At 72.5% G+C, this 461373-nt stretch carries 398 protein-coding genes, 1 tRNA gene, 3 rRNA genes, 7 pseudogenes and 2 riboswitches (2 of these 411 cut by a window edge); of the genes and pseudogenes, 197 read left to right on the plus strand and 212 right to left on the minus strand.

The annotated features are described in order from the left end of the window. From OG403_RS03090 to OG403_RS03110, 5 genes are all read right to left on the minus strand, one after another. A protein-coding gene (locus tag OG403_RS03090; protein ID WP_329561194.1) for a hypothetical protein crosses the window boundary here: on the minus strand, positions 1-351 show its 5' portion. It extends 213 nt beyond the left edge of the window; the window shows 351 of its 564 coding nt (coding positions 1-351); the start codon lies at positions 349-351; its stop codon lies off the left edge, out of view. A gap of 185 nt (positions 352-536) precedes the next feature. Further along, positions 537-3719, minus strand: coding sequence for a non-ribosomal peptide synthetase (locus tag OG403_RS03095; RefSeq protein ID WP_329561197.1), 3183 nt, complete (start codon positions 3717-3719; stop codon positions 537-539). A gap of 212 nt (positions 3720-3931) precedes the next feature. Beyond that, positions 3932-4195: a hypothetical protein gene (locus OG403_RS03100; protein ID WP_329561199.1), complete on the minus strand. Its 264-nt coding sequence runs from the start codon at positions 4193-4195 to the stop codon at positions 3932-3934. Then, positions 4192-5346: an inorganic phosphate transporter gene (locus OG403_RS03105; protein ID WP_329561201.1), complete on the minus strand. Its 1155-nt coding sequence runs from the start codon at positions 5344-5346 to the stop codon at positions 4192-4194. Before OG403_RS03105 ends, OG403_RS03100 begins: the two co-directional genes overlap by 4 nt. Positions 5347-5423: 77 nt before the next feature. Then, complete coding sequence (locus OG403_RS03110; protein ID WP_329572073.1) at positions 5424-6401, minus strand: alpha/beta hydrolase; 978 nt, start codon at positions 6399-6401, stop codon at positions 5424-5426. A 478-nt stretch (positions 6402-6879) separates the two neighbouring features. Between OG403_RS03110 and OG403_RS03115 the strand changes: the two genes are divergently transcribed. Beyond that, complete coding sequence (locus tag OG403_RS03115; RefSeq protein WP_329572075.1) at positions 6880-9144, plus strand: putative Ig domain-containing protein; 2265 nt, start codon at positions 6880-6882, stop codon at positions 9142-9144. 42 nt (positions 9145-9186) lie between these two features. Here OG403_RS03115 and OG403_RS03120 read toward each other — a convergent pair whose 3' ends face one another. Further along, positions 9187-10431 carry an MFS transporter gene (locus OG403_RS03120; RefSeq protein ID WP_329561202.1) on the minus strand — a complete coding sequence of 415 codons (1245 nt, stop codon included), beginning with the start codon at positions 10429-10431 and terminating at the stop codon, positions 9187-9189. Between the two features lie 169 nt (positions 10432-10600). On the opposite strand from OG403_RS03120, the gene OG403_RS03125 reads away from it, so the two are divergent. Further along, positions 10601-11398: a methyltransferase domain-containing protein gene (locus OG403_RS03125; RefSeq protein WP_329561203.1), complete on the plus strand. Its 798-nt coding sequence runs from the start codon at positions 10601-10603 to the stop codon at positions 11396-11398. Positions 11399-11547: 149 nt separating this feature from the next. On the opposite strand, the gene OG403_RS03130 is transcribed toward OG403_RS03125, so the two are convergent. From OG403_RS03130 to OG403_RS03145, 4 genes are all read right to left on the minus strand, one after another. Continuing rightward, positions 11548-12534, minus strand: a complete 987-nt coding sequence (locus OG403_RS03130; RefSeq protein ID WP_329561205.1) for an ABC transporter permease — start codon at positions 12532-12534, stop codon at positions 11548-11550. After that, positions 12531-13427: an ABC transporter ATP-binding protein gene (locus OG403_RS03135; RefSeq protein ID WP_329561207.1), complete on the minus strand. Its 897-nt coding sequence runs from the start codon at positions 13425-13427 to the stop codon at positions 12531-12533. The genes OG403_RS03130 and OG403_RS03135 overlap by 4 nt, the downstream gene beginning before the upstream one ends. Further along, a complete protein-coding gene (locus OG403_RS03140) occupies positions 13424-13813 on the minus strand; it encodes a GntR family transcriptional regulator (RefSeq protein WP_329561209.1) in 390 nt (129 codons plus the stop codon). The genes OG403_RS03135 and OG403_RS03140 overlap by 4 nt, the downstream gene beginning before the upstream one ends. 293 nt (positions 13814-14106) lie before the next feature. Continuing rightward, positions 14107-14307: a hypothetical protein gene (locus OG403_RS03145; RefSeq protein ID WP_329561213.1), complete on the minus strand. Its 201-nt coding sequence runs from the start codon at positions 14305-14307 to the stop codon at positions 14107-14109. Positions 14308-14758: 451 nt separating this feature from the next. On the opposite strand from OG403_RS03145, the gene OG403_RS03150 reads away from it, so the two are divergent. After that, the gene (locus OG403_RS03150) at positions 14759-15352 is read left to right on the plus strand and encodes a hypothetical protein (RefSeq protein ID WP_329561215.1); all 594 of its coding nucleotides are present in this window, start codon (positions 14759-14761) and stop codon (positions 15350-15352) included. A 147-nt stretch (positions 15353-15499) separates the two neighbouring features. Here OG403_RS03150 and zwf read toward each other — a convergent pair whose 3' ends face one another. Next, the gene (gene zwf, locus OG403_RS03155) at positions 15500-16966 is read right to left on the minus strand and encodes a glucose-6-phosphate dehydrogenase (protein ID WP_442910855.1); all 1467 of its coding nucleotides are present in this window, start codon (positions 16964-16966) and stop codon (positions 15500-15502) included. 209 nt (positions 16967-17175) lie between these two features. Further along, positions 17176-19413, minus strand: a complete 2238-nt coding sequence (locus tag OG403_RS03160) for an FUSC family protein (RefSeq protein WP_329561217.1) — start codon at positions 19411-19413, stop codon at positions 17176-17178. Positions 19414-19697: 284 nt separating this feature from the next. Here OG403_RS03160 and OG403_RS03165 point away from each other — a divergent pair, with 284 nt between their 5' ends. Then, positions 19698-19850, plus strand: coding sequence for a hypothetical protein (locus OG403_RS03165; protein WP_329561219.1), 153 nt, complete (start codon positions 19698-19700; stop codon positions 19848-19850). 119 nt (positions 19851-19969) lie between these two features. On the opposite strand, the gene OG403_RS03170 is transcribed toward OG403_RS03165, so the two are convergent. Further along, positions 19970-20353, minus strand: coding sequence for a hypothetical protein (locus OG403_RS03170; RefSeq protein WP_329561221.1), 384 nt, complete (start codon positions 20351-20353; stop codon positions 19970-19972). Continuing rightward, the gene (locus OG403_RS03175; RefSeq protein WP_329561223.1) at positions 20326-20523 is read right to left on the minus strand and encodes a hypothetical protein; all 198 of its coding nucleotides are present in this window, start codon (positions 20521-20523) and stop codon (positions 20326-20328) included. Before OG403_RS03175 ends, OG403_RS03170 begins: the two co-directional genes overlap by 28 nt. A gap of 175 nt (positions 20524-20698) precedes the next feature. Between OG403_RS03175 and OG403_RS03180 the strand changes: the two genes are divergently transcribed. Further along, complete coding sequence (locus OG403_RS03180) at positions 20699-22135, plus strand: FAD-dependent oxidoreductase (RefSeq protein WP_329561224.1); 1437 nt, start codon at positions 20699-20701, stop codon at positions 22133-22135. 46 nt (positions 22136-22181) lie between these two features. Here the strand turns inward: OG403_RS03180 and OG403_RS03185 are convergent, their stop codons facing one another. Then, positions 22182-23159 (minus strand): SDR family NAD(P)-dependent oxidoreductase, encoded by a 978-nt coding sequence (locus OG403_RS03185; RefSeq protein ID WP_329561225.1) that lies wholly within the window; start codon positions 23157-23159, stop codon positions 22182-22184. Continuing rightward, positions 23149-24066: an alpha/beta hydrolase gene (locus tag OG403_RS03190; RefSeq protein ID WP_329561227.1), complete on the minus strand. Its 918-nt coding sequence runs from the start codon at positions 24064-24066 to the stop codon at positions 23149-23151. Before OG403_RS03190 ends, OG403_RS03185 begins: the two co-directional genes overlap by 11 nt. Positions 24067-24184: 118 nt before the next feature. Between OG403_RS03190 and OG403_RS03195 the strand changes: the two genes are divergently transcribed. Next, positions 24185-24682: a MarR family winged helix-turn-helix transcriptional regulator gene (locus OG403_RS03195; RefSeq protein WP_329561228.1), complete on the plus strand. Its 498-nt coding sequence runs from the start codon at positions 24185-24187 to the stop codon at positions 24680-24682. A 63-nt stretch (positions 24683-24745) separates the two neighbouring features. Here OG403_RS03195 and OG403_RS03200 read toward each other — a convergent pair whose 3' ends face one another. Continuing rightward, on the minus strand, positions 24746-26377 hold the full coding sequence (locus OG403_RS03200; RefSeq protein ID WP_329561229.1) for a phosphodiester glycosidase family protein: 1632 nt from the start codon (positions 26375-26377) through the stop codon (positions 24746-24748). Between the two features lie 508 nt (positions 26378-26885). Here OG403_RS03200 and OG403_RS03205 point away from each other — a divergent pair. Continuing rightward, positions 26886-28424: an AMP-binding protein gene (locus tag OG403_RS03205; RefSeq protein WP_329561230.1), complete on the plus strand. Its 1539-nt coding sequence runs from the start codon at positions 26886-26888 to the stop codon at positions 28422-28424. 87 nt (positions 28425-28511) lie between these two features. On the opposite strand, the gene OG403_RS03210 is transcribed toward OG403_RS03205, so the two are convergent. Next, the gene (locus OG403_RS03210) at positions 28512-29408 is read right to left on the minus strand and encodes a LysR family transcriptional regulator (RefSeq protein WP_329561231.1); all 897 of its coding nucleotides are present in this window, start codon (positions 29406-29408) and stop codon (positions 28512-28514) included. 74 nt (positions 29409-29482) lie between these two features. On the opposite strand from OG403_RS03210, the gene OG403_RS03215 reads away from it, so the two are divergent. The 3 genes from OG403_RS03215 to OG403_RS03225 all read left to right on the plus strand — a co-directional run bounded on the left by OG403_RS03215 (position 29483) and on the right by OG403_RS03225 (position 32329). Continuing rightward, positions 29483-31018: an MFS transporter gene (locus OG403_RS03215; RefSeq protein WP_329561232.1), complete on the plus strand. Its 1536-nt coding sequence runs from the start codon at positions 29483-29485 to the stop codon at positions 31016-31018. A 101-nt stretch (positions 31019-31119) separates the two neighbouring features. Next, positions 31120-32016 carry an SDR family oxidoreductase gene (locus tag OG403_RS03220; protein WP_329561233.1) on the plus strand — a complete coding sequence of 299 codons (897 nt, stop codon included), beginning with the start codon at positions 31120-31122 and terminating at the stop codon, positions 32014-32016. Between the two features lie 118 nt (positions 32017-32134). Beyond that, positions 32135-32329 (plus strand): antitoxin, encoded by a 195-nt coding sequence (locus OG403_RS03225; RefSeq protein WP_329561234.1) that lies wholly within the window; start codon positions 32135-32137, stop codon positions 32327-32329. Between the two features lie 329 nt (positions 32330-32658). Here the strand turns inward: OG403_RS03225 and OG403_RS03230 are convergent, their stop codons facing one another. After that, positions 32659-33084, minus strand: a complete 426-nt coding sequence (locus OG403_RS03230) for a VOC family protein (RefSeq protein ID WP_329561236.1) — start codon at positions 33082-33084, stop codon at positions 32659-32661. 263 nt (positions 33085-33347) lie between these two features. Here OG403_RS03230 and OG403_RS03235 point away from each other — a divergent pair, with 263 nt between their 5' ends. Beyond that, on the plus strand, positions 33348-33857 hold the full coding sequence (locus tag OG403_RS03235; RefSeq protein WP_329561238.1) for a GNAT family N-acetyltransferase: 510 nt from the start codon (positions 33348-33350) through the stop codon (positions 33855-33857). A 143-nt stretch (positions 33858-34000) separates the two neighbouring features. After that, positions 34001-34321: a divalent-cation tolerance protein CutA gene (gene cutA / locus OG403_RS03240; RefSeq protein WP_329561240.1), complete on the plus strand. Its 321-nt coding sequence runs from the start codon at positions 34001-34003 to the stop codon at positions 34319-34321. 63 nt (positions 34322-34384) lie between these two features. On the opposite strand, the gene OG403_RS03245 is transcribed toward cutA, so the two are convergent. Together OG403_RS03245 and OG403_RS03250 are read right to left on the minus strand one after the other, a co-directional pair. Further along, positions 34385-35164, minus strand: a complete 780-nt coding sequence (locus OG403_RS03245) for an aminoglycoside phosphotransferase family protein (RefSeq protein WP_329561242.1) — start codon at positions 35162-35164, stop codon at positions 34385-34387. A gap of 149 nt (positions 35165-35313) precedes the next feature. Next, positions 35314-36243 (minus strand): AraC family transcriptional regulator, encoded by a 930-nt coding sequence (locus tag OG403_RS03250; RefSeq protein WP_329561245.1) that lies wholly within the window; start codon positions 36241-36243, stop codon positions 35314-35316. A 134-nt stretch (positions 36244-36377) separates the two neighbouring features. Between OG403_RS03250 and OG403_RS03255 the strand changes: the two genes are divergently transcribed. Continuing rightward, a complete protein-coding gene (locus OG403_RS03255; RefSeq protein ID WP_329561246.1) occupies positions 36378-36758 on the plus strand; it encodes a YybH family protein in 381 nt (126 codons plus the stop codon). A gap of 20 nt (positions 36759-36778) precedes the next feature. Here OG403_RS03255 and OG403_RS03260 read toward each other — a convergent pair whose 3' ends face one another. Further along, a complete protein-coding gene (locus OG403_RS03260) occupies positions 36779-37945 on the minus strand; it encodes a copper resistance D family protein (protein WP_329561247.1) in 1167 nt (388 codons plus the stop codon). 271 nt (positions 37946-38216) lie between these two features. On the opposite strand from OG403_RS03260, the gene OG403_RS03265 reads away from it, so the two are divergent. The 3 genes from OG403_RS03265 (at position 38217) to OG403_RS03275 (ending at position 40569) form a co-directional block, all read left to right on the plus strand. Then, entirely contained in the window at positions 38217-38924 is a 708-nt protein-coding gene (locus OG403_RS03265) for an SDR family oxidoreductase (protein ID WP_329561248.1), read from the plus strand. 221 nt (positions 38925-39145) lie between these two features. Then, positions 39146-39568 carry an alpha/beta fold hydrolase gene (locus tag OG403_RS03270; RefSeq protein ID WP_442910856.1) on the plus strand — a complete coding sequence of 141 codons (423 nt, stop codon included), beginning with the start codon at positions 39146-39148 and terminating at the stop codon, positions 39566-39568. 152 nt (positions 39569-39720) lie between these two features. After that, entirely contained in the window at positions 39721-40569 is an 849-nt protein-coding gene (locus tag OG403_RS03275) for an alpha/beta fold hydrolase (RefSeq protein ID WP_329561249.1), read from the plus strand. Positions 40570-40620: 51 nt separating this feature from the next. Here the strand turns inward: OG403_RS03275 and OG403_RS03280 are convergent, their stop codons facing one another. The 3 genes from OG403_RS03280 to OG403_RS03290 form a co-directional block, all read right to left on the minus strand. Then, positions 40621-41355, minus strand: coding sequence for a YoaK family protein (locus OG403_RS03280; RefSeq protein WP_329561251.1), 735 nt, complete (start codon positions 41353-41355; stop codon positions 40621-40623). A gap of 139 nt (positions 41356-41494) precedes the next feature. Next, positions 41495-42427 (minus strand): LysR family transcriptional regulator, encoded by a 933-nt coding sequence (locus OG403_RS03285; protein ID WP_329561252.1) that lies wholly within the window; start codon positions 42425-42427, stop codon positions 41495-41497. An 83-nt stretch (positions 42428-42510) separates the two neighbouring features. Beyond that, the gene (locus OG403_RS03290) at positions 42511-45774 is read right to left on the minus strand and encodes a bifunctional cytochrome P450/NADPH--P450 reductase (protein ID WP_329561254.1); all 3264 of its coding nucleotides are present in this window, start codon (positions 45772-45774) and stop codon (positions 42511-42513) included. A 224-nt stretch (positions 45775-45998) separates the two neighbouring features. Here OG403_RS03290 and OG403_RS03295 point away from each other — a divergent pair, with 224 nt between their 5' ends. From OG403_RS03295 to OG403_RS03310, 4 genes are all read left to right on the plus strand, one after another. After that, positions 45999-46757: a helix-turn-helix transcriptional regulator gene (locus OG403_RS03295; RefSeq protein WP_329561256.1), complete on the plus strand. Its 759-nt coding sequence runs from the start codon at positions 45999-46001 to the stop codon at positions 46755-46757. A gap of 170 nt (positions 46758-46927) precedes the next feature. Then, positions 46928-47770 carry an MIP/aquaporin family protein gene (locus OG403_RS03300; RefSeq protein ID WP_329561258.1) on the plus strand — a complete coding sequence of 281 codons (843 nt, stop codon included), beginning with the start codon at positions 46928-46930 and terminating at the stop codon, positions 47768-47770. 48 nt (positions 47771-47818) lie between these two features. Continuing rightward, the gene (gene glpK / locus OG403_RS03305; protein WP_329561259.1) at positions 47819-49336 is read left to right on the plus strand and encodes a glycerol kinase GlpK; all 1518 of its coding nucleotides are present in this window, start codon (positions 47819-47821) and stop codon (positions 49334-49336) included. A 29-nt stretch (positions 49337-49365) separates the two neighbouring features. Continuing rightward, entirely contained in the window at positions 49366-51078 is a 1713-nt protein-coding gene (locus tag OG403_RS03310; RefSeq protein WP_329561260.1) for a glycerol-3-phosphate dehydrogenase/oxidase, read from the plus strand. A 78-nt stretch (positions 51079-51156) separates the two neighbouring features. On the opposite strand, the gene OG403_RS03315 is transcribed toward OG403_RS03310, so the two are convergent. The 3 genes from OG403_RS03315 to OG403_RS03325 form a co-directional block, all read right to left on the minus strand. Then, a complete protein-coding gene (locus tag OG403_RS03315) occupies positions 51157-51780 on the minus strand; it encodes an RraA family protein (RefSeq protein WP_329572079.1) in 624 nt (207 codons plus the stop codon). A 74-nt stretch (positions 51781-51854) separates the two neighbouring features. Further along, positions 51855-53030, minus strand: coding sequence for a GDSL-type esterase/lipase family protein (locus OG403_RS03320; RefSeq protein ID WP_329561261.1), 1176 nt, complete (start codon positions 53028-53030; stop codon positions 51855-51857). 91 nt (positions 53031-53121) lie between these two features. Next, positions 53122-53691 carry a TetR/AcrR family transcriptional regulator gene (locus OG403_RS03325; RefSeq protein ID WP_329561262.1) on the minus strand — a complete coding sequence of 190 codons (570 nt, stop codon included), beginning with the start codon at positions 53689-53691 and terminating at the stop codon, positions 53122-53124. 183 nt (positions 53692-53874) lie between these two features. On the opposite strand from OG403_RS03325, the gene OG403_RS03330 reads away from it, so the two are divergent. From OG403_RS03330 to OG403_RS03345, 4 genes are all read left to right on the plus strand, one after another. Continuing rightward, positions 53875-54471: a hypothetical protein gene (locus OG403_RS03330; protein WP_329561264.1), complete on the plus strand. Its 597-nt coding sequence runs from the start codon at positions 53875-53877 to the stop codon at positions 54469-54471. Between the two features lie 435 nt (positions 54472-54906). After that, positions 54907-55728 carry an LppU/SCO3897 family protein gene (locus tag OG403_RS03335; RefSeq protein WP_329561266.1) on the plus strand — a complete coding sequence of 274 codons (822 nt, stop codon included), beginning with the start codon at positions 54907-54909 and terminating at the stop codon, positions 55726-55728. A gap of 45 nt (positions 55729-55773) precedes the next feature. Next, positions 55774-56262, plus strand: a complete 489-nt coding sequence (locus OG403_RS03340) for a C39 family peptidase (RefSeq protein ID WP_329572081.1) — start codon at positions 55774-55776, stop codon at positions 56260-56262. Between the two features lie 52 nt (positions 56263-56314). Continuing rightward, a complete protein-coding gene (locus OG403_RS03345) occupies positions 56315-56638 on the plus strand; it encodes a UBP-type zinc finger domain-containing protein (RefSeq protein ID WP_329561267.1) in 324 nt (107 codons plus the stop codon). A 15-nt stretch (positions 56639-56653) separates the two neighbouring features. On the opposite strand, the gene OG403_RS03350 is transcribed toward OG403_RS03345, so the two are convergent. The 4 genes from OG403_RS03350 to OG403_RS03365 form a co-directional block, all read right to left on the minus strand. Continuing rightward, positions 56654-56980 (minus strand): hypothetical protein, encoded by a 327-nt coding sequence (locus OG403_RS03350; protein ID WP_329561268.1) that lies wholly within the window; start codon positions 56978-56980, stop codon positions 56654-56656. Between the two features lie 79 nt (positions 56981-57059). Next, the gene (locus OG403_RS03355) at positions 57060-58436 is read right to left on the minus strand and encodes a DUF4331 domain-containing protein (RefSeq protein ID WP_329561270.1); all 1377 of its coding nucleotides are present in this window, start codon (positions 58434-58436) and stop codon (positions 57060-57062) included. A gap of 113 nt (positions 58437-58549) precedes the next feature. Further along, complete coding sequence (locus OG403_RS03360; protein ID WP_329561272.1) at positions 58550-58873, minus strand: hypothetical protein; 324 nt, start codon at positions 58871-58873, stop codon at positions 58550-58552. A 600-nt stretch (positions 58874-59473) separates the two neighbouring features. Continuing rightward, on the minus strand, positions 59474-59962 hold the full coding sequence (locus OG403_RS03365) for a protein-tyrosine phosphatase family protein (RefSeq protein ID WP_329561273.1): 489 nt from the start codon (positions 59960-59962) through the stop codon (positions 59474-59476). A 300-nt stretch (positions 59963-60262) separates the two neighbouring features. Between OG403_RS03365 and OG403_RS03370 the strand changes: the two genes are divergently transcribed. The 3 genes from OG403_RS03370 to secE all read left to right on the plus strand — a co-directional run bounded on the left by OG403_RS03370 (position 60263) and on the right by secE (position 62105). Further along, positions 60263-60907 carry a hypothetical protein gene (locus OG403_RS03370; RefSeq protein WP_329561275.1) on the plus strand — a complete coding sequence of 215 codons (645 nt, stop codon included), beginning with the start codon at positions 60263-60265 and terminating at the stop codon, positions 60905-60907. 210 nt (positions 60908-61117) lie between these two features. Beyond that, positions 61118-61702, plus strand: coding sequence for an aminoacyl-tRNA hydrolase (pth, locus tag OG403_RS03375; protein ID WP_329561277.1), 585 nt, complete (start codon positions 61118-61120; stop codon positions 61700-61702). A gap of 151 nt (positions 61703-61853) precedes the next feature. Further along, positions 61854-62105 carry a preprotein translocase subunit SecE gene (gene secE / locus OG403_RS03380; RefSeq protein WP_329561279.1) on the plus strand — a complete coding sequence of 84 codons (252 nt, stop codon included), beginning with the start codon at positions 61854-61856 and terminating at the stop codon, positions 62103-62105. An 80-nt stretch (positions 62106-62185) separates the two neighbouring features. Here the strand turns inward: secE and OG403_RS03385 are convergent, their stop codons facing one another. The 4 genes from OG403_RS03385 to OG403_RS03400 all read right to left on the minus strand — a co-directional run bounded on the left by OG403_RS03385 (position 62186) and on the right by OG403_RS03400 (position 66985). Further along, entirely contained in the window at positions 62186-63529 is a 1344-nt protein-coding gene (locus OG403_RS03385) for a cytochrome P450 (RefSeq protein ID WP_329561280.1), read from the minus strand. Positions 63530-63698: 169 nt separating this feature from the next. Next, positions 63699-65234 (minus strand): CHAD domain-containing protein, encoded by a 1536-nt coding sequence (locus OG403_RS03390; protein ID WP_329561281.1) that lies wholly within the window; start codon positions 65232-65234, stop codon positions 63699-63701. Positions 65235-65400: 166 nt separating this feature from the next. Then, the gene (locus OG403_RS03395; RefSeq protein ID WP_329561282.1) at positions 65401-66249 is read right to left on the minus strand and encodes a lysozyme; all 849 of its coding nucleotides are present in this window, start codon (positions 66247-66249) and stop codon (positions 65401-65403) included. A gap of 280 nt (positions 66250-66529) precedes the next feature. After that, a complete protein-coding gene (locus OG403_RS03400; RefSeq protein WP_329561283.1) occupies positions 66530-66985 on the minus strand; it encodes a MarR family winged helix-turn-helix transcriptional regulator in 456 nt (151 codons plus the stop codon). 101 nt (positions 66986-67086) lie between these two features. Between OG403_RS03400 and OG403_RS03405 the strand changes: the two genes are divergently transcribed. Next, complete coding sequence (locus OG403_RS03405; protein ID WP_329561284.1) at positions 67087-67752, plus strand: GTP cyclohydrolase II; 666 nt, start codon at positions 67087-67089, stop codon at positions 67750-67752. Positions 67753-67841: 89 nt separating this feature from the next. Further along, the gene (locus OG403_RS03410) at positions 67842-68342 is read left to right on the plus strand and encodes a VOC family protein (protein WP_329561286.1); all 501 of its coding nucleotides are present in this window, start codon (positions 67842-67844) and stop codon (positions 68340-68342) included. Positions 68343-68364: 22 nt separating this feature from the next. On the opposite strand, the gene OG403_RS03415 is transcribed toward OG403_RS03410, so the two are convergent. From OG403_RS03415 to OG403_RS03480, 14 genes are all read right to left on the minus strand, one after another. Then, positions 68365-69180: a DNA-formamidopyrimidine glycosylase family protein gene (locus tag OG403_RS03415; RefSeq protein ID WP_329561288.1), complete on the minus strand. Its 816-nt coding sequence runs from the start codon at positions 69178-69180 to the stop codon at positions 68365-68367. A gap of 192 nt (positions 69181-69372) precedes the next feature. Beyond that, positions 69373-69498 carry a hypothetical protein gene (locus tag OG403_RS03420; protein ID WP_329561290.1) on the minus strand — a complete coding sequence of 42 codons (126 nt, stop codon included), beginning with the start codon at positions 69496-69498 and terminating at the stop codon, positions 69373-69375. Positions 69499-69630: 132 nt separating this feature from the next. Next, the gene (locus OG403_RS03425) at positions 69631-70443 is read right to left on the minus strand and encodes a VOC family protein (RefSeq protein WP_329561292.1); all 813 of its coding nucleotides are present in this window, start codon (positions 70441-70443) and stop codon (positions 69631-69633) included. 140 nt (positions 70444-70583) lie between these two features. Next, positions 70584-71984 (minus strand): class II fumarate hydratase, encoded by a 1401-nt coding sequence (locus OG403_RS03430; RefSeq protein WP_329561294.1) that lies wholly within the window; start codon positions 71982-71984, stop codon positions 70584-70586. A 143-nt stretch (positions 71985-72127) separates the two neighbouring features. Further along, positions 72128-73189, minus strand: coding sequence for a universal stress protein (locus tag OG403_RS03435; RefSeq protein WP_329561296.1), 1062 nt, complete (start codon positions 73187-73189; stop codon positions 72128-72130). A gap of 101 nt (positions 73190-73290) precedes the next feature. After that, on the minus strand, positions 73291-74208 hold the full coding sequence (locus tag OG403_RS03440; RefSeq protein WP_329561298.1) for a helix-turn-helix domain-containing protein: 918 nt from the start codon (positions 74206-74208) through the stop codon (positions 73291-73293). 129 nt (positions 74209-74337) lie between these two features. Beyond that, positions 74338-76287, minus strand: coding sequence for an ATP-dependent zinc metalloprotease FtsH (ftsH, locus tag OG403_RS03445; protein ID WP_329561300.1), 1950 nt, complete (start codon positions 76285-76287; stop codon positions 74338-74340). A gap of 39 nt (positions 76288-76326) precedes the next feature. Beyond that, positions 76327-77145: an ABC transporter permease gene (locus tag OG403_RS03450; protein ID WP_329561302.1), complete on the minus strand. Its 819-nt coding sequence runs from the start codon at positions 77143-77145 to the stop codon at positions 76327-76329. Further along, positions 77142-78179, minus strand: coding sequence for an ATP-binding cassette domain-containing protein (locus OG403_RS03455; protein ID WP_329561304.1), 1038 nt, complete (start codon positions 78177-78179; stop codon positions 77142-77144). Before OG403_RS03455 ends, OG403_RS03450 begins: the two co-directional genes overlap by 4 nt. Positions 78180-78340: 161 nt before the next feature. After that, positions 78341-79150: a hypothetical protein gene (locus OG403_RS03460; RefSeq protein ID WP_329561305.1), complete on the minus strand. Its 810-nt coding sequence runs from the start codon at positions 79148-79150 to the stop codon at positions 78341-78343. Positions 79151-79209: 59 nt separating this feature from the next. After that, on the minus strand, positions 79210-81123 hold the full coding sequence (locus tag OG403_RS03465) for a cholesterol oxidase substrate-binding domain-containing protein (RefSeq protein ID WP_329561307.1): 1914 nt from the start codon (positions 81121-81123) through the stop codon (positions 79210-79212). 93 nt (positions 81124-81216) lie between these two features. Next, a complete protein-coding gene (locus tag OG403_RS03470) occupies positions 81217-82131 on the minus strand; it encodes an alpha/beta fold hydrolase (protein WP_329561308.1) in 915 nt (304 codons plus the stop codon). A 140-nt stretch (positions 82132-82271) separates the two neighbouring features. Then, complete coding sequence (locus OG403_RS03475) at positions 82272-83456, minus strand: sensor histidine kinase (protein WP_329561310.1); 1185 nt, start codon at positions 83454-83456, stop codon at positions 82272-82274. Beyond that, the gene (locus OG403_RS03480; protein WP_329561311.1) at positions 83453-84199 is read right to left on the minus strand and encodes a response regulator transcription factor; all 747 of its coding nucleotides are present in this window, start codon (positions 84197-84199) and stop codon (positions 83453-83455) included. The genes OG403_RS03475 and OG403_RS03480 overlap by 4 nt, the downstream gene beginning before the upstream one ends. 214 nt (positions 84200-84413) lie before the next feature. Here OG403_RS03480 and OG403_RS03485 point away from each other — a divergent pair, with 214 nt between their 5' ends. Then, entirely contained in the window at positions 84414-84632 is a 219-nt protein-coding gene (locus tag OG403_RS03485) for a dodecin (protein ID WP_329561312.1), read from the plus strand. 85 nt (positions 84633-84717) lie between these two features. Here OG403_RS03485 and OG403_RS03490 read toward each other — a convergent pair whose 3' ends face one another. Together OG403_RS03490 and OG403_RS03495 are read right to left on the minus strand one after the other, a co-directional pair. Beyond that, complete coding sequence (locus OG403_RS03490) at positions 84718-85260, minus strand: DUF4383 domain-containing protein (RefSeq protein WP_329561313.1); 543 nt, start codon at positions 85258-85260, stop codon at positions 84718-84720. A gap of 257 nt (positions 85261-85517) precedes the next feature. After that, positions 85518-85712, minus strand: coding sequence for a hypothetical protein (locus tag OG403_RS03495; protein WP_329561314.1), 195 nt, complete (start codon positions 85710-85712; stop codon positions 85518-85520). Between the two features lie 389 nt (positions 85713-86101). On the opposite strand from OG403_RS03495, the gene OG403_RS03500 reads away from it, so the two are divergent. The 3 genes from OG403_RS03500 to OG403_RS03510 all read left to right on the plus strand — a co-directional run bounded on the left by OG403_RS03500 (position 86102) and on the right by OG403_RS03510 (position 91186). Continuing rightward, complete coding sequence (locus OG403_RS03500) at positions 86102-89608, plus strand: AfsR/SARP family transcriptional regulator (protein ID WP_329561315.1); 3507 nt, start codon at positions 86102-86104, stop codon at positions 89606-89608. 53 nt (positions 89609-89661) lie between these two features. Next, positions 89662-90090 carry an RDD family protein gene (locus tag OG403_RS03505; RefSeq protein ID WP_329561316.1) on the plus strand — a complete coding sequence of 143 codons (429 nt, stop codon included), beginning with the start codon at positions 89662-89664 and terminating at the stop codon, positions 90088-90090. Positions 90091-90301: 211 nt separating this feature from the next. Further along, positions 90302-91186, plus strand: coding sequence for an alkaline phosphatase family protein (locus OG403_RS03510; RefSeq protein ID WP_329561317.1), 885 nt, complete (start codon positions 90302-90304; stop codon positions 91184-91186). Positions 91187-91201: 15 nt separating this feature from the next. Here the strand turns inward: OG403_RS03510 and OG403_RS03515 are convergent, their stop codons facing one another. Beyond that, positions 91202-91744 carry a GNAT family N-acetyltransferase gene (locus OG403_RS03515; protein ID WP_329561319.1) on the minus strand — a complete coding sequence of 181 codons (543 nt, stop codon included), beginning with the start codon at positions 91742-91744 and terminating at the stop codon, positions 91202-91204. 145 nt (positions 91745-91889) lie between these two features. Here OG403_RS03515 and OG403_RS03520 point away from each other — a divergent pair, with 145 nt between their 5' ends. The 10 genes from OG403_RS03520 (at position 91890) to OG403_RS03565 (ending at position 103617) form a co-directional block, all read left to right on the plus strand. Beyond that, positions 91890-92978: a hypothetical protein gene (locus OG403_RS03520; protein WP_329561321.1), complete on the plus strand. Its 1089-nt coding sequence runs from the start codon at positions 91890-91892 to the stop codon at positions 92976-92978. 21 nt (positions 92979-92999) lie between these two features. After that, the gene (locus tag OG403_RS03525) at positions 93000-94430 is read left to right on the plus strand and encodes a pyridoxal phosphate-dependent decarboxylase family protein (RefSeq protein ID WP_329561323.1); all 1431 of its coding nucleotides are present in this window, start codon (positions 93000-93002) and stop codon (positions 94428-94430) included. Between the two features lie 92 nt (positions 94431-94522). Next, positions 94523-95956 (plus strand): GNAT family N-acetyltransferase, encoded by a 1434-nt coding sequence (locus tag OG403_RS03530; RefSeq protein ID WP_329561325.1) that lies wholly within the window; start codon positions 94523-94525, stop codon positions 95954-95956. Between the two features lie 276 nt (positions 95957-96232). Beyond that, a complete protein-coding gene (locus OG403_RS03535; RefSeq protein ID WP_329561326.1) occupies positions 96233-97504 on the plus strand; it encodes a MurT ligase domain-containing protein in 1272 nt (423 codons plus the stop codon). A 356-nt stretch (positions 97505-97860) separates the two neighbouring features. Next, the gene (locus OG403_RS03540; protein ID WP_329572083.1) at positions 97861-98592 is read left to right on the plus strand and encodes a type 1 glutamine amidotransferase; all 732 of its coding nucleotides are present in this window, start codon (positions 97861-97863) and stop codon (positions 98590-98592) included. 443 nt (positions 98593-99035) lie between these two features. Then, a complete protein-coding gene (locus OG403_RS03545; protein WP_329561327.1) occupies positions 99036-100061 on the plus strand; it encodes a 6-phosphofructokinase in 1026 nt (341 codons plus the stop codon). Positions 100062-100256: 195 nt separating this feature from the next. Next, positions 100257-101213 carry a cytochrome c oxidase assembly protein gene (locus OG403_RS03550; RefSeq protein ID WP_442911043.1) on the plus strand — a complete coding sequence of 319 codons (957 nt, stop codon included), beginning with the start codon at positions 100257-100259 and terminating at the stop codon, positions 101211-101213. Between the two features lie 196 nt (positions 101214-101409). Next, positions 101410-102438: an IPT/TIG domain-containing protein gene (locus OG403_RS03555; protein ID WP_329561330.1), complete on the plus strand. Its 1029-nt coding sequence runs from the start codon at positions 101410-101412 to the stop codon at positions 102436-102438. 114 nt (positions 102439-102552) lie between these two features. Continuing rightward, positions 102553-103245 carry a phosphoribosyltransferase gene (locus OG403_RS03560; protein WP_329572085.1) on the plus strand — a complete coding sequence of 231 codons (693 nt, stop codon included), beginning with the start codon at positions 102553-102555 and terminating at the stop codon, positions 103243-103245. A 99-nt stretch (positions 103246-103344) separates the two neighbouring features. Then, positions 103345-103617 (plus strand): hypothetical protein, encoded by a 273-nt coding sequence (locus OG403_RS03565; protein WP_329561332.1) that lies wholly within the window; start codon positions 103345-103347, stop codon positions 103615-103617. Positions 103618-103692: 75 nt separating this feature from the next. Here OG403_RS03565 and OG403_RS03570 read toward each other — a convergent pair whose 3' ends face one another. Then, the gene (locus OG403_RS03570) at positions 103693-104271 is read right to left on the minus strand and encodes a DUF5994 family protein (protein WP_329561334.1); all 579 of its coding nucleotides are present in this window, start codon (positions 104269-104271) and stop codon (positions 103693-103695) included. A 186-nt stretch (positions 104272-104457) separates the two neighbouring features. Beyond that, on the minus strand, positions 104458-105732 hold the full coding sequence (locus tag OG403_RS03575; protein ID WP_329561336.1) for an ROK family transcriptional regulator: 1275 nt from the start codon (positions 105730-105732) through the stop codon (positions 104458-104460). A gap of 146 nt (positions 105733-105878) precedes the next feature. Here OG403_RS03575 and OG403_RS03580 point away from each other — a divergent pair, with 146 nt between their 5' ends. From OG403_RS03580 to OG403_RS03600, 5 genes are all read left to right on the plus strand, one after another. Further along, positions 105879-107198, plus strand: a complete 1320-nt coding sequence (locus OG403_RS03580) for an extracellular solute-binding protein (RefSeq protein ID WP_329561337.1) — start codon at positions 105879-105881, stop codon at positions 107196-107198. A 100-nt stretch (positions 107199-107298) separates the two neighbouring features. Further along, positions 107299-108246, plus strand: a complete 948-nt coding sequence (locus OG403_RS03585) for a carbohydrate ABC transporter permease (protein WP_329561339.1) — start codon at positions 107299-107301, stop codon at positions 108244-108246. After that, positions 108243-109115: a carbohydrate ABC transporter permease gene (locus tag OG403_RS03590; protein WP_329561341.1), complete on the plus strand. Its 873-nt coding sequence runs from the start codon at positions 108243-108245 to the stop codon at positions 109113-109115. The genes OG403_RS03585 and OG403_RS03590 overlap by 4 nt, the downstream gene beginning before the upstream one ends. Positions 109116-109126: 11 nt before the next feature. Continuing rightward, positions 109127-111106 (plus strand): hypothetical protein, encoded by a 1980-nt coding sequence (locus tag OG403_RS03595; RefSeq protein WP_329561343.1) that lies wholly within the window; start codon positions 109127-109129, stop codon positions 111104-111106. 49 nt (positions 111107-111155) lie between these two features. After that, positions 111156-113384: an RICIN domain-containing protein gene (locus OG403_RS03600; protein ID WP_329561345.1), complete on the plus strand. Its 2229-nt coding sequence runs from the start codon at positions 111156-111158 to the stop codon at positions 113382-113384. 70 nt (positions 113385-113454) lie between these two features. Here OG403_RS03600 and OG403_RS03605 read toward each other — a convergent pair whose 3' ends face one another. The 9 genes from OG403_RS03605 to OG403_RS03645 all read right to left on the minus strand — a co-directional run bounded on the left by OG403_RS03605 (position 113455) and on the right by OG403_RS03645 (position 122776). Further along, entirely contained in the window at positions 113455-114510 is a 1056-nt protein-coding gene (locus tag OG403_RS03605; RefSeq protein WP_329561347.1) for a hypothetical protein, read from the minus strand. Further along, positions 114507-114854, minus strand: coding sequence for a PadR family transcriptional regulator (locus tag OG403_RS03610; RefSeq protein ID WP_329561349.1), 348 nt, complete (start codon positions 114852-114854; stop codon positions 114507-114509). Before OG403_RS03610 ends, OG403_RS03605 begins: the two co-directional genes overlap by 4 nt. A gap of 65 nt (positions 114855-114919) precedes the next feature. After that, positions 114920-115363, minus strand: coding sequence for a universal stress protein (locus OG403_RS03615; protein WP_329561350.1), 444 nt, complete (start codon positions 115361-115363; stop codon positions 114920-114922). A 75-nt stretch (positions 115364-115438) separates the two neighbouring features. Next, a complete protein-coding gene (locus OG403_RS03620; RefSeq protein ID WP_329561351.1) occupies positions 115439-116965 on the minus strand; it encodes a sensor histidine kinase in 1527 nt (508 codons plus the stop codon). Then, positions 116962-117687 (minus strand): response regulator transcription factor, encoded by a 726-nt coding sequence (locus OG403_RS03625; RefSeq protein ID WP_329561352.1) that lies wholly within the window; start codon positions 117685-117687, stop codon positions 116962-116964. The genes OG403_RS03620 and OG403_RS03625 overlap by 4 nt, the downstream gene beginning before the upstream one ends. Positions 117688-117733: 46 nt before the next feature. Next, positions 117734-118666, minus strand: coding sequence for a hypothetical protein (locus OG403_RS03630; protein WP_329561353.1), 933 nt, complete (start codon positions 118664-118666; stop codon positions 117734-117736). 146 nt (positions 118667-118812) lie between these two features. Continuing rightward, complete coding sequence (locus OG403_RS03635) at positions 118813-119241, minus strand: hypothetical protein (protein WP_329561355.1); 429 nt, start codon at positions 119239-119241, stop codon at positions 118813-118815. A gap of 87 nt (positions 119242-119328) precedes the next feature. Continuing rightward, entirely contained in the window at positions 119329-121515 is a 2187-nt protein-coding gene (locus tag OG403_RS03640; protein WP_329561357.1) for a putative Ig domain-containing protein, read from the minus strand. 787 nt (positions 121516-122302) lie between these two features. Beyond that, on the minus strand, positions 122303-122776 hold the full coding sequence (locus OG403_RS03645) for a hypothetical protein (protein ID WP_329561359.1): 474 nt from the start codon (positions 122774-122776) through the stop codon (positions 122303-122305). Positions 122777-123143: 367 nt separating this feature from the next. On the opposite strand from OG403_RS03645, the gene OG403_RS03650 reads away from it, so the two are divergent. The 13 genes from OG403_RS03650 to OG403_RS03710 all read left to right on the plus strand — a co-directional run bounded on the left by OG403_RS03650 (position 123144) and on the right by OG403_RS03710 (position 138009). After that, positions 123144-124541 (plus strand): ferredoxin reductase family protein, encoded by a 1398-nt coding sequence (locus OG403_RS03650; protein ID WP_329561361.1) that lies wholly within the window; start codon positions 123144-123146, stop codon positions 124539-124541. A gap of 15 nt (positions 124542-124556) precedes the next feature. Then, the gene (locus tag OG403_RS03655; RefSeq protein WP_329561363.1) at positions 124557-125054 is read left to right on the plus strand and encodes an FMN-binding protein; all 498 of its coding nucleotides are present in this window, start codon (positions 124557-124559) and stop codon (positions 125052-125054) included. A gap of 4 nt (positions 125055-125058) precedes the next feature. Further along, positions 125059-125982, plus strand: a complete 924-nt coding sequence (locus OG403_RS03660; RefSeq protein ID WP_329561365.1) for an FAD:protein FMN transferase — start codon at positions 125059-125061, stop codon at positions 125980-125982. 5 nt (positions 125983-125987) lie between these two features. After that, on the plus strand, positions 125988-126647 hold the full coding sequence (locus OG403_RS03665; RefSeq protein ID WP_329561367.1) for a response regulator transcription factor: 660 nt from the start codon (positions 125988-125990) through the stop codon (positions 126645-126647). Then, the gene (locus OG403_RS03670) at positions 126644-127834 is read left to right on the plus strand and encodes a sensor histidine kinase (protein WP_329561369.1); all 1191 of its coding nucleotides are present in this window, start codon (positions 126644-126646) and stop codon (positions 127832-127834) included. The genes OG403_RS03665 and OG403_RS03670 overlap by 4 nt, the downstream gene beginning before the upstream one ends. Before the next feature lie 124 nt (positions 127835-127958). Beyond that, entirely contained in the window at positions 127959-128348 is a 390-nt protein-coding gene (locus OG403_RS03675) for a hypothetical protein (protein ID WP_329561371.1), read from the plus strand. Continuing rightward, on the plus strand, positions 128341-129906 hold the full coding sequence (locus OG403_RS03680; RefSeq protein WP_329561373.1) for a caspase, EACC1-associated type: 1566 nt from the start codon (positions 128341-128343) through the stop codon (positions 129904-129906). Before OG403_RS03675 ends, OG403_RS03680 begins: the two co-directional genes overlap by 8 nt. Positions 129907-130466: 560 nt before the next feature. After that, on the plus strand, positions 130467-131627 hold the full coding sequence (locus OG403_RS03685; protein ID WP_329561375.1) for a cytochrome P450: 1161 nt from the start codon (positions 130467-130469) through the stop codon (positions 131625-131627). Between the two features lie 171 nt (positions 131628-131798). Beyond that, entirely contained in the window at positions 131799-132944 is a 1146-nt protein-coding gene (locus OG403_RS03690; RefSeq protein ID WP_329561376.1) for a glycine amidinotransferase, read from the plus strand. A 52-nt stretch (positions 132945-132996) separates the two neighbouring features. Then, positions 132997-134322: a hypothetical protein gene (locus OG403_RS03695; protein ID WP_329561377.1), complete on the plus strand. Its 1326-nt coding sequence runs from the start codon at positions 132997-132999 to the stop codon at positions 134320-134322. After that, on the plus strand, positions 134319-135575 hold the full coding sequence (locus OG403_RS03700; RefSeq protein ID WP_329561378.1) for an MFS transporter: 1257 nt from the start codon (positions 134319-134321) through the stop codon (positions 135573-135575). Before OG403_RS03695 ends, OG403_RS03700 begins: the two co-directional genes overlap by 4 nt. A 100-nt stretch (positions 135576-135675) precedes the next feature. Further along, positions 135676-136908 (plus strand): hypothetical protein, encoded by a 1233-nt coding sequence (locus OG403_RS03705; RefSeq protein WP_329561380.1) that lies wholly within the window; start codon positions 135676-135678, stop codon positions 136906-136908. A gap of 96 nt (positions 136909-137004) precedes the next feature. Continuing rightward, a complete protein-coding gene (locus tag OG403_RS03710; protein WP_329561381.1) occupies positions 137005-138009 on the plus strand; it encodes a phosphotransferase family protein in 1005 nt (334 codons plus the stop codon). Between the two features lie 75 nt (positions 138010-138084). On the opposite strand, the gene OG403_RS03715 is transcribed toward OG403_RS03710, so the two are convergent. The 10 genes from OG403_RS03715 to OG403_RS03760 all read right to left on the minus strand — a co-directional run bounded on the left by OG403_RS03715 (position 138085) and on the right by OG403_RS03760 (position 156560). Then, a complete protein-coding gene (locus OG403_RS03715) occupies positions 138085-138924 on the minus strand; it encodes a M55 family metallopeptidase (protein ID WP_329561382.1) in 840 nt (279 codons plus the stop codon). A 47-nt stretch (positions 138925-138971) separates the two neighbouring features. Further along, positions 138972-139811: an SAM-dependent methyltransferase gene (locus OG403_RS03720; protein ID WP_329561383.1), complete on the minus strand. Its 840-nt coding sequence runs from the start codon at positions 139809-139811 to the stop codon at positions 138972-138974. A gap of 183 nt (positions 139812-139994) precedes the next feature. Beyond that, a complete protein-coding gene (locus OG403_RS03725) occupies positions 139995-141338 on the minus strand; it encodes a hypothetical protein (protein WP_329561384.1) in 1344 nt (447 codons plus the stop codon). Between the two features lie 51 nt (positions 141339-141389). Next, positions 141390-142538, minus strand: a complete 1149-nt coding sequence (locus OG403_RS03730; RefSeq protein ID WP_329561386.1) for a hypothetical protein — start codon at positions 142536-142538, stop codon at positions 141390-141392. Positions 142539-142615: 77 nt separating this feature from the next. After that, on the minus strand, positions 142616-143743 hold the full coding sequence (locus OG403_RS03735) for a hypothetical protein (RefSeq protein ID WP_329561387.1): 1128 nt from the start codon (positions 143741-143743) through the stop codon (positions 142616-142618). 105 nt (positions 143744-143848) lie between these two features. Further along, on the minus strand, positions 143849-144946 hold the full coding sequence (locus OG403_RS03740; protein WP_329561388.1) for a hypothetical protein: 1098 nt from the start codon (positions 144944-144946) through the stop codon (positions 143849-143851). 283 nt (positions 144947-145229) lie between these two features. Beyond that, positions 145230-146318 (minus strand): hypothetical protein, encoded by a 1089-nt coding sequence (locus tag OG403_RS03745; protein ID WP_329561389.1) that lies wholly within the window; start codon positions 146316-146318, stop codon positions 145230-145232. A gap of 22 nt (positions 146319-146340) precedes the next feature. Continuing rightward, positions 146341-150339 carry a discoidin domain-containing protein gene (locus tag OG403_RS03750; protein ID WP_329561391.1) on the minus strand — a complete coding sequence of 1333 codons (3999 nt, stop codon included), beginning with the start codon at positions 150337-150339 and terminating at the stop codon, positions 146341-146343. Between the two features lie 12 nt (positions 150340-150351). Then, positions 150352-152547 (minus strand): hypothetical protein, encoded by a 2196-nt coding sequence (locus OG403_RS03755; protein WP_329561393.1) that lies wholly within the window; start codon positions 152545-152547, stop codon positions 150352-150354. Between the two features lie 38 nt (positions 152548-152585). Further along, positions 152586-156560: a DUF6603 domain-containing protein gene (locus OG403_RS03760; RefSeq protein ID WP_329561394.1), complete on the minus strand. Its 3975-nt coding sequence runs from the start codon at positions 156558-156560 to the stop codon at positions 152586-152588. A 664-nt stretch (positions 156561-157224) separates the two neighbouring features. On the opposite strand from OG403_RS03760, the gene OG403_RS03765 reads away from it, so the two are divergent. Both OG403_RS03765 and OG403_RS03770 read left to right on the plus strand, forming a co-directional pair. Beyond that, positions 157225-158634 carry a family 2B encapsulin nanocompartment shell protein gene (locus OG403_RS03765; protein WP_329561396.1) on the plus strand — a complete coding sequence of 470 codons (1410 nt, stop codon included), beginning with the start codon at positions 157225-157227 and terminating at the stop codon, positions 158632-158634. After that, positions 158621-160123, plus strand: coding sequence for a SufS family cysteine desulfurase (locus OG403_RS03770; RefSeq protein ID WP_329561397.1), 1503 nt, complete (start codon positions 158621-158623; stop codon positions 160121-160123). The genes OG403_RS03765 and OG403_RS03770 overlap by 14 nt, the downstream gene beginning before the upstream one ends. A 122-nt stretch (positions 160124-160245) precedes the next feature. Here the strand turns inward: OG403_RS03770 and OG403_RS03775 are convergent, their stop codons facing one another. After that, a complete protein-coding gene (locus tag OG403_RS03775; protein WP_329561399.1) occupies positions 160246-160944 on the minus strand; it encodes a GNAT family N-acetyltransferase in 699 nt (232 codons plus the stop codon). 300 nt (positions 160945-161244) lie between these two features. Here OG403_RS03775 and OG403_RS03780 point away from each other — a divergent pair, with 300 nt between their 5' ends. After that, positions 161245-161559, plus strand: a complete 315-nt coding sequence (locus tag OG403_RS03780; RefSeq protein WP_329561400.1) for a hypothetical protein — start codon at positions 161245-161247, stop codon at positions 161557-161559. 378 nt (positions 161560-161937) lie between these two features. Continuing rightward, the gene (locus OG403_RS03785) at positions 161938-162711 is read left to right on the plus strand and encodes a DUF1266 domain-containing protein (protein ID WP_329561402.1); all 774 of its coding nucleotides are present in this window, start codon (positions 161938-161940) and stop codon (positions 162709-162711) included. A 30-nt stretch (positions 162712-162741) separates the two neighbouring features. On the opposite strand, the gene OG403_RS03790 is transcribed toward OG403_RS03785, so the two are convergent. Further along, positions 162742-165609 (minus strand): helix-turn-helix transcriptional regulator, encoded by a 2868-nt coding sequence (locus tag OG403_RS03790; RefSeq protein ID WP_329561404.1) that lies wholly within the window; start codon positions 165607-165609, stop codon positions 162742-162744. A 158-nt stretch (positions 165610-165767) separates the two neighbouring features. On the opposite strand from OG403_RS03790, the gene OG403_RS03795 reads away from it, so the two are divergent. Further along, positions 165768-166289, plus strand: coding sequence for a hypothetical protein (locus OG403_RS03795; protein ID WP_329561405.1), 522 nt, complete (start codon positions 165768-165770; stop codon positions 166287-166289). Between the two features lie 121 nt (positions 166290-166410). Here the strand turns inward: OG403_RS03795 and OG403_RS03800 are convergent, their stop codons facing one another. Then, on the minus strand, positions 166411-168048 hold the full coding sequence (locus OG403_RS03800) for an amidohydrolase (protein ID WP_329561407.1): 1638 nt from the start codon (positions 168046-168048) through the stop codon (positions 166411-166413). An 88-nt stretch (positions 168049-168136) separates the two neighbouring features. Next, positions 168137-169855 carry an APC family permease gene (locus OG403_RS03805; protein WP_442910857.1) on the minus strand — a complete coding sequence of 573 codons (1719 nt, stop codon included), beginning with the start codon at positions 169853-169855 and terminating at the stop codon, positions 168137-168139. 50 nt (positions 169856-169905) lie between these two features. On the opposite strand from OG403_RS03805, the gene OG403_RS03810 reads away from it, so the two are divergent. Beyond that, on the plus strand, positions 169906-170622 hold the full coding sequence (locus OG403_RS03810; RefSeq protein ID WP_329561411.1) for a TetR/AcrR family transcriptional regulator: 717 nt from the start codon (positions 169906-169908) through the stop codon (positions 170620-170622). A 93-nt stretch (positions 170623-170715) separates the two neighbouring features. Continuing rightward, positions 170716-172113: an NAD(P)/FAD-dependent oxidoreductase gene (locus OG403_RS03815; protein ID WP_329561412.1), complete on the plus strand. Its 1398-nt coding sequence runs from the start codon at positions 170716-170718 to the stop codon at positions 172111-172113. A 68-nt stretch (positions 172114-172181) separates the two neighbouring features. On the opposite strand, the gene OG403_RS03820 is transcribed toward OG403_RS03815, so the two are convergent. Beyond that, entirely contained in the window at positions 172182-172655 is a 474-nt protein-coding gene (locus OG403_RS03820; protein ID WP_329561413.1) for an SRPBCC family protein, read from the minus strand. Between the two features lie 36 nt (positions 172656-172691). Next, entirely contained in the window at positions 172692-173273 is a 582-nt protein-coding gene (locus OG403_RS03825) for a gamma carbonic anhydrase family protein (RefSeq protein ID WP_329561415.1), read from the minus strand. A gap of 256 nt (positions 173274-173529) precedes the next feature. Between OG403_RS03825 and OG403_RS03830 the strand changes: the two genes are divergently transcribed. Next, positions 173530-173694 (plus strand): hypothetical protein, encoded by a 165-nt coding sequence (locus OG403_RS03830; protein ID WP_329561416.1) that lies wholly within the window; start codon positions 173530-173532, stop codon positions 173692-173694. A gap of 55 nt (positions 173695-173749) precedes the next feature. Here OG403_RS03830 and OG403_RS03835 read toward each other — a convergent pair whose 3' ends face one another. After that, positions 173750-174817 (minus strand): AI-2E family transporter, encoded by a 1068-nt coding sequence (locus OG403_RS03835; RefSeq protein ID WP_329561417.1) that lies wholly within the window; start codon positions 174815-174817, stop codon positions 173750-173752. Between the two features lie 429 nt (positions 174818-175246). Between OG403_RS03835 and OG403_RS03840 the strand changes: the two genes are divergently transcribed. Continuing rightward, the gene (locus tag OG403_RS03840) at positions 175247-175882 is read left to right on the plus strand and encodes a transglycosylase family protein (protein WP_329561418.1); all 636 of its coding nucleotides are present in this window, start codon (positions 175247-175249) and stop codon (positions 175880-175882) included. An 18-nt stretch (positions 175883-175900) separates the two neighbouring features. Here the strand turns inward: OG403_RS03840 and OG403_RS03845 are convergent, their stop codons facing one another. Continuing rightward, the gene (locus OG403_RS03845; protein WP_329561419.1) at positions 175901-176788 is read right to left on the minus strand and encodes a phosphatase PAP2 family protein; all 888 of its coding nucleotides are present in this window, start codon (positions 176786-176788) and stop codon (positions 175901-175903) included. A 113-nt stretch (positions 176789-176901) separates the two neighbouring features. Next, positions 176902-178302, minus strand: a complete 1401-nt coding sequence (locus tag OG403_RS03850) for a SulP family inorganic anion transporter (protein WP_329561420.1) — start codon at positions 178300-178302, stop codon at positions 176902-176904. A 335-nt stretch (positions 178303-178637) separates the two neighbouring features. Between OG403_RS03850 and OG403_RS03855 the strand changes: the two genes are divergently transcribed. After that, positions 178638-181970, plus strand: coding sequence for an AfsR/SARP family transcriptional regulator (locus OG403_RS03855; RefSeq protein ID WP_329561421.1), 3333 nt, complete (start codon positions 178638-178640; stop codon positions 181968-181970). A 207-nt stretch (positions 181971-182177) separates the two neighbouring features. On the opposite strand, the gene rpmF is transcribed toward OG403_RS03855, so the two are convergent. The 4 genes from rpmF to rpmB all read right to left on the minus strand — a co-directional run bounded on the left by rpmF (position 182178) and on the right by rpmB (position 184172). After that, complete coding sequence (rpmF, locus tag OG403_RS03860) at positions 182178-182339, minus strand: 50S ribosomal protein L32 (RefSeq protein WP_329561422.1); 162 nt, start codon at positions 182337-182339, stop codon at positions 182178-182180. 89 nt (positions 182340-182428) lie between these two features. Then, positions 182429-183616 carry a CobW family GTP-binding protein gene (locus OG403_RS03865; protein WP_329561424.1) on the minus strand — a complete coding sequence of 396 codons (1188 nt, stop codon included), beginning with the start codon at positions 183614-183616 and terminating at the stop codon, positions 182429-182431. Positions 183617-183630: 14 nt separating this feature from the next. Next, positions 183631-183936, minus strand: a complete 306-nt coding sequence (rpsN, locus tag OG403_RS03870; RefSeq protein ID WP_329561425.1) for a 30S ribosomal protein S14 — start codon at positions 183934-183936, stop codon at positions 183631-183633. Then, on the minus strand, positions 183936-184172 hold the full coding sequence (gene rpmB / locus OG403_RS03875; RefSeq protein ID WP_329561426.1) for a 50S ribosomal protein L28: 237 nt from the start codon (positions 184170-184172) through the stop codon (positions 183936-183938). Before rpmB ends, rpsN begins: the two co-directional genes overlap by 1 nt. A gap of 146 nt (positions 184173-184318) precedes the next feature. Between rpmB and rpmG the strand changes: the two genes are divergently transcribed. Beyond that, positions 184319-184483, plus strand: coding sequence for a 50S ribosomal protein L33 (gene rpmG, locus OG403_RS03880; RefSeq protein WP_280689342.1), 165 nt, complete (start codon positions 184319-184321; stop codon positions 184481-184483). A gap of 30 nt (positions 184484-184513) precedes the next feature. Beyond that, the gene (locus OG403_RS03885; RefSeq protein WP_329561428.1) at positions 184514-184756 is read left to right on the plus strand and encodes a type B 50S ribosomal protein L31; all 243 of its coding nucleotides are present in this window, start codon (positions 184514-184516) and stop codon (positions 184754-184756) included. A 34-nt stretch (positions 184757-184790) separates the two neighbouring features. Here OG403_RS03885 and OG403_RS03890 read toward each other — a convergent pair whose 3' ends face one another. The 6 genes from OG403_RS03890 to OG403_RS03915 all read right to left on the minus strand — a co-directional run bounded on the left by OG403_RS03890 (position 184791) and on the right by OG403_RS03915 (position 190778). Continuing rightward, the gene (locus tag OG403_RS03890; RefSeq protein WP_329561429.1) at positions 184791-185093 is read right to left on the minus strand and encodes an ArsR/SmtB family transcription factor; all 303 of its coding nucleotides are present in this window, start codon (positions 185091-185093) and stop codon (positions 184791-184793) included. A 183-nt stretch (positions 185094-185276) separates the two neighbouring features. Next, the gene (locus OG403_RS03895) at positions 185277-185579 is read right to left on the minus strand and encodes a hypothetical protein (protein WP_329561431.1); all 303 of its coding nucleotides are present in this window, start codon (positions 185577-185579) and stop codon (positions 185277-185279) included. A gap of 272 nt (positions 185580-185851) precedes the next feature. After that, entirely contained in the window at positions 185852-186640 is a 789-nt protein-coding gene (locus OG403_RS03900; protein WP_329561433.1) for a class I SAM-dependent methyltransferase, read from the minus strand. Positions 186641-186801: 161 nt separating this feature from the next. After that, positions 186802-187986, minus strand: coding sequence for an aminotransferase class V-fold PLP-dependent enzyme (locus OG403_RS03905; protein WP_329561434.1), 1185 nt, complete (start codon positions 187984-187986; stop codon positions 186802-186804). A 12-nt stretch (positions 187987-187998) separates the two neighbouring features. After that, positions 187999-189318: a pyridoxal-phosphate dependent enzyme gene (locus tag OG403_RS03910; protein WP_329561436.1), complete on the minus strand. Its 1320-nt coding sequence runs from the start codon at positions 189316-189318 to the stop codon at positions 187999-188001. Further along, positions 189315-190778, minus strand: a complete 1464-nt coding sequence (locus OG403_RS03915) for a Y4yA family PLP-dependent enzyme (protein ID WP_329561438.1) — start codon at positions 190776-190778, stop codon at positions 189315-189317. The genes OG403_RS03910 and OG403_RS03915 overlap by 4 nt, the downstream gene beginning before the upstream one ends. Before the next feature lie 445 nt (positions 190779-191223). On the opposite strand from OG403_RS03915, the gene kdpF (OG403_RS03920) reads away from it, so the two are divergent. The 11 genes and pseudogenes from kdpF (OG403_RS03920) (at position 191224) to kdpA (OG403_RS03965) (ending at position 203205) form a co-directional block, all read left to right on the plus strand. Next, the gene (kdpF, locus tag OG403_RS03920) at positions 191224-191313 is read left to right on the plus strand and encodes a K(+)-transporting ATPase subunit F (protein ID WP_329561440.1); all 90 of its coding nucleotides are present in this window, start codon (positions 191224-191226) and stop codon (positions 191311-191313) included. Between the two features lie 9 nt (positions 191314-191322). Further along, positions 191323-192984 carry a potassium-transporting ATPase subunit KdpA gene (gene kdpA / locus OG403_RS03925; RefSeq protein WP_329561441.1) on the plus strand — a complete coding sequence of 554 codons (1662 nt, stop codon included), beginning with the start codon at positions 191323-191325 and terminating at the stop codon, positions 192982-192984. Next, positions 192984-195092, plus strand: a complete 2109-nt coding sequence (gene kdpB / locus OG403_RS03930) for a potassium-transporting ATPase subunit KdpB (protein ID WP_329561442.1) — start codon at positions 192984-192986, stop codon at positions 195090-195092. Before kdpA (OG403_RS03925) ends, kdpB (OG403_RS03930) begins: the two co-directional genes overlap by 1 nt. A 15-nt stretch (positions 195093-195107) precedes the next feature. Further along, complete coding sequence (gene kdpC / locus OG403_RS03935) at positions 195108-195737, plus strand: potassium-transporting ATPase subunit KdpC (RefSeq protein WP_329561443.1); 630 nt, start codon at positions 195108-195110, stop codon at positions 195735-195737. Positions 195738-195767: 30 nt separating this feature from the next. Further along, positions 195768-196898, plus strand: a pseudogene (locus OG403_RS03940) (universal stress protein); the annotation flags it as partial. Positions 196899-197854: 956 nt separating this feature from the next. Next, entirely contained in the window at positions 197855-198253 is a 399-nt protein-coding gene (locus OG403_RS03945) for an SAV_915 family protein (RefSeq protein WP_329561445.1), read from the plus strand. 121 nt (positions 198254-198374) lie between these two features. Beyond that, positions 198375-198464 carry a K(+)-transporting ATPase subunit F gene (gene kdpF / locus OG403_RS03950; protein ID WP_329561446.1) on the plus strand — a complete coding sequence of 30 codons (90 nt, stop codon included), beginning with the start codon at positions 198375-198377 and terminating at the stop codon, positions 198462-198464. Next, positions 198464-200614 (plus strand): potassium-transporting ATPase subunit KdpB, encoded by a 2151-nt coding sequence (kdpB, locus tag OG403_RS03955; RefSeq protein ID WP_329561447.1) that lies wholly within the window; start codon positions 198464-198466, stop codon positions 200612-200614. The genes kdpF (OG403_RS03950) and kdpB (OG403_RS03955) overlap by 1 nt, the downstream gene beginning before the upstream one ends. Positions 200615-200622: 8 nt before the next feature. Next, positions 200623-200961, plus strand: a pseudogene (locus tag OG403_RS36640) (potassium-transporting ATPase subunit C); the annotation flags it as partial. A 333-nt stretch (positions 200962-201294) separates the two neighbouring features. Further along, a pseudogene (locus OG403_RS36645) lies at positions 201295-201549 on the plus strand (potassium-transporting ATPase subunit C); the annotation flags it as partial. A gap of 15 nt (positions 201550-201564) precedes the next feature. Next, positions 201565-203205, plus strand: coding sequence for a potassium-transporting ATPase subunit KdpA (gene kdpA / locus OG403_RS03965; protein ID WP_329561450.1), 1641 nt, complete (start codon positions 201565-201567; stop codon positions 203203-203205). A 60-nt stretch (positions 203206-203265) separates the two neighbouring features. Here the strand turns inward: kdpA (OG403_RS03965) and OG403_RS03970 are convergent, their stop codons facing one another. Beyond that, positions 203266-204141, minus strand: coding sequence for a YhjD/YihY/BrkB family envelope integrity protein (locus OG403_RS03970; protein WP_329561451.1), 876 nt, complete (start codon positions 204139-204141; stop codon positions 203266-203268). 269 nt (positions 204142-204410) lie between these two features. Between OG403_RS03970 and htpG the strand changes: the two genes are divergently transcribed. Together htpG and OG403_RS03980 are read left to right on the plus strand one after the other, a co-directional pair. After that, entirely contained in the window at positions 204411-206357 is a 1947-nt protein-coding gene (gene htpG, locus OG403_RS03975; protein WP_329561453.1) for a molecular chaperone HtpG, read from the plus strand. Between the two features lie 177 nt (positions 206358-206534). Continuing rightward, the gene (locus tag OG403_RS03980) at positions 206535-207407 is read left to right on the plus strand and encodes a polysaccharide lyase (RefSeq protein WP_329561454.1); all 873 of its coding nucleotides are present in this window, start codon (positions 206535-206537) and stop codon (positions 207405-207407) included. A 37-nt stretch (positions 207408-207444) separates the two neighbouring features. On the opposite strand, the gene OG403_RS03985 is transcribed toward OG403_RS03980, so the two are convergent. Next, complete coding sequence (locus OG403_RS03985) at positions 207445-211287, minus strand: wHTH domain-containing protein (RefSeq protein ID WP_329561456.1); 3843 nt, start codon at positions 211285-211287, stop codon at positions 207445-207447. Positions 211288-211755: 468 nt separating this feature from the next. Here OG403_RS03985 and OG403_RS03990 point away from each other — a divergent pair, with 468 nt between their 5' ends. Further along, positions 211756-213270 (plus strand): hypothetical protein, encoded by a 1515-nt coding sequence (locus OG403_RS03990; protein ID WP_329561458.1) that lies wholly within the window; start codon positions 211756-211758, stop codon positions 213268-213270. A gap of 45 nt (positions 213271-213315) precedes the next feature. Further along, a complete protein-coding gene (locus tag OG403_RS03995) occupies positions 213316-213651 on the plus strand; it encodes a hypothetical protein (protein WP_329561459.1) in 336 nt (111 codons plus the stop codon). 75 nt (positions 213652-213726) lie between these two features. Here the strand turns inward: OG403_RS03995 and OG403_RS04000 are convergent, their stop codons facing one another. The 8 genes from OG403_RS04000 to OG403_RS04035 form a co-directional block, all read right to left on the minus strand. Next, on the minus strand, positions 213727-215034 hold the full coding sequence (locus OG403_RS04000; RefSeq protein ID WP_329561460.1) for a protein kinase domain-containing protein: 1308 nt from the start codon (positions 215032-215034) through the stop codon (positions 213727-213729). Positions 215035-215063: 29 nt separating this feature from the next. Further along, on the minus strand, positions 215064-216044 hold the full coding sequence (locus tag OG403_RS04005; RefSeq protein ID WP_329561462.1) for a protein phosphatase 2C domain-containing protein: 981 nt from the start codon (positions 216042-216044) through the stop codon (positions 215064-215066). Further along, positions 216038-216709 (minus strand): vWA domain-containing protein, encoded by a 672-nt coding sequence (locus tag OG403_RS04010; RefSeq protein WP_329572087.1) that lies wholly within the window; start codon positions 216707-216709, stop codon positions 216038-216040. Before OG403_RS04010 ends, OG403_RS04005 begins: the two co-directional genes overlap by 7 nt. Before the next feature lie 82 nt (positions 216710-216791). Continuing rightward, positions 216792-216920, minus strand: coding sequence for a hypothetical protein (locus OG403_RS04015; RefSeq protein WP_329561463.1), 129 nt, complete (start codon positions 216918-216920; stop codon positions 216792-216794). Between the two features lie 134 nt (positions 216921-217054). Beyond that, positions 217055-218710: a TRAFAC clade GTPase domain-containing protein gene (locus OG403_RS04020; protein WP_329561466.1), complete on the minus strand. Its 1656-nt coding sequence runs from the start codon at positions 218708-218710 to the stop codon at positions 217055-217057. Beyond that, entirely contained in the window at positions 218707-221286 is a 2580-nt protein-coding gene (locus OG403_RS04025) for a GTPase-associated protein 1-related protein (RefSeq protein ID WP_329561468.1), read from the minus strand. The genes OG403_RS04020 and OG403_RS04025 overlap by 4 nt, the downstream gene beginning before the upstream one ends. A 73-nt stretch (positions 221287-221359) precedes the next feature. Further along, positions 221360-222580 (minus strand): TRAFAC clade GTPase domain-containing protein, encoded by a 1221-nt coding sequence (locus OG403_RS04030; protein ID WP_329561470.1) that lies wholly within the window; start codon positions 222578-222580, stop codon positions 221360-221362. Between the two features lies 1 nt (position 222581). After that, positions 222582-224813: a hypothetical protein gene (locus OG403_RS04035; protein WP_329561471.1), complete on the minus strand. Its 2232-nt coding sequence runs from the start codon at positions 224811-224813 to the stop codon at positions 222582-222584. Positions 224814-225414: 601 nt separating this feature from the next. Between OG403_RS04035 and OG403_RS04040 the strand changes: the two genes are divergently transcribed. Then, on the plus strand, positions 225415-225846 hold the full coding sequence (locus tag OG403_RS04040) for an NUDIX hydrolase (protein ID WP_329561472.1): 432 nt from the start codon (positions 225415-225417) through the stop codon (positions 225844-225846). A 54-nt stretch (positions 225847-225900) separates the two neighbouring features. Here OG403_RS04040 and OG403_RS04045 read toward each other — a convergent pair whose 3' ends face one another. Beyond that, positions 225901-226344, minus strand: coding sequence for a MarR family winged helix-turn-helix transcriptional regulator (locus OG403_RS04045; protein WP_329561474.1), 444 nt, complete (start codon positions 226342-226344; stop codon positions 225901-225903). Positions 226345-226501: 157 nt separating this feature from the next. Between OG403_RS04045 and OG403_RS04055 the strand changes: the two genes are divergently transcribed. The 3 genes from OG403_RS04055 to OG403_RS04065 all read left to right on the plus strand — a co-directional run bounded on the left by OG403_RS04055 (position 226502) and on the right by OG403_RS04065 (position 230917). Beyond that, complete coding sequence (locus tag OG403_RS04055) at positions 226502-228499, plus strand: aldehyde dehydrogenase family protein (RefSeq protein WP_442910858.1); 1998 nt, start codon at positions 226502-226504, stop codon at positions 228497-228499. An 89-nt stretch (positions 228500-228588) separates the two neighbouring features. Next, the gene (locus OG403_RS04060) at positions 228589-229929 is read left to right on the plus strand and encodes a lanthionine synthetase LanC family protein (protein WP_329561475.1); all 1341 of its coding nucleotides are present in this window, start codon (positions 228589-228591) and stop codon (positions 229927-229929) included. A gap of 10 nt (positions 229930-229939) precedes the next feature. Next, positions 229940-230917 carry a GlxA family transcriptional regulator gene (locus OG403_RS04065; protein ID WP_329561476.1) on the plus strand — a complete coding sequence of 326 codons (978 nt, stop codon included), beginning with the start codon at positions 229940-229942 and terminating at the stop codon, positions 230915-230917. Positions 230918-231096: 179 nt separating this feature from the next. Here OG403_RS04065 and OG403_RS04070 read toward each other — a convergent pair whose 3' ends face one another. From OG403_RS04070 to OG403_RS04085, 4 genes are all read right to left on the minus strand, one after another. Further along, positions 231097-231810, minus strand: a complete 714-nt coding sequence (locus OG403_RS04070; protein WP_329561478.1) for a hypothetical protein — start codon at positions 231808-231810, stop codon at positions 231097-231099. A 75-nt stretch (positions 231811-231885) separates the two neighbouring features. Beyond that, positions 231886-232734: a hypothetical protein gene (locus OG403_RS04075; RefSeq protein ID WP_329561479.1), complete on the minus strand. Its 849-nt coding sequence runs from the start codon at positions 232732-232734 to the stop codon at positions 231886-231888. Positions 232735-233084: 350 nt separating this feature from the next. After that, a complete protein-coding gene (locus tag OG403_RS04080; protein ID WP_329561480.1) occupies positions 233085-233351 on the minus strand; it encodes a hypothetical protein in 267 nt (88 codons plus the stop codon). 191 nt (positions 233352-233542) lie between these two features. Beyond that, positions 233543-234079, minus strand: coding sequence for a helix-turn-helix domain-containing protein (locus OG403_RS04085; RefSeq protein ID WP_329561482.1), 537 nt, complete (start codon positions 234077-234079; stop codon positions 233543-233545). A 152-nt stretch (positions 234080-234231) separates the two neighbouring features. On the opposite strand from OG403_RS04085, the gene OG403_RS04090 reads away from it, so the two are divergent. From OG403_RS04090 to OG403_RS04105, 4 genes and pseudogenes are all read left to right on the plus strand, one after another. Further along, positions 234232-234924 carry an AzlC family ABC transporter permease gene (locus tag OG403_RS04090; protein WP_329561483.1) on the plus strand — a complete coding sequence of 231 codons (693 nt, stop codon included), beginning with the start codon at positions 234232-234234 and terminating at the stop codon, positions 234922-234924. After that, positions 234921-235265: an AzlD domain-containing protein gene (locus OG403_RS04095; RefSeq protein WP_329561484.1), complete on the plus strand. Its 345-nt coding sequence runs from the start codon at positions 234921-234923 to the stop codon at positions 235263-235265. The genes OG403_RS04090 and OG403_RS04095 overlap by 4 nt, the downstream gene beginning before the upstream one ends. Positions 235266-235651: 386 nt before the next feature. Next, the gene (locus OG403_RS04100; RefSeq protein WP_329561485.1) at positions 235652-236035 is read left to right on the plus strand and encodes a transglycosylase family protein; all 384 of its coding nucleotides are present in this window, start codon (positions 235652-235654) and stop codon (positions 236033-236035) included. 85 nt (positions 236036-236120) lie between these two features. Continuing rightward, a pseudogene (locus OG403_RS04105) lies at positions 236121-237239 on the plus strand (IS701 family transposase); the annotation flags it as partial. A 198-nt stretch (positions 237240-237437) separates the two neighbouring features. Here OG403_RS04105 and OG403_RS04110 read toward each other — a convergent pair. Then, positions 237438-238031 carry a dihydrofolate reductase family protein gene (locus OG403_RS04110; protein WP_329561486.1) on the minus strand — a complete coding sequence of 198 codons (594 nt, stop codon included), beginning with the start codon at positions 238029-238031 and terminating at the stop codon, positions 237438-237440. Positions 238032-238226: 195 nt separating this feature from the next. Continuing rightward, positions 238227-239183 (minus strand): alpha/beta fold hydrolase, encoded by a 957-nt coding sequence (locus tag OG403_RS04115; RefSeq protein ID WP_329561488.1) that lies wholly within the window; start codon positions 239181-239183, stop codon positions 238227-238229. Between the two features lie 425 nt (positions 239184-239608). Between OG403_RS04115 and OG403_RS04120 the strand changes: the two genes are divergently transcribed. Next, positions 239609-241819 carry an alpha-galactosidase gene (locus OG403_RS04120; protein ID WP_329561489.1) on the plus strand — a complete coding sequence of 737 codons (2211 nt, stop codon included), beginning with the start codon at positions 239609-239611 and terminating at the stop codon, positions 241817-241819. Between the two features lie 104 nt (positions 241820-241923). On the opposite strand, the gene OG403_RS04125 is transcribed toward OG403_RS04120, so the two are convergent. Then, positions 241924-244716, minus strand: a complete 2793-nt coding sequence (locus tag OG403_RS04125; protein ID WP_329561490.1) for a SpoIIE family protein phosphatase — start codon at positions 244714-244716, stop codon at positions 241924-241926. Positions 244717-244832: 116 nt separating this feature from the next. Between OG403_RS04125 and ligA the strand changes: the two genes are divergently transcribed. Both ligA and OG403_RS04135 read left to right on the plus strand, forming a co-directional pair. Continuing rightward, positions 244833-246905 carry an NAD-dependent DNA ligase LigA gene (gene ligA, locus OG403_RS04130; protein ID WP_329561491.1) on the plus strand — a complete coding sequence of 691 codons (2073 nt, stop codon included), beginning with the start codon at positions 244833-244835 and terminating at the stop codon, positions 246903-246905. Positions 246906-246985: 80 nt separating this feature from the next. Further along, complete coding sequence (locus OG403_RS04135) at positions 246986-248476, plus strand: glutamate synthase subunit beta (protein WP_329561492.1); 1491 nt, start codon at positions 246986-246988, stop codon at positions 248474-248476. A 10-nt stretch (positions 248477-248486) separates the two neighbouring features. Here OG403_RS04135 and OG403_RS04140 read toward each other — a convergent pair whose 3' ends face one another. After that, positions 248487-249389 carry a hypothetical protein gene (locus OG403_RS04140; RefSeq protein ID WP_329561493.1) on the minus strand — a complete coding sequence of 301 codons (903 nt, stop codon included), beginning with the start codon at positions 249387-249389 and terminating at the stop codon, positions 248487-248489. Positions 249390-249658: 269 nt separating this feature from the next. Between OG403_RS04140 and OG403_RS04145 the strand changes: the two genes are divergently transcribed. Both OG403_RS04145 and OG403_RS04150 read left to right on the plus strand, forming a co-directional pair. Beyond that, complete coding sequence (locus tag OG403_RS04145) at positions 249659-250747, plus strand: right-handed parallel beta-helix repeat-containing protein (RefSeq protein WP_329561495.1); 1089 nt, start codon at positions 249659-249661, stop codon at positions 250745-250747. A gap of 88 nt (positions 250748-250835) precedes the next feature. Further along, positions 250836-251867 carry a methyltransferase gene (locus tag OG403_RS04150; protein ID WP_329561497.1) on the plus strand — a complete coding sequence of 344 codons (1032 nt, stop codon included), beginning with the start codon at positions 250836-250838 and terminating at the stop codon, positions 251865-251867. 68 nt (positions 251868-251935) lie between these two features. Here the strand turns inward: OG403_RS04150 and OG403_RS04155 are convergent, their stop codons facing one another. The 10 genes from OG403_RS04155 to OG403_RS04200 form a co-directional block, all read right to left on the minus strand. Beyond that, positions 251936-253342, minus strand: a complete 1407-nt coding sequence (locus OG403_RS04155) for an acetyl-CoA carboxylase biotin carboxylase subunit (RefSeq protein WP_329561498.1) — start codon at positions 253340-253342, stop codon at positions 251936-251938. Between the two features lie 63 nt (positions 253343-253405). Next, the gene (locus OG403_RS04160) at positions 253406-253990 is read right to left on the minus strand and encodes an acetyl-CoA carboxylase biotin carboxyl carrier protein (protein ID WP_329561500.1); all 585 of its coding nucleotides are present in this window, start codon (positions 253988-253990) and stop codon (positions 253406-253408) included. Next, positions 253987-255702, minus strand: coding sequence for an acetyl-CoA carboxylase, carboxyltransferase subunit beta (gene accD, locus OG403_RS04165; RefSeq protein WP_329561502.1), 1716 nt, complete (start codon positions 255700-255702; stop codon positions 253987-253989). The genes OG403_RS04160 and accD overlap by 4 nt, the downstream gene beginning before the upstream one ends. 37 nt (positions 255703-255739) lie before the next feature. After that, on the minus strand, positions 255740-256072 hold the full coding sequence (locus tag OG403_RS04170; RefSeq protein WP_329561504.1) for a TcmI family type II polyketide cyclase: 333 nt from the start codon (positions 256070-256072) through the stop codon (positions 255740-255742). Between the two features lie 19 nt (positions 256073-256091). After that, entirely contained in the window at positions 256092-256577 is a 486-nt protein-coding gene (locus OG403_RS04175; protein WP_329561505.1) for an SRPBCC family protein, read from the minus strand. 1 nt (position 256578) lies between these two features. Then, on the minus strand, positions 256579-256839 hold the full coding sequence (locus tag OG403_RS04180) for an acyl carrier protein (protein WP_329561506.1): 261 nt from the start codon (positions 256837-256839) through the stop codon (positions 256579-256581). A 48-nt stretch (positions 256840-256887) separates the two neighbouring features. Next, on the minus strand, positions 256888-258144 hold the full coding sequence (locus tag OG403_RS04185) for a beta-ketoacyl synthase N-terminal-like domain-containing protein (RefSeq protein ID WP_329561507.1): 1257 nt from the start codon (positions 258142-258144) through the stop codon (positions 256888-256890). Beyond that, positions 258141-259409, minus strand: coding sequence for a beta-ketoacyl-[acyl-carrier-protein] synthase family protein (locus OG403_RS04190; protein ID WP_329561509.1), 1269 nt, complete (start codon positions 259407-259409; stop codon positions 258141-258143). The genes OG403_RS04185 and OG403_RS04190 overlap by 4 nt, the downstream gene beginning before the upstream one ends. Next, positions 259406-259834 (minus strand): cupin domain-containing protein, encoded by a 429-nt coding sequence (locus OG403_RS04195; RefSeq protein ID WP_329561510.1) that lies wholly within the window; start codon positions 259832-259834, stop codon positions 259406-259408. The genes OG403_RS04190 and OG403_RS04195 overlap by 4 nt, the downstream gene beginning before the upstream one ends. Before the next feature lie 3 nt (positions 259835-259837). After that, positions 259838-261085: a SchA/CurD-like domain-containing protein gene (locus OG403_RS04200; RefSeq protein ID WP_329561511.1), complete on the minus strand. Its 1248-nt coding sequence runs from the start codon at positions 261083-261085 to the stop codon at positions 259838-259840. 225 nt (positions 261086-261310) lie between these two features. On the opposite strand from OG403_RS04200, the gene OG403_RS04205 reads away from it, so the two are divergent. After that, positions 261311-262939: an FAD-dependent monooxygenase gene (locus OG403_RS04205; protein WP_329561512.1), complete on the plus strand. Its 1629-nt coding sequence runs from the start codon at positions 261311-261313 to the stop codon at positions 262937-262939. 21 nt (positions 262940-262960) lie between these two features. Here OG403_RS04205 and OG403_RS04210 read toward each other — a convergent pair whose 3' ends face one another. Beyond that, positions 262961-264094, minus strand: a complete 1134-nt coding sequence (locus tag OG403_RS04210; protein WP_329561513.1) for a multicopper oxidase domain-containing protein — start codon at positions 264092-264094, stop codon at positions 262961-262963. A gap of 253 nt (positions 264095-264347) precedes the next feature. On the opposite strand from OG403_RS04210, the gene OG403_RS04215 reads away from it, so the two are divergent. Continuing rightward, positions 264348-264746, plus strand: a complete 399-nt coding sequence (locus OG403_RS04215; protein WP_329561515.1) for an SHOCT domain-containing protein — start codon at positions 264348-264350, stop codon at positions 264744-264746. Between the two features lie 35 nt (positions 264747-264781). Here OG403_RS04215 and OG403_RS04220 read toward each other — a convergent pair whose 3' ends face one another. After that, entirely contained in the window at positions 264782-265105 is a 324-nt protein-coding gene (locus OG403_RS04220) for a hypothetical protein (RefSeq protein WP_329561516.1), read from the minus strand. Positions 265106-265121: 16 nt separating this feature from the next. Continuing rightward, a complete protein-coding gene (locus OG403_RS04225) occupies positions 265122-266750 on the minus strand; it encodes a nickel/cobalt transporter (RefSeq protein ID WP_329561517.1) in 1629 nt (542 codons plus the stop codon). Between the two features lie 341 nt (positions 266751-267091). Between OG403_RS04225 and OG403_RS04230 the strand changes: the two genes are divergently transcribed. The 5 genes and pseudogenes from OG403_RS04230 (at position 267092) to OG403_RS04250 (ending at position 273363) form a co-directional block, all read left to right on the plus strand. Continuing rightward, the gene (locus tag OG403_RS04230) at positions 267092-268744 is read left to right on the plus strand and encodes a DUF4331 domain-containing protein (protein ID WP_329561518.1); all 1653 of its coding nucleotides are present in this window, start codon (positions 267092-267094) and stop codon (positions 268742-268744) included. Next, the gene (locus tag OG403_RS04235; RefSeq protein ID WP_329561519.1) at positions 268741-269466 is read left to right on the plus strand and encodes a class F sortase; all 726 of its coding nucleotides are present in this window, start codon (positions 268741-268743) and stop codon (positions 269464-269466) included. The genes OG403_RS04230 and OG403_RS04235 overlap by 4 nt, the downstream gene beginning before the upstream one ends. Positions 269467-269496: 30 nt before the next feature. Next, positions 269497-270837 (plus strand): tetratricopeptide repeat protein, encoded by a 1341-nt coding sequence (locus OG403_RS04240; RefSeq protein ID WP_329561521.1) that lies wholly within the window; start codon positions 269497-269499, stop codon positions 270835-270837. A gap of 304 nt (positions 270838-271141) precedes the next feature. Continuing rightward, positions 271142-271297 (plus strand): annotated as a pseudogene (locus OG403_RS04245) (SAM-dependent methyltransferase); the annotation flags it as partial. A gap of 35 nt (positions 271298-271332) precedes the next feature. Continuing rightward, a complete protein-coding gene (locus OG403_RS04250; protein ID WP_329561523.1) occupies positions 271333-273363 on the plus strand; it encodes a glycoside hydrolase in 2031 nt (676 codons plus the stop codon). Between the two features lie 34 nt (positions 273364-273397). Here OG403_RS04250 and OG403_RS04255 read toward each other — a convergent pair whose 3' ends face one another. Then, positions 273398-274087, minus strand: coding sequence for a response regulator transcription factor (locus OG403_RS04255; RefSeq protein WP_329561525.1), 690 nt, complete (start codon positions 274085-274087; stop codon positions 273398-273400). Positions 274088-274210: 123 nt separating this feature from the next. Here OG403_RS04255 and OG403_RS04260 point away from each other — a divergent pair. After that, positions 274211-274284 (plus strand) — tRNA-Met (locus tag OG403_RS04260). A gap of 98 nt (positions 274285-274382) precedes the next feature. Here the strand turns inward: OG403_RS04260 and OG403_RS04265 are convergent. Then, complete coding sequence (locus OG403_RS04265; protein WP_329561527.1) at positions 274383-275846, minus strand: FAD-dependent monooxygenase; 1464 nt, start codon at positions 275844-275846, stop codon at positions 274383-274385. A gap of 282 nt (positions 275847-276128) precedes the next feature. On the opposite strand from OG403_RS04265, the gene OG403_RS04270 reads away from it, so the two are divergent. The 3 genes and pseudogenes from OG403_RS04270 (at position 276129) to OG403_RS04280 (ending at position 281265) form a co-directional block, all read left to right on the plus strand. Beyond that, positions 276129-277742 (plus strand): peptide chain release factor 3, encoded by a 1614-nt coding sequence (locus OG403_RS04270; RefSeq protein WP_329561529.1) that lies wholly within the window; start codon positions 276129-276131, stop codon positions 277740-277742. A gap of 334 nt (positions 277743-278076) precedes the next feature. Next, a pseudogene (locus tag OG403_RS04275) lies at positions 278077-280005 on the plus strand (APC family permease); the annotation flags it as partial. Between the two features lie 513 nt (positions 280006-280518). Next, positions 280519-281265, plus strand: coding sequence for a serine hydrolase (locus tag OG403_RS04280; RefSeq protein ID WP_329561531.1), 747 nt, complete (start codon positions 280519-280521; stop codon positions 281263-281265). 218 nt (positions 281266-281483) lie between these two features. Here OG403_RS04280 and OG403_RS04285 read toward each other — a convergent pair whose 3' ends face one another. Continuing rightward, positions 281484-281777: a hypothetical protein gene (locus tag OG403_RS04285; protein ID WP_329561532.1), complete on the minus strand. Its 294-nt coding sequence runs from the start codon at positions 281775-281777 to the stop codon at positions 281484-281486. A 300-nt stretch (positions 281778-282077) separates the two neighbouring features. Here OG403_RS04285 and OG403_RS04290 point away from each other — a divergent pair, with 300 nt between their 5' ends. Then, positions 282078-283826: a TIGR03767 family metallophosphoesterase gene (locus OG403_RS04290; protein ID WP_329561534.1), complete on the plus strand. Its 1749-nt coding sequence runs from the start codon at positions 282078-282080 to the stop codon at positions 283824-283826. Between the two features lie 100 nt (positions 283827-283926). On the opposite strand, the gene OG403_RS04295 is transcribed toward OG403_RS04290, so the two are convergent. Further along, a complete protein-coding gene (locus OG403_RS04295) occupies positions 283927-285279 on the minus strand; it encodes a serpin family protein (RefSeq protein WP_329561536.1) in 1353 nt (450 codons plus the stop codon). Between the two features lie 245 nt (positions 285280-285524). Here OG403_RS04295 and OG403_RS04300 point away from each other — a divergent pair, with 245 nt between their 5' ends. After that, entirely contained in the window at positions 285525-286490 is a 966-nt protein-coding gene (locus tag OG403_RS04300) for a DUF3048 domain-containing protein (RefSeq protein ID WP_329561538.1), read from the plus strand. 79 nt (positions 286491-286569) lie between these two features. Here the strand turns inward: OG403_RS04300 and OG403_RS04305 are convergent, their stop codons facing one another. Further along, the gene (locus OG403_RS04305; RefSeq protein WP_329561540.1) at positions 286570-287037 is read right to left on the minus strand and encodes a DUF5709 domain-containing protein; all 468 of its coding nucleotides are present in this window, start codon (positions 287035-287037) and stop codon (positions 286570-286572) included. A 411-nt stretch (positions 287038-287448) separates the two neighbouring features. Between OG403_RS04305 and OG403_RS04310 the strand changes: the two genes are divergently transcribed. From OG403_RS04310 to OG403_RS04340, 7 genes are all read left to right on the plus strand, one after another. Further along, on the plus strand, positions 287449-287802 hold the full coding sequence (locus tag OG403_RS04310) for a helix-turn-helix domain-containing protein (protein WP_329561542.1): 354 nt from the start codon (positions 287449-287451) through the stop codon (positions 287800-287802). 360 nt (positions 287803-288162) lie between these two features. Then, positions 288163-289293 carry a hypothetical protein gene (locus tag OG403_RS04315; RefSeq protein WP_329561543.1) on the plus strand — a complete coding sequence of 377 codons (1131 nt, stop codon included), beginning with the start codon at positions 288163-288165 and terminating at the stop codon, positions 289291-289293. Positions 289294-289296: 3 nt separating this feature from the next. Further along, positions 289297-290133: an ACP S-malonyltransferase gene (locus OG403_RS04320; RefSeq protein WP_329561545.1), complete on the plus strand. Its 837-nt coding sequence runs from the start codon at positions 289297-289299 to the stop codon at positions 290131-290133. 5 nt (positions 290134-290138) lie between these two features. Beyond that, positions 290139-293819 carry an SDR family NAD(P)-dependent oxidoreductase gene (locus tag OG403_RS04325; protein ID WP_329561546.1) on the plus strand — a complete coding sequence of 1227 codons (3681 nt, stop codon included), beginning with the start codon at positions 290139-290141 and terminating at the stop codon, positions 293817-293819. Positions 293820-293832: 13 nt separating this feature from the next. Then, entirely contained in the window at positions 293833-295191 is a 1359-nt protein-coding gene (locus OG403_RS04330; protein WP_329561547.1) for an MATE family efflux transporter, read from the plus strand. Further along, positions 295179-296624: a condensation domain-containing protein gene (locus tag OG403_RS04335; RefSeq protein WP_329561548.1), complete on the plus strand. Its 1446-nt coding sequence runs from the start codon at positions 295179-295181 to the stop codon at positions 296622-296624. The genes OG403_RS04330 and OG403_RS04335 overlap by 13 nt, the downstream gene beginning before the upstream one ends. A gap of 170 nt (positions 296625-296794) precedes the next feature. Beyond that, on the plus strand, positions 296795-297670 hold the full coding sequence (locus OG403_RS04340) for a ribonuclease BN (RefSeq protein WP_329561549.1): 876 nt from the start codon (positions 296795-296797) through the stop codon (positions 297668-297670). A 6-nt stretch (positions 297671-297676) separates the two neighbouring features. Here the strand turns inward: OG403_RS04340 and OG403_RS04345 are convergent, their stop codons facing one another. Beyond that, positions 297677-298243: a TetR/AcrR family transcriptional regulator gene (locus OG403_RS04345; protein ID WP_329561550.1), complete on the minus strand. Its 567-nt coding sequence runs from the start codon at positions 298241-298243 to the stop codon at positions 297677-297679. Between the two features lie 278 nt (positions 298244-298521). Here OG403_RS04345 and OG403_RS04350 point away from each other — a divergent pair, with 278 nt between their 5' ends. Continuing rightward, positions 298522-299415 (plus strand): DMT family transporter, encoded by an 894-nt coding sequence (locus tag OG403_RS04350; protein WP_329561552.1) that lies wholly within the window; start codon positions 298522-298524, stop codon positions 299413-299415. 35 nt (positions 299416-299450) lie between these two features. Here OG403_RS04350 and OG403_RS04355 read toward each other — a convergent pair whose 3' ends face one another. Next, positions 299451-300782, minus strand: coding sequence for a cytochrome P450 (locus OG403_RS04355; protein ID WP_329561554.1), 1332 nt, complete (start codon positions 300780-300782; stop codon positions 299451-299453). Positions 300783-300931: 149 nt separating this feature from the next. Here OG403_RS04355 and OG403_RS04360 point away from each other — a divergent pair, with 149 nt between their 5' ends. Next, a complete protein-coding gene (locus OG403_RS04360; protein WP_329561556.1) occupies positions 300932-301807 on the plus strand; it encodes an AAA family ATPase in 876 nt (291 codons plus the stop codon). After that, the gene (locus OG403_RS04365; protein ID WP_329561558.1) at positions 301804-303189 is read left to right on the plus strand and encodes a vWA domain-containing protein; all 1386 of its coding nucleotides are present in this window, start codon (positions 301804-301806) and stop codon (positions 303187-303189) included. The genes OG403_RS04360 and OG403_RS04365 overlap by 4 nt, the downstream gene beginning before the upstream one ends. Here the strand turns inward: OG403_RS04365 and OG403_RS04370 are convergent. Beyond that, positions 303167-304075: a LysR family transcriptional regulator gene (locus OG403_RS04370; protein ID WP_329561559.1), complete on the minus strand. Its 909-nt coding sequence runs from the start codon at positions 304073-304075 to the stop codon at positions 303167-303169. The genes OG403_RS04365 and OG403_RS04370 overlap by 23 nt on opposite strands. A 125-nt stretch (positions 304076-304200) precedes the next feature. Here OG403_RS04370 and OG403_RS04375 point away from each other — a divergent pair, with 125 nt between their 5' ends. Together OG403_RS04375 and OG403_RS04380 are read left to right on the plus strand one after the other, a co-directional pair. Continuing rightward, positions 304201-304587, plus strand: a complete 387-nt coding sequence (locus tag OG403_RS04375) for a nuclear transport factor 2 family protein (protein ID WP_329561560.1) — start codon at positions 304201-304203, stop codon at positions 304585-304587. Positions 304588-304683: 96 nt separating this feature from the next. Beyond that, positions 304684-307029 carry a Dyp-type peroxidase gene (locus OG403_RS04380; RefSeq protein ID WP_329561562.1) on the plus strand — a complete coding sequence of 782 codons (2346 nt, stop codon included), beginning with the start codon at positions 304684-304686 and terminating at the stop codon, positions 307027-307029. A gap of 22 nt (positions 307030-307051) precedes the next feature. Here the strand turns inward: OG403_RS04380 and OG403_RS04385 are convergent, their stop codons facing one another. Then, positions 307052-307453: a VOC family protein gene (locus OG403_RS04385; protein ID WP_329561563.1), complete on the minus strand. Its 402-nt coding sequence runs from the start codon at positions 307451-307453 to the stop codon at positions 307052-307054. Positions 307454-307596: 143 nt separating this feature from the next. On the opposite strand from OG403_RS04385, the gene OG403_RS04390 reads away from it, so the two are divergent. Continuing rightward, positions 307597-309030, plus strand: coding sequence for an MFS transporter (locus OG403_RS04390; RefSeq protein WP_329561565.1), 1434 nt, complete (start codon positions 307597-307599; stop codon positions 309028-309030). 6 nt (positions 309031-309036) lie between these two features. Here OG403_RS04390 and OG403_RS04395 read toward each other — a convergent pair whose 3' ends face one another. The 5 genes from OG403_RS04395 to OG403_RS04415 form a co-directional block, all read right to left on the minus strand. After that, positions 309037-310305 carry a sugar ABC transporter permease gene (locus OG403_RS04395; RefSeq protein ID WP_329572090.1) on the minus strand — a complete coding sequence of 423 codons (1269 nt, stop codon included), beginning with the start codon at positions 310303-310305 and terminating at the stop codon, positions 309037-309039. 53 nt (positions 310306-310358) lie between these two features. Then, complete coding sequence (locus OG403_RS04400; RefSeq protein WP_329561567.1) at positions 310359-311138, minus strand: ATP-binding cassette domain-containing protein; 780 nt, start codon at positions 311136-311138, stop codon at positions 310359-310361. 51 nt (positions 311139-311189) lie between these two features. Further along, positions 311190-312290, minus strand: a complete 1101-nt coding sequence (locus OG403_RS04405) for a sugar ABC transporter substrate-binding protein (RefSeq protein ID WP_329561568.1) — start codon at positions 312288-312290, stop codon at positions 311190-311192. A 183-nt stretch (positions 312291-312473) separates the two neighbouring features. Next, positions 312474-313151, minus strand: a complete 678-nt coding sequence (locus OG403_RS04410) for a transglycosylase SLT domain-containing protein (RefSeq protein ID WP_329561569.1) — start codon at positions 313149-313151, stop codon at positions 312474-312476. 55 nt (positions 313152-313206) lie between these two features. Beyond that, on the minus strand, positions 313207-313773 hold the full coding sequence (locus tag OG403_RS04415) for a GNAT family N-acetyltransferase (RefSeq protein ID WP_329561570.1): 567 nt from the start codon (positions 313771-313773) through the stop codon (positions 313207-313209). A 119-nt stretch (positions 313774-313892) separates the two neighbouring features. Here OG403_RS04415 and OG403_RS04420 point away from each other — a divergent pair, with 119 nt between their 5' ends. The 3 genes from OG403_RS04420 to OG403_RS04430 all read left to right on the plus strand — a co-directional run bounded on the left by OG403_RS04420 (position 313893) and on the right by OG403_RS04430 (position 315424). Beyond that, the gene (locus tag OG403_RS04420; RefSeq protein ID WP_329561571.1) at positions 313893-314078 is read left to right on the plus strand and encodes a hypothetical protein; all 186 of its coding nucleotides are present in this window, start codon (positions 313893-313895) and stop codon (positions 314076-314078) included. Positions 314079-314207: 129 nt separating this feature from the next. Further along, positions 314208-314762 (plus strand): YceI family protein, encoded by a 555-nt coding sequence (locus OG403_RS04425; protein WP_329561573.1) that lies wholly within the window; start codon positions 314208-314210, stop codon positions 314760-314762. Positions 314763-314866: 104 nt separating this feature from the next. Further along, entirely contained in the window at positions 314867-315424 is a 558-nt protein-coding gene (locus OG403_RS04430; RefSeq protein WP_329561575.1) for a DUF3515 domain-containing protein, read from the plus strand. A 41-nt stretch (positions 315425-315465) separates the two neighbouring features. On the opposite strand, the gene OG403_RS04435 is transcribed toward OG403_RS04430, so the two are convergent. The 4 genes from OG403_RS04435 to OG403_RS04450 all read right to left on the minus strand — a co-directional run bounded on the left by OG403_RS04435 (position 315466) and on the right by OG403_RS04450 (position 319795). Next, positions 315466-316503: a LacI family DNA-binding transcriptional regulator gene (locus OG403_RS04435; protein WP_329561577.1), complete on the minus strand. Its 1038-nt coding sequence runs from the start codon at positions 316501-316503 to the stop codon at positions 315466-315468. Positions 316504-316652: 149 nt separating this feature from the next. Further along, positions 316653-317192, minus strand: coding sequence for a PadR family transcriptional regulator (locus tag OG403_RS04440; RefSeq protein ID WP_329561579.1), 540 nt, complete (start codon positions 317190-317192; stop codon positions 316653-316655). An 83-nt stretch (positions 317193-317275) separates the two neighbouring features. After that, positions 317276-319297, minus strand: a complete 2022-nt coding sequence (locus OG403_RS04445) for an NADPH-dependent 2,4-dienoyl-CoA reductase (protein ID WP_329561581.1) — start codon at positions 319295-319297, stop codon at positions 317276-317278. 90 nt (positions 319298-319387) lie between these two features. After that, on the minus strand, positions 319388-319795 hold the full coding sequence (locus OG403_RS04450; protein ID WP_329561583.1) for a winged helix-turn-helix transcriptional regulator: 408 nt from the start codon (positions 319793-319795) through the stop codon (positions 319388-319390). A gap of 119 nt (positions 319796-319914) precedes the next feature. On the opposite strand from OG403_RS04450, the gene OG403_RS04455 reads away from it, so the two are divergent. Next, positions 319915-320505, plus strand: coding sequence for a flavodoxin family protein (locus tag OG403_RS04455; protein ID WP_329561584.1), 591 nt, complete (start codon positions 319915-319917; stop codon positions 320503-320505). Positions 320506-320717: 212 nt separating this feature from the next. After that, positions 320718-322007 (plus strand): hypothetical protein, encoded by a 1290-nt coding sequence (locus OG403_RS04460; protein ID WP_329561585.1) that lies wholly within the window; start codon positions 320718-320720, stop codon positions 322005-322007. Positions 322008-322039: 32 nt separating this feature from the next. On the opposite strand, the gene OG403_RS04465 is transcribed toward OG403_RS04460, so the two are convergent. From OG403_RS04465 to OG403_RS04500, 8 genes are all read right to left on the minus strand, one after another. Then, a complete protein-coding gene (locus tag OG403_RS04465) occupies positions 322040-324040 on the minus strand; it encodes a serine/threonine-protein kinase (RefSeq protein ID WP_329561587.1) in 2001 nt (666 codons plus the stop codon). A 161-nt stretch (positions 324041-324201) separates the two neighbouring features. Next, positions 324202-325281, minus strand: coding sequence for a Zn-dependent alcohol dehydrogenase (locus OG403_RS04470; protein WP_329561588.1), 1080 nt, complete (start codon positions 325279-325281; stop codon positions 324202-324204). A 29-nt stretch (positions 325282-325310) separates the two neighbouring features. Continuing rightward, a complete protein-coding gene (locus tag OG403_RS04475; protein ID WP_329561590.1) occupies positions 325311-326729 on the minus strand; it encodes an aldehyde dehydrogenase family protein in 1419 nt (472 codons plus the stop codon). Positions 326730-326886: 157 nt separating this feature from the next. Then, positions 326887-327654 carry a 3-oxoacyl-ACP reductase gene (locus OG403_RS04480; protein WP_329561591.1) on the minus strand — a complete coding sequence of 256 codons (768 nt, stop codon included), beginning with the start codon at positions 327652-327654 and terminating at the stop codon, positions 326887-326889. 4 nt (positions 327655-327658) lie between these two features. Next, a complete protein-coding gene (locus OG403_RS04485) occupies positions 327659-329035 on the minus strand; it encodes an aldehyde dehydrogenase family protein (protein WP_329561593.1) in 1377 nt (458 codons plus the stop codon). Further along, positions 329032-329748, minus strand: coding sequence for a gamma-glutamyl-gamma-aminobutyrate hydrolase family protein (locus OG403_RS04490; protein WP_329561594.1), 717 nt, complete (start codon positions 329746-329748; stop codon positions 329032-329034). Before OG403_RS04490 ends, OG403_RS04485 begins: the two co-directional genes overlap by 4 nt. After that, positions 329745-331103, minus strand: a complete 1359-nt coding sequence (locus OG403_RS04495; protein WP_329561596.1) for a glutamine synthetase family protein — start codon at positions 331101-331103, stop codon at positions 329745-329747. The genes OG403_RS04490 and OG403_RS04495 overlap by 4 nt, the downstream gene beginning before the upstream one ends. Further along, a complete protein-coding gene (locus OG403_RS04500; RefSeq protein ID WP_329561598.1) occupies positions 331100-332683 on the minus strand; it encodes an amino acid permease in 1584 nt (527 codons plus the stop codon). The genes OG403_RS04495 and OG403_RS04500 overlap by 4 nt, the downstream gene beginning before the upstream one ends. A gap of 212 nt (positions 332684-332895) precedes the next feature. On the opposite strand from OG403_RS04500, the gene OG403_RS04505 reads away from it, so the two are divergent. Beyond that, positions 332896-333612, plus strand: coding sequence for a FadR/GntR family transcriptional regulator (locus OG403_RS04505; RefSeq protein WP_442911044.1), 717 nt, complete (start codon positions 332896-332898; stop codon positions 333610-333612). A 71-nt stretch (positions 333613-333683) separates the two neighbouring features. On the opposite strand, the gene OG403_RS04510 is transcribed toward OG403_RS04505, so the two are convergent. Continuing rightward, a complete protein-coding gene (locus OG403_RS04510; RefSeq protein WP_329561600.1) occupies positions 333684-334496 on the minus strand; it encodes a DUF4389 domain-containing protein in 813 nt (270 codons plus the stop codon). A 153-nt stretch (positions 334497-334649) separates the two neighbouring features. Here OG403_RS04510 and OG403_RS04515 point away from each other — a divergent pair, with 153 nt between their 5' ends. Beyond that, positions 334650-335090 carry an RrF2 family transcriptional regulator gene (locus tag OG403_RS04515; protein ID WP_329561601.1) on the plus strand — a complete coding sequence of 147 codons (441 nt, stop codon included), beginning with the start codon at positions 334650-334652 and terminating at the stop codon, positions 335088-335090. Between the two features lie 134 nt (positions 335091-335224). Beyond that, positions 335225-336439, plus strand: a complete 1215-nt coding sequence (locus OG403_RS04520; protein WP_329561602.1) for a globin domain-containing protein — start codon at positions 335225-335227, stop codon at positions 336437-336439. Positions 336440-336497: 58 nt separating this feature from the next. Here OG403_RS04520 and OG403_RS04525 read toward each other — a convergent pair whose 3' ends face one another. Further along, on the minus strand, positions 336498-336848 hold the full coding sequence (locus OG403_RS04525) for a (2Fe-2S) ferredoxin domain-containing protein (RefSeq protein ID WP_329572092.1): 351 nt from the start codon (positions 336846-336848) through the stop codon (positions 336498-336500). A gap of 200 nt (positions 336849-337048) precedes the next feature. Here OG403_RS04525 and OG403_RS04530 point away from each other — a divergent pair, with 200 nt between their 5' ends. Then, positions 337049-337423 carry an ArsR/SmtB family transcription factor gene (locus OG403_RS04530; protein WP_329561604.1) on the plus strand — a complete coding sequence of 125 codons (375 nt, stop codon included), beginning with the start codon at positions 337049-337051 and terminating at the stop codon, positions 337421-337423. 38 nt (positions 337424-337461) lie between these two features. Here the strand turns inward: OG403_RS04530 and OG403_RS04535 are convergent, their stop codons facing one another. Next, positions 337462-337719, minus strand: a complete 258-nt coding sequence (locus tag OG403_RS04535) for an SGM_3592 family protein (RefSeq protein ID WP_329561606.1) — start codon at positions 337717-337719, stop codon at positions 337462-337464. Positions 337720-337982: 263 nt separating this feature from the next. Here OG403_RS04535 and OG403_RS04540 point away from each other — a divergent pair, with 263 nt between their 5' ends. Together OG403_RS04540 and OG403_RS04545 are read left to right on the plus strand one after the other, a co-directional pair. Next, positions 337983-338885 carry an HAD family hydrolase gene (locus OG403_RS04540; RefSeq protein WP_329561608.1) on the plus strand — a complete coding sequence of 301 codons (903 nt, stop codon included), beginning with the start codon at positions 337983-337985 and terminating at the stop codon, positions 338883-338885. Between the two features lie 6 nt (positions 338886-338891). Then, positions 338892-339554, plus strand: coding sequence for a 2'-5' RNA ligase family protein (locus tag OG403_RS04545; RefSeq protein ID WP_329561610.1), 663 nt, complete (start codon positions 338892-338894; stop codon positions 339552-339554). 43 nt (positions 339555-339597) lie between these two features. Here OG403_RS04545 and OG403_RS04550 read toward each other — a convergent pair whose 3' ends face one another. The 4 genes from OG403_RS04550 to OG403_RS04565 all read right to left on the minus strand — a co-directional run bounded on the left by OG403_RS04550 (position 339598) and on the right by OG403_RS04565 (position 343588). Further along, the gene (locus OG403_RS04550) at positions 339598-340326 is read right to left on the minus strand and encodes an HAD family hydrolase (protein ID WP_329561612.1); all 729 of its coding nucleotides are present in this window, start codon (positions 340324-340326) and stop codon (positions 339598-339600) included. Between the two features lie 278 nt (positions 340327-340604). Next, a complete protein-coding gene (locus tag OG403_RS04555) occupies positions 340605-341033 on the minus strand; it encodes a DUF4259 domain-containing protein (protein ID WP_329561614.1) in 429 nt (142 codons plus the stop codon). Positions 341034-341160: 127 nt separating this feature from the next. Then, on the minus strand, positions 341161-342453 hold the full coding sequence (locus OG403_RS04560; RefSeq protein WP_329561616.1) for a saccharopine dehydrogenase family protein: 1293 nt from the start codon (positions 342451-342453) through the stop codon (positions 341161-341163). Between the two features lie 94 nt (positions 342454-342547). After that, positions 342548-343588 (minus strand): PHP domain-containing protein, encoded by a 1041-nt coding sequence (locus OG403_RS04565; protein WP_329561618.1) that lies wholly within the window; start codon positions 343586-343588, stop codon positions 342548-342550. Positions 343589-343683: 95 nt separating this feature from the next. Between OG403_RS04565 and ligD (OG403_RS04570) the strand changes: the two genes are divergently transcribed. Beyond that, on the plus strand, positions 343684-344580 hold the full coding sequence (gene ligD / locus OG403_RS04570; RefSeq protein WP_329561619.1) for a non-homologous end-joining DNA ligase: 897 nt from the start codon (positions 343684-343686) through the stop codon (positions 344578-344580). A 71-nt stretch (positions 344581-344651) separates the two neighbouring features. Here the strand turns inward: ligD (OG403_RS04570) and ku are convergent, their stop codons facing one another. Beyond that, positions 344652-345734: a non-homologous end joining protein Ku gene (gene ku, locus OG403_RS04575; RefSeq protein ID WP_329561620.1), complete on the minus strand. Its 1083-nt coding sequence runs from the start codon at positions 345732-345734 to the stop codon at positions 344652-344654. A gap of 189 nt (positions 345735-345923) precedes the next feature. Here ku and OG403_RS04580 point away from each other — a divergent pair, with 189 nt between their 5' ends. Beyond that, complete coding sequence (locus OG403_RS04580; RefSeq protein ID WP_329561621.1) at positions 345924-346676, plus strand: (2Fe-2S)-binding protein; 753 nt, start codon at positions 345924-345926, stop codon at positions 346674-346676. Continuing rightward, positions 346673-347455: a helical backbone metal receptor gene (locus tag OG403_RS04585; protein ID WP_329561623.1), complete on the plus strand. Its 783-nt coding sequence runs from the start codon at positions 346673-346675 to the stop codon at positions 347453-347455. Before OG403_RS04580 ends, OG403_RS04585 begins: the two co-directional genes overlap by 4 nt. Positions 347456-347538: 83 nt before the next feature. Here the strand turns inward: OG403_RS04585 and OG403_RS04590 are convergent, their stop codons facing one another. Continuing rightward, positions 347539-348309: a (2Fe-2S)-binding protein gene (locus OG403_RS04590; protein WP_329561625.1), complete on the minus strand. Its 771-nt coding sequence runs from the start codon at positions 348307-348309 to the stop codon at positions 347539-347541. Positions 348310-348488: 179 nt separating this feature from the next. On the opposite strand from OG403_RS04590, the gene OG403_RS04595 reads away from it, so the two are divergent. From OG403_RS04595 to OG403_RS04645, 11 genes are all read left to right on the plus strand, one after another. After that, positions 348489-349478: a FecCD family ABC transporter permease gene (locus OG403_RS04595; RefSeq protein ID WP_329561626.1), complete on the plus strand. Its 990-nt coding sequence runs from the start codon at positions 348489-348491 to the stop codon at positions 349476-349478. Next, positions 349475-350512: a FecCD family ABC transporter permease gene (locus OG403_RS04600; RefSeq protein ID WP_329561627.1), complete on the plus strand. Its 1038-nt coding sequence runs from the start codon at positions 349475-349477 to the stop codon at positions 350510-350512. Before OG403_RS04595 ends, OG403_RS04600 begins: the two co-directional genes overlap by 4 nt. Beyond that, positions 350509-351339, plus strand: coding sequence for an ABC transporter ATP-binding protein (locus tag OG403_RS04605; RefSeq protein WP_329561628.1), 831 nt, complete (start codon positions 350509-350511; stop codon positions 351337-351339). The genes OG403_RS04600 and OG403_RS04605 overlap by 4 nt, the downstream gene beginning before the upstream one ends. Positions 351340-351377: 38 nt before the next feature. Continuing rightward, the gene (locus OG403_RS04610; protein ID WP_329561630.1) at positions 351378-352376 is read left to right on the plus strand and encodes an ABC transporter substrate-binding protein; all 999 of its coding nucleotides are present in this window, start codon (positions 351378-351380) and stop codon (positions 352374-352376) included. Between the two features lie 64 nt (positions 352377-352440). Continuing rightward, positions 352441-353649, plus strand: coding sequence for an ATP-grasp domain-containing protein (locus OG403_RS04615; protein WP_329561632.1), 1209 nt, complete (start codon positions 352441-352443; stop codon positions 353647-353649). Continuing rightward, on the plus strand, positions 353631-355349 hold the full coding sequence (locus OG403_RS04620; RefSeq protein WP_442911045.1) for an IucA/IucC family protein: 1719 nt from the start codon (positions 353631-353633) through the stop codon (positions 355347-355349). Before OG403_RS04615 ends, OG403_RS04620 begins: the two co-directional genes overlap by 19 nt. Beyond that, positions 355346-356539: an MFS transporter gene (locus OG403_RS04625; RefSeq protein ID WP_329561636.1), complete on the plus strand. Its 1194-nt coding sequence runs from the start codon at positions 355346-355348 to the stop codon at positions 356537-356539. Before OG403_RS04620 ends, OG403_RS04625 begins: the two co-directional genes overlap by 4 nt. Continuing rightward, positions 356539-358299: an IucA/IucC family protein gene (locus OG403_RS04630; RefSeq protein WP_329561638.1), complete on the plus strand. Its 1761-nt coding sequence runs from the start codon at positions 356539-356541 to the stop codon at positions 358297-358299. The genes OG403_RS04625 and OG403_RS04630 overlap by 1 nt, the downstream gene beginning before the upstream one ends. A 5-nt stretch (positions 358300-358304) precedes the next feature. Continuing rightward, the gene (locus tag OG403_RS04635; protein ID WP_329572094.1) at positions 358305-359507 is read left to right on the plus strand and encodes a type III PLP-dependent enzyme; all 1203 of its coding nucleotides are present in this window, start codon (positions 358305-358307) and stop codon (positions 359505-359507) included. A 69-nt stretch (positions 359508-359576) separates the two neighbouring features. Next, a complete protein-coding gene (locus OG403_RS04640; protein ID WP_329561640.1) occupies positions 359577-361097 on the plus strand; it encodes a sensor histidine kinase in 1521 nt (506 codons plus the stop codon). A 95-nt stretch (positions 361098-361192) separates the two neighbouring features. After that, positions 361193-361705, plus strand: a complete 513-nt coding sequence (locus tag OG403_RS04645; protein ID WP_329561642.1) for a hypothetical protein — start codon at positions 361193-361195, stop codon at positions 361703-361705. 45 nt (positions 361706-361750) lie between these two features. Here the strand turns inward: OG403_RS04645 and OG403_RS04650 are convergent, their stop codons facing one another. Continuing rightward, positions 361751-362542: an MFS transporter gene (locus OG403_RS04650; RefSeq protein WP_329561644.1), complete on the minus strand. Its 792-nt coding sequence runs from the start codon at positions 362540-362542 to the stop codon at positions 361751-361753. 2 nt (positions 362543-362544) lie between these two features. On the opposite strand from OG403_RS04650, the gene OG403_RS04655 reads away from it, so the two are divergent. Continuing rightward, a complete protein-coding gene (locus OG403_RS04655) occupies positions 362545-363096 on the plus strand; it encodes a CGNR zinc finger domain-containing protein (RefSeq protein WP_329561646.1) in 552 nt (183 codons plus the stop codon). Positions 363097-363187: 91 nt separating this feature from the next. Here OG403_RS04655 and OG403_RS04660 read toward each other — a convergent pair whose 3' ends face one another. Beyond that, positions 363188-363532 (minus strand): SHOCT domain-containing protein, encoded by a 345-nt coding sequence (locus tag OG403_RS04660; protein ID WP_329561648.1) that lies wholly within the window; start codon positions 363530-363532, stop codon positions 363188-363190. Positions 363533-363724: 192 nt separating this feature from the next. Then, complete coding sequence (locus tag OG403_RS04665) at positions 363725-363886, minus strand: HAD family acid phosphatase (protein WP_329572096.1); 162 nt, start codon at positions 363884-363886, stop codon at positions 363725-363727. 167 nt (positions 363887-364053) lie between these two features. On the opposite strand from OG403_RS04665, the gene OG403_RS04670 reads away from it, so the two are divergent. After that, the gene (locus OG403_RS04670) at positions 364054-365850 is read left to right on the plus strand and encodes a SpoIIE family protein phosphatase (protein WP_329561650.1); all 1797 of its coding nucleotides are present in this window, start codon (positions 364054-364056) and stop codon (positions 365848-365850) included. A 39-nt stretch (positions 365851-365889) separates the two neighbouring features. On the opposite strand, the gene OG403_RS04675 is transcribed toward OG403_RS04670, so the two are convergent. From OG403_RS04675 to OG403_RS04690, 4 genes are all read right to left on the minus strand, one after another. Further along, on the minus strand, positions 365890-366120 hold the full coding sequence (locus tag OG403_RS04675; RefSeq protein ID WP_329561651.1) for a hypothetical protein: 231 nt from the start codon (positions 366118-366120) through the stop codon (positions 365890-365892). Positions 366121-366214: 94 nt separating this feature from the next. Next, a complete protein-coding gene (locus OG403_RS04680) occupies positions 366215-367186 on the minus strand; it encodes an ABC transporter substrate-binding protein (RefSeq protein ID WP_329561653.1) in 972 nt (323 codons plus the stop codon). Between the two features lie 58 nt (positions 367187-367244). After that, positions 367245-368336, minus strand: coding sequence for an ABC transporter permease (locus tag OG403_RS04685; RefSeq protein ID WP_329561655.1), 1092 nt, complete (start codon positions 368334-368336; stop codon positions 367245-367247). Beyond that, positions 368333-369103 carry an ATP-binding cassette domain-containing protein gene (locus OG403_RS04690; protein ID WP_329561656.1) on the minus strand — a complete coding sequence of 257 codons (771 nt, stop codon included), beginning with the start codon at positions 369101-369103 and terminating at the stop codon, positions 368333-368335. The genes OG403_RS04685 and OG403_RS04690 overlap by 4 nt, the downstream gene beginning before the upstream one ends. Positions 369104-369642: 539 nt before the next feature. Here OG403_RS04690 and OG403_RS04695 point away from each other — a divergent pair. From OG403_RS04695 to OG403_RS04705, 3 genes are all read left to right on the plus strand, one after another. Next, positions 369643-370572: a pseudouridine-5'-phosphate glycosidase gene (locus OG403_RS04695; RefSeq protein ID WP_329561657.1), complete on the plus strand. Its 930-nt coding sequence runs from the start codon at positions 369643-369645 to the stop codon at positions 370570-370572. Next, entirely contained in the window at positions 370569-371462 is an 894-nt protein-coding gene (locus OG403_RS04700) for a carbohydrate kinase family protein (RefSeq protein WP_329561659.1), read from the plus strand. The genes OG403_RS04695 and OG403_RS04700 overlap by 4 nt, the downstream gene beginning before the upstream one ends. A 179-nt stretch (positions 371463-371641) precedes the next feature. Then, positions 371642-372421 carry a class I SAM-dependent methyltransferase gene (locus tag OG403_RS04705; RefSeq protein ID WP_329561661.1) on the plus strand — a complete coding sequence of 260 codons (780 nt, stop codon included), beginning with the start codon at positions 371642-371644 and terminating at the stop codon, positions 372419-372421. Between the two features lie 48 nt (positions 372422-372469). On the opposite strand, the gene OG403_RS04710 is transcribed toward OG403_RS04705, so the two are convergent. Continuing rightward, a complete protein-coding gene (locus OG403_RS04710) occupies positions 372470-373027 on the minus strand; it encodes a histidine kinase (RefSeq protein ID WP_329561663.1) in 558 nt (185 codons plus the stop codon). Between the two features lie 169 nt (positions 373028-373196). Here OG403_RS04710 and lnt point away from each other — a divergent pair, with 169 nt between their 5' ends. Next, positions 373197-374750 (plus strand): apolipoprotein N-acyltransferase, encoded by a 1554-nt coding sequence (gene lnt / locus OG403_RS04715; RefSeq protein WP_329561664.1) that lies wholly within the window; start codon positions 373197-373199, stop codon positions 374748-374750. An 8-nt stretch (positions 374751-374758) separates the two neighbouring features. Here the strand turns inward: lnt and ligD (OG403_RS04720) are convergent, their stop codons facing one another. Next, positions 374759-375769 (minus strand): non-homologous end-joining DNA ligase, encoded by a 1011-nt coding sequence (gene ligD, locus OG403_RS04720; RefSeq protein ID WP_329561666.1) that lies wholly within the window; start codon positions 375767-375769, stop codon positions 374759-374761. Positions 375770-375828: 59 nt separating this feature from the next. Here ligD (OG403_RS04720) and OG403_RS04725 point away from each other — a divergent pair, with 59 nt between their 5' ends. The 6 genes from OG403_RS04725 to OG403_RS04750 all read left to right on the plus strand — a co-directional run bounded on the left by OG403_RS04725 (position 375829) and on the right by OG403_RS04750 (position 380011). Next, positions 375829-376917, plus strand: coding sequence for an ATP-dependent DNA ligase (locus OG403_RS04725; protein ID WP_329561667.1), 1089 nt, complete (start codon positions 375829-375831; stop codon positions 376915-376917). A 54-nt stretch (positions 376918-376971) separates the two neighbouring features. Next, positions 376972-377205 (plus strand): DUF3040 domain-containing protein, encoded by a 234-nt coding sequence (locus OG403_RS04730; RefSeq protein ID WP_329572098.1) that lies wholly within the window; start codon positions 376972-376974, stop codon positions 377203-377205. A gap of 123 nt (positions 377206-377328) precedes the next feature. Continuing rightward, the gene (locus tag OG403_RS04735) at positions 377329-377823 is read left to right on the plus strand and encodes a hemerythrin domain-containing protein (protein ID WP_329561669.1); all 495 of its coding nucleotides are present in this window, start codon (positions 377329-377331) and stop codon (positions 377821-377823) included. Positions 377824-377873: 50 nt separating this feature from the next. Next, positions 377874-378155, plus strand: coding sequence for a DUF6158 family protein (locus OG403_RS04740; RefSeq protein WP_329561671.1), 282 nt, complete (start codon positions 377874-377876; stop codon positions 378153-378155). 34 nt (positions 378156-378189) lie between these two features. Next, positions 378190-378819, plus strand: a complete 630-nt coding sequence (locus OG403_RS04745; RefSeq protein WP_329561672.1) for a TIGR03086 family metal-binding protein — start codon at positions 378190-378192, stop codon at positions 378817-378819. Positions 378820-379051: 232 nt separating this feature from the next. Continuing rightward, entirely contained in the window at positions 379052-380011 is a 960-nt protein-coding gene (locus OG403_RS04750) for a hypothetical protein (RefSeq protein ID WP_329561674.1), read from the plus strand. A 63-nt stretch (positions 380012-380074) separates the two neighbouring features. On the opposite strand, the gene OG403_RS04755 is transcribed toward OG403_RS04750, so the two are convergent. The 3 genes from OG403_RS04755 to argJ are packed head-to-tail and all read right to left on the minus strand — an operon-like array spanning position 380075 to position 381681. Beyond that, positions 380075-380305, minus strand: coding sequence for a DUF2277 domain-containing protein (locus OG403_RS04755; protein ID WP_329561676.1), 231 nt, complete (start codon positions 380303-380305; stop codon positions 380075-380077). Between the two features lie 47 nt (positions 380306-380352). Further along, positions 380353-380490, minus strand: coding sequence for a hypothetical protein (locus OG403_RS04760; protein ID WP_329561677.1), 138 nt, complete (start codon positions 380488-380490; stop codon positions 380353-380355). Between the two features lie 51 nt (positions 380491-380541). After that, positions 380542-381681 carry a bifunctional glutamate N-acetyltransferase/amino-acid acetyltransferase ArgJ gene (gene argJ / locus OG403_RS04765; RefSeq protein WP_329561679.1) on the minus strand — a complete coding sequence of 380 codons (1140 nt, stop codon included), beginning with the start codon at positions 381679-381681 and terminating at the stop codon, positions 380542-380544. 120 nt (positions 381682-381801) lie between these two features. On the opposite strand from argJ, the gene OG403_RS04770 reads away from it, so the two are divergent. The 3 genes from OG403_RS04770 to OG403_RS04780 all read left to right on the plus strand — a co-directional run bounded on the left by OG403_RS04770 (position 381802) and on the right by OG403_RS04780 (position 384687). Beyond that, entirely contained in the window at positions 381802-383346 is a 1545-nt protein-coding gene (locus OG403_RS04770; RefSeq protein WP_329561681.1) for an ATP-dependent DNA ligase, read from the plus strand. Between the two features lie 89 nt (positions 383347-383435). Next, positions 383436-384086, plus strand: coding sequence for an NAD(P)-dependent oxidoreductase (locus OG403_RS04775; RefSeq protein WP_329561683.1), 651 nt, complete (start codon positions 383436-383438; stop codon positions 384084-384086). A 106-nt stretch (positions 384087-384192) separates the two neighbouring features. After that, on the plus strand, positions 384193-384687 hold the full coding sequence (locus tag OG403_RS04780; protein WP_329561684.1) for a MarR family winged helix-turn-helix transcriptional regulator: 495 nt from the start codon (positions 384193-384195) through the stop codon (positions 384685-384687). Between the two features lie 25 nt (positions 384688-384712). On the opposite strand, the gene OG403_RS04785 is transcribed toward OG403_RS04780, so the two are convergent. After that, positions 384713-385390, minus strand: a complete 678-nt coding sequence (locus OG403_RS04785; protein ID WP_329561686.1) for an Rv1733c family protein — start codon at positions 385388-385390, stop codon at positions 384713-384715. Between the two features lie 86 nt (positions 385391-385476). Then, entirely contained in the window at positions 385477-386241 is a 765-nt protein-coding gene (locus OG403_RS04790; RefSeq protein ID WP_329561688.1) for a VOC family protein, read from the minus strand. Between the two features lie 226 nt (positions 386242-386467). Between OG403_RS04790 and OG403_RS04795 the strand changes: the two genes are divergently transcribed. Then, positions 386468-386674: a hypothetical protein gene (locus OG403_RS04795; protein ID WP_329561689.1), complete on the plus strand. Its 207-nt coding sequence runs from the start codon at positions 386468-386470 to the stop codon at positions 386672-386674. A 108-nt stretch (positions 386675-386782) separates the two neighbouring features. On the opposite strand, the gene OG403_RS04800 is transcribed toward OG403_RS04795, so the two are convergent. From OG403_RS04800 to OG403_RS04815, 4 genes are all read right to left on the minus strand, one after another. Next, a complete protein-coding gene (locus OG403_RS04800; RefSeq protein WP_329561690.1) occupies positions 386783-387262 on the minus strand; it encodes a universal stress protein in 480 nt (159 codons plus the stop codon). A gap of 182 nt (positions 387263-387444) precedes the next feature. Beyond that, entirely contained in the window at positions 387445-389088 is a 1644-nt protein-coding gene (locus tag OG403_RS04805; protein ID WP_329561692.1) for a SpoIIE family protein phosphatase, read from the minus strand. Beyond that, positions 389085-389588 (minus strand): universal stress protein, encoded by a 504-nt coding sequence (locus OG403_RS04810; RefSeq protein ID WP_329561693.1) that lies wholly within the window; start codon positions 389586-389588, stop codon positions 389085-389087. Before OG403_RS04810 ends, OG403_RS04805 begins: the two co-directional genes overlap by 4 nt. Then, on the minus strand, positions 389588-392110 hold the full coding sequence (locus tag OG403_RS04815) for an ATP-dependent Clp protease ATP-binding subunit (protein ID WP_329561694.1): 2523 nt from the start codon (positions 392108-392110) through the stop codon (positions 389588-389590). Before OG403_RS04815 ends, OG403_RS04810 begins: the two co-directional genes overlap by 1 nt. A gap of 138 nt (positions 392111-392248) precedes the next feature. Here OG403_RS04815 and OG403_RS04820 point away from each other — a divergent pair, with 138 nt between their 5' ends. Then, on the plus strand, positions 392249-393727 hold the full coding sequence (locus OG403_RS04820; RefSeq protein ID WP_329561696.1) for an MFS transporter: 1479 nt from the start codon (positions 392249-392251) through the stop codon (positions 393725-393727). An 11-nt stretch (positions 393728-393738) separates the two neighbouring features. Here the strand turns inward: OG403_RS04820 and purB are convergent, their stop codons facing one another. The 5 genes from purB to OG403_RS04845 form a co-directional block, all read right to left on the minus strand. Then, positions 393739-395178: an adenylosuccinate lyase gene (purB, locus tag OG403_RS04825; protein WP_329561697.1), complete on the minus strand. Its 1440-nt coding sequence runs from the start codon at positions 395176-395178 to the stop codon at positions 393739-393741. An 81-nt stretch (positions 395179-395259) separates the two neighbouring features. Continuing rightward, positions 395260-395991 carry a sulfite exporter TauE/SafE family protein gene (locus OG403_RS04830; protein WP_329561700.1) on the minus strand — a complete coding sequence of 244 codons (732 nt, stop codon included), beginning with the start codon at positions 395989-395991 and terminating at the stop codon, positions 395260-395262. 111 nt (positions 395992-396102) lie between these two features. Continuing rightward, the gene (locus OG403_RS04835; RefSeq protein WP_329561702.1) at positions 396103-396534 is read right to left on the minus strand and encodes a MarR family winged helix-turn-helix transcriptional regulator; all 432 of its coding nucleotides are present in this window, start codon (positions 396532-396534) and stop codon (positions 396103-396105) included. Positions 396535-396619: 85 nt separating this feature from the next. Further along, positions 396620-397003, minus strand: a complete 384-nt coding sequence (locus tag OG403_RS04840; RefSeq protein WP_329561704.1) for a DUF3037 domain-containing protein — start codon at positions 397001-397003, stop codon at positions 396620-396622. After that, positions 397000-397779: a HipA family kinase gene (locus OG403_RS04845; protein ID WP_329561705.1), complete on the minus strand. Its 780-nt coding sequence runs from the start codon at positions 397777-397779 to the stop codon at positions 397000-397002. The genes OG403_RS04840 and OG403_RS04845 overlap by 4 nt, the downstream gene beginning before the upstream one ends. 117 nt (positions 397780-397896) lie before the next feature. Between OG403_RS04845 and OG403_RS04850 the strand changes: the two genes are divergently transcribed. After that, positions 397897-399255 carry an NAD(P)/FAD-dependent oxidoreductase gene (locus OG403_RS04850; RefSeq protein WP_329561706.1) on the plus strand — a complete coding sequence of 453 codons (1359 nt, stop codon included), beginning with the start codon at positions 397897-397899 and terminating at the stop codon, positions 399253-399255. Between the two features lie 78 nt (positions 399256-399333). On the opposite strand, the gene OG403_RS04855 is transcribed toward OG403_RS04850, so the two are convergent. Together OG403_RS04855 and OG403_RS04860 are read right to left on the minus strand one after the other, a co-directional pair. Further along, a complete protein-coding gene (locus OG403_RS04855) occupies positions 399334-400512 on the minus strand; it encodes a GDSL-type esterase/lipase family protein (protein WP_329561708.1) in 1179 nt (392 codons plus the stop codon). A 188-nt stretch (positions 400513-400700) separates the two neighbouring features. Further along, the gene (locus OG403_RS04860) at positions 400701-402053 is read right to left on the minus strand and encodes an aminotransferase class I/II-fold pyridoxal phosphate-dependent enzyme (RefSeq protein WP_329561709.1); all 1353 of its coding nucleotides are present in this window, start codon (positions 402051-402053) and stop codon (positions 400701-400703) included. A 35-nt stretch (positions 402054-402088) separates the two neighbouring features. Here OG403_RS04860 and OG403_RS04865 point away from each other — a divergent pair, with 35 nt between their 5' ends. The 4 genes from OG403_RS04865 to OG403_RS04880 all read left to right on the plus strand — a co-directional run bounded on the left by OG403_RS04865 (position 402089) and on the right by OG403_RS04880 (position 405831). Continuing rightward, the gene (locus tag OG403_RS04865) at positions 402089-402775 is read left to right on the plus strand and encodes a pyridoxamine 5'-phosphate oxidase family protein (RefSeq protein ID WP_329561711.1); all 687 of its coding nucleotides are present in this window, start codon (positions 402089-402091) and stop codon (positions 402773-402775) included. Next, on the plus strand, positions 402769-403419 hold the full coding sequence (locus OG403_RS04870) for an FMN-binding negative transcriptional regulator (protein ID WP_329561713.1): 651 nt from the start codon (positions 402769-402771) through the stop codon (positions 403417-403419). Before OG403_RS04865 ends, OG403_RS04870 begins: the two co-directional genes overlap by 7 nt. A gap of 158 nt (positions 403420-403577) precedes the next feature. After that, entirely contained in the window at positions 403578-404993 is a 1416-nt protein-coding gene (locus OG403_RS04875; protein ID WP_442911046.1) for a sugar porter family MFS transporter, read from the plus strand. A gap of 136 nt (positions 404994-405129) precedes the next feature. Further along, entirely contained in the window at positions 405130-405831 is a 702-nt protein-coding gene (locus tag OG403_RS04880) for a dienelactone hydrolase family protein (RefSeq protein ID WP_329561715.1), read from the plus strand. Here the strand turns inward: OG403_RS04880 and OG403_RS04885 are convergent. Further along, a complete protein-coding gene (locus OG403_RS04885) occupies positions 405803-406903 on the minus strand; it encodes a hypothetical protein (protein WP_329561717.1) in 1101 nt (366 codons plus the stop codon). The two genes, OG403_RS04880 and OG403_RS04885, sit on opposite strands and share 29 nt — an antisense overlap. Positions 406904-407057: 154 nt before the next feature. Here OG403_RS04885 and OG403_RS04890 point away from each other — a divergent pair, with 154 nt between their 5' ends. Beyond that, a complete protein-coding gene (locus tag OG403_RS04890) occupies positions 407058-408500 on the plus strand; it encodes an MFS transporter (RefSeq protein ID WP_329561718.1) in 1443 nt (480 codons plus the stop codon). A 23-nt stretch (positions 408501-408523) separates the two neighbouring features. Here the strand turns inward: OG403_RS04890 and OG403_RS04895 are convergent. Next, positions 408524-409723: pseudogene (locus tag OG403_RS04895) on the minus strand (MFS transporter); the annotation flags it as partial. A 44-nt stretch (positions 409724-409767) separates the two neighbouring features. Here OG403_RS04895 and OG403_RS04900 point away from each other — a divergent pair. The 5 genes from OG403_RS04900 to OG403_RS04920 all read left to right on the plus strand — a co-directional run bounded on the left by OG403_RS04900 (position 409768) and on the right by OG403_RS04920 (position 413751). Further along, positions 409768-410406 carry a TetR/AcrR family transcriptional regulator gene (locus OG403_RS04900; protein ID WP_329561719.1) on the plus strand — a complete coding sequence of 213 codons (639 nt, stop codon included), beginning with the start codon at positions 409768-409770 and terminating at the stop codon, positions 410404-410406. A 104-nt stretch (positions 410407-410510) separates the two neighbouring features. Further along, positions 410511-410723, plus strand: coding sequence for a hypothetical protein (locus OG403_RS04905; RefSeq protein WP_329561720.1), 213 nt, complete (start codon positions 410511-410513; stop codon positions 410721-410723). Positions 410724-410853: 130 nt separating this feature from the next. Continuing rightward, positions 410854-411171 (plus strand): hypothetical protein, encoded by a 318-nt coding sequence (locus OG403_RS04910; RefSeq protein WP_329561721.1) that lies wholly within the window; start codon positions 410854-410856, stop codon positions 411169-411171. A 68-nt stretch (positions 411172-411239) separates the two neighbouring features. After that, positions 411240-412559: an IS630 family transposase gene (locus tag OG403_RS04915; protein ID WP_329561723.1), complete on the plus strand. Its 1320-nt coding sequence runs from the start codon at positions 411240-411242 to the stop codon at positions 412557-412559. A gap of 364 nt (positions 412560-412923) precedes the next feature. Further along, complete coding sequence (locus OG403_RS04920; protein WP_329561724.1) at positions 412924-413751, plus strand: S1 family peptidase; 828 nt, start codon at positions 412924-412926, stop codon at positions 413749-413751. 50 nt (positions 413752-413801) lie between these two features. Here the strand turns inward: OG403_RS04920 and OG403_RS04925 are convergent, their stop codons facing one another. The 4 genes from OG403_RS04925 to OG403_RS04940 all read right to left on the minus strand — a co-directional run bounded on the left by OG403_RS04925 (position 413802) and on the right by OG403_RS04940 (position 415738). After that, positions 413802-414008, minus strand: coding sequence for a hypothetical protein (locus tag OG403_RS04925; protein ID WP_329561726.1), 207 nt, complete (start codon positions 414006-414008; stop codon positions 413802-413804). Continuing rightward, complete coding sequence (locus tag OG403_RS04930; RefSeq protein WP_329561728.1) at positions 414008-414406, minus strand: carboxymuconolactone decarboxylase family protein; 399 nt, start codon at positions 414404-414406, stop codon at positions 414008-414010. Before OG403_RS04930 ends, OG403_RS04925 begins: the two co-directional genes overlap by 1 nt. 221 nt (positions 414407-414627) lie before the next feature. Beyond that, entirely contained in the window at positions 414628-415170 is a 543-nt protein-coding gene (locus OG403_RS04935; protein WP_329561730.1) for a sugar O-acetyltransferase, read from the minus strand. 394 nt (positions 415171-415564) lie between these two features. Next, positions 415565-415738 carry a hypothetical protein gene (locus tag OG403_RS04940; protein WP_329561732.1) on the minus strand — a complete coding sequence of 58 codons (174 nt, stop codon included), beginning with the start codon at positions 415736-415738 and terminating at the stop codon, positions 415565-415567. A gap of 582 nt (positions 415739-416320) precedes the next feature. On the opposite strand from OG403_RS04940, the gene OG403_RS04945 reads away from it, so the two are divergent. From OG403_RS04945 to OG403_RS04955, 3 genes are all read left to right on the plus strand, one after another. Beyond that, positions 416321-417244 carry a hypothetical protein gene (locus OG403_RS04945; protein WP_329561733.1) on the plus strand — a complete coding sequence of 308 codons (924 nt, stop codon included), beginning with the start codon at positions 416321-416323 and terminating at the stop codon, positions 417242-417244. A 351-nt stretch (positions 417245-417595) separates the two neighbouring features. Next, complete coding sequence (locus OG403_RS04950) at positions 417596-417787, plus strand: YegP family protein (RefSeq protein WP_329561734.1); 192 nt, start codon at positions 417596-417598, stop codon at positions 417785-417787. Between the two features lie 128 nt (positions 417788-417915). Beyond that, positions 417916-418761, plus strand: a complete 846-nt coding sequence (locus OG403_RS04955) for a PhzF family phenazine biosynthesis protein (protein ID WP_329561735.1) — start codon at positions 417916-417918, stop codon at positions 418759-418761. Here OG403_RS04955 and OG403_RS04960 read toward each other — a convergent pair. Both OG403_RS04960 and OG403_RS04965 read right to left on the minus strand, forming a co-directional pair. Continuing rightward, positions 418739-419542, minus strand: a complete 804-nt coding sequence (locus tag OG403_RS04960; RefSeq protein ID WP_329561737.1) for a CPBP family intramembrane glutamic endopeptidase — start codon at positions 419540-419542, stop codon at positions 418739-418741. The two genes, OG403_RS04955 and OG403_RS04960, sit on opposite strands and share 23 nt — an antisense overlap. Positions 419543-419591: 49 nt before the next feature. After that, complete coding sequence (locus OG403_RS04965) at positions 419592-421094, minus strand: glutamate-cysteine ligase family protein (RefSeq protein ID WP_329561739.1); 1503 nt, start codon at positions 421092-421094, stop codon at positions 419592-419594. A gap of 360 nt (positions 421095-421454) precedes the next feature. Here OG403_RS04965 and OG403_RS04970 point away from each other — a divergent pair, with 360 nt between their 5' ends. Both OG403_RS04970 and OG403_RS04975 read left to right on the plus strand, forming a co-directional pair. Next, the gene (locus OG403_RS04970) at positions 421455-422072 is read left to right on the plus strand and encodes a hypothetical protein (protein WP_329561741.1); all 618 of its coding nucleotides are present in this window, start codon (positions 421455-421457) and stop codon (positions 422070-422072) included. A gap of 360 nt (positions 422073-422432) precedes the next feature. Next, positions 422433-422624 carry a DUF5999 family protein gene (locus tag OG403_RS04975; RefSeq protein WP_280723693.1) on the plus strand — a complete coding sequence of 64 codons (192 nt, stop codon included), beginning with the start codon at positions 422433-422435 and terminating at the stop codon, positions 422622-422624. An 85-nt stretch (positions 422625-422709) separates the two neighbouring features. Here the strand turns inward: OG403_RS04975 and gcvP are convergent, their stop codons facing one another. After that, complete coding sequence (gcvP, locus tag OG403_RS04980) at positions 422710-425610, minus strand: aminomethyl-transferring glycine dehydrogenase (RefSeq protein WP_329561744.1); 2901 nt, start codon at positions 425608-425610, stop codon at positions 422710-422712. Positions 425611-425712: 102 nt separating this feature from the next. Next, positions 425713-425840, minus strand: a riboswitch (glycine riboswitch). A 1-nt stretch (position 425841) separates the two neighbouring features. Beyond that, a riboswitch (glycine riboswitch) is annotated at positions 425842-425947 on the minus strand. A gap of 168 nt (positions 425948-426115) precedes the next feature. Between gcvP and OG403_RS04985 the strand changes: the two genes are divergently transcribed. Beyond that, a complete protein-coding gene (locus tag OG403_RS04985) occupies positions 426116-427222 on the plus strand; it encodes a PRC and DUF2382 domain-containing protein (RefSeq protein ID WP_329561746.1) in 1107 nt (368 codons plus the stop codon). Between the two features lie 182 nt (positions 427223-427404). Then, complete coding sequence (locus tag OG403_RS04990) at positions 427405-428904, plus strand: MFS transporter (RefSeq protein WP_329561748.1); 1500 nt, start codon at positions 427405-427407, stop codon at positions 428902-428904. A 128-nt stretch (positions 428905-429032) separates the two neighbouring features. Here OG403_RS04990 and OG403_RS04995 read toward each other — a convergent pair whose 3' ends face one another. From OG403_RS04995 to OG403_RS05060, 14 genes are all read right to left on the minus strand, one after another. Continuing rightward, the gene (locus tag OG403_RS04995) at positions 429033-430436 is read right to left on the minus strand and encodes a DNA polymerase IV (RefSeq protein WP_329561750.1); all 1404 of its coding nucleotides are present in this window, start codon (positions 430434-430436) and stop codon (positions 429033-429035) included. A 99-nt stretch (positions 430437-430535) separates the two neighbouring features. Continuing rightward, a complete protein-coding gene (locus OG403_RS05000) occupies positions 430536-431246 on the minus strand; it encodes a SanA/YdcF family protein (protein ID WP_329561751.1) in 711 nt (236 codons plus the stop codon). Between the two features lie 97 nt (positions 431247-431343). Next, a complete protein-coding gene (locus OG403_RS05005; protein ID WP_329561753.1) occupies positions 431344-432027 on the minus strand; it encodes a MerR family transcriptional regulator in 684 nt (227 codons plus the stop codon). Between the two features lie 226 nt (positions 432028-432253). Further along, the gene (locus OG403_RS05010; RefSeq protein ID WP_329561755.1) at positions 432254-432727 is read right to left on the minus strand and encodes a bifunctional nuclease family protein; all 474 of its coding nucleotides are present in this window, start codon (positions 432725-432727) and stop codon (positions 432254-432256) included. 69 nt (positions 432728-432796) lie between these two features. Beyond that, positions 432797-433489: a transcriptional regulator FtsR gene (ftsR, locus tag OG403_RS05015; RefSeq protein ID WP_329572102.1), complete on the minus strand. Its 693-nt coding sequence runs from the start codon at positions 433487-433489 to the stop codon at positions 432797-432799. A 202-nt stretch (positions 433490-433691) separates the two neighbouring features. Beyond that, positions 433692-434558: an FHA domain-containing protein gene (locus tag OG403_RS05020; RefSeq protein WP_329561757.1), complete on the minus strand. Its 867-nt coding sequence runs from the start codon at positions 434556-434558 to the stop codon at positions 433692-433694. A gap of 190 nt (positions 434559-434748) precedes the next feature. Next, positions 434749-435666: a DUF881 domain-containing protein gene (locus tag OG403_RS05025; protein ID WP_329561758.1), complete on the minus strand. Its 918-nt coding sequence runs from the start codon at positions 435664-435666 to the stop codon at positions 434749-434751. Between the two features lie 14 nt (positions 435667-435680). Then, a complete protein-coding gene (locus tag OG403_RS05030) occupies positions 435681-436013 on the minus strand; it encodes a small basic family protein (RefSeq protein ID WP_329561759.1) in 333 nt (110 codons plus the stop codon). Then, a complete protein-coding gene (locus tag OG403_RS05035) occupies positions 436010-436975 on the minus strand; it encodes a DUF881 domain-containing protein (RefSeq protein ID WP_442910859.1) in 966 nt (321 codons plus the stop codon). Before OG403_RS05035 ends, OG403_RS05030 begins: the two co-directional genes overlap by 4 nt. Positions 436976-437089: 114 nt before the next feature. After that, the gene (locus OG403_RS05040) at positions 437090-439585 is read right to left on the minus strand and encodes a mannose-1-phosphate guanyltransferase (RefSeq protein WP_329561763.1); all 2496 of its coding nucleotides are present in this window, start codon (positions 439583-439585) and stop codon (positions 437090-437092) included. Between the two features lie 125 nt (positions 439586-439710). Continuing rightward, on the minus strand, positions 439711-440322 hold the full coding sequence (gene pgsA, locus OG403_RS05045) for a CDP-diacylglycerol--glycerol-3-phosphate 3-phosphatidyltransferase (RefSeq protein ID WP_329561764.1): 612 nt from the start codon (positions 440320-440322) through the stop codon (positions 439711-439713). Positions 440323-440433: 111 nt separating this feature from the next. Next, positions 440434-440550: ribosomal RNA gene (gene rrf / locus OG403_RS05050) — 5S ribosomal RNA — on the minus strand. An 83-nt stretch (positions 440551-440633) separates the two neighbouring features. Beyond that, positions 440634-443753: ribosomal RNA gene (locus OG403_RS05055) — 23S ribosomal RNA — on the minus strand. Positions 443754-444026: 273 nt separating this feature from the next. Further along, a 16S ribosomal RNA gene (locus OG403_RS05060) occupies positions 444027-445548 on the minus strand. The 16S, 23S and 5S rRNA genes sit together here, the layout of an rRNA operon. 695 nt (positions 445549-446243) lie before the next feature. Between OG403_RS05060 and OG403_RS05065 the strand changes: the two genes are divergently transcribed. Beyond that, positions 446244-446693, plus strand: coding sequence for a PTS sugar transporter subunit IIA (locus OG403_RS05065; protein WP_329561765.1), 450 nt, complete (start codon positions 446244-446246; stop codon positions 446691-446693). A gap of 121 nt (positions 446694-446814) precedes the next feature. Next, complete coding sequence (gene ptsP / locus OG403_RS05070; protein ID WP_329561767.1) at positions 446815-448485, plus strand: phosphoenolpyruvate--protein phosphotransferase; 1671 nt, start codon at positions 446815-446817, stop codon at positions 448483-448485. Between the two features lie 52 nt (positions 448486-448537). Here ptsP and OG403_RS05075 read toward each other — a convergent pair whose 3' ends face one another. Beyond that, positions 448538-450577: an acetoacetate--CoA ligase gene (locus OG403_RS05075; RefSeq protein ID WP_329561769.1), complete on the minus strand. Its 2040-nt coding sequence runs from the start codon at positions 450575-450577 to the stop codon at positions 448538-448540. Positions 450578-450722: 145 nt separating this feature from the next. Between OG403_RS05075 and OG403_RS05080 the strand changes: the two genes are divergently transcribed. Next, a complete protein-coding gene (locus tag OG403_RS05080) occupies positions 450723-451742 on the plus strand; it encodes an Lrp/AsnC family transcriptional regulator (RefSeq protein ID WP_329561770.1) in 1020 nt (339 codons plus the stop codon). On the opposite strand, the gene OG403_RS05085 is transcribed toward OG403_RS05080, so the two are convergent. Beyond that, positions 451729-452928 carry a M20 metallopeptidase family protein gene (locus tag OG403_RS05085; protein WP_329561772.1) on the minus strand — a complete coding sequence of 400 codons (1200 nt, stop codon included), beginning with the start codon at positions 452926-452928 and terminating at the stop codon, positions 451729-451731. The genes OG403_RS05080 and OG403_RS05085 overlap by 14 nt on opposite strands. A 149-nt stretch (positions 452929-453077) precedes the next feature. Between OG403_RS05085 and OG403_RS05090 the strand changes: the two genes are divergently transcribed. After that, complete coding sequence (locus tag OG403_RS05090) at positions 453078-453719, plus strand: TIGR03085 family metal-binding protein (RefSeq protein ID WP_329561773.1); 642 nt, start codon at positions 453078-453080, stop codon at positions 453717-453719. Here OG403_RS05090 and OG403_RS05095 read toward each other — a convergent pair. Next, positions 453652-454335 carry a flavin reductase family protein gene (locus OG403_RS05095; protein ID WP_329561775.1) on the minus strand — a complete coding sequence of 228 codons (684 nt, stop codon included), beginning with the start codon at positions 454333-454335 and terminating at the stop codon, positions 453652-453654. The two genes, OG403_RS05090 and OG403_RS05095, sit on opposite strands and share 68 nt — an antisense overlap. 63 nt (positions 454336-454398) lie before the next feature. Between OG403_RS05095 and OG403_RS05100 the strand changes: the two genes are divergently transcribed. After that, the gene (locus OG403_RS05100) at positions 454399-455115 is read left to right on the plus strand and encodes an ArsR/SmtB family transcription factor (RefSeq protein ID WP_329561777.1); all 717 of its coding nucleotides are present in this window, start codon (positions 454399-454401) and stop codon (positions 455113-455115) included. A 24-nt stretch (positions 455116-455139) separates the two neighbouring features. Here the strand turns inward: OG403_RS05100 and OG403_RS05105 are convergent, their stop codons facing one another. After that, positions 455140-455694: an NUDIX domain-containing protein gene (locus tag OG403_RS05105; protein WP_329561779.1), complete on the minus strand. Its 555-nt coding sequence runs from the start codon at positions 455692-455694 to the stop codon at positions 455140-455142. Positions 455695-455810: 116 nt separating this feature from the next. On the opposite strand from OG403_RS05105, the gene mmuM reads away from it, so the two are divergent. The 5 genes from mmuM to OG403_RS05130 form a co-directional block, all read left to right on the plus strand. Next, on the plus strand, positions 455811-456752 hold the full coding sequence (gene mmuM / locus OG403_RS05110) for a homocysteine S-methyltransferase (RefSeq protein ID WP_329572104.1): 942 nt from the start codon (positions 455811-455813) through the stop codon (positions 456750-456752). 232 nt (positions 456753-456984) lie between these two features. Further along, positions 456985-457749, plus strand: coding sequence for an IclR family transcriptional regulator (locus OG403_RS05115; protein WP_329561780.1), 765 nt, complete (start codon positions 456985-456987; stop codon positions 457747-457749). A 448-nt stretch (positions 457750-458197) separates the two neighbouring features. Next, a complete protein-coding gene (locus OG403_RS05120) occupies positions 458198-458917 on the plus strand; it encodes an MIP/aquaporin family protein (RefSeq protein ID WP_329561782.1) in 720 nt (239 codons plus the stop codon). A 62-nt stretch (positions 458918-458979) separates the two neighbouring features. Beyond that, positions 458980-460497, plus strand: coding sequence for a glycerol kinase GlpK (gene glpK, locus OG403_RS05125; RefSeq protein WP_329561784.1), 1518 nt, complete (start codon positions 458980-458982; stop codon positions 460495-460497). A gap of 131 nt (positions 460498-460628) precedes the next feature. Continuing rightward, positions 460629-461373 carry the beginning of a glycerol-3-phosphate dehydrogenase/oxidase gene (locus OG403_RS05130; RefSeq protein WP_329561786.1) on the plus strand. It continues 851 nt past the right edge of the window, so 745 of the gene's 1596 nt are visible here — the first part of the coding sequence; its start codon is at positions 460629-460631; its stop codon lies beyond the right edge, outside the window.

Raw genomic sequence — 461373 nt, forward strand, 5'->3', positions numbered from 1 at the left:
GAGATCGGCCATCCGCATCGGGACCGTGTAACTCTTCACCAGCGCGACGGTGTTGGGGCCGGGGGAACCGAGCCGCAACGCCATGGAGGCGAAGCCGGAGCAGTCCTGGCGGTAGCCGTCGCTCCAGCGGCGGGTCTGGCTGTAGGGAACGGGCTTGCCGCGGTCGGCGGTCAGCCAGCTGCGGGCCCGCTGGATCTCGGCGGACCGGGTGACCGTACCGGCGGCCCGGGTGGCGGCAGGGGCGCTCCGGGCCTGCGCCTGGGCGGCGGGCGCGGCCAGGCCGACCGAGCCGGCGAGCAGGACCGCGGCGAGCAGGCGAGGTGCCCAACTGCGGCTGGGGGTGAGGTTCATGGCGACTCTCTTCAGGTGCGGGCGGCACGCTGTGCCGACAACCCGCCCGACACCGTAGGCCGATCGCGGCCCGCGCCGGGCACCAACACGCCAGGCCGCGGCGGTTGTCACCCGGTCAGCGTGCGGACCCGTACCGGTGCCCGCCCCCGGGACCGGTGGGCGGGCACCGCATCCGTGGCGGACGGTCAACTGGTCAGCTCGGACTCCTGTTCGTGCACCTCGCGCACCAGTGTGGAGAGCTGCTCGATCGTCGGCTCCCAGAGCACCCCGGGCCGGCTGGCGCGCAGCGCGTCCTCGCGCTCGCCGCCGAAGCCGAGCACCGCGCGGACCAGCACGGCGATCCGCTCGATGGTGGGCTCGCGCATGATGCTCGGCAGGTTGGCCATGAAGGCGTCCTCCCGTGCGGCGCCGACGAGTTCGCGGCAGACGGTGGCGAGCATCGCGTAGAGGGAGAGCGAGTCGCCGCCGAGCCGGTGGAAGTCCAGCTGCGGCGTCAGGTGGACGTGCTCCAGCTGGAGGATCCGCACCCAGACGTCGGCGACCGCCGACTCGAAGGTGTCCAGCTCGCTCGCGTCCTTGCCGTCGACCTCCGGGTCCTCGGCGAACGGGTCGGGCAGCGCGCGCACATCGACCTTGCCGCTGACGGTGAGCGGCAGTTCGGCGACCACCACGGTCGCGGCGGGCACCATGTAGGGCGGCAGGCGGTCGGCGAGGAAGCGCTCCAGCTCCTCGGCGGTGACCTCGCTGGTGACCCCGGCTGCGACCCCGCCGGCGACCCCGGCAGTGACCGCGTAGCCGAAGAGCGACTTGCCCTGCTGCCCGCGGCGGGCTTTGGCGACCACAACCGCGCCGGCGACCGCCGGGTGCTCCTCCAGCACCCGGGCCACCTCGGCGGGTTCGACGCGGTGGCCGAGCACCTTGACCTGGTCGTCGGTGCGGCCGATGAACTCCAGCTCGCCACGCTCGGAGATCCGGGCCAGGTCACCGGTGCGGTAGACCCGGGTGCCGTCGGCGAGCCGCACGAAGCGCTCGCGGTCGAGGTCGGGCCGGCCCCGGTAGCCGCGGGCCAGCTGGACACCGCCCAGGTACATCTCCCCGACCTCGCCAACGGGCGTGAAACGGCGCTCCTGGTCGAGCAGGAAGACCGTGGTGTTGTCCATCGGCAGGCCGATCGGCACCGCCGCGCCGGCCGCGTCCAGCTCGGGGTCGTAGGTGTGGATGGTGCAGCCGATGGTCGCCTCGGTGGGGCCGTAGAGGTTGATGATCCGGCAGTCGGGGCCGAACATCGCCTGCGCGCGCGCCGCCACCGGCACCCGCAGCTGCTCACCGACCACGATGACCGCGCTGAAGCCGGTCGGCCGCACGTCCAGCCGCCCGATCAGGTCGAGGTGCGCCGGGGTGAGCGAGAGCATCGTCGCGCCGGACTCCTCCAGCAGGTGGCGCAGCGAGAGGTGGTTGGTCTCGTCCTTCATCAGCACCACCTCGCCGCCGGCGAGCAGCGGCAGGAAGACCGAGGTGCCCGAGACGTCGAAGGAGGGCGAAGTGATCAGCGGCAGCCGGGTCTCGGCGTCGACCCCGAACTCCCGGGTGGCCCAGTCGACGTAGTTGAGCAGGCTGCCGTGTTCGATCTGGACGCCCTTGGGCTTGCCGGTGGAGCCCGAGGTGTAGATCACGTAGGCCAGGTCGGACGGGCCGACGGCGGCGTCCAGGTGCGGCTCGGCGCGGGCCGGGGCCGGGGCGTGCACGGCGACCAGCTCGTCCAGCACGAGGGCCTCGCAGCCGGTCGGGCACCACGGCCGGTCCCGGTAGGGACGCTCGACCAGGCAGAGCCGGGCGCCGGCGTCGGTGAGCAGGTCGCTCAGGCGCGGGTCGGGGTGCTGGGAGTCCAGCGGCAGGTAGCCGGCGCCGGCCCGCAGGATGCCCCAGAGTCCGGCGACGGCGGCCGGCGAGCGGTCGGCGAGCAGCCCCACGACCTCGCCGCGGCGCACCCCGCGGGCGCGCAGCGCGTCGGCCACCGCGTCGGCGCGGCGGCTCAGTTCGGCGTAGCTGACGGTGCCTTCGGGGCCGCTGAGGGCGACCCGGGAGGGGGTCAGTTCGACCTGGCGGCGGAACAGTTCCAGCACGGACGGCGCGGTGGAACCGGCCCGCTCGGTGCGGTTGCCCGCCCAGTCGCGACGGCCGGCCGGCGACAGGGCCTCCTCGATCAGGTCGAGCAGCGCTTCGGCGCGCTCGGCGACGCCGGGGCCGCTGCGCCAGGCGACGGTGATCTCGGTGCGTCCGGCGCTCTCCACCAGGTCGACCTCGGGCGGGGAGAGGGCGGCGGGGGTGCCGAGGCTGTAGAGCGCGGTGGCCTCGAAACCGTCGGTGCAGAACTCCGCCAGGTCGACGGTGCCCAGGTGGGAGAGGAAGGCGGTGGCGGCGTAGCGGTCCTGCTTGGCGGCCTTGGTGTCGGCGGACCGGGCCATCAGGCGCAGCGCGGGCAGCGGGAGCTTCAGCAGCGCGGGGTCGGTGCGCGCGGCGAGCTCCTGGCGCTCGCTGAGCGCGGTGAGCAGGCGGTGGTGCACCTCCTCCCAGCCGTCGCCCTGCTGGACGTCGAGCAGCACGCTGGTGGCGAGGTTGGCGGTCGAACTGATCTCCGGGGCGTGCCGGCGCAGGTCCACGGGGACGGCGAAGCGGCCGGTGCCCGCACCGTAGGCCTCGGCGAGCAGGGTGGCGACCTTGGCGACGGCGGCCGGGTGGGTGCCGTCGACGGTGCGGCGGCGCCAGACCACGCCGCGCGGCCTGGCGGCGGCCGGGCCCAGCGGCGAGGGCCACCGGGCCTCGGGCTCGGCGGCGATGTCGGGCAGGCCGTCCGGGAGTTCCCGTGCCAGGCCGTCCATCAGCTGGAGGTCGTTGAGTTCGCAGCGGGCGCCGAGCAGGGTGTCCCCGCGCAGCGCGCGGAAGACCTCCGCTGCCCACAGCAGGGTGCCGCGCCCGTCCATGACGCCGTGGAAGGCGCGGAAGACCACGGTGGACGGTGCGCCGTCCACCAGCAGGACCTCGCAGCTCGCGCCGCGCTCGCCGGTCAGCGGGGTGCGCAGCAGCGGGGAGTCCAGGGTGTCGCGGTCGAAGTCGGCGCCGGGTATCAGCCGGACGGCCGGTACCTGTCCGCTGTCGGTCCACCGGCGGCCGCGGCGCACCAGCCGGGCGCCGGGGCAGCTCTCGGAGGCGACCGCCACGGCAGCCGTCAGCAGGTCCTCGTTGATCCGGCCCGCGCCCTCGACGGCGAGCTGGATCACCGGCACCGCACCCTTGGGAGAGGCCAGCAGCCACCAGTCCACGGGGGCGATCGGTCTGCCGTACAAGTCCTGACCGGGTGCTGACTGCATGGATCTCTCCCTCGTAGACGGTCGACCGCCGGTGACTGCCCGACTGCCGGTCGGAAGGAATCTAGGCAGCGGCCAAACGTGGGGATAACCCCGACTCGCACCCCTGCCCACCCCAGAAGGCACCATGGGGTGGCGTGCGGGGTTGCGGCCCCGGGCCCGCGGGCCGGCCGCGATCCGGGCCCGGCACCGGGCCGGGCGGGGCACCCGGGAGGTCAGCTGTGGTTGACGATGACCGAGATGCCCCAGCCGATCGCGGCGAGCACCACGGCGAAGCAGAGCCCGGCCAGCGCGTAGCCGACCGGTCCGGCGGTGGACCGCCCGGCAGCGCCCTGGCCGTCCCGGCCGGCCTGGTCGGCCGCGACGGGCGGGCTGAGCAGCCGCAGCCCGATCGCGAAGAGCGCGGGCAGGCCGGCGCCGGCGAGCAGGCCTACCACGACGATCTTCCACAGCGCGTTCAGGTTGATCCACGAGTTCACGAGCTCACCTGCTCGGCGTCCGGTGTCGGGGCGACCGATCCGGTCCAGGCGGCGTTGACGTTCTCCGGTGTCACCGCCGGGTGGCGGGAGGCGACGAAGAAGGCGATCGAGGCCAGCACCAGCACGATGAAGATCACCACCACCCCGGTGGTCCCGCCGATCCCGTGGGCGGCCCAGTAGGCCAGCGCGCCGACCAGGGCGGCGGCCGGCAGGGTGAGCAGCCAGGCCGCCACCATCCGGCGGGCGATGTGCCAGCGCACCACGCCGCCCTTCTTGCCCACCCCCGCGCCCAGGATCGACCCGGTGGCCACGTGGGTGGTGGAGAGCGAGTAGCCGAAGTCGGTGGAGGAGAGGATCACCGCGGCCGAGGCCGACTCGCTGGCCATCCCCTGCGGCGACTCGATCTCCACCAGCCCCTTGCCCAGCGCCCGGATGACCCGCCAGCCGCCGATGTAGGTACCCAGGGCGATCGCCACCGCGCAGGAGGCGATCACCCAGGTCGGCGACTTCGCCCCGGTGTGCAGGGTCCCGTTGGCGATCAGGGCCAGCGTGATGACGCCCATGGTCTTCTGCGCGTCGTTGGTGCCGTGGGCCAGCGAGACCATGGAGGCCGAGCCGACCTGGCCGAGCCGGAAGCCGTGCCCGCGCGGGCGTTCGGGTACGTCGCGGGTGAGGCGGTAGACCAGGTAGGTGCTCAGCGCGGCGACCGCGCCGGCGATGAACGGCGACAGCGCGGCGGGCACGATCACCTTGGAGACCAGGCCCTGCCACTTGACGGCGGAGGACCCGGCCGCCGCCATCGTCGCGCCCACCACACCGCCGATCAGCGCGTGCGAGGAACTCGAGGGGATCCCGAGGAACCAGGTCGCCAGGTTCCACAGGATGCTGCCGGTCAGTCCGGCGAAGACCACGGTCAGGGTCACGTCGTGACTGTTGACCAGGCCGCTGGCGATGGTCGCCGCGACGGCGGTCGACAGGAACGCCCCGGCCAGGTTGAGCACCGCCGAGACGCCGACCGCGACGCGCGGGGGCAGTGCGCCGGTGACGATCGAGGTCGCCATGGCATTGCCGGTGTCATGGAATCCGTTGGTGAAATCGAAGCCCAGCGCGGTGACTACCACCAGCGCCAGGACCGCATCGTTGCCGGTCACACGGTTGAACCTAGCCGGTCGGGCCGGTGCCGCGCGGCTGCCGCGCCCCGGCGCGTCGGGGCGCGGCAGCCGAGGGTTCACCGTCCGATGATCCGCCGCAGCCAGCGGGTACGGGCGTCGCGGGCGTCCTGGCTGAGCACCGCCCGCGGGGCGAGTGTGTCGAAGCCGTGGAACGCGCCGGGCCAGACGTGCAGTTCGGCCTCGCCACCGGCCTGCCAGATCGCGTTGGCGTAGGCCACGGCCTCGTCCCTGAGGGTCTCGGCCGACCCGACCTCGAGGTAGGCCGGCGGCAGCCCGGAGAGATCCGTGGCGCGAGCGGGGGCCGCGTAGGGCGGCAGGTCGGCGGCGCCGTACCGGTCGCCCAGCGCTGCCTGCCACGCGGTCGTGTTGGAGGTCCGGTCCCAGGTGTCACGACCGGCCAACTGGTGGCTGGAGAAGGTGTCGTTGCGGTCGTCGAGCATCGGGCTCAGCAGCAGTTGACCGATCGGGACCGGCCCGCCGCGGTCGCGGGTGAGCAGCGCGAGTGCCGCGGCGAGTCCACCGCCGGCGCTCTTCCCCGCGAGGATGACGCGGTCCGCGTCCAGGCCCAGGGCGGCCGCGTGGTCGGCCGCCCAGACGAGTCCGGCGTAGCAGTCCTCCACGGGTCCGGGATACCGCGCCTGCGGCGCCAGTCGGTACTCGACCGAGATGACGGCCAAGCGCAGCGGGAGAGCCCATTCGCGCAGCACCCGCGGCAGTACCGACCACGCATTGCCCATGATCATTCCGCCGCCGTGCAGGTAGTAGAGCAGCGGCAGTGGTCCGTTGACCCCGGCGGGCCGTGCGCTGACGAGCGTGACCTCGCTCCCGTCCTCAACTCCCGGCGCGCACAGCTCCGTCACCTCGAACCGGCCGTCGGCCCGCAGCTCCTGAACCGTCGGCCTGGGCCGGGCCGCGGCATCCCGCTGCTGCCTGGCCGCCAGACCCTCCGGGGTGACCGGCTCCCTCGCCCCCTCTCCCACGGCTGCCAGCGCGGCCCGCAGCTCCTGGTCGAACTCCGGCGCGCGCCACGCCATCGAGGCATGGCCGTGCTCCAACGGCAGTCCACCGACGCCCACGAGGACCTCCCCCTCGGTCGAGGGATGCCCGGCGGCACCCCGACCAGGACAGCCTGCCAGCCCGACCGCGCCGCCGGGTAAGGCCTGCGAGTTGTTCCGGCCGAGCGACCTGCCCGGACGCCCGAAGGCCGGGCCCGAACCGATCACGCGCGCCCACGCGCTTCCAGCGAACGTTCAGGTGATTGCCACACTGTTTTGAGCTCCGCTCTCCTGTCGGCGTGTCCGTGTCAGCCCCTACTCTCGCGTAATCACCACAGAGAAGTGGTGTCACCAAGCGGGTGCCCGAACCGAGGCATGCCCGCCAACGGTCAGTGCGCACACCGCAGTTCCTGTTCCGGAATGGCACCCGTATCTGACGATCCGTCATCTCCGGGTGCTCCCCCCTTCGTTCCCTCAGGGAGAGTGTGGCTTGAGTACCTCGATATCGGCGCGCCGGATGCGTGCGCTCAGCAGGACGGTGGCGGCGACCGCTGCCGCTGCCACCGTCGCCGTCTTCGGCCTCGCGGCCGTCGGACCGGCGCAGGCCGCCACCACGAGCAGTGCGGTCTCGGTCCACCAGCAGTGCCCACAGGCACCGGTGGGCTACGCAAGCTGCATGGCACTCAAGCGAACTGACGTCAAGCCGGAGCTGGCGCACGCGAACGACGCTCCGCTGGCGACTGTGTCGGGCTACGGCCCGAGCCAGCTGCAGTCCGCCTACAACCTGGCCTCCGCGGCGGCCTCCAACGGTGGCGGCGAGACCGTCGCGCTCATCGACGCGTACGACTACCCCAGCGCGCAGAGCGACCTGAGCACCTACCGCAGCCAGTTCGGCCTGTCGGCCTGTGCCAGCGGCTGCTTCACCAAGCTGAACGAGAGCGGGCAGACCAGCCCGCTGCCGTCTCCCGCGCCCTCCAGCGACGACTGGACCGGTGAGGAGGCGCTCGACATCGACATGGTCTCCGCGATCTGCCCCAACTGCCACATCATGCTGGTCGAGGCGAACTCGGACAGCAACGACGACCTGGGCCAGGCCGTCAACGCGGCCGTCAACGCCGGGGCGAAGTTCGTCTCGAACAGCTACGGCGGCAGCGAGGCCTCGACCGACACCACGTACGACAGCGAGTACTACAACCACCCCGGTGTCGCGGTCACCGTCTCCTCGGGTGACGAGGGCTACGAGACCGAGTACCCCGCCTCCTCGCAGTACGTGACCGCCGTCGGCGGCACCTCGCTCTCCACCGCGTCCAACACCCGCGGCTGGACCGAGTCGGTGTGGTCGACCTCCTCCACCGAGGGCGCTGGCTCGGGCTGCTCCGCCTACGACGCCAAGCCCAGCTGGCAGACCGACACCGGCTGCTCCAAGCGCACCGTCTCCGACGTCTCCGCGGTCGCCGACCCGGCCACCGGCGTGGCCGTGTACGACACCTACAACAGCAACGGCGGCTGGAACGTGTACGGCGGCACCTCCGTCGCCTCGCCGCTGATCGCCGCGGTCTACGCGCTGGCGGGCAACCCGGGCAGCGGCGACTACCCGGCCAAGTACCCCTACCAGCACACCTCGGCCCTCAACGACGTCACCAGCGGCTCGACCGCGACCTGCACGCCGTCCTACCTGTGCACGGCCGGGACCGGCTACGACGGCCCGACCGGCTGGGGCACCCCGAACGGCCTCACCGCCTTCCAGAGCGGCACCACCACCGGCAACACGGTCACGGTGACCAACCCGGGCAACCAGAGCGGCACGGCGGGCACCGCCGTCTCGCTGCAGCTGAGCGGCACCGACTCGGGCGGCGCCGCCCTGACCTACAGCGCCACCGGTCTGCCGGCCGGCCTGTCGATCTCCTCCTCCGGCCTGATCTCCGGCACCCCGACCACCGCCGGCACCTCCAGCGTGACGGTGAAGGCCACTGACTCCACCGGCGCCTCCGGCTCGGCCTCGTTCAGCTGGACGGTCAGCTCGCAGGGCACCGAGACCGTCTCGGTGACCAACCCGGGCAGCCAGACCGCCACCGTGGGCACCGCCGTCTCGCTGCAGCTGAGCGCCACCGACTCGGCGGGCAAGTCGCTGACCTACAGCGCCACGGGTCTGCCGGCCGGCCTGTCGATCTCCTCCTCCGGCCTGATCTCCGGCACCCCGACCACCGCCGGCAGCTCCAGCGCGACGGTCACCGCCGGCTCCGGCACCGCCTCCGGCAGCGCCTCCTTCAGCTGGACCGTCAACCCGGCCAGCACCGGCTGCCCGACCCCCGGCCAGCTGCTCGGCAACCCGGGCTTCGAGAACGGGACTTCGGCGGCCCCCTGGACCGCGACGGCCGGCGTGATCAACAACGACACCACGGACGAGCCCGCCCACTCCGGTAGCTGGGACGCCTGGCTCGACGGCTACGGCACCACCCACACCGACACGCTCGCCCAGAGTGTCGCGGTCCCGGCCGGGTGCAGCGCCAACTTCTCCTTCTGGCTGCACATCGACACCGCCGAGACCACCAAGACCACGGCGTACGACACGCTCAAGGTCCAGGTCCTGAGCAGCACCGGCAGCGTGCTGGGCACGCTGGCGACCTACTCCAACCTGAACGCCGCCAGCGGCTACCAGCAGCACTCGTTCAACCTGTCCAGCTACGCCGGGCAGACGGTGACCCTGAAGTTCACCGGCAGCGAGGACTCCTCCCTGCAGACGAGCTTCGTGGTCGACGACACCGCGCTGAACGCCTCCTGACCCACCCACACCGGGCGGCCCGTTCTGGCGGGCTCGGCAGGCTCAGGTGAGGCTCACCGCCTGCTCCGCGGCGCTCCGGGGCGCCTTCTCGCGGCGCGGCAGCAGCAGCGGGGTGGCCAGCAGGAGGACGCCGGCGGCCGCGATCGCGGTGCGCGGACCGGTGACGGCGGCGAGCAGACCCCACCCGGCGGTCAGGGTCGCGATGGCGGCGCTGCTGCTGATCGACCACGCGGACAGGGTGCGGGCGACCCGGTCGGGGGCGGTGTGCTCCAGCCGGCAGGTGGCGAGCACCGGGTTGAAGACGCCGCAGCAGGTCACCAGTCCGAGCTGGACGGCGATGATCAGGACGATCCCGGGAACACCGGGTTGGACGAACGCCAGTCCGAGCGGCCAGACCGCGCGCAGCGCCCCGGCGGTGAGCAGCACCTTGTGCTGCCCGAACCGCGCGGCGAGCGGGCGCGCCAGGCGTGAGCCGACCAGGCCACCGACGCACGGGAGCGCGAACGCGAGCCCGTACTGCCAGGGCGCGAACCCGAGGCGGCCCAGCAGCAGTACCGCGAGCAGTGGCTCCGAGGCCATGATCAGGCCGTTGACCACGATCGAGTTGAAGAACAGCGGGCGCAGCACGGGGTCGCTGAGGATGTGGCGCCATCCTTCGAGCAGGTCACCCGCACGCAGCCGCGGTGCACCGCTCCGCGCGGGGCGCGGCTCCGTCCCGCCGATGGCGCGGATGCCCAGCGCCGAGAGCAGGTAGCTGACCGCATCGGCCAGCACGGTCACCACCGGCCCGAACACGCCGATCGCGGCCCCGCCGAGCGGCGGTCCGACCACGATCGCGGTCCAAGTCGTGGACTCGAAGCGGCCGTTCGCGACGAGCAGGTCCTCCGGCGGCACGAGCGCCTTCAGATAGGCACCGCTGGCCGCCTTGAACGCGATGTCGGCCGCGGCGGTGACGATGGCGACCAGGAGAAGCTGCGCGAAGCTGAGCCGGCCGAGCGCGAAGGCGGCCGGGACGCTCAGCAGCGCCGCGAACCGGATCAGGTCCATCGCCATCATGACCGGCCGCTTGCGGCGGAACTCCACCCACGGACCGAGCGGCACCGCGACCACGGCTCCCACCGCCCGCCCCGCGGCGGCCAGCGCCGCCACCTGGGTCGGTCCGCAGTGCAGCACGAGAACCGCGATCAGCGGAAACGCGCCGAACCCGAACCCCGAGCCGTACGCGCTGACCGCATAGGCCGCCCACAACCACCCGACCCGCCGCCCCAGCGCCCGCCTGCCCGTCATACCCACCGCACCTCTCGCCGACCTGAACAACCACCCGATGACCATCGGCATCAAAGCGAGTAGCAGCCGGCGAGATCAAACAACCGGTCCACCAGGACACCACAACCATCGGTTGTGCGGGCACCTGGCCGACGTGACTCCCGACCGACCCGGACGATATCGTCGCCCAGTGGCTGAAACACCGGAGAAGTTCGACACCGCGATGACCGCCTGGCAGCAGTGGCAGGAGGCCCCCTGGGGCAGGCTGCGCTACTCCGTTGCCGAGGCCAACCTCGAACGCCACCTCAACGGCCTCGGCAGTGCGCCGCTCCGGGTGCTCGACCTGGCCGGCGGCGACGGCGGCGACGCGGTCCGGCTCGCCGCCCGCGGACACCACGTCACCATCGTGGACTACGCGCCCGCCATGCTGCTCGCGGCCACCGAGCGGGCCACCGGCGCCGGCCTGGCGGAGCGGATCACCTGCGTCGAGGCCGACGTGACGGATCTTCCCCGCGAGCTCGCCGCCGGGGCCTTCGACGTGGTGCTCTGCCACAACCTGCTGCAGTACGTGGCCGACCTCCCCAGCACCCTCGCCGCCGCCCTCGCGCCGCTGCGGCCCGGTGGCCTGGTCTCGGTGATGGCGGTCAACCGGCACTCCGCGCCGCTGAACATCGCCGTCCGGGAGATGGACCCCGCAGCGGCATACGCCGCCCTCGAGTCCGATCAGCTGCGTACCCAGATCTTCGACTCCACGTTGACCCTCCACACGGCGGAGGAGATCATCCCGGTCCTGCGGGACCTCGGCTGCCAGGACGTCAGCCACTACGGCATTCGCAGCTTCTGCGACTACATCACCGACGACGCGCGCAAGTACGACCCGGCGTTCTACGCGGACCTCGAACGCCTGGAGCTGGCCGTCACCGACCGCCCGCCCTACATGCACACGGCCCGGCTCTTCCAGCTCACCGCCCGCAAGCGGGACAGCTGACACCTGCCCGGCCGTCCCGACTGTCCCTGCTGTCCCGACTCCCGCACTGTCACGGCAGCTGTCGTGGGGACGTAGAGTCGCGGGAGCGGCCGAAGCCAGTTGCGATGGCTTCGGCCGCCCTCGACCTGAATCGTCGCCTCGTGCCCTGGTCAGGCGAGGCGGCGACGCAGCCACCACATGCTGAAGCCGGCCAGTCCCGCTGTGAGGGCGAGGAAGATCGCCGTCTCGTACCACTGGAACGTCCAGTAGCGGTCAGCGGGTTGGTAGGACACCGCCACGTGGAAGTCGGCCTTGGCGAGGCAGCTCTGGAAGGCGTCGGCGCCGCCGGCGTGCTCGCACGGCTCGGTGGCCATGGTGACGGCCCGGCCGGACGAGTTCTGGACCTGCTCGGCACCGGAGAGGACCCAGGCCCCCGGCACACCGAGGTCGGCGACGAACGGGGCGTTCGGACCGGTGCCGTTGGTGAAGCCGATCAGCGAAGCGGACCGCATCGTCTCGGCCGTCAGGGCGACGTCCGATCGGGCGGGCGATTCCAGATGCGGTCGCACGACCAGCGGCATCAGGAACTGGACCGCGACGAAGACCACCAGTGTCACCGCCATCGCCGGCACGGTGCGTCGGACCAGGAGCCCGACGCAGGCTCCGAGGGCGACCGCGAAGGCGGCGTACCCGAGCGGAACGATGCCCCGCGCGCCGAAGAGCAGGGGGATGAACCGGTTGTCGTTGATCCGGTCCACCGGGGCGGCGAACCAGGACACCAGCAGGCTCAGCAGCCCGGCCGTGGCCACGGCCACCGCGCCGACGAACAGGAGCTTGACGGTGAGCCAGCGCGTGCGGGTGATGCTCTGGTTCCAGACCAGCCGGTGCGTGCCCGTCTCCAGTTCCCTGGCGATCAGCGGGGCACCCCAGAAGGCACCGATCAGGCCCGGCACCACCAGCACCAGTGCGCTGCCGAAGTAGTAGGGAAGGTCGTACTGGGAGGTGAACTGGGACAGGTTCGAGCCGGTGGCCACGTCGTTGTGGTACGCGTCCCGCAGTTGGAAACCGGACACCAGGAGGTAGACCGCGACAGCGGCCAGGGCCGTTGCGGCCACCAGCAGCTGCATCCGGAACTGACGCCAGGTCATCCAGGTCATCGCTGCGCCTCCAGGACAGGGCGGTGCTCGGTGCCGGTGGCGCCGGCCTGGGTCATGTAGGCCAGGACGAGATCCTCCAGGCCGATCGGCTCGATGGCCCAGGAGGGGTCTTCGACCGCTTCGTCGGCGCGCACCACGAAGGTGCTCTGGCGGTCGGTGTGGTCGGCCTGGACGACGTGCATGCCCGAGGGCAGCGTGTGGGCCTCGCGGCGGGCGGTGGTGAGCCGGAAGTGGGTGGCGAGCAGGTCGTCGACCTCACCGTCGGCCTGGACCCGGGAGGCGGCCAGGACTATCAGGTGGTCGCAGACCCGCTCCAGGTCGGAGACCAGGTGGGAGGAGAGCACGGCTGTCGCCTCGGCTTCGGCCACGAACTCCATCAGGCTCTGCAGGAACCCGCGCCGCGCCAGCGGGTCCAGGGCGGCGACGGGCTCGTCGAGCAGGAGCAGGTCCGGGCGCTTGGCCACGGCCAGGGTCAGTGCGAGTTGGGCGCGTTGTCCGCCGGAGAGCCGTCCGGCGCGCTGGGTGGGGTCCAGGCCGAGCTGCCGGATGCGGCGTTCGGCGAGCTTGTTGTCCCAGCGGGGGTTGAGTTCGGCGCCCATGCGCAGGTGGTCGGCGATGGACAGTGCGGCGTAGGTGGGGGTGTCCTGGGCGACGAAGCCGACCCGGGCCATATGCGCGGTGCTGGACGCGGGCGGTTCGCCGAGCACGGTGATCGTGCCCGAAGTGGGGGTGAGCATGCCGCAGGCCAACTGCAGCAGCGTGGACTTGCCGGCCCCGTTGGGTCCGACCAGCCCGACGACGCGCCCGGTCGGCACGTTCAGCGTGCAGTCGGTCAGTGCCTGGCGTCGGCCGTAGCGTTTGCCCAGCCCTCGGGCTTCGAGTATCAGGGTCATTTCTCCTCTTCGGTGGAGCTGCGAAAGGTGTTCATGAGCAGGGCTTCGATGCTGTCCTCATCCAGTCCGGCGCCGCGGGCCTTGGCGAGCCAGCGCAGCAGTTCTCTGCGGAGCGGCTCGTGTTCGGAGGGCGTCGTGTCACCGAGCGTTCCGGTGACGAACGTGCCCACGCCGGGCTTGGCGGAGACCAGGCCCTCGTTCTCCAGCTGCCGGTAGGCCTTGAGCACGGTGTTGGGGTTGATCGCGACCTTGGCCGCGACGTCCTTGACCTTCGGCAGCCGGTCCCCCTGGGACAGCAGGCCCAGTCGCAGGGCCTGGCGCACCTGGTGGACCAACTGCATGTAGGGCGCGACGCCCGTCCGGGCCTCGACGTGGAACTCGATCACCGCAACCTCATTTATCTAGCTTCCTAGCACTATAGGACTATGCCGCTGAGGCGCTGTCAAGCAGGAGTTGTCGAAGGCCACTTGCAGCCCGCCACCGGGCACTCACCGCAGGGGCATCGCGGATACCGCTCCGGCCCATGGCAGCGCAGGGGGTGTGACGCGAAGGCGTCGGGGCGTCCATGGGTGTCACCGCCGCCGAGGCGAGGCCACTCCGGCCACGTGATCGCGAACTACAGCTGCCGTGACTGGGCATGCCCCAGGACAGCCGGGCCCACCCCGAGGGCCGGCACCCCTCAGTGAGCCGCCGTGGTCAGCACGCCGACCAGTCGGAGAATCGCCTGGCCCCACGGCGTCGCGGCGATCAGCACGCCGAAGACCACGCAACTGATCGCGGTCACCCTCTCGTCATTGCGGGTGCGGGCCTCCGTGCGCCGCGACAGCCGGACGAGGATGATGACCGCGAGAAACACGGTCGCACTGACGGAAAGCCGCACGTCTCCACCCCAGGTGCAGAGTTGTCCAAGCGACACCGCCCGGGCCCGGCCCGGGAGGTGCGTCTCCCACCGAGAATGCCAGAAACCCGGCCGGCGGGAACCCGGTTCCGCCCATTTCACTCGAAGACCGTCCGCACCCGTCCCACCGAACCCGAATTCTTCGGCGGCAGGCCGTTGTTTCGCCGGCCGCCCAAGGAATCGTCCGCCAACTCCCGCGCCGGACAACCGCCAGATCGTCAGGGCCGTCGCCGACCCGTTGGTCCCGAGCGCACCCATCCGATAGATCATCGCATTTTGCGACCGGATGACATCTCACGGAATCGGCGAACTCCGTTGTCGCTTCGGCGTCGCAAACCGTCGACACCGACATTCCTGACACGGCATCACTCGACCGGGTGAAATGCCCGGCCGAACGCCCCGGATGCGAGGTGCATCCGTACACAATCCTTCCATGACTGCACCTCTGAGCCGACGCCAGATGCTCGGCACCGCCGCCGCAGCCGGTGCCGCGGCCCTCTTCTCCACGGGAACGGCCAAGGCCGCCACCGCGGCAACGACCAAGGCAGCCGGGACGGATCCGGCCGGGGCCGCCCGGTCCTCGGACCGCGCCCGCCGCGCACCCGTCCCGCCGGGCGTCTACGCGATCACCAAGCCGCACGACCGACTCCTCACCCTGGACGACCGTGAAGGCCCCGTCATCGTCCTGCCTCCTGACGGGGAACCGGGCTTCCAGGAGTGGCAGTTGGAGAGCCTGTCCAACGGAAACGTCACCCTGCGCAACCTGCGGCACGGCACGTACGCGAGCTACGAGGGCGACCCTTCCGTCAACAAGCTCGTCGTCGGCCGGCCCACGCCCACCGAGTGGGCGCTGTACCAGAGCGCCGAGCCCCGCAGGTTCCACGTGGTGGTCCCCGGCGGCCCCATCGACGGCACCGAACTGGCCCTCGACCTCAGTCTGCTGCTGATCTACCCGCCCCGCACCGCCCTGCGCCCCCTGCGACTCGACGACCGGGACCAGGCCTGGGGATTCCAGTTCCACGAGTAGCGCCCCCGCGACCGACCTCGCACCGAAGGGGCTGAACCCCGACCGTTGCCGGGCAGGCCCTGAAAGGAAGTTCACCCAGGACGGGCCAACTCCGGCCCGTCCTGGGTGAAACGGCTTGGCGTCGCGCGATGTCCGCGCTCCAGCTGGCTAGTTGCCGTCGGGCAGGTACCAGTGATGGGGCGCGATCAGCGTGTCGATCGCCGCCGGCCCCCAGGAGCCGGGGGCGTAGGGCTGCACCGGGCGCGGGTGCGCGAGGAGTTCGGCGGAGACCTCCCACAGTCGCTCGATGGAGTCCGAGCGGGTGAAGAGCGACTGGTCGCCGAGCATGGCGTCCAGGAGCAGCCGCTCGTAGCCCTCCAGTCCGTGCCGGCGGCGGAAGGAGTCCGCGTAGCGGAAGGTCATCTCCGCCGTGCCGAGCCGCATCGCGGGGCCGGGCTCCTTGGCGAGGAAGCGGGCGCTGATCCAGCCGGGGTCGTCGAAGTCGACCACCAGCGCGTTGCCGCGCTCCGAGGCGGGGTCGTCCTGCGCGTCGTCGGGGAACATCCGCAGCGGGGGCTTCTTGAAGTGCAGGGTGACGGTCTGACGGCGCTTCGCCATCGACTTGCCGGAGCGCAGGTAGAACGGAACGCCGGCCCAGCGCCAGTTGTCCACCTCGGCGCGCAGCGCGACGAACGTCTCGGTCTGCGAGTGCGGGTCCACGCCGGGCTCGGCCAGGTAGCCGTCGTACTGCCCGCGCACGACGGCCGCGGGGTCCAGCGACTCAAGCGAGTTGAAGACCTTGGCCTTCTCGTCGCGCAGTGCCTGCGCGCTCAGCGAGGTCGGCGGTTCCATGGCCACGATGCCGAGCACCTGGAACAGATGGGTGACGATCATGTCCCGGTAGGTGCCGGTCTTCTCGAAGAAGTCGGCGCGGCCCTCGATCCCGATGGTCTCGGGCACGTCGATCTCGACATGGCTGATGTGATCGCGGTTCCAGACGGGTTCGAAGAGTCCGTTGGCGAAGCGCAGGGCCAGGATGTTGTCGACGGACTCCTTGCCCAGGAAGTGGTCGATCCGGAACACCTGCGCCTCGTCGAAGACCGCGTGGACGGTCTCGTTGAGCGCGCGGGCCGAGGCGAGGTCGGTGCCGAACGGCTTCTCGATGATCACCCGGGTGTCGCGCGCGAGGCCGGTGGCGCCGAGCATGCCGATCACGGACGTGAAGGCGCCCGGCGGGACGGCCAGGTGGCAGAGCCGGCGCGGTTTTCCGCCGATGGCCTGCTCGGCGTCCCGGACCGCGTCGAGCAGCGGCTGCGGGTCCTGCGGATCGGCGGCTCCGAAGCTCAGCGCCTCCTCGAAGGCCTGCCAGCTCGCGCCGGTCGGCTCGGTGAGGCCGAACTGCCGTACCGCTTCCTTCGCGTGGCGACGGAACTCCTGGTCACTCGGCGCGCCGTCGGCCGGCGCGGACCCGATGATCCGGTAGGCCGCCGGGAGCAGCCCGGCGTTGGCGAGGTGGAAGAGGCCCGGGAGCAGCTTGCGGCGGGCGAGGTCGCCGGTCGCCCCGAACAGCACGATGACGTGGTTCTCGGGGCGGGTGGCCGGCATGGGGGCGGCTGCCGCCGTCGCGGCGTTCACGGGTGCCGCCGCACTGCGGGGCCGGCCATGCCGGGCCGCACGGGCCTGTCAGATGCGTCAGATGCCATGGCGGTCAGTCCTCGTCCTTCGGTGCGTCCGAGTGGCGGACCGGGCAGGTGCCGGCGCTCCGTCCACCGCACATCGTGCGGTCGGCGTACGACCCCCCGATGGGCGGGACACGGCGCGGCGGCGTTCTTCCACCGGACGGGCTATCGGGCAGCTGGACCGAACCGGCCGTCACCGTCCGGCTGCCCGGGGTGCCGTGCCGTGATGCGGGCCAGGTCGGCGCTCAGGCCCTGCAGCCACGCACCCGCGTCGAAGAGCAGCAGCATCGCCGACGCCGCGGTGGCGTCCTGCCCTTCGGGCGCGGGAGGCGTCCACGTCGGGGCTCCCAGGGGGGCGCGAGGCGCAGTGCCGGCGTCGAGTTGTTCGGCCAGCAGACGGTACTGTCCGGCGAGGACGTCGGCGTAGCCGTTGATCCCGGCGGCCGGCCCCGCCTGCCGGTCCTGCGGCGACTGCGGCGACTGCGGGGCCTGCGGCGCGGGGCTCGGCCGCTCGTCGAACAGGCGGCGGGAGCCGCGCAGCGCGTGGTGGCCGGCGATCAGCGCGGCCTGCCAGTCCGGTGCGTCCCTGGCGGGGCCCCGCGGTTCGCACTGGAACTGGGCGTAGGAGGACTCCGCCAGGCTCAGGGCGTGCGGGATCGTCGAGCGGGCGGGGGCCGGCCCGGTGCCGCCGGCCAGCTGGCGGACGGTGGCGGTGACCGTGGTGGCGATGGCGCGCAGCAGGTCGGCGATGTCCCTGCGCAGCTCGTCGTGGGCGCCCTTGGGCCAGGCCAGCAGGCCGATGACCAGGCCGATCAGGCTGCCGGTGACCACGTCCAGCAGGCGGGCTTCGGCCAGGTGCCAGCCGGCCGGGGCGAGTTGGGCGAAGACGGTGGCGACCGTGAGGGTGAACAGGCCCTGGGCCCAGCCGACGCCCCGCACCGGGCCGAAGCGGAAGGTGGCGAACATGACCACGGGCAGCGCGACGGCGTAGACGTTGGTGTGGTGTCCGGCCGCGACGAGCAGGCCGGCAGCGGCCAGGGCGCCCAGCATGGTGCCGGTGAGCGCCTGACGGATCGTGGTGCCGGTCTGTCCGGTGGTGGTGCGGGTCAGGGTCAGGGCGGCCAGCATGGCCCAGAAGCCGTGGGGCAGCGAGAGCACGCCCGCCACCGCGCGGGCCGCGGCCAGGCCCAGGCTCAGGCGGATGGCGTTCTGGAAGTAGACCGAGCGGATGCTCAGGTGGCCGGTGAGCCGGTGCCGCCACAGCTGGACGCCGCTCAGCTCGGCGTACCAGAGGGCGCTGCGCAGCGACGGCGGCACCGGCTGCCGCGCGCCGGCGGCCAGGTCGGCCGTCACCAGCAGGGTCAGTGCCGCCTCGCCCGTTTCGACGAGTGCCGCCTGGCAGCGCATGGTCGCGCCCGTGACGTGGCCGCGGGCGATCGCGGTGGCGCGTCCGTCGTGGAAGGCCGTCAGGACCTGCCGCAGGGGGCGCGGATCGGCCGGCGGCGCGCCGCCCAGGGTGGCCGCCGCCTGCTCGGCGGCTCGGGTGATCTCCCGCAGCAGGTCGAGCACGGCCTGGCCGGGCCCGGATTCCCGGTCGCGGTCGGCCGCCGGTGCGAGGTCGCGCAGGCGGGCCAGCAGGACGCGGGCCGTCGCGCCGGCCTGGGCCAGCGCCCGCGCCCGCCGTCCCGCTCCCCCGGGCCGGTCCGCCTCGGGGACCTGGGACAGGCGCAGCGCCTGGCTCGCGACGTGGGTCTGCTGCCGGGATTCGCCGGTCAGGTCCCAGGGCGGGCCGGTCAGTTGCCGAGCGCAGCGCGCGGCCGTCCGGGCCGCCTCGGCGGTCAGCTCGCGGTAGCTGCGGGTGGGCGGGTCCGGCAGCAGGGCGGCTTCGGCGGCGATGAGCAGGGCGATGCCGAAGGTCATGCCGCCGAGTCGTTCGCCGAGGGTGCCGGGGGCGTAGGGGGGAAAGCAGGGCAGGATGTAGAGCAGTTGCAGGCCCGGGGTGGCACCGGCGATCCGCGGGCCCGCCACCGCGCCGAAGGCCAGCGCGAACCCGATGACGAGCATGCCCGCCACCGCGGCCCAGGTCCGCACCGCCAGCAGGGTTCCGACGGTCAGCAGGACCCAGCCCACCGGCAGGACCCTCAGCAGGACGGCGGCCCGCTGCCGCCCCGTCCCGGGGATGCGGGAGAGCCCCGCCATCGACACCGCCCCGAACAGCGCGTAGGTCGCGGTCACCGGCTGGTGCAGCCCGTACAGGCAGAGGTAGAAGGCGAGGGCGGCGGCCAGCGTCACCCGTACGGACCGGCGCAGCGCGGTCGCCGCGGGCCCCGGATCGTCGCGCAGGCCGGCCCTGACCCGCGTCAGCGCCCCGCGGAATCCGCTGCGACCGGAGTCGGTGTTCATGGCCTGGCACCCGTCCGTGCGATCGGACCCGGACTCCTCCCGGGGACCAGGATGGCACCGGTCGCCCCCGGCCGCAGTCCGCGCGGGGTCCGCCGGGACGCCGGGACGCCCGGATCTCCGGCACAACTGGCCTCGAGCCTTCGATCAGCAGGCAACTTCCTGAACAGAAGGGAAATTGAAAGGCCACAGGCTCAATCTGGTGTAGAATCTGAAGCATGAGGGCGGCCTCCGGAGCCGGCATCACGGGGATGCCGACGGATCGCCCACCAGCAGGGGGAAACACCATGACCTACCACCTCGAAGCAGCGCGGGCGACGATCGACGAGCGCCTGCGGGAGGCCGCGGAGCACCGCATCGTCCGCGCCGCCCGGCTCCGGAACCGCGCCGAGCGCACCACCCGGCGCGCCCGTCAGGCCCTGACCAGCCTGACCGCGTGAGCACCCCGATCACAACGGGCCGTCACCGAAGCACCGGTGACGGCCCGTCCCGTTTCCCGCACTGAAGCCCCCCGCGCACCGGTGGCGACCACCCGGCGCGCGGTGCCGAGCATCTGACGTCACGTCAGGAGCCGGGCGACGTCGGATCGGACGACCCGGCGGCGCCGGCTGTAGGCATACGCCAGGGCCAGCACGATCGGGCCCCAGAGCATCACCGGGCCGGTGCACACATACGCCAGCGCCCGCCACCAGTCGTTGCGGTAGCCCACCTCGTGGAAGCCCAGCACGCCGAACCAGGCGAGCGGCATGGGGTCCCAGAGCGCGACCAGGCCCAGGCCGCCCAGGGTGGCCGGCACGATCGCGGCGGCCGGCGCGACGCGCCTGCCCCCGATCAGCGGCGGCCAGGCCGGGGCGACCTCGCCCCACCCGCTGACCAGGCCGGCGCAGAGCAGGGCCAGCGCCTCGGTGAGCAGGCTCAGCCCGAAGACGTAGTACTGCCCCACCACGGGAACGCCGGCGCCGACGGATCGACCGTTCCCATCGTGAAGTCGAAGGCGAACGGCAGCCGCCACAGGCAGTGCGGCAGGACCACGACGGGCAGCGCCCTCGCGAGCCGCAGTACCCAACGCGGCACCGGGCGTTCGGAGTCGCCCACGGAAAGCTTGATCGGCATGACTCCACTGTCGTTCAACCGCCATGACGGCACGTCAGCCAAGCGGACGATCCATCTCCCCCACCGGAGCTGCCTCCTGGGGCAGGCGGCCCGCACTCCGGGGGCCGCGCGTCGACCGCGGCGGCCCAGCAGTGGACACTGGTGCGGTGGTCAACCAACCGACAGAGGAGGACCCGTGGGGAAGCGAACGCCGATGACAGGCGACCGCTGGGGGAAGGCCGTGGTCATCGGCGGCGGGTACGCCGGTCTGGTGACGGCCCGGGTGCTGAGCGACTACTTCGGCGAAGTCGTCATCCTGGAGCGGGATCCGGTGGACGACGAGACCGGCGTCCACCCGCACACGCCGCAGGCCCACCACGCGCACGCCATGCTGGCCAAGGGCGCGGAGATCCTGGAGACGCTCTTCCCCGGGCTGCGCGCCGAGTTGCGCGACCTCGGTGCGCCGGTCTTCGACTACGGGGAGCGCATCAGCTTCCTCCAGCCCGCCGGCTTCGCCCCGCGGTGCCGGACCGGAGTGCTGGTCCAGACGTTCACCCGGCACGAGCTGGAACGCCGGCTGCGGCAGCGGGTGTTGGCGCTGTCCGGCGTGACGCTGCTGGCCTCGGCGCGGTGCGAGGGGCTGCTGATGGAGCAACCCGGGGCGGTCAGCGGGGTGGTGTACCGCGTGGACGGTTCCGCGGAGCCCACCCGGCTGGCGGCGGACCTGGTGGTGGACGCCTCGGGGCGGGCCGGCGGCCTGGACCGCTGGCTCGGCGACCTGGGTCTGCCCGTACCAGGCAAGCGCGTCGTGAAGACGAAGATCACGTACACCTCGATGAACTTCGCCCGGCCCGAGCAGGACCGTACGGACTTCGACGTCGCCTACCAGATGACGTTCGCGCCCGGCATCGCCCGGGGCGGCGTCATCCTGGCCGTCGAGCACGACCGCTGGACGTGCTCGCTGTTCGGCTTCGAGGACCAGGCGCCGCCGACCGACGACCAGGGCTATCTGGACTTCGCCCGGAGCCTGACGAACCCTCGGCTGGCCGAGCTGATCGAGCGGCGCAGCAACCCGGAACCCACCCGCCAGTACGTCAACGTCAACAACCGGTGGAGCGAGTACCACAAGGCCAAAGCCTGGCCGGAGCGCCTGCTCGCGGTCGGCGACTCGGTCTGCGTGTTCAACCCGGTGTACGGGCAGGGGCTGACCGTGGCGGCGCTGGAAGCCGATCTCCTGCGCGGCATGCTGACCGCGGCCCGCTCGGACGGGACGGAACTCGACGGGCTGAGCCGCACGTTCCAGCGTCGCCTCGCACGCCTCCTGCTGGTCCCGTGGACCCTGTCGAGCAACTCCGACCTCATGTGGAGCCCGCAGGGCCGGCCGCTCTCGGCCCGGGTCGCCCACTGGTACAACCAGCAGGTGTTCGCGGTCTCCGTGCACGACCCGGAGGTCTGGTCCCGCTTCGCCAGGGTCGCCAACATGGTGGCCCCGCCCGGCGTGCTCTTCCACCCCTCGGTACTGGTGAAGGTCATCGGCGCGGCGCTGTTCCGGCGCCGCGCCGCCTCGCCGACGGCCGACCCGGGCGGCTCCGTGCCGGAGGTGCTCCAGCAGCCAGGAGGTTCCGGTGGGTGACGCTCCCCCGCACCTCTGGGCAGACGCACGCAGCCGCCCGTCGAGCTCACCGTCCCGGCAGCAGCGCGGGAGCGGAGACCTCGATGGTCGTGCCGGCCACCGCCGTGACGAGGTCGACGCCGAGCAGCTCGCACGGCGTCCACGCGCCCGGCCGCTCGCCGGCGAGCAGCCGCAGGGCCGTCTCGGTCGCGATCGACGCGCTGAACACGAACCCCTGCACCGTGCTCAGCTCGGCGGTGTGGGCGCGCCCCGCCTCGTCGACGAACTCGGCGTAGCTGTGGGAGCGCTGCTCCGGTGAGCCGCCGCCACCCATCGCGAGGTAGGCCGTCACGTCGGCCGCCCCGCTGATCCGTCGCGCTGCCTCCAGGTCGCCCACCGGCGCCGGTACCACCTGGCGCGCGGCCCCGCCGAAGGACAGGTCGGTGGCACCCGAGCCGAACGGAGCGCGGACGAGCTCACCACCCCGGTACGTGGTGGCGCCGTCCGCGACGGCTTCGGCCACCGTGTTCCGCACGCCCTCGCTCTCGCGCAGGCTCCCGGACGCGGCGGCGACCACCACCCGGGAGGGGCGAACACCCTGGGCGAGCAGGGTCAGCACCAGCGCCTCGGTGGCGGCCAGCCCGAAGCCGGCACCGGTGACCAGGCACACGCCCCGCTCCCGGGCCTCGCCGTCGAGGTCGAGCAGGGCGCGCACCGCGGCCCGTTCGTTGGCGATGTCGACGTAGGCGGTTCCGGCGGCGAGGCAGGCGGTCACCACCGCGGGTGCCAGCCGGGCGAACGGGCCGACGGCATTGACCAGGACCCGGGCCGCGCGGGCCATGGCGGACACGGCGGCGTGATCGTCGAGGTCGACCGTCATGGTGGTCACCGACGGGTTGCCGGGGGCGAGCCGTTCGGCGGCCTCGGCCAGCCGTCCCGGATCCCGGCCGGCGAGCACCACGCTCGCCCCGCGCCGGATGAGCCGGTCGGCGACCAGGCCGCCGGTGCTGCCGGTCGCGCCGAACACAACGAAGTCACTGGACATGATCACAATCCTTCTGCCGAGGTGGCGTGGCCAGGTGGGTCCGCAGGAACTCGATCTGGCCGTTGATGGCGGGTTCGAACTGGTCCCGGTAGACGCTGTGGTGGCCGCCGGGAATCAGCTGCAGGCTCTTGGGTTCCCGGGCGGCGGCGAACGCGGCGAGCGCGAGATCCGTGGGGCACAGGGTGTCGGCGTCGGCCACGGTCATCAACAGCGGGCGCGGGCCGATCCGTTCGACGAACGCCTCCGGGGCGAACTCCAGCAGCGCGTCGATGCCGGCCAGGGTGACCTCGTTGCGAAACGTCGCGGAGTCGGCCGCACGCTCGACGAGGTGGTCGCGGACGCCCTGGTCGGGCAGCGCCGCCCCCGGCCCGTCGCCGGCGATCGGGATCACCGCGGCGGGCCGTCCGGCGCAGCGCCCGCTCCGGTCGGCGGACAGCGCGGCCAGCAGGGAGTCCAGCTCGGCCTGCGGGATCATCCGCCGCAGCGTCGTCCACGGTTGGAGCATCGGGATCTGGGCGATGACCGCGCGCACCCGCGGGTCGACCGCGCCCACGACCAGGACGACGGCCCCGGCCAGGCTGGTGCCCCACACGGCGACCCGGGAGGCGTCGAGGTCGGGGCGGCTCTGCACGTAGGAGATGGCGTCGCGGTACCCGTGCACCTGCGCGGTCGGGTCGATGTGCTGGCGGGGCAGACCGTCGCTGGTGCCGAAGTGCGGGTGGTCGTAGGCGAGGACGGCGAACCCCGCGGCGGCCATCCGCGCGGACGCCTCGGCGAGCCACTCCTTGACGCCGCCGAAGCCGTGGGTCATCACCACGACAGGCACCGGACCGGTGCGGTCGGCGGGCTGTTCGAGCCAGCCACGCAGGACGTGTCCGCCACTGCGGAACTCCACTTCAGTGCGCACGGCGCTCCCTGAAAGCTGACGATATGACATTGATGTCACAACATCGATGTCGTGTCATTGATGATGTGTCATTGATATCCTGGAGTCAGCCACGCGTCAACGAACCGAAGGACCGTCCGTGACGTCCCGCGACACCCGACCCGACCGGGTCGCCCAGCACGAACTGCGGTACCTGATCCTCGCGGCCCAGCGGGAAGGCAGCCGCCGGCTCGGCGAGGCCCTGCGCCATCTGGGGCTGACCCCCGCGCAGGCCGAAGTCCTCGACGTGCTGGCCGCCCACGGGCCGATCACGCTGGCCGCGCTCGGCCGGATGCTGGTCTGCGAGCAGGGCAGCCCGAGCCGACTGGTCGACTCGCTGGTCCAGCGGGACCTGGTCAGCCGCACCCCGCACCACCAGGACAAGCGCGCCGTGCTGATCGAACTCACCCGCTCGGGCGGCAGCCTGGCCACCCGGCTCGACGAGGCGACCGACCGGCTCACCGACGACATCGCCGGCAGGCTGCCCGCCGAGGACGTCGACCGGCTGATCGGCCTGCTGCACGCCCTGCTCGACGGCACCCACGGCGATCACGTCATCCGCAGGCGCTTCCCGGCCGCACCGCGACCCGAGAAGTGAACGGGCGGCGGCCGTGGACCGGTTGGTCCACGGCCGCCGCCCCTGGGCCGGGTCCGCGACGCGTCAGCCGCGCCCGGCCGGGGCGGCGGGGACGACCACGACGGCGTCGCCCACCGGGCGCTCACCCGTGGCGTCGGAGGGCTTGCTGACCAGGCCGCCCGCGACGTACATGGCCGAGGAGCCGCCGCCGTCGAGGTTCATGGCCGCGACCACACCGAGCGACTTGAGGGCCTTGGCCTCCTCGTCCAGGGTCAGGCCCTGGCTGTAGCCGGGCTCGCGGCCGTCGGCCTCCAGCAGCACGACGCGGCCCTGCCGGTCCCTGCCGATCACGGTGCGCGGGTTGCGGCGGATGCCCCAGCCGTAGAAGTAGGACGGGTCGCCCGGGTGCGCCACGCCGTCGGCCACCGGATTGATGGACTCACGGCCGCTGTCCAGCAGCTGCGGGCCGCCGTTGACCACCGAGTCGTGCGGGCCGAAGGTGACCGGGCGGTCGTGCTCGTCGGTCACCCGGGTGTGCAGGGTGACCTGCTGACCGACCTTCAGGGCGCCGGTGAGCCAGCTCGCCTGGGTGCCGATGGCCTGCAGCACCGAATCGCCGGCCGGCACCGCGGCGCCGTCGCGGGCGCCGATCGAGACCACCCGGCCGTTCGCGCCGATGACCGCCTGCTCGCCCGGCCCGGCCGGCGGGGCGGCGCCGAACTCCGGGGTGAGCATGACGGACTCGTTCGGATTGGTGCAGGTGACGTCCATCAGCGGGAGGCTGGTGGGCTGGTCCCCCGGGTGGCCGCAGTCCCGGATCAGTCCGGCGGGGCGGTTCAGGCCCTGGATGGCGTGCTGGGTGCCGCCGACCGAGACCGTCAGGTGCGTGGTCAACTCGGCGAACTGCACGTTCCTGCCGCCGTCGCGCAGGATCGCCGCGACCCGGCCGTCGGTGCCCTCGCGCAGCACCTTGCCGTTCTCCACCACCATGCCCGCCGACTCGCCGGGCGTACCGTCGGCCGGGCTGATCACGAAGAAGCCGCCGTTGACGGCCGCCAGCGCGCCCGCCGCGGTGGCCAGTTGGGTGGTGGTGCGGCGACCGGTCATGGTGCCGCCGTGGGACTCCTCGACGGAGCCCTTGAACGTGTGCGGGTCGATCACCAGCTCGTGCAGCACCCAGGGACCCTCGGTCTGGGTGTTGTCCATGCCGGTGTAGACCGTGGAGGTGGCGTAGCCGAGCGTCGCCAGGGCGCCCGCCAGCGCGGTGGCCGAGGGCTGGTCAGCGAAAGCGCCGACGCGCACCACGTAGCCCTGGGGGCCGCCGGCGAAGCCCTGGAAGGCCGGGCTGTCCTGCTCACTGACCGTCGGGGCGTAACCGGCGGCGGTCAGCTTCGCGGCGATCGCGTCGGCGTTGGCCCGGCTGCCCAGCACCGATGCGGGGGTGTCGGGGTCCAGGGTGGGCGGCACCACGCCGGTGGGAACCGCCACGTCCACGGTCCAGTGGTCGGCCGGGGAGACCTTGCCCCGCACGATCGTGGTGAGGCTCACCCCCGGGGCGATCTGCTGCACGGTGCGGGTCTCCGGCAGGCCGCCGGAGCCCAGCGGCAGCCCCAGGTGGCCGGTGGCGCCGTACGGTGCCGCACCGAGACCGAAGGGGGCGAGCACCGCCAGCAGCCCGACGAGTGCGCCCTGGCGCCGCGACATACCTCTGGACATCGTTCTCCTCTGTTGCCCGCTCCGAGCGGTCGGACCGGCCCGAGGTGGATCCGCCTGCGCGGTGGACCCACCGGGTCCGGCGTGGTGACGGTCCCGAGTGTCGTCCAGTACGGCGAACACCCGCTGTCCCTTGGGCGTTGGCAACTTGTCGAGGATGTGATCGGCTGAGGTCGGGTCAGGCCGCGGCGTCCCGTGCGCGTCCACCACTGGTGCCTCCCGCCCACGCACGTGTGACGTCGGCATCATTCGCGGCCCTCCGTCCGCATTTCTGCACGATGAGTCACCATTCCCCGACACATGGCTACACTGAGCAACCATCCCATCACCAGGCGTCTTGATCTTGCGTGAGGGAGTGATTACCATACGTATGGTTGCTTCGGGCAACCACGTTGACGGGTCAGGATCAAGGAGATGCCCAGCCGTCATGACGGCCTGTCAGGTCCGGCCCACCACCGACCTACGAGCCGTCGGCGCATGGGCGTGCGTCGGCGCTCAGGAGGGGAATGACATGACCACCACCACGCAGGAATTCCAGAACTACGTCGAGCGGAACCTCGACGCGCTGGCGGAGCGGCCCGAGCAGGAGGCCCTCGTCCACGGGGAGCGGCGCTTGACCGCGGGAGAACTCCGCGACCTCGTCTACCGGATGGCCCGCGCCCTGCAAGCACGGGGAATCGGCCGCGGCCGGACCGTCACCCTGCTGAGCGGGAACGTGCCGGAGGTGATCGCCGCACGCTATGCGGCCAATCTGCTCGGCTGCCAGGTCAACCACCTGTACAACAAGCTCTCGGCGGACGCGCAGGCCGCGATCGTGCTGGACGTCGAGACCCACGCGCTGATCGTCGACCCCCGGTACGCCGAGCGGGCCGCCGAACTGACCGCCCAGGCCAAGGTGGAGCACGTCCTGGTGCTCGGGCCCACCGCCGAGGGCGAGGACCTGCTGGCCCTGGCCGCGCAGCAGAGCGCACAACCGTTCCCGAGTCCGGCTCGGCCCGAGGACGTCTGCTCGATCCGCCACACCGGCGGCACCACCGGACACCCCAAGGGGATCTGCGCCACCTTCGAGCAGTTGGTCGGCTTCCGGCGCCAGCTCACCGAGATCCAGCGGGAGACGCACCGTCAACTGGTGTGCACCACGCTCGCCCACGCGGCCGGCCACCTCGCCGACTTCACCCTCTCCCAGGGCGGCACCGTGGTGCTGCTGGACGACTTCGAGCCCGGCGAGGTGCTGGCCGCCATCGAGCGGGAGCGGATCACCGGACTCTTCCTGCTCCCGCCCCTGCTCTACCAGTTGCTGGACCACCCCGACCTGGCCGCTCGCGACACCTCCAGCCTGCAGAACCTGGTCTACGGCGGCTGCCAGGCCTCCCCGGCCCGGCTGGCCGACGCGGTCCGGCGGCTCGGCCCGGTGCTGTTCCAGTTCTACGGCCAGAACGAGGCGGGCGGCATCAGCGCCCTGGCCGCCGAGGACCACGACCCCGACCGTCCGGACCGCCTGCGCTCCGCCGGACAGGTGCTGCCCGGCGTCGAGTTGGCGATCCGTGACGAGTCGGGCCGCGACCTGCCGGTCGGCGAACTCGGCGAGATCTGCGTGCGGTCCGGCAGCGTCATGCTGGGCTACTGGAAGCAGCCGGAGCTGACCGCCGAGGTGCTGCGGGACGGCTGGCTGCGCACCGGTGACCTCGGCCGGCTGGACGAGGACGGCTACCTCACGGTCGTCGACCGGCTGAAGGACATGATCATCGTGGTGGGTGGCCACGTCTACACCACCGAGCTGGAGGACGTGCTCAACTCCCACCCGCAGGTCCAGCAGAGCGCCGTCTTCGGGGTGCCCGACGCCGACCGCATGGAGCAGGTGCACGCCGTCGTCGTTCCGGTGCCCGGCGGCCACGTCGACGAGCAGCAGCTGCGCGAACTGGTGCGCGGCGAACGGGGCGCGATGTACGAGCCGGCCCGGATCACCTTCGTCGGCGAGCTGCCGCTGACCGACGTCGGCAAGCCGGACAAGAAGCTGCTGCGCCGCAACGCCGAGGCCGCGCAGGCCTGATCGCGTCCACCGGCGGTACCGATCGGGTAACCGCCCACAGCGGTGCCCTCTCAGCGCTCTGCTGACCGATCGTCACCTGACGATCAGTCAGCAGAGCGCGCCACGCATCGTGTCGCGCAGCCAGCGCTGCGCCGGGTCGACATCGAGCCGGGCATGCCAGAGCAGGCGCACCTCGAGTTCCGGCAGGTCGGCGGGGATCGGGAACCAGCGGATGCCGAGGCGCCGGCCGTGCTGCTCGGCGAGGCGCTGCGGGACCAGCCCGACGTAGTGGCTGGCGGCGACCAGCAGCACGGCGACGGCGAACGTGGGCACCACGGCGGCGACATGGCGCTGGAGGTCGGCGGCGTCCAGCGCGTCGTCGAGCGGTCCGCGCAGGCGTCCGCGGCGCGAGGCCGAGACGTGCGGATGCTGGCAGAGTTGGGCCAGGGTCGGCCGGCGGTGACGGCCCAGCGGGCTGTCCGCGCGGACGATGCCGACCAGTCGTTCGCGGTACAGCGCAGCCGTCCGGATGTCGGGAGCCGCCACGTCGCCGACGCCGATGTCCAGATCGATCGAGCCGTCGCGCAGCGCCTCGATGCTCTCGCTGCCCTCCGCGACGAAGCGCAGGGTCACACCCGGGGCGAGGGCGGCCGTGGCCTCGACCGCCGCCGTCGCCAGGGTCGCGGCGACGCCGTCGTTGATCCGGATCGTGAACGTGCGCTTGAGTTCGGCGGCCGTGACCTCGCGGTCCGCACTGATCAGTGCCGACGCCTCGTCGAGCAGCGACCGCACCCGCGGCGCGGTGCGGAGCGCGAACGGTGTGGGAGCCATCCCCCGGCCGGCCCGCACCAGGATCGGATCGCCCATCGCGCGCCGCAGCCGGCCCAACGCCCGGCTGGTCGCCGGAATGGACAGGTGCAGGCGCTCGGACGCCGCCGTGACGCTGCCGTCCTGGAGGAGCGCGTCGAACACGCGCAGCAGGTTCAGGTCGAGTTGCTCGGACATACTTGCATGGTACGCAAGGAACTCTTGCAAAAGTTGCGTGGCACGAGAACCAGGATCTCCCTAGCGTTGCGGTCATGCCCCTCAACGTCCTGCTCCACGAACACACTTCGACGCCGCGCGAGCGGCCGTCCCGCCCGTTCTCCCCACGCAGCCTGCTGGCGGTCATGTGCGCCTGCACCGTGCTCGTCGTCGGCATGGTCGCCGCGATCAACCTCGCCGTCCCGATGCTCGCCGCCAGCGCGCTGCACCCGTCCGCGTCGGCCCTGATCTGGATCGTCGACACCTATGTGATCGTCTTCGCCTGCCTGGTGATCCCCGGCGGAGCCGCGGGCGACCGCTTCGGCCGCAAGGGCGTCCTGCTCGCCGGCCTGCTGCTGTTCGCGGTGGGCGCGCTGATCTCGGCGACCGCTCCGGACCTGGCCCTGCTGCTCGCCGGCCGGGCGATCACGGGCGTCGGCGCCGCGGCCGTGCTGCCCAACACGCTGGCCGTCCTGCTGCACGCCGTACCCGCCGAACGCAAGGGCGCGACGATCGCGACCTGGGCATCGATGACGGGCATCGGCGGAGTCGTCGGCAACGTCGGCGGCGGGGCGGTCCTGTCGAGCGGATCATGGCGCTGGCTGTTCGCCGCCGCCGTCCCGGTCGCACTGCTGCTCGCCGCGCTGGCCGGACGGGTCGCGCCGGTGTCGCCGCGGCACGACCGCCGCCTCGACCCGCTGGGCACGGTGCTGCTCGTCGGCGCCTCGGTCGCACTGCTGCTGGGCATCGTCCAGGGCCCGGAGGCGGGCTGGGGCAGCGCGGTCGTCGTGGCCGGATTCGCCTGCTCCGCCGTGCTGTTCGCGACCTGGACGCTCGTCGAGCTGAAGGTCGAGCACCCGCTGCTCGATCCCCGGCTGTTCCGCCTGCCGGGCCTGCGCAGCGCCTGCCTCGGCATGACAGCGGTCTTCTTCGGCATGTTCGCGCTGTTCTACGTCAACGCGTCGTTCCTGCAGTACGGCAAGGGCTTCAGCGTGCTGCGGACCGGGCTCGGGATCATCCCGCTGACCGTCCCGATCATCCTCGGCGCACGGCGGGTCGGCCGCCTGTCCCAGCGCATCGGCCTCGATGCCACCCTCGCGCTCGCCTTCGGGTTCGTCGGCTGCGGACTGCTGGGACTCTCCACCAGCGGCATCCGGACGCCCTACCTCGACTACGCCGCCTGGCTCGTGGTGACCGGAGTCGGCGTGACGCTGGCGCTGCCCACGCTCTCCGGCGCCATCGCGGGCTCACTGCCGCCGGCCCAGGCCGGGGTGGGAGCCGGACTGCAGTCCACCACCAGGGAGTTCGGCAGCGCCCTCGGCGTCGCCGTCATCGGCACGGTGCTCACCGCACGGTTCGCCGCCGCGCTGCCCCCGGACATCCGGGCCGACCACGATCCGCACACCGTGGCCCAGGCACTCGCCACCACCACCCCCGGTCGCGCCCACGAGGTCGTCACGGCGTTCGTCTCGGGCACGGACCTCGGGCTGCGGGTGATCGGCGTGTCCGTGCTCGTCCTCGGCGGGTTCGTGGTGCTGCAGTCACTGCTCTCCCGAAAGATCACCGCGGGTGACCGCGCAGGTCGCCGGTAACCGCCCCCGCAGAGACCACCGGTGGCCCATCCGGGTCACCGCCCCGACCGTCCGCGGCAGGCAGGCAGTCAGTCGCGGACTTGCCCAGAGGACACATCACCATGCAGGTATTCGTCACCGGAGCGACCGGCTGGATCGGCTCGGCCATCGTCGACCGACTGCTCGAGGCCGGGCACAAGGTCACCGGCCTCGCCCGCTCGGACGCCTCCGCCGCCCTGCTCGAGGCCAAGGGCGCCCAGGTCCGGCGCGGCGACCTCGACGATCTCGACAGCCTCCGGGCGGGCGCCACCGACGCCGATGCGGTGGTCCACCTGGCCAACAAGCACGACTTCGCCAACCCGGCCGTGAGCAACCGGGCCGAGCGGGGCGCCGTGCAGGCCATCGGCGACGCCCTCGCGGGCTCCCACCGGCCGTTCGTGCTCGCCTCCGCCCTGGCCTTCCTGGCACCCGGCCGGCTGGCCACCGAGCAGGACCGATCCCCGTTCCACGGCATCGACTCCCTGCGCGGCGGCAGCGAGAACCTCGCGCTCGAGCTCGTGGCACAGGGTGTCAACACGGTCGTCGCGCGTTTCGCCCCCACCGTGCACGGCGAGGGCGACCACGGCTTCGTGGCCGCCCTGGTGGCGACGGCCCGCGCCAAGGGCGCCTCGGCCTACCTCGGCGACGGAACCACCCGCTGGGCGGCCGTCCACCGCGGCGACGCCGGACGCCTGGTGCGCCTCGCCCTCGACCAGCGGGTCCCGGCCGGCACCGTCCTGCACGCCACCGCCGAGACCGGGATCCCGACCCGCGACCTCGCCGAGGCCATCGGCCGCGGACTGGGCCTGCCCGTCGTCTCCGTCCCGGCCGACCAGGCCGGCGAGCACTTCGGCTGGCTGAGCAAGTTCTGCGGAGCGGACATGGCCGCCACCAGTGACGCCACCCGCGCGCTGCTCGACTGGGCGCCGAGCGGCCCCACCCTGTTCGAGGACCTCGACAGCGGCTGCTACTACCGCTGACCGGCCCCGTCGCGGCGCGGCGCGGCACCTGGCCTCCGCCGCCCGATCCGCCCGGAGATGAGACCCCGGGCGGATTCGGGGACCATGGAGGCAGCAGCATCCGAAAGGAGCCCCCGTCATGACGATGCTCGACAAGCTCAAGGGCCTGCTCAAGGGCCACGAGGACCAGGCGCAGCGAGGCGTCGAGAAGGCCGGCGACGCGTTCGACGCCAAGACCGGGAACAAGTACCAGGGCCAGGTCGACACGGCCCAGCAGAAGATCAACGAGCAACTGGGCAGCGACAACCCGCAGGACCACCCGCCGCAGTCCTGAGGCACCGGCCAGCACCACCGGATGCGCGAGGGGGCGCGGCACACGTCCGGCCGCACCCCGGCCGGCCACCGCGCCCCTTCAGCAGCCCGCCAAGCCGTGGGACCGGTGGGACCCCAGTGCTCTGACCGGGATGGTTCACCGGGTTGGGGTTCGCGCTGACGGGCTGTGGGCCGGTCGGATGTGAGGAAACATCCGATCCGGCGCGCGATGATGCTGCTGGCCTCGGCCGGTGGCAACCGTGTTCCGGTCATCGCCCAGCTGGTTCAGGCCGACCCTGCGTTGGGGCGGGCGCCCCCTCCTCGCGGCCTGAGCGACCCGGCCGCTCCGTTTCAGCACGACCCGCCGCCGGCCGCCCCGGGGGTGTCGGTCCGGTCCAGTTGGATCAAGTCCCAGCGGTTTCCGTACAGGTCTCGGAAGACGGCGACCGTGCCATAGGGCTCACGCCGGGGCGCCTCTTCGAAGGCGACGCCGGCCGCCCGCATGCGCTCGTAGTCGCGGTCGAACGCATCGGTGTTCAAGAACCAGCCGACGCGGCCACCGGTCTGGTCCCCGACTCTGGCCTCCTGCTCGGAGACCGTGGCTCTGGCGAGGAGCACAGCCGCTTCCCGAGCTCCTCGCGGGGCGACGACCACCCAGCGCTTCCCATCGCCGACATGTGTGTCTTCCAGGAGCTCGAAGCCGACGGCGTCCACGTAGAAGGCGATGGCCTCGTCGTAGTCACGCACGACAACGGTCACCAGTCCGAGATGAGGCATCCGGCAATCCTGCCCGTCAGCCGACCAGACGCACCACCCCAACCCGGTGAACCATCCCGGTCAGAGCACCAGGTTCGGCCCGCAGCCACTCGGTCGCCCGCTCGTGCCGGCCCAGGACCGGCCGCCGGGGAGGCCTTTTTTCATGCCCTGGGCCGACTTTCGCGCGGAGATGCGCACACTTCATACGGGCGCTGGTCCTGCCTCTGACCGCTGACCCGGGCCTGCGGCGCCCACCAGTTGATCCCTCCCCGCGAAGGAGTTTCATGCCAGACGTATCCGTGCGCCTCGCGAACATGGCCGACCACCCGGTAGCGGAGCGGCTGTGGCTGATGTTCCGCCACGACATGTCGGAGTTCAGTGATCTGCTGCCCAATCCGGACGGAACCTTCCGTAGCGATCGGCTCCGAACCGCCTTCACTGACACCGACTGGGCGCCGTACCTCCTGACCAGCGGCCGGCACCCCGTCGGGCTCGCCTTCGTCCGTGGCTTGACCGGCCCAACGCGCGTGCTGAACAGCTTCTTCGTGGTGCGCGGAGCACGGAGGGCGGGGATCGGACTGCGTGCCGTTCAAGAGGTCGTGGCCAAGCACCCGGGACCGTGGGAGGTGGCCTTTCAGGACGGGAACGCGGCCGCAGTTCACTTCTGGCGTCGCGTCGCCACGGCGATCGCCGGCGACGCATGGGCCGAGGAACGCAGGCCGGTGCCCGGTCGGCCCGACCTGCCACCTGACGTCTGGATCTCGTTCGGCGTCCCCTCGAAGGCCTACGACTGAACACCGACAGTCGGGAAGCCGCCGAGCAGGACTCGGCGGCACAGGCAACGTCGGCCGACCTCGGCGGCGGGTTGGACTACTGCCGGACCGCTGCTCGCAGCCCTCTGGGTACTCTCTCAAGCGGACGTCACCCGAGGAGAACCATGGCGAGCTACATCACCGTCCTGACCACCACCGACAGCGCGGCGCACGCCGAAGAACTCGCCCGCGCCGGCGTGACCGCACGAGTCGCGGCCTGCGCCCAGATCGACGGTCCGGTCAAGTCCGTGTACTGGTGGGAGGGTTCCGTCCAGGCTGACGAGGAGTGGCGCGTGCTCTACAAGCTGGCCACCGATCGCTTCGCCGAGCTGGAGCAGATCATCAAGTCGGTTCACACCTACGACACTCCGGAGATCATCGCTGCCGACATCACGCACGGCAGCGCTGAGTACCTTCAGTGGATCTCCGCGGAGACCGGCGTCTGACCGCAACTGAGCGATCGCGGCCCATGGCCTCCGATGCAGCATCAGGATCCCTTTCGTCGGCGCTCAGCCCTCCGGACCGCCGAGGAGAGCCGTGCGTTCCGATCGGAGCCACGATCGCTCGGCCAGCATCTCGGCCGCATCACCGCGGGCGAGAAACATCGCCCACGGCTCGTGGCCCTGTCGGCCGAGCCGCTCGATTCGGTCGGCCTCGCGGGACTGGAGGGAGTCAAGCGCATCGAGAACCGCTGCCGGGCCTGCCCCGTAGGCGGTGCAGAGGGCCTCGAGGCGGCTCCGCAGGGTGCGTGCACCGGCGATCGACGCGCGTCGCTGCTGCTCGATGGGACGCAGCGGTACGGCGTACCAGGCGAGTTGCGCGAGATCGTCGAGGGCATGGCCGGGCGCTGCGAAGTCCCAGTCGATGAAGCCGGCCAGCCGGTCGCCGCGCCAGATCGAGTTCCACGGGCCGAGGTCGCCGTGCCGAATGACCATGCCGGGCCTCCACTCGTCCTCCTGGCCCTGCCATCGCGCGCCGGTGGGCGGCTGGAAGTCCCGGACAGCCTGGTGGTAGTCCCGTAGCCAGCGCCCCAGTTCGCTGATTCCGGCGGTCGACCGCAGCGCCGACGGCCAGGGTGCGAAGGCGGGTTCGCCGTGCAGCAGCGAGAGCACCTCATCGGTGCCGTCGGTACCGACGACTCGCGGAGCGCGAGTGAAACCCACCGCTTCCAGGTGGGTCAACAAGGCGTGCACCGCAGGCGTCCACTCGCCGACCGGTCGGCGGATCGTCTCGCCGATCCGCCGCACCGTGGTCACGCTGCCCCGGTCGGTGGCGCCGTCCTCGATCATGGGGTCAGCGTAGCCTTGCCACCGACGTCGGTGTCCCGAATATCCGCGCGCCGGTCGGGAAGTGATCGCCGTGGACCCCCGCGGTGGGCGCCATCAACGTTCCACGGGCCGGGCTGGTCTGTCGCGACGCCAACCCGGCCTAGCCCCGCTCACCGCTGAGCGCGGCGGAAGTCGCCCGGAGTGCGGCCGGTCTCGCGGGCGAAGAACTTGCCGAAGTTGGTGGCCTCGGTGAAGCCGAGCGCGCGGCCGATCGCGACCACGGGCAGGTCGGTGTGGGCGAGCAGCCGCTGCGCTTGCAAGGCGACGCGGGCGTCGGCGAGTTGCTTGGCGCTGCGGCCGGTGACGGTCAGGCACGCGCGGGTCAGGGTTCGCGCGGAGTAGCCGAGGTGCGCGGCGTAGTCCGCCACGGAGCGGGTGGTGGCGAAGGAGTGTTCCAGCTCGCGCCGGAAGGCGAGGTACACCTCGACACCGGGCGCGGCGGGGCCGGGGAGTCCGGCCGGGTCCGGCAGGCGCGCCATGCGGATGAGCAGCGCACCGAGGAGTTGGCGCAGCAGTGCTCCGGTCAGCTCGACGTCGACGTCGGTGTCGGCGGGCGCTGGTGGGTCAGGCGTCCGGTCACCCCGCAGCGTCCCGTACTCCGCGGCCAGCTCCGTCACGGCGCGATCGAGGACGTCGAACCGCTCGGGTGGCAGCCGCCAGGCGACCGGGCCGAATCCGTCGAGCACCTCGCGCGTCGCGGGCAGCGGCGGCGGGAAGTCGGCGGTGAACAGCAGCAGGACGGCGTCCAGCTCTGCGGGGCGGCCGTTCGCGCCGGAGGGCAGCCGCTGCACCTGCCCCGGCCGCAGGTGCAGCAGCGTGCCGCGGGCGCACGGGTACGTGACGAAATCGACCATCGCGGTGCCCTCGCCGCCGCGCACCAGCATGATCTGGTGGAAGTCGAGGCGGCTCGGCCGACGGGCGACTGAGCTCTTCAAACGCCGCTTCAGCACGTCGAAGGTCAGCACTTCGACGCCGGTGTGCAACCGGTCGGGATTGTCGTAGGCGATGTCGATGACATCGCGCTGTCCATTTTCGACCATCTCGAGTCCCGACCCTACCTCGTCCGGCGCGCGGCTGCGGGGGCATCGTGGAGTCACGGCCGAACGGCGGGCGCCACCCGGGCAGCACGCTGACAGACCGTCACCACACCCCTCTTGAGGTAAGGACCTTCACCATGCTCCCTGTCGTCACCGACCCCGCGAAGCTGCCGCTCGTCTTCCAGGACGCCCTGAACGCCGGCGACATCGCCGGTGTGCTGGCCCTGTTCGCCGCGGGCGCGGGCATGCGCACGGTGACCGGCGAGCACCTCGCCGGCACCGAGGCGCTGCGTGCGGAGATCAGCGGGACCGTCGCCGCGCACGGCAGGCTGACGAACGTCCCGCGGCACACGCTCGTCGGCGCGGAGACCGCCCTCCTGGTCACCGACTGGACCATGGAGATCGACGGCCCCGACGGCGAGCGGATCGCTCCGACCGGCACCACCGCCAACATCGCCCGCCGGGACGCCGACGGCGGCTGGCGCTTCACCCTGCTCAACCCGCTCGGCACCGCCTGAGCCCGCGCCGCACCCACCGATCAGGAGGTGGCCGGGACCTGGCGCCGGGCAAGGGCCTCGGAGGTCCTGGCCGTGACGTAGAGCGAGGCGGCGAGAGTCAGCGCGAGCGCCGCACCGACGGCGAAGACGCTGCCGGTCGCGACGGGCGCCGGGCCGCCGGCCTGGGAGCGGGCGGAACCGCTGAGGAAGGGGACGACGCCCAGGACGCCGGCCCCGAGCGCGACCTCGCCCCAGACGACCTTCGGGAAGTGTCGCAGCGTCAGGTGCAGCAGGGAGGCCGTCGCGTCGGCCTGGCGGGCCCGGGCGATGCGCGGCATCAGCCAGAACTGGTTGGCACCGCCGGCCGCGACCATGCCGAGCACCATCGTGATCTTGATGAGCAGGAGGAACCCGTAGGTCGTCGTCCACAGCTGCCCGATGCTGCCCACGTGCTTCCAGGCCAGCCACAGGCCGGAGATCAGCACCGCCCCGACGCAGACCAGCGCGACGAAGCTGAACCGTCGCCAGATGTCCGCCCAGAGCAGGCCGGCGTTCCCGCCGAGGTGGCGGCGGGCCGCCGCGAGGGCGGCCAGCAGGGCCAGTCCCCCGAGCCACACCGTGCCGCCGACGATGTGGACCTGGTCGAGGACCAGCTCGAGCGCGTGGCTCGGGTCCGCGGGGACGGTGGTCGGTATCTCCGCGATCAGCGTCACCGCGACCGACAGTGGCAGGGCGGTCAGCGCGAGGGCGTCCAGGTGGCGGCGCGCGCCGGGGCCGAACAGCGAGACCAGCGCGGCACACGCCAGCACCAGCACGATGCTCTGGACCAGGTAGACCGTGCCCTGCGACACCCAGGCACCCCGCGCCGCGGGTGCGCGCAGGAAGTCCCAGATCCGCCCCGGCGCGAGCGCCTGCCCGAACGGCAGGTGCCTGCGGGCGCCGGCCACCCGGGCGGCGAGTTCGAGGTATCCGGCCACCAGCAGCACCACCCCGGCCCACGCCAGGTAGGCCGCCGACCGCCGCCGCAGGGCCGCGACGTCACCGCGCTCGCTCGTAGGCGCGCGCAGCACCGGGCGGACCACTGCCGCATAGGTGACCGTGGCGCCGATGGCGCCGCACAGGCCGACGAAATAGCCGGACTTGGTCAGAATCCGCCAGGGCGGAGGGGTGGTATAGGCCGTAACCGCGGCCAGCTGCACGCAACTCATGAAGGTAAGGCTAACCTAAGTATCCGGAGGTCTGTCCACGGCCTCGACCAAGGTCATCCACTTGTTACCGGCGCCGGCCCTGGTGAACCGTCAACTTCCGTCGGCGGCAACGAGCATGACGGGACACCGGCCAGGCTCTCGCCGGGCTGTGCGACCTCCGTGGTCGCCGTGGCACCGCTGTGCACCGCCCCGCTCGGATCTTCCTGGTACCGGCAGTCCCAGGAAGACCGGACGCCTGGCTGACCGCGCGACTGCGCCGCATCGTGGAGGCATGACAACGACACTGATCACCGGCGCGAACAAGGGTCTGGGCTTCGAGACCGCCCGCCGGCTCATCGCAGCGGGCCACACCGTCTACCTCGGCAGCCGGGACGCCGGACGCGGGCGCCGGGCCGCCGAGCACCTGGGGGCGCGGCTGGTCCGGCTCGACGTCACCGACGACGCCTCGGTGGCGGCCGCGGTGCGAACCGTCGAGGCCGACGGAGGGCTGGACGTCCTGGTCAACAACGCCGGCATCGAGGAGCGGGGCGACCAGAACGCCGTGATCGGCGCCGCGCAGGTGACCGCCGACTTGATGCGGACGACGTTCGAGACGAACGTCTTCGGCACGGTGCGCGTCACCCACGCGTTCCTCCCGCTGCTGCTGCGGTCCACCGCGCCGGTGATCGTCAACGTGAGCAGCGGCCTGGCCTCGCTGACCGAGGTCACCACCCCGGGCACCCCGAGGTACGCCTACCCGGGCGTGGCGTATCCGGCGTCGAAGGCGGCGGTCAACATGGTCACCGTGCAGTTCGCGAAGGCGTTCCCGGGCATGCGGATCAACGCGGTGGAGCCCGGCTACACCGCGACGGATCTCAACGGACGCACGGGGACCCAGACCGTCGAGCAGGGCGCCGAGATCATCGTCCGGATGGCGCAGCTGGGCCCTGACGGCCCGACCGGAGGCTACTTCGACGCTGACGGCCCGATCCCCTGGTGAGGGGTCGGCGAAGGGCTCGGAGCAAGGAGACCGAAGGCTCAGGCCTCGTCCGCGAGCCGGTCGCGCTGGATCCGGCAGGCGAGCACGCGGCGCACGGCGGCCGGGGCAGCCGGGGCGGCGGCGACCACCGGCGCGGTGGCGGCGGCCGGCTTCGCGGGAGCGTCGAGCCCCCGGCTGGTCTCGTCGTACGCGCGCCGGTAGCCGCCGGGCAGCTCCGCCTGATGCAGCCTCAGGTCCTCTTCGACCAGCTGCCGCAGCTCGTCGACGCTCTGCGGCGTGAGGCGATCATCGCGGGCACCGGCGGCGACGGGGAGGCCATCGCGCCCTTCTCCTACGGCCGGTGGGACGCCGCGGCGCAGCAGCACCACGCCGCCGGCCGACCGGGCAACCCGGCCGCCGTCGCCCGGTTCGGAGCCGAGGGCGCCTTCACCCTGCGGACCACGCGGGCGGCGCTCGCCGCCTGCCGGGCGCCGGTCCTGCTGCTGGTCGGAGAGTTCGACCTGAACAGTCCGCCGCCGTCGGTGGCCGAGTTCGCGGCGCTCTTCCCCGACGCCACCCTCGCGGTGCAGCCGGCCGCGGGCCACCACCCCTGGGTCGACGACGCCGACCGCTTCGTGGCGACCACCGCGGCCTTTCTGGGGTGAGGAGTTGCACCCGCCCTGCTCGCCCGTCCGCCCCGGACAGCGCGAGAGTCCGGGCAACTGGCGTGGGAAGGGTCGATCATGATGAGCTGATCATCGTCTCACCGCTTGATCAACGCACCTTCCCTGACCGGAGTTGACGCATGCCCATATCGGTGACCACCACTCAGTTGACCGTCGGCCCGTACACCTTCGACGCGCTGACCGCCGGGCCGGACAGCGGTGAACTCGTGCTCCTGCTGCACGGGTTCCCCGAGTTCGCGGACTGCTGGACGGCCGAGCTGCAGGCGCTGGCCGAGGCCGGCTACCGCGCCGTCGCGGTGGACCAGCGCGGCTACTCCCCCGCCGCACGGCCCGACGCGGTGACCGACTACGCGGTCGAGGAACTGGTCGCGGACGCGCTCGGCTTCGCCGACGCGCTCGGCGCGCCGACTTTCCACCTGGTCGCGCACGACTGGGGCGGCCTGGTCGCCTGGGCGCTGGCCGCCACCCACCCGCAGCGGCTGCGGACCCTCAGCGTGCTCTCCACGCCGCATCCCAGCGCCCTGTACAGCGCGCTGAACGGGGAGGGCGACCAGCAGGAGCGCTCCCAGTACATCCGGCACTTCCGGCTGCCCGGCCAGGTGGCCGAGCAGGGGCTGCTGGCCGACGACGCGGCCGGGCTCCGCGCGGTCTACCGAGGCGCGCTGCCCCAGCACCTGATCGAGTCCAACGTCGCCCGGCTGTCCGAGCCCGGCGTGCTGACCGGCGGGCTCAACTGGTACCGGGCGATCAGCGAGGACCTGCTGATACCGGCCGGCGAGATCACCGTGCCCACCCTCTTCGTCTGGGGCACCGAGGACCGCGCCCTCGGCCGGGAGGCCGCCGAGCTGACGGCGCAGCACGTCTCGGCGCCCTACCGGTTCGTGGCGCTGGAGGGGGCCGGCCACTGGCTGCCCGAGGCCGACGCCGAGCGCGTCGTCCCGCTGCTCCTGGCGCACCTCGCGGGCCGGTCCACCGACTGACCGACGCCCGGCGGCCACCGCCCCGGCCCGCGAGGCCGGGACGGTGGCCACTCACATCGGGACGCTCCAGGCCGCGCTGGTGCCGGTGAACCGCAGAGCGGCGAGGCCCGCCGCCGCGAGCAGGGCGGCGGCCAGCAGCAGGACCAGGGCCGGGTGGCCGTGCAGCACGGCGCAGGCGCCGGCGAGGGCACCGACCAGCATCGCCGCGGCCGAGAGCAGCCGGCGGCCGGCGCGGGCGTCCGGCCCGCCGGCCAGGCGGCTGTCGGCGGCGATGCCGGTGATGGTCAGGGTCAGCACGGTGGTGGTGAGGTCCGGCACCGCCAGCGCCCGGGCGGCCGCGTTCTGCACACCCATGGCGAGCCCGAGCAGGGCGATCAGCGGGTAGCGGCCCTGGCCTCCGTAGGGGTGGCCGACCACCTGGGTGGCCAGGAACGCGCCGGCCACCAGGGCGGCCTCGACGGTCAGGGCCCGGTGCAGGACCCGGGCCCGGTGCTGCCGGGCGGATCGGCCGAGGCGGCCGCCGAGCAGCGCGCCCGCCGCGAAGGCCGCGAGCGAGGCGAGCGAGGCGGCGAGCGAGAAGCCGGCGGCCCCGACGATCGCGAAGCCGGAGAAGACCACGTTGCCGGTCATGTTGGCGACGAAGACGTGACCGAGGGTCAGGTAGCTGAACGCGTCGATGAGACCGGTGACCACCGTGAGGACGATCATCAGCGGTGGCAGCGGACCGTGCCGGTCCGTCAGGTCCGGGACCACGGTGGTCCACGCTTCGCGCAGTACGGCAGGCACGGGAGCTCCGATCCGAGGGACCCGCCACGGTGGCGGGCCGGGGTGTCGTGCTCCAGACTGCGACGCGCCCGGCGTTCTGTCCAAGAGATGGATTCGGATGCAGCGATCGCTTTGAGCGATCGATGGCGGAGGCTCGTTCTCAGTCTTCGCCGCGGCTGTGCCGCTCGAGGGTGGCCAGGAAGGCGTTGGCGGCCGCCGACAGCCGGGTGCCGTCGTAGACGACGGCGACCCGGTGCAGCGCGGCCTGGTCCGCCAGGGGCAGCACCCGGGCACCGTCGGGCGGCCCGGCCGCGGCGGCGAGGCCCTCGGCCGCCCGGCGCGCACCGACGGCGGCCGACCGCGGCACCACCGTGACACCCAGCCCGCGCGCGGCCAGTCTGACCATGTCACCGACCAGGCCCACCTCGAAGCGCTGGTCGGGCCGGACTCCGGCGCGCTCGAACGCCTCCTCGACCTGGCGGCGCAGCCCGGTCCCCCGACTGAACTGGATGAGCCGGTCGTCGGCGAGTTCACCCAGGCCGATCACCGCACGGTCGGCGAGCGGGTGGCCCTGCGGGACGACGGCGACCAGCGGATCGCTGTCCAGCACGCGGCAGTCCACCCCGTGCGGCAGCCGTCCGGGGCCCAGGCCGATCACCGCCAGGTCGAGCGCCCCGGCGGCCACGGCCGCCGCCATCTCCGCACTGGGGGCGTTGCTGATGTGCAGGTCGATGCCGGGATGGCGGTGCTGGTAGTCCGCCAGCACCTCGGCCAGGTCCAGGGCGCTGGCCAGGGTCTGGATCAGTCCCAGGTCCAGCCGTCCGCGCTCCAGCCCGGCCAGGGCGTCGAGTTCGGCCCGCGCACCGTCCACGTCCGCCAGGATCCGCCGGGCCCAGGGCAGCAGCGTCCCGCCCGCGGCCGTCAGCCGCACCGAACGGCTGGTGCGGCTGAACAGCGCGGCCCCGACGTCCTTCTCCAGCCGGGCGATCTGCTGGCTCAGGGCGGACTGCGCGACGTAGCAAGCGGCGGCGGCCTGGGTGAAACTACGGGTCTCGGCGACGGCGACGAAGTACCTGAGGTGCCGTAGTTCCATCTGCCACACCGATCGGTTCGTACGAGGTCACGCCCTGGACCGGTCCATCGTCCCAGGCCCCGCCGCGGGCACCGTCGACCGGCTCAGCCGCCGTAGACGTCCTCGACGTAGCGGCCCTGGTCGACCAGGGCCCGCAGCCAGTCCACCGCCATGCCGCGGTCGGCCTGCGGACTGTGCTTGAGGTACACGTCATGGAACGCCTCCCGCACGCCGGGGGCCATCCGGGCACCGTCGCCGCAGACGTAGACCCGGGCGCCGGCCCGCAGCAGTTCCCACACCTGGTCGGCCTCGGCCGCGATGCGGTGCTGGACGTAGCGGTGGCCCTCCTCGGGCGCCGCGCTGAAGACGGGGCGCAGCGAGACGGCTCCCGCGTGTTCGGCCGCCCGCAGTTCGTCGGCGTGCAGGAAGTCGGCGTCGGGTGCGTCGCAGCCGAAGTAGCAGAGTGCGGCGGCGAGTCCGACCCCGTCCGCGAGCAGGGCGCGGCGCTCGGCGACGGCGGCGCGGAAGGGGGCCAGGCCGGTGCCCGCCGCGATCATGATGACCGGGGTGCCGGCCCGGTGGTCGATCCGGAAGTCCGCGCGGCACGGCTGGAGGCGGGCGAGCACGGTGTCGCCGGGCGAGCGGCTGCCGAGGTAGCCCGAGCCGGTGCCGTGGAAGGTGCCGCGACCCGAGCGGGCCGGCGCCCGCAGCACGGAGACCATCAGGTCGACCTGGCCCGGCTGGACGGCCGGGGTGGAGGAGATGGAGTAGTGGCGGGGCCGGATCGGCGCCAGCAGCTCCAGCAGGGTGGGCCAGTCGAGCGCCTCGCGCAGCGCGGGGTGGTCCTCGATCAGGTCCAGCACGGTGCGCCGGTCCTCGGCGCGCGCCACACCGTCCTCGGCCAGGGCCCGCAGGGCGGCCCGCTCCGGCGGGCAGGGGTTGCCGGCGGCCAGCAGGGCCAGTTGCTCGGCGGTCGGCCGGTCCTGCAGTTCGACGTAGTGGGTGAGCAGTTCACGCACCGTCAGCGGCCGGTCCACGCCGAGCCCGTCGCGGCGGGCGCGGTTGGCGGTGATCCGCAGGACGGTGTCGGGGTCGACCCGCAGCAGCCGGATCGCGCGCTCGACCAGCGCGGGGCTGTTGGCCGGCAGCACGGTGAGGTGGTCGGCGGCGCGGTAGGCCATCCCCGCCGGCAGCGCGAGGCGGACCAGCCGCTTGACCCGGGGGTAGCCCGGGCGGCTCAGCTCGGCGGCCTCCAGCACGGTCAGCTCGGTCAGGCCGTGGCGGGCGGCCAGCGCGGCGCGCGCACCGCCGGTGACCTCGGTGACCGTGTAGGCCGGGGCCTGCTCGCGCTCGGCCGGGCGGCCGGCGGTGGCGCTGTCGCCGTACCGGGCGAGCAGGGCGGCGGCCAGCGCGGCGCTGAACGCCTCGACGGCGGAGCTCAGTTCGCCGGACGCATCGGCCTCGCCCCGGGGCAGCAGCCGGGTGGCGCCCAGGGCCGTGAGGCGGTCGTCGATCAGGGTGGGCACGCGCTGGTAGGTGGCCGCCCAGTTGCGGTCCCCGACGCCCAGCAGGGCGTAGCCGACCCCGGCGGCGGCGCCCGGTTCGGCCTCCTCCAGCCAGCGGACGAAGTCGGCCGCGTCGTCGGTGGGCCGGCCGTTGTAGGAGGCCGCGACGATGACCACGGGCCGGTCGGTGGGCAGCGCGGCGCGGTGGTCGTCGAGCGGGGCGAGGGTGGTCTCGCAGCCGAGTTCGGCGGCGGTGTCGGCGAGTTGGGCCGCGAAGTCGCGGCAGGTGCCGTAGTTGGAGCCGTGCAGCAGCAGCACGCCGGTGCCCTGGCGGACCCGGGTGGGCAGGTCGGCCGCCGGATCCTGCGGCGCGGCGGCGCTGGACGGCGCGGCGCTGGACGGCGCGGTGGCGCTCCGGCCGCCGAGGGCGGCGCGGTCGGCGGCCCGGTCGGCGGGGGTGCGCGGGTGGAGGGTGAGGGCGAAGCCGTCCGGCTTGATGGTCAGCGACTGCTTGAGCGCCAGCTGGTAGCGGTCCTGGTCGATCAGCCGGTAGCGGTGCACCAGCATGGCCAGCAGCATGGTCGCCTCGTGCAGCGCGAACTGCCGCCCGATACAGGCCCGTTCACCGGTGCCGAACGGCTTGAAGGCATGCGGGGAGCGGGCCGCCACCGCCTCGGGCGCGAAGCGCTCGGGGTCGAACAGCTCCGGGTTGTCGCCCCAGACGCTCTGCCGGTGCAGCATCGTGGTCAGCACGATGACGCCCTGCCCGGCACGCAGCGGGATCCGGCCGCCGAGGACGGTGTCCTGGCGGGCCTGGCGCCCGAAGGCGGGGGCGGTGGGCCACAGGCGCAGCGTCTCGTTCAGCACCTGGCGGGTGTAGGGCAGTCGGCCGACCTCGTCGAAGGTCGGCTCCGGGTCCGGGGTGTCGCCCCACAGCTCGTCGACCTCGCGCCGCACCTGGCGCAGCACGGCCGGGTGCTTGGCGAGGTGGTACAGCGCGAAGGCGAGGGTGCCCGAAGTGGTCTCGTGGCCGGCGATCAGGAAGGTGATGACCTGGTTGCGGACGTTCTCCAGGTCCAGGCCGGTGCCGTCCGCCGGGTGCTTGGCGTCCAGCATCAGGTCGAGCAGGTCCCGGGGCGCCCGGTCCCCGTCCGCCGGGCGGCCGGCGGCCCGCTCGGCGGTGCGGGCCGCGATGACCTCGTCGACCACCGAGGCGAGGTAGTCGGCGTCCGTGCGCATCGCCCGGTCGCTCGCGCTGTGGTCCAGGTCGGGGTCACGGGTGGTCTTGGTCATCGCCCACTCCAGGCAGCGCACCATCGACTCGACGAACGGGTGCGGCTGATCGCCCCCGAAGGAGTGGAAGTCGAACCCGAAGCCGGCCAGCCCGATGGTGTCCAGCGTCATCCTGGTCATGTCGGCGGCCACGTCGACGCGTTCGCCGGTGGCGGCCCGGCCGTCCCAGGAGTCGATCAGCCGCCGGGCCACCTGGACCATCACCGGGTGGTAGGTGCGCATCGACCCCAGCGCGAAGGCGGGCATCAGGATGTCGTGCGCCTTGGCCCAGTTGGGCTCCTCGTTGTACGCGGTGAACAGGCCGTCGCCGGTGAACTCCCGCACGTTCTCCAGCGAGGGACCGACGGTCTTGGCGAACCGCTGCTCGTCGGCCAGTTCGGTGACCAGCTCCACGTCACTGACCATGAGCAGGTCGCCGCCGTGCAAGCGCCGCACGAAGGCGGGTCCGTGGCGACGGGCCAGCTCCATCAGCCGCAGGGTCGGCGTGTCGGTCGGCTCGTCCGCGGAGACGTCGACCAGGGGCAGTTCCCCGCTGCCGTCGGGCCATGGTGCGCGCTGGGTCTCGGTCATGGCTGAACTGCCCTCCGAAGTCAGAATTTTCGGCCGCCGCCGGCGGGCAACGACCCCCTCGGCTCAACTCTCGCGCTCCGGCGGCGTCGTTGGCCCCGCGCTCACTACACGATTGTGTAGTAGCCACTCGAGTTACGATCTTGCGCGAACCAACTCCCGGTGCTAGCACCCGGCCGGACGGCGGGTCAGCGCAGGTGGGGCCGACAGGACGGGCGGGGAGCGCGATGGAGTCGCAGGGACAGCTCAGCTGCGGCGAGCCGGGCGACGGCTCGGCCCCGCCGAAGTGCGAACGGGCGATCTTCTGGCGCAACCGGACCATCCTGCTCTTCGACCACATCCCGCTGCCGACCGCCTTCTGCGACCCGGACGGCGTCATCCTGATCGCCAATCCCGCGATGGCCGCCGAGTGGGGGCTGCTGCCCGGCCGGCTGACCGGGCGCAACATCCTCGACCTCTTCCACCCGCGGACCACTCCCCGCCTGCGCTCGCTCGCCGAGGCGGTCCGGCTGCAGCGCCGCTCGCGCTACCCGATCGAGGTCTCCTGGTCCCCCGGGAACGGCAACGGCGACGGGAACGCGGGACCGAACACCGGCGGCGGCAGCGGTGCCGCCGACCTCGAACGGCACGGCGAGATGACCGTCGACCTGGTCAGCGACGGACCCGACGCCCAGCCCAACCTACTGCTGCACCTGCGCGTGCCGGCCACCCCGCCGCCACCCCCGCCCGCCGAACCGCGGGTCAGCGCGGTCGAGGCGCGCATCCTCGCGCTGGCCGCCGCCGGCTCCACCACCGCCCGGATCGCCGCCGCGACCAACCTGAGCGTCGACGGCGTCAACTACCACCTCGGCCGGCTCTCCCGGCGCTGGGGCACCACCAACCGCGCCGCGCTGGTCGCGCGCGCCTACGTGACCGGTGTCCTCGCCCCGCACGCCTGGCCGCCGGCCCCGGCCAGCACCGCCCCCGGCCGGGACCAGGAGGCGTAAGCACCCGCCCGCCCCTAGCACCCCGCCACCGCCACCACCCGCCCGACACCCCCGAACGCGGCCCGCGCAACTCGAACAGCCGTGTCGACGAGGCCCCGGCGGCCTTCCTGACTCAGGCTTGGCCGTGTACGGCCTTTACAGGCATCACTTCGGCGGCAGGACCGGACTCCATGACGGGCAGTCACAGCACAGCACAGATCGAACGCAGTCCCGGCAGGCTTCTCCTCGGCGAACTCAGCTCCGAGTTCGCCGGAACGATGATCCTGCTCCTCTTCGGCGCCGGCGTGGTCGCGCAGGTGGTGGCCGCCGGCATCGGCGACCACGACAGCATCGCCTGGGCCTGGGGCCTGGGCGTCACGCTGGGCGTCTACACCGCCGGGCGGATCAGCGGCGGGCACCTCAATCCGGCGGTCACCCTCTCGCTGGCCATCTTCAAGGGCTTCCCCTGGCGCAAGGTCCTGCCGTACGTGCTGGCCCAGACGTTGGGGGCGTTCGTCGCCGCCCTGCTGGTGCGTTGGAACTACACCAACATCCTGGACAAGGTCGATCCCGACCACACCCTCAAGACGCAGGTGGTGTTCTCCACCCTCCCCGGCAACGGCGTGCTGCCGATCAGTGACCTCGGCGCGCTGCGCGACCAGATCATCGGCACCGCGATCCTGGTCTTCCTCGTCTTCGCGGTGACCGACGTGCTCAACTCGCCCCCCGGCGCCAACCTGGGCCCGTTCATCGTCGGCCTGATCGTGGTGGCCATCGGCATGGCCTGGGGCGCCTGCGCGGGGTACGCCATCAACCCGGCCCGCGACTTCGGCCCGCGCCTGGCGAGCTACCTCACCGGCTACCACCACGCCTGGCGGGACCAGTACGGACATCTGTACTTCTGGGTGCCTATCGTCGGACCGCTGATCGGCTGCGTCGTCGGCGGCCTCGTCTACCGGCTCCTGATCACTCCGCACCTGGGGATCGGCGAGCCCGAGGAGCCCGGTCGCGCTCCGCTCGAGCCCACGAAGTGATCCCGTCCCGCCCCCCAAGCAAGCCCCCACACAGCAGAGGCGGCAGTCATGCCAGAGTTCGTCGGAGCGGTGGACCAGGGGACCACGAGCTCACGATTCATGATCTTCGACCACGACGGCAACGAGGTGGCGAAGCACCAACTGGAGCACACCCAGATCCTGCCCCGGCCCGGCTGGGTCGAGCACGATCCGGTGGAGATCTGGGAGCGCACCAACTCGGTGATCCAGACCGCGGTCCGGCAGGGCGGCCTCTCGCCGGCCGACCTGGTGGCGATCGGCATCACCAACCAGCGTGAGACCACCGTGGTGTGGGACCCGCGCAACGGTCGGCCGTACTACAACGCGATCGTCTGGCAGGACACCCGGACCGACTCGATCGCGGCCGCCCTGGAACGCGAGGGCCACGGCGAGGTGATCCGCCGCAAGGCCGGCCTGCCGCCCGCCACCTACTTCTCCGGCGGGAAGATCAAGTGGATCCTGGACAACGTGGAAGGCGTCCGGGCCGCCGCGGAGCAGGGCCACGCGGTCTTCGGCAACACCGACAGCTGGGTGCTGTGGAACCTCACCGGCGGCCCCGACGGCGGGATCCACGCCACCGACGTGACCAACGCCAGCCGCACCATGCTGATGAACCTGGAGACCCTGGACTGGGACGACGAACTGCTGGCGCTGTTCGGCATCCCGCGCCGGATGCTGCCGAAGATCAATCCGTCCTCGCACGCCGAGGCCTTCGGCACCGCCCGGACCTCCCGGCCGCTGCGCACCGCCATCCCGATCACCGGGGTGCTCGGCGACCAGCACGCGGCCACCGTGGGGCAGGTCTGCTTCGCCCCCGGCGAGGCCAAGAACACCTACGGCACCGGCAACTTCCTGGTGCTCAACACCGGCACCGAGCTGGTCCGCTCCCAGCACGGCCTGCTGACCACCGTCGCCTACCAGTTCGGCGACAGCCCAGCGGTGTACGCCCTGGAGGGCTCCATCGCGGTCACCGGCTCGGCTGTCCAGTGGCTGCGGGACCAGCTGAAGATCATCACCACCGCCGCAGAGGTCGAGCGGCTGGCCGGCACGGTCGAGGACAACGGCGGGATGTACTTCGTGCCGGCCTTCTCCGGCCTGTTCGCCCCGTACTGGCGCTCCGACGCCCGCGGCGCGATCGTCGGCCTGGCCCGGTACAACACCAACGGGCACCTGGCGCGCGCCACCCTGGAAGCCATCTGCTACCAGAGCCGGGACGTGGTGCAGGCGATGGAGCAGGACTCCGGTGTCCGCCTGGACGTGCTGAAGGTGGACGGCGGCGTGACCGCCGACGACCTGTGCATGCAGATCCAGGCCGACGTCCTGGGCGTCCCGGTCAGCCGTCCGGTGGTCGCCGAGACCACCGCGCTCGGCGCCGCCTACGCCGCCGGCCTGGCCACCGGGTTCTGGCGGGACACCGACGAACTGCGCTCCCACTGGCAGGAGTCGAAGCGCTGGGAGCCGTCCTGGTCCGAGGAGCAGCGCACCGTGGGGTACGCGGGCTGGCAGAAGGCGGTGGCGCGAACCCTCGACTGGGTGGACGTCAAGTAGGACTCTCACGGACGCAGAAGGGCTGACTCATGGTGAAGCCAGTAGCGCTCTCCCCGCAGGCGCGGGCCGAGGCGCTCACCCGGCTGGGGGAACGGGAACTCGACATCCTCGTGGTCGGAGGTGGCGTGGTCGGGGCGGGCGCCGCGCTCGACGCGGTCACCCGGGGCCTGAGCGTGGGCCTGGTGGAGGCCCGTGACTGGGCGTCAGGGACCTCCAGCCGGTCCAGCAAGCTGATCCATGGCGGCCTGCGCTACCTGGAGATGCTCGACTTCCGGCTGGTGGCCGAGGCGCTCAAGGAGCGGGGCCTGCTGCTCCAGCGGCTCGCCCCGCACCTGGTCCGCCCGGTGCCGTTCCTCTACCCCCTGACCCACCGGGTCTGGGAGCGGCCCTACGTCGGCGCCGGCGTGCTGCTCTACGACACGATGGGCATCACCTCCGGCACCGCCCGCGGCCTGCCGCACCACCGGCACCTGCTGAAGCGCCAGGCGCTGCGCGAGGCACCGGCGCTGCGCTCGGACGCCCTGATCGGCGCCGTCCAGTACTGGGACGCCCAGGTGGACGACGCGCGGCACACCATGAACATCGTGCGCACCGCGGCCTGCTACGGCGCGCACGTGGCCAACCGCAGCCGGGTCACCCGGTTCCTGCGCCAGGGCGAACGCGTGGTCGGCGCGGTGGTGCGGGACCTGGAGAGCGGGCGGGAGGTGGAGGTCCGCGCCAAGCAGGTGATCAACTCCACCGGCGTGTGGACCGACGACACCCAGAGCATGGCGGGCACCCGCGGCCAGTTCCACGTCCGGGCGTCCAAGGGCGTCCACCTGCTGGTGCCGCGCGACCGGATCAACTCCCGCACCGGGCTGATCCTGCGCACCGAGAAGAGCGTGCTCTTCGTCATCCCGTGGGGCCGGCACTGGATCGTCGGCACCACCGACACCGCCTGGGACCTCGACAAGGCGCACCCGGCGGTCAGCTCCAAGGACATCGGCTACCTGCTGGAGCACGTCAACAAGGTGCTGGTGACCCCGCTGACGCCGGAGGACGTGGAGGGCGTCTACGCGGGCCTGCGGCCGCTGCTGGCCGGCGAGGCCGCCGACACCAGCAAGCTCTCGCGCGAACACCTGGTGGCCCACCCGGTCCCCGGTCTGGTGGTGGTCGCGGGCGGCAAGTACACCACGTACCGGGTGATGGCCAAGGACGCGGTGGACGAGGCGGTGCGCAACCTGGACGAGAAGGTCCCGGAGAGCACCACCCACGACGTGCCGCTGATCGGCGCCGAGGGCTACCCCGCGCTGTGGAACGCCCGCTACGCGCTGGCCGAGCAGTCCGGTCTGCACGTGGCCAGGATCGAGCACCTGCTGCGCCGGTACGGCTCGCTGGTCAGCGAGTTGCTCGCGCTGGTGGCCGAGGACCCCTCGCTCGGCGAGCCGCTGCCGAGTTCCGACGACTACCTGCGGGTCGAGGCCGTCTACGCGGCCACCCACGAGGGAGCCAGGCACCTGGACGACGTGCTGGCCCGGCGTACCCGGATCTCCATCGAGTCCTGGGACCGCGGGGTGGACGCGGCCCGCACGGTGGCCGACCTGATCGCGGGCCCGCTCGGCTGGCGCCAGGAGCAGGTCGACCGCGAAGTCGACCACTACGCCAAGCGGGTGGAGGCCGAGCGCGAGGCGCAGCACCAGCCGGACGACCAGACGGCCGACGCGGTGCGGCTCGGCGCGCCGGAGATCGTGCCGCTGACCTGACGGCGGCTCACCCGCGCGCACGACACGCCGCCGCACCGCCCCCGGGGACCGTCCCGGGCGCGGTGCGGCGGCGTGCTGTCAGCCTTCGAAGCCCCGTTCGGCCAGGATCCGCTCGATCCGGGCGTGGTGCTCCCGCTCCCAGTCATCGAGGGATTCACCGGCCTCCTTGGCCAGCTTCGCCCGGGCGGCCCGCAGGATCTCCTCCTGGCGGGCCGCGGGGGTCACCACGATGCCCTCCTCGTCGGCCACCACGAGGTCGCCGGGATGCACCGGCGCACCGCCGCAGCGCACCTGGCCGCCCAGCGCCCCGATGGCCTCCTTGGTCCCCGGAACGGGGATGACGCCCCGGGCGAAGACCGGGAAGCCCGCCGCGCGCACCTCGCCCAGATCCCGGATCAGACCGTCCACCACGAACGCCGCGATCCCCCGGCGCTGAGCGACGGCGCACACGTTCCCGCCGGCGAGTGCGTAGTCCAGGTCGCCCGACTCGACGACGATGACCGAGCCCGGCCGCGCGCGGTAGATGGCCGCGTGCAGCATGAGGTTGTCGCCCGGAGGGCACCGCACGGTGAACGCCGGACCGGCGACGCGCGGGGTCGGGGACCAGAGCGGGCGGATGCCGATGTCCATGACCTGCGCGCGCCCGAGCAGGTCGGCCAGGGTGGTCGAGGGGATGTTCGTGAATTCGGTGCTGCGGTCCATGTCTTCCATGTCTTCCATACCTTCCTCCATGCCTTCCTTCGTGTTCCGCAGCCTCGTCAGCGGTCAGCGGCTCGCTACTCGGCGAACGGGCCCTTGCCGGCGAAGGCCAGCTGGGCGAAGCGTTCGCCGATCCGGCGGTGGGTGGCGGCGTCCGGGTGGAGCCGGTCGGGCAGCGGCAGTTCGGCGGCGTCGGCCTGGCCGTAGAGGTCGCGGCCGTCGAGATAGTGCAGGTTCGGGTCCTCGACCGCCCGCTGCGCCACGATCCGGGCCAGCTCGTCCCGGATGACGCCCAGCGTCAGCTTCCCGCTCGCGCGCTCCGCCGGGTCGCCGGTGGCCCGGAAGCGCAGCTGCCCGGCGCTGAGCGCGGCGAGGTCCGGGGCGCTGGGGCCGGGGGTGTCCTCGTGGATGGGGCACAGGATGGGCGAGACGACCAGCAGCGGTGTGCCGGGGTGGCCCTCGCGGACGGTGTCGAGGAAGCCGTGCACGGCCGGGGTGAAGGCGCGCAGGCGCATCAGGTCGGTGTTGACCAGGTTGATGCCGATCTTGAGGCTGATCAGGTCGGCGGGGGTGTCCCGCAGCGCGCGGGCGGTGAACGGGTCGAGCAGGGCGCTGCCGCCCAGGCCCAGGTTGATCAGCTCCACGCCGCCGAGGGCGCCGGCGAGGGCGGGCCAGGTGGTACTGGGGCTCGCGGCGTCGGAGCCGTGGCTGATCGAACTGCCGTGGTGCAGCCACACCTTGCGGCCCAGGTCCGGGGCCGGCTCGACGGGGGCGTCGGTGCGCAGCGCGACGAGTTCGGTGGTCTCGTTGTGCGGCAGCCAGATCTCGACGTGCTTGACGCCCTCGGGCAGGTCGGTGAAACGCAAAGTGCCGGGCGGGCCGGGCCGGGAGGTGGCGGTGCCGGTGGCCAGGTCGATGGTCAGGGTGTTGCCGCCGGTCACGCCGGCCTGACCGGCCAGGCGGCCGTCCACCAGCAGGTCGTAGACGCCGTCCGGCCGGGGCGGGGCACCCGGGTAGACCCGCTTGGTGGGCAGCGCGTCCAGTTCGACGGCGGTGGCCCGGGTGCGGAAGACCAGCCGCACGCCGGAGGGCTGGGACTCCGCCATGGCCAACTGCGGGTCGGCGTTCTGGGCGCGGGCCCGGGCGGGCAGCCGGTGCGGCAGCACGCCGTGCGCGGTCTGCTCCAGGTCGAGGGCACCGCGCAGGAGGTCCGCGGTGATGGGTGTGGTGATCCAGTGCTGCTGGGTGTGCATCGTGTCAGCCTGCCGGTCGAGGTGTTCGGGTCTGCTCTGGTTTCGCTGCTCGGCACCTTTCCCCGGGCGCCCGGCGGTGGTTGATCCACCGTCAGGGCGCGGGCCAGTTCCGCAGCAGCGCGTCGAGGGCGTCCATGGTGCGCGACCAGGTCTCCTGGGTGTCGGGGGCACTGTGGCTGAACCCGCCCCCCAGCTCCAGGGTCACGTAGCCGTGGAAGACGCTGCCCAACAGCCGGACCGCGTGGGTCTGGTCCGGCTCGGTCAGGTCGTACCCGCGCAGGATCGCCCGGGTCATCTGGGCGTGCCGGACACCGGCGCTGGCGGCCGCCGTCTGCGGGTCGAGCCTGAGCTGGGTCGCGGCGTAACGGCCGGGATGCTCGCGGGCGTAGTCGCGGTAGACGTTCGCCAGCGCCGTCAGGGCGTCCTTGCCGGCCCGGCCGGCCAGGGCGTCGGCGGCCCGGTCGGCGAGTTCCTCCAGGGCGAGCAGGGCGATCCTGGTCTTGAGGTCCTGGGAGTTCTTCAGGTGCGAGTAGAGGCTCGCGACCTTGACGTCGAACCGCCTGGCCAGCGCCGAGACGGTGACCTGGTCGAAGCCGACCTCGTCGGCCAGCTCCGCCCCCGCCAGGGTGAGACGTTCCGTGGTCAGTCCCGCGCGTGCCATGTCCTGCCTCCCGTTCGTAGAACTGATTATGCATTTACCTAAAGGCTTTAGGCAAACAAGCCTCTCTATTAGCCTGACGTGGGTCCCCGCCGTCCCGGTTGAGCCGACCGGCCCCTTCGAGCCGTTCACCGTGGCGGGTGCGCTCCCGGCAGTGGTGCGCACGACGACGTCAGGAGGACAGCGGTGCTCAGGTTCAACGGCTCGTGGCGGATCACCATCGTCAGCAAGGCCGCCGACTTCGATCAGCGCGTGGTCGTCCGCGGCCCGCACGGCACCTGGACGGTCCCCGGGCAGCCGGGCGCCTGGCTGCAGGTGGACGCGGACAGCTGGTCGCTCTCGACGGAGCACAACTACCCCGGCCGCGGTTGGCAGCCGAACGTGCGGACCACCTCCAGGTCGGACGCCGAGTCGAACGGAGCCCGCAGTCAGATCCTGACCAGCACCGACATCAGCTATGCGGGCAAGGACGCGAACTACCCCAACCTCGTCGTCCGGTTGGACCGGTCGTCGGCGGGCCAACTCACCGAGGCGTTCAAGCGCACGAGGACCCCCCTCGAGCAGTCGGCGCACCAGGGCCGGCTCGGTTCCATCGGACAGCCGATCCAGGCCCCGCTGTCCGCCCCTTCCCAGACCATCCGGACCTCCAGCGACCCGGCCACCAGCCCGGCGACGACACCCGCCAGGCGCGGCACCACGCCCGCACAGACCGCACAGCCCGCACAGACCGCGCAGCGCGCACAGCCTGCGGGGCAGCCCCGCTCCGCGACGAGGCAGGGATAGCAGCCCGGCCCGCCTCAGCCGGCGGCCGGCACCTCGGCGAGGCCGGCGTAGACGTCCTTACCCTGGGCGCGGGCCTGATCGGCCATCATGTCCGCGCCCCGACAGGGGCCACGGGTAGCGCGTGGACCCACCACCTTCCTCATCGAGATGCCAAGCCCCGGCAATGACCCGGGAAAGCCCCCCGAACCCCGACCGCGCGGCAATGGTTCGATCACGATTCGGCCACTGTTCCACGCCGTCAGCCGCTGCGGCCGAATCTGCTTTGGCGTCAGCCCGCACTGCCGATAGTGTCTCGGCTTCGGCCGCTCAGCTCGGTCGCAGTTGACGATGACTCATCACGGGGGATCAACCTTGTCCACTCCGCTGCCGCCTGCCCAGGGTCCGCTGTCACCGCAGGCTCCGGCCGGGCCGCCCCCTGGCGCATTCGGGCCGCCCATGGGCGAGTTCGGCGCTCCGCCGGCCGGGGCGGCAACGGCCGCACCGCCCGCCCAGGCCTACACCCCGCCGCCGGGTGCGCAGGCGCCTTACGGCTACGGCGCGCTGCCGCCCCAGGCGCAGCCCCAGCCAGGGCCGCAGCCGGGGCCGCAGGGCTGGCCGGTCGGTGCGCCGCAGTTCCAGGGTGGGCTCAGCTGCCGCTTCTGCGGTTCGGTGCCGGCCGTGGAGGCGACCATTCGCGGCCACCAGGGCTTCCTGGTGATCATGCGCTTCCTCAAGCTCCGGGGTCCGTTCTGCCGCGACTGCGGAATCGCCACGCACCGCTCGATGACCGCCAAGAGCCTGTGGCAGGGGTGGTGGGGGATCGCCTCGGCGCTCATCAACCCGATCACCATGCTCGTCAACCTGCCCCAGCGCGCCAGGATCAACAAGCTGGCGCCCCCGGTGCCGGGTGCTCCCCGGCAGCCGATGAGTCCGGGGCGGCCGCTCTTCACCCGGCCTGCCTCGCTCGGCCTGCTGATCCCGGTGCTGGCCGTCGGACTGGTGGTCTGGTCGAGCCAGCAGAGCCCGGACTACGCGAGCGTGGGCGACTGCGTGCACAACCGGGCCGACGTGACGACCGCCGGCGCCACCGACGACCACCCGGACGTCGAGGTGCTCCCCTGCTCGGATCCGTCGGCCGACGCCAAGGTGGTCGGCAAGGAGAGCGGCACCGGCAACCCCGACGACCTCTGCCGCAAGTACCCGGATTCGGACGGCTATTACCAGAAGCAGGGCTCGTCCTCGGACTCGTACACGCTCTGCCTGCAGTTCCTGCACTGAGCGGCTGCCGGTGATCCCGGTGATCACCGGCGCCCGCGCCGGGGCATCACGGCTCCCCCGCCGGCCCGGCCGAACCCTCCTCGCCGCCCTCGCCGGCTCCCTGGTCCCCGCTCCGGCGACCCGTACCGGGCCTTCGTCGGCGACCCGGACGGCTCCGAGAGCGCCGGCACCGGCTACGGCGTCTACTTCCCGCCGGTGGCCGACGCCGCCCGCGCCTACGGAGTGCGGGTCGCCGCCGCCGGTGAGGGCCTGACCCCGGCCCGGCTGCGCGCCCAGCTGCGAGCGGGCCGCCCCGCGATCGTCTGGGTCGACTACCTGTGGCGCGACCGGCCCGATCACCCCTACACCGCCTACGACGGCCGCAGCGTCCGCTACCCGGGCACCGCCGAACACGCGGTCGTCGTCACCGGGTACACCGACACCGCCGTCACCATCAACGACCCGGCCCGCGGGCACCTGACCGTCAAGCCGAGCGACTTCGAGGCGGGCTATGCCAGTTACGGGGACATGGCCGTCGTCCTCGCCGACGCGTGACGGCGTGCGGCGGACAGCGGCCGGCCGGGCGAGGCTGCGTATCGTGGGAAGCATGAGCGAGCGGCACGCGTGGCAGGTGGCCGAGGATCTCGGCGCCTCGGGCGAGCGGTCCTGCGGGCACCTGGGCGAGGTACGGGAGGTCGTCCCGAGCAGCACCCGCGGCTGCGAGGACTGCCTGCGGATCGGCAGCCGCTGGGTGCACCTGCGGGAGTGCCTGGCCTGCGGGCACGTGGGCTGCTGCGACAGCTCACCGAAGCAGCACGCCCACGCGCATGCCCACGCCGCACCCGGCCACGACCTCGCCCGGTCCATCGAGCCCGGCGAGGACTGGGCCTGGTGCTACACCGACGAGCTCTTCCTGCGGCCCGCCGACTGACCCGCCGCGCAGGCCCTACGCCCAGTGGTACTCGGTCACCTCGCCGCCACGCACGGTGACGCTGCCCGCCGGTGTGTCCGCGGTCCGCCAGAGCGTGTACTCACCCTCCGGGAGCGGCGAGATCACCGCGCAGTGGATGCTGCGCCCGACGAGATGGCGGGGCCGGACGGCCGCGTGGGTGCGGGTGGTGTCCTGGCCGGTCAAACTGACCTCGATCTCCAAGCCGTCCTCGGCGGCACCGGTGTGGATGATCAGGGCGCCGAGGGTGCCGCCGATCTCCAGGACCACGCTGCCTTCCCGGGAGGGGGCGGGCAGCGGCGCGTGCGTGTGGGTGTGCGTCATGCGTGGTGACTCCTGATCGGGGAACGGGCCGGTGCGGGCCGCCACGACGGCTACCCGCACCGGGTGCGCTGCTGACGGGTCAGCTGGACGGGGTGTGGTACCCGTCGAAGGGGACGCCCAGGTACGGGAAGCTGTTCAGGTACGGCGTGCCGAGGTCGGCCGGGGTGAGACCGTCGGTGATCACACTGGCGGCACCGTCCGGCGTGAAGCTCGGGTCGACCAGCGGCAGGGTCAGACCGGCGATGGCCCGCAGCTCGACGGTGACGACGTCGTCGAAGACGCGCCGACCGTTCGGGAAGCCGGCCGGGTCACCGGCGACCAGGCCCAGGATGTTGGGGTTGGTGGCCGGCGGAACGGCGACGTTCAGCCGCAGCATGTCGGCCTGGGTGTCGCCGGTGTAGTTCTGGAAGCCCGGCACGACACCGCTGGGGATGCCGGTCAGCAGGATGGCGAGCAGGTCGGCCCGCGACTTGGTGTAGGCCGCGAGGTTGGGGAAGACGCCCGGGTAGAGCACCGGCAGCAGCTTGGCCACCTCGGGAAAGGCCACGTACTGCGCGAAGTTCTTGTCGTCGGCCGGGGGCTGGGAGTTCCACAGGTCCTTCTTCCCCATCGGGACGATGACCTCGTTGAAGAGCGGGTTGCCCAGCCGGGAGACCTGCACGAAGGGGCCGGACTCGGTGGTGTGTCCGGTGTGGTCGATGACCCGGGCCTGGCGGCGGGAGGCGGTGGTCCACACGCCGATGGTGGCGTGCGGGTCCGTCACGCTGCCGGGCTTGCGGTGGTCCTTGGTCAGGTCGGTGATCGGGACCTGGAGCGCGATGCTGTGCACGTTCAGCTGCTTGGTGGCGTTGACACCGGGGGCGGGCTGGGTGAAGGCCGGCATGAGGTGCAGCTGCTGGAACGGCCGCAGGGTGAGGAGGTCGAAGATCGAGCCGAGGTCGACGTAGAAGCCCTCGGCGCGCTGCCCGGCGAAGACCTTGCGCCCGCCCTCGATCCGGTGGACCGCCATGGCGGCCAGCGAGGTGTAGTCGGGGGTGGAGAGCGGGCCGATGTTGCACGGCGGGCAGGCCAGGTTCTCGGCGATGACGCGGCGGCGGTCACCGGCCTCGACCCGGGTGATGCTGTACGTCTGGCGCCGGTTCCAGGTGGGCGAGTCCAGCGCGGTGATCGGCCCGGTGTTGTAAAGGAAGGAGTTGGGGTCGACCACCTCCACCCGGAAGCGGAACTCGTAACTCACGTCCGGACGGCCGTCGTTGTCGTTGTCGATGTGGATCGTGTAGAGGACGTCCTCGCCGAACTCGTAGAAGTTCGGGCCGCCGGCCGGGCTCTGCAGCGGGATGTAGTTGGCGATCAGCGTGACGGTGTCGCAGGCGTCGGGGCTGACGAAGGCGTAGACGTCGGTGCTGTCGGCGACCGGGTCCTTGGAGATCTCGGGGGCTTCGCGGTGGGACGACACGGGAACCTCACAGGGGTTGGATTGTGGTGTACGGCGGGGGCAGGAGCGGGAACGTGGGCCGGTCGGCCCCGGAAGGAGCCCGACGCCGGGGCCGACCGGTACGCGCGGGACGGTCAGCCCAGCGCGCGGACCAGCGCGGCGGCCAGCGCCGGGTCCTGGACGGCGTGGTGCTTCTCGCCGCTGAACAGGTCGAGCCGGCCGGTCCGCGCGTCGCGGACGTGCACGATCATCGGCTCGTCGTGCTCGGGGGCCTGGGCCGGCGCGGGCTCGCCCGCCGGCGACCTGTCGGTGGTGGCGGCCTCAGCCGCGCCGCCACCGGCGCCGGCGACCAGGCTCACGGCGAGCCCGGCGGCGCCGACGGCCGCCGCCTGGCGCATCAGGTGCCGGCGGGTCGGGCCGTTGGACGGGGCGTCAGTCGCGGGATTTTCCAAGGACATGGGAATTCCTCCGGAGATGGAATGGACGGGCGTGCCGCCGACCCGCCCCGATCCGCCGCACGAGAAGGTGGCCGATCGCAGTCGGGCGCACGCCAGGGTGCGAGTGACGTTGGATCACGAAGGAGAAATGGCGACCAGGCTTCGGGTACTGGGACTTCGGGTACTGGTGGGCGGTCACCGGAAGTGAAATGGTCCCGGAATACCCCGGTCAAGGCGACACGCGTCCACCCGCTGCGACATTCCGCCCTACCGGCTCAACTGCGTTGCAGATCAACGAATGGTCGATGACCAGAGGCCGATGACGAGCCGTCACCGACTTCCGGCTGCCGCCGGACCGCTACCGAGTGGCGCCGCGCGGTGAATTCGGCGTGCGCGGAAGGCCGAGATGGAATACTGCGGCTCAACGACTCGGCAGACGCACCGCTTCGGAAAGGGTCCACCCGGAAAACACCCACTCGGAAAGCGCCTGCCCAGCGGGCCGCCCCTGGGGCCTGTCAATGGCCGGCCGGCACCCAACTCCGCTGGTCGCCGCGCCATTCGCGAGCGCCGAGTACCGCCTTCCGGCACGCGCCGGGGGCCGCCGCCCGGACGGCGTCGGCCTCACACGTGCGCGGGCAGGCCCGTCGTCCACTCCCGCTGCTCGGCGGTGTCCGGGACGGCCAGCCCGCGCGCTCGTCCGATCAGCTCCCAGGCGGTGTCAGGATCAAGGCCGTTGAGGATCAGCAGCGCGGCGGCGAGCAGCGAGGACCGGCCGATGCCGGCCCGGCAGTGCGTGACGACGTGCGCGCCGTCGCGCAGTTGTGCCGCGAGTTGCCGCAGGACGGGCAGGATCGTGGGGAGATCGGGGACGGTGAAGTCCGGGATGGGCACCTCGACGAACCGCAGCCCGGCCGCCTCCGCTGCCCCGGGTTCGCCGGTCAGGCCGAGTTCGTCGCGCTCGGCCCCGGGGAGGGCGCAGACCAGGACGTCGACACCGGCGTCCTTGAGCGCGGCCATCTCGCCTTCGAGCCGGTCGTTGCCACGGGGTCTGGCCATGGTGCTCAGCCGGCCCGGCCCCGGGAGGTCGACGGTGAAGAAGGGGGGTCGCATGTCCGCAGCGCTTTCGGAAGGGTTGGATGACGGTCGGATGATCAGCTGGGTCAGTGACCGGAGTTGGCCCCGCCTCGGCGGGTCGGACGTTCCCTGCTGATCGAAGACCGTTGCCCGGCAGCACGGTCCGCGACCGACATCGTAGTCCCGCGTGCCGGCGAGCCCTCGTCCGTTGCGCCTGCGATACCGGTGTGCCGGGCACCGGGATGGACCAGCCCGGCTCGCGGCGGCTGTCCGGCCAGGTGACGGTGAGGGCAGGCGGCACGGGAGCGGTCCCGGCCAGCAACCATGGGCGGACCCGTGAGCAGAGAGTATTCCGGAACGGTCGGAGCGGGCGGAACCTGGCGCCTGCCGCTGGCGGCGCTGGTCGTGACGACCGGTTGCGTCGCCGGCCTGTCGGCGTGCAGCAGTTCGACCACGCACACGTCGACGTCGACACCGGCCTCGGCGGCGTCCTCCGCGGCGTCCCCCTTCTCGCCGGCGACGGCGTCCTTCTCGGGTGCCACTCCCTCCGGGCTGTCGTCACTCGCCGCCTCGGCCCAGGCCTCGCTGTCGGCGGCCTCCGCTTCCGCCTCCGCCGCGGCCGCCTCCTTCGAGGCGTCGGTCTCCGCGGCGGGTGCCGCGTCCGAGGCCTCGGCCTCGGCCGCGCTGGCGAACGTCTCCGGGAGCGGCAACGCCACCGGGGACGTCACCCTCACGGGAGTGCCCAGGACCACGAGCGGCGATGTGACGGCGGTGCTGGTGAACATCACCAACACCACCTCCAGCACCGCTTCCTACGCGGTGCGGGTCGACTTCACGGACTCCTCCGGCACCCTCGTGGACAGCGATGTGGTGGGCGCCCAGAACCTCGCGCCGGGCCAGCACGCGGCGCCCGTCGCGGTCAGCACCAAGTCCTCGGGTGTCGCCCTGAACCCGAAGGTCGCGACGGCCGAGCGCTACTGACCGCTCGGTCCGCCCGTTGGCGGTCCTGGCGCGGTCCGGGGCCGTCCGTCCGCCGTCCGCCCGCAGCCCGCAGCCCGCCCGTGTGTGACAACCGACTGCCCGAGCCGTACCCCTGCCGATCCGGGGCCGGCCGGGCACTTGGCATGATGTGGCACGCACCGGGGGCGATCCGCGCTCCCGCGCTGCCGCTGGGCGGGAGGCTGGGCACGGATGACGTCCGAGGAGCGCTGGGTGGTGGCCGGCCTGGGCAACCCCGGCCCCTGGTTCGCGGGAACACGGCACAACGCCGGGTTCCTGGTGGTCGACCGGCTCGCCGAGCGCCACGGCGCCAGGTTCCGCCGGCGCGGGATCCGCTGCCGGGTCGCCGAGATCGAGGTCGCGGGCCGCCGGGTGGTCCTCGCCAAACCGGGCTGGACCATCAACCTGTCGGGCGGCCCGCTCGCCGGGGTCCTGCGCGCCTACCGCGGCACGCCCGAGCGCCTGCTGGTCGTCCAGGACGACCTGGACTTCCCGTTCGGCGCCGCCCGCCTGAAGCGCGGTGGCGGTCCGGCCGGGCACAACGGGGTGCGGTCGGTGGGCGAAGCGCTGGGCACGCGCGACTTCCTCCGGCTGCGTTTCGGGATCGGGCGTCCGCCCAAGGGACAGCCGGTCGGCAGCTTCGTCCTCCAGAAGTTCACCCAGACCGAGCAATCGGCCCTGCCGGACCTGGTGGACCGCTGCGCGGACGCCGCCGAGGAGCTGATGCTGAGCGGTCTGGGCAAGGCGCAGAACGCGCTGCACGCCGCGCAGGCCTGACCGGCCGGCCCGCCACCGACCGCAGAACAGCGGCGAGCGGGGCTCAGCTGTCCGTTTCAAGTAGAAGCATCCCTTTTCGTCCGTACGCTGGAAGCCAGGACTCAGACGCCTGCCATCAGATCCGGCGGCGTCCAGGGAAAGGCGTCGGCGCATGGCTGGACCTACCACCCGCGAGCGGGGCAAGGCACCCTCGTCGAAGCAGCACGGCCTGCGCGGCCTCCTGGCGCGGATCTCGCTGTTCTACCGGCAGATCGTCGCCGAGCTGCGCAAGGTCGTCTGGCCGACGCGCTCCGAGCTGACGTCCTACACCGGCGTGGTGCTGACCTTCGTGGTCGTGATGGTGATGCTGGTCTACGGCCTCGACGTCGCGTTCGCGCACATCACCTTCTCGATCTTCGGCTAGCCACCCGGCTCTTCCACCCGCCGCTCCACTCGCCGACGACCGACGACGACCGCCGAGGCCCGCCCCCGGGCCCTCGGCGGTCAGCCGGTGGCGGGCGGGGTGAAGGTGAAGGGCAGCGAGCGGACCCGGTGGTCGAAGGTGGACGGGGCGATCTCGGGGGCGGCGGTCGAGCGGATGTCGGGCAGGCGGCTGAAGAGTTCGCGGTAGAGGGCCTTCATCTCCTGACGGGCCAGGTGGGCACCGAGGCAGAAGTGCGGGCCACCGCCGCCGAAGGCGAGCTGCGGGTTGGGGTCACGGGTGATGTCGAAGGCGTCGGGCTCGGGGAAGACCGACTCGTCCCGGTTGGCGGCGGCATAGCAGAGCAGGACCCGGTCGCCGCGGGACAGTTGGGCGCCGCCCAGCTGGTGGTCGGCGGCCAGGGTGCGGCGGAACTGGATGATCGGGGTGGCGTGGCGGAGGATCTCGTCCACCGCGCCGTCCAGCCTGCGCTCGGGGTCGGCCAGCAGCAGGGCGCGCTGCTCGGGGTGGGCGCTCAGCAGGTGCAGGCCGTGGGCGAGCGCGTTGCGGGTGGTCTCGACGCCGGCCACCAGGAGCAGCGAGAAGAAGGCGCCGAGTTCGCGCCCGGTCAGGCCGCGCCCGTCGAGGTCGGCGCCGACCAGGGCCGAGATCAGATCCTCGGTGGGATGCCGGCGGCGCTCGCGGCCCAGCAGGGCGACCAGCCGCTGCATGCGGGCCAGCGCCCGCAGCCCCTGCGCCGGGAACCGGATCCGCTCGCGCAGCGGGCGGTGGACGCCGGTGTGCTCGGAGGCCTGGTCGATCTGGCGCAGGATCAGCGCTCGCTGCTCCTCGGGGATGCCCATCATGGCGCAGATGACCTGGAACGGGAGCTGGGCGGCGACGGCGGGGACGAAGTCCGCCGGGCGCTCGGCGATCACCCGGTCGACGATCCGGGCGGCGGTGGCCCGAATGTCCTCCTCCACCCGGGCGATCAGCCGCGGGGTGAAGGAGCGGCCGACGATCCGGCGCAGCTGGGCATGGCGCGGATCGTCCAGGTTGACCATGGAGTCGCCGAACAGCAGCCGGACCCAGCGGGCCGGTTCGGGCGTGGTGACGCCGGGCGCGCTGCGGAACACCTGGGCGTTGCGACTGGCGGCGAGCACGTCGGCGTGGCGGACCAGGGCGTGGAAGCCGCGCTCGCGGCGCAGCGGGCCGGCCGGGCGCTCGACGAAGTAGACGGGCGCGGGCAGGGCGCGCAGATGGCCGAAGGCGGCACTGCGTTGCTCGGCCGGGAGCCGCCAGAAGGCGGGGGCGGCCAGATCGATCCACGGCGGCAGCGCGGTCGGCGGGACGAGCTCCGGCGCTCCAGGAGAGGGCGACGCGGGCGAGGGCAATGCGGGTGTCTCGATGCGCAGTTGGTCGGACATCCGGACCGCCCCCTCCCCTGGCCCCGATCTGTTACGGAGCGTCAATGTGCGGATGCCACAGGTTAGCAAAGGGCGCGATTGGTCGTATACCACCGTCCGAGTGGTCCCGCACCTGCGGAAGCTGACGCGCCCCGACCCGGCTCGCCCTGCCACCGCCTTCGGGAACGCCTCAGCGCGGCCTGGTCAGGCGGCGCTCGCGGGCGCGCCGCCAGGCGGGGCGGGCAGCCGCCAAGGCAGCTGCGGCGGCCGGGCGTTGGGCCGCGTGCAGGACGCCGTAGCCGAAGGTGTTCTCCCCCTCGGCGTAGGCCTCGGCGGCGAGTTCGGGCAGCAGCCGCTCGGCCACCACGGCGTCCTGGTAGCCGCCGAGGGCCTCCTGCAGGGCGCGCATCCGGCGGGCCAGCCGGGCGCGTCCCGGGCCCGCCAACTCGGCGGTGTAGCGGGCGCGTTTGGCCGCCTTGCGGGCGACGTGCAGCGCTTCGTCGCGACCGGGGCCCGCGGGGTGGCCGATGGCGGCACGCATCCGGCGGTCGACGCGGCGCTGTTCGTGGCGCAGCAGGCGTTCGAGTTCACCGCGGCCGCGGCGGGCCCGGCGGCGCAGCGGTGGGCGGTCGGCGATCCGGCGGATGTCCACCAGGAGCCTGAAGTAGCGCTCGCTGTCGAGGACTTCGCGGACCTGCTGGTAGGCGGTGGCATAGCGCCGCTGGAACCGGGCGGTGAGCTGGTCCGCCAGCTGCCGCGGTGCGGCGGCCGACGGCAGCTGGGCGCAGGCGGCGGCGAGGCGCTCGCCGGTGGCCTCGGCGTCCCGGGCCAGGCCCAGGACCTGGCCGAGCCAGCGGAGTTCGTCGGCGACCCGGCCCACCTGCGGCCCACGCAGCAGCTGCTGACCCGCCGTCAGAGCGCTGCGCAGGCGGCGGCAGCAGACCCGCATCCGGTGCACGGAGTCGGCTTCGTCGCGACGCACCGCCGCGTCCAGGGCGAAGAGTTCGGCGCACTGGGTCCGCAGGTAGCCGGCGATGGCCGCACCGGCGCTGCCGGCGGCCGGCCGGCGGGCGGAGCCGGTGGCGGGCTGGACGGCGGGCCGGCGCAAGCGGGTGGCGGCGAGCAGGGCCGCCGGTCGGGCGTCGGGTGCGGCGCCGAGCCCCTGGGCGCGCAGTCGGGCATCGAGGGCGGCCAGCAGGCGGGCGCGGCCGTGCACCAGGCGCACCTCGGTGCCGGTCCAGCCGGCCAGCCGTCCCGGCCCCGGAGTGGCGGACAGGGGTTGGGCGAGCGTCTCGGTGCGGTCGAGCCGGGCCAGCGTGCGGCGGTCGCTGTCGAGCAGCAGCGCGCGGGTTCGCCGGGTGCGCAGTCGCAGCACGGGGCGCGGCGTACGACCGCCGGTGTAGGCGAGCAGTTGGTCGACCAGCTCGACGGGGACGGCCGCCGCCGGTGGGGCATGCCGCTCGCTGCCGTCGGGCAGGGTCAGGCACCAGTCGGGCTCCGGTCCGCTGAGGGTGCGGCCGTGGGCGAGCAGGCGCAGGTCGGGTGTGTCGTGACAGACCAGCACCGTCTCCTCCCACCCGCCGTCGACGAGCTCCGCCACCCGCGGCAGCGGCCCCAGGCGCAGCGGCTCGGGCGGCACGCCCTGGTACCTGCGGACCGGCTCGGGGTCCGCGCCGCCGCCGTGGCGCGACCCGTGCGAACCGTGGGTACCGTGCGGAGTGGCCATGGGATCAAGCGTCGCGCTTCCGCGCCTGACCTGCACCCTTCCCCGCCCCGTTCGGCGGGCCGGGCCGGCATGATCGCCGGCGCGGACCGGCTCAGCAGCGGGCCTGGCAGGAAGGCGCCCGGCTGCCGGGCCCGGGATACCGGTCCGGGCCCGGCAGCGCGGCCGCTCAGTCGGCCAGCGCCTGCAAGCGGCTGTAGGCGCCGTTGAAGTAGTCCTGGTCGCCGGGGAAGGTCCCGGAGTCCGCGTACTGCCAGAAGGTCTGGTAGGACCAGCCGTTCGGGAGCGTGCCCGGCGAGCTGGAGTAGCGGGCGATCCAGAGCGGGTTGGTGGCGCCGAAGCCGCCGTAGTTGCCGGTGCAGGTGGTCCACCAGTCGGTGGTGGTGTAGATCGTCGGGTAGCGGCCGGTGAGGCTCTCGACGGTGTTGCTGAAGTCCCGGATCCAGCTCACCATCGCGCTCTGGCTGAGGTCGTAGCAGCTATCGCCGTAGGGGTTGTACTCGATGTCCAGGGCGGGCGGCAGGGTCATGCCGTCGGCCGACCAGCCGCCGCCGTTGCTGACGAAGTAGTCGGCCTGGGTGGCGCCGCTGGAGGCGTTGGGCAGGGCGAAGTGGTAGGCGCCCCGGATCAGGCCGGCGTCGTAGCTGCCGTCGTACTGCTGGGCGAAGGACGGGTTGGTGTAGTCGGTGCCCTCGGTGGCCTTGACGTAGGCGAAACCGGCGCCGTCCGCGGCGGCCGTGGACCAGTCGACGCTGCCCTGGTAGCTGGAGACGTCCAGGCCGGGGGTCTGGGCGACCATCGGCTGCAGCGGTCCGGCGGGGCCTCTGCCCTCGTGCGCGACGATGGTGGACCCGGCGTGGTCGAGCTCGGGGTGACTGGGCTGGAAGCCGCGCCCGGCGGTGTCGGCGTGGGCGGGGACGGCGACGGCCGTGGCGAGCAGCGCCGCGGCGAGGGTGGCGGCGGCGCGGGCGAGGCGGGCGGTGTGAGCCGTGCGGGGGAAGCGGGCAGTGCGGGACATGTTCGCTCCTTGTGGCCTGGCAGGGATGAGTACCACATGTGCGAGAACGCGAACGTCAATGCCGGTACGCAGAAAGGCAAGCATGCATACCAATGATTGGCATGACCGCGCCCGGCGAGCGTAGCGGCCGATTCGGCTCCCCCGCTAGAGAACTGACGCCGCATCAGCAGAAGGAAGCCCACCAGGACCCGCGTAGACCCGGCCCCGCCACCCGGCGTTCACCCGGCCGGAGAATCCGGCCAGAGAATCCGGCCGACCCACCGCCCTGCCGCGACACCCGTCAGTCGCGCAGCCGGCGGGCCACCTCGCCCAGCGCCTCGGCGAGCACCGCGAGCTGCTCACGGTCCAGCACGTCGATCAGCGCCTCCCGCACCGCCGCGACATGCCCTGGCGCCGCACCCCGCAACATCTCGCGTCCACGCTCGGTGAGGCATGCGAAGACCCCGCGCACATCGCTGGGACAGGACCGCCGCCCGACCAGCCCGGCCTTCTCCAGCTGCGCCACCTGGTAGCTGAGCCCGCTCTTGGAGGTGACCACCCGGTCGGCCAGCTCGGCCATCCGCAACTCGCCCTCGGGGACGGCGGAGAGGTGCACCAGGATCTCGTACTGGGTGTGCGAGAGCCCGCAGTCGTCCTTCAGCTGCTGCTCCAGGTGGCGCGCCACCAGGCTGCTCGCCACGACGAAGCCGCGCCAGGCCGCCATCTCCTGCTCATCCAGCCACCGGGTCTCTGCCATGCCTCCCAGCGTATCCGTATTGTTCAAATTTGAAGATCGCCGATCGGGTGAGGTACCGTCGAGTCGGGCTTCAAATTTGAACTACTTCTGCGGAGACCCTCATGACCAGTGCTGCTCCGTCCGTCCCGGCACAGCTGCCGCCCGCCCGGGTGCGAACCAGGGTGCGGGTGCCGCTGCGGTTCGGCGACGGCTTCCGCGTCGAGGCCGACGTGGTGACCTTCCACGACCTCGCCGACGGCGCCGAGCACCTCGCGCTCGGCCTCGGCGACCCGCGGGCCACCGCCACCGCGCTGGTCCGCGTCCACTCCGAATGCCTGACCGGGGACGTCTTCGGCTCGGCGCGCTGCGACTGCGGCCCGCAGCTGCGCGAGTCGGTGGAGCAGATCGCGGCGCACGGCGGCTACCTGCTCTACCTGCGCCAGGAGGGCCGCGGCATCGGGCTCTACAACAAGCTCGATGCCTATGCCCTCCAGGACGGCGGCCTCGACACCTACGCCGCGAACGCCGCCCTCGGCCTGCCCGAGGACGCTCGCGACTACACCGCCGCCGCCCAGATGCTGCACGCCCTGGGGTCGCCCACCATCAACCTGCTGAGCAACAACCCCACCAAGGCCGCCCAGCTCAGCGCCCTCGGCATCACGGTCGCCCGCCGGGTGCCGACCGGCGTGCACGCCTCCCCCAGCAACCTGCGCTACCTGCGCGCCAAAGCCCTCGGCACGGCGCAGACCCTGGGCCATGGCCTGGTCCTGCAGCCTGAACACGCCTGAGCAGGCCTGACGCCGGCTGCCTGGTTCGACCCTCCGACCCCTCGCAAGGCTTCACCCCCGACCGCTCGTCCCGAAAGGCAGGGATCACCATGCCCGTCCGCCGTCTCAACCACGCGGTGCTCTACGTCCGCGACGTGTCCCGCGCCGTCGCCTTCTACACCGAGGTGCTCGGCTTCCGGACCTCCGTCGAGATCCCGGAGCGGGCCGCCTTCCTCAGCGCGCCCGACAGCCTCAACGACCACGACCTCGGCCTCTTCGCGGTCGGCGCCCAGGCGCCGGGCCCGCAGCAGGGCCGGGTCGGGCTCTACCACCTGGCCTGGGAGGTCGGCACGCTCGGTGAGCTGGCCGAGATCGGGCAGAAGCTGACCGAGCAGGGCGCGCTGGTCGGCGCCACCGACCACGTGGTCTCCAAGTCCTTCTACGCCAAGGACCCCGACGGCAACGAGTTCGAGGTGATGTGGCGGGTCCCGCGCGAGGACTGGCCGACCGACGACCAGCAGCACGGCCTGCTCCGCCTGGACCTGGCGGGCGCGATCGAGCGCTGGGGCACCGACCTGGCCACCGGCGCGGCAGCCGGCTCCGCGACCTGAGCCGGAGGTCCCCCTCCCCCGCTCAGCCGCCGTCGGCCGGGCTCGGGCCGCGCTGGCAGCGCGGACACCAGAACGCCACCCGCTGCTGCGGCGCGGCCCCCTGCGGCGCGGTACGGACCTGGGCACCGCAGCGGCGGCAGGGCCGGCCCGCCCGACCGTAGACCCAGTGGCTGCGGTCCGGGCGCGGCTCACCGGTGGTGACGTGCCCAGGGCGCAACCGGTTGGCGTACAGCAGCCGGTGCGCCAGCGCCACCACCCGCTCGGGGGCGGGCAGCTCACCGAACGGCGTCCACGGGGTCACCCCCGCCATGAAGGACAGCTCGTTGGCGTACACGTTGCCGATCCCGGCCAGGTTGCGCTGGTCGAGCAGCGCCTCGCCGGTGGGCCGCTCGGGCCGGGCGGACAGCCGCCGCACCGCCTCCAGCACATCGCCCGCCGCCCAGTGCGGTCCGAGCAGGTCGGGGCCGAGGTGACCGACCGCCTCGGCCTCGTCGGCGGTGCGCAGCAGTTCCACCACCGGCAGGCGGTAGCCGACCGCGGTGCGGGTGGGGGTGCCGAGGACGGCGCGGATCTGGTGCGCGGGCCCGCCGCTCCAACGCTCGCCCGCGCGGTAGAGCTGCCAGCGGCCGTCCATCCGCAGGTGGGTGTGCAGGGTCAGGCCGCCCTCCAGGCGGGTCAGCAGGTGTTTGCCACGCGGCACCACCTCCCGCACCCGGCGGCCCGTCAGGTCGGCGGTGGCATGGGCCGGAACCCGCAGCTCGGCGATGGTCAGCCGCTGCTCGGCCAGGGCCTGGTGCAGTTGCGCGGCGGTCCGGAAGACGGTGTCACCCTCGGGCATGTCCCCAGCATGCACCGCGCCCGGGCGCCGCACGAACAGCCAACGGCCTCGTCACCGAGGAGGCCTTCGGCCCGGTCGCCGCGCTCTACCGGGCCGACAGCCTGAAGCACACCGTGCGGCTGGACCACCGACGCGGTCCCGGTACGGGTGGTGCAGGAGCGAGGGGAGGTCAGGCGGCTGCCCGACCCTCCGTCAGTCCTCTCCCAGAATCGCGTACAGCTCGGTGTCGTCGTCGGGTTCCATCTCCTCGACCGCGAGGTGCTTCAGCGCCTCGTTCCAGTTGCCAGCCTCACCCGCGGTGGTGCCATCGTGTTCCATGCTGCCTCCTCGGCTCACTGATCTTGACGGATCATGAGCCCAGCGTTACCCAAGGCGGTCGCGGACAAACGGGAGCCGACTCGAGTTCGCCCGAACAGCGTTACCAGCGGCGCCCGGTGGCGTCAGGTCAGCTCACACCCGGGGACTGATCAGCGAGAACCGCCCGCCCTGCGGATCACGCAGCCGCGCCACCCGCCCATAGGGGGTGTCCAGCACCTCGCCCAGCACATCGGCGCCGAGCCGGTCGGCCAGGTCCACCTTCTGATCGGTGTCGGCGACCGAGAAGTAGACGTTCCAGGTCGGCCGGGCCTCGGGGTCGGTGGCCACCGCGAGCGCCGCCACACTGCGCCCCTCGGTGCGCAGCACCACCCGGTCGTGCTCCCAGCGGACCTCCAGGTCCTTCGGTTCGCGGTTGTCCCAGGCGAAGACCTCGCCGTAGAAGAGGGCGGCGGCGAACGCGTCCTTGGTGCGCAGCTCGATCCAGACCGGGGCGCCGGGGATCGCGCTGAGCACCGGACCCGAGTCCATCGGACCCTCCCAGATGCCGAACGGCGCACCCGCCGGGTCGGAGGCGATCGCCAGCCGGCCGGCGTCGAAGCCCAGCGGGCCCACCGCCACCGTGCCGCCGCGCGCCCGGACCCGCTCGGCGATCGCGTCGGCGTCCTCGGTACCGAAGTAGCTGGTCCAGGCGACCGGCAGCTGGAGATCGACCGAGGAGCCGAGCCCGGCCACCGCCACGCCGTCGACCATCGCGCGCTTGTACGGGCCCCAGCGGTGCGGGCCGGTGCTGAAGGACCAGCCGAGCAGGGCGCCGTAGAACTCGGTCGCGGCGTCCAGGTCGGCGGCCATCAGGCTGACCCAGCTCGGCACCGCCGGCACGCAGCGCACCGCCGCGCCGCCCGCCACGCCGCTCGCGTGCACCCCGTCGGCCGCTGCCTCGGTCATCGCTGCGCCTCCTCGTTGCCCGGCCGTACTGGGCCCCGGCCGGTCTGGATTCGACCGTACCCGCACCACGGTCCCCTCGCACGGACCCCGCCCGTGCGGGCGCAGTCAGGCGGCAGCTGAACGCAACGGACCGGTGGATGCTACGGGCGGGTCATCCGCAGCACGTCGAGTGCCTCGTCGAGCTGGGCCTCGGTCAGCAGGTCGCGCTCCAGGTAGCCGCGTTCGAGCACCACCTGACGGATCGTCTTGGCCTCCGCCAGCGCCTGCTTGGCGACCTTGGCGGCCTCCTCGTAACCGAGGTAGCGGTTGAGCGGGGTGACCACGGAGGGCGAGGACTCGGCGTACTCGCGGGCCCGCTCGACGTTGGCGGTGATGCCGGCCACCGTCCGGTCGGCCAGCAGCCGGGCGGCGTTCGCCAGCAGCCGGACGGACTCCAGCAGGTTGCGGGCGATCACCGGGAGCATCACGTTCAGCTCGAAGTTGCCGCTGGCGCCGGCCATCGCCACGGTGGCGTCGTTGCCCACCACCTGGGCGGCGACCATCGCCACCACCTCGGGGATCACCGGGTTGACCTTGCCCGGCATGATCGAGGAGCCCGGTTGCAGGTCGGGCAGGTTGATCTCGCCGAGCCCGGTGCGCGGCCCCGAGGACATCCAGCGCAGGTCGTTGACGATCTTGGTGAAGCCGACCGCGACGGTGCGCAGCTGGCCGCTCAGCTCGACCAGCGCGTCCCGGGCGCCCTGCGCCTCGAAGTGGTTGCGGGCCTCGGTCAGCGGCAGGCCGGTGGCCCGGGCCAGCTCGGCGATCACGGCGGCGGAGAAGCCGGGCGGGGTGTTGATGCCGGTACCCACCGCGGTGCCGCCCAGCGGCAGCTCGGCGACCCGGGGCAGGGTGGCGCGCAACCGCTCCTGGCCGTAGCGGACCTGGGCCGCGTAGCCGCCGAACTCCTGGCCGAGGGTGACGGGGGTGGCGTCCATCAGGTGGGTGCGGCCGGCCTTGACCACGGTGGCGAAGGCGGCTGCCTTGGCCTCCAGCGCGGCTGCCAGCTGATCGAGGGCGGGCAGCAGGTCCTCGGTCACGGCGGCGGTCGCGGCGATGTGGATCGAGGAGGGGAAGACGTCGTTGGAGGACTGGCTCGCGTTCACCTGGTCGTTGGGGTGGACCGGACGGCCCAGCCGCTCACCGGCCAAGGTGGCGAGCACCTCGTTGGTGTTCATGTTGGAAGAGGTGCCCGAACCGGTCTGGAAGACGTCCACCGGGAACTCCCCGTCCCAGCGGCCCTCGGCCACCTCGGCGGCGGCCTGCCGGATCGCCTCGGCCACCGCGGGCTCGAGGATGCCCAGCTCCGCGTTGACCTTGGCGGCGGCGGCCTTGATCCGGGCCAGCGCGGCGATGTGGGCGCGGCCCAGCCCCTGGCCGGAGACCGGGAAGTTCTCCACCGCGCGCTGGGTCTGCGCCTGCCACTTGGCGGCGGCGGGGACCTTCACCTCGCCCATCGAGTCGTGCTCGATCCGGTACTCGCCGCTCTGCTGTGCGCTCATCGCGCTGCCACCTCCATCGGGCACCACCGTCAGGTTCCACGGTGCACAGCTCTCCCGGGCGCCCCGCTATTTCCGCTCGGCCACGCGATTCACTCCTCCGGCGGGATTCACGCCTGCGCGCCGGGCCTCAGCCGGCGGCTTCCTCACGCCTGCGGGGGACGCGGCTCGCCACGGTAGGTGCCGAAGTACCAGTGGTTGCCCTCGGGGTCCCGGGCCGAGAAGTCGCGCGAGCCGTAGTCGGTGGTGTGCGGCGGGCTGACGATCTCGGCGCCCGCGGCCTTGGCCCGGTCGTGCAGCGCGTCGGGCCGGTCGGTCACCACGTAGCAGGCGAACGAGCCGGGCTGCGGCTGCCACGCGCCGCCGGGGTTGCGGCGGGCCGACCCCAGCATCAGGCCGCCGCCGAGCGGCCAGGCGAGCTGGGCGTGCTCGACGAACTCGCCCTCCTCCCCGTAGACCACGACCTCCTCGAACCCGAAGGCCGCCACCAGGAAGCGGATCAGTGCGCGGGCATCGTCGGCCCGCAGCGAGGGCCAGACCTGCGGCGCCGGGGCGCCGGGGGTGGGCGGTGCGACCCCCTCGTGCTGCTCGGCAGCGGTGGCGGCGGTGTTGGCGGTGTTGGCGGTGTTGGCGGGAGTGTTCACGGCGGCGTCCTCGGTGGCGTTCTCGGGAGTGTTCTCGGTACTGGTCCCGGTGCCGGCCCGGGTGCTGGCCCGGCTGCCGTGCCCGGCGGTGGCACCCATCGGGTCGGCGGCGGTGCGGCGATCGCCCCGGACGACGACCACCGGACACGCGGCGTGTTGGACGCAGTGCTGCCCCACCGAGCCGAGCAGCACTCCGGTGAAGCCGCCGACCCCCCGGTGCCCGACCACCAGCAGCGACACCTCCTGGTGGGCTGCGGCGCGCAGCAGGACCTGGGCCGCGGTCCCCTCCTCGGCGCGGGTCCGGATCTCGACCGCGGGTGCCTCCCCGGCCACCTTGGCCACGGTCTCGGTCAGCACCCGGACGGCGAACGCGCCCAGCTTCGCCTCCTCCCCCGCCGACGCGCCGCCCTGCCCGCAGAACGGCGGCTCCCAGGCCATGACCGCCTCCACGACCGCGTCGGCCTGCCGGGCGTACCGCAGCGCCCAGCGCAGCGCGCGCCTGGACTGCTCGGAGCCGTCCACCCCCACGACGATCCTGGCCTTGGCCACCTGTCGTTGCGCCATCGTCTTTTCCCTTTCAGGTTGCGGGAGCCAGGTCGCGGGAGCGCGAGCAGCGCGGTCCGTGCCGCGACACGGTCCGTGCCGCGGGTCGGCCCGGCGGCCGGTCAGGGCCGGATGCTGCGGCCGCTGATCCGCTCGGGGTCCACCCGGATCCACACCTCCCGGGTGCCGCCGGCCCAGGGTTCCGGACCGGGGCCGGTACTCCGGCCGCCGATCTCATCGGAGTCGAAGAGCTGCTCCGCCGTGCCGGTCACCAGCACGCTCCAACCCGTACTCGTCGACTCGTCCAGATGGTCGACCTCGAAGGCGATCCGGCGCCCCGGCGCGCGGGACGGCGCGCTGCCGGCCGCCGTGCGGTAGAGCAGGGCACCGTCCCGGACCCGGTAGTTCACCGGCAGCACGACCGGCCCCTCCCGGGTCGCGTACGCCAGCCGGCCGACGCCGTGGTCGGAGAGCCGGGCCCAGCAGTCGGCCGGGTCGAGATCCTCCAGGTGCGGCCGGTCGCCGGGCTCGGCGCGGCCCGGCGGCCGCTCCAGGCCGCCGCCGAGCAGTTCGGCCTCGGAGGTGTCCAGCGCGCCCGCGAGCCGCAGCAGGGTGCCGGGGTCGAGCACGGCGGGGCGGGTCTCCAGGTACTCCAGGTAGCTGGCGGCCATACCGGCCCGTTCGGCGGCCTCCTCACGGCTGAGGCCGAGCTCCTCCCGGCGCAGCGCCACCCGGCGGCCCACGTCGCCCGGGTCGGTCAGCGGCGCGACCGGTGGCGGCCCGGGGCGGTGCGGCGCCGGAGCGGGCGACGGTGCGCCGCCGGGCCCGGCCCCCGGCAGTTCGGCGTCCACCCATAGGTCGACGGTGCGCGCGTCGTGCTCGGCACCGTGCGGCACCGCGCGCCGGGCCGCCTCGATCGCGGCGCTCCTTGACATCCCCTCCCGCGTCATGAACCCGACGGCACGCTTGGCCAGCTCGGCCAGCTCCTCGCCCATGACCTGCTCAGTACCGGCGGATCGACCGGGCGTGTTGTGCGACATGGTCCCTCCTGCTGCCTGGCTACCTGTACCTGGCGCCACTGTCCGGGCGGCGGGATCACTCCCGCCCTGTCAGGATCCCTCACCGGGCGCCACCGGGCACGGGATGCCGAGCCGCTCGGCCACCGCGGGTCAGGTCGGCTGCCCGTCGGCGGGCCGCTGCTCCTGCCGGAGGATCTCGAGCACGACCTTGCCCTCCACCGTCTCCTCGGCCACCAGCAGCCCGGCCAGCCGGTCCAGCGCGGGGCGGTGGGCGTGCAGCAGGGCGGCGGCCCGGTCGGCGGCCTCCCGCAGCAGCCGGGCGACCTCCTCGTCCACCCGGCGCTGGGTCTGCTCGGCATACGGCCGGCCGAACAGCTCTTCGGGGCCCTCGCCGAGGTGGTGCGGCACCTGGGAGGCGTAGCCGACCGGTCCCAGCTCGGCGGACAGGCCGAACTCGCGCACCATCCGGGTGGCGATCTGGGTGGCGCCGGCCAGGTCGTCGGCGGCGCCGGTCGACCCCTCGCCGAACACCAGGAGTTCGGCGGCGCGGCCGCCGAGCCGGACGGTGAGCAGGTCGGTCAGGTAGCCCTCGCTGTACAGGTGGCGTTCGGCCTCGGGGAGTTGCTCGGTGACACCGAGGGTCAGGCCGGAGGGCAGGATGGTGACCTTGGCGACCGGGTCCGCGTGCTCGCACAGCGCCGCGACCAGGGCGTGCCCGGACTCGTGGACGGCGACCGCGCGGCGCTCGTCGGGCAGCAGGGCGTTGGAGGACTCGCGTCGCCCGAGCAGCACCCGGTCGCGCGCGGTGTCCAGGTCCTTGGCGGTGATGGTGATGCGGTCGGCGCGCACGGCGTTGATCGCCGCCTCGTTGACCAGGTTGGCCAGGTCGGCGCCGGAGAAGCCGGGGGTGCCGCGGGCGACGATGTCCAGATCGACGTCGGGCGCCAGGCTCTTGCCACGGACGTGGACCACCAGGATCGCCGCCCGTTCGACCTGGTTGGGCAGCGGCACCGTGACCTGCCGGTCGAAGCGGCCGGGGCGCAGCAGGGCCGGGTCGAGCGCCTCGGGCCGGTTGGTGGCGGCCAGTACGACGATTCCGGTGGTCTGGTCGAAGCCGTCCATCTCGGCGAGCAGTTGGTTCAGGGTCTGCTCGCGCTCGTCGTTGCCGCCGAGCCGGTTGCCGCCGCGCCGGGCGCCGACGGCGTCGATCTCGTCGATGAAGATGATCGACGGCGCCCGCTTGCGCGCCTCGTCGAACAGGTCGCGGACCCGGGAGGCGCCGACGCCGACGAACATCTCGACGAACGCGGAGCCGGTGACCGAGAGGAACGGCACCTCCGCCTCGCCGGCCACCGCGCGGGCGAGCAGCGTCTTGCCGGTGCCGGGCGGCCCCACCATGATCACCCCGCGCGGCCCCTTGGCGCCCACCGCCAGGTAGCGTCCGGGGTTGCGCAGGTAGTCGACGATCTCGCTGACCTCCTGCTTGACGCCCTGGTAGCCCGCGACGTCGTCGAAGCCGGTGCTGGGCCGCTCCGCCTCGATGATCTTCGCGCGCGAGCGGCCGATCGAACTCAGGCCGCCGGTCAGCGACTTGGCGGCCCGGCGGCCGGACCAGACGAAGAAGCCGACGATCAGGATCAGCGGGAGGAAGAGGAAGAGCACCGACAGGAAGGACGTGCCGCTGCTGCTCTGGGTGCCCGTGACCTGCACGTGCTCGGTCTGCAGCTGCTGGGTGAGCTGGCTGGTGTCCAGCGCGGTCGGCAGCTGGCTGGTGAACTTCTTGCCGTCCTTGAGGCTCCCACTGACCGCTCCCTTGTCGTTGACGCTGACCGACTGCACCTGGCCGGTGGTCACCTCGCTGACGAAGTCGGTGTAGGAGTACGAGGTGCTGGGGGTGCCGCTGGTGGAGCGGGAGAAGACGAGCAGCAGCACCGTGATGGCCGCGGCCAGCGGCAGCAGCCACCGGGTCCAGCTGGGCGGCGACCCGACCGGGGGTGGTTTCGGCGGCTCACGCGGCGGCCCGGGCGGCGGACCCGGCGGTGGCCCGGGGTCGGTCTTGCCCGCCGGGTGCCGATGCGGCAGGCGCACTCGGGTGATCACCGCGACGACCTCCTTCCGCCACCCCTTGCTCGGCGCCGACTACACGGCACGACGGTAGAACCAGACCCCCAGCGGCGCGAAGACCGCCACGAGCCCCGCGTCCCAGGCCAGCGCCTGCCAGACCGCGGTGGTGGCCGGGCCGCCGAGGACCAGGATGCGCACCGCCTCGGCGGTCTTGGAGACGGGCTGGTGGTCGGCGAAGCCCTGCAGCCAGCCGGGCATGGTGGCGACCGGGACGAACGCGGCGGAGGCGAAGACCAGCGGCGCGAGCACCGGGAAGGCCGCCGCCTGCGCGGTCTCCGGATCGCCGACCGCCATGCCCACCGCGGCGAAGATCCACGACATCGCGAAGCCGAAGGCCAGCACCAGCAGGATGCCGCCCAGGAACGAGAGGACACCCGCGTGGATCCGGAAGCCCAGCGCGAAGCCGACGGCGGTCATCAGCGACACCACGAAGACATTGCGGGCCAGGTCGGCGGTGGTCCGGCCGACCAACACCGCCGAGCGGGCCATCGGCAGCGAGCGGAACCGCTCCATCAGGCCGGTCTGCATGTCGGTGGCCAGGCCGATCGCGGTGTTCATGGCACCGAAGACGGCGGTCTGGACGAAGATCCCCGGGATCAGGAAGTCGACGTACGAGACCCCGTGCAGCGCGGGCTCGACCACGCCGCCGAAGACGTAGCGGAACATCAGGACGAAGACCAGCGGCTGGATGGTGGAGAAGACCAGCAGCCGCGGCACCCGGCGCAGTGCGATGAGGTTGCGCCAGGCCACCGCGAGCCCGTCGCGCACCGCCGTGCTGATCCGGCCGGCGATCCCGCCGAGGTGGCGCGGGTACGGCGGGCTGACGGCGGTCACGGCGCACCGTCCCGCGTCATCGGGTCGGCGGGCCGGTCAGCGGCCGGGGTGGACAGGTCGCTCGGGGCGGCGCCGTCGACCGGCCCGGTGCGGTCGCCCTCCACGCGGTGGCCGGTCAGGGCCAGGAAGACGTCGTCGAGGCTGGACTCGCGCACCGCGACGGTGCGTGGCACCAGCCCGTTCCCGTCCAGCAGGTTCAGGATCTCGAGCAGCCGCCGCGAGCCGTCCCGCGAGCTGATCCTGAGCAGCGGGCCCACCCGCTCCGGTGGCCGGCCCAGGCGCGTGGTGAGGAGGTCCGCCGCTCGCGACGCCCGCTCCTGCTCGCCCATCGCCAGCTCGATCACGGTGTTCCCGAGCCGGGCTTTGAGGACGGCAGGCGTGTCGTCGGCGATGATCCGTCCGCCGCTCACCACCACGACCCGCTCGGCCAGCCGGTCCGCCTCCTCCAGGTACTGGGTGGTGAGCAGCACGGTCGTGCCGTCGGCCACCAGCTCGCGGATCAGCTCCCACAGCGCGTTGCGGCTCTGCGGGTCCAGGCCGGTGGTCGGCTCGTCGAGGAAGAGCACCGGCGGCTGCGGCACCAGCGCCGCCGCGACGTCCAGCCGTCGCCGCATGCCGCCCGAGTAGGTCCGCACCGGGCGATCGCCGGCCCCGGCGAGGTCGAAGCGGTCCAGCAGGTCCGCCGCCCGGGGGCGGAGCCGGGCGCGGGGCAGGTGGGTCAGCCGGCCGATCAGCCGCAGGTTCTCCCGTCCGGTGAGGTTGGGGTCGACCGCCGCGTACTGGCCAGCCAGTCCGATCAGCTGCCGCACCACCGGCGCCTCGCGGACCACGTCGTGCCCGAGCACTTCGGCCCGGCCGCCGCTGGGCCGCAGGATCGTGGTCAGGATCCGGATCGCGGTGGTCTTGCCCGCGCCGTTGGGACCGAGCAGTCCGAAGACGGTCCCGGGCCGCACCTCGAAGTCCACCCGGTCGAGCGCGGCCAGCGATCCGAAGCTCTTGCTGAGGCCGACGACACTGATCGCTGCCTGCCCCATGCGCTGCCCCTCACTGCCGTGACGGTGCGGACGACGTGCTCCTTCGAGGATCGCGGTCTCGTTCGCCTACTTCCTCCCATCGTGCTGCGCAAGCCGGGCTCCCGCGAGACGGGCGTCCCGGCCCGGGGGCCGCAGGCTCGGGGGTCACTACCCGCAGCGGGTCACTGGAGGATGTTGACCGCCCGGGCCACCACCAGGACCACGGTGAGCAGCGAGACCGCGCTCTGCAGCAGCATCAGCAGCTTGGCCCAGAGCGAGAGCGGCATGGTGTCGGTCGGGCTGAAGGCGGTGGCGTTGGTGTAGGCCACATAGAGGTAGTCCAGGAAGCCGGGCTCCCAGTCGGCGGGGGCCAGGCCCTGCTGCTGCATCTGCGGGAAGAGGAAGTCGGGGTACTCGGCGGTGCCCCGGGCGCGGGCGACCGGGCCGCCGCGGTCCCACTCCCAGTACCAGAGGGCGAAGGCGATCACATTGGTGGCCCAGACCGCGCCGCCGGTGCCGAGCAGCGCCAGCGCGCCGGTGCCACCGCCGCCGTGCACCAGGTCGCGGACCAGTTTGACCGCCGACCAGCCGTTGGTCAGGCTGATCGCCGCCACCAGCGCGAGGCTGAGCACGCGCAGCACCCGAGTGCTGCGGTCCATGCGGCGGTGCGGGTTCATCGCGACGATCGCGACCAGCAGGCCGACTTCGAGGGCGGGCATCATCCAGCGCGGGTGGATGACGAGCCGGTCGGGCAGGAAGAGCTGCAGGCCGACCGCGATCAGGATCACCACGGTCACCGCCCAGCGCTGCTCCGCCTCGGTCTCGGTGAGCCAGACGGGCTTCGGACGGGTCGGCGGTGCCACGGCCGCGGCGCCGCCGGCCTGGCCGGGACCGGCGCCGCCGACCAGCAGTGCCTCGATCCGGTCGAGGCGGGTGTGCAGTTGTTCGGCCGGCTCGTGCGGGGTGTCGCCGGGGGAATGCTCGGTGCTCATGGCGGACATTGTGCTCGGTCCGGCGCGGGCGGCCGCCGGCAGGAGGCCCGATCGGAAGGTCAGCGCAGCAGCTGGTCCAGGAACGGGTTGCCGAACACCCGGGCCGGGTCGTACCGGTTGAGGGTGGCGACCGCCGTGTCCCAGCCCGGGCCGCCGCCGGCCCGGTAGCTGTCGGGGATGACGCGGCCCAGCACGTCGGGGTCGGCCCAGGTGGCGTCGGCGGTGTAGGCCCAGCCCTTGGACCACTCGGCGCGCAGCGCCGCGCGGGTGCCGTCGAAGGTGGCGAGCAGCAGCTGTTCGAGGTCGCGGCCGAACTGGTGCAGGCCGGGGGTGCCGGGCAGGGTGAGCACGTCGAACCAGACGGCGGTGTCCCACTCGGGGTGGTCGGGGCGGGCCCGGATGGCGGAGAGCAGCGGGGGCTGGGCGCCGGGGACGCCGCAGGTGGCCGGGTCCTCCAGGCCGGTGACGCGGATCTCGACGGCACCGTTGACCGGGAACTGGCCGCGCTCCTGGTACTGCGTCAGCAGCTGCTGGTAGCCGCTGGTGACCTGGTTGACCACCCACTGGACGTCCGCTCTGCGGCACAGCACGGCGTAGCCGTTGGCGGTCATCCGCAGCGTGGTGGGCCGCACGTAGTGGAGCAGGGTGCGCGAGGGGCCCCAGAGGTCGGAGTGCAGGCCGCCGGCCAGCAGGTGGGTGACCACGTCGAGGCTGAGCAGGTCCTCCAGCAGGGTGCCGGAGAGCAGCACGTCGGTGAGATCGCCGGTCAGGCCCAGCGCGGCGATCAGGTACTGGAGTTGGCCGAAGGTGGGGGCCAGTGCCCAGGAGCCGCTGACCAGTTCGCCGACCAGGGTGGCGACCGGGGTCGGGATGTTGTCCGAGAAGGGGTAGTTGTAGGGCTGGCTGACGGCGCGGGAGCCGAACGGCTGCTCGGGCGTGACGGTCCAGGACTTGAGCCAGGGGAACTGGGTGAAGGCGAACCAGATGGCCTCCACCCGCCCGCTCTGCTCCAGGAAGTCGGCCAGGCCCTGGCCGCCGGTCGCACCGGGCGCCGCGAACAGCCGGGTGGCGGGGATGTCGATCCGGCTGAGGCAGCGCAGGTTCTGGTCGACGCCGGCCCGCAGCACGGCCTCGGTGACGAAGGAGCGGCCGAGGTGGACCAGGAAGGCGGCGGCGTCCGGGTCGCTGCGGTCGAAGGTGCGCAGCGCGTACCGGCCGGCGCTCTCGTCCCAGACGACGGCGGTCAGTTCGGTGACCAGGTTGCTGATCGAACCGTAGCCGTGGCCGGCCGGGGCCGCCTCGCCGGCGGCGGGGACGGCGGTGCCGTGGCCGCCGATGGCGAGCACGCCGCCGAGCGTCACGTCGCCCGGCGCGGGGCAGTGGGTGACGCCGAGGCCGCGCCCTTCCAGGTGGGTGAGCAGGGACTCCAGGTCGGCGCCAGCCTGGGCCCGCACGGCGGGCGCGTCGGTGGTGCCGGCGGGGCTGATCGCGGTCAGGTGGGTGGTGGTGTCGACCAGCAGTACGGCGGTGCTCGCCACCGTGCCGTCGGCGACGGTGAGCGGGGCCCAGGTGTGCCGGTAGCCCTGGGCGCGCAGCCGCCAGCCTTGCGCGTGCGCCCAGTTGGCGAGGGTGACCACGTCGTCGGGGGTGTGCGGGGTGCAGGTCCAGAGCTGGTCGGTGTGGATCTCGCCGGCCCAGTTCTCGTACGCCTGCCGGTAGAGCTCGATGCCGGCCGGGAAGGCGGGCGGCGCCGGTACGTCGTCGGTGATCGCGGCCCGCAGGCCGCCTGCCGGAGCGGGGCTCGTCCCGGCGGCCTCGGCGCTGTCCGGGGTGAGGACGCCACGCAGCAGCCAGGCCGCGCCGCCGAGCGCGGCGGAGCCGGCGAGCAACCGTCGACGGGTCAGGCCGGCATCGGTGGCAGCCGATTGCCGCTCTGCTGACGGGGTGTCACGGTTGAGCGGGTCGATGGCCATGGGGCCCTCCCTGGCGGTCCGGTCGGTCCAGTCGGTCTTGCGAGCAGGGCCGACCTTAGGAGAAGCGGATCGCGGGCGTCCGGCAGTTGATGATCAACCATCAGTTCGAGTGAACCCATCGACGAGCGGGAACTTTTCACCGCAGGGCCGCTCGGTTCGGGGCGGCTGAGTGCAGCTCCGTTCGGCGAGACCGGCGTTGGCCGCGATCCGGGACGCCAGCTCCGGCCAGAGCGCACGCGGCATCTCGTGCCCCACCCCGGGGACCAGCCACAGCTCGGCGCCCGGCACGGCGGCGGCGGTGGCCCGCCCGCCGCTCGGGTCGACCAGCACGTCGGCCTCGCCGTGCACCACCAGCGTCGGCACGGCGACCCGGCGCAGACCCTCGGTGCGGTCCGGCGAGTTGCGCACCGCGAACAGCTGGCGCAGCGAGCCGTCCGGGCGGTAGGCGCGGTCGTAGCTCTCGCCGAGCCGGGCGAGCAGTTCGTCCAGGTCCACCGGATGGTCCGGCGAGCCGACCAGCCGGTGGAAGTGCACACCGTTCTCGATCACCTGGGCGCGGGTCGCGGCGGGCCGGGCCACCAGGGCGGCGGCCACGTCGGGACGGGACTCGCCGCTCACGCCGTCGCCGGGCCGGGCCAGCAGGGAGCAGAGGCTGAGCACTCGTTCCGGGTGGTCGATGGCCAGCTGCTGGACGATCATCCCGCCCATCGAGATGCCGGCCAGGTGCGCCGCCGGCACCTCGAGCGCGTCCAGCAGGGCCACCGCGTCATCGGCGAGGTCGGCGATCCGGTAGGCGGTGGCCCGGGGCAGCAGGGCGGTGGTCAGACCGCTGTCACGGTTGTCGAAGCGGATCACCCGGTAGCCGGCGGCGACCAGCAGCTCGCAGAACTCCGGCCGCCAGCTGGTGAGTTGTGAGCCGAGTCCGGCGACCAGCAGGATCACCGGCTGCTCCGGCGCGCCCGACTCCTGGTACTCGACCATCAAGCCGCCCGCGCGTATCCGTGCCATCCGCGACCTCCGCTGCCCGTCCGCCGACCCTGTCCCCCGATGCCGGCGCATCGGGGCCTCACGCTAGGGGGAAGCTCCCTTCCGGAACAACAGGTCGGCGCGGCGGGATCAACCCGGCCGGGCGCCGCGGCCCGGGCGCGTCAGCCCACCGCCTCCGGCGTCAACCCGGGTGCCGTGGGCAGCGCGATCTCGAAGCAGCAGCCGCCGCTCACGTTGCGCACCGAGGCCCGGCCCGCGTGTGCCTCCACGATGCCGCGCACGATCGCGAGGCCGAGCCCGGCCCCGGTGTCCCCGTGGTGCTGGACCGCCCCGCCGCCCGCCGCCGCGCCGCGCACCGGACGCGGGGTGCGGGCGCTGCCGCCGCGCCAGCCGGTCTCGAAGACCCGGGCCAGGTCCGCCTCCGGTATCCCGCCGCAGCCGTCGGTGACCGAGAGCACCACCTCGCCCGCCTGCTGCCGGGCGGCCACCGCCACCACGCCGTCGGCGGGCGTCGAGCGGATCGCGTTGACCAGCAGGTTGCCGAGCACCCGGGTGATCTCCCGGCCGTCCACCCGCACCGGGGCGGGCGCGATCCCGTCCCCGCGCAGCCGCACACCGCGCTCGCGGGCCAGCGGATCGGCTGCCGCTATCGCGTCGCCGACCAGGTCGTAGACGGAGACCCTGGCCAGCGTGAGGCTGAGCGCGCCGGCCTGGATCCGGGAGAGTTCGAAGAGGTCGTCCACCATGCCGGTCAGCCGGTCCACCTCGGTGCCGATCAGCGCGTGGTAGCGCGCCGGGTCCTCGGCGACGCCGTCCTCCAGCGCCTCGGCCATCGCGCGCAGGCCCGCCAGCGGGGTGCGCAGATCGTGCGAGATCCAGGCGATCAACTCGCGCCGGGAGGACTCCAGGGCCTGCTCGCGCTCCCGCGACCGGGCCAACCGCGCGCTGGTGGCGGCCAGTTCCGCGCTCAGCTCGGCCAGTTCCGCGCCCAGCGGGCGGCTCGGCGCGGTGAATCCGTCCGCGCTGCCGACGGTGCGCGCGGCCAGCGTCAGGGCCCGGCTGCCGGCCACCACCTGCCGGCCGAGCACGGCGGCGGTGGCCAGCGAGACCAGCGCGGCCATGCAGGTCACGGTGATCATCACGCCGAGGTCGTGGTGGGAGAGGAACATCGCCTGGGCGACCGCGACGGTGCCCACCGTCATCGCGAGCACGGTGACCACGGCGACCGCGAAGAGCGAGAGCGCCACCGAGCGCCGGCGCAGCAGCCGCACGGCCGGCCAGCCGAACAGCCCCACCACGGCCGCACCCAGCGCGGCGAGCAGCGTGATCAGCAGCAGGTCCTTCACGCCGCCCCGCCGTTCGCCGTCACCGCCGCGGAGGCGGCCGCCACCGGGTCGAACCGGTAGCCGACGCCCCAGACCGTGCTGACCAGCTTCGGTGCCGCCGGGTCGTCCTCGACCTTCTCCCGCAGCCGCCGCACGTGCACCGTGACGGTGGACAGGTCGCCGAAGTCCCAGCCCCACACCTGGCGCATCAGCTCCTCCCGCCCGAACGCCTGCCCCGGGTGCTGGGCGAAGAACATCAGCAGGTCGAACTCGCGCTGGGTCAAGGTGAGTTCACGCTCACCCCGGAATGCCCGGCGGGCCTGCCGGTCCAGCCGCAGATCGCCCACCAGAACCAGCCCGGAGCCGGCCCCCGGCACCGGGGCGGTGTGCCGGCGCAGCACCGCCTGGATCCGCAGCACCAGCTCGCGCGGGCTGAACGGCTTGGTGACGTAGTCGTCCGCCCCCAGCTCCAGCCCCAGGATCCGCTCGGCCTCCTCGCCCTTCGCGGTCAGCATTACCACCGCGGGTCCGCCGCCGCCCGCCCGCAGCCGGCGGCAGACCTCCAGGCCGTCCAGCTCCGGCAGCATCAGGTCGAGCACCACCAGATCGGGCCGCCCCCGCGCGGCCCGCTCCAGCGCGGCCCGGCCGTCGGCGGCCCGGTCGACCAGGTAGCCGGCCCGCAGCAGGTAGCCGGCGACCACCTCGGCGACGGTCGGGTCGTCGTCGACCACCAGGATCCGGGCGGGCGGGGAAGTGTCTGTCACGCCTTCGAGGATAGGGACCCGGACCGGTCGGCTCGGCCCGGGTGCGGGCGCCGTAGCACTTCCGTAAGGCGGCCCGGCACCGCTTCACCCGCTGCTCCGGCCCGGCGCGCGGGGCGGTGCGGGATGCGTCACGGTGGAGAAAAGGACGGCCGCACCCGTGCCGGTGCGCGCCGATCCCCCCGCCACGCCCCCACCGCAGCCCACGGAGGCCACCATGACCGACCACACCTACCGGGTGACCGAGATCGTCGGCTCCTCGCCCGACGGCACCGACGCCGCGATCCGCAACGCACTGGCCCGCGCGTCGCAGACCCTGCGCAACATCGACTGGTTCGAGGTCACCCAGGTGCGCGGACATGTCGAGGACGGGCGGATCGGCCACTTCCAGGTGGCCGTCAAGGTCGGGTTCCGGCTGGAGGACCCCTCGTCCTGAGTCCGCCGGAACAGCACCCGGACAGCACGGTGCCGGTGAGCGCCCGACGCGCTCACCGGCACCGTGCTGTTCCGGCTGCCGCCACTCAGTGGTGCACCGTCGGCCGCAGCATCTGCTTGAAGGCCGGCACGTGCCAGCGGCCCGCGATCTCCTCCTCGGGCTGCTGGTCGCCGCTGTGGCGCTGCTGCCAGTACGGGTTGTCGTGCGGCAGGTGGCCGCTGACTCTGCCGTACATGCCGAAGGTGGCGATCACGAACCCGAAGACGAAGCTGAAGATCACGTTCGCCAGCCGGAAGGCGAGGTGGTTCCAGGTGCTGTCGAGCGCGATCAGGCCGACGAACCCGGCCAGTACGAAGATCGTCCCGACGATCATGTTGAGCCAGGAGGCGAAGTTGCCGCCGACCACGGCGCCGAGCATCAGCACCGCGCCGAAGACGATGGACAGCACGCCGAGCGAGCCGTTGCTGGAGAGCCCGGCCAGGTTCTTGCCGTGGGTCGAGAGGTAGCCGGGGTGGGAGGCCACGCCGAAGCAGCCCCAGATCAGCAGCAGCAGACCGCCGAGACCGGCGCCGTAGCGGTAGACCTGGGCCAGACGGTGATCGACCGGAAGCTCGTTCTTGAGTTTCATGACAACCTCCACGGGTCGGCGGAGCCGGCGCGAGGGCGCGATCAGCACCTTGGATCCACGCTACGCCCGGGTCCACCCGCCTCGCCCGCCCAGCGGTTCACGCCCGACCGCAGCCCAGCCCGTCACAGAGTGTCACGATCCGCACGCGGAATGGCACGCCGTGCGCTGAGGCCTGCGGTGACACGAGGGCGACGCGGCGGCGACCCGAAGGCGACCGGCGGCCACGCGCCGACCGGCGGCATCCCCGGCGCCGCCGGTCAGCGGTACTCCTCGTCGTCGACCGGGACCTGCCGGGTCTGCTCGAAGGCGTCGGCCACATCGGTGGCGGCGTCCAGCGGCAGCTCACGGCGCGGGGCGAGCTGCTCATCCGCGCCGGACTCCAGGTCCTCCGGGTCCAGCAGGTCCTCCGGGTCCAGCGCGTCGACGGCGAATTCAGCGGCGTTGTCGGTCATGACCTCACCCCTCACGGCTCCGGGGCCCCGACGGCCCCTGCTGTCCCCAACACTTACCCGACGGGCGGCGGCTCACTCGGCAGCCCCGCCCACGAGTCGGCGTGTTGCGGACGCACCGACCGGCCCGGCGGCCGGTTCCGGGTGCTGCCCGTCAGGTCCAGGCGGTGTCGCGACGGCGCCGCGCGGCGGCCCGCGCCTGGGCGCGCTGGTCGGTGGACTGGGTGCTGGAGGACGGCTGGGTGGCCATCGGCGGTTCCTTCCCTGGTACGGCGGGGCGAGCCCGCGCAGACCGGCCAGGCTGGTGCCCTCCCCTGTGCGGCACCAACCCGGCCGGGCTCGGTTGCCCTGAGCCTGCCGGAGGCTGCTCACGGGCGGGTAACATCCCGATAATGGACCATCAACAAGGGCCCGCAGACGCCGTTTCCACCATCCCCAACTCAGTCACCCCGGCCTCGGCCGGGCCGGTCGGCACCGGCTCCCACCTGCGGTTCGGCCTGCTCGGGCCGCTGATGGTCCAGGACCCGGCGGGCACCGCGCTGCCGGTCAGCTCGCCCAAGTGCCGCGCCCTGCTGGCGATGCTGCTGCTGGAGCCGAACCGGGTGGTCTCCCGGGACCGGCTGACCGCCGCGCTGTGGGGCGAGCACCCGCCGGCCACCGCGCCGACGTCGCTCAACAACCACGTGGTCCAGCTGCGCCGGCTGCTCGACCGCGGCGGCCGGGGCCGGCTGCGCACCGTGCCGCCCGGCTACCTGCTCCAGGTCGAGGACCAGGAGCTGGACAGCCGCCTGTTCACGGCCCAGCTGGACGCCGCCCGCACCGCCCGCCGGCAGCAGGACTGGCAGGACGTCAGCCGGCAGGCCGGCGCGGCGCTGGCGCTGTGGCGCGGCACCCCGCTGTCCGACCTGCCGACCCTGGCCGAGGAGGCGCTGCCGCACGTGCAGCGGCTGCACGAGCTGCGGCTGCAGGGCCTGGAGTGGTTCGTGGACGCCGAGCTGGAGCTGTGCCGACCGCACGGGGTGATCCCGGAGCTGACCCGGCTGACCACCGAGTACCCGCTGCGCGAGTGCTTCCACCGCCAGCTGATGCTGGCCCTGCACCGCACCGACCAGCGGGCCGAGGCGCTGGCCGTGCACCGGCGGCTGCGCCGCCTGCTGGTCGAGGAGCTGGGGATCGAGCCGGGGCCCAGCGTGCGGGCCGCGCACCAGGAGATCCTGCGGGCCGAGGCCGCGGCCGGCCCGCCGATGGTGCCGCCGCAGCGCACCCCGGAGTCCACCCGGCCGGCACCGGCCGACGCGCCGGCGGTGGTGGCCGGGGCCGGGCTGCCCCGGGACGTGGCGGGCTTCACCGGGCGCTGCGAGGAACTGGAGCGCCTGCTCGCCGCCTGCCGCGCCGACAGTACGGACGGGCAGGTGGTCGGCATCCACGCGGTGGACGGGATGCCCGGAGTCGGCAAGAGCGCGCTGGCGATCCACGCCGCCCACCGGCTGGCCGCCGACTTCCCGGACGGTCAGATCTTCCTGCCGCTGCACGCCCACACCCCCGGCACCCCCGCCGTGGAGCCCGCCGACGCGCTCACCGCGCTGCTGCTCACCATCGGGGTCTCCCCCCAGCAGATCCCGCCGGACCTGGACGCCCGGGCCAACCTGTGGCGCAGCCGGCTGGCCGGGCGGCGGATGCTGCTGCTGCTGGACGACGCCCGCAGCAGCGAGCAGGTCCGCCCGCTGATGCCCGGCACTCCCGGCAGCCTGGTGCTGGTGACCAGCCGCCGCCGGCTGCCCGCGCTCGGCGACGCGCTGCCGGTCACCCTCGGGGTGCTGCCGCCGCACGAGGCGGCCGCGCTCTTCACCGCCACCGCGGGCCGGCCCGACCTGGCCCCGGACCAGGAGGCGGTGATCGAGGTGGTGCGGCTCTGCGGCTACCTGCCGCTGGCGATCCATCTGACCGCCGCGCGGCTGCGGCACCGGCGGGCCTGGTCGGTGGCCGACCTGGTGCCGGACCTGGCGGCGGCGGCGGGCCGACTGGGCGCGCTGCGCGCCGAGGACGTCTCGGTGGCCGCCGCCTTCGACCTCTCCTACCGGGACCTGACGCCCGCCCAGCGCCGGCTCTTCCGCCGGCTCGGCCTCTTCCCCGGCGACGACTTCGACGCGCGGGCCGCCGCCGCCCTCGACGACAGCGACCTGCCCACCGCGCGCCGCCTGCTGGAGGAGCTGGAGGACCACCACCTGGTCGACGAGCCGGTGCGCGGCCGGTACCGGATGCACGACCTGATCCGCGAGCACGCCCGCGCGCTGAGCACCGAGGACGACCCGACGGCCCGGTACGCCGCGGTGGCCCGGCTGCTGGACTCCTACCTGGCACTCGCCCTCGAGGCCGGCCGGCACCTGGCGATGCGCTGCCCGGGACGAACGGGCACCGGCGAGCTGCCCACCGAGGAGGCGGCCCGGTCCTGGCTGCGGGCGGAGCGCGGCAACCTGCGGGCCGCCGTGGAGTACGCGGCGGGCCACGGGCACCCCCGGCACGCGGTGCAGCTGCCGTCCGCGCTGCACGACTCGCTGCGCACCCAGGGCCACTGGAACCAGGCCCAGGCGCTGCACCGGATCGCGCTGGAGACCGCGCGGCTGACCTGCGACTGGCGCGGCCTGGCCGAGGCCCTCACCCACCTGGGCACCTTCCAGCGGCTGACCGGCGAGCACGAGGCGGGCGCCGACCACCTGCGCCAGGCGCTGGACCTGTTCCGCTCGCTGGACGACTCGAGCGGCCAGACCGCCGTGCTGATCCAGCTCGGCGCGCTGGAGCGCACCTTCGGCGACAACAGCCGGTCCCGGGAGTACTTCGCCCGGGCGCTGACCCTGGCCCGGGGCGCGCAGGACCTGCCGGGCGAGGCGGAGACGCTCAGCCAGCTGGCCATCCTGGGCCGGATCACCGGCGAGCACGCCGAGGCCACCACGAACGCGGTGCGGGCGCTGGCACTCTTCCGGGAGCTGGGCAACCGCACCGGCCAGACCGCCGCGCTCAGCGAGCTGAGCCTGATCCAGCAGCTGACCGGTGACCTGGCCGGCTCCGAGGTCAGCCTCTGCCAGGCGCTGGAGCTGTGCCGGGCGCGCGACGACCGGCCGAGCGAGGCGTACGCGCTGGCCAGCCTGGGCTCACTGCAGCAGCTGACCGGGCGCTACCAGGAGGCCGAGCTGACCCACCAGCAGGCGCTGACCCTCTACCAGCGCCTGGGCAACCGGATCGGGCACGCCAACGCGCTGATGGCGCTGGGCGCGGTGCGGCTGGTCACCGGCCAGTACGAGGCCGCCGAGCGGGACCTGGGACGGGCCGGTCTGATGTACCGCGAGCTGGACGAGGCGCGCGGGCGGATGAACACCCTCGCCTACCTGGGCGTGCTGCAGCAGGCGACCGGGCGGCACCAGGAGGCGGTGGCGAGCCTGCGCCGGGCGCTGGGGCTCTACCGGGAGCAGGGTGACCGGGTCGCCGAGTCCCGGGTGCTCGCCTACCTGGGCGACGCGCTGGTCTCCACCGGCGAGTACGCGGGCGCCGCCGACCACCTCGGGCAGGCGCTGACGCTCTGCCAGGAGCGCGGCGACCAGGTCGGCGAGGCGGAGGTGCACAACCTGCTGGGCCGCCTGCTGACCTTGACCGGCGACCCTGCCGGGGCGCACACCGAGTTCGCCGCCGCGCTGAACAGCGCGCTGGCCGCCGGCTCCCCGCTGGAGGAGGTCCGGGCGCTGGCCGGGCTGGGCGCCGGCGATCTGCGGGCCGGGCGCGGCTGCGAGGGTCAGGGGCGGCTGCGCCAGGCCCTGACCCTGGCCCGCCGGCTGGGCGTCCCGGAGGCGCTGCGGATCGAGGCGCTGCTGGGGACGCTGTCGGCGGGCGTCGCGGCAGCCGGCTGACCGGGCGGCGCAGCCGGGCTTGCGGCGCACCGGTCGGCTGGCAGGCTGGAGGCGTGGCGGATCCGGAGGAGAGCGCGGTGGGCGGCGCGGTGCAGTACACCCACTGGTCGGTGCGAGTGGTGGCCTTCGTGATCGACATGCTGGCCTGCTGGGCGCCGAACATCATCGCGGGGGCGATCGAGCCGGACAGCACCGGGCTGCAGCTGGTCATGCTGGTGCCCTCGGTGCTGCTGCTGGCGTACAACCGCTGGTACCTGACCGGGCGCACCGGGCAGAGCTGGGGCAAGCAGCTGATGGCGATCCACCTGGTGCGGCTGGACGGGGTGGAGCCGGTCGGCGTGCTGCCGGCGTTCCTGCGTGATCTGGGGCACCTGCTGGACACGCTGGCCTGCCTGCTGGGCTGGTTCTGGCCGCTGTGGGACCACCGGAAGCAGACCTTCGCGGACAAGCTGGCCGCCACCGCCGTGCTGGGCGGCGACTGAGACCGGTCGGGGCGCGGCGACCGAGCCGTCCAGGGCGGCCGGTGGGCGAACTCCAGGCGAACACCAGGTGGTGCCCGGCCCGCGCGGTCGGCCTCGACCCGGGTACCAGGTTCCGGTCGCCTCGCCGGGCCGACTAGGGTGCCGTTCACGTCCGGTTGGCTGTGCAACTTCGACCGGATGACGTCTGCACCTGAACGATCGGAGTCCCCCCGTGTCCAGCCTCTGGCCCGCCGGCCCGCGCCGCGTCCTGGTCGTCGGCATCGACGGCGTCCGCCTCGACCTGCTGCCCGAGTTGGACACCCCGCACCTGGACGCGGTGGCGGCGGCCGGCTTCCTGGCCCCCGTCGAGGTGGACGAGGCCACGCCCACCATGTCCGGCCCGTGCTGGGCGACCATCGTCACCGGGGTGACGGTGGCCAAGCACGGCGTCTTCGGCAACCACCTCGGCGGCAACCGGCTGGACGTCTTCCCGGACTTCACCACCCGGCTGGCCGAGGTGCACCGGCGCCGGACCTTCGCCGTGGGCGGCTGGGAGCCGCTCTTCCTGGCCCGCCAGGGCGGTCCGCTGTTCGCCGCGCCCGGGCGGCTGGCCTACATCGCGCCGCTCGAGGACAGCCCCGAGGCCTGGGAGGTCTGCGACGAGCGGGCCACCACCGAGGCGGTCACCGTGCTGACCGGCGACGACGACCCGCAGGCGAGCTTCGTCTACCTGGGCGCGGTGGACGAGACCGCGCACTTCCTGGGCTGCGGCGAGGAGTACCGCCACTCGATCGAGGCCGCCGACGTCCGGCTCGGCCGGCTGCTGGCCGCGCTGCGCTCCCGCCCGGGGTACGCCGAGGAGGAGTGGACGGTGATCGTGGTGACCGACCACGGCCACGTCGACGCCGGCGGCCACGGCGGGCGCAGCACCGTGGAGCGCACCGCCTGGGTGGCCGCCAGCGGTCCCGGCCTGCCGCCCGGCGGCGAGGTGCTGCCGGTGCGCCACGTGGACGTGGCCGCGCACGTCTACGCGGCGCTGCAGATCGTCCCCGACCCGCACTGGACGCTGGACGGCCGGCCGTTCACCCCGGTGGGCACCCTGCAGCCGGCCGGCTGAGGCCCGGGACGCGACTCAGGCCAGCGCCTTGACCAGCCGCTCGAAGGCCAGGTCAGGGCGCTTCGGCAGGCCGAAACGCTCGTCGCCGTAGGGGAACGGCGAGAGCTCCCCGGTGCGGGTGAAGCCGCGCCGCTCGTACCAGGCGATCAGGTCCTCGCGCTGCACGATCACCGTCATCTCCAGCGAGGCCGCGCCCCACTCGGCGCGCGCGAACCGCTCGGCCTCGGCGAGTACCGCCCGGCCCACCCCGCCGCCCTGCTGGGCGGGCCGGACCGAGAACATCCCGAAGTAGGCGCCGGCCGGGCGCCGCTCCACCGTGCAGCAGGCGAGCAGCTCGCCGGTGCCGGCCCGCTCGGCGAGCAGCACCCGGGTGTCGGGGCGCTCCAGCGTCTCGGCGACGGACCGCGCGTCGGTGCGCTGCCCGTCCAGCAGGTCGGCCTCGGTGGTCCAGCCGACCCGGCTGGCGTCGCCGCGGTAGGCGGACTCCACCAGGTCGACCAGCGCGGGGACGTCGTGCGCGGTCGCGGGACGGAAGACCAGATCGGCGGCGGTTGCCATGCGTGTACTCCAGACGGCAGACAGATGTCCTGGCATCGTGCCACGAGGACACCCCGGATGGGCCAGCCGGACGCGGGGCGGAGCCGCTCGCGGGCGAGGATGGGACGGTCCGTAACCGTTCGATCACCCGGGAGTGCTGAGCCGCATGCACCCGCGCGTCTTCGCCATCATCACCGCGGTCCTGCTCGGGGCGCTCGGCCTCGGGGCACTGGCCGTCACCGACTGGACCCCGACCGCCGCCGGCCCGGCGGGGCGGGCCGCGCCGGCCGCGAAGGCGGTGGCCGCCGCCTCCCCCACCGGCGATCCGGCGGTCTGGACCCGCAGCACGCTGCGCAACAAGCTGATGACCGAGATGGCCGCCACCGACCCGGGCGTCGCGCTGGCCGACCTGGACCGGATCACCAAGGCGAAGCCGTACACCGTCCGGTTCTGCCACCCGATCGCGCACGAGCTGGGGCACACGGCGGTCAAGCGGTACAACTACGACTTCGCCAAGGTGCTCTCCTTCCCGCACGACACCTGCGCGGAGGGCTACCTGCACGGCGCGGTGGAGGAGATGCTGGCCGCCTCCACCGACCCGGGCAACGACCTGCTCAAGCTCTGCCAGCCGCAGATGAGCGGGCCGTGCGTGCACGGCACCGGCCACGGCACGATGTTCGTCACCAAGCAGAACGTGCCGGCCGCCCGCGACCTGTGCAGCCGCTACGGCTCGCAGAGCCGGATCATCACCTGCTCCGAGGGCCTGTTCATGCAGCTCTTCGGCCCCGACGAGGAGGACGAGAACGCCAAGGCGCAGCTGCCCGCCGACAAGCTGGCCGCCGAGCCGCTCTATCCCTGCCCGGAGCAGCCCGCGCTCTTCCAGTCGGCCTGCTACTTCTACGCGCCGACCTTCTACCTCTCCTCGCACGACTACCCCGACCACCCCGAGGTCTACGCCCAGGCGCTCAAGTGGTGCCTGAACGCCCAGGCCACCGGTGGCGCGAACGACTGCAGTCGAGGGGTCGGCTCGCGCACCATGAAGTACAACCTGGACCGCGAGGACTGGGTGGGCCAGCAGTGCGCGAGCGCGGCGGACAGCTGGCAGCGCAAGGCCTGCGTGGACGGGATGGTGAGCTACTACACGGTCAACTACACCGACCCGGGCGCCGCCGGGCGGCTCTGCGCGAAGCTGACCGACCAGGAGATCGCGCGGGACTGCCGCTCCTCGGCGCACCTGTCGGGATCGCTGGACTGACCGGCACGTAGCATCGGCGGCATGTCCGAGCCGCAGTTCCGCGAATCCGCCCGTGCCACCGCCGACCTGGTCGCCGACTACCTGGCGGCGGTGCCCGAGCAGCCGGTGTGGCAGCCGATGGACCCTGCCGCGCGGGCCCGGCTGCTGGACGCGCCGCTGCCGGCCGGCGGGCGCGACCTGGCCCAGCTGCTGAAGGTGATCGAGGAGCAGGTGCTGCCCGCGCCGATGGGCAACGGCCACCCGAGGTTCTTCGGGTGGGTGAACTCGGCGCCCGCTCCGGCCGGGGTGCTGGCCACGCTGGTCGCCGCCGCGCTCAACCCGAGTTCGGCCGGCGGCGACCACGCGGATGTGCACCTGGAGCGGGCGGTGGTGCGCTGGACGGCGGAGCTGGTCGGGTTCCCGCATCCCCCCGGCGGTGGGCTGCTCACCTCGGGCACCTCGATGGCCACCATCGTCTGCCTGGCCGCCGCGCGCGGTCGGGCGGCGGCCCGAGCCGGACACGACGTGCGGGCCGAGGGGCTGGCCGGACTGCCCCCGCTGGTCGGCTACGTCAGCGGGGAGACCCACTCCTGCGTGCGCAAGGCCGCCGAGCTGCTGGGGCTGGGCAGCCGGCAGCTGCGGGTGGTGGCCGGTGACGCCCAGGGGCGGCTGGACCCGGTGGCGCTGCGCGCGGCCGTCGCCGAGGACCGGGCGGCCGGGCGGCTGCCGTTCCTGGTGGTGGCCTCGGCCGGGACGGTCAACACCGGCGCGGTGGACCGCTTCGAGCCGATCGCCGACCTCTGCGCCGAGCAGGGCCTGTGGCTGCACGTCGACGGCGCGTACGGGGCGTTCGGGGTGCTGGACCCCGAGATCGCGCACCGCTTCGCGGGCCTGGCCCGGGCCGACTCGCTCGCCCTGGACCCGCACAAGTGGCTGGGCGTGCCGGTGGACTGCGGCTGCGCGCTGGTGCGCGACGCCGAGCAGCTGCGCGAGACCTTCAGCCTGGTCCCGGCCTACCTGCGCGACGAGGAGGCCGGCGGGCTGGGCTGGTTCTCCGAGTACGGCATCGAGCAGACCCGCCCGTTCCGCGCGCTCAAGGTCTGGGCCACCATCGCGCACCGGGGCCGCGAGGGCCTGGCGGCCGACATCGCGCACTGCACCCGGCTGGCCCGCCGGCTCGGCGAGCTGGTCGAGGCCGATCCCGGCCTCGAGCTGCTGGCGCCGGTGGAGACCTCGATCGTGGCCTTCCGGGCCCGCCCGGCGGGTCTGTCGCCGAGCGAGCTGAACGCGCTGAACCAGGCGCTGCCGCTCGCGGTGCAGCGGCGCGGGCGGGCCTTTGTGACCGGCACCGTGCTGGCGGGACGGGAGGCGGTGCGGGCCTGCCTGCTGAACGCCGCCACCACGGAGGCGGACCTGGCCGTGCTGCTGGCCGAAGTCCGGTCTGCCGCAGGTGATCTGACTACCCGACAGTAGCCTCGACCAGCCCGTCGGTTTCCCCGCAGACATTTACCGCGTGGTCATAACAGATTCGTGATCGTGAAACACCAGCGCGTCATGGTGGGGTCATGACTCGATCGCCATCCTCTGCCCACCGACCCGACCACGCGTCCGGCCACCCGGCCCAGCAGACCTCCCGGGCCCAGCGCCGACTGGCCAGGACGGCGCGCTGGCGCCGCGAGACCGTGGAGCTCGCGGCCGTCTTCCTCGCGGTGGCCGCCGCCGACCTGGTCGCCGACGTGGTGGTGCACGGCCACGACGGCCCCGTGCTGCTGGCCGCCTCCGCCGCCGCACTGCTCGCCACGGCGGTGTTCCACAGCTGGTGGTCCCATCGCCATCCGCACGGACCGCCGGGCCCCGATCCGGTGGCTGAACGGGAATCGGCCGAGGCCGGCGGTCCGCTCGCCGAGCAGACCCGGCTGTGGCGGCTGCGGGCCACCGTCTCGGACGCGCCCGGCTCGCTGGCGGCCGTCAGCGCGGCGCTGGCCGAGCTGCGGATCAGCATCATCTCGCTGCAGACCCACCCGCTGCCGGACGCCACGGTGGACGAGTTCCTGCTGCGCGCCCCGCGCTCGCTGCCCCGCACCGCGCTGACCGAGGCGGTCGCCAGGGCCGGCGGCCGGGAGATCTGGACCGACCCGGCCGACGCGCACGACCTGGTGGACGTGCCGACCCACGTGCTGGCGCTGGCCACCCGCACCGCGCTGGACGCCGCCGAGCTGCCCGTCGCGCTGCGCCAGCTGTTCGGCCAGGTCACCATCCGGCAGTTCCCGGCCCGCGGCGAGCACGCCGGGGCCGCGCCGCGCCTGGCGGGCCCGGTGATGCTGCTGCCCGCGCCCGGCGGCGAGCTGATCGAGCTCTCCCGCCCGCACCTGCCGTTCACGCCCACCGAGTTCGCCCGGGCCAAGGCGCTGGTCGAGCTGGACACGGTGCTCGGGCCCCGGGTGCCCGAGGTCGAGGACCAGTTGCGGCTGCCCGGTGCCGGCGGGCCGCAGGAGGCCGAGCTGACGGTGCGCCGGGCCCACCCGGGCGACAAGGCGGCGGCGCTGGCCATGCACCGGCGCTGCTCGCCGGCCACCCTGCGCCGCCGTTACCACGGCCCGGTCGCGGACGCCGACCGCTACCTGGGCCACCTGCTCGACCCCCGGCACGGCCAGACGCTGACCGCGCAGACGGCCGACGGGCGGCTGGTCGCGCTCGCCCACCTGATGTGGGACGACGACAGCGCGGAGCTCGCCGTGCTGGTGGAGGACGCCTGGCAGCGCCGGGGCCTGGGCCTGGACCTGCTGCGCCGAATGGCGGCGCTGGCCGCCGAGGCCGGCGTGGCCACCGTCTACGCGGTCACCCAGGCCGGGAACACCGCCCTGGTCGCCGCGATGCGGCGGCTGGAGCTGCCGCTGGACTACCAGGTGGCGGACGGCACCCTGGTGATCACGGCACACCTGGCGGGCGCGGCGGAGCAGCTGCCGAGCCCGTGGCCCTCGGTGCCCGGGGGACGCTGAACACCGCGCGGGTGGGGGCGGTTCCCGGCTGCCGGGGCCGCCCCCTCGGCGTGCGCGCCGGGCCGCCGCCGGGGCGGGGCAGCCGCCCGGCGGCCGGTCGGGCGGGCGGCTGGGCCAGGGGTCGAAGAGGTGTCAGGCGCCCGACCGGGCAGGGCAGGAAGGGGGCCGTGGCTCGGCCTGCTTCCGATGAGCCGTTAGGCTGGCCCCGTCCCTGCCCCCTGACGACCCCGTACGAGGTCAGAGGGGGGTCGTCGCCTAGAGGAGGAACCCCTGAGCATGCCAGGCACCGGATCGGAGGCCGCAGCCACCGGCGCGCGCGACTCCTCACTGCCCGCCCGCTCCAAGCTCGCCGTCACGGCGGGCAAGGTGGCTGCCGCCGCCTCCCGCTCGGTCGGCCGCGGCAGCGGCTCGGTGATCGGCGGCAAGGTCGCGCTCAGGCTCGACCCCGACCTGCTCGCCCGCCTCGCCGACCACCTGGACGTGGTCCTGGTCAGCGCCACCAACGGCAAGACCACCACCACCCGGCTGATCGCCGAGGCGCTGCGCGCCGCCGGCCCCGTGGTCTCCAACGCGCTGGGCGCCAACATGCCGGCCGGGATCACCTCCGCGCTGGCCGGCGGCTCGGACGCGCGCTACGGCGTGATCGAGGTGGACGAGAAGTACCTGGCGGGCGTCGCCCGGGACACCCACCCCAAGGCCATAGCGCTGCTCAACCTCTCGCGCGACCAGCTGGACCGGGCCGCCGAGACCCGGATGCTGGCCGAGAAGTGGCGCGAGGGCCTGCAGGGCACCGAAGCGGTGATCATCGCCAACGCGGACGACCCGCTGGTGACCTGGGCCGCATCCTCCTGCCAGCGGGTGGTCTGGGTGGCCGCCGGACAGGCCTGGAAGGAGGACGCCTGGTCCTGCCCGTCCTGCGGCGGCGTGATGCAGCGTCCCGGCGACGACTGGTACTGCCAGGAGTGCGGCTTCCGCCGTCCGCAGCCGCACTGGGCGCTGCAGGGCAGCCACGTGATCGACCCGAACGGCGCCGCCTGGCCGATCCAGCTGCAGCTGCCGGGCCGGGCCAACCTGGCCAACGCCACCAGCTCGGCCGCGGTGGCCGCGGTCTTCGGGGTGCCGCCGCAGACCGCCCTGGAGCGGATGCAGTCGGTCTCCGCGGTGGCCGGCCGCTACGACGTGGTCAACTACCAGGGCCGCGACGTGCGCCTGCTGCTGGCCAAGAACCCGGCCGGCTGGCTGGAGACCTTCTCGCTGATCGACGGCCCGCCCGCGCCGGTGATCCTCTCGGTGAACGCGCTGGACGCGGACGGCACCGACACCTCCTGGCTGTGGGACGTGGACTACGAGCGGCTGCACGGCCACCCGGTCTTCGTGATGGGCCAGCGCCGACTCGACCTGGCGGTGCGCCTGGAGGTGGCCGGGCTGCAGTTCCACGTGGTGGAGACGCTGGAGGAGGCGGTCCGGATGGCGCCGCCCGGGCGGATCGAGGCGATCGCCAACTACACCGCGTTCCAGCAGCTGCGCAAGGTGGTGGCCGGGTCATGAGCACTCCCCCGCAGCATCCCGGCTACCCCCAGCAGGGCGGACCGCAGCAGGGCGGCTACCCCCAGCAGGGCTACCCGCAGCAGCCCGGCCAGCCCTACCCGGGCCAGCCGTACCCGGGCCAGCAGCCGCCCGCCGGCTACCCGCAGCAGGGCGGACCGCAGCAGGGCGGCTACCCCGCCCAGCAGCCGCCGCAGGCCCCGGCCCCGCAGCCCGGTGGCCAGCCGCACCCCGGCTACCAGCAGCCCGGCTACCCGGCCCAGCCCGCCAGGCCTGCCCAGCAGCAGGCCGTCCAGCAGCCGCCCGCGCAGCCGGGCCAGCCGCAGCCCGACCCGCAGCACTATGGAAGGCCTTCCAGGATGAGCGACAGCAGCCTGCGGCTGGTCTGGGTCTACCCGGACCTGCTCAGCACCTACGGCGACCGCGGCAACGCGCTGGTCGTGGAGCGCCGGGCCCGCCAGCGCGGGCTGAACGTGCAGCGGGTGGACGTGCGCTCGGACCAGCCGATCCCGACCAGCGGCGACATCTACCTGATCGGCGGCGGCGAGGACCGCCCGCAGCGCCTGGCCGCCGAGCGGCTGCGCCAGGACTCCGGGCTGCCGCGCGCGGTGGACAACGGCGCGATCGTCTTCTCGGTCTGCGCGGGCTACCAGATCCTGGGCCACGAGTTCATCAACGACCTGGGCCAGCGCGAGCCGGGCCTGGGCCTGCTGGACGTCTGGTCCACCCGCGGCGAGGGCGCCCGCAGCGTCGGCGACGTGCTGGCCGAGCCGGACCCGCGGCTGGGCCTGGCGACGCTGACCGGCTTCGAGAACCACCAGGGCGTCACGCACCTGGGTCAGGGCGTCGCGCCGCTGGCCCAGGTCTCCGTGGGCGGCGGCAACGGCGACGGGAACGGCACCGAGGGCGCCTGGCGGGACACCGTCTTCGGCACCTACCTGCACGGTCCGGTGATGGCCCGCAACCCCGCGGTCGCGGACCTGCTGATCAAGCTGGCACTGGACGTCAACGCGCTCCCGCCGGCCGACACCACCTGGTACGACGCGCTGCGCGCCGAGCGGATCGCGGCCACCGGCCGCCAGCCCGCCTGAGCCGCCCGACCCGTCGGACCGCCCGATCCTCGGCCGGGCACCGGCAGGCTGACGGCCTGCCGGTTCTCAAGGGATCGTCGATCGGAGCGGGCCACCCTCGGTGCGTACCGACACCCGTCGGTCGGCCCGAGTGAACGTCTCCCGTGAACGTCTCCCGCCCGCCTGGTGTCCAGCATCCGGCGGCGGGAGCCTCCACCTCGCGAAATAGCGACAATAAAGCTCGTCGGATGCAACCCTCCTCGGCAGCCGGCACCTCAGCGCGGGCGCGCCGACGACGCCGCTCCCGTGCCTGCTCCCGCCTGGCCGGAGGTGGGGGCCGCTAAGATCAGCTTCGGCTTGATTTGTCCGATTCTGACCCCGCCCTTCCAAGGTGGTAGTCCGGCCATCCGGTCCTTCCCCCAGCCTGGCGGCTGGGCGGTGCCCCCAGTGGAGTTGCAGAAACAATGCGTATTGGTGTGCTGACCAGCGGCGGCGACTGCCCCGGCCTGAACGCCGTGATCCGCTCCGTGGTCCACCGGGGGGTGGTCGACCACGGCGACGAGATCATCGGCTTCCAGGACGGCTGGCGAGGCCTCCTCGAAGGTGTCCACCGCCCGCTGACCCTCGACTCGGTCAGCGGCATCCTGGCCCAGGGCGGCACCATCCTGGGCTCCTCCCGCGTCCAGCCCAGCCACCTGCGCGACGGCGTGGAGCGGGCCAAGCGCTACTGCGCCGACCTCGGCATCGAGGCGGTGATCCCGATCGGCGGCGAGGGCACCCTCAAGGCGGCCAAGCTGATGAGCGACGCCGGCCTGCCGGTGGTCGGCGTCCCCAAGACCATCGACAACGACATCGCCTGCACCGACGTCACCTTCGGCTTCGACACCGCCGTCTCGGTGGCCACCGAGGCGCTGGACCGGCTGAAGACCACCGCCGAGTCGCACCAGCGGGTGATGGTGGTCGAGGTGATGGGCCGGCACACCGGCTGGATCGCGCTCAACGCGGGCATGGCGGCCGGCGCGCACGCCATCGTGGTGCCCGAGCGCCCGTTCCACATCGACAAGCTCACCGAGGTGGTCCGCGAGCGCTTCGAGCGGGGCAAGAAGTTCGCCATCGTGGTCTGCGCGGAGGGCGCCAAGCCCGAGGCCGGCACCATGCACTGGGAAGAGGGAACCCGGGACATCTACGGCCACGAGCGGTTCACCGGCATCGCCACCCAGCTCTCCGGCGAACTGGAGCACCGCCTGGGCAAGGAGGCCCGCCCGGTGATCCTCGGCCACACCCAGCGCGGCGGCACCCCCACCGCCTACGACCGGGTGCTCGCCACCCGGTTCGGCTGGCACGCCGTGGAGGCCGCGCACAAGGGCGCCTTCGGGCACATCACCGCGCTACAGGGCACCCAGATCAACCTGGTGCCGCTGGGCGAAGCGGTGGCGGACCTGAAGACGGTCCCGGCCGAGCGCTACGTCGAGGCCGAGATGGTCATCTGACCGTCCGACCCGCCACCTCCCTGATGCCCCGCCACCCCGGCGGGGCATCAGTGTTCAGTCCGGGGGCGCCCGCAGCGGGCAGGTAAGCCGGCCGTAGTCTGGGTGCCGACGAAAAACGGACGAACCGGACCTGAGGCGGCCGGACGTCCCTGGGCACAACGGAAAGCGGGACCGCCGATGGACGGTATGACAGGGATGCACCACGGGGACGAGCTGGGCCCGTTCTCGCTCCACTCGGTGCTCACCTGGTCGCCCGACTGGCCGTTCCTGCTGGGCTGCCTGGTGGCGCTCGGCCTGTACGGCACCGGTGTCGTGCGGCTGGCCAGGCGCGGCGACCGCTGGCCGATCGGGCGCTCGGTGGCCTGGGTCCTGGGTGTGCTGACCATCGTCGCGGTGACCTGCTCGGGGCTGAACGACTACGGCATGGTGCTGTTCAGCGCGCACATGATGCAGCACATGGTGCTCAGTATGCTGACGCCGATCCTGCTGCTGCTCGGCGCGCCGATCACGCTGGCGCTGCGGGCGCTGCGCCCGGCCGGCAAGGGACGCCCGCGCGGGCCGCGCGAGCTGCTGGTGGCGCTGCTGCACAGCCGGTACGTCAAGGTGCTCTCGCACCCGGCCTTCACCATCCCGCTCTTCATCGCGAGCCTCTACGGCCTCTACTTCACCCCGATCTTCGACACCCTGATGCAGACCCGGATCGGGCACATCGCGATGATGGTCCACTTCCTGGCGGCCGGCCTGCTCTTCTTCTGGCCGATCATGGGCGTGGACCCGGGCCCGAACCGGCCCGGGCACGTGATGCGGATCATCGAGCTGTTCATGGGGATGCCGTTCCACGCCTTCTTCGGCGTCGCGGTGATGATGGCCACCAGCCCGCTGGTGACCACCTTCAACTCGGCCATGGCCCCGCCCGGCACCGACCTGATGGCCGACCAGAAGATGGCCGGCGGGATCACCTGGGCGTTCGGCGAGATCCCGACCGCCGTGGTGCTGATCGCGCTGGTCTTCCAGTGGTCCAAGTCCGAGCAGCGGCAGGCCACCCGCACCGACCGGGCCGCCGAGCGGGACGGCGACGCGGAGCTGGTCGCCTACAACGCCTACCTGGCCTCGCTGGAGAAGCGCGGCAACCGGCCGGCCCAGGCGGGCTGAGCACCGCTTTCGCTCCTCGACGGGACCCCGTGCGCCGATCCGGCGGACGGGGTCCTTCGCTGTTCGGCGGCGGGCCGGCCGCACCGGAGTTGGCCGAGAGCGCATCACGCAGGGAACACAACTTCCCCGAAATTACATCGAACTGATGCTCCATCAGGATATAACCGTGGTCTCAGCGAATCCCGAGGGGGGACCCATGAAGCGCAAACTCGCCCTGGGCTGTTCGGCACTGGCCTTGGTCGGTGCCCTGGCCGGCAGCGCACCCGCGATGGCCGCCGCACCGTCCGGCACCCCGGTCAGCGGCACCGACGAGGCCGTCTCGCTCTCCGGCGAGGTGGTACCGGGCTACGGCGATCTCGGCGTCTACTGGACACCGGTGGGCACCGCCGACACCACCGGGCCCACCCAGATCACCCTGGACCTGCCGTCCTGGATGTCCGCCGAGGACATCATGGTGACCGACTCCACGGTGGACTTCACCTTCACCAGCGCCATCTCGCCCGACGGCCACCACGTCACCGCCGTCTTCACCGGCACCCGCAAGCCGGGGCAGACCGAGTTCATGGAGGTGCACGTCACCTCGGCCAACCCCGTTCCGGCCAGCGTGATCACCGCGACGGTGAGCAACCGGGACGACCGCAACCCGGCCAACAACGTGGCCACCCTGGGCATCGGCGGCGAGAGCGCGCCGCCGCCGGTCATCCCCGCCGCACCTCAGGTCCGCAGCCTGGACACCTTCACCGGCCCCGGTGCCGGCGGGACCACGGTGAACATCGGCGGCACCGGGCTGACCAACAGCATGGTGCTCTTCGGTGACACTCCGGCCACCGGTGTCTCCTGCACCGACACCAGCTGCACCGCGACCACGCCCGGCGGCTGGGGCCTGGCCCCGGTCACCGTGGTCACCCCCGGCGGCACCGCCTACGCCCCGGGCGCGTTCCTCTACACCGGCCCGCCGCCGCCCGCTCCCCCGGCGCCCGTACTGGCCAACCTGTGGGTGAACAGCGGGCCGTCGGCCGGTGGCAACTGGGTGGCCCTCGGCGGCACCAACCTGACCGGCGGCCAGGTCTTCTTCGGTGACCGCCCGGGCCAGGACGTCTCCTGTGGAGCCACCATGTGCACCGCCACCGCGCCGGCCGGCACCGGCACGGTCGACGTCCGGGTGCTCACCCCGGGCGGGATCACCGCCGTGGCCGGCGGGGACCAGTACACCTACACCGGCTGACCGCAGGCCCGGCGCGGGCGGCCGGCGGCCGGCGGCGAAACGGTCCGAGGGCCGCCACCGCTCGTGCCGGGCCCGGGGATGGTGGCAGGCTGGAGGGGCTGGGCGGTGATCGCGATGACGGTGTTCTACGGCAACACGCACCACGGGCGGACCTTCCGGGACCGCGCCGAGGCCGGGCGACTGCTCGGCGAGCGGGTGCGGGCCTGGGGCGCCGACGCCCCGGTGGTGGTGGGTCTGCCCCGGGGCGGGGTCCCGGTCGCCTACCGGGTGGCGCAGCTGCTGGACGCGCCGCTGGACATCCTGGTGGTCCGCAAGATCGGCGCCCCCGGGCAACCGGAGCTGGCGCTCGGCGCGGTCGGCGAGGGCGGCATCCGGCTCTTCAACCACGACATCATCGCCGCGCTCGGGATCACCGCCCACCGCCTGGAGCAGCTCGCCGACGCGACCGCCGCCGAGGTGGCCGAGCGGACCGGGCTGCTGCGCGGGTCGCTGCCCCCGCTGGAGGTGACCGGGCGGGCGGTGGTGCTGGTGGACGACGGGATCGCCACCGGCGCGACCGTGCGGGCGGCGATGGCGGTGCTGCGCCGGCGGGAGGTGAGCGAGCTGCTGCTGGCCGTCCCGGTGACCGCTCCAGAGGCCCTGCGGGTGCTCGGCCCGCTCGCCGACGACCTGGTCTGCCTGAGCGCGCCGCCCTCGTTCCAGGCGGTCGGGCAGTTCTACAACGACTTCGAGCAGACCACCGACCAGGAGGTGCGCAGGCTGCTGGACCTGGCGGCGGCCCCGCGCGGCAGCGGTGAGGCGGGCTAGCGAAGGAAGCAGGGCGGCGGCGCGCCCGTGACACCACCGGACCGTCCTGCCCGTACGGTCGTGTCCAGGTGCGGGATCGCAACGTCGCGGGAGGTCAAGGTGCGGCACTATCGGTGGATCCTCGAGGTCCAGGACGACGACGGCCGCTGGTCGCAGCGGGACGGTGCCTCGATGTCGAATCCGCTCGCGATGTCGAATCCGCTGGAGTACGACGGACCGCCCCAGCAGGTGGCGAACCATCTGCGGGACGTGTTCGTCCGCACGCTCTCCGGACCCGCCCCCGGCCCCCGGGCCGTCAGGGTCGGTGTCCGGGAGGAAGGCGAGCCCGGTTCCGGCGGTGCCCAGGCCGAGAGCGAGTGGTCCCGAGAGTAGTACCCGAGCCTGGAGTAGTACCCGAGCCTGGAGGAGTACCCGAGCCTGGAGGAGCACCCGAGCCTGCCGGGTCGGCTACATCGGCCCGGACCAGGCGGCCGCCCGGGTCCGGGCGACGCGCGCCCGAGCGGCGGCCTCGTCGGGGCCGCCGGTGGGCTCGGCGGTCGACGGGAGGATCTCCGAGCCCGCTTCCCAATCCGCCAGGCCATCGACCTGATCGGCACCGATCAGGGCGCTCGCGGTACGCATACTCGCCGGGTCGGCGGCTCGGGCCATCAGCCGAGCGGCGTCGACGATGTCCGTGGCCGGCGGGACGACGAGCAGTTCGAGTCGCCGCGGGGTGTAGGAACAGACCATGATCATGTGCTGGTCCTGCTCCTCGCTGAACCAACCCACGTGCACCAGGTGTCCCGCCACCGGGATCCGCCGCGGGATGACCGGCCACTGCGCCGGGTTCACGGTGATCCGCAGGACCTCTCCCCACTGCTTTTCCAACTCAGCAGCCAGGGAAGGGATTTCGAGGAGAAGGTCACGCGATCGGGGCCACCAGGCGCCATCCAGGCGGCCCGCACGTACACCGTCAGGCGCGAGCGACAGCCGCACGGGATGGTCGATGGGTGGCGGCGCGGTCACGCGGCCGAGGGTCACAGTCATGATGAAGGACCTGTCTCCGGACCCCATGTGGATGGGGTCCGGCAGAGGCGTTCGCCGGAGACGACGCCAGTGTCCTGTGCCGGCATGCGAAGTGCCTTCGGTGACTTCCAGGTTACTCCGCGCGAAGCCCGAGCGGACACGGTCGCGTCGGCCGATGTCCGCCGGCCCGCCCGCACGGCGGAGCGGCTACGCGCCCGCCATCACCGCCGTCGGGTCCTGGTAGACGGCGTCCAGCGACAGCAGCGCCCCGCCTCGCGCGGTGCCCGTCAGGCCGAGTTGGGACAGGACGATCTCGCAGCCGCCGGCATCCGGTGCCATCACCAGGGCGTGCACCTGGGTGGTCACCGCGTCGATCAGGTGCTCGCCGAAGTAGGCGAAGTGCCCGCCCAGGACCAGGAGTCGGGGGTTGAGGATGTCGGCGAGCAGGGCCAGGCCGGGCGCCAGGTGGTCGGCGATCCGGCTCAGCGCCGCCAGCGTGCGCGGGTCGCCGGCGTGCGCGCGGCCGCGCAGCTCGGCCAGCCGCTGGCCGAGGTCGATCGTCGGGTCGCAGACCGGGTCGGTGGGGTCGGCGGCGTAGCGCAGCAGCGCGTCCCGGCCGACCGTGGTCTCCCAGCAGCCGCGCCGCCCGCAGGCGCAGGGCTCGTCCGAGGGGACCAGTCGCAGGTGCCCGACCTCGCCCGCGTATCCGCCGGTGCCGCGCACGAGTTGACCGCCGGCGATGATGCCGACGCCCACGCCGGTCTGGCCGGTGACGTAGACCAGGTCGCGCACGTTGTCGGCGGAGGCCAGTACGTATTCGGCCAGTGCGCCGAGCTTGGCGTCGTTCTCCAGGTGCAGCTGCGGCGTGCCGGGGCCCAGCCGCCGGCGCAGTCCGGCCAGCGCCTGGACGTCCCGCCAGCCGATGTTGGAGGCGTACTTGACCACTCCGGCGTCCATGTCCACCGCGCCGGGGGTGGCCAGGGTGACGCCGACGACCTGGCCGCCTTCGTCGCGCAGGGCGGCCGTCCCGTCGGCGGTCAGCCGGGCCACCGCGTCGAGCGCGGCCTCGGGGCCCACCGCGCGTACGTCGAGCGGGGTGCGCCGCTCGAAGGTGACCTCGCCGCGCAGGTTGAGGGCGAGCAGGCTGATGTAGTCCACGTTGATCTCGGCGCCCAGGCCGTGCACCCGGCGGCCGTCCACCTCCACCGCCTGGCCTGGCCGGCCCACGGCGCCGCGGTCGCGGGCCGCCTCGCCCTCCCGGACCAGGGCGCCGTCCAGCAGTTCGGCGATCAGGTGGGAGACGGTGGCCTTGGGCAGGCCGGTGTCCTCGGCGATCCGGGCGCGGGAGCGGGGCCCCTCGTCGCGCAGCAGTCGCAGCACCATGCTCAGATTCGCCCGCCGGGACGCGGACCGGTCCCGTGCGACGGCCGGCCGTGCCATGGCCAGCTCGCGCACACCCGTCCCCCGTAGCGCCTGCTTCACCGACAGCTCCTCTCGTGTGTACGAGCCCAGACTATTGACTTGAGCGAAGTTAGTTCAAACAATAGCCGAACGAATTTGGCTTGTTCAATCCTGTCCGAGCCTGATCGGTCTCGTGCTCTTCCCCCCACGACCTCCAGGAGACGTACGTGAAGGCAACATCCCGCTCCCTGGCCGCCGCGATCGCGGTCCTCACCGCCGCGACCCTCGCCAGCGGCTGCTCCTCCAGCGGCTCCGGAGCGGCGGACTCGGCCGGCTCCGCCGGCGGCGTGGTGAAGCTGGACTTCTGGGGCTGGGCCCCGGGGTACGACCAGTCGGTGGCCCTGTTCAACCGGACCCACCCGAACATCCAGGTCACCTTCGACAAGACCGCGTCCGGCTCCAAGGGCGGCTACACCAAGATGCTCACCGCCGCCAAGGCCGGCAACGCCCCCTGTCTGGCCCAGGTCGGCTACGAGACGCTGCCCAGCTTCGCCGCCGCCGGCGCGCTGGAGGACGTCACCAAGTACGCCGCGCCCGGCAAGTCGCAGTTCGCCGACTGGACCTGGCAGCAGGTCACGATCGGCGGCCAGACCTACGGCATCCCGGTGGACACCGCGCCGATGGCCCTGATGTACCGCAAGGACCTGTTCACCAAGTACGGCATCACCACGCCCCCGGCCACCTGGGACGAGTACGCGGCCGACGCCGCCAAGGTGCACGCCGCCGACCCGAGCGTCTACCTCGGTGACTTCGGCAACGACGCCTACAACTACGCGGGCCTGGCCTGGCAGGCCGGCGCCGGCTGGTTCGGCACGGCCGGCGACCAGTGGCAGGTGAGCGTCGACAGCGCGGCCAACCAGAAGGTGGCCGGCTACTGGCAGGGCCTGCTGGACAAGAAGCTGCTGAAGACCGACCCGAGCTACGACCCCTCGCTCTACAGCGACCTGGCGAACGGCACGGTGCTCTCGGACGTCAACGCGGTCTGGGACGCGCCGATCATCGCCAGCAGCGTCAAGGCCGGCGCGGGCCAGTGGGCCGTCGCCCCGATGCCGGTCTGGGACGCCGCCGACCCGGTGTACGGCAACGACGGCGGCTCGGCCACCGCGGTGCTCAAGGGCTGCGGCCACGCCAAGGAGGCCACCGAGTTCGCCACCTGGATGAGCACCGACGCCGACAGCGTCAGCAACCTGATCAAGGTCACCGGCATCTACCCGGCCGCCACCGCCGGCCTGTCCAACCCCGCGCTCAGCGCGCCGGACCCGTTCTACGGCGGCCAGACCATCTACGACGTGTTCAAGGGCGAGAGCGCCCACATCACCACCAACTGGCAGTGGGGGCCGACCATGACGCAGACCGCCACCGACCTCGGCGACGGGCTCGGCCAGGCCGGCACCGACGGCACCACGCTGCCGAACATGCTCAGCACCGTGCAGAGCAAGACGGTGGCCGGGATGAAGCAGCAGGGCCTGACCGTCGCGGGCGGCTGACCCGCCGCCGACCGACCCGCGCCACGCCCGGGCACGGAAAGCCCCGGGCACGGAAAGCCCCGAGCACCGAAAGCCCTGAGCACCGAAAGGCAGTCCACGTATGACCACCGCTCTGAGGGAGCGGGCCGCCGGCCGCACCGTACCCGCCGGCACCCGCGGCACCGGCAGGCGCCGGCGCGGGCGGCCCGTCGCCCTCTTCCTCGCCCCGTTCCTGGTGCCGTTCGCGGCGCTCTACCTGGCCCCGATCGGCTACACGGTCTACCAGAGCCTGTTCCGGATGCACCGCTCGGGCCTCGGCCTGACCGCACCCACCCAGGTCTTCGCCGGGCTGTCCAACTACGCCACCGCGCTGGGCGACGCGGACTTCCGCGGCTCGCTGCTGCGGGTCCTGCTGATCGGCCTGGTGCAGGTGCCGCTGATGCTGCTGATCGCGCTCGGCCTGGCGCTGCTGCTGGACGCCAGGTCCACGCTCTTCAAGCGGTTCTTCCGGCTGGCCTTCTTCCTGCCGTACGCACTGCCCGGCGTGGTCGGCGCGATCATGTGGTCCTACCTGGTGGCCCCGGGTCTGAGCCCGATCACCGCCGCCGCCCACCACCTGGGCCTGCACCTGGACCTGACCTCGAACGCCATGCTGGCCCCCACCATCGGCAACATGCTGACCTGGGGCTGGACCGGCTACAACATGCTGATCATCTACTCCGCCCTGCAGGCCATCCCCGCCGAACTGAGCGAGGCGGCCACCATGGACGGCTGCTCGGCCTTCGGCATCGCCTGGCGGATCAAGGTGCCGCTGGTGCGCCCGGCGCTGGTGCTCACCACGGTCTTCTCGATCATCGGGACCGCCCAGCTGTACAACGAGCCGGCCATCCTGCACAACGTCGCCCCCAACCTGAGCAGCAGCTACACCCCGATCTACGCCGCCTACGACGCCGTGAACGCCAACAACTTCAACGCCGCCGCCGCCGAATCGGTGATCCTCGCGCTGCTCGCCTTCGTCCTCTCCTTCGGCTTCCTCAAGCTGGTCCAGCGCCGTGGAGGCGCCCTGTGAACACCTCCCCGCAGCCCGTCGGCACCCGGCGGGCCCCGCTCTCGCGCTGGCTGGTCCTCGGTGTCCTGCTGATCGCCTCGGTCTACTTCCTGGCCCCCGTCTGGTGGTTGCTGGTCTCCTCGACCAAGACCAACGCCGACCTGTTCAGCGGCAACGGCTTCTGGTTCGCCCACTTCGCGCTCTTCGCCAACGTCCACCAGGTCTTCGCCCAGCAGGGCGGCATCTACTGGCAGTGGCTCGCCAACAGCGCGCTCTACGCGGTGGGCGGCGCGGCCGTGAGCACCCTGATCGCCGCGCTGGCCGGCTACACCCTGGCCAAGTACCGCTTCCGCGGCCGGGAGTTGACCTTCAACTCGGTGCTCGCGGCGGTGCTGGTCCCGCAGCCGCTGCTGGCCGTCCCGCTCTACCTGATGTTCTCCCAGATCCATCTGGTCAACACCTACTGGGCCGTGCTGCTGCCCAGCATGGTCAGCCCGTTCGGGGTCTACCTGGCCCGGATCTACGCCGGGGCCTCGGTCCCCGACGAGCTCATCGAGGCCGGACGGATCGATGGCGCGGGCGAGTTCCGGATCTTCGCCACCATCGCGCTGCGGGTGATGTCGCCGGCCCTGGTGACCATCTTCCTCTTCCAGTTCGTCGCGATCTGGACCAACTACCTGCTGCCGGTGCTGATGCTGGCCAACGACCACCTGCAGCCGGTCACCGTGGGCATCGTCGGCTGGCAGGCGCAGCGCGGGATCGGCCCCAGCGCCGTGCCGTTCAACATCGTGATCACCGCGGCCATGATCTCCGCGATCCCGCTGGTCGTCCTCTTCCTGTCCCTGCAACGCTTCTGGCGCTCCGGCCTGGTCGCCGGCAGCACCAAGTGAGGAGTCCGCGCGTGCCCGCGAGCTACCACCTGCGCTTCCAGCTCCACCCCACCCCGGACGCCGCCCAGCAGGCCGGCGAGTTGGCCAAGTTCTGCGCCGAGGCGGGGGTCACCGAGGTGGTGCTGCTGCTCGGGGCCGAGGAGTTCCACACCGGCCACCCGGCCGGCCGGGCCGAGGACCTGGCCTTCGGGACCACGGCGACCGCCACGACGATCCTGCGCGAGGCCGGCCTGGCGGTCAGCCTGAACCCCTGGGTCACCGTCGGCCACGCCGACCGCGGTCGCGGCAACACCCTCGGCTTCGCCCCGATGGTCGACCCGCTTGGCCAAGTCGCCACCGCCCAGGCCTCCTTCGCCTGCCCGCGCTGGCGCGCCTGGCTGGCCGCGCGGTACGCCCGGTACGCCACACTGGACCTGCGGGTGCTCTGGCTGGAGGACGACTTCCGCTACCACAACCACGCCCCGCTGCACTGGGGCGGCGGCTTCGAGCCGCTGATGCTGGAGCGGTTCGCGGCGCTGGCCGGCGAACCGGTCACCCGTGAGCGGCTGGTGGCCGCCGTGACCGCCCCCGGCGCCCCGCATCCGTGGCGGTCCCTGCTGCAACAGGTCTGGCGCACCGCACAGTTGGAGGTGGCCGAGCAGGTGGCGGCGGCGGTCGGCGAGCAGTCCGGCGGGCGCGTCCAGCTCGGCCTGATGAGCTCGGAACTCGGCGTCCACTCGGCGGAGGGCCGCGACTGGCCGGCCCTGTTCGAGGCACTGAGCATCAACGGCAAGGTCGCCCACCGCCCGCACTTCGCCCGCTACGGTGACGCGCCCGGACGCGAACTCAGCTTCTCGCTCTGGATGCTGGAAGCCCAGCGGGCCCTGCGCCCGGAGCACGCGACCAGCGAGCCGGAGATCGAGAACTGGCCGCACACCGCCTGGTCGAAGTCCGACACGCAGACCTGGTCCGAGCTGGTCGCCGCCCAACTCGCCGGCTCCGACGCGATGTTCCTCAACGTCCACCCGATGCAGTCGGGCCGTGCCCTGCGCTTCCCACGGGTGGCCGAGCTGCTGCGCCGCACCCGCCCCGCCCTGGACTGGGTCGCCGGACGCCGGTCGCGCACGGCGAGCACCCACGGGGTGGGCCTGCCGATGCCGCAGCAGGCCGCCGCGCACGTGCGAACCAGGGCCGGCGGCGAGCTCGCCGCGCTCACCGTCGATGCCGCACCCGCCGCCGACCACCTGCTGCGCTACGGCGTCCCGGTCATCGCCAACCCGGCTCCCGTGCAGGCCATCTTCGGCCAACTCGCTTGGTCCTTCGGAGATTTCGAGCTCGAGCGAATGCTGTCGGGCGGTTTGCTGCTGGACGGCACGGCTGCCGAGATCCTCACCCGGCGCGGCTTCGGCCGGCTGCTCGGGATCAGCGCCTGCGAGCTGATCGAGCGGGAGAGCGCCGACCCGGCCGAGCCGTACGCCCTGGAGCACCTGGCAGGCGAGGACGTGTACCTGAGCGTCAACGTCCAGCCCGCGCTGGCCAGGCTGGCCCTCGTGCCCGAGGCCGACACCTGGACCGCGATCCTGACGCCGGATCAGCGGCAGTGGGGGCCGGGCCGGTTCGTGTTCCGCAATGAACTCGGCGGCCGCGTCGCGGTGCTGGCCGCGACCGCGCCCCAGCTGCTGCCCTACGACGACGACGGCCAGCAGCTGCTGCACGCCATGGTCCGGTTCCTCGAAGGCGACCGGCCCGCGCTGCCGCTGGTCAGCGGCGGCCCCCATCTGCTCCCGCACCTGTCCCGCACCGAGCGCGGCTGGCTGCTCGCCGTGGCCAACGGCAGCGCCGACCCGGCCCGGCCGCGGATCGCCCTGCCGACCGCCGCCCAGGGCCCGGGCGCCACCCTGCTGGCCCCGCTCGCCCCCCCGATCCCGGCCCGCATCACCGAGCACCAGCGCGGGCTGACCCTCGACCAGGACCTGCCGCACCGCGGCTGGCTGGTCGTGGACTGGCACTGACTCCACCGAACCCCCCAGCGGTGTGCGCTCCGCACAGCAAGGAGAATCCGTGTTCCCCCCACCCCGCAGCGCCCTGGTCGCGCTGCTCACCAGCGCGGCCCTGAGCCTGGCCGGCCTGGCCGCCACCCCGGCGACCGCCGCCCCCGCCGGCGCCACCCGCGCCGGCGTGCCCACCTCCGGATACAGCGTCAGCGTCGGCACCCCCGTGCCGTTCGGCAACATCTCGGACAGTCCCGCCGCGCCGTACACGGACAAGGACGGCACCTTCCACTACCAGGAGGCCGACGCCCTCTACGGCGCCACCGACAACCGCTCCTGGACCTTCTTCACCGGCTCCGACTTCGACTCCGCCACCGCCGACAGCGGCCTGGACAACGCGGCCAACCCCGCCAACCCCAGCGACGAGAACAACGACACCACCTGGCGCTGCAACAACAGCCCCACCGGCCAGAGCGCCAGCTACTCCCCCGGCAACGCCGGCTACGCCCAGAAGAACTACTGCGACCTGGTCGGCACCTGGGTCGACCCCGACACCGGCGACTGGTACGGCCTGGTGCACAACGAGTTCACCCCCTCGCCGTTCGGCGACGGCCTGCACTACGACGCCATCGACTACGCGGTCTCCACCGACCAGGGCCACACCTGGACCATCAAGGACCACGCCATCACCTCGCCGTACAGCACCCAGCGCGGCGACACCACCCAGTTCCCCGGCCAGACGTACTACTACGGCGACGGCGACCAGCGGCTCTACACCGACACCGCCTCCGGCTACTTCTACGTCTTCTACGGCTCGCGGGTCATCGACAAGAGCGGCGGCTGGAAGGCCTTCTACGAGCACGTGGCGCGCGCGCCGATCGCCGACAAGATGGCTCCCGGCTCCTGGCAGAAGTGGTACGACGGCTCCTGGTCCCAGCCCGGTCAGGGCGGGCAGGAGAGCAACCTGGTCCCCGTCGACTCGACCAACACCACCGGCTACACCCCGCCCGCGGACGAGTACAACCCGGCCAACACCGGCACCGCCGAACAGCAGATCGCGGCCGGCCAGATGCCCGCCACCTCACCGCTGTTCGTCATGGACGTCACCTACGACGCCTACCTGGGCCTGTACATCGGCGAGCCGCAGGGCGTCGACCAGAGCGGAAACGCCCCCCAGCAGTACTACGCCACCGCCGACCTCGCCACCCAGAAGTGGTTCCTGCTCGGCGACACCGGCAGCTACCACACCGCCTCCTGGTACCGCTGGTTCCTGGACAGCGCCAACCGGACGAACAACACCATCGTCGGCAAGTCCTTCCGCTCCTACTGCGCCTGGTCCTGCTCGAACGGATCCAACGGCGAGTACACCGACGTCACCCTCAACTCCCCGAGCCCGGCCCCGGCACCGGTGGACACCAGCAAGGCCTACCAGATCGGCAGCGCCGCCGGCCGGTTCCTCGCCCAGGTCCAGGGCGGCTCCGCCACCACCTCACTGGGCGCGGCCACCGGTTCCGCCCTGGCGTCCTGGAGCTTCGTGGCGGACGGGGACGGCTCCTACCAGGTCGTCAACTCGGCCACCGGGCAACTGCTCGGCGTCGACTCCACCCAGACCACCGACCGCGCCTGGGGCACCACGCCCACCGTCACCGCGGCGCCCGCCGGCGGCCCGTCCGTGGGCCAGCAGTGGTTCCTGGTGCCCAGCACCACGGCCACCGGCAGCTTCCGCCTGGTCAACCGCTACAGCGGCCTGGTGCTCGGGCTCTCCTCGAACAGCAGCCGCCTCGCCGAGACCACGCCCACCCGCAGCTGGACCGACACCACCGGCAGCACGGTCGGCGGCGGACGCACCGCCGCCGAGCAGACCCTGACCTTCACCCCGACGGCCAGCTCCTCCCTCAACGGCAGCCACACCCTGACCGCCTCCGGCATGGCCCTGGACGACCCCAACCACTCCACCACCGCGGGCACCCAGCTGATCACCTGGACCCCCAACGGCGGCGGCAACCAGACCTGGGTCTTCGCCCAGCAGTCCGACGGCTCCTACCAGATCACCAACGGCCAGTCCGGCCTCTGCATGGACGACAGCGGCGGCTCCACCGCCGCCGGCGCCCAGGTGATCCAGTGGACCTGCACGGGCAGCAGCAACCAGCGCTGGACGGTGACCGCGGGCAGCGGCGGCTACGCCATCACCTCGCAGCGCAGCGGACTGGTGCTGACCACCGCCTCCACCTCCGACGGCTCGCTGGTCACCCAGCAGCCGGACACCGGCTCGGCGCTGCAGCGCTGGACCATCGGCTGACCGTCACCGGCGGCACGCCGGGTGCCCTGGTCCTGCGACCAGGGCACCCGGTGTTTCCCGTTTCCGCCCGCTATGCCCCGGCCGGTCCGGCGGTGCCCGGGGACCGGTGCAGGAAGCGCACCGCGGCAGCCGTCAGGAGGGCCAGCAGCACCGCGCCGGCGACGAACCCGACGAGGACCGCGGGGTAGCTGAACGTCACGGAGCTGCCGAACTGCACCGTGACGAAGGCCTCGATGGCACCGCACATCAGCGCCGGGGGCAGCAGGGCGAGCCCCACGGCGGCCGGCAGCAGTCGGCCCCAGCGCAGCGCGGCCAGGGACAGCAGCGAGAGGGACAGGCCGGCCACCGCGATCGCCTGGTAGACGGCGGCGTCCTTCCAGGTGCCGTTGTCGTTGAGGAAATAGGTCAGCGCCCCGGTCAGCGCCAGGACGAGCAGGGCCGCCGGCAGCTCCGGTCGCCGACGCAGCAGCGGACGCCGGGCGAGCAGGTCCGGGGGTGCGGCGAGGACCAGCAGCGCCCACAGCACGGCGGGGCCGCACTGCTGGACCAGCAGGGACAGGTCGAACTGGACCGGGAAGCCGGGCATGCCCGCGGTGAGCGCGTACATGTCGGTGCCCCAGGCCGCGACGGCGGCCAGGGCGGCCAGCGTGGCCAGCACCCGGACGGCGGTCCACCGGCCGAACAGCGCGGCTGCCACGACCGGCAGCCACAGGCCGTACGCGACGGCGTGCGCGGTCATCATCAACTGCCAGTTCGGGTCGTGGTTCCCGGCGGGCGCCTGATCGAAGAGCCAGTGGTGCAGCAGCTGCGCGATGGACGGCAGTGCGCCGCCGAGTGCGGCGACGGCGGCCAGTGGCGCGAGGACGGCCAGCAGCCGCCCGGCGGGGCGGTCGGCGGCGAGCCCGCTGCGCACCCGCAGCCCGTAGGCCGCGACGCCGGCCGACTCGCGGGCCCGGATCCAGCGGCCCGCGTCCGCGGTGGCGTCCGCGTGGACGGCGGCGATCTCCGCGCCCCGCTCGGCGCGGTAGCGGGCCGGGTAGAGCCGCAGCGCCAGGCGCAGGCCCAGCGGGGCGGGGCCGGGGTTCGCGGCGGGCCGGTCGGCGGCGTCGGTGTGCTGGTCGTTCATGCGAAGGCCCCCCTGGCCTTGGGACGGGCGAGAGCGAGCCGGCGCTCGGCCTCGGTGGCCACTGTGCGCAGGCGCTCGACTTCGGCGGCCAGTGCGGCGCGTCCGGGGTCGGCGAGCGCGTAGGTCCGGCGGGCCCGGCCGTCGACCACCTCGTCGCGGTCGACCCGGATCAGCCCCTGCTGCAGCAGCCGGTCCAGGGCGCTGTAGAGCGTGCCGGTGCGCATCGTGACCCGGCCCCGCGAGATCGCGGCGACCTCCTGGATCAGCGCGTACCCGTGCCGAGGGGCATCGGCCAGTGCGGTGAGCAGAAGCAGTGTCGGCTCCTGCATGGAGCGTTCTGTCATGCGATTACATATACAACTGATCTACCTATGCTGTCCATGCCTCTCGACGGACTGCTGACCTGCCGTCAAGCGCCCGGCGGGCGGACGATCACCACCGGGCAGCTCGCGTGCGAGGCGCACCGCTGGCTCACCGAGCCGAGCAGCGTGCGGGCGAACGCGCTGCGGCCGTGGCTGCCGACCACCAGGAGATCGGCGCCGTCCGCCGCGTCGAGCAGCACCTCGGCCGGATTGCCGAGCACCAGTTGCTCCCGGACCCGCTCGGAGCGCCGCGGGCCGAGCACCTCGTCGAGTTCCTCGGCGAACCGCCGCTGCGCCAGCTCCTGGTCGAACGACGTGTCGACCACCGGCGCCGACCAGCCGAAACGGGACGGGGGCTCCCACACCCCGACCGCGTCCACGGTCGCGCCGGTCAGTTCGGCGTGCCGCAGGGCCCAGCGCAGCGCGGCGTGCGACGAAGGCGATCCGTCGATGCCGACCACCACCCGGGGTGAAGAGCCGTTGCCACTCATGCCTGTCCACCTCTCTCCGGTACCGCTGCTCTCCACGCTGCCCTTGCCGGGCCGGGTCTGCCACCAGGCGGTGGCTCAGGGCAGCAGGACGGTGAAGACCGTGCGCCCCGGGCGGCTGGACACCGCCAGGGTGCCGCCGTGCGCCTTGACCACGGTGTGCGCGATGGACAGGCCCAGACCGGTGGTGCCGGAGCTGCGGGAGCGGGCCTCGTCGCCGCGGACGAAGCGCTCGAAGGCGCGTTCCGGCGGCTGCAGGCGGATGCCGGGCCCGGTGTCGGTGACCGCCAGCCGCGCGCCCGGCCCGGTCGGCCCGCTCCCCCGCGCAACGGTCAGCCGCAGCGTCACCTCGGTGCCCGGCGGGGTGTGGGTGCGGGCGTTCGTCAGCAGGTTGCCCACCACCTGGCGCAGCCGGTGGGCGTCGCCGCGGACCAGCACCGGCTGCTCCGGCAGGGCCAGGCGCCAGCGGTGCTCCGGTCCCGCCGCGCGGGCGTCGGTGGTGCAGTCCAGCGCGATCCGGGTCAGGTCGACCTCGGTGAACGCGAGCGGGCGGCCGGCGTCCAGCCTGGCGAGCAGCAGCAGGTCCTCGACCAGCAGGCCCATCCGGCGCGACTCGGCGTCGATCCGGGTCAGCGAGTGCCGGACGGGGGCGGGGACCGGGCCGGGGTGGCGCAGCGCGAGTTCGGTGTGCCCGCGGACGCTGGCCAGCGGCGTGCGGAGTTCGTGCCCGGCGTCCGCGGTGAAGGCACGCAGCCGCTGCTCCACGGCCTGCCGCTGGGCCAGCGCGTCCTCCAGGTGGCCGAGCATCCGGTTGAGGGCGCTGCCGACCCGGCCGACCTCGGTGCGCGGGTCGTCGTCCGGGGCGCGGACCGAGAGCGCCACCGCGCCGTTGGACAGCGGCAGGGCGCTGACCACCTCGGCGGTGGCGACCACCCGGCCCAGCGGGCGCAGCGACCAGCGGATCCAGAGCCCGCCGGCGACCCCGGTCACGGCCAGTGCCACGCCGAAGACCAGCAGTTCCACCGTGATCAGCCGGTGCACGGTGTCCTCCACCGGGCGCAGCGGCAGTCCGATCACCAGCACGTCGTGGTCCTGGCCGGCGATCGCGTGCACCCGGTAGCGGTGCAGCGAGGAGAGGTCGACCTCGGCGGCCGGCCCGCCGACCGCCAGGGCGGCCAGTGCCCGCTGGTCACGGGCCGTCAGGTGGACCAGGTCGGCGGTGTCCGGGGCCAGCTCGCCGGCCTCCACCTCGGCGTCGTCGGCGTCGCCGTCCACCACGCCCGCGTTGGTGACGACCCCGTTCTCCAGGCGGGCGCCGAAGGTGCCCGGCGCCTGGGCCCGGGTGTCGCCGTCGTCCTCCGCCGCGCCCGACTGCCCGTCGGTGCCGGCGGGGCCCACGGCGGCGCGGGGCTCCAGGCTGGCGGCGTAGCGGTCGCTGGTGTCGGCCAGCTGCTGGTCGAGCTGGACCGTCAGGAAGTGGCGCAGCATGCCGGTGGTGGTCAGGCCCACCCCGGCACAGGTGAGCACCAGCAGGGTGAGCAGGCCGGCGATCAGCCGCGAACGCAGCGTCCGGGGCACCGGACGGCAGCGGACCGGGTGTCTCACCGCGGGACTCTGAGCACGTAGCCGGTCCCCCGCACCGTGTGGATCACGGGCGGGCAGCCGTGATCCACCTTCTTCCGCAGGTAGCTGATGTAGAGCTCCACCACGTGGGCCTGGCCGCCGAAGTCGTAGGACCAGACGGCGTTCAGGATCTCCGCCTTGCTCAGCACCTGGCGCGGATGCTGCATCAGGTAGCGCAGCAAGGCGAATTCGGTGGGGCTCAGCTCGATCGGCCGCCCGTCCCGGGTCACTTCGTGGGCCTGGTCGTCCAGCATCAGCGGGCCCACCACCAGGGCCCCCGGCCGTCCCACGGCCGGGGGCCGGGCGGGGACACCGGCCCGGCGCAGCAGGCTGTGCAGCCGGGCCATCACCTCGCCGAGGCTGAACGGCTTGGTGACGTAGTCGTCTCCGCCGGCCGCCAGACCGGCGATCCGCTCCTCCACCGCGTCCCGGGCGGTGAGGAAGAGCACCCGCACCTCGGGCTGCTGGCGCTGGATCCGCCTGAGCACCTCCACACCGTCGAACTCGGGCAGCATGACGTCCAGGACCACCGCGTCCGGTCGCCATGCGGCGGCAGCGGCGACGGCGTCCGGACCCGTGGTGGCCGCGCGGGCCTCCCAGCCCTCGTAGGCCACCGCGGCGCAGATCACCTCGACCAGGTCGGGTTCGTCGTCGACGACCAGGATCCGCCGCCGCGGTCGGTCGAGGTCGGGTGCGCTGTCCATGCGGGTCCCTGCGGTTCCTGGGTCGACGGGGGAAGCGGGCGGTGCGTCAGCTGTGCGTCACGCACTTCGCGGCGCTGTTGGACCACAGGCCCTGGAGGTCGAAGCTGCCGGTGCTGAGCTGGACGAAGGCGTCCATGTTCTCGCACTCGTCGCCGATCTCACCGCCGCCGCCGTTCCACCCGATGCTGGGCCAAGTGTCGGTCACCGTCTCGGCGTACTCGTGGGTCTCGGTGGACTCGATGCCGGACAGCGCCCGGCCGTCGGTCAGCGTGGTGCAGCCGTCCACGCCGGTGTCCGGGACGTACGGCAGGTTGGTGTAGGCGAGGTTGCCGTAGGACGAGGCGGTGTAGTCGTGCCAGGCGCAGAAGCCGCTGCTCGGGAAGCCGTCCGGGTGGGTTCCGGTGGCGGAGAGGATGACGTACTGGGCGTTCAGGTTGGGGGCCTGGCTGGTGTTGCCGAAGTGCTTGGCGGCCTTGACCGCCTCGGCGGCCAGCTGGCTCGTGGTGGCGCTGGAGGGGGCGGCGCTCGCGTTGTCGAACCAGGTCCCGACGAGCGGGGTGCTGGTCGGGTGGACGATGTGGGTGCCCTTGGTGCCGCAGTCGCTGGTGCCCTTCGCGACGCCCTCGCAGTACTGCGACAGGATGGTGCCCCAGGTGTCCTGACTGCCGTACAGGCCCTTGAACATCTTCTGCATGTCGGGCGCGACACCGGCCGGGTCGGCGGACCACTGCGATCCCCAGAACACCAGGTAGACCTTGGGCGTGGGCGAGACCACGCCCTGGGAGGCGCTGGAGCCGACCTTGAGGGTGTTGCTCGACGCCAGCGGACGGATGCCCTGGTGGATCGGCTTCACCCCGTAGTGGCCAGGCGTGGTGGCGGCGGAGGCGGCGCCGGCATTGGTGAAAGAGGTCGCACCGAGTGCCGCGAGACCGACAACGGCCAGCAGCCGAGCGCTGATCGAGAAGGGGCGGATACGCATGGTGGGGAGTCTCCCGATTCAAGTGGGTGAACGGACCTCTTGGCGGCGTCAGTTACTGAACCAGCCAGCCGAGTGCCCGTCTAGGTGTCGAAATTGGCCGCAGTGCGGGCAGCCCGGTCCGGGCCGCCGTTTTCTTCGGCCCGGCCTCAGCCGGTGACGTCCACGGTGACGCGGTAACTGCCCTGCCCCGGCAGGCAGCGCATCGCCTCGCCGCAGCTGGTGCGCCCGGCGGTGACCTGCGCGGTGCCGGGGCGAGCGGCGGTGAAGCCGGCCGACGACAGGCCGCAGCCGACGCCCGGCGCACAGGTCCCGGTGGGCGTGGTCGCGTCGCGGCCGGTCGGGGTGAGCACCTGCGGGGCGGAGCTGGTGGGCACGGACCAGTAGGTGCTGTGCAGTTGCACCAGGACGGCGGTGCCGGTGCGCACCCGGACGGTGTGGCCGGTGGCGCGCTCGTCGAGGGTGAGCGCGGCGGGCGCGGCGGTGGGTGCGGAGCAGCCGGCCGCGAGGAGGGCGGCGAGGACGAGGAGGGCGGGGAGCACCGCGCCGAGGCTGTGCCGTGGGCTGGACCGGGGCACCCGAACCCTCCTCTGTCGTGGGACCGACGCACGGCGGCCCGGGTGGGCGGGCCGTCGGCCCCGCCCACCCGGTTACCGCTCAGCTGTTCACGAGGTGGTGATGCCGGTGTCGTCGAGCACGAAGCTGGTCTGCTGCGAGGAGGAGTTCTCGGTGCCGGTGAACTTCAGGGTGACGGTCTGTCCGGCGAACGAGGACAGGTCGTAGGTGTGCAGCGTGTAGCCGTTGTTGGCGTTGAGGTTGCTGAAGCCGGCGACCGAGGTCGAGTTGGCCTGCACCTTGAGGGTGTCGGAGGCCGTCGAGCCGGTCTTGGCGGTGTCGATGTGCAGCCAGAAGGAGAGCGAGGCGTGGCAGCCGGCCGGGATGGTGACGCTCTGGCTGAGCGTGTCGGTGTGGCTGGCGCCGTAGCCGTCGAGCCAGGCGTCCCAGCTGCCGGAGTGGGCGGGCTCGTCGGTGGTGTCGTTGTTGATGACACCGGCGGTGGCGGTCCACGGGGCGGCGGTGCCGGTCTCGAAGCCGGGGTTGCCGAGCAGTTGGCTGCCGGCGCCGGCGCAGCCGGAGCTGCCGCTGACGGTCCAGGTGAAGCTTGCGGAGCCGGAGGCGCCCGTGCCGTCGGTGGCCTTGACGCTCACGCTGTAGCTGCCGGCCGCGCTGGGCGTGCCGGAGATCAGACCCGAGGAGCTGATCGACAGACCGGTCGGCAGACCCGTGGCCGAGTAGGTCAGGGTCTGACCGGAGCCCGAGTCACTACCGCTGACCTGCAGGCTGACCGCGCTGCCGGTGGTGGTGGACTGGTTGCCCGGGCTGGTCACCGTGACGGTGTTGCCGCCCGTGCTGCCGCTGATCGTCCAGCTGAACGAGGTGGAGCCGGAGGCGCCCGTGCCGTCGGTGGCCTTGACGCTCACGCTGTAGGTACCGGCCGCGCTGGGCGTGCCGGAGATCAGACCCGAGGAGCTGATCGACAGACCGGTCGGCAGACCCGTGGCCGAGTAGGTCAGGGTCTGACCGGAGCCCGAGTCACTGCCGCTGACCTGCAGCGAGACCGGGGTGTTGACGGTGCCGCTCTGGCTGCCCGGGCTGGTCACCGTCACCGTGTTGCTGGTGCCGCCGCCCACGATCGGGTGCGAGATGGAGCACGCGTTGGTGTCGTTGGACCAGCTGGCCTGCTCGGCGAAGGTGCCGGTGCCCATCGTGACGTTGGCCGCGCCGCCCGCGGTGCCGGGCGCCAGCCAGGCGCACTCGTCGGAGTTCTCCTCGCCGTTGTAGGAGCTGCCGGTGTTGTTGGTCCAGCCCCCGGCCGGGTTCTGGTCCGACATCATCTCGTGCCACTCGTGACCGAGCGTCATGGTGAAGCCGTCGAGGGTCCCGGGCGAGTTGATGAAGCCCACGCCGCAGCCGGCGCCGGAGTCCATGTTGTACGGCTGGTTGCTGAACGCGATGTCGCCGTAGGGCGAGGTCACGGGGCCGCCGGTGAGCGAGCTGTCACCGTTGTAGTCGTGCCAGGCGCAGTACTGGCCCTGGTAGTTGTCCGGGTTGGTCCCGGTCGGAGACAGGATGACGTAGTACGCGTGCCGGTTGGACGCGGCCGTGGTGTTGCCGAAGTGGGCGGCCGCGTTGACGGCCTCCTGGCCCAGCTGGTGGCCGGTCGCGGCGCTCGGCGACGCGGCCGAGTTGTCGTACCAGACACCCGAGAGCACGCCACCGGCCTGGTAGGGCACGAAGCTGGCGTTCGAGGGGCAACTGGTCGCGCCGGTGGCCACGTTCGGGCCGTCGCACCACTGCGTCAGGTCCGCCGACCAGAGCTCGTTGTCGGTGCCGATGCCCTTGAACATCTGCTGCGCGGCACCCGCCGCGCCGTCCGCGTCACCCGAGAACTTCGCGTTCCCGTTGCTGTCGGTGCTCTGGGTCCCCCACTGGTTTCCGTAGAACACCAGGTAGACCTGCGACTTGCCGTCGTTGACGCCGATGCCGTCGACGCCACCGCCGTAGGAGAGCGTCTCCGTCCCGGTCGCGACGTCGGGCGAGGCCTGGGTGGCGGACCACGCCTTCATCTTGGCGTTCTGCTGGATGGTCGGGACCGCACCGTGCCGGTACGCGTGCTGGTAGGCGGGGCTGTAGGGGTCGGTGACGCTGCTGCTGCTCGATGTCAGCTGCGCGGCCGGCTCGGCCACTGCCTGGGGTGCGGCGGCGGCGAGCATGGCACCGGTGACCAGGGACAGCGACGCGAGGCCGGTCAGGGCAACTCGGGCCGCGCCGCGGATGTGGGGGGTACCCATTCTGTGGGGGATCCTCTCTGCTGCTGATCGCCCGCTGCCGGTCGGCGCGGGCGGTCGGCTCTGGGGGCAGGACGGCAGAACGCGCCGGGGCGTGCGTGACCCGCAGGTCGACCCGGCCTGCGGGGGCTTGGCACGCGACGGCGAGCGGACGGGCGCAGCTCACACCGTGGCTACGCGGAAGGGAACCCGACACGGTGTGGCGATCTGCGGGGGCAACCCGTCCCGCGCCGATGGAGAAGTGGCACAACCATGCCGACTCGCATGGATTCCGGCGGTAGGACAGGTGGTGCGCCGTTCGCTGCCGTGAAGCAAAGCAGAGTTGACGAAGAAGGGTCAACGGCCTTGCGCCGCCGGATCGGGATAGCGCCGATATTCAGAGGGAACTGAGAAGTTGGGCCGCGACGGGCCGCCCCTGGGCACCACGGAACCTGCCGGTCGCCGGCGTGACGGGATTCGCGGCCTTCGGCATTCGGCGCTGCCATTCAGAGGAATCTCAGAGCTCCGCCGAGCTGACAACGGGCCGACGGCGCGTCAGGATTGCTCCAACCGCAGCCGCGTCCGTGGGTCGGTGGCGGTTCGATCGGGTGCCCGGGACAGGTGCGCACCGACCCGATCGGAAAGGCCCGACTGTTTCGACGGGTCACTCCTGCCCGGCATCGGGGAAACGCGCGGTCGGCGTTCCGAAACAGCGCTCGGCCGGTCGCAACCGCCGCCTTCCGGCGCATTTCCCGGAACGGTGGCGCAGCCTTCCGCCTGCTCGGCTCGCAACTGCTCGCGGCCGTCCCGGTCAGCGGGCGGCGGACCCGCTGGGCAGCCGCGGTCCCGCCGTGGCCTGCGCGGTCCTGACGGCGGCCAGCACGGCCAGCACGGCCATGATCAGCAGGGTGCCCTCCACGGCGACACTGATCAGGGCCAGCGGTTCGGTCCAGTTGCCCTTGTCGTCACTGTAGTCGGGCAGGCCGGGGCCGCGGGAGAGGACGAATCCGAGCAGCGGGCCGAGCGCGACGCCTGCGGCGAGCAGCCAGCCGACGGGGTAGGCGGTGGTACGGGAGACGCTCAGCCGGCTTCCGGCGAGGAGCAGCAGCGCGCAGACCACGCCGGCCGCTTCCAGCAGGTAGTAGCCGACGCCGACGTAGTGGGGTGTCTTGTCGCCGGGGAATCCGCCCTGGTCCTGAACGTGGATCCAGGACACCGCCAGGCAGAGCAGGGCGGCGGTCGCTCTGGGCAGCGGGCGGGCGGACGCGGGCACGGGCGTGGGCATCGGAGCCTCCGGGGCATGGGGAAAGGGTGCCGGGTGGTGCCGGACCGGGGTGCCGGGCGCGGCGATGGGCCCGAACGCCCCCGGGAGCGCACGTCGGGAGCGCTGCCGCAGGTCCGGGCTTGACGTGACGCCAGGGCTTGACGTGACACCAACAATGCTGACGAGATGTCAGCAGGATTGCCATGTTCCCGGCCTCTGGGATTCCTCTGAATCCGCGACCCGGCCCCGGGGGTGCCCTCCCGGCGGGACGGGCACCGCGGACTCGCGGCTGCCGGGCACCCCCGACTGTTACCGGGCTGTTAGGTGCGAGCGGCGACAGTGGTCCGGTCAGCTGCCGCACAACCCATGGGAGCCGCTGGTGCCGACAGTGAGCGCACCCTCCGCACGTCCGGCCCGCCACCGGGCGAGGCCGCCCGCGGCGCCGCCCGGACTGCCCGACGCGGGCCACCTGTGGTCGCGCGCGCTGCTGCTGGTCATCTGGGCCGGCGTCCCGGCGGTCCTGGCCCTGTGGTGGCAGAACACCATCCCCGGGTCGCTGCGCGGCGGCGGGGACTACCTGACCGCGGCCGGCCGGGTCTGCGGGCTGCTCGCCGCCTACCTGCTGCTGGTCCTGGTCGCGCTCATGGCGCGGGTGCCCTGGCTGGAGAACCGGGTGGGCTCGGACGTGGTGGCCCGCTACCACCGGGCGCTGGGCGAGTACACCGTCGCGCTGGCCGGCGCCCACGCGGTGCTGATCATCGCGGGCTACGCGTGGCAGTCGAAGACCGACCCGGTCTCCGAGGGCGTCACCGTCGTCCTCGACTATCCCGATGTGTGGCTGTCCGCGATCGCCCTCGCACTGCTGGTGCTGGTCGGTGTCGTCTCCGCCCGCGCGGTGCGCCGCAGGCTCGCCTACGAGACCTGGTACCACGTCCACCTGCTCGTCTACCTGGCGGTCGGCCTCGCGTTCGCGCACGAGTTCGCGGTCGGCGCGGACTTCTCCGCCTCCCCGCGCAACCGCCTGCTCTGGTCCGGCGCGCACATCGCGGTGGCCGCCGCCGTCCTGCTGTTCCGCGTCGCCCTGCCGCTGCACCGCACGCTGCGCCACCAGGTGCGGGTGGCGCGCGTCGTCCAGGAGGGGCCAGGCGTGGTCTCGATCCACCTGGTCGGCCGGGACCTGGAAGGGCTGGACGCCCAGGCCGGTCAGTTCCTGCGCTGGCGGTTCCTGACCCGCGGCCACTGGTGGCAGTGCCACCCCTACTCGCTCTCCGCCGCGCCGGCCTCGGGCCGGTGGCGGATCACCGTGAAGGACCTCGGCGACTCCAGCGCCTCGCTCGCCCGGCTGCGGCCGGGGACCCGGGTGTGGTTCGAGGGCCCCTACGGCGCCTTCACCGCGCGCCGCCGCAGCGGGGCCCGCCGGGTGCTGCTGATCGCCGGCGGCGCCGGCATCACCCCGATCCGGGCGCTGTTCGAGACGCTGCCCGGCCGGGGCAGCGACGTCGTCCTGCTCTACCGCGCCTCCCGCGCCGCCGACCTGGTGCTCTACCGCGAGCTGGAGGAGATCGCCCGTCGCCGCGGCTTCGGCCTCCACGCGCTGGTGGGCCCGCGCGGCGGCCCGGACGGCGACCCGCTGTCCGCCGACCGGCTGCTGCGGATGGTGCCCGACCTGGCCGAACGCGAGGTGTACCTGTGCGGGCCCGCCGGGATGACCGAGGCCGCCACCACCGAGCTGCAGCGGGCCCGGGTGCCCCAGCGGCGGATCCACGTCGAAGCGTTCGAGCTCTAGGAGGGCCGCACCCCGATGCGCAAGATCACCATGGCCCTGCTCTCCACCAGCGCCGGCGTCGCCCTGCTGCTGGGGGCGAAGGCCGCCTCCGCCGGTGCCCCCAGGTCCGCGCTGGCCGACAACGCCGGAGCCCGGCACCGCGGCTCCCAGACCGGCCCGGCACCCGCCGCGGCCGCGCCGTCGCCCCCTGCCACCGGCACCGGCGGCTCGGGCGGCTCCGGCGGCTCGGGGCAGGCGGGCAGCGGCCAGTTCACCGGCAGCGCGGTCGACACCCCCTACGGCACCGTGCAGGTCCAGGCCGTGCTGTCCGGCGGGAAGCTCACCGACGTCACCGTGCTGCAGCAGACCGACGGCCGGCACAGTTCGCAGATCGACTCCTACGCCCTGCCCGTGCTGCGGTCCGAGGCGCTGGCGGCGCAGAACGCGAACATCGACGTCGTCTCCGGCGCGACATACACCTCCGACGGCTACGCCCAGTCGCTGCAGGCGGCCCTCGACGCGGCGGGGCGGTGAACGGATGCGCACCGCGGTCGAACACCTGATGGGCACCGTCTTCTCGCTGGCAGCCCCCGACGCCACGGATCCCGCCCGCTTCGAGGCGGCGGCGCGGGCGGCGTTCGGGTATCTGCGCCGCGTCGACGAGATCTTCTCGCCGTTCCGGCCCGACAGTCCGATCAGCCGCCTGGCCGACGGCCGGCTGTCGTCGGCAGAGCTGGCCCAGCATCCCGACGGGCCCGCGATCCGCGAGGTGCTCGACCTCTGCGCGCGGCTGAACCGGGAAAGCGGCGGGGCCTTCGACGCCTGGGCGGTCGGCGACCCGCCGGGCTTCGACCCCTGCGGCGCGGTGAAGGGCTGGGCGACCGAGCGCGCCGCCGAGCTGATCGCCCGGCACGGGGTGCCCCGGCACGCCCTCAACGCCGGCGGCGACGTGCGCCTGCGCGCCGGCCAGGACCCGACCCCGTGGCGGATCGCGCTGACCGACCCGCACCGGCCGGGCGCGGTGCTGACGGTCCTGGAGCTCCGCGAAGGAGCTGTCGCCACCTCCGGCACCGCCGAACGCGGTGCGCACGTCTTCGACCCGCGCACCGGCCGACCCGCCACCGCCCTGGCGCAGGTCACCGTCACCGGCCCCGACCTGGCCCTCGCCGACGGCTACGCCACCGCCGCCCTCGCCATGGCGGGCCAGCCCGACGGCCAGGCCGGCCTGCGCAGCTGGCTCGCCTCGATCGCCGCCGACGGCGGCTACCAGGCCCTGACCGTCGACCCGCAGGGCCGCACCTGGTGGACGGCGGGCCTGCCCGCCCTGCTGCGGGCCCCGGCCGCGCTGCCGCAGACCCAGACCGCGCTGCCGCGGACCCCGGCCGCCGCCGGGCCACCCGCCGCCGCGTCGACCGCAGCCGCGTCGACCGCAGCCCCGGCCCCGCTGCCCGGGGGAGAATGAGCGGTATGCGGATTCTGGTCGTCGAGGACGAACAACGCCTGGCCGCGCGCATCGCCGAAGGGCTGCGCGACCAGGGCATGGCCGTGGACGTCAGCCACGACGGCGACGACGCCCTCTACAAGATCGACGTCAACAGCTCCTACGACGTCCTCGTCCTGGACCGGGACCTGCCCACCACCTCGGGCGACGAGGTCTGCCGCCGGCTCGCGGGCCGCGCCGACGCGCCGATGATCCTGATGCTCACCGCCCTGTCCGGCACCGGCGACCGCATCGACGGCCTCACCCTGGGCGCCGACGACTACCTCGGCAAGCCCTTCTCGTTCGCCGAACTCACCCTGCGGATCCAGGCGCTGGGCCGCCGGCGCCGCTCGCACACCGCCCTGCTCAGCCACGGCGACCTGACCATGGACACCCTGCGCCGCACCGTCCACCGGGCCGGTCGCCCGATCACCCTGACCGCCAAGGAGTTCACCGTCCTCCAGGTCCTGCTGGCCGCCGACGGCGCCGTCCTCAGCCAGGAGCAGCTCCTCGACCGCGCCTGGGACGAACACGCCGACCCCTTCACCAACACGGTGCGCGTCACCGTCAACCGCCTGCGCCGCAAGCTCGGCCCGCCGGAGCTGGTGGAGACCCTGGTCGGCGCCGGCTACCGGATCACCCCATGACCACGCCGAAGCGACACCTGCTCCCCGAGTGGCTCCGCCACCCGCCGCTCACCATCCGCACCCGCCTGACCCTCACCTTCGCCGCGCTGTTCACGGTGGGCGGCACCGTCCTGCTCTTCGCCCTCACCGCCGCCTTCTACCGGGCGATCTTCCAGCCGCTGCCGCGACGCCTGGTCCCCAGCCAACTCGACCCCGACCACGACCACATCGTCGGCCTGAGCGACCAGATCCGCGACGCCGCCGCCTCCCACCTGCTGCGCGACGCCGTCCTGCTGCTGCTCCTGGTGGTCACCGTCTCCGCCCTGCTGGGCTGGTGGATCGCCGGCCGGATGCTGCGGCCCATCGCCGCCGTCACGGCGGCGGCCCGCCGCGCCACCGACGCCACCTTGCACGAACGCCTGAACCTGTCCGGGCCGCCCGACGAACTCAAGGAACTCGGCGACACCTTCGACGAGATGCTCGAACGCCTCGACACCGCCTTCGCCGCCCAACGGCGCTTCGTCGCCAACGCCAGCCACGAACTGCGCACCCCCCTCGCCGTGACCCGCACCGCCGTCGAGGTCACCCTCGCCAAACCCGCCCCCACCGACAGCCAGTGGCGCACCATGGCCCAGGACGTCGCCCACTCCACCGAGAAGGCGCAGCGCCTGATCGAGGCCCTGCTGGTGTTGGCCCGCTCCGAACAGCGCGTCACCGACCTCGAGGACGACGACCTCGCCGACATCACCGCCGAGGCCCTCGACCGCGTCACCACCCGGGCCCGCGCCCACGGCCTGCGCCTGGTCACCGACCTGGCCCCCGCACCCCTGCGCGGCAACCTCGCGCTGCTGGACATCGCGGTCACCAACCTGCTGGAGAACGCGGTCAAGTACAACACCGACGGCGGGCTGCTCCAGGTGACCACCCGCCGGCCGGAAGCCGGTGCCTGGGCCGAGTTGACCGTGCTCAACGACGGACCGCCGCTGGCCGCCGGGACGGTGTACCAGCTCTTCGAGCCGTTCCACCGCGGCGAGCACACCCGCCTCACCGCCACCGCGCCCACCCCCGACGGCGCGGGCCTGGGCCTGTCCATCGTCCGGGCCGTCACCCAGGCCCACCACGGACGCCTGCGGGCCCTCGCCCGGCCCGAAGGAGGCCTGGCCGTCACCATCCAGCTCCCCGCGGCGGGCCCCGAATCGAGCCATTGACAGGGCTGCTGACGATGCGTCAGAACGCGCCCCCTGGTGCACCGCTCATCCCGCGCACCGTCCGCGCGGGCTAGGATCTGTGCGAATCCGACCGCACTGCACCATGCCCGCACGGGAGCGACGAATGGACAGTACAGCGCTGGACGTGGCCCTGGTCTTCCGCGACCCGGACGGCCCCGAAGTCGCCGACCGCGACATGGAGTTCCTGCTCGACGAGATCCGGCAGCTCGACGTGCTGCGGCTGGCCCACGCGGCCGCGCCCGCACCGCCCCCGGGAACGCGGGCCGCCGACGCCTCGGTCTTCGGCTCGGTGCTGCTGGGCCTCGCCGGGGCCCCCGCGCTGAAGTCCCTGATCCTGCTGGCGCAGGACTGGCTGGCCCGCCGCAACGGCGGAACGATCGACCTCAAGGTCGGCGACGACGAGCTCCACCTGACCTCCGTCTCCCGCGCCGACCAACGGCTGGCCATCGAGGCGTTCGTCGCGCGGGCCGCGCAGCCGTCCAGCGATGAGTAGGCGGGCGCTGATCCTGGTCAACCAGGCGCACGAGGACGCGCGGTTCGCCGAGTTACCCGGCGCCGTGGCCGACGCGGAGCAGCTCAGTGCGGTGCTGCGGGACCCGGGCATCGGGGCTTTCGAGGTCGCCGTCGTCCTGAACCGGTCGGCGCGCACCTGGCACAAGGAGATCCAGCGGTTCTTCGCCGAGGCCGAGCGGGACGACATCCTGCTGCTGCACCTGTCGTGCCACGGACGCAAGGACCGGCGCAACCGCCTGCACTTCGTCGCCAGGGACAGCGAGTTCGACATGCTGGAAGCGACCTCGGTGAGCGCCGAGTTCCTCGCCGACTGCATGGAGCAGAGCCGCAGCCGGTGCACCGTCCTGCTCCTCGACTGCTGCTACAGCGGGGCGTTCACCAAGGGCCTGCGCAGCCGCGGCGAGCCGGAGGTGGACCTGGGAGAGACCTTCCAGGGCAGCGGACGCGTCGTCATCACCTCCTCGACGGCCTTGCAGTACAGCTACGAATCGGAGCTGTCCAGCCGCCGGGCCGACCAGCCCTCCGTGTTCACCGCCGCCGTCGTGGACGGACTGCGCAGCGGGGACGCGGACTTGGACCAGGACGGCTACGTCAGCGTCGACGATCTCTACCTCTTCATCGCCACCCGGGTGCCGGAGCAGGTCCCCGATCAGACCCCCACGTTGAGTGTGACCTCCGTCGACGGCCGGATCCGCCTGGCGCGCAACCCCAACGGTGCCCGGACGCACCCGACTGCCGCCCAGGCAGGCGACGGTGAGGAGCAGCGCCGCCGGCTGGCGGCGGCGGAGCAGCGGGCCGAGGAGTTGCGCGGCGAGGCCCTCGGGCTGCAGGCGCAGGCCGACGAACTGGCCGAGCAGGTCCGTGCCAAGGAGCGCGAGGTCGCCCGGCACCGGACGCTGCGGGCCCGGGCATTGGAGGTGCTGGCCCCGATCGCGACCTGGCTGGTGACGGTGACCGCGTCCGCCGCCGGGCTCTGGACGGCCTCCCTGTGGGCGGTCGGCTTCGTGCTGCCCGGGTCGGCCGGGCAACGGGTGCTGGCACTGCTGCTGTGCGGGACGGTTCAGACGGTCGGCACGATGGTGTCGACCCTGCCCGCCGTGCTGCTGGCGGTGTTCGGGTTCGGCTGGGTCTGGGCCAGGATCGCGGACGCGGAACTCCTGGACGGGTACAACCCGGTGCGGGTACGGGTCGCGGCGGTGGCCGGGCTGGTCCTCGCCGGCGCCCTCGCGCTGGCCGCGGTCGTGGCCGCGGTCAGCCAACTGCCCACCCTGGTGCTGCGGCTGGGCGCCTGGCTGGCCCGCGCGGCCGGCCTGCGGGTCGTCGCCCCCACCGGCTGGGACGGCTTCCTCACGGCACTCTCCCCGTTGGCGGCGGTGATGTTCTGCACGTTCCTGCTCGGCCTCGTCATCCCGGCCCGCACGGACATCGGGGAGAACGACCCCACGCTGATCAGCGGCACCCGGCAGGGCCGGCGCTGGGCGCTGGGCCCGTTCTTCCGCGAGGACTACGTCTCGATGACCTGGCACCAGGACGACTAGGGCCGCACCCGGTTCCATGGTGGGCTCGGCCGCATCCGGCCGGCCGGGCACGAAGCCAATTACCGCAACCAACAGCCGGAACCGCAGCTCACAGCCACGACCCGGAGTCCCCGAAAACCCACAGCGGTTCAAATCGGGCAATCGGGATAACGATGCATCAATCTCACACGTGGTCAGACGCCACTGCTGAACTCTTGCCGCGCACATGGCACGTTGCTAGATTCATTGTACGTAATCCGCACGAACTACAGGTAGCCGAAGCCGGGTCAGGCATCCGGTTGGCCGGCCTGTCTTTCAACGTTCAGTGCCGTCCGTAGATTCCGCGTCCCTTCCGCGCTCTCTCGTTGCGCTCACCTCGTTGCGCTCGCCTCGTTCCGTGCGCCGCGCTCACGCGTTCTCGTCCTGCGCGTTCCGTTCCGCGTTTGCGTTCCACGCGTATCCGTTCCACGCGTATCCGTTCCGCGTGTTGTTCCGCGCGTTCGGTTCCGCGCGTCCAGGGAATCCCGTACGTTCCGGCGAACTCCGCATGCCTACCGGAAACAGCGACCCATAGGGGCACGATGACCGTGGCGCCACACTACGACCCGCTCGACCCGGCCATGCTGGAAGACCCTTACCAACACTACGCCGACCTGCGGGAGAACCACCCGATCTTCTGGCACGAGGGCATGAAGTCCTGGGTGGTGACCCGCTATCAGGACTGCCGTGACGTGCTGCGCAACAACGAGCTCTTCGCTCGCGACCGGCGCCGGGTGGGCGAGGAGATTCCGGAGTTCCGGCAGAGCCTGCAGACCCTGGATCCACCGTCGCAGGCACCACTGCGCAGCCTGATCATGAACGCGTTCCGGGCGCAGGACCTCGACGCGGTGGGCCGCCGCGCCCGGGGGCGGATCCAGCAGTTGTTCAAGGATCTTGCCGAGCGGGATTCCTTCGACTGGATGAGTGAGGTCGCGGCGCCGGTGGCGCTGTCGATCACGGCGGACCTGCTCGGTGTTCCGGAGCCGGATCCGGGCTACTACGCCGAGATTTCCGAGGGAATCGCGCAGCGGATGGACGCGGGCCTGAAGCCGGCGAACATCGAACAGGGCGACCGGGCCCGCAACCAGCTCAACGCCCTCGCGGAGGAATGGTTCGCGGGTGAGGACCGCCCCGGGGTCCTGAAGGACATCAAGGACCGTGCCGCCGAGGCCCGGATGCCGATGCACTACATCAGCAACAGCACCGGCATGATGTTCAACGCGAGCTACGGGACGGTCTTCGCGACCGCCGGCAACGCGGTGCTGACGCTGCTCCAACACCCGTGGGCGCTGGAACGGCTGCGTGACGAGCGGCTGCTCGGCACCGGCGTCGACGAGCTGGTCCGGTACGACGGCCCCGCCCAGGGGACCAGCCGGGTCGCGACCCGCACCACCGAGATCCAAGGGACCACCATCGAGCCCGGCCAGATCGTGCTGACGCTGCTGGCCGCGGCCAATCGGGACCCCCGCGAGTTCCCGCGTCCGGACGAACTCGTCCTGGACCGCACGCCCAACCGCCACCTGGGGTTCGGCTGGGGAACCCACGCCTGTGTGGGGGCCATGTTCGGCCGGGTTGCCGTTCGCGAGCTCATCGTCTGCCTGCTGGCCGCTCCGCAGCGGCTGCGGTTGGCGGGTGAGCCGACGCGTCGCCCGACGGCGACGGTGCGCAGCCCGGGCCTGTTCCCGGTCACCTTCGACCGGTGAACGACAGCCCGACCAGCCCGGAGAGGAGGGGTGCGCCATGAGCTACGACCACTGAACCCGTGCCTGAGAAGGGCGGGGACCGGGCACGGCCCGGCGCCGTGCCCGGTCACTGTTCCCCGGTCCCCGGTCCCCGCTAGACATCTGTTTCGCACTCGCACGAAAGGCTGGTCCATGCAGCTGAACAGCCATGACGAGTGGTCGCCGCTGAAGGAGATCATCGTCGGGTCCGCCGCGAACTACACCTCGCACGACCGCGAGCTCTCCTTCGACCTGTTCTTCCACGAGAACCTCTTCCGCTCGGACTGGGCCTACCCGCGGCTTCGGCAGGGGCACACGGAGTCGCTCGGGGAGCGCTCATGGCGGATCAAGCAGCAGTACGTGGAGGAGCTGAACGAGGATGTCGAGGGCCTGGCCAGGACCCTCGCCGGGCTCGGCGTCACCGTGCACCGGCCGCTCCCGCTGCCGCCGGACGCCGCACCGATCGCCGGCTTCGGCTGGAGCGCTGCCCCGGTACCCCCGCTGAACCTGCGGGACAACACGCTGATCCTCGGTGACGAGATCGTCGAGACCCCGCCGGCCATCCGCTCGCGCTACCTGGAGACCCGGTTGCTGGCCCCGGTCTTCACCCGGTACTTCGAACTCGGCGCGAAGTGGACCACGATGCCGCGGCCGATCCTCACCGACGCCTCCTTCGACCTGTCCTACGCGCGGGACACCGAGACCACGCTCGGCGGCCCCACCGAACCGATCGCGGACCCGCGGTCCTCCCCGTACGACGTCGGCTTCGAGATGATGCTCGACGGCGCCCAGTGCCTACGCCTCGGCCGCGACCTGATCGTCAACATCGCCAACGCCAACCACGCCGCCGCCTGCGACTGGCTGGAGCGGCACCTGCGCGGCACCTACCGGGTCCACCGGGTCCACCGGATGAGCGACAACCACATCGACAGCATGCTGCTGGCGTTGCGCCCGGGGACGTTCCTGGCCCGCCACGAGGGCATCCGGGACCTGCTGCCCGCGCCGTTCAACACCTGGAAGGTGATCGTCCCGCCGCGGCCGAGCGAGACGCACTTCCCGGTCTACGACGACGGCGACCTGATCCTGACGACGCCCTACATCGACCTCAACGTGCTGTCGGTCAGCCCGTCCGAGGTGCTGGTGAACGAGGACTGCGTGGAGCTGATCAAGACGCTGGAGCACGAGGGCTTCACGGTGATTCCGGTGCGGCACCGCCACCGCCGCCTGTTCGGCGGCGGATTCCACTGCTTCACGCTCGACACGGTGCGCGAGAGCACCCTCGAGGACTACTCCGCCTGATGACCACGGCGCCCGAACGGCCGGGAACCGACGAGAAGGGAGGCGATGGCCCGTGAAGCTGCTGATCGCGAACGAGGTCGACCCGATGCTGTCCTGGGTCGACTGGCGGACCTACTCGCAGCGGCTGCTCTGGTTCGCCAAGGACGGCGACGCGCTGGTCCTGCCGGGCATACCTGACGCCGCCTTCCTGCGGCACGTCGCCGGCCTCACCGGGGTGGATCCGCGGACGGTCTCGTTCCACGTGCCGCCGGCCGGCCGCTACCTGGGCAAGGTGGTGGACCCGTACAGCCTGCTCGACGAGAACTTCGTCTCCGGACTGGCGAAGGCACTCGCCGACAAGGCGGACCCGGTCACCGAGATCCTGTCGTGCTGGCCGAGCCCGGTGCTCCCGCAGCTGGCCGGGCGGTTGGGGCTGCGCCACCTGGTCGCGGGCGCCGACTTCATCGAGCAGGGCGGCGGCGACCTGGCCAACAGCAAGGCCACCTTCCGGGCGCTGGCGGCCGCGGCGAACGTTCCGATCACCCCCGGTGCGGTCTGCCACACGGCGCACGACGCCGAGCAGGCCCTGCCCCGGCTGCTGCGCGGCACCGGCGTGGTCCTGGTGAAGCAGTCGCACAACGGCGCCGGTGCGGGCAACCAGCTGGTGGTGCGCGATGATTCGCACGCCACCGGTCATGTCGGGGCGAAGTTGCTGCACCGGCTCGAGCCGGGCCCCGAGGCGATCCGCGACTATCTCGCCGAGCACTGGGACTGGGCCTCCCAGGGCGGCCACTACCCCGTGGTCATCGAGGAGTTCAAGCCGGCCTCGCGCACCGTCTACCTCGAGTTCGTCGCCGACGACGCCGGGGTCAGGCACACCGCCACCGGTGAACTCGACTACCAGGAGCGCCGGTTGGTGCGTGAGTCGACACCGGCGCACGGCCTGTCGGTCCGGCTGCGCGCCGGGCTGCTCACCGCGGCCGCCCAACTGGCCGAGCAGTACCGGGCGATGGGCTACCGCGGCTACATGAGTGCCGACGCGATCGTCGACGGCGCGGGGGGCTTCGTCTTCACCGAGATGAACGCCCGGGTGACCGGCTCACTGCACATCTACGGGCCCATCGCGGGCGAGGTGGTCCGGGCCGACCAGGCGCCGCAGCGGACCGTCAGCCAGCACCGCACACCGGCCGGGTGGCAGCCGATGGCGCTGGAGGAGTTCCTCGCGGCGGCCGAGGAGGCCGGCTGCGGATACGACCCTGCTTGGCGGCGCGGCGTCCTGGTCGCCATGCCGCCGATGCCCGGAGTGCGCGGCGGCTTCGACTTCTGCGTCGTGCACGGCTCGAGCACGGAGGAGCAGGACATCCTCCGCGCACTCGACACCCGCCTGCGGGCCGAATGACCGGGCGTGCCGCACTCGGCCTGAGTCCGCTGCGCGAGTCACCGGACTTCCGGCGTCTGTGGGTGGGCCAGGGACTGTCCCAGATCGGGGGGCAGCTGACGGTCTTCGCCGTCGCACTCCAGATGTACCGGCTGACCGGCAGTTCGGCCGCAGTCGGGGGGCTCGGCCTGGCGGTCGCCGTGCCGAACATCCTCTTCGCCGTGCTCGGCGGCAGTCTGGGCGACGCGGTCGACCGGCGCCGACTCGTGCTGGTCACGAGCTCCCTGCAGGCCGGGGTGTCCGCGCTGTTCGCCGCCCAGGCCCTGGCCGGCCTGCGCTCACCCGCGGTGCTGTACGCGCTGGTGGTGGTCCAGTCGCTGGTCGGCAGCGTGAACGCACCGGCCCGGCGCACCTTCATGGCCCGGCTGCTGCCCCGGGAACGGCTGGCGGCGGGTGCCGCGCTCAACACCCTGGCGCTGCAACTGGCCGCGGTGCTCGGACCGGCCTGCGCCGGGCTGATCGTCGCGCTCTGGGGTCTGCGCGCCTGCTACGCGCTGGACGCGATCAGCTTCGGCGCCGCCCTCTACGGCGTCGCACGGCTGCCGGCCATGCCACCGGCACCCGGTGCGCCGCGGCCCGGCCCGGCCGCCATCGGCGAGGCGTTCGGCTTCGTCCGGCACCGGAGCGAGGTGGCGGGCGCCTTCCTGACGGATCTGTCGATCGGGCTGGTCGCCTCGCCGACGGCGCTGCTGCCGGCGCTCGACGCCGAGCGGTTCGGCGGCCGGACAGGGGTGCTCGGGCTGCTGACCGCGGCCGGGGCGGTCGGGGGCGTGCTCGGCTCGGCCTCTTCGGGCCTGGCCGGGCGGGTGCAACGGCCGGGCCGGGGCGCGCTGGTCGGCTGCGCGGTGTACGGCCTGGCGGTGGCCGGGCTGGGCCTCGCACACTCGCTCTGGCTGGCGCTTGTGCTGCTCGCGCTCGCGGGCGCCGCCGACACCGCCGCGGTGGTCTTCCACTCGACGGTGGTCCAACTGGTGACGCCGGACCAGCTCCGGGGCCGGATCAGCGCGCTGGAGTACGTGGTCGGAATGGGAGGCTCCCAGCTGGGGCGGTTCCGCGCCGGCGCGATCGGGACGCTCACCGGCACCACGGCCGCGATCACGGGCGGCGGCCTGGCCGCGGTCGGCGCAGCCGCGCTGGTGGGGGCGGCACTGCCGGCCTTCACCCGGTACCGCGTGAACGGCCCGGCCGACGCCCGTCCGGCGCCGGTCGGTTGACATCTGGTCGGCAGCGGTCGGTCGACGTGTGGTCGGCAGCGGTCAGTCGACGTGTGGTCGGTCGATGTGTGGTCGGCGGTCGGGAACAGGAAGGAAAGCCATGCACGTGGTGCTGATCGGGGCCCGACCGGAGGCGGCGCGCGCCCTGCTGGACGGCGGCCACCGGGTGACCCTGCTCTACGAGGGCACCGAGCACGCCCGACTCCCGGCGCTGCGGGCCCGGCTCGCACACGCCTGCGCGGTCGACTCGTACCTGGTGGTCGAGTCGCTCTGGTCGGCCCTGCACCATGTCGGGGCGCTGGCGGACGGCGTGGACGCGGTGGTCTCGGTGCAGGAGCACGGCATGGTGCCGGCGGCCCTGCTCGGCCGGCTGCTCGGCGCCCGGGCGCTCGCCCCGGAACTGGCCCTGCGCTGCCGGGACAAGGCGCTGCAGAAGGCGGCCTGGCGGGCGGCCGGAGTGCCCACTGCGGACTGGCTGGTCCTGCCCGACGCGGGTGCCGAGGCGGAGCCGGTCAGCCGAACCGTGGCCCGGGCCGGGGTGACCGCGCCCTATGTGGTGAAGCCGACCGCCGGCGCGGCCACCATCGGTGTCGCCGCGGCGGCGGACGGGCCGGCCCTGGACCGACTGGCCGCGGAGCTGATCGCCGACTCCCAGACCCGCCGCCGGCTGCTGGTGGAGAGCCGGGTCCCGGGCGACGAGTGGCACGCCGACGGGCTGGTCCGCGACGGGGCGCTCGAGGCACTGCTGGTCTCCCGCTACCGCACACCGCTGATCGAGACCAAGCAGGGGCACCCGAGCAGCACCGTCTCGCTGCTGCCGCGCCGGCACCCCGAGGTTTACCGGGAGGTCGCCGACCTGACCCGGCGCGCGCTCGCCGCGCTGGGGCACGGCGACGGTGTCTTCCACTTCGAATTCTTCGGCGCACCAGGCGCGTTCACGGCCGGCGAGCTGGCCGCCCGGCCCGGTGGGCATTACATCGGGGCGCTGGTACAGCGGGTCCTCGGAGTGGACATCTGGGCCGCCGCCGCCCGTATCCTGCTGGGTGAACCGGTGCCGGTGGCGGCGGGGGCCGGGCAGCGGGTCGTCGGGTTCACGGACATCCCGACCGTGGCGGGGCGGCCCAACCGGCTGACCCGCGAGGAGGTCGAAAGCATCCCGGGGGTCGTGGAGTTGGAGATCAAGATCCCCCCGGGGGAGGTGATGCCCGACATGAGCGCCAACTCCGGGATCCGGATCGGAACGGCGCTGGTCGAGGCGGCAACCGAGCAGGACTGCCTCGCGGCTCTCGACCAGGTGACAGAAACCGCCCTGAAGGCCAACCAGGCACCCTGAAACCTGATCTGACATCCTGTCACATCACACGCAGCTCCTCCCGAGCGCCGACCGTCGGCCACACCCGCTCCGACCAGCGAAAGGGGACCCGGTCCCATGGAGTACCAGTCCGTCGAACGCGCACCCGAGGATTTCCAGCAGCCGGTTTCCCCGAACCTGATCGAGGCGATGTGCCGCCGGGCGTTCGGCGACGACGTGACCGTGCTCTCGGCGGTCGAACTCGGTGGCGGCATGTACAACACCACCTACCGGGTCGACCTGGAGCAGCACGGGCCGTTCATCCTGCGGATCGCACCGGAGCAGGCCCGGCAGTACCGCAGCGAGCGCGGGCTGATGCGCAACGAGCACGCGAGCGTGCCCTACCTCGCGCCGATCGCGGCACTGATGCCGCGCACCGTCGCCGCCGACTTCACCCATGACCTCGTCGACCGGGACTACCTGTTCCAGACCGAGCTGCCCGGCCTACCCGCACCCGAGGGACTGGCCGGCTACCCGCGGCCCCGGTGGCGTTCGTTCTTCGCGCAGTTGGGGACCATCGCGAGGGCGATCCACAGCGTGCGCGGACCGCGCTTCGGCCCGGTCGCCGGCCCCGGCTTCGGCTCCTGGAGCGAGGCCGTGCTGGCCGGATTCGAGGAGGCCGCGGCCGACCTCGGCGATGCCGGACTGGACGCCAAGGACGTGCTGGAAGTCGCCGCCCTCGCGGACCGCGACCGCGCGGTGTTCGACGAGATCGCCGAACCCCGACTGCTGCACGGAGACCTCTGGACGATCAACCTGATGGTCTCGCCGGACGCGCCGGAACCCACCATCACCGGGGTCTTCGACGGCGACCGCACCAGCTTCGGTGACCCGGAGGCCGACTGGGTGATCTTCATGGCCACCCGGCGCCCCGGCACCGAGCGGGACTCCTTCTGGGAGACCTGGGGGCCGCTCGGGGACAGCGCGCAGGCGCGCCGCCGCCGCCTCTTCTACCAGGCCCGCCACACCGCGGCGATCCGCCTGGAGGCCCATCGCCTGAACCAGCCGGACGACGCCGCCACCACCTACGAGGACATGCGTCGGCTGCTGGCCGAGCTGGGAGCCCAGGGGCTCGAACCCTGAACCTACGACTTCCGCTCGGGTGGCCGGCGCTGGCGCCGGCGCCCCGGCACGCGCCACGCGGTGTGTCGCCTCGGGTCACTCGGCGATCGCCCGGGTGAGCACCACCACGGCGACGAAACCGCGGTACAGGCGGACCGGGTCGGTGTCGGTGAGGTGCACGGTCAGGTCGTCGTCGCGCACCGCACCGTTGATCCAGGTCGCCATCTCGGCCAGATCGGCATTGCGGAACCGGACGGTGAGGGTGGCGGGGAGCTCGATCGCGGGGAGGTTGATCGCGGGGACCGCGGCGTCCGCCAGCCGCTCGACCGCCGCCCGGGCGGCCTCCCGGATCACCTCGCGGGCCTGCGCCGGGTGCATGCTGTCGGCGGCGAAGCGCGACACCGAACTCTTCACCACGGCGGCCCGGATGCCGGGGCAGAACGGCTCGATCTCCGCCACGGTGGTCCGGTCCCCGGTGATCAGCACCACCGGCACCCCGTGCCCGAGGGCGACCAGCGCGTTGATGCCGCTCTCCCCCACGGGTACGCCGTTCAGCCGGACCTCGGCGATCGCCTTCGGGTTGTAGGTGTGCGACAGCGTCGAGGGCGCACCGGACATCGACCCGTGGTAGGAGACGAAGAAGACGGCGTCGAACGAGGCGTCGAGGCCCTGCATCATGTACAGCGGCTTGTGACGGCCCGACAGATACCGTGCCAGCCCGGCGAGTTCGTCCGGACGGAGGTTGGCCATCGCCCCGTGCGAGTCGTTGACCAGGAACTCGCACGCGCCTCCGGCCATCGCGCCCTCGATCGCGGCGTTCACCTCGGCTTGGAGGAGGCCGCGGAAGTAGTCGTACTGGGCGCCCGAGGATCGGCACTGGTCCCAGTCGACCACCCCTGCGGTGCCCTCCATGTCGGACGAGATGAAGATCTTCAACGGGTGCCCCTCCTATGCGGGGTGCGGACCGGCGGAGTTGGGAATGCTCAGCGCTGGCCGGCGAAGACGCCCCAGCGGAGCCGACCGTCGCGGCATGCGTCGATCCACCGCGCCAGGTTGTCGTCGAGCTGGTCCAGATAGGCGGGACTGATCACCCGGACCAGGTCCTCCCGGTGCTGGGCGGTCTCCTCGGCGAGCCGCAGGTAGTGGGTGAGAAGGTGGCCGGTGAGATCCTCGAACTCCGCTGATGCCAGGCCGAGTCGGGCCAGCTGCTCGTGGTAGAAGCCCGGCGTGGCGAGGGCCTCGATACCCAGTCGCGCGATGACCGGGCGCAGGGTCTCGGGCGGGCAGTCGTCGGCTGCCATCACGTCGGTGAAGAGCAGCCGGCCGTCGGGCTTGAGGACGCGGGCGGCCTCGGTGAGTACCGTCGCCCGATCTCCGCTGTGGCACAGGGCTTCCTGGGACCACACGACGTCGAAGGTGCCGTCGGGACAGGGGATCTGCTGGAAGGATCCGGTGACGACGTCGATGAGCCCGGCGAGCCCGCGCTCGGCATTGGTCTCGCGGTGGCGCTGGTTCTGCCGCTCGCTGATGTTCAGCGCGACGACCTGGCAGCCGAACCGGTCGGCCAGATAGCGGGCCGCGCCACCGTAACCGGATCCCAGATCCAGCACCGTGCCACCAGCGCCGAGCCGGCCCGAGGCCTTGGCCGCGAGGTGCGCCACGGTCCGCCGGGAGGCGGTCGCGATCGATTCGCGCGGGTCGGCGTAGATCCCGGTGTGGATGTCCTCGCCGCCCCACACCGCGGCGTAGAAACCATCGACATCGCTGGTCTCGTAGTAGCGGCGCGTCGCTTCAGCGGTGCTCGCCGGGGTTTCGCGGGTCACGGCAGCCGTCCTCCGTCGGTGATGCGGTTCCGGGTCCCCTTGATCGCGGCGTCCGCTGGTCCTGGGAAGCCGGAGGGGCCGAGGATCACCCTAGAGCGGATCGTGTCAAAGTGCGTGAATCCACACGCACTTGACTGGATGTCGCGCTCGGCTCGGGTCCGTTCCGCACGGGCTCGTCGACCGTCAGGCCAGCCCACCGATCCCGAAGGGGACGAAGAAGAACGTCTTGCTGGGATACGGACCGCTCCCACCCATGAGGGGCACGGGAGTCGCCACAACCTCGGCGTCCTGGGGCATCGGAAAGCAGAAGGAGGTGTTCTTCGCGACTGACAGCGTGTAACTCCCCGCGGACCGCCGGACGGTGAATTGAAAGCCGTAATTTCCTTCAGCATCCCCGAAGATCATTCCATCGCTGGCGAACCTCATCGTCCTCGCCACGTTCAGCGGAACAACAAGCTGATGGACCGCATTCCCACCCATGACCTTCGCTGATCCCCTCACGTCGAGCCCTCCCTTGACGACAGCGCTGCCCTCAACCTCAAGGCCATCGTGCGCGATCGTTTTGCCATGGACCTCAAGGGGACCCTTGGAGAGGCTGGTGCCGACGATGATTCCCTTTCCACTGGCCTGCAAGACGTCGAGTGCGTGAACGGCGCCACTGACCACGAGCTTGTCGCGCACGTGCAGGTTCTGCGCCGTCGCGCTCCCATCGACCGTGAGGTCGTCATGGGCATGGGCCTTGCCGTAGACGTTGAGATGGCCGACTTCGAGGTCGGGCTTGTCGACGGTGACGGCGGTGGTGAGGGTGTGGATGAAGCTCGCGTCTTCGGCCGAGGTGGCCTGGAGCATGAAGCCGGTGGTGTTGTGCAGTTTGGGTGAGGTCCACTTGGGTTCGGTATTGACATCCGGGTCGGACTGATCGTCCCAGTACATGACGCAGGTGCCGTTCTGGATCTCCCAGGTGAGCGTGACGGGGTCGCCGTTCGCCACCATGATCCTGCTCGGGCGCAGATTGCGGAACAAGAAGCCGGGTGGCGCCTTGTCGACCGTGATCCGGACCGGATCCTTCGGCGTGAAGTTGCCGTTGGTGGGTGAGGTCTCCTCGATGACCTCGATCACCGGCTTGCCGACCACCTTGTTGATCGGAATCTGCGAGATGACCAGGGTCACCGCCCACTGCCCCGTGAACTGCGGCGCCCGACCCGGGGTGAAGGTGAAGACCCGCTTGTTCCCCTCCGCGACGGCGGTCGCGCTCCAACCGTTGCCCTGCTCCGGCAGTGTGCCGCCAGTGACGGACTGCTTGATGTCGTCGTTGTTGACGGTGGTCAACTCCGCCGCACCGGCACCGATCGGGATCTTCACGATGATCTTCTTGCAGTACGCGGCCGTCGTCATGGTCCGGCCCACCGTGATGTCGAGCCGGCCGGTGACCGGATCCTTGTCGGTACTCGCGTTCAACGGATCCGTCGGACTCGTCGCGAGCGAGTAGCTGAGCAGCGCATCGGCGGAAGTGGCGTGGATGGCCATGCTGTCGTCCTTGTCCGGAGGTTCAGGAGCCTGGGGCGGGGCCGAGCTTCGTCATGCCGGGTCCGGCAGACGACCACCTCCGAACGCGTGCCAGACGAGGTTCTGGGCATGAGCGGTCTGCCTCGTCCACCTGAGACTCACCACCTCGCCGCTGAGTACGGGAATGGAGACATACCGCCAATTCTGAGCGCTCGTTCCCGGAGGACTGTCCAGGTCGTAGGAGGCTCCGCCGACCTGGATGGCAAGAGCACCCGACAGGACCCTGACCACGAGAATCCCGTCACTGTTCGCCGTGGTATTGGCCCACTGATTCAGCGGGGAACTGAAATTGATCACTTGCCTGGTCATGAGGTTCGATACGCCTTCGACAGCCAGCCCGCGGTGCACGGCGAGGCCGTCATGGGCCTCGGCCTCGCCATAGACGTTGAGGTGGCCGACTTCCAGGTCGGGTTTGGCGACGGTCACGGCAGTGGTGAGGGTGTGGACGAAGGTGGCGTCCTCGGCCGAAGTGGCCTGGAGCATGAAGCCGGTGGTGTTGTGCAGCTTGGGCGAAACCCACCTGGGTTCGGAGTTGACGTTCGGGTCGGACTTGTCGTCCCAGTACAGGACGCAGGTGCCGTTCTGGATCTCCCAGGTGAGGGTGACCTTCTCGCCGTTCTCCACCATGATCTTGCTGGGGCTCAGGTTGCGGAACAGGAAGCCGGGCGGCGCCTTGTCGACCGTGATCCGGACCGGATCCTTCGGCGTGAAGCTACCGTTGGTGGGCGAAGTCTCCTCAATGACCTCAATCACCGGCTTGCCGACCACCTTGTTGATCGGAATCTGCGAGATGACCAGGGTCACCGCCCACTGCCCGGTGAACTGCGGCGCCCGACCTGGCGTGAAGGTGAAGACCCGCTTGTTGCCCTCCGCCGTGGCGGTCGCGGTCCAACCACCGCCCTGCTCAGGCGCGGTACCACCGATGACCGACTGCTTGATGTTCTCGTCGTTGACCGTGGTCAACTCCGCCGCACCGGCACCGATCGGGATCTTCACGACGATCTTCTTGCAGTACGCGGCCGTGGTCATGTTCCGGCCCACCGTGATATCGAGCCGGCCCGTGACCGGATCCTTGTCCGTACTCGCGTTCAACGGATCCGTCGGACTCGTCGCGAGCGAGTAACTGAGCAGCGCATCGGCGGAAGTGGCGAGGATGGCCATGCTGTCGTCCTTGTCCGAGGGTCAGATGCGTGGAGTGAACGGAGTTGGAGGTCGGTGCGGCAGAACACCCGCAGGACTCACCACGGAACGATTCCCAGGAACTCCAGCTCGCCGTCGCCGAAGGAGCACCAGGACAGCGTGGCCTCGATATCCTGCCAATAATACTGGAGGAAGTGCATGCACTCCCCCTGCTGCAGCGGGACGGAGAGGGTCTTCTCCTCATCCCCGGAGCCCACGTCGGCGCTGAACCTGGCGATCAGGTCGTGATGGTCGCTACCCTCGGCTCGAATCCGCAGGTCGATGTTCCTGGCATCGGGACCGGTTCGCCTGAAGGTCACCGCCACGATGCCGTCGGTGGTCGCCCGCCAGTCACTGCTGTCCGCCATCGCGACCGGCGGGTGGCGGCGCAGGATCCTCGCCTTCCCGTAGACGGTGAGGTCGCCGATCTCGAGATCGGGCTTGTCCACGGTGACGGCGGTGGTGAGGGTGTGGATGAAGCTGGCGTCCTCGGCCGAGACGGCTTGCAGCATGAACGCGGTGGTGTTGTGCAGCGCGGGCGAGGTCCACCTGGGTTCCTTGCTGACGTCCGCGCCGGGCTGGTCGTCCCAGTACATGGTGCAACGGGCGTTCTGGACCTCCCAGGTGAGGGTGACGGGATCACCGTTCGGCACCATGATCTTGCTCGGACGCAGATTGCGGAACAGGAAGCCGGGCGGGGCCTTGTCGACAATGATCGTGGTGGTCTTCGCAGTGAAGTTGCCGTTGGTGGGCGAGCTTTCCTCGATGACCTCGATGACCGGCTTGCCGACCACCTTGTTGATCGGGATCTGCGAGATGACCAGGGTCACCGCCCACTGCCCGGTGAACTGCGGCGCCCGGCCCGGGGTGAAGGTGAAGACCCGCTTGTTGCCCTCCGCCGTGGCGGTCGCGGTCCAACCGTTGCCCTGATCCGGCGCGGTGCCACCAGTGACCGACTGCTTGATGTCGTCGGTGTTGACGGTGGTCAACTCCGCGGCGCCGGCGCCGATCGGGATCTTGACCGTGATCTTCCGACAGTACGCGGCCGCGGTCACATCCCGGCCGACCGTGATGTTGAGCCGCCCGATGACGGGGTCCTTGTCGGTGCTCGCGTTCAGCGGGTCCGTCGGGCTGGTGGCGAGGGCGTAGCTGAGCAGTCCGTCGGCGGAACGGGTGTAGACGGTCACGCGGTTCTCCTGGCCTCGAGCTTCAGCTGTGTTGGGGAGCGGTCGAGTTGGAAGTGGTCGGCGCGGGCGGTGGCTATCTGGTTCACATCTGAACCAAGCCGCTCATCAGGGCATCGGCAGGCGTTCTCCCCCAAAGCCGTACCAGTCGACGAATGCACCCCCTACCGCACCGATCCATTTCAGCTCCACCCTCCCTCCCTTGAGGATCGGGAACGTTCGGGGGTTGGTGTCTTCCGGAATGACGTAAGTGCGCCCGCCGCCGCCGGGTTTGTAGACAGACAGCTCCAGACGCCCTGAGTTGACCTTGACCTCGAGGAGCCCGTCAGTAGGCGCAGTAGCCGCCTTGGGCCACTGGTCAGTTGGTGCGGACAGACCGTGCCAGCCCAATGCGGAGGCTGTCCCCCGGTGGGTCACGTCGCCGCGAATGTCGAGGTTGCGAACTTCGAGGTCCGGCATGTTGACCATGACGGCGGTGGTGAGGGTGTGGACGAAGCTGGCGTCCTCGGCCGAAGTCGCCTGGAGCATAAAGCCGGTGGTGTTGTGCAACTTGGGCGAGACCCACCTGGGTTCCTTGTTGACGTCCGGGTCGGACTGGTCGTCCCAGTACAGGACGCAGGTACCGTTCTGGATCTCCCAGGTGAGGGTGACCTCCTCGCCGTTCTCCACCATGATCTTGCTCGGGCGCAGGTTCCGGAACAGGAAGCCGGGCGGCGCCTTGTCCACCGTGATCCGGACCGGATCCTTCGAGGTGAAGTTGCCGTTGGTCGGCGAGGTCTCCTCGATGACCTCGATCACCGGCTTGCCGACCACCTTGTTGATCGGAATCTGCGAGATGACCAGGGTCACCGCCCACTGCCCGGTGAACTGCGGCGCCCGACCCGGGGTGAAGGTGAAGACCCGCTTGTTCCCCTCCGCCATGGCGGTCGCGGTCCAACCACCGCCCTGCTCCGGCGCGGTACCACCGATGACCGACTGCTTGATGTTCTCGTCGTTGACCGTGGTCAACTCCGCCGCACCGGCACCGATCGGGATCTTCACGACGATCTTCCGACAGTACGCGGCCGTCGTCATGTTCCGGCCCACCGTGATATCGAGCCGGCCGGTGACCGGATCCTTGTCCGTACTCGCGTTCAACGGATCCGTCGGACTCGTCGCGAGCGAGTAACTGAGCAACGCATCGGCGGAGGTCGCGTGGATGGCCATGCTGTCGTCCTTGTCCGGAGGTTCAATCGCCTGGAGCGGGGCGAAGTTGGAGGTAGCCGGCACGGGCGCTGGGGACCGGGTCGTCCGGTGGGCGGCCCTGTCCACCTGGAGGACGGGCAGTTCACCCCAGTTGGGCACCGGGCCAGCAGCTATGTGGGGCTCGACCGAGGTCCAGTCACCGTGCCAGGCGGCGGATCAAGGCAGGGTGAGATAACCGCGCAGTCACGCCTACCGACAGGTGCGGAGATGCGCCGCACGTCGACCGCAGCCGCATGCATCCCGGTCAAATTGGCCCACCGAATCCGAACGGAACAAAGAAGAACGTGCTACTGGGGTACGGCCCACTTCCACCCATGGGTGACGTTTTCACGACAACATCTGCATCCTGAGGCACCGGAAAGCAGAAATATTCACCCTTTCCGAAGTTCAGCGTGTAGCTTCCCGCCGAACGTCGGACCGCGAACTCCAACTCGTGCCCCTTGTTGCTATTCCCGAAGATCATTCCATCCGTACTGAACTGCATGGTCTTCGGCTCTTTCATCGTAACCGTGAGACTGTGCACGACGCCTCCCGCCATGATTTTCGCAATTCCTCCAATTTCGAGGTTGCGAATTTCGAGGTCGGGCTTGTCCACGGTGACGGCGGTGGTGAGGGTGTGGATGAAGCTGGCGTCCTCGGCCGAGACGGCTTGCAGCATGAACGCGGTGGTGTTGTGCAGCGCGGGCGAGGTCCACCTGGGTTCCTTGCTGACGTCCGCGCCGGGCTGGTCGTCCCAGTACATGGTGCAACGGGCGTTCTGGACCTCCCAGGTGAGGGTGACGGGATCACCGTTCGGCACCATGATCTTGCTCGGACGCAGGTTACGGAACAGGAACCCGGGCGGGGCCTTGTCCACCACGATCGTGGTGGTCTTCGCGGTGAAGTTGCCGTTGGTGGGCGAGCTTTCCTCGATGACCTCGATGACCGGCTTGCCGACCACCTTGTTGATCGGGATCTGCGAGATGACCAGGGTCACCGCCCACTGCCCGGTGAACTGCGGCGCCCGGCCCGGGGTGAAGGTGAAGACCCGCTTGTTGCCCTCCGCCGTGGCGGTCGCGGTCCAACCGTTGCCCTGATCCGGCGCGGTGCCACCAGTGACCGACTGCTTGATGTCGTCGGTGTTGACGGTGGTCAACTCCGCGGCGCCGGCGCCGATCGGGATCTTGACCGTGATCTTCCGACAGTACGCGGCCGCGGTCACATCCCGGCCGACCGTGATGTTGAGCCGCCCGACGACGGGGTCCTTGTCGGTGCTCGCGTTCAGCGGGTCCGTCGGGCTGGTGACGAGGGCGTAGCTGAGCAGTCCGTCGGCGGAACGGGTGTAGACGGTCACGAGGTCCTCCTTTTCCGAGGGTTCAGGCGCCCGGCGCCGGGCGGAGCTGGAGGTACCCGGCCCGCGCGGTCGGGATCGGGTCGTCGGGGTGGTCGGCGCTGTCGGCCTGGAGGATCGGCAGCTCGCCCCAGTCCGGCACCGGGCCGGCGGTGACGTACGGCTCCGCCCAGGTCCAGTCGCCGTGCCAGGCGGCGGGGCGGGGCATCACCAGGCCGCTGCCGGGCGCGTCGGTGCTGACGGCGAAGGAGCGGATGGCCACCGGGGCGGCCAGGGCGCCGGTGAAGCGCAGCCGCAGATAGCGGGTGGAGACCGCCGCGTCGTGGTGGATCTCCGCACCCGCCGGGTAGTCGCCGAGCGGGGCCCAGGAGCCATCGGCGGCGGTATCGGAGTACTCCAGGACGCTCGCCGGCGTGGTGTTCCGGCCGGTGAGGTCGCCGGGGTAGAGGTCGACGCGGTCGACGCGGCGCGGTTCGCCGAGGTCGACCAGCACCCAACTGCCCGCGCTGACCTGCTCGGTGCTGAGCCAGTAGGTGCTGACGTCGCCGTCCAGCAGGTTGGCGAGCGGGAAGCCGTCGGCGGCGCCGAGCGGGGAGGTGACTTCCTGTTCGCCGGCCCGGGTGGGGGCGAGCAGCGGGTCGAGGCGGAACGAGACGCGGATCCGGGCCAGCGCCTGGTGGACCAGGTCGGCGTCCAGGCCGAGGGCGGCGACGGGCAGGATGCCGGTGGTCGCGTGCACGGCGGTGTGCGGGTCGGCGAGCAGGGTGAGCTGATGGGTGACCAACTCGTCGCCGGGGCGGGCGGGCAGGGCGAGGTCGTGGCCGTGCCCGATGGGCCGCACGTAGTCGCTGCCGCCGGGCGCGGGGGCGACCGCGTTGATCTGGGTGTAGTCGGTGACGCCGCCGGGCCCGGTGCTGCTGGCGTAGTAGCCGATCAGCCCGTCGGTGAGGCGCTCGGGGTCGCCGAGCTTGATCGGCCACTCGTAGCCGGGGTAGTAGTCCTCGGGGGGCGGCTTGAGGGCGTCCCAGCCGGAGCTGGTCAGTGGCGGGCCCTGGAGTTCGATGCCGAGTTCGGCGCGGATCAGGGCGACAGGACGTCCGGCGAGGCGGGCCGGGGTGCGGTCCTCCTGGACGCTGGGGTCGGTGATGGTGTCCAGGGTGGTGTCGATGGTGTCCCTCAGGCGCTCGAAGGCGGCGGGCAGCTGACGCTCGGTCAGTTCGAGGATCAGGCCGGCCAGTTCCGGGAACACCTCGACGAAGTCGGCCGGCCCGGCGTAGGGAGCGTGCGGCAGCGGGTTGAAGGCGGTGCGGGTGCCGTCGCCGACCACCCGCAGCTCGCCGAGCGGCGCGCCGTCGGGGGCGTAGACCAGCAGGGTCTCGTCGAGGTGGTTGAGCAGCAACCAGCCCACCACCGGGGTCTCGGCGGCGATGGCCGGGTCCGGGGCGGCGGCGGTGTAGCGGGCGCCGTCCCGCGAGCGGACCGGTGCGAAGCGCATCCGGGTGTCCTGCAGCAGGCGGGGCGGGAGTTGGAAGAACCGGTCGGCTGCCGCGACGCCCTCGAAGAGCGGCTTGTCGGGCTTCACGCTGTCGGCGTGGGCGGTCGGGAGCTTCAGGTAGTTCTGCTGCTGGAGGTTGGTGGCGTCGCAGGCGCGGCCGAAGCGGTCGATGATCCGCAGGTCGCGGAAGTAGAACTGGCCGGCCCGCACCGGCTGGAAGCGGTCCGGGGGCGTCGTGCCGAAGGCGCCGGCGGCGGGGACGGACTGCGGGTCGCCGAACCGCCAGCCCTCGTCCGGTGCCGGCAACATGCGGGCGGCGCCGTCCTGTTGCAGCAGCCAGTCGTTGAAGCCGTCCAGGGTCTGGGAGAGCAGGTCGAGCTTCTCGTAGTCCTCGCGCAGGGCGCGCAGGCCGACGGTCTCCGACTCGGGATAGCTGTCCAGGTAGCGCTCGATCTGGCGGCGCAGCACGTAGGAGACGGTGGGGGCGAGGTAGCAGCGGCTGGCGAAGGTCAGCCAGCGCATCTGGTCGTCGCCGGTGGAGTCCTCGCCGCTGCGCTGGGCGCCGGTGCCGTTCCAGTGGTAGTCGGTGCCCTTGTCGGTGGTCTTGAAGGTCCAGTGGTCGGTGTTGTCGCTGTGGTACGGGGTGGGGCAGTAGTGCAGCTCCCACTGCAGGTACATCGGGGCCCACGGCTGCTGCCAGATCGCCGTGTACTCGGCCAGGGTGCCGCGCAGCTTGCCCGCGGGGTCGGCGAGCGCGGCAGCGAGGGCGTTGGTGGTGCCCGAGGTCGTGCGGTACGCCTGGTCGAGCAGGTCGCACTCGGCGAGCAGCGCCGCGCAGGCGGGCGGTAGGTTCCGCAGGTCGGGCACGAGTGGGGTGGTGGGCACCTCAACCGGCGTGCCGTTGATGACGATCGAGGTGAGCAGTCCCGTCGCGATACGGCAGGGCAGCGGATCGTCCTCGTCGCGGCTGAGCGGTTCGCTGGCGCCGGTGCCTTCGATGACGACGACGGGGTCGGCGGGGCGGTAGAACGGCTCGCGGGCGAGGCGCCTGAGTTCCAGGGTCGAGGGCAGGCCGCGCTTGCGGGCCTCCTCGTCGATGGCGGCCTGCTGCAGTTCGGGGGTGAGGCCGTGCGGGAGGCCGGCCAGCAGGGCGGTGGTCTGGGCGAGCAGGGTCTGAGCCTGGGCGGCGAGGCTGCCGGTGGTGCCCGGGGCGAGCTGGGTGGTGGCGGCGGCATCGAAGCCCGGCGGGTGCTCGCCGGGCTGGCCGAGCAGCCACCACAGCGTCCACAGGCGCGACTGGGCGTCGCGCAGCAGGGGGGCGAGGGTGTCGTAGCGGGCCTGGGCCTCGTTGAGTTCGGCCAACCAGGCGGGCACCGGTGGCAGGTCGACGGGCTCGTCGCTGGGCCGGGCGACGATCTCCCAGACGTGGCCGCCGTCGCTGCCGGAGAACCAGGCCCGGCGGGTGGCCTCGTCCAGGTCGGTCTCGCCCTCGACGGTGCCGTAGGTGTCGATGGTGCCCCCGAACAGGGCGCTGACCAGGTCGCCGGTGCGCGGGTTGGTCTGCCGGGTCACCAGGGCCGCTGCGGCGTCCGCGGTGCTGTGGCCGATGGCGACGGTCTGGTGCAGGGGCTGCGGGCGGGCGTCCGGTTGGGGGTAGAAGTTGAGCTGCCGCCAGGGGATGCCGAGGCTGTGCCCGGCGTACAGGGTGCGCTGCGGGTCGGGCGCGCCGGCGGGCGCGGCCCAGCCCAGGGCGGCGAGGATCTCGCGCACGCCGCTGACGCCCTCGGGCAGCAGGCCGGGGATCTCGGCGGCCTTGGCGAGGATGTCCGAGGCGGGGTCGGAGTACCAGCCGATCACCTGGTAGCTGAGCTCGGTGTCCGGCGGGTAGAGGTTGACCTCGTCGGGGTCGTCCTCGTGCTTGATGTCCTGCAGGGTGTCGTGGAACAGGAAGACGTCCTTGTGGTAGATCGCGAAGGCGGCGAAGGCCGGCAGGCCGGGCCCGACCGCGGTCAGGAACAGCTTGCGGGGCGCGCCCTCGGGTTCGGTCCACGGAGCGTCGGTGAGCTTGTGGTGGCGGCCGATCCAGTCGGTGTGCGGATCGGTCTCGCCGCCGCCGGGGCTGCGGGTGGTGGCGAAGCGGGTGGTGCCGTAGCCGAGGCTGCCCGCGTAGTCGCTCTCCTCCAGGTAGTCGGAGTGCACCACCCAGCCGGTGGCCTTGCGCACGCCCAGCGGGGAGCGGTGGTAGCGCACGACGAGCCAGCGGTTGGGCACCAGCGGGAAGGTGGTCTCGCCGGTGGCCGGGTCGTAGTGGCCGCGGGCGAGCGCCTCGGGCAGCTCCCACTGCACGTGCAGGCCGTCGTCGTCCGGGCTGACCCCCTGGTCGCTCTGCCCGGGGCCGGGTTCGGCGATGCCGTTCTCCTCGATCATCGCGTCGAAGTTCGGGTACCAGCGGGTGAACAGGTCGCCGGCCCTGACCTTGTCGTTGACTTGGAGGGTGCGCACGCGCACCGGCACGATCAGATCACTCATCGGGTGGGCTCCTTACGGCCGGGGCAGCAGCAGTTGTTCGAGCGGGGCGTTGACCAGTTGGACCGCGAACTCGCTGGGCCGCAGCGTCTGCTTGCCCAGCGCCCGGGCGAGCGCGGGGACCAGGCCGTCGGTGCCGAGCAGGTTCAGCACGTCCTCGCTCCCCCGGCGCAGGAAGCGGTCGAAGACGCTCGTCCCGTCGTCGGGGAAGTCGCGGCCCAGCGAGGCGCCGAGCGCCGGGGTGGTGTCGGGGGTGAGCTGGCGCAGTCCGAGCACGCCCTCGTCGTCGATGCCGAAGTGGATCCCCTGGCCGGGCTCCCGGATGGTCAGCGAGTCCGGCAGCTCGGCGAAGAGGATCAGCAGCGTGTCGGGGGCGAGGTGGGCGCGGCGCAGCTCGGCCAGGTCGCGCGTACCCTGGCGGGCGATGAGGATCATGTCGGGCCAGGCGGGCACGAGTTGGGAGCGCAGCAGGAGTCCGGCCTTGGGCCGGGCACCGGTGCTGCGGGCGGTGGTGGCCGCGCGCAGGGTGTCGTTGAGGCGCTGGTCCATGGAGCTGTGGATGCCGACGCCGGCGGCGCCGTCGATGAGCGCGTCGACCCATTGCTCGTCGATCGCGAAGACCCGCAGCGACTCGTCGGGGAGCATGTCGGGGTGCGGGACGAGGTAGTGGAAGGGCACACCGCGCAGCAGTCCGAGGCGGTCCAGCCAGTTGGGCATGGAAGCGGTGCGCGCGTCGGCGGTGGCCCGCAGCGCGCTGCGGGCGGCGGCCGTGGACAGGGTGGCGCGGGCCTCGGCGCGGGTGAGCGTGATGCGCGGTGCGCGGCGTGGCACGTCGAGCGGGTCGACGGGCGGTGCGGCGAGCGCCTCGGCCAGCGGGGTTTCGGCGAGGGTGCGCAGCCAGTCCAGGCCGCGGCGCGGCACCGGGTCGCCGGCCTGGGCGGCGCGGGCGGAGCGGGCCGGGTCGCCGGCCAGTTTCATCATGGCTGCGGCCTGGTTGGCCAGTTCGCGTCGCGCGCGGGTGACCTCGGCGGCGTAGTCGGGGTCCGCGAGGCCGATCGCCCGGCCCAGCGTCCAGGCGGCGGCGTAGCTGACGTCGAAGAGACCGTGGTCCTCCTCGTAGATGAGCAGGTGGTCGGCGGTGGTGTGGTCGCCGGGGGTGGCGGGCACCTCCGGGGCGGTGACGGGGGTGCAGGGGCCGCGGTACCAGGCGTAGCCGAGTTCGCCGGAGAGCACGCGGTGCGGGACGGGGACGTAGCCGAGCTTCAACCGCTCCTTGACGTAGGTGTCCTCGGGGTCGGAGCCGCTCGTCGGCTGGGGCTCCAGGCGCAGGGTGAGCCGCTCGGGGTCGGTGCTGTTGCCGGGCGCGACCAGGTTCTTCAGCAGTCCGGCCGCGTCGAAGTGGGCGTGCTCGTCGCTGGTGAACGACCAGGTCCACAGCGTGCACAGGCGCAGTTGCGTCTTGTCGCCGGGAATGGTGCCGGCCAGCGGCTTGTCGTGGCCCTCCAGCGAGACCAGGTGCACGGTGTAGGCGCCGCCGACGCACGGGAAGCGGTTGGCGGTCAGCACCGCGTAGTCGCCCTCGGTCAGGACCTCGCCCTCGAAGCGGCGTTGGGCCTTCTCGACCTTGCGGACGTGGGCGAGGTAGGACAGCTCGTCCTCGGTGGGGATCAGTTGCCGGAAGAGCGCGACGGGGACGTCGATGGTGCGGCAGGTGCTCGCCTCGATCTCCTCGGCCTGGGGGCCGATGGCGGGGGGCAGCACGCCGCTCTCGGTGGGCCTCTTGAGTTGGGCGACGGTGCGGGAGGTGGCGAGCCCCATCGCGTCGGGGTCCTCGGGCAGTTCGCCCTCGCGGAAGACCATCAGGGCCAGCCAGGGCGCGCGGGCCTCGACCCGGGACCACTTCGGCTCGCGCTCCCACGGCAGGATGGAGCGGTTGAGGGTGATGTGCGGCAGGACGAGGGAGTAGTCGCCGGAGCCACCGGGGGCCGGGAAGACGGCGTGCACGGAGGAGGGGTCCAGCACGTACTGGACCGCCCGGACCTCGAACTCCTCACTGGTGGTGGGGAGTTTGTCCGGCGAGTTGGCCGGGCCGTCGATCTCGCCGGTGGCGTCCTTGAGGACGTGGCGCACGTCGACGCGGTAGGTGCCGGCGGTGATGGCGGGCAGCAGGTGGTCGTGGAAGGTGATGTCCAGCTCGGGCAGGCTCGGCACGTGGATCCCCTCGGACGGTGGCCGGCGGTGGCGGGTGGTCAGTTGGCCGCGGTGAGCAGCGGCGATCGGACGAGGGTGTCGGCGGCGATCGTGGCGTACTTCGCGCGGGGGCCGTTGGCGCCGGGCGCCACGCCGAGGCGGGCCATCGCGGCGTAGGCGGCGTCGCGCCTGAGCTGCTTGACGCCGATCGTGCGCGCGATGGTGCCGATGCTTCCCGAAGCGGTGGCGGGGGCGGGGCCGGCGGTCTGGCCGGGCCGACCGGTCAACTTGCTGTCCGGGTTCACCTTCTCCACGCCCAGGGCCTGGGAGGTGATCGGGCCGGTCTTGGCGTCGGGGTCGAGCACGGGCCCCGGGACCTCGAAGCGCAGCCCGCTGAGCCGCTTGGTGAGCAGGGTGTCCTCGTCCAGCGCGTCGCCGGGCTTGTTCAGCGGCGCGCCCCACAGGGCGCTGGCCACGTCCTTGCGGAGCACGGTGATGGTCCAGTTCACCGGAGTGAACGGCTGGCTCCCGTTGTTGCGCCAGAGGGTGACGCGGTGCTCGGAGGTCACCCCGGTCCGGCGCATCGGCCGGATCGCGATGGCAGGATCCGCCGTCCCCTTGAGCGCGTCGTTGAGGTAGACGTGGGTGGCCGGCAGCGCGGACTCGGTGGTGAAGACGAAGCCGTCGCCGGAGACCAGCACCGCCGCCTCGATGGCGCGGCGGGCCGCGAGTTCACCCGCGTCCACGTCCGCCAGCAGGCCCTGCTCCGGCGTGATGGCCAGCGGCGCGGGCAACTGCGCGCGGACCTCCGACCAGTTGGCGACCGGCGGTTGGTCGCGCTTGGAGCCGATGTCGAAGCTGAAGGAGATGAACCAGACCTTCACGGTGACCCGGCCGCCGAACGGCGGCGTCCACAGCGCCAGGTTGATGCCGACCGAGATCGAGACCCGGACCTTGACGAACCACACCTTGATGGTGAACGCCACGCCGATGCTGATCCCCAGCGCCATCTCCAGGTAGAACGGGTTCCACTGGATCAGCACGTCCAGATACGCGGTGAACCACGCGGACAGCAGACCGGAGGTGTAGGTCGCGGCGAGCCGACCGCCGATCATGAACGCGCCGGGGGTGAGCGCGGTGTAGCCCTCCGCCTTCACCATGATCTTGCTGTCCGGCGACCAGGTGAAGCCCAGCCGGGCCGGCCTCGGGTAGTGCGGGTGGCGCTCGGGCAGGTTCTTCTCGAACGTGGGGTGGTAGCCGCCCACGCTGAGCACGAAGTCCCCGGCGTTCGTCCCGGCGGTCCACACGTACACCGCGATCCCGCCGGTCAGCCGGCAGGCCGGGTCGAAGATGAACGAGCCCGCGCCGACCGCCACGTCCAGCGACAGCAGGCCCTGGGACTGCTGGTAGGCGAGCTTGAGGTCCAGGTCCAGGCGCGCGTGCACCTTCTTTCCCGGGGCCGCGTTGCGCGGGAACGTGATGGAGGTGCGGCCCAGCAGCATGACGTTCAGCTCGCGGCCGAACTCCACCAGCGCCAGCGCCTTGGTGTCGATGAACTTGAACGTGGTGAACTGGACGCCGATCGCGCCCCAGTACTGGCCGTCCGCCGGGCGTACCCAGTCCGTCAGCGCGTCCAGGATCTCCTTGGGGGTGGCCTCCGGGCGACCGTCCAGCCGGGCGATCAGCGGGAAGACGGGCAGTTCCTCGATCTTCGGCACCCGCACCGAGCTGTTGACGCCGAAGCCTCCCGACAGCCCGGTGACGGTGAAGGCCGGCGGCCCGAACAGCGCGACCCCGCCCTTGGCCGCCGCCTCGCCGAACAGGAACACCGACGCCCAACCGCCGGTGCTGCGGGCGTAGCTGCCGGCCGCCTGCATCGCGAAGAACCCGGCCTCCACCGCCACCAGGCCAGCGATGTAGATCTCGTAGGCCGGGTCCTGACGCACCTCCAGCACGCCGGTCACCTTCAGCGGCGGCACCGCGATCCGCACCCCCGCCCCGGCCAGCACCGGCGTGACGGTGAAGTCCTGGTCCACCGCCAGGCCCAGGCCGATCATGTCCAGCGCCACCGGTCCGAGCGTGAGAGTCGCGTCGAAGGCGACGAACAGCCGACCCTTCGCGTAGCCCAGGCTCACCCGGCGGATCCGCACCGGCCCGAAGACCTGATCCAGCTCCTGGGCTGAATCGCTACGCTGCCGCCCCGCAACAGCGGCGCGTTCGCGTCCCAGCACGACCGCGCCCTCGGACGCGTCCAGCGGCGCCGGGTCATCGATCCAGCCCTGCGGCAGAGCAGCGGCCCCGGTGCTGTTCGGCCTCCAGACCAGTGGCGCCAGCGCTTGGCCGCCCATCGTCAGCGACCCCCAGATGAGCAGGCCGCCTTGCAGCGCCTCGTCCAACAGGACGGGCAGCAGTCCCTGTGCGGCCCCGGGCAAGCCCGCGACCACGGCGTTCAGCGCCCGGACCTGGCCGACCGGCCAGGCGCGATCCGCGTAGCAGAACTGCACTCCCGTCACGACCACATCGCGATCCGCAGGGATGCTCTCGCCCACCAGAGGCAGATCGGATGCCCGGGCCCCCACCGCCCCTCGGACCGCCACCAGCCGAGCGACCGCCGACCCGGTGCCCTCGGGCACCGACGCCACCACCACCCCCACCCGGCCGACGACCGCCGACACCACCAGCGACCCCGCGGCGGTCCCCACGGGAAGGCGATAGGCGAACGACGCCGAGCTCAACGATGGAACGAAGGGTTCCAGGTCCGCGGGGACATCGATTCCGACGGCGGCGGCCAGCTGCGCCAGCGTCAGATCCTGGCCGTTGCTCTCCAGCGAAGCGCTCAGTTCCCAGGCCCCTGAGCCTGTCTTGGCGATCGCGCCACTGAACCACAGCCGGGTGTCCGTGCCTTCGACAGCGGCGGTGAATCCGGCATCCGCGGACAGCGAGAACGTCGAGGCCCCGCCGCCGGCCGGGGTCGAATGCCGGAAGCAGACGAGCAGGTCCATCACCGTGTCGCCGAGGCGGACTTCGGTGGCTGCGGTGAACTCCCATTCCTCCGGGCCGCCGGGGATCGTCAGCACCTCGATCGTCAGGTACTGCAGGTCGAAACTCCGCAGGCCCTCCGGGATTCCACCCGCCACGCCCCAGTTCTCGCCGAACCAATCGAGGAGGTCAGCCATCCGAACGGTTTCCGCGGTCACCCCGCGAAGCACGTAGCCGCTCTCATCGGACCAGGTGTCCAGATCCAGCCGGATGCCACCGATGACGACGAAATCAACCCCCTGTGGCATGCCCAGTGCCGGTGCGCTGGCCGGCGGCTCCGCCACCGCGACGGACAGGGCTCCAGCGGGCCGGACGTAGTACTTGGCGCCGTCCTTCGCCCAGTCGGCGGCTTTCAGCGGCCATACCCGGTCCGGGGTGAAAGCCTCGATGAGGCCTTTGATGCCCGCCACGCCGTCGCGTTCCATCCCCGCGCCCTTTGGCTTCTTGCTGAACCGGTCCAGCCTGGCGAAGGCCTCAGTCCGTTTGGTGAGCGTCTCCTGGCCGATGATCCGTGCGCTGCCGCTTTCGGCCTTCGGGCCCGGATCGTCGGTCCGGTTCTGGTTGTCCGGGCCGACGAAGAGGTTTCCCGGAATCCAGGTGAGGATGCTGTGGATGTCGTCCAGACCGTCCAGCGTGATGCCGTCAGAGCCATAGCTGGAATCCGGGTCCTTGAACGTAGCCACGAACTCCCTGATGCGAGGGAAGTTGAGCTTCTCCTGGTCCGTGTAGTCCAGGGTCTCGAGCTTCCCGACCACCGTGTCGGCGAACTCCTCCAGTCCGCCCCTGAGAGCGGACCCCTTGACGTTGTACCCGTTCTCGATGGCCGCGTTCCATGCTTTGACGAGCGTTTCGAACGGGATCACGTGATGGCGCGCCAGCTTGATCCCCCCGGCCGGCTGCAACTGGTCAAGGTCGTCCGGATTGCGGTTGACCAGCGGATCCGCGAACGGATAGCCACCGCGCCCTTTGAGCAACAGCTTCATACGCTCGGCCACTGTCTACCTCCTCGACTTGTGCGACAGGTCCTTGTGTGACCCGGGAAGGATCGGCTCGCCGGCCTGCTCCTGGGTCCGGCGAAGCACCGTCACCGTCAGCGATCCGACAGCCGGCGTCGGCCTCAACAGCTCGTACAGCTAGGGAAGTTCAAGCAGATCCCACGAAGTCGATCAGCACCGCCCGGCCCACCACGGCGAGTTGGTCCCGCGCCAGGACCACGCAGTGGGCATACGCCACCGTCATGGGCCCCGTCGCCCGACCGGAATCGATGACATCACACTTGGTGATCGTTTGACGCCACACGGCCACATTTCGCCGTTCGTGTGGCCGAATTCGACACTTCTCGGCCCGAGAAGTCGATGCACTCCCGCTTCGACCAGCCGGGCTCGTCTTCCCGGCCGATCAGGGCCAATCGGGACTGATCCCAAGATAATCTTTCGAACACATCACCCCTGCTTATGGCTCAATTAACCCGTTCGAGTGAGTTTCACGGCGGGCCCACCAGCGCTGCCCAGCGGGCCCGCCCGACCCAATCGAACATGCCTGGATCAACGGCAACACGGCCGCAACAATCGTCCCGGCGAGCATCCGGGGATCACATCTCCGTTCCTCGCCAAGCACTTTGACGCTCCATCAGCTCAAGTCGACGACAAGGGGCCGACCGTGACCACCGAGACCGCTCAGCAGAACCAGCAGAGCCTCAGTACCTCCGCCGCCAGGAACCTCGCCACCACCACCAAGACCGCGCCGCAGATGCTCGGGATCACCCCGCGCTACCTGCTGCGCGCGCTGCCCTGGGTGGACCTGGAGGCCGGCGTCTACCGGGTCAACCGCCGCCGGGGGTTCATCCTCGGCGACGGGCTGATCAGCACCTACGCCGACGGCAGCGGTGCCACCCGGGTGATCGCCGAGGACCTTCGCGAGATCGCCTTCCTCAGCGAGCTGGAGAGTCCGGTGCTCAGCGCGCTGGCCGGCGGCTTCACGCAGCGCGAGGTCGGGGCCGGCGAGGTCATCGTCGACGCCGACGCGCCGGCCGGGCAGCTGCACATCATCGCGCTCGGCCGCGCCGAGAAGCGCGCCACCGGCCAGTACGGCGAGGACGCGCTGCTCGCGGTGCTCGGCGACGGGGACTTCTTCGACGTCGCCGCCTGGGTCCGCGGCGAGGCGCTGGCGTACCAGGTCAAGGCGTCCACGCCGTGTACCGTGCTCTCCCTCGACCGCCGGACGCTGACCGAACTGGCCGACCGGGAGCCCGCGTTGCGCGCCAAGCTGGACGCGTACGCCGCCGACGGCCAGGGCCCGGCCGACCGCGAGCACCCGATCGACCTGACCTCCGGCCACAGCGGCGAGCCGGTGCTGCCGCAGACCTTCGTGGACTACGAGGAGAACCCCCGCGAGTACGAACTGAGCATCGCGCAGACCGTGTTGAAGGTGCACACCCGGGTCTCCGACATCTACAACTCCTCGATCGACCAGGTCCAGGCGCAGCTGCGGCTGACCACCGAGGCGCTGCGCGAGCGCCAGGAGTGGGAGATGCTCAACAACTCCGAGTACGGGCTGCTCAACAACGTCACCCCCGGCCAGCGGGTGCGCACCCGAAAGGGCGCGCCGACGCCGGACGACATGGACGAACTGCTCGCCCGGGTCTGGAAGCAGCCCGCGTTCTTCCTCGCCCACCCCCGGGCGATCGCCGCCTTCGGGCGCGAGTGCACCCGGCGCGGGGTGCCGCCGCAGATCGTGGAGCTCTTCGGCAGCCCGTTCCTGACCTGGCGCGGGGTGCCGCTGCTGCCGAGCGACAAGCTGGACCTCAAGGGCTCGTCCGAGTCGGCCCCCGGGACCACCAACATCCTGCTGATGCGGGTCGGCGAGGCCGATCAGGGCGTGGTGGGCCTGCGTCCGGCGAAGGTCCCCGACGAGGTCGAGCCGGGGCTGGCCGTGCGCGCGATGGGTGTCGACCACCAGGCCATCACCTCCTACCTGGTGACCAGCTACTTCTCGACCGCCGCGCTGGTGGACGACGCCATCGCGGTCCTCCAGAACGTCGAGGTGTCGAACTACTATGACTACTCCTGACGGACTCGGGCACACCGTGCGGGTGGGCCAACTCGCAGCCCCACCAGTCGAGTCGGCTGCCGGAGCCGCAGCACCGAGAGCCGTGCCGGGTGCCGCGCCGAGTACCGCACCGACGGCCGGGGCGAGCGGTCTCGGCGGAGTTCCGCAGCCGCCCTCCTCGCCCGTCCCCGCGGCGCTCGCCCACGCGGCCGCCGGCCCCCGCTACTGGCTGGCGCAACAGCCGGTCGAGGCACCCGCGGTGGCCGCGCCCACCACACCCCCGTCGACGCCGCCGAGCGGTTTCAACGTCGAGGCCGTCCGGCGGGACTTCCCGCAGCTGCACCGGGAGGTGAACGGCCGTCCGCTGGTCTGGCTGGACAACGGGGCCACCACGCTCAAGCCCCGCCAGGTGGTCGAGGCGGTCGCCGAGCACTACTCGATGGGCACCTCCAACGTCCACCGCGGTGCGCACAGCCTGGCCAAGCAGGCCACCCAGGTGTACGAGGAGGGCCGCCAGGCGGCGGCCGACCTGCTCGGCACCCAGGACCAGGGCGAGATCGTCTTCGTCCGGGGGACGACCGAGGCCGTCAACCTGGTGGCGCAGAGCTGGGGTCGCGCCAACCTGGGCGTGGGCGACGAGATCCTGGTCTCGGCGGCCGAACACCACTCCAACCTGGTGCCCTGGCAGCTGATCGCCGCCGAGCGCCGGGCCAGGATCCGGCCGATCCCGCTGCTGCCCGACGGACAGCTCGACCAGGACGCGTACCGGGACCTGCTCGGCTCCCGGACCAAGCTGGTGGCGCTGACCCACGCCTCCAACGTGCTGGGCACCGTCCCGCCGGTGGCCGAGATGACCGCGCTCGCCCACCGGTACGGCGCCAAGGTGCTGATCGACGGCGCCCAGGCGGTGAGCCACTTCCCGGTGGACGTCACCGCGTTGGACGCCGACTTCTACGCCTTCTCGGGGCACAAGATCTTCGCGCCGACCGGCATCGGCGTGCTCTTCGGCAAGCGCGAGCTGCTGGAGGCCATGCCGCCGTGGCAGGGCGGCGGCAACATGATCGACTCGGTGAGCTTCACGGAGACCACCTACGCCCCCATCCCGCACCGCCTCGAAGCGGGTACCGGCCACATCGCCGGGGTCGCCGGACTCCGGGCGGCCCTGCACTACCTCGCCGGGCTGGACCGGGCCGCCGCCACCGCCTACGAGGAACAGCTCACCAACTACGCGATGGCCGCCCTGGCCACCGTCCCCGGCCTGCGGCTGATCGGCCAGGCGCCGGGGAAGATCGGGGCGCTGACCTTCCTGGTCGCCGGAACCGACCCGATCGCCCTGGCCGGAGCACTCGACCAGCAGGGCATCGCGGTGCGGGCCGGCCACCACTGCGCACAGCCGGCGCTGGCCTCCTTCGGCCTGCAGAGCGCGGTCCGGGCCTCGCTGGCGCTGTACAACACCGTGCAGGACGTGGACGCCCTGGTCGCCGCCCTGCACGAGCTTCAGTCCCAGTAGGCGGAAGTCACACGGGAGTTGGCGCTTTGACCCCGACCCCGACCCTGACCCGTCGCCTCGGCGCCCGCTCCGCCCCCTCGGGCCGAGCGGGCGCCGTGCCGCAGACGAGGGTGCAAAGCGGCTCAGGCGTCCGGGAGTTGGACGCTGAGCTGGATCCCCAGTTCACGGTAGCCGAGTTGCTCGGCGACCCGGCGGGAGGCGGGCACCCGGGCGCGCCACTGCGGCAGCAGGCCGGCGGCGAGCGCGTGGGCGGTAGCCGCCGTTGCGGTGCTGCGGGCCAGGCCCTTGGCGCGGTGGCCGGGATCGGTCAGCACGCACAGGTGGGCGGCGGCGCCCGGCCAGACGCGGTAGCCGGTGGCGGCGATCACCTGGCCGTCGCCGTCCAGCACGGTGAAGGCGGGCGAGGTGATCCGGTCCAGGCCGCACTCGGCGGCGTCCTCCTCGCTCACCCGGGCCAGCAGCTGCCGGACCGCCGGATGGTCGGCCGTCAACTCGGCTACCTCGGCGCCGTGCTGCGGGCGGAGATCGCCCGGTGCCAGATAGGCGAGCGTGGCCGGACCGAGGGTCCGGGTCGCCCGCAGGGCCCCGCCGAGCTCGCTCGGGTCGGCGTCGGCGAGCGCGGTACGGACCAGGTCGGCCGCCGCCTCGGTGGGCGCGGTGACCAGTGCGTCGCCGCCGAGCACCACCACGCCCACCCAACCAGGCGGACAGAGACCGGAGTCGGGCGACACCAGCACGGCGGGAAGGGTCGTGTCGGCGGGCGCCTCGGCCAGGCCCAGCCAGAGGCGCTGAGCCCGCCGCAGAAGATGATCAGTGGTCACCCGGGCATCCTGACACGGGCCACTGCGGCGACGCCCCCGGATTTCCCCCGCGCCAACCCCTCCGCCACCGGCCGGCGGCAGCGTGTCGACTCCATCATGCCTGCTCAGCGCCCGTGGCGGTAGGACCAGGAGCACTCCGTTCCGCCCTTGTCCCCGCACCGCCGCGAACCGCAGACTCGACGTCATCCACTTCCCCGACCCACGTGTCGGCGCCTGTCACCGGGCTCCGCCACGGACGTCGTGCTGACCCGCCACCGGCGGGCGGTGAACCCGGGCAGTGGGGGAACAGAGGGGGCGACGATGCATCAGGAACTCGTGCTGCGGGCGAGGATGAAGCTGCTCAGCACCGATCGGCGCGTGCTGCGCGGGCCCGACGCGCTGTGGGTGTACCGGGTGCTGACCCAGGTCAACCCGGCGGCCCACGGCTCGAAGCTCGCCCACGTACTGGTGGAGGCCAGCCGCTCGCACCGGCTGCACCAACTGCCGGACGCGCGACTGGCGCTGCTGGAGGAGGCGGTGGCGGTGGCCCGTGCGCTGGATGCGGCCAATCCCTTCCGCGCGAAGGTGCTGGCCAAGGCGCTGGAGGCCCGGCAGCGGGAACTGAGCGCGTCGTAGCGGGGCCAACCCCGGCGGGCCGTACCCAGGTTCGTGATCATCGGGGGGTGCAGGTCCGGTGCGGGTCAGGACCACGGCCGGCACGTCCCACGGCCGGCCCGTCACAGGGCTACGTCAAGGACGCGTACGGCTCTGCCTACCTGTCGGCGAACCTGCAGGGCGAGGTGCAGCAGACCAGCCCACGCGAGTGACGCGGTGCGGCCAGGTCAGGGGACGGTTACGTAGTTCTACCGATGCCCCCGCGCGCGATCTCCGGGAGCATTGCCGTACGGCGTCGAAGCGGGTTCCACTCAAGCGCTCCGCCGGAACTGACGTGCCATCAACCGGTGTCCGGCCATCGCCGACCCCTGACAGATTGAACGCGGAGAAACGCAACGCATGGGTATTTTCGGCTCGCTCAAGGGCCTTTTCACGTTCGACTACAACATCCTGGCCGACGCACCGGCGCTGACCACCGAGCAGGAACGCGGCCTCGCGCTCGGTGCGGTGTACGCGTCCGAGGGCGATCTGCCGATCAACGCCCTGACGATGGAGGCCGACGCCAAGACCGCCGCCAAGGTGCTGCGGGGCCCGTGGGGCGTGGTGGACACGGAGTCCGCCCGGGAGACCTACCGCTACCTGATCAGCACCGGGCACCGGGGCATCTACCAGGTGGTGCGTCCGTACCTGGAGGAGCTCGGGAGCGCGAAGAAGCGCGGCGAGTACGTCGCCATCCAGCGGCGCGGGGCGCAGGAGCTGCCCGAGGTGGCGCTCCGGCACGGGCTCGCCGCCGATGACGTGGTGCGCCACTTCGGCGGCTACGCCAACACCATCTACGAGGTGAAGCGCAACCTTCCCGAGCAGTACCCGACGTCGATCGCCGCTTGGGACGCGGCCCGCGTGGTCCACGTCAGCCGGCTCTTCCTGGACGCCGGTTTCATCCAGCCGGACGAGGCCTGGGCGGCGATCGCGCAGGCGGTGCAGCTCGCGCGCGCCGAGCACACGTCCTGGACGGAGTTCAACGGTGGCTTCGTCTTCGGGCGCGCGTTCTGGCAGATGGGCATGAGAGGAGCGGACGCGGAGAAGATCTCCCGGGATGTCTCGACGTTCCAGTTCAACGCCGAGCGCCTGCTCACCCGCGAGGACAGCCCCTGGACCCGGCTCGCCTGGTAGGTAGCCGCCCGTCGTGCCCGGTGCGCGCTGTCACGGTGGGTCGGGGGTCGCACCGAGCACGGCGTGGGTGAGGCTCGTCCGGTTGGGCACGCCGAGTTTGCGATAGATCCGGCCCAGGTGGCTGTCGATGGTGCGCACGCTGAGCACCAGGGTGCCGGCGATCTCGCCGCTGGTCATCCCGGTACTGGCCAGCACGGCGATCTCCCGTTCCCGCGCGGTGAGCACGGCCAGCGCGCCGCCGGATCCCGGGGTCCTGGTCCCGGCGGAGTGCGGGGCGAGCCGACCGCGCTGCTGGGCGACTTCGTCGGCCAGTCGGGCCGAACCGCACTGGTGGGCCAGCAGCGCCGCCCGGTCCAGCCGATCGGCCACCTGATCGGCGGATCCCGCGTCCAGGGCGAGCGCGGCTGCCATGACCAGGGTCCGGCCGACCTCGATGCGCTCACCGCCGGCGGCGAAGTGCGCGATCGCCTGCTGCGCGCTGTCCAGGGCCCACTCGGTCTCCCCCCGCATGGCGTGGGCCCGCATGCGCGCGCGCAGCGCGAAGCCCAGTCGGCTCGCGGAGGGGAGCTGTTCGACACAGCTCTGCGCGAGCCGCGCCCAGTGCTCGACCGAGGCCAGGTCGCCCTCGGCCAGGGCCACCTGCGCCAAGGTGTCGCAGAACCGGGGTCGGCGCCAACTGGTGAGCCGGGGCAGGTCGGTGCCACCCGCCGCGTCCAGCAGCAGCCAGCCGGCGCGCGTCGAATCTCCGGTGAGCAGGACGAGGCCGGCGACGAGGCAGCGCACGCCGACGGCCCACCCGGGTGTCTCTCCGTCGGCGATCGCCGCGGCCTGATCGGCCAGTGCGAGGGCCTCCTGCTGGTCGTCCGCGCTGTTCAGCCAGAGCAGCGACTCGGACCGGAACGTCGCCAGGCCGGCCCGGGTCGCGGGGTTGCCGGCGCGCTCGACGAGCGGGGTGGTCTCGTCGAGGGTCGCCCGTGCGCCGCGCAGGTTCCCCGCACGCAGCTGAGTGTTGGCCAGACTCATCAGCATCATGGGCCGGGCATACGTCTGCCCGGTGCGCCGGGCCAGCGCCGCACCGCGGTCGAGATGCCGCTCGGAGTCGGCCAACCGCCCCAACATCCCTTCGGTCATGCCAAGTTGGTACACGGCCTCCAGGTTGGTCAGCAGCGTGGCGTCCGAAGTGGCGTCGACGAGTTCGGCCGACCTGGCCACTGTCGTCAGGGCGGTGGCCAGGTCGGCGGTGAACAGGTGGGCGAGGGATGCCTGGGCCAGGGCGTTGGCCTCACCCACTCGGTCATGGTGCCCGCGGGCGATCGCCGCGCCCGTCTCGGCATCCTGGAGGGAGGCTGCGAAGTCCTGGAGGTCGTAGCTGTAGTCGGCGAGTTCGGCGTGCAGGGCGGCGGCCGTCGCGGAGTCCTGGTCGGCCAGAGCCGCGAGCCCGGCGCGTGCGATGGCTCCGGCTTCGGTGAAGCGACCGAGCCGTCGTTCGACCCGGCTGGCGTCGGCCAGCGCGGTCGGGGCACTGCTCCGGTGCGGCGGCCGGCCTGGTCCGGCGGTCCGCATGGCATCGAGCAGCGCGCGGCTCTCCGGCGCGTCTCCGGTCAGCAGCCGGGCCTGGGCGAGCAGGACGCGCGCCTCGTGCCAGTGCGGCTCGCCCTCGTCGAGCAGCGACAACGCGGCCTGCAGGTACTCGGTCGCGGCGGCGGGCGAGCTGTGCAGCGAGTCGCGGGCGGCGGCGATCAGGGTCGTCAGGTGCTCCGGCCGGCTCGGGTCGGCGGCCCGCACGATGTGGTGAGCGCGCCGGGCGATGGGCGCGGCCCGCTCCGCCAGCGCGCGTTCGGCGCTGCGGTGCAGGGCGAGCCGGCGGCTGGGTCCGAGCCGCCGGTAGACGACCTCGCCGACCGCGCGGTGACGCAGCATCAGCTGTGGCGCGGGGTCGGTCGGCCGGACCAGGTCGAGGCGGGAGAGGGCGTCCAAGGCCCGCATGGCCGCGGCCAGCTCCAGACCGGCGACCGCGGCGAGCAGCTCCGGCTGGCACGGCTCATCGAGCACCGCCGCGGCCTGGACCACGGCGAGCGCGCGGTGATCCAGGTCGGCCAACTCGCCGAGGATGGCCAGGGCGGCGTCGGCGCTCGGCTCGCCCTTGGCGCCAAGGACCTTGAGGTACTGCGGATTGCCCAGGCACGCGCGGTGGACCTGCTCCGCATCCCGGTGGTCGCCGAGCAGTTCGAGGGCCTGGTCGCGGGAGAGCGCTCCCAGGTGCCGCACCTCGAGCCGGCCCGTGGACGCGGCGCGGGAGAGCACGGCGGCCAGCGCGGGCGAGAGCTGGCGCTGCCGGTAGGCCAGCAGGCAGAGCACCGGGCCGGTGGCGGCCGTGCGGAGCAACTGCTCCACGCCCGGTATCCGGTCGGCCGCCAGCTGATGCAGGTCGTCCATGGCAACCAGCGTGGTCGTACCCCGCGCCACCAGCTCGTGCAGATCGCAGCAGCCGTCCGTCGACGCACGGACGTCGTGGGGCGTGGGGGCGAGCGCCTGCTGACCGTGTGCCGCGAGCACCCGGACGCCGGCAGCCCGGGCGTGGGCGGTCGCTGCCAGCATCAGCGTGCTCTTGCCGATGCCCGGCTCCCCGACCAGCGCGATCGCCCGTCCCCGACCCGGTGCCAGCTCACCCGGTGCCAGCTCACCCAGTGCTGCCCGCAGGTGCTCGACCTCGGCCTCCCGACCGACCAGCGCGGGAGCCCCGGCGGCCGACGTACCAGGCAGTGGTGCCACCTCGCGGACCGCAGCGAGCGCACAGGTATGCGTCCCCGCGCGGCCGACCGGGAGACCGTCCGTCCGACCCGCCCGCGCCGGTGAAACCTCGGGCAGCGCGGCGTGACCCCACAGATCGTCAGACATGAACGGCACAGTAGTCGTCGCGACCGACGCCCCCGTCTGGCGGCCCGCACCGTGCGATTCCGCCCTGCCTGGTTCGAGCAGCCGCAGAGAGCTCCGGAGCCGGCCCTCGGCACGCGTGGCGCACCGGGCGCGGCGCTGCGCGCCGGTACGGTGAGCCGATGAGGTATCTCGTGCCGTGGCTGCGCAAACCCCGCCACGGCGGCCCCGGTTCTCCCCGCACCGACTACGCGGGAGCCGTCTACGGCTCGCTGCTGGCCGCCTCCGTGATCGCCGCGTCGAGTGCGGGCGGCAAGTTCCCCCGCTTCGAGACCGTCGTGCTGCTGCTGGTCACCGGGCTGGTCTTCTGGGTCGCCCACGTCTATGCGCGCCTGGCGGGTGAGCGGTCGGTCGGCCGCCTCGTCCAGTGGTCCGAGGTGCGCCTCGTCGGACGAAGCGAGTGGTCGATCGTCGAAGCGGCCGTGCTCCCGGCGGCCGTGGTGGCCCTCAGCCCGCTGGTGAGGTTGAGCCTCACCGCCACCGGCTGGCTCGCCCTGATGGTCGCCGTGGCCCAGCAGGTCAGCTGGGCCTACCTCGGTGCCCTGCATGCCAGTGGGTCGCGTCGCGAGGCGGTCATCGAGGCTGCGGTCAACCTGGTGCTCGGGCTGGTCATCGTGGCGGCCAAGGCCGCGCTGGGCCACTGAGCGGACTCCCGGCGCACGCCAGAACCATTTTGACGTACCGTCAGAGATCCTGCCCCGGCAGCCTGTCGGCGGTCAGCGGGTTCCGCCGCGCTCCGCAACCGGGCGCGGCGGACCGCCGGCCTCACTCGGCCGAGTACACCAACGCGCCGCCCGTATAGGTCCGCAGGACCCGGGCCGCGCAGATCTCCCCGGCCGGCGCGGCGAAGACGTCGCGGTCGAGCACCACCAGGTCCGCCAGGCCGCCGGCTCGCAGGCTGCCGGCCTCGTCCACTCCGTTGACGTGGGCCGAGCCCGCCGTGTACGCGGCGATGGCGCTGGCCAGGTCGAGGCGCTGCTCGGGCAGGAAGACCCGGCCGTCGGTGGCCCCGGGCTCCATCCGGTTGACCGCGACGTGCAGGCCGGCGATCGGGTCGGGGCTGCTGACGGGCCAGTCGCTGCCGGCCGCGAGCGTGGCCCCGGTGCGCAGCAGGGAGCCGAACGGGTACTGCCAGGCGGCACGTTCGGGACCGAGGAAGGGGATGGTCAGCTCGTCCATCTGCGGCTCGTGGGCGGCCCACAGCGGCTGGATGTTGGCGATCGCACCGAGTTGCGCGAAGCGTGGCACGTCGTCGGGGTGGACCACTTGGAGGTGGGCGAGATGGTGCCGGGTCGCGCGCCGGCCGTTGGCGGTCCGCGCGGCCTCGACCGCGTCCAGCGCTTCGCGCACCGCGCGGTCGCCCAGCGCGTGGAAGTGCACCTGGAAGTCGAGCCCGTCCAGCTCGGTGACGTGGGACCGCAGTGCCACCGGATCGACGAAGCTCAGGCCGGAGTTGGCGGTGGCGCAGCCGCAGGCGTCCAGGTACGGGCTGCCCAGGGCAGCGGTGAAGTTCTCCGCGATGCCGTCCTGCATGATCTTGACCGAGCCCGCCCGGAAGCGGCCGTGGCGCAGCGCCGCCCGCCGGGCCACCAGCTCCGGGATCTGCTCCGCGCCCCGGTCGCGGTCCCACCAGAGGGCGCCGTTGACCCTCGCGGTGAGGGAGCCGTCCCGGGCCGCGGCGAGGTAGGCGTCCGAGGGGTCGGGCTGGCCGTTGAACTCGCCGAGCAGGGCGTCCTGCCAGCCGGTGATGCCGAGCGAGTGCAGCAGCGCCTGGGCGCGGAGCAGCCCGGCCAGCCGTTCGGCCGCGCTGGTCGGCGGGACGAGCCGGGCGACCAGGCCGGTGGCGCCCTCCTGGAGGACGCCGCTGGGCGTGCCGTCCGGCTCCCGCTCGATCCGGCCGTCGGCCGGGTCCGGGCTCTGCCGGGTGAGACCGGCCAGTTCGAGCGCGCGGGTGTTGGCCCAGGCACCGTGGTGGTCGCGGTTCAGCAGGTAGACCGGGCGGTCCGGGACCACGGAGTCCAGCAGTTGCCGGGTCGGCAGGCCGCCGTCGAAACTCTCCATCGACCAGCCGCCGCCGGTGATCCAGGCCCGCTCGGGGTGCCGGTCGGCGAACTCGCGGACCCGCCGCAGGTATTCGTCGACCCCGGTGGTACCGGTGAGGTCGCACTGGGCGAGCTCGACGCCGCCGTAGACGGCGTGGATGTGCGAGTCCTGGAAGCCCGACAGCAGCAACTTACCGCGAAGGTCGATCACTTCGGTCTTCGGGCCGATCAACTCCCGTACCTCGTCGTGGCCGACGGCGGTGATCCGCTCCCCGGTCACGGCGAGGCTGCTCGCCCGGGTTCGGGCGCAGTCGCCGGTGTGGACCGGGCCACCGGTGAATACCAGGTCGGCTTGGTGCATGGACGGGCTCCAACTGTGGTCGGCGGTCTTCAGCGGGACCGCGATGGGAGGGGGTGGCGCGGCGAGCGGACAGGACCGCGAAGCGCCGTCAGGTACGAGCCGAACTGCCGGTGCCCGCGCCGGCACCGACCGCCAGGCCGTCGCCTGCCTGGTCACCGGCAACGCTACCGACAGCGTTGCCGAAACCACTGCCGACACCGCCGCCGACACCGCCGCCGACACCGCTGTCGGCACCGCTGTCGGCACCGCTGTCGGCACCGCCCGCGCCGAACCCGGCGGTGAAGTACGGCGAGCGGCGGTACCAGCGGGCCCAGGCGGCGGCCAGCACTCCGGAGCCGATCATCAGCACCGGGACCAGCAGTTCGAACCAGCCGTTGTCCGCCGAGAGTTCGAAGTGGTCGGCAGAGTCGTAGAAGCTCCAGACGAGGTATCCGCCGACGGCGAGCAGGGTGACCGCGCCGAGCAGCGGGGCGACGACCGCCCGCAGCGCCTCGAGCGACGCGGTGCGCAGCAGCGACCGGAAGCGGACGGCGGCGGCAATCGCGGTCAGCGCGTAGTAGAGGGCGACGACGATACCGATCGCGTTGACCGTCGCGGAGATCAGCGAGCTGACGGTGGGGATGACCAGTGACAGCAGCGCGAGGACGACGGCCAGCGCCGTGACCAGCAGGGTGCCCGCGGCGGGGGTGTGGTGGCGGGGGTGCAGGCGCGTCCAGACGGGCCCGAGGGTGCCGTCGCGGCCCATCGCGAACATGCCGCGCGCGGTGGGCACCACGGAGGCCTGCAGCGAGGCCGCGGCCGAGAAGGTCAGGGCGACCAACGGCAGTGCGGCGAGCGGCTGGTGGGCGAGCCGGTTGCCGAAGTACGTCAGGCCCTGCGCCCCGTTGCCGACCAACTCGTCGACGGGGAGAACGCGTTGGAAGGCGGTGCTGGCGAGGACGAAGAGCAGCATCATCACCGTGAGGGCGATGAAGCCGCCGCGGGAGGCGTCGCGCGGGTCGCGGACCTCCTCGCCCACGCTGAAGACCGACTCGAAGCCCCAGTAGCAGAAGACCGCGAGCACCATGCCCTGGCAGAGGGCGTGCCACGAGGGGATGGCGAGCGGATCGAACCAGTCGAGCGAGAAGGGCTGGTCGCCGGCGAACAGGCCGTATCCGCAGAAGCCGAGCAGCACGGCGTACTCGAAGATCAGCAGGTACTTCTGCAGCCGGGCGGCGAGGTCGAGCCCGCGCACCGCGACCAGCGCCGAGGCGATCAGCACGACCATGCCGATGGCGGTGCACTGCAGCGTGGAGTCCGGACTCAGGGTCAGGCCCGCGACCCGGTGCACGGTGGCCGCGCCCAGCAACTGGACCACCGCCGAGCCGGTCACCGTGGTGGTGTAGGCCATGAACACGACCGTGCCGAGGATGTTGACCCAGCCGACCATGAAGCCCAGCCACGGGTTGAGGGCCGCGCCCACCCAGCGGTAGCTGCTGCCGGCGTCGGGCTCGACCCGGTTGAGCCGCCCGTATCCGCCCGCGATGGCGAGCACGGGCAGGAAGGCCAGCAGCATGATCGCCGGCAGGTGCAGGCCGACGACGCCCGCCATCAGACCGAGTCCGATGCCGATACTGCTGGTGGCCGCCGTGCTCGAGGCGGCGAGCGCCACCGCGCCACCGACGCCTAGCGACCTGGGCAGCGCGGGCCGGGTGGTCCCGGCGCGGACTCTCGGGCCGGGGCCCTCGCCGTGGAGCGTCTCTGCCAACGGGTCACCGCCGTCTTCGTGGGGGTCGGCCAAGGGGGGGGTTGGCCGGTGGCTGGCCATGCAACCCGCAAGCTCTTCACACGTCAATGCTGTTGTCATAAGGTCCCCCCATGGCCGAGCGAGTGATCCCCGAGCCGCAGCGGCGGCGCAGAAGGCCGACCAAGCAGGGCACGGTCCTGTCCGAACAGGTCATCGTCGACACCGCGCTGCGGCTGGTCGGCCTGCACGGCGCGCAGGCGCTCACGGTGCGGCGGCTGGGCGCCGCGCTCGGCGCCGACCCGAGTGCGGTCTACCGGTACTTCCACAGCACCGACGACCTGCTGCTGGCCATCGCCGACGAGCTGATCGGCCAGGCCCAGCACGGCTGGCAGCCCACCGGCGACTGGCGGGCCGACCTTCGCGACATCGGCCTGCGCATCCACGCCGCCTACCAGGCGCACCCGCAGGCGGCCATGCTGGCCGCCCACCGGACCAGCGGACGCGACAACGAGACCCGGGCCGTCGAGACGATCCTGGGCGTGCTGCGGTCGGCCGGCTTCCCCGACCTGGAGGCGGTGCGGGCCTACCACGCCCTGGTGGACCAGGGCCTCGCCTTCGCGGCCCTCGACGCGGCCGTGCTGGCCCTGCCGGCGCCCGCCCTGGCGGCCGACCAGGACGTCTGGCGGGCCCGCTACGCCCGCCTGGACCCGGCCGACCACCCCAACATCGCCGCCACCGCCACCCTGCTGGCCGCCGACATGCGGCTGAGCGGCTACCCGTTCGCGCTGGACCTGCTGCTCGACGCGATCGCCGCCCGGCTGCCCGACCGGGGGCGGCCCCCGGCGTGAGCTTATGTCAACACCATTGACGTTGGCCCGTGCACGGCGGTCTGATGACGCCATCCGGAGGCCAGCCCCTCCTTGCACCGTAGGAGTCCCGTCATGGTTGATCCCGTCCGCTCGCTCCAGGACGCCAAGCCGCTCGCCTTCTGGCAGGACGACCCGGGCCGGCCGCAGGCGACCCCGGCCCTGGTGGCGAGCACCCGCTGCGACCTCCTGGTGGTCGGCGGCGGCTACAGCGGCCTGTGGACGGCCCTGGTCGCCAAGGAGCGCGACCCCTCGCTGGACGTCCTGCTGATCGAGGCGCAGGAGATCGGTTGGGCCGCCTCCGGTCGCAACGGCGGCTTCTGCGAGGCCAGCCTCACGCACGGCCTCGGCAACGGCTACCAGCGCTGGCCCCGCGAACTCGCCCGGCTGGAGCGGCTCGGCGCGCAGAACCTGCGGGCCATCGAGGACACCATCCGGCGCCACGGCATCGACTGCGACTGGGAGCGCACCGGCTCGCTGACCGTGGCGACCGAGCGCCACCAGGTCGACGAGCTGCACGAGTTCGCCGCCCTCGCCGGCCGCTTCGGCAGTGCACCGACCGTGCTGGACGCGGACGCGACGCGCGCCGAGATCGACTCCCCGACCTTCCTGGGCGGCATCTGGGACAAGGACGGCGTCGCCATGGTCAACCCGGCACGCCTGGCCTGGGGCCTCAAGCGGGCCTGCCTGGACCTCGGCGTGCGCATCCACGAGCACACCAGGGCCACCGCCCTCGCCGGGTCCGGCGCCGGGATCGCGGTGCGGACCCCGTACGGACAGGTCCGCGCCGGGCGCGTCGCGCTCGCCACCAACGCGTTCCCCTCGCTGCTGCGGCGCCACCGCCTGTACACCGTCCCGGTGTACGACTACGCCTTGATGACCGAGCCGCTGACGGACCGGCAACTGGCCTCGGTCGGCTGGCGCAACCGCCAGGGCTTCGCCGACAGCGCCAACCACTTCCACTACGTGCGGCTCTCCGCCGACAACCGGATCCTGTGGGGCGGCTACGACGCCGTCTACCACTACGGCGCGCGGGTACGCGCCGAGCACGACCAGCGACCGCAGACCTTCGCGACGCTGGCCCGGCACTTCTTCACGACCTTCCCCCAGCTGGCGGACGTGCGCTTCAGCCACGCCTGGGGCGGCGCGATCGACACCTGCACCCGGTTCAGCGCCTTCTTCGACCTCGCGCACGGCGGCCGGGTCGCCTACGCCGCCGGCTACACCGGCCTGGGCGTGGGTGCGAGCCGCTTCGGCGCCGAGGTGATGCTCGACCTGCTGGCCGGACAGCGCACCGAGCGCACCGAGTTGGAGATGGTCCGGCGCAAACCGCTCCCCTTCCCACCGGAGCCGATCCGCGCCGCGGGCATCGGGCTGACCCAGTGGTCCCTCACCCGCGCCGACCAGCGGGCCGGCCGGCGAAACCTCTGGCTGCGCACCCTCGACCGGCTCGGCCTCGGCTTCGAGAGCTGACGATCCGTCATTTCGACCTGGAGAGAGGGGACCAGAGCCCGGAGCCGGGCGACGCCGGCACGTGCGGGTCAGCCGTCCGCACCCCCCGCCGCCCGCGCGAGGCGGGCCAGCGTGGTGCGCATGCCGGCGCGGTTGACCTCGATCCGGCGGTCGGCGCCGGTGCCGGCGAAGAGCAGGCCCAGCAGGTGGGCGAGGCGGGCACCCCGGCCGGTGCGCAGGTCCTGCCAGGACTCGGTGACCCTGGTTCCGTGCCCCTCCGGCTCGAAGCGGTAGCGCCAGCGGGCGATCGGCAGGCCGAAGACACCCACGTCGAAGGCGAATTCGGCGGCCTCCCGCACCGCGATCACCCGGCCCGTGGTGAACCACACGAACGCGCCACGCCGGTTGAGGCCGACGAACCGCGAGCCCGGACGGACCGGCCGCCCGGCCACCCAGACCCGGCGGCACTCCGGACTCCAGCGGCCCATCGTGCGCAGGTCGGCCACCAGCGCGTACACGGTCGCCGGGGCGGCGTCCACCAGAATGCTCTCGGTCAGGCTCAACCGGCGTGCTGTCGAAGGATCCTGATCAGACATCAGTCACGGCCGCGCGACAGGATTCACGGCCGCGGTCTCAGCCCCAGGCGCAGCGGGTCCGGCAGCCGGGATCGCGGCGTGCGCCTCGGCCAGCAGCAGGTAGCCCGCCGCGTTCGCCTTGATGCCGGCCGCCTCCTCCTCGGTGAGCGGGCGCCGGACCTTGGCGGGCACGCCCGCCACCAGCGAACCGGGCGGCACCACGGTGCCCTGGGTCACCACCGCCCCGGCCGCGACCAGCGAACCCCGGCCGATCCGGGCGCCGTTGAGCACCCGAGCGCCCATGCCGACCAGCACGTCGTCCTCGACCAGGCAGCCGTGCAGAACCGCGTTGTGACCCACCGTGACCCGCTCACCGATGACCAGGGGGAAGCCCGGATCGGAGTGCAGCGTGCAGTTGTCCTGGATGTTGGAGTCCGCCCCGACCGCGATCGTCTCGGCGTCACCGCGCAGCACGGCCTGGTACCAGACGCTCGCCCCGGCACCCAGCCGCACCGCGCCCACCACCACGGCCGTCGGCGCGACGAAGGCCGCCGGGTCCACCTGCGGCTCGCGCCCTCCCACACCAGCGATCAGCGCCTCGGCCATGGCTCACTGCTCCCTCTTCGCTCGTCCAGCATGGGCCTCACCCTACCGAGCGGTAGCTGGCCACGACCGGCGGAGGGTGGAGAGGGGTGGAGAAGCATCGTGCGGGAACTCCACCTACGGGTCCAGGACACCGCCCGCAGCCCGCTCCTAGCGTCTGATCATGCATCAGAACGACTCCCGGCCAGGGAAACCGGGGAAGCCAGCGGAGCCAGGGAAGCCACGGCAGACGCTGCGCGCCTTCGGGCACCGCGCGTCCATGGCGAGCATCGACGGTGCCGGGCACGGCGTCGACTTCTCCGACCCACGGGTCACCGCCCCGCTCACCGCCTTCCTACGGGTGCCGAACCACGTGTCGAACCAGGCGCCGAACCAGGCGCCGAACCAGGCGCCGAGCGGCGGTACGGACCCGGCGAAGCGCTGACCGGAACGCTGCCGCTGCCCGCACAGGTCATGGGCAGCGAGCCGCGGGCCCGACCTCAGCGCGCCCGCAGCTCGCGGTAGACCGCCCAGGCCACCGACACCAGCGGCACCGCGACCACGGCGCCGACCACGCCCGCGACCAGCACGCCGGTGGCCACCGAGAGCCCGACCACCACCGGATGGATCCGCACCGCCCAGCTGAAAACCAGCGGTTGCAGCACATGCCCCTCGATCTGGCCGATCACCACGATCAGGACCAGCAGGATCACCGCGCTCAGCGGACCCCGGGTGGCCAGCGCGACCACCGAGGCGACGGCCAGCGCGATCGGCGAGCCGACCAGCGGCACGAAGGTGGCGAGGAACTCCAGCAGTATCAGCGGCACCACCAGCGGCACCCGCAGGACGGCCAGCGCGATGCCGACCAGCACCGCGTTGCTGGCCGACACGATCACGATGCCCCGGGTGTACCCGGCGAAGGTACGCCAGGCCGCCCGCCCGCCCCGGTCGAAGCGCGAGCGCGCCCGGGCGGGCAGCAGCGCGGCGGCCCACTGCCACATCCGGTCACCGGAGTAGATGAAGAAGACCGCGCAGAACAGCGCCAGCGCGCCGCCCGTGATCGCCTCCACCACCCGGCCCGCACTGTTCACCGCCGTGCTGATCAGGGCCGAGCGGTGCGCCGAGAGGTAGCTGCCGACCTTGCTGCGCAGCCCGGAGACGGCACCGGACCGCAGGTGCAGCGGCGGGCCCTGCAGCCACCGTTCGATCCGGTTGAGGCCGCCGCGCACCTCGCCGCGCAGCTGGTTCATGTCGGTCGCCACCAGTTCACCGACCAGCGCGAGCAGCCCGGCCACCAGCAGCACCGCCGCCACCACGGTGACCGCCACCGCCGCGGAGCGTGGCATCACCTTGCCGAGGACGTCGACCACCGGCCGCAGCACCGAGGTGACGACCAGCCCGACGAAGACGGCGACCGCGACCAGCTGCAGGCGCTCCACCACCACGAACACCGCGTAGCCGGCCACCCCGACCAGCAGCAGCCGCCAGGCATAACCGGCCGCCAGCACCAGCCCGGGGGCCACGGTGCCGGGCCGGTGGTTCCGGTCGGCCCGGCGCCGGAGCGTCATGGCCGGACGACCAGCGGGCCGCCGGACCCGCACCACCGGGGGCGGCCGGGCCGGTCAGCCGTCCGGTCGGCCGGCCCGGCGATTTCCTGGACCTGTTGCTCCATCACCCGCAGTCGGCTCCCGGTTCTCTGACAGCCCGTCCGCTGCCCGTCTGTGATCTCCCTCATCAACCGTCATGACCGCAGGGTTGTCCAGGGCCCGCGCCGTACGCCCGAGCAGTTCGCCTCGGACGGCTGGCGCGGGCCGGACGTCCACCGGACGGACCCCCGGTCCGCTGGCCGCGCATCGCCCACTGGCCCGTGCGGGTGCGGCTGCTGGGCCGACCGGGCGACTCGCGCCCCGTGCCGCGCCGGGCCGCCGGGGTCGACGTGCATCGCTGAGAGCGGGCGTTCCGACGCCTGATCCTGTCGTCGAGTCTGTGGAGCGCGCGTGCCCCTGTCCCGATCGTGCTGCCGAAAAACCGTCGACCACTGCCTGGTCACCGTCTCCGCCCTCGGTCTGCTGCTGCTTCCCGTACTGCCGGCCCAAGCCGAACCGGTGCACGCGGCACCGGCCGACGACGTGGGGGTGATGGCGGACTGGGACGCGGTGGCCGGCTGCGAGAGCAGCGGCGACTGGGCCACCAACACCGGTAACGGGTACTACGGAGGTCTCCAGTTCGACGAGGAGACCTGGCGGGAGAGCGGTGGCCTCGCCTACGCGCCGCGTCCCGACCTGGCCGACCGGAGCCAGCAGATCGCGGTCGCCGACCACCTCGCCCGCTCGCGCGGCTTCGCCCCGTGGCCGGTCTGCGGAGCACTCGCCCGGGCCGGGGACGGCCACCACCCGCTCGCCCCGCCACCACCGGACGGATCCGACGGCACGAGCGGCAACAGCGCGAGCACCACGGGCGGCACCGATGCGGCCGGCTACCGGGTGGTCCGCGACGGCGACACCCTCAGCGACATCGCCGACGCCTACCAGGTCACCGGCGGCTGGCCCGCCCTGTTCCGCCTCAACCAGGAGACCGTGGGCCAGAACCCCGACGTGCTGACGCCCGGAGAGCTGCTGCGCCTGCGGCCGTGAGCCACGCCAGGCGGCCGGCTACTCCGTCCCGCGTGGCCGGTCCGCCGAGGCCGCCGGGGAGTTCCCCTCGCGCGCCGCTCCCGGCCTCGCGCCGAAGGCGGGTCGGCCGGTGAGCAGCCGCTGGACGGCGAAGCCGGCCGCGATGGTGAGCAGCCCGGCCACCGCGTCGGCCTCGAAGTGGTTGGCGGTGGAGAGGATCACCACGCAGGTCGCCACCGGGTAGAGCGCCGCCAGCACGCGCACGGCGCGGGGCTTGGCGAGCCGGTAGAGGACGACGGCGCACCAGGTGGACCAGGCGATGTGCACCGAGGGCATCGCGGCGTACTGGTTGGAGGCGTCGGCGACCGGACCGGAGGCCCAGGAGCCCCAGGTGTGGTGGACGACGACGGTGTCGATGAAGCCGTCGCCGGTCAGGAAGCGCGGCGGGGCGAGGGCGAACGCGTAGAAGCCGACCAGCGCACCGGCCGTGGCGGTGTAGAGGGCGGTGCGGGCGGCCCGGTAGTGGTCGGGGCGGCGCAGGTGCAGCCAGAGCAGCGTGCCGATGACCATGACGAAGTGCAGCGTGGCGTAGTAGTAGTTCATCCCGACGATGAGCCAGGTGACGTGGTTGGCCGCGTGGTTGAGGCTCAGTTCGAAGCTCAGGTGCAGGTGCCGTTCCAGATCCAGCAGTTCCTGGGCCCGGTGCAGCGCGGCGGCGCGGTGGTCGGGAACGGCGTTGCGGCTGACCGTGTAGAGCGCGTAACCGATGGCGGTGAGCAGCAGTTCGGCCCACCAGGCGGGGCGGCCCTGGCGTATCAGGCGGGCGGGCAGCAGGGCGAAGCGGCCACCCGCCGCCGTGCCGGTGGGGCTCTCGCCGCCCGCCTGCGGTGGGGTGCCTACGGGCGGCGGGGTGGTGGTGGGGTTCACGCCTGGTCCTCGTACTCGTCCTCGGTGGCGCCGGGTGCGGCCGGGCGCGGCGGTGGCCCCGCCCCGCGAGGGCACCCACAGTACATCGGATACCGATTAGCTCTGTCACCGCACTATCGGCGGCGGGCAGCACCCGCCCGCAGGGCACCCACCGACCGGTGCAGCAGGGAGAGCGCCAGGCCGGCGGCGAGGGCGTACTGCAGCGGAAGCTGGGTGGTCGCCAGCAGGGTGAGCAGCATGATCGCCGTGTCCGGCGGACCGCTGCGCCAGGTCGCCAGCACCGCCGGCAGGCGGCCGTAGATCAGCTTGACGCCGACGATGATCAGCAGCGCGCCGATCACCGGCAGCGGGATCCGCGCCACCGCGCCGCCGAGCGTGCTCACCAGCGCCGCCAGCACCAGGCCGGAGACCACCCCCGCCCAGCGGCCGCGCGCCCCGGCCGCCACCGCCACGCCGGTGCGCGACAGCGAGCCGCCGACCGGCAGCGCGTGGCAGAACGCGCCCACCAGGTTGGCCACGGCCTGCGCGAGCACGTCGTCGCCCCACCTCCGCCGCCCGCCGGCGCCCGGAGCGGCGCCCGGAGTGACAGCCGGAGCGGCGCCCGGGGTAGCGCCCGGGATGCCGGCCGCCTGGGCGAGCGCCACCAGGGCGACCGCGCAGGCCCCCGGCGCCAGGCGGGCCAGCGCGCCCCAGGCCGGCCGGGAGAGCACCGGCAGCCCGGCCGGGATCGCCCCGAGGGCGCCGGCCAGCGGCACCCGCAGTCCGCAGACCGCCACTCCCGCGCTGACCGTCACCAGGGCGATCAGCACCGCCAGCGCACCGGTGCGCCGCCCGGCGTGCGCCAGCACCCAGACCGCCGCCGTGGCGGCGGCGACCGCCGCGATCACCGGCGTCCACGACCCGGCGTGCGCTGCCCAGGAGACGATCCGCAGCAGGCGGTTGCCCTGGTGCGCCCGGTAGCCGGTGGCGTCCTCCAGGGCTCCCGCGATGATCTGCACCGCGATGCCCACCGAGAAGCCGGCCATCGCCCCCGGCGAGACCAGGCGCAGCAGCACGTCCAGGCGCAGCACGGCGAACCCGGCCATCGCCAGCGCGACCAGCAGCGTCAGCGCGGCCACGTTGCCGGGCACCGCCGGGTCCAGGTGGGCCTGCTGGAAGGCGGCGCGCGAGGTCAGCGCGATGGCGCTGGTCAAGGTGGTGACCATCAGCGCGGTGCGGGCGAAGAGCGAACCCAGCACGGCCGGCAGCATCCCGGCGGACAGGCCGGTCACCGGGTCGAAGCCGGCGATCGCGGCGTACGCCATGCCCTCCGGGACGCTGAACAGCGCGGTGATCAGCCCCGCCGACACCTCCGCGAGCGCGACCCGCTCCCAGTCCCGAGCCCCCGCGCGGGGTGCCGGTGCGGTCGGCCCCGCCTGCACGGGCAGCGCGGGCGGGGCCTGCGGCCGGTCCGGGCCGACCGGACCGGCCGGACCGGCCGGACCTGCGGCCGGTGTCGCGCTCGCCTGTTCCACGTCGCCCTCCTACCGAATGCCGGATGCCGGATATGGCCGGTTTCGGAGGGTTCAGCCTGCGGGAGCGGTACCGGCGCGGCGGGTGCGCAGCGCCGCGAGGTCTACCCTTCGAGTGAGTGCGGCGCATTCCCGGCGTGTCGGCCCGCGCCATCGCGTAGCGGCGACCGCCGAGTTGACGGCCGGCCGGCCCGCCACCCGGGGGTGAGCCGGTTCGCCGGCACCGCTGAGCGCACCGGGCCCGCCGGCTGGCTAGGATCGTCCGCAGGGCGCGGCACCCGAGGTGGTCCTCGCCCGGCAGTCGACGATCGGTCACGTGAGCTCGCTGGGGGCCGGGGATGGACGCAGCACCGCAGGTACGGTTCGGCATACTCGGACCGCTGTCGGCCAGTTGTGCCGGGCAGCCCGTCGATCCGCTCCCCGGCCGGCAGCGGACGCTGCTCGCGGCCCTGCTGGTGCGGCCGAACCGGGTCCTGCCCGCCGACAGCCTGGCCGAGGCCGTGTGGGACGGCCGTCCGCCGGCCGGCGCGGCGACCACCCTGCGCAGCTACGTGATGCGCCTGCGACGTTCGCTCGGGCCGCAGTTGGGGGCGCGGGTGCTGGCGCGGACGCCGGGGTACCTGGTCGAGATCCTGGAGGACGCCGAACTGGACGCCCTGCGGTTCGCCGCCCTGCGGCGCAGCGCGGAGGCCGCCGCCGCACGCGGGGAGTTGGCAGCCGCCGCCGAGGAGTTGAAGGCCGCGCTGGGGCTGTGGCGGGGCACGGCGCTGGAGGACGTGTCCTGCCGGCAGCTGGTGGACGAGGAGGTCCCGGGTCTGACCGAGGGCTGGGTCAGCGCGCACGAGCGCCTGGCCGACCTCGAGTTGCGGACCGGGCAGCACCACGAGGTGATCCGGCGCATTCCCCGCCTCCAGCTGGAGCATCCCTACCGGGAGCAGCTCTCCTGCCTGCTGATGCGCGCCCAGCTCGCCGCGGGCCGACGCGCCGAGGCGCTGGCGGAGTTCAGCCGGCTGCGGCGCGCGCTGGTCGACGGGCTCGGGATCGAGCCCGGTCCCGACTGCCGGGCGTTGCAGGCGGCCGCACTGGACGGGGACGCCGGCGCGGGCACAGGCCCCGGCGCGCGCGGGCAGGACGGGGAACCCGGCGAAGCCGCCGCGGCCACGGAGCAGCCGCAGCGGTCGGCGGCCTCGCGGCCGGTGCCGTGCCAGCTGCCCGCCGACACCCGTGCCTTCACCGGCCGTTGCGCGGAACTCGACCAGTTGGTCGCCCTCGCCGACCGGGCACCGGGTGGCACCGGCACGGAGACCGTGGTGATCTCCGCGATCGACGGGATGGGTGGCGTCGGCAAGTCCGCGCTGGCGATCCACGCCGCCCATCGGGTGCGCGGGAGCTTCCCCGACGGCCAGCTCTTCATCGACCTGCGCGGCCACGCCGCCGGGACGGCGCCGCTCAGCGCGGCGGACGCGCTGGACTGGTTCCTGCGCTCGCTCGGCGTCCCGCCGCAGCTGATCCCGCAGGACCTGGACGAGCGCGCCGCGTTCTACCGCGACCGGCTGGCCGGCACCAGGACGCTGATCCTGCTGGACAACGCCGCGAGCACCGCCCAGGTCCGCCCGCTGCTGCCCGGCGACCCCGGCTGCCTGGTGCTGGTCACCAGCCGCAAGCACCTCACCGGCCTGGACGACGCGTACTCCGTCACGCTGGACACCCTGTCCGGTCCCGAGGCCGTCGCGCTGCTGCGCAACGTCGCCGGGCCCGGCCGGATCAGCGCGGACGACCCCGCGGTGCACGACGCCGTCGAGCTGTGCGGCTACCTGCCGCTGGCCATCCGGATCGTCGCGGCGCGGGTGCGCCACCGACGCGCGCTGCCCGTCCAGGGGGTGGTCGCGCAACTGCAGGACGAGAGCCTGCGCCTCGACTCGCTCCGGGACGAGGACCGCAACCTGGCAGCCGTCTTCGAGACTTCGTACAGTGCGCTGACCGCGGCCGAGCAGGGGCTGTTCCGACTCCTCGGGCTGATCCCGGGACCCGATTTCGACGCCCATGCCGCCGCCAGCCTCGGCGCCACCGACTTCCGCGGCGCCGAACGGCTGCTCGAATCCCTGCTGGACCACAACCTGCTCACCCAGCACACGCCGGAGCGCTACCGCTTCCACGACCTGATCCGGCTCTACGCCCGAACCCTCACCGTCCAGGACAGCGGCCTCGCGCTGGAGCGGCTGCTCGGCCACTACCTGCGTACCGCCCGGGCCGCCGACCGCCGCCTCGCCCGGTTCCACCGCCCCGGCCCGGCCGCCGTCGACGCCGACGCGGTCACGGCCGGGGCCGGCCTGGCGGACCGCGCGAGTGCGCTGGACTGGCTGCGCGGCGAGCAGGACAACCTGCTGGCCTGCGTCGAGCACGCCCGAGCCCACGGCCGTCCGGACACCGCGAACGCCCTGACCGGTGCGCTGGCCACCTTCCTGCACCTGGACGGCCGCTGGCAGGAGAGCGTCGCACTCCACGAGGCCGTCATCGCCAGTGCCGGTGACCTGAACGACCCGCTCGCCGAGGCCAACTCGCTCTGCGACATCGGGCGCATCAGCTACGTACGCGGTGACTTCCCGGCGGCGACGGCGACGCACGAGCGGGCCCTGGAGATCTTCCGGCGGGTCGGCAACCGGCTGGGCGAGGCGAACGCGCTGCTCGAGCTGGGCCGGGTGCGCGGCCTGGCGGCCGACTTCGCGGCGGCGGCCGAGCTGTTCGACCAGGCCCTGGCCGGCTACCGAAGCCTCGGCGACCGTCTCGGTGAGGCGAACACCATCCACGAACTCGGCTGCCGGGCGGTCCTGCTCGGCGACTACACGTCGGCCACGACGCTGCTGAAGCAGGCCCAGGCGATCCACCAGGACATCGACGACCCCGTCGGCCAGGCGCACGTGCTCGTCAACCTGGGCCGGGCGAGCCACTCCACCGGTGACTCGGCCGCGGCGGTCGCCCTGATGAGAAGCGCTGCGACGATGTACCAGGAGCTGGGGATCCGCCAGGGCGAGGCCAACGCGCTCAAGGACCTGGGCACCGTGCTGCAGGCGACCGGCGACCTGCAGGGCGCGTGCGCGCTGAAGGAGAGCGCCCTGGCGATCTACCAGAGCCTCGGCAACCGCCACGGGACGGCCTCCGTCACCGGAGAGCTGGGCGAGATCCGGCATGCGGCCGGCGACCACACCAGGGCGGCCGAGCTGCTGGCGCACTCCCTGACGCTCCACCGGGAGCTCGGCGACCGCCAGGGTTCGGCCAACACCCTGCACCCGCTGGCCCAGGTGCGCCACGCGCTCGGCCAGTACGCGGCGGCCGGCGCGCTGCTGGACCAGTGCCTGGCCGAGTACCGGGAGCTGGGCAACCGCCAGGGCCAGACCGATGTGCTCACCAGCATGGGCGATCTGGCCGCCGACCTCACCGGTCCGGCGGAGGCCCTGGCCCTGTATCGGCAGGCGGTCGCCCTGGCGCGCCAGATCGGCAGCCCGGCTGCCGAGGCACGAGCCCTGGACGGCTCCGCGCGCTGCCACGAGCGGCTGGGCGAGCATGACCGCGCCCTCGACACCCTGCGGCAGGCGGTGGCCGTCTACCGGCGGATCGGCTCCGCCCGGCTGGCGGCGGCAACCGCCCGGCTCGACGCCCTGGCAGGCCGCTGACCCGAGCTATCCCACCGGGACGGAGCAGAAGCTCGACGAGGTGGGGGTGCCGACGACAAGGGCGGTCGAGCTGGCGAGCAGGCGGTGCACGGTGGTTCTCCTTCGGTGGCGTTGCTGAATCCGAAGTCAGCATCTCCACCCGCCGTGGCAGTTGCGTGGCACCGGCGTGGCACCGTCACCAGGCACCGCACCGCACCGCACCGCACGCTAGCCGAGCAGCCCGCGCTGGTACGCCTTGACCAGGTTGCGCGGCACCAGCAACTCCCTCCCCTGGACGGTGATCGGGACCAACTGCGGGGCGCTCGCCTTCCACTGGGCGCGCCGGTGGCGGGTGTTGCTGCGGGACATCTTGCGCTTGGGGACGGCCATGTCGGTTCTCCGGTAACGGTGTCGGGATCAGCGGGCGGTGGTGGCGTACGGCAGCAGGGCCATGGCAGCGGGTCTCCTTCGTGAGCGGGTCAGGACGGGGCGTCGAGCAGGTCGGCGAACGCGTCGGGCAGCGCTTTCCAGCCCGGCTCGCCGGCCACCAGTTCGGCATCGGTGAGCAGGCAGGAGTCGAGCAGTTGGACGATGCCGTCGGCGTCCAGCCCTTCGGCGGTGAAGCTCAGTTGCTGGACCCGGTCGCCGTGCAGCGGGTGCCAGTCGAGCGCGGCGGCGGCCCGGCGGGTGGGCGGGTAGAGGTCCCAGGCGGCGTCCGGCAGCGCGACCAGCCAGGGGCCGCACTCCTCCACCGCGAGGTTGGCCCCGGCGGCGTCCCAGGCGAGCATCAGGTCGGGGCGGTTGGCCAGCCAGAACCGGCCCCGGCTGCGCTGGGCGGCGGGGACCAGCTGTTCCAGCGCCTCGTGCAGCCGGGTCGGGTGCAGCGGACGGCGGCGCTCCCAGACCACGGTGGCCACGCCCGCCTCGTCCTGCTCCTGTGGCAGCAGCGCGAGCGCGGGGTTCACCCGGTCCCGCGCGCCGACCACCTCGAAGCCGCCGAGCGCGGCCCGCAGCAGCTCGCCGGTGCCGAGCCGCACCACCCGGGCGGTGGAGTGCAGTTGGTGGAGCATCGCGAGGCCCGCGCGCCGTTCGGGGGCGTCGGCCACCCGGTCGGCGCGGGGCACGGCCAGCACGGTGGCGTACTCGATCTGGTGGGCGAGCGCCTCCGCGCGGGTGCGGCAGTCCTCGGCGCAGGTGTGCAGGGCGTGCTCGACCAGCTCGTCCGGCACGGACAGCTCGCCGATCAGCCGCAGCGGGTCCACCGTGGCGACCACACCGGCGAGTTCGACCGCATCGTGCATGCAGCGGCCGGCCACCTCGCCGCCCGCGATCAGCTCCACGATCGGGTGCGGGTCGCTGCCGCCCCACAACTCGACCACCGCCAGGCCGTACTGGCCGGCCTCGGCGATCCGCAGCAGTTCGGGCAGCAGGTCCTCGCGTACGGCGCAGCAGGGGCAGTCGTTGGTCAGCGGGACCCTGGTCGGTGCGAACTCGCCCTTGGCGTCGCGGATCCGGCGGTGCACCACACCGGCGGACGCGTCCCGCAGGTCGTGCTGGAGCACCACCGCGTCGACGCAGCCCGCCAGCAGTTCACGCACCGCCTGGCGGCGTTCGGCCTCGTGCAGCCCCGCGACGACCACCACGGGAAGCCTCAACTCTTCGGGCACGGCGTCTCCTTCGGTCACCAGCTGGACTTACGGACACCGGGCAGCTGGCCGGCGTGGGCGAGGGTGCGCAGGTTGATCCGGGAGAGGCCGAAGGCGCGCTGGTAGCCGCGCGGGCGGCCGTCGACGGCGTCCCGGTTGCGCAGCCGGGTCGCGCTGGCGTCCCTGGGCTGGCGGCCCAACTCCCGCTGCGCGGCTTCCCGCTCGGCCGGCGTGCTGGTCGGCCGGGCGATGATCCGCTTCAACTCGGCGCGGCGCTCGGCGTACCGGGCGACGACCAGGCGGCGGGCCTCGTTCTTGGCGATCTTGCTCTGCTTGGCCATCAGATCTTCTCCCCGCGGGCGCGGATCCGGGCGACGGCGGCCTCGACGCCGATCAGGTCGACGGTCTTGAGCCCCTTGGCGCTGAGCGTGAGCCGCACGTACCGGCCCTCGCTCGGCAGCCAGTAGCGCTTGCGCTGGATGTTCGGGTCGAAGCGGCGCCGGGTGCGGCGGTGGGAGTGGGAGATGGTGTTGCCGAAACCGGGCTTACGGCCGGTCAGTTGGCAGTGGGCGGACATGGCGGACTCCGGTGGGCGCGGGCGCGGCAGGGCAGCGCGGCAGGGTGGGCGGGCGCACGGCCCGTCCTGACGGGGTTAACAGTACCTCAGATGAAAACGACTTCCATTTCGGTATAGTGACGTCCCTCAACCCCTGGAGGTGCCCCATGGCCCGCAACGAACTGCGCCCGATCATCAAGCTCCGGTCCACCGCCGGCACCGGCTACACCTACGTGACCCGCAAGAACCGCCGCAACGATCCGGACCGCCTGGTGCTGCGCAAGTACGACCCGATGGTCCGGCGACACGTCGATTTCCGCGAAGAGCGCTGAACACCCGCCACCGACACAGGAGTTACCGCCATGAAGTCCGGCATCCACCCCGAGTACCGCCCCGTCGTCTTCCGCGACAAGGCCGGCGGTCTGGCCTTCCTCACCAGGTCGACGGCCACCAGCAGCAAGACCATCGACTGGGAGGACGGCCGCAGCTACCCCGTGATCGACGTCGAGATCTCCTCGGCCAGCCACCCCTTCTACACCGGCACCGCGCGGGTGCTGGACACCGCCGGGCGGGTCGAGCTCTTCCGGCGGCGCTACGGCAGCTGATCCGGCGTCAGCCGGCGACGGGGCCGGCCACCGCTCACGCCTCGGCGGCGTGCCGGATGGCGTCCAGCACGATGTGCGCCACGTGCTCGTCGGTGAGCGAGTACTCGATCTCGCGGGACCTGCGGTTGGCCGTGACGATCCGCGCGGCGCGCAGCAGCCGCAGGTGCTGGGAGACCAGCGGTTGGCTCACCCCGAGGGCGTCGACCAGCTCATGGACCCGCCGGTGGCCGCCGGCCAGCTCGCGCACGATGCCGAGCCGGACCGGCGCGGCCAGGGCGCGCAGCAGCTCGCTGGCGGCCTGGAGATCGGCCGGCAGCTGGCGAGAGGCTGGATCCATTGCCATATGCATACCTTAATACCTGGTAATGGATGTCAATCCCGCCCGCGCCACGGACCAGGGACCGCAGACCGCAGACCGCAGACCGCAGACCGCAGACCACGGACCGCTCCCCCGAACAGGCCGAGGGCGGGCCAGGGATCACCCCGGCCCGCCCTCGGGCACGCGCAGACGCGGCAGACCTCAGTGGTCGTCCCAGTGCCCCTGGTGGCTCGCGTGCCGGTGCCCGTCGTGCACGTAGTCGACGTGGTCCTCGTGCGGCACGGCCACGTGGCCGCAGTCCGCACCGTGCTGGTGCGCGTGGTCCTGGTGGACGGCGTGCTCGCCCTCGGCGCACTCGTCGACATGGTCGCCGTGCACCCGGTGCAGGTGGTTGTCGTGCGCGTAGTCGACGTGGTCGCCGTGCGGGATCGCGACATGCCCGCAGCCCTCCCCGTGGACGTGCGGGTGCTCGGCGTGGGTGCGGTGCAGCGTTGCGGCAGACATCGAAGGACCCTCTCGCGTATGGCGCCGGGTCGGACGTACGCAGGTGCGCCCGCCACCGGCCTGGCAGTTCGGCGCATCCGCTCAGTGAATCTGCTCAGCGAATCCACTGAATCCGTTCGATGCGTCTAGAAGTCAGCATATAACGATGTGTGCATGTATTGAGCGCGCGCCATGCCGTGCCCCGCCGCCGCGGTCCGGTCGATGTCCCCCACGGCCATCGACCGGACCACCCTCCGATGACGCCCCCACAGCGCCACCGGAACCCGCACGGCTCAGCGCACGGCGACCAGCACGCAGCTGTTCCCGTACTGCCACACCGGCCCGACATGGCGGAATCCGGCCTCGCGCAGCAGCTGTTCGTGCTGGGCCGCCGACAGGCCGTTGCCGTCGCCGGCCGCCGGGGCGGGCCGCAGCTCGCGCGCGCTGAGCAGGTCGGCGAACGCGGGATTGCGGCCCGCCTCGGCCCACCAGGTCGTCCAGTCCTCCGCTTCGTCCACGCCGTGCCGCCCGGCATGGCGCCGGCCGACCAGCTCGGCCAGCCCCGCCAGCACCGGATCCTCCGGGACCAGGTGGTCGCCGTTGACCAGCACCCCGCCGGGGCGCAGCACGCCCGCCAGGTCCCGGTAGATCTCCCGCAGCCGCTCCGGCCGCGGGTAGTGCAGGGCCGTGCTGGACACCGCCGCGTCCAACGGCCGCTCCAGCCCGAGGGCTTCGATCCAGCCCGGCCGGCCGATCAGCACCTCGACGAAGCGGACCGCCTCCGCGTGCTGGGCGCGGCCCAGTTCCAGCAGCAGCGGATCGACGTCCGCCGCGATGATCCGCGCCCGGGGCAGCCGGGCGGCCAACCGGGCGGAGAGCGAGCCGGGCCCGCTGCCCAGGTCGACCAGCAGCGGGCACTGCTGCCCGTCGGTCACCCGCTCGACCACGTCGGCGATCACGGTGAACCGCTCCTCGCGGTCCACCGCGTACCGCTCCTGCTGGCGCTCCCAGCGCTCCACCCAGTCGATGGACCAGGCCGGTGGATGCGGATCGGCGGACGGCGGCCAGGCGCTCTCGGGCATCGCGGGCGGACTCCTCTCCCCTGCGTCTCTCCGCTGCGGCCAGCGGCACGGCCCACCCTACCCCAGATGGAAACGAAAACCATTTCGCTAACCAGTTCGGACGGCCCGCCCGGCCAGACCGTCCCGGCGGATCTGACAGATCTGACAGATCTGACGGATCGTCACATCGTCTCCAGGACGGCGAGCAGCCGGTCGACCTCCGCCACGGTGTTGTAGGCGTGCAGGCTCACCCGCACCGAGCTGTCCCGCTCGCCGGCCCGGCCCTGGCAGTGGCCGTCGGAGCGCACCATGAACCCGTGGCTGGCCAGGATGAAGCCCAGGTCGTTGGAGCCGATCTCGCGGTGCCGGAAGGTCACGATCCCGGCCCGCTGCTGGAGGGTGGAGTCGGCGGCCAGACTGGGCTGACAGCCGAGGATCCGGTAGCCGTCCAGCCGGCGCAGCGTGTCGGTGAGGCGGGCGGCCAGCGCGACCGTCCACTGCTCGATCCGCGCCGGCCCGGCCGCCGCCAGCCAGTCCAGCGCCGCCGCGAGGCTCGCGATGCCGCTGGTGTTGGGCGTCCCCGTCCAGCCGCCGGGCGTGAACCGCGGGCCGCGCAGGTTGCGCGCCCACAGCGCCCCGGTGCCGGGCAGGGCCATCGCCTTGTGCCCGGAGAAGACCACGAAGTCGACGTCCAGCGCGCCGACGTCCACCGGCAGGTGCCCGACGCTCTGCGCGGCGTCCAGGCAGATCGGCACCGACGGGCCGACGGCCGCGCGGATCCGGTGCACGTTCATGTTCCCGCCGTAGACGTGGTGCACCTGGGTGGCTGCCACGAACGCGGTCCGCTCGCCGACCAGTTCGGCCAGCGCCACCGGATCGTAGTCCTGCGAGCCGCTCTGGTACGGCAGTTCACGCACCACGATGCGCACACCCTGCCGTGCCAGCAGTTCCTGGGCCTCCAACCAGGGCAGTAGGTTCGCCTGGTGGTCGGCGAACGGCACGATGATCTCGTCCCCGTCGCCCAGCTGACCGGGCAGCCAGTCCCGCGCCACCGCGCGCAGGCCTTCGGTGGCGCCGCTGACGAAGTGCACGCCGGAGCGCCCGGGGTCCGGATCCCCGAGGAAGTCGGCGACCCGCTGCCTGGTCCGCTCGACCAGCGCGGTGGTGGCGTTGGCCCAGGGGTAACTGCCGCGCCCGGCATTGGCGTTGCCTGTGGTCAGATAGGCGTGCACGGCGTCGAGCACGGCCTGCGGCTTCTGCGAGGTCGCCGCGCTGTCCAGGTAGGCCTGCTCCGGGTTGGCCACGATGATCGGGAACTGGGCCCGTATCCCGCGCTGCCAGTGCGCGAGTTCGTCGAGCACGGTCATCGCGCCCGCGCCTCAGTCCCGCACCAGCGGCGCGCCGGCGTCGCGCCAGCCGATGATGCCGCCGGCCAGGCTGCGCACGTCGGGGTGGCCCATCCGGGTCAGCAGGGCCGCGTACCGCACCGACTTCTCCCCGACCGGGCAGGCCAGCAGCACCGGCCGCTTCTTGCCGAACGGCAGCCCGCCGTGCAGCAGTTCCTCGAACAGCTCGTCCACGATGTTGATCGAGTCCTCGATGTGCAGCGCCGCGTAGGCGAACGGGCCGCGCAGGTCGACCACCAGCGGGTGGTCCTCGGCGATCCACTTCCGGGCCGCCTCCACGTCGAGGGAGCTGACCGCGGCCAGCTCGTCCTCGGTCAGGGTGGCCGGCGAGTTGCGCCGCGGCGGCTGGTTCAGCAGCTCCGGCCGGCGCTTGCGGATGTAGCTCAGGTAGCTCTCGACCCGGTCGCAGACGATGAACACCGCCGTTCTGCGCTCGGTCAACTCCTCGTCCACCGCGCGCAGATGGCGCACGGCGCCGTGGTACGCGCCGCCGCCGGTGGGGCCGGCCAGCAGGCCGCAGCGGCGCACCAGGGTCAGCAGGCCGTCGATGGCCTGGTCGGAGGTCACCGTCTGGATGCTGTCGTAGGTGGCGGGGTCGAACAGGCCGACCTCGTGGACCTCGTCGATGGTGCGGATGCCCGGGATGAAGTCCGACTTGTCGGCGACCAGCCCCACCACCTCGATCGCGGGGTTCTCGGCCCGCAGCGCCCGCGCCACCCCGGTGGAGGAACCGGCCGTGCCGACGCAGGCGATGAAGTAGTCGGGGGCCCGGCCGTCCAGGTCGCGCAGGATCTCCGGGCCGGTGCCGGTCAGGTGCGCCTCGGTGTTGAGCGGGCTGAAGTACTGGTCGGTGTGCAGATAGCCGGTCGGCGCCTCGGAGAGCATCCGGTGGATCCTGGTCAGCGGGTCGTCGACGTCGCCGGGGTCCAGGCACTCGCTCTGGCCCGGCAGTTCCTCGATCTGCGCGCCGAGCAGCAGGAGCAGTTCCTTGATCTCCGGGACCTTCATCCGGTTCGTCACGCTCTTGAACGCCAGCCCGTGCATCCCGGCGATCACGGCCAGGGCCTTCGCGGTGTTGCCGCTCGACAGCTCCACGATCGCGTCGCCACGCTCGACGGCGGTGGCCAGCCCCGGGCGGGTCATGCTCCACGCGGCCCGGTCCTTGACCGATCCGAACGGGTTGAGCATCTCCAGCTTGGCGTACAGGTCGATGTTCCGCAGACCGTGCACGGCCGGGTCGATCCGCACCAGCGGGGTGTCGCCGATCACGTCGGTGATGCTGTCATACCTCACTGCGCTTCTCCCGAACATGAGTTGGGCCAGTACTCGCGGTCCAGCCGCCAGCGCCAGGAGCCGTCCTGCTGGTACACCGCGACCTTGCGGGCCGTCGGCTGGTACAGGGCGTGGTGGGCCCTGAAGTCCATGGCGTAGCCGGCGGTGTTGGCGAAGGCCAGCAGGTCCCCCGGGGCGGGCAGGGCGGGTAGCTGGACCAGCCGCCGGGTGATCAGGTCGGCCTCCAGGCAGAGGTTGCCGGTCAGGTACACCCCGACCGGCTCGCCCCGCGCCGGGCCGGCGCCGGCGCGCGGCAGCAGGACCGGATCCAGCAGCACCCCGTGCTCCTCCAGGCTGACGTCGCCCGCGTTCAGCTCCAGCCGCACCAGCCGTTCTCCACCGGGGAGTTGCCGCACCTCCAGCACCTTGGCCAGGGTGACGCCGCACTGGTCGACCAGCGCTCGGCCCGGCTCGACGTGCAGGTCGTAGAGGTTCTCCAGGAGCAGCGTGGCCAGCGGGCGGCCCAGCGTCGGCGCCGGGGTGCGGAGCAGCTCGTCCAGGTAGTCCGCCGCGGCGACGGGGCGGTGCGCGGGATAGAGGCCCAGCGCTCCGCGCAGGGTGCCCGCCTCGGCGCGCAGCCCGTAGCCGTGCCCCTGCCAGGTGATCGCGGGCCGCCGGCCGAGCACCGCACCGCCCAGTTCGCTCGTCCACTGCTCCCACTGCGCGGCGTGGGCCAGGTAGTTGACGCCGAAGCCGCCGCCGATGTCGATGGCGCGCGGGCTCAGTCCGCGACGCCGGCACTCGTCCATGACCAGCAGGCAGGCGTCCAGCGCCACCGCCTTCTCGGCCACCCCGACGGTGTCGAGGTGGTAGCCGACGCCGATCAGGTCGAGGGCGTCGCGGTGCTTCTCGACCGCGTCGAGCAGGCCGTCCACCTGCTCGGCCGAGCTGCCGAACCGGCTCGGCCGGCTGAGCACCGTCACCCCGGGCGCCGCGAAGCCCGACAGCCGCAGCATCACCCGCACCCGGGGCAGCCCGTAGCCGCCGACCAGCGCGGCCAGTTCCAGCAGCTCGGCCCGCGAGTCGACGTTGAGGATCACGCCGGTGCGCGCGGCCAGCCAGCGGAACTCCGGGTTCTTCGGCCCGGTGGCCATGATCCGCTCCGGGACGCAGCCCGCGCCCAGTGCGTGCTGCAGCTCGCCCAGTGAGGAGACGTCGATGCCCGCCTCGGTCACCGTGAGCCGGCGCACCAGGGCGCTGGAGCGGTTCGCCTTGTGCGCGAAGAAGATCCCGCCTTGCAGGTGGTGGCGCCGGTAGACCTCGCGGAACCGCGTCACGTTCTCGGCGATCTGCTCCGGCAGCACCAGGTTGAGCGGGGAGCCGAGGGCGTCCACCAGCGTCCGTGCGAAGTCGGCGTCCGCCAGCAGCGAGCGCAGCCGGGGCTCCAGCCGGGGCTCCAGGTACAGCGGCGATGAGCGCATGACGACGTGACTCCCCCGTGAGAACTCGCTGCGTGCGGTGCGTCGTTCGGTGCGTCGTGCAGTACGTCGTGCGGTGCGTCCGCGAGGTGGGCCCAGAGCGGCGCCCCCTGATCACAACGATAACTGTTTTCATGATCAGGTGACAGGGCCTTCGTTTGCCCCGCCGAAATACTCCCGTCATACACCTGACCGACAGTCACCCGGTCGGAGCAGTGGCGGCCCACCCAGCCTGCCCCGCCCCGCCCCGGTCGGCCCAGGAGAACTACGGGCCGTCAGCTCCACGCCCCGATACTCGGAAGAGCAGCTCAGGCAGCTTCCGCGACCCGCCGCCGGCAGGTCACCGACACGCCGGTTGGAGCCCTTTCATGGCGGACCTGGCCTTCATCGTCGTCACGCTCGCCGTGTTCGGCGTGCTCGCACTGATCGGCAAGGGGGTGAGCCGGCTGTGACGGCGGACAACATCGTCGGACTGATCGTCGCGGCGGCCCTGGTCGGCTACCTGCTGCTGGCGCTCATCCACCCGGAGCGGTTCTGAGGTGGCCCGGTGACCCCCACACTCGCCGGCCTGCTGCAGGCGCTGGCGCTGGTCGCCGCCCTCGCGCTCTCCTACCGCCCGCTCGGTGACTACCTCGCCCACCTGCTCACCAGCCCCCGGCACCTGCGGGTCGAGCGCGTCGGCTACCGCCTGATGGGCGTGCAACCCGAGCACGACCAGCCGTGGCTCGGCTACCTGCGCAGCGTGCTGGCCTTCTCCGCGGTCTCGGTGCTCTTCCTCTACGCCTTCCAGCGGCTGCAGAGCCACCTCTGGCTCTCGCTGGGCTTCCCCGCCGTGCCGGCGCCCACCGCCTTCAACACGGCGGCCTCCTTCGTGACCAACACCAACTGGCAGTCGTACTCGGGCGAGACGACCATGGGCAACCTGGTCCAGATGGCCGGCCTGGCGGTGCAGAACTTCGTCTCGGCCGCCGTCGGCGTGGCGGTGGCCGCCGCGCTGGTCCGCGGCTTCGCCCGCCACCGCACCGACCGGGTCGGCAACTTCTGGGTGGACCTGACCCGGGTCGTCCTGCGGGTGCTGCTGCCGGTCTCGGTGGTCTTCGCGATCGTCTTCGTGGCGAGCGGCATGGTGGAGAACCTGCACGCCGCGCACCTGATCACCGGGCTGGCCGGGCAGAGCCAGTCGATCCCCGGCGGGCCGGTGGCCTCGCAGGAGGTGATCAAGGAGCTGGGCACCAACGGAGGCGGCTTCTACAACGCCAACTCCGCCCATCCGTTCGAGAACCCCACCGCGTTCACCAACTGGCTGGAGATCTACCTGCTGCTGGTGATCGCCTTCGCGCTGCCGCGCACCTTCGGCAGGATGGTCGGCGACAACCGCCAGGGCTACGCGATCGTCGCGGTGATGGCCCTGTACTGGGTGGTCTCGGTCACCCTGATGACCATCGCCGAGTGGCGCCACGAGGGCAGCGCGCTGCAGGCGGCCGGCGCGGCGATGGAGGGCAAGGAGGTCCGGTTCGGCATCGCCGGCTCCACCCTGTTCGCCGCCTCGACCACCCTGACCTCCACCGGCGCGGTGAACTCCGCGCACGACTCGTACACCGCGCTCGGCGGCGGGCTGACCATGTTCGACATCATGCTGGGCGAGATCGCCCCCGGCGGCACCGGCTCGGGCCTGTACGGGATGCTGGTGCTGGCCGTGATCACCGTCTTCGTCGGCGGGCTGATGGTCGGGCGCACCCCGGAGTACCTGGGCAAGAAGCTCGGCGGCCGGGAGATGAAGTTCGCCTCGCTCTACATCCTCACCACCCCGGCCATCGTGCTGATCGGCACCGGCACGGCGATGACCTTCAAGGCCGAACGGTCCGCCGCGCTGAACAGCGGGCCGCACGGCTTCTCCGAGATCCTCTACGCCTTCACCTCGGCGGCCAACAACAACGGCTCCGCCTTCGCCGGCCTGACTGCCACCAGCACCTGGTGGAACACCGCGCTGGGCCTGGTGATGCTCTTCGGTCGACTGCTGCCGATGGTCTTCGTGCTCGCCCTGGCCGGGTCGCTGGCCGGCCAGCAACCGGTCCCGGCGAGCGCCGGCACGCTGCCCACGCACCGCCCGCTCTTCGTCGGCATGCTCTCCGGCGTGGTGCTGATCGTGGTCGGTCTCACCTACTTCCCGGCGCTGGCGCTGGGTCCGCTCGCGGAGGGGCTCAAGTGATGTCGGTGGACGGCGGGACCGAGGCGCAGGAGCGCGCGGAGCACCGGGTCTCGGGAGGGCTGCTCGATCCGAAGCAGCTGCTGGACTCGCTGCCGAACGCGGTGCGCAAGCTCGACCCCCGGGTGATGCTCCGGCACCCGGTGATGTTCGTGGTCGAGGTCGGCTCGCTGCTGACCACCATCTCGGCGATCCGGCACCCCAGCGTCTTCGCCTGGGTGATCGCCGTCTGGCTCTGGCTGACCGTGGTCTTCGCCAACCTGGCCGAGGCGGTGGCCGAGGGCCGGGGGAAGGCGCAGGCCGACACGCTGCGCAAGACCCGCACCGAGACGGTCGCCCGCCGGCTGACCGACTGGCGGCCGGGCGCGACGGCGGCGGCCGAGGCCGAGGTCCCGGCCGCGCAGCTGCGGCTGGGTGACCACGTGGTCGTCGAGGCCGGGCAGACCATCCCCGGCGACGGCGACGTGGTCGAGGGGGTGGCCAGCGTGGACGAGTCGGCGATCACCGGGGAGTCGGCGCCGGTGATCCGCGAGTCGGGCGGCGACCGCTCGGCGGTCACCGGTGGCACCAAGGTGCTCTCCGACCGGATCGTCGTGCGGATCACCTCGGAGCCCGGCAAGACCTTCATCGACCGGATGATCGCGCTGGTCGAGGGCGCCGCCCGGCAGAAGACGCCGAACGAGATCGCCCTGGACATCCTGCTCGCCTCGCTGACCATCGTCTTCCTGCTGGCCGTGGTCACCCTGCAGCCGATGGCCGCCTACGCCGGCGCCGAGCAGACCACGGTGGTGCTGGTGGCGCTGCTGGTCGCGCTGATCCCCACCACGATCGGCGCGCTGCTCTCCGCGATCGGCATCGCCGGCATGGACCGGCTGGTGCAGCGCAACGTGCTGGCGCTCTCCGGGCGGGCCGTGGAGGCGGCCGGCGACGTCTCCACCCTGCTGCTGGACAAGACCGGCACGATCACTTTCGGCAACCGGCAGGCCGCCGAGTTCATCCCGGTCGGCGCGGCGGAGCTGGCCGAACTGGCCGACGCCGCCCAGCTGTCCAGCCTGGCCGACGAGACGCCCGAGGGCCGCTCGATCGTGGTCCTGGCCAAGGAGAAGTACGGTCTGCGGGCCCGCACCCAGGGCGAGCTGGCGCACGCCGCCTGGGTGCCGTTCACCGCGCAGACCCGGATGAGCGGTGTGGACCTGACCGAGGACGGCGAGCAGCACCGGATCCGCAAGGGCGCGGCGGCCTCGGTCGGCGCCTTCGTGGCGCGGCACGGCGGCACGGTCGGCCCCGAGGTCGACGCCACGGTGCAGCGGATCTCCTCGGCCGGCGGCACCCCGCTGGTGGTGGCGGTCCACCCCGGCGACGCACCGGCCCGGGTGCTGGGCGTGATCAACCTCAAGGACGTGGTCAAGCACGGCATCAAGGACCGCTTCGAGGACCTGCGCCGGATGGGCATCAAGACCGTCATGATCACCGGCGACAACCCGCTGACCGCCGCCGCGATCGCGGAGGAGGCCGGGGTGGACGACTTCCTGGCCGAGGCCACCCCCGAGGACAAGATGGCGCTGATCCGCCAGGAGCAGCACGGCGGCAAGCTGGTCGCGATGACCGGGGACGGCACCAACGACGCCCCCGCGCTCGCCCAGGCGGACGTCGGGGTGGCGATGAACACCGGCACCTCGGCCGCCAAGGAGGCCGGCAACATGGTCGACCTCGACTCCAACCCCACCAAACTGATCGAGATCGTCGAGATCGGCAAGCAACTGCTGATCACCCGCGGCGCGTTGACCACCTTCTCGATCGCCAACGACGTCGCGAAGTACTTCGCGATCATCCCGGCGATGTTCGCCAGCGTCTACCCGGGCCTGAGCACGCTCAACGTGATGCACCTGCACAGCCCGACCTCGGCGATCACCTCGGCGATCGTCTTCAACGCGCTGATCATCATCGCGCTGATCCCGCTGGCGCTGCGCGGCGTGCGCTACCGCCCGTCCTCGGCCTCGGCACTGCTGCGCCGCAACCTGGGCCTGTACGGGGTCGGCGGGCTGATCCTGCCGTTCGTCGGCATCAAACTGATCGACCTGGTGGTGCAGTTCATCCCCGGACTGCGTTGAGCGAAGGAGATCCTCGTGGCGAAGCCGCTGGCGGCCCTGACCAGGCTGCACCTGACCGGCCTGCGCGTGCTGCTGGTCTTCACCGTGCTCTGCGGGATCGCCTATCCGCTGGTCATCGTGGGCCTCTCGCAGGCCCTGCTGCCCGGGCAGGCCAACGGCTCGCTGGTGCGCCAGGGCGGACAGGTGGTCGGTTCGGGGCTGATCGGCCAGAACTTCGACCTGCCCGCGGCCAACCCGAGCGCGGCACCGCGACCGGACCCCCGGTGGTTCCAACCGCGCCCCTCGGCGGCCGGCAGCACCGGCTACGACCCGACCGCCTCCGGCGCCTCCAACCTCGGCCCGAACAACGCCACGCTGCTCGCGTCCGTCCAGCAGCGCCGGGCGGCCGTCGCCGCCTTCGACGGGGTGGCCCCGGCCCAGGTGCCGCCGGACGCGGTGACCGCCAGTGGCTCGGGCCTCGACCCGGCGATCTCCCCGACCTACGCTTATCAGCAGGTCAACCGGGTCGCCCGGGCCCGCGCCCTGGACCCGGCACAGGTCCGCCGGCTGGTCGCCGACCACGTCGAGGGCCGGGTGCTCGGCTTCCTCGGCGAGCAGCGGGTGGACGTCGTCACGCTCAACCTGGCGCTCGCCCGGCTCGGCTGACCACGCCGCACCCGCGCGAGGAGGAGAGCGGTGGCCGAGCAGCAGCAGGTCCCGGCGCCCACCGACCACACCGTCCGCACCGGACGGGGCCGGTTCAAGGTCTACCTGGGAGCGGCGCCCGGGGTCGGCAAGACCTTCCGGATGCTGGAGGAGGGCCACCGGCGCGCGGCCCGGGGCGCCGATGTGGTGGTGGGCCTGGTGGAGTGCCACGGCCGGCTGCGCACCGAGGAGATGCTGCACCCCCTGGAGGAGCTGCCGCGCGTCGAACGCGCCTACCGCGGCGGCCGGTTCACCGAGTTCGACGTGGACGCGGCGCTCGCCCGGCGGCCCGCGGTCGTACTGGTGGACGAACTCGCCCACACCAACGTCCCCGGCGGGCGGCACGACAAGCGCTGGCAGGACATCGAGGAGTTGCTGGCGGCCGGCATCGAGGTGATCACCACGGTCAACATCCAGCACCTGGAGTCGCTGAACGACGTGGTGCGGAAGATCACCGGCGTGCCGCAGCGCGAGACGGTGCCGGACGAGGTGGTGCGGCGGGCCGACCAGATCGAGCTGGTCGACATGCCACCGGAGGGGCTGCGCCGCCGGATGGCGCACGGCAACGTGTACGCCCCCGAACGGGTGGACGCGGCGCTGGCCAACTACTTCCGGGTCGGCAACCTCACCGCGCTGCGCGAGATCGCGCTGCTCTGGCTCGCCGGACGGGTGGACGAGGCGCTGCGCCGCTACCGGGTCGACCACGGGATCGAGGACACCTGGGAGACCCACGAGCGGGTGGTGGTCGCGCTGACCGGCGGCCCCGAGGGCGACACCCTGATCCGCCGGGCCGCCCGGATCGCCGCGCGCGGGGGCGGCGGCGACCTGATCGCGGTGCACGTCACCCCGGGTGACGGGCTCGCCGAGGCGGCGACCGGGATCCTGGCCGCCCAGCAGCGGTTGGTGGAGAGCCTGGGCGGCAGCTACCACCAGACGGTGGGCGCGGACATCCCCGACGCGCTGCTGGCCTTCGCCCGCGACCACGAGGCGACCCAGCTGGTGCTCGGCACCAGTCGGCGCAGCCGGCTGCTGCGGCGGTTCACCGGGCCCGGCATCGGCGAGAGCACCACCGAGCTGTCCGGCGACATCGACGTGCACCTGGTCACCCACGAGCACTCCGGCCACCACATCCGGCACCACCGGGCGCCGGATGGCGAGCCCGAACAACCCGGGCAGCACGAACGGCACGAATGGCACGAACGGCACGGGCAGCACGAACGGCACGGACAGCACCGCGGGCCGGCGGTCGCCGACGAGGCGGACGAGCCACCGCAGTTGATCGAACGCCTGCTGCGCACGGAGCCGACCGAGCAGGCGGTGGCCGAACCGGTGGACCCGCCGGGCGGCCCGGCGGGCGAGCTGCGCCGGGCGCTCGCTGCCGCGGTCCGGGCGATTGACGAACTGGCCGTTCCCGGAGCCGAGTTGACCGACCGCCAGCGAGCCGAGCTGGCTGCCGCGCGGACCTCGCTGGAGGAGCTCGGGACCGTCGCGGACAGGTTCCCGGCACCCTGACCGGCCGGTGCCCCAACAGCGGCGGACCACCGTGCAGGGCCCGGCCGCCATGCCAGGCCCTGCACTGGTCCCCTCCGCACGAGGTCGCGGCCGACGCCACGCGCCCCACCACCTCGCCGCCGCGGTCGATCAGCAGTATCGCCACGGGCGGACGGGCACCGGCCGTCCTCCCCCACGGAGTGGAGCGGTGCCCTCGACCAGCGACGTTATGGCGCGCCGAGGCCGCGATCCCGCTCTCCTGACGCGATCTTCGCGGCGCCGCGGCGCTTCCTGACGACTTCTTGGCGCCCCTCGCGGCGATCTCCCGGCGCCGCGCGACTCGTCGCTCACGGGCATTTCAGCAGGCCACGGCGGGACCCGGCAGCCGAGGGTGCCGCCCGCACCGGGGCCGGCCGCCGCTACGGCATCAACACCGTGTCAGGAGAACGGGCTTCGGGATCAAGGAGCCGTCAGGACCGCTGCGTGCCCCCAGGTGGCCGGGCATAGCGTCACTACTGCGCCCCGGCGGCCCAGCTGCCCGGACAACAGCGCGGCACTCGTCCGCTCCACCCGCATGGAGGTATCCCATGAACCAGCGTCAGGACGCCGAGCCCAACGAACCCGTCCCGACCGGACAGCTGCTGGTCCCCGTCCGGTCGGGTCCGCTGGGCCACACGCCCCGCTTCTTCCGCAGCCCGCTCGGTGCCCGCACCGCGGTCGCCTTCAGCACCGAGCAGCGCCTCACCGAGGTGCTCGGCGCCGACCAGCCCTGGATCACCCTGGCCGAGCCCGCGCTGCGCGCGCTGGCCGAGCCGCTGGGGATCACCGCGCTCACCGTCGACCCGCGGGTGGCCGCCCCCGGGCCGTCGCCGCTGCCGACCCGACTGCCGGCCCCGTCGCCGCTGCCGGCCCCGCTGCCGGTGCCGACCCCGCTGCCCCTGGCCCGCGCCCCGCGCCCGCCGCGCAGCCTCGGCCGCGCCGCCTGACGGCGCACCCCCAAGACCCCTCCGGGCGGTCGCCGGCTCCTCCCCGGGCGACCGCCCGGAGGAGCGCTGTTTCCACCCGTCCCGTGCCCTTGTGGTTCCACCCTGCTCAATCGAGGCCCCCATGAGCGTCGAGAACGCCGTCGGCCTGGTGATCGCGGCAGCCCTGATCGGCTACCTGATCCTGGCCCTGAAGCACCCGGAGAAGTTCTGATGTCCGCCGCAGCTCCGGCCAGGCCGGACACCGACTCCGTGATCCCGCCCCCGCCCACCGGCCCGCGCCGGGTGGGGGCCGGCGTGCTCGACCCCAAACAGCTCTGGCGCGCCCTGCCCGAGGCGCTGCGCAAGCTCAACCCGGTGACCCTGGTGCGGAATCCGGTGATGTTCGTCACCGAGGTCGGCGCCGCGCTCACCACCGTGCTGGCCGCCCGTCACCCCTCGCTCTTCGGTCTGCTGATCACCGGGTGGCTCTGGCTGACCGTGGTCTTCGCCAACCTCGCCGAGGCGGTGGCGGAGAGCCGGGGCAAGGCCCAGGCCGACACACTGCGCCGCACCCGGCAGCAGACCACCGCCCGCCGGCTGACCGGCTGGCCCGGCAGCACCGCCGAGGAGTCGGTGGCCGCCGGTCAACTCCGGCGCGGCGACCACGTGGTGGTCGAGGCCGGGGAGTTGATCCCGGGCGACGGCGACGTGGTCGAGGGCGTGGCGAGCATCGACGAGTCCGCGATCACCGGTGAGTCCGCCCCGGTGATCCGCGAGTCCGGCGGCGACCGCAGCGCGGTGACCGGCGGCACCCGGGTGCTCTCCGACCAGGTGATGGTCCGGATCACCCAGGAGCCGGGCGACAGCTTCCTGGACCGGATGATCTCCCTGGTCGAGGGCGCCAACCGGCAGAAGACGCCGAACGAGCTGGCCCTCAACCTGCTGCTGACCATGCTGACCTTCGTCTTCCTGCTGGCAGTCGTCACGCTGCAGCCGATGGCGGTCTTCTCCAAGCACTACAACGTGGCCGCCCACAACACCGCCGTGCTGAACGGCGACGGCGTCACCGGGATCGTGCTGGTCTCGCTGCTGGTCTGCCTGATCCCCACCACGATCGGCGCGCTGCTCTCCGCGATCGGTATCGCGGGCATGGACCGGATGGTGCAGCGCAACGTGCTGGCGATGTCCGGCCGGGCCGTGGAGGCGGCCGGCGACGTCAACACCCTGCTGCTGGACAAGACCGGCACCATCACCTTCGGCAACCGGCAGGCCTCGGCGTTCCTGCCGGTGGGCGAGGTCGCGCAACGGCGCCTGGCCGAGGCCGCGCTGCTCTCCAGCCTGGCGGACGAGACGCCCGAGGGCCGCTCGATCGTCTCCTTCGCCTACAACCACTACGAGTTGACGGAGCGTCAGGAGGAGGATGCGGCCTTCGTACCGTTCAGCGCCACCACCCGGATGTCCGGGGTGGACCTCCCTGACGGCAACTGCCTGCGCAAGGGCGCGGCAACCGCCGTGGCCGACTGGGTGCGCGAGCGCGGCGGCGAGGTGCCGCCCGCGCTGGGCGCCGCCGTGGACCAGGTCTCGGCGGCCGGCGGCACCCCGCTGGCGGTGGCCGAGCACGACGACTCCGGCGCACCGGCCCGGGTGCTGGGCGTGATCCACCTCAAGGACGTGGTCAAGCCCGGCCTCAAGGAGCGGTTCGACGAGCTGCGCCGGATGGGGATCCGGACCGTGATGATCACCGGCGACAACCCGGTGACCGCCAAGGCGATCGCCGCCGAGGCCGGTGTGGACGACTTCCTGGCCGAGGCCACCCCCGAGGACAAGCTCGCGCTGATCAAGAAGGAGCAGGCGGGCGGCCACCTGATCGCGATGACCGGGGACGGCACCAACGACGCGCCGGCCCTCGCCCAGGCGGACGTCGGAGTGGCGATGAACACCGGCACGTCGGCCGCCAAGGAGGCCGGCAACATGGTCGACCTCGACTCCGACCCGACGAAGATCATCGAGATCGTCGAGATCGGCAAGCAACTGCTGATCACCCGAGGGGCGTTGACCGCCTTCTCGATCGCCAACGACATCGCCAAGTACTTCGCGATCCTGCCCGCCATGTTCGGCGCGGTCTACCCGAGCCTGCACACGCTGGACATCATGCACCTGCACTCGCCGATGTCCGCGATCCTGTCCGCCGTCATCTTCAACGCGGTGGTGATCGTGGCGCTGATCCCGCTCGCGCTGCGCGGCGTGCGCTACCGCCCCGCCAGCGCCTCGGCGCTGCTCACCCGCAACCTGTGGGTGTACGGGCTGGGCGGCGTGCTGGTGCCGTTCGTCGCGATCAAGTTGATCGACCTGTGCTTCGTTCAGTTCATCCCGGGGATCTGAGGCTGACCATGACTCGACTGCCCGTGTGGCTCTCACAACACCTGGCCGCGCTCAGGGTCGTGCTGGTGCTCACCCTGACCACCGGCCTGCTCTACCCGCTCGGCATGACGGCGCTCGCGCACATCCCGGGCCTGGCCGCCCCCGCCCAGGGTTCCGAACTCAAGGGCGCCGACGGCTCGATGGTCGGCAGCAGGCTGATCGGCCAGGCCTTCACCGACGGCAAGGGCAACGCGCTGCCGCAGTACTTCCAGTCCCGCCCCTCGGACGCCGGAAGCGATGGGGGCACCTCCCAGCCGGAGGCTGGGGGAGGGTACGACCCGACCGCCTCGGGTGCGAGCAACCTCGGCCCCGAGAACGTCGTGGACACCCTGGAGACGGGCAACGACCCGAAGACCTTCAAATCGAGCCTGCTCACCCAGGTCTGCTCGCGCAGCGCGGCCGTCGGCGCCCTGGAACACGTGGACGGCTCCCGCCCGTACTGCACCCCGGACGGGGTGGGCGCCGTGCTCGGCGTCTACTACACCGGCGGGACCAGCGGGACGGTCAGCAAGGTGGTCAGCCTCAACCAGGCCTGCCCGGCCAAGCCGTTCCTGGCCGAGTACCAGGGCGTACCGGTCGGCTGCGCCACTCCCGGCGAGGACTACAGCGGCGCGGTGACCGTGCCGATCCGCGGCGACGCGCCCGCGCACCCCGTGGTGCCGGCCGACGCGGTCACCGCCAGCGGCAGCGGACTGGACCCGCAGATCAGCCCGGCCTACGCCGCGCTGCAGGTCCCCCGGATCGCCGGCCGGCGCCACACCAGCGAGCAGAACATCCGCACGCTGGTCGCCAAGTACACCACCGGACGAGCGCTCGGCATCCTCGGTGCGCCGGGCGTCGACGTGCTCGAACTCAACCTGGCCCTCGACCGCAGCTACCCGAACCAGGGGGCCTGACCCGTGATCGCCCTGATGCAAGCCTTCCTCGTGATCGCCGTGGTGGTGGGACTGCACATCCCGCTCGGCGACTACCTGGCCCGCCAGCTCGACGGTGGCCGCCACCTCAAGATCGAACGGGTCCTCTACCGGGTCTGCGGCGTCGACCCGGACCGCGAACAGGACTGGAAGCACTACCTGCTGGCCCTGCTCGCCTTCACCGTGATGAGCATCGCTGCCCTCTTCGCGCTGCTCGTCGGCCAGGGCCACCTGCCCTGGTCGCGCGGGATCGGCGGGATGCCCTGGCGCACCGCGCTGCACACCGCGGTCAGCTTCACCACCAACACCAGCTGGCAGAACTACGTGCCGGAGACCGGCACCGGGCACTTCGCGGTGATGGCGGGCCTGGGGGTGCAGGCCTTCGCCTCGGCGGCGGTCGGCATCTGCGCGGCGCTCGCGCTGATCCGCGGCCTGGTCCGGCACGGCACCGAGGAGTTGGGCAACTTCTGGGTCGACCTGATCCGCACCATCGGGCGGGTGCTGGTGCCGCTCGCGGTGGTGGCCGGCCTGCTGCTGATCGGGCTCGGCGTCGAGCAGAACCTGGGCGGCAACCACACCATCACCACCCTGACGGGTGCTCAGAAGACGCTGATCGGCGGCCCGGTGGGCTCCTGGGAGCCGGTCAAGCTCTTCTCCGGTGACGGCGGCGGCTTCTTCAACGCCAGCAGCGCACACCCGTTCGAGAACCCGAACGCGGTCAGCAACCTGATCGAGATCGTGCTGATGCTGCTGGTCCCGACCGCGTTCATCCGCACCTTCGGGCGGATGGTCGGCAGCCTGAAGCAGTCCTGGACGCTGCTCGCGGTGGTCGGCATCCTCTTCGGCCTGCTGCTGCTGGCGGCCTCGCTGGCCCAGCACTCGACCCACAGCCCGGTCGCGGCGGCGGTCGGCGGCCAGTACGAGGGCACCGAGACCCGCTTCGGGGTCCCCGGCAGCACGCTCTTCGGCGTCTCGGCCACCGCGAGCGCCGACGGCGCGGGTGGCGCGTCCTACGACAGCTTCTCCAGCCTGGGCGGCGGGGTGCTGCTGGCGGCCATGATGCTCGGCGAGATCGCCCCCGGCGGCACCGGCAGCGGCCTGTACGGCCTGCTGATCGCCGTGCTGATCGCGGTCTTCATCGGCGGCCTGATGGTCGGCCGCACGCCCGAGTACCTGCGCAAGCGGATCGGGCTCGGCGAGATGCGCTACGTGGTGATGTACGCGCTGGTGGCACCGACCGTGATCCTGGTCTGCTCGGCCGTCTCGGTGGGCCTGGGCCAGGACGGCGCGGCCGACATGGGCAACGCGGGGCCGCACGGCCTGACCGAGCTGATCTACGCCTACACCAGCAACACCCAGAGCAACGGCAGCGCGATGTCCGGCTTCAACGGCGCGACCGACTTCCACAACGGTCTGATGGTGGTCGCCATGCTGCTCGGCCGCTACGTCCCGATCGCCTTCATCCTGGCGCTGGCCGGCAGACTGGCCAAGCAGCGCCCCGGCGTGGTGACGGCCGGCACGCTGCGCGCTTCCGGGGTCAACTTCATCACCCTGGCCACCGGCGCGGCGCTGATCCTGGCGCTGCTCAACTTCCTGCCGGCGCTGGCCCTCGGGCCGCTGGCGGAGGGGCTGATGTAGCGCCGCCCCGACGCCGATCAGGAGTTGACGCATCATCAGTTCAGCGGTGCGGGCCGCGGCTCAACCGCGGCCCGCACCACCCGGATCACCGCGCCCGCGGTGCGGCGAGATCTGCTCACGGGTGGAGTGCCAGCGCGAGCGCATCTGCTCGACCACGGTGTCCCACTGGCGGCGGATCTCGTCGTCGGGCGGCCGCTGCCCCCGGCGGATGTGGCCCAGTTCGTCGCTCACCTCCCGCCCAAGGGCTGCCGAGCCGACGATCACGAGCATCACGGCGAAGAGCGCCGAGATCATCGCGAAGACCGCGCCCACCACGCCGTAGCGGGTGGCGTAGGAGCTGAAGAGGTGCGGAAGGTAGACGCTCGCGCCCACCGCGTAGAACCCGATGAGGACCGCGGCGACCACACCGAACGGCAGCAGCTCCCGCCAGGCGATCCGCCGCGCGGAGAGCACCCGGCCGCTCCAGGCCAGGAACACCAGCGACACCGGCACCTCGGCGACGGCGGCGGCCACCCCGAGCCGTCCCCAGCCCAGGGCGGCCTGGAGCCAGCCGGTGACCGTCAGGTAGCCGGCGAGTCCGAGCACCCAGAGCAGGCCGTTCGTCGTGTTGCGTACGCTCAGCGGCTTGAGCTGCCAGGTCTGCTCGAACAGCCGCTGGGACGCCCGGGTGAAGCTCAGCACCGAGATCACCAGGAAGAGCGTGCCGACCACGCTCAGGCTGGTGCCCGCCTCCGACCCGAACAGCTGCCGGACCGCCTGGGCACCGCCGCCGGTGAGGCCGTAGCGGTTGATGATCCGGCCCGCCAGGTCCTGGTGCCCGAGTTGGGCCAGCACGGCGCTGCCGAGGATCGCGAGCGGGACCAGCGCGGTCAGCGCGCTGGAAGCCAGGGCCATCGAGCGGTCGAAGCCCACGATGGTCTGGAAGCGGCTGACCACGCGCAGCGCGAAGGCCGGGCGCAGCCAGAAGGTCAGCGTTCTGGTGAGGCGCTCGCGCGTGATGTGAGCCGTCCCGGCCTCCTCGACTCCTGTGGCTCCGGGCCGGCTCCCGCAGCTTGGTGGCGGGGCGAGCCTAACGTGACGGCCCCTCAGCGGACCGCTACGACGCGGAGTGCGCCCCCGCGGGAGGCCTGATACCGACCGGTTGATCTACAGTGCACAGGTCAGTTTTCCGTCACCCCGGTGACTTGAGGAGGGAATCGCAAGCCATGGCGGCTGAGACGTTTGAGTTCCAGGTGGAAGCTCGTCAACTCCTGCAGATGATGATCCACTCGATCTACTCGAACAAGGACGTGTTCCTGCGCGAGCTGGTCTCCAATGCCTCCGACGCGCTGGACAAGCTGCGCCTGGAGGCCCTGCGCGACGACGCCCTGGGCGCGGACGTGTCCGACCTGCACATCGCGATCGAGGCCGACCAGGAGACCCGCACGCTGACGGTGCGCGACAACGGCATCGGCATGTCGTACGACGAAGTGGTCAAGCTCATCGGGACGATCGCCAACTCCGGCACCGCGTCGTTCCTGCGGGAGCTGAAGGAGGCCAAGGAGGCGGGCGCCGCCGAGGGCCTGATCGGGCAGTTCGGCGTCGGCTTCTACTCCTCCTTCATGGTGGCCGACGAGGTCGAACTGCTGACCCGGCGGGCCGGCGAGAGCGAGGGCACCCGGTGGACCTCCACCGGCGAGGGCACCTACACGATCGAGACGGTGGCCGAGGCGCCGCAGGGCACCACGGTGACGCTGCGCCTCAAGCCCGTGGACACCGAGGACGGGCTGCACGACTACACCGCGTCCTGGAAGATCCGCGAGATCGTCAAGCGGTACTCGGACTTCATCACCTGGCCGGTCCGGATGGTCCCCGAGGCCGCCGCGCAGCCGCAGGGCGCGGGCGACGGCGAGGGTGAAGGCGAGGGTGGCGCCGACGCCCCGCGCGAGCCGGAGACGCTCAACTCGATGAAGGCGCTGTGGGCGCGCTCGCGCGACGAGGTGTCCGACAGCGAGTACCACGAGCTCTACAAGCACATCAGCCACGACTGGCAGGACCCGCTGGAGACCATCCGGCTGCAGGCGGAGGGCACCTTCGAGTACCAGGCCCTGCTCTTCATCCCCTCGCACGCGCCGCACGACCTGTTCACCCAGGGCCACCAGCGCGGCGTGCAGCTCTATGTGAAGCGCGTCTTCATCATGGACGACTGCGAGGCGCTGCTGCCGAGCTACCTGCGGTTCGTCAAGGGCGTGGTGGACGCCCAGGACCTCTCGCTCAACGTGTCGCGCGAGATCCTGCAGCAGGACCGCCAGATCCAGATGATGTACCGCCGGCTGTCGAAGAAGGTGCTCTCCTCGGTCAAGGACATGATGGCCGGCGCCCCCGAGCGCTACGCCACGTTCTGGCGGGAGTTCGGCCGGGTACTCAAGGAGGGCCTGCTCGGCGACTTCGAGAACCGCGACGCCATCCTCAACGTCTGCTCGTTCGCCTCGACGCACCACCAGGACGAGCCGACCACCCTGAAGCAGTACGTCGAGCGGATGAAGGACGGGCAGGAGCACATCTTCTACCTGACCGGCGAGTCCCGGCAGGCCGTCGAGAACTCCCCGCACATGGAGGCGTTCCGGGCCAAGGGCATCGAGGTGCTGCTGCTGACCGACCCGGTCGACGAGGTGTGGGTGGAGGCGGTCCCCGCCTTCGACGGCAAGCAGCTGCGCTCGGTCGCCAAGGGCGAGGTCGACCTCGACACCGAGGAGGAGAAGCAGCAGGCCGCCGACGAGCGCGAGCAGCGCCAGCAGGAGTACGCGGCGCTGCTCGGCTGGCTGACCGAGCACCTGGGCGAGAACGTCAAGGAGGTGCGGCTCTCCTCGCGCCTGACCGTCTCGCCGGCCTGCATCGTCTCGGACACCCACGACGTGACCCCGGCGCTGGAGAGCATGTACCGCGCGATGGGCCAGGAGGTTCCCCGGGTCAAGCGGATCCTGGAACTGAACCCGGGCCACGCGCTGGTCAGCGGCCTCAACAAGGCGCACGGCGAGCGCGGCGGCGCGGCCGACCTCGCCGAGACCGGTGAACTCCTCTACGGCATGGCGCTGCTGGCCGAAGGCGGCGAGCTGGGCGACCCGGCGCGATTCGTCAAGCTGGTGGCGGACCGTCTGGAGCGCACGCTCTAGTCGACCGGCCTCGGGGCCGACAACCCGCCACGCGCCGTGGCGGGTTGTCGGCCCCGACGCGTCTCCGGCGGGCGCCGCGCCTCTTGACAGCTTGTCGGGTCAGCGTCACGCTCCCTGGGATGGTTAGGAAAAGTTCCTAACTTGACTCCCAACGTGGCCCTGGAAGGAGTCGACCTGATGACCCGCCAACTCCACCGCCGTCCAGCCTCACTGACCCTGGCAGCAGCCCTCGCCCTCGCCCTCACCGCGACCTGCACCGCCGCCGCGAGCGCCGCCCCCAGCACCACGGCGCCCGCCTGGACCGGCCAGTTCACCGGCTATCCAGGCAGCGGCTGGCAACACGCCTGGGGCGTGGCCCGCACCGGCGCCTGGGGCGCCGCCGACCTCGCCGAGGCCGGCGACCCGACGGCACCCGGCGGCGGCTCGGCGCTGCGCGTCACCTACGGCAAGGGCTCCTCCGCCAACAGCTGCTCCGACTGCCCCACCCCCGGCGGCGGGCAGTTCTACACCGACCTGACCGCGATGGGCCTCGCCCCGCTGAAGAACTCCACCACCCTGGACCTCAAGTACCACCTCAAGTTCCCCGCCGGCACCGACTGGGGCAAGGCCGGCAAGCTGCCCGGACTCTACGGCGGCACGATCGGCCAGGAGTCCGGCGGCAACCACGGCAACGGCTGGTCCACCCGCTACATGTGGCGCGGCGCGAACGGCGTCCCGGACAACGGCGAGGTCTACCTCTACACCCCGACCGACTCCGGCCCCACCGGCTACGGCGTGGACGAGGGGCTGGGCCGCTGGCAGTGGCCCGCCGACGGCGCCTGGCACACCGCGGAGCAGCTGGTGAACCGCGCCACCGGCGACGTGACGGTCTGGTTCGACGGCCGCCAGGTCTACCTCGGCAAGGGCATCGCCTCCGGGATCAAGGGCATCCCGTTCTCCGGCATCCTCTTCTCCACCTTCTACGGCGGCCACGACACCAGTTGGGGGCCGCGCTCCACCCAGCACGCGTCCTTCGCCGACTTCTCCCTGGCGACCGGCGTCCAGCACTGACCTGGCCTGGTACGGGTGGCCCTGTCGACTCCTGCGGTCACCCGAGCGGCACCCGCGCCAGGGCCGCCCGCACGGTGGCCGCCAGGTCGCCGACCTGGACACCGAGGGCACGCAGCTGCCGGGCGGCCTCCGCCAGCGGCAGATCGACGCGCCGGGCGATCCTGGCGAGCTGGGCGAGCGGCATCGGCGGGTCCATCGGCTGCGGCATCACCTGATCGTCGGCGGTCAGCAGGCGCAGCGCGTCGCGGTGGGTGAGATCGGGCGGCAGGTCATCGCGGGACACCCGCAGACCGTAGGAACACAGCCTGGCCGCCAGTTCCCTGGGGCGTCGGCCCAGGTCCCGGGCGGCCAGGACCAGGAGGAAGAACGGGATCTCGTCGTCCGGCCCGAGCCGGAACCACCAGACGTCGTCGAAGTCCTCCGAGCCGCTCCGCAACAGGTCCTCGTAGCGGAACAGCTCACGGTCGAGCTCGGTCGCACGCTGCGGCAGCACCATGCCCGTCCGCACCCCGTAGGCAGCCAGCCGGCTGGTCAGCGCGCGCAGGCTGAGCCCCAGCGCCTCGGCCACCTCCATGAGTTGGTGGAAGCTCGGCGCACGGTCCGTCCGGAAGGGCGACCACTCGACCTCCCACTTGCCGGCGAGCAGCTCGAAGTCGTCGAGCGACTCCCGGCAGGCCGTCCTCGGTGGCAGGGTGAAGCCGAGGCGCCCGTACTCGGCCCGCACCTCGTCGGCGGACAGCTCCAACCACCCCTGAGCGGCCACCAGTTGCCAGGGCGGCAGCGGCCCGACGGCACTCACCCACGGCCACTTTCCGTTGTGGTCCCGGCTGATCCAGTCGACGTACGCCTGGTCCGGCCGCTCCGGGAAGTCGAACGGCTCGACGTCCACGCCGTAGCGTTCGAGTCGGCCGCGCACCTCCGCCGGGCTCAGTCCCGTCCGCAGGGCGGCCTGGGCCACGTGGCCGGGCGGCACGGGTCCGTGGTGCTGGATCCCGGTGTGCGCGGTGATCACGCCATCCCGGTGGAGCAGTTGAAGGTCCAACTCATCGAGCGCGCCGTCCGGCAGCTCGGCCGGCAGGACGGCGATGCCGTAGGACCGCAGCCGAGCCGCGGCCTGCGCCGCGCTCACCCCGAGCTTCTCGGCGATCTTCAGCAGATCATCGATCGTCGCGTGCGAGCGGCGACGTTCGTACGGCTCGTCAAGCCAGCTCATGTCCGAGACGTCCCACTCACCCGAGCCTGAGGGGCCGGGCAGCACGAGGTCGCTGACCCCGAAGAGGCGTCGCCGCTCCAACGGGCCGGCCGGACCGCAGCCGAGCCGCCGGGCGATGCCGAAGACGTCCGACGGCCTGCTGAGCCCGAAGCCGCCACGCCCCCCGGTGAGCAACTCCAGGTCCGACGGCCGGGCCCTGACCACCTGGCGCGGCTCGACCAGCTCCGGTACGAGCTCCGCCAGCTGGCGCACCAGGTCGGTGGGCTCGTGGGCGAGCATCCGCCAGAGCAGGATGTGGTCCGGGATCGAGTAGAACCCCGCGTCCGTCGATCGTGCCGAGCGGCGGTTCGACGTCAGCAGGTGGTCGAGCAGCGCCCGGTCCAGCGGGAAGCAGCCGGCCGCGGCGGGTACCGTCGGCCGTCTGCGGTCACCGAACCCGACGCCCGCCTCGAACGCCGCCTGCGCCACCAGGTCCGCGGTTCGCGGACTGCTCTTGGCGAGCTCCTGCACCCACGCCAGGGTGAGGAATGCCGCCCCGCTCGTCACCAGAGTGGGCGCCGCTGCCGTCAGCAACTCCTCGACCTGGGCCGACACGTCCTCCAGCACCGTGAGGCGGTCGGTGCTGAGCTGCCGCGGGGCATGGTCCCCGGTCAGGTTGACCACGACGCCCCGGGTCCCCGACAGCACCCCGACCTGCCGCCGGGGTTCGATCCGCAGGCCATCCACCAGCAGCAGGCCGTCATGCCGACACCAGATCACCTGCGCACCGGGCGGGCTGTCCTGCCATTCCACCAGGTCACCACTGGGCCGGCCGACCAGCGACTGGAAGACCCCCGGCTCCCACGCCTTCCGCCGCCCACCGTGCTCCACGGTCGTGCGGAACTCGGCGATGCTCAGCACCCCGGCCAGCGCGTCCAGGCCCGACCAGGAGCGGCGCCGCTCCCGCAGGTAGAGCCGCACCCGGGTGCCGGGCAGGCTGCCCCGCTCCGGCTTCTCGACGATCCGGAACAGGTGGTTCGGCCCGAGGACGTGCGCCTCCACCAGCGGGCCCGGCACGCCGTCCAGCCCCATCCGGCAGGAGGTCACCCGGATCTCGTCCGCGAGCATGAAGTAGGACAGCACCCCGATCCCGAACCGGCTGTTGGGGTGGAGCCGCACCGGGGGCTCCACCCGCTCCCACTGCGCCTGCTCCAGCAGGAAGTCGGGCTGCTCGGCGAAACGGGCGCCGGCGTGCGAGAACAGACCGCGCAGCTCCGCCTCGCCCATGCCGATCCCGTCGTCCACGCACTCCAGGTACTCGCGGCCGTCCTCGTCCACCCCCTGGACGAACTCGATCCGGCCCTCGTACGGATGGACGGGCCGACCGGACCGCTCCAGGAACTGGGTCCTGGCCCGTCGGTAGCGGCACGCGTCTAGGGCGTTCTGGTACAGCTCGCGGACGGCCAGGCCGCGGTCCTTGTAGAGCTGGGTGCCGGTCAGCAGGCCGCGCCCCCGGCGGTCGTCCAGCCGGAACCGCGCACCACTGGTGAAGGTTCCCTCCGCCGGAACCACGCCGTCGGCGGAGATCCGCGCGGGCAGCGGCGGCATCGGCTGGGTGATCCGGTCGGGCAGGACGCGCCCGACCGCGAGGAGCAGCCCGTCCAGCCGCTCCGCGTGCTCGCGCAGGGCCTCCAGCACGGCCTCGTGCTCGCAGACCGCCTTCAGCACCGGCAGCTCCGGCGAGCCACCCCACGCCATCCCGGTCAGGGTCCGCCGCAGGCCGTCCAGCTCGACGGCGTTCGGGACACCGGTGTGCTCGACCACCGTGTCCGGCAGGACCGCGAGTTCGATCGCGGCGCCGTACGCGACGGCCAGCAGCAGGCTCGCCCGCCGCTCCCGGAGCCGCTGCCGGCCGGGCCCGGGCAGCAGCTCGTCCGCCTCCAACTGGCCGAGGTGCTCGGGATTGCAGACATCGGAGCCGAGCCGCAGACCGGCGAGCATCCTGGCCAGCCGTCGCGGGCTCAACGCCTCGGTCAGCGGCCCGCTCTCCGCGGCGAGCTCGGCCGCCAGCTCGGCGAGCTGGTCCGCCCCCTGCTCCTCCCGGGCGAGCCAACGGCGGTACAGCCACCATCCGATCGCGGGCGCGGCTTCCGGCCGCAGCTCGGCCCGGTTCACCAGCAGGTCGTGGCCGGCCAGGAAGGACTGGTACCCGGCGCGCCACCCGGTCGCTCCCGGCCGCGGTCGCAGGTCGGCCGGGTCGACCTCCAGGCGGGAGGCCACCAGCAGGAGCTGGTGAGCCTGGTACAGGTACGGCAGCAGGACGAGCACCCCGGCCTCGGCCGGGTACAGGTCGAGCGCGCCGTCGGGCTCCCCCAGCAGCCACTCCACCCGGTCCGCGAACCGCGCCGCGAACCCGGGATCGGCCCACGGGTCCCCGGCGATCCGCTGCTCGGCGGCATCCCGGACAGCAGCCAGTCGCCCCACCAGCCGCCCCGCGTGCTGCCGGTGCGCCTCGACCCCGCGCGCCGCCACGTGCGCCCAGACGCCCGAGTCCAGCACACCCCGAACCCACGGCTCCCTCGGCGGCGCGGGCTCGACGGGCCCCCGCACCGTCACCGAGGCCGCCTGGATCACCGGCCCCTCGTAGGTCCCCCCGCTGATGGTGTTCGTGATCCCGTGCCGCTCCACCCGCTGTCCTCCCCAGTCACCGCGTGGGGACAGCTTAGGAGACCGGCGCGCGCCGCTGCGGGCACTCGCGACCGTGATCCGCCGGCACCTGACCGACCGGATGTCAGTCGAGGACCTGGGCGAAACCTCGGGTGGGGCAGCAACGTTCGGGATCTGGCGACGGGCTCTCCGCCGCGGCGCTGCCGTGAGCGATCCCGCTGCCTGGGAACGGGCGTCGAGGATCGAACGTGCACTGTGAGCTTGGGAATCTCAAGATCCTCGAACACATTGCCGCAGGTCAGCGCAGTGGGATGTGATGAGCGCTATGCCCAGCGCTGACGTCCGCCCGGACTCGCCTTCTAGTGAAGACCCAGGCGAGGCCGGCCCGACGGGCACTAGGCTAGGCAGGCCGTACAGTTGCCGCCGCCCGGAATGTGGTACTCGGGCCGGCAGTCAGTGCGAGAAGTCATCACCTGGGGGGAGGTGCACGTGCTACTCAAATCGCTTCCGACGTTGCCCAAGCACCGCACGGACCTGGTCACCCGGCGCATGTGTGCCACCGCTCACCTGGATCCTCGGCTCGCCCGCGAGGTGCTTGCCGACTATGCCGAGGATGGCATGGAGGCGCTCGGCCCGCCTGTGGGTATCAACCTCATCGCCCTGGTGCGCCACTCCCGGCTGGTGGAGAGCCGCGTCCACAGCCAGGATCGGGTGCTGGCCTGGCTGCTCACTGCGCTGCTGGCGCTGGTCACCCTAGCGGTTGCGCAGGTCGCCGACCGGCGACCAATCGTCGCCTCTCTCGCACTCGGGGCGGTCCTGCTGATCCTCGTTGCGGCGTTCGCAGTCGTGTACCGCGCGCTCTGGGCCAGTTGGAGCATCGTCCTGGCGCTCAGCACCCAGGACGACTCCGCCTTGACATTGGCTCCGCCAGTGGCGGCGGAGGTCGAGCAGCACCTGGCCTCGTTCAAGCGCCTCAACATGGTCGTCTATCACCACTCCGTGGAGAAGGTGAACCCGTTCGTCGGCAGCGGCTGGCGGATCAGCGAGTCGGTCTGGAACCCGCTCAACATCGGTCGCCCGGCTAAGGACGCCAACGGCGCCGCTCTTGTTCCGCTCCCGTTCGACGCGGCCGATCTCCACCAGCATGTCGCCAAGCAGATCTCCAAGGCCACCGGACTCGAGTCGCTGACCGCGCGCAACCGGCTGTACGTCCGCGGCTTCTTCGTCTCCCACATCCCCGACGCGCTGCCTGATCCGACCAAGCGCCCGGCAGCCGTCATCCCGAGCGACTGGGTGAAGGCCGGAGCGGCCCGGCCCACCAAGGGCATGGAGACCTACCTCTGCCTGCGGGTGATAGGTGAGGGTGGACATGTCGTGGTGTCGATGCATCTGCGCGCCCAACTACACCACCCGACGCTCACCTGGGAGGTCAACTCCTATGTGCTACCGCCGCTCGGCGACCGTTTCGGCCTCCCGCAGAGGTTGCTGGCCGGCCCGGTTCGGCTCAGGCTCCGGGCGGCGCACGACGCGCTACGGCAGACCCGCCCGCTGCTTTTCGGCTCGCCAGGCCGGCTGCTGGGGCGTGCCAGCACCCGGGCGCGCACCGCACGAGCGCTGGAAAAGCAGCGCCGGGAGATTCGGAAGGGGTACGCCACCTTCGACTTCGGCGCAACCAACAGCCTGCGGGAGCGCGCCGCCTCCTGGGAGAAGATGGGTTTCGCCGAGCGTCGCGACAGCGCCACCTTCGTCAAGCTGTTGACGCAGGCAGTCCTGGTCTCCACCCGCGACTTCCTGACTGCACATCACATCGACACCACCGATCTGGATGATCAACAGCAGCAGATCATCCAGCAGCAGACCACCATCTTCAACGGCTCGATCGGCAACGCCGTGATCGGCGGTACCGGAAACACCCAGAACAACCAGCAGGGCCCGGTGGCACCACCCGGGGGAGGATCCTCCTCCGGGCAGCCGTCAGCGGGCGGGTCGCCTGCCGCACCATAGCCCATCGTCCATCGCTCTCTCGTCTCACCGACCCAAGGAGTCCCATTGCCCAGCGGCGACCAGTTCACCTTCAACGGCGAAATCAAGAATTCCGTGATCGGCGGCAGCAACAACGTCCAGAACAACTTCACCGGCGCGGAGTCATCAGCCGATGCCGTACGCCAGGCCGCTCAGTTGATCGATCTGGTTCAGCAGGAGTCCCCTGAACTCCATACCGCCGCCGAAGCAGTGCACGCCGAACTCGTTCGAGCGGCCGAGCAGCGCGTTTCCCCCGACTGCGGTCGGATCCGCTCCTGGCTGGACACCATCGTTCTCGGGCTGACTGCGGGCAGCAGTGCACTCACGCTGGTGCAGGGCATCCACCAGGCGATCGGCGGCTAGCAGGCCCTGCCCGGTGCCGAGCCGAGCCGAGCCGAGCCCACGGCAGACCGCACTGTCCCATCGGTGCCGCGTATCTCAGCTGGTGTGCACCACCGCTTCGGTGCCACCGCCCAGGTCCACTCGTAGACCTTCCCGGAGCGGCACCGACCGACCCGGCGGCACCGGGACCGTCGTACCGTCCGAGCGCCGGGCACTCCAGCTGGTCGCCGGAGTGCGGTTCGTCAGGCCGTACCGGCCGGGCTTCTGCGGATTCTCCGCAAGCTCCGCGATGACGGCCGAGTCGCTGAAGTCATGGCGGTCGGGCTCCCCCGACAGGTGATGCCCGTAGAGCTGAGCTCCGTGCCCGAGCCGGACGGTGCGAGCCACCTGCGGGCTGCTCGTGGTCACCACCAGCCACGGCGGCATGACCAGAGTTCGACTACAGGACCAGCACGTCTGCGCGGACGTACCCGTCGGCTCCGTCATGTTCGGGCGCCCGCAGTTCGCACAGACCACCATGGTGTCCCGGACCTGGCTCAGCACATCCCGCCACTGCGACTCGCGGACCCGGCGGTCCGGGTCTCGCAGGCCCTCGGTGAAGTTCTGCTGGAAGAGCCGCCGCAGAATCGGCGGGGCAGCCGCCCAGGTGGCCAGTACCGTGCCCTGCTCCATCGGGTCCGGCCGATTGGAGACGTCGTCCGGGTCGAAGACGAAGAGCGGCCGAGAGCCGTACATCCGCCGCTCGGCGGCCTCGTCCCAGCATCTGATCTTCAACTCCAGCGCGCCCTTCAGCGGATGATGGTTCATCAGCATCATGAACAGCAGCACCGAGAGCGAGTGCAGGTCGGTCTGCGTGCGCGGTACGGCGCCATCATCCCCCCGGACCAGTTCAGGGGCCATGAAGTCCATCGTGCCGCTGATCCCGGAAGCCTCACCTTCGGGAACGGCGTTGTCGTTGTCGCAGATCAGCACCGACCCGTCCAGCGGATCGAAGAAAACATTGCCCCAGGAGATGTCACGGTAGGCGACCCCCTGCGAGTGCAGTGACTTGTACGCCTCGACCAGGTGGATACCGGCCGTGAGCAGTGCTCGCGTCGAGGTCTTCATCTGACGGCTGAAGAGGCTCGGCAGGCCCTGGTACCGGTCCGGGCGGAGCCCCATCAGGTAGCCGAACCCATCGGCTCCGTCGCTCACCACCTCCTCCGGCCAGAGGAAACGGTCGTCCGTGATCCCGCGAGCCACCAGGTCTTCCACGATCTGGAGTTGGTTCTCGGTGGCGCTCTGCGGGAAGTACCACTTGAGGGCCCGGTCGCCTTGATCAGTCCGCACCCGGTAGACCTCGCCCTGCCCTCCGGCCCCGAGATACCCGGTGACCGTCACAGGACGGCCGGTCTCGGTAGTCATGTTCGAGCCGATTTCGAGCATTCCACTGGTCATTCGGAGTCCTCTGGAAGGGCGGGTCGCTCCGCCTCGTACACGCTGTCTTCGGCGGCCGGCTCCGCCACCCCTCGGCCCTTCCGGTTGCCCCGGTCGTACCAGGCTGCCACCAGGGTCGTATCGTCGCCGGAGTAGCCGGCCGCCCTGGCCAACCACTGTGGCAGATCGTCCTGCACCGCCGAGAGGCCCGTTCGCTCCAGCCGCGTGTAGAACCCCCGGGCGAACTCCTCGAAACCTGCCCGGTCGACGAAGCTCTTGGACAGCCCGTCGGTGGAGAGCATCAGCAGACCCGGCGGGCGCGCCGACCTCGCCAGCGGAGCCCAGTGCACCCGCATCAGCATGGGTGCGTCGCGGCTGCACAACGAGTCGGTCTCGTCACCCAGTTCGGGATGCACCGGCGCCAGCGGTAGCAGCGGACCACCGGTGTCCTGGCCGACCAGGGTCAACTCGCCGTCGCCGAGCTGCCAGGCCGCCACCAGCCCCGGGGTGAGCACGGCACCGACCAGAGTCGTGCCGTACGGCAGCAGGTCACGTCGCTTCGGCGGTTCGTCCGCTGCCGGGGGCGGGGTGTCCAACGGATGCTCCCGCAGATGCTCGGCGCACCGCTCCTCCCAGGCCCGCACGATGTCGTGCGGCATCCGCTGCTGGGCCTCCGCCCGTAGTCGGGGCAGTGACTGCCCCCGAACAGCGCGTTCGGCGAACTCCCCGGCCAGGCCCAGGAAGACCTCCACCGCGAAGCGCGCGCCGTGGTGGCTGCGGGAGTGCGGCGAGGCACCGTGCCCGTCCGCCGCTGCGAGCAACAGCACCTGGGTGGACCGTGGCCCGTCGTCCACGACGAGCGTCCGGCCCTCAGCGTAGTCCTGGCAGCGTGCCTTATGCGGGCCGGTCACACCGTGGTGCAGGATCCGCCAACCGGCCTCCGGACCAGCTACGGGCAAGCGTTCACCCTCAGGCTGGGCAGGCGGCACAGTCACCACACGTCATCGTCGTCATCGTCCTGCGACACCACCGGTGGAGCGTACGCTCCGTAGCCGCCGGAGCCCTCCTCCTTACCCGCCATCGGCTTGGAGGCCGCCTTTACCGCCACAGTGGACGCCCAACGAATCGCCGATGCCAAGGCCTTGGGGCTACCGGCGTCGAGTGGTTCGAGCTCGGGGTTGGCCAGGAACTCCTTGAGCACCTCCCGGTCGGCGTCCTCACCAATGCCGATGGCGACCCGGACCGCTCGCTGTCCCCATGGCGTCGCGTCGATCGCCTGCAGTCCAGCGCGCCAGTCGTCGGTCGGCTGCCCGTCGGACACCAGGGCCAGCACCGGCTTCAACGCTCGCGAGGGCATCGGTGGGATTTCCAACTCCCGGGCGACCATCTTCAACGCCTCACCGAGATTGGTCATGCCCTCGGTTTTGACGTCCGTCCAGCGAAAGTCGTCGATCGGGACGGGCGTGGCCTGCTGCCACCGCGCGCTGGACGAGAACGTCAGCACTCGCACCAGCAGAGAGGCCGCGGGGTTGTCGTGCGCTACGGACTGCATGGCCGGAAGTGCCTCGCGGATGGCGTAGTTCAGCGCTCCGATCTTCCCCTCGAACTCCATCGAGTAAGAGCAGTCGAGGATCCAGAAGAAGTGGACCGGCCTGGTCGCCATCGGACCGCCGGGCATGTCGCTCATGGTGTTTCTTTCCCCCTCGAATGGCATCTCCCCGGAACACCGAAGGCCGGTTGAACGATCAGGTGACGCTGTGGGCGAGCAGCAGGCCTGCGGCTGCCAGCATGCCCAGGGCGGCAACCGAAGCTGCCACCACGAACAGCACCAGTACGACTCTGCGCTGGCGCGCGATGTGTTCCGGTACGTCCACTACATCCTCCTCTCGCCCGACCGACATGCGTCCGGCGCATCAGGCGGTCCGGGTGATCAGCGATCCGAATCTACCGCACCACTGATGAGCCGTCAGAAACTTACTTAAACTGATCCGGGCAATCTGCCTAACTATCATTCATGTCGACTTACTCCGGTCGGAACACGCCGCCGTCCTCCGATACCGGCTCCCGACACCCTTCGACCGTCCGGAACCAGTGCCCCGACCGGCAGCCCGGTGCGAGACAGCAGCCAGAGCACCGGGGCGGCGGCAGTCGCAGCCTCGGCGTCCAGCGCCTGCGGTCCGGTCGCAGTACGTGAGCTGACGGCCCAGTACCTAGCCTCACCGAAGCTCCGGCTGAGGCCCCGGACCAGACTCTCCAGTCCCACCTCGCAGAGCCACTCGCCCACCCCGGCACCGGCCGCCACCGGCCCACAGCTCTCCAGCCCATCCAGCACGTCCCGTTTGGTCACCGCCACGGCCACCGGGGTGCGCGCCCGGCGCCCGGACATTGCTTGGAACTCTCCGGCGAGCCGGTCGAAGGTCACCGTGGGCTGCTCGCGCGCGGGCCGGGCCAGCACGGTCTCGTCCTCCTCCCCGGCGGACAGCCTGCTGCGGAACTCTCGGTCCGCAAGCACGTCGCAGACCAGCAACACCCCGTCCGCATGGGCTAGGTAGCGCTGGTCACGCAGCGAGTCGGTCTTCCGAAGCGCCTCCCCCATCGGGTCGTACAGATACAGCAGCCGACGTCGGCGCCCCTTCGACACTCGGACCATGAAGGCTTGCGGGAGCGTCTCGGTGGTCGCCCGAACCCAGTCACCCGAACGCAGCAACTGCTCAGCCCGCTCATACCGGTCCTGGTCGGCAGCGGTTCCGAAATCGACCGTGAGCCCGGAGCGCCAGGTCCCCGCCAGCAGCCCCGTCACGGCAGCCATCAGCAGCATGGTCTTACCCGAGGAGTCGGCACCGATCAGCGGCAGGTGCACCAGTCGGGCCGAGCCGAGCCCGTCGGGCAGGGCGCGACTGCAGTGCGGGCAGAGCGAGACCAGCCGCCCTCGACGCCCCGGCGAGCTGGTCGGCAGGATCTGCCCACACTGGCAGACCCTGCGGAACACCCCGTACCTGCCGGGCCGAAGTGCCGTATGCCGCCGCGAACAGCCCTCGCACTGGTACACGGGGAGGTCGATGGCCTCCCAGCACCCTGGGTACGGGCAGCGCATCCGGATCCCCCGTACCTTCAGCCACAGCCGCTCCAGAGCACGTGCCACGAACGCGGTTGCCGCCAACGAACCCACAAAAATTCCGAGTTGCACCGCGAGCAGCAGGAGCAGGACGACCACGACCGCGGCGGACAGCGCCGCGCCCACCACCGCACCCACCGCAATGCCCAGACCGGCCAACCTGGCCAGCTTGCGGCCCACCCAGTGGTCGAACGCGCGCCCCGCCCGATTCAGCCCCTGCATCCGGCGCCAGCCACGCTCGTTCAACCAGTCATCGACGAGTCGGCGCCACCAGGCTCGAGCTCCGTACCGGGCGGCGGTGCCGGCGTCGACCCAGACCTGCCGCCACCAGTACGAGGCATACGCGGGCTCACTGCCGGAGCCTGGCAGCACGATCCGGTGGTCCGGGCGTCCGGGCCGCCAGGGGCCCAGGCGTCGCCCGGCGGTCTGGGCAAAAATGCCGTAGAACTCTGGTGCGCTGACCAGGGCGGTCAGACTGCCGACCACGGCGACCACCGCCAGCAGCGCCAGCGCCACATCACGGACTACCAACCAGACGGCAAGGTTCATCGTCCGTCCTCCCGATCTCTGCCACGGCCGTTCTCGGCCCGAGGCGGTGGGGCCAGGTCAGGCGACCGCCCGTGCGCCGTCGGCCGGGCGGTCCGCTCCGACCTGCGGCGCAATCCGAAGCGCTCTGCGAGGCCCGGCCGGTGCCACCCCTTCCACTGCTCGGCCCATGACCCGCCGCTGGGGATCTTGAAGGGAGCCCGCCCGACCATCCGCCCGATCTCGGCCAGCTCGTCCGGCGAAAGCCTGCGCAACAGCGGCTTCAGGACCTCGGTCAACAGCCGTTGCCTGGTCCGGTCCCAGAGTTGCGAGGCACCCGGCATGGACTGCCACGCGACGAAGCAGGCGGCCGGGTAGCGCAGGTCCGACCGCATCCGGTCCAGCATCGAGGTCTCCCCGGCCAGCCGCTGATAGGCCGACAGCAGACCCTCGTCCCCGCTGTTAGCCAGGGTGACAAGCTCCTCGGCGAGCAGTACCTCGCAAACGCCGGTCCCGGTCCACGCGGATGGCCCGAAGCCCACCAGCACCCTGTTTGCCACCGCGTCGTCGAGTAGCCGGGCGATGGCCGGTTCGAGTGGCCGGGCCCGGTACGCCAGCGCCAGCGCCCTTCCGGTGAAGCCGGACCCGGCTTCACCGGAACTCACCTGAGCGGAGTGCACCAGCGCTTCGAGCGCGGCTGCTTCCCGCCCCTCGGCCATACCCCCACGGAGCAGAGCTGCTGCGAGAGCCGGGGCATGGACGTCGTCCGGTGTGCTCCCGAGCGCTACGGCCACCAGGTCGTGCTGTAGACCGGCCGACCGCAGCCGATCACTGCCGAGCATGGCCAGCAGCTCAAGGGCGTCGCCGATGCCGGGCCGAGCGGTCGGCCAGGCCAGCCGGTAGACCGTGCGGAGCAGCGAAGGGTCCTCGGACACCGACAAGACGACAGGTGCGTTCAGCAGATGACGCAGCAACGGCAGTCCGCCGGCGCCGGCGGGTGCCGCGAGAACCATCCGCAAATGCGGATACTCAGCCAGGTCCGCCGATTTCCAGTCAATATGACGATTAGCCAGTGCAGTCGTGGCCGCCCACGGATCGCCCTCCAGGACGATGTCGTTGAGCCGATCCAGCACCGCGGAGCACAGCGAAGCGCCGTACTCCCGGCCCAGCAGCGCAGACGCGCGTTCCGCCGTCTGGCCCCCGGAGCCGACCAGGGCTTCCGCCAGACGGCCGGCCAGGTGGCTCGACTCCGAACCGGGCTCAACTCCCAGCTGCTCCGCGATTTCGAGCAGCACCAGTATCCGCTGGAGCGGCGCGACGCCGTCCGAGACCACTGCTCGGAGCGCGGCACCGATCTCGGCCGCGAGCACCTGGGTCGCCGCCGTGCTCAGCCGGAGCAGCCGCCGGTCGACGGCGCCGGTTGACGAAGGGGCACGCAACACGGCACGGACCGCTGCGGTGGCCACCATGTCGGTGACACACTCCGGCCACCCAGCAGCGCACAGCGCGGCGCCAAGCCGCCCGAACTCCGGTTCCGACGTTAGCTTTCCGTTGGCAGCGGAAGCCACCATGCCTTCGACGAAGACGCACCAGAAGGCCTCGTCGTACTCCCGGGCATGGCCGCAGGCCCAGTCGACCGCCGCGTGGAGACCATCCGCCGTCGGGTCGATGCCCGCACCCAGTGCCAGCGCTGCGAGCCGACCCGTTCCGAACTCGTCCAAACGGTCGGTTGTCTCGGCTGCCGCTCGCCCGTTCGTGGCCCGCCGAAAGAGTTCGGGTCGACCGGCCAACCAGACCTGGGCCGCGACCTGGGCCCAGAGGCTGGACCGAGCGGGACTCGACGGGCCGCCCGCCCCATGATGCACACGGTACTGATGGTCGAGTTCGGCCGGGCCGAAGCCGAACTCGGCGTCCTGCCGTATTCCCACCACCATGTGCTTCGAACGGTAGGGGCGCCGGGTGTAGGTGGTGAACGTGAGCTCGGCCGCGTACCGGGCGGGCAGGGCTCCGCACGCGAGCGCGACCCACCGCGCGACACACGACGGATCCTGTTCGACCAGCACCAGTTGGGGGCCGGCCTGCTCGGCAAAGAGCTCCCGCACATCCGCCAGGAAGGCGGCCAGCCGGTCGCCGCGCTCCCGGGCGAAGCGGGTCAACACCTCCCGGCCGAAGGTGCCGCCGGGCGCGAATTCCGCCAGCGGTTCCGTGGTGGAGTTCCCCGGGTCCGTGGACCGCCAAGTCGGCGATCCCCAGGCCTCCACGGGGAGCAGTCGGCCTGGCAGCACGGCACCATGCGGCAGGTGAACGGCGTGGGCGTGGAAGTTGCCGTAGCGCCCGGTGTAGTCGGCGCCGGTGTACACCGTCCGACTGAGCAAGCCACTGCCATCCGCCAGCCGGGTGAACGCCAACGTCACGGGGAAAGAGGCCAGTTCTGCATCATCCGGCCGGGCCGGGGCATCACGCGGCGGCTCGTACCCCAACACCGGCTCGGCCTGCCGGAGGATCTCGGGACCGATCCCCGCCGATACCGCGGTGAATCGGAACCCCGATCCATCTGGACCGGGCGGCGCCGAGGTGTAGTGCAACTGCTCCAGTGCCACCGTCATCCCCTTTCGTGCAACCACTGCGTACTGGCCCGCCCGAGCTGTGGGCGCGGGTGCCGTCCGCCCCTTGTCACTTCGCCCGCCTGACCGGAAGCAGCCCACGGAGACCGAGCAGCCAGAACAACGGGTCCTCCACTCGGACCGGCTGCGGTCCCTGCTTGGGTGCGTCGGCCGGGGCGCCGGCAGGCGGCGGCGCCCCCAGGGCGGAGAGCGCGAATAGCGAGAAGGTCTGGAAATCCCGGTCGAGTTGGCGGTACAGCGCTCCACCGTCCCAGTCCTCCAGGAGCGCCCGCACCTCGTGGTGGACGCCGAGCCGGTCCGCCTCGTCCAACTTGCCGCCGGTGTGCGTGGCGTTGGTGGCCACCGGTGAGCCGGGCGGCAGGACCGTACGGAGCTCGTCGCTCTTGGTCAGCGCCACGGCCAGCGGTGTCGACACCCTTCCCTGGGAGTTGCCGCGCCGGTGACCGCGCAGCTGTTCGGCCAGGTCGGCCACGATCTGGACCGGCGGGGCCTCGATATCAGGCAGATGTCTGCCCTGCTCGGCGAGCAGGTCGCGGACCGTCCGCAGCTGAAGCGGATCCACCATCAGAATGATCCCGTCGGCAGCGGCCAGGTAAGCGGTGTAGCGATCCATCGCCTCGGCGCTGGCCAGGTTCTCCCCGGCTGCGTCGAAGAAGACCAGCGAAGTGTGCCGGCTCCCGTCGCCCCGCAACCCGGGCCGCGGCAGGCTCAGCCGAAACATCAGCGGGTCGTTGAAGCTCATCGCGGCGCTCTGGGTCGGGGCAGGCAGCCGCAACCCGTCGTACAGGTCCTCCTCCATCTCCTGGAACCGAGCCTGCGTCGATGCCCCCATCGCGGGCAGCGCCGCGCCGAAGGGACGGCCTGCCCGGCCGCGCAGCTCGTGGACCAGCACTGTGGTGGCCGTGCTCTTCCCCGCCGTCTTCGGCCCGACCAACGCGATGATCCGGCTCTGCTGATCGCAGTAGTCGGTGGGCAGGTCGCTGTGGCAGGTCCGACAGGCCCGGACCGGCGTGGTAACCCCACAGTTCGGGCAGGCAGCGCGCCCCTTCCTCGCGCCGAGCCGACCCGGCGGATCGAACAGCGGCCCCCGCAGCGCCGCCCGCTGGTTGCCCCCGCTCGCGGCGCGTCCGGTGAACGTCGCCCACACGTCGTCCGGCTCGGGCCCGCACGGGCTGCTGCCCCGTACTCCCACAGACGACATCAGGCACCGGTACTGCAGCCGGGATGCGTTGTCCCGGGTGAAGCAGTAGGGGCAAACCACATCGGTCATCTCAGCGCACCACCAGAGCATCGAGCGGAGGATCCTGCAGCCGGGCACCGGCAGCGTGCGGGCCGGTCAGAAAGGCCCGCAGGACAGAGGGACGGAACAGCTCCCGCACGTCGAGGCGGGTGACGACCGCCGCTGCGGACGCCAGCTCCTCCCCGGTGACGTGCAGGAGTTCGGTGCCCTGCTCCGGCCGGATCGGGCGAACCGTGCCGGCCAGCGCAACCAGCCGGAAGTCGGGACAGCGTGATTCCTCGTCAGTGGTCGGCCGGACGGCACGGATCTCGACAGGCAGGAACGTCGAGGCCCGCCAACGGGGCCGGCCCAGTGTCCAGGACACCCGGACACAGGTGGGCAGCACAAAGTCAGCCGAGTCCGTGACGACCAGGTCAGCGGCCTCACTGCGGACCGGGGAGACCGTCACCCGGCACGGTCGGTCGTCGACCGGCAAGGTCAGGCCTTCACGCAGGTAGCTGGTTCGCACCACGCTCCGGACCTCGGTCCGTCCACCCTGGGTCCAACTGACAATGACCTGCTGCGCCGGGTCAGGCCAGGCGAAGGAGACCCGGGCTGTGCCGTCGGCGGCGCGCACCACTGCCAACTCGCTTTCGGCGCCGAGAGTGTCGAGCAGCAGCGTCGGCCCGGCAACGGTCCGCCGACCGAGCGTCGTGATCGCGGTGAGCCGAGTGAGCGCTCCAAGCGGCAGGTCGAGCTCAACAGCCTTACGCTGCGAGGGCACCGAGCGGCCGGGCAGCGGCGCCAGGCCGTCGGCACGGTGTGTGAGGTCCTCACCGGAGGCCGGCGGCAGGGCATCCGGCCACTGGACCAGCCGTACCTCGCCACGTTCCGGCGCGACCCACTCCACCCGGACCGCCCCCGCAGTGTCCGCCCGGCTGATTGCCAGCGCCTCCAACGCATCCGGCCACTCCTCGACGAGCACCCGGGCGGACACCCCGTCGGACCAGACACGCTGACCGTCAGGCGACGAGTAGCCACATCGAACCGTGTAGACGTAACCGCCCGGTGCCAACCCCTCGTCGACGAATCCCGCGCGCTCGCAGCTGACCCGCACGGGCTGCTCGGACCCGCCCGGGCCGGGCTCGGCCCGCCGCCACACCCGCACGGCCGCCGCCCCCCGCGGCGCCTGCCAGGCCACCACCACCAGCCGACGTCCCGGGGTCAGGTCGAGGCCGGACACCTCGGGCGCGACCAGGCACGGTCCACCGACCAGCGCCCGGCCCGCCACTGCCCCGCCCGCCAGCGGCAGCACCGCGTAGCGCACCGTGCTGCCGAACTCAACGCTGCTGTCCAGCAGTTCTCGCTGACTGCCGCAGCCGACCTCAACCAGTCGTCCCGACGCGTCCACCGAACTCCGCAGGACCCGGTACGACACCGCTGGGCTGCCAGGAGACCGCAAGGCGGCGCGCTGCCAGGTCAACCGGACCCCTCGGGCCGTGGGCACGGCGCGGATCTCGGGCGCACCGGCCGCCCCCGGCAGGCGACTGGAGACCCTGACCAGAGCGGAGACGGCGGCCGGTTCGTCTGCTCCGAGACGCAGCGCCCGCAGGCAGCAGGCGACGGCCTCCTCGGCGCGATCGAGCCGTTCCAGCACCGCTGCCTCATCGAGTAGACCGCTCAGCTCCGCCCGGTCGGCCGAGATCCGATGCCGGAGCTGTTCGAGTAGATGGTCACCGGACGCCACGGGCAGCCGGTCGGCGAAGGCAGTCGCCTGCCGCAGCCGCCGGGCCCGCCAGGCATCCAGCACTCCCTCCGCCGCCTCCCGGTCCGCGCCCCGCCAGCCGACGGCGGCCGCCAGCTCCGCTGCCTCGTCCGGATGCACACCCAGCTCCTCGGCAGCAGCGGCTCCGATACCTTGCGGATGCTCCCGGAGCAGAACAAACAACTGATAGAGCGTCAGCCACCGAAGTCCCATCCGATCGGACTCCAGGACCTCGTGCACTCGGTCCAGAACGGCTGCTGCGGCACCGCTCCGCGGGTCCCCCGAGCTCGTCCAACCATCCGCGATCTCTTGCACGTACACCTGGTCGGCCCGCCGCCACCGCTTGGCACGGCCGGGAAACCAGAGACCGTCCAGCACCCGGAATGCGGGTCTGACCTCACCGATCGGGCCGGGGCCGGGAAGCACCAGAGCCTGCGCGACATGCCGGGCCCCGAGCGCCTGAAGATCGTCAACCAGTCCTGCGTAGTCCACCACCGCGGGGAACGCCGGCAACCCCACCCCCGTTTCCCCACCTGCCCCCGTCGCCAACCGTGCCCCGCCTCCACGCTCCCGCAGGTCCGGCCCCGGCTTCGAAGCCACGCCGGCCACTGCCCGCATCAACTCATAACGACATGCCAACCCGGCAGATCCCCCATCACAGCAGACGCGCAGCTCCGCTGTCCTCCTTTTCACCCCATCGATGAGATCCCGCGAGACGACAGAGGCCGACCTGCCGCTGGCAAACCCGACGCCGACACCTCGGAACAAAGGACCGCCGATCGCAGTGCCGACCGAGCCACCGCCAAGCCTTCCGCTGAGTCAGGCCAGACTGCTCGTTCGACAGCGGCTCGGCGCCCTGCAGCTCAGCGCTCTGCGGAAGAACCAGACGTACCGGAATATGTTCCTCACCTCCGGCATCCTCGTCGCCCACGGCACCTTTCTTGCCCTCCGGCCGCGGGGCCAGCTGGACGGCAAACCCTGGGCAAAAGAGCATCGCCTACGACGACGAACCAGGCTGGACGACCTGCAGGACGCAGACCGGCAAGAGAACGTTGCACGTCGACGGAGGCTGGCTCCTCCACTGACCTGTCCCGCCTCACCACACAGAAAGCAGACCACCATGCAAGCGCGAGTCCGAGCCGTCCTCCTCACCCCGAACAACACCATGCTGCTGATCAAGCGCATCCGCCCCGGCATCCCCGCCTACTGGGTCATCGTCGGCGGCAAGGTCGAACCGACCGACTCGAGCCCCGAGGACGCCCTGCTCCGCGAGGTGCGCGAGGAGATCGCCGGCGAGGCCCGGATCGTCTCGCTCCTCCACACCATCGAAAACGACGACGAGCACCAGGACTTCTACCTGGCCACGATCGAGAAGTGGAGCTTCGAGGACCGCACCGGCCCTGAGTTCAGCCAGGAGGGGCGCGGCGAGTACCTCCTGGAGGAGATCCCGCTCACCACCACGGCGCTCGACGCCGTGAACCTCCTGCCCGAGGAGTTCGCCGCCGTGCTGCGCGAGGCTGTCGAGCGCGGCGAACTCATCGCCGCTCGTTAGCGCTCGATAGAGACCTCGGGCTCGTTCGAACGCACGCCACAAGCCCGGGAAACCTCAGAGCGCCCCCTCCGGGAACACCCGCCCCAGCAGCGCCAGCAGACTCGACCGCTCCTCCTCGCTCAGCCGCTCCAGCCCGCTGAGGCCGGACATCACCCGCGCGCGGATCCGGTGGACGGCCTGCTCCCCCTCCTCGGTCAGCAGCACGTTCTTGATCCGCCGGTCGGCCGGGTCGACCTCGCGGCGGACCAGGCCGCGGCTCTCCAGGCGGTCGACGATCCCGGTGATGTTGGAGGCGTCGCAGGCGAGCAGCTCGGCCAGGCTGCGCATCGATCTGGGCTCGCGCAGCAGGCTGAGTGTCTTGCCCTGCATCAGGGTCAGGCCGCTCTCGGCCGCCATCGCGGCGAACTGCCGGTAGTACGCCGCCGCGGCCCGCGCCAGCTCGTCCATCAGCCGGGTGGGCGTGGGGGCGGGGGCGGGCGGCACGGTGGGCTCAGTCATGGCTGAAGTCTACGGGAGATTGCTTGACATCCTCAATCTTTCAGGTCTACCTTCGACCTATTGCTTGAAGGCATCAACCATCTAGGACTTCAAGCCTGGCCCGCTCCGCCCCGCGCGCCGTCGGACCTCAGCCACTGCCAAGCCTGGAGCACCACCCATGACCTCCGTTCTGTTCGTCGTCACCGGCGCCACCCACTGGACCCTGGCCGACGGCACCGCGCACCCCACCGGCTTCTGGGCCGAGGAGCTCGCCGAGCCGCACCGGATCTTCACCGAGGCGGGCCACCGGATCACCATCGCCACCCCCGACGGTGTCGCCGCCCCTGTCGACCGGGGCAGCCTGAGCGCGGCGGCCGCCGGCGGGCAGCAGCGGGCCGAGGAGCTCGCCGGCTATCTGGAGTCCATCCGCGAGGCGCTGGAGCACCCGGCCAAGCTGGCGGAGGTCGACCCGGACGACTACGACCTGGTCTTCTACCCGGGCGGCCACGGCCCGATGGAGGACCTCGCGGTGGACGAGGCCTCCGGCCGGATCCTGACCCGGACCCTGGAGTCCGGCCGGCCGCTGGGCGTGGTCTGCCACGCGCCCGCCGCGCTGCTCGCCGCCCGCCGTGAGGACGGCAGCTGGCCGTTCGCCGGCTACCGGATGACCGCCTTCAGCAACGCCGAGGAGGCCGCGGTCGGCCTCGCCGAGAAGGCCCGCTGGCTGGTCCAGGACCGGCTGGTCGAGCTCGGCGCCGACTTCGTGGAGGCCGCGCCGTTCACCCCGCACACGGTGGTCGACCGCAACCTCTACACCGGCCAGAACCCCGGCTCCTCCGCCGAGTTGGCCCGGACGCTGGTGCGGGCCGCGGCCACCGAACCGGCCGCCGTGGTGGCCCGGCTGCGTGCGGGCTTCGACACCGGCCGGACCCGGCCGCTCGCCTGGCGGCTGGCCCAGCTGGCCGCGCTGCGCGCCCTGCTCACCGAGCAGTCCGATGAGTTCCTGGCCGCGCTCCGGACCGACCTCGGCAAGAGCGAGACCGAGGCCTACCGCAGCGAGATCGGCTTCACCCTGAACGAGCTGGACCACACGGTGGCGCACCTGGCGCAGTGGCTGGCCCCGCGCCCCGCCGCCGTGCCGGCCGCCTTCCGGCCCGCCGAGGCCCAGGTGGTCCGCGACCCGCTCGGCGTGGTGCTGGTCATCGCACCGTGGAACTACCCGCTGCAGCTCGCCCTGGCCCCGGTGGTGGGCGCCCTGGCGGCCGGCAACACCGTGCTGGTCAAGCCCAGCGAGCTGGCCCCGGCGACCTCGGCGGCGCTGGCCCGGCTGCTGCCGCGCTACCTGGACCGCGAGGCGGTGGCGGTGGTCGAGGGCGCGGTGCCGGAGACCACCGCGCTGCTGGAGCAGCGCTTCGACCACATCTTCTACACCGGCAACGGCGTGGTCGGGCGGATCGTGATGGCGGCCGCCGCCAAGCACCTCACTCCTGTCACCCTCGAACTCGGCGGCAAGAGCCCGGCGTTGGTCGAACCGGGTGCCGACCTGGCGGTCACCGCGCAGCGGATCGCCCGGGGCAAGTTCCAGAACGCGGGCCAGACCTGCGTCGCCCCCGACTACGTGCTCGCCATCGGCGACACGGCCACCGCGCTGGAGGCCGAACTGGCCACCGCCGTCGAGGCGTTGTACGGCCAGGACCCGGCCGCCAACCCCGAGTACGGCCGGGTCGTCAACGAGCGCCACCACGACCGGCTCACCGCGCTGCTGGGCGACGGCCGCCTGGTCGTCGGCGGCGAACACGACCGGGCCGCTCGGTACTTGGCGCCGACCGTGCTGGCCGATGTCTCCCCCGAGGCACCGGTGATGCGGGCGGAGATCTTCGGGCCGGTGCTGCCGATCGTCGCCGTGCCCGACCTCGACGCGGCGATCGCCTTCATCAACGAGCGCGACAAGCCGCTCGCGCTGTACGCGTTCACCGACTCCGAGTCGACCAAGCGGCGGCTGACCGAGGAAACCTCCTCCGGTGGCCTGGTCTTCGGCCTGACCGTCTCCCATCTGGCCGTCCCCGAGCTGCCGTTCGGCGGCGTGGGCGAGAGCGGCATCGGCCGCTACCACGGCGAGTACTCGATCGAGACGTTCAGCCACCCGAAGGCCGTACTGGACAAGCCGCTGAGCTGACCGGGTCGTTGAGCGACCGCCGGGCCGGGTCCGAACCGCGGACCTGGCCCGGCGGTCGACGGCATGCGAAGCTCTCCGCCATGGTGACGATGCGACCGCATGATGCCCATGACGCCGAGAGTCTGGCAACCGGGGCCCTGGACTGGCTCCTCGGCTCCGCGCGGGAGACCGGGACCGGCCTGGCCTGGCCGACCAGACCGACCGATGACGAGCTCAACCCGATGCTCTACAGCGGCACCGCCGGCATCGTGCTGGCGCTGCTGGAGGCTCAACGGCACTTCCAGGACGACCGGTACGGCGACGCCGCGCTGCGCGGTGCCCGGAGCATCGCCGCCGCCGTCGAGGACTGGGAGCACAGCTCGCTGTACTTCGGTCTGACCGGGATGGCCTTCGCGTTGCGCGCCGCGCACCGGACGCTGGGCGACGCGAGGGCCGGCGCCGCCGCGGACCGCGCCCTGGACCAGGTGCGTTCGCGGTTCGACGGGACGCGCTGGAACGCGCAGTTCGAGCTGCTCGGCGGCAACGCCGGTATCGCGCTGGGCGCGTTGGCCACCGGCGACACCGAGCTGGCCCTGCTCGCGGTAACGCCCTATCTGCGCACGGCGGAACAGACCCCGGGCGGTGTCCACTGGCAGACCCGCACCGGCCGACCGGCGCGGCTGCACCACATCTCGCACGGCACGCTGGGCGTCGTGCACGCGCTGGCCGCCGTCGGCCGGGCGACGGACCGCGCCGACCTGATCGAGCTCGCGGCGGTCGGCGCCTCGGACGTGGTGGCCCGCGACGAAGCCGGCCCGACCGGCTTCCTGGTCCCCCACTCCGACCCGCAGGACCAGCCCGAGCGGAACACCCGCTACAGCTACGGCTGGTGCAACGGCCCGACCGGTGACGCCCAGGTCTTCCGGCTACTGCGGGAGGTGCTGGGCGACCGGGCGTGGTCGGCACTCGCCGACCGGTGCTGGCACACCGTCACCAACTCCGGTCTGCCGCAGCCGCTGCGGCCGGGCTTCTGGGACAACAGCGGCCACTGCTGCGGGACGGCGGGAGTGCTGGCGCTGGCCTGCGACCGGTATGTCGAGCAGGGCCAGGGGCTGGACTTCGCTGGCATCCTGGTCGCGGACCTGAACTCCCGGGCGACGGTGGATGCCGATGGTGCGCGCTGGTCGAACGTCGAACCGAGCGCCACCCCGAGCCGGCTCGAACCGCAGACCGGCTGGGCGATGGGCAACGCCGGCATCGTTCGCGAGCTGCTGCGCTTCGTGCGCCTCGGCACCGGCGGCGACCCGGCCTACGCGATCACCTGGCCCGACCATCCGATCGCCGTGCCGCAGCAACTGCCCGACCACCCAGCCGCCGTACCGCGCCAACCGCCGGGCACCGCCCCCGCCGAGGCCACCGAGGCCACCGAGGCCACCAGACCCCGGACGTAGGCTGAACGTCATGACAGCCCCCGCCCGACAGGTCGTGATCATCGGCTACGACCAGGCCGAACTGCTCGACATCGCCTGCGTCAGCGCCACCCTCGAGGCCGCCAACCAGCTCGGCGCGGACCCGCTCTACCGGGTCCGGCTGGCCTCCCCGCAGGGGCGCCCCGTGCGCGCGGCCGGCGGGCTGGCGCTGTTCAGCCAGGCCGCCGTCGAGAAGCTCCGCGGGCCGCTGGACACCCTGGTGGTCGTCGGCGGGCCGGGGCATCTCGGCGCGGCCGGCGACGGCGGACTGCTCGACCAGGTGCGCCGGCTGGCCGCCCGCAGCCGCCGGGTGGCCTCGGTCTGCACCGGCGCGAGCATACTGGCGGCGGCCGGCCTGCTGGACGGGCGGCGGGCCACCACCCACTGGGCGTACGCGCGGGGGCTCGCCCACCAGTACCCGGCCGTCACGGTGGACCCGCGCCCGCTGTACATCATCGACGGCGAGGTCTGCACCTCGGCCGGCGTGACCAGCGCGCTGGACCTCACCCTCGCCCTGGTCGAGGCCGACCACGGCCCCGAGCTCACCCGGTCGATCGCCCGCTGGCTGGTCACCTACATGCAACGGCCGGGCAATCAGGCCCAGTTGTCACCCCATGTGCAGGAGGCGCCACCGGCGCACCGGGTACTGCACCAGGTCGTCCGCCACATCGCCGGGCACCTGGACGCCGATCTGTCCACCGCCGCGCTGGCCGCCCTCGCCGACGTCAGCGCGCGGCATCTGTCCCGCCTCTTCCTCGACCAGCTCGGCGAACCCCCCGCCCGCTACGTCCGCACCGTCCGCACCGAGGCCGCCGCGACCCTGCTGGAGACCACCGCCCTACCGCTGACCGTCGTCGCCCGCCGCTGCGGCTTCGGCTCCACCGAGACGCTGCGCCAAGCGTTCCAGGCACGCTACGGCAGCCCGCCCTCGGCGCACCGCGCCACGCTGAGCCGGGCGACGGCGGGTTAGCAGCCAAGTTCATTTGCCGGCCACCGCAGCAAGCAGCTGACGCACCATCAGATCCCGTACCACAACTGACCGGCAGCGCGAAACGCCCCCACGCCGGGCGGGAGGGCGTTCGCACTGCCGGTCAGCTCAGCCGGTCAGCTCAGCCAGTCAGCTCAACTGGTCAGCTCAGCGCATCGGGCTTACCACCAGCGGTGGCTGGGGTACCAGCTCCAACCGTGGTGCACGGGCCGCGAACCGCTCCCCCCGCTGGTCGGGGCCGGCGCCGGGGTGGGCGTCGGAGCGGGAGCCGGCGCGGGAGCCGGGGCAGGAGCCGGCGCCGGGGTCGGGGTCGGGGTCGGCGTGGTGCTCGCCGAGCCCTGGATGTTGTTGTAACGCAGCGGCGTGTACGAGCTGGTGGGCCAGCCGGCCAGCGAGCTGGCGCTCAGGTCGCCCTGGTACTCGCTGGTCAGCACGCGCGAGTTCTGCTCGGAGTAGTAGTTGAAGGTCCCGGCGGACTGGTCGATCCAGTTGCCGAACAGAATGACGTGCTCGTCGGTGTAGTCCAGCGCGTCGCCCGGCTGCAGCTGGCTGCTGCTGATCTGGGTGGAGACGCTGGGCAGCGTCTGGGTGACCAGGCTGTCGGACAGGTGCCAGGCCATCGAGACGAAACCGGAGCAGTCCTCGCGGTAACTGCCGTTGCTGTCCGTGTAGTAGGCGCCCTGGTTGTACGGCACGCCTTCGCTGACCCAGCTCTGGGCCCGCTGGATGACCTCGGTCGGCGAGATGCTGCCGTCGACGGACGAGGCGGCGTGCGCGGGGACGGCGGCAAGCAGGGAGGCGGCGCCGGCGCCGACGAGGCCGACGGCCCAGCGGCGGAGATGCGGGCGGCGCGAGGGCATGCGGTGCTTGGGCATGGTTATCTCCAGGGACGGGAGAAGTGGCAGGAAAAGAGAACTGGCAGGGGGAGAGAAAGGGGAGAGAGGGGTGGATCAACCGAGCCGATGGGCGACCGCTGTGAGCAGGTCCGCATCGGATCGGGTGCTGTAGGGGGCGGCGGGTACACCGGCCCATTCGTCGAAGTGGACGACGGCGAGGGTGCTGCCCTGCTGGACGGCGTAGAGGTGGTCGGTCTGCACGCCGGATGCGGAGAACCCTTGCACGCCGGTCCAGTGACGTGACCAGGCGGTGCCCTGGCCGGTGGTGGCGGTCTGGGCGACCTGGGCGTCCGCGGTACCGAGCGACTTGGTCTGCAGGGCGCGGGACGCGGCCTGGCAGCCGCCCATCTGGCTCACCAGGCTCTGGTAGGCGGACCGGGCGGCCGAGGCGTCGTGGAAGCTGAACAGGTCCTGCTCGGCGGGCGTCTGGTAGACGCTGACGTAGCCCGACTGCTGCCAGACGGCGGCCCCGGCGATCGACGCGCACTCGTTGACCTGGACGGTCCGGCTCACCGCCACGGTGCGTGGCGCGGCCAGCGGCTTCCACTGCTCGACCGAGCCGGCCGGCAGCTCGGCCACCGACAGCGACACCCCGCCGGGGAAAGCCACCGCCACCGGGCCGCCCGCAGCACCGCCAGTCGCAGCAGCGCCGCCCGCAGCCGCACCGCCCGCAGCGGCACCGCCGGTCGACGGCGAGGCCGCCGCGCCCGGAGCCCCCGCCGCGACGGCGCTCGCCCCGGCGGCGGGCTGTCGCCCCGCACCGCCCCCGCCGCCCCCGCCGCAGGCGGTGAGCAGGACGGCCAGCAGCCCGACCGCGCCGACCACACCACAGACGGCAGCGCGGCGGATCCGTCGTCGGCGGGCACGTCGGGCATGGCGTGGTGGCAGAGCGGAAGCGGGCATCGGGTCTTCCCTGGTGAGGTCGCCGGTCCGCGGAGCGGACACGGGTGATCAAGGCGTGGCAGCGCCTGGGAGCTGAAGCGGTGAAGGTCCCCGGCGGCCGTTGCCGCCTCCGTCCTCGGAGCCGAGGAACCGGTCGGGTGCCCGGATTCTTGCCCGATCGTTCGAATACTGTCAATTGCGCATAAGACCTCCGGCAGTGTGTTCAGAAGCACTCCGCCGATCCGTCCGGAAGCCGGTAGCTTGGGTCGGTCGTAGTGGTCGCGATCGCCACCGCATGACGAAGGCGCCCACCGTGACGGTGGGCGCCTTCGTCATGACGCAGCGGTCCTTCGGGTGGCCTGGACCTGGTCCTAGTTCACGTACAGGTCGGCCGCGCCGAGGATGCCGGAGCCGGTGAAGCCGGGGTTGAACGGCGTCCAGGTGCAGTAGAACGACGTCCACTCGTGGTTGGCGACGCCCAGACTGCCCTCGGTCGAGCACTGGTCCTGGTAGAAGTACTCGGCGTGCCAGGTGTAGCCGGGCGCGGGGGCCGGCGCGGCCTCGGCGGTGCCGGCGGTCACCAGGCCGGCCCCGATCGCCAGTGCGAGCGCTGCTGCTGTACGGAAACGTCGAGTCATGCCACGAGCCTTTCGGTTGCGGGGGAAAGGAGTTGAGCACCGACTCCGCCGAAGCGAGCCGAGAGAAGGCTATTGAACTGGTCTGGACCAGTCAATGGATTCCGTTCATCTCAGCTAACAGGCAGTGGACATGCCACACCTGGGCAGTCCGACGGTGCGTCACCTCGCCTCACAAGCAACCGAGTTGACGCCTACCCGTGCTCCGAGACCAGCACGGCGCGCGTCCCGGCCTCCAGCGCCTGGAAGAGGTGCGGCAGGTCGCCCGGATAGGCGATGTAGTCACCCGGGCGCAGTTCCACCGGATCGTCGGCAAGGCCGACCAGGGCGCGACCGGTGCTCAGGATCACGTGCTCCACGACGCCCGGCATGTGCGGGTCGGAGACCCGGCCGGGGCCCGGCTCGGCGGCGATCGAGTAGATGTCGCGGCGGGCGTTCGGCGGGCCGGCGGCCAGCAGGCTCGCGCGGTAGTCGGCCTTAGCGGCGGCAAAGGTGGGACCCTCGTCGGCCCGGATCAGCTGGACCTGCGGGCGCGGCGCGTCCAGCAGCCGGGCGAACGGCGTGTCCAGGGCCACGCAGAGCGCCCAGAGCGTCTCCAGGCTGGGATTGCCGGTGCCGGACTCCAGTTGGGACAGCGTCGACTTGGCGACCCCGGCCCGGCGGGCGACCTCGGTCAGCGAGAGACCGGCCCTGGTCCGCTCCCTGCGCAGCGAGGCGGCGATGACCTTCAACGGAGCAGCCGGGGCACCGGCCACAGCCGAGGCAGCCGGGGCACCAGCGATAGGGGGGCCAGCGGGGACATCATCGGGCGCCATGCGTTCGCTCCAGCGGTCACTCGTTCGTTCTTGACTATCACCGATCCGACATGTTCATCATAGACGCCATGCGTTCGATATGGAGAACACTCGATCGTGCCCTGCGCCATGACATCGCGATGGTCTGCCTGGCCGTCGGGGTGATCGGACTGTCCTACGGAGCAATCGCGGTCGCCGCCGGCCTGCCGCCGTGGTTGCCCGTACTGATGAGCTGCCTGGTACTCGCCGGTGCCTCGGAGTTCCTCTTCGTCGGGATCGTCGCGGCCGGCGGCAGCCCGATCGCCGCCGTCGCGGCCGGCCTGCTGGTCAACGCCCGGCACCTGCCCTTCGGCCTGGCCCTGCCGGACATCCTCGGCACGGGCCGACGACGCGCGCTCGGCAGCCACCTGATGAACGACGAGAGCGTCGCGTTCGCCCTCGCCCAGCCCGACCTGCCACGCAAGCGGGCCGCCTACTGGGCCTGCGGCGCGGGTGTCCTGGCCTGCTGGCCCACCGGCGCGCTGCTCGGGTCGCTGATCGGCTCGGTGGTGCGCGACACCGATGCGCTCGGCCTGGACGCGATGTTCCCGGCCGTGCTGCTCGCCCTGGTCCTGCCGGCCCTGCGCGACCACGCCAAGCGGCGCGCCGCAGCCGCCGGTGCGGTGATCGCGCTGGCGACGGCGCCCTTCCTGCCCGCCGGGCTGCCGGTCCTGCTGGCGCTGGCCGGACTGGCGGTGCCGGGGCCGCGCGCCGGGACGACCCGGACGGAGGCGTCGGCATGACCGGCCACACCCCCGCCCTGCCCGGCCCCACCACGCTGGTCGTCGCGGCCCTCGCCCTGGCGGTCGGCACCTTCGCCTTCCGCTTCGCCGGGCCGCTGCTGCGCACCCGGATCAGCGTCCCGCCCTGGGCCGAGGCGCTGCTGGCCACCTCTTCCGTCGTGCTGCTCACCGCCCTGGTGGTGACCACCACGTGCTACCAGGGCCACGGTTGGGCCGGCACCGCCCGGCCTGCGGGCGTGCTGGTGGGCGGCGTGCTGGCCTGGCGGCGGCTGCCCTTCGTGGCGGTGATCCTGGCCGCCGCCGGCACCACGGCGGCGCTTCGGCTGGCCGGACTCAGGTGACGCCCACCCGTCCGGTGTGACCTGGACCATCCGGCGACCGCTTTCGGGTCGCGCCGGCGTGGGCGCTGGGTCAGCGGCCGCTCACCACGGGTCGACAATGTGCGCGGCCTCACGCGGCACCACCGGTGACGGCCACCACATCCACCCCGCCACCGACACCCACGACCCCGCGCCCACCGCACCCCCGACCCCCACCTACCCCCGGTAACCAGCCCCTGACCAGCCACTTCCCCACAAACCCTTGGTGCCCACCCGCACCCCCCGTAGCTTCGAAACCAGCGCGGCAAGCACCACCCACCGCACCACCCACCGCGCACCCCCACACCACCACCAGGCCCCCCGGCCTGGTTCCGCCTGCCCCCAGCACGCCGACCGAGAGGAACCGCATGACCGTCCGCAACGCGACCACGAACGACACCACCGCCCGCAAGCGCAACCGCCGACGCATGGCCGTCCTCGGCGGCGCCCTGGCCACCCTGCCGATCGCCGGTCTCGTCACGGCCACCGCCTCCTCCGCCGCCACCACCAGCACCTGGGACAACGTCGCCCAGTGCGAAGCCAGCGGCAACTGGTCCATCAACTCCGGCAACGGCTTCTACGGCGGCCTCCAGTTCACCTCCTCCACCTGGGCCGCCTTCGGCGGCACCCAGTACGCCCCCCAGGCCAACCAGGCCACCCCCGCCCAGCAGATCACCATCGGCGAAAAGGTCCTCGCCGCCCAGGGCCCCGGCGCCTGGCCCATCTGCTCCGTCAAGGCCGGCCTCTCCTGACCCACCCGCCGAGCGGCTAGTACTGCAACTGCACTTGCGTGACGATCATGGTTTTGGCTCGTTGAAGTGACTGTGTGCTGAAGAGCTGACGGTTGAGCAGGTCGAGTCGTGGTCCGATGGCATAGCCGGGTTCCATGCCCGGTTCGCCCACCATTTCGGCAGGTCGGAGCCCCGCGAGCGGGCGCTGGACTACCTGAGGGGGCTACTGGCCCCGCTGGAGCGGAAAAACGGCTGGACGCTGTCCGAGCAGGTCGGGCAGCTGCGCCCGGACTCGGTCCAGCGCCTGCTCAACCACTCCGAGTGGGACGAGGACGCGGTCCGCGACGACGTGCGCGACTACGTGGTGGAGACCATCGGCACCAGGGACGGCATCCTGATCGGAGACGACACCGGCTTCCTGAAGAAGGGCACCAAGTCCGCCGGCGTCCAACGCCAGTACACCGGCACCGCCGGCCGGACAGAGAACAGCCAGATCGGAACGTTCCTGGCCTACGCCTCGACCAAGGGCCGTGCGCTGATCGACCGGGAACTCTACCTTCCCGTCTCCTGGACAGATGACCGCGAGCGCTGCCGAGCTGCCGGCATCGACGACGAGATCCCGTTCGCGACCAAGAACGAGCACCTCAAGTGGATGCTGCAGCGCGCGATCGACGCCGGGGTCCCGTTCGCATGGGTGACCGCCGACGAGGCGTACGGGCAGGTGAAACACCTGCGCTCCTGGCTGGAGGAACGAGGCGTCGCCCACGTGCTGGCCACCAAGGTCAACGACACCGTCATCACCACCAGTTGGGCCGATATCCGCGTGGACTCCCTGATCGCCGCCCTGCCCCGCCAGGCATGGAAACGCCTTTCCGGCGGGCAGGGCGCACACGGCGAACGGATATACGACTGGGCCCGCGTCGCGATCCGCCCCGTATGGGAGAACGGCTTCGGGCACTGGGTCCTGGCCCGCAGGTCGGTGAGCGACCCCACCGAGATCGCCCACTACGTCTGCTACGGCCCCGTCGACACCCGCCTGAAAGACCTGGTCAAGGTGGCCGCGGCCAGGTGGGCCGTGGAGGAGTCGTTTCAGATCGCGAAGAACGAGTGCGGCCTGGACCACTACCAGGTCCGGCTCTACCGCGCCTGGTACCGCCACATCACCCTGTCCATGGCCGCACTCGCCTACCTGACCGCCCTACGCGCCCAGGAAGCCACAAAGGGGCACCGCAGACGACGAGCAAGACCTCATACCCCTGAGCGTCCCGGAGATCCGCCGACTGATGGGCCACCTCGTCAAACCCCGCCACCAGACCAACGAACACCATCTGCACTGGTCACGCTTCCGACGACGCAGCCAAGCCCGAGCACGCCGATCCCACTACAAACGCCGAGGCCACACTCCCCAGATGCGGTTGCAGTACTAGCCCCGCACCGGCCGGTAGGTGCACACGGTCACCCCCGTGCCACTGGTGACCGTGGAGACCAGCTCCATCGTGCGCAGCACACCGTCCCGCGGGAAGATCGTCTTCCCGCCGCCGAGCAGCACCGGCATCACGATCAGCCGGAGCTCGTCCACCAGGTCCTCGCCCAGCAGGGTGCGCGCCAGGGTGGGGCTCCCCATCACCAGCAGGTCCCCGCCGTCCCGTCCGTGCAGTTCCCGGATGCCCGCGACGGCCCGGTCCCCGGCGATGCGCGTGGTGTTCTCCCAGGTCAACTCGGCGTCACCGAGCGTCCCGGAGACGACGTACTTCTGGATGGCGTTCATCCGGTCGGCGAACTGGTCGCCGGCCCGCTCGGGCCAGGCGGCGGCCATGGTCTGCCAGGTCCGGCGCCCGAACAGCAGCGCCTCCGCCTTCGCCAGCGCCTCGGCGAAGGCGCCGCCCACCACCTCCGGGTCGAAGAAGGGGTGCGTCCAACCGCCGTGCGCGAAGCCGCCGTCGGTGTCCTCCTGCGGCCCGCCGGGGGCCTGCACCACACCATCAAGGCTGATGAACTCAGTGATCACGATGCGCACGGGACTTGCTCCTCTACCGGGCTGTTCGGGGTGACAGCGGCCGTCTGACAGGGAGACGACGAGACGGCGGGACGAAGAGTCGCACGCCGCACCGACATCATGAGGCCCGCCCGGTCCCGCAGCGGTGATGCGGGACCGGGCGGGCCTCATGTTTCGCCCGACGCGGGCTCGGCCGCACGGACCGTCAGGTGTCGCTCAGCCCCGGTCCGAGGACTCCCGATGCGTGAAGCGCTCGACGATCGGGGCGAACGCCGCCGCGTCCTGGAACAGGAAGGCGTGACCGGCGTCCGGATACAGCACCAGCTTCGCGCCGCGCACGTCCTGGCGCAGCAGGTGGTCGTTGGCGACCGGGTTCAGCGCGTCCTGCGTTCCATCGGCGACCAGCGTCGGCACGTGGATGCGGCCCAGCTCGCGGCCCGCCGGCTCCTGACCCGCCATCCACTGCCCGATCGCCGCGTCCTGCTCGGCCTTCACGGCGGGTGAGGCCGCGTAGTAGTGCGGGTACTGCAGGATGCCCGCGACGTAGCCGCGCGCCGCCGCGCCCTGGTCCGCCGGGAACAGGACGGACATCACCACGCTCAGGTCGGGGCTGTCCAGCGCGGCGGCGGCCGCCGGCGGAATGGGCAGCGACGCCCCGCTGCCGGCCTGGGTGGCCGCCAGCACGAGTCGGCCCACCTGGGCGGGGTGCCGCACGGCGAGGGCCTGCGCGATCATGCCGCCCATCGACCAGCCCAGCACGGTGGGCCGGTGCAGCCGCAGCGTCGCGATCAGGGCGCTGGTCTGCTCGGCCATCGCCGAGATGGTCAGCGGCCCGGGCAGTGCGCTGGTCTCGCCGATCCCGGCGTTGTCGAAGACCACCACCCGGTGCCGGGCGGCCAGCGCGTCCACCAGGCTCGGCGCCCAACTGTCCATGCCCGCGCCGCGCCCCGCGATCAGCAGGATCGGACTGCCGGTGCCCACCTCCCGGTAGCCGACGTCCCCTGCGGCGGTGTGCGCGGTCTGCGTCTGCGCGCCCAGGATGCCCGCCGGCTGCGCCGAGGCCGGCGCGAACCCGGCGACCGCGACCGTCGCCGCCAGCGCGACGGCGGTACTCAGCACGCCCCGCCCTGCCCGGCGCATCGCCCTGCTCCGCTCCCGTACCTTCTTCGGCATGCCACTCCCCCGAGTCTGACGGATCTTCAAAAGCCGTGTACCGCAGCCGATCTGACGACTTCGACAGACGGTGATCGCCCGCCAGCGTAGCGGATGCCGAGCCGCCCGCTCCTGTCGGCCGCACCCACCTCCCAGCTGCGTCCTTCGAGTGGATCTGAACACAAACTGACGCAAGATCACATTTACGCACAATGCTGAGCGCCCAGCAGAGGCATGTCAAGAGTCCGCACAAAACACCCAATCCACGGACCTGACCCACTATCAGCCGCCGTCGCGCGGAGTCTTGACATCGGCGCGCAACCTGGCTGTCATATGTCCAGCCGTTTGAACCTGTTTATTTCTGTCCGTTCATGTGACTGCAACTACAGCCCGCCCCACGCTCCAGCCCCGCCCCCACCCCCACCCCCGTTCCTCGGAGGCCCTCCTTGCGCACCTCCCCCACCACCCTGGGCAGACTGCTCAAACCAGCCCTCGTCCTCGCCCTCACCGTCGCGGCCGCCGCTCCGCCCCTGCTGCTCGGCACCGCCACGCCCGCCCACGCCCAGGACAACGGCGCCTCCGTCACCCCGCCCATGGGGTGGAGCAGTTGGAGCTTCCTGCGCCGCAACCCCACCGAGGCGAACATCGAGGCGCAGGCCAAGGCGATGTCGACCTCGGGACTCGTCTCGCACGGCTACCAGTACGTCAACATCGACGACTTCTGGTATCTCAACCCCTCGACCACCGTGGACAGTTACGGCCGCTGGGTGACCGACACCAGCAAGTTCCCGGACGGCATGGGCTCCGTCGGCAACTACGTCCACAGCCTGGGTGAGAAGTTCGGGATGTACCTGACGCCGGGCATCCCGGTGGCCGCCTACAACCAGAACACGCCGATCGCGGGAACCTCCTTCCACGCCCGCGACATCGTCTCGAACACCACCAGCTACGAGGCCAACTACAACTTCGGCTCCGGGTCGATGTACTACATCGACTACACCAAGAACCCGGCCGCCGCCCAGGCGTACCTGAACTCCTGGGCCGACCAACTGGCCTCCTACGGCATCGACTACCTCAAGATCGACGGGGTCGGCGACTGGGACGCCGCCGACGTCCAGCACTGGTCGCAGGCCCTCAACCAGAGCGGCCGCACCATCCACCTGGCCCTGTCCAACTCGCTGGACGTCAACAACGCGGCCACCTGGCGTGCCAACGCGAACAGTTGGCGGATCGACAGCGACATCGAGTGCTACTGCTCCGTCGGCTCCTACCCGCTCACCGACTGGAGCAACGTCGCCTCCCGCTTCCAGGACGCCCCGGCATGGACGCCCTACGCCGGCCCCGGCGGTTGGAACGACCTGGACTCCGTGGAGGTCGGCAACGGCAGCAACGACGGTCTGACCCCGGACGAGCGGCAGAGCCAGCTCACCCTGTGGGCCATCGAGAACGCCAACCTGATGCTCGGCACCGACCTGACCAACCTCGACAGCTCCGACCTCTCCCTGCTGACCAACGACGAGGTCATCGCCGTCGACCAGGCCGGCCACCCGGCCACCCCGGTCGACCGGACCAGCCAGCAGCAGGTCTGGTCCGCGCCGAACGGCGACGGCAGCTACACGGTCGCCCTCTTCAACCTCTCGTCCTCCCCCGAGACCGTCACCGCCCACTTCCCGGACCTCGGCTTCAGCGGCTCCGCCACCGTGCGCGACCTGTGGAGCCACACCGAACTGGGCAGCTCCACCGGCACGTTCAGCGCCACCCTGAACCCGCATGCCAGCCGCCTGCTGCGGGTCACGCCGAGCACCGGCAGCCACTACACGACCCTGCACTACAACCTGGTGAACGTCTCCTCCGGCCAGTACCTGTCCGTCAACGGAGCGTCGACCGGCAACGACGCCGGCCTGGTCCAGGAGCCGGCCGACGGCACCACCGACCAGCAGTGGCAGCTGGTGCCGACCGGCGACGGCTCCTACAAGATCGACAACGTCAACAGCGGCCTGCTCGCCAACATCCCCGGCGGCAGCCGGACCAGCGGCACCCAGCTGATCCAGTACCAGGACGACAACGCCGCCAACTCCCACTGGCAGCTGACCAGTACGGGCAGCGGCTCGTACACCGTCACGGCCCGCTCGGACGGCCAGAACATGGACGTGAACGGCAGCGCGGTCATCCAGGCCACCCCGAACAGCGGCGCCGACCAGCAGTGGAAGCTGGTCCCGGTGCCCGTCCCCGGGATGCAGTACAAGCTGGTCAACGCCCTGAGCGGGGGCCGGATGGACGTCAACTACGACTCCACCGCGGATGACGCCTCGATCGTGCAGTGGCAGGACAACGGGGCGGCCGACCAGCTGTGGACCCTCGCGGCCACCAGCACCGGCTCGTACACCATCACCAACGTCAACAGCGGCAAGCTGCTCAACATCCCCGGCCCGAGCACCATCGAGGGCACCGGCCTGATCCAGTACCACGACGACGGCAACAGCAACTCCCGCTGGACGCTGGTGGACGCCGGCCCCAACCAGGTCCAGTTGCAGAGCGTCTACGACGGCCAGCTGGTCGACGTGGACAACGGCTCGCTGACCGACGGCGCCACCGTCCTGCAGTGGCCCGACAACAACGCCGCCAACCAGAAGTGGAGCCTGGTGCCCACCTCCTGACGCCCGGCGCCACCCGATCGCGGCAGCCGGACCGGAGCCTCGCGCTCTGGTCCGGCTGCCGACCAACGTCCAGCCGCCGGCCGCCAACTGCCCGCCACCGCCCGCTACCCGAGGTCCGGCAGCTCCCCGAAGTCCGGCAACTGTCCGATCCCCGAACCCGGTTCGCCGCCCAGCAGCTGCTCGGCCCAGATCACCTTGCCGGTCGCGGTGTGCCGGGTGCCCCAGCGCTCGGCGAACTGGGCGACCAGGAAGAGCCCGCGCCCGCCCTCGTCCATGCTGGCGGCGTAGCGCAGGTGCGGCGAGGTGCTGCTGCTGTCGGACACCTCGCAGATCAGCGTGCGGTCGCACAGCAGCCGCACCTGGATCGGCTCGGTCGCATAGCGGATCGCGTTGGTGACCAGCTCGCTCAGGATCAGCTCGGTCACGAACGCCAGCTCCTCCAGCCCCCAGCGGGCCAGTTGCCGGCTGACCGCCGCGCGGACCTCGCCCACCGCCGCACCGTCCGCCGGCACCTCCCACTGCGCGACCTGATCACTCGTCAGCACCCGGGTGCGGGCGACCAGCAGGGCCACGTCGTCCACCGGGCGGGCGGGCAGCAGTGCGGCCAGCACCGCCTCGCAGGTCTCCTCCGGCGCCCGCCCGGCCTGCCGCAGCGCGCCGGCCAGCCGGTCGAGGCCCTCGTCGATGTCCCGCTCCCGGTCCTCCACCAGCCCGTCGGTGTAGAGCACCAGCGTGCTGCCCGCCGGCAGCCGCAACTCGGCCGCCGAGAACGGCAGTCCGCCCAGCCCCAGCGGCGGTCCGGCGGGCACCTCGGGGTACTCCACCGTGCCGTCCGGGTGGACCAGCGCGGGCGGCGGATGACCCGCCCGGGCCATCGTGCAGAGCCGCGAGACCGGGTCGTAGATCGCGTAGAGGCAACTGGCCCCGGTGACCACGTCGCTGTCCGCGCCGGCCGTCTGGTCCTGGTCCAGCTGGTTGACCAACTCGTCGAGATGCCCGAGCAGTTCGTCCGGCGGCAGGTCGAGACCGGAGAAGTTGAGCACCGCGGTGCGCAGCCGGCCCATGGTCGCGGCGGCGTGCAGGCCGTGGCCGACCACGTCGCCCACCACCAGCGCGACCCGGGCACCCGGCAGCGGGATGACGTCGAACCAGTCGCCGCTCACGTCCGCCTGGGCCGGCAGGTAGCGGTAGGCGACATCCAGGGCGTTCTGCTCGGGCAGTCCGTGCGGCAGCAGGCTGCGCTGCAGGGTCACGGCCATGGCGTGCTCGCGGGTGTAGCGGCGCGCGTTGTCGATGCTCAGCGCCACCCGGGCGACGATCTCCTCGGCGAGCGACTGGTCGTCCTCGTCGAAGGGTGCCGTCCCCTCGGCCCGCCAGAACTTGGCGAGCCCCAGCAGCACCCCGCGGGCCCGCAGCGGGACCCTGACCACCGAGTGGACGCCGAAGTCCAGCAGCGCTCCGGCCCGCTCCGGGTCCTGGGTCAGCCAGTCGGTGGACGAGCGCAGATCGGGGTCGCGCACCGCGTGCCCGCTGTCCAGGCTCCAGGCCTGCGGGGTGGCGGGCCGGATCACGATCACCTCGCCCACCGGGTAGAACGGCGAATCGTCCCGCACGCCGCTGACCGCCACCCGGCGCATCGGCACCGAGCTGCCACCGGGCGGCTCCGCCCCGTTCAGCACCGGATCCGCCAGGTCGACGGTGACGTAGTCGGCGAACCGCGGGACGACGAAGTCCGCCAGCTCCTGCGCCGTCCGGGTGATATCCAGGCTGGTGCCGATGGCCACGGTGGCGTCGTAGAGCAGCTTGAGCCGCCGGCGGGCCGCCTCCGCCTTGTCCGAGAGCGCGTGCAGCTCGGTGGAGTCGCGCAGCGTCGCCACGCTGCCGGGCGGCCCGCCGACCCGGTCGGTGAGCCGGGTGTTCACCACCAGCAGCCGCTCACCGGTGAGCAGCACCGCGTCGTTGATCGGCTCCCCGGAGACCAGTTGCTCGGCCGCCCGCTGGTCCAGGCCCAGCTCGGTGACCAGCCGCCCCTCGGCGTCCGGCGCCAGGTCGAGCAGCCGGCGCGCCTCGTCGTTGGCCAGCAGCAGCCGCCCGTCGCCCCCGATGACCAGCACGCCCTCGCGCACCGCGTGCAGCACCGCGTCGTGGTGCTCGTACATCCGCGTCATCTCGGCCGGCCCGAGGCCGCGCGTCTGGTGCAGCAGACGCCGGCTGGCCAGCGCGCTGCCCGCGGTCGCCAGCACCAGCGCCCCGGCCGCGGTACCGAGCACCAGGGGCAGCTGGCGTTCCACGACCCCGCTCACGTGGCTGATGGTGATCCCGGCGGAGACCAGTCCGACCACCTTGCCGTTGCTGTCGTGGACCGGGACCACGGCCTGCACCAGCGGCCCCAGGGTCCCGTTGAGCTGCTGGACGACCACCTGGCCCTGCAGGGCCGGCTGGTAGATGCCGACGAACTTGTGCCCGATCCGGGCCGGATCGGGATGGGTGTAGCGGATGCCGTCGGTGTTGAGCACCACGATGAAGTCCACCCGGGCGGCCTGCTGGGCCGCCACGGCCTTCGGCTGCAGGATCGCGGTCGGGTCGGGGGACTCCAGCGCGGCCACGATCCCGGGCGAGTTCGCGAAGGTCTGGGCGACGGCCACCGAGCGGTTGCGGGCCTCCTGGGTGGCGTCGCGCTGCGACTCCAGCACCAGCGCCAGCACCGCCGCCAGCACCAGCAGCAGCACCACGACCACCTGCAGCGCGAACACCTGCCCGGCCACGCTGCGGATACCCCGACTGAACCGCGGCCGCCGGTTCGCGGACCCTTGATCCGCAGCGGGCGGCTCACGCCGATTCCCCCCGGATCGGCCGGTGAACGGGGCGGTCGAGGATCTGACCGGCAGCCGGGCCATGCCCTTTGTCTACCCCCGATCGGCCCCGCCAGGCCACCGGGCGGCCGATGAGACCACTCCGTCCGGTGACGAGCCGCCCGGCGGCCGGGCTCCGAATGTCAGTGCGGTTCGAGACGATGGTCGACATGAAGGACACCGCCGCTCTGGCCACCCCCACCGCCTACGCCGAGGCCGTCAGCACCGCCGTCCAGGCCGCCGCGGCGTACTACGCCGACGGCACCACACCACTGGGCGACGACGAGTACGACGCCCTGGTCCGCGCCATCGAGGCCTACGAGGACGCCCATCCGGGCGAGGTGCTGCCCGGCTCCCCCACCGGCAAGGTCGCCGGGGGCGCGGCGGTCGGCGATGTCCCCCATTCGGTGGCGATGCTCTCGCTCGACAACGTCTTCTCCGCCGAGGAGCTGGCCGGCTGGGCCGCCGGCCTGGAGCGCCGGCTGGGCCGTCCGGTGGCCGGCTGGTGCGTGGAGCCCAAGCTGGACGGCCTGGCCGTGGCCGCCCGCTACCGGGCCGGTCGCCTGGTCCAGCTGCTGACCCGTGGCAACGGCCTGGCCGGTGAGGACATCACGCACGCCGCGGACGCCGTCCTCGGCCTGCCCGCCGCCCTGGCCCAGCCGCTCGACCTCGAGCTGCGCGGCGAGGTGCTGCTCACCCAGCGGCAGTTCGAGCACGCGAACGCGGTGCGGACCGAGCACGGCGCCACGCCCTTCGCCCACCCGCGCAGCGGAGCCGCCGGCACCCTGCGCGCCAAGGACCGCCCCTACCGGATCGAGCTCACCTTCTTCGCCTACGGAGCCGTGGGCCTGGCCCCGCTCGGCCTGGACACCCTCGGCCACGCCGCGCTGCTCACCCACCTGGCGGATCTCGGGGCCAACACCGCCGCGACCACCGCCGCCCACCCGCTGCACTGCGCCACCCTGGCGGAGGTCCAGCAGCGGGTCGAGGAGATCGCCGCGCTCCGCGCCGAGCTGCCGTTCGGCATCGACGGCGTGGTGGTCAAGGCGGACGCCGCCGCCGACCAGCAGCAGGCCGGCGCCGGCTCCCGCGCGCCGCGCTGGGCGGTCGCCCGCAAACTCTCGGCCCAGCACAAGGTCACCAGGCTGCTCGCCGTGGAGTGGAACGTCGGACGCACCGGCGTGATCGCCCCGCGCGGCGTGCTGGAGCCGGTGGTGATCGACGGCGTCACCGTCAGCTACGCGACCCTGCACAACCCGGCCGACATCGAGCGGCGCGGCCTGCTCCTCGGCGACCAGGTCTTCGTCCACCGGGCCGGCGACGTGATCCCCCGGGTGGAGGCCCCGCTGGTCGAGGAACGCACCGGCGCCGAGACGCCGATCGCCTTCCCCCAGGTGTGCCCCCGCTGCGGCGACGCGATCGACCGTTCGGAGCAGCGCTGGCGCTGCGTGCGCGGCCGTTCCTGCCAGGCGGTCGCCTCCATCCGGTACGCCGCCGGGCGCGACCAGCTGGACATCGAAGGCCTCGGCGGCACCCGGGCCGTCCAGCTGGTCGACTCCGGCCTGGTGCGTGACCTCGCCGACCTGTTCACCCTCACCAAGGCCCAGCTGCTCACCCTGGAGCGGATGGGCGACACCAGCGCCGACAACCTGATCGCCGCCCTGGAGACGGCCCGGCGCCAGCCCCTGCACCGGGTGTTCTGCGCGCTCGGCGTGCGCGGCACCGGCCGCACCATGTCCCGCCGGATCGCCGCGCACTTCGGCAGCATGGCCGCGATCCGGGCCGCCGACGCCCAGACGCTGGCCCAGGTCGACGGCATCGGGCCGGAGCGGGCTCAGCTGATCGTCAGCGAGCTCACCGAGCTGGCCCCGGTGCTGGACCGGCTGATCGCGCAGCAGGTCGGCACGGCCGTCACCGAGCCCACCGGGCCGACCGCCACCGCCACCGCCACCGGGTCGGACGCCGAGTCGGCCGGCCCACTGGCGGGCCAGGCCGTGGTGGTCACCGGCAGCATGACCGGCGCGCTGGGCGAGCTGTCCCGCACCGAGATGAACGAGCTGATCGAGCGGGCCGGCGGCAAGGCCTCCTCCTCGGTCAGCAAGCGCACCACCCTGCTGGTCGCCGGCGAGAAGGCCGGTTCCAAGCGGGCCAAGGCCGAGGAGCTGGGCATCCGGATCGTCACCCCGGCGCAGTTCGCCGAGCTGGTCGCCGACCAGCTCGCCCATCAGGGTTGAAAGGCGGAGAAATGAGCATAAAAGGTCCAACAGGGGGCGGGTGACAGGCACCGCAGCATCAACCTCGACGGAGGCCGCCGATGGCCGATCCGCAGGGCTTCCTGACCACCCCGAGCCGGCCCAGGGCACGTCGCCCGGCCGGGGCCCGGGTGGCGGACTGGAACGAGGTCTACCAGGGGCAGAGCCTGCTGCCGATCATCGGCGGGCAGGCCGGGCGCTGCATGGACTGCGGCATCCCGTTCTGCCACGACGCGTGCCCGCTGGGCAACCTGATCCCGGACTGGAACGACCTGGTCTTCCGCGAGGACTGGCAGCGGGCGGCCGACCGGCTGCTGGCCACCAACAACTTCCCCGAGTTCACCGGCCGGCTCTGCCCGGCGCCCTGCGAGAGCGCCTGCGTGCTGGCGATCGACTCCGACCCGGTGACCATCAAGAACATCGAGATCACCATCGCCGAACGCGCCTGGCAGCTCGACCGCGAGCGCCCGCTGCCCCCGCTCGACCCCTCGGGCCGCAGCGTGGCGATCATCGGCTCCGGCCCGGCCGGCCTGGCCTGCGCCCAGCAGCTGACCCGGGCCGGTCACCGCACGGTCGTCTACGAGCGGGCCGACCGGATCGGCGGCCTGCTCCGCTACGGCATCCCGAACTTCCGCCTGGAGAAGCACTATCTGGACCGGCGGATCGAGCAGCTGAGCGCCGAGGGCACCGAGTTCCACACCGGCGTCACGGTCGGCCGCGACATCTCCACCGCCGAGCTGCGCGCACGCTGCGACGCCCTGGTGATCGCGGTGGGCGCCACCCGCTGGCGCGATCTGCCGGTACCCGGTCGGCAACTGGCCGGCGTCCACCAGGCGATGGAGTACCTCCCGCTCGCCAACCGGGTGGTGGAAGGCGACTTCGCCACCCCCGCGATCGACGCCGAGGGCAAGCAGGTGGTCATCGTCGGCGGCGGCGACACCGCCGCCGACTGCCTGGGCACCGCGCTGCGCCAGCACGCCGCCGCCGTCACCCAGCTCGACATCAACCCGCGCCCGGGCGAGCGGCGCGCCGCCGGCCAGCCCTGGCCCGTCCACCCCAGGACCTACCGGATGACCACCTCGCACGAGGAGGCCGAGGCCCTCACCCGCACCGCCGCGCAGGCCGGTGCCGACGCCCGGATCTTCTCCGCCGCCACGCTGCGCCTGGACGGCGACCCGCACGGCCACGTCACCGCCCTGCGCCTGGCCGAGGCCGAGCCCGTCGACCGCCGGCCCCGCGCCGGCACCGACCAGCTCATCCCGGCCGACCTGGTCCTGCTCGCGCTCGGCTTCGACGGCCCCGAACCGGACAGCCCGCTGCTGCACGACCTGGCCCTGCACCTCACCGCCGAGGGAGCCATCGCCCGCGACGAGCAGTTCGCCACCCACCAGGACGGCGTCTTCGTCGCGGGCGACGCGGGCCGCGGCCAGTCCCTGATCGTCTGGGCCATCGCCGAGGGCCGCTCGGCGGCCGCCGCCGTCGACCGCTACCTGACCGGCGCCACCGCGCTGCCCGCCCCGATCACCGCTGCGGACCGCCCGCTGGCCCTGTGACGGCCGGCGCTCACTGCAAGGTGACGATCCGGTGCATACCGAGGTCGGTGTGCGAGAACCCGAGCAGCTCGTCGGGCACCGTGTCGAGCAGCGCGTAGCTGCCCGGCTGCAGGCCGTGGGCCTGGATCGAGGCGCTGTGGTCCGGCGACAGGACGCCGAGGCCGGTGGCCGGGCCGGTGAACGGGGACTTCGGCTGGTGGCCGGCGGCGGTCCCCGCGAAGTAGATCCGCAGGTCGTCCTCGGTGGTGCCGGGGACGACCGGCCGCAGCTGCAGCTCGTGGAGTTCGGCGGACTCGTTGTGCACCAGATAGGCCAGGTGCGCGTGGTCCACGTCCTCGGTCTGGAACCGGGGGCCGTTCGACTCGTCCCGTTCGATCACCATGCCGTCATCGAAGCGGGCCTGGTTGGCGCTCTGCCCGTTGGTGCCGACCAGGTCCAGCCGCTTCATCACCGGGTGGGCCGGGTCCGCCTGGAAGGCCGTCAGGTCCAGCAGGTAGACCGGGCCCGGCGCGATCTCCTCGGTGAACTGCTCGTGCACGTCCTTGGTGACCAGCGCGCCGCCCAGCGCCTCGGCCTCGCCGCGGACCGCCCGGATCCCGGCCGCCGCGGTGGGCCGGTCCTGGCCGAAGGAGCCGGCCAGGTCGTGCAGCACCTGGTCGATGGTGACGCCGTCGTGCGGGCGCAGCAGCTGGAGCTGGCGCCCGGCCGGGTCGTCGGTGGCGACCCGGAAGCTGACCAGACCGCCCTTCTGGCTGTCCGGCGCCTGGATTCCGGCGGAGTTGAAACTCACCTCGATCGGGTGGTCCTCGGGCGAGGCCGCGTGGGCCTGGCACGTTCCGCCGACCGCCGCGGTCAGCGTGACGGCGGTGACCGCCACCGCCCTGGTGGCACGGCTCAGCAACTGCTTCGACATCGGAGTCCTCTCGACGCGTGGGTGGTGCACGATCGATCCCCTGCCGGGTCGCCGCTCCAGCGGCTGCGACGCAGAGATGAACCGATCGGCCTACCGGAGCACCGGTGCGCAGCGTGAGCACGAGTGGCGCGCGGTGATGAGCGCCCATAGCTTCGGGTCAACGGACACGCGCAGCCGGGCATCGAGCGCGGCGTCGCCGGCGGACTGCGACCCGGTCCCCGCCGCTGAGCACGGAGACTCCTTGCCAGGGTCCTGGAAAGCAGGAACTCATGCTCACACGACTGCCCACCCGGCGGGCACGCCAGCTGGCCGGCGCCGCCGTCGGCCTCCTCCTCGGCCTGGGCAGCGCGTCACCCGCGCACGCGGCGACCGGCCGCACCGTCCACCTGGTCCACCCGGGCGAGTCGATCCAGCAGGCCGTCGACAGCGCGCGGCCCGGGGACACCGTCCTGGTCCTCCCCGGCAGCTACCACGAGAGCGTGCAGCTCACCGCCTCGGAGGTGACCCTGCGCGGTTCGGGCCACCAGACCGTGCTCAGCCCCGCCCCCAGCACCGCCGACCGTCCCGCCAACGCGTGCGCGCAGGCGGGCGCCGGCATCTGCGTCACCGGATCGGCGGACCGTCCGGCCACCGGTGACCGCGTCGAGTCGCTCACCGTCTCCGGCTTCACGCAGAACGGGATCTCCGCCTCGCAGACCGACCGGCTGACGGTGCGCCACGTGCTCGCCGAACGCAACGGCGTGGAGGGCATCAGCCAGGAGAAGTCCACCCGGGGCTCCTTCAAGGACAACGTGTCCAGGGACAACGGCGAGGCTGGCATCTTCCTGGCGAACATCGCGGACGGCAAGGGCGGCGCGATCGACACCGGGGGCACGGTGATCAGCGACAACCAGCTCTCCGGCAACCGGATGGGCGTGGTGGTCCGCCGGCTGCGCGACCTCACCGTCGAGCACAACACGATCACCGGCAACTGCGGCGGCGTCTTCGTGGTGGGCGATGACGACCGGCCGCGCACCGGCGCCCTGAGCGTCACTCACAACCGGGTGAACGCGAACAACAAGTACTGCCCGCCCAGCGACAAGCTGCCGTACATCCAGGGCACCGGCATCGTGCTGACCGGTGTCGAGTCCACCCGGGTGACCCACAACGAGGTCGACGGCAACGTCGGCGCCGCGCCCATGTCCGGCGGAATCGTGCTGTTCCTCAGCTACAACGGCGGTCCCAGCGCCGACAACACCATCAGCGGCAACGTCGCCACGGGCAACGGCCCGGCCGACCTCGCCGACCGGGACGGCGGGCCTGGCAACGCGTTCACCGGGAACCGGTGCCAGGTCTCCCAGCCCGCGGGTCGGTGCTGAGCGGTCGGCAGTCGACTCCCACCGACCGCCGCGCTCTGCCCAGGCCCCCCGAACCCATGACGAGAGATACGAAGAGATTGGCGGCGCCATGACCACCGCTCCCTCCACCGCCGCACCCGCCGACATGCGGTTGCGCGAACTCGTGTTCGGCGCGGCCTGTGCCGCGGCCGTGCGCGCGGCAGCCGGCCTGAGGGTCGCGGACGCCCTCGGTGACACCCCTGCCACGGCCGAGGAACTCGCGACGACTCTGGACATCGAGCCGCGGTCGTTGGCAAGACTGCTGCGGGCGCTGTCCTGCTACGGGATCTTCGCCGAGACCGAGGACGGCCACTACGCCCACACCGAGATGTCCCGGCTGCTGCGCGAGGACGCCCCCAACAGCCTGCGCTACATCGCCCTGTGGTGCACCGCACCGTGGACCTGGGAGGCCTGGCCGCGCCTGGACGACGCGGTCCGCTCGGGCGAGAGCGTCTTCCCCGGCCTGTACGGCAAGGAGTTCTTCGACTACCTGCACGACGACGCGACGGACTCGGCCCGGGTCTTCGACAAGGCGATGACCCACTCCAGCCGCCAGTCCGCGCACGACATCGCGGCGTTCGTCGACCTGACCGGCGTGACCACCGTCGCCGACATCGGCGGCGGCCAGGGGCACGTGCTCGCCGCCCTGCTGGAGCGCTACCCGCAGTTGCACGGCACCCTGCTCGACCTGCCCGCGGTGGTGGCCAACGCCGATCCGCGCCTGCGGGAGGACGGCGCGCTCGCCTCGCGGGTCCGGCTGGTGCCGGGCGACTGCCGCACCGAGGTCCCGATCCAGGCCGATGTGTACATCATCAAGAACATCCTGGAGTGGGACGACGACAGCACCCGCCGTACCCTGCGCAACGTGGTCAAGGCCGCGCGCCCCGGCGCCCGGGTGCTGGTGATCGAGAACCTGGTCGACGACAGCCCGTCCATGCGCTTCACCACGGCGATGGACCTGCTGCTGCTGCTCAACGTCGGCGGCGCCAAGCACTCCAAGGACAGCCTGCTGGCGCTGATGGCGGAGGCCGGCCTGGCGATCGGCGCGGTCCAGCCGGTCAACTCCTACCTGCACGCCTTCGACAGCACGGTCACCGGATAGCACGGTCACGTGGAGACGGCGGCGCCGGCACCCTGATCGGTGCCGGCGCCGCCGTCTCCACGTGAGGCTCAACTCACCGCGGCGCGCTCCTCGGTGGCCGCGCGCGCCGCTTCCACCAGGCGGCGCGCCTCCTCGAGCCTGCTGCCGACCAGTCCCGTGGTGTGCCGGGCGGCCCGGAAGAGCGGGTGTGCGAGCGTCTCCCGCAGGAACCCGAGGGTGGTGCGCACCCCGGCGCCGGCGATCTGGAACTCGCCCAGCGCGCGGTCCATCCTGGCGATCGCCTGGTCGCGGTCCGGCGCCCAGACCGAGGTCTTGGCCAGCAGGGAGTCGTAGTCGGGGCCGACCCGCCAGCCGGGGAAGGCATGCGTGTCGACCCGGACGAAGGGGCCGCCCGGTGGCACGAACTCGGCCAGCAGACCCGGCGCCGGGGCGAAGTCCCGATCCGGGTCCTCGGCGTTGACGCGGCACTCGATCGCCACCCCGCGGATGCCGACCTCCTCCTGGCGCACCGAGAGCGGCAGCCCGGCGGCGATGGTGATCTGCTCCCGCACGATGTCGACCCCGGTGACCAGTTCGGTGACCGTGTGCTCCACCTGCAGCCGGCAGTTGATCTCCATCAGGTAGAACTCGTGATCCGGCGTCAGCACGAACTCGAAGGTACCGGCCCCCACGAACCCCACGGCCGCCGCACCGCGCACCGCCGCCGCCCGGATGGCCTCGCGCAGCTCGTCCGGCAGGCCCGGCGCCGGCGACTCCTCGATCAGCTTCTGGTGCCGGCGCTGCACCGAGCAGTCGCGCTCGCCCAGGTGGATCACCGAGCCGTGCGTGTCGCAGAGCACCTGCACCTCGACGTGCCGCGCGTCCTCGACGAACCGCTCCAGGTAGAGGCGGTCGTCACCGAAGACCGCGCGCGCGTGGGCCTGCGTCTCGCGGTAGGCGAGCCGCAGGTCGTCGGCGTCGCGCACCACCGCCATGCCGCGCCCACCGCCACCGGCGACCGCCTTGAGGATCACCGGATAGCCGACCTCCCGGGCGAGTTCCTTCGCCTCGGCCGCCGAGGTCAGCGCGCCGGTACTGCCCGGCAGCACCGGCAGCCCGGCCCGCGCCATCACCGAGCGGGCCACGGCCTTGTCACCGAGCTGCTGCATCACCGGCGCCGGCGGCCCGATGAAGACGATGCCGTGCGCCTCGCAGATCTCCGCGAAGTCCGGGTCCTCGGACAGGAATCCGTAGCCGGGGTGGATGGCCTGCGCCCCGGTCTGCCGGGCCGCCTCGATGATCGCCGGCACGCTGAGGTAGCTGTTCTTCGACGGCGGCGGGCCGATGTGCACGGCCTGGTCGGCGAACCGGACCACCGCCGAGTCGCGGTCCGCGGTCGAGTACACGGCCACCGTCCGGATACCGAGTTCGCGGCAGGCGCGGGCCACCCGCAGCGCGATCTCCCCACGGTTGGCGACGAGGACGGTCGAGAACATCGGGCTCACCTCGGTGGTCGGGACGGCCGGACAGACCCTGAACGCCGAACCGGCGCCGGATCCTCAGGATGGGTCGCCGTCGGCGGCCACCGGCTCCAGGGCGATCAGGCGCTGGTCGAACTCCACCGGATGCGCGTTCGGCGTGAGGACTTCCACGACCCGGCCGCCGACCTCCGAGGTGATCATGTTCATCATCTTCATGGCCTCCAGGACGCCGACCGGCTGCCCCGCCTGGACCAGGTCGCCGACCCGGACGAACGGCGCGGCGTCCGGGTCACCGGCGTGGTAGAAGGTCCCCACCATCGGAGCGCGGACGTAGCTGAGCGCGTCCGACGCTTCGGCATCCGGGCCGGCTGCCTGCTCGTCGCCCGCCACGGCGATCAACGGCGCGGGCGCCGCGGCGCCGGCGGCCGGCTCGGGCCACTCGATCTCCACGACGGTCTGCCCGTCCTGCAGGCGGATCCGCCGGGGCAGGACGGGGGTGGCCTTGGCCAGTCGCGCCACGTTGCGGCACACCTCGTCCAGCGCCACGCCGGTCGAGGGCAGCGGCCGCACCGGCTTGGGCGCGTCCGCATCCCCGTCCGCCCGGCGGTCGCCCTCGCGACGCTCGCCCGCGCGGCGTTCCCACTCGGCACGTTCTGGCTTCACAGGGCCCCTCCTTCAGCACTCGGGTCGCGGTCGAGGCCGAAGCGGTGGAAGCGGACGCTGCGTTCGCGGAGCAGCCGCTGCGGCTCCCAGGACTCCAGCTCCTGCAGGGCGGCGGTCACGGCAGCCCCCAGCAGCGCGGCAGCTTGCGGGTGATCCGTGTGCGCGCCCTCTGGTGGCTCCGGCACGACTCCGTCCACGATACCGAGGCGGAGCAGTTCCCTGGCATCGACACGCAGGGCCGCCGCCGCGGTCGGCGCCGCCTCGGCGTCCTTCCACAGGATGGCCGCGCAGCCCTCGGGACTGATGACCGAGTAGATGCCGTTGGCGCAGACCAGCACCCGGTCGGCGACGGCCAGCGCCAGCGCGCCGCCGCTGCCGCCCTCGCCGGTGACCACCGCGACAATCGGCACCGGCAGCCGGGCCATCAGCCGCAGGTTCTCGGCGATCGCCACCGCCTGGCCGCCGCGCTCGGCGTCCGGCCCGGGGTTGGCGCCGGGCGTGTCGATCAGCGTGACCACGGGCACGCCGAGCTTGGCCGCCATCCGCATCAGCCGGGCCGCCTTGCGGTAGCCGCCGGGGCTCGGCATGCCGAACTTGCGGCGCTGGCGTTCCAGCAGGTCGTTGCCGCCCTTCTGATGCCCGATCAGCATGATGGTGCGTCCGTTCAACCGGCCCGGCCCACCGACGACGGCGGCGCAGTCCTCCGCGATCCGGTCGCCGTGCAGCTGGTGGAAGCCGTCCAGCAGATGCGCGGCGTAGTCGAGGGTGGTCGGCCGGTCGGGATGGCGGGCCAGGCGCACGGCCGCCCAGGCGTCGGTGCGCGGCAACTCCTCGGCGTTGCGCAGGATCCGGTGCTCCTGCTGACCTGCCGGGGCCGGGGCCTCGGCGGCGCCGGGTCCGATCGGGGCCTGCAGGCCGAGCAGTTGGGCCAGCGTCGCGCGCAGCGCGGCCCTGGGCACCACGTCGTCCACCAGCCCGTGGCCGAGCAGGAACTCCGCGGTCTGGAAGCCCGGCGGCAGGCTCTCGCCGATGGTCTGCTCGATCACCCGCGGCCCGGCGAAGCCCAGCCGCGCGCCCGGCTCGGCGATGATCACATCGGCGAGCGTGGCGTACGAGGCCGCCACCCCGCCGTAGGTCGGGTCGGTGATCAGCGAGAGCACCAGGATGCCGGCCTCGTCCAGCTCGGCCAGTGCCTGGCTGGTCTTGGCCATCTGCATCAGGGAGAGCACGCCCTCCTGCATCCGCGCCCCGCCCGAGGCGGTGATCAGCAGCAGCGGGATCCGCAGCCGCAGGCTGGTGTGGGCCGCCGCGGTGATCAGCGCGCCGACCCCGCAGCCCAGGCTGCCGCCGAGGAAGCGGAAGTCCATCGCGGCGACGACCACCGGGCGGCCCTCGATGGTGCCCTGGGCGCAGAGCACCGCCTCGCGCAGGCCGGTCGCGGCCTGCGCGTCCGACAGCCGCTCCGGATAGGGGCGGGTGTCCACGAAACCGAGCGGATCGCTCAGGCACTCGACATGGTCGAGCGGCTGCGCCGAGCCCGGATCGAGCAGTTGGTCCAACCGCTGCTGCGCGGTGAGCCTGGCGTGCTCACCGCAGTCGGGGCAGACCTGCAGCGCCCGGCTGAACCGCTTGCCGTAGATGAGCGTGACGCAGCCCTCGCACCGGACCCACGGGGGCCCCGGCGTGGCCGACGGATTCTCTGCCTCGATCACGAGGGTGTCCTTCCAACAGACTGCCGGGGCAAGACGGTCACGCGGTGGTGCCGCGCTCCCAGCGGTAGAACTCGCGGGCCATCGCGTCCTTCGGCTCGCGCCAGGTCTGCGGGTCGTAGGCCTGGACGTACGCGGCGAGCCGCTCGCTGACGGTGCGGAACTCCGGGTGGCCGGTGAGCTTGGCGACCCGGGGGCCGGGCGGCTCCTCGGCCTCGATCAGATGCAGGTACAGGTCACCGAACTGGAAGAGGCTGCGGCCGGTCACGCCGATCAGCTGGGGCAGTTCCCCGCGGTCGGAGTCCGCGAAGGTGGCGGCGATGTCGGGGGCCGCGTCCGGCTTCATCCGGGCGACGATCAGAGCGCGGTGCATTAGTGGTTCTCCTCCGGGCTCAGCGGGGCAGGACCGCGGGGTCGCCGAGGCCCGCCTCGCGGGCGTGCTGTTCGACCTTGTCGCGGATGAGTTCCATCTGGATCTTGGAGTTGCGGTTGATGTGCTCGGTCATCCCGGCGTCGTCGACCGGCGCGGTGGGCTTCATGGCGAAGTCCTGGATCCAGCGCATCGAGGTGCCGCCGTTGACCGCCTGGTACTGCCAGCGGATGTTCATGTGCTCGAAGGGCCCGGTCTCCACCCGGCGGGCCAGCACGGTGCGCGTCGCGCGGTCGGCGTGGCGCTCGGAGACCCAGCTCCAGACCTTGCCGTTCTCGTCGGGGTGCATGGTCAGCCGGAAGGTGACCTTGTCGCCCGCCCGGTCGATCACCTCGACCGAGGCGTACTCGCTGAACAGCTGCGGCCAGCGCTCCAGGTCGTTGGTCAGGTCCCAGGTGAGGTCCAGCGGGGCGGCGATCAGGATCTGGTTGTCGGTGTGTCCGGTCATCTCAGGCTCCAGCGGTGAGTTGGTCGTTGACGAGGTCGAGGAAGTCGCCCGGGGTCTTGCAGAGTTCGGGCTCGTTGCCGATCGTGTGGGCGTAGCGGTTCTCCAGCTCGGCCACGATGCCGAGCAGGCCGAGCGAGTCGAGGCCGAACTGCTCGAAGGGCGTGTCGGGCCGGCTCGCCATCTCCTCGGGATCGACCGACAGACCCGCCCGCCCCTTCATCAGGGTGGCGAGTTCGTCGAAGGTCACGGGTCCGGTGGTCATCGGGAATCTCCTTCGGTCGGGGTGGTGTGACGGGGGGTCAGGCATCGGTCAGGGCCGCTCGTCGGCGCCGCGGCGCAGCACCAGCGCCGCGTTGCAGCCCATCAGGCCGCGGCTGAGCACCAGGGCGGTGCGCAGCGGGAGGCGGCGGGCGTGGCCGGTGACCAGGTCCAGGTCGTGGCGCACCTCGGTGATGTTCGGCGTCGGCGGCACCACGCCGTGCTCCAGGGCGAGCACCGCCGCGGCGACGTCCAGCGCCGAGGCGGCCGAGTAGGCGCGGCCGAAGCCGGTCTTGGGCGCCGTCACCGGGACGTCGGCGGCGTGCGGGCCGAGCGCGTCGGCGATCGCCAGCGCCTCGGCCTGGTCCGCCGCCGGCACGCCCAGCGCGTCCGCGAAGACCACGTCGATCTCCTCGGCGGCGCAGCCCGCGTCGTCCAGCGCGCCCTGGATCGCCCGGGCCAGGCCGTGCCGGGACCGCTCCCAGCCGTCGGTGCCGGTGAAGGTCGCGGCGTGGCCGGCCACCTCGGCCCGGATCCGGGCGCCGCGGCGGCGGGCGGCGGCCTCCTCCTCGACGACGAACATCGCGCCGCCCTCGGCCGGCGAGAAGCCGCAGGCCTCGTCGGTGAACGGGAGGTAGGCCCGCTGCGGGTCCTCGGCCAGGCTGAGTTCCGGGTAGCCGAGCTGGCAGACCACCGAGTAGGGGGCGAGCGGCGCCTCGGTGGCGCCCGCGACCACCGCGTCGGTGCCGTGCCGGATGGTCCGGGCGGCGTGCGCGAAGACGTCCAGGCCGCCGGCCTCGTCGTTGGCCAGCACGCCGCACGGTCCCTGGAAGCCGCCGCGGATCGAGATCTGGCCGGTGCTGGCGGCGTAGAACCAGGCGATCGACTGGTACGGCCCGACGAAGTGCGGCCCCTGGCCCCACAGCCGCTGGAGCTCGCCCTGGCCGAACTCGCCGCCACCGGAGCCGGCCGCGGTCACCACGCCGATGCCGAACGGCGCACCCGGGTCGGTGCTCAGCTGGGCGTCGGCGAGCGCGAGTTCGGCCGCGGCCATGGCGAAGTGGGTGAACCGGTCGGTCTGGACCAGGTAGCGGTCCTCGATCAGGCCGGCCGGGTCGAAGCCGCGCACCTCACCGGCCACCCGCAGCGGCAGGTGGGTGCAGCCCTCCCGGGAGACCGGGCCGAGCGAGGCGCTCCCCTGCTGCACCGCCTTCCAGAAGGCGTCGGTCCCGATGCCGCCCGGCGCCACCACGCCCATGCCGGTGAGCACCGCCCGCCGCTGCCCGGGCTGCTGCTCCGCGCCGCTCATGCCGCCCTCCCGTCGGCCTGGGTGAGGACCACCGCGGACTGGAAGCCGCCGAAGCCGCTGCCGACCGAGAGCACGGTGCGCAGCCGGGCCGTACGGGCGGTCCGCGGCACGTAGTCGAGGTCGCACTCCGCGTCCGGGGTCTCGTAGTTCGCGGTCGGCGGCACCACGCCGTGGGTGAGCGCCAGCGCGCAGGCGACCAGTTCGATCGCGCCGATGGCACCCAGCGAGTGGCCGACCATCGACTTGATCGAGCTCATCGGCACGGCGTACGCGTGCTCGCCCAGCGAGCGCTTGACGGCCGCCGTCTCGTGCCGGTCGTTCTGCTTGGTGCCCGAGCCGTGCGCGTTGACGTAGTCCACCGCGGTGGGGTCCAGGCGGGCCTGGGCCAGCGCCCGGTCGATCGCCTCCGACATCTCCCGGCCCTCCTGGGTGAGCCCGGTCATGTGGTAGGCGTTGCCGAAAGTGGCGAAGCCGCGGATCTCGCAGTAGATCCGCGCGCCACGGGCCCGGGCGTGCTCGAACTCCTCCAGCAGCAGCACGGCGGCGCCCTCGCCCAGCACGAACCCGTCCCGGTCGGCGTCGAACGGGCGGGAGGCGTGGGCGGGGTCGTCGTTGCGGGTCGAGGTCGCCTTGATCGCGTCGAAGCAGGCCACCGTGATCGGGGAGATCGGCGAGTCGGAGGCGCCGGCCACGATGATGTCCGCTTTGCCCTCCGCGATGGCGTGGAAGGCGTGTCCGACCGCGTCGAGACCGGAGGTGCAGCCGGTGGAGACGGTCTGCACGGGGCCGTGCGCGCCGATCTCCTCGGCGACCTCGGAGGCGAGCGCGCTGGGCGAGAAGGCCCGGTGCAGGTGCGGTCCGGCACCCCGGTGGTCCACGTCCCAGCGGTCGCCGGAGGCGCTGACCGCCACGTAGTCGTGCTCCAGGCGGGTGGTGCCGCCGACGGCCGAGCCGAGTGAGACCCCGACCCGCCAGGGGTCCTGCCGGTCGAGGTCGAGCCCCGAGTCACGGACCGCCTCACCGGCCGCCGCCAAGGCGAACTGCACGTACCGGTCGGCCCGTTCGACCCGGTCCGGCTCCAGACCGCAGGCCAGCGCGTCGAAGTCGCACTCGGCGGCGATCCGCGAGCGGAAGCCCTCGGGGTCGAAGAGCGTGATGCCCCGGGTCGCCGTCTGCCCGGAGGTGAGCAGCTCCCAGAAGGCCGGCACGCCTATCCCGCCGGGAGCCACCACGCCCAGCCCGGTGACCGCCACCCGGCGCGTCATGTCCTCGCCCCCGTCGCGTCCTGGGTCGGTTCGGCGGCCTGGGTGTCCTCGGTGTCGACGTGGCCGAGTTCGGGGCGGGGGGCCAGCGGGCCGAGGTGGAAGACCATCCGGGCCTCGGTACGGCCGACGTTGCGGAAGCGGTGCCGGACCTCGCGCGGGATCATCAGGCCCTGGTCGGGCCGCAGCGGGTGGGCGACCCCGTCCAGGTCCACCTCCAGGGCGCCGCTGACCACGAAGACGAACTCCTCGGAGTACGGGTGGTAGTGCTCCCCGATCCGCTCACCGGGCTGGACGATGGCCAGCCCCATGAAGCCGCTGGTGGCGCCGACGCTGGTCGGGGTGAGCAGGGCGCGCAGGTCACCGCCGCGGCGGCGGTTGGGCTGGGTCTCGTCGAGGTGCACGATGCGTACGGGCTGACTGGTCACGGGTCACTCTCCGGTGGCAGCGATGGAAGGTACGTCGCCGGCGGTGTGCGACTCGGACGGTGGGGCGTGGCGGTCGGTGACCAGCTCCATGGCGCAGTCGGCCAGGAAGCGGATGATCCCGGCCCTGGAGTCCAGGTCGGTGTCCGCGTCCAGGTCCAGGCACCGGCTCAGCGCGGTGCTCGCACGGTCGAGCGCGAGGCCGGCCGCCTGGGCGGGGGCTTCCTGGTAGGGGACCCGCAGGTCGACCAGGCGGACCAGGATGCCGTCGCGCAGGAACATGGTGCTGCCGGCCAGCGGCTGCCCCTGGTCGCCGACGACCGAGCGGTCCTGCTCGGCGAGCAGTTGGGCCGCCGCCTCGCCGCGGCCCGGCTTGACCGGGTAGAGGAACGCCAGGCGGATGAACTCGCCGTCATCCGGGTCGAGTCCGGACGTGTCGGGGCCGGACCCGACGTGGTGCACCGCGGGCAGCGCCGCGCGGGCGAAGAAGGACCGCGCCGACGACGGGTCGCCGAGGTCGCGGGCCTCCTCCAGGTGCGGGTTGACGGCCTCCTCGACGGCCCGGACCTCGGGCTGCATGGCGACGTGCCGCAGCGCGTTGCCCAGGTCGCCGCGCACCTCGACCGCGCGGACCACCCGGTTGCCCCGCATGAACAGCGAGGTGCGGCAGAGCCGGGTGGTGCCGTCGACCTGGGCCTGCGGGGAGCGGTAGCCGGCCAGGATGCCGGCCACCGCCCGCTCGCTGCCCGGCTTGACGGTGAAGGTGAGGGCGTGGCGCACCAGTCCACCGCTGGACAGCGGCGGTGCGGGCAGCGGGTCGATGCCGATCATCCGGGACCGGCCGCCCACGGTGGCCGGCCGGTGGCCGGCCGACCGGGCCGGCGGGCGGTGCGGCGGCGGCGTCCCGGGCTCGGGGGTCTCCCGGGCGATGACGAACCGCAGCGAGCGGGTGTCGCTGACGCACGCGTGCAGCGGTTCCACCACCTCGCGGTGGGCGGCGCTCTCCACCCAGGTGAGGAAGGGCTCGGCGCTCTCCCACTCACTGGTGATGAGCCACTGGGAGGAGTTGCCGAGCGACTGGCAGAGCTGGTCGCTGATGTGGCCGGGCACGTCGGCCACCTGATGGCGGATCTGTTCATAGGCGGCCAGGAAGCTCTCTTCCCGGCCGTCGTGCACGTCCAGCAGCAACACGACTCGAAGGCGGGACGTCGCGAGGGCGGCGGGTGGGGCGGGCCTGTCGGACAGGGTCGTCACGATGCTTGTTTCCTCTCGCTCGATCCAGGCCGCCGAGCGCGTTCCGGGGCCTGATCGCATGCGATCGATACTACGTATCGCAGTCGCGGCCGCACGATGCGTGAGTCGCCCGGGTGAAGATCCGGTCAACCGCGGCGCGGGCGGGAATAGAGCAGCGCAGGCAGCACGACCCGTCGCCCGGTCGGCGACGGCCTCACCCACTCCCCGTACGGCTGGAGAGATTTGATGACGTCGAAAGTCGACGACCGCGTGCCCGTCCTGATCGTGGGCGGCTCCCTGGTGGGGCTCTCCGCCTCACTCTTCCTGGGCCGGCTCGGTGTCGAGCACCTGCTCGTCGAACGGCACCCGCAGACCTCGCACCATCCTCGCGGGCGCGGCAACAACGTGCGCACCATGGAGCTCTACCGAACGGCCGGGGTGGAGCGGCTGATCCGCGAGGCCGCCTCGGTGCTGGCCGAGAACCACGGCATCCTGCAGGCCGAGACGCTGACCGGCGGCGACCAGGAGTGGCTGTTCAAGAAGATCGACCCGGGCGGCGCGCTCGCCCGGCTCAGTCCGTCCGGCTGGTGCCTGTGCAGTCAGAACGACCTGGAGCCGGTGCTGCTGCGGTGCGCCAGGGACCTCGGCGGGGAGCTGCGGTTCGGCACCGAGCTGGTCTCCTTCGAGCAGGACGGCGACGGGGTGACCGCGCTGGTCAGGGACCGGGAGAGCGGCGAGCACCGGACCGTGCGGGCCGACTACCTGCTGGCCGCCGACGGGCCGCGCAGCCCGGTCCGGGAGGCACTGGGCATCGGGCGCAGCGGGCCCGGCGACCTGTTCCACAACGTCAGCATCACCTTCCGGGCCAAGAAGCTGGCCGACGCGGTGGGCGACCGGCGGTTCATCGTCTGCTACCTGACGAACCCCGCCGGGGCCGGCGCGCTGCTCCCGGTCGACAACGAGCAGCACTGGGTCTTCCACGCGCCGTGGCAGCCGGACCGCGGCGAGATCCTGGAGGACTTCACCGACGAGCGGTGCGTGGCGCTGATCCGGGCCGCCACCGGCGTGCCGGACCTGGAGGTCGAGGTCACCGGGAAAGCACCCTGGCATGCCGCCGAACGGGTGGCGGAGCGCTACGCGGACGGCCGGGTGTTCCTGGCCGGCGACTCGGCGCACGAGATGTCCCCCACCGGGGCGTTCGGTTCGAACACCGGGATCCAGGACGCGCACAACCTCGCCTGGAAGCTCGCGGCGGTGCTGCGGGGCTGGGCGGGACCCGGGCTGCTGGAGACCTACGACGCCGAACGGCGCCCGGTGGCCCTGGCGACCGGCGCGCGGGCCTCGGCCCGGTCCGCCGAGCACCGGCACCCGGGCTACGACGTCAGCCCCGGCACCGGGCGGCAGGCGGGCATGCTGGCCGTGGTGCTGGGCTACCGCTACGCCTCCAGCGCCGTGCTCGGCGCCGAGGCCGACGCCGGGCCCATCCCGGCGGACTTCCGGCCGATCGCCGAGCCGGGCGGCCGGGCCCCGCACCTCTGGCTGACCAGAGCCGGGACCAGGGTGTCGACGCTGGACCTGTACGAGCGGTCCCTGGTCCTGCTCTGCGGTCCCGAGGGCGGCGCCTGGCAGGCCGCCGGGCAGCGGGCGGCCGAGCGACTGGGCGTCCCGCTCGACTGCCACCGGGTGGGGCACGACCCGCAGGCCACCCTGGCGCCCGAGCCCGGGGCCGACTGGGCGCAGTTGCACGACGCGGCGGCCGACGGCGCGGTGCTGGTCCGGCCGGACGGGTTCGTCGCCTGGCGGGCGCGGACCGCTGTCGCCGACCCCGAGCAGACCCTGGTGGAGGTGCTGGAGCGGGTACTCAGCCGGAGCTGACGGCCCCGGGCCGCTGCCGGGTCACGAGGTGACGCGGTAGCGGCCCGCCATGCCGCCCATCAGGTGGTGCGCGACGTGGCAGTGGTAGATCCAGTCGCCGGGGTTGTCCTCCCGGTACTCGATGGTCAGCGTGGTGGCGGGCCCGATCAGCTCGGAGTCCGCCCAGCCCTGGTAGCCCTGTGCGCTGCGCCAGCGGTGCCCGTGCAGGTGGAAGACGTGGAACTCGGAGCCCAGCGAGGCGATCCGCCAGCGCACCCGGTCGCCGACCTTGGCGGTGAAGGTCGGGGTGTTGTCGAGGTAGGCGCCGCCGTTGACCAGGTTGAGGTTCTGCGCGAGTGACGGGACGTCGGACCGGTAGAGGTCGTGCAGGAAGACGACGAACTCGCGGTCCACCGCCGGGGTCCGCCGGTCGGTGACCGCCAGGACGCCGAACAGGCCGAGTTCCGCGCCGATCTCCATCACCGGCTCGCCCGCGCCGGGGTGCACGGCCTGCGGCGCGGAGTGGTCGTGGTAGGGCCAGGTGCCCACCGACCCCGACGTGCAGACCCAGGTGTAGGTGTAGCTGCTGCCGAACGGGACCGCCGTGCCCGGGTGGTCGGGGTCGTCGGCCAGCCAGCCGCCGTCGCTGTTCCCGTCGTAGCGCACGCCGTGTGGGTGCATGCTGTGCGGCCACTTGTAGTGCTCGTCGTTGTTGCGGAAGTGCACCCGCAGCACGTCGCCCGCCTCGGCCCGCAGCACGGGGCCGGGGATACCGGCGTTGGCGCCCACCCCGTGCGGTCCCAGGTCGGCGTCGAGCGGCTTCCCCCACCCCGCGGTGTAGGCGCGGAAGCCGATCGCCCAGAACGTGGTCTGCGCGGCGGTCATCCGGCGGCCCATCATGGCGTCGTAGCCGTTGGGCACCGCGTTGTGCTGGAAGGACTCGGCCTGGATCCAGTACTCGCGCACCCGCCCGGTCGGCCCGCGCTCGTCCGCCGCGAACGGATCGTCCCCGAGGCCGGCGGACGGCTCCGCCCGGGCCTCGGTCGCGCCGGCGAGGATCGCCGAACCGGTCAGCGCGGCGGTGGCGCCGCCGGCCAGCGCGCGGATCGCGGACCGGCGGCCGGATTCGCGCTCCTGCTGCCGGGTGGTCTCGGGTGGTGCCTGGTCAGCCGACATGGGTCCCTTTCGTGTGGGGACGTGGGGTGGTGGCGGGCCGACTCGGGCGCCCGCGCGGAGGATCAGCACTCCTGCCGCGAGGCTAGGCACAGTGCGCCGCCACGGCCGGTACCTGCTCGGGCGGTATCGCCCGGTCGGCCGAACCGGTTGCTCCGGGCAGTCGTCCCCGGCAGCCGTCGGTCGCCGGTGCCATTACAAGCTGGTATGCCTGATTTATCCGCTTGCATCGAGCGAGCCGGCCCAGGGAGCCACCGTGACCAACTACCCGATGCTCAACCTGTTCTGGACCATGCTGGAGTTCTTCGTGTGGCTGCTCTGGCTCTTCCTGCTCTTCAAGGTCATCACCGACATCTTCCGCAGCCACGACATGAGCGGCTGGGGCAAGGCCGGCTGGATGATCGTGGTCATCCTGCTGCCCTTCCTGGGCGTCCTGCTCTACGTGATCTTCCGCGGCAAGGCCATGGCCGAACACGACCGGGAGCAGGCCCGGCGGGCGGACGAGGCCACCAAGCAGTACATCCGCGAAGCGGCGCAGCCCACCGGCGGCTCGGGCTCGCACGTCGACGAGCTGGCCAAGCTCGCCGACCTCAAGGCCAACGGCGCGCTGACCGAGGAGGAGTACCAGCGGGCCAAGGAGAAGCTGCTGACCTGACCGCGGCGGCCGGCCGGCCTCCCGCCCGCCTCCCGTCAGGGGCGGACGTGGCCCCGGTCACCGCCGAGGCCGGTGTAGAGGTCCATCCAGTGGCGGTCGGTGCTGGTGGGGGGCTTCCCGTCGCAGAAGGCCTTGGTGCCGTTGGCCGTGTAGTAGTGCATCAGCTCCAGGATCGAGAGGGTGTCGGCGCTGGTACCGGCGCGGTAGCGCGGCGCGGGCTCCTTCGCCTGGTGGACCAGGCAGGTCGGGGAGGGCGTGTCGGCCTGGCTGTTCAGGGCGCCCTCGTGGGAGGCCGCGCAGCCGCTGAGGACTGTCGCGGCCAGCAGGACGGCGAGGGATGACAGGTGGCGGGGTGCCATGCGGTGCCTCCGGATGTCACAGCAGGGGCGGCAGGCTGCGGACCATCAGGCCGAGCCCGACGACGAGGACCAGCAGCGCGGTCAGCGCGGCGGTGTGCGGGGCGATACGGCGCAGCAGGGCGAACAGCGGGCGGTCGGCGAACCCGGCCAGCCGGTCACCCAGTCGGACCAGCAGCAGTCCCACGGCGGTGAGGGTGGCCGCCATGCCCAGCCCGTAGGCCACCACCAGGGCGCCGCCGAAGACGGTGCGGCCCAGCGCGATGGCGCCGAGCAGCACCACCAGCGCCGAGGGGCTGGGGACCAGACCGCCGGCGATGCCGAGACCGACCAGGCCACGGGTGGTGAACGGCTCGGCGCGGGCCGCGTCGGCCGCCTCGGGGCCGTGGCTGTGGTGATGGCCGAAGAGACCGTGCCGGTGCGGGGTGGCGTGGTCGTGCGCCGGGTGGGGGTGCTCGTGGGCGTGGTCGTGCTGCGGGTGGTCGTGATCGTGGTGCGCGTGCGCGACGCTGCCGACCAGGGCGGGCCGCCTGGCCTGATCGGCTGTCCGGGCGGCACCGGTGTCGCCGGCGGCGCCACGCGGTCGACGGCGCGCCCGGCGCACCGCGTCGGTCAGCAGGCCCGCGCCGACCAGGGCGACCAGCGCGCCGCTGACCACACCGAGCCAGGCGAGGACGGTGTCGCCGGCGAGCGAGGAGAAGGCGGTCAGGCAGAGCCCGACGATCAGCACGCCGGCGGTGTGGGTGAGGGTGACGGTGGCACCGACGGTGACGGCGTCGCGGGTGCCACCGCGGCGGCCGGCGAGGTAGGCGGCCATGACGGTCTTGCCGTGGCCGGGCAGCAGGGCATGACCGGCTCCCAGCACGACGGCCAGCAGGACCGCCAGCAGCCCGACCGGCAGGGTCAGGCGCTGGGCGCCGGCCAGCGCCGTCAGGTGGCGGGACAGCCCCTCCAGTCGAGCCGTCAGACCGTCGCCGGCCGTGGGCGCGGCGGCCGTCCCGGCAGCGGCGGAGGCGGCGCCCGGGGCAGCGGTGAACTCGGCCTGGATGTCGCCGCGCGGGCTGTCGAGCAGGTCGCGCGGGTAGCTGCGCAGTTCGTCGGAGGGCGAGGCCTCGGGGACGGTGGAGCGCACCAGATGGGTGCCCTCCCCCTTGGCCGTGATCTCGTTCCAGCCGACCCGGGTCGCGTCCGCCCCGGTGGCGGCCCGCAGCGTGACCTGGCCGCCCGCCAGGTCCAGCGGTGCCGTCAGGTGGCATTCGAGGCGGCTGGTCGGCAGGCCCGCCTGGCCGTTCTGGTAGTCGAAGGCGGCCGAGCCGACGGTGAAGACCAGCCGCCGCGGGGTGTCGACCACGAGCTTTCCGGCCGTCTCGGCGCAGCGGGACGCCGCCCAGGCGGCGCGTTCGGCGGGACCGGGGGTGCCGACGCCGCCGGCGGCGACCCGGGGGGTGTCCTGCAGGGTGGGGATCTCGGCGTAGTCGGTGACCGCCAGCACGTCGACCCGGTCGGGGCGCAGCGTGAAGCCGGTGTAGTGGTTGATCGAGAAGTTGCCGAGCGGGTGGGCCTGGGCGGCGGGCGCGAGGCCGCCGAGCAGCCACAGCGCGCCGCCGGCCACGGCCGCAGCCCGACGCAGAAGGTGACGTTGAGTCATGGACTTCCTCCGGGCGGGGCCGAGGCGAACCCGGACATATCCGAGTTGTCCGGCGCATGGTAGCGAGTCGACGCCCCGTCACCCGCACTCCCCCGCCCGCTTCTCACCCGTCTGGCGCCCGCCGCTCACCTCGACGGCCCCGATCGGCTGATACGCGTGGCGCTCTTGTCCTGGTTCGTGATGGTTTAGGCATAGCTTAGGCCGCACTACGGACTGTCAGATCAAATCGCCAGGCAACGCTGCCGGACCCATCCAGTCACCGCGTGAGGCCTCGAGCTCGACCGCCCTCTCTCAGCCGCCCGCCCCGGGCGGCGGCGGTCCTGTACCGGAACGGATGGCAGATGCAGCACCCACGCTCGCCTCGCCGCACCACCTCGGCCCGATCGGCCGAACGCGCCCTGGCCACCTTCGGCACCCTCGGGCTGGTGGCCGCCGGCGCACTCACCGGCCTGACGCCCGGCGTCAGTTCCGCCTCCAGCCACCGCGAGGCCCCGCTGATCGCGGGCGACCCGAAGGCCGACAACACCGACGTCTACGCCTTCACCAGCCCCGACAAGCCCGACATGGTCACGCTGGTGGCGAACTGGATCCCGTTCGAGGAGCCCAACGGCGGCCCGAACTTCTACCCGTTCGCCAACGACGCCCGCTACAACATCAAGATCGACAGCCAGGGCACCGGCAAGCCGGACCTGACCTACACCTGGACGTTCAGCGACCACATCCGCGACGACGCCAACCAGTTCCTCTACAACACCGGCGTGGTCAAGAACTTCGACGACCCGACGCTGAACTTCCGTCAGACGTACACGCTGACCGTGACGGATGCCAACGGGAACACCAGGACCCTGCTCAAGGACGCGCCCACCGCGCCGTCCAACGTCGGCAAGGCGTCCATGCCCGACTACGCGGGGCTGCGCCAGCAGGCCGTGTCGCCGCTGGCGGGCGGCGGCCAGAGCTTCGCCGGGCAGGCCTCCGACCCGTTCTTCCTCGACCTGCGGGTCTTCGACCTGCTGTACGGCGGGAACCTGAAGGAGACCGGCCACAACACGCTCGCGGGCTACAACGTCAACACGATCGCACTGCAGATCCCCAAGAAGGACCTGGCGCTGAAGGGCGACGCGACGCGCAACCCGGTGGTCGGCGTCTGGTCGACCACGGACCGCCAGGGCGCGGTGGTGGCCGACTCGCGCACCAACGGCGGCGACAAGGGCGGCGAAGGGGCCAAGGACAAGGGTGGCGAGGGCGGCTGGCACCAGGTGTCGCGGCTGGGCAACCCGCTGGTCAACGAGGTCGTGGTGCCGCTGAAGTACAAGGACGCGTTCAACGCCCTGGCCCCCGTCGACGACCACACGGTGACCCCGGTGGTCGACAAGGTCAAGGACCCGATCGTCCCCAAGCTGATCCAGAGCATCTACGGCATCCCCGCCCCGGCGACGCCGCGCAACGACCTCGTCGAGATCTTCCTGACCGGGATCTCCAAGAACTCCGGCGGCCCGATCCAGGCCGACCTCAACTCCCAGCTGCTGAACACCGACGTGAACAAGGAGAAGTTCACCCCGGCCGAGGAGCTGCGGCTCAACATGGCCGTGCCGCCGGCCCAGACGCCCAACCGGCTCGGTGTACTCGGCGGGGACCTCCAGGGCTACCCGAACGGCCGCCGGCTCAACGACGACGTGGTCGACATCGAGCTGCAGGCGCTGGAAGGCGCCGCGCAGACCGGCACGATCGTGCCGGCACTGGCCGCCGGTGACGGCGTCAACACGCCCTACCGCCAGCCCGGCGACAGCTTCCCGTACGTCGCGCTGCCCAACACCGCGGCGGTCAACCAGGCCGACAACGTCCACCCGGGCGGCGGCGTGGGCGCCGGCCTCGGCGGCACGGCGCTGGGCGGCCACCGGGCCCCGGTGGTGGCCGCGGCGGCGCTCGGCGGCGGCGCGGCGCTGGCCGGCGCCGGCTACCTGGCCCTGCGCCGGCGGCGCGCGGACCGCGCATGACCGGCCCCGCCAGGAACGGCCGTCCGTCCTCCCGCGCGGGGGGCGGACGGCCGCGGCGCCGCCGGAGGCGCCCGGGCGGCCGGGCGGCGCTGCTCGCCCTGTCCGTGGGGATGGCCCTGGTCGGCGCCGGCGCGAGCGCGCTGCTCGGCAGCGGCCCGACCGCTCTGACGCCGAGCGCCCGGCCACCGGCCCGTACCGCGATCGGCACGCCGGCCGTCCCGCGCGCCGCCGACGGCCCGTCGACCGGCGCGGCCCCCGCCGCGCTGCCGCTGCGAATACGGATACCCGGCATCGGCGTCGACAGCGCGCTGACCGACCTCCAGGTCCAGCCGGACGGCCATCTCGCCGCGCCCAAGAACCCCGAGCAGATCGGCTGGTGGAGCGACGGCCCGCACCCCGGCGACCCCGGCGCCGCCGTGATCGTCGGCCACCTGGACTCCCGCACCGGCCCGGCCGCCTTCTACGGGCTGTCCAGCCTGCACCCCGGAGACACCGTCAGCATCGAGCGCGCCGACCGGAGCCAGGTCGGCTTCACCGTCCAGGCACTGCGGCAGTACGACAAGGACGCCTTCCCCGACAGCGAGGTGTACGCCACCGGTGGGCCGCCCCAGCTGCGGCTGATCACCTGCGGGGGCAGCTACGACCGGGAACAGCACGAGTACCGGGACAACCTCGTCGTCTACGCCACCCTCACCAGTACGCCGAACACCCCCAGGCCCTGATCCTGGACCGACCGAAGCGGGAACCGCGCCATGCGCACGCGCAGCAATCCAGGCCCTCGCGCCGCCCTCTCGGCGGCCGTCACCGCCGCGCTGGCGGTCGGCCTGTTCCTCACCGGCGGCCTCGGCCTCTCGCCCTGGACGGGAGCCTCGAACGATCACGCCAGGCCGGCGGCGAGCGGGCCGAGCGGCGGCGGCGACCCGCTGGCCGCCGACATCAGCACGCTCCAGGACGGCCTGCGCCGGCAACCGCAGGACCCGCTCGCGCTGGCCACCCTCGGCCTGGACTACGTCCAGCAGGCCAGGAACACCGCCGACCCCACGTACTACCCCAAGGCGGAGGAGGTCCTGCAGCGCTCGCTCGCCCAGCAGCCGCAGGACAACTTCGCCGCACTGGGCGGCCTGGCCGCGCTGGCCAACGGCCGCCACGACTTCGCCCGGGCCCTCGACCAGGCCCGGCGCGCGGTGGCCGCCAACCCGTACAACTCCTCGCTGTACGGGACCCTGGCCGACGCGCTGACCCAGCTCGGCCGCTACGACGAGGCCGCCGACGCCGTCCAGCGCATGGTGGACCTGCACCCCGGCACCCCCTCGCTGGCCCGCGCCTCCTACGTCGCCGAACTGCGCGGCGACACCGGGACCGCCCGCACCGACATGCGCCGCGCCTTGCAGGACGCCGCCGGGCCCGCCGACCAGGCCTTCGCCCACTACTACCTGGCCGAGCTGGCCGGCAACAGCGGCGATCCCGCCACCGAGCTCAAGGAGGCCGAGGCCGGACTGGCCGCGGCGCCGGGTTACACCGCGCTGCTGCAGGCCAAGGCGCGGGCCGAGGCGGCTCAGGGGGACACCGCTGCCGCGCTGGCCGACCTCGGCGCCGCCACCCGGCGCGTCCCGCAGCCCGAGTACGTGCTGCAACTCGGTGAGCTCTACCAGGCGGCGGGCCGCACCCGGGAGGCCGAGCAGCAGTACCAGCTGTTCCGGGCCGAGCAGCGGCTCCTCACCGACAACGGAGTCGCCCAGGACAGTGACGCCGCCCTCTTCGAAGCCGACCACGGCAGCCCGGAGCAGGCCCTGGCGATCGCCCGGACCGGACTGCGGACCCGCCCCTTCCTGGACAGCCACGACGCGCTCGCCTGGGCCCTGCACCGCACCGGCCAGGACCGCGCGGCGCTGGCCGAGGCCGACCAGGCGCTGGCCCAGGGCACCCGCAGCGCCCTCTTCCACTTCCACCGGGCGATGATCCAGGCGGGCCTTGGCGACACCGCGGCCGAGCGCGCCGACCTCGGCGCCGCGCTGGCCATCAACCCGCACTTCCACCCGCTGCACGCGGCCGAGGCCACGGCCGCGCTGGCCGCGCTCGGGGGTCAGGGGTGAGGCGGTCAGCGGTGCGGCCGGGCCGGGTCCTCTCCCGTTCGGAGCGATCCACCGGGCGCCGGGCTCCGAAGGGGAAGTGAGCGCGGGGCTGAACGGTCCGATCCGCGGGGCCGGTCCGGCGTGACGGATCGCCCACCGGCGCGGGCTGCGGGTGGAACTGCCGGGTGGCCGGGTGCTGGTGGCCGCGGCGCCCGGCGCGCCGGTGCTGCGGCTGCACCGGCCCGGGGCCTTCTGCCACCGGGTGGGCGAGAACGGGCTGATCGGCTTCGGCGAGTCCTACCAGGACGGCGACTGGGACTCCCCCGACCTGGTCGCGCTGCTCAGCGAGCCGACCGTGCGGCTGTGGCGGCTGTACCTGGCCGGCAGTTCACTCGCCTTCGGCGAGCGGCGGATGGGGGTGGACCAGTTCCTCGCGGTGCGACCGCCGGGCCTGTCGCGGCAGCGGCTCGCAGGCTTGTAAGAAGCGCTCTTAGGAGGGCCCGCCACTCTCGGAGCATGACTACCACGACCTCTCATCGGGCGGTGCGCAGCCGGCGCCGCCGTGCCTCGATGGCCGCGCTCGCGCTGGCGGGCGCCACCGCGCTGGGCGGGCTGAGCTGGCCGTCCGCGTTCGGCGCGACGCCCGCCCGGCCCACGGTGCGCCAGCACGACGGTGTCGTCGAGATCCCGATCAGCGGCGGCACCGCCGAGGTGCGGACCGACTCGCTGGCCGTGACGGCGCGCGGCGACGACGGCCGGACGCTGACCCTCTCCGCGCCCGTCGCGCAGTCGCTCGGGCAGCCCGGCCGGGTCACCGTCTCGGGCGGCACGGCGAGTTGGACGCTGCCCGGCCAGGGCCTGAGCGTCACCGCGGCGGCCGTGCGCGGGCGGCTGCAGGTCACCGTGCACGACGGCCGGGACGGCGCCAAGCTCTCCTGGCCGGTCACCGGCACCGATCCGGCCGCCTCGCAGCTGCAACTGCCCAGCGGCGAGGGGCTGGGCATCCCGGTCGCCGACCCGTTCTGGAACTCGCCCGACACCGGGGTGGCCGGCAACTCCTACGACCTGGAAGCCGACCTGAGCCTGCCGCTGTGGGGGTACACGCTGGGCGGACGCGGGGTCAGCTACCTGGTCCCGCAGCCGATCGGCACCTCGCTCGGCCTCGCCTCGCAGTCCGGCCGGCTGGACGGCACCGCCTTGCACACCTTCTCCCAGCGGGAGGGCACCCAGGACTACACCGTCACCTTCGCCCTCACCGACCCGTCCCCGGTCGCACCCGCGCAGGACTACCGGCGCTGGCTCACCGAGCACGGCCAACTGGTCACCCTGAACAGCAAGATCGCCGCCAACCCGGCGGTCGCCGGGCTGCTCGGCGCCTTCCACGCCTACACCTGGGGCACCGCCCGCACCGCCCAGGGGATCGCGCAGATGCAGGCGCTGGGCCTGTCCCGGATGTGGCTCGGCTACGACGCCGACGCGCAGCCGATGGACCCGCAGGCGGTGGCCGCCGCGAAGCGGGCGGGCTACCTGGTCGGCCCGTACGACTCGTTCGCCAACGGGCAGGACCCGAGCACCGCCGACTCGCCCACCTCCGCCTGGCCGGCTCCGGTCTACCCGGACTTCTGCATCCACCAGCAGGACGGCTCGGTGCTGGCGGGCTTCCACGACCGGGGCTGCTACCTCAGCTCGCAGGCCTTCGCCCAGCACGGCCAGTACCTCACCCAGCGCACCGCGCAGATGACCGCCAACGGGGCGAACAGCTACTTCCTGGACGTGGACGCGGCCGGCGAGCTGTACGACGACTTCAGCGCCGACCACCCGATGAACCAGCAGCAGGACGAGGCCAACCGGATCGCCCGGATGCGTCAACTCTCCGGTCCGGACAAGCTGGTGCTCGGCTCGGAGGCCGCGCACAGCTGGGCCGCGCCGGTGATCGCCTTCAGCCACGGTTCGCAGACTCCGCCGGCCAACGGGCTGTGGCCGCTGGAGAAGGACAAGGACGTCTGGGGTGGCTACGCGCCCGCCGGCGCGCCCGGAGTCTTCTTCAAGCCGGTGACCCTGCCGGCCGACCTGAGCAAGGCCATGTTCGACCCGGTGTACCGCATCCCGCTGCTGGAGACCGCGCTGCACGACTCGCAGGTCAACCTCGACCGGTGGGAGCTGTCGTACACCAAGTTCCCGGCGCTGGAGACCGATCGGGCACTGCTGGCGATCCTGGACAACACTCCGCTGAACCTGGTCCTGGACGGTCCGACGCTGGCCACCGACGGCAAGCAACTGGCCGCACTGCAGCAGTACTTCGCGCCGCTGCACGAGGCCGCCGGCACGCAGCCGATGACCGGGTTCCGGTATCTGAGCGCCGACCACCAGGTGCAGCAGACCGAGTTCGGCGACGGGGTGCTCCAGGTGACCGCCAACTTCGGCACCAGCGCCTACGGTTCGGGCGCCGACGCGCTGCCGGGCGGCTGCGTGGACGCGAAGCTCAGGGGCGACCGGCAGCCGCGCCGGCTCTGCCCCACCACGCTGCCGCAGGCACCGCTCAAGTGAGCGCCCGGCTCGGCTGCTGAGCGCCGGCCGGCGCTCATGACGTGTCCAGCCGGTAGCCGATCCCGTGCACGGTGTGCACCAGGCGCGGCTCGCCGCCGGCCTCCAGTTTGCGGCGCAGGTAGCCGACGTAGACGGCGAGCGAGTTGGAGCCAGGTCCGAAGTCGGCGCCCCAGACCCGCCGCATGATCGCCTCCCGGGTCAGCAGCTGCCCGGGGTGCCGCAGCAGGAGTTCCAGCAGCGCGAACTCGGTACGCGAGAACTCCAGCGGTCGGCCGCCCCGGCTGCCGGTGCGGCTGTGCGGGTCCACCGTGAGGTCGGCGAAGCCGCACTCGTCGCGCTGCGCCGCACCGGTCACGGTCCGGCGCAGCAGCGCGCGCAGCCGGGCGGTCAGCTCGTCCAGCGCGAACGGCTTGACCAGGTAGTCGTCGGCGCCCGCGTCCAGCCCCGCCACCCGCTCGCTCACCGCGTCCCGGGCGGTGAGCACGATGACCGGCAGCCGGTCCCCCACCGCCCGCAGCTGCCGGCAGACCGCCAGCCCGTCCAGGGCCGGCATCATCACGTCCAGCACCAGGGCGTCCGGCTGCCAGCGGGCCACCTCGGTCAGCCCGGCCAGCCCGTCGGCGGCGGCGCGCACCTGGTACCCCTCGACCTGCAGCCCCAGCGCCACGGCGGCCCGCACCTCGGGGTCGTCGTCGACGACCAGCACCCGCAGCCCGCTGCCCACGCCGCCCCCGCCTCCCCCGCGCCCTCGCCGACCCGGGAGGGACGCCGGACGATCCGTCCCCGGTTCCGCCCGGGAGCCGGATTTCGCTTCTCGTCCGCACTGCCGTAGAGTCGGGTTCACCGACGCGGGGTGGAGCAGCTCGGTAGCTCGCTGGGCTCATAACCCAGAGGTCGCAGGTTCAAATCCTGTCCCCGCTACTACGTAGTAGCAAGCAAGGCCCGGCACACCTGGTGTGCCGGGCCTTGCGGCGTTCTGGCGCCGGGTTGCGGCGGTCAGGCCCGGGGCCTTGCGGCGGTCAGCCGCGGCCGAGCAGGTCCAGGTAGGCCGCCAGCGCCGCCGGGTCCTGGGTGGCCAGGCCGAGGTAGCCGTCCGGCCGGACCACGAAGAGTCCGGGCCCGAGCGGCGCCAGCTCCGCGAACTCGCGGACCACCAGCTCCGCCGCGCGCCCGGCCGGCGCCGGTCGCCCCACCGCGAGCAGGGTGGCGTGCGGCCCGCGCAGCAGGTCGAAGAGCCGCCCCTGGGGCAGGGCCAGGTCCGGGATCCGGTCGCCGGCCCGCAGCGCCTCCTCGGGCAGGTCGGCGCGGGTCTCCACGCTGAGCGGGCTGTCGCGGTAGGCGATCCCGAGCTGCGAGGTCTGGCCGGCCCGGCGGGCCACGGCCGGTCCGCTGCCGCGGTAGGAGTGGTGCAGCCGGCTGCTGAGCTGGAGCACGTCGGCGGCCACCGGCAGGCGCTCCGCCTCGTAGCTGTCCAGCAGCCGCGGCGGCGCACCGTGCCGCAGCACCCGGCCCAGCTTCCAGCCGAGGTTGTAGGCGTCCTGCACGCCGGTGTTCAGCCCCTGGCCGCCGGCCGGCGAGTGGATGTGCGCCGCGTCCCCGGCCAGCAGGACCCGGCCGGCCTGGAAGCGGTCCGCCAGCGCCGCGCGCGGCCGGTACTCCGAGGTCCAGAGCACCTCGAGCACCGCCTCGGCGGGCAGCTGGGTGCGCTCCGCGATCACCGCGCGGACGGCCTGCGGCGAGGTGTCGACCGGGCCCTCGCCGACCGGGACGGAGAGCGCGAAGTGGTCGGTCCCGGGCAGTGGGCAGAGCGAGAGCGTGTCGCCCGGCGCCCGCGTCCACATGTGCCAGTTGCCGCGGTCCAGCCCGGTCAGCCGGACGTCGCCGACCAGCGAGGCGCGCGGGTCGAGCGTCTCACCCGTCATCGTGACCCCGAGCGCCGCGCGCACCGTGCTGCGTCCGCCGTCGGCGCCGACCAGGTAGTCGGCGCGGACGGTGGTGGTGCTGCCGTCGGCGCGGGTCAGCAGCGCCCGGACCGACTGCTGATCCTGGCTCAGCGAGGTGAGCGCGACCCCGAACCGGAGCTCGCCGCCGAGCTGCCGCAGGCGGGCGTGCAGGATCTCCTGGGTGCGCCACTGCGGGAGCATCCAGCCCACCGGGTAGGGCACGCCCGCCGCGGCCGGCGCCGGCTCCACCAGGTCCCAGAGCTTCAGGGTCGCGTCCGGACGCCGGCTGAGGACCCTCGGCAGCGGACCGCCGGCCGCGAGTATCGCGTCGATCACCCCGAGGTCGTCGAAGACCTCCTGGGTGCGCGGCTGCACGCCGCGGCCCCGCGAGCCGGGGAAGAGCGCGGCACTGCGCTCGATCACCAGTGCCCGCACGCCCCGCCGGGCCAGGTCGCAGCCCAGGGTCAGGCCGGCGGCACCGGCGCCGACCACCAGCACCTGGTAGTCGTCGTCCTCGTTCCTCGCATCACTGGAATCCATCCCGGGAGCTTCGGCCAGTGCTGACCAACCGTCAAGTGATCGCCGGACCGGCAGCCGCCTCGGGCCGGTCGGCGGCCTTCCTGAGCGGCTGTCAGCCCGGATCGCCGACCGGTCCGCGCACGACGCCCTGCCGCCGTTCGAGGTCACACCGTCCGGCCTAATAGAATCGACCCTCGGGCCTGCGGACCAGACGCCGGGCTCAGCAGGTACGGAGAGGCATCACCGGCCTGATGCCCTCCCCCAGCCTCCGGCCGGGGGGACCCCCAGCCCGCGAGGAGACACGTGAGCAACGAACAGTCCGTCCCCGTCCTTCAGGTCCTCAACGAGGCCGGCCGTCGGCGGACCTTCGCCGTCATCAGCCACCCGGACGCGGGCAAGTCCACCCTCACCGAGGCGCTGGCGCTGCACGCGCGGGCGATCACCTCGGCGGGTGCGGTGCACGCCAAGGGCGGCCGGCGCGGGGTGACCAGCGACTGGATGGAGCTGGAGCGCGAGCGCGGCATCTCGGTGACCTCCGCCGCGCTGCAGTTCGACCACCGCGGGCACGTGATGAACCTGGTCGACACCCCCGGGCACGCCGACTTCTCCGAGGACACCTACCGGGTACTGGCGGCCGTCGACTGCGCGATCATGCTGGTCGACGCGGCCAAGGGCCTGGAGGAGCAGACCCGCAAGCTCTTCGCGGTCTGCCGCCACCGCGGCGTGCCGGTGATCACCTTCATCAACAAGTGGGACCGCCGCGGTCGCAACGCGCTCACCCTGCTCGAGGACATCGAGACGCACCTGGGGATCACCCCGGTGCCGGTGGTCTGGCCGGTCGGCGACGCGGGCAACCTGCGCGGCCTGGTCGAGGCCGACAACACCGAGCAGATGCTGCGCTACACCAAGGTCCCGGCCGGCACGCACGCCGCGATCGAGGAGCAGCTGACCGCCGAGCAGGCCGCCGAGCAGGAGGGCGAGGACTGGGCGAACGCGCTGGAGGAGCTGGAGCTGGTGCTCTCCTCCGGCCCCGGCTACGACCAGGAGGCGTTCGAGGCCGGCAAGATCAGCCCGGTCTTCTTCGGCGCCGCGCTGACCAACATCGGCGTGAAGCTGCTGCTGGACGCCGTGGTCGACCTGGCCCCGGCGCCCGGTCCGCGCCCGCTGGCCAAGGGCGGGGCGCGCGAGGTGGGCGAGGAGTTCTCCGGTCTGGTCTTCAAGATCCAGGCCAACATGGACCCGGCGCACCGCGACCGGATCGCCTTCGTCCGGGTCTGCTCCGGCATCTTCGAGCGCGGCATGAACGTCACCCGCGCCGCCAGCGGCCGCTCGTTCGCGACCAAGTACGCGCACACCGTGTTCGGTGCCGAGCGCACCGTGGTCGACACCGCCTACCCCGGCGACGTGGTCGGCCTGATCAACGCCAGCCAGCTGCGGGTCGGCGACACCCTGTACACCGGCCGGAAGGCGGAGTTCCCCGCGCTGCCGGCCTTCGCCCCCGAGTACTTCGCGGTGGCCCGGCCCAAGGACATCAGCCGCTCCAAGCAGTTCCGCAAGGGCGTCTCGCAGCTGGACGAGGAGGGCGTGGTCCAGGTGCTGGTCTCCGACCGGCGCGGTGACCAGGCGCCGGTGATGGCCGCCGTCGGCCCGATGCAGTTCGACGTCGTGCTGCACCGCATGGAGCACGAGTTCTCCTCCCCGATCACGCTGGACCACCTCTCGTACCGGCTGGCCCGGGTGACCGACGCGGCCGGCGCCGCCGAGCTTGGCAAGGCCCGGCTGACCGACGGCGAGGTGCTCACCCGGCGCTCGGACGACGTGCTGCTGGCCCTGTTCGCCGACAAGTGGCACCTGAACGCCTTCCAGCGGGCCAAGCCCGAGGTGCTGCTGGAGCCGCTGATCGCCACGGCCGACTGACCGGTCGGCGACCCGTCCGGCCCCGGTCGGCGACCCACCACGACGGCTGAGCCCCCGCACCGCGGGGGCTCAGCCGTTTCCGCTTCCGCGGCCGGCCGCGGTGGTGACGCCCAGAGCACGCGCTGATGACGCCGCGGTAACGCCCAGGTGAGTTACGACACACCCCCGACGATAAGAACGCGTCAAGAACGGACAGCGACGCGCCGCCGACTGGCTTTTGCCGTCAAGAACGCGCTAAGCAGTGCAGGTGCAAAATGACAATGCGACCGTCGCGGCGCCAGAGCGCCCCCTTGGCGCGGCCACCGGACCCGGCGTCCTGCCGCCTGAAGTCGACCTGCCGGAGAGCCTCGGCTACCGGGCCAAGCGGGTCCTGCTCGGGCCGCCGCTGGTGACCTCGGAGCTGCACAACGAGAAGCTCTCGAAGCCGATCGCGCTCGGTGTGCTGGCCCCGGACTGCATCAGCTCCAGTGCCTACGGCACCGAGCAGATGCTCACCGTGCTGGTGCCCACCTTCGGCGTGCTGGGCTTCGCGCTGGTGATGCCGGTGACCGGCGTCATCCTGGCGCTGCTGCTCCTGCTCACGCTCTCCTACCGCGACGTCGTCATGACGTACACCCGGGCCGGCGGCTCCTACGTGGTCGCCCGGGAGAACTTCGGCCCGCGGGTGGCCCAGATCGCCGCGGTCGCGCTGCTGATCGACTACATCGTCACGGTCGCCGTGCAGACGGCGGCCGGCACCGACGCGGTGGCGTCGATGCTCCAGTTGCTGTTCCACACGAACATCGACTCGGAGAAGATCTACATCACGCTCGGCGTGGTCTGCCTGCTCTGCTACGGCAACCTGCGCGGCATCCGCGAGGCCGGCAAGGCCTTCTCGCTGCCCACCTACCTGTTCATCCTGGCCACCGGCCTGACCGTGGTCGTCGGTCTGATCCGGCTGTTCACCGGCACCCTGCCGCAGCTGAGCAACGCCGACCTGCACGCCTCCGGCGTGATCAACATCGGCGACTCGACCCACGGCCTGCTGACCTTCGCCTCGCTCTTCGTGCTGGCCCGCGCCTTCGCCAACGGCGGCTCCTCGCTGACCGGCCTGGAGGCCATCTCCAACGGCGTCAGCGCGTTCCGCGAGCCGCAGGGCAACAACGCCCGGCGCACCCTGGTGATCATGAGCGCCACGCTCGGCGCCCTGGTGCTCGGCGTCTCCGTGCTGGCCTGGAAGACCCACGCCGTGCCGTTCACCTCGGGCAGCCCCACCGTGCTCGCCCAGGAGGCGCACCTGGTCTTCGGCCAGAGCGGCTTCGGCTCGGTGATGTTCGCCTTCGTCCAGGTGGCCACCGCGCTGATCCTCTACACCGGCGGCAACACCTCGTTCAACGGCTTCCCGTTCCTGGCCAGCTTCGTCGCCGAGGACTCGTTCCTGCCCCGGCAGCTGACCATCCGCGGCCACCGCCTCGCGTTCTCCAACGGCATCATCGTGCTGACCGGCGTCTCGCTGCTCCTGCTCATCGTCACCCAGGGCAACCTGACCCGGCTGGTCTCGCTCTACGCGATCGGCGTCTTCACCGGCTTCGTGATGGCCGCCAGCGGCCTGGTGAAGTACCACTGGACCCGCCAGGAGAAGAACCGGATGGCGAAGGTGGTGGTCAACGCCTGCGCCGCCGTGGCCTCGGCCGCCGTCGTGCTGATCTTCGCGGTCACCAAGTTCACCGAGGGCGCCTGGACGGTCGTGGTGATCTTCCCTATCGGCGTCTGGGCGCTGATCCGGACCAACTCCCGCTACCGGGCCGAGAGCGCCGCACTGGCCACCGCGCCCGCCTCCGCCAGCCTGCCGAGCCCCAACCGCAGCACCGTCTACATCCTGGTCGACCGGCTCGACCTGTCCGTGCTGCGCGCCCTGCACCACGGCCGCAGCCTGCGGCCCACCGAGCTGCGCGCGGTGCACTTCATGGTCGACGACCGGGCCGCCGAGCGGCTGCGCACCCAGTGGGACGAGAGCCGCGCCGCGGACGTCCCGCTGGAGATCATCGACTGCCCCGACCGCCGACTGCGCCGGGCCACCGCCGAGCTCGCGGCCCGCGCCACGGCCGACGGCCGCACCCGGGTCACCCTGGTCATCCCGCGCCGCGCGTACGGCACGCTGATCGGCCGGCTGCTGCACGCCCGGGTCGGCGACCGGATCGCCCAGGCCGCCAGCCGGCTGCCGAACGTGGCGGCGACCATCGTGCCGTTCGACGTCAGCCAGGCGATCGACGACATGGACGCCGACGCCCAGCACGGCGTGGCGGCGGACCTGCCGGCCGCTCCGCGCGTTGAGCAGCGCGTTCAGGCGCTGCCGACCGAGGTGCCGGTGCCGGACGCGACGGGCACGACCGCGTCCCCCGAGGGTCTGACCCACATGCGCGACCTGGTCTGGCGCGAGCGGGCCAGCGTCGAGGGCCAGGTGCGCTCGGTGCACGTCACCCCCGTCTCGGGCGTGCCGCAGCTGCAGTGCCAGCTCTACGACGAGACCGGCGGGATCACCCTGGTCTTCTTCGGCCGGCGGGACGTGCCGGGCATCAGCCCCGGGGTGCGGCTGCGCGCCGAGGGCATGGTCGGCAACACGGACGGCAACCTGACGATCGCCAACCCGACCTACACGCTGCTCCCGAAGACCGAGGGGCAGCCGGCGGGCTGACGGCCGGCGCAGGACGAATGGCGGCGGTGTCCGGGGAGTCCCGGGCACCGCCGCTTCGTGCTGGGCGGGCCGGGCAGGCCGGAGCCCGCAATAGCATGAGCCGTGCTCTCGATCGCCCTGGCGCCCTGGCGCGGCTCACCGGTGCTGCTGCGGAACGCGGACGCGGTGCACGAGTCCGCCAGCACCATGAAGGTGGCCGTGCTCGCGGCGGTGTACCGCAGCGGCATCGACCTCGACCTGCCGGTTCCGGTGCGCAACGGATTCCGTTCGGCGGTCGGCGGCGAGTACGCGAACTCGCGCGGCTATGACGGCGACCCGCGCCCCTGGGAGCTGCTCGGCACGAGCGTGCCGCTGCGCTGGCTGGCCGAGCGGATGATCACCCACTCCTCGAACCTGGCCACCAACCTCTGTCTGGCCCAGGTGGGGCTGCCGGCGGTGGCCGAGGTCTGGCGGCGGGCCGGCGCCACCGCCAGCGTCACACCGCGCGGGATCGAGGACACCCGGGCCGGCGCCGCCGGGCTGCTCAACCAGGTCACCGCGCGCGACCTGGTCCGGCTGCTGGAGTCGCTGGACGCGGCGGAACTGGCCGTACTGGAGGGCAACGCGCACCGGGTGGACCTCGCGGCCGGGCTGCCGCCGGGTACCCGGACCGCCTTCAAGAACGGCTGGTTCCCCGGCGTGCGGCACTGCGTGGCGCTGATCCACCCGCAGGACGCCGCGCCCTACACGCTCGCGGTCTGCTACACCGGGCCGCTCGCCTCGGGCCGGACCGTGGGCGACCCGGCGGCCGGGCTGCTGGCGCGGATCTCGGCCGGGGTGTGGGAGCGCCGCGGGGAGCTGACGCGATAAGACCGACCGGCAGATGGTGGGCAGGCGAAGACCCGCAAGGTGGGCTCCCTGCGCCGGCATTGTCCGGATCAGGTGGTGGAGGTCGCCTTCCGGTCTCACAGATCTTCCGGCCTCTCAGCCCGACCGGTACAGCACAGCCCCGGCCGTGAGTCCCCACTCATCACCCGGGACCCGATCCGGTCGAACTCCCTCGCTCGCCCTGCGGGCCGCCTACCAGGCTACTCCCGCCGCAGGGACGGCACCGACAGCGGGCTGCGCACCTCGTCGGCACGCGCCAGGCAGGCCAGCGAGTCCCGGTACTCCTCGCGCGCGATCAGCCCCGCCAGCAGTCCCGCCGCCAGCAAGCACTCGGCCTCCTCCCGGCTGAGTCCCGGGCCGGCCACGGCGGGCAGCGCCCGCACCTCCAGGTCCTGGTGGCGGCGGCGCGCGATCACTTCCACCAGCTTGCGCACCGCCCGGCACAACCATCTGACCACGGTCACGGCCGCCATCAGCAGCAGTACGACGATCATGACGGCCACCTCCGCAACAGCAGAACCTCACCCCTCCAGCCTCCTCCCCCGCGCCGCATTCCACAGCGCGCGGCCGCCCGGACCCGCGGCCGGTGGCATCCCTCGCCGAACAGCGCTTGCTCAGCGGGGTCCGGCAGGTACCCAGAGTTCGCCCAGCGTTCTCCGCCGCAGGGCTGCCCAGCGCGGCTACCAGCGGGTAACGTGCCCTCTCGGCCCGCAGCCACCCACGGCCGGCCACCACCGCACACCGTTCTCCGCCGACCGTCCGGGCTCTGGCGGGGCGTCACAAGGGGGAGACCCATGTCCGCGTTCAGTCGGCGCCGCTTCATCAACGGCGCCTCCGCCACTGCGGCCGGCGCCGCGCTCTCGCTGGCCGGCGGCACCTTCGCGTCGGCCGCGGCCCGGGACGGCGCGCTGGCGGCGACCGCGGCGCGCGCGGTGACGGTCGACGGCACGACACTCGAGCAGGTGGCCACCCCGCTGGGCAGCAGCGGCTACCGGCGGCTGCTCTCCGGGCCGGGCTGGCCGCTGGTGGTCCGCGGCGAGCTGGCCACCGCCCAGGCCGGGCGGGACGGCCGGCGCACCGGGCTGGCCAGCTTCGTCCAGTTCACCGACCTGCACCTGTGCGACACCGAGTCACCGATGCGCTTCGAGTACCTGGCGCGCTGGAACGACGCCGCGCACCGCCCGCAGGAGACGCTGACCGTGCGCGGCGCCTCCTCGCTGGTCGAGCGGGTGAACGCGGTGGCCAACGGCCCGTACACCGGCCTGCCGTTCAGCCTGGTGATGGCCACCGGCGACAACACCGACAACCACGAGCAGGTCGAACTCGACTGGTACCTCACGGTGATGAGCGGCGGTCGGGTGACGCCGAACAGTGGTGACCTCAGCCGCTACGAGGGCGTGCAGAACTCCGGCGACGCCGCCTACTGGAACCCCGAGTCCGCCTTCCAGGACACCTACAAGGCGGACGGCTTCCCGCAGATCCCGGGCTTCCTGACCGCCGCCGGCAGCCCGTTCCAGGCGCCCGGCCTCAAGACGCCCTGGTACACCACCGTCGGCAACCACGACGACAGCATCGAGGGCACCCTGCCCGACCTCGGCCTGCTGAACTCGGTCTACACCGGCGACCGCAAGATCGAGGGCTGCGACGACGCGGACGCCGCCAAGCTGGCCGGCCTGCTGAAGAGCGACCCCGCCTCCGCCGTGCTGCTGCTCGGCAAGCTGCTCGAAGACGCCGACGCGGTCCGCGAGATCACCCCGGACGCCCGCCGACACCCGTTCACCACCGAGCAGTTCGCCCAGGCCCACCTCAACCCGGCCTACACCGGCGCCGGTCCGGTCGGCCACGGCTTCACCTCGGACGCGGTGAGCAGCGGCAACCTGTACTACACCTGCGAGATCGCCCCGGGCGTGCTCGGCATCAGCCTGGACACCACCAACGCGGCCGGCTTCGCCGACGGCTCGATCGGCACCGCCCAGTTGAACTGGCTGGAGCAGCAGCTGCGGGCCAACACCGACCACTGGTACGACACCAACGGCAACCTGGTGCGCGGCGGATCGAGCAGCCGGCTGGTGGTGCTCTTCAGCCACCACACCAGCACCACCATGGGCAACCTGCTGCTCGACCCGCGCCACTTCTTCGAGCGCCGGCACAACGGCGGCGAGCTGGTCGCGCTGCTCCAGCGCTACCCGAACGTGGTCGCCTGGGTGAACGGCCACACCCACCAGAACCAGATCACCGCACACGGCCACGCCGTGCCCGAGCGCGCCTTCTGGGAGATCAACACCGCCTCGCACATCGACTTCCCGCAGCACGCGCGGATCATCGAGATCGCCGACAACGGCGACGGCACCCTCTCGCTCTTCACCACCCTGATCGAGTCCGCCGCCCCGTACGGCACGGCCTTCGACGACACCTCGGACGCGGGCCTGGCCTCGCTCTACCGCGAGCTCTCCTTCAACGACCCGTACGCCAGCCCGGGTGTCAAGCTGGGCACCCCGCTGGACCACAACACCGAGCTGCTGCTGGCCAAGCCCGGCCGCTGACGCCGTCCTGGGTGGCCGGCCCGCACCGCGTTGCAGGGCTGCGGGCCGGTCAGCCGGCCGGGTCGGTCACCCGGCCAGGTCGGTCACCCGGCTGGGTCGGTCACCTGGCTGGGTCGGTCACCTGGCCGAGGAAGAGCGGCTGCCCGCTGCCGACGTCCCTGATCAGGAAGAGGAACGGGCGGTCGATGTGCAGCGTCGCCGCGCCGCCCCGCTGCGGCGCGGCGGCTCCCGCGATGCCCACCGCCGTGCCGGCCGCCGCGGTGGTGCCGCTCTCGTCCACGGTGATGTCGGCCTGCTGCACCACCGTGCTCAGGTACGGCTGGGCGGCACCGGGCCCCGGGATGCCGGAGAAGTCGGCAGTCGGCACGAAGGCCGAGTGCAGGCCGAGCGCGGTGAGCGCCTCGGTCAGGTTGTTCGCCGTACCGAAGTCGAAGCGCGGCAGGGTCAGGTCCACCTCGGTGTCGGAGAGGCCGGCCAGCATCCGGTCCAGGCCCGGGCCGTCCAGACCGGCCCGGAACCGGTCGAACGAGCCCTGCCCCGGGACCACCAGGTCCATCACCAACCCGCCACCCGCGTAAGGCAGTTCCACCGCCTGCCAGGGCTGGTCGGCGGTGCCGCCCTGGGCGTAGCGCAGGGTGCCGGTCTCGGCCATCGTGCTGACACTCGCCGTGCTGCCGTCCAGGCGGTGGAACGGCCGGTCGGCGGTGTCGGCGTGCTCGAAGGGGTGCGCCCAGGCCGCCTTGAGGTAGAGCGCGTCGGTGAGCACCAGCACGGTGCTGGGGTCGACCGAGCCGGGCGGCAGCAGGTTCTTGATCCGGCCGTCGGTCTGCTGCTCCACCAGCGCGTTGACGGCCTGCCGGGCGGTGTCGGGGTCCTTGACGAAGTCCGCGGTGCGCAGGCCGGCCTGGAAGGCCTGGGCGAGCGTCTGGAGGTACGCCTGCTGGACCGGGTAGCCCCGCTGGGTCCAGACGGTGTCGGACTGCTTCAGCACGGGTGCCTGGCCGGCTTTCTGGTTCGGGCCGCCCGGCTGCACCGCGCGGCCGGCGGCACCCATCGCCGCCACATAGCGCGCCGGCGGCAGGCCGGTGTGGAGCACGGTGGCCAGCTCCTGGGCGGTGCCGCCCCTGGCGCCCGGCAGCAGCATCGCCAGTGCGGTGGCCAGGCCGGACGGCGAGAGCACGGTGTTCGCCTCGCCGGCGCCACCGCTGTTCGGGCCGGTCAGCGCGTGCAGCAGGTCCAGGCCGAAGGCGTCGGTGGCCGTCGCGGCGGCGGACAGGTCGGCGGCGGGCGGCGCGGTCGGCGGCGCGGTCACGCTCAGCCGGAGCTCCCCCGTGGCCGCCGCGCCCGGTGCCGGGGTGCTGCCACAGGCCGCGAGGGCGAGCAGCCCGGTCACCGCCGCAACTGCCGCCAGTGCCGCCGCGCCCGTCGTCGCTCGTCCGGTTCGCCTGTTCATCGTCGCCCCGCCTCGTGCCGTGGCTGCCGACCCGGTCGCCGGCAGCCGTGGCGGTGGGACGCGGACGGCGGCGATCGGGTTCCGCTGGCCCGTTCCAGCCCCGCGCTCGGCAGTACCCGGTGCCCACCGGGCTTGCCCGGTTCAGCAGTTGCCCGCGCCCGGACCGAACCGGCCCACTACAGTGGAGCGGGGGCAGGAGGAGGTCTCGGAGGCCGAACTTCCCGCGGCGCAGGGTTGCCGCTCCCGTGGCTGCGGCCTTCGCGCTGACGCTGATCGGCGTCAGCAGCTGTGGCAGCAGCGCGAAACCGCACTCCACGGCCTCGCCGACGCCCAGCGCCTCGGCCGGCAGCCAGGTCTCGCCGCTCACCGGACTGCCCGGCCCGGCCGGTCAGATCCTCGCGGTCAAGATCGACAACATCGTCAACGCCCGCCCGCAGACCGGGATCAACTCGGCCGACGTGGTCTACGCGATCGAGGTGGAGGGCGGGATCTCCCGGTTCCTCACCATCTTCGACAGCAACCACCTGCCGCCGGGCAACGCGGTCGGGCCGGTGCGCAGCGCCCGGGAGAGCGACCTGCCGATCCTGCAGCAGTACGGCAAGGTCGCCTTCGCCTACTCCGGCGCGCTGAGCAAGTTCCTGCCGGTGCTGGCCCAGGCGAACATCTTCAACGCCTCGCCGCAGCAGGTCGGTTCCGCGTACTACCGGGGGACGGAGAACGTCGCTCCGTACAACCTGTTCGTGCGGCCCTCCTCGGTCCTGCAGGCCTTCCCGGACTCGGCCCAGGCCAAGGACGTGGGCTTCCGGTTCGGCCCGGCACCGCAGGGCGGGACGCCGACCGACAGCTTCACCGCGACGATGCCGGCCGCCTCGTTCACCTTCAGCTGGTCCGCCGCGCAGGACAAGTACCTGGTGGCGATGGACGGCAAGCCGGCCATGACCACCGATGCCGGGCAGATGGGCGCGCCCACCATCGTGGTGCAGAAGGTGGCCGAGACCACCTCGCCGCGCGGCTTCATGGACTCCCCCGGGGTGCTCTCCCCGTACGCGCCGACCGTCGGCAGCGGAGAAGCGGTGGTGCTGCGGGACGGCAAGGCGTACCAAGGCAGTTGGTCCAGGACCGACCCGGACGGCGGCACCACGTTCAGCTATGCCGGGCAGCCGCTGAACTTCCACCCCGGGCAGGTCTGGGTGGTGCTGGAGCCCCAGTGAGCCTGCGGCGCACCATCGTTGACCTGTCACCGGCCTGAAATTCACTGACCTGAAGTCGGATCGCCGACTTCAGGTCAGCTCAGTCGGACAGGTAGTCATGCCCTTCGGGGTCGTCCGTGGTGTACATCGCGGCCTCCTCCGCCGAGGCCGCGCCGCCGGAGATGCCCCGGTCCTGCGCGATCTGCTCGGTGCGCGCGCCGTCGCAGGCGATCAGCCGGCCGGTGCGGGTCTCCCCCGCCTCCGGGTCGACCGGCTCCGGGTCGGTGCCGTAGGTGTCGCCGATCCCGTCCCCGTCGGGCGTGGCGACCTCGGGCAGCTCCGCGGCCAGCCGTCGCGCCAGGCTCTCCCCGTCGCGCTGCTCGGCCGCCGTCGTCCCGAAGCGCTCGACGGCGACCGGGCGATCCAGCGGCGCGTAGCCCTCGTCCAGGGCCGAGTCCAGGCCCCGGTCGACCAGGGTGTCCTCCGGCTCCAGCGGGCCGATGTCGTCCTGCACCTCGGAGCCGTCCGGCTGGTACACCTGGTCGCCCATCAACGTCTCTTCCGACATGAGCTCCTCCTCACCGAACATCGGCCCCGCACGGGCTCCACACGCCCAGCGTGGACCCCCGCTCAGCGGATCGCAGCCCGAAGCGTGCCGCGGGGCCCGCGGAATCCGCACTCGAACGGGGCCGAGAACCGGCCAAAACAGCCGGAAACCGCCGGGGCGGAACTGACTGCCGAACAGCCGTGGGAACAGAGTGAGGGAACTGCCACGGGACCTCTATTGCACCCCTCCGCGCAATGCCGCGGGCAGGCCGAAAACGGATCAGACGAACCTTGACGCTGCCGGGGGAAACGGGTCATCCTCTTGCGGAGGGCGATCTCCACTTTATCGAGGAGCGCCCTCTCGACACGCCTCGATTCATTTCCGTCATACACCCCGTCGCCGGAGTCGCCGCGGATCAGCGGAAGGCCATAAATGCGCCTGGAAAATTCCGAATCGGACAGCGACAACCGCTGCGTGTGCGCCACCGCCAGAGTCAGGGGACGGGATCTCGCACCCACGTTGGCCGCGCTGGTGCGGCTGTCGGAGCGGGAGCGCGAGGTCCTGCTGCTGATCGCCTCGGCCTACAGCGACGCGGAGATCGCCACCCAGCTGTTCATCAGCCACCGCACCGTGCGGGCGCATGTCAGCGCCATCTTCGACAAGCTGGCGCTCGGCAGCCGGGTCGAGGCCGCGGTGGTCGGCACCTACGGCCTGCTGGGCTGCGCCCATGTCACCGAGGTGCTGTGGCCCGGCGGCGCCCGGCTCCCGGTGCTCGATCTCGTCTGATCCCCAGGACGGCCGCCCGACGGCCGCCCGGCGCCCGTCCAGCGCCCGCCCGGCGCCCGCCCGACATCCGCCCTGAGTCGCGAGGACTGTCAGAAGTGACGATGACGGCCGTCTGACATAGCCATGACGATAGAACCGGCCGAAGCCCGCCGCCTCCGAGTCCCGAGTCCCGGCCGTCCGAGTCCATCCGAGTTCCGCGAGCCGCCGACCGCGCCCGACCGCGCCCGACCGGGCCCGTTCCGACCCGCGGTATTTCTCCGTGCCATTTCCGCTTCAGCGCACCCGCGCGATTCCCGGCAATGCGAGCAATTCCCGCGCCGCACGGCCGGTCCGCCATGCCCGACAACCCCTGGGTGACCCATGCGCACACTGCTCCTGTTCGACGGTCTCGGCGCTTCCTGTGCCGAATTGATCACACAACTGCGCACCCTGTACGCACGCCCGGAGAACCGCGCCTATTTCACCGTCGTCTGCGCGGCGGTGGAAACCGCGCTCGACCATGTCGGCAGCACCGGCCAGCAGGAGCAGCTGCCCGCCGGCCTGCCGCTGCGGGCCTGGCTGCACGCACCGGTCGCACCGGCCGCCGTCCCGGCCGACTCGATCAGCGCGGGCGTCTGCACCCACGCGCTCCAGCTCTGCGGGCTCCAGCCGACCGGCCTGCTCGCGACCACGGCCCGGCGCGAGGTGGTCGGCGCGCTCGGCCTGAGCCTGGGCCTGCAGGCGGCGATCGTCGCCGCCCTCGACGTGCGCCGGCCCGACGCCTTCCTCGACCTGTGCGCCCGGTCCATCCGGCTGGTCGTCCTCGCCCTGGTCCGGGCCCAGCAGGTGGCCAGGGCGGACCCCGTCGACCCGGAGCTGCTGCGCCGCTACCTGCACGGTCGGCCCCAGGCGCACCGGCCCGCGCCGATGGCCTCGGTGACCGGCCTCGACCGCGGCGTGCTGGTCGAGGCCGTCGCCCGGCACAACAGCCGCACCAGGCGGGCGGGCGAAGGGCCGGCCGTCGAGGTCGGGCTGGTCGCCTCTCCCCGCACCCAGCTGCTCAGCGGCCGGACCCAGGACCTGCTGGACTTCCACGTCGCGCACGAGCGGTTGCTCGCCGAGGCAGCTGCGGAGTGGAGCTTCCTGCGCAACACCCTGCCGTTCCACAGCAGTCGGCTGGCTCCCGCGCTGCGCCGGGCGGAGCGCGACCGTGCCTTCCTCGGCCCCGGGCCGAGCGGCGACCAGCTCAGGTTTCCGGTCCAGGCCACCGACGCACCCCGCGATCTACGTGAATCCACCGACCTGGACGCCGAGTTCACCAGCCTGATGCTGGTGCGCCCGGTGGACTGGCCGGCCGCCGTGGCCCGGGCGATGGCCACCTGCGCACCCGAACGGGCCGTCGACTTCGGCCCCGGACCGGCCGCGCGGATGTTCACCCGCGACTGCCTGCGCCCTGCCGGCCACAGGCTGCGCTTCGACTCCGGCCCTCGGGCCTCGCTGCAAGGAAGGTGACCGATGCACTGCCTCCTGTTCCCCGGGCAAGGCGTCCAGCGCAAGGGGATGGGCGCCGGGCTGTTCGAGGAGTTCGGCGAACTCACCGCCGCCGCGAACGACGTACTCGGCTACTCCATCGAGGAGTTGTGCCTGCGCGACGAGCAGCGCCGGCTGCGCGACACCCGCTACGCGCAGCCGGCCGTCTTCTTCGTCAACGCACTGCTCGGCCGCAAACTGCTGGCGGAGCGTCCCGGCTACTACTCCTGCCTGGCCGGGCACAGTCTGGGCGAGTACAACGCGCTGGTGCTGGGCGGCTGGCTCGACCTGCTGGAGGCGCTGCCGCTGGTGCGGCGGCGCGCCGAGCTGATGTCCCAGGTGACCGGCGGCGGGATGGCCGCGGTGCTCGGCGTGCCGGGCGTGCTGGTCGAGCGGGCGCTGCGGGAGACCCAGCTCTCCAAGGTGTACATCGCCAACCGGAACGCCGACACGCAGACCACCATCGCCGGTGACAGCGCCGAACTCCTGGTCGCCGCGAAGACGATGGCCGCACTGCCCGGCGCCCGGGTGGTCCGGGTCAACGTCAGCGGGCCGTTCCACACGCCGCTGATGGAGCCGGTCGAGGCCGCCCTGGCGGAGCTGCTGCGCGACTGCGCTTTCAACACCGGGCAGCTGCCGGTGCGTTCGAGCGTCAGCGGCGAGCTCTTCGAGCCGGCGCACGCGGTCGACCTGCTCAGCCGTCAGGTCTCGGCGCCGGTGGAGTGGATCCGCACCGTGCGCGGTCTGCGCGCGGCTGGCGTCACCCGGTTCGACGAGGTCAACGGTCGGACCCTGCTCTCCCTCCTGGAAGGAATCCGCTGACTCCCATGACCACCACCAGCAGCCCGGACATCGCCGTGATCGGCATCGGCATCGAGCTCCCGGGCGTCCACGACCTGGCGGCGTACTGGCGGATCATCAGCTCCGGCCAGAGCCTGACCCGGCCGTTCCCCGCCGACCGGGGCAGCCGGCTGGCGGAGTACGTCCGCTACGCGCGGGCGACCACCGTCGAGCCGGTCACCGATCCCGAGGTCGACTTCTACGACGGCTGCTACCTCGACGAGGTCGACGGCTTCGACTACGCCGTCTTCGGGATGAACCCCAAACAGGCCGCCACCACCGACCCGCACCAGCGGCTCGCCCTGCGCACCATGTACCGCGCGCTGGAGGACGCCGGCTGCACCGGCGAGCGGGCGCGCGGCAGCCGGGCCGGCGTCTTCGTCGGCTTCGCCACCAACCCGGGCTCCACTTACCTCGACTACGTCTGCCGGATCGATCCCGCGCTCGCCCAGCTCGCGCTCACCGGCAACATCCCGACCATGATGGCCAACCGGCTCTCCCACGTGCTGGACCTGCGCGGCCCGAGCCTGGTGGTCGACACCGCCTGCTCCGCCTCGCTGGTCGCCGTCCACCAGGCCAGGAACGCGCTGCTGATGGGTGATTGCGACCTCGCCGTGGTCGGCGGCGCCCGGATCGTCTTCGCACCGGTCAAGCACCCGCACACCAGGATCGGCATCGAGGCGGCGGACGGCATCACCCGCACCTTCGACGAGTCCGCCGACGGCACCGGATTCGGCGAGGGCGCGGGCGCGGTGGTGCTCAAGCGGCTGGCCGACGCGGTGGCCGACGGGGACCGGATCCACGCCGTGCTCAAGGGCAGCGCGGTCAACCACGACGGCCGCACCGAGGGGATCACCAACCCCGACTCCGACTCGCAGGCCGAACTGCTGCTCGCCGCTTGGCGGAACGCGGGCGTCGACCCGCGCAGCATCGGCTATGTCGAGGCGCACGGCACGGCGACCAGCGTCGGGGACCCGGTCGAGTACGAGGGCCTGCGCCGCGCCTTCGCCCGGCACACCGCCGACCTGCAGTTCTGCGCGGTGGGCGCGGTCAAGGCCAACATCGGCCACCTCTTCGAGAGTTCGGGTGTGGTGGGGCTGATCAAGGCCGCACTGACCGTCAAGTACGGGACCATCCCGCCACTGGCCAACTTCAAGGTCGCCAACCCGAAGATCGACTTCGCCACCGGCCCGCTCTACGTGCCGACCACCGCCCAGCCCTGGCCGGCGTCGGCCGGCCCCCGGCGCAGCGGCGTCAGCGCGTTCGGCCTCGGCGGCACCAACGCCCATGCGGTGCTGGAGGAGTACCTCGCCCCGGCGGTGCCGCCCGCCGCGCCGGGGCCGCAGCTCTTCACGCTCAGCGCGGCCACCGCGCGCTCGCTCGCCCGGCTGGTCGAGCGCTACCTCGGCTTCATCGACCAAGGCGGTCTGGACGGCGTGGAGTTCGCCGATGTCTGCCACACCGCCCGGGTGTCCCGCGCCGGGCACCGCCACCGGCTCGCGGTGATCGCCGACGACGTCGCGCAGCTGCGCGCGGGGCTGGCGCAGAGCGCCGCGGAAGCCCTGGAGGGAACCCTGGAAGGGACGTTGACCCGCCGCACCGAGCAGCCCGCGGCCGAACTCCTCGCCGAGGCCGCCGACTGGCTGGCCGGCGGCCCGCTGACGCAGCGCCCCGGGCCGGACGCCCGCACCCCGCGGATCGTGGACCTGCCCGGCTACGAGTACGACGACACCGCCTGCTGGGTCGACTTCCCGGACGACTGGCGGGCCAAGCTCTCGATCACGCCCGAGGAGCGGCACCCGGTCACCCACACCGTCGAGTTCCGCCCGGCGCCCGAACCCGCCGCGCCGCAGTCGCCGGTGCGGATGCTCGCGCTGGTCGGCCCCGACGGCGCGGCCGAGGCCGCGCTGACCGCGGCGGCCGGCGCCCACGCGCTGCGCGTGCTGCGCCTGGCCGGCCAAGGCGCGGATGCGCCCGGCGCCACGGACCCCGACCACTTCACGCTGGACCCCGCCTCCCTCGACCGGGTCGCCCAGCTGGTGCTGGACCAGGACGTCACCCACCTCGTGCACGCGCTCTCCTTCGAGCGCGGACCGGCCGAATCGGTCGCCGAGCTCGACCGCCGGGTGCGGGACAACCTGCACAGCCTCTTCCTGCTGGCCAAGTCCCTGATGGCGCACGGTGTCAAGGCTTCGCTGGTGGTGCTGAGCCGCCAGGCCCTGCCCACCGAACAGGGCGAGGTCTGCGCCGTGGAGAACGCCGCACTGGTGGGCCTGGCCAAGGTGATCACCCGGGAGTACCCGTACCTCGGGACCATGGTGGTCGACATCGACGACGCCGTGCCCGCCACCGCACTGGGCGGCCAACTCGTCTCGCCCGAACTCGGGGTGTTCGCCCTGCGCGGCGAGCGGCGGCTGCGCGAGGTCTTCGCCGAGCTGCCGGAGCTCTCGCCGGCCGCGAACCAGCCGACCGCAGACCAGCCGACCGAGGCGCCCGACTACCTCAAGCCCGGCGGCGTCTACCTGGTCACCGGCGGCACCGGCGCGCTCGGCCTCGCGGTGGCCCGCTTCTTCGCCCAGTCGCGCCCCGACCTCACCCTCGTGCTGCTCAGCCGCTCCGGCCTGCCGCCCCGCGAGCAGTGGCCCGCCGTGCTCACCGCCGGTCCGGCGGAAGACCCGATGGCCGCGCGGGTCAAGGCGGTTGAGGAGCTGATGGCGCTGGGCGCCACCGTGCAGGTGTGCCGCACCGACGCCGGCGACCCGGCCGCCCTCGCCGCCACGATGGCCGAACTGCTGGCGCGCCACGGGCGGATCGACGGCATCGTGCACGCGGCCGGGCTGCCCGGCGAGAGCAGCCTGCTGTTCCGCGAGCCGGCCGACTTCGCGGCGGTGGTGCGCCCCAAGCTGCACGGCGCCTTCGTGCTGGACCAGGCGACCCGGGGCAACCGGCCCGACTTCATCGTGCACTTCTCCTCGGTCGCCGCCGTCTTCCCCGCACCCGGGCAGGGCGACTACGCGGCCGGCAACTACTACCTGGACGCGCTGGCCCGCGCCGACGCCGACGACCGCTGCCACGTCCTGGCCCTCGACTGGGTGGCCTGGAAGGAGATCGGCATGGCGGTGGACTACGGCACCAACGGCGACACCATGTTCAAGGGCCTGTCCACCGCGACCGCCCTGTCGATCATGGACGCCGGGCTGCGGTCCGGTCACAGCCGGATCTTCGCGGGCGAGACCAACTACGGCGGCGAACTGATCCATCTGCTCGGCTCCTACGACGTCGCCCTGGCCCCCGAGGTCGAGACCAAGATGCGAACCGCCGTCGCCGCCGCCGAGGGCCGGCTGCGCCAGGCCGCCGAGCGGATCAGGAGCACCATCGCCGCGGTCACCGTCGAACTCACCGGGCGCCCGGACGGCGACTACTCGCCGGTGGAGCGCACGGTCGCCCGGTGCATGGCGCAGGCCTTCGGCTACCCGACGCTGGACCTGGAGGACGACTTCTTCGACCTGGGCGGCGACTCCATCATGGCCGCCTCGGTCGCGGGCACCATCTCCGCCTGCCTCGACGTCCGGTTCGACGTGGCCGACCTGCTGGCCGACCGGACGATCGCCGAGATCGCCTACCACATCGAGTCGTCGGGCGAGTTGCCCGCCGACGCCGGTGCCTAGCCCGGGGCACCCGGTGACGGACCTGACCCAGGGCCCGGTGCTCTCCCGGATCATCGGGTTCGCCGTGCCGCTGACCCTGGCCGATCTGCTGCAACAGGGCTACCTGCTGGTGGACAGCATCATCGTGGGACGCACGGTCGGCATCGACGGCCTGGCCGCCGTCGGTGCCGGGCAGCCGCTGTTCTACCTGATGAACGCCATGTTCATCGGCATCGGCACGGCCTTCACCATCCGGCTGGCCCACCTCAAGGGTGCCGGGGAGAGCGGTGCCGTCCGCGCGGTGGCCCGCTCGCTGACCCTGTTCACCGTCGGGTGGAGCATCGGCGGCCTGCTGCTCACCGTGCTGCTGGCCCGCTACGCCTTCGACCTGATCGGCATCCATGGCCAACTGGTGGCGCAGGGACGGGCGTTCCTCGACACGCTGGCGTTCGGCTTCCCCGCGATCTTCGGCGGCGCGGCGGTCAGCGCGTTCCTGCGCGGCCTGGGCGCGAGCCGGGCCGCGATGTGGATCCAGGGCCTGGGCAGCGTGGTCAACGCCGCGCTGGCCTGGTTCTTCGTCGCCGGGCTGCATCTGGGGGTGGCGGGCGCGGCGCTGGCCACCGTCAGTGCCGCGACCCTCGCCCTGGCGGTGGGCCTGGCGCACATCCGCCGGGCCTACCCGCTGGGCCCGCGCGAGGCCACGCCCGCCGTACGGCGCGAACTCACCGACGCAATGCGGCTCGGCGCGCCGCTGGCGATCCAGCACATCGGCCTGGCTCTGGGCATCATGGTGCTGGTCTGGATCATCGCGCGGTTCGGCGCGGTCTGCCTGGCCGCCTTCACCGTGGTGGCCCGGCTGGAGCTGTTCACCTCACTGCTCTTCCTGGACCTGTCCGGCGGCCTGTGCGCGTTCGTCGCGCAGAACCTGGGAGCCGGCCGAAGTGACCGCAACCGCACCGGACTTCGGCAGACCGTGCTGCTCACCCTGGGTCTCACCGCGCTGGTCTCGGCGGTCGTGCTGCTGGCCCGCGCCCCGATCGCGAGCCTGTTCACCGGCGACCTCCGGGCCAGGGAGCTGACGGCCCGTTACATCCTGATCACCTACCCGTTCTTCGTCTGCTACACCGTCATGGTCGTGGTCCACGGCTACCTCAACGGCGCCCGGCGCACCGCCGTACCGCTGATCTGCACCGTGCTCGCCTTCCTGCTGACCCAGGTCCCCGCCGCCTACCTGCTGCACGGACCACTCGGCATCGACGGCGTGATGTGGGCGGTCGTGCTGGGCTGGGCCGTCGGCCTGGCATACACCCTGGTCGCGGTGCGGCGACTGCTGCTGCCCGCCGTACCACCACCCGCACCGCGCGCCGAGGAGGCTGCCACATGGGCGAAGTGACGCAGCGTCAGATCTCCTTCGGCGGCGGCCGGGCCCGCACCGCGCCGCTGGCCTGGGGCCAGCTCACCACCTGGGACGACATGCGCCACTTCCTGCCCGAGGTGAAGGCGTTCTTCGTGCTCTCCCGGCGGGTGTCGGTGCCGGCCGGCCTCGGCACCGACGCGGTGGTCGACGCGCTGCGCGTGCTGCTGGAGCGGCACGAGTCGCTGCGCAGCCGGTACCGCGCCGCGCCGGGCGAGGCGGTCGTCCAGCGGGTGCTGGCCGAGGGCCGGGTGCCGCTCACCGTGATCGACTGGACGCCCGCGGACCGGCTGCCCTTCGAGACGGCCGTCGAGCGGGCCCAGCACGCCATCGTCACCCGGCGGCTCGACCACGCGAGCGAACCACCCGTCCTGTTCAGCCTGCTGACCCGGGCCGGCGCCGCACGGCTGGTCGTCCTCGGGGTCTCGCACGTCGCCGCCGACGCGCGGGCCGTGGACCTGCTGATGGCCGAGCTCGGCGGGCTGCTCGACGCGGCGGCGGCGGGCGCGCCCGTCCCACCTCCGTGGACCCGCTGGCAGCCCGCCGACCAGGCCGCCTACGAGCAGTCGCCGCCGGGGATGCTGCGCAACGCGGCGGCGCTGCGCCGGCTGCGCGAGCAGCTGGCAGGCGCCGCCACCGGCGCCTTCCCCGCGCCCGTGGCACCGCCGGAGCACCCGGGCCACCCGCGCTACCTCTGCGGCCGGCTGGAGTCGGCCGCCGTCCCGCTCGCCCTGCGGGTGCTCGCCCGCCGCCACCGGGCCGGCACCTCGGCCGTCCTGCTCGCCGCCACCGCCGCACTCACCCGCGCACTCACCGGAACCGACCGCCACACCTTCGCCCTGGTGGCGGCGGGCCGCGGCGACCCGGCCGGCCAGTACGCCGTCACCAGCCTCAGCCAGACCGGCTGGGCCACCCTGGACACCGGCGTGGCGAGCTTCGCCGAACTCACCGCGCTCGCCGCCACCGCCCTCGCCGAGGCCGCCCGGCACTGCCTGCACGATCCCCGGGCGGCCCGCGCGGTGATCCGCGACCTCGAACGGCGCCGTGCCGCGCCGCTCGAGCTGGGCTGCCGCTTCAACGACATGTGGGCGTGGACCAGGAAGCAGCCGGTCCACACCCTGCCCGACCACCGGACCGTGCTGGCCGCCACCGCCGGCACCCGGCTCGACTGGCCCGCCGACCAGGCCACCGAGAACGACCGGATCACCCTCTCCGTCAACCTCTACGGGACCGCCGACCGCCTCGTCATCGAGGCCCTCGCCGACACCCACCGGCTGCCCCGCCCACAGCTGCGCGCGCTGCTGCGCGGCTACGAACGCCTGCTGGTGGAACTGGTCGCCCGCGACGTGCCCCCGGCCGAGGTGGCCGCACTCCTGGCGGCGGATCCCGCACCGGCCCCGGCACAGTCATAAGCTCGGCGTCATAAGCTCGGACGGTCACTCCATGACGGAACGGCCGTGCGGGCGAAATCACCGATCCTGGCGCATGACCCGACCGGTACCGGGGATGCGCTCCACAGGAAGGTGGTCGAGATGGGCACGCAGTCGAGCACGCCCTGCTGGCCGGGCCACGGGTGCCGCGGATGAACAGCGCCCGCGACGCCGTGCGCCACCGGGCCGCCGGGCTGCCCGGTCGCCACCTCGTGGTGAGCGTCTGGCACGGCCTGCGGGCGGGCGCCGCCGAGCTGTGGCACCGGGGCCACGAGATCGAACTGCTGCAGCGCTCGATGGCCTTCGCGGCGCTCTACTTCGTCACCCTGGTGCCCCTGCTGGTGGTGATCGCCGCGGCCGCGCCCACCCGGGGCGACGGGATCACCGGCTGGATCACCGACGGCCTGGGCCTGACCAGCCGCGGCACCCAGGCGGTCAGCGCCCTGTTCGCCTCCCAGCACGAGGTGCTGAGCACCACCACCGGGTTCGGCCTGGCCGCGCTCGCCTTCTTCGGCCTCTCCCTGATGGCCTCGATGCAGACCGCCTACGAGCGGATCTGGGAGCTGCCCCGGGGCCGCTGGCACACGGTCTGGCGGCAGGCGGTGGGCCTGGCCGGCCTGATCGGCTACGTCGTGATCGCCGCCTGGAGCGGGGAACCCTGGAGCAGCAGCTTCGCGCAGCCGACCCTGCGGATCGCGGCCACGGTGCTCGGCGGCGCGCTGCTCTTCTGGTGGCTGCAGCGCCTGCTGCTGGGCGGCCGGGTCGCCTGGCTCACCCTGCTGCCGGGCGCTCTGTCCACCATGGCGGCGCTGGCCGGGCTGCGGTTCTTCTCCCGGCTGGTCTTCGCGCCGCTGCTGGTCTCCAACGCCGTCTCCTACGGCACGGTGGGCACGGTGCTGGTGGTCCAGTCCTGGCTGATCGGGGTCGGCTTCACCGTCTACGGCGGGGCGCTCTTCGGCCGGGCGCTGAACAGCCACTTCGGCTGGGGCGAGCAGATCGACGACGAGCAGGCCGACACCGAGAGCTGAGCCCGCTCAGCCCACTGGCCCCGCGCCGCGCAGCGCCTCCAGGTGCAGTGCCAGGTGGCGCCGCCAGGCATCGGGGGCCACCGCCTCGCCCGCGTCCACGATGCCGCGCAGCGCCCAGGCGGTCGCCTGGATGTCGGCGAGCACGATGTCCGGCCGGATCCTGCCGTGCCGCTGCGCCCGCGCCAGCAACTCCGCGAGCAGCGCCCGCAGCCGCTCGGTGCAGTCGGGCTGCGGACGGCCGAAGACCTGGTCGGCGTAGCCGCGGTGGTCGGCGAAGGACTGGCCGAGAACCACCAGGAAGCGCTCCAGGCCCGTCCCGTCCGCGCGGTCCAGCTCGCGCCGGGCCGCCTCGATCAGCTCGTCCAGGATCAGCCGGACCAGCTCGTCGAGCAGGTTCTCCTTGTTCGGGAAGTGCCGGTAGAGGGTGCCGACGCCGACCCCGGCGCGTGAGGCGATCAGCTCCATGCTGGCGGCCGGGCCGTACTGCGACATCACCGCCCGAGCGGCGTCGATCACCAGCCGGTGGTTGCGCACGGCATCCCGCCGCACGGTGCGTGTCCCGCTCTCCCGCACGTTCGCCGTCCCTCCTGGCGCGTCGGACCTGCTGGCAGTGTAGGTCGAGCGGGTGCGAAGGCGGCGGGACGCGGCGCTGCTCCGGCGTGTGCCCCGGCCAAGGGCCGCGGCGGCGGCAGCCGCAGCCGCAGCCGCAGCCGCAGCCGCAGCGCACGTTGTCCAGGGCGTGAGCCGGAAACCGGCCCGGCGAAGCGATCACTCGTGGCAAGGTGAGCAGTGTCATCGGCGGCGCGCCAAGGCGGCCTCGCCCCGCCCGACCATCCGGTGTCTGGAGGCCCATGAACACCCCGCTCGCCGTGCTCTTCGCGTTGCTCACCACCGTGTTCAACGCGCTCGCCACGGTGCTGCAACGCAAGGCCGCCGGCCGGGTGCCGCTGCGCGGGATGGGCCGGGGGCTGTTCCGCGCGCTGCTGCGGCAGCGGGTCTGGCTGGGCGGCATGGTCGCGGTGGCCGCCGCCGCCTGCTGCCAGGCGCTGGCGCTGGCCAACGGCCCGCTCTCCATCGTGCAGCCGATCTTCGTGCTGGAGCTGCTGATCGCGCTGCTGCTGGCCGGCGTCATCCTGCGCCGCCCGCTGCCGCCCCGGACCTGGCAGGCCGCCCTGTGGGTCACCGGGGGGCTGGGCGTGGCGCTCTGGGCGGCGGCGCCCAGCGGTGACGGCGCGCCGGCCGGTTTCGGCCGCTGGCTGCTGGCGACGGTCAGCTGCCTGGGTCTGGTGGCGCTGCTGGTCGCGGTGGCCGCGCGGCGCGGCGCCGGGGCGGTCCGGGCGGCCAGCCTGGCGCTGGGCGCGGCCCTCTGCTACGCGCTGACCGCCGCGATGCTCAAGGCCTCGGCGCTGGCCTGGCAGCACGGCGGGCTGACCGCCTTCCTGTCGGTGTGGCAGACCTACGGCTTCGCGCTGATCGGGATGCTGGCGCTCTTCCTGCTGGAGAACGCGCTGCAGTCCGGGATGCTGGTCTTCTCCCAGCCCGCACTCACCCTCGGCGACGCCTGCGCCAGCATCGCCCTGGGCATCACGCTGTTCGGCGAGCGGATCCGTCTCGGCGGCTGGCTGGCCGTCGAGTTGGCGGGCGCGGCGGCCGTCGCGGTCGGCATCGTGCTGCTCAGCCAGGCCGCCGCCGCGCAGGAACGGGCGGCGGCGCAGGCTCCGGCGAGTCAGGCGAGAGCGAGCTAGGCGAGAGCCGGCCAGGTGAGAGCCGGCCAGGCAGGTCAGCTGCGGCGGGTGATGGTGGCGGTCAACGGCCCGTCCGGGCGCAGGATGAACCCGAAGGCGGGCGCTGGCGCGGCGGCCGTGAAGACGGGGGTGAACGCGGGCAGCAGCAGTTCCAGCAGCGCGGTCATCTCACGCAGCGCGAACTGCAGGCCCAGGCAGGCGCGGGCGCCGATACCGAACGGGTAGTAGGCGCCTGGCTGGGTGGGGCGGCGGCCCGGCGCGGTGAAGCGGGTCGGGTCGAAGCGGTCCGGGTCGGGCCACAGCGCCGGGTCGCGGTGGGTGAGGTAGGGCGAGGTCAGGATCTCGGTGTCCGCCTCGATCCGGTAGCCGGCCAGCGTGTCGGCCTCGGCCGCGAAGCGCGGCAGCAGCCAGGCCGCCGGGTAGAGCCGCAGGGTCTCGCTGATCAGCGCCTGGACGGCCTCGCGGCGGGCCGCCGAGCCCGCCTCGCCCGCGTCCAACGCCCAGTCGCGGTACTCGGGGTGACGGTCCAGCAGCAGGTGGAGCCAGGCCAGGCTCTTGGCCGTGGTCTCGTGCCCGGCGGTCAGCAGGCCGACCAGTTCGTCGCGGATCAGCTGCTCGTCGTACTCGGGGCGGCTCGCCGCGCCGTCCACCAGCAGGTGCAGCAGGCCGGGACCGTCCGGGCCCGGCTCGCCCCGCCGGGCGGCCGCGATCGCCCGCCGGGAGACCGCGTCGATCCGTGCCAGGTCGGCGTCGACGGCGGCCCGCGCGGCGGCGACGGCCGGATCCGGCCGCTCGGCGGGCTCCGGCGGCAGCGTCGGCAGGGCCGCCACCACGGCGTCCAGCACGGCGAGTTCGCGGTAGTCGTGGTCCTCCAGCGGGTGGCCGGTGAGCGAGCGCCAGATGGTGTCCAGGGCGAAGAAGCGCAGCTCCTCGCCGAGGTCGACGGCCTGCCCGGTGCGCTCGTACGCCGTCCAGCGCTCGACGGTCCGCCGGGCGGCGTCGGCGATCCGCTGCTCGTAGCGGCGCATCCCGATGCCGGTGAACTGGGCCTGCAGCAGCTTGCGCTGGCGCCGCCACGGCTCGCCCGAGGTGGCCAGCACGCTGTCGCCGACCAGCCGGCGGGCCCGGTGCGAGCGCTTGACGTAGCGGTCCGGGTGCTGGGCGAGCACGTGCTGGACCGCCTGCGGGCCGGTCACCAGGACGGTCGGCGCCGGGCCGAGCCGGACCGCGCCGACGCCGCCGAGCGCGCGCACCTCGGTCAGCAGCTCGACCAGTTGGCCACCCGAGGCACGCCAGCGCTCCACGACGACCGGGTCGAGCTCGGGCGGCGGGCAGCTCGCCCCGGGACGGGCAGTGGTCAGGGCCATGACCTGAATGCTAGTCGACTGCCCCGCCCCGGTAGGCAGTTCACGCAGGCCGGCCGACCGGGTCGAGCGCCGGAACCGGCCGCGCACCGGCCGGCGCCCACCCGATAGGGTTTCCGCACACGAAGCGGCGCGGGGCGGGAGTTGACGGCATGGACGAGCAGCGGGAGACGGGCTTCTTCGACTCGGTCGAGGAGGTGACGGCCCGGCTGGCCGAGGTCGGCTACCTGGCCTCCACGGCGGTGGCCACCACCGTCTTCCTGGCCGACCGGCTGGGCAAGCCGCTGCTGGTCGAGGGCCCGGCCGGGGTCGGCAAGACCGAACTGGCCAAGGCGGTGGCCGCGGTGGCCGGCGCCCGGCTGGTGCGGCTGCAGTGCTACGAGGGCGTGGACGAGTCCCGCGCGCTCTACGAGTGGAACCACGCCAAGCAGTTGCTGCGGATCACGGCCGGGCGCGAGGAGGGCTGGGAGCAGGCCAGGACCGACATCTTCAGCGAGGAGTTCCTGCTCCCCCGCCCGCTGCTGACCGCGATCCGCGGCAGCGAGCCGACCGTGCTGCTGATCGACGAGACCGACAAGGCCGACGTCGAGGTGGAGGGCCTGCTCCTGGAGGTGCTCAGCGACTTCCAGGTGACGGTCCCGGAGCTGGGCACCATCACCGCCGAGCGCCGCCCCTTCGTGCTGCTCACCTCGAACGCCAGCCGGGAGCTCTCCGAGGCGCTGCGCCGTCGCTGCCTCTTCCTGCACCTCGACTTCCCCGACCCGGAGTTGGAGGTGCGGATCGTCCGCTCGCGGGTGCCGGGCCTGGACCAGGTGCTGGCCGAGTCGGTGGTCAAGGTGGTCGGCGCGCTGCGGGCGATGGAGCTGCGCAAGGCGCCGTCGGTGGCGGAGACCATCGACTGGGCCCGCACCCTGCTCGCCCTCGGCGCCGACACGCTGGACGACGCGGTGGTCCGGCGCAGCCTCGGCGTGATCCTCAAGCACCAGGAGGACCTGCGCCGGGCCGCCGAGAAGCTGACCCTGGCGTGAGCGCCGCGCAGCGGCAGGCGCTGCCCGAGCGGCTCACCGCGTTCGTGCAGGCGCTGCGCGCCAACGCGCTGCGGGTGGGTCCGGCCGAGACGGTGGACGCCGCCCAGGTGCTGGCCGTGCTCGGCCTGGCCGACCGGGAGCGGCTGCGCGAGGGGCTGGCCGCGGCCCTGCTGCGCGCCCACGGGCAGCGAGCCGTCTTCGACGCGACCTTCGACCTCTACTTCCCGAGCCGGGTCGGCGAGCCCGAGGCCACCCGGCAGTCGGCCGATCCGACGGTCGAGGAGCTGCGCGAGCAACTGGCCGCGGCGCTCGCGGCCGGCGACAGCGCGGCCATGGCGCAGCTGGCCGCCGGCGCCGTCGGGGCGCTCGGCGCGTTCGGCCAGGCGCCCGGCGCGGGCGGCTGGTCGGCGCACCAGACGCTGGACCGGCTGCGCCCGCAGATCCTGCTGGCCCGGGTGCTCGCCGCGCTGCGCGAGGGCCGGGGCGAGGCCAGGCCGAGCGAGCTGACCGAACGGATCGAGCCGGACGAGATCCGCCGCCGGATCGAGGCCTTCCGCGCCCTGGTCGCCACCGAGGCCCGCCGGCGCAGCGCCGAGCTGCGCGGCACCGAGGAGATCGCCCGCCGGGCGGTGGCGCCCAGCGTCGACCAGATCGACTTCCTGTTCGCGGGACGCGAGCAGCTGGCGGAGCTGCGCCGGGCTGTGCGACCGCTCTCGCGCAAGCTGGCCACCCGGTTGGCGGCCCGCCGTCGCCGGGCCGCGCGCGGGCAGCTGGACGTGCGCCGCACGGTGCGGCGCTCGCTGGGCACCGGCGGGGTGCCGCTGCGTCCCGCCTACCGGCGCCGGCATCCGCAGCGTCCGGAGCTGGTGCTGCTCTGCGACGTGTCCAGCTCGGTCGCCGGGTTCTCGGACTTCACCATGCTGCTGGTCCAGGCGCTGCGCGAGGAGTTCAGCCGGGTGCGGGTGTTCGCCTTCGTCAACCGGGTCGACGAGGTGACCGACCTGCTCGGCCCGGGGGCCGGCGATCCCGGCACGCTGGCCCGGCGGATCCTGGCCGAGGCCACGGTGCTCGGCTACCACCCGTACAGCGACTACGGCTCGGCGCTCGGCGAGTTCCAGCAGCGCTACCGGGACGTGGTGGGCCCGCGCAGCTCGGTGCTGATCCTGGGCGACGCGCGCAACAACAACCGCGACCCCAACCTGCCGGCCCTGCGCCAACTGGCCCGCCAGGCCCGCCGGGTGCACTGGCTCAACCCCGAGCAGCCCTCCTACTGGTCCACCGGCGACTCGGCGGCCCTGGCCTACGCGGGCGTGGTGCCGATGCACCCCTGCCGCAACGCCCGCCAGCTGGGCGAGCTGATCACCCGTCTGCTGCCGCTGTAGCACCACGGCCGGCCGCCCACCGGGCCGCGAAGGCCCGGAAGCGTCGCGCGGCCGAGCTGGCCGGGCGGTCCGCGCGCCAGGCCAGGCCCAGGCCCCGGCAGGCGTCCTGCTCGGCGAGCGGGACCAGCCGGACGCCGAGGTGGCCGACCAACCCGTCGCCCACCGGCAGCACCGCCAGGCCGAGCCCCGCGCCGACCATGCCCCGGATGGTGGCGACCTCCCCGGCTTCCAGCACCACCGAGGCGGTCACCCCGGCCTGGTGGAACAGCCGGCAGGTGAGCTGCCGCAGCCCCGGCGCCTCGCGCATGATGATGAACCGCTCCCCCGCCAGCTCGGCCAGCCGCACTACCGGCCGCTCGGCCAGCGGATGCCCGGTGGGCACGGCCAGCGCCAGCCGCTCCTCGCGCAGCGGCAGCCACTCCCAGCCCGCACCGTCCGGGCGCGGTCCGGTGACGGCCAACTCGGCCGACCCGTCCTGGAGCAGCTCGAGCACCCCCGCCGCCGACTCCTGGTGCAGGCTGAAGGCGGCGCCCGGCGACTGCCGCTGGTAGGCGCCGAGCAGCTCCGGCACCAGCCAGCCGCCGAGCGAGTGCGCGAAGGCCAGCCGCAGCGTCTGCTCGGCGGGGTCGAGCAGCGCGGCGATCCGGTCCTGCGCGGTGTCCAGCTCGGCCAGTGCCCGGCGGGCGTGGCGCCGGTAGACCCGCCCGCAGTCGTTGAGCCGCAGCCGGTGCCGGTCGCGGTCGAACAGCGGGGTGCCGAGCCGCCGTTCCAGCCGGGCGATGGCCCGCGAGAGGGTCGGCTGCGAGGTGCCGACCAGCGCCGCCGCGTCGGTGACGTGTTCGGTCTCGGCCACCGCGAGGAACCAGCGCAACTCGTCGATGCTCATCCCGGCATTATGCACACCACGCATGACCCGCAGGTCAGGGCGGTATTTCCGATCGCGGCACGGCCCCGGGAGACTGACAGGCACCGCGCCGAAACTGACGCAGCGTCATATACCGAAGGAGCACCATGTCCGAGCTGTCCGAGAAGACCACTCTGGCCGAGACCTTCCGCACCGCCCTGCAGAGCGCCGACTGGCCGCTGCTGCGCTCCCTGCTCACCGAGGACTGCCACTGGACCCTGCCCGGCGACAACCGGATCTCCGGGCAGGTGCGCGGAGCCGACGCGGTGATCGAACGGCTGCGCCTGATCGCGGGCTACGGCGTCCACTTCGACTTCCAGCGCACGCTGTTCAGCCGCGACAACCTGGCCCTCTCGCTGCACAACACCGCCGAGCGGGACGGCCGGGTGCTGGACGAGCACCTGGCCACCGTCTGCCTCCTGGACGGCGGGCGGATCCGGGCGATCGAGACCTACCTCTCGGACGTCCCGGGGATGAACGCGTTCTTCGTCTGAAGCCCCTGTCGCCCTGGCTCTGTTCGCATGCGTATCGTAACGTTCCAGTCACCCTCCGCAACCACGCGGAAGGTCCCACCCCGACCTGGAGACCGCATGACGACCGATGTCCAGCCAGCCCCGCAACAACTGACCGCCCCGCAGCCCAGCGACCTGTTCCTGCGCGACAGCGAGGAGATCCAGGGCGACATCCTGGCCGGCTTCAAGAAGGACCAGATGGTCCTGCTCTTCCTGCGCTTCGAGGACGGCGTCCAGGCCCGCACCTGGCTGCGCCGGCTGACCCCGCGGATCGCCACCACCCGCCAGGTGGCGGCCTTCAACAAGGCCTACAGCGAGGCCCGCAAGCAGTCCGGCGGTGACCCCCGGGGCCTGCGGGCCACCTGGCTGAACGTCAGTTTCAGCTACCTCGGGCTGGCCGCGCTGACCGGCAAGGACCCCTACCCGGACCAGCCCGCGAACACCACGCTCGGCGCCTTCAAGCAGGGCCCGGCGGTGCGCTGCCAGTTGCTCGGCGACGTCGACGACAGCAGCCCCGACACCTGGTACTTCGGCAACCACACCGAGCGGCAGGCCGTCCACGCGGTGCTCACCATCGCCTCCGACTCCGCCGAGGAGCTCGCCAGTGCGGTGGCCGAACAGCGCGAGGCCGCCTCGCAGTTCCGGATCACCGTGCTCTTCCAGCAGGACTGCGCCACCCTCAGGGGCAGCCGCCGGGGCAAGGAGCACTTCGGCTTCAAGGACGGCGTCAGCGAGCCGGGCGTGCGGGGCTTCGACGAGGAGGACCCCAAGCGCGCGGGCTGGGTCAAGGACCACCCGGGCACCCGCCTGATCGCGTACGGCGAGTTCGTCGCCGGCTACCCGGACCAGCAGGTGGCCCGCGCCGATCTGAAGCCGCCGGGCCCGGTGGTGCTGCCGGCCTGGGCGACCAACGGCTCGTTCCACGTGGTGCGCCGGCTCGCCCAGGACGTGCCGGGCTGGTGGGCGCAGGTGGGCGCCCAGTTGAAGGTGCTGAAGAAGGCGAAGGCGGTGCCGGACACCACCACGGTGGAGTGGCTGGCCGCCCGGATGGTCGGCCGCTGGCGCTCGGGCACCCCGGTCGCCAAGTGCCCCGAGGCCGACCGCCCGTTCAACACGGTGGCCGCCAACGACAACGAGATCAGCTACCGCGACGACCCCGACGGCACGCTGACCCCGCTCTTCTCGCACCTGCGCAAGACCAACCCGCGCGACGGCCTGCGCGAACGTCCGGGCGCCGGGCCGTTCGACGAGGATCCGGTGATGGACCGGCGCCGGATCATCCGGCGCGGCAGCCCGTACGGCCACCCGTTCGACCCGGCGGCGGAGGGACCGGGCGGGGCCGACGAGAAGCGCGGCCTGCTCTTCGTCAGCTACCAGGTGGACCTGATCTCGCAGTTCGAGTTCATCCAGCAGGCCTGGATCGACGACCCCGACTTCCCGCCCAACCGCGGCGACCAGGACGGGGTCGGCCGGACCGGACCGGACGGCATGGTCGGGCTGGACGGCACGCTGAGCTGGGAACGCGCCGACGGCAAGCAGGCGGTGCCGCTGAGCTTCCACCGCTTCGTGCAGACCGAGGGCGCCGTCTACGCGTTCGCACCCTCGATCACCACCCTCAAGTCGCTCGGCGAGGGCAAGCTGCCGGACAGCGAGCAGCCGGAGATCGGCCGACCGGTCGACACCTTCGTGCCGATCCCCGACCTGCAGCGCCGCAACGGCAAGAGCCTCTACTACGCCTTCCGCACCCTGGGGGCCACGCAGCGGTACCGGATCATCTCGATCGCCGACGGCAGCAGGCACACCGACACCCTGGAGCGGCCGGACCAGCCGCTCACCGCCTGGAAGTCGCTGGACGGCGTGGCCAACGTCGACGTCTTCCTGCCCTACCCGGACATGCAGCGGCAGAACGGCAAGAGCTGGTTCTGGGTCTTCCACTCGGTCAACGGCCGCCAGCAGTACCGGGTGATCACCCTCGCCGACGGCAACCAGGCCGACGTCCTGGAGCGCGGCGACGGACCGCTCACCCGCTGGCCGTCGCTGGACGGCGTGGCCAAGCTGGACTTCGTGATCCCCTTCCCGGACCGGCAGCCCAAGGACGGCCGCAGCTGGTACTGGCTCTTCCACACGCTGAACGGCGAGCAGTTCTACCGGGTCATCACGATCGAGCACAGCACCCGGCACACCGACGTCCTGCAGCGCGAGGACCGCCGGATCTCCCAGTGGCAGGAGGCCTTCAAGAACATCGACCGGATCACCACCGTGCTGCCGGTGCCCGACGAGCAGCGGCCGACCGGGCTGAGCAGCTACTGGGTCTTCCACCAGGACCGGTACCGGATGATCAGCATCACGGGCGACGACCAGCACCAGGACCGGATCGTCACCGAGGACCGGCCGGTGACCAACTGGGCGTCGCTCACCCGGTGACGGCGGTGAGTCGCAGCCGGCCTCAGCCGCCCCAGCGGCGGGCGCAGAGCACCAGGCGGTAGCCGTCGGGGTCGGCGACGGTCACCCCGTGCTGGTCCCAGTAGGGGTTGTGCGCCGGCACCCGGGTTCCGCCGGCCGCGACCAGCCGGTCGACCAGTGCCTGGTCGACCGGCGCACCCAGGTAGACCACGAAGCAGTCGTCCACCGTGGGCGTGGGCTCCAGCGGCCGCTCGGGGTCGTGGGTCAGCTCGAAGTGCCAGGCCCCGCCGGCCGGACCGAGCATCAGCAGGTCGTGCTCGCCGGAGACCCGCTCGGTGGTGCGCCAGAGCACGTCCAGCCCGAGCCCCGCCACATAGAAGCGCTCGGCGGCGGCCAGGTCGCGGGACGGGCGGGCGACCCGGATCTGCGTCGTGGAATCGATCATGAGCCGGAGCATAGTCACGCACCCCCCGGGTCGAACACCTCTTCGGCACGGACCTTCCCAGCGAACACCTCCCCTATCGAATATGTCTGCTAGCGATGTAATCTGAGGGCGACAGATCAGATCAGCGACAGAACGGTCCACCCATGTCCGTACGCGAGCGCCCGGCCCCGCCGCACCCGGCTCCCGGCCCCCGGCTCCGCACGCTGCTCACCACCGAGCGGGCCCGCCCCGACGCCGTCCGGGAGCACCGGTGGGCATGGCGGCTGGCGGTCGGCACGGTCTGCTTCGGCGCGTTCATGGGGCAGCTGGACGCCAGCATCGTCACGCTCACCTACCAGCCGCTGCGCACCGAGTTCCACAGCACGCTGGCCGGCGTCGAGTGGGTGTCACTGAGCTACCTGCTGACCCTGGTGGCCTTCCTGGTTCCGGTCGGGCGAATATCCGACGTGCGCGGCCGGAAGCTCATGTACCTGTACGGCTTCGCCGTCTTCACCGCCGCCTCCGCCGCCTGCGGGCTGGCCCCGGGGCTGGCCGCCCTGGTCGTCTTCCGGGTGGTCCAGGCGATCGGCGCGGCCATGATGCAGGCCAACAGCGTGGCCCTGGTCACCACCAGCGCCCCGCCCGGCAAGATGCGCTCCGCGCTCGGGATCCAGGCGGCGGGGCAGGCGATCGGCCTCGCCCTCGGACCGACCATCGGCGGCGCGCTGGTGAGCACCCTCGGCTGGCGCTGGGTCTTCGGGGTCAACGTCCCGATCGGCATCATCGCCCTGGTGGCGGGCCACTACCTGCTGCCGCGCACCCGGCAGCCCGCCGCCGGCTCCCGGATCGACGGGCCCGGCGTGCTGCTGCTCGGCGGCTCGACGACGGCAGCGCTGCTCGCGCTCTCGGTGGCCTCCGGGCTCGGCCCGCCGGCCTGGACCGCGCTGCTGCTGGCCGCCGCGGCCGTCGCCGCCGGCTGGGCCTTCCTGCGGCGCCAGCGCCAGATCGCCAACCCGCTGCTCGACCTCGCGCTGCTGCGCGCCGGCCGGCTGGGCCCAGGTCTGCTCGGCGGCCTCTGCGGCTACCTGGTGCTGTTCGGCCCGCTCGTGCTGGTCCCGGTGGAACTGGCCCGGCGCGGCAGCGGCGCGCTGGCCACCGGCCTGGTGCTCACCGCCCTGCCGCTCGGCTTCGCGCTCGCGGCCACCACCGCCGACCGCCTGCTGCCCGGCGGCTGGAGCGACCGGTTGCGCAGCCGGGTGGGCGCCGCGGGCTGCGTGCTGGCGCTGACCCTGCTGGTGCTGCTGCCACCGACCGCCACCCTGCTGCCGCTCTCCCTGGCACTGCTGGGCCTGGCGCTCGGGATCTTCGTCCCGGCCAACAACACCCTGGTGATGCGGGCCATCCCGACCACCTCGGCGGGCACCGGCGGCGGCATGGTCAACATGACCCGGGGCCTGGGCACCGCGATCGGCGTCGCCGCCGTCACGCTGGCCCTGCACCTGTTCGGCGGCGACACCGGGGCCCGCGCGGCAGCACTCACCATGCTGGCCTTCGCGGTCCTCGCGCTGGCCAGCACGCTGCCCCGCCGCGCCCGCTGACGCCGGTCAGGCCCGGCCGGCCGCCTTCTGGGTGCGCCGGGCCAGCGAGTCGATGACCACGGCGGCGAGCAGCACCGCACCGGTGATCATGAACTGGATCGCGTTGCTCAGCCCCTCGATGTTCATGCCCGACTGGATCGAGCCGATCACCAGCGCGCCGAGCAGCGCCGACCAGGTCTTGCCGCGCCCGCCGAACAGGCTGGTGCCGCCGATCACCGCGGCGGCGATCGCGTTCATCAGCAGGTTGCCGCCGCCGGAGGTCTGGCTCGCGGACTGGATCTGCGCGGCCAGGAAGAGACCGCCGACCGCCGCCATGGTGGAGCAGATCATGAAGACCGTGATCCGGGTCCGCGGCACGCTGATACCGGCCCGGCGGGCGCCCTCGATGTTGCCGCCGAGCGCGAAGATCTGCCGCCCGTAGCCGGTGCGGCGCAGCACGAAGTCCAGCACCACGATGAAGGCCAGGAAGATCACCAGGGCCAGCGGCAGACCCTTGTACTGGTTCAGGGTGTACGCCGCGAGGAAGGCCACCACCGCCAGCAGCACGGTGCGCACGACGATGTCGGCCAGCGGGCGGTACGGCACGCCGGCCATCCGTCTGCGCCGGGCGTCCAGCAGACTGGCGCCGAGGAAGAGCGCCACCCCGGCCGTCGCCAGCCCGTAGGCGGCGATCTGCTGGGCGTAGATGGTGCTGTAGAGCCGCGAGACGATGTCGTTGCCGCTGAGGTTCACCGTCCCGTTGGAGCCCAGGATGTGCAGCATCAGCCCGTTCCAGCCGAGGTTGCCGGCCAGCGTGACCACGAAGGCCGGCACCCCGACCCGGGCGAAGAAGAAGCCCTGGACCAGGCCGACCAGCGCCCCACCGAGCAGGGCGCAGGCCAACGCGACGTACTGGTTGACGCCGTGGGTGACCTCCAGCACCGCGTAGACCGCCGCGCAGAGCCCGCTGACCGAGCCGACCGACAGGTCGATCTCGCCGAGCAGCAGCACGAAGACCACGCCGATCGCGATCATCCCGGTGCCGACGATCTGCTGCGAGAGGTTGGAGAGGTTCTGCGCGGAGAGGAAGCTGCTGTTCAGGCTGCCGAACACGGCCCAGATCACGATCAGCGCCAGGACCACCGGCAGCGAGCCGAGTTCGCCGCTGCCCAGCCGGCGGCGGAACTCGCCGAGGTAGCCCTGCACCCCCTGCCGGCGGACGATCAGGCGCGGGTCCACCACGGGGGTGGCCTCGGCCGCCACCGGCACGGTCGCGTTGACGCCGCCGGTCGGCATGGCGTCCTCGGGCAGCGGGCGCCGCTCGTCGCGCGGCGGGTTGGGGTCCTCGATCACTGGCTGCCCTCCGTGGCACGGGCCTGGCGGCGGGTCACGGCGTTGTCCGTGGCGCCGGTGATGGCCGAGATGATCTCTTCCTGGGTGGTCGAACGCCGGTCGAAGACCCCGTTGTTGCGGCCGAGCCTGAGCACCGCGATCCGGTCCGCCACGGCCATCACATCGGCCATGTTGTGGCTGATCAGGACCACTCCGAGGCCCTGCCCGCCGAGCCGCTCGACCAGGTCGAGGACCTGCGCGGTCTGCTCGACGCCGAGCGCGGCGGTCGGTTCGTCCAGCACCACCACCTTGGGCGAGCCGATCAGCGAGCGGGCGATCGCCACCACCTGGCGCTGGCCGCCGGAGAGCGAGGCGATCGGGATCCGCACGCTGGGGATCCGGATCGACAGGGTGTCCAGCAGGGCCCGCGAGCGCTGCTCCATCGCGACCTCGTCCAGCACGCCGAACCGCTTGAGCTCGCGGCCCAGGAAGAGGTTGCCGACCACGTCCAGGTTGTCGCAGAGCGCGAGGTCCTGGTACACCGTGGCCACGCCCAACTGCTGGGCGTCCTGCGGCCGGTGGACGGCCACCGGCCGGCCCTCCCACTCGATCACGCCCTCGTCCGGCTGGTTGACCCCGGCGATCGCCTTGACCAGGGTCGACTTCCCCGCGCCGTTGTCGCCCACCAGGGCCAGGATCTCGCCGGCCCGCACCTCCAACTCGATGTCGGTCAGGGCCTGAACGGCCCCGAACCGCTTGGAGACCCCGCGCAGGGCCAGCACCGGTTGACCGGCCATCTCGTCCGCTCCCTCCTGAAGCTCCGTCAGAGTTCCCTGCTGAGTGGGTGGTTACTGGAGTCCGGCCGCCCTGCAGTCGGCGGCGTGGGCGGCATCGCAGATCTGCGCCACGGTGTAGAGGCCGTCGACGACCACGGTGGACCTGATGTTCTCCTTGGTCAGCACGGTCGGGGTGATCAACTGGGCCTTCACGGTGGTACCGCTGCCGCTGGTCGCGGTGGTCGGGGCCACCGAACTCCCCGGCGCGCGGCCCTCGGCGAGGTCGACCGCCATGGTGCCGGCGGTGTCCGCCTCCGGCTTGTAGGGCTTGTAGATCGACATCGTCTGGGTGCCGGCCAGGATCCGCTGCACGGCGTCCAGTTGGGCGTCCTGGCCGGTCAGCGGCACGGCCAGGCCGGCGGCCTGCAGCGCCGTGGCGATACCGGCGGCCATCCCGTCATTGGCCGAGTAGACGCCGAGCACGTTCTGCGCGCCCACCGCGGTGATCGCGGCGGCGGCCTCCTGGTTGGCGTTGTTCGGATCCCAGTTCGGCGTGTCGTACTCCTTGGCGACCTTCAGCCTGCCGTCGATCGCGCTGTGCGCACCGGCCTTGAACTGGCCGGCGTTCGGGTCGGTGGGCGAGCCGTCGACCATGATGATCTCGCCGCCGCCCGCCCTGCCGCCCACCGCCGCCACCAGGGCCTGGCCCTGGAGCCGGCCGACCTCGGTGTTGTCGAAGGAGACGTAGGCGTCCACCGGCCCCTGGGCCAGCCGGTCGTAGGCGACCACCTCGACGCCCGCCTGGTGCGCCTTCTGGACCGAGGACTGGATCGCCTTGGCGTCCACCGCGTCCAGGATCAGCACCTGGTCGCCCTTGGTGAGGGCGGTGTCCACCTGGGTCTGCTGGGTGGTGGCGTCCTGGTCGGCGTTGTAGTAGTCGATCGCCGCGTTCGGGTCCAGCGCCTTGATCCGCGCCTCGATCAGCGGCTTGTCGAACTGCTCGTACCGGGTCGTCTTGGTCTCCGGCAGCAGCAGACCGATCTTGATCGCGGCCGTCGAGCCGGTGGCGACCGCGCGGCTGCCGGCGCTCTTGGCGATGCCGCAGGCGCTCGCACCGGCGGCCAGGCACAGGACGGCGGCGACGACGGCCGCTCGACGCGGAGCGATCTTCATAAGGCTGCCTCCCGTGGACCGGTCACCCCCGACTCTCGAGTCTGCGAAGCCGGGGACGGCCCTCACCAGCCGGACTGCGCCGTACGGGAGGCGGCGTCACCCTCTTGATGGCGGGTCGCGGGCAGGGGCACGGGCACGGGCACGGGCAGGGGCAGGGGCAGGGGCAGGGGCAGGGCTGCCGGTCTACTGGGCGAGCGCGGTGGCCGCCTTGGCCCAGTTGGCGTGCAGCTGGTCCAGGTAGGAGCGGGCCGCCGAGCCGGGTGCGGTGCCGTGGGCGAAGGCGAGCATGTTGCCCGCGCCGGCGTTGTAGCCCAGCGCCAGCAGCTCGTCCTTGGTGAGGGCGGCGGTCGGGTGCGCGGGCAGCTGGGCGGCCAGGTCGTGCAGGAACCAGGCGGCGGCCTCGATCGCGAGGTCCGGGTCGTCGGGCAGCTCCTGCCAGCTGCGGTTGGCGAAGTCGCGGCCGACCTTGGTGTCGTCGAAGGCCGCCTGGTGCATGTTGGCGATGCCGAAGGCGGCGTCCGGCTTCATCTTCTGCCAGGCCCGCTCGAAGGCCGGGTCGTGCGGCTTGTAGGACTCGTTGTAGAGGATCGCCATCAGCAGCTGGGGGTCGATCCCGGCCTGGCCGGCCCGGGTGCGGACCTGGGCGGCGAAGTTGGCCGGGTCGTAGGCGTTCGCGGACGGCGCCGCGGACGGGCTCGCGGACCCGGGCGCGCCGGGGCTCGCCGCGCCGGGTGACGCCGTGGCGGCGCCCGGACGGGCCGCCCCGGCGCTCCCGGGGCCACTGCCGTGGCAGCCGTGCACCACGATCCCGAAGGCCAGCACCGCGACCATCCCGGCCACCGCCCGTCCGTACCTGCGCAACGCCCCCACCCGGCCTTCCGTCTCGATCTGCCACCGCCATCCTGCCTGATCGGCCTCAGTCCTGGAGCGCCCCGGGTGCCCGCCGCATCCGCAGGTTGGGCATCCGCTCCCGCCACAGCTCCCGCTCGCCGGTGAGCCGGAAGCCGTGGCGCCGGTAGAAGCGGATCGCCTGCTCGTTGTAGCCGGCGACCCAGAGCTGGATCGGCTCGGGCTGCGCCCAGGCGAGGAACCCGGTCATCAACTGCCGTCCGAGACCGAGGCCCTGGGCCGCCGTACGGAGGTACATCGGACCGAGCGTGACCCGCTGGTCAGCGGCGGTCTGCTGGTCGGACGCGGACCCGGGTCGCTCGCGCAGGCCGCACAGCACACCGACGATCGCCCCGCCCGACGCCTGCCGCACCACCCGGCAGTGGGCGCGCTGCGGCTCGGCGGCCGCCAGCACGAGGAACTCCCGCCAGCGGGCCACGCCCTCGGGGCTGACCAGGTCACCGCGCTGGGTGCGGATCCAGGACTCGTCGATGCCGGTGGCCGGGTGGGGGTAGGTCTCCAGCCAGGCGGCGAGCTGCATCCGCCCGATGGCGGCGGCGTCCTCGGGGCTCGGAACGTCGATCAGATGGCGCATCCCCGGATCATCGGGCCCGGCCCGGGGGCAGCGCCAGCGGGTTTCCGCCCGGCCCGCGCGGGGGCCGGGCGCGATTGAGCGGCCGGGGGCCGGGTAGGCGGACTGACGAGGTGACGATCATGAGCATCCCCTTCCCGGCCGATCCGGACGCCGCGCCCCCGCACTCGCCGATCCCGCCGGACCCGCTGCCGCCCGTGCCCGGGCCGCCGGCGCCCCGGCCCCCGGTGCCGGGCCCCGACCCCACGGGTCCGCAACCGGGCGAGCCCGAGCCGGACGAACCGGCGGAACCGACCCTGCGCAACTGACCGCGACCGGCGGTCCCGCGCGCCGCGGCCGCCCGGGGACGGCTGGCGCGCCTACGGTGGACGCCGGGGCCGCTGCTCCGGGCGCCCCTCCGTGACTCGGACTGATCTTCGGACTGATCTGGAGAACCCATGAGCAACACCCCCCTCACCGAGCTGACCGGCGAGTACGTGCTGGACCCGGCCCACACCAGGATCGGCTTCATGGCCCGGCACGCGATGGTGACCAAGGTTCGCGGCCACTTCAAGGAGTTCGAGGGCCGCGCGCACCTCGACGGCTCCGACCCGGCCAAGTCCACCGTGACCCTCACCATCAAGACCGCCAGCATCGACACCGGCAACGAGCAGCGCGACGGCCACCTGCGCACCAACGACTTCCTGGACGCGCCGGCCTTCCCCGAGATCGTCTTCGCCTCGACCGGCATCGAGGCACTGGGCGGCGACCGCTACCGGCTCAGCGGCGACCTCCGGATCAAGGAGGTGTCCCGGCCGGTCAGCCTGGACGTCGAGTTCGACGGCAGCGCCCGGGACCCGTACGGCAACCTGCGGGTGGGCTTCGAGGGCTCCACCGCGATCAGCCGCAAGGATTACGGCATCACCTGGAACGCCCCGCTGGAAGGCGGCGGCGTGCTGGTCGGCGACCGGGTGACGCTGGAGTTCGACGTCTCGGCGATCCGGCAGGACTGAGGGACCGATCCGCCAGGGCTGAGGGACCGGTCCGCCGGGGCGCAGGGACCGGGCGCCGCACCCCGGACCGCCGTCGGGGGACAAGCGCCGGTTACCATCTCCCGGTGTCCCGTACCCAGCGCGCCCGGCGCGCCCTGCAGGCCCTGCCGGCGCCGGTCCGCTGGCTCGCGGCACCGCTGGTGCTGCTCGCCTGCACGGGCGCGGTCCTGATGACCGACGGCAGCTACCAGCCGCCGGTCACGGCGCCCGAGCCCCCCGCGCAGGTCGCCGGCTTCTGCGCCGCGCTGATCAAGGCACTGCCGTCGACCATGCTGGGCCACCCGCGGGCGGACCCGGCGAACTCCCCGTACGTCGCCGTCTGGCGGAGCTCACCCCGCACCGTACTGCGGTGCGGGGTGGCCCGGCCCAAGTCGCTGGACAGTCTGGCGAACCAGATGTCGATCGGGCCGAACGTCGACAACCTCCAGTGGTACCTGGAGAAGGACGGCCACGGCGGCTACCGCTTCACCACCACGCTGCGCGCCGCCTACGTCGAGGTGGCGGCGCCGGCCGGGGCCACCGTCAACGCGACCGACGCGCTCGCCGTGGTCTCGCCGACCGTGCTGGCCAAGGTTCCCGACCTGAGCGGGCAGTTCGTCCCGGACCAGGACACCGAGCAGTAGCGGTCCCGGGCCGCTGCGCCCGGTAGCGGTCCCGGGCCCGCTCAGCCGGAGTCGCGCACCACCAGCTCGGTGGGGAGCACCAGTTGGCGCCGGGGGCGGTGCGGGTCGGCGATCTCGTCCAGCAGCAGACGGACCATGGTGCGGCCGAGCTCCGCTATCGGCTGGCGCACGCTGGTCAGCGGCGGATCGGTGTGCCGGGCCACGATCGAGTCGTCGAAGCCGATCAGCGCGACGTCCTCGGGCACCCGGCGGCCGGCCGCGCGCAGCACCTGCAGCGCGCCGGCGGCCAGCACGTCGGAGGCGCAGAAGACCGCGTCCAGGTCGGGGGCGCGGTCCAGCAGTTCGCGCATCGCCGCCCGGCCGCCCTGCTCGGTGAAGTCGGCCAGGCCCACCAGCTCCGCCGCCTGCGGTTCCCCGGCCTCGGCCAGCGCGGCGCGGTAGCCGGCCAGCCGGGCCTCGGCGACCTCCATGTCCAGCGGCCCGGTGATGGTGGCGATCCGCTGCCGGCCGGCCGCCAGCAGGTGGCGCACGGCGGCGCGGGCGCCACCCAGGTTGTCGGCGGCGACATAGCTCAGCGACTCGTGGTCGGCGCGCCGCCCGGCCAGGACGACGGGGATCCGCAACTCCTCCAGGGTGCTGGGCAGCGGGTCCTCGCGGTGCACGGCGACCAGCAGCACGCCATCCACCCGCTGGGCCCGCAGGTAGGCCGCGAGCCGGTCGCGCTCACGCTGGTCGCGGACCAGGATGAGCAGCAACTGCAGCTCCGAGTCGGACAGTTCGGCGCAGACCCCGCTGATGATGTCGGCGAAGTACGGCTCCGAGAAGAGCCTGGTCTCGGCCTCGGGCACCACCAGGGCGATCGCGTCCGTGCGCGAGGTGACCAGGGTGCGGGCGGCCCGGTTGGGGACATAGCCGAGTTCGGCGACCGCCTGCTCTACGACGGCCCTGGTGCGGTCGCTGACCCGGGGCGAGCCGTTGATCACCCGGGACACGGTGCCCCGGCCGACACCGGCCAGCACGGCCACCTCCTCCAGGGTGGGCCGGCCGCTGCCGGGGCGGCGTGGTGCGGTGGAGCTCATCGATCACCTCGGGCGACGATCACGGGGCGGGGTCGGGCGGGGGCCATTGTGGCAGGCCAACCTGGGTGTTGGTTGTGAGCCACCGCCCCTGGGAGCGCGCCCACTTGACCGGCCGGTCAGCCCGCCCCGCCGCTGGGCCGCCGGGGCCGTCAGGGCCGCGCGCCGTCCGGCAGGTCGGCCAGCGCCTCGGTGAGCCACTGGATCCAGAAGGTCTCCAGCCCGATGCCGGCCAGCAGCACCAGATGCTGCAACCGGTTCTGCTCCCCCGCCCGCTCGGCCGGGAAGTCCTTCCGCTCGATCGCCTGATAGTCCGTCAGTTGCTGCTCGTGCAACGTGAGATGACGCTCCAGCTCGGCCCGCAACCCGGGCGCGCCGACCACGGCGGCCGCCCGCAGCCGCAGCAGCAGCGGCTCGCGGACGGCCTTCGGGTCCTGGCTCTCGGCCACCCAGTCGACCAGCGCCGCCCGGCCGGCCGCCAGCACCTCGTACTCCTTGCGCTGCCCCCGGCTGGGCGGCTGCGGGACGGCCCGGATCAGCCCCGCCTGCTCCAACTTGCCGAGCTCGCGGTAGATCTGCTGGTGCGTGGCGGACCAGAAGAAGCCGATCGACTTGTCGAAGCGGCGCGTCAACTCCAGCCCGGAGGAAGGCTTCTCCAGCAGGGCGGTGAGGATGGCGTGCGGCAGCGACATGGCGGGATCCGGTCTCCTGGAGTGCGCGGGGTGCTGCTCGGAATCCTAGGCGAGCAGCACCCGCCCACCGGTGAATTATCAGCTCAGAGCGCGGCCGCCAGCCGGGTGCCCTGGTCGATGGCGCGCTTGGCGTCCAGCTCGGCCGCCACGTCCGCGCCGCCGATCAGGTGCGGCTCGATGCCCCGCTCGCGCAGGCCCTCGACCAGGTCGCGGCGCGGCTCCTGGCCCGCGCAGAGCACCACGGTGTCCACCGGGAGCAGCTGCGGCTCGCCGTCCACCGTCAGGTGCAGGCCCGCGTCGTCGATCCGCTGGTAGCCGACGCCCGCCACCATGGCGACGCCGCGGTGCTTCAGCTCGGTGCGGTGGATCCAGCCGGTGGTCTTGCCCAGCCCGGCGCCGACCTTGGTGGTCTTGCGCTGCAACAGGTGCACCGCGCGCTTGGTCTCGGGACGCTCCGGCTTGCGCAGGCCGCCCGCGCCGGAGTGCTCGGTGTCCACGCCCCACTGCGCGAAGAAGGCGGCCGGGTCCTGGCTGGCCGAAGTGCCCGGGTCGGTCAGGTACTCGGCGACGTCGAAGCCGATGCCGCCCGCGCCCACGATCGCCACCCGCTCGCCCACCGGTGCCTGGTCGCGCAGCACGTCCAGGTAGCTGAGCACGCTCGGGTGGTCGCTGCCCTCGATGCCGGGGTCGCGCGGGGTGACGCCGGTGGCCAGCACCACCTCGTCGAAGCCCTCCGCCGCCAGGCTCTCGGCGGTGACCCAGGCGCCCAGCCGCAGCTCGACCTGGTGCTTCGCCAGCTGGTGGCGGTAGTACCGCAGGGTCTCGTTGAACTCCTCCTTGCCCGGGACCCGGCGGGCGATGTTCAGCTGCCCGCCGACCTCCTCGGCGGCGTCGAAGAGCGTGACGGCGTGGCCGCGCTCGGCCGCCGTGACGGCGAAGGCGAGCCCGGCGGGGCCGGCCCCGACCACGCCCAGGCGCTTGCGCAGCTGGGTCGGGCCGAGCACCAGCTCGGTCTCGTGGCAGGCGCGCGGGTTCACCAGGCAGGAGGTGATCTTCATGCTGAAGGTGTGGTCCAGGCAGGCCTGGTTGCAGCCGATGCAGGTGTTGACGGCCTCGGGGGTGCCGGCCGCGGCCTTGGCCACGAAGTCGGGATCGGCCAGCAGCGGACGGGCCATCGAGACCAGGTCCGCACAGCCGTCGGCGAGCAACTGCTCGGCCAGCTCAGGGGTGTTGATCCGGTTGGTGGTGACCAGCGGGATCGCGACCGAGCCCATCACCTTCTTGGTGACCCAGGCGAAGGCGCCGCGCGGCACCGAGGTGGCGATGGTGGGGATGCGCGCCTCGTGCCAGCCGATACCGGTGTTGATGATGGTGGCGCCGGCCGCTTCCACGGCCTGCGCCAGCTCGATCACCTCGGCCAGGGTGGAGCCGCCGGGGATCAGGTCGAGCATCGAGAGGCGGTAGATCAGGATGAAGTCCGTGCCGACCCGCTCGCGCACCCGGCGGACGATCTCCACCGGGAACCGCATCCGGTTCTGGTAGCTGCCGCCCCAGGCATCGGTGCGCTGGTTGGTGGGCGCGGCGATGAACTCGTTGATCAGGTAGCCCTCGGAGCCCATGATCTCGACGCCGTCGTAGCCGGCCTGCTGGGCGAGTTCGGCGGCGCGGGCGAAGTCCTCGATGGTCTGCTCGATCTGCTCCTCGGTGAGGGCATGCGGCACGTACGGGCTGATCGGCGCCTGGATCGCGCTCGGCGCCACCAGGTCCTCGTGGTAGGCGTAGCGGCCGAAGTGCAGGATCTGCATGGCGATCCGGCCGCCGGCCGCGTGCACGGCCTCGGTGATGGCCCGGTGCTCGGCCGCCTCCTCCGACGTGGTGAGCTTGGCGCCGCCGCTCCACGGCCGCCCGGCCTCGTTCGGCGCGATACCGCCGGTGACGATCAGGCCGACCCCGCCGCGGGCCCGGGTGGCGTAGAACTCGGCCATCCGCTCGAAGCCGTTCGGCGCCTCCTCCAGGCCCACGTGCATCGAGCCCATCAGCACCCGGTTGGGCAGCGTGGTGAAGCCCAGGTCCAGCGGGCGCAGCAGGTGGGGGTAGGCGGTCATCCGGACTCTCCTCGCGCGAGTGTTGTTACCCAACGGTAGGCGCGGAGCCGGGCTCTATGCAACTAGTTTCAAAACACGATCGGACAGCGCTCAGTCGTGCGCTTCGTCGTAGCGCTGCTGCGCCTGCCGGACCTGCGGCATCCGCTGCTCGACCAACCCGATCAGCAGCCGCAGCTGCTCGGCGACCTCGCGCCCCAGGCCGGTGAGGCAGTAGTCGACCCGCGGCGGGTTGGTCTGCTGCGCCTCGCGGTGCACCAGGCCGTCCCGCTCCAGCGCCTGAAGGGTCTGCGACAGCATCTTCTCGCTCACCCCGTCGACCCGGCGGCGCAGCTCGTTGAAGCGGAAGCTGCCGTCGAGCAGCGCGGCGAGCGTCAGGCTGCCCCAGGCGTGGGTGACGTCCTTCAGCACGTGCCGGGACGGGCAGGCGCGCCCGAACACGTCGTAGGGCAACTCGTCGGCGCCCTGGCAGACGGTGGCTTCGGTGCTGTCAGTCGTCATGCCAAGCAGTGTACGCGCGTAGGGCGCCATCCACTGGGTTGCGCTTTCAAAAAGATAGTGCTTTCCTTTCATCAGCACTTACCGAACGACACCGCATCACACCTTTCAGGAGCACCGCTGTGACCAGCCCCGTCATCTCCATCGCCGTCCACTCCGGCTTCGGCCACACCGCCGTCATCGCCGAGGCCGTCCAGGCCGGCGCGCTGGAGGCCGGTGCCACCGTCCACCTGATCAAGGTCGACGAGATCACCGAGGCCCAGTGGGAGCTGCTGGACGCCTCGGACGCGATCGTCTTCGGCTCGCCCACCTACATGGGCGGCGCCTCCGCCGCCTTCCACACCTTCGCCGAGGCCAGCGCCAAGCGCTGGTTCGCCGCCGCCTGGAAGGACAAGCTGGCGGCCGGCTTCACCAACTCCGGCTCCAAGAGCGGCGACAAGCTCGGCACCCTGCAGTTCCTCAGCATCTTCGCCGCCCAGCACGGCATGACCTGGGTCAGCCTGGGCCTGCACCCGGGCTGGAACGTCAGCACCGGCTCGGAGAACGACCTGAACCGGCTCGGCTTCTTCCTGGGCGCCGGCGCGCAGTCCAACAACGACCAGGGCACCGAGGGCGTGCACAAGGCGGACATCGCCACCGCCGAGCACCTGGGCCGCCGGGTGGCCGAGCAGACCAAGGTCTTCCTGGCCGGCAAGGCGGCGTCGGCCGTCTGAGCCGAGCAACCCGGACGCGGCGATGGCCGCCCCCCGCAGCGGGGGGCGGCCATCGCCGCGTTCTGAACGGGTGATTCCCAGGCGCTGTCCGTGCAGCTTTGGCAACTCTGTGTTACCAGAACGGCTAGCGTGAGCGCCCTGCCGCTCTGACCGGCGGACGCCGCGCGCGACTCCGGCACAGGAGCGGGCTGCCATCGCCGAAAGGGCAACTCGTGCACATCGTCTCCAGCCGGACACGCGTCGGCAAAACATTCCTGGCGGCCTGCGGGATCTCCGCGCTGCTCGCCTCCGCGGCGGCGGCCGGCCCCAACGCCGCTGCCACGCAGCGCTCTTCCGACGGCGGCGGGCCCGGCCGGGTGATCACCCTGACCACCGCCAAGGTCGGCGCACCCGGCAACCCCTCAGTCGCCGTGCTGCCGTTCGAGGACGCCGTCTACCCGACCTGTGCCGACGCCCCGCCGAGCCCGAAGCAGTGCGCGACCCTCGGCTCCGTCGCCTACCCGTACCAGATCGGGCAGCTCGAGATCACCGTCGAGCAGTACGTGGACTTCCTGAACACGGTCGACCCCGAGGGCCTCAACCAGCACGCGCTCTGGAACCCGATCGAGAGCTCGGCGGCCTGGCCCAAGTACGGCCAGATCGACCTCGCCCCCGGCGCGGGCCGCGGCGCCCACTACACGGTGGCCTTCCCGGAGTGGGCCGACAAGCCCTACGCGTTCGCCGACTTCCTCAAGGAGGCGCGCTTCGTCAACTCGCTCTCCAACGGCCGGCTGATCTCCCGCACCGACAGCACCAGCGGCAGCTTCGGCTACACCTCGTACCGGATCGAGCTGTCACCGCGGACCGAGCAGGGGATGTACGACCTCGACCAGCACGCCCCAACCCGCACCCGGGACAACGGCTTCGTCGTGCCCAGCCAGGACGAGTGGGTCAAAGCCGCCTACTACGACCCGACCGGCGGCGGCACCCTCTCCTACTGGAAGTACCCCACCAACCCCGGCGTCTTCGGCGACGGTGACGCCACCGCGCCCAACGCCACCGTCCTCAACCCCACCACCGGCGACGTCACCAACCAGGGCCAGCAGCCGCTGGCCAACTACACCCCCGCCAACGGGAGCGCACCCACCTGGTGCCCCGGCCAGATCCCCACCGACGTCTGCAACACCGCCAACCCGCTGGGACTGGACCCCACCGAGTACGCCAAGCGCTACCAGGGCGTCGTCGCCACCGTCGGCCAGACCAGGACCCCCTCCCCGTGGGGCACCTTCGACCAGGGCGGCAACACCGTCGAGTGGACCGACACCATCACCCCCGGCCCCACCGGAGGCGACAGCGCGCTCGTCTGGCGACGCCTGCACGGCGGCGTCTCCAACTCCCCGGCCTACCAGATGTGGCTCTCCGCCACCGGCCTGACCCCCCAGGGCAACACCTTCTTCAACGGCTACCCCTGGTTCGGCATGCGGATCGGCATCATCGGCGATCTCAACCCCTGCGCGCACTGACCTACCACCGCGGGCGGCCGGCGGCCGCGGTGTCAGGGGACCTGCCACTCCTGGGACGAGTTGCCCGGGGTGCAGGTGCCCATGGTGAGCTGCCTGCCCGCGCCGTTGTCGGTCAGGCAGTTCTGCCCCAGGTAGTCCTTGACGTAGACGCCGGACGGCGCCGACACCACCGTCCAGGCGGACGGACCCGCGTAGCCCGAGACGAGTTGAATGCCGGTGCCGCCGTAGTAGACCACCCCGAGCGGGCTGTCGTTCGCGTTGCAGGCGGTGAAGGTGGCCCAGGTCTGAACGGCCCCGCGCAGCCAGCCGTAGCTGGTGTTCCCGCCCATGATCACCGCACCGCTCCCCGACGGATTGCCGTCGGCCAGGCCGGCCTTGAGCCCGTCGCCGACGTTGACGATGGCACCCCAGCCGCTGCCGCCGCAGCCGGCGGGCGGGCCGGCCGCCGGGGGCGCGGGGTTGGGCGGCTGGGTGGTGGGCTGGCTGACCGGCGCGGAGCCGCCGCCCGAGGAGCCACCGGATCCCGTGCCGCCGCCACCTCCCGGGTTGCTGCCGTTGCTGCCACCGGCACCGCCGCCGCTGCCGGTGCCGGTGGCAGCCGTGCCACCGCCGCCACCACCCGCTGCTGTGCCACCGCCGGTGCGGGCTCCGCTGCCGCCACCCGGCGCGGGCGCGGCACCGCCACCACCCTGCGGCTGGGCCGCGCCCTGTCCCCCACCGCCGGCCGGCGCAGACACGCCCGGCGCCGATGAGCCCGAGGGGGTCGCGCTGCTCGGCGCAGCCGGAGCTGACGCCGACGCCGACACGGCGGTCGAAGGCGAGGGTGAGGCCGGTCCCGACGCACTCGGCGACCCGGAGCCCGGTGCCGAGGCGCCGGCCAGCGGGCGGCCGGCCACCACCGAGGTGACCGGGTGCGGGTCGCGGGCGGCCGCGTCGGAGCTGAACGGGGTCTGGTCGATCAGCACCGCCGAGCCGACCACCACGGTCACGCCGCACGGGATCAGCAGCGGCAGCACGAAGCGGCGCCGGATCCACGGCCGGCGCGGCGCGACGTCCGGCTGGGTCTTCGCCAGGTCCGGGTCCGCCCCGACGGTCGGCGTGGCGACGGTCTTCGCCGCCGGTGCGACCTCGAGCTCCGCTGCGGGCGGGGTCTTGGCCTTCACCAGCGGGATCGTCCGGGAGGCGATCACCGCCGCGACCGGCACCCCCTGCGCCGCTCCCCGGGCCGCCGCCGCCATCTCGGCGGCGTTGGCGAACCGCTCCTCGGTCGGCTTGGCGAGCGCCGTCGCGACCAGGTCCCGCACCGGCTGCGCGAAGCTCCCGGGCAACTCGGGCGCGGGCTCCCGGACATGCTTGAGCACGATCTCCAGCGCCGTCTCACCCGTGAACGGCGGCTCACCGACGAGCATCTCGTAGCAGAGCACGCCCATCGAGTAGAGGTCGGAGGCCGGGTTCGAAGCCGCCCCCTCGGCCCGCTCGGGCGCCACGTACAGGGCCGTGCCCAGCACCGCGTGGGAGGAGGTGATCCGGGTCCCGGCCATCGCGCTGGCGATCCCGAAGTCGGTCACCGCCACCCGGTCGTCCTCCCGGAGCATCAGGTTGGACGGCTTGATGTCCCGGTGCACGATGCCCCGTTGATGCGCCGCGTGCAGCGCGTCCAGCGCCTGCGCGACGATCTCCAGCGCGCGCTCGGCCGGCAGCGGTCCGCTCTCCGTGAGCACCACGTCCAGCGGCCGGCCCGTGATCAGCTCCATCACGATGTAGGCGACCCGGTCCTCGGCCTCCTCGCCGCTCTCGCCGTAGTCGTGCACCTCGACGATGCCCGGGTGGTTGATCGAGGCCAGCAGCCGCGCTTCCCGCCGGAACCGCTCCATGAACGTCGCGTCGTCCAGCAGCCCGGGCAGCAGGATCTTCACCGCCACCTGGCGGCCGAGCACACTGTCCTCGGCCCGCCAGACCTCCCCCATCGCCCCGCCGCCGAGCCGCTCGGTGAGCGTGTAGCGACCACCGAGCTCGGTCCCCCGACCCCACATGCCCCGTCCCCCTGTCAGGCCCGGCATGACAGTTCGTCAGCCGACAGCGACAGTGTGCCAGAGCCCTCGCGATGGTCCAAGATGGACGGTGCAAGCCGGGTCAGTTCGAGTCGGGTCAGTCCGAGTCGGGTCAGTCCGAGTCAGGTTGGTTCGGGTAGGCGTCAGAACACCACCAGCGAGCGCCCGCCCTGCCCCGCGCGCATCCGCTCGAACGCGGCGGGGATCTCGTCCAGCGTGATCCGGTCGGTGATCAGCGCCTCCAGGTCGAGCCGCCCCGCGCGCACGTGCTCGGCGAGCAGCGGGACGTCCTGGGCCGGGTCGCTGTTGCCGTACACGCAGGCACTCAGCGTGCGGGCGAAGTGGAACAGCTCCAGCGAGGAGAAGGAGACCAGGTCGTCCTTGCCGCCGATGCCCACCACCGTGGTCCGCCCGCCCCGGCGGGTGGTGGACCAGGCGGCCCGGATCGTGCTGCCCCGGCCGACGCACTCGAAGGCCTGGTCGGCACCGTGGCCATCAGTCAACTTCCGTACCGTGCGGGCCAGCTGGTCGTCCGCCAGGAGGAACTCGGTGGCTCCGTGACGGCGCGCCAGCTCCTCCTTCTGCGGGCTGACGTCGACCGCGATGATCGGGCCGGCGCCGGCGATCCGGGCCGCCTGCAGCACCGCCAGGCCCACCCCGCCCAGGCCGAGCACCACCACCGACTCACCGGCCCGGACCCGGGCGGCGTTGTGCACCGCCCCGTAGCCGGTCAGCACCGCGCAGCCGAGCAGCGCGGCCGAGGTGAGCGGCACGCCGTCGGGCACCGGCAGCAGGGCGCGTTCGCTGACCACCGTCTCCTCGGCGAAGGCCGCCACGCCGAGCCCGGGGTAGACGGCGGTGCCGTCCGCGAGCGCGCCGTAGGTCTCGCCGTAGGCTTCGCCCGCGCGCTCGCACAGCCACGGCTCGCCGAGTCCGCAGAGGTGGCAGCCGCCGCAGGCGGGGGCCCAGTTGAGCACCACCGGGTCGCCGACCCGCACGGTGCTGACGCCCGCACCGACGGCGGCCACCGTGCCCGCGCCCTCGTGGCCGAGGACCACGGGGGTGGGGGCCCGCAGCACGCCGGTGGCGAGCGACAGGTCGGAGTGGCAGACGCCGGCGGCGGCCAGCTTGACCCGGACCTGGCCGGGGCCGGGCTCGGGCAACTCGATCTCGGTCAGCTCCAGCGGAGCGCCAACGGCGGTGAGCAGGGCGGCGCGAACCATGGTGTTCCTCTCGGTAGGTGGTGAAGGGGTCAGAGCTGGAGCGACTTGGTCTGCAGGAACTCCTCCAGGCCGTGCCGTCCCAACTCCCGCCCGACCCCGGAGGACTTGTACCCGCCGAACGGCGCCAGCGGGTTGAACTGGCCGCCGTTGATGTGCACCTGGCCGGTGTCCATCCGCCGGGCGAAGGCGATCGCGCTCTCCTGGTCCGCCGCCCAGACCCCGCCCGCCAGGCCGTACTCGGTCCCGTTGGCGATCTCCAGGGCGTGCTCCTCGTCCCGGTAGGCGAGGATCGACAGCACCGGGCCGAAGATCTCCTCCCGCGCGACCGCCATGTCGGGCGTGACGTCGGCGAGCACGGTGGGCTGGACGTAGTAGCCGGTAGGCAGTTCGGCCGGGGCCTCGGCGCCGCCGACCACCAGCCGGGCGCCCTGGGCCAGACCGCTCTCGATGTAACCGCGCACCCGGTCACGCTGCTTGGCGCTGACCACCGGGCCCATCCGGGTCTGCGGGGCGGCCGGGTCACCGGGCCGGTACTTGGCGGCGGCCTTCGCGGCCAGCGCGACGGCCTCCTCGTACTGGTCCTGGTGGACCAGCAGCCGGGTCCAGGCGGTGCAGGTCTGGCCGGAGTTGGCGAAGACGTTGGCGGCGTTCACGTTGACCGCCCGGGCCAGGTCGGCGCCGGGCAGCACCACGTTGGCCGACTTGCCGCCCAGCTCCAGGGCCACCTTCTTGACGCCGCGCCCGGCCACCTCGCCGATCGCGCGGCCCACGGCCGTGGAACCGGTGAAGGAGACCAGGTCCACCTCGGGGTGGGCGACCAGCGCCGCGCCGACCACCGTGCCCAGGCCGGTGACCAGGTTGAAGACCCCGGCCGGGAAGCCGGCCGCGTCCACCAGCTCGGCGAACAGTCGGGCCACCAGCGGGGTGTCCTCGGCGGGCTTGAGGACCACGGTGCAGCCGGCCGCGAGCGCCGGGACCACCTTGGCGACGATCTGGTGCAGCGGATAGTTCCAAGGGGTGATCGCGGCGACCACGCCGGCCGGCTCGGCCAGGACGGTGGAGTTGCCCACCTGCTCCTGGAACTCGTAGCCGGCCAGCAGCTCCAGGTAGCCGGAGGCGACCGTGAGCGGCAGCCCCGCCTGCACGTTGGCGGCGAAGCCGATCGGGCTGCCCTGCTCGGCACTGACCGTCTCGGCGATCTCCTGCTGCCGGGCGGCCAGGCCGTCGCGCAGCCGGGTGAGCGGTACCAGGCGCTGCTCGCGGGTGGTGGCGCCCCAGGACCGGGCGGCGGCGCGGGCGGCGGCCACGGCGGCGTCGATGTCGGCGGGCGTGCCGGCCGGGACGGTGGCGATCACCTGCTCGGTGGCGGGGTTGACCACCGGCAGCGGCTCACCGCCGAGGCTGGGCCGCCAGGCGCCGCCGATGTACTGGTCCGCATGCTGCTGCACGGGTGGTCCTCTCCTCGCCGCCAGGACGTTTAACTACCGTTGCTAGTTAACGCCGTGTGCCCTGCACCCCGCAAGCATGCCGCAGCGCCGCACCGCACCCCCCGGGCGGGTGCGGCGCGGCGCTGCGAGGTCCGATTCCTACTGCGGGGTCCGGTCCTTACTGCGGGGTCACGTACGCACCTGAGATGCCGCCGTCCACCAGGAAGGTGTTCGCCGTCATGAACGAGGAGTCGTCGCTGGCCAGGAAGGCCACGGCGGCCGCGATCTCGCTCGGCTCGGCGAACCGGCCCAGCGGGATGTGCACCAGGCGGCGGGCGGCGCGCTCCGGGTCCTTGGCGAAGAGCTCCTGGAGCAGCGGGGTGTTGACCGGCCCGGGGCAGAGCGCGTTCACCCGGATCCCCTCGCGGGCGAACTGCACACCCAGCTCGCGGGACATCGACAGCACCCCGCCCTTGGAGGCGCTGTAGGAGATCTGCGAGGTGGCCGCGCCCATCACCGCGACGAACGAGGCGGTGTTGATGATCGAGCCCTTGCCCAGGCGCTGCATGTGCGGGATCGCGTACTTGCAGCAGAGGTAGACGCTGGTCAGGTTGACCTCCTGGACCCGCTTCCAGGCCTCCAGGCCGGTGGTGAGGATCGAGTCGTCCTCGGGCGGCGAGATGCCGGCGTTGTTGAAGGCGATGTCCAGGCGGCCGTACTCGGCCACCGCTGCCTCGTACATCGCCTTGACCGCTTCCTCGTCGGTCACGTCGGCGCGCACGAAGAGCCCGCCGACCTCCTCGGCGGCCGCCTTGCCGCTCTTCTCGTCCAGGTCGACGCAGACGACCTTGGCTCCCTCGCTCGCCAGGCGGCGGGCGCTGGCCAGGCCGATTCCACTGCCCGCACCGGTGATCACGGCCACCCGGCCGTCGAGACGATTGGTCATCTGACTACTCCTCCGTGGAGATGAAGACGTTCTTGGTTTCGGTGAAGGCACTGAGGGCGTCGGGGCCCAGTTCGCGGCCGAGACCGGACTGCTTGAAGCCGCCGAACGGGGTGGTGTAGCGCACCGAGGAGTGCGAGTTGACCGAGAGGTTGCCGGCCTCCACACCACGGGCCAGCCGCAGCGCGCGGCCCAGGTCCCGGGTCCAGATCGAGCCGGCCAGGCCGTACTCGGTGGCGTTGGCGATCCGCAGCGCGTCGGCCTCGTCGGTGAACGGGACGACGGCGACCACCGGGCCGAAGACCTCCTCGGTGAAGACCCGCGAACGCTGGTCCACCGGGGCCAGCACGGTCGGCGGGAACCAGAAGCCCTTGCCGTCCGGAACCTTGCCCTGGAGGTGAATTGACACATCGTCAGTCAGGTAGGAGCTGACCCTGGCATGGTGCGCCGCCGAGATCAGCGGCCCCATCTCGGTGCTCTCCTCGCGCGGGTCGCCCACCTTGACCCCGAGCACAGCCGGCTCCAGCAGCGCCAGGAACTCGTCCAGCGCGCTCTCCTGGACCAGGATCCTGGACCGGGCGCAGCAGTCCTGGCCCGCGTTGTCGAAGACGGCGTAGGGCGCGGTGGCGGCGGCCTTGGCCAGATCGGCGTCGGCGAAGACGATGTTGGCGCTCTTGCCGCCGAGTTCCAGGGTGACCGGCTTGACCTGCTCGGCGCAGCCGGCCGCGATCTCCTTGCCGACCCGGGTGGAACCGGTGAAGACCACCTTGCGCACGTCGGGGTGGGTGACGAAGCGGCGGCCGACCACCGGGCCGTGGCCCGGCAGCACCTGGAACACGCCCTCCGGCAGCCCGGCGGCGAGCGCGAGTTCGGCCAGCCGCAGCGCGGTGAGCGGGGTCAGCTCGGCGGGCTTGAGCACCACCGTGTTGCCGGCCGCCAGCGCCGGGGCCAGGCCCCAGGCGGCGATCGGCAGCGGGAAGTTCCACGGCACGATGATGCCGACCACGCCGAGCGGTTCCTGGAAGGTGACGTCGATCCCGCCCGCGACCGGGATCTGCCGGCCGAACAGCCGCTCCGGCGCTGCGGCGTAGTACTCGATCACGTCGCGCGCGTTGCCCGCCTCCCAGCGGGCGTTGCCGATGGTGTGGCCGGCGTTGGCCACCTCCAGTTGGGCCAGGTGCTCGCGGTCGGCGTCCACGGCTGCCGCGAACGCGCGCAGCAGCCTGGCCCGGTCGGCCGGACTGACCCGGCGCCAGCTCTCGAACGCGGCCTTGGCACGGGCGATCGCGGCGTCGGTGGCGGCCAGGTCGGCCATCGCGACGGTCTCGATCACCTCCTCGGTGGCGGGGTTGACCACCTCGAAGAGGTCGGCGGGTTGGGTCACGAGGTCTTCTCCTCAACGGCGTTGACGAAGGATCTGAACAGCCGGGGATCGCCCGGGTCGGCTTCCGGGTGCCACTGGACGCCCAGCGCGAAGCGGGCGCCGGGCAGTTCGAGCGCCTCCACGGTGCCGTCGGCGCTCCAGGCCACCGGGCGCAGGCCGGTGCCGATCCGGTCCACCGCCTGGTGGTGGTAGCAGAGCACCTCGGCCTGCCCGCCCAGGATGCCGGCGAGCCTGCTGTCCGGCTCGGTCCGCACCACGCGGCGGTGGAAGGTGGCCGGGGCGACCTGGTGGCTCTGCTCGCCGATCCGGTCCGGCAGGTGCTGGACCAGGTCGCCGCCGAGCGCCACGTTGAGCACCTGGAGACCCCGGCAGACGCCGAGCAGCGGCAGGCCGGCCGCCAGTGCCGCCCGGACCAGCGCGAACTCCCAGTCGTCGCGCGGCGGGTGCGGTGCGCCGGTGCGCTCGTGCGGCCGGGCGCCGTAGCGGGCCGGGTCGACATCGGGGCCGCCGGCCACCACCAGGCCGTCCAGCCGGGCCATCAGCGCCTCCGGCACGCCGCCGGTGGGCTGCGGCGGCAGCAGCACCGGCACGGCACCCGCCGCGGTGACCGCGTCCACGTACAACTGAGGAATCAGCGCGGCAGGTTGGTCCCAGACGCCCCAGGCGGCCCGTTCCAGGTAGCTGGTGATTCCCACCAGCGGCAGCCCGGTCACAGCCGCTCGAATCCGCGCCGACGCTCCCAGTCCGTCACCGCCGCCTCGAAAGCGGCCAGTTCGACCCGGCCGGTGTGCGCGTAGTGGCGCACCACGTCCTTGCCGAAGGCGAGTGCGGCCACCTCGCTCCGCTCGAAGGCGGTCACCGCCTCGCGCAGCGTGGCCGGCACCCGGGGCGCGTCGGAGGCGTACGCGTTGCCGGTGAACTCCGGCTCCAGCTCCAGCTGTTGCTCCACCCCGTGCAGACCGGCCGCGATCAGCGCGGCAACCGCGAGGTAGGGGTTCACGTCACCGCCGGGCACCCGGTTCTCGAAGCGCAGCGAGGAGCCGTGGCCGACCACCCGCAGCGCGCAGGTGCGGTTGTCGCGGCCCCAGGCGATCGCGGTGGGCGCGAAGCTGCCGGGGACGTAGCGCTTGTAGGAGTTCACGGTCGGCGCCAGCAGCAGGGCGAAGTCGGCCAGGCAGGCGAGTTGGCCCGCAAGGAAGTGCTCCATCACCTTGGAGAAGCCGTGCGGCTGCTCCCCCGCCATCACCGGTGCGCCGTCCGCGTCGCGCAGACTCAGGTGGATGTGGCAGGAGTTACCCTCGCGCTCGTTGTACTTGGCCATGAAGGTCAGGCTGACGCCCTCCTGCGCGGCGATCTCCTTGGACCCGGTCTTGTAGACCACGTGGTCGTCGCAGGTCTTCAGCGCGGAAGCGTACTTGAAGGCGATCTCGTGCTGGCCGAGGTTGCACTCGCCCTTGGCCGACTCCACGGTGAGCCCGGCGCCGGTCATCTCGCGGCGCAGCCGGCGCAGCAGCGGCTCGATCCGGGCGGTGCCCAGGATCGAGTAGTCCACGTTGTACTGGTTGACCGGGGTGAGCTGCCGGTAGTCCTTGTCCCAGGCCTGCTCGTAGCTGTCCCGGAACACGATGAACTCCAACTCGGTTCCCACGTACGCCTGCCAGCCGTACCCGGCGAGCCGGTCCAGCTGCCGCTGCAGGATCTGCCGGGGCGATACGGCCACCGGGGTGCCGTCGTGCTGGGCCAGGTCGCACTGCACCATCGCGGTGCCCGGATGCCAGGGCACCAGCCGCAGGGTCTCCAGGTCGGGCACCATGGCCAGGTCGCCGTAGCCGTTCTCCCAGGAGGAGACCTCGTAGCCGTCGACGGTGTTCATCTCGACGTCCACGGCCAGCAGGTAGCCGCAGCCCTCGGCGGCCTGCCCCAGCACATCGGTGAGGAAGTACTCGGCGTCCAGCCGCTTGCCCTGCAGCCGGCCCTGCATGTCGGTGATGGCCAGCACGACGGTGTCGATGCTGCCGTCGGCGACGCGGGCCCTGAGCTGATCCAGCGTCAGCCGTGCGCTGCTCATCCGTTCTCCTCCAAGGGAGTTGAGTCGGGGGTCGATTCCTGAAGGTCGTGGATGCGCGGACCGGTGAACCAGCGCCGCGCCGAGGCGAACCACCAGACGGCCGCGAACCCGAGCACCACCGCGATGGCGACGCTGGTGTAGTTGAAGTTCTGGACGGTGATCGGATTCAGCGTGGGGAGCATGAACAGCACGGTGATCAGCGCGGTCCAGGCCACGGCGACGATGCCGATCGGACGGCTCCAGCGCCCCAGGTGCCAGGGGCCGTTGCGGAACTGCTCGCCCTGGCGCAGCCTCAGGTAGACCGGGATCACATAGGCGAGGTAGAGGCCGATCACCGAGACCGAGGTGACGGCGGCGAAGGCGGTGGTGTTCCACAGCGCGGGCAGGCCGAGCAGGAAGGCGCCGCCGGTGCCCAGCCAGATCGCGTTGTTGGGCGTCTGGGTGCGCGGCGCGATCCGGTGCCACAGGCGCGAACCGGGCAGCGCGCCGTCACGCGAGAAGGCGTAGATCATCCGGGAGTTGGCGGTGACCGAGGCCATCCCGCAGAAGAACTGGGCGCCGATCACGATGATCAGCAGGAACTCGGCACCGTTGCGGCCGATCGCGTCCAGGAAGATCTGCGCGGGCGGCTCGCCGGTGGCGCTGTTCACCTCACCGTTGTAGTTCTGGATCGCGAAGGTGAGGCCGATCAGCAGGATCCAGCCGGCCACCAGCGAGACCAGGATCGAGTTGACGATGCCGCGCGGCCCGGAGCGGGCGGCGTCCCTGGTCTCCTCGGTCATGTGTGCGGAGGCGTCGTAGCCGGTCAGGGTGTACTGGGCGAGCAGCAGACCGAGCATGGCCACGTAGAAGGAGCTGTGGAAGCCGGTCTGGTTGACGAAGTGTCCGAAGACGAAGGAGACCGAGGTGTGGTGCTGCGGCAGGATCGCCAGCATGCCGACGATGATCACCACGCCCAGCAGGTGCCACCAGACGCTGACCGTGTTGAAGAGCGCCACCAGTCGCACGCCGAAGCTGTTCAGCAGCCCGTGCAGCAGCAGGATGACCGCGAAGATCGCGATGGTGTGGGAAGCGGTGGCGCTGAAGCCGAACCGCAGGTCGAGCAGCGCGTTGGTGAAGGTGGCCGCGCCGTAGTCGACGCTCGCGGTGACCGCGACCTGGCCCATGAAGTTGCACCAGCCGGTGAACCAGCTGGCGGCGGGCGCGTTGCCGCGGGCCAGCTTGGCCGCCCAGTAGTAGAGGCCGCCGGCGGTCGGGTAGGCGGAGCAGATCTCGGCCATCGCCAGACCCACGCAGAGGGTCATCGCGCCGACCAGCGGCCAGCCCCAGGTGATCAGTGCGGGGCCGCCGGTCACCATGCCGAAGCCGTAGAGGGTCAGGCAGCCGGAGAGGATCGAGACGATGGAGAAGGAGACGGCGAAGTTGGAGAAGCCGGAGAGCGAGCGGGCCAGCTCCTGGGTGTAGCCCAGCTCGCGCAACCGCTGCTCGTCGGCGGAGAGGTCGTCGGTGGAAACAACGGGGGAAACGGCGTGCAACACAGGTGGGGAAACCTGGTTGACGGGTGACTGCTCGGAGGACATGCGCACCCCTTGGGGGTTCGGTGGGGGATCCGAAACGTGCGCCCACAGCACTGTGGCCGTCAATGGCCCGGAACTAGACCATTGGCTTACCGCGCATGCTTCCGTCTCGCCCCGCACCACGTCAAGAGGGGCATGCCCGGCGATCGCGGCTCGTACCTCGGTACGATTTGCCGGTGGAACTTGCGGGCACGGACGATCCGGGCGAGCCGGGCATGGACTGGCAGGGCGGCGCGATCTTCCGCCCCGTCCGGACCGGCAATGCCTTCGAGGAGACCGTCGAGCGGATCCTGGAGGCGGTGAAGCTCGGCGTCTTCGGCTACGGCGACCGCCTGCCGGCCGAACGCGAGCTGGCTGTCCGCCTCGGCATCAGCCGCGAGACGCTGCGCGAGGCGATCCGCTCGCTGCAGGAGGCGGGGTGCGTGGAATCGCGGCGCGGTCGCTACGGCGGCACCTTCGTCACCTACCGGCTGCCGGCCCCCGATCTGGGCGAACTGCGGCGCGCGGTCCTGGACATGGGCGCCGAGCTGGAGGACGCGCTGACCTTCCGGATGGTGCTGGAGACCGGCGCCGCCGAGCAGGCCGCCCGGCGCGAGCTGACCGAGGACCAGCGCGCCTACCTGGGGCGGCGGCTGGCCGAGTTGGAGGCGGCCGACGCCGACGGGTACCGCCGGCTGGACTCCCGCTTCCACCTGGCGATCGCCGAGCTGGCCGGCTCGCCGTCACTGGCCGCCGGGGTGGCCGAGAGCCGGATGCGGCTCAACGATCTGCTGAACGCGATACCCGTGCTGGACCGCAACATCGCGCACGCCTCGGACCAGCACCGGGCGATGGTGCGGGCGATCCTGGCCGGCGACGTCGCGGGCGCCCGGCGCTCGACCGAGGAGCACCTGGCGGCGACCGCGGCGCTGCTGCGCGGGTTCCTGGGCTGAGCAAGGTTCCCGGACTGAGCAAGGCCCTGGGCTGAGCAAGGCCCTGGGCTGAGCGCGGGCCGCTCGGGCGGCTACTCGGAGACGGCCGGCGCGGTGTTGGTCGTGTCGCTCGACAGGTGGTGGTCGGTGTTCGCGTACTCGTTGAACACGTGCCCCGCCAGCCCCAGCACCAGGAAGGCCACCAGCAGCGCCTTGCCGCCCCCGCTGAGCACCAGCGGCCGGGTGGCCGACGCGGGCGGGCCGGCCGTGCCGGGCGCGGCGGCCTCCTCGCCGAACAGCCCCTTGGGGTAGGCGGAGGTCAGCATCAGCACGTACGCGTCGAACCGCATCCGGTACCGCACGAAGGCCGCCGTCGCCTCGAAGACCGGGCGCGGCATCCGCCCCGTGATCAGCACCCAGAGCCAGAGGAAGAAGCAGAGCACCAGCCAGCCGCTACCGACCAGGCTGTTGATCACGGCCGCCGGAATCATCAGGATCAGCCGGAAGAAGACCGCCGCCCGGGTCAGCCGGCCCGGCCGCAGCTCCACCTGGACCGGGAAGTCCGGCGGCTGGCGCAGCGAGAACGGCGGGTACTGGTCGATCAGCAGGGTCGCGCTGGCCGTCACCCGGCTGTCGTAGCCGACGTAGCCGATCAGGAAGCGGGCGATCCCGACGGGCAGGTGCGCGGTGAAGAGCGCGGCGAACCAGCCGATCACGGCGGCGAAGAAGGCGGCCACCGAGAGCACCCAGAGCACGATCGCCTGCGGCACCAGCAGGAGCCAGCGGAAGAGCACCGTCAGCCGGCGCTGCGGGCCGGGTTCGGGGACGTCCAGGATCGGCAGGAACTCCGGCGGACCGGCCGCCACCGGCATCGTCCACCCGCCCGGGCCTGGCGTCTGCGCCATGACGCACTCCTTCGGATCGCTCGTGCCTGACTCCTCCTCACGACGCTCGCAGCAGCCCTGCCCTCCGGCATCTCCACGGGGCCGGACGAGGATGGGCCGCACCGAGCCGTTCAGATAATTGGACTTTCAGATACCAATTGCTAGAGTCCAGGCGTGCGACTGACCAAGGGAACCGACATCGCCCTGCGGATTGCCATGCGACTGGCCGTCCTGGAGGGCCAGACGCCGACCACCCGCGAGGTGGCCGCGGCCGTGGAGGTCCCGTACACCCACGCGGCCAAGGTGGTCAGCAGGCTGCAGCACCTGGGCGTGGTGGAAGCCCGCCGGGGTGCGGGCGGCGGACTGGCGCTCACCACGGCCGGCCGGACCGGCTCGCTCGGCCGGCTGGTCCGCGAACTGGAAGGCGTGGGCGACGTGGTCGGCTGCGAGGACGATCCGCCCTGCCCGCTGCGCGCGGCCTGCCGGCTGCGCGGCGCGCTGCGCACGGCCCAGGAGGCGTTCTTCCAGGCGCTGGATCCGCTCTCGATCGATGACCTGGTGGCAGCGCCGACCGGTCCGATCCTGCTCTCCCTGAGCTCGCGCCCGGCCGACTAGCCCACCACTCCCTCTCGCCACCCCCTCACTCCCGCGCCCCCTCGCTCGCCTGATCGGCGACGCGAGCGCCCCGCCCTGGGCGGGTTCAGTCACACCCTTGAATACGAATCTTATTTACCACTTAGGAGTCCGCCATGCTGTCCCCGCAGTCCACGGCCATCGTCCGAGCGACCCTCCCCGCGGTCGGCGGCGCGATCGGGGAGATCGCCCCGCTCTTCTACCAGAAGCTCTTCGCCGCCCACCCGGAACTGCTGCGCGACCTGTTCAACCGGGGCAACCAGGCCAACGGCAGCCAGCAGCAGGCGCTGGCCGGCTCGATCGCCGCCTTCGCCACCGCGCTGCTCGAGCACCCCGACCTGCGGCCGGACACCATGCTGAGCCGGATCGCCCACAAGCACGCCTCGCTCGGCATCCGCCCCGAGCAGTACCCGATCGTGCGGGAGCACCTGTTCGCGGCGATCGTCGAGGTGCTTGGCGACGCGGTGACCGCCGAGGTCGCCGCCGCCTGGGACGAGGTCTACTGGCTGATGGCGAACGCGCTGATCGCGATCGAGGACAGACTGCGCCGCGAGCACGGTTACGGGGACGGGGACAGCGGCGACCGGCCCTGGCGCACCTACCGGGTGACCGAGCGCCGCCAGGAGACCGCCGAGGTGGTGACCTTCGTGGTCCGACCGCTGGACGGCGGCCCGGTACCCGCCCAGCGGCCCGGTCAGTACGTCTCGGTGCAGGTCGAACTGCCGGACGGGGCACGGCAGATACGCCAGTACAGCCTGTCCGGGCAGGCGGCCGGCGCGCTCCGCTTCAGCGTCAAGCGGCTCGCCGGCGACGGCGGCCCGGTCGGCGAGGTCTCCCAGCACCTGCACGAACAGGCCTGGGAGGGAACCGAGTTGCGACTGAGCGCGCCGTGCGGCGATGTCTACCTGGACGAGGCGGGGGACGGCCCGGTGCTGCTCGTCTCGGCCGGTATCGGCTGCACCCCGATGATCGGCATGCTCAACCACCTGGCCGCCACCGGGTCGACCCGCCGGGTGATCACCGCGCATGCCGACCGGAGCGAGCAGACCCACGCCTTCCGCACCGAACTGCAGCTGCTCACCGGCACCTTGGCGAACGCCGAGGCACACGTCTGGTACGAGCGGCCGAGCGCTGCCGACTGGCCGGCCGAGCGCACCGGGCGGATCGACCTCGGCACCCTGGAGCTGCCCGCCGGCAGCACGGCCTATCTCTGCGGCCCGGTGCCGTTCCTGCGCGCCGCGCGCGGCCAGTTGCTCGCGGCGGGCGTGCCGGCGGCCGCCATCCACTACGAGGTCTTCGGCCCGGACCTCTGGCTCGGCAGCGCCAGCTGACGCCTGGCCAGGCGACGCAGTGCCGTGTCGGCGCGGCGCACCTGCCCCGCCCGGCGGGTCAGCCTTCCAGCCCCTCGCGAATCCGCCGCGAGGGGCTGAAGGAGTAGAGCTCGAGGATGTCGGGCGGGTCGACCAGCCCCGGCCCGCCGGCCGCCACCCAGGCGGTGATGTCGCGCGCCGCGTCCTCGTCGTTGACGAAGCCCAGCCAGACCGGGCGCCCACCGGCCCGCCGACCCTGCGGGGAGGGCTGTATGACGATCACATTCGCGCGGTCGCAAGCGTCCAGGCAGTCGACCGGCCGCACCTCGGCCACCCCCACCAGACTCGTACGCAGGCCGGTGAGCTGCGCGGCATGGTCGATCCCGGGCACCTTCGGCGTGCCGCAGCAGCAGCCCCGGCAGACGCTCACCCGGCAGCGCGCCGCGCCGTCACTCCCCGTCCTGGCATCCGCCGTTGCCGTCCTGGCACGCCCCTTGCCACCCCGATCGCCCCCGTCGCCCTTGCCGCCACGATCACCACGCCGCTTGCTCACCTCGGCACCGTATCCCAATCGCCCGATCCAGGATTACATGAACAGCTATTCATGTACCCATCAGTATGATGGACGCCATGGGTCATGGAGCCGTCACCCCCGCCGAGAGCACCGTCCCGCGCGCCCGCCTGGACGCGGCCAACGCCGCCAAGGTCGCCGCCACCCTCCAGGCCCTGGCCACCCCCTCCCGCCTGCTCATCCTCTCCCGGCTGCGCGAAGGCTCCTGCGCGGCCACCGAGCTGGCCAACGAGGTGGGGATGGAGCAGTCGGCCTGCTCGCACCAGCTGCGCCTGCTGCGCAACCTCGGCCTGGTGGTCGGCCACCGCAACGGCCGCTCGATCGTCTACGCGCTCTACGACGACCACGTCGCCGCGCTGCTCGACCAGGCCGTCTACCACATCGAGCACCTGCGCCTCGGCCTGACCGACAGCGAGGGTGACACCGAGGCCTGACCCGACCGCCCACCGCCGCCGGCCCCGCTCCTCCGGCGTCAGCGGCGGCGCCAGCGCCCCTTGCGCACCCGGCTCCAGAACCAGCCGGCCGGCGGCCGGTCGGACCGCCAGGGCTGCGGTTCCGGTGGCTCCCGACGCCAGCGCGCGGCCAGCATCCGCGCCCGACCCGAGGGCTCGACCACCGGCGCCGAGCGGATGAACGCCTCGTCCAGCGACACCGCGTCCCAGTCGTCCGGCGTCGGCGGCTCGCTCCCGGGCCCGCCGAACGGCTCGGACGGCTTGTCCGCGCTGCTCATCGACCCACCACCCGTCCTGCTCGACACTCCCGCCCCATCGGACGGCCCGCTCTGGTCAACGCGCGACCGGCCACCGCAGTGCCCGGGCCCGGGACGGCAACGAGCCCTTCCGGCATGACCTCCCCCGTCTCGCCGGACATCCGCTATGTCTGCTATGCCCGCCATGTCAGCCATTGAAATAGAGTGGATCTCAGGTTGTCCGCCTGGCAGGCGTGCGATTCGGACCAAGGTCGGCGTCGGCGTCCGCGATGAGAGGAACTGCCTTGACTGACACAGTGCTTGCGAGTTGGCGGGACGGTACGGCCAAGACGGCGATCCTGGACTTCGTGACCCGCGCGACGAGGCAGGGGCCGGACTTCGTGCCAGCCGGCGACCGGATCGCGACCTTCGACAACGACGGCACGTTATGGGTCGAACAGCCGTTGCCGCCGCAGTTCGACTTCGTCTTCCGGCACTGGGCCGAGGAGGTCAAAGCCGATCCTTCACTGGCGGGCCGGCAGCCGTACAAGGCGCTGATCGAGAAGGACCCGTCGTTCCTCCACGGCGTGGCGACGCAGGACCCACAGGTGATCGAGTCGCTACTGAAAGCGTTCGCACGGTCCTGGGCGGGGAGCACACCGGCCGAGTTCGACGCCCAGGTCCGTGAATGGCTGGCGACGGTCAAGCAGCCGAAGCTCGGAGTGCTCTACCAGGACCTCGTCTACCAGCCCATGCTGGAGCTGTTCGACCTGCTGAAGGCGAACGGTTTCCGGGTCTTCGTGTGCTCCGGCGGGGGTCGGGACTTCATGCGGGTGTTCGCCGAGGAGACCTGGGGGATCAACAAGGAGAACATCATCGGCTCGGCCGCCGAATACACCTACACCGACGGCGGCATGGTGCGCGGCGAGCAGTTGCTCGGCACCCTCGACCTCGGCCCGGGCAAACCGGAACACATCTTCGCCCGGACCGGACGCCTGCCCGTCTTCGCCGGCGGCAACGCCGACGTGGACATCGAGATGCTCAGCGCGGCCCGGTTCGCCCTGCTGATCAACCACGACGACGCCGAACGCGAGTTCGCGTACACCGCCGCCGCCGAGGCCTCGCTGGCGAAGGCCGGGGAGCTCGGGTGGACGGTCGTGAGCATGAAGGACGACTGGAGCACCCTCTACCGGAACCGGGAGCAGTGATGAGTGATGAGTGACCTGACCGCCGTCGACATCCTGGTCGAGCCGGACGCCATCGCGATCGGGCGGGCGCGCGAGGTGAACCGGCGGATGCCGCTGAGCTTCGCCGCCGGGATCACCCTGGACGACACCCACCTGCCGCACATCACCCTGCTCCAGCGCTACCTGGTCACCGCCGACCTCGACGAGGCGTACGCGGCCGTCGAGCGGACGCTGGCCGCCATCGACCCCGCGTCGTTGGCCTTCCACGTCGGCGGGATCAGCTACTCGGAGCAGTGGGGACCGCCCGGCCAGGCCGTCGCCGTCCTCGGCGTCCGGCCCAATCAGCAGGTGCTCGACCTCCAGGCCGCGCTGGTGGCCGCAGTGGCCCCGTTCACCGGATCCGGCGCCACCGACGCCGCGTTCGTCACCGATCCCGACCAGCCGATCAGCCGGACCACCAAGGACTGGGTCGAGGCCTACGTGCCCGACCAGACCGGGGCGAACTACACCGCCCACCTGACCGTCGGCCTCGACACCGTCGACCACCTCAAGGCCCTGCAGGCCGAGCCGTTCGACGCCTTCGACGTCCACCCGGTCGCCTTCGCCGCCTACCAGCTCGGCAACAACGGCACCGCCCGAACCCTCCTCAAGTCCTGGCCGCTGACGCCGACCGAGCCGGCCCGCGGCTGAGGGCCGTCCGGCTTCCGGGGCGACCACGGCCGGCCGCTCGGCATCAGTCGCCGAGCAGCGCGCCGATCGCCTCGACCACGTGGTCGGCCACCAGCTCCGGCCGCCGCTCCAGGGCGGGCCAGGTCCGTCCACGGCGGATCCACACCGTGCGCAGGCCCGCCGCGTGCCCGCCGGCGATGTCGGCGCGCACGCTGTCTCCGACCATCCAGGCGGCACCCGTCGCCGCCACCGGCTCCCCGGCGCCCGCTGCCGGGTAGCCGCAGCGCTCGGCCGCGCGGGCGAAGATCCGCGGGTCGGGCTTGCGCAGGCCCTCCGCCTCGGAGACGCACCAGCCGTCCACCAGCTCGGCCAGGCCGGTCAGCCAGAGCGCCGCGACCTGCTGCTCGTTGGTCCCGTTGGTCACCACGCCGATCCGCCAACCCGCCGCCCGCAACCGGACCAGGCCCGCCGACACCGCCGGTTCGCAACGCATCAACTCCGCGTGCCGGCGCCGGTACTGCGCCCACAGCTCCGCCACCGGGGTCGGCAGGGCGAAGCGCTCGCGGATCGCCGCGAAGACCTCCGCCTTGGGCCGCAGCCCGTCACCGTCCAGCTCGATCAACCACGCGACGGCATCCGGTCCCAGGCCCCACTGCCCGGCGAACTCCTCGGCCCAGGCGGTCAGCGCCGCGCTGCGGTCGACCAGGGTGTTGTCCAGGTCGAAGAGCACCAGGCCCGGGTGCCCCGTCGCCGCCCTGTCCGTGGCCGACTTCGCCATCGCCGACTTCGCCATCGCCGCTCTCCTCGCTGTCACTGATCGCCGACCTCGGCGAGCTCGACCAGGGCGGACATCGTAGGCGGCCAGTCCTCCGTGACCGCCGGCCGAGTCTCCGCAGAGACTATCCGCCGATGCCCTTTCGGTCGCCCTCGGTCAGCCGCCCACCCCACCGCGCTGAGCACCGCGCTGAGCATCGCGCGCTCGCGAGCGTCGCGTTCGGCAGCAGGTGGTCGGGGCACCCACCCCGCCGCCGGGCGGTACGCGGAGCTGCCCGGCCGCAGGCCGACGCCTCGTCAGCAGCCGTCCCGGTCCATGCTCACCGTCCCGTCGAGCACCGCGCGCAGCCCGGCCAGCCGCTGCCGCCAGCGGTCCTCCTCACCGGAGTCCGCCCACAGCTCGGCGAGTTCGCTGCCCGGCCCGGCGACCCGCTCCAGCGCGCGGAGCGCGAGCACCCCGAACTCCGCCCCGAGCACCGGAATAGCGGCCCTCGGCGCATAGGCCGGATCGATCGGCTCGCCGCCGGGGCGCTGCGCGGCGACCAGCGCCGCGGCGGCCACCGCTTCCTGGGCCTCGTCGATCTCCAGGTAGCCGCCGGCGGCGAGCGCCCGCGCCAGCGCCGACCGCAGCAGGCCCGGCCGCTCGGCGAGCCCGGCCCGGTCCAATCGGCCGGAGAAGTCCGCGGCGGTGTCGTTGTGGAAGGGACCGATGTCCCAGGTTCCCATGGCTGCGCTCCCATCCGAGCAACTGTTCGACCCGTTGCCACCAGGGTGGCACCGAGCACTGACAATCGCGGAGCGCGCCGACCGGATATCGGTCACCGAAGCCGACGAACCGTTCGCTCCCCCGGCGTCACCGCGCCCGGCGCGGCGGGCCGACGGGCGGCTCGGCGAGGACGGTGAACCGGATCCCGGCCGCCCGCAGCCGATCGATCAGCGCCTCCCCCATGGCGACGGCCGGAGTGACCTGGCCCGCCGTCACCGGCAGATCGTCGAAGGCGAGGCTGAGCGCGGACTCGGCCAGCATCTTCGCCGTCTCGGTGTAGCCGGGGTCGCCGCCCGAGACCTCGGTCCAGATCCGCGCTCCGCCGCTCTGCGCGACGAACCTGACGGTGAACCAGGACTTCGCCCGCTCGGCCGCGCTCGGCCCCTCACCGGGCTTGCGCAGCGCCGACAGCCCCCGGCGCAGGGCCGGCAGCTGGGCCGCCGCGAGCAGCAGCGCGATGCCCGCGCTGCCGGCCAGGGCAATCGGCAGGCGCTTGATCGCGGCGTAGTGCCCGTAGCGGAAGTCGGGCCCGTAGGCGGGCAGCGCGGCAGCCGAACGGCCCACCACCTGCGGGTCGATGGTGGGCAGCGGCCAGGCCCAGGCCTGGGCGTCCTTCGAGCGGCGCGGGCGGTCCGGCGAGGTGCGGATCCGCCGGCCGGCCGGGCGCTGCTCCAGGACCCGCCGCTCGCGGGCGGCCTGGGCCGCGGCGCGCGGGCGGGAGAGCGCGGTCAGCGCCGAGGCGAAGGTACCGCCGGAGAAGGTGCCGCCGGCCCGGACGAAGCCGCGCACCGTGACCGGCGCGTCCTTGGCGTCGGCCGGCAGGCTGTTCACGGTGAAGAGCGCGCCGAGGTCGTGCGGCACCGAGTCGAACCCGCAGGAGTGCACCAGCCGGGCGCCGCTGGCCTTCGCTCGCTCGTGGTGCCGCGTGTACATCCGGTCCACGAACTCGGGCTCACCGGTCAGGTCGACGTAGTCGGTGCCGGCCTCGGCGCAGGCGGCCACCAGCGGTTCACCGAACCGCAGGTAGGGGCCGACGGTGGAGATCACCACCCGGGCCGCGCCGGCCACCTCGCGCAGCGCCGTCCGGTCAGCGGCGTCGGCGACCAGCAGCGGCAGGTCGGCGAGCGCGGGACGGGTGGCGGCGAGCGAACGCCGTACCTCGGTCAGCTTGTCGAGGCTGCGGCCGGCCAGCGCCCAGCGGCAGCCCTCGGGCACCGCGTCCGCGAGGTACTCGGCGGTCAGCTGCCCGGTGAAGCCGGTGGCGCCGAAGAGGACCAGGTCGTAGCGGCTCGCCTGGCCGGCCGGGTCACCCTCCGGACCGGGCGAGTTGGCCGAGCCGGTCGAGCCGGTCGAGCCGCTGTCCTTGCCGATCGCGTCCATACTTGTCCCTACTGGCCGGTAGACGAGGCGCCCACGCTAAGGACCGGATCGGCAGGGTGTCAACGAGGCGGCCGGCGCGGGCCGTCCACCGCCGCTACGGCCGCTGCCCGGTGCGCGTCCAGGCCAGCAGCTGGTCCACCGTCCAGGTGGTGATCACCCGCTCGGGCGGCACCCCGGCAGCGGCGGCGCGGGCGCAGCCGTAGTCCTGCCAGGTGAGTTGGCCGGGTGCGTGCGCGTCGGTGTCCAGGGCGAAGAGGCAGCCGGCCTGTTCGGCCTGGCGCAGCAGCCGACTTGGCGGATCCAGGCGCTCGGGGCGGCAGTTGATCTCGACGGCGGTCCGGTGCTCCGCGCAGGCCGCGAACACCCGCGCCGCGTCGAACTCGGACTCCGGGCGCTGCTTGCCGCTGAGCAGCCGCCCGGTGCAGTGGCCCAGCACGTCGACCAGCGGATTGCCGACGGCGGCCAGCAGCCGCCTGGTCATCGGCCCCGCCGCCATCCGCAACTTGGAGTGGACCGAGGCGACCACCACGTCCAACTCGGCCAGCAGCTCGTCCTCCTGGTCGAGCGAGCCGTCGTCCAGGATGTCGCACTCGATTCCGGTGAGCAGCCGGAACGGTGCCAGCCGCTGGTTCAACTCGGCCACCACGTCGAGCTGTTCGCGCAGCCGGTCGGCGCTCAGACCGCGTGCCACGGTCAGCCGCGGCGAGTGGTCGGTGAGCACCGCCCAGTCGTGGCCCAGGTCGCGGGCGGTGCGGGCCATCAGCTCGATCGGGCTGCCGCCGTCCGACCAGTCGGAGTGCAGGTGGCAGTCCCCGCGCAGGGCCGCGCGCAACGCGGTGCCCGGCCCGTCCAGTTCGGCCAGCGGGGTGCGGGCGCGCTGCTCCAGCTCGGCGAGGTAGTCGGGCAGCCGGCCCGCGCGGGCCTCGGCGACCACGGCGGCGGTGACCGGCCCGAGGCCGGGCAGCGCGGCCAGCGCGGCCGTGGTGCGCGGCAGCTCACCGCGGTGCGTGCGCAGTGTCGCGGCCGCCTTGCGGAAGGCCTGGACCCGGTACGGGGAGGCCAGCTCCCGCTCCAGCAGGAAGGCGATCCGCTCCAGCGCCGCGATCGGTTCCGTCAGGTCCGTCGGCTCCGTCACCCGCCCATCATCGGACAGCCGCGCCCGCGCCGCCCGCGACGCGCCGGGCCCCGGCGGGAGCGGGCCGGCACCGGACGGGCTGCCACCATCAGGGCATGCCCGACCCCACCGCGACCGTGACCGAGGTGGCCGGCCGCCGCCTGCGACTGACCCACCTGGACCGGGTGCTCTACCCCCGCACCGGATTCACCAAGGCCGCCCTGCTGCGCTACTACACGCTGGTCGCGCCCGCCATGCTCCCGCACCTGGCCGGGCGCCCGGCCAGCTTCCTGCGGCTGCCGGACGGCGTCGAGGGTCAGCGCTTCTGGGCCAAACGGGTGCCGCCGGGCGCACCGGACTGGGTGACCGCGCTGGACGTCACCCACCGTGCGGAGACGATGCGCCAGACCGTGGTGGCCGACCTGCCGACCCTGCTCTGGGCGGCGAACCTGGGGTGTTTGGAGTTCCACGTCCCGCAGTGGCGTGAGGATCCGGCGACCCATGACCGGCTGATCATCGACCTGGATCCCGGGGAGGGCGCCGGCGTGGTCGAGTGCTGCGCGGTGGCCCTGGCCGCGCGCGAGCTGCTGGCGGCCGACGGGCTGCGCTGCTGGCCCAAGACCACCGGGAGCAAGGGCCTGCACCTGACCGTGCCGCTGGTCGACACCCCGGCCGCGCGGGTCGCGCAGTACGCCCGCGCGCTGGCCCGGCGGCTGCGCCAGGCGCTGCCCGACCTGGTGGTGGACCAGATGGCCAAGCAGCTGCGCCCCGGGCGGGTCTTCGTGGACTGGTCGCAGAACAACAGCGCGAAGACCACGGTGGCGGCGTACTCGCTCCGGGCCCGCCCGGAGCCCACCGTCTCGACCCCCTTGGAGTGGGCCGAGGTGGCCGGCTGCCGCCGGGCCGAGCAGCTGGTCTTCACCGCCGACGCGGTCGCCGAGCGGGTCCGGTCGGCCGGCGACCTGCACGCGGCTGTGCACGCTCCGGCGCGGGCGGGCACGCTGCCGGGGTGAGCCGGGCCGGCGACAGCGGTGGCGGTGGCGGTGGCGGTGGCGGTGGCGGTGGCGGTGGCGGTGGCGGTGGCTCAGGAGACCGCGCGCAGGCGGCGCTTCTTGGCCGGTTCGGACCGCAAGTCCCGCAGCGCCTCCAGCAGTTGGTCACGCGTCATCGAGGAGCGTCCTGTGACGCCCTGCTCGGTCGCCAACCGGTACAGCTCGGCCTTGCTCAGCTCACCGAGGTCGCCGGGCTGTTCGGCCGGCGTTTCGGCCGGCTCGGCAGCCGACTTCCCGGCCGACTTCCCAGCCGACTTCCCAGCCGACTTCTTCGCCGCCTTCGCGGTCGGCGTCCCGTCGGCTTCGCCGTCCTCGGCGCCCTCGCCGTCCTCGCCGCCGGCCCGCTGGAGGCTGCGTTCCAGGACGGCCATCAGGTCCACCACGTTCGTCGACTCCGGCACGGGCGCGGCGCTGACCACCTCCTGGCCGTTCAGCTTCGCCTCGACCAGTTCGCGCACCTGCTCGGTGTAGGTGTCGCGGTACTCCGAGGGGTCCCACTCGGAGCTGAGCATCTCGATCAGCTGGCGGGCCGCCGCCAGTTCCCGCTCCGAGGGCTCGGCGGGCTGCTCCGGCAGGTTGTCGATCTCCTGGTGCGGGTCCCGCACCTCCTGCGCGTAGTGCATGGTCTGCAGCACCAGCACCTCGCCCTCCACCCGGACCGCCGCCAGGTACTGCTTGCCGCGCATCACGAAGGTGGCCAGCCCGGCGCGGTTGGTCTCCGCCAGGGCCCGGTGCAGCAGACCGTAGACGCGGGCGTACTCCTTGCCGCGCGGACCGAGGTAGTACGTCTTGTCGAAGTAGATCGGGTCGACCTCGGTCAGGTCCACGAAACCGCTGATCTCGATCGACTTGGAGCGGCCGGGCGAGATCTGCTCCAGTTCGGCCGGCTCCAGCACCACGTACTCGCCCTCGGCCAGCTCGAAGCCCTTGACCACGTCGCGGTACTCGACCTCCTCGCCGGTGCGCTCGTTGACCCGCTGGTTGCGCACCCGGTCGGAGGTGCCGCGCTGGAGCTGGCGGAAGTGCACGGAATGGTCCTCGGTCGCCGAGTACAGGCCCACCGGTACGGTGACCAGCCCGAAACTCAGCGTGCCGGTCCAGATGGGTCTGGCCATCGCCACCACCTCCTCGCCGAGCTCTCAAGTATTTCACCCTGCCGTACGGCCTGCCGCGCGGTGCGAGACCGGGTACCTCCCCGCCGAGGCCGACCTGCTCCGCTTCCGGCGGCGCTTTCGCCCCGGCCACCGGCCGACCGAACCGGGCGGCGGCACGGTGGGCTCCCCCGCAGGTGTAGAAAAGGGGCCGTGACCAGAGACCAGCACGCCCTGCGGGCCCTGCGGGCTGTCGACGCGCTCGGGTACTTCTTCGCCCTCCAGGTCGGCGCGACCCCCGACGCACCGCCACCGAACGGCCTGCGCCCGCTGCGCGAGCTGTACGCGACCGGGCGGGACGGCAGCGGCCCGGACGCACCGCTCGCCGCGCGGATCCGGCTGGTCGGCGAGCGGCTGCGCACCCCCGAGGCACGGGTGGCCGCCTCGAGCGTGCAGTTCGGGATCGCGGCACGGCTGCTCTCGGTGGCGCTCGGCGCGGTAGCGTTCGGCGGCGTGCTGCCCGACCTCGATCCGGACCGCGCCTACGCGCGGCAGCCGGCGGACGGCCCGCTCGACCTCTGGGTGCCGTACCCGCAGGGGGCACCGGCGCGGCCCGTGACGGCCGAGCAGGTGCACCGCGAGGTGCTGCTGGCCAACCTCGCGCCACTCGGTACGGCCGTGCGGGCGATCACCCCGGTCGCGGAGCGGCTGCTCTGGGGCAACGCCGCCTCCGCGCTGGTCGGCACGCTGCGGGTGCTGCGCGGGCAGCCCGGCGCGGCGCACGCCACCGTCGCGGCCGTCGCCCGGCAGCTGCTGGCGCGCGAACCGCTGGCGGGCAGCAGCACCTGGTCACCCGCGTTCCGGCGGACCACCTGCTGCCTCTACTACCGCGTGCCGGGCGGCGGACTGTGCGGCGACTGCGTCTTCACCACGGCTCCCGGCGCCGCGACCGGAGCGCGGCGATGACGCCCCGCACCGTCGCCGACGACCAGGGCCGGCCCGTGCGCGTCGGCTCCGTCACCCGGGTGGTCTCGCTGGTCCCGTCCCTCACCGAGGCGGTCGCGGTGAGCGCACCGGGCCTGCTGGTGGGCGCGACCGACTGGCGCAGCCACCCGGCCGAGTTGGCGGTGACCCGGGTCAAGGGCACCAAGAACCCGGACCTCGCCGCGATCCGCGCCCTCGCGCCCGACCTGGTGATCGCCAACGAGGAGGAGAACCGGCTGCCCGACCTGGACGCCCTGCGCGCGGCCGGAATCGCGGTGTACGTGACGGAGATCCGCACCCTGGACGCCGCATTCGACTCGCTCGAACGCCTGTTGACCGAGGCCTGCGGGCTCTCCCGGCCCGCGTGGCTGCCCCGGGCCCGGGCCGCCTGGCAGCAGCTGCCGACGCCGACTCGGCCGCGCAGTGCGGTCGTTCCGATCTGGCGGCGCCCGTGGATGGTGCTCGGCCGGGACACCTTCGCCGGTGACCTGCTGCGCCGCCTGGGCGTCCGCCAGCTCCACGCGGACCACGCCGACCGTTACCCGGCCATTCCGCTGCCCGAACTGCTCGCCAGTGAGCCGGAGTTGGTTGTGCTGCCGGACGAGCCGTACCGGTTCGGCCCGACGGACGGACCCGAGGCCTTTCCCGGGATCCCGGTGGCACTGCTGAGCGGTCGCCATCTCACCTGGTACGGGCCGTCCTTGGTCGAGGCGCCGGAGTTGCTCGCCGCCCAACTGCGGACCGCCCTGCCGGGCAGCTGACTTCCGCACCGCGCCACGCCCGTTCGGTGCGCCGCTTCGCGACCGGCACGGCACTCGCGCCGCCGGATCCGCCCGGGGCCCGCCTACTCCTCCAGGCGCCGCACCCGCTCCGCGTCGCAGGTGCGCGGGCAGGTCAGGCAGGTGTCCTCCGGGCGCACCGCGTAGTAGAGGCAGCAGCCGAGCCGGGTCCGGGTCAGGTGCTCGCGGTCGGCCGTGCCCGCCAGGCGGCGGAACTGCGCACCGCCGGGCAGCGGCCCGGTCCCACCGGGCAGCAGTCGCTCGGCCCGCGCCACCGCGTCCTCCTCGCGGCCGAGCATCCGGCCCAGGTACCACAGGCCCGAGACCAGATCGTCCGTCACCATCCCCCACAGCGACCGGGATCCGCGCTTGGCGACCGGTCGAAAGGCGGCCAGCACCGGCGCCGCGTGCGCGGCGACCACGGCGCGCAGCCGTTCGTCCCCTGACGTCGCACGATCTGACGCGTCGTCAAGCTCGTTGCCGGGCCGGAACGCCAGCTCCCCGCTCTGCGGGGCGAGCCACAGCCGATCGTGCCCCAACTCCGGCACCCGCCCCGTCAGGTACCAGGGTCCACTGGCGAGCAGGCAGACCGACCAGAGGTAGTGGTGCAGCAGCCGCGCCGCCGCGACGTGCGGCGGCACCGCACAGCCGTGCTCCGCCCGGATCCGCCCCGCCTCCCCCGCGATCAGCTCCGGCATCCGGTCCGCGAAGTCCGTCGCCGGGACCCAGTCCCGGCCGGGTGCCGGTTCGCCCGCCCCCAGCATCCGGACAGTCAGCGCCGGGCAGCACTCGGCCACCCGGCGGCAGGCCTCCAGCAGCGGCGGCAGCTCGGACATCACGGAACTCCCCGTCAGATCGATAGCATACGACTAAGGCAAGCCTCACCTTATACATGAGTCGCACGCCCGGGCGCTACCAAGGTCAACAGTTTGACTTTCTTAGGGTTGCCTAACCTAATATCCATCCCGTGCTCAGAATCGACCTGCCGGCCTCAACTGCCCCGGCACCACGGACTTTGGCAACCCGACAGGCCCTCCTGCTCGGCCTCGGTCTCGGCGTCCTGCTCCTCTGCCTGGCGCTGAGCCTGGCGCTGGGCTCCCGCTCCGTCCCGCTGCCGACCGTCCTCCACGCGCTGTTCGGCGGCGGCCGGCACGGCGACCCGGACATCGAGGTGGTGACGGGTCTTCGGGTGCCGCGCACGGTGCTCGGCCTGGTGGTCGGCGCGGCCCTCGGCGCGGCCGGGGCGATCGCCCAGGGCGCCACCCGCAACCCGCTGGCCTCGCCGACCACCCTGGGCGTCAACGCCGGGGCGAGCTTCGCCGTGGTCACCGCGATCTACGCGCTGCGGCTGACCCGGCCGGTCGAGTACGTCTGGTTCGCGGTCGCCGGGGCGGCGCTGGCGGCCTGTGCCGCGCACGCGATGGCCCGGCGCAGCGGCGATCTCGACCCGACCCGGCTCGCGCTGGGCGGCACGGTGCTGGCCACCGTGCTCACCTCCTGGACCTCCGCGCTGATGCTCGCCAGCCGCCGCACGCTGGACGAGGCGCGGTTCTGGCTGGTCGGCTCGCTGGACGGGCGCGGGCTCGAAGTCCTCGCCCCCGTACTGCCGTTGCTGCTGCTCGGGCTGGTCCTGGCGATCGCCGTCGCCCCCGCGCTCAACGCGCTGGCACTGGGCGACGAGGCCGCGCAGGCGCTGGGCGTACCGGTGGCGCGGATCCGGGCCACCGCCGGGCTGGCCGTGGTGCTGCTGGCCGCCGGCGCGGTGGCGGTGGCCGGTCCGATCGCGTTCGTCGGCCTGGCCGCACCCCGTCTGTGCCGGCTGCTGCTCGGCAACGACCACCGGGTGCTGCTGCCCGGCTGCCTGATCGGTGGTCCGATCCTGCTGCTGGCCGCCGATGTGCTGGGCCGGCTGGTGATCCGGCCCTCCGAGCTGGAGGTCGGCATCGTCACCGCGTTCCTCGGCGCCCCGCTGCTCGCCGTGCTCGCCCGGAAGGCCGCCCGATGACCTTCCAGCTCCGCTCGGCCACCGCTCCCGCGCTGCGCCGCCGCCGCACCCTGCTGCTCTGCCTGCTCGCGCTCGCCGCGCTGCTCGTGCTCACGGCGACCGGCCTGAGCACCGGCGAGGTGTCGATCCCGCCGCTCACCGCACTGCGCGCGCTGGTCGGGCTCGGTGACGGCGGCGATGTCCTGGTGGTGCAGCAGTTCCGGGCGCCCCGGGTGCTCGCCGCACTGATCGCGGGCGCCGGTCTGGCCGTCTCGGGGGCACTGCTGCAGCGACTCTTCCGCAACCCGCTGGCCTCACCGGACGTGGTCGGGGTGACCGGTGGCGCGTCCTTCGGTGCGGTGCTGCTGCTCTCCCTGGGCGCGTCCCAACTGCTGGTGCCGCTGGCCGCGTTGGGCGGCGGCCTGGTCGCCGCCGCGCTGCTCGGGGCGTTCGCCTGGCGGTCCCGGGCGGCAGTGGGCCGACTGGTCCTGGTCGGGCTCGCCGTGCAGTCCGCACTGGCCGCGGCGGTGAACCTGATGATCGTCCGCTTCCCGGCCGAACTCGCCTCCACCGCACTGCAGTGGACCACCGGCTCGCTCTACGGGCGGACCTGGACCGAGGTCTGGGCCGGCGGCGGCGCGATCGCGGTGGCGCTGACCGCCGTATTGCTGGCGGACCGCCGGGTGGCGGTGCTGGACCTGGGCGACGACTCGGCGGGCGGGCTCGGCCTGCGCCCGGACCGGGACCGGCTCCGGCTGCTGCTGCTCGCCATCACGCTGGCCTCGCTGGCCGCCGCGCTGACCGGCCCGGTCGGCTTCGTGGCGCTGGCGGTGCCGCACCTGGTGCGCTACCTGGCCGGACCGCCCACCCCCGCGACCCTGGTGCTCTGCGGACTGCTCGGCGGCACCCTGCTGCTGGCCGCCGACCTGACCGTGCTGCACCTGCTGCCCGTGGCGGGGTTGCCGGTCGGCGCGATGACCGCCACTCTCGGCGCCCCCTGGCTGCTGGTCCTGATGATCCGTCAGGGCCGTGTGACGAACCGGAGTACCCGATGACCCTGCCCGCGAGCCCGACCGTCGCGGCGACGGAGCGCCCCAACCGGCTGGCCGCGCACGGCCTGCGACTGCGCTACGCCGACCGGCTGATCGTGGACGGCCTGGACCTGGAGCTGCCCGGCGGCGCGGTGACCGCCGTGGTCGGCCCGAACGCCTGCGGCAAGTCGACCCTGCTGCGCGGCCTGGCCCGCCTCCTCGACCCGGCGGCCGGCAGCGTCACGCTGGACGGCACCGACCTGCACCGGATGCCCGCCCGGACGCTGGCCAAGCGGCTCGGCCTGCTGCCGCAGCAGCCGGTCACGCCCGAGGCGATCACCGTCGAGGCGCTGGTCCGGCTCGGCCGCTACCCGCACCAGCGGCTGCTCAGCCCCTGGTCGGCCGCCGACCAGGCGGCGGTGGAAGCCGCGCTGGAGCGCACCGGCACCGCCGAGCTGCGCGACCGGCCGGTCGACCAGCTCTCCGGCGGGCAGCGCCAACGCGCCTGGATCGCACTGACCTTGGCGCAGGACACCGAACTGCTGCTGCTGGACGAGCCGACCACCTTCCTGGACCTGCGCCACCAGCTCGACGTGCTCGACCTGGTCGCCCGGCTGCACCGGGACCTCGGCCGCACCGTGGTCATGGTGCTGCACGACCTGGGCCAGGCCGCCCGCTACGCCGACCACCTGGTCGTGCTGCACGAGGGCCGGCTGGCCGCCGCGGGCCCGCCGGCCGAAGTGCTGGACGCGGGGCTGGTCGAGCGGGTCTTCCAGGTGCCCTGCCGGGTGATCCCGGACCCCGAGACCGGCACACCGCTGGTCATCCCGCGCGCCCGCGGCCGACTCTGACCGACCGTCAACTCCCCTTCCACGAAAGAAGCACCACCATGTCCCAGCTCCGCCGTCTGCCCGTCGCCGTGCTCGCCGTCGCGCTCACCACCACCCTGCTGGCCGGTTGCGGCAGCAGCGCGACCGACAGCAGCAGCAAGCCCGCCGCCGCGAGCAGCGGCAGCGACGCGACCGCGGCCTTCCCGATCACCGTCAAGCACGCCATGGGCAGCACCGAGATCAAGAGCGCGCCCAAGCGGGTCGTGGTGCTGGACAGCGGCGAGTTGGACGATGTCACCCTGCTCGGCATCACGCCGGTGGGCGCGGTCTCCCCGCACCTGAAGACCGAGGGCGGGTTCCCGACCTACCTCAAGGGCGAGATCCAGGGCACCAAGGACGTCGGCCCGATGGCCGAGCCCAACCTGGAGTTGATCGCCTCGCTCAAGCCGGACCTGATCCTCTCCTCCAAGGTCCGCCACGAGAAGATCTACGACAAGCTCAGCGCGATAGCCCCCACCGTCTTCGCCGAGACCACCGGCGTGACCTGGAAGGAGAACATCGCGCTCTACGCCCAGGCGCTCGGCAAGCAGGCCCAGGCCACGCAGGCGCTGGCCGACTACCAGACCCGGGCGGCGAAGGTCGGCGCCGAGATCAAGGAGAAGAACGGCGGCACCATGCCGACCGCTTCGGTGGTGCGCTTCATCGCCGGCCCGACCCGGCTTTACCAGAAGGCCTCGTTCAGCGGCACGGTGCTGAAGGACGTCGGCCTGAACCGCCCGGCCTCGCAGGACGTCGACGCCTCGATGATGGACGTCAGCCCCGAGCAGCTCGACAAGGCCGACGCCGACCTGGTCTTCGTGACCACCGCCGACGACCCGAGCAAGACCCAGCAGAGCCAGGTGGAGGCCACCCCGCTCTGGCAGAACCTCAAGGCGGTGAAGGCGAACAAGGTCTTCAACGTGCCGGACGAGACCTGGATGTCCGGCATCGGGGTGCAGGCGGCCGACCAGATGCTGAACGACATCGCGAAGGCGACCGGCGTGACGCCGGTCAACTAGACACCGGTCAACCAGCCAGCGCCCGAAGGCCGGTACACCCCATCACCACGAAACAGGGACTCCGTTGCGGCTCTACCTGCTCGCCCACAACCCCACCGACTCCGTCACCCAGGGCTTCCTGCCCGCCGCGGCCCGGCTCGGCCTGCCCGTCACCGTGCTGACCGACCAGGCCGAGGCGCACCACCGGGCCTACGCGCACCGCGCCCACCTGCCGGCCGACCTGCTGGTGCTGCCCTGCGAGGTGGCCGACTTCCGCGAGGTGGTCGGTCTGGTCTCCGGCCATGAGCCGCCCGCGGCCGTGTTCAGCAACAGCGACCACCTGCAGACCCAGGCCGCCCTGGCCGCCGCCTACTTCGGCCTGCCCGCCAAGGACTGGCGAGCCACCCTGCGCGCCAAGAACAAGGCCGAGCTGCGCCGGCACCTGGCCGCCACCGGTCTCGACACGGTCCGCAGCGCCGAGTTGACGGCGGGTCAAGATCCTGCTGACGTCGAGCTTCCGCCCTTCCCCTGCGTACTCAAGCCCCGCGAAGGTGTGGCCAGCGAGGATGTGGTGCTGGTCGCGGACGCCGCCGAACTCGCCGCCCGCTGCGCGGAGATCCGGCGCCGCCGACCCGAGGCCACCCTGCTGGTCGAGGAGTTCCTCAGCGGCGAACTGCACACCCTGGAGACGCTGGGCGACGGGCAGCGGCGCGAGGTGCTCGGCGGCTTCCGGACCCGGCTCTCCCCGCCGCCGCACTTCATCGAGGAGGTGCTGGAGTTCGTCCCCGCCCACCCGGGACCGGTGGTCGACCAGGTCCTCGCTCAGCTCGACGCACTGGGCGTGGGTCTGGGCGCCTGCCACACCGAGTTCGTGGTGCAGCCGGACGGCCGGGCCCGGATCATCGAGGTCAACTACCGGGCGATCGGCGACCAGTGCGACCTGATGCTGGCGCAGCTGCTGGGGATCCCGTACTTCGAGCACGTACTGCGGGTCCACCTGGGCCACCCGCTGCCCGCCGACCTCGGCGCCCGCACCGACCTGCGCGGGCGCAACGAGGTGGTCTGCGCCGACCGGGCCGGCACCCTGACCGCCGCACCGGGGCCGCAGGACGCCGGGGCCGAGGGCGTGCGGCTCAGCTACCGCCCGCTGCGCGCCCTCGGCGAACGGCACGAGCACTACCGGACCAACCGCGACTACCTGGGCGTGATCTGGGCGATCGGCCCCGACCAGCGGGCCGTGGACCGCGCGGTGGCCGACTTCATCACCGCCAACCGCTGGGAGATCACCCCGTGAGCACCGCCGATCAGCTGACCCTGCGGGTGCTCAGCGCCCTGCTGCGCGAGGACGTGCTCGGGCTGCGGACCGGCTCCCACCGCGAACGGCGCCCGGACGGCGACTGGCTGGTCCTCGAGCACCTCGCGCTGCCGGTCCGCCCGGACGGCTTCCAGTGCGAACTCGCCGCGCGCGAGCCCCTGCTGGAGGTCGACGGGCACCCGGTGCGCGAGCTGGACGAGATCCTCGCCGAGCTGCGCGCGCGGGCCGCACAGCCGGACCGCGAGGGCTTCACCGCCTTCGCCGAGGAGTGCCGCCAGACGCTGGCCACCATGCGGCTGCACGAGGCCGAGCAACCGGCCGTCCTCGCCGCGCTGGCACGGGACTTCGGGGCCGACCCGGCCGACTGGACCGGCCCGCGGGCGAGCCTGGCCTTCGACACCCTGGCGGCCTACCTGGACCACCCGGTCTACCCGACCGCACGCGGCCGGGCCGGCCTCACCGCCGCCGACCTGCACCGGTACGCGCCCGAGTGCCACCCGGCGTTCCTGCTCCGCTGGCTGCTGCTGCCCATCGAGGCGCTGACCGTGCACGGCGGGGCCCCGCTGCCCGCCTGGTGGCCGACCCCGGCGGCGCTCGGGCACCCCGAACTGACTGACAGTCACCGTACTGTGCCCGTGCACCCGCTGTCGGTCGGCGCGCCGCTCACCGAAGCACTGCGCGCCACCGGCCTGGCGGACCGCGCCCTGCTCGCCGAGCACCCGTACCTGGAGGTGACGCCGACCCTCTCGATGCGCACCGTCGCGGTCGCCACCGACCCGCGCCACCACGTCAAACTGCCGCTCGCCACCGCGACCCTGGGCCTGCGCAACCGGCGCACCATCAAGCCGGCCACCCTGCTGGACGGCGCGGCCGGGCAGCTGCTGCTCACCGAAGTCCGGTCCCGGGAAGCACGGTTCGCCGACACCGTGCTCTTCGCCGACGAGCAGAGCTACGCGCACGCCGGACACGAGCTGCTCGCCGTGCTGCTGCGGCGGCTGCCTGCGGCCATCGACGCCCCGGACGCGGTCATCGTGCCGCTGGCCGCGCTGGCGGCCACCGCGCCGGACGGGCGCCTGGTGCTGGACGCACTGGCCGAGCGCTTCTACGGCGGCGACCCCGTCGCCCTCTACGACGCGCTGCTCACCCTGCTGCTGGACTGGCAGTGCACGCTCTTCGGCCACGGCGTCGCGCTGGAGTCGCACCAGCAGAACACCTCGCTGATCCTCGACCGCAGCGCCGGCGCGACCCGGCTGCGGCTGCTGCTGAAGGACAACGACGGCCCACGGATCAACCGCGCCCGCGCCGAACTGACGATCAGTCAGCAGACCCTGGAAGGCTTCGACGACCCTCGCACCTTCAGCGCCGACGACCGCGCGCTGACCGACCTGTTCACCACCATCACCGGCCACCTCTGCACCGCCTCGCTCGCCTTCGCCCTCGCCGAGCACGAACGGGCGCCGCTGTCCGAGACCTTGGGGCTGCTGCGCAAGCGGCTCGCCGAGGCGCTGGACCGGCTCGGCCCAGCGGGCCTGCCGCTGCGCGCGGCGCTGCTGGACGCCGACCGGCTGCCGGTCAAGGCGATGGTCAGCGCCGGCACCCTGCTCAGCAAGGAGCGCTCGGGCGCGGCGGACATCAACAAGCACTACACCACTGGACCGAACTACCTGGCGGGCGCGTGAAGACGGGGACGCTGCTGCGGACCCGCAGCCAGGCCTCCGAAGGCGGCCTGGCCCGACGCCAGGTGCACGCGGTGGCCGGCTGCTACTTCGTGGCCTCCTTCGCCGCACTCGGCCTGCCGCCCTACCTGACCTCGATCCTGCCGGGCCTGGGCGACCGGCACGGCCACTGGGCCGGCCTGCTCTACATCGTGCCGACCGTGTTCAGCGCGCTGGGCGCCCCGGTCTGGGGGCGGCTGGCCGACCGGTTCGGCCGCAAGCGCCTGCTGCTGCGGGCCCAACTGGGCCTGAGCGTCTCGTTCCTGCTGGCCGGACTGGCCGACAGCCTGCCCGCCTTCACGCTCGCCCTGGTGCTGCAGGGCTTCCTCGGCGGCACCTTCGCCGCCACCAACGGCTACCTCGCCGCCGCTCTGGAGGGGCCCGGGCTGTCCAGAGCGCTGACCCTGATGCAGGGCAGCGCGCGAGCCGCGCTGGTGGCCGCGCCGATCCTGGTGGGAGCGCTCTCCCCCTGGCTCTCGCCGCACCGGCAGTACCTGGTGATGGCCCTGCTGCCGCTGGCGGCGGCGGCGCTGCTGGCCCGGCTGCCCGAACCCCGCCGGGCCACCGCGCCAGGTGCCGCGGCGGCCTCCGCCGCGAGCGCCGCTCCCACCGGCCTCCGCGCGCTCTACGTCTACGAGTTCGCGTTCGTCTTCGCCACCATCGTCTCCTTCCCCTACCTGATCGCGCTGGTCGACCAGCGAATACCGGGGATCGACGCGACCGTGGCGGGCGCGCTCTTCGCCCTGCCGCACCTGTGCTACTTGCTGCTCGCCTCCCGGGTGCACACCGCCTTCCTGCACCGGCCCAGGGCCGGGCTCGCGCTCGGCTACCTGCTGGTCGCGGCCGGCCTGGCCGGACACGGGCCCGCCCACTCGGTGCTGACCTTCACACTGGCCCGGCTGGTGCTCGGCGGCGGGCTGACCCTCGGCCTGGTCTGCCTGTCGATCCTGGCCGCCGACGCCGCCCGGGGTCGCGCGCCGGGCCGGATGTTCGGCACACTGGAACTGATCTCCAAGGGTGGCGCGGTCGCCGCCGGCGTCATCGCCATGCTGGTCAACTCGGCCTTCGGCGCCGACTCGCCGGTGCTGATCGGCACCGCCGCCGCGCTGGCCGCCGCCGCCTTCCTCCTCCCCCGCCTGCTCTGGAGTCGCTGATGTCGATCACCCTCTCCCCCGCCCTGACCACGCTGCCCACCGCCGAGCAGGTGGTGGCGCACACCCTGGTCAACTGCCTGCTGCGCGAGGTCTCCGGGCCGGAGCACCAGACCGCGGTGAGCGCCGGGCGACTACTCCTGCGACTGCCACGGTGCGGGGCACTGCTCCGGGTCGCGCTGCGCCGCACCTCGCTGATCGGCGCCCACCGCTTCGCCGGCCCCGTGCAGCGCAAGGATGCTGACGGGTGGTCAGATCTGGACTGGCGGGAGCTGGCCGAGCTGGTCCAGGCCGAACTCACGCTGCGCACCGGGGTGCGCAACGAGGAGTTCCTCGACCAGCTGACCTCCAGCCACCAGGGCGTGGCGGCGGCCCTGACCGGCCGCCCGGCGCCGGACGGCGACCGGTACCGGGAGTCCGAGCAGGCCCTGCTGTTCGGCCACCGCTTCCACCCCGCGCCCAAGTCCCGCTCGGCGCGCGGCGCCGACGCCACCACCTGGGCGGCGTACGCGCCCGAGGCCCGCGCGAGCTTCCCGCTGCGCTACCTCGCCGTGCGGGACAACCTGCTCGCCGAGCAGTCCGTCGACCCGGCCGCGACGGCCCTGCTCGACGGGCTCCTCGACGGACCGCACGAGGCAGTGCGCGAGGTCCCGGCCGGCTACCGCCTGCTGCCCACCCACCCGTGGCAGTACCAGCTGCTCGGCGAGCACCCGCTGCTCCGGGCCGCGCTCGCGAACGGCGACGTGATCGATCTCGGCACCGGCGGGCCCGAGTTCGCCGCCACCGCCTCGGTGCGCACGCTGCACGGCGCCGGCGCCTTCCTCAAGTTCAGCCTGAACGTGCGGATCACCAACTGCCTGCGCAAGAACGCCGCCTACGAGCTGACCGGCGCCGTCGAGCTGACCCGGCTGCTGGACGGCGCGCTCGGCGACCTGGCCGAACGCTTCCCGGACGCCGCGATGCTGCGCGAACCGGCCTTCCGCACCCTCGCGCTGCCCGGCCCCGACGGCACCCCCGACACCGAACTCTTCGAGGGCTTCGGCCTGATCGTCCGCGAGGACCTCGACGCCCGGCTGCACCCCGGCCTCACCCCGCTGCTGGCGGCCGCGGTGGCCGACGAGTACCCGACCAGCTCGGCCCAACTCGGCCGGCTGCTCGGCGAGCCGGCCCCGGCGGCGGCCGAGCTGCTCGACTGGTGGACCCGCTACCTGCGGCTGCTGCTGCCACCGGTGCTGGCCGCCTACTTCGACCACGGCGTGGTGCTGGAGCCGCACCTGCAGAACGTGCTCATCGCGGTGGACGACGCGGGCTACCCGGCCCAGGTGCTCTTCCGCGACCTGGAGGGCACCAAGCTGCTGCCGGAGCGCAACGCCGCCCTGCTGGCCGAACTGCCGCCGCAGGTGGCCGGACCGATGAGCTACGACGAGCAGCGCGGTTGGGACCGGGTGGTGTACTGCCTGCTGGTCAACCACGTCGCCGAGCTGCTGGCGGTGATCGCCGACCAGGACCCCTCGCTGGAGCCGCAGTTGTGGGAGCGGGTGCGCGGCGTGCTGGCGCGGTACGCCGAACTGCACGGCTGCCCGCCCCGGCTGCGAGCCCTGCTGGCCGGGGTGCCGCTGCCGGCCAAGGCCAACCTGCTGACCCGCTGGGAGCGCAAGGCGGACCGCGAGGCCGGGTACGTCCGGCTGCCCTCGCCGCTGGCCGCCGCAGTGCTGAACCAGGCCGCCCAGGCCCCCACCGAGTCGGCAGGAGAAGTCCGTTGAGCACCATCGCGCTGCCGCCCGCCGTCCACGCCGAGGCGGCCGAGCTGCCCACCGAGGCGCTGCCCGCCTACCTCTACGACCTGCCCGCGCTGCGCGCCCACGCGGCGGCGATCCGGGCCGCGCTGCCCGAGCGGGTGGAGCTGTACTACGCCGCCAAGGCCAATCCCGACCCCGCGCTGCTGACCGCGATGCGCGACCAGGTGGACGGCTACGAGGTGTCCTCCGGTGGCGAGTTGGCCCATGTGCGGGCCGCCGTTCCGGACGCCCGGCTGGCCTTCGGCGGACCGGGCAAGACGCCGGCCGAACTGAGCGCCGCGCTGGCGGCCGGCGTGCACCGCTGGCACGTGGAGAGCGTGGCCGAACTCCACCAACTCGCCGCGCTGGCCACCGGACCGGTCGACCTGCTGCTGCGGGTCAACCTGCCGCTGCGCGCGGGCGCGCTGGACGGCGTACCGCTCGCCATGGGCGGCCGGCCCACCCCGTTCGGTCTGGACCCCGAACACCTGGACCACTGCCTGCGGTTGCTGGCCGAGCCCCGGTTCGCCCGGCACCTGCGGCTGCGCGGCATCCACGCGCACCTGGCCAGCGGCCTGGACGCGGTCGGCCAACTCGCGGTCGCCGAGCAGCTGGTGGACTGGGCGGCGGGCCTGCCGGTGGCGATCGAGGAGGTCAACATCGGCGGCGGCATGGCCGTGGACTACGCCGATCCGCACGCGCGCTTCGACTGGTCCGGCTACGGCGCGGGGCTGGCGAGCCTGCTGCGCCGCCATCCCGGACTGCGGCTGCGGATCGAGCCCGGCCGGGCGATCACCGCCTACTGCGGCTGGTACGCCACCGAGGTGCTGGAGGTCAAGCGCAGCCACGGCGAGGAGTTCGCGGTGCTCCGCGGCGGCACCCACCACCTGCGCACGCCCGCCGCGCGCGGGCACGACCAGCCGTTCGCCGTGCTGCCCGTGGAGCACTGGCCGCACCCCTGGCCCCGCCCGACGGCCGAGAGCGGCCAGGTCACGCTTGCCGGACAACTCTGCACCCCCAAGGACGTCCTGGCCCGCCGGGCGAGCGTGCCGGCGCTGCGGACCGGGGACCGGGTGGTGTTCGGGCTGGCCGGAGCGTACGCCTGGAACATCTCGCACCACGCCTTCCTGATGCACCCTCAGCCGGGCTTCCACCTGCTGGGTGAGCAACCCGTCGAGGGCAACGACCGGTAGCGCCGGAATACCGGAATACCGGCCAAGGGGGGGCCTTAGCAGATGATCACACTGCTCTAATCTGAGCTGATGCGTTTGCTGACGATCGAGAACGCCGGCCGGCCGCCGACCGCCGACCGACCGCCCCGCTGGTGGCGGCGGCGCCCCGGAATCCGCGCCAGGGCCGCGTTGGCGGCCCTGGTCGCGGCGGCGCTGGCGTTCGGCCTCGCCACCGTCTGGGTCGGCCGTTCCCTGCACGCCGACCTGGAGCTGCAGGCCACGGACCGGGCGGAGTCCGCCGTGGCGAACATCGAGGGAAAGATCCCCGACTCGCCGGACGAGCCCTACGCGACCTCCTCCTACGTCGTGATGGACGCGGACGGGCTCTGGCTGCGCTCCGGAGCCGATTTCTCCTGGCCGCCCGGGTGGGCGCGCGAGGGGCTGCTGCCGCCCGTCCCGCCCGCGGACTACGACCAGGTGAGCCCGGCCACCGAGGAGGTCATCATCCGGATGCCGTCCTTCGTGCCCGGTATGCAGTCCGGCTGGCTGAGCGGTCGCACCGTACGGTTCCGGCGGTCCATCAGCGATTCGCTCTCCAGTGCCGACCTCGCCAAGTACACCGGTGTCACCGGGATGCGCCCGCAGACCCTCACCATCTACGTGCTGGTCGACGACGAGGAGGCCGACCGGACCAGCGCCACCGTGGCCCGGATCCTCGGCTGGTACCTCACCCCCGGCGCCTCACTCTTCGTCGCCCTGATCGCCTGGCTGGTCACCGGCCTCGCGCTGCGCCCCGTCGAAGCCATCCGCCGCCGGATGGCCGAGATCGGCGACGGCGCCATCCACCAACGCGTCCCCGTCCCCACCACCCGCGACACCATCAACCGCCTCGCCCGCACCACCAACCACACCCTCGACAGACTCGAACACGCCCTCGACGAACAACGCCGCCTGGTCGCCGACGCCTCCCACGAACTCCGCAGCCCCCTCGCCGCCCTGCGCACCTCCCTCGAAATCCCCCTCGCCCACCCCGACCACGCCCACTGGCCCACCGTCGTCACAAACGCCCTCACCGACACCGCACGCCTCCAAGAACTCGCCGACGACCTCCTGCTACTCGCCCGCACCCAGGAAACCCACACCCAGGAAACCCACACCCCCACCGACAGCACCGTCGCCCTGCACGACATCGTCGCCGAACAACTCGCCGAACGCACCGTCACCGACCCCACCCTCAACTGGCACGGCCACCTCACCGAAGCCACCGTCCCCGGCCACGAAGTCCTGATCGGCCGACTCGTCCGCAACCTGCTCGACAACGCCGCCCGCCACACCACCGACACCATCACCGCCACCCTCCACACCACCGACGGCTGGGCCGAACTCACCATCACCGACAACGGACCCGGCATCCCACCCGCCGACCGCGAACGCGTCTTCGACCGCTTCGTCCGCCTCGACACCGCCCGCAACCGCGCCACCGGCGGCGCCGGCCTCGGCCTCGCCCTGGTCCGCACCATCGCCACCACCCTCGGCGGCACCGCCACCGCCACCCAACCCCCCACCCCACCCGGCGCCCACCTGCTCATCCGCCTCCCCCTCGCCCGGTAGCGGGGTCTCTCCACCCACGGGTGGAGGGCGGGATCCAACCAATGACCCACCCAGGGGCCGAGGCGGGTCCGGGCGCCGGGCGGGAAGCTACTGCCATGAACACCACCGAGTACTGCGTACAGATCGCCCTGGTCCTCCTCGTCCTGCGGCAGATGCGCGGCGGAAAGCTCGACCTGATGAGCCTGGTCCTGCCGATCGTGCTGATCGGCGCCACCGCGGTGACCTACCTGAAGTCGATCCCCACCGGCGGCGGCGACCTCGCCCTGGAGATCGGCCTGGGCGCCAGCGGCGTGCTGCTCGGCACGCTGGCCGGCCTGGCCACCCGGGTCTGGAGCACCAAGGAGGGCACCTTCGCGAAGGCCGGCCTGGCCGCGGCGGCCCTGTGGGTGGGCGGCATCGGCGCCCGGATCGCCTTCGTGCTGGCCAGCGAGCACACCGGCTTCGGTCAGCAGGTGGTCGACTTCAGCCGCAACCAGGACATCACCAGCCAGCAGGCCTGGGTCGTCGCCTTCGTCCTGATGGCGCTGGGCGAGGCCGTCTCCCGGCTGATCACCATCCGGCTGCGCGCCCTGCGGCTGCGCAGCGCCGCGGCCCCGCTCGCCGCGTGAGTGCCCGCCCCGCGCGTTGACCCTCCGGTCACCCCGACCGGAGGGTCAACGCGTGCCCGGCGCGCGCCGGGCCACGGCGGTACCGGCCAGCAGTTGGAAGCCGGCGGCGGCGAGCAGCGCCCCGGGCAGCGACCGGCTCGCCAGCGGTCCGGCGAGGGCCGCGCCGAAGGCGAAGGCGGTGAGCTTGAGGCTGGCGCCGGTGGTGAAGACCTGGCCGCGCAGCCGCTCCGGCGCCTCCCGGTGCCGCACCGCGAAGAGCGCGGTGAGCTGCGGCCCCTCGGCGGCGCCCAGCAGCAGCACGGCCGCGATGACCGGGACCGGCCGGCAACGCGCCGCGAGCAGCAGCGCGAGCGCCTGGACCGCGGCGGCACACCGGAGCACGGTGTCGGGCGCGGGCTGACGCGGCACCCGGGCGAGCAGGAGGTTGGCCGCCAACCCCGCACCGGCGAGCAGCGCGAGCAGCAGCGCCCCGCGTCCCGCACCGCCGAGCGCCCGCGCCCCGAGCAGCGGGGCGCAGGCCACCAGCAGGCCCTGGCCCGCGCAGGAGAGCGCCGAACCGGCGGTGGCCCGGGCCAGCGGCCGGGTCCGGACGACGGCCCGCAGCCCCGCACCGAGGTCGCCGAGCAGCGCCCCGCCGCCCGCGTATCCCGCCCCCGGCGGCAGCCGCCAGGCCACCGGCACCGCGCAGCAGATCAGCGCGACCGCCAGCAGCACACCGGCCCGCACCCCGGCCAGGCTCGCGAGGGCACCGGCCAGCCCGGGGCCCAGCAGGGCGGCGAGGTCGAAGGTCATCGCGTCCAGCGCGTTCGCCCGGCCCAGCCGGGTCGGCGGCGCCACCCGTGGCAGCTGCGCCGTCCAGCCGCCACTCGGTGGCCGCCACCGCCCACCGCACCGCCGCGCTGATCAACGTGCTGGCCGGGGAGCCGCCGACGGCGGGCACCGTCGCCAAGGTGCTGCGCGAGCACGGCGAAGCCGATCCGATCGACCTCACGGAGCACGACCTCGCGCAACTGCGGGCCGCCGCCCTGCTGCTGCGCGAGGTGTTCGCCGCCGAAGGGGTGGACGGCGCCGCCGACCTGCTGAACCGCCTGCTCGCCGAGCACACCGGCCGACTGCGGCTCTCCTCGCACCAGGGCCGCAGCCCCTGGCACCCGCACCTGGACACCGACGACGACGCCCCGTGGGCCGCCTGGTTCCTGGCCTCGTCCTGCCTGGCGCTGACCGTGCTGGTCTGGGACCGCCAGCGGCCGCCCGGTGGGCTGTGCGCCTCCCCGAGCTGCCACCAGGTCCACCTCGCCCTGGGCAGCGGCCCGACCCGCCGCTACTGCTCACGCCGCTGCGCCACCCGCGAGCGCGTCGCCGCGCACCGCCGCGCCCACCCGCAGACCTGAGGCCCGCACCCGAACGCACGACCGGGCGGACCGACACCGGCCCGCCCAGCCACCCCGCCGCCCCCTGCTTCTTACCGTCGACTACGCACCATCACCCAGCCGGTGACGCCCCGCCAGGGCCACCCGGCCCGCCGCCCGGTTCGCGCAGCATCCGCAGCCGCCGCTGGTACTCCTCCTCGTCGATCTCGCCGCGCGCGTACCGCTCCCCGAGGATGCGCTCGGCCTCGCCGCCCGACCGGCCGGGCCAACCGCCGCCCGCCGGGCCGCTCATCGGCGCCCCGCCCGCGGCCATGTGGTGCCGGTTCGCCGCGAGCCGGGCCACCATCACGATCAACACCACCAGCGCCGCCAGCAGCAGGAACCCGCCGACCGAGAAGATCCAGAAGCCGGCATGCCAGCCGCCGATGCCGGCTCCGTGGTGATAGCGGTAGAACATCCCGCACCGCCTCTCCGGGCCTCGGCTCCGAGGCCGCCAACTCCACCGCCCGACTTGTCCGGTTTCCTCCAGTGTGCCCCCCGATTATGAGCGCACCCTATAAACCTGACCGCGAACGGCCGCGACCGCACCAGCCATCGGAATTCTGGCATCGACCCGGCGGGCGACCGGCGCCGGCGCACGAGGCGGGTGTCAGGACAGCAGGCCGTTGCAGCCGGGCAGCTTGAACGTCTGCTCGCCGTGTCCGCCGGCCAGGTCGCTGACGTTGTTTCCGATGTTCACGATGATCGTGCAGCCCTGGCTCTCGATGGAGATCCGGGCCTTGGCCTTGAAGGTGTGGTCCGACTCGGACAGCGGCCAGTGTTACGACCCGGCGGCCGGTGTGGTGCAGGTCAGCACCCCACAGGAGTCCATCAGCGGCAGCTCCGTACTCCCGATCGCCGAGCTCCCCCAATCGCCGATCGGTCTGAATCGATGGGATGATCTGATCAAGGACTGCCCCCGGCCAGGCAGGAGGGACCATGGCCGACCCCGTTGGCGCGTTCTCCTTCCTGGACGACGCCCAGGCCCGCGAACTGCTGGCCGCGCTGGACGCCGCGCTCGGCGAGCGCCCCGCGCTGGACGCGCTGCTCGCCGACTACCACCTGGTGCGCCAGATCCTGGACCGCGCCACGGTGGGCATCGCCGTCTTCGACCTGGAGCTGCGCTACCGGTACGTCAACCGGACCCTGGCCGAGATCAACGGGGTCCCGGCCACCGGCCACACCGGCCGGACGATCGCCGAGGTGGTGCCGGGCATCGAGGTGGACGCCGCCGAGAGCGCGCTGCGCGAGGTGCTGGCCGACGGCAAGCCGCGGGCGCTCACCATCGAGGGCACCACCGCCTCCGGCCCCGCCACCGAACCGCGCTGGTGGCACAACGCCTACCACCGGCTGGACTCGGCGGCGGGCGTGCCGCTGGGCGCCGTCGGGATGGTGCTGGAGATCACCGAGGACCGCCGGATCCGGCACGCCCTGGACCGGGCCCGGACCCGCCTGGCGCTGCTGGACGAGGCGGCCACCCGGATCGGCACCACGCTCGACGTGGCGCAGGCCTCCAAGGAGCTGACCCGGCTGCTGGTGCCGCGGCTGGCCGACGTCGCGCTGGTCGACATCGTGGAACCCGACCGGCACGCCGGCGAGCCGGCCACCGGCGACGGCCTGGCGATGCGCCGGCTGGCCCTGAGCACCACGCCCGCGCTGGTCGGCACCAGCGACCTGGTCGGCGGCACCGGCGCGCTGATCCACCCGCAGGCGGGCTCGGCGGTGGCCCGCTGCGTGGCCGAGGCGGCACCGATCGTGCTCAACTTCCCGTCCGACGCGCAACTGCGCACCACTGCGCCGAACGCCGCCCGGGTGAGCCGCTACCGGCAGCTCGGCCTGCACTCGGGCGCCTTCGTGCCGCTCACCGCGGGCGGCACGGTGATCGGCGCGCTGACCCTGGCCCGGGGCGGCCAGTCGCCCGCGTTCACCCCGGACGAGGTCGCGCTGATGGTCGAGCTGGCCAGCCGGGCCGGGTCGGGCATCAGCAACGCGCAGCGCTACTCGCACGAGCACGAGTCCGCGCTGGCGCTGCAGCGGGCGCTGCTGGCCGAGCCGATGACCCCGCACCCGGACGTCGAGTGCGCGGGCCGCTACCTGCCGGCCGGCACCAGCGCGGAGGTGGGCGGCGACTGGTACGACACGGTCGCGCTGCCCGGCGGGCGGACCCTGCTGGTGGTCGGCGACGTGATGGGGCACGGGCTGGACGCGGCGGCCACCATGAGCGAGTACCGCTCCCTGGTCCGGGCGCTGGCGCTGCAGCGGCGCTCACCAGCCGGGATCCTGTGGGAGGCCGAGCGGATCGTCGAGGCGCTGGAACAGGAACGGGTGGCGACCTGCGTGCTGGCCCTGCTCGACCCGGCCACGCACAGCTGCACCTTCGCCACCGCCGGGCACCTGCCGCCGCTCCAGCTCGACCGGCCGCACCAGTACGGCCGGCTACTGCGGCTACCGGTCGGCCCGCCGCTGGGCACCGGCGCCGGCGGCCACAGCGCGATCACGCTGCCCTTCGACCCGGGCGCGACCCTGCTGCTCTACACCGACGGCCTGATCGAGCGCCGCGACCGCGACATCGAGCAGTCGCTGGCGGCGCTCGCCGCCCTGCGCTTCGATCCGGCCGCCCCGCTGGAGCACCTGATCGACACCGCGCTGACCGGCCTGACCGCCGGGCACGGCGAGGACGACGTCGCCATCCTCGCCACCCGGCTGGCCGACGCGCACCGGGACCGACGGGCCTGACCCGGCTCAAGGTCTTACCGGGCTCAGGTCTTGCTGGGCTCAGGCCTCGCCGGGGCGCCAGGTCGGCCACTCCCACGGGTGGTCCTGCCACTCGACCTGCTCGGGGTCGGCCAGGTCGATCTTCGGGAAGAGCCGGGTCGCCTCCGCACGGAACTCCTGCCGGTCCACCGGCTCCCACTCGTGCCCCCTGAAGCGGACCAGACGGTAGCGGCTGTCACTGCTCATCGCGGCGACCTCGACCAGCGGGTCATGACTCTGGTTTCTGTCCATACCACCAGGCTGGCCGTCCGGCCCCGTCCCCGCCACCGCGTCCGGTCCGGAGCCAGCGACGGGGACGGGGTGGCGGGGACGGGGCCGGGGCGGCTCAGGAGTCGCAGTCGGTCCGGTAGAGGAACCGGGCCACGCTCGGATCACCCACGTTGTCCCGGGTGATGCTGGCCAGGTCGGTCTGGATGTCGGCGTCCACCGCCTTCCCGGTGAGCGCGTTGGCCAGCTGGTCCACCGCCTGCTGGCCGATCCCGTACGGGTCCTGGGAGATCAGCGCGTCCACCGACCCGCTCTTCAACTCGGCCACCTGCTGCGGTCCGGCGTCGAACGAGACCACCTTGACCACGCCCTGCCTGCCCGCGTCCTTCAGCCCGGTCCCGACCCCCTCACCGGTCTGCGAGTTGGCGGCGAAGATGCCCACCAGACCGGGGTGGGCGGAGAGTTCGTCGCTGACAGCGGAGGCCGCGCCCTGGGCGGTGTCACCGACCTGACGGACGTCGTCGATCTTCAGACCGGGGTCCTTCGCGGCCAGCTCCTGCTTGAAGCCCTGGATCCTGGCGTTGGTGGTGGTCGTCGTCAGGTCCGGCGTGAGCACCACCACCTCGCCGCTGCCACCGGTCAGTTGGGCCATCGTGTCGGCCGCCTGCCGGCCGCCCTGCAAGTTGTTCGAGGAGATCCGGGTGATCCCGATCGAGGGGTCGGTCAGCGTGGTGTCGACGATCGCCACCTTCGTCCCGGCACTCTGCAGGGTGCGGATCGGGCCCTGCAGCGAGTTCGGGTCCACCGGCGCGATCAGCACCCCGGCCGGGCGGGTCGCGGTCACACTGGTCAGCGAACTCACCTGCTCGGGCACGCTCCAGTCGGCCGAGCCGGTGGCGGTGAACTTGTCGCCGAGCTTGCCCGCCTCGGCCTGCGCGCCGCACTTCATGGTGATGTAGAAGGGGTCGCCGGTCTTGCCGGCCACGAAGGTGATGGTCTTCTGGCCGGCCTGCGCGCCACCCGAACTGCCGCAGCCCGCCACCAGCGCGAGCAGCGCGACCGCACCCACCGCCAAAGCCTTGCTGTGCACCGTGAGTTCCTCCTTGCTGGATTCCACCGTCCGTACCGGGCCTAGCGTCTGTCCTGCGTCACCGGTTGCTGCGCCGTCGCCGACGCAACTGGTCGAAGTAGACGGCCAGGATCAGCACCGCGCCCACCGCCACCGTCTGCCAGAAGGACTGCACCTGAAGGATGGTGAAGCCGCTCTGCAGCACGGCGGGGATGAAGACGCCGATCACGGTGCCGATCACCGTGCCGACGCCGCCGAACAGGCTGGTGCCGCCGAGCACCACCGCGGCGATCGCGTTGAGGTTGTCCTGGGCGCCGCTGGTCAGCGTGGTGCTGCTGTAGTGCGCGAGGTTGAGCACGCCCGCGAGGCCGGAGAGCAGACCGGACAGCGCGTAGACCTTGATCAGATGGCGGTCGACCCGGATGCCGACCCGGGCCGCCGCCTCCTCGTTGGACCCGACGGCCAGGGTGTAGCGGCCGAACCGGGTGGTCCGCAGGGCCAGCGCGGCGAGCGCGACCACCAGGACCGCGACGACGATCAGCCACGGGATCCCCAGCACGCTGCCGCTGCCGACCGAATTGGCCAGCGAGGCGGGCACGTTGCCGACGTCCACGCCGTGCGTGAGGACCTGGCCCAGGCCCAGCGCGATGCCGAGCGTACCCAGGGTGACGATCAGCGGCGGGACCTTGGCCTTGGCCACCCAGATCCCGTTGAAGACACCCCAGGCCAGCCCCCCGAGCAGCCCCGCCAGCGCCCCGGCGAGGATCGTGCCCGCCCCGGCGTTCGGGCCGGGGTCCAGCGCGTTCATCGTCTTCACCGCGACCACGCCGGAGAAGATCAGCACCGAGCCGACCGACAGGTCGATGCCCGAGGTGACGATCACGAAGGTCTGACCGACCGCGAGCACCACCAGGATCGAGGACTCCACGGCGATGCTCTTGAACTCGAAGGTGGTGGCGAAGGCGTTCGGCCGCAGCGCCGAGAAGGCCGCGACCAGCACGAGCAGGACCAGGAAGGTCCACAGCGTGTTCTGGCCACGGGCGCGCTGCCACAGCAGCGCCGCAGCACCGCGCGGTGCCGCCGGCGCCGGGGCCGGGGCCGGCTCAGCCGTCGGGGTCGGCACCGGTTCCGGTGCGGGCGGTGACTCGGGCGTCAGCGGTGCCTCGCTCACGTGCGGTCCTCCTCCTCGTTCGCCAGCGCGCCGGTCATCGCCGCCACCAGTTCCTCCACCGAGGTCCGCGCCGCGCGGAACCGGGCCACCCGCCGCCCGAGCCGCAGCACTTCGATCCGGTCGGCGACCGCGAGCACCTCGGGCATGTTGTGACTGATCAACACGGTGGCCACGCCCCGGTCGCGGACCCGCCGGATCACGTCGAGCACCCGGCCGCGCTGGACCACCCCGAGCGCGGCCGTCGGCTCGTCCATGAAGACCACCCGGGAGGCCCAGGCCACCGAACGGGCGATCGCCACGCTCTGCCGCTGACCGCCGGAGAGGGTGGCCACCGGCGCGTCGATGTCCTTGAGCTGGACGCCGAGTTCGGCGAACGCGGCGATCGAGCGCTCCCGCATGCCGCGCTTGTCCAGCACCCCGAGGGCGCCGAGCAGTCCGCCGCGGACCTGCTCGCGGCCCAGGAAGAGGTTGGCCGCCGCGTCCAGCTCGGCGGCCAGCGCCAGGTCCTGGTAGACCGTTTCGATCCCCAGCCGCTGGGCGTCGCGCGGGCCGGCGAACGAGACCGGCCGGCCGTCCAGCAGGATCTCGCCGCGGTCCGGGGCCGCCGCACCCACCAGGGTCCGCACCAGGGTCGACTTGCCGGCGCCGTTGTCACCGATCAGCGCCACCACCTCGCCCGGGTGGACGGTGAAGTGGGCGCCGCGCAGCGCCTCCACCTGGCCGTAGGTCTTCCACAGACCGCGTGCGTCGAGCAGCGGTTCGGACATCTCTCCTCCGCCCTGCCAACGTTGATGACCTTGGCATGAACTCATGCACAACGGAGCGCTGTCAATGCCACCGGAGCCCGCTGGCCTCTCATCAACCCCACTCATCTCCAAGCCAGTTCAGCAGCTCAGGTGATCCGTCGGGCCGCTGCGGAGATCGAACGGCAGCGCCACCGGCAACCGGCCCGGCCCACCGGCAGGCGGGTCCCGGCCCGGCGGATCGGGCTGCCGTGGAAAACCGATCGCCCGAACCCCTTGACCGGGGGACAAATCGGAGCACACTGGTCTTTACACCGGAATACCGGAGAGAGCCACACCGCCGACGCAGACGTCACGTCGGCCGTCCGAGTGACCCTGATCCAGGCTCTGGCCAGGCCCCCGGCCGGGCCCGCTCGTTCTCGGAGTGGTCAGCGACGACTGACACCCACGAGGCGAGCCGGGGCCCGCCGGGGCCGCCGTCTGCCCGCCGCCACCGGCGCACCACCACCACGGGTTCACCCCTGCCACGTTTGAACTCCCCCGTACCACGCCAGGATTACGGGATGACCGAGCCTTCCCCCGCCCTGTGCCTGTCCGACGAGGTGCGCGAGGCCCTCGCCCACCGCCGCCCCGTGGTCGCCCTGGAGTCCACGATCATCGCCCACGGGCTGCCCCGGCCTCGCAACCTTGCCGTGGCACGGGAGTTGGAGGAGCTGGTGCGGGCCGGCGGCGCGGTCCCGGCGACCGTCGCGGTACTGGACGGCACCGCCCGGATCGGCCTCGACGACGCGGAGCTGACCCGGGTCGCCGAGGACCCGGCGCTGCGCAAGCTCGGCTTCCGCGACCTGGCCCCGGCACTGGCCACCGGCGCGAGCGGGGCGACCACCGTCTCCGGCACCGCCTTCCTGGCCGCCAGGGCCGGGATCCGGGTCTTCGCCACCGGCGGCCTGGGCGGCGTGCACCGGGGCTGGGCCGACACGATGGACGAGTCGGCCGACCTCAACCTGCTCTCCCGGACCCGGATCACCGTGGTCTGCGCCGGGGTGAAGTCGATCCTGGACGTGCCGGCCACCCTGGAGCGGCTGGAGACCCTGGGGATCACCGTGCTCGGCTACCGCACCACCGAGTTCCCCGGCTTCTACCTGAACAGCTCAGGCCGCCCGGTCGACTGGACGGTCCAGCAGGCCGCCGAGGTCGCTCAGCTGATGCTCCGTCAGGACCAGCTCGGCGCCCTGGACTCCGCCCTGGTGGTGGCCAACCCGGTGCCCGTCGAGGAGCAGTTGGACCCGCAGCTGCACGACCGGGTACTCGCCGAGGGCCTGGCGGCGGCCGAACTGGCGGGCGCCAGGGGGCAGGCGGCGACGCCGTTCCTGCTTGCCCACCTGGCCGAGCACACCAAGGGCGCCTCGCTGGAGGCCAACCTGGCGGCGGTGCGCGGCAACGTCCGCCTGGCCACCGAGATCGCCGCCCACTGGGCCGGGCCGCACCGGTGACGGGCGGACCGGGTGCGCTGCTGGTCATCGGCGACGTCGCCACCGACATCGTGGCCCTGCTGGGCGCTCCACTGGCCGCGCACACCGACACCGCCGCGCGGATCACCCTGCGGCCGGGCGGCTCGGCAGCCAACACGGCTGCCTGGGCCGCCCGTTCGGGCATCGAGGCGCGGCTGCTCGCCCGGATCGGGACCGACTTCGCCGACTGGCACCGGGCGGAACTGCTCGCCGCCGGGGTGCGCCCGTACCTGATGGTGGATCAGCAGGCGCCCACCGCCACGGTGATCGCCCTGGTGGACGCGGCGGCCGAACGCAGCTTCGTGACCGACAGCGGCGCCGCCCACCGCCTGGGGCCCGCCGACTGGGACCCGGCGCTGCTGGCCGGCGCCGACCTGCTGCACCTCTCCGGCTACCTGCTCTTCTCCGCACCGGGCCGGGCACTGGCCCGCCATGCGATCGCCGCCGCCCGCACCGCCGGACTGCCGGTGAGCGTGGACCCGGCCTCCACCGGCTTCATCGAGCAGTTGGGCGTCGATGCCTTCCTGGCCACGATCGAGGGCGCCGACCTGCTGCTCCCCAACCTGGCCGAGGCCCGCCTGCTCAGCGGCGCCACCGACCCCGCCGAAGCCGCCGAGCGGCTCAGTGCCGCCTTCGGGCAGGCCGTGGTCACCCTGGGCCCGGCCGGAGCGCTCGCCGCCGAAGCCGGCGCGGTGCTGGCCCGGGTTCCCGGCGTACCGGCCACGGCTCTGGACAGTACCGGCGCGGGCGACGCGTTCACCGGCGCCTTCCTGGCGGCGCGACTGCGCGGCGCCGACCTCCCCGAAGCCACCGCCGCCGGCTGCCGCGCGGGCGCCACCGCCGTCACCGTGATAGGCGGGCGCCCGGCCTGACGGGCATCGAAGCTCCAAGGCAAGAGGCACCCAAGCAATAGGAGACACCCAAGCAAGAGGCACCCGAGTAAGAGACACCCAAGCCTCTTGCCTCTTACCCATCCATGAGTAGAGTAGGTAATACCTCCTGGCCGCATACAGGCCTTACGCGATTCCCTCCTCCGCCCAAGGAAGGCACCATGACCGACACTCAGCTCAGCACCCACGACACCGACAGCGCCTTCTGGGAGGACTGGCAGCGCAGCTGGGACCAGCAGCAGGAGTGGTACCTGCCGGAGCGCGAGGAGCGCTTCCGGGTGATGACCGACCTGGTCGAGGCGGTCGGCGGAGCGACCCCGCGGGTGCTCGACCTGGCCTGCGGCACCGGCAGCATCAGCCGCCGCCTGCTGACCCGCCTGCCCGGCGCCCGCAGCGTCGGCGTCGACCTCGATCCCGCCCTGCTCGCCATCGCCGAGGGCAGCTTCGCCGCCGACCCGCGCGTGGAGCTGGTCACCGCCGACCTGCGCGATCCGCGGTGGACGGCCGCCCTGCCCGAGGGGCCGTTCGACGCGGTGGTCACCGCGACCGCGCTGCACTGGCTGGACACCCCGGACCTGCTGCGGCTCTACCGTGAGCTGGCGGGCCTGCTCCGCCCGGGCGGGCTCTTCCTGAACGCCGACCACTGCCCGCAGCCGGACACCCCGCTGCTGAACGCGGCCGACCGGGCCCAGCAGCAGCTGCGCCAGCAGCAGGAGCGGGCCGCCGGGGTGCTGGACTGGGCCCAGTGGTGGCAGGCCGCGGCGGCCGAGCCGCGGCTCGCCGAGCAGGTCGCCGCCCGCTCCACCGTCTACCGCGACCACAAGGACGGCGCGATCCACCCGGTCGAGTGGCAGACCGCCCAGCTGCGCGAAGCGGGGTTCAGCGAGGCCGGACTCGCCTGGCGCTCGGTCTCCGACGCGATGGTCGCCGCGATCCGCTGAGGCACCATCAGCTGAAACACGACCGGCGCCCCGGACCGCCCCCGCCGCTCACTGCTCGCCGCGCTCCGCCGGCGCCGGGTGTCCCTCCTCCGCCGCGCGCGCGGCCTGCTCGGTCGCCTGGTCGGCCGCCCGCTCGGCGGCCCGCACCTCGGCGGCCACCTCCTCGGCGGGCCGGCGCAGCAGGCTGCCGCCGTGCCGGGCGGCCAGCTCGTCGGCCGGCTCGCGGTGCCGCTCGTGCAGCTCCACGATCAGCATCGCGTGCCCCTCGGCCAGGTCCTTGCTGTACACCAGCAGGCCCTCCGCCCCGTCCTGGAACTGCCGCCACTCGGCCGCGCCGCCCAGCACCGTGCCCGCCGTCCAGCCGAGCAGCACACCGATCGGACCGCCGAAGAGCCCGAGCAGCCCGCCGACGATCCCGGTGGCGACGGTCGGCGTCCCGGCGCCGCGCACCCAGCTCTCGGGGGTGTCCAGCAGGCCCTGCGCCGACCGCCGCAGCACCGCCGCCTGCCGCGCCCCGGGCAGCTCCTTCGCCTCGGCGAAGGCGGCGAGTGCGGCGGCCGGGTCGTCGAAGGTGACGAAGAGCATCGTGTGACTGTCGTCCGACATCGTTTTCCTCTCCCAGGGCTGTACCGTCACGGTAGGCGCCGCGTGCTGACCGGGCGTCAACACCGCGCCCGTCCGGGTGGCTCCCGGCGGCTCGGGAGGCAGCGCGACACGCGCGACCGAAGGGGGCGGTGTCATGGTGCCGACCGGCCCAGAAGCGGACAATCGGCCCATGTCGCTACGCGCCGCGCTCACCGTCCCCGCCCGTTACGGCTCGCTGGCGGCAGGCATGCTGCCGGTGCTCGCCTTCCCCGCGCTCAACCTCGAACCGCTGGCCTGGGTCGGCCTGCTCCCCGGCCTGCTGCTGTTCCGCGCCGCGCCGACGGCGCGCGAGGCGGCCGTGCGCGGCTGGTGGTTCGGCACCGGGTACGTGCTGGCCGCGATGTACTGGCTGCTGCCCTCGGTGGGCCCGGCGCTGCCGCTGATCGCCGTGGTCTTCGGCGTGCTGCAGACCGGCCTGGGCCTGGCGGCCCGGGCGCTGCTGCGCCCCCCGCTGACAGCGCGTCGGGCGCTGGCGGCACTCGTCGTGCTGCCCTCCCTTTGGGTGGTCGCCGAGTTCGCCCGCTCCTGGCAGGCGCTCGGCGGACCGTGGGCGCTGCTCGGCGCCACCCAGTGGCAGCACCCGACCGTGCTGGCGCTCGCCTCGATCGGCGGGGTCTGGCTGCTCAGCGCCGTCGTGGTCGCGGTCAACACCGCCGTCCTGATCGCGCTGCTGGCCGCCCGCACCAGCGTGCGGGTGCTCGGCGCGCTCACCGCCACCACCCTGCTGCTGGCCGGCCCCGCCGCCTTCGCGCTGACTCCCGCCCCGCGTCCGGTGCGCTCCGCCACGCTGGCCCTGGTGCAGCCGGGCCTCACCCCCGACGGTGCCTCCCGGCTGGACGCCTCGGCCGCGCTCACCACCACCCTCACCGACCACCCGGACCTGGTGGTCTGGGGCGAGAGCAGCGTCACCACCGACCTGGACCGGGACACCGCCGCACTCGCCCGGCTGCGCGCGCTCGCCGCCGGCACCGGCAGCGAGCTGCTGGTCAACGAGGACGCCCGGAAGGCCAACGGCACCATCTCCAAGGACGCGGTGCTGATCGACCCGGCCGGCATCCAGGCCCGGTACGCCAAGATGCGCCTGGTCCCGTTCGGCGAGTACATCCCGTTCCGCTCAGCGCTCGGCTGGCTCACCGGGATCAGCAAGGCGGCGGCCGAGAACCGCACCCCGGGCCACAGCTTCCACCTCTTCGAGCCGGTCGACCGTACCGGCCGCCCGCTCCCCGCCGGGGTGCTGATCTGCTTCGAGTCGGCCTTCCCCGACCTGTCCAGGACCGCCACCCTGCAAGGCGCGCAGCTGATCATCTACCAGTCCGCGACCTCCACCTTCCAGCACAGCTGGGCCCCCGAGCAGCACGCCTCGCTGGCCGCGCTGCGCGCCGCCGAGACCGGGCGCCCGGTGGTGCAGGCCGCGCTCACCGGCGTGTCGGTGGCCTTCGACGCCCAGGGTCGCGAGCTGGCCCACTACGGCACCGGGCAGCGCGGCGTACTCACCGTCCACCTGGCACTGCCCGCGCCCACTGCCCGCACCTGGTACGACCGGGTGGGCGACGTGGTGCCCTGGACGGCCCTGGCCGTCACCCTCGCCACCGCGGCCTACGCGCTGCGCTCGACCCGCCGGCGCCCGGCCCGCGCCACCGTGTCCGAGCAGGCCGAGGACCGTCACCCGGCCACGCAGAGCTAGGCCGAGGCTCACTCCTCCTTGCGGGCCCGGCTCGGCTGCACCCGTGGCGGCTCCCCCGGCATCTTCGGGTGGTCCGGCGGGTAGGGCAGTTCGCCCAGCCCCTCGTCGCGCTCCTGACGGTCCGCCAGCTCGAGCACCGCCTCCAGGCCGAAGGCCTGCCCCTCCATCCCGGCGAACGGATCACCCAGCTCGGCCAGCCGGGCCGGCACGGTGCGCAGCGTGAAGTCGCCGGGCGCGGCCCCGTCCAGCTCCGGCCAGCTCAGCGGGGTGGAGACGGTGGCCTCGGGGCGGGCCCGCAGCGAGTAGGCGGAGGCGATGGTGCGGTCGCGGGCCATCTGGTTGTAGTCCACGAAGACCTTCACGCCGCGCTCCTCCTTCCACCAGTGCGTGGTGACCCGCTCGGGCAACAGCCGCTCCAGCTCCCGGCCGAGCGCGATGGCGCAGCGCCGCACCTCGGCGAAGTGCCACTCGGCGCGGATCGGCACGTAGACGTGCAGACCGCGCCCGCCGGAGGTCTTGGGCCAGCCGGTCAGCCCGTACCGGGCGAGCACCTCGCGCAGCTGGTGGGCGGCGCGCACCGCGTCGGCGAAGTCGGTGCCCGGCTGCGGGTCGAGGTCCAGCCGCAGCTCGTCGGGCCGGTCGGTGTCGTGGCGGCGCACCGGCCAGGGGTGGAAGGTGAGGCAGCCCAGGTTCGCCGCCCAGAGCACGGCGGCCGGCTCGCCGGGGCAGATCTCGTCGGCGAACCGCCCGCTGGGAAAGGCGATCCGGGCGGTGGGCAGCCAGTCGGGCGTGTTCTTCGGGGCCCGCTTCTGGTAGAAGAACTCACCTTCGACCCCGTCCGGGAACCGCTGCAGCGTGGTCGGCCGGTCACGCAGCCCGCGCAGCACCGCCTCGGCGACCGCCTGGTAGTACTGGGCAACGTCCAGCTTGGTGTAGCCGGGGCCGGGGTAGTACACCTTGCCGGGGTTGGACAGTCTGACGACCCGCGCCCCGACCTGCAGCTCAACGGCTTCACCCATGCCTTCCACGCTAGAGGCACGCACTGCGGGACGCTCGTGGGTGACGCACCATCAGAGCCATGGACCTTCCCGTGCTACCCCCCGTCGAGCCGATGCTGGCCAAGGCGGTGGACGAGATCCCGGCCGGCATGCACTACGAGGCCAAGTGGGACGGCTTCCGCGCGATCGTCTTCCGCGACGGGGACGAGGTGGAGGTGGCCAGCCGCACCGGCAAGTCGCTGGCCCGCTACTTCCCCGAGCTGCTCGATGCCTGCCGCGCCGAGCTGCCGCCGCGCTGCGTGCTGGACGGCGAGATCGTCATGGCGCACGACGGCCGGCTGCACTTCGAGGAGCTGCAGGAGCGGATCCATCCGGCGGCCTCCCGGGTGCGCAAGCTCGCGGCGGAGAAGCCGGTCAGCTTCATCGCCTTCGACCTGCTCGCGCTGGACGACCGCTCGCTGCTGGCCGACCCGCTCGCCGAGCGCCGCGCCGCCCTCACCGCCGCGCTCGCCGGGGCCGGGCCCTGGGTGCACCTGGCGCCCGCCACCACCGATCGGGAGCTGGCCGGCCGCTGGTTCACCAGCTTCGAGGGCGCGGGTCTGGACGGGATCGTGGCCAAGCCGCTGGACCAGCCCTACCGCCCCGGCGTCCGCGCGATGTTCAAGATCAAGCACGGCCGCACCGCCGACTGCGTGGTGGCCGGCTACCGCGAGCACAAGGACGGCCAGGGCGTGGGCTCCCTGCTGCTCGGCCTGTACGACGCGGCCGGGGTGCTGCAGCACGTCGGCGTCTGCGCCTCGTTCACCGCCGCCCGCCGCCGGGCGCTGGCCGAGGAGCTGGCCCCGCTGCGGCTGGCCGACCCGAGCGAGCACCCGTGGGCGGCCTGGACCGAGGAGAGCGCGCACGAGGCGAGCCGGATGCCGGGCGCGCCCAGCCGGTGGAGCGGCGGCCGGGACGGCAAGGACCCGTCATGGGTCGCGCTCCGCCCTGAACTGGTCTGCGAGGTCGCGTACGATCACATGGAAGGGACCCGGTTCCGGCACACCACCCGCTTCACCCGGTGGCGCCCCGACCGGTCCCCCGAAAGCTGTGACTACGGCCAGCTGGAGGAGCCGGTCGGCTACGACCTGGCACGGCTGCTGGCCGACGGCGGGGCGCCGGATCGCTGAGGCCCGAGGGCGCGCCCCACGGTGGAAGGGCCGAAAGGACAGCAGGTGAGGATCATGGTCCTCTCGCGGCAAGAGGCTCGGGAGAGCCGACGGATCGAGGCCCGGCTGATGGCCGAGGACCCCGTGCTGGCCCGAAGATTCGAGCAGTGGCGGCGCAGCCGCGACCGGGTCGCCGAGGCCGCGCTGCTCACCACCGGACGCACCACCCCGATGGGCCCGGGCGGCCCGCCGACCCGGCTGCGCCGGCTCTGGCACGAGGTGCTGCGCGGCCGGATCCCGCTGCCATGACCGCCGGAGCGCACGGGCTCGCTCACCCGATCGGCCGTACCCGATCGGCCGGGCCGCCCGGCGGAGCGTTCGATTTGGCACCATCGTTTCAGGGGACACGCGAGGCCGAGAAGGTGAGAGCGGATGTCCAGCGACGCGATCGTGCTGCTGAAACAGGAGCACAAGGACCTGCAGCGGCTCTTCAAGGACTACCGTGCCCTGGACCCGGCCGGATCGGCGGCCCGCGGTGAGCTGGCGCAGCAGATCGTGCACGATCTCCTGGTCCACTCCTACCTGGTCGACGAGGTGCTGTACCCCCTGGTCAGCGCCCTGCTGCGGGACCCCGCCCACGAGGCGCTGCGCGACTACCGGGACCACGCCGCGATCGACCGACTCTGCGAGGAGGTGGCTGCCCGGCCGGCCGACGACCCGGGCTTCGCCGGGCTGGTGGACGCGCTGCTGTCGGCCGCCACCCAGCAGATGAGCCAGGAGGAGCGCGAGTGGTTCCCGCGACTGCGGGCCACGCTGCGCCGCAAGGACCTGCAGGAGATCGGCGTCCGGCTGCTGGCGGTGCGCGAGACCGCGCCACGCCACCGGCCGGGCCCGGTTTCCGGCGCCCCGCAGGGGGCACCGGGCTAAGAGGGGGGTCACGACCCGACACCGGGTCGAGCACCGAGGAGGCACCCGCCATGCGATCGACTGCCACCACGGACGGCACCGCCGACCGCGTCACCGCCCGCGACCTGCAGGACGAGCGCCTGCTGCACGAGCTGGAACAGCTCCACCGGACCCGGCACGAGACCTTCCTCTACGGCTCCGACGACGCGCTGCGGCACCACACCCGGCGCTCGGCCGAGCTGGAGGCGGAGTACCTGCGCCGCTTTCCGAGCCGCCTGGTCACTGCGGGCCGCACTCGCTCCGGCGCCCGCGCCCGGGAGAGCGCCGCACGGATCGAGGCCACCCCGCAGTGACACCCGGCCCGCCAGTCCGCTGCAGGAGGCCCCGATGAGCCGCGAGCGCACCGAACGGCGCCAGCGCGAGGTGCTGCGGCTGTACGACGAGGCGCTGGCCTCCTTCGGCCGCCGGGTGCAGGCCGTGGCCCGCAACCAGTGGCAGGCGCCGACCCCGTGCGCCGCCTGGTCGGTCCGCGAGCTGGTCAACCACCTGACGGCCGAGCAGTTGCGGGCACCCGAACTGCTGCTCGGCGCGACCCCGGCGGAGCTGGGCGACCGGTTCGAGGGGGAGGTGCTGGGCGAGGACCCGGCCGCCGACTGGGCCAGGGCCGTGGCCGGCGCCCGCACGGCGTTCGGCATGCCGTACGCGCTGGCGCTGACCGTGCACCTGCCCCACGGCGACCGGTCGGCGCTGGACTACTGCGCGCAGCTGACCGTCGACCTGGCGGTGCACACCTGGGACCTGGCCCGGGCCACCGGCCAGGACACCCACCTGGCACCCGAGCTGGTGGAGTTCGCGCTGCACGAGGTCGCCCCGTACGCGGAGCGACTGCCGGCCACCGAGCGCTTCGCCGCCCCGGTGCCCACCGCGCCGGACGCCGCGCCGCAGGCCCGGCTGCTCGGCCTGGTCGGGCGGTACGCCGCCCCCTATCCGCCGGTTGACCCGGAGCTGGCCGACTGAGCATCCGCTTGCTGGAAATTTACTGAACGTCAGCCGAACGCAAGCTGAATGCCGATCTGACGTGGCATCAGCCGGACGCCGACGAACCGTCAACCGCAGGGCCAGCCCCGGTCGCACACCCGGGCACGGCGTCGGCTATCGTCCCGCTCTCAGACGTAATGTCCCCCAGGTCACAGACCTGCGGGGGCGGTGCGCCTGCACCACTGTGCAGCTACGTTCAGGAGCAAGCTTCGTGCACCACCCTCTGCGCCGGACCCTTCCGGCACTGGCGGCCCTCGGCATAGCCACGGCCGCCCCCCTCGTCACCGCCGGGCCCGCCCAGGCCATCGAGCGCTGCGGCTCCGCGGCGGTCGAGTACTCGGTCGACAACGGCGCCACCTGGCAGAACAACGACCGGATGTCCGCGCCGTACGGCAGCATCCAGGTCCGGCTCGACGGCAACGTCGACAAGGGCTGCTCGTACCAGGTCTCGCTGGCCTCGTACAGCACCCAGGGGCCGACCTGGGGCAGCTCGGGCACCCAGGCCTTCCTCGGCTGGGCGACCACCACGCTGGACAGCGGCAAGCGGCAGGCGACGCTGGACATCAGCGCCGACATGCCGCCCTGCTTCGGCCAGATCGACCTCTACAACGGCGCCACCAAGTACGACGGGATCAGCGGCCCGCTGCCCAAGTACCCGACGGGCGTCTTCCCCGACAACCTGATCTCGGCGTGGAACGGCGGCAGCGCCTGCCAGGTCACCCCGACGCCGCCCGCCCCGAGCCCGTCGAGCAGCAAGAGCGCGCCGAGTTCGCCGAGCCCGTCCCCGAGCTCCTCGACCCCACCGCCGCCCTCGCCCTCGGCCCCCGCGCCGGCCAGCCCCAGCGGCCCGTCGTCGCCGGGCAACTCGCCGAGCCCGTCGCCCAGCGGCAGCTCCTCGACCCCGGCGAGCAGCCCGACCAAGTCGAGCCCCTCGGCCCCGGCCGGCACCGTGCCGAGCCCGTCGGCGCCCGCGCCCTCGGGTTCGGCCGCCGCCACCGATGAGCCGGTCGGCACCCCGTCGGTCAAGCCGGTCTCGGCCACGCCCACCGGGCTGGCCTTCACCGGCACCAACGGCGGCCAGCTGGTCACCTTCGGTGTGGGTGGCGCGGTGCTGATCGCCATCGGCGCCGGTGCGGTGCTCTTCACCCGCCGCCGCAACGCGCACCGCTGACCTGCCGGAGCACCGTAGCGCCCGTGGCACCGGCCCTTCCCGGCCGGTGCTGCGGGCGCTTCGCTATGCGTGCGGCTGCCGGGCTCCCGCGCCCCGCACCTCCAGGCCGGCCAGCAGCGCGGTGGTGGCCGCCGCGACGGCCGCGACCGCCTGGTCGAAGACCGCGCGGTTGTGCGCGGCCGGGGCCCGGAAGCCGGAGACCTTGCGGACGTACTGCAGGGCGGCGGCGTGGATGTCCTCCTCGGTGACCTCGGGCTGGACGGGCGGACGGAGGGTCTTGATGCTTCGGCACATGCCTCCAGTCTGCCTCGGTCGCCGGCGGCCGGGCGGGCCGCTACCGGTCAGGACCTGCGGCGCCGGGACAGCAGCCAGTCGTAGCGCTCGGGGTTGTCGTAGCTGCGGGTCCAGGAGTCGTGGCCGACCCCGGCGCACCGGGTGAAGCGGACCGAACTCCCCGATCCGCGCAGGGCGTTGACCATTGCCTCGGTGCGCTCGATCGGGATCTCCGCGGCGATCCCGGCCAGGTCGGGTCAGGTGGTGTAGCCGGAGTTCAGTTCGACATACTCCGGCGTCAGATCACATCCGTAGACGGTGAACTCACCGTCCCCGAGCCCCAGGTCCACGCCGATCACCACCTCCGTCCCGGCCAGGTACGCTCCGGCCGCGGCGAGCCGCTCGTCGTCCGGCTCCGCGGGGAACAGCTCCAACGCGCCGTAGCGGATGGTGGTTCTGGCCGGGTCGAGCCGGTCGTCGTCGAGCTTGCCGATCGCCATCGCCACCCGGCCCCAGTTGGGGTCCGCACCGTGCACGGAGCTCTTGACCAGCGGGGAGTTGACCACCGACTTGCCGACCCGCTTCGCCTGGGCGGCGTCCCGGGCACCGGTCACCCGGACCTCGATCAGCTTGCTCGCGCCCTCCCCGTCCGAGGCGATGTCGCGGACCAGGGTGAGCGCCGCCCGGTACAGCACCGCCTCGAAGGCGGCGGGGTCGACCGGGCCCGCCTGGCCGTTGGCGAAGATCGCGGCGCTGTCGCTGGTGGAGGTGTCGGTGTCGATGCTCAGCGCGTTGAAAGTCCGGTCCATCACCCGCCGGAAGACCGCGTCCAGTTCGCCGGCCGGCAGTTCGGCGTCGGTGAAGAAGAAGGTCAGCAGGGTGGCCATGTTCGGTTCGATCATGCCGACCCCCTTGGCGATCCCGACCAGCACGGCCTCGCCGCAGCGCAGCCGGACCGACTTGGCGCGGGTGTCGGTGGTCATGATGGCCGCGGCGGCGGCCTCGAAGTCGGCCGGCGGCAGTGCGGCCGGGATCTCGGCGATGCCCGCCCGGATCGACTCCATCGGATAGGGCCGCCCGATCACCCCGGTCGAGCCGATCACCAGCTGCTCGGGCACCACCCCCACCGCCTCGGCGACCAACCGGCGGACCTCGGCCGCGTGCGCGGCACCGGCCCGCCCGGTGGCCACATTGGCGTTGCGCGAGATCACCACCATGCCCCGGGCGTCCTGCCGGGCCGCGTCACCCTGGCTGAGCAGCACACTGGGTCCGGCGAACCGGGAGCGGGTGAAGACGGCGGCCGAGACGGCGGGCGTCTCGGAGATCACGACGGCGAAGTCGTCGGCGCTGTCCTTGAGGCCCAGATTGGCCGTGTGAGAGCGGAATCCTCGCGGCATCGGCCGGTCCATCACGCCACCCCTGTCTGTATATGTATTCTAGTTTCCGCATACCGTATCAGCGATGCCGACGGCGTGTCAGAAGCACCCGCGCCTCGAAGCCGGGGTGAGCATGGGGGCATGCTGCTGGCCGACCTCGCCCGGACCTCGCGCGAGGTCGCCGCCACCTCGGCCCGCTCCCGCAAGACCGCGCTGCTGGCCGAGCTGTTCCGGACCACCGAGCCGGCCGAGGCGCCGACGGTGATCACCTACCTGGCCGGACGGCTGCCGCAGGGCCGGCTCGGGGTGGGCTGGAGCGTGCTCGCCGAGCCCGTCCCGGCCGCGACCTCGCCGAGTCTGACGGTCGCCCAGGTCGACGCGGCCCTGACCGGGTTGGCCGCCGTGCGCGGCACCGGTGCGCAGGCCGAGCGGCGCCGGCTGCTGGTCGCACTGCTGGGCGCGGCCACCGAACCCGAGCAGGAGTTCCTGATCCGGCTGATCGGCGGCGAGGTGCGCCAGGGCGCGCTGGACGCGCTCGCGGTGGACGCGCTGGCCGTCGCGAGCACGGCACCCGCCGACCAGGTGCGCCGGGCGGTGATGCTCGGCGGCACGCTCGGCGCGGTGGCCCGGGCGCTGCTCGCGGACGGCCCGGACGCCCTGGCCCGATTCGGCCTGACCGTCGGCCGCCCGGTGCTGCCGATGCTCGCGCACACCGCCAGGAGCGTCGAGGAGGCGCTGGACCGGCTCGGCCCGTGCGCGGTGGAGGAGAAGCTGGACGGCATCCGGATCCAGGTGCACCGGGACGGCCCCGCGGTGCGAATCTTCACCCGGACCCTGGAGGAGATCACCGACCGGCTGCCCGAGGTGGTGGCCGCCGCCCTGACACTGCCCGCCGAGCGGGCGGTACTGGACGGCGAGGTGATCGCCGTGGACCCGACCGGCCGGCCGCGCCCGTTCCAGCAGATCGCGGGACGGGTCGGTTCGCGGTTGGACGTACCCAGCGCCACCGAGTCGCTGCCGCTCTCCCCCGCCTTCTTCGACCTGCTCACGCTCGACGGCCAGGACCTGCTGGAGCTGCCCACCGAACGCCGGCACGCCGAGTTGGACGCGCTGGTGCCCGGGCCGCTGCGGGTGCGCCGACTGGTGGTGGCGGACCCGGCCGCCCCGGCCGCCCGGCAGGCGGCGAGCGCGTTCGCCGAGGCCGCGCTGGCCCGGGGGCAGGAGGGGGTGGTGGTCAAGGCGCTGGACTCGCCTTACACGGCGGGGCGACGCGGCAGCGCCTGGCTGAAGGTGAAGCCGGTGCACACCCTGGACCTGGTGGTGCTGGCCGCCGAGTGGGGCCACGGCCGCCGGGCCGGACGGCTGTCCAACCTGCACCTGGGCACACGCCGGGCGGACGGCTCGTTCGCGATGCTCGGCAAGACCTTCAAGGGGCTCACCGACGCACTGCTCGCCTGGCAGACCGAGGAGTTGCAGCGGCTGGCGGTGGAGCGGCCGGCCTGGGGCGTGCGGGTGCGGCCCGAGCTGGTGGTGGAGATCGCCTTCGACGGGGTGCAGCGCTCCTCGCGCTATCCGGAGGGGGTCACCCTGCGGTTCGCCCGGGTGCTGCGCTACCGGCCGGACAAGCCCGCCACCGAGGCGGACACCGTCGAGGCGGTGCGGGCCCTGCTGCCGAAAGAATCCTGAGCCCGGGAAATATCTGCATGCTCAGATACTGTTGACTCAGATGACTGTCCGGTCATCCCGCCGGACCCGTATCTCCGAGGAGAACCCTGATGTCCAAGATCGCAGTCTTCGGCGCCAACGGCACCATCGGGAGCGCCGTGGTGCGCGAGGCGCTGAACCGCGGCCACCAGGTCACCGCCGTGGTCCGCGACCCCGCCAAGATCACCGAGACCCACCCGTCACTCACCGTGACCAAGGGCGACGTGCTCGACCCCGCCTCGGTCAGCGCCGCGGCCACCGGGCAGGACGTGCTGGTCAGCGCGGTCGGCGGCGGGGACGGCCCGGGTCACCTGGCCACCATCGAGCCCGCCGCGCGCTCCCTGGTGACCGGCCTGCGGACGCTCGGCGACCAGGCCCCGCGGCTGATCGCGGTCGGCGGCGCCGGCTCGCTGCGCACCCCGGACGGCAAGCAGGTCTGGGACGCGCCCGGCCTGCCCGACTGGCTGCTGCAGATCATGCACGCGCACGGCGACGCGCTCGACCACCTGCGCACCGTCAGCGACGTCAGCTGGACCAGCCTCAGCCCGGCCGCGACGATCGAGCCCGGCAAGCGCACCGCCGACTTCCGCACCGCGCAGGACGAGCTGGTCACCGGGGCGGACGGCAGCAGCCGGATCTCGGTCGAGGACTACGCGGTGGCCCTGGTCGACGAGATCGAGCAGCCGCAGCACCTGGGCGAGCGGTTCACCTGCGGCTACTGACAGCGGGCCGGCCGCCGGTCCGATTGGACCGGCGGCGGCCGGCTGGCCACGATAGGGGGCCATCCGACACCCGTCGGCCGTTCAGCACCCGTGAAGGAGTTCCGCCGTGCCGGATCCCGAGCAGCAGCCCCGCAGTGCCGCGCAGGTTGCCGCCGACCCGGGGATCCAGGCGATCGGCGTGCTGCTCAACACCTCCGCGCTGATCGAACGGCTGCTGGGCGGTGCGATCCAGCGCGAGGCCGGGATCAGCCACTCGATGTTCGAGGTGCTGCTGATCCTGGCCGCCCACCCGGACGGCACCCCGATGAACCGGCTCTCCGGCGGCCTGGTGCTCACCAGCGGCGGCGCGACCCGGCTGATCGACCGGATGACCGAGGCCGGCCTGGTCACCCGCACCCCCTCGCCCGCCGACCGGCGGGTGCAGCTGGTCGGCATGACCGCACTCGGCGAGCGGACCCTGGTCACCGCCGCCGAGGCGCACACCCGCGAGGCGCACCGCCTGCTGAGCGGCGCCCTCTCCGAGCCCGAGGCGGCCGGCATGGTCGACGCACTGGACCGGCTGGGCCGCCACGCCCGTACCGAACTGCCACCGCTGGGTTGACAGTTGACGTGCTGGGCGACTCCCGCTAGGGCGCGGTGTTGCCCGGACGGCCGCGCAGTCGACCCGACCAGTGCGGCTCGACGGCCGCCCAGCCGGCGCCCCAGTCCCGCAGCGCGCGGCGCTCCAGGGCACGGCGGCGCAGCGTGTAGCCGGTCAGGATCGCCGCGCTGAGCAGCAGCCAGCTCCCGGTGCCGATCCCGACCGCCAGCACGGCCAGGCCCGCCGTGGTCGGGGGCGAGGCACCGAGCCGCCCGTCCTCGGTCACCCAGACCGGCAGCGCGCCGCCCGCCAGGACCGGGTGGGCGGGCTCGATCCGGGCCGTCCCGGTGTGCCCGGCCGGGTAGGTCCAACGCACCGTCGCCTGCTGGCCGCTGTCGAAGCGGTAGCCGGGTGCGGTGGCGTCGGGGCGGAGCGGGGCGAGCACCACGGCGGACACCCGGTGCAGGTGCGCGGCGCGGGCGGCGGCCTGCCGGGGGGCGCCCGCCACGCCGCGGACCACCAGCAGCGCGCCGAGCAGCAACGCGATGAGCAGGCCGAACGCGGTCAGCAGCCGCCCCCGGCTGCGGGCCCGGTCCAGTGGCCGCCCGAGCGGCCCGAGGTCGCCGCCGAAGGCAGGGCGCAGCTGTCGGCCGAGCGCGTGCAGCGACCGGCGCCAGGGCCCGCGCGGCGACGGTTCGCGGTGGGGTCCAGGATTGCGCCGCACGGGCATCCCTCCCCTTCCGCGCCGCACTGATAATCCGACGATAGCTCAGATGTTGCTGTTTTCGGCGGGGTTGCCGAGCACGATCGTCATCCCTCGCTGCCGGCCAGGTAGACACCGAAGCTCGCACCCTGCGGGTCGCTCAGCACGGCGATCCGCCGGCCGCCGGCCAGATCCATCGGCGCCAGCAGCGTCTCGGCGCCGAGCCGGGTCGCCCGCTGCACCGTCGCGTCCACGCTGGTGACCGCGAAGTACGGCCGCCAGTGCGCCGGCACGGAGTCCGGGAAGTGCTGGTCCATCCGCATCATGCCGCCGAAGTCGGCGCCGTCGATCCCCCACTGGGTGTACCACTCGCTCGCCGCCATGCTCCAGCCGAAGACCTGCGGGTAGAAGTGGCAGGCCCCGGGCACGTCCCGGGTCAGCAGCTCGACCCAGCCGAGCGAACCGGGCTTGTTGAAGACCGCCGCGCCACCGAAGGCCCGTGGCTGCCAGAGCGCGAAGACCGCCCCGGCCGGGTCGGCGACCACCGCGAACCGGCCGGCGTCGAAGACGTCCAGCGGCCCCACCACGACCTGACCGCCGGCCTTGGTGACGGCGTCGGCGGTGGCGTCCGCGTCGGTGACTGCGAAGGAGACCGCCCAGGCGGTCGGCTGTCCGGCCGCGTAGCGCGGCGTCACCGCGGCCACCGGGGACCCGCCCAGCAGCAGCATGGTGTAGCCGCCGGCCTCGGGACGCGGGTCGGTCTCGGGCCGCCAGCCGAAGAGCTCCTCGTAGAACACCTTGGCGGCGGCCGGGTCCGAGGTCCCCAGCTCGACCCAGCACGGGCCACCGGTGACCACCTGGTCGTTCTTCACCTGGCGCTCCTTCAGAGACGTGATGTGCTGGGCGACTTTAGCGCCCGCGCCACTCCCCGCCGGGCCAGCGCGCCAGGGCCGTCCGGGCGATTCGGCCGACGCGGCATCGCTCGCCGCCAACAGGGTGAAAGAGTCCGTATGCAATTAACTGTCGCAGCGTCAGGTAGTGCATTCTCTCTGTCATCACGGGTCGAAATCCTCGGCCCGCCGGATAAGGGGAATACGTATGCGAATTCGCACCGCCCTGATCGGCTTTGCCGTGGCCGGCCTCACGGTCGCCGGTACCGCCACCGCCGCCAGCGCGCACAGCATCGCCGGCTACCACGCTGACACGCACAGCCACAACAACACCGTGGTGGCCGGCCACGGCGAGGTCTCCGAGAACCTCCAGGGCCAGAGCGGCTCGGAGAGCGGCTTCAGCGCCGGCGAGTGAATTCCGCCGGGCCGCGCATTCCGGAATGACTGCGCGATCCGCTGAAAAGCGCCGGGTGGCTGAGGATCCGTCAGCCACCCGGCGCGCTCATGGGGTGGATCGACCCGGCTACCGGATCGCGGCGGGACCGGCCCAGCCGTGTACGGCGTGCTCGAGATCGGCCAGCAGGTCGGCGGCCGGCACCACCAGCACCTCGCAGCGGGCGTGGGCCCGGCAGTACCGCGCCACCGAGCCGTGCCGCAGCCGGGACACCCGCCCCGGACGGCCCGCGCCGACCACCAGCAGGTCGCCGGGCCGGTCGGCGACCGCCACCAGGGCGGGCCCGGCCTCGGCGCGCAGCACCAGCGGGCTCAGCAGCAGCCCGGCGGGGTAGCCGCCGAACGCCTGGTCGAAGATGACGTCCAGCCGGCGCCGCGCCGCGTGCGCCAACTCGGAGAGCGGGCGCAGCGGTTCGTCATCGGGCAGCCAGGCGGCCACCGGCACCAGCTCCGCGCCCCGCCGCTGGGCCTCCCGCACCGCGCGGTGAACCGCCGCCAGCGAACTCACCGAGCCGCTGACCCCGACGATGACCCGTGCTCCCTCGGCCATGGCGACCGCTTCCTCTCCACGGACCGCCCGCCCGCGCCGACCAGTTCGACGCGCCCGGGATTCGGCTCCACACCCCATTGGACCCCCGCCGACCTGTGGCGACACCGGTTCTTGACGCTTGCCGTACGCCCCCGCGCCATTCCTTGACGGATCCACTACAGGGCCTGCCAGCGTCAGAGGCGCTAAGGCCCCTCGCGGTGCAGCAGCAGCAACGCCGCGTCGTCCTCGGCCTCCAACCGCACCGCCAGCGTGTCGCGCACGTGGTCGGCCAGCGCTGACAGCCGCCCGGGGCCGTCCGCCAGCGCCGTGGCCAGCCGGGCCAGGCCCAGTTCCAGGTCCTCCCCCGGCCGCTCGACCAGCCCGTCGGTGTAGAGCAGCAGGGTGTCCCCGGGCGCGAGGTGGAAATCGGTGTGCGGATAGCCGGCCGGCAGCCAGCCGGCCGGCAGGCCCAGCGGCAGGCCGGTGGCCACCTCGATCCGGCCGACCGTGCCGTCGGCGTGCCGCACCAGCGGCGGCAGGTGGCCGGCGTTGGCCGCGCGGACCTGGCCGGTGGCGAGCGAGACCTGGAGGTAGAGGCAGGTGGCGAAGCGGTCGGCGTGCAGCTCGGCAAGGAAGGTCGAGGCGCGGCCCAGCACCTCGGCGCTGTTGTGCCCCTCGGCGGCGTAGGCGTTCATCGCGATCCGCAGCTGCCCCATGATCGCGGCGGCCTCGGTGTCGTGGCCCTGCACGTCACCGATCGCCACCCCGACCGTGCCACCGCCCAGCGGCACCACGTCGTACCAGTCCCCGCCGATCCAGACGCCCTCGCGAGCGGTGCGGTAGCGCACGGTGAGCTCGGCCCCGGGCAGCGGCGGCAGGTGGCGCGGCAGCATCGCGTTCTGCAGCCCGGCGGCGATCTCCCGGGACTGGTCGACCAGCATCGCGCGCTGCAGCGACTGGGCGATCGCGCTGGCCAGCGTGGTCAGCAGGGTGCGGTCCTCGCTGCTGAAGCCGCGCTTGCCCTCGTAGACCAGGGCGAGCGCGCCGATCGGGCGGCCCTGGGCGGTCAGCGGCAGGAAGGCTGCGGCGGTCGCCAGGCTGTCGGTCAGCTGGTCGGCCAGGTCCGGGTAGCGGCTGGCGAACACCTCGCGCGAGGTGAAGAAGGCGGGCTCGCCGGAGCGCACCACGTCGTTCAGCGGCCGGGGCTCGGTCAGCCGGGCCTGGTGCATCGCGCGGACCCGGACGTTCACCCGGCCGACCGCGCCGACCAGCTTGACCCGGCCCTGATCGACCACGCCGAGCGTGATGCCCTGCGCGCCCAGCCGGCGCATGCTCTGGTCCCCGGTCAGCACGGCCACCACGTCCTCCACGGAGAGCGCCTCGCCGAGGGCCCGCGCCACCTCGCCCAGCGCCGTCTCCTGGCGCTGGCGGTCGTCCTCGGCCATCAGCCGCAGCGCAGAGTGGGAGAGCTCCTGGGTCGCGTCGCGCACCACGCCGACCACCCGCAGGCCCTCGCCCCGCGGGTCGCGGATCACCTGGCCCTGGGTGTGGGTCCAGCGCATCGAGCCGTCCCGGCGGCGGATCCGGAAGTAGCTGCTGTAGGAGTCGCTGCGGCCGGCCCGGATGTCCTCCACCAGCTTGAAGAGCCGGATCACCTCCTCGACCGGGATCCGCTGGGACAGCCCGGCCGCCATCCCGTCGTACTCGTCCGGGCGCAGGTCGAAGACCGTCAGGCCGCACTCGTCCAGCGTGAAGCGGCCGGTGGCCGGATCCCACTCGAAACAGCCGAGCCCGGTGGCGGTCATCGCCTCCACCGGGTCGACATGCGGCTGCGGGCGGTCGGTCATCCGCCGCTGACGGGCCGCTCGGCGCCGCCGTGGTCGCCGTGATCGCCCGGTTCGGGCCGGACCACGACGGCCGGGCACGGCGCGTGCTCGACCACATGCCGGCTGACCGAGCCGAGCAGCACCCCGGCGAAGCCGCCCAGGCCCCGGCTGCCGACCACCAGCAGCTCGGCGCCCCTGGCCTGGCTGAGCAGCGCGGCCGAGGCAGGCCCGGGCAGCACCAGCTGCAGGACCGGCACGGCCGGCTCCCCGCCGGTCACCTGCGCGACCGCCTCGGCGAGCACCTGGGCGGCCAGCCGCTCGGGGTTGAGCTCCTCCGGCGGGGGCGGCACCATGCCCGCGCCCAGCCCGTAGTAGCCGGGCATCTCCCAGACCATCACCGCCTCGACCACGTCGGCGCCGGTCGCCCTGGCCTGCTCGATCGCCCAGCGCAGCGCCGCCGCGGCGGCCGGGGAGCCGTCCACGCCGACCACGATCCGCTTCTTCTCCACCATCGGGCTCATCACTCCTTCGCGGCGGCCGCGGAGGCGGCAGCCGCCGACGGCTCGGGCCGGGCCAGCGTGCAGGTCAGCTCGCCCTCCTCGACATCGGCGATCACCGTGTCACCCGGCTGGACGGTGCCCGCCAGCAGCAGGTTGGCCACCCGGTTGTCCAGCTCGGTCTGGATGGTCCGGCGCAGCGGGCGGGCGCCGAACTCCGGCTGGTAACCGCGGTTGGCCAGCCACTCCTTGGCGTTCCCAGTCACCTCCAGATCGACGTTCTGCGCCTTCAACCGCCGTCTGCTGCGCTCCAGTTGGAGGTCGACGATGTGCACCAGATCGGTCCGGGCGAGCGCGTGGAAGACGATCACCTCGTCGATCCGGTTGAGGAACTCGGGGCGGAACTGCTGCCCCAGGTCCTTCATCAGGTCACCGCGGATCGCGTCGACGTCGCCGTGGTGCTCCAGGATCCGGCGGGAGCCGATGTTGCTGGTCATGATGACCACCGTGTTGCGGAAGTCGACGGTGCGCCCCTGGGCGTCCGTCAGCCGTCCGTCGTCCAGCACCTGGAGCAGCAGGTTGAAGATGTCCGGGTGGGCCTTCTCCACCTCGTCGAAGAGCAGCACGCTGTACGGCTTGCGGCGCACCGCCTCGGTGAGCTGGCCGGCCTCCTCGTAGCCGACGTAGCCGGGCGGCGAGCCGACCAGCCGGGAGACGGTGTGCTTCTCCTGGAACTCGCTCATGTCGAAGCGGATCATCCGGTCCGGGTCGCCGAAGAGCAGTTCGGCCAGCGCCTTGGCCAGCTCGGTCTTGCCGACTCCGGTGGGGCCCAGGAAGAGGAAGCTGCCGGTCGGCCGGTCGGGGTCGCCCATCCCGGCCCGGCCGCGACGCACCGCCTGGGAGACGGCGACCACCGCCTCGTCCTGCCCGATCACCTTCTGGTGGAGGGTCTCCTCCAGCTTGAGCAGCCGCTCCCGCTCGGTCTCGGTCAGCTGGGCCACCGGGATGCCGGTGCGCCGGGAGAGGACCTCGGCGATGTCGTCGGCGGTGACGCTGACCACGCCCTCGCGCTCCTCGCCGACCTCGGCCAGCTCGTCCTCGGCCTGCCGCAGCCGCTGCTTCAGGTCGGCGGCCCGCCCGAAGTCCTCCTCGGCCACCGCCTCGTCCAGCTCGCGGCGCAGCTTGGCGATCGCGTCCTTGCCCTGCTGGGCCTGGCTGCTGCCGCCCAGGCCGCGCAGCCGCACCCGGGCGCCCGCCTGGTCGAGCAGGTCGATCGCCTTGTCCGGCAGGAAGCGGTCGCTGACGTAGCGGTCGGAGAGCGCGGCGGCGGCGTCCAACGCCTCGTCAGCGAACCGGACCTGGTGGTGGGCCTCGTAGGAGTCGCGCAGGCCCTGCAGGATCTGCACGGTCTCCTCGACGCTGGGCTCGGGCACCAGCACGGGCTGGAACCGGCGCTCCAGCGCGGCGTCCTTCTCCACGTGCCTGCGGTACTCGTCCAGCGTGGTGGCGCCGACCACGCTCAGCTCGCCCCGGGCCAGCGCCGGCTTGAGGATGTTGCCCGCGTCCATCGAGCCCTCGCCGCCGGCGCCCGCGCCGACCACGGTGTGCAGCTCGTCCAGGAAGAGGATCACGCTCTGGTCGGCGGCGATCACCTCGTCGATCACCTTCTTCAGGCGCTCCTCGAACTCGCCCCGGTACTTCGAGCCGGCCACCAGCCCGGTCAGGTCGAGGGTGACCACCCGGCGGTCCTTGAGGGTCTGCGGCACGTCACCGGAGACGATCCGCTGGGCCAGACCCTCGACGATGGCGGTCTTGCCGACGCCCGGCTCGCCGATCAGCACCGGGTTGTTCTTGGTGCGCCGGGAGAGGATCTCGACGGTCTGCTCGATCTCCTCCGCCCGGCCGACCACCGGGTCGAGCCTGCCCGCGCGGGCCTCGACGGTCAGGTCCCGCCCGTACTCGTCCAGCGTGGGCGTCTGGCTCGGGTGCGCACCGGTGCTGCTGCGCTCGCCGCCGGTGCCGAACCCCTCCAGAGCGGTGCGCATCGCCCCCTGGGACGGCGCGACGCCGCGCAGCGCCTGGCCCGCGCCGGAGCGCTCCTGCTCGAGCAGCGCGCCCAGGATGTGCTCGGGGCCGATGTAGGAGGCGCCGACCGTCTGCGAGCGGGCGTGCGCGGCGAGCAGCACGCGCTTGGCGGCCGGGGTGAGCGAGGGTTCCTCCGTCACCCCGGCGGCGTTCGTCGGCAGCGAGGCGCGCAGGTCCTCGGCGAGCTCGTCGGGGTCCACGCCCGCCCGCTCCAGCATCCGGCGCGAGGAGTCCACCTGGGTGGCCGCCCAGAGCAGGTGCCCGGTGTCCAGATCGCTGCTGCCGTCCTCGGCCGCGCGCTGGGCGGCCGCCTCGATCAGCTCCTGACTCGACTCGTTGAGCAGCCGGCCGATCGGCACCCGCTGCACCGCGGGCGGCGAGGCCTGCGGGCTCATCCCGAAGAAGCGGCTGAACAGATCGGAGAAGGGGTCGCCGGCGCCGAAGGCGGAGGGCAGCGTCATCGCGAGGTCACCTGACTTGACGTGGGACGGAGCGGCTGCTGCCACCCTCACCCGGGCCGCCGACCGCCGCCACCCGGGTTCGGCCACTCCGGCGCGGCGGTAGCGGCGGGCCGGGCCGGTCCCGCAGGATCGGACGTTATGGAGAGTCAGCTGCGGTTGAAGAGCCGTCAGGGGCGCTGGGTGGTAGTGGCCGCCGCGCTCGGGTCGGGGATGGCGATGCTCGACGGCACGGTGGTGAACGTGGCGCTGCCGAGCATCGGGCGGGATCTCGACGCCTCGCTGGCCCAGCTGCAGTGGACACTGAACGCCTACCTGCTCACGCTGGCCGGGCTGATCCTGCTCGGCGGCTCACTGGGCGACCGCTACGGGCGACGGCGGATCTTCGTGCTCGGCGTCTGCTGGTTCGCCGCCGCCTCCGGGCTCTGCGCGATCGCGCCCACCATCGACCTGCTGATCGCCGCCCGCGCGCTGCAGGGCATCGGCGGGGCGCTGCTGACCCCCGGCTCGCTCGCGCTGCTCCAGGCCAGTTTCCACCCCGACGACCGCTCGGCGGCGGTCGGCGCCTGGTCGGGGCTGGGCGGGGTGGCCACGGCGGTGGGGCCGATCCTCGGCGGCTGGCTGGTCAGCGGTCCGGGCTGGCGGTGGATCTTCGTGATCAATCTGCCGGTCGCGGTGCTGGTCGGGGTGCTGACCCTGCGCCATGTGCCGGAGAGCCGCGACGAACAGGCCACCGGGCGCTTCGACGTCCCCGGCGCGGTGCTGGCCGCGCTCGCGCTGGGCGGGGTCACCTACGCGCTGACGGCGGCGGGCGGCAAGGTGACGGCGGCGGTCTGGGTGTCGGCCGGCGCGGGTGTGCTGCTGGGCGCCGCCTTCGTGGCCGTCGAGCGGCGCAGCCCGCAGCCGATGATGCCGCTGGAGCTCTTCGACTCGCGCCTGTTCAGCACGATCAACCTGGTGACGCTCGGCGTCTACGGCGCGCTGGGCGGGGTGTTCTTCTTCCTGCAGGTGCAGTTGCAGACCGTGGCCGGCTTCGAGCCGCTGGTGGCCGGGGTGGCCTTCGCCCCCGTCACCGTGCTGATGCTGCTGCTGTCCGCCCGCTCGGGCCGGCTCGCCAGCCGGATCGGACCCCGGCTGCAGCTGACCGCCGGCCCGCTGGTCGCCGCCGGCGGCGTGCTGCTGATGCTGCGGATCGGCCCGCACGCCTCGTACTGGGCGGATGTGCTGCCCGCGGCCGTGGTCTTCGGGGTCGGCCTGACAGCGCTGGTGGCACCGCTGACCGCGACCGTGCTGGCGGCGGTACCCGTCCACCGGGCCGGCATCGCCAGCGGGGTGAACAACGCGGCGGCGCGCGCCGCCGGCCTGCTGGCGGTCGCGGCGCTGCCGCTGCTGACCGGGCTGAGCGGCGATCAGTACCAGGTGCCGAGCTCGGTGGACTCGGCCTTCCGCACCGCCGTGGGGATCTGCGCGGGTCTGCTCGTGGCGTCCGGCCTGCTGGCGCTGGTCACGGTGCCGGGGCGCCCGCCGACGCCGACGGCCGAGCCGGACAGCACCTGGTACTGCGGCACCACCGGACCGCCGGTGGACCCGGGGCACGAGCGCCCCGGGTCCACCGTGTGACGTACCCGCTCCTAGAGGATGTCGCCCGGCGCGTACTTGGCGGCCTGCGGGTAGGCGGCGGCGACCGCCTCGATCCGGCGGACCACCTCGGCCACCTGGGCCCCGGCCGCACCGGTGAAGGAGAGCCGGTCGGCCAGCAGCGCGTCCAGCGCGGCCCGGTCCAGCGGCATCCGGTCATCGGCGGCCAGCCGGTCGAGCAGCTCGTTCTCCCGGGCGCCGCCGCGCATCGCGAGCGCCGAGGCGACCGCGTGCTCCTTGATGATCTCGTGCCCGGCCTCGCGGCCGACCCCGGCGCGCACCGCGCCCATCAGGACCTTGGTGGTGGCCAGGAACGGCAGGTAGCGGTCCAGCTCGGCCTCGATCACGGCCGGGAAGGCGCCGAACTCGTCGAGCACCGTCAGGAAGGTCTCCAGCAGGCCGTCGAAGGCGAAGAACGCGTCCGGCAGCGCGACCCGGCGCACCACCGAGCAGGAGACGTCGCCCTCGTTCCACTGGTCGCCGGCCAGCTCGGCGGTCATCGAGGCGTAGCCGCGCAGGATCACCGCGAGGCCGTTGACCCGCTCGCAGGAACGGGTGTTCATCTTGTGCGGCATCGCCGAGGAACCGACCTGGCCCTCCTTGAAGCCCTCGGTCACCAGCTCGTGACCGGCCATCAGGCGGATCGTCTTGGCCAGGCTGGAGGGCGCGGCGGCCAGCTGGACCAGGGCGGTGAGCACCTCGAAGTCCAGCGAGCGCGGGTAGACCTGGCCGACCGAGGTGAAGACGTTCTCGAAGCCGAGGTGGCCGGCCACCCGGCGCTCCAACTCGGCGAGCTTCTCGGCGTCACCGCCCAGCAGGTCGAGCATGTCCTGGGCGGTGCCGACCGGACCCTTGATCCCGCGCAGCGGGTAGCGGGCGAGCAGCTCCTCCAGGCGGGCGAAGGCGACCAGCAGCTCGTCCGCGATGCTGGCGAAGCGCTTGCCGAGGGTGGTGGCCTGCGCGGCGACGTTGTGCGAGCGCCCGGCCATCACCTGCTCGGCGTGCTCGGCGGAGAGCCGGCCCAGGCGGACCAGGACGGCGACCACGCGGTCCCGCACGTGCTCCAGCGACTGGCGGATCTGCAGCTGCTCGACGTTCTCGGTCAGGTCCCGGGAGGTCATCCCCTTGTGGATCTGCTCGTGGCCCGCGAGCTCGCTGAACTCCTCGATCCGGGCCTTCACGTCGTGCCGGGTGACCCGCTCGCGGCGGGCGATGGAGGCGAGGTCGACCTGGTCGATCACCCGCTCGTAGTCGGCGACCGCAGTCTCGGGCACCTCGATGCCCAGATCCTGCTGGGCCTTGAGGACGGCGAGCCACAGGTGGCGTTCGAGGACCACCTTGTGCTCGGGGGACCACAGCTGGGCCAGGGTCGCCGAAGCGTACCGGGCGGCCAGGACATTGGGGATCTGGGGCTTGGCGCTCACGCTTCGCAAGGTTAACAGTCGAGGTCAGCCCGGTGGCGCCGGGCCCGGAGCTGGAGCGGCCCGACCGCTCCCGGCCCACCGTTCCCCGTCCTACAGCTCGAGCAGGCCCTTGCTCAGCGTGGTCAGCCCGCCCGCCAGCGCGAGCAGCAGCACGACGGTGCGGGCCCGGTGCTCGGGCACCCGCTCGGCCAGCCGGTGCCCGATCAGCGCGCCGAGGCCGAGCGCCGCGGCGACCGCGAGCCAGGACCGGCCGCCGAGCCTGGGCACCCCCTTGACCAGCAGCGAGAAGAGGTTCACCAGCAGGCCGTAGAACTGGGCGTTCGGCACGAACTCACGCACCGTCCAGCCCGCGTTCACCGCGTACAGCGACAGGGCCGGGCCGCCGACCCCGGCCGAGGCGTTCATGAAGCCGCTGACCGCCCCCGCCGCCACCGCCCCGCGCCGCCCGCACAGCGCGGCCACCCGGGTGCCCCGCATCACCACCAGCACCGCGACGCTGACCAGCAGGCCCATCCCGGCCAGCAGCTGCGGCTCGGGCAGCCGGGCCGCCACCCAGGCCCCGGCCGGCACGCTCACCAGCGCGGCGGCCACCAGCGGCACCATCGCGGCGGGGCGGACCTGGCGCCAGCTGGTGGCCAGCCCGATCGCGCTGATCGCCCCGGCGGCGCAGTTGGACAGCACCACGCCGGGGCCCGCGCCCAGCAGCAGCGCCAGCGCGGGTGCGGCGACCAGCGCGAAGCCCATCCCCGCCATCCGCTGCACCGAGGCGCCGGCCAGCACCACCAGGCCCAGCAGCAGTGCGCCTTCCCACCCGTGCGACACCGGCACGCCCCCCGCTCGATCGAACCCGAACGGGCCTACGCAACCAGCCGACCGCCCGCGGCGTCCAGTGCCGGGGCCACCCCCGTGATCAGGCCGGCGGTTCGGCGACCGTCAGTTGCCCAGCAGCGGCAGCAGCTGCTGGCACATCGCCAGCAGTGCGGCGCGCTGCTCCTCGCTGAGCGAGTCCAGCGCGCGGTGCGCCTTGGTCATGTCGGCGCGGATCTTCAGCAGCACCTCGCGGCCCTGCTCGGTGATGGTGACGATCTTCACCCGGCGATCGCTCGCCGCCGCCTCCCGGCGGGCCAGCTCCAGGCCCTCCAGGCGGTCGACGATGCCGGTCACGTTGGAGGCGTCGCAGCCGAGCCGACCGGCCAGCGCCCGCATCGGCACCGGCTCCAGCACCACGCCGAGCGCCTTGGCCTGGGAGGAACTGAGCCCGTGCCGGCCGGCCGCGGCGGCGAAGTCGAGGAAGTAGGCGGCGCTGACGGCCGCCACCGCCTCCATCAGAGCGGGGGTGCTGACGGGGGGTGCGAGGGTGGTCATGGCATCCATGAGATCACAGGACGCATAAAACTTTTATCTACTCCAGTGTTGAGCTTGGCAAACAACCGCCGGGGCCGACCGCCGCTCAGGCCACCAGCCGCGCGAAGAGCCGCTCCAGCTCCGCCGCCGGATCGGCGGTCAGCCCGGTGTGCACCGGACCGGGCTGGACGACGGCACTGCGCGGCGCGGTCAGCCAGCGGAACCGCTGCCCGGCGCTGTCACCGGCCGCCGGCCCCGCCGCCGGGCCACCGGCGCAGATGCCCTCGATCCCGCGCAGCGCCCGCGCCACCGCGTCGAGGTCGACCGCCGGGTCCAACGCCAGCAGCTTCGCCTGCGGCAGCAGCGTGCGCACCGCCAGCTCCTCGCGCCAGCGGCAGTACAGCAGCACGCCCAGGTTGACGCACTCGCCGCGCTCGACCCGGGGCACCGCCCGGATCACCGCGTACTCGTAGTCGTGCCGCTCGGTCATGCCGTCGCCTCGGACTCGTCGTGGGGCAGCACGGGCAGCCAGTCGCGCGGCCCGGCCAGCCGCGCCAGCAGTTGCGCGACATAGGCGTCCCGGACGGCCCGGGGGTGCTCGAAGCCGGGCTCGTCGAGCAGGAACTCCTCGGGGATCGCGTCCGCCGCCCCGGCCAGCAGTTCGGGGGTGACCTGCGCGGCCAGCTCCGCGTCCACCGCCGCCAGGTCGCCCGCGAAGCGCCGCAACGCGTGATCGCCCGCGTCGTACGGGCGTCGGATCCAACCGGCCGCCCCGGCCCAGTGGTGGTGGAAGATCAGGCTCGCGCCGTGGTCGATCAGGTGCAGCCGCCCGGCGGCCACCAGCAGGTTGGGGTTGCGCCAGGACCGGTCGACGTTGCCGATCAGCGCGTCGAACCAGAGCACCCGGGCGGCCGTTTCGGGATCGACCTGGAAGCAGAGCGGGTCGAAGTTGAACGCACCGCTGAGGAACGCCAGGCCCACGTTGACCCCGCCGCTGGCCCGCATCTGCTCCTGGATCTGCTGCTCCGGCTCGCTGCGGGCCAGCACCGGGTCGAGGTCGACCCGCACCAGTTCCGGCACCGGCAGCCCGAGCGCCTGCCCGATCCGGCCGGCCAGCACCTCGGCCACCAGCGCCTTGCGCCCCTGCGCGGCGCCGCTCCACTTGAGCGCGTAGAGCCGGTGGTCGTCGGCCTCCACCAGGCCCGGCATCGAGCCGCCTTCTCGCAGTGGCGTCACATAACGGACCGCCGTCACCTCACGAAGCACGCGCCAACCCTACCCATGCCCCCGTGTTGCGGTGGCGCGCCCCCATCGCCCGTGCGAGGGTGGCCGGGACGTGGCGTCCCGTCACATGGGCCCCGCCGACTGCGAAGGAAGACAGAGATGGAACGTCCTCGGATCCTGGTGGTGGGCGGCGGCTTCGCCGGACTGGAGTGCGCCCGGCGGCTGGAGCGAAAGCTCGCCGCGACGGAGGCGCAGATCACCCTGGTCGCACCGTTCAGCTACCAGCTGTACCTACCGCTGCTGCCGCACGTCGCCGCCGGGGTGCTCAGTCCGCAGTCGGTCGCGGTCTCGCTGCGCCGCTCGCTGCACCGCACCGACATCATCCCGGGCGGCGCGATCGGGATCGACCCGCGGGCCAAGGTCTGCATCATCCGCAAGATCACCGAGCAGGTGGTCGCCGAGCCGTACGACTACCTGGTGCTGGCCCCCGGCAGCATCACCCGCACCTTCGACATCCCCGGCCTGACCGACCACGCGCGCGGGATGAAGACGCTGGCCGAGGCCGCCTACATCCGCGACCACGTGATCGCCCAGCTCGACATCGCCTCGGCCACCCTGGACCAGGCCGAGCGCGAGTCCCGGCTGCAGTTCGTGGTGGTCGGCGGCGGCTACGCGGGCACCGAGACGGCGGCCTGCCTGCAGCGGCTGACCACCGCCGCGCTGGACCGCTACCCGCGGCTCGACCCGCGGCTGATCAAGTGGCACCTGATCGACATCGCCCCCAAGCTGATGCCCGAACTCGGCGAGCACCTGGGCACCCGGGCGCTGAAGGTGCTGCGCGACCGCGGCGTGGACGTCTCGCTCGGTGTCTCGGTGGCCGAGGTCGGCGACACCACGGTGACCTTCACCGACGGGCGGGTGATCCCCTCGCGCACGCTGATCTGGACCGCCGGGGTGGCGGCCAGCCCGCTGATCGGCACGCTGGACGCGGAGACGGTGCGCGGGCGGATCGCGGTGACCGCCGAGATGCGGGTGCCGCAGTTCGACGGCATCTTCGCGCTGGGTGACGCGGCGGCGGTGCCGGACCTGGCCAAGGGCGACGGCGCGGTCTGCCCGCCCACCGCGCAGCACTCGGCCCGCCAGGGCCGCAAGGTGGCGGACAACCTGGTCGCCGCGCTGCGCAACCAGCCGCTGGAGCCCTACTACCACAAGGACCTGGGCCTGGTGGTCGACCTGGGCGGCAAGGACGCGGTCTCCAAGCCGCTCGGCGTGGAGATGAGCGGGGTGCCGGCCCAGCTGGTGGCCCGCGGCTACCACCTGATGGCGATGCGGACCAACGTGGCCAAGCTGCGGGTGGGCGCCAACTGGGTGATGAACGCCACCGCCGGGGACGACTTCGTCCGGATCGGCTTCCTGGCCCGGCGGCCCGCCCGGCTGCGGGACTTCGAGTACACCGACGCGTATCTGACCAAGGAGCAGATCCGCGAGCACACCAACTCGCTGCACGCCAAACACTGAGCTGCCGAGCACCGAGCGCCGAGCGAGCCGCGCCGCCGGTCCCCCACAGGGGGCCGGCGGCGCGTTCGTGCCGGACCCTCAGGAAGCCGTCAGGTACATCCCGGAGGCGTCCTCGCCCGGGGTGTTGCGGCAGGCGAAGTTGCCGCTGGGCTGCGCCCAGAGCAGGGTCAGGCAGCGCCCCAGGGCCTGCTGGGCGTAGTAGTTGGGGTGCATGGACTCCTGGGTGGTGCCCTGCGTGGTGGTGCCGGCGTCGACGAAGCGGGCCCACTCGCTGGTGGTGGCCGACGGCGGGCTGTCCGGGGTGGCCAGCTGGGTGGCGGTGGAGCAGACCTCACGGCCCTGCAGGAAGTCCCGCAGGTCCATGAACTGCACGCCCTTGGCGGCGGCGACCTGCGCGAGCTGGTCGGAGACCTCCGGGACCATGGTGTCCCTGGCCCAGTCGGAGTCGGCGTTCCAGAACGGGCAGCCACCGGTGTTCACCCGGTCCCAGCCGCTCTCGGAGTAGCGGTTCTCGCTGCTGCGCGGGATCGGCGAGGGGTAGGACTGCAGCACGATCCGGTAGGAGGAGGGGGCGTAGCCGTCCCCTGCCATCGCCGCACGGATCTCGTCGATCGACTTGCCGACCCCGGCCATCGCGGCGGGCATCTTGGACTCGATCGCGGACTGCTCGGTGGCGGCGCAGTACGAGTCCCAGACCACGTAGTCCTCGGCGCAGCTGGTGATCACGTCCGAGAAGCCGAGGTCGTTGCCGCCGATCGACAGGGTGATCAGCTTGACGTCGTCCTTGGCCGCCAGCGCGGCGAGCTGGTCGGCCTGCGGGGCCTCGCCCTTGAGGGACTGGCCGCCGTCGGCGGCCCGGAAGACGTTGGCGGTGGTGGCGCCGGAGCAGGCCAGGTTGACGCTGGTCTGGGCGATCCCGGTCGCGCTGTTCACCTCGGCCACGTCCGAGCGGTCGCACCCGCTGGCGTAGGTCGAGCCGTAGACGCTGCTCGCGTCGTAGCCGCTGCCGTTCCAGGCCCGGTCGGTGCCGTCGCGGCTGCCGGAGGTGTCGTCGCTGTTGCCCTGCCAGCGACCTGCCTCACCCGAGATGTAGCTGTCACCGAGCGTGACGCTCACGGTGGGGCCGGCGGGGGCGGCGGCGTTCGCCGGGACGGCCAGGGCGAGCAGGCCGCTGGCGCAGAGCGGGAGGGCGAGCAGGGCGGCGAGCGGTCGTCTGACCTGGCTGCTGCGCTTGACGCATGGGGATCGTTCGAGCACGGCGCAACTCCTAAGAGCGGCAGCACCCCGCTGTGTGGTTGGGGCGCCGCTGAAGGTGAGGGAGGGCCGCCGGCCGGTGGCGCGATGAATCTGACATGAGCGCGGTGGTTACCGCTAGGTAGCGGCAGCACCTTTCTCACCCTGTTACCGGTGCGTTAACTTCTGCCGACCCGTCAGTCACCCGCCGGTCAGATCTGCCGCGCCCCCGTCGTCGAGGCACCGAGGACGGCCGCCAGGTCCCCGGCCAGCCGCGGCGCCTCGTCCGGGTCCAGGTCCGAGACGGTGATCCGCAGCCCGGGCGGGGACTGCACCCGGAATCCCGTCCCCGGGGCGACCACCCACCCGCGCTGCAGCAGGCCGACCACGGCGCCGGTCTCCTCCGGCACCGGCACCCAGACGTTCACCCCGCTCGCCCCGTGGCCGGTGATCCCGCGCGCGGCCAGCGCCACCAGCAGCGCCCCCCGGCGGGCGGCGTAGGCCTCGGCGACGCCGGACGGGCGGGCGCCGTGGCTGCGCCAGAGCTCGGCGGTGGCGCGCTGCAGCAGATGGCTGACCCAGCCGGTGTCCAGCCGCTGCCGGCCGCGCAGCCGGTCGACGGTGGCCTGGTCCCCGGTCAGCACCGCCAGCCGCAGGTCGGGGCCGTAGGCCTTGGCGGCGGAGCGGACCACCACCCAGCGGGCGACCACGGGCCGGCGGTCGGCGGCGCAGGTCAGGGTGGCGAACGGCAGCTCGGTGATGCCGTGCCCGTGGTCGTCCTCCAGCAGCAGGACGTCCGGATGCCCGGCCAGCACGGTGCGCAGCTCGGCGGCGCGGGTGGCGGTGACCGCGGCGCCGGTCGGGTTCTGCGCCCGACTGGTGACGATCAGCGCGCGGGCGCCGGCCGCGAGTGCGGCGGCCAGCGATGCGGGGCGCGGACCCTGGTCGTCCAGGGCGACCGGCAGGGTGCGCAGGCCGTGGGCGGGCAGCAGGTCGAGCAGGCTGCGCCAGCCCGGGTCCTCGATGGCGACCGCGTCGCCGGGGCGCAGCTGGGTGGCCAGCACCCGGTCGATCGCGTCCAGTGCGCCGTTGGTGACCGCGAGCGCGCCCTCGGGCACCCCGTCGGCCCGGAAGCCGGCCGCGGCGAGCTCGATCAGCGCGGGCTCGGTGGCGGGATGCCCGTACAGCACGGGGGCCCGGTCGGCCGCCGCGGCGGCGACCGCGAGGGCGGGGGCGAGCGGCGGCAGCAGGCGCGGGTCAGGGTTGCCGGCGGCGAGGTTGCGGGCGCCCGACGGGACGTCGAGCCGGACCTGGTCGCGGTAGGTGGTGACCGGGCGCGGGCGGATCCGGCTGCCGCGGCGCCCGGCGGTCTCGATCACCCCGCGATCGCGCAGCAGGCGATAGGCGGCGGCCACGGTGTTCGGGTTGACGCCGAGCTCCTCGGCCAGTTCACGCAGCGGTGGCAGCGCCTGGCCTGGCTCCAACTCCCCCGCGCCGACAGCACGTTCGACGTCGGCGGCGATCTCCGTGGCGCGCCGGCCCTGAATCCGATAGTCTCCTAGCACAAAGTTCATTATGCACTAGTACATAGGGGGTTGTCATGTCGGACACGAGCAGCAACCAGGAGCGCTACGCCCGCACCCCGCGCACCACGCCCACCCGCTACAAGGACCGGGCGAGCTGGGAGCGGGCCGAGATCCACGCGATCCTCGACACCGCCTGGATCTGCCACCTGGGCTTCGTCGCGGACGGCGCCCCGGTGGTGCTGCCGACGATCTTCGCCCGGGTCGACGACCGGCTCTACCTGCACGGCTCCACCGGCAGCCGCCCGCTGCGGGCGGCCGGCGACCCGGCGGGCCTGCCGGTCTGCGTGACGGTCACCCAGTTGGACGCCCTGGTGCTGACCAAGTCCGCGTTCAACCACTCCGTCAACTTCCGCTCGGTGGTCGCACACGGCATCGCCGAGCAGGTCACCGACCCGGCCGAGCTGACACTGGCGCTGGACGCGCTGGTCGACCAGGCGATCCCGGGGCGCTCGGCGGACGTCCGGGCGGCCAACCCGAAGGAGCTGGCCAAGACGGCGGTGATCCGGCTGGTGCTCGACGAGGTCTCGGCCAAGTCCCGCGACGACGACGCGCAGGACGACCCCGAGGACGAGGAGCTGCCCTACTGGTCCGGCATCGTGCCGGTGTCGGCCGTCTACGGCGAACCCCGGCCGCACCCGGGCACCATGCGCGAACTTCCCTCGTACCTGCGGGACTTCCAGCCGGGCGGTGCGCCGTGCTGATCCGCAACTGGGACAAGGGCACCGAAGGCGAGTGGCGCGCGTTCCTGGCGGAGCGGGACTTCGGGCTACTGGCGGCCAACGGGAGCGGCGACGGCGGGCCGGTCCTGGTCCCCACGCACTTCGTGCTCGACCCGGACCGGGGCGAGATCCTGCTCCACCTGGCCGCGCCCAACCCGCTCTTCGCGGCGATCACGGCCAACCCCCGGGTGACCCTCGCGGTGACCGACGACTACACCTTCGTCCCCGGTACCTGGCGCGCCACCCAGGTGCCGACCAGCCACTACGCCTCGGTGCAGTTCGACTGCCTGGCGCAGGCGGTGGACAGCGCGGCCGGCAAGGCCGAGATCCTCAACCGGCAGCTCGCGCACTTCCAGCCGCAGACCCCCGAGGCCCGCGTCGTCCCCGGCAGCGAGCCCTTCGGGCCGCACCTGTCGGGCATCCGCGGGCTGCGGCTGACGGTGCGCCAGGTGCGGGCGAAGTTCAAGTACGACGACAAGCTGCCGGTCGATCAGCAGGCCGCGCTGGCCGAGCGGCTGGCCGACCGGGCCGGGCCGGGCGACGCGGGGGCCCGGGCGCAGTTGCTGCGGCGCAACGCGCGGCGCGGCGGCGCGCCGACCGGAACCTGCCCGGCGGACCACGAATAGCGCGGATCACGAATGGCGGGGAGCACGGACAGCGGGAACCACGGACAGCGGGGACCACGGATAACGCCGATGGACATACCGGGCGCCTTACGGGGAAGTCGAGGTTGCGCCTGATCTGATGGTACGGATCAGCCCCTATCGGACCCCGGGAGCCCACTCTGTCCAGGACCGTACCGGCGCAGCCCGCCGCCAAGAACGCCCCCCTGGGCCGCGTCGTCTTCATTTCGGCGGCGGCGGCCATGGGCGGCTTCCTCTTCGGCTACGACAGCGCCGTCATCAACGGCGCCGTCACCGGCATCCAGAAGCACTTCCACGTGGGCAGCGGTGAGACCGCCTTCGTGGTGGCGATCGCGCTGCTCGGCTCGGCGGCCGGTGCGGTGGCGGCGGGCTGGCTGGCCGACCACCTGGGCCGGGTGCGGACCATGTGGCTGGCTGCGCTGCTCTTCGCGATCAGCGGGGTGGGCTCGATGTTCCCGCCCAGCATCCAGGTGCTCGCGCTGTGGCGGGTGCTCGGCGGCATCGCGATCGGCATCGCCTCGGTGATCGCGCCCACCTACATCGCCGAGGTGGCCCCGACCGCCTACCGGGGCCGGCTGGCCTCGTTCCAGCAGATGGCGATCGTGCTCGGCATCACCGTCTCGCAGCTCGTCAACTACGCGCTCAACCAGGCCGCGGGCGGCGAGTCGACCAACCACCTGGCCGGGATCCAGGCGTGGCAGTGGATGCTCGGGGCGGAGACGGTGCCGGCCCTGGTCTACGGGGTGATGACGCTGCGCATCCCGGAGTCGCCGCGCCACCTGATCGCCACCGGCCGCGAAGCCGAGGCCCGCACGGTGCTGCGCGAGGTGGAAGGCCCGGCGGTCGACCTGGACGCCCGGGTGACGGAGATCCGCACCGTGCTGCACAGCGCCCACAAGCCGCGGCTGCCCGACCTGCTGGGCGGCCGGTTCGGCCTGCTGCCGATCGTCTGGGTCGGCATCGGCGCCTCGGTCTTCCAGCAGTTCGTCGGCATCAACGTGATCTTCTACTACTCCTCGGTGCTCTGGCAGTCCGTCGGCATCAACGAGAGCAACTCGCTGCTGATCAGCATCTCCACCTCGATCGTCAACGTGATCGGCACGGTGATCGCGATGCTGCTGGTGGACCGGATCGGCCGCAAGCCGCTGGCGCTGGCCGGCTCGGTCGGCATGGCGCTCTCGCTGGGCACCGCCGCCTGGGCCTTCTCCTACCGCACCGGTACCGGCACCACCGCCACCCTGCCCAGCCTGCAGGGCACCGTCGCGCTGGTCGCGGCGCACGTCTTCGTGCTCTGCTTCGCGTTCTCCTGGGGCGTGGTGGTCTGGGTGCTGCTCGGCGAGATGTTCCCGAACAAGATCCGCGCGCTCGCGCTCTCGGTGGCGGCCTCCGCCCAGTGGCTCGCCAACTGGGCGATCACCGTCAGCTTCCCCGACCTGGCCGACTGGAACCTGTCCGCCACCTACGTCATCTACGCCTGCTTCGCGCTGCTCTCGATCCCGTTCGTGGCCTTCTGCATCAAGGAGACCCGGGGCAAGGCGCTGGAGGAGATGGGGTAGCGCGCCGTCCGCCGGTTGCGGACCGCGCGACACGCCGATGACGGCCCGGAACTGACTCCCACTCGGCTCCCGGCCCGAATACCATCATCCCCGCGGGCCGCCATGGCCCGGTCCGCGGCTCACCAGGAGATGCCCGATGGCCGAACCCCCCTCCGGGGCACAGAACACCACCTTTCCGAGCAACGGGGGCCAGGCGCACGGCTACCTCGCGCTACCGCCGGAGGGGCGTGGGCCAGGGCTGGTGGTGGTCCAGGAGTGGTGGGGCCTGACCACGCACATGACCTCGATGGTCGACCGGTTCGCCGCCGAGGGCTTCCTGACGCTGGCGCCCGACCTGTACGGCGGCGCCACCACGCACGACCGCGAGGAGGCCGCCCTGCTGCTCAAGCAGCTGCCGGTGGATCAGGCGGTGCGGGACCTGCGCGGCGCCGTCGACTTCCTGCTCGGCCACCCGGCGCTGATCGGGGACGCGGTCGCGGTGGTCGGCTTCTGCATGGGCGGCGCCTTCGCGCTGCGGCTGGCCGCGCAGGAGGGCGACAAGGTGGCGGCCGTGGTCCCGTTCTACGGGCTGCCGCGCGAACCCGACTACGACTACCGGGGACTGACCGCCCATGTGCTGGGCCACTACGCGGAGCACGACCACGGGCTGCCCGTGGCCCAGGTGGACGAGGCGGCGATCCGGATCGGCGAGGCCACCGACCGCCGTCCCGAGATCCACTTCTATCCGGCCGGACACGCGTTCATGAACGACGAGAACCTGAACGGCACCTACGACCCGCTGCAGGCCCGGATCGCCTGGCGGCGCACTCTCAGCTTCCTGCGCGGGCACCTGGGGTGAGGGGCTCGAAGGCGGGGTAGCCCGGCAGCGGCGCCACGTCCCAGCCGTCCGCCAGCTCGCCGAGCAGGCGGCGCATCGTCGCGGTGAGGGCCGGCAGGCCGGGCAGGTCGGCCGCCCGCTCCCAGCGCTGCCGCAGGACCTGGCGGCGGGTCGCCACCGGACGGCGGGTGCGGTGCATCGGGGCGTCCGCCGCCAGCGCGCGGGGCAGCAGGCGGACCGTCAGGTCGACCGTCCAGACCGCGACCGCCGCGGCCAGCCCGGCCTGCCAGAGCGCGTCCTCGGCCAGCTCGGGATAGCCGGCCACCACCTCGGCGCGGTAGGTCCGCTCGATCTCGGCGGCCAGCCCCGGCGGCAGCTCGAAGACGCACCAGCAGCTGGAGAAGGGCATCCGACAGTAGGCGGCGGTCAGGAAGACCGACTGGTAGCCGGCCGCCTCGAAGTCGATCAGCCACAGGCCGTCATCGGTCAGCAGGTTGTTGTCCGGGCAGGTGTCGCCCGGGGTGAAGCCGGGGTAGCGCTCGCCGCCGGCCGTACCGATCCGGGCCAGCTCCGCGGCCAGACCCGGCGCCGGCGTCACCCCGGCCGCCCGCAGCACGCCCGGTAGCGCGGCGGCGTTCTCGGCCGCCCACGGCTCGTCCTCCCAGGAACAGAGGCCGAGGTCGTAGCGGGCCCAGAGTTCGGCGAACTCGGCCCGGCGCCCGGTCGTGGCGGCCGCCAGCCGGCCCAGACCCCTGGCCCAGTCCAGCAGGCCGCGCTCGGCGGCCTTCGGGTCGGCGCCGAGCAGCAGGTCGGCCAGGGTGGGCGCGCCGCCCAGGTCGGCCATCACCAGCAGCCGCAGGTCCCGGTCCGCGGCGAGAAGTTCGGGCCCGGCCACGCCGAGCGCCAGGCCGGCGGCCTCGGCGGTGAAGGAGCGGCGCGCCTCGGCCTCGTCGGTGAACGCCTTGACCACCACGCTGCCGCCCTCGTCCGTGCGGCAGCGCAGCACGGTGCTGCGTGGGCTGCCGCCCAGGTCCACCGGGTCGGACAGCTGACGGTTCAGCAGGGCACTCGCGGTGCGCAGGATCTCGTGCATCCGGGGATGCTGTCACGAGGGTTCGGAGCATCCAAGCTGATTTTCGATCAGCTTCGACCAGTTTCCGAACGGTTCATGCGGGGTAACTCCCCCAACCTGTCCATACCTGTCCGTAGCGTGGACAGGTCTCCATGCCACCGTCATAGTCGGGCGAATGCCGAATCGAGCCACCACCACCGTCGGCCGCACGCCGAACCATCCGAGCACCGAGCACCCCAGCGCCGAGCAGCGCAGCACCGGATCCCCCAGCACCGAGCACCGCCCCACCGAGCACCCCAGCACCGAACCCCCGCGCAAGCACCGCCCGCGCCCGCTGTCCTGGGCCGGGCGCGACTACCTGATCCAGACCGGCGCCACCGTGGTCGGCGGTCTCGGCAACGCCGGCGCCCCGATCGCCACCGCCTTCGCGCTGCTGCGGATGGGCGGCGGCGCCGCCGAGATCGGCTACGTCACCGGCGCGCGGCTGGCCGCCATCGTGCTCTTCCTGCTGATCGGCGGCGCGGTGGCCGACCGGCTGCCCCGGCACCGGGTGATGGTGGCGGCCAACCTCGGCAACGCACTCTCCCAGGCGCTGCTCGCCGCCCTGGTGCTGACCGGTTCGGCCCAGCTCTGGCAGGTGGTGCTGCTGGCGGCGGCGAACGGGATCGGGCAGGCCTTCTACGCTCCGGCCGCCGAGGGCATGATCATGGAGTCGGTCGAGCAGGAGCAGGCCCCCCGGGCCTTCGCGCTCTTCCGCACCGCGCTGAACTCCTCGCTGATCGGCGGCGCGGCGCTGGGCGGCGCGCTGGTCGCGGCGGTCGGCCCCGGCTGGGTGCTGGCGCTGGACGCCGCCACGCTGGCCGCGGCCGGCGCGCTGCGGCTCTTCCTGCGCGCCCCCGTGCCGAGCCCGCGACCGGCCGAGCCCGGGGCCGATCGCGGGGCCGCGCCCGGCATGCTCGCCGATCTGCGCGAGGGCTGGCGGGAGTTCACCTCCCGGCGCTGGCTCTGGGCGGTGGTGGTGCAGTACGGCGTGGTGAACGCCTGCCTGATCGCGGCCGAGTCGGTGCTCGGTCCGATCGTGGCCGACCAGCGCCTCGGCGGGCCACGGCCGTGGGGACTGGTCAACGCGGCGATGGGCGCCGGGCTGGTGGCCGGCGGACTGCTGATGGTCCGCTGGCAGCCGCGCCGGCTGCTGCTGGTCGGCACCTTCGGCATCCTGCTCTTCGCCGCGCCGGCCGCCTCGCTGGCGGCGGGCGCGTCGCTGACCACGATCGGGGCCGCGATGTTCGCCTCGGGGGTCGGCGGGACGGTCTACGGGGTCTGCTGGATGATCGCACTGCAGCAGGAGATCCCGGCCGCGAGCTTCTCCCGGGTGGCCGCCTACGACTGGTGCGGCTCGGTGGCGCTGGCACCGGTGGGAACCGCGGCAGCCGCCCCGCTGGCCGGCGGGCTCGGCTTGAACGGCGCGCTCTGGGCCTGTGCGGGCGGGATGACGCTGCTGTCCCTGCTGGTGCTGGCGGTACCCGAAGTACGGCGACTGGCCCGGGTCTCGGCGGCGCCGACGCCGGCGGGCAGCTCCTCGGAGGCCGTCCCCACCACCACCGAGGCCACCGCCTGATGACTGCGCAGCACTCGGAAGAGCAGCGGCGCGACCAGCACGGTCAGCGCCGCGCCCGCCAGGAACGGGGCCCGCAGCCCGTAGGCGTGAGCCAGCACGCCGGCCAGCGCCGCGCCAACGGCCAGACCGCCGTTGGCCACCATCTGGTAGGCCATGCTGACCCGGCCGAGCAGTTGCTCCGGCACCAGGTCCTGCCGGAGCGAGACCGCGAGCACTCCCCAGGCCAAGCTCAGCGCTCCGTAGCCGACCGTGGCGCAGCCGGCCGGCGGCCAACTGCTGCTCAGCCCCGCGACAGTCAGCGCCAGGCCTGAGCCCAGCATGGTGACCAGCAGCGTCCAGCCCGTACCGAGCCGTCGGCCGAGCCAGGGCGCGGCCAGCGAGCCGAGCACCCCGCCGACCGCGAAGCCGGCGACCAGCAGGCCGTAGCCGACCGCGCTCAGCCGCAGGACCTCGCGCGCGTACAGCACCAGCACCGCGAGCACTCCGCCGACGACCACGTTGGCCGTCGTCGCCGCCAGGCAGAGCGCGCGCAGCAGCCGGTGCCGGGCCAGCCAGCGCGCACCCTCAACCGCCTCGGTGAACAGGCCGCGCACCGCCTGACGGTCCGTCGACGGCTCGGGGCGCCGGACCCGCAGGCTGCCGGGCAGCAGGAACACCAGCAGGGCCGCCAGTCCGAACGAGACCGCGTCCACCGCGAACGGCACCAGCGCGGCGAGGCCGAAGCAGACGGTGCCCAGCGGCCCACCGAGCAGCGAGTCCGTCACCAGCGCGCCCGCCTGCAGGCGTCCGTTGGCCCGGGGCCGGTCGGCCGGGCGGACCACGGCCGGGACCACCCCGGACCAGCCCGCGTTGTAGAAGGTCTGCCCGCAGCCGAGCAGGAAGCCGACCAGCACGATCAGCGGGATCCGCGCGGCCCCGAGCGCCACCGTCATCGCGAAACCGGCGGCCAGTACCGCGCGGCAGGCGTCCACCGCCCAGAGCAGGCGCCGCCGGTCCACCCGGTCGGCCAGCGCCCCGGCCGGCAGGCTGAGCAGCAGCCATGGCAGTTGTTCGGCGACGGCCACCAGCGCCAGGTCACGCGGATCCCGGGAGATCCGGGCGGCCAGCAGCGGCAGCGCGACGAAGCGCATACCGTCACCGAGCGCGGAGACCGTGACCGAGGTCCAGATCAGTCGGAAGCGAGATCCCAGCGGCGCCACGGCCGCTCCCCCAGCGGAAATCATGAACTAGACTCTGGTTCAGCTTTGAAGCCCTGTCAAGGAGTGCGATGACCGAGAGCGAGCCGCCACTGCCCGCCGGTGTGCTGCGCGAGCCGCAGCAGCAGCGCAGCCGGGAGAAGGTGGCCCGGATCCTGACGGCCACCGCCAAGCTGCTGGAGGAGCGCGACTACGAGGAGGTCGGGACCAAACTGATCGCCGCCGAGGCCGGAGTCTCGGTCGGGGTGCTGTACCGCTTCTTCCCGGACAAGCACGCGATCGTCAGCACCCTGGTGGTTCGCTGGTTGGACGAGTTCACCACCCTCACCGACCAGGTCCTGGCCGGCCCGCTGCCGGGCACTCCGGGCGAGCTGACCGCCCGCCTGCTCGACGCGCACGTCCGGTTCCGACGCGAGCAACCGGGATTCCAGCGGCTCTGTCTCTCCGGCCCGCCACTGCCCGCCCTGCGCGAGTACGACGAGGCCACCGACCGGCGGCTGGCCGCCGCGATCCGCACCGTCCTGGTGCGGCACTACGGCTACCCGGCCACCCCTGGCTTCGTCCTGCGCACCGAACTCGTTGTGGCAACCGCCGGCCGGCTGCTCGACACCGCCTTCCGGGACCTCCCCGAAGGCGATCCGGCGATCCTCGCCGAGATCCGGCTGATGCTGGACCGCTGGCTGCTCGAACGCCCGGCCGCCACCGACTGAACCCGCGCGCCCGGCACAACCTTCCACCCCCGGCGGCGGTCTGACCCCATGAGGTCCGCCGCCACCGGGAGGGAGATCCGTTGCCAAGGCGCCTGCGCATCAGCATGTCTGACGATTCGTCAGCCCAACCGCCGGACGCCTGCTGGCTGGTCGAACTGGCCGGCGTGGACGGCCGCCGGTACGCGTACCGGGTGTACGCGTCGAAGCAGGCGCTCCCGGGCGACCTGTTCTGGTCCGCCCTGCACCACCACGACGCGGGACCACTGCCGCGCGCGCTCGACCTCTTCGACACCGCGCTGATCCGCCTGCTCGCCTGAGTGGTCCTGCCGGTCCGTGCGGCGTCAACGGCGGTCCACGCATGATCAACACACCTGACCCGCAACCCCCGGCCTTCTCTTCCGTTGATCCAGTTGTCTTTGTTCTCCGAAGAGTTGGGAAGAATGCCGGATGTCTCATGTACTGATGCGCCGCCTCGCCACCGTCGCCACCTCGACCATCCTGCTGGGCGGGCTCGCCGCAGGAGCGGCCGGCGCCGCATACGCGGCCGACAGCACCTCGGCCGGCCCCGCCCACACCGCTGCCGCCACGCGCAGCGGCAGCGCCTGGGACCGGCCCGTCGACAAGCAGCGCGACCGCAACGACCACGGCACCTACTGGCGCGAGGCCGGTGGCGTCAAGGCACGCTGGAACGCCGAGCACCGCTACTGGGAGCGCCAGGCCGGCAGCCGCTGGGAGCACTGGAACGGCCACCGCTGGGTCGCCTAGTGTGATGCGCCGCAAATCACGAGGTAAGTTGATACCCTTTTAGAGTGGCGCATCCTGGACCTTCTGCCGTGGCGATCACGCTGTCTGGTGACGAGCGTGCCGAGTTGGTGCGTCGGGCCGGGTCGTGGGACCGGAGAGCGGCCGAGCGGGCCCGGATCATTCTGGCGTGCGCTGACGGTAAGTCGAATGCCGCTGCCGCGGAGCAAGTTGGCGTCCAGGCAAAGACGGTGTCCAAGTGGCGGCGCAAGTTCGCGGCCGAGGGGCTGGCCGGCTTGCAGGATGCGGGCCGTATCGGTCGACCGAAGGCCGACCTGGTCCTGAGTGAGGCCGAGCGGGACCAGTTGGTGCGCTGGGCGAGACGGGCGAAGACCGCGCAGTTTCTCGCGCTGCGGGCCAGGATCGTGCTGCGCTGCGCGGAGGGCGGGACGAACCGGCAGGCGGCGATGGACCTGGGCGTCGACGATTCGACTGTGGAGCGCTGGCGGGCCCGGTTCATCGACAAGCGGCTGGACGGCTTGCAGGATGAGCCGCGTCCAGGCAGGCCGCCCTCGATCCTGCTCGATCAGGTCGAAGACGTCATCGTCGCCACTCTGGAGTCCGCCCCGGGTCAGGACACGCACTGGTCGCGGGCCTCGATGGCCACCCGCACGGGGCTGTCGAAGTCGACCATCGGGCGGATCTGGAAGAGGTTCGACCTCAAGCCCCACCTTCAGGACAGCTTCAAGCTCTCCACCGACCCGCAGTTCGTGGACAAGGTGGTGGACGTCGTCGGGCTCTACCACAACCCGCCCGAGAAGGCCGTCGTACTCTGCGTCGACGAGAAGTCCCAGATCCAGGCGCTGGACCGGTCCCAGCCAGTGCTGCCGATGATGCCAGGCATGCCCGAACGCCGCACCCACGACTACCTGCGGCACGGCATCACCAGCCTGTTCGCGGCCTTCAACATCGCCGACGGAACCGTCATCAGCGAACTCCACCGCCGCCACCGGGCCCTGGAGTTCAAGAAATTCCTGATCACCATAGACAAGGCCGTCCCCGCCCAGCTCGACGTGCACTTGGTGTGTGACAACTACAGCACTCACAACACCGCCGAGATCAGAACCTGGCTCAGCCGGCACCCACGCTTCCACGTCCACTTCACCCCAACCGGCTCATCCTGGATCAACCAAGTCGAGCGCTGGTTCGGCCTGTTGACCGACAAGCTCATCCGCCGCGGCGTCCACACCTCCGTCAAAGCCCTCGAAGACGACATCAAGGCCTGGATCGACACCTGGAACCAGGATCCGAGACCGTTCACCTGGACCAAGACCGCCGATGAAATCCTCAAGTCCCTCGCCGACTACCTCGCCAAGATCAACCCTCCTCGCCAGCAACCATCACAGCAATAGTTACCCTCGTGATTTGCGGCGCATCACACTAGTGCCGCGTCAGGCAACTTTTGCCCGTCAAGGAGCGGCGTCCGGTGCGTGCTATCGGCGTGCCGGCCGGAAGTCCTCGTACTGGACGTACTTGGGCTTTCGGCCGGTGCGGCGAGAGTGCGTGCCGGGCGTCGCGACGGGGCGAAGGTTGCCTGACGCGGCACTAGCACCCCGCCCCCGGCAGCCCTCCACCCGCTGCCGGGGGCACTACCGATGATCTCCACCCCAGGCTCACTCCAGAACGGGCTCAGGTATTCGGGCGAGTCGCGCCCATGGATTGTGCGTGCACGATGATAAAAATTCGCACAACTGCCTTACCCCTCCTGGAGGATAAGTGAAGACCGGACTGAAAATCGCATCGGTGGCAGTCGCCGCCCTGCTGAGCGCCTTTGTCGGCGTGACCCCAGCCGCCGAGGCAGAACAACCCGGCAGCGGAGGGCCGCAGTCACGCATCATCGGTGGCGGAGACGTGAGCCAGGGATACTCCGGCGCCGCCGCCTCGATCACCAGCGTGGACGGACCCGACCAGCTGTTCCGCTGCAGCGGAGTTCTCATCGCTCCGCACTGGGTGGTGACGGCAGCACACTGCTTCAACCTCATCAGCGTGCCTCCGTACGGCCGGACACTCGTGCGCATCGGAACGATCGACCGCTCGTTCGGAGGAGAGCTGCGCGAGGCCACGGGCATGTACAGCCAGACCGGACCCGCGGACGTGGGGCTCCTTGAGCTCGACAAGGACGTGACCTCTGTCCCCCCGGCCCCGATCGGCCCGCCGGTTCAGGCACGTGACGTCCCCTTCCCCGCCGTGGTCACGGGCTGGGGGCGCACCTGCAATCCCAGCCGTGCGGACCTCGACTGCCTGGAGCCGGCCCGCTATCTCAAATACCTCAACACGAACGTCATTCACCCAGATCTCTGCACCGGCGAAGGCCGTCCGATCCGTCCCGACATTGAGCTGTGCACCGAAAGCAAGCCGACTGCCACGCCCTGCGAAGGGGATTCAGGCGGCCCGCTGTCGAGTTTGGTGCAGGGCAGACTGGTCCTGATCGGAGTCGTCTCCAGAGGCAGCGACAAGGAGTTCTGCGGCTCCGCGAACACCATCATGAGCGATATCACGGTTTCGCCGACCAGGAACTGGATCAAGGGGCTCACCGGCGCCTGAAATCCACCGGGATCGACCGGCTCCCGACCTCGGGCAGACTGCGCCGCCGCTCAATGCGGCTGACCGGCGCTCGGCCGCAGACCGCGCACCTGCCGGTCGTACTCGGCCAGCAGGGTGGCGAGTTGGTCGATCACCTCCGCCGGGACATCGGCGGGCGCGGTGTCGACCACGTACCGCGCGGCAGCCGCGAACGAGGCCAGCTCGTACACGTGGAACGTGCCGCGCAGCACCATCGGCCGTACGCTCTCCAGCTCCATCACGCGCTCTTGGCCCGTACGTACTCCCCGACCTGGGCGAGTTCGGCCTTGAACTGGTCGTAGTCCTCCTGCATGCCGTTGATGTAGGCGCTCCAGCCCAGGCTGCACTTGGCGTAGTGGACCGCCTCCTGGATCTCCTCGTCCGTCGCACCGAAGAGCTTGGCGGCCTCGGTGTGGAAGAGGGTGCAGTAGTGGCACTTCGTCTCGGCGTGCAGCCCCACCCCGATCAGTTCCTTGTACTTGTTGGGGATCAGCGTCTCGCCGAGTTCGATCCGCTTGAAGATCTCCCACTCAGGGCCCAGCAACTCGGTGGGAATCCTGGTGAAGAAGTGCGGGACAAGGCCCATGGTTTCCTTGATGTCGGCCTCGACCTCAGCGCGGTTGACTGCGGTGGCCATGGCGGCTTCCTCCTCACGGACCCGCTCTGCCCCGGCTCGGCCCAGTCCGCACACGGGCGCGGGCTGCCTGAGACCGAGCACGCGCTCCAGTTGCTGCGAACGGCGATGGCATCGGGCCCTACCCACCAGCGTAGACAGGACAGCCACCGGCCAGCCAGCCCCAATCCCACGGACCCATCGTCGGCCACTTGCCGATCCTGGGCCGGCACCTGGAGCGGTCGTCACCACCGTCGGTGCACGGTTGCCTTACTGCCGGTCACCAGGCTCGCCGGCGGAACGTCATCGGTCACGACCGCGCCGGCGGCGATCACGGCATCACGGCCGATGCTGACGCCGGGCAGGATCGTGGCACCGGCACCGATCCACACGTTCTCCGCCACGTCGATGGGTGCGCCGGTGAGGTACAGCCGCCGCTCCTCGGGATCGACCGGATGGCCGCTGGTGATGAACGTGACCTTCGGGCCTACCATCACGCGCTCGCCGAGCCGGATGCCGGCATAGTCCAGGAACGTGCAGTTCTGGTTGATGAAGACGCGCTCGGCGAGGTCGAGATGGAGGCCGTGGTCCGTGTAGAAGGGCGGATAGATCGTGACTCTCGGTGGCAGTGGCTTGCCGAGGATCTGTTCGAACAGTTCCGCCTTGCCCGCCTCGTCTTCGAAAGGCAGGACGTTCAGACGGGAGGTGAGCTCGGTGACCCGCAGGACCCTCTCGGCCATGGCCTGGAACTCGGCGCTGTGGATGCGCATGAGACGGTCGCTGGACATGGCACGGTCCTTTCCGGTGTACCGGTGACTGGATAAGACCCACTGGATGGTCAATATCGAGGGGTGCCGGCGGGGACGAGAACGAGGGCGCCCGGGATCGTTTTGCGACGAACAACCTGGCCACCCTCGCGACGGCACTCTATGTGAAGGCCGACCAGTGAAGACCGACGACCTGCTGAAGGCGTCTCCCGCCCACCACGGGCCGCCCAGGCGAGCGACCTCCGCACGGCGACGAAAGCCTCCGCTTCCCGACGCCGCACCCCCAACGCCGGTCCTGACGGCCGGTCCGCCTCAACGGTGACGGCGCCCCAAGGCTGCCGGCGGCTGTGTTGGTGGCCAGTTGAGACGGCTCATCCGGGATTTTCGCGAAACGGGCCCGTGCTTCCGCGCGGGCCTACGCCGGGCGCGCAGCGCACGGAGTACGGCGGTGCCGGCTGCGACGACCCCGGCGCTGGCGGTGCAGCAGATCCACGATCGCGCCCCGGCTGGTCCAGCTGCGGCCAAGAGCCTCGGTCCAGTCGTCGAGCAGCGCCATCTCCGCCGAGTGGAGCGCCTTCAACAGTTTCATGAGGCTGAGCGCCAGAGCGCTGACGGACTCCGCTTGGTCGTCGCTCCGTTGACTCCAGAGGATCGTGCTGACCAGGCGTCCGCTGAACCCTTGGGACGCCACCGGACACGACGGCCCGCGCCCGGGCCAGCCACTCATGCTTCGGGACAGGCCGCGTGCTCGGCAGCCGTTCTTCGATGGCACCCGGCTCAGGCCAGCCGCTGAACGCCTCGCGGACCAAGGGGTCGCATCGGGCGCACCACACGGCCCGCCGGTGCGGCGCGGCGGCGAGGGTGGTGGTGACGGGGGCGAGGGTCATGCTCGGCTCCTTGTCGGTGTCCGGGTACAGGGTCCTTCACCTCCGGGCCCGGGCGGGGCCGGGTCCGGCAAAGAATCTCCGGACCAGCCGCGTGACGCCCGTCACCCCACTACAGGCGCTGCGACGGCATGGCCCTTCGCCGACCCTGGTGCTGCAGGACCGGTCACCGATGCCAGCCGGAGTGATGCAGATCACGGTTGTAGCGCTGGGAATCTCTGTCGATTCGCACCGCTGGCGGGCCGAAAAGCAGAGCCTTCTCGTACCGACCCAGGAGAACCAGCACGGTGTGCACCTTCATCAACACGACCCTCCAGCCCGGCCCCGGACTGCTCCGGCAGTTCCTGACCGACGTCACCTACACCCGGGCAGGGCACCGCTGGCGACGGGAGCGGTGCCAGTCGCCACTACTCCAGCCGACCGTGGACCGGTCGCCCTGGAAGCTCACGCTCGAGCTCATGGCGATCGCCCGCCGACCCCACTTGGCGCTTCAATTCCTCTTCAGGGACCCTGAGCGGGCCGCCTTGTTCCCGGAGGACTTCGAGGTCGAACACGTTGCGCCGGGCGCCGTCGCCGTCCTGCTGATCGGTCTCGCCCGAGCGATCAGGCATGGCCGGCGCGCCGCACCCCCGCCCGCCCGGGAGGCACTTGTCGCGGCCCTGACGGCCCGGTTCGCCGCGATCCACGGCGACCGGGACACGGTGGATGCGTTCAGCCGGGACTGGCTGGGGCTGGAGCATCCTGCGCGGTGGCGAGAAGCGGTGGAGAACGCCCTCCTGGGCGACTGGGTCCACCAGCTGGGCCAAGGGCCACTGCGCGATCCAGAGCTGCTCGCACTGCTCCAGCGGCATGCCGCCATCGAGCACCGCCACCTGCAGCCGCTGTGGGAACGCAAGGTCCGGGGAAAGCGCACCGTACTGCTCAGCCAGCCCGTCGGCACCGATCTGACGATTGCGGACCTGCTGGTCGAACACCGGACCCCGGAGAGCGAGGCACTCTGGGCGGAGATCGGCGACAGCCGGCTCGCCCGCGTGCTGCAGCACCTGGCCCCGCAGGAGAAGGCGGTCGCTTGGTGCAGGGCGCAGGGCGCGCCCACTTGGCCCGAAGCCGCCCGCGCCGCCGGCCTGCCGACCGCCTACGGGGAACGCGTGCGCCGCAAGCTCAAGTACCTCGGGGCCAAGCACGCCGCAGGTTGCGCAAACGCCCCCTGACGCTCGCCAAGGCCCTGCCAGCTCAGGTGTCGGTCAAAGCGGATCAAGCCCATGGGGCCCTGGCCGACCTCCGCGGTCACCAGGACCCCGCACTCACTTTCCGCAGCTACCGCACCGGGTCACGCGCCCGCTCAGCAAGGCAGTCAGCAGCCGGCACTGCCATCACCCCTGCGGCATCATCCGCCCCCCGGTGTGCACCAGCTGCCACAACGTCCCGACAGCGGGGCAACCGGAACCCCACTCCGCGCCTCGAACGGTCGCCACCCGGCTGGATCATCTGGCCTGCGCTCCATGGGGTTTGACCGTACGTTTCCATCGAGGGGGCCACCCAAGCGAGAGGTGTCATCTGCCATGGCAGGCAAGTTCGAGCTCTACACCGACGAGAGCGGCATGCACCGGTTCCGACTCAAGGCCAGCAACGGCTCCGTCGTCCTGGTCGGCGACGCGCACGAGAGCAAGGAATCGCTGCTGAAGAACATCGAGTCGCTCCGCAAACTCGCCCCGTACGCGGAGGTCCGCGAAGCGAGCGGCAGCCCGGTGTAGCCGTTCGCGGTGACATGGTGGGGAGTGGCCCGGTCGGGTCGCTCCCCACCATCGTGCCCAAACCGACCGAGCCAGTCCTGCCGAATTGGCCCTGTCGAGGGCACCCTGACTGCCCCTAGGCTCGGGGAATGCGTATCTCGATCATCGACGCCTTCACCGACCGCCCCTTCGCCGGCAATCCGGCCGGCGTCTGTCTGCTGGAGACGGACGCGTGGCCCGCGGAGCAGTGGATGCGCCAGGTGGCGCGCGAACTCAACCTCTCCGAGACCGCCTTCGTCCGCCCGCTGACCGACGACGCCGAAGCCGACTGGGCGCTGCGCTGGTTCACCCCGATGACCGAGGTCCCGCTCTGCGGGCACGGCACGCTGGCCGCCACCCACGCGCTGCGCAGCCACGGCCTGGCCGGCCAGGAGCCGGTCCGGTTCAGTTCGTTGAGCGGAGTGCTGACGGCCATGCCGCGCACCGACGGCATGATCAGCCTGGACTTCCCGGCCGCCCGCCCGGAGCCCGCCGAGGTCCCCGAGGGCCTGGCCGAGGCCCTCGGCAGCCCGGTGCTCGGCTGCCGCACCACCGGCGGCCTGGACATCCTGCTCGCCGAACTGCGCAGCGAGCACGCGGTGCGCGGCCTGGCCCCGGACCTGGCGGCCATCACCCGTCAGCGGGCCCGGGGTGTGGTGGTCACCGCACTGGCCGAAGACCCGTCCGACGGCTACGACTTCGTCTCCCGCTACTTCGCCCCGGCCGCCGGGGTGGCCGAGGACCCGGTGACCGGCAGCGCGCACACCGTGCTGGCCCCGTTCTGGGCCGAGCGGCTCGGGCGCACCACGTTGACCGGCTACCAGGCCTCGGCCCGCGGCGGGCTGGTCCACTGCGAACTGCGCGGCGGCGCGGCGGACCGTGGCGAGCGGGTGCTGCTCTCGGGGCGGGCGGTCACCGTGCTGACCGGCGAGCTCAGCCCGTCGGCAGCCAGCTGACGTGCCCGGCCAGCAGCGCGTAGCCGACGAAGGCGGTGGTGTCGATCAGCGCGTGCGCCATGGCCAGCGGCATCACCCGGCCCCAACGCCGGTAGAGCAGGCAGAAGACGGCGCCCATCACCATGTTGCCGACCAGCCCGCCCACGCCCTGGTAGAGGTGGTAGGAGCCGCGCACCAGCGAGCTGGCCAGCACGATCGCCGGCCAGCCCCAGCCGCGCTGCTCCAGGCGGCGGATCAGGTAGCCGAGCACCACCACCTCCTCCAGCACGGCGTTCTGGCAGGCCGACCCGATCAGCACGGGGATCCGCCACCAGACGTCGGGCAGGCCCGAGGGCACCACCGTGAGGTTGAATCCGGCGGCCCGCGAGCCCAGGTAGAGGGCCAGCCCACTGCCCCCGATCACGGCGGCCACCAGGGCGCCGCGCCCGAGGTCGGCGAGCTTGTGGCGCAGGTCGAAGCCGAGCACCCGCAGGCTGGTCCCTTCGCGGACCAGCAGGTAGCCGACCAGCACCACCGGCATCAGACCCCGGGCGATGTAGTAGAGCTGGTAGGCCAGATCGATCCAGGGCCGTCCCGGTGCGGCCGAGGAGTTCAGCGGGGCGACCTGCTGGCTGAGCGCGGTGTGCTGGGTGAGCGAGTCGGCGAAGCTGATCACCGCGTAGACCCCGCTCGCGCCGAGCGACAGGCCCAGGACGATCAGCAGCTCGATACCGAGCAGCCGCCGCCCGGGCGAGCCGGGCGGCAGGGTGTTCTCGGGGTACGCGGGAGGAGCGATCGTCATGGCCGATCATCCTGTCATACCAGGATGAGCCCGGCCCTGAGCTGGGCCGTCAGCCCACCGGCCAGGTGTGCACCGGTTCACCGGCCCGCATCAGCTCCATGTAGCGCCGGGTCATGGTGGCCAGCGCGGTGTTCCGGTCCATGCCGTAGCGCTCGCGCAACTGATGGACGGTGGCGGCCTGCCAGGCGGCGCCGTTGGTCCGGCGCAGGCAGCGCTGCTCGATGATGCCCAGGTAGCGGTCCCGGTCGGCCGGCTGCACGCCCCACGCGTCCAGGCCCTGGTGGGCCAGCGGCAGCAGCTCGCCGAGCACCAGGTCCACCACCGGCACCTCGGCGAGCGCGCCGCGCGCCCCGCGGCCCTGCCGGGGCCAGTGGATGGCGCTGTCGATGCCGTACCGCGCGGCGGTCTGGAAGTTCTGCTCGGCCCGGTCGAACGGCAGCCTGGTCCAGATCGGACGGTTCTGCTCGGCGAGCACCCGGACCAGGCCGTAGTAGAAGGCGGCGTTGGCCAGCGTGTCGGCGACCGTCGGACCGGCCGGCAGGCAGCGGTTCTCCACCCGCAGGTGCGGCACACCGTCGGCCACGTCGTAGACCGGGCGGTTCCACCGGTAGATGGTGCCGTTGTGCAGGCGCATCTCGGCGAGCTTGGGGATGCCGCCGGAGGCCAGCACCTTGGCCGGGTCCTCGTCGTCGCAGATCGGCAGCAGCGCCGGGAAGTACCGCATGTTCTCCGCGAACAGCTCCAGCACGCTGTCCACCCAGCGCTCCCCGAACCAGGTGATGGGGCGCACGCCCTGGGCCTTGAGCTCGGCCGAACGGGTGTCGCAGGCCTGCTGGAAGAGGACCGGACGGGTCTCCCGCCACAGCTCGCGGCCGAACAGGAAGGGCGAGTTGGCGCCCAGCGCCACCTGGACGGCGGCGATCGCCTGGGCGGCGTTCCAGACCGAGGCGAACCGGTCCGGGGTGACCTGCAGGTGCAGTTGCAGCGAGGTCGCCGCTGCCTCGGCCACCATGGTCACCGACTCGAGCACCAGGTGTTCCACGCCCTCGATGTCGAGCGCGATCTCCTCGCCCCGGGCGGCCATGATCTGGTCGCTGAGCAGGGTGTAGCGGTTGTTGTTCGACATCGAGTCCAGCCCGGTGTGCTCCACGCCCAGCGTCGGCAGCACACCGACCATGATGATCCGGGCATCCGCCTCGGCGGCCCGCCGGTCGGCGTAGCGCAGGCCGGTGTCGATCTCCTCGCGCAGTTCCTCGAAGACGTGCCCGGTCAGCCGGTGCGGGGCGATGTTGACCTCGATGTTGAACTGGCCCAGCTCGGTCTGGAAGTCGGCCGACCCGATCGCCGCCAGTACCTGCTCGTTGCGCATCAGCGGCAGACCCTGTTCGTCCGCCAGGTTGAGCTCGATCTCCAGACCCAGCACCGCCCTGGGCCGGTCGAATCGGCCGTCCCTCAGCATCCGGTCCAGAGCCTCCTGGCAGGACTGCAGCTTGAGCCGGTACTGCTGCCGGTCCGCCAGGTCCGCGCGCGTCGCGACGACCTTCTCCCCCATGGATGCCCCCTTCGGCCGGTGCCACCGTGCCCTGCATCATGCCCAGCCGGAAGATCGATACCCGATCTCGCTCAATGCCTTGCGACACAAGGGAACTGACGCTCCCTCACCTTCAGGTCAACTTGCCGAGCCGGACAGAAGGTGATAAGAAGGTCACCCTGCGCACTTGTTCGAGTAGGCTGCGCGCCGCTTGTCGCTCCGGCTCCGGTTCGCTTTCCGGGGCTCGGGCGACACTCTCGCGTGCGGCGCAGTCCACTCGCGCGCCACGCCCCGCGATCACGCCCAACCGGACCCGGCCATCTCGCGCCACGCCGGTATGCCGCTTTCGCACGCCGATCTCGCACGGAGAGGCGACCTGCCATGACCCTGCAAACGCCCCAGCCCCCACCCAGCGCCCTGCGGGCTGTACTGGCCGCACTGAGTTCGCCCGCTGCCCTGCGGCAGCCCGGGGCCGCCGCGCTGCGCAGTCCCACCGGCCGACTCTCGCCCTCCCATCCACTGGCGGTGCACCACCTGCCGCCCGGGACGACGACGGCACGGGCGTTGGCCGCCGCGCCGCGCACCGGCTGGCGGTTCCTGATCGAGACCGGCGGGGTGGTGGTCGCGGCAGCCGAGGTGGTGAAGTCGGCGGAGGGCCATAGTTTCGCGCACTTCGCGGCCGGCCCCTACCTGGACTCCACGGTGCAGGCAGTGGCCCAGGCCTGGCAGCTGGTGCAGGCCCAGCGCACCAGCCACCAGGCACGGCTGCTCTCGATGCCGGGGCACTACGCCACCGCGCTGTGGCTGCACGGCATCGACGCCACGCCGGACGACGACCTGCTGATCCCACTGGCCCCGGCCCCGCTGGGGGTCACCGCACACCACGCCTATCCGGCCGGTGAACTGCTCACCCTGCTCGCCCGCCCGGCGGCGGCTCCCGGCAGCGCCGCCAGGTCGGCGGCGGCGGCCGCTCCGCTCGCGCCGGTACCCGCGTTCTAGCTCCGGACCCACGCGGGTCCCACCCCACCCTGACGGACTATCTCGTAGCCACCCGGCCGCACCAGGGCCGGGTGGCCCGTTTGTGCGCGCAAATCCCGGGGAGCCATCTGAATGGGTGATCTCTGGCCCGGAGTTGTGGCGCGTGTCACCAAACAGCTGCGAGACGGGCCCGCGATGCCGACACTGGAGACCAGCGTGGAAGGACCACCTGTCCTACCCACAGAAGCGCCGGCTCACACCTGGGCCGGCCGGACAGGATCCGACCACCGTCAACGGTGTTCCGGAGCCGCCGGGTCCAGCCGGGACTCGGGCCGGTACCGCTGCGGGGGGCGTGGATCGTGAGTGAAGCGAGGTACCAGGATGTGCCAGCACCGACCTGAGTGTCCGTCCGCCGAGTCCGCCGACCGGGAGGCCGCCGTCCCGGTCGCCCGGCACCCCGAGCAGGGCTGGAGCCTGCTGTGCAACGGGGTCCTGCTCTTCGAGGACACCGGCGAGCTGCTGCCGGACGGCCGGGTGATCGCACCGCACCGGGCGCTGGTGATCGCCGCCTGATCACCTGTCGGCCGATACAAGCCGGTGGAATCGACGAAGTCCCCTGCGGCAACCGCCGCAGGGGACTTCGTCATGCCATCCGGAATCAGGCGTCGTACTCGTCCAGCGGCGGGCAGGAGCAGACCAGGTGGCGGTCGCCGTAGGCGCCGTCGATCCGGCGCACCGGCGGCCAGTACTTGTCCGCCGGGTTCACGCCCGCCGGGAAGACCGCCTCGGTGCGCGAGTAGCCGTGCGCCCAGTCGCCGGCCAGCGTGGCGGCGGTGTGCGGGGCGTTGCGCAGCGGGTTGTCCTCGGCGGCCCACTCACCCGAGCCGACCTTCTCGATCTCCGCCCGGATCTCGATCATCGCGGCGCAGAAGCGGTCGATCTCGTACAGGTCCTCGGACTCGGTCGGCTCGATCATCAGCGTGCCGGCCACTGGGAAGGACATCGTCGGGGCGTGGAAGCCGTAGTCGATCAGGCGCTTGGCGATGTCGTCCACGGTCACCCCCGTCTCCTTGGTGAGCGGGCGCAGGTCGATGATGCACTCGTGCGCGACCAGGCCGCCCGGGCCGGTGTAGAGCACCGGGAAGTGCGGGGCGAGCCGCTTGGCAATGTAGTTGGCGTTCAGCACGGCGACCTGGGTCGCGTGCTTCAGACCCTCGCCGCCCATCAGGCGCACGTACGCCCAGGAGATCGGCAGGATCGCCGCCGAGCCCCACGGGGCGGCCGAGATCGGGCCGACTCCGGTGGCCGGACCGGCCTCCGCCTGCAGCGGGTGGTTGGGCAGGTACGGCGCGAGGTGCGCGCGCACCGCGACCGGGCCGACGCCCGGGCCGCCGCCGCCGTGCGGGATGCAGAAGGTCTTGTGCAGGTTCAGGTGCGAGACGTCCGCGCCGAACTTGCCCGGCTTGGCCAGGCCGACCAGCGCGTTCAGGTTGGCGCCGTCCACGTAGACCTGGCCGCCGGCCTCGTGCACCAGGGCGCAGATGTCGGTGATCTGGGTCTCGAAGACACCGTGGGTGGAGGGGTAGGTGACCATCAGCACGGCGAGCTGCTCGCGGTGCTGCTCGATCTTGACCTTCAGGTCCTCGACGTCCACGTCGCCGTCGGTCAGAGTCTTGACCACGACCACCCGCATGCCCGCCATCACGGCGGAGGCGGCGTTGGTGCCGTGCGCCGAGGCCGGGATCAGGCAGACCTCGCGCTGGGTGTCGCCGTTCGCGTGGTGGTAGGCGCGCACGGCCAGCAGGCCGGCCAGCTCGCCCTGGGAGCCGGCGTTCGGCTGGATCGAGACGGCGTCGTAGCCGGTGACCTCGACCAGCTGCTGCTCCAGCTGGCGGATCAGGGTCAGGTAGCCCTGGGCCTGCTCGATCGGGGCGAAGGGGTGCAGCTGGCCGAACTCCGGCCAGGTGACCGCCTCCATCTCGGTGGTGGCGTTGAGCTTCATGGTGCAGGAGCCGAGCGGGATCATGCCGCGGTCCAGCGCGTAGTCCCGGTCCGAGAGGCGGCGCAGGTAGCGCAGCATCGCGGTCTCCGAGCGGTGGCTGTGGAAGACCGGGTGGGTGAGGTACTCGTCCTCGCGCAGCAGGGCGGCCGGCAGGGTCTCGGCGATCGCGTCCGCGTCCACGCCCGCGACACCGAAGGCGGCCCAGACCACGGCCAGGTGCTCGCGGGTGGTGGTCTCGTCGCAGGAGATCGAGACGGTGTCGGCGTCCACCTGGTACAGGTTGACACCGGCCTCGCGGGCGGCGGCCAGCACGGCCGAGGCCCGGCCCGGCACCTTCGCGGTGACGGTGTCGAAGAAGGCCTCGTGGGCCAGCTCCACGCCGCCGGCCCGCAGACCGGCGGCCAGCGCGGCGGCGTAGCGGTGGGTGCGGCGGGCGATGTCGGCCAGGCCGTCGGGGCCGTGGTAGACGGCGTACATCGAGGCCATCACGGCGAGCAGCACCTGGGCGGTGCAGATGTTGCTGGTGGCCTTCTCGCGGCGGATGTGCTGCTCGCGGGTCTGCAGGGCCAGGCGGTAGGCGCGGTGGCCGTCGGCGTCCACCGAGACGCCGACCAGGCGGCCCGGCAGCGAGCGGGCGTACTCGGCGCGCACCGAGAGGTAGCCGGCGTGCGGGCCGCCGAAGCCCATCGGCACGCCGAACCGCTGCGAGGTGCCGCAGGCGATGTCGGCGCCGAGCGAGCCGGGCGACTTGAGCAGGGTGAGCGCGAGCAGGTCCGCGGCGACCGCGACGATCGCGCCCAGCCCGTGCGCCTGCTCGATCACGGCGCCAAGGTCGCGCACCGCGCCGGAGGCACCCGGGTACTGCAGCAGCACACCGAAGACGCCGCCCTCGGCGATGTCGGCCGGGATGCCCTCGGAGAGGTCGGCCACCACCACGTCGACGCCGGTTGGCAGCGCGCGGGTCCTGATCACCGCGATGGTCTGCGGCAGCGTGTCCGCGTCGACCAGGAAGACGCCGCCCTTGACCTTGGTGACCCGGCGGGCCAGCGCCATCGCCTCGGCGGCGGCGGTGCCCTCGTCGAGCAGCGAGGAGCCGGAGGTGGGCAGGCCGGTCAGGTCCGAGACCAGGGTCTGGAAGTTGAGCAGCGCCTCCAGTCGACCCTGCGAGATCTCCGGCTGGTACGGGGTGTAGGCGGTGTACCAGGCCGGGTTCTCCATGACGTTGCGCAGGATCACCGGCGGGGTGAAGGTGCCGTAGTAGCCCAGCCCGATCATCGGGGTGAGCACCTGGTTGCGGTCGGCCAGCTCGCGCAGCTCGGCGAGCACCTGGGCCTCGGTACGGCCGGCCGGCAGGTCCAGGCCGGTGATGCTGCGGATCGCCTCCGGGACGGCGGCGGCGGAGAGTTCGTCGAGCGAGCCGTAGCCGACCTGCGCCAGCATCTTCTCCTGGGCGGCGGAGTCGGGGCCGATGTGCCGCGACTCGAAGGGGCTGGCCGCTTCGAGTTCGGCGAGGGTGGCAGCGCTGCGGGGACGACCGGCGGTCGGCTGGGCAGTCATGGTGGTCGAGGCCTCCTGGTCACGGACCGGCGAGGGCACACACGCCGCAGGGCTCATCGCCGTGGGGCGCGGATGAGCCTGGACGGGCGAGCCCGACAGGCCTCCCCCTCTGTCATCGGGACCTGAGAGCTTCGCCCGCACGGAGCTCACGCCCCGTCGGCTTGCACCGTCGGTGAGGGTGGTCCCCGCCGGCTCCCTCGCCGACGGCCCTGCCCTGCTTTCCAGAGTGACCTATCCCACACGGTACGGATGCCTGAGAGATTCCGGGGAGGGTTTGCTCCTTCGGCGCCTCACTCCCCTGCGTTTCCAAGGGTGAGGACTCTCCCGAGCGGGTTCTGCGGTCGCGCCCAGGGTACCAGCGCCGACCTGCGGGGCAGCCGCTCAGGTGAGCGAATCCACTCCCCCAGATGGCCCAGTACGCGCACAAACGGCGGCGCTCGGCTCGCTGCCGTCCCCTTCGTGGCTTTTGGTGTGAATCGCAGGCAGTGACGAGCTGGAGGAAAGCGTGCAGACCGACATCGATCCCCGAGACCTGATCGGGCACAAGGCCGTCGACCGCAACGGCGACAAGATCGGCACGGTGGACGAGGTCTACCTCGACGACGCGACGGGCGAGCCCGAGTGGGCCGCCGTGCGGACCGGAATCTTCGGGCGGGACGCCTTCGTCCCACTCACCACGAGCGAGTTCTCCGGCGAGGAACTGCGCGTGCCCTACGACAAGTCGCTGATCAAGGAGTCCCCCGACTTCGGGGTCGGCCAGCACCTGTCACCCGCCCAGGAGCTGCAGCTCTACCGCTACTACGGGCTGGACTCCCCCGTCGCCGGCCGCCCCGCCGAGCGCACCGGCCCCGCGGGCGACCACGCGGCCGGCGCCCGGGACCTGGATTTCGGCGTCGGCTCAGGTACCGCCCCCGGTGCTCCGATGGCGGCCGCGGCTGCGGCGGCCACCACCGCCCGCCCCACCAGCACCGCCTCCGGCCCCGGCCCCGGCACCGGCACCCAGCAGACCGCCGGCCGGTCATCGACCCCGACGCCGGCACCGGCCACCATCGGCCTGGACAAGCCGACCGAGCCGCAGCCCACCCCCGCCCCGCCCACCCCCGACCCGGTGCACGCGACGCAGAAGCAGAGCGCCGCCCACACCCCGGGCAGCACTCCGCCGCCCGGCCCGATCGAGCTGACGCTGCGCGAGGAACGGCTGGAGGTCACCAACGAGTGGCACGTGCTGGGCACCGCCCGGCTGCGCAAGTACGTGGTGACCGAGCCGGTCGAGCGACGCGTCCAGGTGGTGCGCGAGCGGGTCCGGGTGGAGCGGGTCCCGGTCGGCGAGGCGGAGCGGGCCACCCTCACGGCGCAGGAGATCGCCGAGGCGGTGGAGGAGGTGACCCTGCGCGAGGAGCGCCCGGCGGTGCGCAAGTACCTGGCGCCGCTGGAGCGGGTGCGGATGGTGGTGGAGCGGTACACCGAGGAGAAGGTGATCCGCGAGGAACTGCGCCGCGAGCAGGTGGAGATCCACGACAGCACGAACGCCGCCTCGGGCACGCACGACACCCACGGCGGACCGGCCCACCCGCAGATGCCCCCTGGGGCGGGTGGTCGGCACAGCGGCTGAGCAGCCGAGGAGCATCCGGCCCGGATCCGCGACAGCGGGTCCGGGCCGTCGTGCGCAGCAAAGCTTCAACGGTAGATATTTGACAGACTGAAGCACTTTGGGCATGGTTACTTCAGTTCATTGACTATCGCTGGCTTGAAGCAGCTGAGAAGCCGCGCGAGCCCGTTCCTGAAGGAGCCACCGTGAGTGAGGCAGCCAAGCCCACCGCAACGGCCGTGAAACCGACCAGCGCCCGAGTGCTGCCCGCCCTCGTCCTGGCGATGCTGGCCTACAGCGTGATCCAGACCGCGGTCGTCCCGATCCTGCCGTCGCTGGCGTTGGAGCTGAACGTCTCCGGCTCCGACATCACCTGGCTGATGACCGCCAACCTGCTCTCGGCCGCCGTGCTGACCCCGCTGCTCGGCCGCTTCGGCGACCTGCGCGGCCGCAAGCCGATGCTGCTGATCTCACTGGGCGGCCTGGTGCTCGGCTCCGGTCTCGCGGTGGCGACCCACTCCTTCAGCCTGCTGATCGTCGCCCGCGTGCTGCAGGGCGCCGGTGGTGGCGTGCTGCCGCTGGCGATCAGCATCGTCCGTGACGAGCTGCCCCGCGAGAAGGTCACCGGCGCCGTCGCCGCGATCAGCGCCTCCATGGGTGTCGGCAGCGGCCTGGGCCTGGTGGCCACCGGCCTGCTGCTGGAGCACTGGGACTACAAGTCGATCTTCTGGATGGGCCTGGCCGCCGCGCTGATCGCGATCGTCCTGGTGCTGGTGCGGGTCCCGAAGGACCCGGTGGTGGACAAGGCCGGTGGCGCCGACCCGCTGGGTGCCATCACCCTGGCGGGCTGGCTCTCCGCGCTGCTGATCGCGGTCAGCCGCGGCAACGACTGGGGCTGGACCTCCACCAAGACGCTGGGCCTGTTCGCCGTCGCCGCCGTGGTCGCACTGATCTGGGGCATCATCGAGGTCAAGGTCAAGCACCCGCTGGTCGACATGAAGATGATGGCCCGCCCGGCCGTCGCCTTCACCAACATCTCCGGCCTGCTGATCGGCTTCGGGATGTACGGCTCCTTCCTGGTGATCAGCAACTTCACCCAGACCCCCGCGCAGGTCGCGCACTACGGCTTCACCGCGACCGTGCTGCACGCCGGTGTGCTGCTGCTGCCCTCCGCCGCCGGCTCGATGGTCGCCGCCCCGATCGGCGCGCTGCTGATCGCCCGCCGCGGTCCGCGCCTGCCGCTGGTCCTCGGCGGCCTGTTCGGCGCCGTCTCGATGGCCTACCTGGCGCTGCGCCACAGCGCCGAGGGTGACGTCTACTTCGCGGCCGGCCTCTTCGGCCTCGGCGTGGGCCTGGCCTACGCGGCCATGCCGGCCTTCATCAACGGCGCCGTCCCGGCCGAGCAGAGCGGCATCGCCAACGGCATGAACGCCGTGCTGCGCACCGTCGGTGGCGCGATCGGTACCGCCGTGCTGGGCGCCATCCTGACCGGGGACACCATCAAGCTCCCGCCGCAGATCGCCGCGATCGTCAAGGTGCAGCTCCCGACCCTGGACGCCTACAAGCACGCCTACTGGATCACCGCGGTGATCTGCCTGGTGGCCGCCATCGTGCCGTTCGCGATCCGGACCGTGCGCAGCTCCACCCCGGTGGCCCAGGCCGCCGCGCCGAGCGACGCGCCGCAGCCCGCCAAGACCGGCGCCTGACGAGGCGCCCAAGAGCCGACGCCGACCAGGGATCGGCGGCGTCGGCCGCACGGATCGCCCCGCCCGACTTCTCGGGCGGGGCGATCCGCGTTTCCGGGACCGTGGCGATCCGCGGGCCCGCCACCCGCCTAGTGACCGCCCTGCGGCCGCAACGGCAGCGGGTCGGCGGCCGTCAGCGCCGGGTCGTCCACGGCGAAGGTCCGCACCCGGCCGGGCGGCGAGTCCGGGGTCTCGAACCGCACCGTCACCCGGCCCACCCCGCTGCCCTGCACCCAACCGGGCCCGAACTCCTGGTGGTCCACGTCCTGGCCGGGCAACCAGAGGCGCACTCGCACCGGCTGGTCGGCCGATGCGGTCGGGGTCGGCGACGGCTGCTGGGGCGGGCCCGCGTCCTCCGGCGCGAGCTCCGCCTCGGCTTCCGCCGCTGCCTCAGCGGCCGCCTGCGCGAAGAGGTCCTCCTGGGTGTACTCGGCGAGTTGGGAGACGCCGACACCGAGCAGCCGGATCCCGCCGGTCAGGTTGACCTGAGCGGCCAGTCGCCGGGCGGTGGCGGCGATCACCCGCTCGTCGTCGGTCGGCCCGCGCAGCGTCTCGGAGCGGGTCAGCGTGCTGAAGTCGAACCGCCGCACCTTGATCACCACGGTGCGCCCCGAACGCCCGGCGGCCTGGAGCCGGCGCACGCAACGGGCGGCGAGCACGTCCAGTTCGTGCAGCACCTGGTCACGCTCGGCCAGGTCGACCTCGTAGGTGTCCTCGACCGAGACGGACTTGGCGTCCCGGTCCGGGACCACCTCGCGGTTGTCCAGGCCACGCGCCATCAACCACACGCCGGCCCCGTGGGCCTTGCCGAGCAGGCGCACCAGCTCGTCCTCGGACTGCTCGGCCACCTCCGCCACGGTCAGCAGCCCGGCCCGGCGCAGCGCCTGCTCGGTGGCCGGGCCCACCCCTGGCAGCGCCCGCACCGACATCGGCCCGAGCACCGCCCGCTCCTGCCCCGGGGTCACCAGCACCAGGCCGTCCGGCTTGGCCTGCTCGGAGGCGATCTTGGCCATCAGCTTCGAGCCGGCCGCCCCGATCGAGGCGGTCAGGCCGGTACGCGCCTGGATGTCGGCCCGCAGGTCCTGGGCGATCGCCTCCACCAGCGCCGCGCCCTCGGTCGGTGGCACCGCCTCCAGCGCGGCACCGCAGGGACCGGCCAGCAGATCGACGTAGGCCTCGTCCACGCTGAGCTGCTCGACCAGCGGCGACAGCTCCCGCATCATCGCCATCACCTGCTCACTCACCTCACGGTAGGCGGCGAACCGAGGCCACAGGTAGGCGCCGTTCGGGCAGAGCCGGCGCGCCACCGCAGTGGCCATCGCCGAGCGCACCCCGAAGACCCGCGCCTCGTAGGAGGCGGTGGAGACCACGCCACGCCCACCCAGCCCGCCCACGATCACCGGCTTGCCGCGCAGGCTCGGCTTGGCCGCCTGCTCCACCGAGGCGAAGAAGGCGTCCATGTCGAGGTGGAGGATGCTCGGCAGGGTCCGCACGAGACGATCATCGCGCAGGGGTCTGACAGAACCGGGCACGACAGAACGGGATCCGGCAGAACCGGTCGCGGCTGGGCGGCCCCGGCAGCGCGGAGTCCGTCAGTTCGGGCCCTGCGCCGCGTTCGCCAGTGCCTGCGCCACACCCGGGTCCTTGGGCCCCAGCAGGGTCGGGCTCGGCCGGAAGACCGCGCTCAGCAGGGCCTTGTCGGCACCCGGTATCTCCCGCACCGTGCCGTGGTACCAGGTGGAGTCGCGCGGCTCGGGCACCCCGACCGCGTAGGAGTCGATCCCGGCCGCCTCGCAGAGCGCGAGTGCGCGCCGCACGTGGTAGTCCTGGCTGACCAGCACCGCGTGGTCGACGCCGAAGATCCGCTTGGCCCGGTCACAGGAGTCCCAGGTGTCGAAGCCCGCGTAGTCGCGCACCACCCGCACCGCCGGCACCCCGTGTGCCAGCAGGTAGTCGTACATCGCACCCGGCTCGTTGTAGCCGGTCCTGCTGTTGTCCCCGGTGACCAGGATCGCCCGCACCCTGTGCGCCTGGTAGAGCTGCAGCGCCGCGTCCAACCGGTGCGCGAGATATGGCGAGGGCACGTCGTTCACCTCGGCCGCGCCGAAGACCACCGCGACCGGCTCGCTGGGCACATCGGCCACGCTGCGGATCCGCGAACTCTCCGCACAGAACAGCCAGGCGCTCGGCGCCAGCGCGATCACGCTGAACAGCAGCACCCCCTGGAACGCCCGCCGCTGCCGCCGCCGCCCGCGCAGCACCCCGCCCATTCGCCGCAGCTGCCGCAGCCCGCTCACCCGCATGATCCCGTCCCCCGGTCCGACCCACCATGATCCATCGTCAGGGCGGACGACACGGCGGGCCCGGGCGGTTCCCCGCCCGGGCCCGCTCGATGGATCGTCAGACCGCGCGATTGCGCCGCTGGGCCAGCTCATCGCCCGGGTCGTGGCCCACCAGGGTCTCCCCGGTGTCGGTGCGCTCGGCGTGCAGCCGGGAGAGGGTGCCCTCCAGCTCCTGGGCGACCGCGCCGACCGCGATACCGAACATCCCCTGACCGCCCTTCAGCAGGTCGACCACCTGCTGCGGCGAGGTGCACTCGTAGACCGTCGCCCCGTCACTCATCAGGGTCAGCCCGGCCAGGTCGGCCGGCGCTGCGGACTGCAGGTGGGTGACGGCCACTCGGATGTTCTGCAGCGAGACCCCGGCGTCCAGCAACCGCTTGACGATCTTCAGGATCAGGATGTCGTGGAAGTTGTAGAGCCGCTGCGCGCCTGCCGGACAGGCGGTCCGCACGCTCGGCTCCAACAGACCGGTGCGGGCCCAGTAGTCGAGCTGGCGGTAGGTGATCCCGGCCGCCGCACAGGCGGTCGGACCGCGATAGGCCAGCAGCTCCGAAGCCGGCGCGATCCGCTCGACGGCCGGCTGGCCCGGCTGGACGGCGGGGAACCGGCCGACCCGGGGCAGTTCGGCGACCGCCTCCACGCCTGCGGCCTCCCACGAGCGGCCGATCATCGTCCGGTTGCCACGCGGCAGGTGGAGGGCGCACGGGCCTCCCACGGCCGCCTCATCGCCGCTGCTGCTCATGCCAACCTCCGTCCACTCGTACGCCGGGCGCCCGGATCGGGTCATCCCGGCGACCACCCCTGACGGTAGGCAGTCGTCCAAGACGCGTCAACGATCGCCACGCCGGGCCGCCGAAACAACATCACTCCGCAGAGTGGTTTCGCGTGCCCCTAGTGTGGGTAGGACCGCACATTTTGGCAAAACAGCTGATCGAATCCGGCTCGACCGGACCGAATACGGCGCACCGCTACTGGGCGCTGCCGCCGAAGTCCTCGGGCGAGACCTGGTCGAGGAACTCGCGGAACTTCTCGACCTCGTCCTCCTGCTCGTCCGGGATCGCGATGCCCGCCTCGGCGAGCACCTCCTCGGCCCCGTAGATCGGCGTGCCGGTACGCAGCGCCAGCGCTATCGCGTCCGACGGCCGGGCACTCACCTCGACGCCGCCGGCGAAGACCAGCTCGGCGTAGAAGACCCCGTCGCGCAGATCGGTGATCCGCACCTCCGTGAGCTGCTGGCCCAGTGCCTCCAGCACGTCCTTGAAGAGGTCATGGGTCAGCGGCCGGACCGGCGTCATGCCCTGCTGGGCGAAGGCGATCGCGGTCGCCTCGCCTGGGCCGATCCAAATCGGCAGGTACCGATCACCCCCCACTTCGCGTAGCAGGACGATCGGCTGGTTGGAGGGCATCTCCACCCGGACACCCACGACGTCGAGCTCATTCACAAGGCAACCCTATGGCCCCTCCGTGAGATATGAAAGCGCGGCCCGATCCGGGCGGCAGGACCGACCACTCTAGGAGTGGCCACGCAGGCCGGCCTGGACCATGGTCGCGTGCAGCCGCACCGCCAGTGTCGCCAGCTCGCGGGCGGTGGCTTCGGCGTGCGCCCTGGTCTGCGGGTTGCGGTGCCGGCGCAGTGGGGCGACCACCTGGTCCACCAGCGCGATCTCACGCTCGGCAGCGGCCTTCACCTGGCGCAGGTGGCGGGGTTCCAGGCCGAACCGGCCCAGCTCGGCCACCAGCCGGGCGATCTGCAGGGTCTCCGCGTCGTAGCCGCCATCCGGTCCCGGCACGACCAGCCCGTAGGACTCCCACTCGGCCAGGTCGCGCTCCTCGGCACCGGCCGCTGCCAGCAGCTCGGCCCGGCCCAGCCGTACCCCCGGCGCCTGACCAGAGGCGGCGACCAGCTCGCGGTCGGCCTCCTCCAACGGCCCGGGTCGGGCGTCGGCGGCGGGCAGGGCGGGCGGCTGCTCGCCGCGTTCGATCGCGTCCAGGTGCTCGCGGATCACCCGCAGCGGCAGGTAGTGGTCGCGCTGCATCCGCAGCACGTAGGCCAGCCGCTCGACATCGGCCGGGCCGAACTTGCGGTAGCCCGAGGGCGTGCGCTGCGGCTCGACCAGCCCTTCCGCCTCCAGAAAGCGGATCTTGGAGATGGTGACTTCGGGGAAGTCGTCACGCAGGAAGGCGAGCACCGCGCCGATGCTCAGCAGTTCGCCCCCGCGCCGCTCGACGGCCCGGGGTACCGGGCCGCCGGGGCGGCGCTGGTTGGTCACGGTTGTCACGGTTGTCACGGTCTGATTCGAGGTCATGCGCACTCTCCTGCTGCCGTCGTGCTGCCAACCCCCACCTGCCCGTGCCCCAGCGCCGCCAGGACCGGCACCACCGCGTCACCCGGCACCGCCGAGGTCGTCAGTACCGCTGCGGTCCCGCGAAGAACACCAGGCGGTACTTACCGATCTGCACCTCGTCACCGTTGTTCAGACCGACCTCGTCGATCCGCTCACGGTTGACGTACGTCCCGTTCAGGCTGCCGACGTCCGCGACGGTGAACCCGCCCGGACGGCGGCGGAACTCCACGTGCCGGCGCGAGACGGTGACGTCGTCGAGGAAGATGTCGCCCTGCGGGTGCCGTCCTGCCGTGGTGATGTCCGCGTCCAGCAGGAAGCGGCTGCCCGAGTTCGGACCGCGCTGCACGATCAGCAGGGCCGAGCCCGGCGGCAGCGCGTCGATGGCGGCCAGCACCTCGGCCGAGAGCGCCGGGGTGGCGCCGGTGCCGGTGGCGGTGGGGTCGTAGGACTCCAGACCGGCGATCGAGATGGTCGAGGTGGTCTCGGCCGGCATCTCGGGCGCACCGCCGCGCAACGGGCTTCCGCAGTTGTTGCAGAACCGGGCGGTGGCCGGGTTCTGGTTACCGCACCGAGGGCAGACGATCGGGCCGGTCATGTTCGCAGCCTCCTGGCGCGGCACTCCCCCTGGGACGTGCCCGGCGTAGGGTTCCGGGGCAAACCCTCCACCAGAGGTTGAGGGTGCTGACGGGAAACCTATGCGCGGCGCGCCCGAAGAATCAACCGACGCGCCGTAGCCCGCGTCGCGGAAGAGTGGCCGCTCACCGGCCGGCTGGTAGCCGTCCTGCGGAGCCCCCCTCATCCCGGGGACCTGGCCCGGCTCCTCCTCCTCGCGCCGGTGGCGCGCGGTGGGCATCTCCACGGCGGCGCTACGGCGGTTGGAACGGCCGAACAGCTTCGAGAACAGACTCACGGGCGAATCCCCTTGCATGTAACAGACCCGCCCGCGGGGCAGGGTGAGGACCTCGGACAGGCTGCGATCCCGGCATCGGACCGGGGCTGTGAGAGTAGTAACGAACAGTGTGGCCGACGCGGTTCCGGTGGTCTGCACCGGGGGCCGGTCACAAGCGCAGGTGAGGGGCGGTGGAGCCGACGGAGCGTCAGCTGAATCGGGCGGCGCCTCACTTCGCCGCCGGCTTGGCGAACTGCGTCGGTCCGGTTACGGCCAGCGCGTCCACCGTCACCTTCTGCTGCTCCGAGATGTTGGTGCCCACCTGCTCCTTCTCCAAGGTACGGACGATGCCACCCGGAATGTTCAAGGCCGGCGTCAGATCCTGCGGATCGCCGATCACCGTGAAGCGGTACGGCTGCGAGACCTTCGTTCCGTCGATCGACTCCCCGCCCGAGGGCAGGTCGGTGAAATAGGTGCTCGCCACCACTCGGACACTGTTGATCTGAATCGCCTCCGCCCCCGCCGCTCGGAGTTCCTGCAGGGTGTCCAGCAGCATATCGGCCTTGACCTGCCCCTGGGGGTCATCGACCGTCAGCACGATGCCCGGGCCGCTCGCCTTGACCGTGCCGGCCAGCACGCCGAGGTCCAGCGTCTTCTGCTGGGTCTGCTCCTGGGCCTCCTTGGCCTGGTTCGAGCTGTTCTCCAACTGGGTCAGCGACTGGTCGAGTTGGCTCTTCTCCTGCTGCAGGCGCTGCTGGCGGCTGTCCAGCTCGTCGAGGATCCGCACCAGGTCGTCCTGACGGGCGCCGCGCAGCGCGTTGTGGTCGTTGGTGCTGCGCACCTGGATCGCCAGGCCGAGTCCGAGCGCGAAGAGCAGCAGCGCCACCACCAGCTGCCCACGGGAGAGCCGGGGCGGCCAGATCGCGTTGCGCAGTCGCCCACGGCCGTCCAGCGGCGGGCGGGGCTGCTGGGCCTGCTCCGGATCGGGCTCGGGCTCCGGTGCCGGCTCAGGCACCGGCTGCTGCTGCTCCGGCTCGACCGACGACGGCTCAGCTGCGGCCTCGGCCGAGGCGGCGCTCTCCTGGCGCTCCTCGCCGTGCTGCGGCTCGTCCGGCTCGCGCACCTCGGCCGCTGTCTCCTGCGCCACGCCACGCACCTGCCTCAGGCCCGGAACACGTGCCGCCGGATGGCAGCCGCGTTGGAGAAGATCCGGATGCCCAGCACCACGACCACACCGGTGGACAGCTGCGAGCCCACGCCCAGCTGGTCACCGAGGAAGACGATCAGCGCCGCCACCACCACGTTGGACAGGAAGGAGACCACGAAGACCTTGTCGTCGAAGATCCCGTCGAGCATCGCCCGCACGCCGCCGAAGACGGCGTCCAGCGCGGCCACCACGGCGATCGGCAGGTAGGGCACGACGACCGCCGGCACCGACGGCTGCACGAAGAGCCCGACGATGACACCTGCTACCAGGCCCATTACGGCGATCACGGCTTGGTTGCTCCTGTCGTGGCGGGTGAGGGTGCCGGTGTGGCGGCTGTCGTGGGTGCCGCGGTGCTCGGTGGCGTGGCGTCCGGGGTCGCGAGGCGGACCGTGAAGCCCACGGCGGCGGGCAGGTCCAACGAGTGCTGCGCGGTGGCGGTTGCCCTGATCCCGTAGCTGCTCTGCAGGACCCGCAGGTACTGGCCGGCGCTGCTGTCCTGGAACGCGCCGGGCAGCCGCTTCTCGTCGCCGACCGCCAGCACCGTGTACGGCGGCACCAGCGGCCGGTTGTCGACCAGGATCGCGTCCCCAGCCGCCCGGATCGCGGAGAGCGAGGTGAGCCGCTGCCCGTTCACCGACACCGCCTCGGCCCCGGACTGCCAGAGCCCGTTGACGATCAGCTGGAGATCCCGGTCATGCAGGCGGCCACCGGTGAAGTCGTCCGCGACGCGCGGGTCGATCCCGCCGTCGGAATCCGTCCCGGTCGCGTCGTCCAGCACCAGCTTGAGGCCGGGACCGCGCACCGCCCCGGTGCCGACCGCGGCGGCGAGGTCGGTCAGCGCGACGTCACCGCCGCTCTCCTTCAGAGCGCGCTGCTGCTCCTGGTCGACCTGGGTGCGGGCGGCCTCGACCTGCTTCTGCAACCGGTCGGCGGCGGCGGTCTCATCGGTGACCTTCTGCACCAAAGCGTCGTGCTGCTTGGCCAGCACCGGCTCGTCGTCATGCGCGGTGACCCCACTGACCGTCACCACCACGGCCGCCAGTGCCAGCCCGAGGGCCAGCAGCAGGCGTCCCCGGGTGGTGGTGGGCAGTCGACGCCGGCCCACCTCGCCACGGGCCTGCGCGGCGGCGGCGTAGCCCTCGTCCAGGCTCTGGTCCATCACGGTGGTCAGCAGCCTCATCGAGGCATCGGGACGGGCGAACCGCCCACTCCCCCGCACCGGTGGCTGCGTCGCTGACATGCGGCACATCGTCCCATGACGCCGCGACCCCCGGCGACCAGCCCCCGATTTCAGGGCCGACCGCCAGGGGCCGCACGCTCAACGACGGTTCCGCGGTGCGCGGTTGTGACGTATACGGCTGGTTCAGCGCCCGGCGCTGTCCACCACCGCCGCCCACTCGTCCAGCAGACCCTGGGTGGCCTCGTCGTCCGGGGCCTCGGCCCACAGGTGGGTGACCGCCTCCGCCGGGTCCGGCAGCACCAGGGTCCACCGCCCGTCGGGCTCGACCACCCGGACGCCGTCGGTGGTGTCCAGGCGCCGATTGCCGGCCGCCTCCACCACCGAGCGCATCACCATGCCCTTGGCCGCCCACGGGGTGGCGATGTCCCGACGCTGCATGTGGGCCTGCGGGATCCGGGCATCGATCTGGCTGAGCGTCAGCTGCGTGCGGGCCACCAGCCCGACCAGCCGGACGAAAGCCGCCGCCCCGTCCATCACGCCGCTGAACTCCGGGACCACGAAGCCGCCCCGGCCGTCCCCGCCGAAGATGGTGCCATCGGCGGCAGCCGCCTTGGCCAGGTCGTCCGGCGAGGTGGAGGTCCAGATGACCTGGGTGCCGTGGTAGGCCGCCACCTGCTCGGCGATCCGGGTGGTGGTCACCGGCAGCGCCACCTGCCCGCTCCGGCGCTCGGCGGCCACCAGGTCCAGCAGCACCAGCAGCGCCCGGTCGTCCTCGATCACCCGGCCCAGCTCGTCCACGAAGGAGACCCGCTCACCGACCGGGTCGAACCGCACCCCGAAGGCGGCCCGCGAAGACGCCACCAGAGCGCCCAGCCGGGCCAGCCCGGCCCTTCGCTCCTCGGCGTCCTCGGTGGGCCTGGCCTCGTCCAGGCCGCCGCTGACGGTCAGTGCCTCCACCCCGAGCCGGCCCAGGATGCTGGGCAGGACGAGCCCGGCGCTGCCGTGCGCGGTGTCCACCACCACCTTGAGCCCGGCCTCCCGGACCCCGGTGGTGTCGATCGCCCGCAGCAGGTTGCCCGCGTAGGAGTCGAAGACGCTGGACGGGAAGGTCAGGTCCCCGATCTCGCCCGGGAAGGCCCGGCGGTACTCCTGGCGGGAGTAGACCCGGTCCAGCTTGCGCTGGCCGGCCTGGGAGAGGTCGGCGCCGCGCTCGTCGAAGAAGAGGATGTCCAGCGAATCCGGCACCCCGGGCGTGGTGCGCAGGAAGATGCCGCCGGCGCTGCCCCGCGCGGTGTGCTGACGGGCCACCGGCAGCGGCACGTTCTCCAGGTCGCGCACGTCGATGGCGCTGGTCTGCAGCGCCGAGATCATCGCCCGTTTGAGCGCACGGGCACCACGCGAGTGGTCACGCGCGATGGTGACGGTGGCGCCCTTCTTCAGCGTGGTCGCGTACGCCCCCGCCAGCCGCACCGCGAGTTCCGGGGTGATCTCGACGTTGAGGATCCCCGAGACGCCGCGCGCGCCGAACAGGTGCTCCTGGCCCCGCGACTCCCAGATCACCGAGGTGTTGACGAAGGCGCCGGCCTCGATCGTCTTGAACGGATAGACCCGCACCCCGCCCGCGATGATCGACTCCTCGCCGATCAGGCACTCGTCACCGATGACCGCGCCGTCCTCGATCCGGGCCGCACGCATCACATCGGTGTTCTTGCCGACCACGCAGCCGCGCAGGTTGGTCTGCGGACCCACGTAGACGTTGTCGTGCACCACGGCCTTGTGCAGGAACGCGCCGCGCTTGACGACCACGTTGCTGCCGAGCACCGTGTGCTCGCGCAGCTCCACGCCCGCCTCCACCTTGGCGTAGTCACCGATGTAGAGCGGACCGCGCAGGATCGCCTCCGGATCGACCTCGGCCCCCTCGGCGACCCAGACTCCCGGCGAGATCTCGAAGCCGTCCAGCTCGACCTCGACCTTGCCCTCCAGGACGTCGGCCTGGGCCTTCTGGTAGCTCTCGTGGGTGCCCACGTCCTCCCAGTAGCCCTCGGCGACATAGCCGAAGACCGGCTTGCCCTCCTTGAGCAGCTGCGGGAACACGTCACTCGACCAGTCGACCGACACCCCGGCCGCGACGTAGTCGAAGACCTCGGGCTCCATCACGTAGATGCCGGTGTTCACCGTGTCGGAGAAGACCTGGCCCCAGGTCGGCTTCTCCAGGAACCGCTCGACCCGGCCGTCATCGTCGACGATCGTGATACCGAATTCCAACGGGTCGGGGACCCTGGTCAGACAGACCGTCACCAGCGCACCCTTGCGCCGGTGAAAGGCAATCAGCTCGGACAGGTCAAAATCGGTGAGCGCGTCTCCGGAAATGACGAGGAAAGAGTCGTCACGCAGTGCGTCCTCGGCGTTCTTGACGCTGCCGGCGGTACCGAGCGGAACCTCCTCGTTCGCATAGGTGAGGTTCATGCCGAGTTCCTCACCGTCGCCGAAGTAGTTCTTCACCAGCGAGGCGAGGAACTGCACGGTGACCACGGTGTCGGTGAGGCCGTGCCGCTTGAGCAACCGCAGCACGTGCTCCATGATCGGGCGGTTGGCCACTGGTAGGAGCGGCTTCGGCATGCTCGAAGTCATCGGGCGGAGACGAGTTCCCTCGCCTCCTGCCATCACAACGGCTTTCATTGCGGGTGCGTCCTCCTTCGCGGCAATGGACTCCACGTCCATCAAACCGTTCCAGGACACCTCTACCCGGCAGAAAAGATCCGACGCGCGGACAGCAGGGTCATCTGCGCCACGATTACACCGAGTCAGCGCACAGCCGCGGCTTCCGCCTTCACGATCCGCCGGGCCTGAACGGCGTACAGGATGCCGGCCCACCAGTACAGCACGGTGCCCCACCAGATGAACGCCCAGCTGACGGCCTCGGCGGTGCGGTGGATCCAGCCGTCGCCCTGCCCCAGCAGCAGCAGCGGAAAGGCGTACATCAGATTGAACGTGGCCGCTTTGCCCAGAAAACTGACCTGCAGCGGACCGTAGCCGTGCCGGTTGAGAATCGGTAGAAGCGAGGCGATGAAGAGCTCACGCGCCAGCAGGATCGCGGTCAGCCACCACGGCAGGATCTCCCGCCAGGTCAGCCCGAGCAGCGTGGACAGCACGTAGAGCCGGTCCGCCAGCGGATCCAGGATCTGCCCCACCCGGCTGATCTGGCCCCACCTGCGGGCCAGCTTCCCGTCCAGGTAGTCGCTGATCCCGCTGAGCAGCAGGATGAGCAACGCCCACCCGTCATTGTTCGGCCCGTCGAACTTCGGCCAGAGAATAAGCCAGAGGAAGACCGGGACCCCGACCAGCCGCGCCATGCTGAGCAGGTTGGGAATGGTGAGGACGCGGTCGGTCTGGACGCGCGTCTCCTGGACCTCCACCCGGGGGCCTCCTGTCCTGATGATGACTGTGCGGGCCCGACTTTACCCGGCCCCACCCTGGAACGCGAAGAAGCCCCCAGCCGAATGGCTGGGGGCTTCTTCAGAAGAATTGTTCGGCGGCGTCCTACTCTCCCACAGGGTCCCCCCTGCAGTACCATCGGCGCTATGAGGCTTAGCTTCCGGGTTCGGAATGTAACCGGGCGTTTCCCTCACGCTATGACCACCGAAACACTATGAAACTGTCAACCGCACCACACCGTGACCTGGCGTGGGGTCGTTGTTTCAGAACAACACAGTGGACGCGAGCAACTGAGGACAAGCCCTCGGCCTATTAGTACCGGTCAGCTCCACCCCTTACGAGGCTTCCACATCCGGCCTATCAACCCAGTCGTCTACTGGGAGCCTTACCCTCTCAAGGAGGTGGGAGTGCTCATCTCGAAGCAGGCTTCCCGCTTAGATGCTTTCAGCGGTTATCCCTCCCGAACGTAGCCAACCAGCCATGCCCTTGGCAGGACAACTGGCACACCAGAGGTTCGTCCGTCCCGGTCCTCTCGTACTAGGGACAGCCCTTCTCAACACTCCTACGCGCACAGCGGATAGGGACCGAACTGTCTCACGACGTTCTAAACCCAGCTCGCGTACCGCTTTAATGGGCGAACAGCCCAACCCTTGGGACCTACTCCAGCCCCAGGATGCGACGAGCCGACATCGAGGTGCCAAACCATCCCGTCGATATGGACTCTTGGGGAAGATCAGCCTGTTATCCCCGGGGTACCTTTTATCCGTTGAGCGACGGCGCTTCCACAAGCCACCGCCGGATCACTAGTCCCTGCTTTCGCACCTGCTCGACCCGTCGGTCTCACAGTCAAGCTCCCTTGTGCACTTACACTCAACACCTGATTGCCAACCAGGCTGAGGGAACCTTTGGGCGCCTCCGTTACTCTTTAGGAGGCAACCGCCCCAGTTAAACTACCCACCAGACACTGTCCCTGATCCGGATCACGGACCCAGGTTAGACATCCAGCACGACCAGAGTGGTATTTCAACGACGACTCCACAACAACTGGCGTTGCTGCTTCAAAGTCTCCCACCTATCCTACACAAGCCGAACCGAACACCAATATCAAGCTATAGTAAAGGTCCCGGGGTCTTTCCGTCCTGCTGCGCGAAACGAGCATCTTTACTCGTAATGCAATTTCACCGGGCCTATGGTTGAGACAGTCGAGAAGTCGTTACGCCATTCGTGCAGGTCGGAACTTACCCGACAAGGAATTTCGCTACCTTAGGATGGTTATAGTTACCACCGCCGTTTACTGGCGCTTAAGTTCTCAGCTTCGCCTAGTCGAAACTAAGCTAACCGGTCCCCTTAACGTTCCAGCACCGGGCAGGCGTCAGTCCGTATACATCGCCTTACGGCTTCGCACGGACCTGTGTTTTTAGTAAACAGTCGCTTCTCGCTGGTCTCTGCGGCCACCCCCAGCTCAGAGAGCAAGTCTCATCACCAGGAATGGCCCCCCTTCTCCCGAAGTTACGGGGGCATTTTGCCGAGTTCCTTAACCATAGTTCACCCGAACGCCTCGGTATTCTCTACCTGACCACCTGAGTCGGTTTGGGGTACGGGCCGCCATGAAACTCGCTAGAGGCTTTTCTCGACAGCATAGGATCATCCACTTCACCACAATCGGCTCGGCATCAGGTCTCAGCCTCAATGAGTGACGGATTTGCCTATCACTCGGCCTACACCCTTACCCCGGGACTACCACCGCCCGGGCTGGACTACCTTCCTGCGTCACCCCATCGCTCACCTACTACCCTGTTGGATCAGCGGCTCCACCACGTCCCTTTGTCCGAAGACTCCGGGCCGGCTTCACGGCTTTAGCATTCAGAGGTTCGACGTTGGCGCTTCAAAGCGGGTACGGGAATATCAACCCGTTGTCCATCGACTACGCCTGTCGGCCTCGCCTTAGGTCCCGACTTACCCTGGGCAGATCAGCTTGACCCAGGAACCCTTGGTCAATCGGCGCAAGAGTTTCCCACTCTTGTATCGCTACTCATGCCTGCATTCTCACTCGTATCCCGTCCACGACTCGATTCCTCGGCCGCTTCACCCGGAACACGACGCTCCCCTACCCATCCACAGCGTCGTTGGACGTATTCTGTGAATGACACGACTTCGGTGGTGTGCTTGAGCCCCGCTACATTGTCGGCGCGGAATCACTTGACCAGTGAGCTATTACGCACTCTTTCAAGGGTGGCTGCTTCTAAGCCAACCTCCTGGTTGTCTCTGCGACTCCACATCCTTTCCCACTTAGCACACGCTTAGGGACCTTAGTCGGTGTTCTGGGCTGTTTCCCTCTCGACCATGGAGCTTATCCCCCACAGTCTCACTGCCACGCTCTCACTTACCGGCATTCGGAGTTTGGCTAAGGTCAGTAACCCGGTGAGGCCCATCGCCTATCCAGTGCTCTACCTCCGGCAAGAAACACGTGACGCTGCACCTAAATGCATTTCGGGGAGAACCAGCTATCACGGAGTTTGATTGGCCTTTCACCCCTAACCACAGGTCATCCCCCAGGTTTTCAACCCTGGTGGGTTCGGTCCTCCACGCGGTCTTACCCGCGCTTCAACCTGCCCATGGCTAGATCACTCCGCTTCGGGTCTTGGGCATGCAACTCAAACGCCCTATTCGGACTCGCTTTCGCTACGGCTACCCCACACGGGTTAACCTCGCTACACACCGCAAACTCGCAGGCTCATTCTTCAAAAGGCACGCAGTCACGGCCCGCCAGTAAACTGACGAACGACGCTCCCACGGCTTGTAGGCACACGGTTTCAGGTACTATTTCACTCCGCTCCCGCGGTACTTTTCACCATTCCCTCACGGTACTATCCGCTATCGGTCACCAGGGAATATTTAGGCTTAGCGGGTGGTCCCGCCAGATTCACACGGAATTTCTCGGGCTCCGTGCTACTTGGGAGAAGCTCAAGTGAGCCGCTAATGTTTCGTCTACGGGGGTCTTACCCTCTACGCCGGACCTTTCGCATGTCCTTCGACTACACCAACGGTTTCTGACTCACCCAGCCGCCGGCAGACGACTGAAGAACTTTCCCACGACCCCGAAATGGCAACCCCTGCCGGGTCTCACACCACTCCGGTTTAGCCTCATCCGGTTTCGCTCGCCACTACTCCCGGAATCACGGTTGTTTTCTCTTCCTGCGGGTACTGAGATGTTTCACTTCCCCGCGTTCCCTCCACATACCCTATGTGTTCAGGTATGGGTGACAGCCCATGACGACTGCCGGGTTTCCCCATTCGGACACCCCCGGATCAAAGCTCGGTTGACAGCTCCCCGGGGCCTATCGCGGCCTCCCACGTCCTTCATCGGTTCCTGGTGCCAAGGCATCCACCGTGCGCCCTTAAAAACTTGGCCACAGATGCTCGCGTCCACTGTGCAGTTCTCAAACAACGACCAGACACCCACACTCAACACCCCAACAGGGCGCCTCGCATGGGACCGGCACTGAGACAACGATTACTCGTTCCCTCAGGACCCAACAACGTGCCCGACACACCAGATCAACCGAAACCGTTCCACGCCGAAGCAGTACTAGGAGACAACCAACCCTGTGTGCCGAATAGTCAACGTTCCACCCATGAGCAACCGTGCGAGACATTCGCTCGCAACCGGCCATGTGCTCCTTAGAAAGGAGGTGATCCAGCCGCACCTTCCGGTACGGCTACCTTGTTACGACTTCGTCCCAATCGCTGGTCCCACCTTCGACGGCTCCCTCCCAAGGGTTAGGCCACCGGCTTCGGGTGTTACCGACTTTCGTGACGTGACGGGCGGTGTGTACAAGGCCCGGGAACGTATTCACCGCAGCATGCTGATCTGCGATTACTAGCAACTCCAACTTCATGGGGTCGAGTTGCAGACCCCAATCCGAACTGAGGCCGGCTTTTTGGGATTCGCTCCACCTCACGGTATCGCAGCCCTTTGTACCGACCATTGTAGCACGTGTGCAGCCCAAGACATAAGGGGCATGATGATTTGACGTCGTCCCCACCTTCCTCCGAGTTGACCCCGGCAGTCTCCTGTGAGTCCCCATCACCCCGAAAGGCATGCTGGCAACACAGAACAAGGGTTGCGCTCGTTGCGGGACTTAACCCAACATCTCACGACACGAGCTGACGACAACCATGCACCACCTGTATACCGACCACAAGGGGGCGCCCATCTCTGAACGTTTCCGGTATATGTCAAGCCTTGGTAAGGTTCTTCGCGTTGCGTCGAATTAAGCCACATGCTCCGCTGCTTGTGCGGGCCCCCGTCAATTCCTTTGAGTTTTAGCCTTGCGGCCGTACTCCCCAGGCGGGGAACTTAATGCGTTAGCTGCGGCACCGACGACGTGGAATGTCGCCAACACCTAGTTCCCAACGTTTACGGCGTGGACTACCAGGGTATCTAATCCTGTTCGCTCCCCACGCTTTCGCTCCTCAGCGTCAGTAATGGCCCAGAGATCCGCCTTCGCCACCGGTGTTCCTCCTGATATCTGCGCATTTCACCGCTACACCAGGAATTCCGATCTCCCCTACCACACTCTAGCCTGCCCGTATCGAATGCAGACCCGGGGTTAAGCCCCGGGCTTTCACATCCGACGCGACAGGCCGCCTACGAGCTCTTTACGCCCAATAATTCCGGACAACGCTCGCACCCTACGTATTACCGCGGCTGCTGGCACGTAGTTAGCCGGTGCTTCTTCTGCAGGTACCGTCACTTGCGCTTCTTCCCTGCTGAAAGAGGTTTACAACCCGAAGGCCGTCATCCCTCACGCGGCGTCGCTGCATCAGGCTTTCGCCCATTGTGCAATATTCCCCACTGCTGCCTCCCGTAGGAGTCTGGGCCGTGTCTCAGTCCCAGTGTGGCCGGTCGCCCTCTCAGGCCGGCTACCCGTCGTCGCCTTGGTAGGCCATTACCCCACCAACAAGCTGATAGGCCGCGGGCTCATCCTGCACCGCCGGAGCTTTACACCAACCCCCATGCGGAGGAAGGTCATATCCGGTATTAGACCCCGTTTCCAGGGCTTGTCCCAGAGTGCAGGGCAGATTGCCCACGTGTTACTCACCCGTTCGCCACTGATCCACCCCGAAGGGCTTCACCGTTCGACTTGCATGTGTTAAGCACGCCGCCAGCGTTCGTCCTGAGCCAGGATCAAACTCTCCGTGAATGTTTTCCCGTAATCGGGTCGACACCCGCGTTGAGCGGCACGACAACCACCGGAATAGGGTGACCTCGTGCACTGCGTCCTCGCTAGTGTTTTACTTCAAAAGGAATCTCCAACCCCGATCAAACGATCGAGGCCGGGGATGTCAACATATCTGGCGTTGACTTTTGGCACGCTGTTGAGTTCTCAAGGAACGGACGCTTCCTTCAAGCCGCTCTCGCAAGCTCTCCGGGCGCTTCGTTCTTTCGTGGCCTCAGCGTATCACGTGAGTTTCGTTCGGATTTCGCCGGACATTCACTCAGTTTTGGCGCTGGATTCACACCGCCTCGCGGCGACTCGGCCAACCATAGCGGCTCCGCGACGGTCCGCCTAATCGAGCATGGTGCGGCTCGGGGCGCGACCGCACCAGCACCGTGCGGGACGGCGCGCCGGGGCGATCGTCGGACTCACTCGGATGCCGTAGAGTGCGGCGCGTCGACGAAGAGGACTAGACCACTTGGGTCACACAAGGGCCTGACCGGCCCGGGATCGGTCGGCGGCCGACGCCGGAGTGAGTGCGGCGGGTCGCGCGTGACCGTCCGGGCGGGTGGTTCCTTATGGGACGGTATGTCCGAAGTTGGCATGATTTAGGCTTCGGCCGACACATCCCGCCGCTGCTCGCGGTCGCTCGCTGTACTCCGCACCTGGGAGGTTCCACCATGACCACCGTGACGTCGCCGCTGGCCGGCCGCGCCATTGGACTTGCCAACGTGCCCGACCCCGTCTTCTCCGGCGCGATGGTGGGTCCCGGCACTGCTATCGATCCGGTGCGCGAGCCCACCACGGCGGTCGCGCCGGTGGACGGGCTGGTTGTCTCCATGCACCCGCACGCGTTCGTGGTGATGGACGAGGACGGCCATGGCGTTCTCACTCACCTGGGGATCGACACCGTGCAGTTGAACGGGGAAGGCTTCGAGCTGCTGGTCAGCAAGGGCGACCAGGTGAAGCGGGGGCAGCCGGTGATCGCGTGGAACCCGGCCGCGGTGGAGGCTGCCGGCAAGTCGCCGATCTCGCCGATCGTGGCGCTGGAGGCCTCGGTGGAGCAGCTCGGCGCGGTGGCCGAGTCGGGCGAGGTCGCCACTGGCGGCGAGCTGTTCACCTGGAACTGACGCAACCCGCACACCCGGATCCGGGTCAGGCCGGAACCGACTCAACGGAACACCGGACAACGCCCCGTCCCACATGCTCTGGTGGGACGGGGCTGCGATGCGGGCGAGAGGAATGAAGCACATGGAGAAGACGCTGCGCGGCGTGGGTGTCAGCCACGGGGTCGCCATCGGCCAGGTGCGGCACATGGGTACCGCCGTCCTGGAGCCCGCGACCGTCCAGATCCCGACCGAGGACGCGCCGCGCGAGCAGGCGCGGGCCAAGGCGGCCGTGGACGCGGTGGCCGCCGATCTGATCGCGCGCGGCAACCTGGCGGGCGGCGAGGCGCAGGCGGTGCTCGAGGCGCAGGCGCTGATGGCGCAGGATCCCGAGCTGATGGCGGATGTCGAGCGCCGGATCGCGGTGGGCAGCAGCGCCGAGCGCGGTGTCTATGACGCGTTCGCCGCCTACCGGGCGCTGCTGGCCGCGGCCGGCGAGTACCTGGCGGGCCGGGTGGCGGACCTGGACGACGTGCGCAACCGGATCGTGGCCCGGCTGATGGGCGTGCCGATGCCGGGTCTGCCGGACAGCGACGAGCCGTATGTGCTGCTCGCCCGGGACCTGGCGCCGGCCGACACCGCGCTGCTCGACCCGACGCTGGTGCTCGGCTTCGTGACCGAGGAGGGTGGGCCGACCAGCCACTCGGCGATCCTGGCGCGGGCGATGGGGGTGCCGGCCGTGGTCGCGCTGCCGGGGGCCACCGAGATCGCCGAGGGTGTCGTGGTGGCGGTGGACGGCAGCAGCGGCGAGGTGCTGATCGGCCCGAGCCAGGCGCATCAGGACGAACTGCGTCAGCTGGCCGCCGAGCGCAAGGCGGCGCTGGCGGCGTCCTCGGGTCCGGGCCGGACCTCGGACGGGCACCTGGTGCCGCTGCTGGCGAACGTCGGCGGTCCCGCTGATGTGGCGGCCGCGCTGGCGGCGGGGGCCGAAGGCGTCGGGCTGTTTCGGACCGAGTTCCTCTTCCTCGACGACTCCAAGCGGGCGCCGAGCGAGGCGGCCCAGGTCGAGGCCTACCGCAGGGTGCTGGAGGCCTTCCCGGAGGGCCGGGTGGTGGTCCGGGTGCTGGACGCGGGCGCCGACAAGCCGCTGGACTTCCTGACCCCGGCCGACGAGCCGAACCCGGCGCTCGGGGTGCGCGGCCTGCGCACCCTGCTGGAGCACCCGGAGGTGCTGCACACCCAGCTGCGGGCGTTGGCGACGGCGGCGCAGGGGCTGCCGGTGCACCTTGAGGTGATGGCGCCGATGGTGGCGGACCGGGCGGACGCCAAGGCGTTCGCGCAGGCCTGCCGCGAGGCGGGGCTGCGGGCGAAGTTCGGCGCGATGGTGGAGATCCCGTCGGCCGCGCTGCGGGCCCGCGCGATCCTGGAGGAGGTCGAGTTCCTCTCGCTGGGGACCAACGACCTGGCGCAGTACACCTTCGCGGCGGACCGTCAGGTGGGTGCGCTGGCCCGGCTGCAGGACCCGTGGCAGCCGGCGCTGCTGGACCTGGTGGCGGCGGCGGCCTCGGCGGCGCAGGCCGCCGGCAAGAGCTGCGGGGTGTGCGGGGAGGCGGCCGCCGATCCGCTGCTGGCCTGCGTGCTGATCGGCCTCGGGGTGACCAGCCTGTCGATGGGCGCGGCCTCGATCCCGTACGTGCGGGCCTCGCTGGGGACCTTCACGCTGGCGCAGTGCCGGCGGGCCGCCGAGGCCGCTCGGGCGGCGGACAGCGCCGAGGAGGCGCGGCTGGCCGCGCAGCAGGTGCTGTCCGGCGAGTGAGCCGAACGCGGTGAACGCGAAGGGCCCCCGCCGTGGCGGGGGCCCTTCGCGTTCAGGCGCGGCGTTCGCGGCCGAGGCGCTCGAAGAAGCGCAGATGGTCGAGGTTGTCGACGGAGCCGGGGTTGACCGCCTGGTCGAGCGGGGTGCCGGAGAGCAGGCGCTTGACCGGGACCTCGATCCGCTTGCCGGTGAGGGTGTGCGGCAGGCCGTCGACGGCGATCACCTCGTCGGGGACGTGGCGCGGGGAGAGCTGCTCGCGCAGCACGGAGCGGATCCGCCCGCGCAGGTCGTCGTCGAGTTCGGCGCCGGGGGCGAGGACGACGAAGAGCGGCATCCAGTAGCCGCCGCCGTCCTCCTCCAGGCCGATCACCAGGGATTCGGCGATCTCGGGCAGCCGCTCGACCACCTCGTAGATGTCCGAGGAGCCCATCCGCACGCCCTGGCGGTTGAGGGTGGAGTCGGAGCGGCCGTGGATGATCACGGTGCCGCGCGAGGTGACGGTGATCCAGTCGCCGTGCCGCCAGGTGCCGGGGAACATCTCGAAGTAGCTGTCCCGGTAGCGGGAGCCGTCGGGGTCGTTCCAGAAGCCGGTGGGCATGGACGGGATCGGCGCGGTGACCACCAGTTCGCCGACCTGGTCGGTGTGCGGCTTGCCGTTGACGTCCCAGGACTCGACGGCGGCGCCCAGGCAGGGGGCCTGGATCTCGCCGAGGTACACGGGCAGGGTGGGGACGCCGCCGACGAAGCAACTGCAGACGTCGGTGCCGCCGCTGACCGAGGCGAGCCAGACGTCCGGCTTGACCTCGTCGTAGATCCAGCGGAAGCCGTCGGGGGGCAGCGGGGAGCCGGTGGTGCCGAGGCAGCGGACGGCGGACAGGTCGAGGTCGCGGCCCGGGTGCAGCTCGGCCTTGCGGCTGGCGATCACGTAGGCGGCGGAGGTGCCGAGCACGGTGGCGCGGGTGCGGGCGGCCACCTCCCACAGGGCGCCGGTGGTGGGGTGGCCCGGGCTGCCGTCGTAGGTGACCACGGTGGCGCCCACCAGCAGGCCGGCCACCAGGAAGTTCCACATCATCCAGCCGGTGGAGGTGTACCAGAGGAAGCGGTCGTCCGGGCCGAGGTCGAGCTGCAGGGCGGCCTGCTTGAGGTGCTCGACCAGGATGCCGCCCTGGCTCTGCACGATGGCCTTGGGCAGGCCGGTGGTGCCGGAGGAGTAGAGCACCCAGAGCGGGTGGTCGAAGGGGACCTGCTCGAAGACCGGCTCGGTGTCGGCGGCGGTGAGGTCGGCCCAGTCCAGGGCGCCCTCGGGGGCCGGGGTGCCGAGCAGCGGGACGTGCACCACGGCGCGCAGGGTGGGCAGTTCGCGGCGCAGCTCGGCGACCACCTCGGCACGGTCGTGGTTCTTGCCGCCGTAGTGGTAGCCGTCGACGGCGAACAGCATGACGGGCTCGATCTGCTGCAGGCGGTCAAGCACGCTGCGGGCGCCGAAGTCGGGGGCGCAGGACGTCCAGATCGCGCCGATCGAGGCGGTGGCGAGCAGCGCGACGACGGCCTGCGGGATGTTCGGCAGGTAGGCGCCGACCCGGTCGCCGGGGCCGACGCCCCGGTCGCGCAGCGCGGCGGCCAGCGAGCCGACCTGGCGGCGCAGTTCGGCCCAGCTGAGCGCGATCGGCTCGGCCGTGGTCTCGTCCAGGTGCAGGATCGCGGGCCGCTCGGCGTGGGCCGCCTCGGCGCCGAAGCGCAGCGCGTGCTCGGCGTAGTTGAGGGTGGCGCCGGGGAACCAGCGGGCGCCGGGCATCGCGGCGTCGGCGAGGACGGCCTGCGGCGGGGTGCCGAAGCGGACGTCGAAGTACTCGGTGACGGCGGTCCAGAACCGGTCGGGATCGGCGGTGGACCAGGCGTGCAGGTCGGCGTAGCGGGCGGCGGCGGTGGCGTCGTCCGGGGCGGGGGCGAGCGGGGCGGCGGGGGCGCCGTGGTGCTCGGCGGCCCAGGCCTGGAAGGCGACCAGGCGGGTGGCCGCGGCCGCCTCGGGGGTGGGGCGCCAGAGCGGCTCGCTCGCCGCGGCGGGGGCCTGGTCCTTGGGTGGGGTGCTCACGGTGGTGGTCTCCCGGCCGGAGGATGGGGGCGGGGTGGCGCTGGTGGCGTTGCCCCTCCCCGTGCGTACGGACGGTGCAGACCCTGCCATGTGATCGTCCGGTGCGCCAGGGGCGGCCGGTGCGGCCGGTCCTAGCATGGGGGCCGTGATCGACGAGTTGGATCTGGCGCTGGTCGACGCGCTGCGGGTGGAGCCGCGCGCGCCGTGGTCGCGGCTGGCCGGGCCGCTGGGGGTCGATCCGGCGACGCTGTCGCGGCGCTGGGCCCGGTTGGCGGCTGCCGGGGATGCCTGGGTGGCGAGCTATCCGTCGCTGGGCGGGGCCGGGTACGGGGTGCTCGCGATGGTGGAGGTGGAGTGCCTGGCCGGGCGGGTCGCTGCGGTGGCGGCCGAGCTGGCCGGGGATCCGGTGGCGGCGACGGTGGAGGTGGTCAGCGGGCGGGCGGACCTGCTGCTGACCGTGGCGGGGGTGTCGCAGCAGCAGCTGGCCCGCTACGTGCTGGAGCGGGTCGCGGTGCTGCCGGGGGTGCTGCGGACCCGGACCACGCTGGTGGAGCGGTTGGTGCGGGAGGGCAGCCACTGGCGGGACGGCGCGCTGGACGCCGGGCAGCGCGAGGCGATCGCGGTGCGGGCCGAGCCGGTGCCGTCGGACGCCGCGGGCGATCTGGTGCGGGACCGGGAGTTGCTGCGGGTGCTCGGCGACGACGGGCGGCTGCCGTTCGCCGAACTGGCGCAGCGCACCGGGCTGCCGGTCAGCACGGTGCGGCGGCGGCTCGGGCAGCTGCGCGCCTCGGGGCGGCTGGTGCTGCGCTGCGACACCTCCAGCCGGTTGACCGGGCGTCCGGTGAGCGTGCGGCTCTGGCTGGAGGTGCCGGGTGCGCAGCTGGGGCCGGCCGTCCGGTGGCTGGCCGGGCTGCCGCAGACCCGGATGTGCGCGCTCACCGTGGGGGCGGGGAACCTGCTGGTCTCGCTGGTGGTCCGGCAGCTGGGCGAGCTGCGGGTGCTGGAGGAGCGGCTCGCCGCCCGGGCGCCGGGGGCGGTGGTGCGGGAGCGGCAGGTGCCGCTGCGCACGGTGAAGCTGGTCGGGCGGCTGCTGGAGGAGGGCGGCCGGGCGCGCGGGTTCGTGCCGATCGATCCGTGGTTCGGCGCCGAGGTCACGCCTGGGTGAGGCGCTCCAGCGCGAGGCCGGCCAGCAGGGTGGCCGCATCGCCGAGCACGGCGTCGTCGAAGACGGCCTGCGGGGCGTGGTTGTAGGCGGCCGTGGTCGGGTCGGTGCCGGGCGGGCAGGCGCCGACCATCAGGTAGGCGGCGGGGACGTGCTCGGCGACCACCGCGAAGTCCTCGGAGCCGGCGATCGGGTAGGGCAGCTCGAAGAAGCGCTCGGCGCCGAGCAGTTGGCGGGCGGTGCGGGCGGCGAATCCGGTCTCCCCGGGGTGGTTGACGGTGACCGGGTAGCCCTCCTCGACCACGGCCTCGGCGGTCAGACCGTGCGCCTGGGCCACCGTGCGCGCGACCCGCGGTGCCTCGGCGAGCACCCGCTCGCGTGCCTCGGGCGAGAACGAGCGGATGGTGGCGGCGAAGACTGCCTGGTCGGGAATGACGTTGGCGGCCGTGCCCGCGTGGAAGCTGCCGACGGTGAGCACCACCGGGTCCTGGACGTCGAAGCGCCGGGTCACCATGGTCTGCAGCGCCAGCACGGCCTCGCAGGCGACCGGCACCGGGTCCAGTGCCAGGTGCGGGCTGGAGCCGTGGCCGCCGTGGCCCCGCACGGTGACGGTGAGGGTGTCCGAGCCGGCCAGCACCGGCCCGGGGCGGGTGGCGACCAGGCCGAACGGCAGCTGGGAGGCGCCGACGTGCAGCGCGTACGCGGCCACCGGCGGCTCGCCGGCGGCCTCCAGCACGCCCTCCTCGATCATCAGCTGGGCACCGCCGGCGCCCTCCTCGCCGGGCTGGAACATGAAGACGACGCTTCCGGGCAGCTCGGCCTGCCGCTCGGCGAGCAGGCGGGCGGCGCCGACCAGGGCGGCCGTGTGCAGGTCGTGACCGCAGGCGTGCATCGCGCCGGGGACGGCCGAGGCGTACGGGAGCCCGGTGTCCTCCTGGACCGGCAGCGCGTCCAGGTCGGCGCGGAGCAGCACGACCGGTCCCGGGCGGTGGCCGCGCAGCACGGCGGTGACCGAGCTGAGGCGCTTGCCGAGGGTGATCTCCAGCGGCAGGCCGTCCAGGGCGGCGAGCACCTTGGCCTGGGTCAGCGGCAGCTCCAGGCCGATCTCCGGCTCGCGGTGCAGGGCTCTGCGCAGGGCGGTGAGTTCGGGCTGGAGCCGGGCGGCGGATTCGCGCAGGGTGGGGGTCATCGGGACGCTCCTCGCGGGACGGCTGCGGTAGTGGCCCCGCCATGCTGTCGTGCCGGGCGGGCCGGGCGGAAGCATCCGCACGGATCGGCTCGCGGCGGGCCGCCGCGCGCACGGATCCGCCATCGCGCGGGCGCCGCTACCCTGACGGCATGGCGAATCACGTGCGCGGCGAGCGGCGGCGGTTGGCGGACCTGCTGGCGGCGGCGGGCCCGGACGCGCCGACGCTCTGCACCGGGTGGCGGACCCGGGAGCTGGCCGCGCACCTGCTGGTGCGCGAGGGCCGCCCGGACGCGGCGCCGGGGATCCAGCTGCCGCTGTTCGCGGGCTGGACGGCGCGGGTGCAGGCCGGATACGCGCGCCGCCCGTACACCGAGCTGCTGGCGCGGTTCCGGCAGGGGCCGCCGCGGCTGTCCCCGTTCGCGCTGCCCGGGGTGGACGAACTGGCCAACACGGTCGAGTACTTCGTGCACGCCGAGGACGTCCGGCGGGCGGTGGCCTGGGAACCGCAGGCGGTGGATCCGGAGTTGGCGGAGCTGCTCTGGCGGCGGCTGCCGCTGCCGGCCCGGTTCGGGCCGGGGCGGCGGACTCCGGTGCGGCTGCTGTTCTGCCTGCCGGACGGACGGAATCTGACGGTGGGTCAGCGGCGGCCCGGTTCGGTGCGGATCACCGGGGAGCCGGCCGAGTTGCTGCTGGTCGCGTTCGGGCGCGGGGCGCAGGCGCGGGTCAGCGTGAGCGGGCCGGCTGCGGAACTGGCCCGGCTGCGGGACGTGGTGGCGTTGCCGCCCGCGTAGCGTGCGGGGTCTGGCTGCGGTAGGAGTGGCCGAGTTCGGGCCCGAGGCCGAAGTAGTGGCGGAAGTTGTAGATCAGCGGGCTCCAGGCGGCCGGGTCGATGTGCGAGCTGCCGGGGATGACCAGGCGCGGGTCGGCGTGCACCTTCAGCACCTCGGTCTCGACGATGACGAACTCGCCCTCGAGCCCGGGTTGGAGCCGCGCGGCACGTGCCTCCAGCTGGATCGGGCACTCGGCGACCCGGGGCGCGGTGACCAGGTCGGCGGGCTGCGGGTGCAGGCCGGCTGCGGCGAACTTGTCCGGCTGGTAGCGGCAGCCGGCGGGCTTGGTCGTCGGCACCGGGTGGCGGCCGGTCAGCGGGGCCAGCGCCTCCACCGCGCGCCACTGGTCGGGGGCGGGCAGGTTGAGCACCAGGTCGGGGCGGGCCGCGAGGTTGCGTGCGCTCTGGCCGTCGGCGCCCAGGCCGAGGACGACGGTGCGGCGCAGCGCCCAGGCGGAGGAGATCGGGGCGAGGTTGGGCGTGCCGTCCTCGTTCACCGTGCTGAGCAGCACGACCGGCGTGCCGAAGTAGAGGATGGTCGGTTCGATCACCAGATGCGACTGGTTGCCTCGGTTCATACCCCCAACGTAGGAGGCCGACAGTTCGGCGGCGGCCGAAGCGTCGGCCGGGAGAATGGAGCCATGGCGAAGCGAGAGTCGGTGGACGGAGCCCCGCAGCTGGCGAAGGTGGCCGGGCTGCTGGCGGACGGCACCCGGGCGGCCTTCTGCCTGGCACTGCTGGACGGGCGGGCCTGGACGGCCGGTGAGCTGGCCCGGCACGCCGGGGTGGCGCCGGCGACGGCGAGCGAGCACCTGCACCAGCTGGTGGCGGGCGGGCTGCTGGCCGAGCAGCGCCAGGGGCGGCACCGCTATCTGCGGCTGGCCGGGCCGGCGGTGGCCGAACTGATCGAGCAGTTGGTCGCGTTGGCTCCGCACTCCGCCGCTCCCCCGGCGCCGCGCTCGCTCTCGGCCGCCGGGCGGCAGCACGCGCTGGCCCGGGGGCGGACCTGCTACGACCACCTGGCCGGGAGTGTCGGGGTGGCGATCTTCGACGCGATGGCCGAGCGGGGGCTGCTGGAGCAGGCGGGCGGGCTGCGGCTGACCGGGGACGGGGCGGCCTGGCTGGACGAGCTCGGGGTCGGCGTCCCGAGCGGCGGGCGGCGGCCGGCGGTGCTGGCCTGCGTGGACTGGACTGAGCGGCGCCCGCATCTGGCGGGCGCGGTCGGCGCGGCGCTCTGCCGGCACGCGTTGGCGGCGGGCTGGGTGGTCCGGATCGGCAGCACCCGCGCGGTGGCGGTCACGGAGGGCGGGCGGCAGGTGCTGCGGGAGCGGCTGGGGGTTGCCGCGACCGCGATCTGACGTGGCGCCGGGGCTGTGGACCGGTCAGTCGCCCGCCCGGTACTCCCCCGCGAACCAGGCCTTGGCCACGTTGGTGTGGAACGGGAAGGCCAGCTGGATCGGCTCGTCGATCAGCTGCCAGCCCTCGGTCTCGTCGGTGGGGACGGAGGGCGGCAGGGCCGCCAGCTCCTGGGCCGGGAGCAGCGCGAAGAGGCAGAGGAAGCCGCCCGCGCTGTCGGAGTCGGTGGCGACCAGGGTGACGTCGGCGGCGTCGGCGTGGATGCCGGTCTCCTCGCGCAGCTCGCGCACGGCGGCCTGCTGCCAGCTCTCGCCGTAGTCGACGTAGCCGCCGGGCAGGGCCAGCAGGCCGTAGCCGGGCTCGATGGTGCGGCGGATCACCACCAGGCTCTGGCCGCCGTCGGGGCGGTTGACCGGGAGCAGGCTGACCGTGACCGGCAGCGGGTTGCGGTAGCTGATCTCACCGCAGCCGACGCAGGTGCGCGGCCAGCCGGTGGTGCCGGCCGGGTAGGCGGTGCCGCACCAGTGGCAGTGCGCCCAGGGGCCGAAGGTGGCGGGGCGGGCGGCCTGGTGAGTGGTCATGAGGTGGATCGTAGTCCGGATGGCCGACGGCGGAGCTACCGTGCGGGTGGGAGGTGGTGGCGGTGTGGCCTGCTGGTGAGCGGAGCGCGTTCGGGCGGGCGCTGGCGGCGGGTCCGCTGGTGCTGGACGGCGGGCTGTCGAACCAGTTGGCCGCCGCCGGGTACGACCTGGACGACGGGGCGCTCTGGTCGGCGCGGCTGCTGGTGGACGCGCCCGAGGCGCTGGTGGCCGCGCACCGGGCGTACTACGCGGCCGGCGCCGAGGTGGTGATCACGGCCGGCTACCAGGCGAGCTTCGCGGGGTTCGCCCGGCGCGGGATCGGGCGGCGGGCGGCCGAGCGGCTGCTGGCGTCGAGCGTGGCGCTGGCCCGGGTGGCGGGGGATGGTGCGGCCGGCGACGGCGCGGCCAGCGACCGCGCGGAGGACGGCTCAGCAGGCGACGGCTCAGCGAGCGACGGCGCGGCCGGCGACGGGCGGCGGCGCTGGGTGGCGGCGTCGGTGGGGCCGTACGGCGCGGTGCTGGCGGACGGCTCGGAGTACCGGGGCCGGTACGGCCTGAGCGTGACCGAGCTGGAGCGCTTCCACCGTCCTCGGCTGGAGGTGCTCGCGGCGGCCGGGCCCGACGTGCTGGCCCTGGAGACGGTGCCGGACGTGGTGGAGGCGCGGGCGCTGGTGCGCGCGGTGCGGGGTCTGCGGGTGCCGGCCTGGCTCAGCTACACCGTGGCGGGCGGGCGGACCCGGGCCGGGCAGCCGCTGGCCGAGGCCTTCGCGGTGGCGCGCGACGCGCCCGAGGTGGTGGCGGTCGGGGTGAACTGCTGCGCGCCCGAGGAGGTGGCCGAGGCGGTGCGGATCGCCGCACGGGTGACCGGCAAGCCGGTGGTGGCCTATCCGAACAGCGGTGAGCGCTGGGATCCGGCCACCCGGCGCTGGCTCGGCGCGGCCACCGGCCCGGCGGACCTCGCGGCCGGCTGGATCGCGGACGGGGCGCGCCTGGTGGGCGGCTGCTGCCGGGTCGGGCCCGAACAGATCGCCCGGCTGCGGCAGCGGCTGGACGGCTGAGGCAGCAGCGGCCGGGGAGTTGGGCCGCAGGCCGGTGTCGCCGCCGGACCGCGAGGTGACGGCGAACAAAACGGCCGAGAACGGGTAGGCGACGTGCGAGCCCTCGGCCCCGCCTGGCAGACTCGGGACGATACGCCAGGAGTCGACATGACCACGATCTGTGCGACATTGTCGAACACGAGCCAGACTGCCTACCCGAACCGTCTGCCAGACTTGCCAGTGGAGGTCCCCCATGCCCGGCCCGATCCAGTCGCTCTCCCGGGCCGCCGCGATCATGCGCCTGCTGGCCGGCGGTGAGCGCCGGCTGGGCCTGAGCGAGGTGGCCACCTCGCTCGACCTCGCCAAGGGCACCGCCCACGGCATCCTGCGCACCCTGCAGCAGGAGGGCTTCGTCGAACAGGACCCGGAGAGCGGCAAGTACCAGCTGGGCGCCGAGCTGCTGCGGCTGGGCCAGAGCTACCTGGACGTGCACGAGCTGCGGGCCCGCGCCCTGGTCTGGGCCGACGACCTGGCCAGGGCCAGCGGCGAGACGGTCTACCTCGGAGTGCTGCACCAGCACGGGGTGCTGATCGTGCATCACGTCTTCCGGCCCGACGACACCCGCCAGGTGCTCGAGGTGGGCTCGATGCACCCGCTGCACAGCACCGCGCTCGGAAAGGTGCTGCTGGCGTACGACCCGGTGGCCCGGGGCGAGTTGAGCGAGGGCCCGCTGCAGGCGTTCACCCCGCGCACGCTGACCGAGCTGGAGGACATCGACGCCGAGTGCGCGCTGATCCGCGAGCGCGGCTGGGCGGACGCGATCGAGGAGACCTGGGAGGGGGTGGCCTCGATCGGCGCGCTGATCCAGGACCGCCGGCGCAACCCGGTGGGCGCGGTCTGCGTGAGCGGCGCCGTGGAGCGGGTCTGCGAGGACGGCTTCGTGCGACCGCAGTTGGTCGCCTCGGTGCGCGACGCGGCCCGGGCGATCTCCCGCGACCTGGGCGCCGGGCGGTTCTGAGCGGGGTTCTGAGCGAGGTCTGAGCAAAGGGCGAACACGCAGGCCGGGAGCGATCCGGCAGGGCGCCGGGTGGTGACGGAGGGTGGACAGGATTCCTGTCCACCCTCCGCCGTTCTGTCCATGTTTCCGCCTATTCCGGCACCGGCTTCGCGGGGCCGCGGGCCCGGGCGGGCGAGTGGAGGGTCACAGGGAGGTCACCCGGCCTTGACGTAACCGCCGACAAGGGGAAAACTCCCGCATAGCGGTCGACAATGTCGAACGGTGGCCGCCGGAAGGTACGAGCTCAGCCCGATCATCCGTCCACCGCTCGTCCCGCCGCCGCAGGGCCGCATCCCAATGACGGGAAGCCCGAACCCGCCACGGTCTCCCCCGCCGTGGCACTCTCCCCCACCGTGCCTGCCACGGGCTCGGCCCACTAGGCACCGGCCATTTGGACAAAGGAGTCTTTGTGTCCGCCTTCTCGAACGGCGATGTCTTCGTCGGCGAAACGCTCGGCACGGCCGCGCTGATACTCCTCGGCGGTGGCGTCTGCGCCGCCGTCACGCTGAAGAAGTCCAAGGCCCAGAACGCCGGATGGCTGGCCATCACGTTCGGCTGGGGCTTCGCGGTGATGATCGCCGCGTACATGGTCGCCCCGAAGTCCGGTGCCCACCTGAACCCGGCCGTCACGCTGGCCCTCGCCGTCAAGAGCGGCGACTGGAGCCAGGTGCCGCTCTACCTCGGCTCCCAGCTGCTCGGCGCGATGATCGGCGCCGTCCTGGTCTGGCTGACCTACCTCGGCCAGTTCCAGGCCAACGAGGAGCCCACGCTGGGCATCTTCTCGACCGGTCCCGAGATCCGGAACCCGATCCAGAACCTGCTCACCGAGATCATCGCGACCATGGTGCTCTGCATGGCGATCCTGACCCAGGGTCTGACCAAGGGCGTCGGCCTGTCCGGTGTCGGCGTGCTGATCACCGCCTTCACCGTGGTCGGCATCGGCCTCTCGCTCGGCGGCCCGACCGGCTACGCGATCAACCCCGTCCGCGACCTCGGCCCGCGTATCGTGCACTCACTGCTGCCGATCCCGAACAAGGGCGGCTCGGACTGGAGCTACGCCTGGATCCCGGTCGCCGGGCCGGTCATCGGCGGGCTGCTCTCCGGCCTGCTCTACAAGGGCCTGTTCTAGGACATCGCGCCGAGCGCGCCGACCACCCCCACCCAACCCTCAGAGCCGAGGACTTGACGCACATGACCGCGAACTACATCGCCGCGATCGACCAGGGCACCACCTCCAGCCGCTGCATCATCTTCGGCGCCGACGGCCGGATCGTCTCCGTCGACCAGCAGGAGCACCGCCAGATCTTCCCGCAGCCCGGCTACGTCGAGCACGACGCCGCCGAGATCTGGACCCGGGTGCAGTCCGTGGTCCGCGGCGCGCTGGAGAAGGCGAACCTGACCAAGGACGACATCCGCGCGATCGGTATCACCAACCAGCGCGAGACCACCGTCCTGTGGGACCGGAACACCGGTGAGCCGGTGTACAACGCGCTGGTCTGGCAGGACACCCGCACCGAGGCGCTCTGCCGCGAGCTGGGCCGCAACGTCGGCCAGGACCGGTTCCGCCGCGAGACCGGCCTGCCGCTGGCCAGCTACTTCGCCGGCCCGAAGATCCGCTGGCTGCTGGACAACGTCGAGGGCCTGCGCGAGCGCGCCGAGGCCGGCGACATCCTGTTCGGCACCATGGACACCTGGGTGATCTGGAACCTCACCGGCGGCGTCAACGGCGGCAAGCACGTCACCGACGTGACCAACGCTTCGCGCACCATGCTGATGAACCTGAACACGCTGGCCTGGGACGAGTCCATCGCCAAGTCCATGGGCGTGCCGATGAAGGTCCTGCCGGAGATCCGCTCCTCCGCCGAGGTCTACGGCGAGGCCGTCGGCGACCTGGCGGGCGTCCCGGTCGCCTCCGCGCTCGGCGACCAGCAGGCGGCGCTGTTCGGCCAGACCTGCTTCGACAAGGGCGAGGCCAAGTCGACCTACGGCACCGGCACCTTCCTGCTGCTCAACACCGGTGACAAGGTCGTCCACTCGTACAACGGCCTGCTGACCACGGTCGGCTACCGGATCGGCGACCAGGCTCCGGTCTACGCCCTGGAGGGCTCGATCGCGGTCACCGGCTCGCTGGTGCAGTGGCTGCGCGACCAGCTCGGGATCATTTCCACGGCTGCCGAGATCGAGACCCTGGCGAACACGGTCGAGGACAACGGCGGCGCCTACTTCGTGCCGGCCTTCTCCGGTCTCTTCGCCCCGTACTGGCGCTCCGACGCCCGCGGCGTGATCGCCGGTCTGACCCGGTACGTGACCAAGGGCCACCTGGCCCGTGCCGTGCTGGAGGCCACCGCCTGGCAGACCCGCGAGGTCGTCGACGCGATGGAGAAGGACTCCGGCGTCACGCTGACCGCGCTCAAGGTCGACGGCGGCATGACCTCCAACAACCTGCTGATGCAGAACATCGCCGACGTGCTGAACGCCCCGGTCGAGCGCCCGTTCGTGGCCGAGACCACCGCGCTGGGCGCGGCCTACGCGGCCGGACTGGCCGTCGGCTTCTGGAACGACCTGGACACCCTGCGGGCCAACTGGCACCGCGCCGCCGAGTGGACCCCGCGGATGGACGAGGCCACCCGGGAGCGCGAGTACAAGAAGTGGCTCAAGGCCGTGGAGCGCACCATGGGCTGGGTGGAGGAGGACGACCAGGAGAGCTGAGCACATCGCCGGCCGGGGCAGCGCCGCCCCGGCCGGCTCGCGAGTTTTCCCCGGCCTCGGTGAGACGAGGCCGAACCGCACTTCGAGAGGAGACCCGGCACCGCCCGCACCGCGGCGCCGGAACACACACCATGGCAACCATCCCGACCCTGGGCGCCGAGCGCACCCCCGGCCGCACCGCTTCCCGCGCCGAGACCCGTGAGCTGCTGGGCAAGGCCACCTACGACCTGCTGGTGATCGGGGGCGGCATCCTCGGCACGGCCGTCGCCTGGACCGCCTCCCAGGCGGGCCTCAAGGTCGCCATGGTGGACGCGGGCGACTTCGCGGGCGCCACCTCCAGCGCCTCCTCCAAGCTGGTCCACGGTGGTCTGCGCTACCTGCAGACCGGCGCGGTCAAGCTGGTCGCGGAGAACCACAAGGAGCGCCGGGCGCTGGCCACCGACGTGGCCCCGCACCTGGTCAACCCGCTGACCTTCTTCGTCCCGGTCTACAAGGGCGGCCCGCACAGCGCCCCCAAGCTGGGTGCCGGCGTCTTCCTCTACTCCGCGCTGTCCGCCTTCCGGGACGGCATGGGCCGGGTCTCCACCGCCGCGCACGCCGCGCAGCAGGTGCCCGCGCTGAAGACCGAGGGCCTGCGCTCGGTCGCGGTCTACGGCGACCACCAGATGAACGACTCGCGGGTCGCCGTGATGACGGTGCGCGCGGCCGTGGACGCCGGCGCCGTGGTGCTCAACCACGCCGAGGTGACCGGCCTGCGGTTCACCGGTACCCGGGTGACCGGCGCGGACCTGAAGGACCGGCTGGACGGCACCGAGTTCGGTGTCAACGCCCGCCTGGTGCTGAACGCCACCGGCCCCTGGGTCGACCACCTGCGCG

Source organism: Kitasatospora sp. NBC_01266, from assembly GCF_036242395.1.
GTDB lineage: Bacteria > Actinomycetota > Actinomycetes > Streptomycetales > Streptomycetaceae > Kitasatospora.

Bases quoted from the DNA above. Each gene is read 5' to 3' on its own strand.
- OG403_RS03115 (WP_329572075.1), top strand. From the start codon at position 6,880: ATGCGTGCGCTCAGCAGGACGGTGGCGGCGACCGCTGCCGCTGCCACC.
- OG403_RS04610 (WP_329561630.1), top strand. From the start codon at position 351,378: ATGTCCCAGCTCCGCCGTCTGCCCGTCGCCGTGCTCGCCGTCGCGCTC.
- OG403_RS04910 (WP_329561721.1), top strand. From the start codon at position 410,854: ATGTCTCATGTACTGATGCGCCGCCTCGCCACCGTCGCCACCTCGACC.
- OG403_RS03250 (WP_329561245.1), bottom strand. From the start codon at position 36,243: ATGGTCGAAAATGGACAGCGCGATGTCATCGACATCGCCTACGACAAT.
- OG403_RS03655 (WP_329561363.1), top strand. From the start codon at position 124,557: ATGCGCAAGATCACCATGGCCCTGCTCTCCACCAGCGCCGGCGTCGCC.
- OG403_RS04930 (WP_329561728.1), bottom strand. From the start codon at position 414,406: ATGGCCACCGCAGTCAACCGCGCTGAGGTCGAGGCCGACATCAAGGAA.
- OG403_RS03725 (WP_329561384.1), bottom strand. From the start codon at position 141,338: ATGGCCATCCACGCCACTTCCGCCGATGCGCTGCTCAGCTACTCGCTC.
- OG403_RS04030 (WP_329561470.1), bottom strand. From the start codon at position 222,580: ATGACCGATGTGGTTTGCCCCTACTGCTTCACCCGGGACAACGCATCC.
- OG403_RS03630 (WP_329561353.1), bottom strand. From the start codon at position 118,666: ATGCGTATCCGCCCCTTCTCGATCAGCGCTCGGCTGCTGGCCGTTGTC.
- OG403_RS04500 (WP_329561598.1), bottom strand. From the start codon at position 332,683: ATGTCCTCCGAGCAGTCACCCGTCAACCAGGTTTCCCCACCTGTGTTG.
- rpmF (WP_329561422.1), bottom strand. From the start codon at position 182,339: ATGGCCGTCCCCAAGCGCAAGATGTCCCGCAGCAACACCCGCCACCGG.
- OG403_RS03770 (WP_329561397.1), top strand. From the start codon at position 158,621: ATGACTACTCCTGACGGACTCGGGCACACCGTGCGGGTGGGCCAACTC.
- OG403_RS04180 (WP_329561506.1), bottom strand. From the start codon at position 256,839: ATGACCACCGGACCCGTGACCTTCGACGAACTCGCCACCCTGATGAAG.
- OG403_RS04065 (WP_329561476.1), top strand. From the start codon at position 229,940: ATGACAGCCCCCGCCCGACAGGTCGTGATCATCGGCTACGACCAGGCC.
- OG403_RS03350 (WP_329561268.1), bottom strand. From the start codon at position 56,980: ATGACGCACACCCACACGCACGCGCCGCTGCCCGCCCCCTCCCGGGAA.
- OG403_RS04505 (WP_442911044.1), top strand. From the start codon at position 332,896: ATGGACTGGCAGGGCGGCGCGATCTTCCGCCCCGTCCGGACCGGCAAT.
- OG403_RS04805 (WP_329561692.1), bottom strand. From the start codon at position 389,088: ATGACCGACCGCCCGCAGCCGCATGTCGACCCGGTGGAGGCGATGACC.
- OG403_RS03855 (WP_329561421.1), top strand. From the start codon at position 178,638: ATGGACGCAGCACCGCAGGTACGGTTCGGCATACTCGGACCGCTGTCG.
- OG403_RS04670 (WP_329561650.1), top strand. From the start codon at position 364,054: ATGGCCGACCCCGTTGGCGCGTTCTCCTTCCTGGACGACGCCCAGGCC.
- OG403_RS04820 (WP_329561696.1), top strand. From the start codon at position 392,249: ATGGAGAGTCAGCTGCGGTTGAAGAGCCGTCAGGGGCGCTGGGTGGTA.
- OG403_RS03710 (WP_329561381.1), top strand. From the start codon at position 137,005: ATGGAGTACCAGTCCGTCGAACGCGCACCCGAGGATTTCCAGCAGCCG.
- kdpB (WP_329561447.1), top strand. From the start codon at position 198,464: ATGTCCGCCGCAGCTCCGGCCAGGCCGGACACCGACTCCGTGATCCCG.
- argJ (WP_329561679.1), bottom strand. From the start codon at position 381,681: ATGCCGCGAGGATTCCGCTCTCACACGGCCAATCTGGGCCTCAAGGAC.
- OG403_RS03830 (WP_329561416.1), top strand. From the start codon at position 173,530: ATGGCGAGCATCGACGGTGCCGGGCACGGCGTCGACTTCTCCGACCCA.
- OG403_RS03405 (WP_329561284.1), top strand. From the start codon at position 67,087: ATGACCAGTGCTGCTCCGTCCGTCCCGGCACAGCTGCCGCCCGCCCGG.
- OG403_RS05095 (WP_329561775.1), bottom strand. From the start codon at position 454,335: ATGAACCGAGGCAACCAGTCGCATCTGGTGATCGAACCGACCATCCTC.
- OG403_RS04705 (WP_329561661.1), top strand. From the start codon at position 371,642: ATGACCGACACTCAGCTCAGCACCCACGACACCGACAGCGCCTTCTGG.
- kdpF (WP_329561446.1), top strand. From the start codon at position 198,375: ATGAGCGTCGAGAACGCCGTCGGCCTGGTGATCGCGGCAGCCCTGATC.
- OG403_RS04545 (WP_329561610.1), top strand. From the start codon at position 338,892: ATGAGTGACCTGACCGCCGTCGACATCCTGGTCGAGCCGGACGCCATC.
- OG403_RS04725 (WP_329561667.1), top strand. From the start codon at position 375,829: ATGGACCTTCCCGTGCTACCCCCCGTCGAGCCGATGCTGGCCAAGGCG.
- OG403_RS03540 (WP_329572083.1), top strand. From the start codon at position 97,861: ATGAGCGACAGCAGCCTGCGGCTGGTCTGGGTCTACCCGGACCTGCTC.
- OG403_RS04290 (WP_329561534.1), top strand. From the start codon at position 282,078: ATGTCCGCGTTCAGTCGGCGCCGCTTCATCAACGGCGCCTCCGCCACT.
- OG403_RS04415 (WP_329561570.1), bottom strand. From the start codon at position 313,773: ATGCGCCATCTGATCGACGTTCCGAGCCCCGAGGACGCCGCCGCCATC.
- cutA (WP_329561240.1), top strand. From the start codon at position 34,001: ATGGCGAGCTACATCACCGTCCTGACCACCACCGACAGCGCGGCGCAC.
- OG403_RS03585 (WP_329561339.1), top strand. From the start codon at position 107,299: ATGACCACCGCTCTGAGGGAGCGGGCCGCCGGCCGCACCGTACCCGCC.
- OG403_RS03545 (WP_329561327.1), top strand. From the start codon at position 99,036: ATGCGTATTGGTGTGCTGACCAGCGGCGGCGACTGCCCCGGCCTGAAC.
- OG403_RS03805 (WP_442910857.1), bottom strand. From the start codon at position 169,855: ATGGCCAGCCACCGGCCAACCCCCCCCTTGGCCGACCCCCACGAAGAC.
- OG403_RS04905 (WP_329561720.1), top strand. From the start codon at position 410,511: ATGTCTGACGATTCGTCAGCCCAACCGCCGGACGCCTGCTGGCTGGTC.
- OG403_RS03685 (WP_329561375.1), top strand. From the start codon at position 130,467: ATGACCGTGGCGCCACACTACGACCCGCTCGACCCGGCCATGCTGGAA.
- OG403_RS03220 (WP_329561233.1), top strand. From the start codon at position 31,120: ATGCAGGTATTCGTCACCGGAGCGACCGGCTGGATCGGCTCGGCCATC.
- OG403_RS03185 (WP_329561225.1), bottom strand. From the start codon at position 23,159: ATGTCCAGTGACTTCGTTGTGTTCGGCGCGACCGGCAGCACCGGCGGC.
- OG403_RS03320 (WP_329561261.1), bottom strand. From the start codon at position 53,030: ATGCACACCCAGCAGCACTGGATCACCACACCCATCACCGCGGACCTC.
- gcvP (WP_329561744.1), bottom strand. From the start codon at position 425,610: ATGACTGCCCAGCCGACCGCCGGTCGTCCCCGCAGCGCTGCCACCCTC.
- OG403_RS03665 (WP_329561367.1), top strand. From the start codon at position 125,988: ATGCGGATTCTGGTCGTCGAGGACGAACAACGCCTGGCCGCGCGCATC.
- OG403_RS04885 (WP_329561717.1), bottom strand. From the start codon at position 406,903: ATGCACGAGATCCTGCGCACCGCGAGTGCCCTGCTGAACCGTCAGCTG.
- glpK (WP_329561784.1), top strand. From the start codon at position 458,980: ATGACCGCGAACTACATCGCCGCGATCGACCAGGGCACCACCTCCAGC.
- OG403_RS03390 (WP_329561281.1), bottom strand. From the start codon at position 65,234: ATGGCCACTCCGCACGGTACCCACGGTTCGCACGGGTCGCGCCACGGC.
- OG403_RS04695 (WP_329561657.1), top strand. From the start codon at position 369,643: ATGACCGAGCCTTCCCCCGCCCTGTGCCTGTCCGACGAGGTGCGCGAG.
- OG403_RS04480 (WP_329561591.1), bottom strand. From the start codon at position 327,654: ATGACCAATCGTCTCGACGGCCGGGTGGCCGTGATCACCGGTGCGGGC.
- OG403_RS05005 (WP_329561753.1), bottom strand. From the start codon at position 432,027: ATGAGCAGCAGCGGCGATGAGGCGGCCGTGGGAGGCCCGTGCGCCCTC.
- OG403_RS04955 (WP_329561735.1), top strand. From the start codon at position 417,916: ATGCGTATCTCGATCATCGACGCCTTCACCGACCGCCCCTTCGCCGGC.
- OG403_RS03605 (WP_329561347.1), bottom strand. From the start codon at position 114,510: ATGAACGACCAGCACACCGACGCCGCCGACCGGCCCGCCGCGAACCCC.
- rpmG (WP_280689342.1), top strand. From the start codon at position 184,319: ATGGCCCGCAACGAACTGCGCCCGATCATCAAGCTCCGGTCCACCGCC.
- OG403_RS04645 (WP_329561642.1), top strand. From the start codon at position 361,193: ATGAACACCACCGAGTACTGCGTACAGATCGCCCTGGTCCTCCTCGTC.
- OG403_RS03120 (WP_329561202.1), bottom strand. From the start codon at position 10,431: ATGACGGGCAGGCGGGCGCTGGGGCGGCGGGTCGGGTGGTTGTGGGCG.
- OG403_RS03260 (WP_329561247.1), bottom strand. From the start codon at position 37,945: ATGAGTTGCGTGCAGCTGGCCGCGGTTACGGCCTATACCACCCCTCCG.
- OG403_RS04840 (WP_329561704.1), bottom strand. From the start codon at position 397,003: ATGACCGAGCGGCACGACTACGAGTACGCGGTGATCCGGGCGGTGCCC.
- OG403_RS05115 (WP_329561780.1), top strand. From the start codon at position 456,985: ATGCCCGGCCCGATCCAGTCGCTCTCCCGGGCCGCCGCGATCATGCGC.
- OG403_RS04465 (WP_329561587.1), bottom strand. From the start codon at position 324,040: ATGTGGGGTCGGGGGACCGAGCTCGGTGGTCGCTACACGCTCACCGAG.
- OG403_RS04235 (WP_329561519.1), top strand. From the start codon at position 268,741: ATGACCGGCCCCGCCAGGAACGGCCGTCCGTCCTCCCGCGCGGGGGGC.
- OG403_RS03915 (WP_329561438.1), bottom strand. From the start codon at position 190,778: ATGCGCTCATCGCCGCTGTACCTGGAGCCCCGGCTGGAGCCCCGGCTG.
- OG403_RS04450 (WP_329561583.1), bottom strand. From the start codon at position 319,795: ATGACGACTGACAGCACCGAAGCCACCGTCTGCCAGGGCGCCGACGAG.
- OG403_RS03740 (WP_329561388.1), bottom strand. From the start codon at position 144,946: ATGGCCATCCACGCGACCTCCGCCGATGCGTTGCTCAGTTACTCGCTC.
- OG403_RS03495 (WP_329561314.1), bottom strand. From the start codon at position 85,712: ATGACCGACAACGCCGCTGAATTCGCCGTCGACGCGCTGGACCCGGAG.
- OG403_RS03795 (WP_329561405.1), top strand. From the start codon at position 165,768: ATGAGGTATCTCGTGCCGTGGCTGCGCAAACCCCGCCACGGCGGCCCC.
- OG403_RS04940 (WP_329561732.1), bottom strand. From the start codon at position 415,738: ATGAAACTGTTGAAGGCGCTCCACTCGGCGGAGATGGCGCTGCTCGAC.
- OG403_RS04325 (WP_329561546.1), top strand. From the start codon at position 290,139: ATGACCACCACCAGCAGCCCGGACATCGCCGTGATCGGCATCGGCATC.
- OG403_RS05105 (WP_329561779.1), bottom strand. From the start codon at position 455,694: ATGACCACTCACCAGGCCGCCCGCCCCGCCACCTTCGGCCCCTGGGCG.
- OG403_RS03555 (WP_329561330.1), top strand. From the start codon at position 101,410: ATGAAGCGCAAACTCGCCCTGGGCTGTTCGGCACTGGCCTTGGTCGGT.
- OG403_RS04040 (WP_329561472.1), top strand. From the start codon at position 225,415: ATGCAAGCGCGAGTCCGAGCCGTCCTCCTCACCCCGAACAACACCATG.
- OG403_RS04710 (WP_329561663.1), bottom strand. From the start codon at position 373,027: ATGTCGGACGACAGTCACACGATGCTCTTCGTCACCTTCGACGACCCG.
- OG403_RS03265 (WP_329561248.1), top strand. From the start codon at position 38,217: ATGACAACGACACTGATCACCGGCGCGAACAAGGGTCTGGGCTTCGAG.
- OG403_RS03285 (WP_329561252.1), bottom strand. From the start codon at position 42,427: ATGGAACTACGGCACCTCAGGTACTTCGTCGCCGTCGCCGAGACCCGT.
- OG403_RS03670 (WP_329561369.1), top strand. From the start codon at position 126,644: ATGACCACGCCGAAGCGACACCTGCTCCCCGAGTGGCTCCGCCACCCG.
- OG403_RS04340 (WP_329561549.1), top strand. From the start codon at position 296,795: ATGAACAGCGCCCGCGACGCCGTGCGCCACCGGGCCGCCGGGCTGCCC.
- OG403_RS03420 (WP_329561290.1), bottom strand. From the start codon at position 69,498: ATGGAACACGATGGCACCACCGCGGGTGAGGCTGGCAACTGGAACGAG.
- OG403_RS03325 (WP_329561262.1), bottom strand. From the start codon at position 53,691: ATGGCACGCGCGGGACTGACCACGGAACGTCTCACCCTGGCGGGGGCG.
- OG403_RS03785 (WP_329561402.1), top strand. From the start codon at position 161,938: ATGGGTATTTTCGGCTCGCTCAAGGGCCTTTTCACGTTCGACTACAAC.
- OG403_RS03395 (WP_329561282.1), bottom strand. From the start codon at position 66,249: ATGTCCCGCACTGCCCGCTTCCCCCGCACGGCTCACACCGCCCGCCTC.
- OG403_RS03165 (WP_329561219.1), top strand. From the start codon at position 19,698: ATGACCTACCACCTCGAAGCAGCGCGGGCGACGATCGACGAGCGCCTG.
- OG403_RS03615 (WP_329561350.1), bottom strand. From the start codon at position 115,363: ATGAGTGGCAACGGCTCTTCACCCCGGGTGGTGGTCGGCATCGACGGA.
- OG403_RS04745 (WP_329561672.1), top strand. From the start codon at position 378,190: ATGAGCCGCGAGCGCACCGAACGGCGCCAGCGCGAGGTGCTGCGGCTG.
- OG403_RS04075 (WP_329561479.1), bottom strand. From the start codon at position 232,734: ATGCCCGCTTCCGCTCTGCCACCACGCCATGCCCGACGTGCCCGCCGA.
- OG403_RS04045 (WP_329561474.1), bottom strand. From the start codon at position 226,344: ATGACTGAGCCCACCGTGCCGCCCGCCCCCGCCCCCACGCCCACCCGG.
- rpsN (WP_329561425.1), bottom strand. From the start codon at position 183,936: ATGGCCAAGCAGAGCAAGATCGCCAAGAACGAGGCCCGCCGCCTGGTC.
- OG403_RS03980 (WP_329561454.1), top strand. From the start codon at position 206,535: ATGACCCGCCAACTCCACCGCCGTCCAGCCTCACTGACCCTGGCAGCA.
- OG403_RS04520 (WP_329561602.1), top strand. From the start codon at position 335,225: ATGCTGTCCCCGCAGTCCACGGCCATCGTCCGAGCGACCCTCCCCGCG.
- OG403_RS03160 (WP_329561217.1), bottom strand. From the start codon at position 19,413: ATGAACACCGACTCCGGTCGCAGCGGATTCCGCGGGGCGCTGACGCGG.
- lnt (WP_329561664.1), top strand. From the start codon at position 373,197: ATGTCGCTACGCGCCGCGCTCACCGTCCCCGCCCGTTACGGCTCGCTG.
- OG403_RS04095 (WP_329561484.1), top strand. From the start codon at position 234,921: ATGACCGGCCACACCCCCGCCCTGCCCGGCCCCACCACGCTGGTCGTC.
- OG403_RS03895 (WP_329561431.1), bottom strand. From the start codon at position 185,579: ATGTCTGCCGCAACGCTGCACCGCACCCACGCCGAGCACCCGCACGTC.
- OG403_RS04155 (WP_329561498.1), bottom strand. From the start codon at position 253,342: ATGTTCTCGACCGTCCTCGTCGCCAACCGTGGGGAGATCGCGCTGCGG.
- OG403_RS03385 (WP_329561280.1), bottom strand. From the start codon at position 63,529: ATGTCCGACCAACTGCGCATCGAGACACCCGCATTGCCCTCGCCCGCG.
- OG403_RS03135 (WP_329561207.1), bottom strand. From the start codon at position 13,427: ATGACCCTGATACTCGAAGCCCGAGGGCTGGGCAAACGCTACGGCCGA.
- OG403_RS03150 (WP_329561215.1), top strand. From the start codon at position 14,759: ATGACTGCACCTCTGAGCCGACGCCAGATGCTCGGCACCGCCGCCGCA.
- OG403_RS04220 (WP_329561516.1), bottom strand. From the start codon at position 265,105: ATGGCACCCCGCCACCTGTCATCCCTCGCCGTCCTGCTGGCCGCGACA.
- OG403_RS04335 (WP_329561548.1), top strand. From the start codon at position 295,179: ATGGGCGAAGTGACGCAGCGTCAGATCTCCTTCGGCGGCGGCCGGGCC.
- OG403_RS04600 (WP_329561627.1), top strand. From the start codon at position 349,475: ATGACCTTCCAGCTCCGCTCGGCCACCGCTCCCGCGCTGCGCCGCCGC.
- OG403_RS04740 (WP_329561671.1), top strand. From the start codon at position 377,874: ATGCGATCGACTGCCACCACGGACGGCACCGCCGACCGCGTCACCGCC.
- OG403_RS04755 (WP_329561676.1), bottom strand. From the start codon at position 380,305: ATGTGCCGAAGCATCAAGACCCTCCGTCCGCCCGTCCAGCCCGAGGTC.
- OG403_RS03790 (WP_329561404.1), bottom strand. From the start codon at position 165,609: ATGTCTGACGATCTGTGGGGTCACGCCGCGCTGCCCGAGGTTTCACCG.
- OG403_RS03465 (WP_329561307.1), bottom strand. From the start codon at position 81,123: ATGGCCATCGACCCGCTCAACCGTGACACCCCGTCAGCAGAGCGGCAA.
- OG403_RS03945 (WP_329561445.1), top strand. From the start codon at position 197,855: ATGAACCAGCGTCAGGACGCCGAGCCCAACGAACCCGTCCCGACCGGA.
- OG403_RS04445 (WP_329561581.1), bottom strand. From the start codon at position 319,297: ATGACCGCCTACCCCCACCTGCTGCGCCCGCTGGACCTGGGCTTCACC.
- OG403_RS03430 (WP_329561294.1), bottom strand. From the start codon at position 71,984: ATGAGCGCACAGCAGAGCGGCGAGTACCGGATCGAGCACGACTCGATG.
- ptsP (WP_329561767.1), top strand. From the start codon at position 446,815: ATGGAGAAGACGCTGCGCGGCGTGGGTGTCAGCCACGGGGTCGCCATC.
- OG403_RS03470 (WP_329561308.1), bottom strand. From the start codon at position 82,131: ATGGCACGGATACGCGCGGGCGGCTTGATGGTCGAGTACCAGGAGTCG.
- OG403_RS04550 (WP_329561612.1), bottom strand. From the start codon at position 340,326: ATGGCGAAGTCGGCGATGGCGAAGTCGGCCACGGACAGGGCGGCGACG.
- OG403_RS04735 (WP_329561669.1), top strand. From the start codon at position 377,329: ATGTCCAGCGACGCGATCGTGCTGCTGAAACAGGAGCACAAGGACCTG.
- OG403_RS04675 (WP_329561651.1), bottom strand. From the start codon at position 366,120: ATGGACAGAAACCAGAGTCATGACCCGCTGGTCGAGGTCGCCGCGATG.
- OG403_RS04835 (WP_329561702.1), bottom strand. From the start codon at position 396,534: ATGACCACCCTCGCACCCCCCGTCAGCACCCCCGCTCTGATGGAGGCG.
- OG403_RS03625 (WP_329561352.1), bottom strand. From the start codon at position 117,687: ATGGACAGCGCACCCGACCTCGACCGACCGCGGCGGCGGATCCTGGTC.
- OG403_RS04225 (WP_329561517.1), bottom strand. From the start codon at position 266,750: ATGACTCAACGTCACCTTCTGCGTCGGGCTGCGGCCGTGGCCGGCGGC.
- OG403_RS04435 (WP_329561577.1), bottom strand. From the start codon at position 316,503: ATGAGCTCCACCGCACCACGCCGCCCCGGCAGCGGCCGGCCCACCCTG.
- OG403_RS03490 (WP_329561313.1), bottom strand. From the start codon at position 85,260: ATGAAACTCAAGAACGAGCTTCCGGTCGATCACCGTCTGGCCCAGGTC.
- OG403_RS03810 (WP_329561411.1), top strand. From the start codon at position 169,906: ATGGCCGAGCGAGTGATCCCCGAGCCGCAGCGGCGGCGCAGAAGGCCG.
- OG403_RS04560 (WP_329561616.1), bottom strand. From the start codon at position 342,453: ATGGACGCGATCGGCAAGGACAGCGGCTCGACCGGCTCGACCGGCTCG.
- OG403_RS04880 (WP_329561715.1), top strand. From the start codon at position 405,130: ATGGCCGAACCCCCCTCCGGGGCACAGAACACCACCTTTCCGAGCAAC.
- OG403_RS04400 (WP_329561567.1), bottom strand. From the start codon at position 311,138: ATGGCCGGTCAACCGGTGCTGGCCCTGCGCGGGGTCTCCAAGCGGTTC.
- OG403_RS03825 (WP_329561415.1), bottom strand. From the start codon at position 173,273: ATGGCCGAGGCGCTGATCGCTGGTGTGGGAGGGCGCGAGCCGCAGGTG.
- OG403_RS04950 (WP_329561734.1), top strand. From the start codon at position 417,596: ATGGCAGGCAAGTTCGAGCTCTACACCGACGAGAGCGGCATGCACCGG.
- OG403_RS04295 (WP_329561536.1), bottom strand. From the start codon at position 285,279: ATGAACAGGCGAACCGGACGAGCGACGACGGGCGCGGCGGCACTGGCG.
- OG403_RS03110 (WP_329572073.1), bottom strand. From the start codon at position 6,401: ATGGCGTGGCGCGCGCCGGAGTTCGACCAGGAGCTGCGGGCCGCGCTG.
- OG403_RS04730 (WP_329572098.1), top strand. From the start codon at position 376,972: ATGGTCCTCTCGCGGCAAGAGGCTCGGGAGAGCCGACGGATCGAGGCC.
- OG403_RS03345 (WP_329561267.1), top strand. From the start codon at position 56,315: ATGAGCGAGCGGCACGCGTGGCAGGTGGCCGAGGATCTCGGCGCCTCG.
- OG403_RS03300 (WP_329561258.1), top strand. From the start codon at position 46,928: ATGACGGGCAGTCACAGCACAGCACAGATCGAACGCAGTCCCGGCAGG.
- OG403_RS04420 (WP_329561571.1), top strand. From the start codon at position 313,893: ATGAGCATCCCCTTCCCGGCCGATCCGGACGCCGCGCCCCCGCACTCG.
- OG403_RS04630 (WP_329561638.1), top strand. From the start codon at position 356,539: ATGTCGATCACCCTCTCCCCCGCCCTGACCACGCTGCCCACCGCCGAG.
- OG403_RS03610 (WP_329561349.1), bottom strand. From the start codon at position 114,854: ATGACAGAACGCTCCATGCAGGAGCCGACACTGCTTCTGCTCACCGCA.
- OG403_RS04370 (WP_329561559.1), bottom strand. From the start codon at position 304,075: ATGAGCATCGACGAGTTGCGCTGGTTCCTCGCGGTGGCCGAGACCGAA.
- OG403_RS03525 (WP_329561323.1), top strand. From the start codon at position 93,000: ATGTCCGAGCCGCAGTTCCGCGAATCCGCCCGTGCCACCGCCGACCTG.
- OG403_RS04090 (WP_329561483.1), top strand. From the start codon at position 234,232: ATGCGTTCGATATGGAGAACACTCGATCGTGCCCTGCGCCATGACATC.
- OG403_RS04010 (WP_329572087.1), bottom strand. From the start codon at position 216,709: ATGGCGACCAGGCCGGTCCACTTCTTCTGGATCCTCGACTGCTCTTAC.
- OG403_RS03210 (WP_329561231.1), bottom strand. From the start codon at position 29,408: ATGTCCGAGCAACTCGACCTGAACCTGCTGCGCGTGTTCGACGCGCTC.
- OG403_RS04360 (WP_329561556.1), top strand. From the start codon at position 300,932: ATGGACGAGCAGCGGGAGACGGGCTTCTTCGACTCGGTCGAGGAGGTG.
- pth (WP_329561277.1), top strand. From the start codon at position 61,118: ATGACGTCCGAGGAGCGCTGGGTGGTGGCCGGCCTGGGCAACCCCGGC.
- OG403_RS04865 (WP_329561711.1), top strand. From the start codon at position 402,089: ATGTCGGACACGAGCAGCAACCAGGAGCGCTACGCCCGCACCCCGCGC.
- OG403_RS03485 (WP_329561312.1), top strand. From the start codon at position 84,414: ATGACCGACCACACCTACCGGGTGACCGAGATCGTCGGCTCCTCGCCC.
- OG403_RS04425 (WP_329561573.1), top strand. From the start codon at position 314,208: ATGAGCAACACCCCCCTCACCGAGCTGACCGGCGAGTACGTGCTGGAC.
- OG403_RS04190 (WP_329561509.1), bottom strand. From the start codon at position 259,409: ATGACGCGCCGGGTGGCGGTCACCGGGCTGGGCGTGGTGGCTCCCGGC.
- OG403_RS03570 (WP_329561334.1), bottom strand. From the start codon at position 104,271: ATGACTGTGACCCTCGGCCGCGTGACCGCGCCGCCACCCATCGACCAT.
- OG403_RS04605 (WP_329561628.1), top strand. From the start codon at position 350,509: ATGACCCTGCCCGCGAGCCCGACCGTCGCGGCGACGGAGCGCCCCAAC.
- OG403_RS04145 (WP_329561495.1), top strand. From the start codon at position 249,659: ATGCTCACACGACTGCCCACCCGGCGGGCACGCCAGCTGGCCGGCGCC.
- OG403_RS03270 (WP_442910856.1), top strand. From the start codon at position 39,146: ATGCAGCCTCAGGTCCTCTTCGACCAGCTGCCGCAGCTCGTCGACGCT.
- OG403_RS04175 (WP_329561505.1), bottom strand. From the start codon at position 256,577: ATGACCGGACACACCGACAACCAGATCCTGATCGCCGCCCCGCTGGAC.
- OG403_RS04385 (WP_329561563.1), bottom strand. From the start codon at position 307,453: ATGATCGATTCCACGACGCAGATCCGGGTCGCCCGCCCGTCCCGCGAC.
- glpK (WP_329561259.1), top strand. From the start codon at position 47,819: ATGCCAGAGTTCGTCGGAGCGGTGGACCAGGGGACCACGAGCTCACGA.
- OG403_RS05100 (WP_329561777.1), top strand. From the start codon at position 454,399: ATGGCGAAGCGAGAGTCGGTGGACGGAGCCCCGCAGCTGGCGAAGGTG.
- OG403_RS03425 (WP_329561292.1), bottom strand. From the start codon at position 70,443: ATGACCGAGGCAGCGGCCGACGGGGTGCACGCGAGCGGCGTGGCGGGC.
- OG403_RS04205 (WP_329561512.1), top strand. From the start codon at position 261,311: ATGACGTCGAAAGTCGACGACCGCGTGCCCGTCCTGATCGTGGGCGGC.
- OG403_RS05090 (WP_329561773.1), top strand. From the start codon at position 453,078: ATGGCGAATCACGTGCGCGGCGAGCGGCGGCGGTTGGCGGACCTGCTG.
- OG403_RS04510 (WP_329561600.1), bottom strand. From the start codon at position 334,496: ATGGCGCAGACGCCAGGCCCGGGCGGGTGGACGATGCCGGTGGCGGCC.
- OG403_RS04660 (WP_329561648.1), bottom strand. From the start codon at position 363,532: ATGTTCTACCGCTATCACCACGGAGCCGGCATCGGCGGCTGGCATGCC.
- OG403_RS03435 (WP_329561296.1), bottom strand. From the start codon at position 73,189: ATGGCGCAACGACAGGTGGCCAAGGCCAGGATCGTCGTGGGGGTGGAC.
- OG403_RS04975 (WP_280723693.1), top strand. From the start codon at position 422,433: ATGTGCCAGCACCGACCTGAGTGTCCGTCCGCCGAGTCCGCCGACCGG.
- OG403_RS03535 (WP_329561326.1), top strand. From the start codon at position 96,233: ATGCCAGGCACCGGATCGGAGGCCGCAGCCACCGGCGCGCGCGACTCC.
- OG403_RS03560 (WP_329572085.1), top strand. From the start codon at position 102,553: ATGACGGTGTTCTACGGCAACACGCACCACGGGCGGACCTTCCGGGAC.
- OG403_RS04470 (WP_329561588.1), bottom strand. From the start codon at position 325,281: ATGGTTCGCGCCGCCCTGCTCACCGCCGTTGGCGCTCCGCTGGAGCTG.
- OG403_RS04640 (WP_329561640.1), top strand. From the start codon at position 359,577: ATGCGTTTGCTGACGATCGAGAACGCCGGCCGGCCGCCGACCGCCGAC.
- OG403_RS04590 (WP_329561625.1), bottom strand. From the start codon at position 348,309: ATGTCCGAGCTGCCGCCGCTGCTGGAGGCCTGCCGCCGGGTGGCCGAG.
- OG403_RS03835 (WP_329561417.1), bottom strand. From the start codon at position 174,817: ATGACGCTCCGGCGCCGGGCCGACCGGAACCACCGGCCCGGCACCGTG.
- OG403_RS04890 (WP_329561718.1), top strand. From the start codon at position 407,058: ATGCCGAATCGAGCCACCACCACCGTCGGCCGCACGCCGAACCATCCG.
- OG403_RS04960 (WP_329561737.1), bottom strand. From the start codon at position 419,542: ATGACGATCGCTCCTCCCGCGTACCCCGAGAACACCCTGCCGCCCGGC.
- OG403_RS03520 (WP_329561321.1), top strand. From the start codon at position 91,890: ATGCACCCGCGCGTCTTCGCCATCATCACCGCGGTCCTGCTCGGGGCG.
- OG403_RS04140 (WP_329561493.1), bottom strand. From the start codon at position 249,389: ATGTCGAAGCAGTTGCTGAGCCGTGCCACCAGGGCGGTGGCGGTCACC.
- OG403_RS04970 (WP_329561741.1), top strand. From the start codon at position 421,455: ATGACCCTGCAAACGCCCCAGCCCCCACCCAGCGCCCTGCGGGCTGTA.
- OG403_RS03700 (WP_329561378.1), top strand. From the start codon at position 134,319: ATGACCGGGCGTGCCGCACTCGGCCTGAGTCCGCTGCGCGAGTCACCG.
- OG403_RS03690 (WP_329561376.1), top strand. From the start codon at position 131,799: ATGCAGCTGAACAGCCATGACGAGTGGTCGCCGCTGAAGGAGATCATC.
- OG403_RS04115 (WP_329561488.1), bottom strand. From the start codon at position 239,183: ATGCCGAAGAAGGTACGGGAGCGGAGCAGGGCGATGCGCCGGGCAGGG.
- OG403_RS03295 (WP_329561256.1), top strand. From the start codon at position 45,999: ATGGAGTCGCAGGGACAGCTCAGCTGCGGCGAGCCGGGCGACGGCTCG.
- OG403_RS04265 (WP_329561527.1), bottom strand. From the start codon at position 275,846: ATGGATTCCAGTGATGCGAGGAACGAGGACGACGACTACCAGGTGCTG.
- OG403_RS03645 (WP_329561359.1), bottom strand. From the start codon at position 122,776: ATGCCCACGCCCGTGCCCGCGTCCGCCCGCCCGCTGCCCAGAGCGACC.
- OG403_RS03225 (WP_329561234.1), top strand. From the start codon at position 32,135: ATGACGATGCTCGACAAGCTCAAGGGCCTGCTCAAGGGCCACGAGGAC.
- OG403_RS05020 (WP_329561757.1), bottom strand. From the start codon at position 434,558: ATGCAAGGGGATTCGCCCGTGAGTCTGTTCTCGAAGCTGTTCGGCCGT.
- ku (WP_329561620.1), bottom strand. From the start codon at position 345,734: ATGGCCAGACCCATCTGGACCGGCACGCTGAGTTTCGGGCTGGTCACC.
- kdpB (WP_329561442.1), top strand. From the start codon at position 192,984: ATGTCGGTGGACGGCGGGACCGAGGCGCAGGAGCGCGCGGAGCACCGG.
- OG403_RS04690 (WP_329561656.1), bottom strand. From the start codon at position 369,103: ATGTCCGAACCGCTGCTCGACGCACGCGGTCTGTGGAAGACCTACGGC.
- OG403_RS04800 (WP_329561690.1), bottom strand. From the start codon at position 387,262: ATGGCCGAGGGAGCACGGGTCATCGTCGGGGTCAGCGGCTCGGTGAGT.
- ligD (WP_329561666.1), bottom strand. From the start codon at position 375,769: ATGGGTGAAGCCGTTGAGCTGCAGGTCGGGGCGCGGGTCGTCAGACTG.
- OG403_RS05085 (WP_329561772.1), bottom strand. From the start codon at position 452,928: ATGACCCCCACCCTGCGCGAATCCGCCGCCCGGCTCCAGCCCGAACTC.
- OG403_RS03885 (WP_329561428.1), top strand. From the start codon at position 184,514: ATGAAGTCCGGCATCCACCCCGAGTACCGCCCCGTCGTCTTCCGCGAC.
- OG403_RS04585 (WP_329561623.1), top strand. From the start codon at position 346,673: ATGACGCCCCGCACCGTCGCCGACGACCAGGGCCGGCCCGTGCGCGTC.
- OG403_RS03675 (WP_329561371.1), top strand. From the start codon at position 127,959: ATGGACAGTACAGCGCTGGACGTGGCCCTGGTCTTCCGCGACCCGGAC.
- OG403_RS03410 (WP_329561286.1), top strand. From the start codon at position 67,842: ATGCCCGTCCGCCGTCTCAACCACGCGGTGCTCTACGTCCGCGACGTG.
- OG403_RS05000 (WP_329561751.1), bottom strand. From the start codon at position 431,246: ATGCGGGTGAGCGGGCTGCGGCAGCTGCGGCGAATGGGCGGGGTGCTG.
- OG403_RS04810 (WP_329561693.1), bottom strand. From the start codon at position 389,588: ATGAGCCCGATGGTGGAGAAGAAGCGGATCGTGGTCGGCGTGGACGGC.
- OG403_RS03235 (WP_329561238.1), top strand. From the start codon at position 33,348: ATGCCAGACGTATCCGTGCGCCTCGCGAACATGGCCGACCACCCGGTA.
- OG403_RS04440 (WP_329561579.1), bottom strand. From the start codon at position 317,192: ATGTCGCTGCCGCACGCCATCCTCACCGCCCTGCTGGAGAAGCCTTCC.
- OG403_RS04170 (WP_329561504.1), bottom strand. From the start codon at position 256,072: ATGCACCGCGCTCTGATCGTCGCCCGGATGAAGCCGGACGCGGCCCCC.
- OG403_RS03890 (WP_329561429.1), bottom strand. From the start codon at position 185,093: ATGGATCCAGCCTCTCGCCAGCTGCCGGCCGATCTCCAGGCCGCCAGC.
- OG403_RS03175 (WP_329561223.1), bottom strand. From the start codon at position 20,523: ATGCCGATCAAGCTTTCCGTGGGCGACTCCGAACGCCCGGTGCCGCGT.
- OG403_RS04375 (WP_329561560.1), top strand. From the start codon at position 304,201: ATGTCCGAGCTGTCCGAGAAGACCACTCTGGCCGAGACCTTCCGCACC.
- OG403_RS04395 (WP_329572090.1), bottom strand. From the start codon at position 310,305: ATGCCGACCGGCGGCGTCAACGCGACCGTGCCGGTGGCGGCCGAGGCC.
- OG403_RS05040 (WP_329561763.1), bottom strand. From the start codon at position 439,585: ATGAAAGCCGTTGTGATGGCAGGAGGCGAGGGAACTCGTCTCCGCCCG.
- OG403_RS03660 (WP_329561365.1), top strand. From the start codon at position 125,059: ATGCGCACCGCGGTCGAACACCTGATGGGCACCGTCTTCTCGCTGGCA.
- OG403_RS04760 (WP_329561677.1), bottom strand. From the start codon at position 380,490: ATGGTCAACGCCCTGCGCGGATCGGGGAGTTCGGTCCGCTTCACCCGG.
- OG403_RS04935 (WP_329561730.1), bottom strand. From the start codon at position 415,170: ATGTCCAGCGACCGTCTCATGCGCATCCACAGCGCCGAGTTCCAGGCC.
- OG403_RS04060 (WP_329561475.1), top strand. From the start codon at position 228,589: ATGCGACCGCATGATGCCCATGACGCCGAGAGTCTGGCAACCGGGGCC.
- OG403_RS03360 (WP_329561272.1), bottom strand. From the start codon at position 58,873: ATGTCCTTGGAAAATCCCGCGACTGACGCCCCGTCCAACGGCCCGACC.
- OG403_RS04210 (WP_329561513.1), bottom strand. From the start codon at position 264,094: ATGTCGGCTGACCAGGCACCACCCGAGACCACCCGGCAGCAGGAGCGC.
- OG403_RS04135 (WP_329561492.1), top strand. From the start codon at position 246,986: ATGGCCGATCCGCAGGGCTTCCTGACCACCCCGAGCCGGCCCAGGGCA.
- OG403_RS04850 (WP_329561706.1), top strand. From the start codon at position 397,897: ATGGAACGTCCTCGGATCCTGGTGGTGGGCGGCGGCTTCGCCGGACTG.
- OG403_RS03730 (WP_329561386.1), bottom strand. From the start codon at position 142,538: ATGGCCATCCTCGCCACTTCCGCCGATGCGCTGCTCAGTTACTCGCTC.
- OG403_RS03095 (WP_329561197.1), bottom strand. From the start codon at position 3,719: ATGCAGTCAGCACCCGGTCAGGACTTGTACGGCAGACCGATCGCCCCC.
- OG403_RS04770 (WP_329561681.1), top strand. From the start codon at position 381,802: ATGCTGCTGGCCGACCTCGCCCGGACCTCGCGCGAGGTCGCCGCCACC.
- OG403_RS04305 (WP_329561540.1), bottom strand. From the start codon at position 287,037: ATGTCGGAAGAGACGTTGATGGGCGACCAGGTGTACCAGCCGGACGGC.
- OG403_RS04020 (WP_329561466.1), bottom strand. From the start codon at position 218,710: ATGAACCTTGCCGTCTGGTTGGTAGTCCGTGATGTGGCGCTGGCGCTG.
- OG403_RS03400 (WP_329561283.1), bottom strand. From the start codon at position 66,985: ATGGCAGAGACCCGGTGGCTGGATGAGCAGGAGATGGCGGCCTGGCGC.
- OG403_RS04380 (WP_329561562.1), top strand. From the start codon at position 304,684: ATGACGACCGATGTCCAGCCAGCCCCGCAACAACTGACCGCCCCGCAG.
- OG403_RS04125 (WP_329561490.1), bottom strand. From the start codon at position 244,716: ATGGCCCGGCTGCCGGTCAGATCCTCGACCGCCCCGTTCACCGGCCGA.
- OG403_RS04925 (WP_329561726.1), bottom strand. From the start codon at position 414,008: ATGGAGCTGGAGAGCGTACGGCCGATGGTGCTGCGCGGCACGTTCCAC.
- kdpA (WP_329561450.1), top strand. From the start codon at position 201,565: ATGCAAGCCTTCCTCGTGATCGCCGTGGTGGTGGGACTGCACATCCCG.
- OG403_RS04355 (WP_329561554.1), bottom strand. From the start codon at position 300,782: ATGGCCCTGACCACTGCCCGTCCCGGGGCGAGCTGCCCGCCGCCCGAG.
- OG403_RS04535 (WP_329561606.1), bottom strand. From the start codon at position 337,719: ATGAGCAGCGCGGACAAGCCGTCCGAGCCGTTCGGCGGGCCCGGGAGC.
- OG403_RS03800 (WP_329561407.1), bottom strand. From the start codon at position 168,048: ATGCACCAAGCCGACCTGGTATTCACCGGTGGCCCGGTCCACACCGGC.
- OG403_RS03500 (WP_329561315.1), top strand. From the start codon at position 86,102: ATGGACCATCAACAAGGGCCCGCAGACGCCGTTTCCACCATCCCCAAC.
- ligA (WP_329561491.1), top strand. From the start codon at position 244,833: ATGGTCGACATGAAGGACACCGCCGCTCTGGCCACCCCCACCGCCTAC.
- OG403_RS03205 (WP_329561230.1), top strand. From the start codon at position 26,886: ATGACCACCACCACGCAGGAATTCCAGAACTACGTCGAGCGGAACCTC.
- OG403_RS03550 (WP_442911043.1), top strand. From the start codon at position 100,257: ATGCACCACGGGGACGAGCTGGGCCCGTTCTCGCTCCACTCGGTGCTC.
- OG403_RS04230 (WP_329561518.1), top strand. From the start codon at position 267,092: ATGCAGCACCCACGCTCGCCTCGCCGCACCACCTCGGCCCGATCGGCC.
- OG403_RS04495 (WP_329561596.1), bottom strand. From the start codon at position 331,103: ATGAGCAGCGCACGGCTGACGCTGGATCAGCTCAGGGCCCGCGTCGCC.
- OG403_RS03310 (WP_329561260.1), top strand. From the start codon at position 49,366: ATGGTGAAGCCAGTAGCGCTCTCCCCGCAGGCGCGGGCCGAGGCGCTC.
- rpmB (WP_329561426.1), bottom strand. From the start codon at position 184,172: ATGTCCGCCCACTGCCAACTGACCGGCCGTAAGCCCGGTTTCGGCAAC.
- OG403_RS03440 (WP_329561298.1), bottom strand. From the start codon at position 74,208: ATGTCGCACAACACGCCCGGTCGATCCGCCGGTACTGAGCAGGTCATG.
- OG403_RS03905 (WP_329561434.1), bottom strand. From the start codon at position 187,986: ATGACCGTGCTCGACGAACTCGCGCACTGGCAGCGCGGGATACGGGCC.
- OG403_RS04775 (WP_329561683.1), top strand. From the start codon at position 383,436: ATGTCCAAGATCGCAGTCTTCGGCGCCAACGGCACCATCGGGAGCGCC.
- OG403_RS04250 (WP_329561523.1), top strand. From the start codon at position 271,333: ATGACTACCACGACCTCTCATCGGGCGGTGCGCAGCCGGCGCCGCCGT.
- OG403_RS03245 (WP_329561242.1), bottom strand. From the start codon at position 35,164: ATGATCGAGGACGGCGCCACCGACCGGGGCAGCGTGACCACGGTGCGG.
- OG403_RS04405 (WP_329561568.1), bottom strand. From the start codon at position 312,290: ATGAAGATCGCTCCGCGTCGAGCGGCCGTCGTCGCCGCCGTCCTGTGC.
- OG403_RS03255 (WP_329561246.1), top strand. From the start codon at position 36,378: ATGCTCCCTGTCGTCACCGACCCCGCGAAGCTGCCGCTCGTCTTCCAG.
- OG403_RS04555 (WP_329561614.1), bottom strand. From the start codon at position 341,033: ATGGGAACCTGGGACATCGGTCCCTTCCACAACGACACCGCCGCGGAC.
- OG403_RS04055 (WP_442910858.1), top strand. From the start codon at position 226,502: ATGACCTCCGTTCTGTTCGTCGTCACCGGCGCCACCCACTGGACCCTG.
- OG403_RS04285 (WP_329561532.1), bottom strand. From the start codon at position 281,777: ATGATCGTCGTACTGCTGCTGATGGCGGCCGTGACCGTGGTCAGATGG.
- OG403_RS04310 (WP_329561542.1), top strand. From the start codon at position 287,449: ATGCGCCTGGAAAATTCCGAATCGGACAGCGACAACCGCTGCGTGTGC.
- OG403_RS04240 (WP_329561521.1), top strand. From the start codon at position 269,497: ATGCGCACGCGCAGCAATCCAGGCCCTCGCGCCGCCCTCTCGGCGGCC.
- OG403_RS04100 (WP_329561485.1), top strand. From the start codon at position 235,652: ATGACCGTCCGCAACGCGACCACGAACGACACCACCGCCCGCAAGCGC.
- OG403_RS04390 (WP_329561565.1), top strand. From the start codon at position 307,597: ATGTCCGTACGCGAGCGCCCGGCCCCGCCGCACCCGGCTCCCGGCCCC.
- OG403_RS04315 (WP_329561543.1), top strand. From the start codon at position 288,163: ATGCGCACACTGCTCCTGTTCGACGGTCTCGGCGCTTCCTGTGCCGAA.
- OG403_RS03230 (WP_329561236.1), bottom strand. From the start codon at position 33,084: ATGCCTCATCTCGGACTGGTGACCGTTGTCGTGCGTGACTACGACGAG.
- OG403_RS03460 (WP_329561305.1), bottom strand. From the start codon at position 79,150: ATGAGCACCGAGCATTCCCCCGGCGACACCCCGCACGAGCCGGCCGAA.
- OG403_RS04070 (WP_329561478.1), bottom strand. From the start codon at position 231,810: ATGCCCAAGCACCGCATGCCCTCGCGCCGCCCGCATCTCCGCCGCTGG.
- OG403_RS04185 (WP_329561507.1), bottom strand. From the start codon at position 258,144: ATGAGCGGCGCGGAGCAGCAGCCCGGGCAGCGGCGGGCGGTGCTCACC.
- OG403_RS04150 (WP_329561497.1), top strand. From the start codon at position 250,836: ATGACCACCGCTCCCTCCACCGCCGCACCCGCCGACATGCGGTTGCGC.
- OG403_RS03455 (WP_329561304.1), bottom strand. From the start codon at position 78,179: ATGGGGCAGGCAGCGATCAGTGTCGTCGGCCTCAGCAAGAGCTTCGGA.
- OG403_RS03415 (WP_329561288.1), bottom strand. From the start codon at position 69,180: ATGCCCGAGGGTGACACCGTCTTCCGGACCGCCGCGCAACTGCACCAG.
- OG403_RS03515 (WP_329561319.1), bottom strand. From the start codon at position 91,744: ATGGCAACCGCCGCCGATCTGGTCTTCCGTCCCGCGACCGCGCACGAC.
- secE (WP_329561279.1), top strand. From the start codon at position 61,854: ATGGCTGGACCTACCACCCGCGAGCGGGGCAAGGCACCCTCGTCGAAG.
- OG403_RS03680 (WP_329561373.1), top strand. From the start codon at position 128,341: ATGAGTAGGCGGGCGCTGATCCTGGTCAACCAGGCGCACGAGGACGCG.
- OG403_RS05035 (WP_442910859.1), bottom strand. From the start codon at position 436,975: ATGTGCCGCATGTCAGCGACGCAGCCACCGGTGCGGGGGAGTGGGCGG.
- htpG (WP_329561453.1), top strand. From the start codon at position 204,411: ATGGCGGCTGAGACGTTTGAGTTCCAGGTGGAAGCTCGTCAACTCCTG.
- OG403_RS03290 (WP_329561254.1), bottom strand. From the start codon at position 45,774: ATGACCGAGACCCAGCGCGCACCATGGCCCGACGGCAGCGGGGAACTG.
- OG403_RS03815 (WP_329561412.1), top strand. From the start codon at position 170,716: ATGGTTGATCCCGTCCGCTCGCTCCAGGACGCCAAGCCGCTCGCCTTC.
- OG403_RS04900 (WP_329561719.1), top strand. From the start codon at position 409,768: ATGACCGAGAGCGAGCCGCCACTGCCCGCCGGTGTGCTGCGCGAGCCG.
- OG403_RS04815 (WP_329561694.1), bottom strand. From the start codon at position 392,110: ATGACGCTGCCCTCCGCCTTCGGCGCCGGCGACCCCTTCTCCGATCTG.
- OG403_RS03705 (WP_329561380.1), top strand. From the start codon at position 135,676: ATGCACGTGGTGCTGATCGGGGCCCGACCGGAGGCGGCGCGCGCCCTG.
- OG403_RS03215 (WP_329561232.1), top strand. From the start codon at position 29,483: ATGCCCCTCAACGTCCTGCTCCACGAACACACTTCGACGCCGCGCGAG.
- OG403_RS03750 (WP_329561391.1), bottom strand. From the start codon at position 150,339: ATGAGTGATCTGATCGTGCCGGTGCGCGTGCGCACCCTCCAAGTCAAC.
- ligD (WP_329561619.1), top strand. From the start codon at position 343,684: ATGCCCGACCCCACCGCGACCGTGACCGAGGTGGCCGGCCGCCGCCTG.
- OG403_RS03640 (WP_329561357.1), bottom strand. From the start codon at position 121,515: ATGGGTACCCCCCACATCCGCGGCGCGGCCCGAGTTGCCCTGACCGGC.
- OG403_RS03530 (WP_329561325.1), top strand. From the start codon at position 94,523: ATGACTCGATCGCCATCCTCTGCCCACCGACCCGACCACGCGTCCGGC.
- OG403_RS04965 (WP_329561739.1), bottom strand. From the start codon at position 421,094: ATGGGGGAGAAGGTCGTCGCGACGCGCGCGGACCTGGCGGACCGGCAG.
- OG403_RS03335 (WP_329561266.1), top strand. From the start codon at position 54,907: ATGGGCGAGTTCGGCGCTCCGCCGGCCGGGGCGGCAACGGCCGCACCG.
- OG403_RS04320 (WP_329561545.1), top strand. From the start codon at position 289,297: ATGCACTGCCTCCTGTTCCCCGGGCAAGGCGTCCAGCGCAAGGGGATG.
- OG403_RS03130 (WP_329561205.1), bottom strand. From the start codon at position 12,534: ATGACCTGGATGACCTGGCGTCAGTTCCGGATGCAGCTGCTGGTGGCC.
- OG403_RS03200 (WP_329561229.1), bottom strand. From the start codon at position 26,377: ATGTCCAGAGGTATGTCGCGGCGCCAGGGCGCACTCGTCGGGCTGCTG.
- OG403_RS04530 (WP_329561604.1), top strand. From the start codon at position 337,049: ATGGGTCATGGAGCCGTCACCCCCGCCGAGAGCACCGTCCCGCGCGCC.
- OG403_RS04080 (WP_329561480.1), bottom strand. From the start codon at position 233,351: ATGACTCGACGTTTCCGTACAGCAGCAGCGCTCGCACTGGCGATCGGG.
- OG403_RS05065 (WP_329561765.1), top strand. From the start codon at position 446,244: ATGACCACCGTGACGTCGCCGCTGGCCGGCCGCGCCATTGGACTTGCC.
- OG403_RS04795 (WP_329561689.1), top strand. From the start codon at position 386,468: ATGCGAATTCGCACCGCCCTGATCGGCTTTGCCGTGGCCGGCCTCACG.
- OG403_RS04000 (WP_329561460.1), bottom strand. From the start codon at position 215,034: ATGACTACCGAGACCGGCCGTCCTGTGACGGTCACCGGGTATCTCGGG.
- OG403_RS03900 (WP_329561433.1), bottom strand. From the start codon at position 186,640: ATGCCCGAGAGCGCCTGGCCGCCGTCCGCCGATCCGCATCCACCGGCC.
- OG403_RS03315 (WP_329572079.1), bottom strand. From the start codon at position 51,780: ATGGACCGCAGCACCGAATTCACGAACATCCCCTCGACCACCCTGGCC.
- OG403_RS03365 (WP_329561273.1), bottom strand. From the start codon at position 59,962: ATGCGACCCCCCTTCTTCACCGTCGACCTCCCGGGGCCGGGCCGGCTG.
- OG403_RS03780 (WP_329561400.1), top strand. From the start codon at position 161,245: ATGCATCAGGAACTCGTGCTGCGGGCGAGGATGAAGCTGCTCAGCACC.
- OG403_RS04350 (WP_329561552.1), top strand. From the start codon at position 298,522: ATGAACACCCCGCTCGCCGTGCTCTTCGCGTTGCTCACCACCGTGTTC.